We start from the raw sequence: 461,373 nt of genomic DNA on the forward strand, positions 1-461,373 counted from the left end.
CACGGCCGACCTCAAGAACCCCTACCAGCGGGGCAGGGGCGGTCCGGGAGGGTGGTGGATCCTCTCCGAGCCGGGCATCCAGATCGAGCGCGCGCCGGAGATATCGCCCGACGTCGCGGGCTGGCGCCGCGCGCGCATGCCCGCGGCACCCATCTCCCTCGTTCCCGACTGGTGCTGCGAGATCCTCTCGCCGCGCACGGCGGGCTACGACAACCTCGTGAAGCGCCGCTTCTACGCCGAGATCGGCGTCCCTCACCTCTGGTACGTGGATCCCGTCCGGCGGACGTTGCTGGTCAGCCAGCTCGAGAACGGGCGGTGGGTCGAGCTGGGGCTGCACGGGCGAGACGAGAAGGTGCGCGCGGCGCCGTTCGAGGACGTAGAGATCGACCTGGCCGAATGGTGGGAAGGGCTCGACGAGGACGAGGGCGACGCGCCCTGAGGCGCCAGCTCACCGAGGCGGACTGCGCTCGTCTCGTGGTCGAGCCGATCGGGCCATGGATCCCGCCTGCGGCAGGTCAGGAGGGCGCGGGTCACCGCGAGGGCTGGCCCGTGCGCAGCGGGCCACCTCGCGAGGTGGGCCAGAGCATGCAATTGGCCGCCGAGCCCGGGATCGTGAAGACATCCATCCCGTGCTCGAAGGTCTGCACGAAGACCTCGAGCTGGCCGTCTCCATCGAGATCACCCACCGCCGGCGCGGCGGGCGCGCCATTGCCGTTGCCGTTGCTGCCGGGGTTCGGCAGGGGCACGTCGTGCAGGACCGCGCCGTTCGCGCCGAGGATCACGAGGTTGCCGGAGTCGAGCACGTCGGGAGCGCCGTAGGTCGCCAGCAGGACCTCCGGTGATCCGTCCTGGTTCAGGTCGGCCACGGTGGCCTCGGTCGCGAACATGATCGATTTGCCGTGCATGTAGTTGTATCGCCACAGGAGCGACGCGTCGGGGCCGAACGCATAGAGATAGCCGTCGTTCATCGGGACGATGATCTCGGGCCGCGCGTCCCCCTGGATGTTCACCGTCGTCGGCGAGGGCACGCCGCTCGGCGGGTAATAACCGTCGATTTCGAGCGGCCTCTCGCCGCGCGGGAGCGTCTCCCACCCGGGCTTGCGCATCGCCGATCGGCTGCCGTCGCCGTGCGCGCCCTCGAGCACCATCACCGCATACGCCTGCGTCTCGTAAGGCTCGTGCATCTCGACGTTCGGTACCCCGACGACCTCGTTCCGCCCGTCCCCGTCGAGATCGACCACGTTCGGCGGCGACGCGGTCCACTGAAGCCACTCGGCGGAGCTCGGGTGCGGCCATGTCCCGGTATGGAGATGAAGATGGTCGCCCTCCACCTTCGGGTCCGCCCAGCGGATGAACTGGCCCCAGGTCAGCGGCTGGTCGGCGAACGCCTCGTCGCGATTCTTGAAATACGGCGCGGCGTCGATCGCCACGCCGTCGTGGTTGAACGCCTGGATGTGGTGGTTGTCGTAGGTGGCCAGGATCTCGAGCTCCGGGTCGTCGTCGATGTCGCCGATGCCGACGTTGAGCCCATAACACCCGAACCCGGAGTGGCCCATGCCGTTGCGATCGGCGTCGTTCCCCGGGCCGCTCTGGTTGTTGTACCGAGGCCAGGCCGCGAAGGCGGCGCCCGCGGACGCGGGTCGATAGAGCGACCCATCCGCGCCGAAGACGAAGACCTGCGCGCCGCCGTCCTCGGTCGTCGCGGTCTGCGTCGTCGTCGCCACCACCTCGATGGTGCCGTCGCCGTCGAGATCCGCCGCGGCGAGCCCGCGCACCTCGGGGGCGTTGCCGGCCGTGGTGGTGTCTGCCGGCCACCCGGCCTTCAGCGCGAGCCCGTTGTTCCATTCGAAGGCGAAGACCTGATGACCGTTGCCATAAACGATGTCGAACGCGCCGTCGCCCTCGAGGTCGGCGACCACGTGCGGCGCGTAGACCCGGTCCTCCCCGGCCTCGGCGCGATCGATCTCCTTCCCGTTCGAGTCGAAGACGAAGAGCGCATAGTAAGCGGCGATGAGCTCGTTCCGACCGTCGCCGTCGAGGTCCATCACCACCGGCGACGCGTACCAGCTCGTCTGCCCGGGCAGGACCATCCGGTGCTCGGGCGCCTGCACCTCGCCGGCGCTCGTGCCCACCTCGCAGATCGGGTTGCGCGTGCCGCCCGTGCTGCCCGTGCCGGCGCCGCCGCCGCTCGCGCCACCCCCGAGCTCGCCCCCGGCGCAGGCCGTCGCGAGCAGCGCGAGGAGCATCGCCGCGCTGCCGAGGGGCCCCGCACCCAGGCCGGTACGCGCGGCCCCTGGCAAAGGGGGCGTGTGTCGAGGTCTGGTGGGGAACCCGCGACCGGAACGGCACGGGCGACGCTGGGTGACCATGAGTCCTCCGGGGGATGTGCTCGCGGGCGACGCCCGCCGGCAGAAGCAGAAAAGGACAGGAGCCAAGCTCATCGAGATTACCAGGAACCTTGAGAGCCGGGGACACGAGAGTCCGGCCGAGGGGGAGCCTCGCGGGATCGCCGTGTGGGTGGTTGCCCAGGGCAGAGTGTGGTTCGTTGCCAGCGGTGGTGTATCATGTAGATCTCGGAGATCGACGACGCGTTCACCCCTGGAGGCGCCGCATGGCCACGATAGAGGCGTTCATTCCGACGGTCGTGCTCTTCGAGACGATCACCGACGTCGCTCGTTCTCACAGAGCGCACCTCGTGCTCCAGCGCTTCGAGGGCGCGCACGGCGGCGCGGCGCTCTCCGTCGTCGAAGCGAGCCCTCTCGCGGCTCACGAGTATCTGAGCGGCGGCTATCAGCTGGTGTACCTGGCGTCGCGGAGGGCGCCCGCCGGCGAGCAGGACTGGGGCTTTTTCGACCGTGAGGCCGCAAATTTGCTCGAGTTCGCCGGCGCGCGCCAGCGCGGCCAAGATCTCGAGCAGGTCACGATCCGCCAGGTGGCGAAGAAGACCAACGTGGCCCCGTTGTTCGCCGCGACCAGGGCGGCGATCGTGGCGAGCTGCAAACGAGGAATGAGGCTCAACGGTCGGCTCTACCCGAAGATCTTCTACGCGAAGGAGCTGGAGGCCGGGAGTTTCCAGCTGTGGGTCGATATCGAGACGAAGACCCTATCCGCCGAGATGGCCGGGTAGGGCCTCTGGCTCCTCGCGGCGCGGCCTTGGCGCCCTGGCGGTCTTTCCCCTGACCCGCCGCAGCGCTAGGCGGCAGGGCTGTCGTGGCCTCGCAGCGGCCTCGGCACGCGCGTGAAATACCAGACGTCGAAGAGCACGAAGCCGAGCGCCGCGAGCGCCAATAGCCACGTCCACTCGACGTGGGCGTCCGGCTGTCCCGCCGCGCTGGAGACGGCGACCTCGCCGCCTCCCTCCGCGAGGAGCGGCCTCGGCGTGAGGTCGCTCTCGGCGACGCTCGTGAGGTTCGCCGGCACGACGACGGACCCGGCCTGCGGTCCCTGCCAGGCGAGGCGGTAGAAGCCGGCGCGGGGCGTCTCCGCGATCACAGCGACGCCGGCGCGCTGCGCGACCTCGAGCCGCTCGCCCGCGGGGCCGATGGCCTGGAGGTCCCGCGCGGTCGCGGGGACGCTCACGCGCAGCGGCTCGCCGGTGCGCGCGGGGCCGGTGATGCCGTGGGCGCGGTGGGCTCGCGCCTGCTCGAGCAGGTTGCGCACGAAGAGCACGAACGACGCCTTGAGCGGCCAGTCGCTCTCGCCCACGTCGAAGCCGAGCAGCGTGCCGGTCCGTGAGGCGGTGGAGATGTCGGTCGCGATCGTGCCCTCCTGGGCGCGGATCAGCTCCTGCGTCGCCGCCTCCGGCTTGAGGGACGAGGCCACGCGGAGGTTCACGCCGTCCAGCGTGAGGAAGCGCAGCCGCGGATCCGCCGTGTCCCACGACGTGAGCGTGGGGCGCTCGAGCGTCGGCCCGACGAGCGTGCCGGCGCAGCGCCCGGGCGGCGGGTTCACGATCAGCAGATCGCCCCCCGGAGGATCGGGCGGGCACGCGCCGTCGATCACCACGAACGTGTCGGGATCGAGGCTGGGCTTCCCGAGCAGGTCCGCGAGCGCGCCCGAGGTCACCGAGGTCATCGGATCGGACGCGAGCGCCCGCTCGATCCAGACGGAGCCGCCGGAGGGCTCCCCCGGCTGCGCGCCCTGGGCGTCGCCGCCCTGGCCCTTGCCGGCCGACGCGAGGAACACCGGGAGCTTGTCGCCGGCCGGCACGCGCCCGTAAGCGACGTCGTCGAGCGGCATCGCGTCGCGCGGCGAGAGCTCGAAGACGAGCCCCTTGCGGTAGTCGCCGGGCGACGGGCGGAACGTGAGCACGACCGGGAGGCGCTCGCTCGGCTTGACCAGCACGCGCCGCGAGCCGAGCACGTCCGACGCGTTGTCCTGCCGCATCGTCACGTACACGTCGCGCGGCTGCGCCCCGAAGTTCGCGACAACGAGGAAGGCCTGCACCTCCTCGCGCTGCTCCGATCGCTCGCCGCCCGCGCCGCTCGCGCCTACCACCGCGCTCCCGGAGCGCACGTCGACGCGGACGATGGCGGCGTTGTCGACCGCATCGCCCACCGTGATGACCTCCACCGGCAGCGACGCGCCGCGCAGCGAGGCGGGGCGGGCGAGGTTGCCGTCGGTGATCGCGACGACCCGGCGGGCGCCGCCGAGCTGGCGGAGCCTGTCGATCCCGAGCGCCACCGCGGCCTCGAGGTCGCCCTCGACGTCGCGCGCCGCGATGGGGTCGATGGCCGCCTTGAGCCGGACGAGATCGCGATCGAGCGCCGCGACGAGGCGCGCGTCGCGCCCCGCCTCGATGATCAGCGCGTCGCTGCCCGGGGCGAGGCCGGAGAGGAGGTCCCTGGCGAGCTGCTTCGCGAGCTCGACGCGCGTCGTCGCCTCGCCGGCCGGCCCGCGAGCGGCCGCGGACATCGAGGCGCTCGTGTCGAGGACGATCGCCACGTGATCGCCGGTGAGCTCGCGCCCGCGCGAGGCGGGGCGGGCGAGGGCGAGGGCGAGGAGGGCGAGCGCGAGCGCCTGCAGGACGAGCGGCAGCTGGGCGATGAGCTTCCTGAACGGCGCGCGCGCCATGAGATCGCGCTGCGCGGCGGCCCAGAGCCACGTCGAGGGGACGCGCCGGCGGCTCCGCTTGATCTTGAGGATGTAGAGCAGGACGAGCGGGCCGAGCAGCGCGAGCAGCCACAGGCCGCCGGGCGAGAGCAGCGCGAGCGGGGCGCCCGCGGAGGCCTGTGCGAGCGGGGCGGCCACGTCAGTCGACGCTCCTCGAGACGAAGCGGCGGACGGCGCCCTCGAGCGGCTCGTCGCTCCGCGCTCGCACGTATGTCGCCCCGTGGCGGCGTGCGAACGCGCGCAGCGCCTCGCACAGGCCGGCGAAGCGGGCCGCGTACGCGGCGAGGGCCGCGGCGTCCAGCGTCACGTCGACGAGCGCGCCGGTCTCGGCGTCCTCGAGCGTCAGGTCGCCCTCGAAGCTCGGATCGAGCTCGTCGGCGGCGACGACCTGGAGGGCCGCGACGTCGTGGCCGGCCTGCGCCGCGCGCCCGAGCGCGGCGGTGACCGGGCCGGGGTCGAAGAAGTCGGAGACGACGCAGAGGAGGCCCGGCCGCGCGCTCTGCCGCACGACGGCGTCGATGGCGCGCGCGAGGTGCGTCCCGCCGGAGGCCCTCACGCCGTCGAGGGCGCGGAGCAGCGCGGCGAGCCCCGCGCGCCCGCGCACCGGCGCGTGCTCGCGGGCGATGCCGTCGCCCGCCACGAAGAGCTGCGCGCGCTCGGAGCGCGCGAGCGACATGTAGCCGATCGCGGCGGCGAGCCGGCGGGCCGCGTCGAGCTTCGTGGGCTCCCCGAAGTCGAGGGACGCCGACGCGTCGCACACGATGCGGGCGATGACGTCCTCCTCGGCGCGGAACAGCTTGAGCACCGGCTCCCCGGTGCGGGCGTACGCGGCCCAGTCGATCCGCCGCATGTCGTCGCCGGGCGCGTACGCCCGGTGCTCCTTGAACTCGGCCGAGCCGCCGCGGCGCCGCGCGAGGTGCTCGCCGGCGCCGCCGGAGCGGGCGCGGATCTCGAGCCGGCGCTGGAGCACCTCGAGCTCGCGGACGAAGCTCGCGCCGAGGAGCGGCTCGGAGGACGAGGGCAGCATCGGAGAGCAGTAGACATCGGCGCGGGCGGGGGTGCCAGCAGGGTCGGCGGGGTCGCGGAGGAGCGAGCGGCGGCCCGCGCTCGGCAGCGGAGCCGGCTGCGCCCGGTCCGTGGTCGCCGCGGTCGCTCCGCGGCGTCGAGACAGACCGCCACGGTGGGGCAGAGCACCCCGTTCACGCTCGCCGTGGCCGACGGGCCCCCGCCTGCGGGCGCGCCGCTGCTCCGTGGCTCGCTTTATGCGAGCCAGCGCTGTGGTTCAGCTGTCCGTGCGCCAGCTCGGCCGGTGGAGCCGCCGAGCGCCCCGTACCGATGTGTCACCCGAAAGGAGGCACCGTGAAGGCCCTGGTTTTCCACAAACCTTCGGACGTCCGCGTCGAGGACGTCCCGGATCCCCGGATCGAAGAGCCCACCGACGTCATCGTGCGCGTCACCGCGACCGCGATCTGCGGCTCGGATCTGCACATCTACAACGGCTTCTTCCCCCAGGTGAAGCCCATGGTGCTCGGCCATGAGTTCATGGGCTTCGTCGAGGAGATCGGCCCGCAGGTCACGAAGCTGCGGAAGGGCGACAGGGTCGTCGTCCCGTTCCCCATCGCGTGCGGGCGTTGCTTCTTCTGCCAGGCGGAGCTCCCCGTGCATTGCGAGAGCTCCAATCCGAAGCACTACGGCCCCGAGGGCGGCACGCTCGAGGGCAAGGGCGGCGCCCTCTTCGGGTACACGGACATCTACGGCGGGTACAACGGCGGTCAGGCCGAGTACGTGCGCGTCCCTTACGCCGACTTCGGTCCACGGAGGGTGCCTGAGCGCCTCACCGACGAGCAGGTCCTCTTCGCGACCGACATCCTCCCCACCGGGTGGACGGCGATCGAGTGGGCCGAGCTCAAGGGGGGAGAGACGGTCGCCGTGTTCGGATGCGGGCCTGTCGGCCTGGCGACCATGAAGTGCGCGTGGCTCCGCGGCGCGGCGCGCGTCATCGGCGTCGATCGGGAAGAGTACCGCCTGACGACGGCCCGCGAGGTCGCCAAGGCCGAGACCGTCAACGTCGACAAGGTCGACGCCGTCGAGGCGATCCGCGCGATGACGGGCGGGCGCGGCGCGGACGTGTGCGTCGACGCGGTCGGGATGGAGGCGCACCGCGGCCTCCTCGAGAAGGCCTCCAGCGCCCTTCACGGCCAGGTCGGGACGATATCGGCCCTCCGGCTCGCCATGAGCGCCGTGCGCCGGGGCGGGGTCGTGCCGGTCGTGGGGGTCTACGGCGTGCCCTATGACAACTTCCCGCTGGGCCAGCTCTTCGACAAGGGCCTGAGGCTCCGCGCCGGCCAGGCGCTGGCGCACAACTACGTCGACCGGATCCTCAAGCACATCGAGGACGGCCACCTCCGGGCGGACGACATCATCACCCACCGCCTGCCGCTCTCGCGCGCCCCGCACGGCTACGAGATCTTCAACAAGAAGCTCGACGACTGCGTCAAGGTCGTCCTCAGGCCCTGAAGCATCCCCTCGAATTTTTCGGGAAATTCACAGGGAGGCGTGGAGGCGTGGAGTAAAATCCCACCAAACGCCCTGTCTCTCCGCCTCCCTGTTCAAATTTTCTCTACATCCGGCGCTCGGGAGCGGCCACGCGCTCGGGCGCCGCGGGCACGCGGACCCTGGCTGCGCGCCCCTGCTGCCTGACACCGGCGTCAGGGGGCGCGCGGCCGCGTTGCTTTGTAATTGGTTGAATTGATGTTTGTTTGTTCAAGGTATGGCGCTTGCTTGGGGCCGGACCTCGGCGAGCGCCCCGCTCGCTGGCTCGGCCACCCGCGATGGCCTCTGATCGCACGGAAGGAGAGCTCCCGATGGCTCGAGATCTGCGCTCAATTCGAACGCTCCTTCACCCCTTATGGTTAGGAGCCCTGGCGCTCCTCGTCCTCAACGATCACGCCCTCAAGGGCTCTTATGTGCTCCCTGGGTGGTTGACCGGGAAGCTCAGCGACTTCGCGGGGCTCCTGGTCGCGCCCGCGGTCCTCGCCTCGCTGCTCCGCGTGACCTCGCGCCGGGGATTCCTCGGCGCGCACGTCGCCATCGGCGTCGTCTTCTCGGCCATCAAGCTCGCTCCGGAGGCCGCCCGCGCGGTCGAGGGGCTCATGGCGCTCACGCCGCTCCCGTGGCGGATCACCGTCGACCCGACGGACCTCATCGCGCTGCCGGTCCTCCTCGCCTCGTACCGCGTGCTCGGCGAGGCGATGGCGCGGCCGGCGCCCGCGCGCCCGGTCGCCCACCGCCTGGCGCTGATGGCGGGCAGCCTGTCCTGCGTGGCCACGAGCTACGATCCGCCTCCGTGCGGCGAGGCCGAGGGGTGCGCGCCGCCGCAGCCGCAGGAGCTCGCGTCGCTCGTGATCGGCAACACGACCGGGAGCGAGCTGCTCATCCGCGTGCGGCGCCTCCGGGAGTCGGTGCGGGTCGACTGCGGCGTCGTGCTCGACGACCCGACGAGCGCCCTCTCGCGCGATCTGTTCGCGAACGCCGAGACCTGGCTCATCGCGCCCGGCCGCGCGCTCCCGCTGGGCAACGCCGGGTGCGACGCTTATCTGATCGACGCCGACGGGCTGCCGCTCACGCTCCTCGCGTGGTCCGCGGCGGAATTTCCGGAGCAGCTGCTGGTCACGTCGACGGAGAACCCGCAGCCGGATCGGATGATCGCGCTGCAGCGCGCCGGGGCCAGGCTCGAGCTCGCCGAGCACCCGGCGGTCTTCCCGGCGCCGCCCCTCGAGACGCCGTCGCCCGTGAGCGCGTGCGGCGCGTACGCCGCGGGGAGCGGGCTCGACTGGACCTTGCCCGTCCCCGGGGCAGGGGTCCTCACCGGCGTGACGTCCTCTCCGGACGGCTGTCATGCCCTCACGCTCGAGCGCGGCGACACCTTCTTCCTCTGCGCTCCTGCCGAGGCGATCCCGTTCAGCGAAGGCGACGTCCTCCGCGTGAGCTCCGTCGCGATCGACGGCGGCAGGTACCCGGAGCTCCCGCGGGACCAGCTCGCGTTCGCGCGCGGCATCCACGTCGAGAGCGCGACGCACGCCGTGCTCGCGCTGCGAGGCAACGTGCTCGCCCGCTGGTCGATGGTCGGCCGGCAACCGGCCGCCGATTTCTCGGCCGATCTCTCGCCGCTCCCGGGCTGCGGCGCGTTCCACGACGCGTGCGGAAGCCTCGTCGCGCCGCTCGAGGCGTCGCTCCTCGGCGAGGGCGTCTCCGGGGTCGTCTCGCTGCGGCCGGGCGAGAGCGCGGAGCTCGCCGAGGGCGCCGGCGCGCTCTTCCTCGTGCGCGCCGACGACATGCCCGTGCGCGACGCGGAGTGCTTCACCGTTCCCATCGATCAACCCCGCCTGCTCGAGTCGGTCTTGGTCGCCGCCGCCGCGGCGCCGTAGGAGGTCACGCCATGAAGCTCCGAATCCATGATGTCCTCGCGCTCGGCGCCGCCGCCGCGCTCGGCGCGGCCGGCTGCGCCGATTCCGGTGACGCGCGGGGCAGCTTCGCCGCACCCACGGATCCCCCGGGCAGCGTGGGCGTCTCCCAGGGCGGCGCGCAGGACTTCGGCCTGTTCCGGCAGATCCTCGAGGACGGCGAGATCCCCGGGCCGGACACGCTCGACGACGTCGGCTTCTTCGCCGAGCACAAGCTCGATTACCCGTCCGCGACGTGCGGCGAGGACGTGTGCATGCACGGGCTGCTCGGGATCATGGGCAACATGATCAGCGGCTCGCCCTGCACGCTCATCCAGATCGGGATGAACTCGCCCGTGGACCTCGGCGCGCTCGAGCGGCCGCCGCTGCACCTCGTCATCGCCGTCGACACGAGCGGCTCGATGGAAGGCGACCCGATCGCCTACGTCAGGGCGGGGCTCGTCGAGATGATCGACGCCCTCCAGCCGACCGACCGGATCTCGCTCGTCCGCTACTCGGACGCGGCCGAGGTCGTCCTCGAGCAGGCGGAGGGCTCGGACAGGGAGGCGCTCACGGAGGCGTTCGAGGGCCTGACCGCGCGGGGGTCGACCAACCTGTACGAGGGGCTCTTCACCGCGTATGCGCTCGCCGAGCAGCACCTCGATCCCGCCTGGCAGAACCGCGTGATCTTCCTGTCCGACGGCGTGGCCACGGCCGGGCTCACCTCGCCTCAGCGGCTCGTGTCGCTCGCGGCTGGGTACGCGGAGAAGGGGATCGGCCTCACGGCCATCGGCGTCGGGGCCGAGTTCGACGTCGACGCGATGCGCGGGATCAGCGAGGTCGGCGCGGGCAACTTCTACTTCCTCGAGGACCCGAAGGCGGTGGAGGAGGTCTTCGCCGAGGAGGTGAAGACGTTCCTCGTGCCCCTGGCGCTCGACGTGGAGCTCGACGTCGCCGTGGGCGACGGTTACGTCGTGCGCGGCGCGTACGGCACGAACGGCTGGCAGGGCGGCGAGCGCGGCGGCGCCGTGCACATCCCGAGCCTCTTCCTCGCCGGCAGGACGAGCGCCGCGGAGCCCGTCGGCTCCGGCCGGCGCGGCGGCGGAGGCGCCATCCTGCTCGAGCTCGTGCCGAAGCCCGACCAGCGAGGCGTCGAGGACCCGCGCGCCGTGGGCAGCCTCGCGCTGTCGTGGCGGCACCCGCTGACGGGCGAGGCGCACGCGCAGGAGGTCGACATCGAGGCGCCGAGCGCGCCCGACGCGCCGCCCGAGGCCGGCTATTTCTCCGGCGACACGGTCGAGAAGGGCTTCGTGATGTTGAACCTCTTCGCCGGCTTCAAGCTCGCCGCCCAGCTCGCCGCGGACGCCGACCCCCGCACCGCGCGGCGCACGCTCGAGGCGCTGCGGCCGAACGTCGAGGCGTGGCTCGCGGATCATCCGGACCCCGACGTCGAGGACGACCTGCGCTACGTCGATCTGTTCATCGAGAACCTCATCGCGGCGGAGGCGAACGTGCAGCCCTACACGCCGGCGGATCCGCCGAACCCCTGGCCCGCAGATTGACCCCGCGCCAGGCCGCCAGCGCGCGCCAGGTGACGGCGACGCGCGCCGGGTGACACCAGCGCGCCGCGCCCGTGACCCGCATTCACGTCGATCCCCCTCAACACGCGTCTCGACGTCTCCACGTCTCCACATGCGCTCCGCGTGCATGCGTGTACGCGTGTACGCGTACACAACAACGCGTCCCGTGCGCCGCAAACGTGCGCCGCGGCGATGTCGCTTCCTCGCGGCGAACGCCTTGTGTAGGATCGAATTTTCGCGGCCGTCGAGGAGGAGAGTGCACCTATGCGAAGATCCATGTGGTTCGGCTTGGCGAGCATCACCGTCTGCCTCACGGCCGCTCTGCCGGCGAGCGCGGGTGTCCCCGAATGCGGCAACATTCGCTTCGAGGGCCTGTCGAACTGCGAAGTGCGCGTCACGGGCGAGTGCACCACGGGCTGCAGCGAGCTCGGGATCTACAAGACCGCATGTGCCACGAAGCTCGTGCCGGTCTGCAAGACGGAGTGCACCCTCTCGGCGGAGGCGACCTGCACGGACAGCTGCACCGAGCAGTGCTCGGGGGAATGCGACCGCGGCGTCGCGATCACCTGCTCCCACAACTGCTTCGCCGAGTGCACCACCACGCGGGACGTCGAGTGCTCCGGCGCCGCCGATGCCGCCCAGTGCGCCGCCACGTGGGACGCGAACTGCGACAGCGAGTGCGACGCCCAGTGCGTGACGGTGGACGGCGACTGCTACCAGCACTGTATCGAGTGCTGCGGGGGCTCGTGCACGGCCGGCGCGAACATGGACTGCCAGACCACATGTCAGAACGAGGAATTCGAGGACTGCGAGCACGAGTTCCGCGCGAACTGCGATGCTTCCTGCAGCGGCGACGGCGCGCTCTTCTGCAATGGGAAGTACATCATCTCCGGATCGCAGATCCCCGCGTGCGTGAACGCGCTGCTCGCGCAGGGCGTCAGCGTGGAGGTCGAGGCGGAGGTCACCATCGGTCCAGACGGCATCGACGGGAACCTCGCCGCCGGCATGTGCGCCTTCAGGCCTGCGAGCAAGGCCTCCCTCGCCGCGCCGTTCGCCGCGCTCGCGGCCGTGGCGGGCTGGCTCGCGCGGCGCCGCAAGCGTTCATCCCACACGTCGAGCTGATCGACTTCAGATGAGCGTGCGGCCGATCCCCGGGACGCTGCTCTCGCTGCTCCTCCTGTGCTCCGCAGGCTGTGGGAGCGACGCGGCCGATGGGCTCGTGGTGGTCGGCCTCACGACGGAGCTGGCGGTCGGCTTCGATATCGAGCGCGTCGAGCGGACCACGAAGGTGGATGGAGTCGTCACGCGCACCGAGGAGCTTTCGTACCGGAGGGGACAGCTGTCGCTCCCGGCGGAGCTCGAGGTGGGGCCAGCGCGGGACGGCGCGGAGGTCGAGCTGTCCATCGCGGCGTTCCGCGACGGCGAGGCCTCTCCCGTCCTGACGCGGAAGGCCGCGACCCGCGCGGCTGGCGGGCGGAGCGTGCTCCTGCCCGTCTCGCTCGACGAGGCGTGCTGCGCGACCTCGTGCGCGGCGAGCGCGACCTGCGCGGCGGGGGCGTGCGTCGACCCCTTCATCGCCCCCTCCGCGCTCGACGACTACGACCCGCAGTGGATCGCGTCAGCGAGCGACGCGTGCAAGACGCCGTCCTCTGGCGACCCCGCGGTCGTGATCGGGCTGGGGCAAGACGCGTTCGCCTCGCTGGAGCATGGCGAGGTCGTGCCGATCGAGGCGGGCCCTCAAGGGGGGCACCACGTGTGGCTCGCGCTGCGCGTGACGGGCCTTCGCCAGATGGGCTCGCGCCTGACCGTGGAGGGGTACTTCCCCGAGCTGGAGTTCGAGCTCCTTCCCTTCACCGCGCAGATCACGCTGCACAGGGCCGCGGAGGGCGGCTGCGAGATCGACGGCGTGCGCTTCCAGGTGGACCGGGGGCTCCCGGTCGAGACCGTCCGGGGGCAAGCGCTCGACATCCAGGTCACCCTGGAGGACCCGAACGGCGACGTCGGGACGGCCGCGCAGCGGGTCGTCCTATCTCCATGACACATGCGCTGTCGGAGCGGCTCATCCAGGCCGTCCGTTTTGATCCTGGCTCAGCCAAGTACCCCTCATGCGATGACGCCAGCGCGTCGCGACCTCCGCCGCGCCGCCGCGGCCGCCGCCAGGCACGCGGTGGCAACGGCGCCGGCCCGGCCCTCCTCCGCGCCGCCGGTACGGCAGCCGCAGCCCGCTTCGCTCGGCCGCGCCCCGCCAGAAGGCGGCGCCCCGCCGCCTGGTCCGTCGGGCGCTCCGCCCGCACCCGCGGCGCTCGCCTGGCCCCCGCCGCTCGTCGCCGCGGCGCCGGCGCCGGTTGCGCCCGTCGCGCCCGCCGCGCCCGTCGCGCCCGTCGCGCTGGCGCTCGCGCCGCTGCCGGCCGCGGGTGAACCGGCGTCCGGCGTGCAGTCCCGGTGGCCCGTTATCAGCGCGATCCTCGGCCAGTCGGTCGGGCAGACCGCTCCGACCGCGGTGCTCGCCGCGCACTCCAGAGGACCACGGATGCACCCCTGCTGGAGCAGCGGCTCGAACGTCGCGCCGCCGTCGAGCGAGCGGCCGATCGTGAAGCCGTCCAGGAACTCGCTCGCGCACGCGTAGAGGCCCGAATCCGTCCAGGCGAAGCAGCGCGGCGCGACGCTCGAGACGCGCTCGAAGGCCAGCGTCGACGAGGGCGCGCGGAAGACGCCGTCGACGTCGCTGCCCACCGCCACCGTCGCGCCGTCGGGCGAGATCGCGAACGCGCGCACGAAGCCCTCGGTCGTGAACACGGGCGCGAACGCCGCACCGCCGTCCGTCGAGACGAACAGGCGCCCCGGCGCGCTCGCGATCCGCACGTACAGCACGTCGGCGTCGAGCGGATCGACCCCCGCGATGTACGGCTCGCGCGACGTCGTGCTCCCCGGCACCGCCGCGGTCTGCCACGTCTCCCCGCCGTCGGCCGAGCGCGCGAGCACCCCCTTGACGGAGCCGCCCTCGCTCGAGAGGCCGCTCACGTAGACCCGCCGCGGATCCGACGGCGCGACGTCGACCGTCCGGGCCACAAAGCCCGCCGGGAGCGGCGTCCCCGCGCTGGTCCAGCTCGCGCCGCCGTCGCGCGACGCCCAGAGGCCGTGCCTGGTCCCCGCGGCCACCGCGACGACGTGCGACGGATCGCCCTGCCGGACCGAGAGATCGATCACCTCCCGCCCCTCGAGCTCGGCGGCGCGCGCCCAGGCGCAGCCGCCCTCGGCGCCGACCGCGATCCCGTCGGCCAGCGCGGCGAGCACCCGGCCGCTCGCCGCCGCCGCGATGGGCGGGGACTGGCCGGCCGTGTCGTCGTACCCGACCGCGCCCTCGCAGATCCAGCGCCAGCTCGCGCCCCCGTCTCGCGTGGCCAGCAGGCCGTACGTCATCCGGGCGACGGCGCGCGCTGGATCCGCCGGGTCGAACACGAGCTGGTCCGCCGAGGGAAAGACGCCGTTCGCGGCCGCAGGGGAGGGGAGCGCCATGGCGGCGAGCGCGACGGCGCGCGGCACGGCAGCGAGCGCGACGGCGCGCGCCGCGGCGGCGAGCGCGGCGAGCGCGGCTGCGCGCGCCGGGCGAGATCCCGGCCTCACGGCGCGCGGGGGAGGCGGTCGCATCGGGGATCCATCGTACCGCGGCGCGCGCCGAGAACCGCCCACGCGCCCTCCGCGCCCCGCTACACTCGCCGCAATGCCGGAGCGCATCGTCGTGTCCTTTCGAGGTACTGCGGCCCTCTCGCAGCCAGACAGCACGGACGCGGTCGCGCCGTGGCCCGGCCGCCGCGGCGCGCCGCGGGCGCCCGCGCCGCCGTCGCGCCAGAAGGGCGCCGCGCGCGCCGCGGGCAGCGCCGCGCGCGGCGAGGAGAGCTACCTCGCGCGGGCGCTCGCGCTGAAGAAGCGCGCCGAGGCGCTCGGCGCCACCCTGTGCGCCTGGAGCGCGCAGACCTTCTCGTTCGAGTTCACCCCCGACGACGTCGAGGAGGCCGTGCTGCTCGCCGCGCTCGCCGCGGAGGACGCGGCGGTGCACCCCGACGCGCGCTTCGCGGTCGGCATCGCGCAGGGCGAGATGACCTACGTCGGCGAGGCGGGGCGCTTCACCGCGCTCTCCTGGGGGCAGCCGCTGCTCGTCGCCGTCATGCTCGCCCGCGTCGCGCTCCCCGGCGACGTGCTCCTCGATCCCGCGCTCCCCGCCGTGATCTCGGGCGAGCTCATGACCCTCGGCGCCCACCGCGGCATCGACGGCGCGCGCCGGGTGCGCGGCGTCCGCCTCGACGCGCAGCAGCCGCTGCGCAGGCAGGTCGCCGAGAGCGTGGCGCGCCTGTGCAAGCCGCCGCTCATCGGCCGCGAGGCCGAGCTCGCCGAGCTCGCCGTGCCCCCCGGCTCCCTCGCGATCGTCCGGGCCGAGCCCGGCGCGGGCGGCACGCGGCTGCTCCTCGATCTGGAGAGGCTGCTCGCGCCGTCGCGGAGCCTCTTCGTCGCGCCGATCGGGGCCTCGCGCGAGCCGTTCGGCGCGCTCCGGCGCGCCCTCGCGCGCGCGGCGCTCCGCGCCGAGAAGAGCCGCGCCCGCGCGCCGGCGCTCCCGGATCGGCTGAAGCCCGCGCTCGCCCGGCTCCTCGCTGGCGAGGGCGTCGAGCCGAGGATCGCCGCCGAGGTGCTCGCCGTGTGGCTCGCCCCGTCCGACGTCCGCGTCGGCCTGCTCGCCGTCGACGACGCCTCCGAGGTCGACGCCGCGAGCCTCGACGCGATCGCCCTCGCCCTCTCGCCGGGCGGCGGCCCGCGCGCCGTCGCCCGGCTCGGGCGCTCGGATCCGCTCCCCGCGCCGCTCACCGCGCTCACCCCCGCCGCGACGGTCACGCTGGGGCCGCTCTCCGCGCAGGGCGCGCAGGATCTCGTCCGCCGCCTCCTCGACGGCTGCATCGACGAGGCGGGCGCGCGCCGCTGGGCCGCGCGCGCGCCCGCGTTCCCGCTGGCCGTGCGCGAGCTCCTCTGCGAGGCGCTGGAGAGCGGCGCGCTGCGCTGGATCGGCAGGAGCGTCGGGCCGCGCCGGCGCAGCGCCGGGCGGGGCAGGCCCCCGCGCACGATGACCGGCGCCGAGCTCGCCGCGCCCCCCGCGCTCCGCTCGATCGAGGGCCGCCTGCGCCTGCTCGCGATCGGCCAGCGCACGGTGCTCACCGCGCTCGCGACCCTCGGCGGGGACGCGTCGGACGCGGCGATCGACGCGCTGTGCGGCGGCACCGGCGCCCCGAAGGTCGCCGCGGTCCAGGCGGCGCTGCTCGGCGCCGGCTGGGTCTTCCGGCCGGAGCCTGGCTGGCTGCGGCTCTCCTCGCGCACGCTGCGCGACGCCCTGCTCGCGGGCGTCCCGCCGGGCGAGCGCGCCGCGTGGCACCTGGCCGCGGCGCGGGTCGTCGAGGATCACGCCAGCGTGCTCGGCCTCGCCGACGCCGCGTGGCACGCCGCGAAGGCCGGGGATCGGCGCTCCGCGGCCGATCTCGCCGGGCGCGCCGGGCGCGCGGCCGGCGACGCGCTGCTCGAGGGCTCGGCCGCGGAGCTGCTCGCGTTCGCCGACGAGCAGGAGACCGCGAGCGATCACCGGGACGGGGCGCCGGACAGCTCGTCGAGCCAGCCGCCCACCCACCGCACGCCCATCGAGGTGGTCGGCGACGCGCCGGAGCCGCAGCGCTCGGCGCCGGCGCCGGTCGGCGAGCGCTCCCGCCCCGGCGCGCCCGCGGCGCAGCCGGACGACGAGCCCAAGGATTTTCCCGACGCGACCTCCCCGGACGTCGGCCTTCCGTGCGGCGATGCCACCGAAGATCTGCTCGCGAAGACCACGGAGTCGCCCGTCCTGTCGATGAACGACATCGCGGTCCGCCTCGCCGAGCTGGCCAAGCAGGCGCTCGTCCAGGGCGACCTCCGCACGCTCGAGCGGCTCGTGGGCGAGCTCCGCCGCACCGGCGAGCACCTCGATCTGGCGGAGCGCATGACCGGCCTGATCTCGCTCGGGCGCGGCGCGAAGGAGGAGGCGCTCCGGCGCTTCCGGATCGCCGCGGAGGCCGACGCGTCGCCTTCGCAGCGGGCCCGGGCGCTGCTCGCGTACGGCGTCGCGCTGGCCGCCGCGGGCCGCACGGAGGGCGCGCTCCTCGAGGCGCTGAGCGCCCTCGCGCGCGCCCGCGAGGCCGAGGATCCCCACGGCGAGCAGGCGTGCGCGCAGTTCCTGGCGCAGCTCGCGGCCGCGACCGGGCACGAGGAGGCGGCCCGCGCGTGGGCGCAGGTGGCGCGCCTCGCCGGCGCGGGGCCCCCCTCGTGACGGCGCATTGACAGCGTCGTCGCGGCTGTCCATACCGCCGGCCATGTCGTCCCGAGAGCCCTCCGGCGAGCCGGCTCCCGCGCCGGAGACCGGCGAGGAGCGCGCCGCGCCAAAAGCGCGCGCCAGCGCCGGAGAGCGCGCCGCGCCAAAAGCGCGCGCCAGCGCCGGAGAGCGCGCCGGCGCGCGCCGGGTCGCCGCGCTCCTCGCGCTGGCGCTCTCGCTCGGCGCGATCGCCGGCGTCGCGTACCAGCGCCACGCCGCGGTGCACCTGCGCGCCCTCCCGAGGGTCCCGAGCTGCGTCCGCGGGGCGCGGGTCGCGCTGCGCAAGCCGGTCGCGGTGTCCGGCACGGAGCCGCGCCAGACGGCGTCGGGCGAGACGGTCTACCTCACGCCCGGGGAAGATCGCGCCGTCGCCTGCGCCTTGCAGCTCGACGAGGCGCTCGCGCGGCACCTCGCCGGAGCGCTGGCCGAGCAGGCGCCGGCGCAGCGCGCCGCCCGGCTGAGCGAGCTCGTGCGCGACCGCGTGCCGGCCGACCCGGCGTACGATCGCGCCGCCTCCGCGGCATACATGATGGCCTCCGCGGCCCTGCGGGGCCTGCCAGACGACGTCGCCGAGGTCCGCGCCGCCGCGGAGGAGCTCGATCGGCATCACGCCTGCCGCTTCGACACGCGCCGCCCCTGTCCGACGCGCCCGCCGCTGCCAGCGCTCGTCTGGCTCACCGGCGTCCCGGCGGCGCTGAGCCTGCTCGGGCTGCTCTGGATCGGCCTCGCCGCGAGCGCCGCGCGTTACCGGCGCTGGACGGCGCGCAGGGGCGGCTGATCGCCCGGGCCCGCGCGCGTCGCGCGCCTCCGCCTCTGCGATCGCCTCAGTCGATCGCCTCGACGCGAAAGCTCGACTGGACAAGGCGGCGGGGCCGGGCCCCGATGTCGGCGACGTCGAACCCGAAGCCCGCGCCCTCGTGGTGGATCCCGCCCGACGTGGCGCCGCTCGGCATCTGCACCGACGAGCTCACCGTGACGTAGACCTTCGCCCCCTTGGCGAACGCGGCGGTCATCGCGAGCACGCGCCCGGCGAGCTGCGCCGCCGCCTCGCGCGCCACCCGCGCCCAGAGCGCCGCCGCTCCGGCCGTCGACGACAGCGCGCGCACCCCGAGCACCGCGCCGGCGCCGCTCAGGTGCACCTCGAACACCGCGCGCGCCGTCGCGGGCGTCTCGGCGCCGCGCACCGCGTCCGCCACCACGGACGCGACCGTGCCGGCGGCCGGCAGATCCAGCCCCAGCGTCTTGTCCCGATCGCGCATCGCCTCGCGCAGCAGCTCGCCGGCCCTGTCCGCCGAGACCTCGCGCGGCGCGGCCGGCGCGGTCGGCGCCGGCGCCGGCGGCGCGCGATCCGGCAGAACGCCGGGCAGCTGCCACACCGGCGCCCCCCCGAGGCCGGCGACCCCGCGCGGCGCCTCGGCGGTCGGCGGCCCGTCGTACTCGCTCGATGGCGCCGGGGCCGGAGGCGCCGCGGGACCCTCGCGCGGCTCGACCGGCGCCTCCGTCGGCGCCGGCGGCGCTGGTGGATCGAGCGGCCACCGCTCGCGGCGCGCCGTCCGGCCGAGGACCGGCTCCGCCTCGCGCGGCCGTGCCTCGTCCGGCGTGCGCGGCGGAGGCGTGCGCGCCTCGTCCTGCTCCGGCCCGCGCGGCGCGACGGGCTCTATCTCGATCTCCACCTCGCGGCGCGCGCCGCTCGAGCGGGCCTCGAGCGCCGGCCCCGGGGCGCCCGCGATCCGCGCGAGCAGCGGGATGGCGGCATGGAGCAGCGTCGCTGCGAGCAGGAAGCGGACCTCGCGGGAGAGCAAGCGCCGAGCACCTTGGTGGGTGCCGGACAGGGGCGCAAGTGCGCGTTTCGTCGCCGGCGTGCTCACGTCCCCGCTCGCGCGCACCTGCGCAGCCCCGGGCACACCCCACCCGCTCCCTCGCTTTGCGGCCCGACAGGCTCACCCGCGCCTGTTCCAGCAGGGGGCGGGGTATTACGGCCACGCTTAAATATGCGCGTACGGAACGGTTGTCGCTTGAGCTCGAGACCGTACTGGTCGATGCTCCGCCTGCCGCGACGCCTTCCGGGCTCACGGCAGGAGCAGAAACGCAGCGCGCTGCCGCCATGCGGCGCGCTCACGGAACAGACGCAGCGCCTCGCGAGCCAGGGCTGGGCGCTACATCCCCGTTGTAAGGGAGGGGTTTCGAAATGAAGGGAAACGTGCGCGCTGACGGGTCGCCTGCGGACCTATCGCCGACGCCCACGCCGCCGCCCGTCACCGTGATCCAGGGCTGCCCGGATCGCGGCCTTCCCCTCGAGCTGCCCCCCCTCGGCATGGCCCCCGCGCCGGAGGAGCAGCCGTTCCTTCCCGGTTTCGCCCCGCCCGGCTTCGCCCTGCCAACATCGCAGGGGACGCCGCCGCCCTTCCCCATTGCCGGGGCCGGGCCGTACGGCTCCTGGTCCACGCCCTCGCCGGGCGAGCGCCGCGCGCGCGTGTGGCGCGCCCTCGGGGCGTTCGTCCTGGCCGCGGCCACCGTGATCGTCGTCGTCGCCGCCGCCGCGCGCGGGATCGCCGCGCGGATGCCGATCGCCTCCGCCGAGGCCTTCCGCGCCATGACCCCCGTCAACCGCGCGTCGCTGCTCGCGCTGCGCTCCTCGCGCGAGGACGCCGGGGCGAGCGCGGACGTCGCGCCGGAGGGGCTCGCGCGCTTGCAGCCGCCGGCGCCGCCGCCCGCGCCGGCGACGCCGCCGCCCGCGATCAAGCACGACGGGTACGCGTCGATCCGCGGCGGCGTGCTCTTCACGCCCGACACGTTCAGGCCCACGGGGTCGAGCTACGATCTCCTGCTGCACTTCCACGGCAACACCCAGCTCGTCCGCGAGAGCGCCGAGGTCGCCGGGCTGAACGCCGCGGTCGCCGTCATCAACCTCGGCATCGGCTCGGGCGCGTACGAGGACTTCTACGCGACGCCGGGCGTCTACGAGAGCCTGCTCGCGGACATCGACCGGGCGCTCGCGCAGCGCGGGCTGCCGACCCCGCGGCTCCGCCGGGTCGCCCTCTCCTCGTGGAGCGCGGGCTACGGCGCGGTCGCCAAGATCCTGGAGCTCCGCCGCGGCACCGAGACCCTCGACGCGATCCTCGTCACCGACGGCATCCACTGCGGCTTCGTCCCGGAGCAGCCGAGCGGGCTCAACCCGCTGCAGCTCGCCTCGTTCGCGCGCGCCGCGCAGCTCGCCGCCTCGGAGAAGCTGCTGTTCACCATCACGCACTCGGAGATCGACCCGATCGCGTACGCCAGCTCCACCGCCACGGCCAGCTACCTGCTCGACGCCGCGGCGGGGCGCCACGTCGAGCGGTCGCCCGCGTCGGACGCGCCCCCGCACCTGCGGCTGCGCGCGGCCGAGGGCGCCGTCTCGAAGAAGCTCGAGAAGCAGATGATCCCGACCACCGAGGCGAGCGTTGGCGAGCTCCATGTCCGCGGGTTCCGGGGCAACACGCCCGAACACCACATGGCGCACCTGCTCCAGATGGCCTCGACCGTCCTCCCGGAGCTCGTCGAGCGCTGGCGCGAAGGCGGCGATCCGTCGTCCGAGCGCTGATCGACGGGAGCGGCGGGGTCAGCTCCGGCTCCGCGCCTCGGCCATCCAGGCCCCGATCGCCGTGGCCACCGGGTGATCCGCCCCGAGCTCCGCCTCGGCGAGCGCGAGCGCCCGCTCGTACAGCGGCAGCGCCGTGGACGGCCGCCCCGCGGCGTGGTGGACCTGCGCGAGCCGGACCAGCGTCGGCCGGAGCGACGGGTGGGCGGCCCCGACCAGCGCCTCCCGCGCGGAGAGCGCGCGCTCGTACAGCGCCGCCGCCTCGGCCTGGTCCCCGAGCGCCTCCCGGGCGGCCGCCAGGTTGTGCAGGATCGACGCGAGGAGGCCCCTGTCCACGTCCGCCCCCGCCTCGGCGATCTCGAGCGCCCTCCGGAGCATCACCTCCCGCTCGGCGGTCGGGAGGTCCTCTTCCAGCTCCAGGAACGTGGCGGCGTTGTAGAGCGCCTCCGCGACGAGCGCGTGACGGGCGCCGAGCGCCCCCTCCCGCAGCGCGATCGCCCGCCGGAAGAGCGGCGCCGCCTCGGCGCGGGCCCCCCGCCTGCCGAGCAGCAGGCCGAGCCGGTTCAGCAGCGCCGACAGCTCGATGGGGTCGGGGTCGCGCATCCGCTCGTAGCCCGCGAGCATCCGGCGGAACAGCGCCTCGACGTCCCCGAGCTCGCCCTGCCGCTCGAGGATGGCGGCCAGCTGCTCGAGCAGCCTCGGCAGCGGCGGATCGGTGCTCGCCGCCGCCTCGGCGATGGCGATCGCCCTCGCGGAGCTCGCGCGCGCCTCGTCCAGCCGTCCCTGCGCGAGCCGCGCCGAGCTCAGCGCGTACAGCGGCGCCGTCAGCTCGGCGTCCCCGTCACCGTAGATCTCCTCGGCGATCCGGAGCGCCCGCGCGCATGTCGCCTCCGCGTCGGCGTGGCGTGAGCCGGCGAGCTCGGAGGCGGCCACGTCGAGTAGGCGCCGGTACTCTCTCCCCCTCCACCAGCGCAGCACGGCGCGATCCGGTCGCATCCTCCTCTACTACCTCGTCCCCACCCGGGAGGGCGAGAGGGCCGGCAGGGACGTCCGGCGCGCACGGGCCGGCGTCCGGCGGCGGCGCCCGACAAGGATGATCGGAAGAGCATCGCGCGGGCGCGGAGCAGTGTACTCTGCTCGCAGGATCTCGTGGCGCGAAGGTGCGATGCAGACGCTCGATGCCAGCAACTGGCGGTTCCCGTCGATCGGGGCTATGGCGCACGGCGCGTGGTGCAGCGCCTCCCGGACGGCCTCACGATCGGCCTCTCGGGCGGGGGCCCCTGCCTCACGAACGGGGCGATCGTGGAGGCGATCGAGGAAAGGTCGCCAAGGACATTTCTTCCGTTTAGACTGCCCCGACGGCCCCACGCGCCGACGCTCCCCACGATCATGAGGTCCAGGCTCACGCATCGCGAGGCATCGTCACCGAGGGGAGGGCTCGCCCGCGCCCGCACGGGGAAGGCGACGGAGTTCATATGAGTGGTGCCAACGAAAACGTCGTCGATGAAGTAGCGCGCAGCGAGCCGATCGATCCGTTGCTCGGGAAGGTGCTCAACGGAAAGTTCAAGATCCTTTCCCAGCTCGCGACCGGCGGCATGGGCACGATCTATCGCGGCGAGCAGATCCCGCTCGGGCGCCCGGTGGCGATCAAGGTCTTGATCCCGAACCAGGCCTCGCGGCAGCTCGACCCGAACTTCCACAAGCGCTTCTTCCTCGAGGCGAGCATCCTCGCGCGCCTCCAGCACCCGAACATCGTCACCGTCTTCGACTACGGCCGCATCGAGGCCGACGATCAGGACCGGTTCTTCATGGCGATGGAGTTCCTCGAGGGCGAGACGCTCTTCCGGCGCGTGCGCCGGCAGGGGCGCCTACCGCCGCCCGAGGCGATGCGCATCGCGCGGCAGATCGCGCGCGGGCTGCGCGAGGCGCACAAGCACGGCGTCGTCCACCGCGACCTCAAGCCGTCGAACGTCATGCTCGTCTCCAACGAGGACGCGGAGGAGGCGGTCAAGATCCTCGACTTCGGCCTCGTGAAGCAGCTCGGCGACGACTCGGAGGAGCTCACGCAGCAGGGCGCCTTCCTGGGCTCGCCCCGCTTCATGTCGCCCGAGCAGATCTCGCACGGCAAGGTCGATCTCAGGACCGACATCTACTCGCTCGGCGTCATCCTCTACCAGATGCTCTGCGGGAAGGTCCCGTTCGAGTCCGAGAAGTCGATCCAGATCCTGATGGCGCACCTCCAGCAGCCGGTGCCGCGCATGAAGGAGCGGAACCCGGACGTCGACATCCCGGAGCCGCTCGAGGCGCTCGTGATGCGCTGTCTCGCGAAGGATCCGGACGGCCGGCCCGCGACGATGGACGCCCTCATCCAGGGCCTCGGCGAGTGCGCCCGCGGCATGGGCGTGACGACCGCGTTCGGCGGCACGCAGATCACCTCGTTCGAGTCGCTGCCCGGCGTGCAGATCTCGTCGCGTTCGTCCACGGTGCAAGCGCTCAAGGACGCGGTGACGCTCCCGGCGCCGTCGAGCGATGACGATCCGAGCGGGCGCACCTCCGGCGTCGGCTCGGGCCCGGGCGCCGCCGCGACCGCGGCGGGCGCGTCCAAGGGCGCGACCGGCGCGCAGGAGGCCCCCTCCGGCGGCGGGCGCAAGGGGGTGATCCTCGCCGCCATCGGCGCGGTCGTCGTGGCGGCGGGCGCGTTCGCGCTGACCCGCAAGCCCGCGCAGACCGAGGCCGCGCCCGAGGTCGCGACCGCGCCCACGACCGCGCCCGCGGCGACCGGCACGCCCAGCGATCACAAGGGCGCGCCCTCGTTCATGCTGATCATCGAGTCGATCCCGCCGGGCGCCGACGTCCTGGAGGACGGGAAGTCGCTCGGGCAGACGCCGCTCCAGCTCTCGATCGCGAACGACGAGGTGCGCGCGTCGCCTCGCCGGCTGACCCTGCAGAAGGAAGGCTTCCAGCCCTACTCCATCGTGCAGGGGCCGTCGGAGATGTCCGTGCAGACCGTCGCGCGGCTCGCGCAGGTGGCCGCGCCTGCGAAGACCGAGGACGCGCCGTCGAACACGAGCTCGGGCGGCAGGCGAAACTGGGGCCGACCCGTCCGCCCCGCGGCGCCCACGGCCACGTCGAAGCCCACCCCTCCGGAGAACACGGCGCCGTCGATCCGGATCGACCGCTAGCGATCAGGGCGCGCCCGACAAGCACCATCGGCTAGCCCCTGATTTCACCGCGCCTCAAGGGCGTGGTGCAGGGGCCATGCGCTAGCTTCCTGGCCGCGCATGTCCCGCCTGCTCATCGTCTCGAACCGCCTCCCGGTGACCGTCCACGCCGATCAGGGGGACGTCTCCGTCGTCCCCTCGGCGGGCGGCCTCGTGACCGCGCTCCGGGGCCCCCACGAGCGCCACGGCGGCCTCTGGCTCGGATGGCCGGGCGACCTCGCGCGCCTCACCGAGGAGCAGCGCCGAGACGTCGAGGATCGGCTCGAGCAGCTCGGCGCTGTCCCGGTGCACCTCACCTCGGCCGAGGTGAGCCGTTACTACGACGGCTTCTCGAACGGCGTCCTGTGGCCGCTGTTCCACTACCTCGTCGAGAAGCTGCACCTCGACGCCCGGCACAACTGGGAGAGCTACCGCGAGGTGAACGAGCGCTTCGCCGAGGCCATCGTCGCCCGGTACAGGCCGGGCGACAGGGTGTGGATCCACGACTACCAGCTCACGCTGGTGCCGGCGATGCTGCGGCGGCGCATCCCCGACGCGCGCATCGGCTTCTTCCTGCACATCCCTTTCCCCGCGGCCGAGGTCTTCCGGATCCTGCCCTGGCGGGAGCAGGTGCTGCGCGGCATGCTCGGCGCCGACGTCGTCGGGTTTCACACGACGGCCTATCGGTACCACTTCGTCTACTCCGCCGCGCGCGTGCTCGGGCTCGATCCCGACCTGGAGACGCTCGCGTACGAGGGGCGGCGGGTGCGGCTCGGCGCCTATCCGGTCAGCATCGACGTCGACGAGTTCGTGCGGCTCGCGCGGGACGAGGAGGTCCGCGCCGAGGCGCGGCGCATCCGCGAGAGCGCCCGGGGCCGGAAGATCGTGCTCGGCGTCGATCGGCTCGACTACACGAAGGGCATCCCGCGGCGCATGCTCGCCATCGAGCGCTTCCTGGAGCGCGAGCCCGAGCTCCGGAGCAAGGTCCGGTTCATCCAGCTCGCGGTGCCGACGCGCGAGAACGTCGACGCCTACGCCGAGTTCCGGCGCGTCGTGAACGAGCTCGTCGGCCGCATCAACGGCAGCTACGGGACGCTCGACGATGTCCCGATCCACTTCCTGCACCGGTCGATGCCCATGGCCGGGGTCGTCGCGCTCTACCTCGCGGCCGACGTGATGATGGTGACGCCGCTGCGCGACGGGATGAACCTCGTCTGCAAGGAGTACGTGGCCTCGCGGATCGACGACACCGGCGCGCTCGTGCTGAGCGAGTTCGCGGGCGCGGCCGCCGAGCTGATCGAGGCGCTCCTGGTGAACCCGCACGACATCGACGCGGTGGCGTCGACGATCCAGCGGGCGCTCGTCATGTCGCCGTCCGAGCAGCGCGTCCGGATGCAGGCGCTCCGGCGCCGCGTCGTGACGCACGACGCGCACCGCTGGTCGCACCGCTTCCTGAACGATCTCGAGCGCGCGGGCGGCGTCCCGCCCGCGGTGGGGGCCGCCCGGCGGCCGGAGGGCGCGCCCCAGGGGAGCACGATCGCGAGCGCGCGCAGCGCGCCGTCGCTGATCGTGATGCTCGACTACGACGGCACGCTGGTCCCCCTCGAGGCCATGCCCGAGCTCGCTCAGCCGGGCGAGGCGCTCGTCACCGAGCTGCGCGAGCTCGCGGCGCGCCCGCGGACGCAGGTGCACGTGGTGAGCGGCCGGCCGCGCGAGGACCTCGAGCGGTGGCTGGGCGAGCTGCCCATCAGCCTCCACGCGGAGCACGGGTTCTTCTCGCGCGCCGCGCCCGGCGAGCCCTGGGTCGCGCTCCGCGAGGCCGCGCTCGACTGGAAGCCGAGGGTCCGCGACGTCCTCCAGGGCTTCGTCGACCGCACGGCGGGCAGCTTCATCGAGGAGAAGATGGTCTCGATCGCGTGGCACTACCGGGCCGCCGACCCGGAGCTCGCCAGCCAGACGGCCCGCGAGGTGCCCCTGGAGCTCGGCGAGGCGCTGCGCGAGCACGATCTCGAGCTCATCGCGGGCCGGAAGGTGCTGGAGGTGCGGCTCCGCGGGGTCAACAAGGGGGTGATCGTGCCGCGGGTGCTCGCCACGATGGGGCCCGACGCGGTGGTGATCGCGCTCGGCGACGACAGGACCGACGAGGATCTGTTCGCGGCGCTCCCCCCGACCGCGCTCACGATCCACGTGGGCGGCGGGGAGAGCTCCGCGGCGTTTCAGCTGCCCGACCCGGCGTCCGCGCGTCGCTTGCTGCGCGCGCTCGTCGCCTGAGGGCTCGCGCTGCGGCTCACGCCCTGGCGCGGCGGCCGCGCCGCCGGAGGGCGGCGCCGAGGAGCGCCGCCGCCCCGGCGACGAACGCCCCCGAGCCGGCGACCGGGCCGCCCGCGAGCGCCCCGCCGACGCTGCACGAGCTGACGTGGGCGCCGTGCGGAGCGTCCGCGCTGTCCTGCGCGGCCTCGGAGCACGCAGCGGCGCGCGCTGCAGCGTCGTCGCCGTCCGCGGCGCAGTCGCCGGCGGACGCGTCGCTCTCCGCGTCGGCGTCGCTGGCATCGCCGTCGTCGGTGCCGCTGGCGTCCGCCTCGCCGTCGCTCGGGGCGGCATCGCCGTCGACGTTCCACCCCTCCTCTGCGGCTCTGCCGTCGCTGTCGTCGAGGTCCCGATCGGTGTCCGCGGTCCTCATGGCGAGCGCCGCGAGGCCGGAGCCGGACTCGTAGGCTCCGATGTCGATCGTGCCAGCGACCGGCCGCTGCAGCGGTCCGTTGGCCGCGCGCGCGCCCTTCCTGGGCGAGAACTGCGGCACGGTGAGCGGCTTCGGGAACGGGTACCCTGCAGTCGACGTCGCGCTGGAGCCGGCGTTGACGAGCGGGCTGTTCGACACCGGGCGGAGGTCCAGCGAGCTGACGTTGGTGAAGCCGGGGTCGGCGCCTTGCACCGTGCCTCTCCACGCCGCGGGGATGGCCGAGGAGCCGGTGGGCACCCAGTTGTTCGCGCCCGAGATCGACGCCGTTCCGTTCTTCCAGGTCGCGCTCCTGTCGACGTAGACCTCCACGCCGCCGCCGCCGCGCCGATAGAACACGTTGTTGCTCATCTCGACGCTCTCGATCCCGTCGAACATCCTGATGGCCGGCCGCGACCCGGGGGCGAGCAGGAAGGTGTTGTTGACGAATCGGAAGCGACCCCACGTCTGCCCCGTGCCGTCGCCCCCGACGCGCACGGCGAAGTGCTGGCCGGTCTTGACGATGACATTGCCGACGACATCGGAGTCCTCGCGCGCGAGCCCCTCGTCCTGGCCGTCCGGCCCGATCAGCTCGAGCTCGTGGTATTTCGCGCCCTCGATCCAGTTGTAATAGATCTCGTTCCGCTCCGCGCGGCTCTTCACGCTGTTGCCGCCGTTGCCGTCGTGCACATAGCAGTGCCGCATGCGGAACACCGAGCCGAGGCGCGTCTCCTCGTCGGTCGCGATGTAGATGGGGTGCCTGGTGTCGCCCGAGCCGCAGGCATAGACCTCGACGTACTCCAGCGTGAGGGAGCCCGACTCGGAGTCGGCGCCGAGGATGCCGTGCCCGGCGCAATCGTGCACCACCGAGTCGCGGATCGTGATGTCATGCGCCTTGTTGAACACGCAGCGGCCCGAGCCGCCGGTGATATCGAAGCCTTCGAAGGTATAGTGATTGCCAGCGAAGACCACGGTGTTCGTCCCCCCGGATAGGACAGGGCGGCGGCCGTTCACGCGAACGCCGCGGATCGTGATCTTCTGCGCCTCGGTGCCCGACTTCTTGAAGAACAGATCCCCCGGATAGGTCGCGTCGCCCTCGACCAGAACCACGTCCCCGGCAGCGAGGCGAGGGGCGACCTCCGCGAGGCTCGCATAAGGCTTGCCCCGCCCCACCTCGTACGTCGCTGCGCTCGCCGGCGAGGCGGCGAGCAGCACGGAGAGCCCGATGCCCGGCGCGACGAGAGAGAGTGTGACGAGGTGCCTTGTGTTGAGTTGCTGCATTGGCGTACTGTCGCGTGCTGTAGAGTCCGAGTGCAAGCTGCTTTTTAATGAAATGCATGATGGGTAATTCAGGCGACACCTGACGGCGGGAATTCCTGCCGTTATTCCCGCGTGCCCAGCGGCTTTCACCATTGCTTAGAGTCCGCGCCGTCTGCCATTTCTCGATAAATTTTGGTAAATAGAAGCAAATCGGTGCGAACGCCGCGAAGAGCGTGAAGAGCGGGGTAGCGCGGGTGAAGCGCGGGAGGAGCGGGAGGAGCGCGAGGGGCTGGAGGAGCGCGAGGGGCGAGGCGGGCGGTTCCCCTCGGCGCGCGCGTCGTTCCGTGTCATGGAGCCGACCATGTTTCCGGTTGTCCTCGCCTCCACGTCGCCCTTCCGGAGGGCGCTCCTCGATCGCCTCGGGCTCGCGTACGAGGCCGTCGCGCCGGCGTTCGAGGAGATCGCGCCCGAGGGGATGTCGCCCCTCGCGTGCGCCCGCCTCTTCGCGGAAGGGAAGGCGCTGAGCCTCGCGCCCGCGCGGGAAGGCGCCCTCATCATCGGCGCCGATCAGGCGCTCGAGCTCGATGGGGAGCTCCTCCGCAAGCCGGCCTCGCTCGACGAGGCGGCAGACCAGCTCGGGCGGCTCTCGGGGCGCGTCCACGCGCTCCACGCCGCCGTCGCGGTGCACGCGCCGCCGGGGGTGCCGCTCGCGGCCGGCGAGCCGCGGACGCTGGCCGAGATCGTCACGGTGGAGCTCCGCGTCCGCCCGCTCGGCCGCGCGCAGATCCGCCGCTATGTCGAGCTGGATCGGCCGATCGGCAGCGCGGGAGGATACCTCTTCGAGAAGCACGGGCCGTGGCTGTTCGACGACGTGCGCCACGCCGACGAGGCGGCCATCGTGGGGCTGCCGCTCGTCCCGCTCTGCCGCCTCCTGCGCCGCTTCGGGGTCGATCCGCTCGCCCCGCCCGCGCGCGCCTGAGCGCAGGCGGGCGGTGCACAGGCGGGGGGCCGCGGCGCTGTGCGTGCCGGGGCTCTCGGGGAGGGGCGGCCGTGGCCCGCCCGTTGCTAATCGTGGTTCCAGGGTCGAGCCTGCCGCTGGGCCCTCACGAATGAGCATCTTCTGCCGGGCGACGCCGACGGGGCGGGCCAGGCGCTCGACGAGGTGAGGCGATGATGGAACGCCCGCCCTTCAACGCGGCCGAGGCGCTCACGGCGGCTGATCTGACGCTGTCCTGGTCGGCCCTGCAGAACGAGGAGCGGGTGCAGGCCTATCGCCGCCTGCGGCGCGAGGAGGCGGAGGATTTCTTCGAGGGTCTCCCCACGGCCGACCAGGCCGCGCTCCTCGCGGGCCTGACGAAGGGCGAACGCAGGCTGTGGATCCGCCTGCTCGCGCCCGACGACGTGGCGGACCTCCTCCTCGAGGTGTCGCCGGCCGACCAGGCGGAGCTCCTCTCCTTGCTGGACGAGCCGACGCGGCGCGAGGTGATCGCGCTCCTCGCGTACGCCGAGGACGAGGCCGGCGGGCTCATGAGCCCGTGGTTCGCGCGCGTGCGGCCGGAGGCGACGGTCGACCAGGCGATCAGCTATCTCAAGCGGCAGGCCAGGGATCACCTCGAGACCATCTACTACGGTTATGTGCTCGACGCCGAGCAGCGGCTGCGCGGCGTGGTGTCGCTCAGGCAGCTCATGATCGCCCCCGGCGATCGGCGCGTCAGCGATGTGATGAAGACCGACGTCGTGTCGGTCAACGAGGACGCCGACCAGGAGGCGGTGGCGCGGACCTTCGCGGAGCACGATCTCGTGGCGATACCCGTCGTCGACAGCGAGGGTCGGATGAAGGGGATCGTCACCGCGGACGACATCGTGGACGTCGTGGAAGAGGAGGCGACCGAGGACATCCAGAAGCTCGGCGGCATGCAGGCGCTCGACGCGCCCTACCTCCGGACCCCCATCTCCAGGATGCTCGGCAAGCGCGCGGGCTGGCTGTCCGCGCTGTTCGTGGGCGAGCTCCTCACCGCCACGGCGATGGGGTACTACGAGCACGAGATCGCCCGCGCCGTCGTGCTCGCCCTCTTCGTGCCGCTCATCATCTCGAGCGGGGGCAACTCCGGCTCTCAGGCGACGACGCTGGTCATCCGGGCGATGGCGCTCGGCGAGATCCGGCTCGCCGACTTCTGGCGCGTCAGCCGCCGGGAGCTCGCGTCGGGCCTCGCGCTCGGCGGGATCCTCGGCACCATCGGCTTCGCGCGCGTCATCGCCTGGGAGAAGCTCTTCGGGGCCTATGGCCCGCACTACACGCTCCTCGCCCTGGCGGTCGCGATCAGCCTGGTCGGCGTCGTGACCTGGGGCACGATGGCGGGGGCGCTCCTGCCGTTCGTGCTCCGGGCGCTCGGCTTCGACCCGGCGAGCGCCTCGGCCCCGTTCGTCGCGACCCTCGTCGACGTCTCTGGCCTCGTGATCTACTTCAGCGTGGCCGAGCTCCTGCTCCGCGGGGTGCTGCTGTGAAGCGGGCGAGCGCCCCCCGCGCCCTTCCGGGGGGCTTCCCGGGAGCGCGCGGCCGGGGAGCGCCCGGGCGGCGGGGACCTAGGGGCTGACGCGGGACGCCAGGTAGCGCGCCACATACGCGCCGATCACGCGCGCGTCCTCGCGCCAGCGGCCGCCGGGCTTCAGCTTGTCCGCGTCCGCGGAGCTCAGGTTCGTGTTCGGGATGGGCGACGCCGTGCGGCTCGAGAACTGGACCTCATCGAGCACCCGGCCGTCCGGCGTCGTCAGCCGGAGCGTCAGCCGGATCTGGCTCGGGGCCGAGGAGACGACCGCGTAGAAGCCTGGATTCATGTAGCCGACATAGGGCTTGATCACGAACGGCGCCGACGTGTGGCCGTCGGACGGCGCGACCTCGATGCCCTCTTCCTGGGCGGCGGCGACCAGGGCCTTCGTGAACTCCTCGTTGATGGACTCCTTGTCCGCCACGAAGCGCTGGTGATCGTCCGCGTCCTTGCCGGCCAGGTACTGGTCCTCGCGCTGGTCGAGGATGAAGAGGCCCACGTAGTCGATGGGCATCAGGGCGAAATACCGCTGGCCGACGAACGTGTCGGGGCTCGCCTGGGTCACGACGCGCCAGCGCGGCCCGCACCCGGCGAGGGCCGCGAAGCCGAGCAGCGCGGCCGCGATGAAGCTGCGACGGTGCATGAGGGTCTCCTTCAGAGGGCCCGCCTTGTAGGCCATGTCCGAGCGAGCTGGCAAGGGCGGCGCAGCGCGCCGCCGCCCGGGCGGGCCGGTCCGGCCCGCCGCGCCCAGGCGGCGGCCCGCGCGCCCCTCCGACCCGGACGGGGCAGGCGGCCCGCGCATTCGATCGATGGCGCGCGCGGGCTCGCCCCGCGCTCGCGCGCGCTGTGCAATGGGCGGACATGACCGGAGCTGGCCTGTCGAATGCATGTTGGATTCGACAGCTGCAATGGCTACCTCGTACGAGGATGCCTTTCTATCGGCGTTGGAGGTAAACCCATGATCCCGAATTTCGTGGCCGGTCTCTTCAGCATTTTTCCCATCTTGGTGCTCCCGTTGCTCGGCGTCGATCCGCCGGAGGACGCGGGTGGCAGCGGCTCGCAGGTGGGCGAAGGCTCCGAGCTGGAGATCCCAGGCTTGCCCGGGGAGGGCGCCTCGCGGTTCGTCTATTCGATCTCCTGCATCGAGGGCAGCACCGGAAAGAAGACCTTCCTGACGGAGGACGACTTCTGCAGCGCCCTGCGCGACGAGCAGGTCTGCTCCGAGAGCGCGGCCATCTTCGCGCTCTTCCACGGCTGTCCCTGAGCGCCCGCGCGGCGGCGGTACAAACCCTTGACATTCGAGGGGGGCCTTGCTCTTCCTAGCGAGCGCGGACCGCCCCGCGCGGCCCTCCCCCCCACAAGGTCGCGCGCCTCGGAGGCTCAGATCGTGACGAACCTCTATCTCATCCGGCATGGAGAAGCGCTGGTCAACGTGAACCATATCGTGGGCGGGATGCGCGGGGACACCGGGCTGACGCAGCTCGGCGTCCTCCAGGCGGAGCGCCTGCGCGATCGCCTGGCCGCGACGCGCGAGATCCCCGCCGACGTCCTGATCGCCAGCACCTATCGCCGGGCGCAGCAGACGGCCGAGATCGTCGCTCCCGCCCTGGGGCTGCCCGTCACGCTCGACGACGAGGTCCAGGAGCTCCGCCCCGGCGAGGCGGACGGGATGCCGGTCGGCGAGGCGATGGTGCGCTACGCGATCGATTTCGAGCGCGAGCCGTACCGGCCGGCGAGTCCCGGTGGAGAGAGCTGGGCTCAGTTCATGCTGCGGGTCTCCGTCGCCCTCGATCGCGTCACCCGTGAGCACGAGGGGCGGACGATCGTCGTCGTCACCCACGGCGGCTTCATCGACGTCGCGTTCCTCCACTTCTTCAGGATGAACGCGCTCGCCTTCCCGAGCGCGCACTTCGCCACCCGCCACACCTCGCTCACCCACTGGCAGCGAAGGCGGCGCTGGGGTCGGGCCGAGGCCTGGCACCTCATCTATTACAACGACAGCGCGCACCTGCGCGACGTCGAGCGGACCGTGCGCATCCCCTGGGCGGAGCTCTCCACCCTGGCGCCGAGGCTCGTGGATGATCCGTCTGGGCCGCCGTCCTCCGAGAGCGGCGAGGGGCGCTAGCACGCCCGGCCAGGCAGCCTGGCAGACAGGCCGCCGCCCGCCCGCGGTCCCTCCCGGCCCTCGCGCTTGCGCCTCCGCCTCGGGGCGAGCTACATGACCCGTATGATGGGTCCCGTTCACGCAACCTTCCTCATCGCCGCTCCCGACCAGCCCGGTCTCGTCGCGCGACTCGCGGGGTTCTTCTACGACATCGGCCTGAACATCATCGACGCGAGCAATCACACCGATGCGTTCATGGACGAGGGCCCGCGCTTCTTCATGCGTCTCGTCGTCGATCTGTCCGGCCTCGCCTCGCCGGCCGCCGTCGCCGCCCTGGGCGGCTCGGCCACCCGCGGCGCGATCGAGGCCGCCTTTCGCGAGCTCGCCGCGTCGCTCTCGGCGCGATGGTCGGTGGACTACAGCGATCACGTCCCGAAGATGGCGATCCTCGTCACCAGGGATCCTGCGTGCCTCTACGATCTGGTGCTCCGGCAGCGCGCGGGCGAGCTTCGCTGCGAGATCCCGCTCGTGATCTCCAACCACCCCACGCTCGAGGCGGTGGCCGAGAGCTTTCGAATCCCTTTCTTCTGCATCCCGATCACCCCGGAGACGAAGCGCGAGCAGGAGCGTCAGGTGCTTCACCTGCTGAAGAGGCACCATGTCGATCTCGTCGTCCTGGCGCGGTACATGCAAATCCTCTCCGAGCAGATGCTCGATGAGGCGCCGCCCGTCATCAACATCCACCATGGGTTCCTGCCCGCGTTCCAGGGCGCGAAGCCTTACCACCAGGCGCACGCGCGCGGCGTGAAGCTCATCGGCGCGACGGCGCACTATGCGACGCGGGACCTGGATCAGGGGCCGATCATCGAGCAGGACGTGGCGCGCGTGAATCACCAGATGGGCCCCGAGGAGATGACCCGGATGGGGCGTGACGTGGAGCGGCTCGTCCTCTCTCGCGCCGTCCGCGCGCACCTGGAGCGGCGAGTCATCGTCGAAGGTCGCCGCACCGTCGTGTTTTAGATCTCCAGACAATGCCCCGACCGGCCCGGGCCGTGGGCCAGTCGGGGCAATCTGGGCGATCGAGCGCGGGGGAGGCGCGCGCGGCCGGGCGCGCTCTCCTGGGAGCCCGATGCGCGCGCGAGGCGTTACGGCCGGCCCTGCTGGCCAGGCGCGGTGATCTGGCCTTGCTGGCCGGGCGCGAGCTGCCCGAGGACGGCCGACTGGCCATAAGCGCCCGACTGGGAGATGGCGGCCTGGCCGAGGCCGGCCTGCTGACCAGCATAGCCCTGGATCCCCTGGCTGGAGTGCTGGCCGGCATAACCGCCGAACCCGGCCTTGGACGGCACCTGCGCCTGCCCGGGGAACATCCCGGCCTGGCTCGGCACGAGCGCGCCCTTGCCAGGGAACACCTCGCCCTTGCTGGGACCGAGCGCGCCCTTGCTGGGGAACATCCCGGCCTGGCTCGGCACGAGCGCGCCCTTGCCAGGGAACACCTCGCCCTTGCTCGGTCCGAGCGCGCCCTTGCCGGGGAACATCCCGCCCTTGCTCGGTCCGAGCGCGCCCTTGCCGGGGAACATCCCGCCCTTGCTCGGTCCGAGCGCGCCCTTGCCGGGGAACATCCCGCCCTTGCTCGGGCCGATCTGGGCCTGTCCGGGCGCGAGCTGCGCCGCACCCATCCCCAGGTATCCGCCTCGCTCCTCCTCCAACGCTTGATCGACGGCCCCGATCTCGTCGTCACCGAGATCGCTTTGATCGAGGTCCGCGTCGTCCGTATTCACCGCACAACCGGCGGCCAGAGCAGCGAAAAGAAATGCAGGCACCAGCATCTTGCTATGCATCGACATGATCGTTTCCCCCCGATGTCCGCGAGGGCCCACCAGGCCCAGACATCTCGGCTCACCGCAGAGCAGAGTGTGTGCCTGGCGGAGCTGTGCAGACGTTTCCGCTCCCGGCGTGCTTGACGTCCGCGAGGGCGTCAATGCAGCGCGCTCGGGCGATCGGCGCCCCGCAGCGGGGCCCGCGCGATCCGGGCTGAGCGGATCGTCGAGGCGCGCTCGTTCCCCTTTTCTCCGGCGAAAGGACGTGTCGGGTCCAGCCAGGGCGCACCAGCGGCCCGGCGCGCCCGGTGAAGCCCTGACGGCAGGGCGCGCTGCGCTGGTGGCCCCGCCCTGCTCAGGACGCTCTGGGGTGCGTCGCGGGTGGCGCGCTGGACGGCGCGTTGGCGCTTGGTTGTCCGCCCCGGTCGCAGTCCGTCAGCGAGGCGCCGCGCGCCCAGGGCGCACCGCCGCGCGATCGCGGGGGGCGCGGCCCCCGCGCGTGCGGGACGGGTGGCTCACGCCTCGGGCTTCTTCCCGAACAGCCACTTCTTCGCCTCGTCGTCCATCGGCTGGCTCGGGTTCCGCAGCTCATTTCCGACCGCGAGCCCGCGCTCGACGGCGGGCCTCGCGCGCACCGCATCGAGCCACCGCTTGAAGTTCGGGAGCTCGTCGGCCGACACCCCGAACCGCTCGTGCGCCGCCGCCCAGGGATAGCTCGCCATGTCGGCGATCGAGTACTCGCCAGCCAGGAAAGGCCGGTCCGCGAGCCGCTTGTCCATCACGCCATAGAGCCGGCGTACCTCGTTGGTATAGCGCTCGATCGCATAGGGGATCTTCTCCGGCGCATAGTGATTGAAATGGCCCGCCTGGCCGCTCATCGGGCCGAGGCCGCCCATCTGCCACATGAGCCACTGGGTCACCTCGTAACGACCGCGGACGTCCGAGGGGATGAACTTGCCCGTCTTCTCCGCGAGGTAAAGCAGGATCGCGCCCGACTCGAACACGGAGATCGGCGCCCCGCCGCCCGGAGGGTCGTGATCGACGATGGCGGGCATCCGGTTGTTGGGGCTGATCGCGAGGAACTCCGGCTTGAACTGCTCGCCCCGCCCGATGTTGACCGGGACGAGCTTGTAGGGGAGGCTCGTCTCCTCGAGCATTATGCTGATCTTCCAGCCGTTCGGGGTGGGCCAGTAATAGAGATCGATCATCTTGCGCTCCGTGTCCGTGGTTCGTCGCCGAACGCGACGGCGTGCTGTCTCAGGCGATGGATCGTGTCTGCCGGGCGCCGCGCCGCTTCGCGCTGGCGCCGCCCGGCGCGTCGGACCATCGGTGGCACGTCGCCCCGTGGGGAGCAACCGGCGATCGGGCGCGTCGCCTCAGCGCGGCGACCCCGCCGGCTCGCGCGCGGGCCTCGCCCCGTCGACGAGCGCGCGCAGCGCCGCGATGTGCCCGGGCCCCGTCCCGCAGCACCCGCCCACGATCGTTGCGCCCGCCTCGAGCCAGCGGCGCGCGAGCTCCGCATAACGCGCGGCCGCCGAGCCGCGCTGGTCGACGCCAACGCCCCAGCCGAGCCCCTCGGCCTCCGCGCCCGCGTTGGCGTAGGCCCCGAACGGGACGCCGCACGCCGCGAGCCGCTCGATGTGCGCGAGCGTGCGAGTCGCCGGGGTGCAGTTGACGAGCACGGCACTCGCGCCGCGGGCGGCCGCCTCCCGCGCGGCGCGCCCGACGTCCTCGGGCGAGAGCAGATCCGACCCCGGACCCGCCGTGAACGACACCCATGCTTCGACGCCCGTGGCGACCGCCTCCTCCAGCGCCACGAGCGCCTCGCCGACGTGCGGGAACGTCTCGCAGAGGAGGAGGTCGACGCCCGCGCTCGCGAGCGCCCGCGCGAGCTCGCGGTGCTCCTGCCGCGCGTCGGCAGGGCTCAGGTCGGGCCGGTAGCAATCCTCGAGCGGCGCGATGCTGCCGGCGACCCGGTGCCGTGGGCCCTCGCCGCGCACGGCCTCGCGTGCCAGCGAGACCGCCCGCGACGCCAGCTCGGCCCAGGCGGCGCCCGCCTGCCTCCGCCTGGTGCGGAACGTGTTCGCCGTGTGCACCGTCGCGCCCGCGCGCGCGTAATCCCGATGGATCGCGCGGACCACGTCGCGGCCGCGCGCATCGAGCAGGGCCGCGGCGCTCCAGAGCGGCGCCGGCGTCTCGACCCCGCGCGCGGCGAGCTCGGTCCCGAGCGGGCCGTCGAGGACCACGATGGCAGCCTCGGCGGACACAGCAGCTGAACCGAGCGGCGATCTGGCCACGTCCTCCATGTAGGCTCCGGTATGTCCGCGGCCGGCTTCCACGGCAACCCCTGAGTCGGGTCATGGCCCGTCCGCAGCTCGGGGTAAGCGAGGCCCCGCACGGTGCACCGTCCCGACCACTGTGCGGTAGAAAGAACGATGGAATTCTCTTTCGCCCCGGGAAATTACTTGCCAGGTATGGGGGGCCTGCGGCACCGTTGAAATGAATTCATCTTCCCCTCATTCCACTCGACTCGCCGGAGTCGTGGCGTCCGACAAGCAAGCCATCGTTTGCAGGACCGACGCAGGACCGACATGGGGGAGCTCCCGCTGGCCCGCGCGAGGCCAGGCGAGCGCCGTCAGTGAGCCCATAAGAAAGGAACGCCATCATGATTCGACAGTCCATCCGTTCTTCCAAATCGCTCGCTCTCAGTGTTGCGCTCGGCGTCATCGCAGCGGCCGGGTTTGCCGGATGCGTCGCGTCGGAGGAGGCTCCCGTCGATGACGCGGTGGCGCACGAGCGGATCACCCAGGCGGAGGTCTCGAAGGCCCTCGAGACGAGCGAGTTCCTGAGCCTCGACATGAGCCGAGACACGGTCTACGCCCTCGATTACTCGGGGGGGGCCATCGACTACGCGCGCATCAAGCTCTCCACCGGCAACGGCAAGGAGGTCTTGCTCTCGGAGCAGATGGCCGCCATCGAGCAGGCGGACTACGGCGACTACCCGGCGCCCGTCCTGACCGAGGCGTCGGACGATCGGTTCAGCATCTCCTCGAACGAGGCCGCGTTCGGGAAGCTGTCGGAGAGCGAGCTCGACCAGCTGAGGACCGACGGGTTCTTCTACACCGAGGAGCCCCCCTCGGGCCCCGGGGCGAAGCCGCAGAGCACCGACCCCGACTGCATCCACGCCTACTGCGAGGTGTGTACCGACAACACGACCGGCGGGCGCCCCGAGACATGGAAGCCGGGGACCTACACCTGCTACCTCATCGAGCACGTGTGGTGCTGAGGCGCGCCTGACGGACTCTTTCCCCCCTCGCTCGCAGGGCCTCGTTGATGCGTTCGCTCTCGGTTTGGTGCGCTGCGCTGCTCGCCCTCGGGGGCACAGCGTGCGGAAAAGACGGACCCGTGCTCCCGAGCGGCCTCCCCCGGCCGCTCGCGGGGATCTACATGGACTTCGGCGCGGCGCCGGAGGAGGACCGCTTCCGCGCGCTGATGGGGTTCCCGACCCGGGACGTCCCCGGGCTCGAGAGCGCGATCGAGGACATGTACGATCCCGGGAAGCCGGACACGTTCCGGAAGTACATGTCGGTCGAGACCTGGATGGAGCGCCACGCCCCGTCCGAGAGCGACATCGCGGCCGTCGAAGACTGGCTCGTCCAGCAGGGGATGGAGATCCGGCGGCGGTCCAAGAACCGGCTCCTGCTCGAGTTCGCGGGCACCGTCGAGCAGTTCAATACCGCGTTTGACACCGAGCTCCGCGACTTCGAGCGCGAGAACCCCGCGGCCGGCGGCAAGCCGCTCCGCACGTTCGGCGCGCTCGATCCGCTCAGGCCGCCGCAGCGGATCATCGACCTCGCGTCGGGCGTCATCTCGGTCGAGATCCCCGCGGACACCGATCCGCTCCCGGGCGAGGGGGGCTCGATCGAGGAGGAGCCGCCGCAGGAGGTGGAGCTGGGGTACACGCCCGCGCAGATCGCGCGGGTCTATGGGGTCGAAGCGCTCCACACCGCCGGCCACAGCGGGCAGGGCGTGAAGCTCGGCGTCGTTGTCGGGGCGACGTTCAAGACCCTGGATCTCCAGTCGTTCTGGCGATCGTTCGGCGTCTCGCGCAATAACCCCGAGAAAGTGGTCACCGCGGATCCGATCTCCACGCGTTACATCGAGAGCACGCTGGACATGCAATGGTCGGGCGTGATGGCGCCCATGGCGGAGCTCATCGCGTACCAGGGGCCGGACGCGCGCACCCACTCCATCCTCTATGCGTGGAACGAGGCGATCGCTGCCGGCGAGGTGTCGGTGCTCTCGACGTCGTTCGCGCACCGCGAGGAGACGGAGGCGCAGCCGATCCGCGAGCAATACAACGAGGCGGCGCGCATGGGCGCGGCGCTCGGGATGACGATCGTCGTCGCGAGCGGCGACTCGAGCAGGCCCGACGTGCCGTCGTCGAGCCCGTATGTGACGTGCGTCGGCGGGACGGTGCTCGAGCTCGGCGACGGCGGCGAGGTCGCGCGCGAGGTGGCGTGGAGCGGCTCCGGCTCGGGCCGATCGCGCGCCTTCGATACGCCGTGGTGGCAGGAGAGCGTCGTGACGGACGCGCAGGGCACGCGCGCGGTCTCCGACGTCGCGCTGAGCGCGTCGTCGAAATTCCCGTACTGGCTCTACTTCCTGGGCGAGTGGGATCAGCGCGGCGGCACCTCGTTCGCGGCGCCGGTGTTCGCCGGCCTGATGGCGTCGGTGAACAGCCACCGGATCGCGCAGGGCAAGCCCGTCGCCGGGTGGCTGAACCGGGCGCTTTACACCGATGCGGGCGTGCAGGCCGCGTTCCGCGACATCACCGAGGGCAAGACCCCCGAGGGGTTCAGCGCGGGGCCCGGCTGGGACTATCCGACCGGCTGGGGCGCTCCGCTCGCGGACAAGCTCGCGGAGGCGCTCCCGTAGGAAAGCGTCATCCTCTGGGTCGGATGGCGCCCCCCGTCGCGTTCCTCTTCCTCTCGCTCGTGTCGCTGCCGCTCCTTGCGGCGGCGGCGCTCGGCTGTGACCGCCCAGGCCGCTCCGCCGGTCCGGCGCCCGCGCCGCCCAGCGTCGCGCCCGCCCCGGCGCGGGAAGAGGCAGCGCGGGCCGCGGACGGCGGCGCGACACCGGCGGCCGCCGCCGGGGACGCGGCCGCCGCTGCTGCGGAGGCTGCGCCGCTCCGCGCGGACGCGGCCGCCGCTGCTGCGGAGGCTGCGCCGCTCCGCGCGGACGCGCCGTTCGTGGAGCTGCCTGTCGAGGGGTTTCCGAGCGCCGTGGTGTCGGTGCCGATCGGCGCCACCGCGCGGCGTCCCGTGCTCATCGCGTCGCACGGCAACTACGATCGGCCCGAGTGGCAGTGCCAGGTATGGCGCGACATCGCGGGAGACGGCGTCTTCGTCCTGTGCCCGAGGGGTGTCGCGCGGCCCGATTCGCCGTCGGCGAGCGACGTCCGCTTCACGTACGAGAGCAACGCCCGCCTGGAGCAGGAGATCGAGGCGGGGCTCGCGGCGCTGCGGGCGCGCTTTCCCGAGCACGTGGATCCTGGCGCGGTGCTCTATACAGGCTTCTCGCTGGGCGCGATCATGGGCTCTGCGATCGCGGCGCGCCGGGCGGCGCTCTTCCCGCGCCTCGTGCTGGTCGAGGGCGGACACGACAAGTGGACCCCGGCGACGGCCAAGGCGTTCGCGGACGGCGGCGGGCAGCGGGTCCTCTTCGTCTGCGCGCAGGCCGGGTGCGGCGGCGCCGCCGCCGCGGCCGCCGCGCGCCTGGAGAAGGCGGGGGTGCTGACTCGCGTGGCGCGCAGCAAGGAGGCCGGGCACCGGTACGACGGGCCTGTCGCCGAGGAGACCCGAAGGGCGCTGGATTGGCTGATCGACGGCGACCCGCGCTGGTAAACGCCGCTCGGCGACGCGAGGGGGAGCGCGTGCGTCGAACTGCCGTGGCTGCTCGGTGGGTCGAGGCGCCGCGCCGCGCGGGCGGTCTGGTCGGCGGGCGGCCTCTGAGCTAGACGAGGCCCGTTGCTCGTCATGGCTTGCTCTTTCCCGGATGCGCGCGCGCGCCGCCGCGGTGGTCTGGATCGGCTGCGGCGCGCGTCGGCGCTCGCCGCGTCGGCGCTCGTGGCGGCCTGCGGCCCGGGCGAGGAGCCACCGGGGCGCTCGGCCGCGGCGCAGCCGGCGGTAGCTGAGCCGGCGCTCGCCGCCGCGGGCGCCGTGGAGCCGCTGGACGGCGGCGCGGATGGCGAGGCCGCGCCCGCGGCGTCCAGGGAGGCGCTGCGGCCCGGGCGCGGCGACAAGCTCGCGAGCATCGCCATGCGCACGTTCGTGTACGCCGCGCCCGAGCGCGGCGCGCTCAAGCTCGGTTACCTCCGGGCCGGCGCGCTCGTCGAGCGCGCCGCGGCGCCGTCGGGCGACGCGGGGTGCGCCGGCGGGTGGTACGCCATCCATCCCCGCGGCTTCGTGTGCGTCGGCAAGGGCGCCTCGCTCGACCTGGATCACGAGATCGTCGCCGCGACGCCGGCCGGCCCGCGCCGGGGCGAGCCGTATCCGTACCGCTACGTCGTGTCGCGGAAGCCGCCGCCGCACCTCTATGTCCACCTGCCCAGCGAGGCCGAGCAGCGGCGCGTCGAGGGGCGCTCGCGCGCCCAGGGCACCCCCGCGTGGTCCCGCCGCGACGAGGCGCTCCTGGGCGAGCCGGAGCCGCTCACGCCCTTCTTCGCGAGCCGCCGCGACCTGCCCAAGCCGCTCGGCGCCGCCGAGAAGGTCCGCTTCCCGGCGCACCGCGGGCGCGCGCGGGCGGACTCGGCCTTCGGCCTGATCTCCACCTTCGCGTGGACCGGGCGGCGCTTCGGCCTGACGACCGAGCTCGACCTCATCCCGATCGATCGCACCTCGGCCGTCGCTCCCACCGCGATGCGCGGCGTGGAGGTGAAGGGCGAGGGGACCCCCGCGTTCGTCATGCACCACGGGGTGCGCACGCTGAAGCCGGACGCCTCGGGCGAGCTCAGGCCGGACGGCTGGGCGGCGCACCGCTCCGGCTGGGTGCTCACCGGCAAGACGGCCGCCGCCGGCGCCTATGTTGAGACCGACGCGGGCGTGTGGATCCCCGCGTCCGCGCTGCGGGTCGCGCGGCTGGGCCGCGACTTCTGGGGGCACGCGGCGCGCGGAAGGAAGTGGATCGACATCTCCATCGAGCTCCAGACGCTCGTCGCCTACGAGGGCGAGCGCCCCGTCTTCGCGACCCTCGTCTCGACGGGCCGCGGCGAGCTCGGCGATCCCGCGACCACCAGCGCCACCGTGCAGGGCACGTTCTTCATCCGCGAGAAGCACGTCACGGCGACGATGGACGGCGACGAGCTCAGCGAGTCGTCCGTCGACCTGCGGGACGTGCCCTATGTCCAGTACTTCCACAACAGCTACGCGCTGCACGGCGTCTACTGGCACGACGCGTTCGGCAAGGTGCGGAGCAGCGGCTGCGTGAACCTCGCGCCCGCCGACGCGGCGTGGCTGTTCGCGTGGACCGATCCCCCGGTCCCCGAGGGCTGGCACGCCGCGTTCAACGACAAGGGCGGGACGCTCGTGTACATCCACGCCTGACCGCGCGCGGCCCGGGGCGGCGATGTGTAATACCGCCGGGCCGCGCGCGTCGGCCATGCATGCAACCCGGGACGACGCTGCTCGCGATCCAACTTCCTGCGCTGAGCTCTGGAGCGATCGAGCTCAAATGCGGCATGAAGCCGCTGCGGGGCGCGGTCGCCTCGGGCCCCGCACGTGATCGCACTCGCCACGCTGGAGCGGCTTCCATGAAATCACCTCACCTCGCCGGCCTGAACGCCCTGCTGATGCTCGTCGCTGCGCTCGCCGGCTGCGCGCCGCGCAGCCTTCCCGCGAGCTTCCCCGCGTCCTCTGCCGCCTCACCGCAGGCCGCGGAGGCTCCCTCGCCGCGGATCGGCGTCGCCCTCTCGGAGGAGCCTCCGCTGCCCGGCGAGCCCGCCGCGGGCTGGGTCGGGCTCGAGCCGGCGGGGGCCGCGGGCGCCGGCGCCGACCCTCACCAGCACCACCACCACCATCATCACGGCCCGGCGCCGGCGAGGCCGCCGGAGGGCGGCCCGGCGGCTGCCACGCCCGAGGAGCCCGTCCATGCGCACTGAACACCTTCGATCGCGCGCGCTCGCCTCGCGCCTCCTGCCGCTCGTGGCGGGCCTCGCGCTCTCCTCGGCGGCCGCGGCCGGCTGCGCCGCCCCGTCGTCGACCGCCGACATGGCGCGGATCCGCGAGCTGTCCCGCGTGGAGCTCCCGCCGAGCGCGGCGTCCGAGGAGGTCGATCCGGCGCCGGCCGACGGCGCGCGCGCCCTCGGCCAGGCGCCGCGGCAGCCGCTCACTGCGGACGCCGCGGTGCGGATCGCGCTGCTCAACAACCGCGAGCTGCGCGCCGTGCTGAAGGAGGTCGGCGTCGCGCGGGGCAACCTCGAGCAGGCGGGCAAGCTGCCGAACCCGGAGATCGCGATCGGGGTCACGCCGCTGCAGGAGGGGGTCGAGCACGCGCACCTCGAGCTCGAGGTCGAGATCGACCTCACGTCGGCGCTCCTTGCGCCGCTCCACGCGAGGGCGGCGCGGTCGGAGCACGAGGCCGCGCGCTACCGCGCCGCGGGCGCGGTCGTCGATCTCGGCTACCAGGTGCGCGCCGCGTTCTACGCCGCGCAGGCGGCGGAGCAGCGCCTCGGCATCGCGAACCGCGCGCTCGACGCGTTCGCCGCGGCCCGCGACGCCGCCCGCGCGCTCTTCGAGGCGGGCAACGTCCCGGAGCTCGACGTGGCGACGCAGGAGGCGGGTTACGAGGAGGCGCGCGTCACGGCCGCGCAGATGGAGCTGGAGCTCCTCTCGCAGCGCGAGCGGCTCACCCGGCTGCTCGGCCTCTCCGGCGCGGCGACCTCCTGGACGATCGCCGGCGCGGTCCCCGCGGCGCCCGAGGCGCTCGCGACGCCGCCGCGCGCGGAGTCGCTGGCCTTGCGGGCGAGCCTCGAGCTCGCGGAGCTGCGCAGCCGGCTCGAGGCGGCGGCGGGGCGCGCCGGGGCGTTGCGCGCCGAGGGCTGGGTGCCGGACGTGGCGATCGGCGTGCACGGGGAGCGGGAGCTCGGCGCGAGCGGCGAGGCGCACGAGCACCCGTGGGTCCTCGGCGCCGGGGTCCGCCTCTCGCTCCCGATCTTCGATCGGCGGCAGGGCGCCGAGGCCGCGCAGGCGGCGGAGTTCGACGGCCTGCTCGAGCGCTACCACGGCCGCGCCGTCGACGTCCGCTCGGCGGTCCGCGAGGCGCAGAGCCGGCTCTCGTTCGCGCACGCGCGCGCGCGGCACTACGAGCGCGTGATCCTCCCGGCGCGCAAGCGGGTGCTGGAGCAGACGTTGCTCCAGTACAACGCGATGCAGGTCGGGGTCTTCCAGCTGCTCTCGGCGCGCCGAGAGCAGCTCGACGCCGAGCTCGCGGCGGTCGAGGCGCTGCGCGAGCACTGGACGGCGAAGGCTGCGTTCGACGCGCTCCTGGCAGGGCGCCGCGTCGAGGCCGCGGGGGCCGGAGCTCCCGCGGCGATGCCGAGGGCCTCGGCCACCGGCGAAGGAGGGCATTGACATGGACCGACGTGCTTTCATCCACGCGGGCGGTCTGGCCGCCGGCGCCGCCATCCTCACGCAAGGGCTCGCCCATGCGCAGCAGCGCCCTGGCGCGCCGCCCGCCGGGGGCGCCGCTGCGCCCCCGCCTCGCCGGACCGCGGCGCCCGGGGGGCAGCCCGCCGTGGTGACGCCGAACGGCAGCACGCTCCCGCTGCGCGTGGTGGACGGCGTGAAGGTCGGCCACCTCGTCGCCGGCCCCCTCGAGCACGAGATCGCCCCCGGCCTGAAGAGCGAGGTGTGGGGCTACAACGGGAGCACGCCCGGCCCGACCATCGAGGCGGTCGAGGGCGATCGCCTGCGCATCTACGTGACGAACTCCCTGCCGGAGGCCACCACGGTCCACTGGCACGGCCTCGTGCTGCCGAACGGCATGGATGGAGTCGCCGGGCTCACCCAGCGCCCGATCGAGCCCGGCGAGACGTATGTTTACGAGTTCGTCGTGCGGTATCCGGGGACGTACATGTACCACTCGCATTTCGACGAGATGACCCAGATCGCGCTGGGCGCGGTGGGGATGTTCGTCGTGCACCCGAGGAGGCCCAGGGGGCCGCGTGTGGACCGGGATTTCGTGCTGATGACGCACGAGTGGAAGATCAACGCGGGGGCGCGCCGGCCCGACCCGAACGCGATGAGCGACTTCAACGTCCTCACGTTCAACGGCAAGGCGTTCCCCGCGACGGCGCCGCTCGTCGTCGGCCGCGGCGAGCGCGTGCGCGTGCGCCTCGGGAACCTCGGCCCGATGGATCACCACCCGATCCACCTGCACGGCCTGTCGTTCCAGGTCACGGCGACGGACGGCGGGTTCGTCCCCGAGTCGGCCCAGTACCCGGAGACGACGGTCCTGGTCCCGGTCGGCAGCACGCGGGTCATCGAGTTCGTCCCCGAGGAGCCGGGCGACTGGGCTGTGCACTGCCACATGACCCATCACACGATGATGCAGATGGGCCATGGCCTGCCGAACATGGTCGGCGCCGAGACCCGCGCGCTCGATCGGCGGATGCGCCGCGTGATGCCCGGCTACATGACGATGGGGACCACGGGGATGGGCGGCATGGGCGAGATGCCCATGCCGATCCCCGCGAACAGCTTGCCGATGCGCGGCGGGGCCGGGCCGTTCTCGTACATCGACATGGGGGGCATGTTCACCGTCCTCAAGGTCCGCGACGATCCGGACAAGGCGGATCCGGCCGGGTGGTACGTGCACCCGGCGGGCACCGTGGCCGGGCCGGCGAGCGCCGAGCGGATGCGGGCGGACGGGATTGACCCCGCTTCTGGAGGGAAGCCGGGCGGGTGATCTCTCGACGTGAGCGAGCGCTCGCGGTCGGTACCTCGTCCGCGCGTCGACTCGAGGAGGCCGGGGGCTCGCGTCGATCGCGGCGGCGCGGGTCGGCCGTCTCGATGGACACACGGGGCGCGGCCGAGCGACCACAGGTCAGCCAAAATCTTCAGTGATTTCAATGAGCCAGAAGCGGTCCACGCCTTGCCATATCCGGTGGCGAGGCCGGGACGCCCCGGATCACGGAGGAGTGCTTCGATGGCAATGAAGATGGCTCGACGGATGACGTTTCTGGCGCTTTGCACGGTCTCGCTCGCCGGCTGCGGCGAGCGTCACGACGCGCGGCCTCCGGCGCCGGCCGCTGCCGCGAGCCCCGCGGCGACGCAGTGCCCCGAGCCTGCAGCCGTCACGGCGGCGGCGCCCGCAAGCCTGCCGGCCGCGCCGGTGACGGCGCCCGCGCCGGACGCGAACGTCGTGGCGGACAAGGGGAGCAAGGGGAGCCGTGAGGCCAAGGAGAAGGGGAGGGGGGCGGCGGAGCTGAAGGTGAAGCGGCTGGTGATCGCGGAGGGGGTGAAGGACCGCGAGCCGGTGGCGCCGGGGACGACGTTCCACGCGCCGGAGACCCCGCGGCTCTATGCGTACCTGGAGGTCGAGAACCGGAGCGACGTGGAGGGCGAGGTGACGGTGGCGTTCGTCCCGCCGGGCGGCGGGGAGCCGGTCGGGAACGTGACGCTCGGGGTCGGGCCGTCGCCGCGGTGGCGGACGTGGGCGTTCACGCGCGGCGCGCGGAAGGCGGGGGAGTGGACGGCGGTCGTGCGGTCGGAGACGGGCGAAGAGCTCGCGCGCGCGCCGTTCGAGGTGACGCTGTAGCCGAGGGCGGCCGGGCGCGGGAGACGCCGCTCGTCGTCAGCGCTTCAGGGCGCGTCCTGCGGCGCTTCTCCCATCGCATCCCGTTCGAAGACGTCCTGGTACACCCGGTCGACGTCGAGCGCCCCGTCGAGGGACGACAGCTCTGCGTGCTCGCCCGGGCCGTGGATCCGGAGTAGCCAGCTGCCGTCTGGCTGCCGCGTGAACACCTCGATTCGCGGCGCCTTCTGCGACGCGAGCACGTACTCCTCGAGCGACGGTAGCGTCCGGTACTGGGCGAACTTGTCCCCGCGATCATAGGCCTCGCTGGAGTCGGAGAGCACCTCGACGATGACGCGTGGGTTCAGGAGCGTATCGCGCTGCTCGTCTTCGAACTCGGGACGCGCGCAAACGACGGCGCCATCGGGGTACACGTAGCGGCGTGTGGCGGCGATCTTGATGCGCATGTCGGAGGTGAGCACCCGGCATCCCCGACCGCGGAGCGCGTTCCGCAGCTCACCGAGGATGTTCGCGCCGATCGCGCTGTGCTCCAGCGTGCCGCCCGCCATGGCGAAGAGCTCACCGTCCGCGTATTCGTGGCGAAGCGGCGACGAACGCTCGAAGTCCAGGTACTCCTGCGGCGAAAGGCCGGTGCGGACCGCGGCTTGTGCCATGTCCCGCAGTTTCACCCGGGAGACGGAGCGCGTCCACGGCGAGAGCTCCGCAAGTGCAGCGAGCGGGACCCTTCCTGGGACGTCACGCGGGCACGAGCTCGACGAGCGTGATCTCCGGTGGACAGTTGATGCGGACCGGCAGCCAGCCCCCGGCGCCGGCGTTGACGTGGAGGCGACGGCCCCGGTGCTCGTAGTGCCCGTTGTGGTAGAGCCCGGCGGGCAACATCGGCGTGAGCGCGTAATCGCCGATCCGGCCGAGCGAGATCTGCCCGCCGTGCGTGTGACCGGACAGCATCAGATCGAACGGCAGCTCGCGCGCGGCTCGGAACGTGCCCGGGTGGTGGCTGAGGAGGACGCGCGGCGCGCCGTCGTCCCGCATCTGGCCGAGCGCTCGATCGAGCCCGTCGCGCGTCGGGCGTCGGGCGGGCTCTCCTGGGCGCGCACGGCTCGGGTAGTCGATGGCGCCCATCCACAGGCGATCGCCGCCGAGGCGGACCTCCCGCGCCTCGTCGACGAGCACCTGGGCGCCCGCTTCCTCGAGGCCCTTCACGATCGTCCCCACGCTGGCCGACCGGGCGGCGATGTACTCGTGGTTGCCCATGCAGAAGAAGAGCTGCCCCCGGGCGGGGCGCAGGCCCCGGAGCAGCCGCGCGGACAGCTCGAGCTGCGAGACGTGGTGATCGAGCAGATCGCCGGTGACGACATGGATGTCCGCGCGGATCGCGTTCATGGCGTCGCGGAGCTCGTCGAGCCGCTCCGCGTCCATGAAGCTGCCGACGTGCACGTCGCTGAGCTGCGCGATGGTGACGCCGTGCAGGCTCGTCAGCTCGCGGCGCACCGGCAGCGCGAGCCTCACGATGGCCGGACGCTGTCGCGACGCGAGCACGCCGCCCATCGACACCGCGACCGCCGCCGCGGGCAGCGCCCATGTCGCGCCGACGACGAGACGGCGGCGGCGCTCATCGACGGCCTCCGGCCGGGCTTCGACCTCCGCAGGCGCGCGGATGGCCTGAGCGGCTGGATCGGCCTGAGCGCCGGCGCTGGCCTGCGCGTTCGTCGCAGGCTGGGCATCGGCCGCAGGCCGGGCGTTCCGGGGCGGCTGGAGCCGGCGGAGCGCCCGGACGGCCGCGCTCGCGAGCGTGGCGAGCCCGAGGAGCACCCCGTAGAGGAGCAGGCCCACCTGCGCGCCCATGGCGATCAGCGCCAGCGGCTCCGGCGCGTGGCGCTGGAGCGCGCGCAGCCCCGAGAAGCTCGCCGCGGCCATGAGCAGCGCCGGGAGCGCGGCCAGCAGCAGGCCCGCAGCGCAGAGGCCGCTGATCAGCGCCCCGTGCCGAGGGAACGCCGCGCGGAGCCGCCGCCAGAGGATCAGGCCGAGGAGGCCGTTGACGAGCGTGACGACGAGGCCGCCGAGCTGGTACACACGGCTGAAAGTAGCATCGCGTCGATCGCGCGTCCGGCCGCGGCCCGCCGGCTGCGCCTAGGAGCCAGCCGCTCCGTCAGGCACCTCGGCGCTGACCGGGATCTCGCGTGCTTCGAGCCCCTCGAGCGACGCCTTGCCCGAGAGCGCGTCGAGGTCGCCGCGCGCGTCCCGGAGGTAGCCATTGAAGAACGCGGCGAGGTAGCCCATCGCGATCGCCTGCTGCTCGCGCCGCGAGAGCCCGGCGTGACCGTCGAGCGGCTCGGCGAGGCCGAGCGACGTCGTGTAGCCGAAGTGGTTCGCGCCGGGCACGGTCACGAGGTGCTTCGGAGCGCGCGCGCGGTCGTAGAGCGCCGCCGGGACCGCGGCGGCGATGGGATCCGCGGCGCCGCGGACGACGAGCACCGGCCGAGGCGCGAGCGCGTCGATGGACAGCGCGCGCTCGGGGGCGCCCGCCGGCGCGAGGAGCGTGAGGGCGCGGACATCGAACGGGCAAGCGGCGTCGAGCGCGAGCGCGAGCGCCGCCTGCGCGCCGAGCCCGTGGCCGAGCAGGCCCACCCGAGCGAAGTCGGCGAGGAGCGGGCCCCGGGAGCCGGCGCGGAGGTGCGTGAGCGCGTCCCGCAGCACCGCGGCGCGGCGCAGCGGCGCGTCGTCGGGCGTGAGCCACGAGAGATCGGGCGCGACGACGACGAAGCCCCAGCGAGCGAGGTGCGCCATCACGCCGGCGAGCTGGCGGTAGTCCTGGGCAAGACCCGCGGGCGACCCGGCGGTGGCCGCGCTCGTGGCGAGGCGCCGCTCGTGGGCGATCGCGATGACCGGGAACGGGCCTCCCGGCGAGAGCGGCGCCTCCTCGCCGTCCGCGGACGCGGGGTAGTAGAGCAGCGCGGCGCTCCGCGCGGGGCACCGGTAAATCGCGCCCTGGAACGGCCACGTGTCGGGGTAGCAGGCGTCCGCCGACAGCGAGAGCGCGCCGATGCGCCGGAACCCCGCCCGGTGCGGCCCGGCGCGCAGCCGCGGCGAAGCGCCGGTGGGGAGCGGCGCAGGCGGAGGCGAGCTCGTGGAGGGGGGCGGGCGAGAGGTCGTCGCCGCCGGCGGGCGAGAGGTCGTCGCTGCAGGCGGGCGATTCGTCGTGGCGGCGGGGGGGCGAGAGGTCGTCGCCGCAGGCGGGCGATTCGTCGTTGTGGCAGGCGGAGGGAGCGTCGCCGGAGAGGGGACATCTGCCGAGGAAGGCGACGCGTTGCCGACGATCGCGCGCTGCGACCAGAGCGCGCCGTCGCGCGTCGCGTGGACGATCCGCCCCTCGGCGCGCACGGCGAGCTCGATTCGCCCGAGCGGCCAGCTCTCGATCACCGATACCGCCTCGCACCGGCCCAGATCGGTGGCGAACACCGTCGGACCGCGGAAGCGCGCCCCGCGGGCGCCTTCGTCACGGCTCCACCGCGCGAGCCCCACGCGCGCGAGCGGCGAGAACAGCTCGAGCGTCCCAGGTCCGCCGATCGTGCTCCGGAAGAGCGCCGGTGTCCCGCGGACCCCGGAGACCACCTCCTCCGGGCCGTGCCACGCAGCCCCGGACCCGGGAGAGCGCCGGAACATCACCAGGCGATCACCGACGCGCGCGACGACCTCGAGGTCGCCGGGCGCGTCGGGTCCGTGCGGCGCGCGGGCCACGCGCTGGATCATCGCGACCGCCTCGAATCGACCGAGCCCCTCGCCGAAGATCACCGGGCCGCGCCAGCCGAGCTCCGCGGTGTCGTTGTCGCGGTGGTAGTGCGCGATCCCGCCGCGTGCGTGGGGCACCACGAGCTCGAAGTTGCCTTTGCCCCCGAAGCCGCCCTGGATCAGCGCGGGGTCGCCGGCCGCGCCCTCCGCGAAGAAGCGCGGCTCGCTCCACGACGGCTCGCTCGAGGGCGCGCACCAGAACGCGGCCAACCGATCCCCGGTGCGCGCCACCGCCTCGAGGTGGCCTGGATCGCCGAAGTTGCTCTGGATGAGCGACACCGCCTCGACCGGGCCGAGGCCGCTGGCGAACGTCGCCACGTGACGCCACGGCCCGGAGGTCTCCTCGCGGCGGTGGTGCTCGACGCCGAACGGCGTGTCGGCGGCGGGCAAGACGAGCTCGAGCGTGCCGCGGGAGGCGCATTGCAGGAAGAAGCCGCTGGTCGTGGTGGGCATGGCGCTGACGGCACCCAATTTACCGGTGAGGCGCCGCCGCGCCTACCGCAGCATCTCGGCGAGCCGCTCGCCCGTCGCCGCCGCGAGCCCCCGGGCGAGCGCCCGGGGGTTCAGCTCGACCGCGACGGCCACCGCGTCCGGCGCGTGGGTGGCGAGCGGCGGCTCGACCGGCGCGTCCAGCCCGAGCAGGTGGCCGAACGAGCCGCCCGCCAGCTCGTTCCAGGCCGCGAGCAGCTCCTCCGAGGCGGCCTCCCCGCTCGCCGAGAAGTCGCCCGCCACCGCGATCGCGAGCGCGATCCCCTCGCGGGCGCTCGGCCTCGCGGCCGCGCCCACGGCGGTCGCCGCCGCGAGCAGCCCCCGCGCGCCGCGGGCGAGCTCCCCGTCGAACGGCCCCGGCGCGAACGCGCGCACGGGCGCCGGGCCGAGGCGGGCCTCGAGCGCGCGCAGCGGGCCGCCCGAGAGCGCCGCGGGCGAGCGCTTGAGGCGCCCGAGCGCGTACAGCGACGCGACGCGCGCCGGCCCGCGCAGCGGGCTGCCGCCGTCCTGCACGCAGGCCACGTCCTCGCCGAGCAGCACCAGCGCGTGCGGTCTCGTGCCGATGTCGCCCGTCACGCGCACGACGTCCGGGCGATCGAGCGCGCGCCGCTCCTTGCCCGTGAGCCGCCGCCGGAAGAGGCGCTCGATGGCGCGCGGATCGCCGCTGTGGCGCGCCACGTAGAGCGTGGCGTCGCCCGCCGGCCCCGCGCCCGCGTACGACGCGATCGCGGCCTCGCGCACCTGCCGCAGGTCGACGCCGGTCGCGCGGGCGTGCCGGGCCAGGTTCTCCTCGGGCGCCACGACCGCGATCGACGGGATGAGCCACGGCACCGCCGCGACCTCGCGGGGCCGGACGAGGATCAGCCACCTGAGCCCCGCCTGCGGCAGGAGGCGCGTCAGGTCCGCCGTGGCGAGCGGCGGCAGCGGCGGGCTCGGCCGGGCGGGCGGCCGCGGCGCGCCGCCGCACGAGGGCAGCGCGAGGCCGAGGGCGCAGCCCAGGACGCCGCCGAGCACGGCGCGCCGGCGAGGCGCTCGCCCGGGCGCGTCAGCCAACGACGAGGTAGGCGAAGCGGCGGTTCTTCGAGCCGACGCGGACCAGGTAGCGCTTCCCACGCTCGAGCTTGAGCTGCTCGTCCTTGACCACCTCGCCCTCGAGGTGCACCGCGCCGCCCTTCACGAGGCGCCGCGCCGCGGAGGTCGACTCGGCGAGCCCCGCCAGCGCCAGCGCGTTGCCGATCGGGATCGTGTCGCGGTCGCTCGCCACCTGGAGCTCCTCGATGTTCTCCGGCAGGCCGCCGGCCGCGACGCTGCGGCGCCGCTCGAGGGCCGCGCGCGCGTCCTCCGCCGAGTGGAAGCGGGTGACGATCTCCTGCGCGAAGAGCTCCTTCACCCCGATGACGCCCTGCTCGCCGCGGAGGACCGCCTCCCGCAGGGCGGCGATCTCCTCGGGCGGGCGCGACGACAGGAGCTCCATGTACCGCCAGATCACGCCGTCATCGACGAGCATCAGCTTCTGCAGCATGTCGAACGGCGGCTCGGTGATGCCGACGTAGTTGTCCGCGCTCTTCGACATCTTGGCGCCGACGACCTTCCCGTCCTCGACGCGCGCGTTCGTGCCCTCGAGGAGCGGCATCGTCATCACCATCTGGGCGCGCTTGCCGTAGCGGGGCATCAGGTCGCGCGCCACGAGCAGGTTGAAGAGCTGATCGGTGCCGCCGAGCTCGATGTCGGCCTCGAGCTCGACCGAGTCGTAGGCCTGGAGGAGCGGGTACATGAACTCGTGCACGTAGATGGGCCGCGCCTCCTCGTAGCGCTTCTTGAAGTCGTCGCGCTCCAGCATGCGGGCGACGGTGTACTTCGCGCAGAGCTCGATCATCTGCGTCGGATCGAGCTTGTTCAGCCACTCGGAGTTGTAGCGGACCTCGGTCCTGTTCTTGTCGAGGACCTTGAACGCCTGCGCCTGGTAGGTCTCCGCCGCGGCGACGACCTCCTCGCGCGAGAGCCGCGGGCGCAGCTCGTTCTTGCCGGTCGGATCGCCGACCATCGCCGTGAAGTCGCCGACCACGAAGACCACGTGGTGCCCGAGCTCCTGGAACTCCCGCATCTTCTGCATCACCACCGTGTGGCCGAGGTGGAGATCGGGCCGGGTCGGGTCGAAGCCGGCCTTCACGCGCAGCGGCTTGCCCTCGCGGATCCGCTCCTCGAGCTCGGCCCGGACGTGGAGGTCGACGACACCCTTGCAGAGGATCTGGAGCTGACGTTCGGCGGGGACCATGGGGGCCCGCTTCTACCGCGCGGCGGAACCGCCCGCCAGAGGGGCGACGCGCCTCGGCGCGCGCGGAGAGGGCGCAGGGAGCGACCAGGGCGCCGCGAGCGACGTCGTCACGCCGACGCCGTGGGGCGCGTCACGTCACGGACGCGCCGCGCGCCGCCTCATTCGTCGTCGCTCTCCTCGTCGTCCTCGTCCTCGTCGTCGTCGTCACCCGAGATCGCGTACGCGCGGCTCGCGTTGACGAGCTCCTTGAGCTCCTTGCCGACCTTGAAGAACGGAAGGCGCTTGGCGGGCACGGGCACCGGCTGGCCCGTGCGCGGGTTCCTGCCGCTGTAGGGCTTGTACGGCCTGACCGTGAAGCTGCCGAACCCGCGGATCTCGATGCCTTCGTTGCGCTGGAGCGCCTGCGTCATGGCGTCGAAGACGCAGTTCACCACGAGCTCCGCTCGAGCCTTGGTGAGCTCCCCCCGTCCCGCGATCGCGTCGATGAGCTCGCTTTTCGTCATGGTCCACCTCCCCCACCCGAGCGGACCGCCGCCGGCGCTCGACTTGCCGCTTTCCATCGCAGAGCTCCAGGGGATGCGCCGCTCCAGGAGCCGCACGACAACAGAATCCTATGAAAAGCTCGCATGTTACGGGACTAGCGGTCAACCGAATTCCCGCCCACAACGGAGAGCGCGTCGAGCGCGAAGAGGGCTTCGGTCCCTCCCGTTCCTCCCTGCCCTGTCTCCCCGCTCGCCGCCGCGTTCTCGCGGGCGAGGGCGAGCTCGATTCCGACGGCATCCTCCGGGATCGGGTGCGGCGGGAGCTCGGCGCAGGCGAGCGGCGCGCCGGGGGTGCTCGGCGCGGCAGGCTCGACCCGCCAGACGTGGAGCAGGGCGCCGTCGACGAGGAGACGCACCTCGCCGGCGCCGTCGCCCGAGAGCGCCACGCGCGGGCTGATCCGGGCGCCGCGGAGCCAGGGGGCGGGCAGGCCGACCCGGACGACGGCCTCGCCGCGCCCCGCCGCGTGCACCGCGAGCAGGCGCCCGCCTGACGCGCACGTGCCGCCGGCGTGCTCGGGCAGCGCGAAGGCGCCGCGCTGGTCGCGGGGTGGCCACAGCGACTCGCCCTCGATGCGGGCCTCGCCGGGCAGCACGGCGTCGAAGACGAGCGGCGTGATCGAGACCGAGGCGAGGCCGCCTCCGTCCGGGATCGCGAAGCCGTAGCGGTACGCGGGGGGGCGACCGCGGGCCTCCCACGCCATGCGGTCGATCGCGTCGCCCCGGTAGCGCAGCACCGCGACGTCCTCCGGCGCGGGATCGAAGCCGAGGTTGAAGCCGTGATCGGTGTCGACGAACACGAGGCCGCGCGAGACGCCCGCGCGCGCGACGGCGGCGGGGTCGAACATGGGCAGGCCGCCCTCGCGATCGCGGAGCGCGGCGTGCTCGAAGCCCGCGCGGAAGGCGAAGCCGGCGAGCGGGAGCGCCGCCGCGAGGAGCGCTGCCGGGAGGAGCGCTGCCGGGAGGAGCGCGCCACGCCGGCGCGCGGGGCCGCGCTCCGTGCGCGCCGCCGTCGCCGCGCGCTCGGCGAGCGCGAGGGCGGCCATGGCGGCGAGGACGTGCTCCACCGGCAGCACGTCGGCGAAGAAGCGCGCGCCGCCTCCCGGGTAGTTGCCGTCGAAATAGAAGGGGGCATAAGCGGCGATCTGGAGGAGCGGGGCGATCGCGAGGGCGCGTGAGCGCGGCCGCCGCCAGGCGATCACGGCGCCGGCGAGCACGAGCAGCGCGAGCGGCTCGGCGTTGAGCGCGTCGACGAGGTGGAGCTTCAGGCGGCGCAGCGTCGTGCCGGCAGCCGCAAGAAAGCCGTATCCTTCCGCGAGGTTGTGACGGACGAAGTCGCCGTGCTCGCCGAGGCAGCCGACGCCGGTGCCGAAGCCGTAGCGGAAGCAGCCGGGCGGGCCGTCCGAGACCGCGTAGTACGCGGCCTGCGACGAGGCGAAGGCGCCCGTCGCGGCGCGCTGGTGGGCCGCGAGCAGCGCGAGGCCGGGGAGGGCGCCGATCGCCATCGCCGCGGCGAGCCGCGCGAGCCGCGGCGAGGGGCGCGGCGGCGGAGCGCCCTCGCGCGGGCCGGCCGCCGCGCTCCCCGGCGCGATCGCCGGCAGGATCACGAAGGGCAGCGTCGCGGCGAGGGCGAGCGCGCTCGGCGGGCGCGTCGCCGCGAGCCAGCCGGCGGCGAGCCCGGCGAGCCCGGCGGCGCGGACCGCCGGACCGAGGGGCCCCGTCGCGGCGCCCGTCGATGCGGCGGCGCGGGCCTCGTCGAGCGCGCGCCGCGCCGACGCGAGCGCGACGGTGAAGCAGAGGGCCGCGAGCCCGTGCGACATCGTGTCGGCCGTGTGGTAGCGGAGCGCGGCGCAGAGCGCCGAGAAGAGCGCGGCGACGAGCGGAACGAAGCGGATCGGCGCGGCGCTCCCGGACGGGGCCGCGCCCTCCGGCGCGAACCGCGCGGCCAGGTCGTAGGTGGCGATCGCGAGCGCCGCGGCGAGCGCCGGGCCGACCGCGAGCGGCGCGCCCGCGAGGAAGCCGAGCGCGAGCAGGGCGGGGTAGCCCGGGGGGAAGAGGACCGCGACCTCGGCCGCGCCGCGCCCGGCCATCGCGTCGCTGCGGACGAGGAAGCGACCGAGCACGGAGGCCGCGGGCTCATCGAGCGGCCACGCGAGGTAGCCGGCCGCCATCGCGCGCGCCTCGAGCCAGTAGCTGGTCGCGTCGATGATGCGGGGGCCGCCCCGCAGGTAGACCGCGACGTACGCGGCCGAGAGCAGCGCCGCGACGACCGAGAGGGCCGCGGCGATCGCGGCGCCCAGGGCCGCGCCGGAGCGGGGCGCGGGGTCGCGGCCCGAGCGCGCGGCGCCGGGGCGTGGAGGCGCGGGGCCGGCCCGCGCGGCGGCGGGCGAGCGGCGGAGGAGCCAGGCGCCGGCGAGCAGCGCGGCGAGGGCGAGCGCGAGCGCGATCCATTGCGCGGCGTCGCGGGGCAGGCCGGCGCGCACGTCACTGTCCGGCGAGCGGGCGCGCGCCGGCGCCGCGCGCGGGGCGATCGAGGATCCAGACGTGGTGATCGACCCACTCCCCGTCGACCGGCGTGAGCGTGAGCGTGAACGTCTCGGGCAGGCCCTCGGGGAGGTCGAGCGAGGCCTCGGTCCAGCCGTCGCCCCTCTTGAGCGCGAGGTGGCCGATCTCCCGGCCATCCGCCGTCGCGCGGATCGTGGCGGCGCGGGGCGCGGCGGTGCGGACCACGAGCCTGCCCTGGCCCTCGCGGGGGGCGTGAAGGCGGGCCACCTCGCTCCTGCCGCCCGGGATGACGCGCCCCGCGTCGAAGCGATCCTGCCCTGAGCCGCGCGGATCCGGCAGGACGCTGAAGCCGACGAAGCCTGCCTGTGGCCGCGGAAAGGCGTAGCCGTGCTCCCGCTCGCTCACGAGATCGGCGACGTCGAGCTCGTCGACGATCCGCTCGTCCTCGCGCATCGACGCGGGCGCCGCGCCGTGCGCGAGCGGGCTCCAGTCGGCCTGGTAGATGACCTTCTCCGCGCCGCCGCAGATCACGTTGCCGACGACGGGGATCGCGGCGATCCGCCTGCCGAAGATGGCCGGGAGGTCGCCCCACCAGCCCGGGTAGATGGCCAGCGTGTCGGGGCGGTCGTCGGCGGGGATGCGCTCGATGAGCTCCAGCGAGGCGCCCAGGCCGTGGACGCCCGCGCGCGCGAACGGGAGATCGTGGTAGCCGCCGAGCCCGATGATGTCGAGGCCGGGCCGGTCCGACGCGTAGAGGAGCGCGCCCGCGTCCCCGACGAGGACGCGGCGGACGTCGAGCTGGGCGAGGAGCTTGCCGGCGACGAGGTGCTGATCGCGGATGTTGCGGCTGGCGCGGCCGAAGAACCAGATCTGGTCGCGCATCCTGGGCAGCTGGTGGGCCCAGAAGAGCGCGGCCACGGCGAGGGCGAGCGCGACGCGCGCGCACCAGAGGCCGCGCGAAAGGGCGCCGCCGCGGGCCGCGGCCGCGATTGCGCCGAGGGCCCCGAGCCGCGCTCTGATCCCGGCCGGGGCGCTCTCTGGCCGCTCCTGGCGGCGCTCGCCGCCGTTGGCCCACGCGGCGCGCGCCACGAGCAGCGCGAGCCCCATCGCCGTGAGCACCAGCAGCCAGGCGACCGCGGGCATGGTGTAGCGCTCGTTCTGCCAGCGGACCTGACCGTTCAGGGCCACGAGCGCGAGCCACCCGACGACCTGGACCCAGAGCAGCGCCGCGGCCCCGCGGGTCCTGCGCGAGGCGAGGGGGATGAGCGCGAGGGCGGGCACGAGCCAGCCCCAGGGGAGGGCGTCCGAGAAGTGGTGGTTGGTGTTGCGGGCGACGACGTACGTCGCGAGGAACTCGTAGGTGTCCCACTTCTCGGAGGACGTCATGTACGGGTTGTTCAGCGCCAGCTTGGCGATCGCGCCGCTCGCCGCCCATTCGCCGGTGAACACGCGGTTGGCGACCGCCTGGGCGAGGCACGCGAGCGCGCCGGGCACCGACGTCCGGAGCAGGGTCGCGATCGCCGCGCGCGCGCCGTGGGCCCGCTTCACGGCGATGGCCGCGTACACGCTCAGCGCCGCCACGCAGACGACCGACTCCGGCCGGGTGGCGTAAAGGAGCGCGCCGGCGAGGCCGGCGGCCCAGCCGAGGTGGGCGATGCGCTTCGGCGGCGCCTCGGCGCGCGCGTCATCGGCCGTCCGCGTTGCGAGCGTCGCGTCGGCCGCTCGGGCGACCGAGAGCGCGGCGAGGGTGGCGAGCGCCCAGACGCCGAGGTGGAAGGCGTTCTCCATCCCGCTGAACAGCGACCAGTCGAGCGCTCCGATGGAGAGCGCCACGGGCGGCAGCAGGTACTTCGCCCAGCGCCCGACGGGCTCGAGGAGCCGCGCGCCGACGAGCAGGAAGCCGAGCATCGAGGTGCACGCGACGATCGCCGCCCACTGCATCAGCAGGACGCCGCGGAAGCCGACGAGATAGCCGAGGGCGAGGACGAACGGGTAGCTCAGGCTCGTGTTCCCGCTCGAGAAGCCGTTGCCCTCGGACCACTCGAACGGGTACCCGCGCGCGGTGGCGCGGGCGTAATCGAAGTGGATGAAGACATCGTCGAGCGGCGCCGACCACATGCCGCCCGTCTGCTGGTGCATCGCGCTGTAGAACGCGACGGCGGCGTAGAGGACGCATACGCCGGCGTAGGCGGCGAACAGGACCGGATCGACGCGCGGCCAGGCCGCGACCAGGCGATCGAGCCAGCCGGGTGGCGCCGCCGGGCCGGCGCCCCGGGAGGTCGCGGTCTCGGTTCCGTCCGTTCCGTCGGAGGAGGCGCTGCTCGGGGGCGCTGCGCTTCCGGGCGGCGAGGAGGGACCAGGGTCGGCGCTGGACGGTGACACGCGGCTCTTTTACACGACTTTCACGCAGCCTGACCCGAGGAGCCCGCCGCGGAGGCTGAGGCGGCCAGCTCTGCCCAGCACGTTTGCAAGCGGCTGCTTCAGGATTGAAATAGGAAAGTCGTTTTACTAGCGAAAGTCCCCGAACTCCGAAGGGAAAGCTCCTGGCCCGCATCCTGCTCAGGGAGCAGTGCAGAGCGCCCGTGACGGTCTCCCCCCCGCCGTCGAGCGGGCGCTCTTTTTTTTCTCTGTTGCCTCGCTGGTCGGATGGCTGGCGGACGGATCTGCGGGTGTTCCTTGGCAGGCGCTTGCCGTCTGTGCTCGCCGGGCCTCCCGCCGTGTGCCCGTCTGCAGCGGTGGCGCGCCGCGGCCCGGGCGACCTGAGCTCTGGCCGTCCGTGTAGGATCCCGTCCACGGACCGCGACATCCGAGGGGGCTCATGCCTGCGCTACCGCCGTTTTCCCGTCTGTTCTTGCTGCTGTTCCTCTGGTGCTTTCTCGCTGCCTGCGCGTCGGGCGCAGTGACCCCGTCGGCGGTCGAGCGGCCGAAGACGGTGGTCCTCCCGGCTCCCTCGCCGACCGTTGCTGTAGCGGCCGAGCCGGAGCCGGAGCCGGGCACCGCCGTGCCCGTCACCCGCGCGGAGCCGTGGTGGGGCGAGCCGCTCGCGCCGGTCACCCTCGTGGTGTGGGGCGACTTCGAGTGCCCCTTCACCTCCCGGCACATGGCGACGCTGGAGCAGCTGAAGCAGGCCTACGGCCCCGATCGGCTGCGCATCGTCTGGAGGCACTTCCCGCTCGCGTTCCACAAGAACGCGCGCCCGGCGCACCTGGCGGCCGAGACGGTGTTCCGGCTCGGCGGGGCCGAGGCGTTCTGGAAGTTCCATCGGCTCGCCTTCGCCAACCAGCGCGCGCTCACGCCGGCGTCGTTCGAGGCGTGGGCCACCGAGGCAGGCGTCGATCGAGCGGCGTTCCGCGCGTCCTTCGACGGGCAGCGGCACGCGCCGAAGATCGACCGGGACCTCGAGGCCGGCCAGAGCGTGGGCATCCACGGGACCCCGGCGACCTTCGTCAACGGGGTGTTCGTCAGCGGGGCGTGGCCTGTCGACAAGTTCCGGACCCTCGTCGACGAGCAGCTCCGGGCGGCCGAGGATCTCCGGCGATCCGGCGTCCCCGAGGAGCGCGTCTACGCGGCGCTGTCCGAGCAGAACAAGGCGCCCGCGCCGGCCCCGAAGCCGCCCTCGCCGCCGGCCCCCGAGGACACGACCGTGTGGAAGGTGCCTGTCGACGGATCGCCGATCCGGGGCAACCCGGGCGCTCCGGTCACGCTGGTCATGTTCTCGGACTTCGAGTGTCCGTTCTGTCGCAAGGTCGCCCCGACCGTCGACGGCCTCGAAAAGAAGTACGGCGCTCAGCTGCGCGTCGTCTTCAAGCACAACCCGCTCCCCTTCCACCGTCGGGCCGAGCCCGCCGCGGAGCTGGCGCTGGAGGCCAAGGCGCAGAAGGGCGACGCGGCGTTCTGGAAGGCGTACGAGCTCTTGAAGACCGGGCCCCTCGAGGACGCGGACCTCGCGGCGCACGCGAAGTCCCTGGGCCTCGACGTGGCCCGCGCGCAGAGGGCCATCGCCGCGCGGCGCCACGCGGCGCGCATCGAGCGCGATCAGCGCCTCGCCGACGATCTCCAGGCGAGGGGGACGCCCCATTTCTTCATCAACGGCAGGCGTCTCGCCGGCGCCCAGCCGGCCGAGAAGTTCGAGGCCCTCATCGACGAGCAGATCGCGCGCGCCGCGAAGCTCGTGGCCGCGGGCACGCCGGCCGCGAAGGTCTACGACGCGCTTCAGAAGGACGCGAGGGCCGGCGACCCGCCCGAGCGGATCCTCGCCCCCGCGCCGACCAGGGACAACCCCGGCAAGGGCGCGAAGCCTGGCGCGAAGGTGACGATCCAGATGTTCGCCGACTTTGAGTGCCCGTTCTGCATGCGCGTCCAGGCCACGATCGACGGGATCATCGCCGCCTATCCGGGCAAGGTCCGCGTCGTCTTCAGGCACCTGCCGCTCCCCTCCCACTCGCGGGCGCCCCTCGCCGCCGAGGCGTCGATCGAGGCGTTCCGGCAGAAGGGCGAGGCCGGCTTCTGGGCGATGGCGCAGCGCCTGTGGCAGGACCAGTCCGAGAATGGGCTGGGCCGCGAGGCGCTCGAGCGCCACGCGGCCGCGATCGGCCTCGACGTGGCGAAGTTTGGCGCCGCGCTCGACTCGGGAGCGCACCGCGCGGCGGTCGAGGCGGACCGGAAGCTCGCCGAGCGCCTGCACATCACCGGCACGCCGTCTTTTGCCATCAACGACTACTTTCTCGGCGGCGCGCAGTCGACCAGACATTTCAAGCGCCTCGTCGACAGGGCGCTCGGCCCGCACGTTCCCCCCACGAAGGAGTCGCTTCACGGCGCGAGCAAGCCCGCGGCCCAGCCGGGTGCAGCGCAGCCGGCGCCGGCCCAGCCAGGGGCAGCGCCACCGGCGCCGGCCCAGCCAGGGGCAGCGCCACCGGCGCCGGCCCAGCCAGGGGCAGCGCCATCGGCGCCGGCCCAGCCCGGCGCTGCGCAGCCGCCGCCGGCTCAGCCCCCGCCGCCGGCCCAGCCCCCGCCGCCGGCCCAGCCCCCTGCGGCGGTCGGCCAGACGGGATAGCGAGCGTGCGCGGACCCCCCGCACGGGTCGAGCTGCGCGCGGGTCGATATGCAGAGTCGAGGATCACGGATCGTCCCCGGGCCGGATCGGATGTAGCCCGGTATCCCGCTTGCGCGCAGGGCGGCGGATCGCCTGGAGACGAAGGACGCGGGGTGTCCCCATTCACCGCGCGCTCCATGGCGCGCGCGGCTCGACAGCGGGTGACCTCCTGCCCCGCGGGGATACCCGGCGGCCGTTCAGTGGACGAACGGGTTCGTCCGCGGCGACTCGCGGCGCGGGCGGCGTGATTTCAGGACAGGCCCGATTCTTCTTGGCGGTCCCGGTTGAGAAGATTTCGCGCCATCCTCCAAAGGCGTCCGCGCGACCTCCGCGCGCTCTCCGCGCGGCCTGCGCGTTGACCCCCCTCGCGCGCGTCGAGTAGAACGATCTTCGCGCCAGAGCGCGCCACCCAGTCAGCGCCAGCGCGGATTGGAACCGCAAACGATGCGTTGGTTCGTCGAGATCTCGTCGTTAGGCCAGAACGCTCCGCCGAGCAGGAAGGTGTGCGTCGAGGCCCCGCAGTGGCAGCCCGCGCTGCAGAAGGCCCGGGCGCTCCGCGGCGATGGGGGCCCGCTCAACAATTTCTCGGTGGATCTGCTGGAGAGCGGCTACCGAGCGATCGATCCGGCGACGCGCGTGCGGTACGTGGTGCAGCGAGCCCCGGACGACGCGGCGCTGACGGACGGGACCGACACGCCGGCGGGCGCCTCCCCGGCCGGGGCGGCTTCTCCAAAGCCGGCCGAGCCTGCGGGGAGTGTCGCAAGGAAGCGCCCGATCGCGCCCACGGTCCCGTTCATCTCGATGGGGACCGCGCTCCTCGTCTCGGAGCCAGCGGGCGCCCAGGCGCAACCGGCGAAAGGCGGGGAGGCCGCGCCGGGGCGGGACGCGCCGCAGGAGCGAGGCGCCGAGCCGGAGCGAGCGCCCGCGGAGCTGCCGCCGTATCAGCTCATCTCGCAGCGCGAGGAGAACCCGTCCGAGCGCTCGCCGCTCACGTACCGAGAGCTCGTCTATGCGGTCGCGACCGGCACCCCGCGCGATCTCGTCAGCGCGCTGCTGATCGATCGGCTCGAGCGCGCACGGCAGCGCATCGACGACGCGCGACCGGGCAAGTTCATCCATATCGCCGTGTTCGATCACGTCTTCGACGGCCGGCCTCAGCGCAGTCCGCTCGCGACCCTCGCCTGGAAAGACTGGCGCTCGGCCGAACCCGAGATCCAGTTCCGCCCGCGCACCGGCGGCACCGCACCGCCGCCGGCCATGCCGCCTGCGGACGTGGCGCCGCCGGTTGCCGTGCCGCCGGTTGCGGCGCCGCCGGCCGCCGCGCCGCCTGCGGACGTAGCGCCGCCGGCCGCCGCGCCGCCTGCGGACGTAGCGCCGCCGGCTGCCGCGCCGCCTGCGGACGTAGCGCCGCCGGCTGTCGCACCGCCTGCGGACGTGACGCCGCCGGCTGCCGCGCCGCCTGCGGACGCCGCGCCACCGGCTGCCGCGCCACCGGCTGCCGCGCCGCCGGCAGACGCCGCGCCGCCGGCAGATGCCGCGCCGCCGGCGCACGTGCCACCGCCGGCCGCCGCGTATTCTGCGGACCTGCCGCGGCCAGCCCTCACGCCGCCGGCCGACGTGGTGCTGCTCGCCGTGCCGGCCGACCAGCAGGGGGCGCCGCCACGCCTCCAGCTCGTCCCGGAGCCGCCCGAGGTCGCTGCCCCCACGCCGGCGCCGCCGCGGCGGCGCTCCTCCTTCCCTCCGAAGAACGGGCGCCTCTCCGGCGACGACCTCATCGCCGAGCTGTTCGAGGCGTGCAGCGACCTGCACTTCCTCCAGGACACCCTCGCGGGCGCCGACTTCATCCTCGCGCTCACGCTCGACAAGATCCCGTGCGCCCTCGGCCTCGTGTCGCTGTTCGACATCAACCGGCGCGAGTTCGTGGTCGTCCGGCAGTACGGCGGCAAGAGCGCGCTCCTCGCCAGGCTGTCCGAGCGGGCGCCGCTCCCGCTGGCCGCGATGCGGTCGAGGCGCGCCGTCGTCGTGCCCGACGCGGCCAAGGACGAGCGCGTCATGGACGAGCGGTGGAAGGCGATCGGCGTCGAGCTCCGGAGCGTCATCTGCGCGCCCGTCGAGCTCGCGGGCCGCTACCTGGGCCTCCTCGAGATCGGAAACCCGCTCGACGGCAAGCCGTTCTCCGAGAGCGACGGCAACGCGCTCACCTACATCGGCCAGCAGTTCGCCGAGTTCGTCGGGGCGCGCGACGTGGTCCTCGAGCCCGGCCTCGTGACCGCGGGGGCGAAGAAGGCCGCCCGCTAGCGGAGCCGAGCGATGGACCTCCTCCCCTCCGCTGGGAAGCGCCATCGCGTCCCGTACTTCGCCCTCGTCCCCGCCATCGTCGTCGCGGTGCTCGTGCTCGGCGGGATCGCCCTGCGCACGACGCTGCAGATCGAGAAGGCGCGGCAGCAGACCGTCTTCGACGCGACGCTCACCCTCGCCGACGAGCGCGTCGACCGGCTCGACAAGCTGATCATCGCCCAGGACAACGTCGTCGCCGCGCACGTCGACGTGGCGAACCTCTCGGTCATCGCGCGGCGGTGGCTCCCCACGGCGGCCCGCGAGACGCCGACCGTGCGCGCCATCCTGGTCCTCGACATGGACAACGAGGCGCACGACGTGCTCGCGTTCGCCTCGCGCGGCGCGTCCGGGCGGGAGGACGACGCCTTCCGCAAGCTCCTGCTCGCCCGCCTCCTGCCGCAGATGAACTTCACCGGCGACACGACCGAGCTGCGCCACCTCCACCACGTCATCGATCAGCAGAGCCTGCTCGTGAGCTACTGGCAGCGCGAGCACATGGGGCGCAAGTGCCTCATCATCGCGTGGCACGAGGTGCCGCGCCTAGTCCACGAGGTGATGCCCCGGCTCTTCCGCGACCTCGATCGCGAGAAGAGCCGGATGAACGTCATCGACGAGGAGGGCCGCATCGTGTTCGGCCCGCCCATCATCGGCGGCGAGTTCACCGTCGGGCGCCCCTTCCCGACCACGCTCTACAACTGGCGCCTCCAGATGGCGCTCACCACGGCCGAGGAGCTCGGCGAGAAGGTCGAGCGGCAGCGCCTGATCGAGATCCTGATGGTCGGCTTCTCGGCCCTGGTGGCGCTCGCCGGGCTCGCGATCGTGGTGCTCGCCTCCGTGAACGAGCGGCGGCTCGCGGCGCTGAAGAGCGACTTCGTCGCGAACGTGTCCCACGAGCTCAAGACGCCGCTCTCGCTGGTCCGCATGTTCGGCGAGCTCCTCCTCGGCGGCCGCGTCCCCAACGACGAGAAGCGCCGCCAGTACCTGCAGATCATCGTGAGCGAGAGCGAGCGGCTCACCGCGCTCATCGAGAACGTCCTCGATTTCGCCCGCGTCGAGCGGGGCAAGGCCGCCTACGAGTTCGCGCGCGGGAGCGTCGCCGAGGTGGCGACGCGCGCCGTCGACATGTACCGCTACCGCGCCGAGCGCGAGGAGATGACCGTCGAGCTGACGATCGCCGAGGGGCTGCCCGAGGCGCTCATCGACGCGCGCGCGCTCGAGCTCGCCCTCGTGAACCTGCTCGACAACGCGCTCAAGTACGCGAAGGACGGCGGCCGCGTGGCCGTCGCGGTGGAGGCCGAGGGCGGGGGCGGCGGGCGCCTCGCCGCGCTGACGCGCCAGGCGAGGCAGGTCACCATCCGGGTGAGCGACCGCGGGCCGGGCATCGATCCCGACGAGCAGAAGCACATCTTCGAGCGCTTCGCGCGCGGGCGGCGGGCGAGCGAGCGGCAGGTGCGCGGCAGCGGGATCGGGCTCGCGCTCGTGAAGCACATCGCCGAGAGCCATGGCGGCGCCGTGCGGGTCGAGAGCCCGCTCACCGACGACGGGCGCGGCAGCGCGTTCGTCGTGTCGCTCCCCGCGCTGGAGCACGACGGGGAGGCGCAAGAGCGCGCCGCGAACGCCGAGCCGGTCGTGGTCGATCCGGCGCCGGACGCGGGGTCGCCGTGAGGGCGCGCGGGAGCGGCGAGGCGGCGCCCCGGCCGGGCGACGCCGCGATCAAGGCGGCGCCCCGGCAGCGGACGGACGCCGCGCGCAAGGCGGCGCCCCGGCCGACGGAAGCCGCGGTCAAGGCGGCTCCCCGGCGGAGGGACGCCGCGCGGGGCGCCGCGGGGGAGGCCGCGCGGGGCGCGGTGGTCAAGGCGGCGCTCGACGGGGTGCGCGCGCGGTGCGCCGTCGAGGAGCGCCGCGCGCGAGACCCGGTCTCCTTCGTCCATCGCTACACGGACCCGGCCGATCAGGAGCTCGTGGCGCTCATCGCCGCGTCGCTCGCCTTCGGCAACGTGAAGGCGCTGCACGCCAAGATCGGCGAGGCGCTCGATCGCCTCGGGCCGGAGATCGCCCTCACCGCCGACGACGCCCGGGCCGTCTCGGCGCGGCTGCGCGGCTTCCGGCACCGGATCTACCGCGATCGCGACCTCGTCGGGCTGATCGTCGGCGCTCGGCGGGTGCAGCGGGCCTCGGGCTCGCTCGGCGCCGCCTTTGCGGCCGAGCTCTCGCGCACCGGCGACCTGCGCCAGGCCCTCGGGGCCTGGGTGCGGTCGATCCGACGCGCCGGCGGCCTCGACCGGCGTCCGGACGATCGCGGAGCCGCGCACATCCTCCCCGATCCCGAGAAGGGCAGCGCCGCCAAGCGGCTCATGCTCCTGTTGCGGTGGATGATCCGCCCCGCGGACGGCGTGGACCTCGGCCTGTGGCCGGTGCCCCCGTCGGCCCTCCTCATCCCGGTCGACACGCACATCGAGAAGCTCGGCTACAACATCGGGCTCACCGATCGCAGGGGCGCCACCTGGAAGACGGCAGAGGAGATCACCGCGGCCCTCCGCGGCTTCGATCCAGCCGACCCGGTCAAGTACGACTTCGCCCTCTGCCACCTCGGCATGCTCCAGCAATGCCCGTCGCGGCGCGATCCGGTCCGCTGCCAGGGGTGCGGCGTGAAGCCGGTCTGCCGCCACTGGGACGAGTGAACACGCCCGCACGGCAAATTTCCGTCTGGAACGGCTACGACCTCGATCAGATCGAGAACGTGAAGGCCTTCGAATTTGAATCAGATTGCAACTGTGATTTGCAATCGTGCAATGATGGCTGGCTGCTTTTGGTGTAAGTATTTGAAAATCTATCCTGCGTGGGGCAGGCACAGAGCCTGCAAAATGACACGCGAGCGCCGTCGCGGAGACCTTCCCCCCCCAGGTCCGCGAGGCGCTTTTTTCATTTTGTCTCCGGTAAGCGCATGAGCGCGGCCGTCCGGCAGACGGCACGGCAAGAAGAGCGCCGCAACCGAGCCCCCCCGAGCTCTGCTGCGGCGTTCTTCTTGCCGTGCCCCCTTTCCCGGGTGCTTACGGGACCCTTGCCAGCTCTCTCGTCGCCCTCGTGTGTTGCGATCCGCATGCCACGTTCCGGGTTGGTAGATCTGGAACCTTTGTGCACGCCTGTGCTGGAGCTCTCGATCTCGCGCCGCGGTAGGCCTGGGCACATGGTCATGTCCTCGCGAGACGCGAATCCCAGGGAAAACGAGCCGTTGCCAACGTGCGTTTCCGCCAGGGGCCGTCGCCCCGCGCGCTGTCCGGCGCGATGGGGTGGAGTGGCTTCCGAACGCTGTGTGACTTTTTCACGCGCTGCGGGAGACGATCGTGAAACGTGCTGTTCCCATGGATTCATGATCATCCAGACGAGCGAGCTGGGTTGCGGCCTCGACGAGCGACTGGCCTGTGTTCCGTCCTTCCTGGTGGACAGGAATGTCGAGGTTGCCTGCATGCGGAAGCAGCGCCAGCAGGTAGATTGACCGTATGGTCTGGACATTCGGGGCAACGCTCCTGGTGGCGCTGGCGCTCGCGGTGCTGGCGGCGATCGGGCTGTGGGCGCACCTCCTTTACTGGGTCAAGCGGCTGACGCTGCCGCTCGAGTACAGCGTGGAGGAGGTCCTGCGGACCGAGGATGGCGCGCCGATCGAGATCCGCCGCGTCCCGCGCCCGGACGGCGCGGAGGCGCAGCCGGACCTGCCGCCGATCCTGCTGGTCCACGGGCTCGCCGCGAACCACAGGAACCAGGACATCCACCCCGATTACTCGCTCGCTCGCCACCTCGCCACGCTCGGACGCGACGTGTGGTTGCTGACGCTGCGCAGCGGCCGCCTCCTCACCCGCGCCGAGCGCCGCAGCGTCCGGTTCTCCGCCATGGTCCGGTACGACCTCCCCTGCGCCATCGAGGCGATCCTGGAGCGCACCGGCGCCCGTTCGCTGGATTATGTCGGCTTCTCCATGGGGGGCATGCTCCTCTATGCGGCGCTTGGCCGGAGCGTCTCCGGCGATCGGGTCCGCCGCGTCGTCATCGTCGGCTCGCCTGGCCGGCTCACCACGCCGGTGCGCCTCATGCGCTTCCTGCCGGGCCGGCTGCTGCCGGGCGTCCCGCTCCGCCTCATGGCACGCAGCGTCGCGTTCGCGTCGGAGTGGCTGCCGACGCCGATCCATCACGCCGTGGCCAACCCGCGCAACGTGCCTCCCGGCGTCACGCGGCTCGCGCTCGTCAACTGCATCGAAGACATCCCTGCAGCGCTGAACGCCGACTTCGCCGCGTGGATGGCGGGCGACGGGGAGATCCGCGTGGACGGCGAGAGGGTCCTGGACGGCCTCGCCTCGGTCGCGGCTCCGGCCCTGTTCATCGCGGGCAGCGCCGACAGGATAGCCCCCGCCTCGGCGGTGCGCGCGGCGTTCGACGCATGGGGGCGCGATCGCCCGGAGACGCCGAAGCGCTTTCTCGTGCTCGGGCGCGACTTCGGAGCGCGGGAAGATTACGGTCACGGCGATCTGGCCGTCGGCGCCTATACCGGCGTCGAGCTCTTCGAGCCCATCGCTCGTTTCCTCGGCCCCGATCTGCAGGCCGAAGACGCGCCGGGGCCCGAGACGGGCGCTGTGGCGCTGGAGGCCATCCAGGCGCGTCAGCCGACATCCGACGAGGCCGCTCCGATGCCGGATCTCCCGGCCGCCTGACGCCCGTGGAGGTCGATCGCGCGCGCGTGGACGTGCGGTGATCGACGATTGCAGAGCGAAAGCGAAGAGGCGTATCCTCGGCGCCGGATCTCTCGGAGCCACGCGGTGGCCGGCCTGTCCGCCGAAGGATGTTCATGAGTCACCCCGGATTGCGCGCCAGATTCGAGCCGTCGTCGATGGCGCTCTGGCTGACGGTCGCGGCGCTCGTCGCCCTCGCCGCGTCCTGCGCGGAGGACTCGGCCGTCGCGCCGTGTGATGACGGCCTCACGCCGTGCGGGGGAGCGTGCTTCGACACGCAGGCCGATCCGGATCACTGCGGCGGCTGCGAGGGCGTCTGCGCGAGCGGGGCGCGGTGCGAGGCGGGCGTGTGCGTCGGCGGGGGCGGAGGCGGGGGCGGGGGCGAGGCGGGCGGCGAGCCGTGCGCCTCCGGCCTCGTCGCGTGCAGCGGCGGCTGCGTCGACCTCGCCACCGACGCCGCCCATTGCGGGCGCTGCGGCCAGGAATGCCCGGCCGAACAGCGGTGCGAGCGCGGCGCCTGCCGCTGCGCCTCCGGCTTCACCGCGTGCGGCGGCGGCTGCGTGGACGTGAAGAGCGATCCGCTGCATTGCGGGGCCTGCGAGGCCCGCTGCCCCCTCCACGAGACGTGCGTGGAGGGGGCGTGCGTCTGCGACGAGGGCTTCGCGATCTGCAGCGGCAGGTGCGTCGATCTGGCCGTCGACCCGGCGCATTGCGGCGCGTGCGGCGCGGCGTGCGCCCCGGGGCTGTTCTGCCGGGAGGGCGCGTGCGCCTGCGCCGCCGGCGACTACGAGGACGTCGGCTCGACGGTCCCTCGGCTCCTGACGGGCACCACGGTCGGCGCGGAGACCTATTTCCCGCTCGCCTGCATGGGAGTCGGCTCGACCCAGTTCGTCTACAGGTTCACGGCGGAGGAGGCCGGCAGGTACAAGTTCGACACCGCCGGGTCGAGCTACGACACCGCCATCGGCGTCCTGGATTTCGACGCCTGCGAGGAGCTCGCGTGCAACGACGATCGCGGGGGAGCCGTGACGGGCAGCGCCTCGGTGGCCCTCGAGGAAGGGCAGAGCGTCCTCCTCGTCGTCTCGGGCTACGACGGCGCGCAAGGCGACTTCGCCCTTCACCTCGACCGGATGGCGCCGCCGGCGTGCCCGCTCGACACCCTCGCGACGGGGCTCCCGCTGAGCATCACCGGGAACACCTGGGGGCTCGGCGACGCCGTCTCGACGCATTGCGGTTCAATCGACACCTCCGACGCGAGCTATCGCTTCACCGCGCCGCGCGCCGGCCGGTACGTCTTCGACACGTCCGGATCCACGTTCGATACCGTCCTCGAGCTGCGCAGGGGGTCCTGCTCCGGGACGGTGATCTCTTGCAACGACAACGACGACGACAATGCCATGGGAGCCAAGACGTCGCGCCTCGTCGCGAACCTCGCCGAGGGCCAGACGGTCGTCGCGGTCGTCGACGGCGTCGACGGCGGATCCGGGCCATTCACGCTCAACGTCTCCGAGTACGTGCCGCCTCCCTGTCCGGAGCTCACGCTCGACGCCACGTTTCCGCAGACGGTGACGGGCACCACGGCTATCCCGGATCGCGTGAGCGCCGTCCCGTCGCCTTGCACCAGCGACAGCGGCCCCGAGGCCACCTATGCCTTCACCGCGCCGGCGACCGCGCTCTACACCTTCGATACCTTCGGCTCCTCCTTCGACACCGTCCTGCACGTCCACGAGGGGACATGCAGCGGTGAGAGCGTCGCGTGCAACGACGACACCTCTGGCCGGCAATCGCAGGTGAAGGTGATGCTCCGCGAGGGAGAGACCATCTCCGTCGTCGTGGACGGCTACGCTCCAGTCGCCTCCGGCCCCTTCCAGCTCAACGTGAGCCAGACCTTCGTCCTCCCGTGCCCGCTGATCGATCTCGGCTCGACGGTGCCTCAGACAGTGACGGGGACCACCGCGGATGCGGCCGACGTCCTGCGCCCGAGCTGCGGCAGCGGCGCCGGCGAGGTGACCTACCGCTTCACCGCGCCCGCGGCCGGCACCTACATCGTCGATACGTTCGGATCGAGCCTCGACACGGCGCTCTCTGTCCTCGACGGCAGCTGCTCCGGGGCCGAGCTCGCGTGCAACGACGACGCGCCGGGAAGCGGGCAGTCGCGGCTGACGCTGGAGCTCACCGAGGGGCAGACGGTCGTCCTCCTCGTGGACGGCAGCGCCGCGGGCGCGTCGGGCGATTTCACGCTCACCATTGCGCCGTTCTCCGGCGGCGGCACCTGCTCGACGGCGATCGATCTCGGCTCCGTCGTCCCGCAGCTCGTGACAGGGAGCACCGCGGAGCAGCCCGAGTCCGTCCGCCCGGCCTGCGGCTCCTCGTCGAATGCTCCAGACACGATCTACCGCTTCACCGCGCCGGAGGACGGGCTCTACGTCTTCGATACGTTCGGTTCGAGCTTCGACACGATACTCCAGATCTTGAAGGAGAGCTGCAAGGGGACGTCGCTCGGGTGCAACGACAACACGGACGGTCAGCAGTCGCGGGTCGCCCTCGGCCTGGCCGCCGATCAAAGCGTCCTCGTCGTCGTCGACGGCCTCGGCACGAGCTCCGGCGACTACGTGCTCCATGTGGACCGGTTCACCGGCCCGGGGACCTGCGCGACGGCGATCCACCTCGGATCGCCGCTGTCGATCACCACGACCGGCACCACGCGTGGCCAGCCCGACGTGGTGAGGCCGAAATGCGTGCCCGCGGTGTACGCGTCCGCTCCGGAGGCGGTGTTCACCTACACCGCCCCGATCCGCGGCACCTATGTCATCGATACGATCGGTTCGTCGTTCAACACCGTCCTTCACGTCCACACGCGTGGCTGCACCGGCATCGAGCTGCAATGCAACGACGATCTCACCAGCTCACAAGCGTCGAAGGTGCAGATCGAGCTCGCCCCCAACCAGACCATCACCGTGGTCGTCGACGGGTACAATGGAGCGTCCGGCGACTTCACGCTGAACATCGCCAAGCTCTGAGTCCGCGCTGGCTGTGCCCTGGCGACGGCGTCTGTCGCGTCGAGCCCGCGAGGGCGCGTCTCCGCGGCGCGGCGCGGCGAGCGCGGTCCGGGCCGCGGCTCGACCTGCGCGCCGCCAGCCGAGCACCCCCGCCGGTTGCGGATGCGTCGGCCGCAGGCGTATCCTGGCGCGCGCCTCGTTCTCCGCGCGGCTCGTTCTCCGCTCGCCTCGAGCGGCCACGCACCCCCAAGGATGGCCATGAACAGATCCGGATTGCGCCCCAGGCCCGCCCTGTCGTCCGCCGCGCTGCTCCTGGCCGCGGGGGTCGTCCTCGCGGCGTCCTGCGCGGAGAGCCCCGGCGCGTCGAGCGAGTGCCCTGATGGGCTGTCGTGGTGCAATGGAGAGTGCGTCGATCTCCAGGCGAGCGCCGAGCACTGCGGCGCGTGCGGCGAGGCCTGCGAAGAGGGGCAGCTCTGCGTGAAGGGCCGCTGCGGCGGGGGCGGCGGCGGCGAGGACGGCGGCGGTATCGGGGCCGGCGTCGGGGGCGGGGAGGAGTGCGGAGAAGGCGAGACCGACTGCTCAGGCCAATGCGTGAACCTCGAGGCCGACCGGTGGAACTGCGGCGATTGCGACGTCGAGTGCGCGGAGGGGCACGTCTGCGCGGACGGCTCCTGCGCATGCGCGGGCGACCTCACGGACTGCGACGGCGCCTGCGTGGATGTGCTGAGCGACAGGCGCAACTGCGGCGAGTGTGATTCCAGCTGCGCGCCTGCCCAGTCGTGCGTCGCCGGCGTCTGCACCTGCCCCGCCGGCCTCGCGACGTGTGATGGCGCGTGCGCCGATCTGCAGACGAGCCAGCTCCACTGCGGCGCTTGCGGCGTGGCGTGCGAGCGAGGGGCGGTATGCCAGGCAGGCGCCTGCACCTGCGTCCTCGGGACGTATGATGAGCTCAGCGACACGTTCCCGCAGACGATCACGGGGACCACCATCAGCGGTGAGACGAACTACGATCTCGCGTGCCTGGCCGCCGGCTCGTCGGAGCGGGTCTACCGCTTCACGCCGTCCGTGGCGGGGACGTACACGCTGGACACCGTCGGGTCCACCTTCGATACGGCCATCGGGGTGCTGGGAGCGACCACCTGCGCTCAGCTCGCTTGCAACGATGACATTGCCCCCGGGGTCGCCGAATCGAGGGTCCGCGCGGTCCTCGAGGCGGGCCAGCAGGTCCTCATCGTGGTGACCGGCTTCGACGGAGGGGAGGGCGATTTCACGCTCAACATGGCGAAGGCCGATCCGCCGAGGTGCCCTGGGTGGGTGATAGACGCTCCGCTCCCGGCGACCGTCACCGGCAACACCGAGCACTTCGGCGACGCGATCAGGCCGAGTTGCGGAGTCGCAGACAGCCCCGACGCGAGCTACAGCTTCACGGCGCCGGCGGCCGGGAAGTATGTATTCGATACCTTCGGCTCCGGGTTCAACACGATCCTGGAGCTGCACGACGGCGGGTGTGATGGCGACGTGCTCACCTGCTCCGACGACGCAGGAGAAGGGTCGCAGTCGCGCGCCACGGTGGAGCTCCGCGCCGGCCAGAAGGTCGTGGCGGTGATCGACGGCTTCGAGGGCGCGCGTGGGCCCTATACGCTGAACGTCGCCGCGTGGGCTCCGCCCATGTGCCCCATGGTGGATCTCGGCTCCACCTACCCGCAGACGGTCACGGGCCGCACGTCAGGCCTCGACGGCGTACTCCAGCCCCCGGCGGACTGCGCCAAGGGCAATTCCCCCGAGGTCAGCTACAGCTTCACGGCGCCCATCGCCGGCCGGTACACATTCGATACGATCGGCTCGACCTTGGACACGGTGCTCCACGTTCACGACGGCAGCTGCACGGGCGCCTTGCTCGGGTGCAGCGACGACGCGGAGGGCTTGGCGTACCAATCGCAGGTGTCCACGCCCCTCGCGCAGGGGCAGACGGCGTATGTGGTCGTGGACGGCGCGTCCGGGAAGCACGGCGCGTACACGCTCAACGTGAGCGGCACCCCGAGCCCCCCGTGCCCGGAGAAGGCGCTGGAGTCGGTCGTCCCGCAGACCGTGGAGGGGAACACCGTCGGCGCGGGCGACTACGTGAGCGCGCCGTGCGGCGTGCCCGGCGGCGAAGACAGGGCGTACGGCTTCACGGCGCCGGCCGACGGATTGTACGTCTTCGATACGTTCGGATCGAGCTTCGACACGGTCGTCCACGTGCACGCCGGCACGTGCGGCGGCGCGGTGCTCGGCTGCAACGACAACGCCGTGGTCGTCCAGTCGCGGCTCGTGGTGCCGCTCGCCGCGGGGCAGGAGACCGTCGTCGTGGTCGATGGCGCCAACCCTGAGGCCACGGGCGAGTTCGAGCTCAACATCAGCCTGTTCCAGGGGGACGGCATCTGCGGGAACCCCATCGACCTCGGCTCGACGGTCCCGCAGACGGCGATGGGCTCCACCCTGTTCCAGCCGAACTCGGCCACACCGAGCTGCGTCCCATCGAGCGGCAACGACAGGGTCTATCGCTTCACCGCGCCGGCGGACGGGACCTACGTCATCGACACGCTGTCGTCGAACTTCGACACCGTCCTTCACGTGCACGACGGCGACAGCTGCTCCGGCCCCGAGCTCGCGTGCAACGACAACGCGGTCATGGCCAGCTCGAGCGTGACCGTGACCCTCACCGAAGGGCAGGTGATCACGATCATCGGCGACAGCCGACGCGCCGCTTCCGGCAATCTCACCCTCAACATCGCCGCTGTCCCTTGAGCAGGGCGCGCCCCGCTCGGCGACCCGTCGGCCAGCGGGGCCCCGGGCGGGGAGCGCGGCGGCTCGACCCTCCGGGGCACGGCCGCTGTGGCGGGTCGGCCGCCGCGGCGGCCCCGGCCGGGGGGCACGGGCCGGGGAGGGGAGGCGCGGATCGACGCGCGTGGGGGCAGGTGGAGCGGCATGGAACGATCGGGAGCCATGGAAGGCGGCCAGCGCTCTCGTCGGTGAGCGACGCGGGCGACGTGTCGACGCGCACGCCCTAGGAGTTTTCTTGAGAGCGGCGCCCGCCCGTGCGAGTCTCGGCCCCCTTGGGACTTGCGCCCGTCGTCCGGGACGCGCCCCTGTGATCCGGGTCGAACCATGCCAAAGGAACGCGTGTTCTCCCTCGATGCCGTTCGGACCGACGGCTGGTTCGAGCGCATAGGCGACGGCATCGGCAGCTTCCAGGCGCTCTGCGAGATCGTGGGCGAGGCGTTCTTTGCCTTCTCGATGATTACGGGCGCCCGCATCACGGCGCTCACCGTCGACCGCCGCAACCCGGACAACACCCTGGTCGACTTCGTTATCGCGCCGCCGGGCGAGGAGGACATCGACGGCGACGTCCAGCGGCTCACGCTCGCGGACTTCCGCCACCGCCTCGTCGGCGCCCTCCTCACGGAGGACACGACGCCGCCCGCGCCCGAGCGGGACACCGACCTCGAGGGCATCCAGCTCCACATCGGCGTCCGCTACCTGCTGCTCGCCCCGCTCTACGGCTACAGCCTCCGCAAGCTCGCCGTCGAGGGGAAGACCTCGCGCCTCCTGCTCCTGCGCGACGGCATCGAGGAGACCCACGAGCTCAACGAGTTCCGCGCCCGCATCCGCTCGCACGTGCGCGACGAGCTCGAGCGTGCGTCGGCCGGCGCGCGCTCCGCCATCGATCTCACGAAGGTCGCCGAGGCCGAGGTCGCCTCGCAGCGCGGCGACTTCCCGAAGGTGATCCAGCTGCTCGGCACCTGGCCGGCCCCGCTCGCGATCTTCCTGCGCACGCCCGAGGGGCAGATGCTCACGCCGGACGCCCGCAGCCTGATCGCCAAGGGACTCGGCCTCCTCGGCACCGCGTGCGTCAAGCTCGGCGAGGAGCACCAGGGCGAGGAGGTCATGCGCCTCGCCGTCCAGTACGCGCACGACGGGGCCGCGGCCGGCGACATCTTCCGCCGGCTGGGCGAGGCCATGCTCGAAGACGGCCGGGCCGGCGAGGCCATCGGCCCCCTCCGGCGCGCCGCCAACCTCGGCGCCCCGCCGAAGCAGATCTGGCCGCTGCTCGCGCGGGCGTTCGTGCAGCGCAAGAAGTTCGTCGCCGCCCTCGCCTGCGTCCGCGAGGCGCGGAGCGTGGGCGTGGCGGACGCCGACATGGTGGAGGAGATCCGGGAGATCGAGGCCAGCCTGGGGACGGCGCTCACCGCGTGGCGAGGGCTGGTCCTGGCCGCGAACCGCTCCTAGGATCGCGGCCCGCGCGTTGGTTGGTTGACCGACCGCCGACCGCCTCCATTGACACCCCCGCGGCGGCCGACTAGATCCGGCGCGGATTAAGCCGGGATCGCTCGGATTTTTGCTGCTCCAGGCAGCATCGCCGCGTCGCTCTCACCTTTTTGGACTGCATGGTTCGGGGCCGTGGGCCCCGAGGTCTCGCCCCGAGACGCCGCGCGCCTCGGCGAGATGGTCGACCCCTCCAGGGGTCGACACGTAGGAGTGCTCTCTCGATGGCCACCTACATCCCCCTGTTCCTGCTGTTTCTCGTCGCCGCGATCATCGCGCTCGCGATGTTCACGCTGACGTCGCTGCTCGGCCCGAGGAACCCGACGCCCGAGAAGATGATCCCGTACGAGTGCGGCAGCGACTCGACGGGCGGGCGGTTCGTCAAGCCGAGCGTGAAGTTCTACCTGACGGCGATCCTCTTTGTCGTGTTCGACATCGAGGCGGTGCTCATCTACCCGTGGTCGGTCCAGTTCCGGAACCTCGGGTGGACGGGCCTCGCGACGATGAGCTCGTTCGTCGCGCTGCTCGTCGTGGCGCTCGTGTACGTGTGGAAGAAGGGAGCTCTGGAATGGGAGAAGTGAAGGCCGGTGGGCCCTCGACGCGGGTGATGGAGGGCTCCGAGCACGGCTTCGCGACCACGCGCGTGGACGCGCTGCTGAACTGGGCGAAGAAGTACTCGCTGTTCCAGTACCCGTTCGTGACGGCCTGCTGCGGCATGGAGTACATGGCGATGGCGAGCCCGCGCTTCGACATGGCGCGGTTCGGCGCCGAGGTGCCGCGCTTCTCGCCGCGCCAGGCCGACCTGCTCTGGGTGGTGGGGACCATCAGCCAGCGCCAGGCACCCGCGCTCAAGCGCATCTACGAGCAGATGGCGGACCCGAAGTGGGTGCTCGCCTTCGGCACGTGCGCCTCGTGCGGCGGCTTCTACGACAACTACACGACCGTCGCCGGCATCGACAAGGTCATCCCCTGCGACGTCTACGTGCCCGGCTGTCCGCCGCGCCCCGAGGCGGTGCTCGACGGCCTCATGCTGCTCCAGGACAAGATCGCGCGCGGCGATCGCACGCCGGCGATCGTCAAGCCGCGCGAGGACCCGGCGCAGACGACGGAGCACCTCGTCACCCTCCAGCGCAAGGAGCGGAGCCTGCCATGAGCAAGAAGGTCCTAGAGCTCCTCACGGCGCAGTTCCCGGGCGCCGTGCTGGAGACGCACTCGCAGTTCGGCGACGACACGGCGGTGCTCGATCCCGCCGTGTGGCGCGACGCCGCCCTGTTCCTCCGCAACGACCCGCGGACCCTGATGAACATGTTCGTCGACCTGACCGCGGTCGACTACCTCTGGCGCGGCGACGTGCCCCGCTTCGAGGTGGTCTGCCACCTGCGGTCGCTCGAGCGCAACCACCGCATCCGGATCAAGGCCCGCGTCGGCGACGAGGAGGGCAACGGCGCCGAGATCGACTCGATCGTCCCGGTGTGGAAGGGCGCGAACTGGTTCGAGCGCGAGTGCTACGACCTGCTCGGCATCGTCTTCAAGGGGCACCCGGATCTCCGGCGCATCCTGATGTACCCGGAGTTCGAGGGGCACCCCCTGCGCAAGGACTACCCGGCCAACCGCATCCAGCCGCTCATCCCGTTCCGGGACGTGCCGAACACCGGCAAGCTGCCGCCGTTCGGCCCCGACGAGGGCATGAGCTTCGGCCGCCAGTCGCACGACTTCGCGCTGCGCGGCCCTGGGGCGTCGATCGACGGAGACGAGGCCGTGAGCAACGGCAAGCGCGCGGGCGCGCTGGAGGAGCGGAGCTGACCCATGGAACCCCTGGATCGCGAGCTGGACGAGGCCGAGCTCGACCTACCGAGCGAGCCGATGCTCCTCAACATGGGGCCGTCCCACCCGGCGATGCACGGCACGGTGCGCATCGTGCTCGAGCTGTCCGGTGAGACGATCAACAAGGCCGACGTGCAGATCGGCTACCTGCACCGCGGCTTCGAGAAGATGTGCGAACGCGGCACGTGGTCGCAGGTCTTCCCGTACGTCGACCGGCTCAACTACGTCTCGCCGATGCTCAACAACGTCGGCTTCGCGCTGGCGGTCGAGAAGATGCTCGGCGTCACGGTCCCCGAGCGCTGCCAGTACTACCGCGTGATCCTCGGCGAGCTGGCGCGCATCTGCGATCACATGATCTGCAGCGGCGCCATGAGCATGGAGCTCGGCGCGTTCACGCCGTTCCTCTACCTGTGCCGCGCGCGCGAGATCTTCTGGGAGATCTTCGAGGAGGAGACGGGGGCGCGCCTGACGCACAGCTTCGGCCGCGTCGGCGGCATGGCGCGGCCGCCCACGGCCGACTTCAAGGCGATGGTCCGCGTGGGCCTCGCGCGCGTGCTCGCCCTCGTGAACGACGCCGAGAAGCTCATCCTCAAGAACCGCATCTTCCTCGATCGCCTCGACGGCGTCGGGCAGATCTCTCAGGAGGACGCGCTCGCGCTCGGCTGGACCGGCGTCGTGCTCAGGGCGACCGGCGTGCCCTACGACGTGCGCCGGGCGAACCCGTACATGGTCTACGACCGCTTCGAGTTCGACGTGCCGGTCGGCACGCGGGGCGACAACTACGACCGGTTCATGTGCCGCCAGGAGGAGATCCGCCAGGCGGGGAGGATCATCGAGCAGGCGCTCGAGCAGATGCCCGACGAGGGGCCCATCAACATCGACGATCCGCGCATCGTGCTGCCGCCGAAGGAGGAGGTCTACACGACCATCGAGGCGACCATCCAGCACTTCAAGATCGTCATGGAGGGCATCAAGGTCCCCGCGGGCGAGTGCTACTCGTACACCGAGGCCGGCAACGGCGAGCTCGGCTTCTACCTGGTGTCCGACGGCAGCGGCACGCCGTACCGCGTGCGCATCCGTCCGCCGTGCTTCGCCACGACGCAGGGGCTCTCCCAGCTCATCACCGGGCTGATGATCCCCGACGTCGTGCCGACCTTCGGCTCCCTCAACATGATCGGCGGGGAGTGCGACCACTAGCGACGGCGCGAGGAGCGCTCCCGTCATCGACTTAGGAAAGCAAGGGCCCTCCGCGGCCCCGCCGGGAATCGAGAGCACGATGCCTACGATCAAGATCGACGGAAGGGAGATCCCCTTCGAGAGCGGTGACACGATCATCCGCGCGGCGCACCGCGCCGGGATCGACATCCCCCATTACTGCTGGCACCCGGGCCTCAGCGTCGCCGCCAACTGCCGGATGTGCCTGGTCGAGGTGCTGCCGCCGCCGGGGCGGCCGGCGATGAGCCTCGACATCCTCCGCTGGGACGCGGCGAAGCAGGACTACGTGCCGGCGGCGAAGCCGAAGCTCCAGCCGGCCTGCCAGATGGCCTGCGCGAACGGCATGGAGGTGCTGTCAGACAACAGCGACCACGTGTCCGAGGCGCGCTCGGCGGTGCAGGAGCTCCTCCTGCTGAACCACCCGGTCGACTGCCCGATCTGCGACCAGGCCGGCGAGTGCCGCCTCCAGGACTACTGGCTGGAGCACCAGCGCAAGGGCAAGCGGATGCGGCAGGAGCCCGTGCACAAGCCGAAGGCGGTCACGTTCGGCCCGACCATCGTGTACGACGCCGAGCGCTGCATCGTCTGCACGCGGTGCATCCGCGTCTGCAACGAGCTCGCCCGGGATCCGGTGCTCTCCGTCCGCGAGCGCGGCAACCTCGGGGAGATCACGGTCTCGCCGGGGCGCGAGCTCGACCACAACTACACGCTCATGACCGAGCACGTCTGCCCGGTCGGCGCGCTCACGTCGCGCGACTTCCGGTTCAAGGCGCGCGTCTGGTTCCTCCGCAGCGCCCGGACCGTCTGCCAGGGCTGCGCGACGGGCTGCAACGCCTACCTCGACTACGATCCGCGCAACAACACGCCGTACCGGCACCGCCCCCGCGAGAACATGGCGGTCAACACGTACTGGATGTGCGACGAGGGCATGCTCTCGTACCGGCACGCGGTCGAGGGGCGGCTGCTCACGGCGCTCGTCGGCAACGACGACGCGAGCGTCGACGACGCGCTCGCCGCGGCCAAGGAGCAGCTTGCCGGCCACGGCGACGACCCGGCGAAGGTCGCGATCGTCCTGTCGGCGCAGCACTCGAACGAGGACAACTTCGCGCTCTACCACCTCGCCACGACGTACCTCGGCGCGACCGACTTCTTCGTGTCGGGCAAGCCGCTCGGCCAGGGCGACGACATCCTCATCAGCGAGGACAAGAACCCGAACACCCGCGGCGCCGTGCAGATCGCGGCGGCGACCCCGCCGCGCCCGGTCGCGGAGCTGATCCAGGGGATCGCGTCCGGGCAGTACGCGTACGTGGTCGCCCTCGGGTCGGACCTCGAGGTCGACGCGGGCGAGGCGCAGCGAGCGTTCTCGCGGCTGAAGGGGGTGGTGACGATCGCCGCCCACGAGGGGCCGCTCGCGAAGGCCGCGCGCGTCGCGCTGCCGGCGTGCTCCTGGGCCGAGGCCGAGGGGACGTACGTGAACGGCAAGGGCCTGGCGCAGCGGAGCGAGCGGGCGCTGCTCCCGCACGGCGACGCGCGCCCGGCCTGGGAGCTCATCGGCCGGCTCGGGCGCGCGCTCGGGTACGAGACCGGGTGGAAGACCCTGGCCGAGCTCCGCCGCGCGATGCCGCCCGGCGCGGCGCTTGGTGGAGCAGCCGGGGCAGCCGCTCCCACCGCGGCGCCCTCTGCGCACGCCGCGCCGGCGCCCGCCGCCGACGGCGCGCGGGTCGAGCCGAAGAAGACGGAGGCCACGGCATGACCAGCGTCGAGCTCGTTCTTGCGATCGTCAAGATCCTCATCGTCGTCCTGTTCCTGCTGAACATGGCGGCGATCGCCACCTGGGCCGACCGGCGCCAGGGCGCGATGGTGCAGGACCGCGTCGGCCCGAACCGGGCGGTCGTCTACCTGCCGTCCCTGGTCGTGCGGGGCATCGTGTTCTTCCCGCCGGCGCTGCTCGCGGCGCTCTCCGTGTTCACGGCGACGCGCCCGGCGTCCGCGCCGGCCGCGGCCGAGACGATGGTGGCCGCCGCGCAGTTCGCGGTGGCCGTGGCCTGGCTCGGGCTGATCGTGTTCTGCGCGTCGGCCCGCAGCGGCGGCCCGATCAACCCGGCGGAAGAGGCGCTCGCCCGCGTCGAGCCCCGCAACATCTTCTACGGGGGCGTCATGGCCCACGTGGCGGTCTTCTTCCTGACGCAGGCGGTCCCGCTCTCGGCGGCGCCCATCGTCGCGCGGATCGCGTGTGTGCTGCTCGGCGCGCTGCTGCTCGTCACGGGCGCCTACGCGGCGCTGCGCGTGCCCGAGGGCAAGATCCCGCTGCGGCTGCTCGGCACGCTCCACGCCGCGGCCGACGCGATCAAGATGATCTGGAAGGAGGACTTCATCCCGAAGAACGCCGACCGGCTCCTCCACTCGCTCGCGCCGCTGCTCGCGATGTTCCCGGCGCTCGTGACGTTCGCGGTCATCCCGTTCGGCGACAAGCTCTGCTTCGAGGACAACGGCGACGGGGTCTTCGGCTTCGGGGACCTCCCGCTGCTCAAGCGGACGGTCGATCAGGCGTTCACGTGCAGCGGCCACGTCGTGAACCTCCAAGTCGCGGACCTCAACGTCGGCATCCTCTACATCTTCGCGATGGCGGGCACCGGCATCATCGGCGCCGCGCTCGCCGGCTGGGCGAGCGACAACAAGTTCTCGCTGCTCGGCGGCCTGCGCGCCGCGAGCCAGATGGTCAGCTACGAGGTCGCGATGGGCCTCAGCATCGTCGGGCTCTTCATCATCTACGGCAGCGTCCGGCTCGGCGACATGGTGCAGTGGCAGGCCGAGCACACGTGGGGGATCTTCGTCCAGCCGCTCGCGTTCATCCTGTTCCTCGCGGCCCTCGCGGCCGAGACGAAGCGCATCCCGTTCGATCAGCCCGAGGGCGAGAGCGAGATCGTCGCCGGTTACTTCGTCGAGTACTCCGGGATGAAGTTCGGCATGTTCATGACGGGCGAGTACGTGGAGCTCATCACGTCGAGCGCGCTCCTCGTCACGCTCTTCTTCGGCGGCTACCACCTGCCGTTCCTGGACCGCGACGGCATCAACATCGCCTTCGGCGACGCGACGCTCTTCCAGTACAAGATGACCCACTTCGCCGTGAGCCTGACCTACGTGCTGGCGTTCTTCGGCAAGACGATCCTCATGGCGTGGGTGCAGGTCTTCTTCCGCTGGACGCTGCCGCGCTTCCGTTACGACCAGGTGATGCGGCTCGGGTGGACGAAGCTCCTGCCGCTCACGATCGTCAACATGATGGTCACGGGCGTCGTCGTGCTGGCCGTCGACTCGGCGCCGGCGGGGCTCGTCGGCGGTCTCCAGGTCGCGGCGGACGTCACCCACGCGGTCGTCGCCCTGGGCGGGTTCGCGGCGGTCGTGGCGCTGATCGCCGGCCTGCTCGAGCCGGTCGAGCGCCAGCGCACCGTCAACTCCACCTCGTCCCGGTTCGCGGCCGCGGCGGGGGGCACCAAGGCGTCGCCGCAGCAGGCGTAGAGGAGGATCTCATGGCGAGAGCTACCCCCAGCACCACGTGGACGAAGCCGGCCGGCAGGCCGGTCGCCGGCAAGCCGATCCCGCGCCCGACCCGGAGCGCCGATGTCCAGGCCTACATCCCCGAGATGGTCAAGGGCCTGGGGATCACGATGAAGCACTTCTTCAAGAACACGAAGGAGATGGTGCTCGGCCAGAAGCCCGACCCGGTGCTGCACGCGCTCGAGCCGGGCGTCACGACGATCAGCTACCCCGAGGAGAAGCGCCCCTACCCGGAGCGCTTCCGGGGCATCCACCGGCTCACGCTGCGCGAGGACAACTCGCCCCGCTGCGTCGCGTGCCTCTGCTGCTCGACGGCGTGCCCGGCGCAGTGCATCGCGATCGAGCCGGCCGAGTACCCCGACGGCGATCGGCGGAAAGGCTACGAGCGGTACCCGAGCAGCTTCGTCATCGACGAGCTCCGCTGCGTCTTCTGCGGCTTCTGCGTCGAGGCGTGCCCCGTCGACGCCATCCGGATGGACACCGGCCTCCACGCGGTGCCCTACGACTCGCGCGAGCAGTTCATCTACCGGCGCGATCTCCTCATGAGCCTCTCCGATCGCTCGGGCTCGCGGCTGACCGCGAACAAGCGCCACGAGCCGGGCGACCCGACGCACCCTGGCCTGACGCGCGACCACGCGGATCACTGAGCCGCTCATCCCCCGGCAGGCCGCTGTCTGCCGGGCGGTGGAGCCGGCGCGCTCTCGACCCCCCTCTCTATCTTCCTTCTGCGCGGCGGAGCCGGCGCGCTCCGGCCTCCGCGAGCCCTTGCGCTGTTCCCGCCTGTCCCCGGGCGGCGTAGCCCGGGCATCTCGCCTCTCGTCCGGCCGAGGTTCTGCTAGAAGGCCGGGTCATGGCGACGACGTACGGCTCCTTCGAGGCGGTCATCGGGCTCGAGGTCCACGCGCAGCTCCTCACCCGGACCAAGGCGTTCTGCGGCTGCGCGACCAGCTTCGGCGACCCGCCGAACACGCACACGTGCCCGGTCTGCCTCGGCCTCCCGGGGGCGCTCCCGGTCCTGAACCGCGAGGCGGTCCGGATGGCGGTGAGCGCCGCGCTCGCGCTCGGCTGCGCCGTCCAGGAGAGCAGCGTCTTCGCGAGGAAGAACTACTTCTATCCGGACCTGCCGAAGGGCTTCCAGATCAGCCAGTTCGATCGGCCGCTCGCGCTGCGCGGCCAGCTCGAGATCGAGACCGAGGCGGGCAAGACGCGCGCGGGGATCACGCGCGTCCACATGGAGGAGGACGCCGGCAAGAACGTCCACGGCATCGGCGGCCTGTCGGTCGTCGATCTCAACCGCGCCGGCACGCCGCTCATCGAGATCGTCGGTGAGCCCGACCTCCGCTCGGGCGCGGAGGCGGCCGAGTACCTGAAGCGGCTGCGCGAGATCCTGATGTTCATCGGCGTGAACGACGGCAACCTCGAGCAGGGCAGCTTCCGCTGCGACGCCAACGTCTCCGTCCGCAAGGTCGGGGAGACGAAGCTCGGCACGCGGACGGAGCTCAAGAACATCAACTCGTTCCGCTTCGTCGCCGAGGCGATCGACCTCGAGATCCGGCGGCAGATCGCGCTCATCGAGCAGGGCGGCCGCGTCCGGCAGCAGACCCGCGGGTACAACGCCGAGAAGAAGGAGACGTACCTCCTCCGCGACAAGGAGAACGAGTCCGGCTATCGCTACTTCCCCGAGCCGGATCTGCCGCCGCTCGTCGTGGACGAGGCGTTCCTCGCCGACGTGCGCGGCGCGCTCCCGGAGCCGCCCGTCGACAAGCGGCGCCGCTTCACCGAGTCGCTCGGCCTCACCCCGTACGCGGCGTCGGTCCTGACAGGCCACCCGCAGATCGCGGCGTTCTTCGAGGAGGCCGCGCGCCTCCACGGCGACGCCGTGAAGGTCGCGAACTTCGTCCAGGGCGAGGTGCTGCGCGACACCCGGACGACGGGGCTCTCCGCGACGTTCCCGGTCGCCCCCGGCCAGGTGGCCGCGCTGCTCCGCCTCGTGGACGAGGGCGCGATCAGCGGCAAGCAGGCCAAGGAGGTGTACACGGAGATGGCCGGCACGGACCGGGCGCCCGGCGACATCGTCCGCGACAAGGGCATGGCCGTGATGAGCGACGCGGCCGCGATCGAGGCGGTCGCCGCGTCGGTCATCGCCGCCAACGAGAAGCAGGCGGCGGCGTACCGCGCCGGCAAGGCCGCGCTGTTCGGCTTCTTCGTCGGCCAGATCATGAAGAAGACGGGGGGCAGCGCGAACCCGGCCGTCGTGAACGACGTGCTGAAGCGGCTGCTCGACGGAGCTCCCGCCACGGGCGGGTGACGGGGCTTTCTCCGGCCGCAAGCGTGAAATAGGGTGCCGCCGGCAGGCGCTCTCGCCGCGCGAGCCGGGGCGCGCCCGGCGCCTCCGCCTCGCTGAAGCCCTGGTCCCACGATCGCCCCGAGCGGGCAGGACATCCGACGCATGGTCAGCGCTCGTCCCCTCGACGCCCTCCGCTTCCCTCTCCGCACGGCCGGCTTCGTCGGCCTCACCTTCGGCATGTACGGCCTGCTCGAGGTCGACACCGCGATCTCGCCCGCGGCCGACCGCGAAGTGGTCCTCCACACATGGATGCGCCGCTATGGGCGCGCGCTCCTGAAGCTCTACGGACTCGACGCGCGTGCGGGCGGCCTCGTCCGTGATGAGCTCGCGGCAGGGCGCGCCGCGGGCGCGGCCGATCCGGTGGGCGCCGGGTACTGCCCTGGGCGTGACGCCGCTGGGCTCGGCCGGCTGTTCGTGATGAACCACCGCTCCGCGCTCGACATCATGATCACGCTCGCCTTCTTCGAGGCCACGGTCGTGAGCCGGGCCGACCTCGCTGGATGGCCGGTCATCGGCATGGCGGCGCGCCGCGTCGGAACGCTCTTCGTGGACCGTTCCAGCAAGCGCAGCGGCTCTGCGGTCGTCCAGGCGATGTCCTCCGCGCTCAAGAGCGGCCGTGGTGTGATGGTCTACCCTGAAGGGACCACGTTCTCCGGAGATGAGGTGCGGCCGTTCCGCGCGGGCGGCTTCACCGCGGCATGCCGCGTCGGCGCGGAGATCGTCCCTGTGGGGCTCGTGTACGGCGGCGCCGAGTCCTCCTACGTCGACGAATCGTTCACGGCACACATGGCCCGGGTGAGCCGTGCGCGACGTATTCCGGTGGCGCTCGAGGTCGGGGCGCCCATCGCCACGGTAGGCCAGGACGTCGGCGAGGTGCGCGACCAATCGCACCGCGCCGTCCAGGCGCTCGTCCACCGCGCCCGCGCGCGGCTCGCCGCAGACGGTTAGGCGCCGCGCTCTCGCCTGCGCCGCTGGCTTCTGCGATCGGCCCTCGCTACGATGCGGGCCGCCGGCGACCCCATGGAGCGTGAAGGCAACCCTAGCGAGACCGCCATGGCATGGCAGGTCCTGAAGCCGCCCCGCGGAGGGGCGATCCATAATGAGCTGATGTTCCTGGCGGACGCGAGCGAGCAGCTCACCGGATCGCTTGACCCTCATACGATCCTAGAGCGGCTCGCGCGTCTGTCGGTGCCCTACCTGGCGGACTGGTGCACGGTCGATCTCATCGAGCGTGGCGCCGCGGACGCGATGGGCCTCGTCGGCTCCGTGCCGCCGCCGCCGCCGTCGTCGGACGGCGGTCCCACGTTCGTGGCCGGGCCGGACGGGATCGACCCGGCGCCCGTGGCGGGCATCTACGCGGCCCGGCGCCATCGCGCCGCCGCGGACTCCGACCCGGCGGGCTCCGATCGCGCGGGCCAGGCGGGCGCGACGCGGCGGCGGTTCTGCCGCGTCGCCGCGAAGCACGTGAACCCCGAGCGCGAGGGGCTCCTGCGCGCGATCTCGCCCGACGCCGAGGAGCGCCTCGGCATCGCCAAGGTGCTGCACAGCGGCGAGTCCGAGCTCTTGCACGAGCTCGATCGCGACAAGAGCGACGAGGCCGCCGAGCGCGCCGCCGCGCTGGAGCAGCTCGGCACGCGGTCGGCGATGGCGGTGCCGCTCATCGCGCGCGGCCGCAAGCTCGGCGTGCTGTCGTTCGGCGTCTCGGAGTCGAACCGCATCTACTCCGCGGATGATCTCGTGCTCGCGGCAGAGCTCGCGCACCGCGTGGCGCTGGCGCTCGACAACGCCTACCTCTACCGGAAGGCGGAGGAGGCGCGCCACGCCGCGGAGCGGAGCGCGGACCGGGCCGCGTGGCTCTTCGCCGTGACGGCCGCGCTGTCCGACGCGATCACGCCGCCCGCGGTGCTCCGCGTGCTCGCGAGCGACGTCGTCGCGGCCGCCGGGGCGATGACCGGCGTGGTGGCGCTGCGCGCCGGGCTCGGCGGCGAGCTCGAGACGGTGCGCTCGACGGGCTACCTCGAGGCGCAGATCGCGCGCTTCAAGAGCTTCGATCTCGGCGCGGAGCTGCCGCTCGCGCGCGCGGTCCGGGAGCGGCAGCCGATCTTCCTCGACTCGGAGGGGCGCTTCGGCGAGTTCGAGCCGGGCTTCGCGTCGTGCTGCATCGCGACGGGCGAGCGCGCGTACGCCGCGATCCCGCTCTTCCTCGAGGGGCGCGTGCTCGGCGCCGTGGGGTTCGGCTTCTCGGCGCCGCAGTCGTTCACCGAGGACGACCGGGCGTTCATGCTCGCGCTGGTCCAGCAGAGCGCGCAGGCGCTCGAGCGGGCGCGCCTCTCCGCGCTGCAGACGGAGGAGGCCATGCACCTCTCGCACGAGGTGCTGAAGCAGATGCCCGAGGCCATCCTCGTCACGGACGTCGAGGGCAACATCCGGTACTGGATGGGCGAGGCCGAGTCGATCTTCGGCTACCTGTCCGAGGAGATCGTCGGCAAGAGCATGGCGCTCCTCCACCGCGAGGACGTCCGCGAGGAGAGCACGGCCCGGATCCTCCAGCAGATCGAGGACGCGCGCACCTTCGTCGGCGAGGTCCCGTGCGTGCGGCGCGACGGCTCCGAGGTGCCGATCGAGATCACGGCGTACGCGGTCCACGACCAGGAGGGTCGCCCGCTGTTCCTCGTCGGCATCCACCGCGACATCACCGATCGCAAGCGGGCCGAGGAGGAGCGCGCCCGGCTGATCCGGGTGCAGGCGGCGCGGGCCGAGGCCGAGGAGGCGGCGCGGCGGTTCGCGTTCCTGGCCGAGCTCAGCACGGCGCTGGCCGCGTCGCTGGACTTCACGGCCACGCTCCAGTCGCTCGCGCGGCTCGTCCTGCCGGTGCTCGCCGATTTCTGCCTTGTCGACATCGACGACGGCCTCGGCCTGCGCCACGTCGCGGCCGCGCACGTGAGCCCGCTGAAGGAGCCGCTGCTCCGGTACTTCCACCCGAGCCGGGTCGACGGCGAGCCGGGCCCGGTGGCGCGCGTGCTGCGCACGGGCCGCTCGGAGCTCTACGCGGACGTCCGCGGGGACGTGCTGCTGCACGAGGCGATGACGAGCGAGGAGGCCACGGCCAACCGGACGCTCGCGCCGCTCTCGTACCTCGTGGTGGCGCTCCGGGCGCGCGGGCGGATCCTCGGCGCGATCTCGCTCGTGTCGTCGGAGTCGGGCCGGTTCTTCGAGCGGTCCGACGTCGCCTTCGCGGAGGAGGTGGCGCACCGGGCCGCGCTCGCGCTCGACAACGCGCGCCTGTACCGCGAGGTGCAGGACGCGAACCGGCTGAAGGACGAGTTCCTCGGGACGGTGTCGCACGAGCTGCGGACGCCGCTCAACGCGATCCTCGGCTGGGCGAGGATGATGCAGGCGGGCTCGCTCGATCGGGTCGCGGAGACGCGGGCGCTGTCGGCGGTCGAGCGCAACGCCGAGCACCAGGTGACGCTGATCGACGAGCTGCTCGACGCGTCGCAGGTCGTGACGGGCACGCTGAAGATCGAGCGGCTCGCGGTGGAGCTGACGCTGCCGGTGCAGACGGCGGTCGAGTCGATCCTCCCGTCGGCCGCGGGCAAGGGCGTGGCCATCGAGACGAGGCTCGATCCGGAGGGCGTGTTCGTCGAGGGCGACCCTGCGCGGCTGCAGCAGGTCGTGTGGCACCTGCTCTCGAACGCGGTGAAGTTCGCGCGCCCCGGGGGGCTGGTGCAGGTGCAGCTCTCGCAGGACGAGCGCTTCGCCGAGATCAAGGTGATCGACGACGGCGAGGGCATCTCGGCGGACTCGCTCCCGCACGTCTTCGAGCGCTTCCGGCAGGAGGACAACAGCGGCGCGCGCCGGCACGGGGGGCTCGGGCTGGGCCTGTCGATCGTGCGGCACATCGTCGGGCTGCACGGCGGCATGGTGCGCGTGACGAGCGCCGGCCCCGGGCGCGGGACGACGTGCACGGTGCAGCTGCCGCTCTCGACGGGCGCGACCGCGACGGCGCTCACGAACGCGGGCATCGCGCCGGACCCGCGCAACCCGTTCCCGCGGCTCACCGGGGTGCGGGTGCTCATCGCGGACGACGATCCCGACACGCTGGCGATGCTCTCGGCGGTGCTGCGGCGCTGCGGGGCCGAGGTCAGCACGGCGACGTCGAGCAACGAGGCGCTGAAGCTGCTGGAGACGTCGGAGCCGGCGCTGCTCGTGGTCGACATCGGGATGCCGGGGGAGGACGGCTACTCGCTGATCCGGCGGGTGCGGGATCTGCTGCCGCGCAAGGTGGGGCGCACGCCGGCGCTGGCGCTGACGCCGTACGCGCGGACCGAGGACCGGGTGCGGGCGCTCGCGGCCGGCTACCAGATGCACGTGCCCAAGCCGATCGAGCCGATCGAGCTGGCGGCGGCGGTGAAGTGCCTGGCGACCGGGCTGATGCCTTGGTCCCGGGAGGACTGACGGGGGATCCGGGGGGCACGCGCCGGGGTGGGGGTGTGCGCGGCAGCGCGCGGGGGGCGCTGGCCATCCGCCAAGACGGGGGCGGGGGAGCTTGCGCATGAAACACCACCCGGCATGTCTCACTTCGGGCCTTGCCCGCAGTCCCGCAAACGTCGGGTTGGACCGGGCCGGTTCGCGGCCGGGCGAGGCGGTCGCCAGGCCTACGGAGATCCTGCCCGAGAAGGCAAGAGAGGGCAGGCTCGGCGGGGCTCGCACACGTGGGGTATCCCGACGCCACGACATTTGGGCGCGGACGTGCTGAGACCGAGCGCGGCGCCGACGGAGGTCCACGGTGGGTATAGCGACCGAGGTACGCAAAGACCTGCTCGGGCCCAGCGAAGGGCGGCTTGGCATAGACCACAGCGCAGCAGAGGGCGCCGGACTTCGGCGCCTCCCTCCGCGAGGTGTACCGCAGGTACCGCGGGCGCCCCATTGCCTTGCTGCTCGACGAGAACCCGAGCCATACGGCACAGGCTCCGCGCGGCACTGTCAAAATATTGCTGCAAAACTAGTTAGTTCGCGGGTGCCTGGATCAGCCCGGTGCCGATCGCGTCGAGGTCGTTGTCGACGAGCGGGGCCCTCGTGGTGCTCTTGCGCAGCTCCGCCTCCACGGTGCCGGGAATGTTCAACATGCCCGCCTCTCGAAGCTTATGGACCCACAGCGCCGCGACGCCGGCGACGTGCGGCGTTGCCATGCTCGTGCCGCTCATCGTCGCCCAGCCGCCGTCGACCGCTGCCGACACGACGTCGACGCCGGGCGCGACAACGAGCGCGCGTCCGTTCGAGAAATCGGCGATCTTCCACTTGTCTCCGGTCGCGTCTGTCGGGCCGACCGCGCCGACGCCGAACAACTCCGATGCCGGGAGGCCGGCGCCGAGCACGACGCCGGCGGCGCGATCACTCTCGTTTCCGGTCGCCGCCACGAAGACGACATTCTTCGCCTGGGACTCGAGGAACCTGCGCAGCTTTGACACGCCCTTGATGATGTCGTTCTGCAGCTGCATCGCCGCATAGCTGGCGCGCCGCGCATCCATGCCCCGGTCGATGAGACGCTGGACGTTGCCTGGCAAGTCGTAGCCGAGCGACATCGAGACCACGTCGGCCTTCTGTTCGAAGACCGCCCACAGCATGCCCTTCAGCAGCATCTCGAGCGAGCCGCCGTTCGTGCCGAGGACTTTGCCGACAGCGATCTTCGTCACGCCGGGCGCCACGCCCACACGGATTCCATCCACGGAGGCGCCGCAGATCGTGCCGGCGCAGTGCGTGCCGTGGCCGTCATGATCGGACACGTCCTCGGGGGACGAACCCTCGCCAGTGAAGTCGCGCGAGGTGATGTCCTTGCCCGCGAACGCGGGGTGCGTCCTGTCGATGCCGGTGTCGAGCACCGCGACGCGGACGCCTTGCCCCGTGAAGTTCGTCGCGTGGGCGCCGACGGCGATCAGCCCCTGCGGCATCTTCAGCGCGCCACTCGTCTTCAGCGCGCCGTCGAGCGCGGTTGCCTGGAGGGAGGCTTGCGCCTTCGGCCGGACGAGGGAAAACACCGCGTCGGCGTCGAGCACAGCGGCGTTCTTCGGATCGGCGCGAAGTGATCCGGCGTCGTGCTCCCGTCCGCTCTCAATGGCAATAGAGAGTTGCGTCGCACCGCCGCGGCTGCGATGCCAGGCGGCAGGGCTCGAAAGATCGACCGATTTCTCGATGTTGGCGTTCGCGCGGAGGATCAGGTAGCGGGTGGACATAATTCCTCTGGGGCTTGATGTTGACAATGGCGGGCATCGCCACGCCTTGGGCGTGAGGGCACCCGAATGCGACAAACCGAGCTAGCCCTAGGCTAGGGACTCGGAGGAGAGATAAGACGGCGAAACGCTCACGTGTCTCCGCGAGCGGGTTCACGTCGGCATCCGCGCGGTGCGGCTCCCCTCGCGCCGTGGGGGAAGGGCCATTTGCGGCTCGCACCGCGGGGACGAGCCATTTGCGGCCCACGCGTCGGTCCCCCCTCGGTGCGTGAGCGCATGGGAACGCCGACGCGCACAATAGACCATGGGAGCTTCATCATCTGTAGCCACGACGATGCTTGTAAGCTGTCTACGTCAAGACCGGCGCTCAACGCCCGCGCTCGCACGCGCTCACCTTGTCGGCGATGAAATCGAAATTCTGGTCCACACGGGCATCCACGCCCGTCGTCCTGCAGCTCCGGTCGCCGAGCGAGGTGACGCCGACGAGCAGGGCACCGGCGAACGCGGGGCCCCCAGAATCGATGTTGCAGGTGTTGTGCTCCACGTCCCCGTAGGAGAACCAAGCCTCCTTGATCTCGCCGACCTCCATATCCGCTCTGCGGCGGACTCCGTGGGACCCGCGGTCCGACGGATCGAACAGGCCATAACCCACGAACGCCAGGCTGCTCCGCCTGTACGTCGACTCCGGGAGGACGCTGCTCGGGATGGCCATCGGGGCCACGCCCGGATGCTCGGACAGGCAAAGGATGCCCACATCGTTCGTGGCGTCCTCCACACGGAGCGGCCGGTCCGACGGGAATCGCTTGTTCGCCCACACGTCGCGCACGAGCTTTGGGCGGGTGTCGCTCGTGATCTTGCAGTCGAGCGAGAACGTGAACTGCTTCGCGTCGTCGGTGTCGAGACAGTGCGCGGCGGTGAGCACCGCATGCCGGCTGATCAACGTACCGGAGCAGTGCACCTGGCGATTCCGCAGGATGGCTCCGACAGCGGTCCACTCGCACTGCCGCTCACCACCGACGATCTTCGTGCTGATGTCGATGCCTCGCCTGCCTTGCGAGTGCCGGACCATCGCCGCCCTGGCCTCGATCAGGCCGAACGGTCTTTCCTTGATCTCGGAGAGCGGGACGAGCTCTAACGCATCGGCGCCCAGCGGATCGCGCTCGAGGTCGATGTCCTCGCCCTCCGGCGCCTGAGCGCGGAATGCCAGCGTTCGTCCCGATTTCTCGGTGTCCTGCAGGCGACCCTCCGCGGGAGCGCCCAGCTGCGCGGGCGCCTCGGGCGAGGCTCCGCGCGTCCCGCCCGCGGCGCCGCAACCGGCGAGACAGATGACGTGGAGCAATGTTGTCGCGCGATAGTGCACGATATCCTCCATCAATTAAAGTCGAAGAAGGGCACATAGTAACCGACGCTGAGGCCGACGCGGAGCGCGCCGCCTGGCCTGTCCCCGAGGAGCGTCTTCGAGGTCTGAGCGAAGAGCGTCGGCGCATAGCGGACGTCGAGCGCGAAGACCGCCGGCGTTTGATGACCGAGCGTGAGCCCAGCTTGGAACCCGGCGACCAGCATGGTGTCCCAGCGCGGCGTGTTGATCCCCTCGCTCGTGGAGTACGAGGCGAACTGGCCAATGTCGATAGGATAGGCCATCAGGTGCCACCCGAAGCTCTCGAACCAGCCCCCGTCTACAGCGACGCCGAGCGGGAGCGCGAGCTGCGGTGTCATGTATCGGGTGCTGCCGAGGTGGCCCTTCGCGTCGCGCACCGCCTCGACGCCGGTCGCTAGGAAAGAGGCGTTGACGCCGACGGATACGATGGTGTCCTTATCGCGCCCGCGCCTGTCCGTCATCTGATCGACGAGATCCTCGATGAGCTTCTTGCGCACGTCGTGCAGCTGCTTGTCGGGGGCGCCGCCGCCGCTGTAGGTGGCGGCGAACGCGCCGATCGTCGCGACGACGCGGATCATCACCTTGAACTGGTCCACATCGTCGCCGCTCTCGGTGCGCACGTTCGACACGAGAGCCGCGCCTTTCGAGAGCGCCGTCGGGAGATCCTCGTCCACGATCGCGAGCAAGAGGCGCTGTACGTCCTCGACGATCGCGCGCGCCCGTTCGTGCTGCTCGCGGGGCTTGTCGTGGAATTCCTTGTCCACGACGGCTTGGGCGAGCCAGCCGACGACCTCCAGCGTCAGGCGCCAGCGGTCGCGCGGGCTGACGCCGGCGCTCGCGGGGCTCACCGCGTCCAGGACAATCTGGGCCAAGGCTGCGGCCCGCGTGCGCAAACGGGCGAGCTCACTCGAGCGGGGTTTGAGGCTCTCGAGCTGCTCCTTATAATCTTTGCTTAAGAGCGTCTCGATATCCACGGACAGATCGCAGACGTCGGCGGTCTGCGCCAGGCAGCGCCGCGCCGCCTGAACCGCGATCTTGAACGTGAGCTCGTCCAGCTTGCCGAACGACCAGGTCATCTCGATCGCCTGATCGATGACCAGCTTGGGGTTGGGGAGCGTCGCCTGGATGTGGCCGCCATGAAAGTGGATCTCGAGCGACGTCGTGATCATCTCGACGAGCACCGCCAGTGTCGTGAGCGCCTCGGACCGGTTCCCCGCGGCGATGAGGAACTTGAACGGCGCCTCCGCGACAAAGGTGAGCAGATCCGAGACCAGCGCCGCCTGGAGCGCCTGGCTTTGCGTCGCGATATCGTTGAGCCGGACGGTGTCGAGCAGCGCGCAGGACTTCCGCAAGAGGATCTTCTTGGGCCGCGGAGCCTTGGGATCGATGAGCATGCCCTGCTCGTCGATGCGGCAAAGCGTGTCGTCGATGCGTTTGCGGATAATCTCGAAGCCCTTCGCCCGGGCTCGATCCACCGCGATCTCCGCCAGGATCTGCAGCAGCTCGGCGGCCATCTGCGCAGCCTGCTCGTCGATGCCGCCAGGCAGGGCGCTTCGCAGCGTCACGGTGTTTCGCTTGCTCTCCAGCAGCTTCGTGCGCTGCGGGCATACCCGGAGCGGTCCTGACAGCCCCACGCGGTCGGGATCGCAGTTTTCCTCGTTCTTCGGCGGAGGGGGAGGCGGAGGCGTCGGCTGCGCGAACATGTAGACCGTCGGCCCGACCTTCTGGCCGTCACAGGTTGCCGCCAGCGTCAACTCCACCGCTCCGTTGAGCGCGTCGACGCTGATGTGCGCCGGTTGGATCGCCGTCTCGGACGAGGCGGTCTTCAGCGTTGCTTTCACGTTTTTGCACACGGCCGGCACCTTGATCTGGAGCTCGACGGCTTGCGACAACGGCAACCCGGGCGCAGGCGCCAGCGCCCAGGTGTTCAACGTCGAGTCTCTCTTGAACTCGATGGTCTTTGCGTCGGCCGCCTGCGCCGTCGCGACGCCACCGGCAAGATGATCAGCGCTGGTCAGCGCAATGAACGCAGCGAGTGGGATTCGATACCTGGGTAGAGCGATCATCGTCAAGGCAACCTCCTTCGGGGAGCACGATCTCTCAAGCGAGCACGAGGCTGTTCCGTCCGAACGGCGCGGTGGCGAGCCTGCGCTGCTCCAGCCGCCGTCCGACGACTCGATTGCATTCTACAGCGCGGCTTTTGCATCCGACGCGAGCCGACGCGAGCCGACGCGAGCCGACGCGAGCCGACGCGAGCCGGGATGTGCTGTTTCAGCCCCCCGGCGAAGGCACCCCCTCCGGCGATGCCTTCTTCGGTCCAAGCAGGACCGTAGCCACGAACGTGTATGCAGCGAGCAGCAGCCCCCCCATGACGGGCGTGAACGCGGGGATGACCTGACGAATCACGCCCCCAGTCGCGAACACCCACACGACGAACGAGAACATGGACAGCGTGAGCTGCAATGGGCTTGTGACCTGCTCGATCCGCCACAGGTAAAGCGGCGTCCCCACCAGGAAAAGCGAGAAGAGCAGCCAGAAAACTGGCACGAGCGGCACCTGATCCGCTCCGGCCTGGAGGAGGCCGTCGATCACGAGGAACGTGCCGATGACCTCGCTCGGGATCAGCTTGACGAGCCGCTGCGTGAAGGTGTCCGTCGGAGGAGGCTCGCCGCCCGCCCGCTTGGCTGCCGAGCGAGCTCGCATAACGTCGTTGCGTACAATCTCACGTCCCATAAGACCCTCGTATCGCAGAGTGGCTTGTCCAGGCTCGGACGGCCGGTGATCACAGAATGGAGTACCGGCGGCGGCGCAGGGCCATGTCACCGGCGGGGGCAGGCTCCAGCGTATGCGTGGCGCCCGGGGGCAGCTCGGCACCCGCCGGTGCAATCATGGCATTATCCTCGAGAACACGTCTGTACAGGTCCGCGTCCGCGCGCGCATCCACCGGGGATCCGTCGACCGCGAGCGCTGCGATGTCGCCGGACCGGGCGAGCGTGATGTCGGCGGCGACGGGCGTCGGGGTATCCAGGGCGTCGCCGACCATCGCGGAGATGCGCGCGCCGCCGTCGCTCGCGTCCGCGATGGATTCGACGCGAAGGAGCCGCCGCCCGAACCTGCGTTCGAGCCGCAGATCGAGCGCGGGCCGCAGCGCCTCGGCGTCGCGGATCCCGAGGGCGCGCGCAAGGATGAGCGGGCCTGCGGACCACACGTCGAAATCGCCGTCAGGACCGAATCGGAGCGCGTGCATCCCGAGAGCGCGGCACGCGCCGACGTGCTCAGCGCTCTCGGTGACGAAGATGCACGCGTCAAGCCGAGGCGCCACGCCGAGGCGCTCCAGGGCGAGCTCGAAGACGGCGCGATGCGGCTTGCGCACGCCGGCCTGCGTCGACAGCGTGATCCGCTGCTCGGGAGGCTGAAAGTACGAGGCCAACCCGAGATGGCTCAGCATGTCGACGTATTCGTGGAAGAGTCGCTCGATCTCGACGGGCCCGGAGCCCAGGGCTGGCATCGTGAAATTGGAGACGAGCGCCACGGGGAGCCGTTGCCCAGAGCTCGTTCCAAAACCAGAGACCACATCGAGCGCTCTTGCGGCGTCCGGGAGCACGACTCCGCCGTACTCGAGGGTGCCCCCCAAATCCAGCAGGAGGACGCTTGGCGGGAGGATGGTGTGGATATCCATGGCGCGTGCTCCTAGACTCCAGAAGGTGGCTCGCCGCAGATCGCGAGCGTCGTTATCAGAGCTGGGCGGGTTGCGGGCGGCGCGGGATGCAATCGATGCGGCGCCGATACAAGGTCACCGTGCCCTGCTCATCGACGAGCTCGTGGGTCTTGAACGACGAACGATCGAAGACCGTGAGGGCAGGATCTGCGAAGCCCTTTGGATCGAGACGGCCGCGCCGCAGGAGGTCCTCGAAGAACGCCCGCGCCGCGTCCTCGGGCGAGGCGACTGCGACGTCGCCGACCGACTTCGAAGCCCCAGCGACGCTGAAGCGCCGCTGCGCGGACGGCGCCTGCACGCGGATCGTGGGCACCTTGAGGCCGTAGCCCGACACGTCGAGATCGTGGGGCACAGGCTGCCCGCCCAGCCCAGCGGCCACGCCGACCGGCGCGTGAGCCGTCGCGACGGTCACGGCGCCCGGGATGGAGAGCAGGCCGTGGCGGACGAGCCCGACCTTGATCGCTTCGGCATACCCTTGGTCCTTCTTCATCGCCGCGCGGAGCAGGTGTGCGCCCACCTGGCTCATGTAGCTGGGAACGATCGGCGAGCTCCGGACGGCTTCGACGAGCAGGGACGCCATGTCCCGGCTCACCTCCAGGAGGTCCTCTTCCTTCTGTCCCGGCCGGCTGGCGAACATCCCGGCGAGCGCGTCGAGGAACGCGGCCGTAAAGACGCGCGAGAACGAGTGCGGCTCCGACGTGAGCATCGTGGCAGGACCGGACGTCGGCAGCTCGTCCGCGGACTGGTAAAAGAACGAATTGGCGGCGTTGCGGAGACAGTCGTGCTCGACGGCGCTGGCGCTGAACTGTCGAATGGCCCAGCCGAGCTGCTCAGCCAGGCGCGAGAGGCGTGAAGATCGATTGAGGTGACCTTCGGTCTCCGCGAGCACCGCCGCGCGCATCGAGGGGAGCTGCAAGTTGACGAGGATCGCGCTCATGTCGCCGAACGACTCGTGGAACGCGTCAACCTCGATGGACATGGCATTCCAGAGCCCGGCCCCAATGCTGTCGAGCACCGCGTGACCGTACTCGTGGCTGACGATGTCCGGGCTCTCGCCGGAGAACACGGTCGAGCCGAGCACCGTTCCGTGAAAGAAGGTGAGCGCCTGCCGATCGTAAAAGGCATTCAGATCGATCCCAGCATCGAGGATGACGTCGAGGGTGGGACCGACGCTCGGATTCCACGTCGCGTTCTGAGGGAGGATGGCTCCCCAGAAGTCGGAGCAGCGACGGAGCGCAGCGGCGGCTCCCCAGAAACGAAATCCGGGCGTGCCCTCCGGGAAACGATCCCGTGCAGGCGCAGGGTTCATGACGATCTTCGTGGGCAGCGGCTGATCCTCGATCAGGGGGAAGGGGACGCTCACGAGCACGCCGCGCGTATCGGGGGCGCCGGGATCGTCTTCCCACGTCGAGCACAATGCAGCATTCGAGTTAGGGTCCGATTGAGAGACATCGTTGGGTCCGGGCATGGCAAGCCTCACGGTCGAGGGCATTTCGTCTCGTCCTGCCGGACTTCCGTCGTCGTGGCAGGCGCCTTATCGCCATGGCAACCCGTGTGCCAACGCGAGCGGAGCCGATCAAGCAACCACGCTCGTGGGACTGCGCTCCAACCGAGCTCGCGCGCCGTGAAGACATCATCGATGGGCGCAAATTCGATTCGTCGGGCGACACGCCGAGCCATTTCGATATGTCGGCCGACGCCAGAGCGGTGGTCGCCGCGGATCTGCCGGCCGGCAGATCGCCCGGCATGCCGCCGACAGATCGGGCGATCTGCCGGCCGACAGATCGCCCGGCATGCCGCCGACAGATCGGGCGATCTGCCGGCTGACAGATCGCCCGGCATGCCGGCCGACAGATCGGCGCCCGCGGGTAGAGAAGAAGCGCCGGGCTGCCGGCGCGACACCGGCGTTTTCACCGTTTGTGAAGCCTTGATGGCCGGAATGTTCTCGCTCGCGCGCGCTCCGACGGGGCCGACGGGCGCGTGGGTCGCGGCGAACGGCGGCGCCCAGGGTGCATTGGACGCGGGGAACGGGCGACGGTTTCGTCACAACCCTCGCGCGCGCGAGAGAAGAATGGCACGCCTGGATTTCAGTTGGATGAATTTGTTTTGAGCATGACACACGTTGGTGGGACGCGGTAGCATGGCGCCCCGTGGCAACGGCTGAATTAGGAGACGCCCCCCTCCCCACCGCCATTGGACCGTATCGGATCCGCGGGATCCTGGGGCGCGGTGGGATGGGGGTGGTCTACCACGGCGAGCACGAGCAGACGGGCGCGGCAGCCGCGGTCAAGACGGTCTTCGTGCCCGTCGAGACGTCGCTGGGCAGCATCCGGCGGGAGATCCACGCGCTGACGCGCGTCCGGCACCCGGGCATCGTGAGGATCCTGGGCCAGGGCGTCGCGGGCGGGCTGCCGTGGTACGCGATGGAGCTGCTCCAAGGTCGAACGCTTCAGGACCACATCGTCGAGCTCTGGGAGGGGGTGGAGAGCCAGCGCGCGCCGACGGTGGATTCGGAGCGGACCATTCCGCGAAGCGCGGGGACGCTCTCGGACGGAGGGACGGTGACGTGGAAGCGAAGGGGGACGCCGCCGCTGCTGACGATGCTCTCCTTGATGCGGAAGCTCTGCCGGCCGCTGTCGTTCCTTCACGGCAGCGGGCTCGTGCACCGCGATCTGAAGCCCGCGAACGTGTTCGTTCGCGCGGACAGCACGCCGGTGCTGGTGGACTTCGGCATCTCCACCCACTTCGGCGGCGCGCGCGGGCGCGAGACGCTGGAGCAGGCCGAGTTCGCCGGCACCCCCCGGTACATGGCGCCCGAGCAGATCCTCGGCGAGCCCGTAGACGCGCGGGCAGATCTCTATGCGCTCGGGTGCATTCTCTACCAATGCATCACCGGCGGCCCGCCCTTCCAGGGCGCTCAGCCGGTCCTCTTGTTCCAGCAGCACCTCTATCAACCGCCCCGGCCGCCCTCGCTCCTCGTCGACGGCATCCCCGCGCAGCTCGAGGAGCTCTTGCTGCGGCTCCTCGAGAAGAAGCCGCAGGATCGGTTGGGGCACGCCGACGACCTCGCCGCGATGCTCGGTGAGCTCGGGGCCGAGGACTGGACCGCACCGGACCTGCCCAAGGCCGAGCTCTACATCTATCGGCCCACGTTTTCCGGGCGCAACGAAGCCCTGCGGCGCATCGAGGGGGTGCTCGCGAGCGCCTTCAAGGGCGACGGATCCTGCCTATTCCTTGGCGGCGAGAGCGGAATCGGCAAGACCCGCCTCGCCATGGAGGCCGCCGCGCTCGCGAGCAAGCGGGGGTTTGGGGTGATCATGAGCGAGTGCGTCGCTGAGTCCGGTGGCGATGGCGCGCTCGGCGGCGCGCCGCTGCACCCCTTCCGCCCTTCGATGCTCGCCATCGCGGACCGCTGCCGCGAGCACGGCGACGTGGAGTGCGCGTCGTTGCTCGGGGACGGCGCGAAGGTGCTCGCGCTCTACGAGCCTTCGATCCTGGACATCCCCTGGGTGGCGCGGCTACCGGACCCGCCGCCGCTCCCGCCGGAGCAGGCGCGCCAGCGCGTGTTCGACACGCTGGCGCGCGCGATCTATGCGCTCGCCGAGCGCCGGTGCCTGCTCATCGTCATCGACGACCTCCAATGGGCCGACGAGCTGTCGCTCGCGTTTCTGGAGCATCTCGCCAGCAAGGGTTTGGCCGATCGAAAGCTGCTGATCCTGGGGACTTACCGGCTGGAGGAGATCTCGGCCGACCTGGCGCCGATCGTGCGCGCGCCCTGGGCGCAGCACCTCGAGCTCGGCCGTCTGAGCGACGCGAGCGTAGGAGAGATGGTCTCGGGCATGCTCGCGCTGGCCGATCCGCCGCGCGATCTGGTGGAGCTCGTCGCCGGCAGCGCCGAAGGGAACCCGTTCTTCGTGGCCGAGTACCTGCGGGCGGCGATCGGCGAACGGCTGGTGACGCGCGATCGGACAGGGCGGTGGCGGGTGCACGAGCGTGCCGAGGGGGATCACGGGCCGCCCGCGTCGTTGCCGCTGCCCACGGTGCTCGCGGACCTCATCGATCGCAGGCTGTCGGCGCTCGGGGGGCCGGCGCGGAGGCTGGCGGAGTGGGCGTCGGTGCTGGGGCGGGAGTTCGATGGCGAGCTGCTCGCGGCGGCGTCGGGGCTGGAGGACACGGCGCTGCTCGATGCGCTGGAGACGCTGCGGGTGCGGCAGGTGATCGAGGAGCACTCGCCCGGGCGGCTGCGCTTCGTGCACGACAAGATCCGGGAGATCGGGTACGAGCGCATCCTGGAGGAGCAGCGCCGCGCGCTGCACGGCCGAGCCGCGGCCGCGATCGAGGCGCGGTCGCCCGGCGCGCCGGAGCTCCACGCACAGCTCGCGCACCACTTCGCGAGGGCCGAGGTGCACGACAGGGCGAGCGTCCACTTCGCGTGCGCCGGCGATCGGGCCCGCGAGGTGCATGCGAACGGCGAGGCGATCGCGTCCTACCGGAGCGCCCTCACGGAGGCGCAGGCGGCGCGCGCCTTGGGGGCCGCAGGCGCGGGGGTGCCGCTCGATCCCGAAGAGCGCGTGCATGAGGGCCTCGGCGACGTGCTCGCGATCACGGGCCGCCAGGAGGAGGCGCGGGCGGGGTACACCCAGGCGCTCGCGCGGACGCCAGAGGGAGACGGCCTCGCGCGCGCGCGGCTGCACCGCAAGATCGGCAAGACCTGGGAGACGCACCACCGCCACGAGGAGGCGCTGCGGTGCTACGCGCTCGCCGAGGCGGCGCTCGGGGCGGCGCCGCCGGAGGGCGGCGGCGAGGCCGCGGACGCGTGGTGGCACGCGTGGGTGCACGTGCAGATGGATCGGACGTGGGTCCACTACTGGCTGGCGCAGGTCGACGCGCTCGCCGCGCTGGTCGAGCAGGTGCGCCCGCACGTGGAGCGGCGCGGCACGCCGCGGCAGCGCATGCAGTTCTTCCAGGCGGTCATGCACATGGATCTGCGGCGCGATCGCTACGTCGCCTCAGACGAGACCGCGCGCTACGCGCGCGCGTCCATGGCGGCCAGCGAGGAGACGGGCGACCCGAACGAGATCGCCGGGGCGCGCTTCGCGCTCGGCTTCACGCTGCTCTTCCACGGCGATCTCTCGGAGGCGGAGGCGGAGCTCGACGCGGCGCTGCGCGACGCCGAGCGGTTGGGCGACGTGACCCTGCAATCGCGATGCCTCGCCTACCTGATGATGACGCACCGAAGGCGCCGCGCGATCGCCCGGACCCGCGCGCTGGCCGTGCAGACCCTGTCGGTCGCGACCGAGGGCAAGATGATCGATTATGTCGGCGCGGCGCGCGCGAACTTCGGCTGGGTGGTGTTCTGCGAGGGCGATCGGGCGAGCGCAGAGTCGCGCCTGCAGACGGCGCTCGAGACGTGGCGATCCCTCGCCTACGACTACCCGTTCCAGTGGATGGCGCTCCTGCCCCTCATCGCGATCGCGACCGCCGACGGCAGGATCGACGATGCCGTGGCCCACGCACGCGCGGCGCTCGATCCGAAGCAACAGCGCCTCCCCGACGCGGTCGCGCTTCCCCTCCAGGAGGCGGTCGCTGCGGCCCGGGAGGACGATGCGCGGGCGCACCTCGAACGATCGTGCTCGGTCGCTCGCGGGCTCGCTTATTGCTAAGCGCCGGCACGGTACGCCGGATGCATAGGGAAGCGCGAGGAGAGAACCAATGACGAACAACGATCGAAATGCCCCCTGCTACCTGCACGCCGTCATTCAGGTCAAACCGGGTCGTCTGGAGGAGTTCCGTCGTCTCACGGAAGAGATGCGGACGCTGCTTGGCGAGAAGTTTGGCGTGAAGCTCGCGGCCAGCTTTCAAGCGGCTTCGAGCCCGGACAAGATCGTCAATGTGTGGGCTGTACCCAGCCGCGAGACGCTCGAGCAGCTGAATAGGGCGGCTCCCGACGAACCCCTGATCCAAGCCTATGAGGCGTGCATCGAGCGCGAGGAGGTCGACGCGTTCGTCGCTTTCCGCCACGACGCGCCCGGCGCCGCGGAACCTCCCGCGCCTCCGGCGGCGGCCGCGCCGAACACGGCCAACACGCGATCCACGCCGATCGAGCTCACGCCCGAGATCGCGCGCGCGATCATGGGAACTGGCAGGCGCAGTATATCGTCGGATAGCGATCAAACCATCCTGATCGCAGGCGACGACGGCCAGATTCACCAGCTCCTCAGGGAGGAATGGTCGGCCACGCAGACGCTTGCAGGAGATGCGAAGGATTGGGTTGAGCAGAACATGCTCCGCAACGGGGTCACGCTGGCGAACCTGCCGGTCGATGTGCTCGATCCGTTCTTCGCTTGCTACTTGCTCAACCTGGCGATGATCAGGGAGCCGCCGGCGCAGACCGAGCGCAGAGCCAGGCGCAAGCCATGAGCGAGCCCGTGGCGCAGCAGCCCGCGGCAGCGGGCCAAGCTGCCTTCGCATTCAAGCAGTTCCGGGACGGGACCCATCGCCTTGTGCCGCCCGCTGAGACGGTCGAGCGGCTGCGTCCCCTGCTGCCCGCGCTCGGGATTACGCGCGTCGCCAACGTTACGGGGCTGGACATCCTCGGAATCCCCGTCGTGATGGTCTGCCGCCCAAACGCGCGCTCGCTCTCGGTTTCCCAGGGCAAAGGCGTCGATCTCGCCGCAGCCAAGGCCTCCGGGATCATGGAGGCCACGGAGCTTTACCACGCCGAGCGCATCACCTCCCCGCTGAAGCTCGGCTCCCTCGAGGAGCTGCGCTTCACGCATCGGTTGGCGGACGTCAGGCTCCTACCGCAGCGCGCCTTCAGCACGTTCCACCCGAGCGCCCCGCTGCTCTGGATCGAGGCGCTCGACTGGATGCGCAGCGAGCCGCTCTGGGTCCCCTTCGAGCTCGTGCACACGAACTACACGCTGCCGCTCCCCACGGGCAGCGGCGCGTTTCTGACGAGCTCTACCGGCCTCGCCTCGGGCAATCATCCGCTCGAGGCCGTCAGCCACGGCATCTGCGAGGCGGTGGAGCGCGACGCGGGGACGCTCTGGAGCCTGCTGGACGGGGGCTCGCGCCGCGCCACGCGGCTCGACCTCGCCACGGTGGACGACGCGGGCTGCAGAACGCTGCTGGACCGCTGCGAGCGCGCGGGGCTCGACGTGGCGGCGTGGGACATCCGCTCGGACATCGACATCGCGGCGTTCCGCTGCATGATCGCGGAGCGCTCGCCGGGCGGCCTGAGCTCGCTCTACCCAGCGGCGGGGATGGGCTGCCACCCCGCGCGCGAGGTGGCGCTGTCGCGCGCGCTGACCGAGGCCGTCCAGAGCCGCATGACGATGATCAGCGGGTCGCGCGACGATATGAGTCGCGCCGACTACGAGCGGCGGCTGGACCCCGAGCTGCATCGCCGGGTCCTGCAAGATATGCGTGATGGAGCGCCGGGCCGGCGTTTTCAAGACGTGCCCACGCGCGAGATCACGACCTTCGAGGAGGACATCCGCTGGGAGCTCGAGCAACTGCGCACCGCCGGCATCGAGCAGGTCGCCGTGGTCGATCTCACGAAGGCGGAGATCGGAATTCCGGTGGTGCGTGTCGTCATCCCGGGGCTGGAGACGATCGGCGGGCTGCCTGGCTACGTCCCCGGAGCGCGCGCGCGCGCACGCTGGACCGCACGGGAGGGCAAACGATGAAGATCTACGTGTTCACGGGGCCGACGCTCGCTCCCAGCGAGGCCCGCGCGTACCTCGATGCGACGTACCTGCCGCCCGCTGCGCAGGGCGACGTCTATTCTGCGACGCTCGATCGGCCCGTCGCGATCGGGATCATCGACGGGTACTTCGAGCGGGTGCCGGCCGTCTGGCACAAGGAGGTCCTCTGGGCCATGTCGCAGGGGATCCACGTGCTCGGAAGCGCGAGCATGGGCGCTCTGCGGGCCGCGGAGCTGGCCGCGTTCGGGATGGAGGGGGTCGGCGCGATTTACGAGGCCTTCGCGCGGGGCGAGCTCGAGGACGACGACGAGGTCGCGGTGGCACACCGTCCTCCGGACGACGGATACAAGGCATGCTCCGAGGCGATGGTGAACGTTCGAAGCACGCTCCGCGCGGCGGCGGCAGCTGGAGCCGTCGACGAGGGGACGCGCGACGCGCTGGAGCGCATCGCGAAGCGGCTGTTCTACGCCGAGCGGACGTGGCCGCTGCTGCTCGAAGCGGGCCGCGCGGAAGGGTTGCCGCGAGAGACGCTCGAAGCGCTGCGCGCGTTCCTGCCGCGCGGGCGCGTCGACCAGAAGCGCCTGGACGCGATCGCGATGCTGGAGCAGATGAGCGCCCGGTTCGCGGGCGCGGTGAAGCCGAAGGCGGTGCGCTACCGCTTTCAGCATACGAATGCCTGGGAGCACGCGCGTCGCGCCGCCGAGCGCCGCTCGGCGGACGCGACCGCGACCGACTCCGCCGGCGCTCCCGTGCCTGACGAGGCGCTCGCCGAGGAGCTGCGCCTCGCTGGGACCGGTACATATCAATCCTTCGCAGCCCGCGCGTCCGACAAGCAGCGGCTCCTTGCGGCGCACGGCGCATCGAGCGCTGCTCTCGCCGAGGCGGTCCTGCCGGAGCAGGAGCTGCTTCGCTGGTACTTCGAGGAGCAGCTCGGGCAGCCCGTGCCCGACGACTTGGCGGCGTACGCGCATCGGGTCGGCTTCGAGGACGTGAACGCCCTGCGGCGCGCCCTCGCGCTAGAGCTCTTGTACGTGCAGTGGACAGGGCGCGGTCCGCGGACCGATCGAGGCGACTGAGCGGTTTCTCTCGCTCGCCGCACGCGCGGACCGAGCGGGCACCGCGGACTCGTCCGCGCCTACGCTAGGGCCGCGTGATAAACGCCTCGATCGCGGCCTGCAGATCGATGCCTGACGGCCGGCCCAACCCGGTGCATGCGTTCCAGCCTGGCCCCGCATCATATCGATTGACGCCGTTGCGACGGATGTTATTGCCTTTGAGGATCGGTCGCATGGCCTTTCGCACCGCGGGATCGTAGAGCAATGCACCGAGGCCGGGGATCCCGGAGATCCCGTGCTTCGAAGTCAATCCTTGATAGATACGCGCCATTAGCCCTGCGAGCAGCGGGGCCGCGGCGCTGGTGCCGAACGAGAGTGCGTTGGCGGAGCCCAACCACAGCCATACGCCGGAGGCGAACGCCGCGTTCGCCGCGATGTCGGGCACACCTCGCCCCGGCTCGGCGATGCCGGCGGCCTCGGCGACCCCGGCGATCTCGGCGAGCCCGCGCTGCCATGGCGGCTGCTCGACGAATCGGCTGAATCCACCGCAGCTCGCCATCTGTCGTCCCAGGACGAGCTCATTCCAGACCACTTCGTCCTGGAATCCACTCGCGGTCCATCCATTGATCGCGGTGCCGCCGCACGTGACAACCAAGTCGTGGCTCGCGGGGAAGGTCGGTTCGAGGCGATCGTGCACGAACCTGCTGGGCGTCGAGCCTCCGTCGCCGGAGGCGCAGAGTACGGTCACACCCTTCTTGGCGATGGCGTAGTCGAGCGCATGGTTCAACCCCGGAACTTGCCCTTGTGGCACGCCCCAGTTCTCCCACCCGTCACGCTCCGCGGCGCCCCACGTGATGACGAGAATGGAGACGCCATCGTCGGCTGCTCGGATGACGGCATCGCGCAACCCTACGCGGTTGGCGAGCGTTCTGTACACGCGCATTTCAGCGCCGTTCGCCACGGAGCCGCAGATCGCGAGATCGAGCAGGATCTCCATGGTGAACAAATTCCGCTTGCTCGGATCTGATGTCCTGTCGGCGCGGACGGGAGCAGCCGAAGTCCGTTCGGTGCCCTCCTTTCCGTGCAGCGGCGGTCCGCCGAGGCCGAGCCCGAAGGCAAGAACGATCTCCCTGATCTCCTCCAGAGGAGCTGGTGAATTCTTTGCTAGACCCAGCTCGGTGAGCTGAATGCTCGGTCGCTTCAAGCTCAGGGCGTCGAAGTACGTACCGAGCACGTCCTCCGGCAGGCCCCCCTCGGGCAAGATGAACCCCACCTTCACGCCGGAGCCGTCGAGGTTCGGTGGGAAATTGTAAAGCGCCGCCAGGTCCAGCACGGTGAAAGGTTTGCCGTCGGGGCGCGAGGCGGGCTTGGGCTCGTGATGGGTCGAGCCGCGCGCGCGCGCAACTTCATCGAACAGGAACGCGCTGATCAAGCCGTCGGATGGACCCTCCTCGTCGCACATGACCGCGGTCACGTAGTTCGCGAGCGCCTCCGGCATTCGCGCGTTGTCCAGCGCCACTGGAACGACGATGCGGCGACCCTCGCCATCGACCCGCTTGAAGTCGACGCCCATGTGCCGTCGAAGCTGTCGTGCGGTGCCGGTCAGAACCACCTCGCCGGGTACACGCCGCTCCCGCACGACCTTCAGGTCGTGCTGCTCAGCGAACTGCCGAACCGTCGTGAAGACTTGGTCGTTGGCGCCGTGCAGCTCGTCGACGAGCTCCTCGTGACGCGCGAGCGGCTTCGCCGCGATCGCCTCGACGAGCGTTCGCCTCTTCTTCACGCGCTCGTCGGGTTGGAGGCAACTGAGGCCTATGGTGATCGTCATCGGCTCGTCGTCGTTCACGGGGTCACGGTCATTCCACGGGTTGTCGCTCATGATGTCGCTCCCTCCTCCTCATATGCAGACCGATCTGCTCGGCGCCGCGAGGTGCGTGCTCGCTGATGCATCGCGGATCCAGCGCGGCGGTGGCGGTGGCGGTATACGTTGAAGCAATCGCGATGCCAGGGCGGAGGGCCTCGGGCGATGTCCGTGGGGTCGAGGTACGGGCTCGGAGGGAGGTGCATTGTTCGATGGACAGCGCGGCGCCGCGGAGCGATAGGGGGCGATGACAGGGTTCCCATGCTCTCGGACTCGACCCTCGAACCTGCCGATCCCTCCCGGAGGGGGCTCGGTCCTGTGCTCGTCCCAGCGCTGACGATCCTGGGACATCCGAACCTCGAGCGCGTCGGCGAGCGGGCGTTGCTGCTCGAGATGGCCACGGCGCACGAGGCGCAGCTCTCGCGGATGGAGCCAGTGTTCGCGATGCCGGGCCGGGCGCCCAGCGCGCTCAAGGACAGGCACGTGAGCCGGACGCCTCTTCGGCTGCGCTACGCGGGGGGCGGTGGGATCAGCCTTTGCATGGGGGAGAGCACGACGCACCTCGTCGTGGACGGCGAGGTGCTCGAGGGCGAGCGAGAGCTTTCGCCGGCGGAGATCGCGCGGGGTGTGGTGCTGGAGCTGTCGGAGCGCGTGGTGCTTACGCTCCACATCGCGATGGTAGCGCCACCGGCGGGCGACGGTGGTGACAACCTTGGGCTGTCGGTCGACACCCAGGCACCGCCGCTCTCTGGGCGGGGGCCGGCGGGCGACGGCGGCGACGACCTTGGGCTGGTCGGGCAATGCGCGGCGCTGGACCGCGTGCGGCGGGAGATCCGCGCGATCGCCAAGGGCGACATGCCGGTGCTGATCCTGGGGGAGACCGGGACGGGCAAGGAGCTGGTCGCGCAGGCGATTCATCGGTTGAGCGCGCGGCGGGCGGAGCCGTTCTTGGCGGTGAACATGGCCAGCCTGTCGCCGTCGCTGGCGAGCGCGGAGCTGTTTGGGATCAAGAAGGGCGCGTTCACGGGCGCGGTGGAAGACCGGCGCGGGTATTTCGGCGAGGCGCGGAACGGCACGCTGTTCCTCGACGAGATCGGCGATACGCCGCCGGACGTGCAGGTGATGCTCCTGCGTGCGCTGGAGACGGGCGAGATCCAGGCAGTCGGGAGCCGGACGGTCGAGCGGCCCCACGTGCGCGTGCTCAGCGCGACGGACGCGAATCTTCAGGCGCGCATCGCCTCGGGCGCATTTCGTGCGCCGCTCTTGCATCGACTGGCGGGCTTCGAGATCTCGCTGCCGCCGTTGCGCGCGCGGCGGGAGGACATCGGTTGCCTGTTCGTGCACTTCCTCCGCGACGAGCTCATGCGGGTCGGCCAACCCGACGCCTGGCGCGCTTCCGGGCCGGACGGTCGCGGCTTCGTGCCGGCTTCGCTCATCGCGCAGCTCGCGCGGTACGACTGGCCCGGCAACGTCCGGCAGCTGCGCAACGTCGTGCGCCAGCTCGTCGTGAGCAGCCGCGGGGCGCTCGAGCTGCGCGCTGGTCCGCACCTCGACGAGCTGCTCGGGCGCGGCGCCGGGGCACAGCGGGCTGGAGCGACACCGCGCCTGACAATACCGGCACAGCCCGACCGGGTACGGCGCAGCCCGAAGGACGTGACCGAGGACGAGCTCGTGGCCACGCTGCGCGCATGCCGCTGGGACCTCAAGGCCGCGGCCTACCGGCTGCGCCTCGCCAGGAGCTCGCTCTATGAGCTCCTCAACCGCTGCACCCGCGTGCGCCGAGCGGCCGACCTCACGCACGCCGAGATCGCGCACGCCTACCGAGACTGCGGCGGGGACATCGACGCCATGGTGGAGCGCCTCGAGGTCTCGCGGAAATCCCTCTCGCGGCGCATCCGGGAGCTCAAGGTCCCGGTGCGCGTCGCGCATAGGTAAAAGAAGCCGGATTGCTGGCTCTTCGGTGGAGTGGGGCCGAATGATCTGACGGATATGGGCTGAGCCCACCATGCGCACATGACGATGTTGTGCTCTCCGTGAGAGATTGATCACGAGAACGGGAACGAGACGCGTATTCCAGTGCAGCGACGTACAGCGGATCGTCATGAAGGTGGCGGCCTCCGGCAAGACGGCCCCAGAAGGCTCGAGGGTGGCAGCCGTCGAGCCTTCGACTTTTTGGCGGGCGCAACGTCTACGCCGCGGAGGCGAGCGCAGCCCAGATCGGCGTGGGTGCCGGCGGTCAACGGCGAACGCCGGCGATCACGTGGCCGTGCTCACCGCCCTGGCGCCCGTTGGATAAGAACAGGCCCTCAGCGCCGCTTCGCGCACGCCGGGCACGCGATCCTGCCCTGCGCGTTCGGCGCGCACGCCTCGCAGAGCAGGTGCATCCGATCGTCGCACGCCGCCGGCCGCGCCGTCGCGGCGCCGCACGCCTCGCACGTGAGCCTGTCCAGGCTCGAGGCGCCCGCCGGGAGCCGCAAGACGATGTCCCGCGACTCCTTGCGCCGCCGGAGACGCATGTTGACGAGCGCCACCGGGACCTCGGCGCTCACCAGCGCGGCGACCGAGCACGTCACCTTCGCCGCGAACCGCGCGGGCAAGGCCTCGAGCTTCGCGTTCCGCTCGGCGATGAGGTGCGCGACCTTGGCCTCGACGGCCTTCGGATCCGCGCGCCGCCGCGGCGCCCGGGCCTCGGCGATCAGGTCCGCGAAATACGACACGATACGATCGTGATCCCGCGCGTGCCTGAGCTCGACCTCGCCGAGCAGCGGCTGCACCGCGGCCCGCACCGCCCGCTCGGCGCGGAGCGCGATCCAGTCCGCCGCGCGATCGTCCGTCGAGAGGGAAGCGGCGCTCGGCTGCACGAGGGCGCTCGGCCAGGCCAGATCCAGGTGCGCGCCCACCGCGGCGTCCGGCTCGCCGCCGTCGTGTGCGTTCACCACGACCCGAACGAGCCCCTCGCGCCGGTCGTCGGCCTCGACGCCATAAGCGACGATGGCCGCGACGTAGACCGCCGCGCCCGTGGAGACCTGCCCGGGCTCGCAGAGCCCGTTGCGCAGCACGAAGCGGTCCGCAGCGGCCCGCACGTGGGCAGGCCTCGGCGGATCCGCGGCGAGCCGCACCGAGGTGGACACCGGCCGCCCGCGCGCCCTCGCGATGAGCCGCTCGAGCAGCGTGGAGCCGAGGCCACACGCGACGTCCCCGTCCCGATCGGGGTAGAGCGCGAGGGCGCACTCCTCCCGGACCTCGAGCTCGGCCGCGAGCCGCGCCGGCAGGAGCGCCACCGCCCGCGCGTCCTCACGCTCCGCGAGCGCTCCGGCCTCCGCGAGCGCCTCGACGACGAAATCGAGCGGAGAGGGCAGCGCGCCCTCCGTGGGCGAGAGCATCCCCAGCGCCGCGGTCACGCCTCGTAGTCCTTTCCAAAGAGCTTCGCGTCGAGGCGCTTCACCTGCTCGTAACGCCCGCGCGCCGCGGCGAGCTCCTCGGCGATGGTGTCGAAGCCGCTCGCGATCTCCTCCTCCGAGCGCGACGTAGCGTAAAGAGAGACGATCCGCTCCTCCAGGTCGCGCTCGTCTGCCATGTTGCCAAGGACCATATCCATCTCGCCCACGACCAGCTCGAACAGGTGCAGGCGGCGGTCGAGCAGATCGAGGACACGCTCCTCGGCGGTGCCCCGCGCGCAGAGGTTGTAGACGCGCACCTCCTCTCGCTGGCCCATCCGGTGCAGCCGCCCGATCCGCTGCTCGATGAGCATGGGGTTGTAGGGAAGATCGAAGTTCACGAGGACATGGCAGTGATGGAGGTTGTGCCCCTCGCCGCCGGCGTCGGTGGAGACGAGCACGCGCGCGCGGCCGTCGCGGAACGCCGAGAGCGCCGCGCGCTTGTCCGCGGCGGAGAGGCCGCCGTGGAACGCCACGGGCTCGACGCCGGCCTCGCGGAGCACGGCCTCGATGGTCGAAAGCGTGTCGCGGAACCGGGTGAAGACGAGGACTTGCTCGTCGTGAGCGCGCACGAGATCGACGAGGGCGCCGCCCTTCCGGGACGCGCGGACCGAGGCCGCGAGCTTCGCCAGCGCGGCGAGCGCGGCGCGCAGCCCGGGGACGCGCCGCTCGCTCGCGCTCATGCGCTCGAGGCTCCCGCGCACCGCGGCGGGGCTCGAGCCGGCGCCGAGCAGGAGCGTCGAGGCCAGCATCCGGGAGCCGGCGTCGGCCCCGTGCGCGCGCACGAGGGCGAGGACGCGCTCGTAGAGCTCGCGCTCCTCCGGGAGCGGATCGACCAGCGCCGTGCTCACATAGCGGGGCGGCAGCGCGAGGCCGCTGTCGGCGCGGGTGTTGCGCACCATTACCTCGGCGAGCAGGGCGCGCAGCCGCTCCCGGTTCTTCGGCGACAGCGGGTCCTTCGGGTCGACGAACTGCGCGCGGAAGGCCGCCGGGGTCGCGAACTGCCCGGGCTTGAGCAGGGTCACGAGGTTGTAGAGCTCCTCGAGATCGGTCTCGATCGGCGTCGCCGTGAGCATCAGGAGGAACCGGCTGTGCAGGCCGTCGACCAGCTTGAAGCCGGCGGTCGTGCGGCTCTTGACGTGATGGGCCTCGTCGACGATCACGAGGTCCCACGAGGCGGCCTGGACGAGCGGCGCGTGCTTCGCGCTCCTCGCGAGGGCGAGCGACGCGACGACCACGCCCTCCTCTTGCCAGAAGGCCTCGGGGTCCGCCGTGCGCGCGGCGTCGTCGGTCGTGCGCGCGGCGATCCCGGCCTTCTCCGCGAGCTCGCCCGTCCACTGGCCGACGAGCGCAGGAGGGACGAGGACGAGCGCCCGCCGGACCATCCCGCGGAGCTGGTACTCGCGCAGGATCGTCAGCGCCTCGACCGTCTTGCCGAGACCGACCTCGTCCGCGAGCAGCGCGCGACCGCGGAACACACGGAGGACGCGGCGCGCGGTCTCGATCTGGTAGCGGTGCGGCTCGACGCCCGTGAGCGCGGCGAGCGCGAGCAGCTCCTCGAACTGCTCGGCCGAGGCGAGCAGGTGAGCGCGCAGCGCGTGGCTCACCGCCGCGAGCGAGGAGGGCGGGCCCGCGAGCCGCTGGAGCAGTTCGGACCGGTCGAGGCCGGACATCAGGAGCGGCGCCGGCTTCCTGGGCGGCGGAGCCGGCAGAGGAGCCGACTCGGGCGGGGGCGCCGGCTCCGCCACGCCGGAGGCGGCGGGCGGCCGGGACGCGGCGGACGGCCGGGAGGCGGCGGACGGCCGGGACGCGGCGGGCGTTGCGCGCGGGCCGGCAGCGCTGGCGCGCGGCGGGCGCTCCGGGGTCGGGGCGGTGGATTGACTTCGTGGCGCCGCGGCGGGCGCTTCGGTCCGCCGGGCCCGCGCGGGTGAGCGGGACCGAGCGCGGGTGACAGAGCGCTCCGGGGGCGGCGGCCTCTCCGCGCGGTGAGCCAGGAGGAGTCGCTGGACGTCGTGACGAAAGACCAGCTGGCCCAGCCGGCGCGGGATACCGACGTTGCGATCGATGCAGAACGTGCTCGCGTTGTAGACGAGGAACGCCGGATCCGCGCTCGTCGATTCGCGCATCCGCTCGATGAGCGCGCTGCCCGCGAGCGCCTGTGGAAGGCCGTGCGCGAGGAGCAGGTCATGCGCCTCGTCGAGCGTCAGCGGCTCCTTGTGCGACCGGCCCGAGAGCGCGAACGCCAAGGTGAAGAGATCCGCGCCGGAGAGCAGCCGGCTGCCCGCTTCCGTGGCGAGCAGCCAGCTCACATCGCTCGCGGAGATCGACGTGAGGGACGTCGTCGAGACCTGCATGCCTCGGCCGCCTGTATCCCTCCAGCTCCGGGATGTCGAGGTGCCATGAGCGCGAGAACGGCGGGAATTATGACGATTATTTTTGGAAATTTGAGGCCCCTGATCGGAATGCGTCCTGGATCTTCTGGCGAAGCCAGCGCGTGAAGGGGCCGAGGAAGGTCCGTTTCCAGTGGACGTTGAAGTACACGTCCGCTTCGCCGAGCTCGGGGTTGTGTGACGACCATCCGCGAGTCCTTGCTTCGACAGGCGCCCTGAAGCGATTACGCCGTTCAAATGTGGGCGCGTTCACCCTCGGCGAGTCGGAGCTCGGCATCGACCGGGGGCTCGCGCCGTCCACCCGCTTCGTCCGCTACGCCTTCAACGTCGAGGTGACGCGCCTCCTTGCCGACCGCGAGCGCCAGGAGCCAGCGCGCGGCGCTTGACTCATATAGTATACCCCCCTATGCTATATGCGTGCACACGGTCGAGAACAAGAAGAAGCTCATCGCGCGCGTCCGGCGGATCCGCGGGCAGCTCGAGGCGGTCGAGCGGGCCCTCGAGGGCGAAGCGGCTTGCTCGGAGGTCCTGCAGACGGTGACCTCGGCGCGTGGCGCGCTGAACGGGCTCGTGGGCGAGCTCATCGAAGGTCACATCCGTACGCACGTCATCGACGGGGAGCGTGCAACGGCACCCCAGCGGGAGGCCGCGGAGGAGCTGGTTCAGATCGTCCGCGCCTATGTGAAGTGAAGGAAGCAACGATGAGCGACTCCACGGGATCCGATCGGCTCGCCCAGCTTCGACACGCCCACGACCACGGCGCCGCCGCGTCCTCGCACGAAGCCAGGACCCGGTGGGTCGTTGCGCTGACCTTCGCCATGATGGTGGCGGAGCTCGTGGTCGGCTATGCGACGAACTCGCTCGCGCTCACGGCCGACGGCTGGCACATGGCCACGCATGCGGGCGCGCTCGGCATGGCGGCCTTCGCGTACTGGTTCGCGCGCAAGCAGTCCGGGTCGAGCGCGTTCTCCTTCGGCACGGGCAAGGTGCACGCCCTCGCCGGGTACACGAGCGCGGTCGTGCTCGCGCTCATCGCGCTCCTCATGGTCGTCGAGTCGCTGCGCCGCTTCCTCCACCCCGAGTCGATCGCCTTTTCCGAGGCGCTCCCCGTCGCCGTCGTTGGTCTCGCGGTCAACCTCGTCAGCGTGCGGCTCCTCCACGCCGGCGATCACCATCACGAGGCGCACGACGACCACCCCGAGCACGATCACCACGACCATGGCCATGACGATCACGACGACGAGCACGCCCATGGCCACCACCACGGGCACGACCACAACTTGCGCGCGGCGTACTTCCACGTCCTCGCGGACGCGCTGACCAGCGTGCTCGCGATACTCGCCCTCCTCGGCGGGCGCACCTTTGGCTGGACGTTCCTCGACGCCGCGATGGGCATCGTCGGCGGGCTCGTCATCGCCAAGTGGAGCTACGGACTCTGCCGGCAGGCGGCCAGGCAGCTGCTCGACGTCGTCCCTTCCGAGTCCCTTGCTCAGCGCATCCGCGATCGCATCGAGTCTACCTTCGCAGGAGCGAGCGTCGTCGATCTCCACCTGTGGGACATCGGTCCCGGCGCGCGCGCCTGCATCGTCTCGGTCGCGGTGCCGAGCCCCCTGGCGCCTTCCGCGTACCGTGACGCGCTCGTCCCGATCGCGAGCCTCCAGCACGTCACGGTCGAGGTTCACCCGCTGTCTGCCGGCGACGCGCGGAGGGGCTCGTGAATTTCAGCGCGATCTTGCTCCTCGCGCTCGGGCTCGCGATGGACGCGACCGCTGTCGCGGCGGCACGAGGGCTGTCTGTCCCTGCGATTCGGGCGCGCCATGTCCTGCTCGTCGCGGGGTTCTTCGGCGGCGCTCAGGCCCTGATGCCCGTCATCGGCTGGCTGCTCGGAGCGCGGATCGGTCCGCGCGTGCAAGCGTGGGATCACTGGATCGCGTTCGTGCTGCTCGCGTTCATCGGCGGAAAGATGCTCTGGGAAGCCCGCGGCGACGGCGGCGACGACGGCGGTGAGGGCGAGACCACGGCCGATCCCTTCGCGTTGAGCGCGATGTTCGTGCTGGCGATCGCCACGAGCATCGACGCCCTCGCCGTGGGCATCACGCTGCCGATGCTGAACGCCCCGTTCGCGATCTCCGTCGTGACGATCGGCGTCGTCACGGCGCTGCTCAGCGCAGCGGGGCTCTTCGCGGGACGGCGGTTCGGGGCGTTGCTCGGCAAGCGTCTCGACCTCGCGGGGGGGGTCGTGCTCATCGGACTCGGGTTCAAGATCCTCCTCGAGCACCTTGTGCTGTCGTAGGCGTGTCCCCGCGGACCGCGCCTGCCGGCTTCCGCGCGCGCAGGGCCGAGGCGGGCTCGATCTGCGCCGCAGCGCTCGCTCAGATCGACAGCGCGATCGGCGAGCGCGGCCGCGCGCTGGCCGCCGCGTCGGTGCGCGGCGCGTCCCAGCCGCCGCCCGGCGCCTCGGCGGCCTCGCTGACGCCGAGCGCGCGCTGCACGAAGGACGAGCTCCGCGCATAGGCGAGCAGGTCGCTCGGCCGGACGGCGGGCATGCCGCGGTGCAGCCGCCGCACGAGCAGCAGCGTGTAGAGGTCCATGTAACGCTCGACCATGCGGGCAGCGGAGTAGCGCTGGAGCGTGACCTTCCGGCCGTACCGCCCCATGCGCGCGGCCCGCGCGGGGTCGTCGCGGAGCTCCGTCAGCCTGGCCGCGAGCGCCTCGGCGTCCCCGGAAGGCACGAGGAAGCCCGTGTATCCGTCGGTGAGGGCAGTGGGCACGCCGCCCACGGCGGTCGCGACGACGGGGAGCCCGGCCGCCATCGCCTCGAGGACGGCGAGCGGTAGGCCCTCGGAGATGGAGGAGACGGCGAACGCGTCGAGCGCGGCGAGCATCTGGGGCATGCAGTGCCGCCTGCCGACGAACAGCGCGCGCCCGGACAGGCCGAGCTCGTGTGCGAGCGCGATGAGCCGCGCGCGCTCCGGGCCATCTCCGACGAGGAGCAGCCGCCCGCCCTCCGGCAGCGCCTGCGCGGCCGCGCGCAGGAGCAATGCGTTATTGTTCACGGCAGAGAGGCGCGCCACGCTCCCGAGCACCCAGGCCTGCTGCGAGATGCCGAGCTCGGCCCGGACACGGGCCCGGGCCACCGGATCGGGCGCGAACCGCGACAGGTCGACGCCGCTGGCGATGACGTGCAGCTTCTCGGCGCTGACCTGTCCCTGGCTGACCAGGGTCTCGGCGGTCGGCCGCGAGACCGCGACGTGGGCGTCGACGAACGCGGCGGCGGCGCTGCGCAGCCATCGCCGGCCTTGCAGGTCCTCCGAGGCGCCGTGCTTCGTGTGGATGACCGGGACGCGGTGGAGCCAGCCGGCGGGCGCCGCGTAGACGAGCGGCAGCTGGTTGTGCGCATGGACGAGCGAGGACCCTCTCGCCCTGAAGAGCGCGACGAGCCGGGCGGTCATGCTCACGTCAAAGCCGCGGCGCTTCGGCAGGAGCTGCACCTCGACGCCGCGCCGCCGCAGGTGCTCCGCATACGGGCCGTCCGGCTCATCGGCGATGGCGATCACGGTCACGTCGTGGCCCGCAGCGCGCTGGAGTGCCGCCAGATCGACGACCACCCGCTCGGCGTCGCCGGCCTTCAAGCTGCTCACCACATGCGCGATGGCGAGCTTCCATGGAAGCCCCGCCCGGCCCTGGTCGTGGCCTCCCGCGCCGTAAATGTCACGAACATCCATGTATCCCCCCTCGAACGAATGGAACAGTGTCGACGCGCGCTGCTCGTCCAGCGTGGCTGCGCTGCCTGGCCTCTCGAGGCGTGAGCTGGCTTCTCCGATCGGCGGAGCGGCGCTCCGCTCCCTGGCCGATGCAGCAAAGCGATGATGGACGAGCGTCCTGGGCTTGAGAAGCGCAAGCGCCGCAGCACGCCGAGGGCGATGCGCGGCGGATGGTAGGAAAATTGATTGGTGTGGAATATAGGCTGAACCCGGAATGTGGCAATACAAAACGGTGATGAATGGTAAGGCGGCAGTGCGCGAGGAGGGTTGTCCAGGCCGGGCCGGGTGCCGTGCGCTTGCTCCGGCTGGACGGGATCCGTCCGCGACTTCCAGCTTCGGCGCGAATGTCGGGTCTCTTCCGGGGCCGCGTACGGTTTTCTCCCGCGGAACCGGCGCCTCAGCGACGGAGAGGCATTGTCGCGTGACGCGTCAGCGACAGAAGAGGAACCTGCAGTTCCCGGACGCGCACTGGTTGTCCTTCGTGCACGCCGATCCCCGGCCGCGCTTGTCCACGCACTCGCCCTCGTTGGTGCCCCACCCGCAGAACTGGCCCGCCGCGCAGTGCGCGTCGGAGCGGCAGAGGCACGTCTGGGTGAGATCGCCGCAGCGGTTGCTGGGGCACTCCTCGTTCACACGGCACCCCTGGCCGATGGTCTTCGAGCCGGGCGTGTAACAGAAGCCCGCGCCGGCGATCAGCCCGCCACAGCGGCCGGAGGCGCACTCGCTGTCGCGCGTACACAGCTGATGCTCGGCCTTCTTCGGCTCGCAGGCGTTGTCGCCGCCGACTCCAGGCGTCTTGACCGCGCAGCGGAGGCCGCCGCCGCAGTCGGCGTCGTCGTTGCAGACGCAGCGGCCCGGGATCGCGTTGCAGGCGACGGCCGTGCACTGGCCGCTCTCGCACTCCTCATCGAACCGGCAGCTCCCGCCCAGCACCTGAAATCCAGGGCAGTAGGCCGCGCCGCACTTCGTGGGATAGGCAGATTCCCGCTCCTCCGCGGGCGCGAAGGGCGCGATGCCGCTCTCGTCGAGATCGGTGGCGGGATCGGCCATCCCGGCCCGCGGCCCCTGGGCGCGCTCCCACATGCGAAGGAAGGACTCTGTCGAGGATCTCAGGCCGGTCGTGTCCACGCCCAGGCGATCCAGGTCGGCCAGGAGGTCGGGCAGCATCCCCTCGTGGGCCAGGCCCTTCTCGTCGAACTCCGTCCCCAGGGGGCCGGGCCCCTGCTCGCGCTGCTCCCAGGCCTGGCAATCGGCCTCTGCCTGGAACGCCGCCGAGCAGGCGCCGTCCTCGCCGAAGCGCGGCCGGGTCTGCTGGATGAAGCCGTTGAGATCTGCCCCGAAGGCCATGGGGACCTTCAGGCCGAGCCGCCCGTAGTCGTAAGCCTGCGCGAAGGAGCGCGACGAGCCCTGACAGCTGTTCTCGACGGCGCTGCGGCTGTACTGCCGGGTCTCGTCGTGCGCGGTGCGCAGGCCGAAGATGCCGCCGGTCTGCCGGAGCATCCGGATCACCCGCGCCGGCGTGGACTTCTCCTTTTCCGCCACCGCCCTGGCCATGATCTCCCGGAAGTGACCGTGGGAGATGTAGATCGGATAATAGTCGCGCGCCCGCGCCAGCTCGAACACCCGATCCACGCCGCGCTCCGAGAGGTGCGCGACGTCGAGCAGCATCCCCCGGTCCATCATCTCACCGACGAGCGCTTCGCCGAGGGGCGTCAGCCCGCGCACGTTGCGGCAGCTCGCGTCGACATCCATGCCCAGCGTGATCCCCGCGAGGGTGGCGCCGCAGTCGGTGTCGATGAAGCAGTTCTCGGTGTACTGCGCGAGCTGGAAGATCGGGTTGTGCAGCGCCGCCCCGCCAAAGGCGTTGTCGACCTGGTGCACCGGCTGGAGCGTCCGGACCCCGAGGGCGTGGTATTTGGCGAGCTGCGCGCGCATCTTCGCCGCGTCGACGTCTCGGCCGAACAGGTGGCTGGCCTCGATGGACAGCACCACCGCCAGCTTGCCCGCGCCGATGATCTGCCGGGCGTGCGCCGGCGAGAGCGCGACCTCCATCCAGCCGGCGTTTCGCGCGGCCAGCGCGTGGGTCATCTGGATCTGGAGATCGACGTCCACCATCTCGTCGCACGCCCGCTGCCGGTTCTGCTCCGGCAGGATCGAGCAGAGCCAGTCGTAGCTCACCGCCGACATGACGATGAGGCTCAGCCCGCGATCGTGGGCCGCGCGCAGCCAGCTCACGTGACCTTGCTGGTGAGCGATGGTGTCCCAGCGCGGCCACCCCTCGGAGAAGCGCCTTCGCCCGAGGTGGAGCCCTGTGTCGCCGCTCGTCCCCTCCGTCTGGCCGATCACCTCCGAGCCGCCGATGCCGCCGCCCAGGCCGAGCAGCGCTGACAGCGCGCCGCCGCTGGCCAGATCGAGCATCGCCGACTGAGGGCAGTGGTCCAGGAGCCCGCTGAGGCCCTGTCGAACGCGCGCGTGATCGCTCCCTGGACTGCCACCGTCGCAATCGTCCAGCGCGCCGGCGCCGTCGTGCTTGCCGTGGAGCCATCCACCCCCGAACGCCTCCTCCGACATCATGTGGAAGTGCAGGTCGGCGAACCCGCTCACCGGCGCTCCGCCGAGCGCCGCCGGGGCGGGGACCGGGAGCGCCGCGGCGGCGCCGGCTTCCGTCGCGGCGCTCGCGGGGAGGCCGAGCGACGCAGAGCGCGCGAGATCGCCCGGCGCGCCCTGTTCGCCGGGAGGCGAGGGCGTTCCCGGGTCGCACGCGGACGTCGCGAGCGCGAGGGCGGCCAGGGCCGCGGTCGCGAAGGGGCGCGGCCAGCGCCGGCGGCGCGCTCGGGGCGCCGGGCCGGGTCGAGTCGATAGAGCGCGCGTGAGGCAATCGTCGGGGCAGGTCATGGATGTCGCGGTCCGGGGGTTCGGTCGTGGGGGTTCCAGGCGCTGGGGACGCCTGGTTAGCTGGGGTAGCTCCCACCGCATTTTCAAGCGGTGAACCGGGCCCGCGCGGCGCGTGGCGGGTTTTGTCAGCGCCTGGCGCGGTTTGTCGCCTTCGCCGCCGGCCCAGAGGCAGCTAATCCACGCAACGATGGGAGACCGCGAGCCGCTCCGCGAGCGGGCACGGCGGCCGACCGCGTCACGTCCGCTCATCTCGGCCGATCAGGCCGTCGGGGTTGATTCAATGACAGCTCTCAGGTCCATGCTGATACGTCAGCTCATCCACTCACGAGACGCCCTCGCGGATCCCAGGCGCGCGGGGCGCCTCCCGCTCCTCCTGTGCCTGGGCATCGTCGCATCGGCCTGCGCGGGCGGCGCCGACGAGCCGAGCGAGCCGAGCGAGCCCATCGGAAGCGTGCAGCAAGCGCTCTGCTCCGCGGACGACGTGGGCTGCCAGAGCGGCGCACCGAGCTGGCCGAGGTGGTCTCAGCAGCCCGATCGGCCGGACGCCGTCTTCGAGGAGTTCGAGACCGGCTCGGGCGCCGCGAGCGCGTCGAGCAGCGCCAACTCCAGCAGCGCGTCGAGCAGCGCCAGCTCCAGCAGCGCGTCGAGCAGCGCCAGCAGCGCGAGCGGGGCCGGCGGCGGAGGCTCAGGCTTCGAGTTCAAGCCCAAGGCGTGCGACCCGAACCTGCTCGGCAAGATGCCGGAGAATCCGAACCCGAAGGGCGCCGATCTCCAGAACATCACGACGAACTTCCATGTCCTGCAGTCGATGCAGATCCTCTCGTCGATCGTCAACAAGACGGCCGAGGCCATCAACGCCTCCGACACGGAGACCGTCGAGGACGCCGGCAAAGGCAGGTGCATCTGCACCCAGCGCGTGGACGCCGGGTGCACGGACGTCATCCAGAAGGGCCAGACGACCTACGAGGAGTGCTCCGACTTCTGCGATCCGGCCACGACGCCGACGAACACCTGCAGCATGGGCGTGCTCGTCTGGCTCTCCAACGACGTCCAGCAGACCCAGGAGGGCAAGGCGAAATGGGCCCGCAAGATCGTCAAGTGGCTCGACAAGATGGCCGGCGAGATAGCCGACGGGCGCTTCGCCGACTTCCTGGAGCAGCTCGGCGGCGACCTCGAGAACGCGACGGAGCTGCTCGCGAAGATCCAGTGTTATATCGACCTCTACACCGAGGGCTACCACCTCGGCGGCTACTCCAAGCAGCGGCCCGATCTGCACATGTGCATCCCCTGGGCCGGCCATGGCGCGTACGCCACGATGGTCGAGAGCGGCAACGGCAAGTGGGGCATCGGCGCCCGCTACGAGTCGCGTAACCTGAGCAAGAAGCATCGTGCCCAGATGCGCACCGGCGGCTTCGCCGTGACGGTGTTCGACGAGACGCTGAGCATCCTCCCGGGGACGGAGTTCAACATGCAGCTCGACGGGTACAAGTGGTTCAACCGCGAGGCCCCCTTCGGCGACGACGAACTCGGCCACTTCGGCGGCGGCGGCCTCAGCCTCTCCGCAGCGAAGCGAAAAGGGCTCTTCTACCTCGCGGACGGGGATCAGGTCGAATCGCTCGACACCGACCACGACGGCCGGGTGTCCCCGCAGGAGTTCCTCGTCGGGACATACATGCCCTTCTCTTACACGGCGGACTACACGCCGAGCGGCGCTCCGAGCCCGGCCACCTGGCCCAGGAGCGCGGCGAAGCCGGCCGAGAAGCTGGAGGGGCGCTCCGCCGCCGTCATGGCCGCGGCGCTCAACCTGGATATGCAGATGAAGCCGATCGAGAAGGATCTGACGAAGATCCCGCTCCCCCCGGTCCCCGGCGCGTTCCTCATCCCGTACTTCCGGCTCGGCGCCGGGGTCAAGTGGTACGACGAGGCCTATTTCATGCGCAAGCGCCTGCAGGAGGCGCTCAACAAACACACGAACCACAAGATCGAGAACGTCGATTTCGATCGCGACATGCACGCGTTCCAGGCGCCGGACGTGACGGGCGAGGCGGGGACGGTGGTCTCGGTGCGCCCGGAGGTGGGCGCGAAGCTCTTCCTCGGCGTGCCGCTCGGCAAGCGGCTGAAGGTCGGCGTGGAGGCGAGCATCGGCTTCTCGGTGGATCTCAAGCCGAGCGGCTCCGGCGGCGTGGTCGACCTCAACACCTCGCTCGAGCAGGCGCTCGTGAACAGCAACCCTGACGAGTCCCTCGAGTGCAAGCCCGTCTTCAACTACAAAGATCAGACGTACTGCTCGAACCGCCTCGTCGAGGAGTCCGAGCTGAACCTCGGCTGCTCCCCGCTCGACACCAACAACTCCTGCTGCCTCACCTTCGCCACCGGCGGCCGCGCCTGCATCGACGACTGGACGGGGATCACCGAGGAGTGGTGCGATTCAGGCAAGCTCTCGTACGAGCTGCTCGCCACCTTCATGAAGGAGAAGCAGGCCAAGCTGCTCAAGACCGCCTTCCAGGCAGGCTTCACCGCCAAGTGGAACGCGAACAAGACCTGTGACGAGTGCGACAGCGACGGCACCTGCGTGACCGACGTGCGCAGCGACGATCTCCGCGACATCTCGGGCTGCCAGAAGCACGGCGTCTGCTGCCTCCCCGTGGCGTCGTCGCCCTTCGGCCTGGCCGGGGCGCGCGCCCTCACGAACGGCAGCTACGCGCAGGCCCGCTTCATCCAGCCCGGCGACATGGCCTATGACGCGTCGACGCGCATGCTCTACGTCGCGGACCGGACCGCCGTGCGCCGCATCGACCTGACGAGCGGCGCGGTGACGACGATCGCGGGGTCGACCGTCTCGGGCACCACCGACGGCGTGGGCACCGCCGCGCGGTTCAACACCATCTCGGGCATCACGCTCCACGACGGCGCCCTCTACATCGCCGATCGCGGCAGCCGCACGATCCGCAAGCTCACGCTGAGCAGCGGCCAGGTCACGACGATCGCCGACCGCACCGTGGTCGGCACGCCGCGCGACGTGGCCGTGGTCGGAAGCCACCTGTACGTCACCAACAGCGGGGACCGCACGCTGGTCTGGATCGACCTCGCGACGGGCGCGAACATCGCGGTCGCCGGCCTGGCCTCCTCGTCCGGGAACGTCGACGGCGTGGGGACGACAGCGCGGTTCGCGGAGCCGTCCGGCATCGTCGCCGACGGGCGCGGCAACCTCTATATCGCCGACGCGTTCAATAACTCGCTGCGCCGGTACGAGATCGCGACCTCGATGGTCACCACCGTGGCAGGCAACGGCACCGCGGGCTCCGCGGACGGCGTTGGCACGGCCGCTCGGCTCACCTCGCCGCAGGCGCTCGCGATCGACGGCTCTGGCAGCGTGTTCATCGGCGAGGGCAACAAGCCCGGTCGCGTCCGGCGCTTCGATCCGGCGCTCGGCGCCACGGTCACGGTCGCCGGCGGGCCTGGCACCGTGTGGCAAGACGGCCTGGCCACGTCCGCCGTCCTCGAGCTGCCCGGCGGCCTGGCCGTGCTGCCCTCCGGCGACATCTACGTGAGCGACTCGCTGCCGTCGACGGTCCGCAAGATCGGGAGCAACTGCGACGCGGCGATCCCCGGAGCCGTCACCTACGACGTCACCGAGGCCGAGTGCCCCGGCAACTTCGGCGCGTACCGTTGCGTGACCGAGACCAGGAGCGATGTCGTCGAGTGGAGGGGCCCCGGCTGCCACCCGCTCCACTCGGGCTTCCAGTCCGCGTGCGGCTGCGCGTCCAACGCCGACTGCGCGAGCGGCGAGACGTGCGACCCCGTGAAGAAGCTGTGCACGGTCGGCGGTACGCCGGTCACGTGCCTGTGCAGCGCGGACCCGAACCCGACCTGCGCGAGCGAGCCAGGCCGCACGTGCGTCGACGGCGCGTGCACCCGCCGCTGCAACTACGACGCTGCCACCGCGGACACCGTCTGCGGCTACGGTCAGGTCTGCACGCCCGACGGCGTGTGCGCGCCGCAGGCCGGCGCCCAGTACGCCGAGCAGGTGATCTGGGGGCTCAAGAACCCCCATGCGCCCGCCCACGCGATCGCCACCTACGGCATGAGCGAGCTCGAGCTCATCGCCGCGCTCAACGCCGGCATTCACATCGGCCTCGAGGTCAAGCTCTTCAAGAAGCCGAGGAAGTTCACGCTCTGGGACTGGCGCCGATCCTGGGATATCGGCTCGGTCGCGAAGGCCAAGTTCCAGCCCGGGCTCGAGGCGACGTACCAGTGGGACAGCACGTCGCTCGGCCAGGTGACGAACTACCAGCCGACAGAGGTGACCCGCTCCCTCACGGCCCCCTCGGAGACCGCCGACTTCCTCGCGTGGTGCAAGGACGAGCTGGGGCTCCACGCGGAGGACCCGATGGCCCCCACCACGGAGGACGTCACGGGCGGCGTGCAGGAGGTCCTCAATTTCGGCTTCAACCTGGGAGAGCGGGTGTCCACGATGGAGAACCTCTGCATCGAAGGTCGGCCCATGATGGACTGGCTGCAGGACAAGGACGCGCTCGCCGAGAGGTTTGTGACCGGCACCTGCACGTACGTCGGGCTGGTGAGCGGCCTGCGCGGCAACCTCAGCTTCCCGTGCCAGGAAGCGCACATCAACCTGCTCAAGCACTGGGGCTGCCTCGACGCGCAGGGCTCCGCCGTCGCCAACCAGCTGCGGGTGGGCGCCTTCAGCGGCGCCGTCGTCAACACCCCGACGCCCACGTTCGATCTGACCGCGCTGCTCTACGACACGAGCAACGGGCTCGAGGCGTCCAACCTGGTGTATCCGAGCGCCCTGGCCGAGGCGTGGCTCGCCGAGGTCGAGGCCTGCTTCGACGAACACTCCGAGGACACCGTGCCTTGCTCGTGCCTCGACGACGCGGATTGCACGACGGGACCGGGGCAGACGTGCGTGAGCGGGACGTGCCAGGGCCCCGAGGACGACGTCATCCAGTGCTCCGTCGTGCAGAACGCGGGCGTGACCGTCGAGCGCTGCTGCGGCGACGGCGTGCAGCAGGCGTCCGAGCAGTGCGACGACGGCAACGCGCAGAACGGCGACGGCTGCTCGTCGAGCTGCCTCCTCGAGACGACGGGCGCGTGCTGCCGGTCCCAGGGCTGCACCGACCTCGGCACGGGCGGCATCAGCTCCAGCGCGAGCTGCCGCGAGGCCGGCGGCTACTTCCTGAGCGGCTACAGCTGCGCGCAGGTCGACGCCTGCGGGGTCGAGCCCATCGGCTCGTGCACGGAGCCCGACGGCGCCTGTCACACGCCGGCCTACGAGGCGCAGTGCGACGCGGTGAGCGGCGTGTTCGTCGTCGGCGGCCGCTGCGAGAACGAGCCGGAGCGGCTGACGCTCCAGCCCGGCAGCGACGGTATCGATGCGACGATCACCAACCTGAGCGCGAGCGTCGGGGCCAACAACGGGAGCTCCCCGAACATGACCGCGGGGGTGTGGACCTCCAGCAATACGAGTTACGTGAACCGGAGCCTGTTCCGCTTCGATCTGTCGGAGATCCCGGCGGGCTCCACGATCGAGCGGGCGCGCCTCACCCTCTACGCCGATCCCGACGCGCGCCTCTACGGCCAGGGCACCTGGAACGGCCTGCTCCCGGGGCACTCGACGTATGGCGGCTCCAACGCCTTCCTGCTCCAGCGCGTCACCTCGGCGTGGCAGGAGAACACAGTGACCTGGGCCAACCAGCCCACGACCACGTCGCTCCACCAGGTGCTCCTGCCGCCGAGCACGTCGCTCGGCCAGGACTACGAGGGCGTGGACGTGACCGAGCTCGTGCAGGACATGCTGAGCGCGCCCGCGAGCAACCACGGCTTCCTGATGCGCCTCGAGAGCGAGGTGGGGAACTACCGGGAGGTCTCGTTCATGTCGAGCGACACCGCGAACGCCGCGCGGCTCCCCAAGCTCGAGGTGGTGTTCCGGAGGCCCTGAACACCCGCTTCGGATACGGGTCCACCTCGGCGTTTTCGGTGCTCAGCGCACTGGAGTGCGCTTCCGCGCCGAAAACGCCGATCTGGACCCGTCTCCTGTGCGGGAGACCGCCGCTCTGCTCTGCGTGGAGCAGAGGTGGGCGGAAACCGCTGTAGACATTTGGTTTTGAACGATGCTCAAGAAGGATTGGAGATGATGAGAAGGTCATTCAGAATGTTCGCAAGCGTCGCCGGCGGTCTCGTCGCGAGCGCGGCGGGGATGTCCGCGGCGCTGGCCCAGGTCGCCCCGCTGGACACCAACCATGTGGTGATCATCGACCGGTCCGGCAGCATGTACGGCGACCGCCTCGCGCTCGCGAAGAAGGCGGCCAAGATCTACTGGAACACGCTGGTGTCGAGCAATGTGCCAGCATCGCAGTCGTTCACGGAGCTGCTCGGCGTGGCGAGCTACTCCGACACCTCGTCGATCACGTACCCCTTGACGGCGCTGCCGGCGTCCGGCCTGGACACGGCGGTCGACGCGCTCGTCGCGAACGGGTCGACCTCGATCGGGGCCGGCCTGGAGGAGGCGCTCGACATGCTGATCGCCGAGAGCCCGACCAAGAGCGCACGCGAGTGCGTCATCCTGCTGTCCGACGGGCAGCACAACACGCCGCCTGCCCCGAGCGACTTCTATACGGACTATTACAGCCGCGTGGACGAGGTCCACTCGATCGCGCTCGGGTCCGGAGCGGACGAGGCCATGATGAGCGACATCGCGGCGAACTACGGGTTTTCACCCGGGCTCTACCTGCGCGCCGACAGCGACACCGCGATCGACCAGCTCGAGCTGATCGGCGCGTTCAACCGCATGGCGAACGATTGCCGCGACGGCGGCATGATCGACCAGGGGCTGACGCAAATCCCGCCTCCGTCGCCGCAGTCGCCGCTCTCGTTCGCGTGCGCGGACACGCTGGTCTCGGCGGCGCAGATCGTGGATTTCACGATGATCTTCGTCGGGGCGGCCGCGCCGGAGGTCTACTTGCTTCCCCCGTGGGACCAGACGTCCAAGATCACCGAGGCGAACTTCGCCGCGTCTGGCTCCGACCTGACCTTCTTCTCGGCGGAGAACTTCAAGCGCTTCTCCCTGAACCTGACGGAGGCGTACGAGGAGGGGTTCTGGCAGTTCTGCGCGGTCAACACCTCGGATCAGCCCATCTACGTCTACTCCGCGGTATCGACCCTGGCCGACACGATCTCGCTCCGGGTCACGCCGAGCACGCTGAACGTCGGGGCGGCGCCGCTCATCGTGGAGGCCGAGGTGAGCCACCTGGGCAGCCCGGTGCTGGGCGCCACGGTCAGCGCGGAGATGACCGGCCCGAGCGGCGCGGTCACGCCCCTGTCGTTCCATGACGACGGCGCTGCGGCGCACGGCGACACGACGGCCAACGACGGCGTCTACTCGCTCAAGGTCGGCCAGTTCGCCGAGACGGGGAGCCACGACATCACGGTGTTCGCGGACCACGCCGGCAGCGCCACCGTGCCGATGTTCACGCGGCAGCACACGTTCGGGTTCTACAAGAACCCCGCGCCCCCCTGCCAGAGCCTCGGGCCGATGAGCTCGGCGATCATCGCGTCGGTCAACGGGACGTCCTGCTTCCAGATCGATCGGGCGAGCCTCCCGACCGGCTGGACGCCGGCGACCCTGACGCTGCAGATGAGCCCGGCGGACGGCGTCCCGCTGAACGGCGTCAGCGTGTCGGCCAACGGCGGGGCGCCCCAGAGCGCCCCGGCGAACAGCTGGTCCGCGACGACCACGATCCCGTTCCCGGGCACCGCGAACGACGTCGTCTACCAGGTGAGCACGACGAGCAACAGGCAGCTTCAGATTCAATGGTATCCGTGATGCTGCAGGGCGGTCTCGGCGCGATGTGCGGCTGAGTCGGCATGGACCGCGCGCGCGTGGCGTACCTGTCCGTCGGGACCGCCGGTGAGCTCGGCTCACCGGCGGCGCAGCGCGCGGGACACCGAGCGCGCGCTCGCGTAGCCGAGCCCGGCCGCGAGCGCGCGCCTCGTGGGGTTGGACGAGGCCAGGTAGCGATCCGCCAGCTCGGTTCGCGCTTGCATCAACAGGGCGCGGTGGGACGTGCCCTGCTCTCGCAGCAGCCGCTGGAGCGTCCGCGAGCTCACGCCGAGGTGCTCCGCGATGCGATCGATGTTCGGGTTGCCCTGGGCGATGCAGGTCTGGAGGGCCTGCCGGACATCCTCGACGAAGCTCGACGGGACGCGGGCGACGGCCGCCGGCGCCCCGCTGGGCTTGCCGAGCGCCTGAAGGCGCGCCGCCGCGCAGTCCTCGAGGATCTCACAGAGGCGCGGCTCGGCGGAATGGAAGGGCAGCTCCAGGAGGTCCCGATCGAAGACCAGCTCGTCATAGGGGGCATCGAACTCGACCCGCGCGTCGAAGACGCGCTCGTACTCGCCTGCGACGCGCTCGCGGCGGTGCCGGAAGCGCACCGCCAGCGGGCGGATGTGCTCGCCCGAGAACGCCCGCGTCCGGAGCACCATCAAGCTGACGATGAGATCCGCGACGGCGGGCACGCCGTCCGGCGAGAGGTGGCGGAAATGCGCGCGGCGACCGGTCACCTCGAGGCTCAGGACGCCCCCGCTGGCGACCAGCGGAGCGAAGCGGATGACGCGTTCCAGCGCTGTTCCAAAGCTGCTGCTGCTCCGTGTCAGGTAGTCGAGGAGGTCGAGCGAGCCGACCTCGAGCCCCTGCGCGGCGTGCAGCCCGAGCAGCGGATTGCCGCTCATCTTCTCGGCGGAGGACCATATCTGCCGCGCCGCGCTCAGGGAGATCGGCAACCCGCGCTGGCGGAGCGCCTCCGGCGGGAGCGCGGCGTCGCGCAGGACCGCGTCGATCGGGAGCCCGAGCTTGGGCGCCGCGGAGAGAAGGAGCAGGACGAAATCAGAGAACGCGGACTGAGCTGGCGCAGGGACCACGGTTCCTCACAAGCCAAATGTGTCGGAGCGTAGTGGCCGAAGCCGCCCGGGGCAACCCGGATCCTGGCGCCGGGCGCCTGTCCGTCCGGCGTCCTGCGCGGCGCGCGGCGCGCGCGGTGCGCGCGGGCCACCCAGGGATGCGAGGCGAAGAGGGGGCTCAGGCCAGGAGGCCCGGCAGCGGCCCGGTGCACACGCCGGGAATGCCGAAGGTGGTCACGTCGTCGAGGCCCATGGCGTTGCACACCGACACGAGCAGGTTGTTGTGCGGCAGATCGGCGTACTTCATGGTGCGGCCCATCTTGAAGTAGCCGCCCGCGCCGCCCGCGAGCACCCAGGGGATATCCTTGTACGTGTGCGTGTTGCCGGCGCCGAGCTCGTTGCCCCAGAGCAGCAGGGTGTTGTCCAGCACCGAGCTGCCGTCCACTTCCTTCGCGAGCGCCAGCTGATCCAGCACGTATTTCACCTGCTCGCTGTGCCAGACGTTGATCTTCACGAGCTTCTCGTTCGCGACCGCATCGTTGTCGCCGGCGTGGGAGAGCTCGTGGTGCTCCTCGTTCACCCCGATCCAGGGATAGTACTGCCAGCTATCGGCGTTGGCCCACATGAACGTGGAGACGCGGGTCATGCCGCAGATGTGCGCGAGCAGCATCAGGTCGGTCTGCAGCCGGCCGACCTTCGGATAGTTCTCCATCGCTCGCGTGTCGAACTTCTCCGGCATCGTGAGCGGCGTGCACGACACCGCCGAGCTCTGCAGCCGCTGCTCGATGTTGCGGATGCCGCCGAGGTGCGCCTCGAGCCGCGCCTTGTCCTCGGAGCTGACGCGCGCCTTCAGGCGGCCGATATCGTCCTTGAGGAAGTCCAGCACGCTCTGGCGCTCGGCGATCAGCCGCTGCAGCTCCGTTTCGGAGAGATCCGCGTTGGCGAAGATGCGCGAGTACATCTGGAATGGATCGTCGACGGCGGTGTTCGGCTGGTTCGGACCGCGGTACGAGATCACGCGGAGCGGCTCCTGCCCCTCGATGCGCACGCCGAACTCGAGCGACGGGAACTGGCTTCTCTCGCCGATGCGACGCGCGATGTGCTGGTCGACGGAGATGCGATCCGCCCAGCCGGCGGGGCCGCCCGCGCCCGTGAAGCTGCCGGCGAGCAGCGAGCCGCCCGTGAGCATCGCGCCGGGGCCCTTCATGTGCGGGCCGCCGGGCTTGTTCTCGCTCGGGACGCCGAGCTCGTCCTCGACCGTCGAATTCATGTGCACGCCCTTGAGCACAAGCATCCTCTGCTTGTGCTCCTCGAGCGGCGCCAGGATAGGTCCGAGCGAGAGCGGCGCCTCGTGCGCGTCTCCCGGCGGGAAGAACGCCGACGGCACCGTGCCGTTCGCCGAGAAGATGCCGATGAAGCGCCTGGCGCCCGGCTGCTTCGCGTCCTGACCAAACACCGTGGCGCTCCGCCAGACGGGGCTCGTGAGCGCGACGGTCAGGGCGCCGAGCCCGCCCAGCAGCTTGCGGCGGCTGATCTGGGTGCGGAGGTCGATAGGGCCTCTTCGGTTCATGGCATCTCCTTCGTGTGCGCGTCCAGCGCGCGGCGGTAAAGGAAGGCGTCCGTCTCCACGACGGCGCGGGGAAGCGCGTTCAGATCCTGGCCAGCAGCCTTGAAGGTCGCGAGCAAGCTCTCCATCGAGCAACCATCCATGTCCTGCTCGAAGCGGGCGATGGCGAAGCGGAACCACTGGCGCGCAACGCACTCTTCCACCTCGGCGCTGCCCGCGAGCCGCTCGCCGAGCTCCGCCACGCCCTCGAAATCGCCGTTCATGTCGCGGGTGGCGATGATCTTGCCGCTCGCGTCGACCGGCTCGCCGCCGTCGAGCTCGCGGTAGCGGCCGAGCGCGTCGTAGTGCTCGAAGCCGAAGCCGATCGGATCGAGCAGCTGGTGGCAGCCGACGCAGCTCGGGTCCACCTCGTGCTGCGACAGCCGCTCTCGGGTCGAGCTGCTCGGGTCGACCTCGGGCGGCTTGGGGATGTTGGCCGGCGGGGCGGGCAGCTGCTGGCAGAGCAGCGCCTCGCGCACGAACTTCCCTCGGTAGATCGGCGAGCTCTCTGCGGGCTTCGCCTGGACGGCGAGCAGCGCCGGGAGCGTCAGGATGCCCGAGGTGGCGCCGTCCGTGCGCTTCAGCGCCTGGAAGGAGTCGTCGCCGGTGACGCCGTAGTAGCGGCCGAGATCCTTGTTGTAGAAGACCGTCGTCGAGGTGAGGAGCGCGCTCAGCTTGCCTCCCTCGTCGTCGAGCACGTGGTCGAAGAAGGCGTCGGCCTGCCCGCGCAGCGACTCGCGGAACGACCGCGACTGCCACTCGGGGAAGGCGTCCGCGTCCTTCACCACGCTGTTCAGGCCGTTCAGGTGCGTCCAGCTGCCGAGGAAGCGATGGACCAGCCTCGCGCCGCGCTCGTCCTCGAGCATCCAGTCGAGCTGCGCCGCGACACCCTCCTTCGTGGTCAGGCTGCCGTCGTCGATGGCCTCGTTGAGCCTGGCGTCCGGCAGGGTGCCCCACAGCATGTAGGAGAGGCGAGCGGCCACCTCGTAGGGAGAGAGCTTCACGGCGCGATCGCTCACCTTCTCCGAGGTGCCGATCTCGACGCGGTACAGGAAGCGCGGCGACTGCAGCATGCCGCGGAGCAGGAGCTCGACCCCGTGCTCGTAGCTCGTCTCCGCGCCGGCGTCGAAGAGCTGCAGGTGTCGCTCGATGTCCGCCGCGTCCGTGATCGGCGCGCGGTAGGCCCGGGCGCCGAAGCCCACGACCAGCTGGCGCGCGCACTCGCTCGGCTCGGCTCCGGCCTCGCAAGGCGCGATCCTGTCGAGGGCCGCCGGATTGCCGGCGACGGCCGCGGCGATGACGTCCGCCGCGGCCTGGAAGTGCTCGAGCTCGACCTGCGTCACGTCCGGCTGCAAGAGGCCGAACGCCGACGCCTCGATCGCGGGGCCGAGCGCCGCATCGAGGCCGGGCACGTCGCCGATGAGGTCGCGCACGGTGTTCAGGTACTGCTCCCGCGAGAGCAGCCGCATCGGCGAAGGCCCAGGATCGATGGTGCTCGCGTCGCACGTCAATGGCTTGCCGGGGCCCGCCGACCCCGAGCCCGAGCCTCCGCTGCTCGAGCTGCCGCTCGCGCCGTTCGTGCCCTCCTCCGGCGATGTGCCGTCTTCGCTGCCCAGGTTGCCGATGCACGCCGACAGCGCGAGCGCCGCGGCGAGCAGGCCCGCGCTTCCGTGGGACTTCAATTGTTCAATCGATGATGGTGTCATTCAGGGCTCCGCTCGAGGCTGCTGGCTACTCGGGCTCGGTGGGAGACCCGCTCGGGCGCGATCACCTTTTTCGTCGTCGAAGCGTGGAGACGTTTCGATGGGTACGAAGAGGTGGGTCTACGGTCGCCGCGCTCCGACCCGATGGCGGGAGCGCCGCCGGCTCACGGTCCTTCGATGCTGCAGCACACCGCGCAATCGTAGGCTTCGAGCAATTCGCGCCCGGCGCACGGGACGTCGCCGCACGCTGTTCCCTTCAAGGCGCCGCAGCTCGGGAGGCATTCCCCTTCGACCTCGATCGAATGCGGCGGATCGCAGGGCGTGTCGTTGCCCGGAGGCTCGTCGCCGTCCGGCGTGAAGTACAGCCGATCCAGCTGGACGCCCTCGACGGCGTTCGCGAGGACGAGCTCGTGCGCTCCGGCCGAGAGGGGGAAGCGGAGCGGCTCGCCATAACGCGTGTTGTCGTGGAGATCGTCCCAGAACCAGATGTCACCGACGCTGATGCGCCAGAGGTACCAGGGGCCGCCGTCCACCTGGAACCAGAAGCGGTTGTTGAGGGCGCCCGGAGCGTGGATCCGCCCCCAGATCACGTATTCTGCCCCGCTCGGCGCCTCGAAGCGGTAGCGAGCCCGCTCGAGCCCCGGCGCCTCGTCCGAGGGCATCCCGGCAGGGGGCGCGATGAAGCGGCCCCCGGAAGCGCGGCTGTCTTCACCGACGGTGAAGCCGTCGCTCAGCTCTCCGAGCTCCGCCTCGATAGAAGACGATCCGGACACGACGGGCGCCCAGGCTCCGACCGAGGTGATCTCCGCATCACACCCGGAGGCCGCAAGGCAGCCGAACGCCATGATGCGAGCGGCCGAGCAGCGCCTCACGGCTGATCCAGGAACCGCCCGAGCTTCGCGCTGTGGGGGCTCTTGGGATACTGCTTGACGAAGGCCTGAGCGCGCCGCTTCGCCTCCTGCGCGTTGCCGCGCGCGGCCAGCACGTCGATGGCGAGCACCTCGCGCTCCTGCCGGAGCACGCCGTTCGGGAACTGCGCACGCAGGCGCTCGAGGAGCGCCGTGGCTCCCGCCACGTCTCCAGAGCGCAGCTTGGCGCGCGCTTCCGTGAGCAGCGCGCTCTCCGCGCGCAGAAGATCGGTCTCCGTCGGCTTCGGTCCGCTCGGCCTCCGGGGCGGCTCTGCCGCGGTGGGGCCATCGCGCGGCGGCTCCGGAAGCGCCTTGGGCTCCTCCAGAGGTGCCACAGGGGCCTGCGGCGCCTCCGCGGGCGCGCGCTCCGGGGCCGCCGCGCTGGGCGGCGCAGGCGGCTCGTCCGGGGAGGAGAGGGCCCAGTACCCTCCGCCGAGCACCAGGCCGCCGCCCACGAGCACCGCCGCTGCCTTGGCCGAGAGCGCCGGCGACAACAGCGAACCGGCGCCAGCCTTCGTGGCAGCGGCGGCGCTCGAGCCGGCCGCGGCGCCGGCGGCCGTCCCCGCCGCCAGCTGGCCCGCGATGCCGCGCCATGCGCGCTCCTTCGCGCCCTCGGGCGGACCCACGTGGCGCACGCTCCCCAGGAGCTCCCGCTCGAGCGGGTCCGCCCCGCTCTTGACGCTCAGCAGCCGTTCAGGATCCCCCATCACACGGCCTCCTTTCGGCTCGTGTCCTGTGCAAGCGCGAGGCGCTTGACCTCGCGGGAGAAGGTCTCGCGCGCCAGGCGGAGGCGCGAGCGCACGGTGCCCACGGAAATGCCCAGCAGGTCCGCGATCTCCTGTCCCGACTTCTCCTCGAGCTCGAAGAGGACGAACACGAGGCGCTGCGGCTCCGGCAGCTTGTTCAAGATGGCCTCCGCCGCCTGCGCGCGCTGCCGCGACTCGGCGCTCAGCGCGAGCTCCTCGGACGCGCCGCCGTAGAGGTCCATCTCCGCGGCGTCCGTCGTGACCTCGCGCCGGAACCGCGCGGAGCGCCGGTAGTCGCTCGCGACACGCTGGCAGATGCCGAAGAGCCATGTCGTGAGGAGCGATCGACCCTCGAACTCGGGGAGCTTGAAATGCGCGGTCAAGAACACCTTCTGCGCCAGGTCGAGCACGTCCGCCTCGCGCACCCCGAGGCGCCTGAGCGAGCACCAGACGAAGTTGAAGTGCGCGTCGTAGAGGGCTCGAAACTCGGGGTCCGGTATGCTCATGCCGTGACGTCCCGGTGACCTGTCAGCGAACGAGACGAGCCGACGCCGCAAGATCGAGCGCGGAATTGTGCAGGGACGATACCACTCGGTCCCCTAGTGGGGACGCCGGGCCGAGACGATCACAAATAAATGCGCGTGCTCCGCGCGGCGGCTACCCTCGCGTCGTCCCGATGCGGAGGCGTCGCGCTTTTCCCGTGGTTTTTGGTGCGATGCTGGCGGCTTCGGGGACCGCCACGGCGCAGACCGAGCCGTTCCTGAGCGTGACGCGCGGCGCTGGCGCCGAGATCTGCCCGGACGCGGCGCGCCTCATCGAGCGCGTCGAGCAGCTGCGCGGCCGGCCGGAGACGGGTGCGAGCGGCTCCTACGTCGTCGAGTTCACCCGGGATACCGACGGCTTCCGCGCGTCCATCCGCAGCGGGAGCGGCGCGCGCGAGCTGCGCGATCGCAGCCGCAGCTGCGCCGGGCTCGAGCAGGCGACCGCGGTGACGCTCGCGCTGCTGCTCGACTCCGACGCGCGGGAGCCGTCGGCGCAAGCTTCCGAGGCCGAGGCGCGCGACACGCCGCCGCCCGCGCCTCCAGCGCCTGCGCCTTCGCCCAGCGTTTCGGCGGAGCGGCCGCTGGTCGCGCGGCCCGCGCCAGCGGGCGCCGGCGGCGGCGAGCGCGAGGCGTCGACGTCCGGACGTGGCGCCACGCGGCTCACGATGGCGGTGGGCGCTGCCGGCCTGTTCGGCGTGGTGCGTCCCTTCGCGCCCGCGCTCTCCGCGGAGCTCGGCATCGGCGGTACGCGATTTCGAGCGGCGATCGGCGCGCTCTGGCTCGTCCCGCAGACGCTGGAGCTCGGGCCGGGCGAGCTCCGCGAGACGATGCTCGGCGGCGCCGTGCGCGCCTGCTTCGCGGCCGCGGGTGCTGGGGTGCTGCGCTTCGACGTGTGCTCCGGCGTTCACGCTGGCCGGCTGAAGGCGGCGGCGAGCGGCTTCACGCGGAACGACGCCGTCGAGAAGACGTGGCTGGCGGTGCCGATCGAGCTGTCGCTGGCGAGCCTGGCAGGTCCGCTCGGCTTCGAGGTCGGCGCCGCCGCGCTGGTGCCGCTCCGGCGCAACGATTTCTCGGTGGACGGCGTGGGGGTCGCGTACAGATCGCCGCCGGTCGGCGCGCTGGTGTCGCTCCGTGGCGTCGGAAGCTGGGTGCCGTAGGTGCGTTACGGAGCCGGGGAGCCATCACCTGGCGGGCCGTGTTGAACGCATCCTCGAGCTGTGCACTTGCGAACACATCCGGCCACACGAGCCGGACCCCGACGGCCTCACACATCTCGAGCCACCTCGGATCCTGCGGCTCCCGCTCTGCGACGAGGACAGGTTCAATTGTCCTCCCTCCGGCCCTGAGCAGATGAGCGTACCAAAGCACTTGACCGAGCCCGAGCCTGAGCTGCCGTTCCTCGTTCGCATCCGTGATGCTTTTGACCTCAGCCACGAAGATCGTGGTACCCGCTTCCCAGGCGAGGTCGTACTCCGGTTCGCTCACGGACGGCGAACGTGGCTGGATGTCGTGGCGTCGAAGGAAGTCGGCGAGGGCGTTCTGCGTTTTCGCATGTCCATAATTGCCGCGCTCGATCTTCTCGAAATCTACTTCATCAAAGGGAGCGCGCGAGGTGAGGACCTTGGTTTCGTCAGCGGGGCAATAGTCCGAGCCGAGCTCTGTTGCCTCTGGGACGGGCGCTCGCTGCGTCCATCCGCCGGCCGCGGCCGCATGGAAGGAGCGTACCCTGAGCTCGCGCGTAGACAAACGTGATTTCGACGCGATCCACCATCGTCGAGGCTCTTCATGGTGCCCGGAGGCCGCCATCTTGATCGCGCTGCTCAGTTCACCCCCCGCGTGCGCGGGGGCGACCCAATCCTGCTACCGAGGGCATCGTATCGACACCCCGGGACCGAGCATCAGCACCGAGAGCGCCGGGGCGACGTTTTTTTGGCGCGCTCGCTGCGCCGTACCTGCCAGTCGCCCGCCGGCTTGCCGCCGGACGCCGCTCAGCCCTGCTCTGGCGCGATCGACAGCAGCCCGAACCCGTACGCCTTCGCCGGTCCGACACCCGCCGCGAGCGCTTCACGAAACCGATCCGCGTCGGTCACCCGCAACCGCCCCTCGAACAGCACCGGTGCCAGCGTGAGCTGCTGTCGCTGCTCGCTTGCGCCCGACCCGCGACCGGTGAGCTTCGGCTCCTCGACCGCCGACACGCCGCCCACCCCGGCGCCGTCCTCCGCGCCGCAGAGCTCGAAGCCGCCGGCCATCGCCTTGCGCCGCAGCCAGTCGAGCCGCGATGCGTCGTCGCGCAGCTCCACGCGCCTGCCATTGCGGCGCTTGCCGTCGTCGCCGCTCTTCGTGTCGATTCGGCGCGTCGGACTGGCGCGCAGGCTGAAGCGGAAGAAATCCCCCGCTCTGATACGCGCCCGCTCGCTGCCGACTTCCCGGATCGCCGGGTTCTCGATGGGGCTCGGCTCGGTTAAGCCCAGATCCTCCTGGATATCGAGGAAGTAGTCCTCGGGCAGCCGCGTGAAGTCCGGTCGCGTCGCGCTCTGAACCAGGAGGACGAACCGGCCGCGCAGGACCGCCTCGTCCACGCGAAAAAGGACGCCGTGCGCCCGGCGCGGATGGGGCCCGGCGCCGTCGGGGAACGCGCGCATGATCGTGCGGTGGAGACCCTCGATATCGGCGATATCAGCGCGCACGGCGCGCGAAATGGGGTTCAGCAAGGCTCGGGACAGGTACATCGGAGGCTCCTTTGCAAGTCAGAGGGCGGGAGTCCGCAGCTCGGGGCGCCGCGCGACCAGCGAGGTCTGCGGCGTGTCCTCGGGCGACAACGCGAGCTCTCCGGGCTCGATCCACGTCGTGCAGACGAAGCGGCGCGGCAGGGCGAGGGCTGCGGCCATCGCGTCGAGCCGCTCGGGACGCACCTGGAGCAGCAGGCGCTCGGCGCACGCGACAACGTCGAGCACGTGGCACAGGAGAGGGTGCCAATCCGGGCTTCCCTCGCGGGCGCGGGAGGGGTCGGCTTTTCCCCAGAGCTGCCAGACGCGGGGGTCGAACGATGCGTGGGGGGCGTTCTCGGCAGGGGGATGAGCGCCCATCATGATGCTGTCCTTGGGATGCTTTCATCATGGATCGACAAGGCGTGCAATACGAATCAATGCGCATCTCACGCCTGTTCGACCCGTCGGGTAGCGCATCGCGGAGCCCGCCTGACATCCCGCCGCTGTCGACTGGCCTGCCACCCCCACGCGGGCGGACACCGTCGCCCTGGCGTTCGCATCCCTGCGATGCGCACGGTGGCCCCTACCAGGACTGCTCCACGCGCACGGCGCTTGGCAGCGGTCGTGCGGGAGCGGCGCCCGGAGGGGTCGAGGTGAGACGGGGCAGGGGAACGGCTCACGGCGACCATCGAGCGGCTCGTGGCAGCGATCGAGCGGTTCGTGGCAGCCATCGGGCGGTTCGTGGCGGCCATCGAGCCGTTCTTGGCAGCGATCGAGCGGTTCGTGGCGGCCATCGAGCCGTTCTTGGTGGCCATCGACCAGCTCGTGGCAGCGATCGAGCGGTTCGCGGGCGACGCGGCGACCGTGCGCACGTTCGTGACACTCTTCTGCGACCGAATAGCGCAGTCCGATATCCAGCCCGAGCAGGAGTTTGACGAACTCGCGCTTCATGCATCCCGTGTAGAGGCCTTCGTCGAGCATGTGGGCCATGACCGCGCCGAGTTCGCCGACGTACGCATCGAGCTCCGCGCCCGTGCTGAGTTCGTCCGCGACGAATCGCAACCCGCTGCGCTCTGCTCGGGCTCGGCCGCGGAGCGGGGGGCCTGATGAACGGTAGCGCAAGGACATGAGCAGTGATGCGAATCACCGTTGCGCCCGCATCTCCGCGCGTGTATCCGGAATGACCTGGAGGGTGGGGGCATGCGACGCATGTCGAAAACGAAGGCGGCCGCTGTTCTCGTTTCCGGTCTCACGGCGTGCAACTTCGACATGGGTGAGTGCTATCTCAGGGGCCAGGGAACGGACGGCGCAGGTGGCAGTATCATCCTCCCGTCAGCGGCTACAGGAGACGCATACCGAAACGGTGACGACGTGGGCAGCGGTACCTCTGAGCAGATGGCAGGGTGCGCCCCGGTCACCAGGTGCAGCGAATACTTTGAAGCTTGCCAGGCCAAAGGACGGCCTTGCACGCGCATAACGACAAGCGGTCATACGTTCTGTCGCGACTGTCTTGACTATTGCCTTCGCGGCGAGCCGTACGAATCTAGTGAGTGTCTTCGCTGTGGATATCGCTAGCGCAACACATGTGGTTTTCGAGTCTCGCGTGGCGGATCGCATCGCGCCGCTGGGTGCCGCCAACGTTGTCGTCGACTCCGACTGTGTTCTTGTTGGGCCGTCTCGCGTGGGTGCGTCCGAGCATGTTCTTGCGCGTCAGGCGTGGTGGGGTGATTTTGACGACCCTATCGGTGCTGATCGCAAGATAGGTCCTGTGGTTTTCGTATGGGTTTCGTCCACCAATCTGCGCGAGCGCGTGGCGCTCTGGAGAGTCTGCAGCAGGCTGCGCACGCGTGCCATCCCCCGCAAGGACATCGTCGTCGTCGAACTGGATCCTCCATTCCTAGGGCTGGACAACAACGACTCTGCCGTGCCGACGTGGTGCTCCGCCTCCGCGCTGGGGACGATCCTGGAGCGGCTCGGTGAAGCGCGTCCCTGGCCGCCCGGACGCTACCGGCGTGCCGTCCGCCTCTGGAGCCAGTACACGGCAGCAGATCCGAGGCCGTTCGCGCAGAATTGCGCACGTGGCGTCGAAGGGTTTCCAGAACTCGCGCCCTTGTGGGAGCTCCTCTCGTCCTTTTTCCCGAGAAGGACTGCGGAAGGAGCGCTGCGCCTCAGTCGATTCGACGAGCTGCTCCTGACCATCCTGTCTGCGGAGTGGCAGACTCCTCTCGCCGTGGTTGGGCGCGACCTGCGGGCTGGAATGGACTTGTGGCGGACGCTCTCCTGCACGGGCGACCTGTTCCTGCCACGCCGGCTAGAGCATTGGGCAGACCACGACGCTGGCGCGGCTGTGGAACGTGCGCCAGGGCCAGAGCCATCCGACTCGCACCCGATGCTCTCGCGAGTGTATCGGCTTACCGAACGTGGTATGAAGCTCCGCGAAGGCATCGATGTCCTCGCGGATGCACCTGGTTTGCCCCTGGCTGGGGTCGAGGCGTACTCGACCTCAGCTCCCTGGGTGCTGCTCGAAGATGGACGGCTGGCTCGCTTGTGATGACTACGATCCTGGGTCCACGAGGGTGGGCGCATCGCGGGCGGGTCCTGCTGCGCGCGTGTCGGAGCCGGGCGCGTGTGGGGGGTGACCAAGCCGAGCGCCTCGCAGGCCCCGCTCGCGCTCCAGGGAAAGTCTCGCGCCCGCACACCGTGCCTTTGCCGAGATCGTGCTCCCCAGGTCCCCCGGCTTGCGAACCTTGCCGCTGGCGGCTAAGCCCGTCTGCTTGTCCCCATCATCCGACGGAGGAACCCATGGCACCGCGAAAGAAGGATTCGACTTGGACCACGTGGGAAGACATGCCGCTCGACGAGTTTCGAGTGCGGGCCCGGAAGGCGAAGGCCCTCGCCACCGAGTTCGTCGAGAAGCTCGACGAGCTCTTCCCCGGCCTCGTGACGCTCACCAAGGAGCAGCGGAAGACCGCGCCTAGGCTGCGTGACGGCGAACACGCGATGCTGCACAAGGTGCTCGACGTGGTCGACATGAAGCCGGCCCTGTTCGAGTCGCTGGCCGATCAGGACGAAGGCATGGACCCGAACCGCTTCGAGACGGCGCTGCTCCGCGAGCGGATCGAGAAGCACCTGCTCTTCAGCGACGTCGCGGCGAGCCTCTCCTCGGTGGGCGGCGAGCTCGGCGACTCGACGCTCTATACCGCCGTCAAGTTCCGCGAGTCGCTCTATGCCGCCTACCGCATCGCCAAGACGCACGCGCAGACCGACCGGAAGGTCATGGACGTGCTCGCGCCGGTCGTCGACTTCATGCGGAAGAACGTCGCCGCCGCGGCCGCCGCGAGGCGGATCCGCACGCCGACCACGGCCGAGCTGCCGAGCTCCGGAGACGCGTAGCCTCGACGAGGGCAGGGGAGCGCGCTGATGCGGCCCCAGGAGAGGCCGCGAGCGCACAGACTCTACGAGCTCGGTAGCATGGCCTGTGACGATGCGCTGCCAGCTGGCATGTGCTGCATCTCCTGAGCGACGATGAGCAGGGGGCTCGTCTAAGCCGCGCGGCGCCCGGGTTCACCGTCGCTCGACGGACACCGGGACGCAGCGCAAGCGCTTCTGAGCTCAATCTTCCTGGGTGTGGGTGCAGCTTGAGCTCCGCATTGTCGGCTCAGAATCTCACGGCTCCGTGCCGCTCCCCCGCCGAGCCCTCGCGTGCAGGCGGATGCCGCGCTCCTGGTGCAAAGGAGGCGATCCTCCCGTCCGTCATCGCCCCGGTCCATCGCGATCCGTGCCTGCGGTGATCGCTGTCGCCAGGGCAAGGCGCTCGCGCTCGCTTCGTGCGAAGCCAGGGAGGAGTTCTGCCGAGCGCAGCCACGGAACATGCGCCGCCGGTGCTGGGAAAATGTGCATGCCAGCTCCCTTGGCTGGCTCGTGTATTGCACGGTCGAGTTCTCGTACTAGCCTCATCGCATGGATGAGAAGGATTCGCCGATCGCGGAGCGTCGCTACAGCGTGGAAGGTCAGCCTGGGCGAGAGATCATCTTGAAGATTGGACGGCCGTTCGAGGTGAGCCCTCCTGGGGTGGACTGGGCGTGTCCCGTCGTCTTCGAGGGCCTGGACGACGGATGCAGCAAGTGCGTGTACGGGATCGACGGTGTGCAGGCGATCCAGCTCGCGATGCAGTACGCGCGCAACCAGCTGGAGGCCTCCGGGCTGCAGCTCCTCTGGATGACCGATGAGCCGGGCGATCTGGGGCTCCCGCGCCCGATCGAGAGCACGCTCGGCGTATGGTTTCAGCGCGAGCTCGAGCAGATGGTGGAGAGTGAGCAACGCAGGATGCACGAGATCGTGCTCAAGCTCGGCGAGGCGCGCGAGCGGCGCCGGAAATCGACAGGAGCCTAGCTTCGGCGCGGTGCCCGTTCCGTCGCGTGGGCTGGGCGGATCGACCGATGCGTGATTCTTTCCTCGTCGGCTCCTGCTCCGTCGAGCAGGCGGCGCTCCCCATCACATCGTTTCGACCGACTTGAGCATCTCCGGGACGAAGTGAAGTCTCGGCCGGAGCAGCCTGTCGCGGCGCCCGGGCTGTCGGACCTGGAGCATGGCGCCGGTCGCGGAGCTGTTCGAGGCATCCAGAAGATCGTCGGTGAACGTATAGCTGTAATTCTCTTGCTTGGTCGGTGTCTTGTCCTCCGCAACGGCCTCGGGGATCGAGACGCCGAGAAACAGCAGCGCGGCTGTGACTGAAATAAGCGATCGCGGCTTCATCATGCCTCCTCGCCTTGTTCGGACACGAGCGAGGTCCGCAGATTGGGACCCTTTTTACCGAGCTCGATGTCGCGTCGCGGAGCTCGCCGGGGCGGGCGCGTCCAGAGCGCGCGGTGCTCCCGCCCGGGTGGGCAGCCCCAGGTGGACGATGCACCTCTGCGTTCCGTGCCGACAGGCGCGCTCGATGTCGTCGCGGAGGGCTCCCCGGACGGACCGCCGATCCGGTGACAACGCAGGTGACATCGCTCTCCTTCCGCGTAGAATCGGGCCCGATGCTCACCTGCAGTCGAAGGAGCACGACGGGCGGCCTCATCGTTGCGGTCGTCGTGGCGCTGGCCGTGGTCGTCCCCGCCGGAGCGGCGGGCGCGAGCGAGGAGACGCCGGCAAAGGTGGCGAACGGCATCGCCGTCGGCGCTCGGCTGGAGGCGCTCGCGGACGTCAAGGTCGCCCGCGCCGAGGTCGCCCGGGGCTCCAGGGTGAGCGTGGCCAGGCTGATCGAGCGCCAGGGCCAGCTCACCGCCGTCGACGTCGAGCTCGCCGACGGCCACGTCGCACGCGTGGCGATGGCGACGGTCCGCACGTCGTTCCGCGTCCTCTCCGAGTAGCCGTCATTCTTCGCGTCGCTCGCGTCGCTCGAGTCGCCGGCTTCTTCACCCCCGCGCGCGATCGCGGCTAGGGTGCCGCCATGCGGAACCCCGCCAAGGTGCGCGTCGCCGTCCTCTTCGGCGGCCGCTCGGCCGAGCACGAGATCTCCCTCCTGTCCGCCCGCTTCGTCGTCGAGGCGCTCGACCGCGACCGCTTCGAGCCGGTGCTCATCGGCATCGACAAGTCCGGCCGCTGGCTGCTCCAGGAAGAGGCGCTGCTCCTCGGCGCGGCGCGCGACCCCCGCCTCGCCCGGCTGAACGAGGCGATGCCGGAGATCGCCCTCGACGCCCACCCCGGGCCCGCCGGCGAGGCCACGCTGACCGTGCCGGGCGGCGCCCGCGCCCCGATCGACGTCGTCTTCCCCGTCCTGCACGGGCCCACCGGGGAGGACGGCTGCGTCCAGGGCCTCCTCGAGCTCGCCGGCGTCCCGTACGTCGGCTCCGGCGTGCTCGGCTCCGCCGTGGGGATGGACAAGGACGTGATGAAGCGCCTGCTCCGCGAGGCGGAGATCCCGATCGTCCCCCACGTCACCCTCCGCCGGGCCGCGTGGGACCGCGATCGCGGCGCGTGCATCGACCAGATCGCCGCCCTCTCCGCCCCCGGCAGCGCCGGGTTCGGGCCGATCTTCGTCAAGCCCGCGAACCTCGGGTCGTCCGTCGGGGTCCGGCGCGTCAAGGCGCGCTCCGAGATCGAGGCGGCCGTCGAGCACGCCTTCGAGTTCGACCTGAAGATCGTCTGCGAGCAGGGCATCGAGGGCGTGCGCGAGATCGAGTGCTCCGTGCTCGGCGACGACGACCCCATCGCCTCCGTGCCCGGCGAGATCGTGGTCGGGCACGCCGACGGCTTCTACTCCTACGCCGCGAAGTACATCGACGCCGACGGGGCCACGATCCGGATCCCGGCCGATCTCTCCCCGGCCGAGGCGAACGCCGTGCAGCTGGTCGCGCTCCGCGCGTTCCGCGCGCTGGAGGCGTCGGGGATGGCCCGCGTCGACCTGTTCCTCTCGCCCGATCGCGCGCTCTACGTGAACGAGATCAACACCATCCCCGGCTTCACGGCGATCTCGATGTACCCGAAGCTCTGGGAGGCGAGCGGCATCCCCGCGCGCGAGTTGATCGAGCGCCTGATCGCGCTCGCGCTCGAGCGCGGCGCGCGCAAGGCCCGCCTCAGGACGAGCGCCTAGAGGAACAAACGGGTTGAAACCGCCAGAAGAGAGCAGAATTCGAACCGCCAAGGCGCCATAAGACGCCAAGATTTTTGTGATTCTCTTGGCGTCCTTGGCGCCTTGGCGGTTCACTTCTCGCTCGATCAACGTGAGCGGTATTCTGGCGCCGCGCGGCCCGCGTCAGCCCCCGTCGAGCCGCACGCCGGGGGCGCCGAGCGCGGGTCGCCGCACGAGGCACGGGCCGAGCGCCTCGAGGATGCGCGCGTGGCGCTCGGCGGGCGCCCACACGAGGATGTGCCCGCCGCCGCCTGCGCCGCACACCCGGAGGACCTCGACCCCGAGGCCGTCGAGCCGCCGCTCCAGCGAGAGCGCGAGCGCGCTCGCCGCCCTCGAGAGGCGCACCTTCGCGGCCGCGCCCCGGCGCATGCCCGAGAGCACCAGCGAGAGCGAGCCGAGCTCGAAGCCGCGCGCGACCTCGCCGGCCGCCGCCACGAGCTCGCCCTTCGCGTCGCACGCCGAGCCGGCGTCCATCCGATCCAGCACCTCGCCCGACACGCGCCGCACCTCCGTGTCCACGAGCAGCAGCCCCGCCGAGAGCGCGGGCACGAGGTCCGGGCAGCCGATCGCGAGCGGCCGCACCCCCGAGCAGCCGCCGGCGTCGAAGGCGAGATCGAGCAGCCCCCCGAACGCCGCGAACACCTGATCCTGCGCGCCGCACGCGTTGCACAGGCGCTCGCGCTCGATCGCGACCGCCTCGCGCGCCAGATCCTCCGGCGCCACGGCCTCTCCGAGCGAGGCGCGCAGCGCGAACAGCGCCGCCACCGCCACCGACGCGCTGCCGCCCAGGCCGGCCCCGGGCGACGTCTCGCTCTCGACCCGCAGGGCGACCCCGTCGCCCACGCCCGCCGCGGAGAGCGTCGCCTCGATCAGGCGGAACGCGAGATCGTCGCGCGGAGGATCCGCGCGGCGCCGCAGGAGGACCCGCGCCCCTCCGGCGCCGCCGGCGCCCTCGGTCGGGCGCGGCTCCGCCCGTCCCTCGCCGCGCGAGGCGAGCTCGAGCCGCACCCAGCCTCGATCGAACGGCTCCACGATCACACGCGCGCGCAGATCGATCGCGGTGCCCACGACGCGCCCGCCGTCCTGTCGGGCGATGCCGGGCAGGTCGCTGCCACCCCCGGCGAAGGAGACGCGCATCGGCGCGCTCGAGGCCGCGCGCCACAGCGGGCTTCGCAGCGTTCGCGGCGCGGAGAGGGAGCCGGCGCAGGGGATGCTCATGCTGTCCTTCGGCGCGAGCGCGACCCGCCGGGACGCGAGCCCGCCCCAGGGACCGAGGCGGAGCGCCCCGCGGCGGCACCCTGTGCAGGGAGCAGGCCATCGATGGAGCGCCCGCCGTGCACGCTCCCGCGCGGTCCCGCCCGGTTCCGCTCAGTTCAGGTCCTTGCTCGCGGGCTCGCTCCTCGGCGAGGGCTGCGCGCGGGCCGCGTCGAGGATCCGGTCGATCACCCTGAGCCCGGCCGCGAACATGTCCCGCTCAGCGCGCTCGCCGCCGGCGTGCACCTCGGCCGCCTTCTCCCGGAGGGCGAGCGCGTCGCGGCGGACGACCGGGAGGCGAGCCGCGCCCGCCGCCTCGGCGATGCACCCGGCGAGATCGTAGATGAGGAACGCGTCCTCCTCGCTGATCCGGGCCTCCGCACGGCGCCCCTCGGCGCGGGCGCGCGCCGGGGATCCGGAAGCGCGATCCCCCCGGGCGTGCGGCGCGACCTCCCGATCGTCGTCGTCCCCGATGGATCCCGAGGAGACGCGGTCGAGCAGGCTGGTCAGCTCGACCCGGTAGGCGGCGAGGACCAGCGCGCAGAGCGCCCCGCGATCGCGCAGCGAGAAGAGGATCAGCTCGAGGAGCCGGTCGGACCGGGTCGCGCAGTTTTGCATCGCTGCCTTGTACGGCGTCCGCCCACGTGACCTCAATCCAGAACGCCACCGCCCGCGGCGGATCCGCCCTCGGACGCGGGGCACGTCACGCACCGAGGGCGCTCGCGTGGCGCGCGCCGGCCCGTCGAGGCGCACGCCGAGGCGCGAACCGCTCCGTCGAGGCGCGCGCCGGCCCGTGAAAACGCGCCGAAACGCGGATAGCGTGGGGGGCCCCACGCGGCGGTTGCGGAGCTGTGCCGGATCGGTCAATAGGTCCGACCCTCCTGCGTCAACGGGCCGCGACGGATGTCTGGCGTGCTGACGCTCCGGCTCAGCCTGTCACCTCATCCACCATCGCATCGGCATCCCCGTGACCGCGAATCGTTCTACGAGCCCCACGCCCACCCGAGAGCAGTCCACCGCGCCGTCCTCGGCCACCCTCACGACGTCCGCCCGGCCCGCGCCGCCCGCGCCACCCGCGTCTCCTACGCTTGCGGACGGCGCGCCCGGCGCCGGGCTGAGCGAGCGCGGCGCGGCGATCGTCCGCGAGGAGGAGGCGCTGCTCGCCCGCGTCACCGCGCACCTCGCCGCCGCCGCGACCAAGCCGTCGCGCCCGCCGCCCGCCGAGAACTACGAGGAGCAGCTCCTCTCGCTGCGCGATCAGATCGCGGCGGCGCGGCTGGAGGACGTGCCGGCGCTGGTGCAGCAGATGGAGCGCCTGCAGGGGATCGCCGCGCGGCGGAACGAGAACGTCGTCGAGCCCGTCGATCCGAAGTCGCCTTACTTCGGCCACCTGCGCCTCCGGGAGAAGGGCCGCCCCGAGCGCGACGTCCTCATCGGGCGCACGACGCTCGTCGACGCGAGCGCGGGCGTGCGGATCGTCGACTGGCGCCACGCCCCGGTCAGCCAGATCTACTACCGCTACGAGGAGGGCGCGGAGTACGAGGAGACCTTCGGCGAGCGCGACGTCGAGGGCACCGTGCTCGTGCGGCGCACCGTGACCATCGACGACGGCGAGCTCTATCGCATCTCGGCGCCGCAGGGGACGCTCGTGCGCGGGCCCTCGGGCGCCTTCCGCGAGATCGCGACGCGGGCGACCGAGCTCTCCGGCGGGCAGGGCAGCGCGGTGCGCCCCGAGGACATGCGCGACATCGCGCGCGCGGCGGCGGGCGGCGCGCGCGGCGGGCTCGGGACGGGGGCGGCGTTCCACGCCCGCGAGGACCGGCACCTCCCGGAGATCGCGGCGCTCCTCGACCCGCGGCAGTTCGAGCTCATCTCGAAGCCGGACGCCGGCATCGTGGTCATCCAGGGCGGCGCCGGCAGCGGCAAGACGACGATCGGCGTCCACCGGCTCGCCTTCCTCTCCTACAACGGGGGCCGCCGCTTCACCGCCGACAAGATGCTCGTCATCGTCGGCAGCCCCGCGCTCCGCGCGTACATCAGCGAGGCGCTCCCCGCGCTCGGCCTGGGCGGCATCGCGGTCGAGACGTTCTCCGAGTGGGCGCGCGCGGCCCGGAAGCGCGCGTTCCCGTGGCTCGAGGCGCCGATCGAGGAGAACACGCCCTCGGTCGTGACCCGCTACAAGACCCACCCGGCGATGCTCCACCTCCTCGAGCAGCGCGCGGCGGAGCTCAAGGACGACGCGCGGGCGCGGCGCGACTCGCGCGGCACCCTCGCGTTCTGGGCGGACGTGCTCACCGATCTCGACCGGGTGATGGCCGCCTTCGAGGCGGCGGGCGACCCCGAGTTCGGCCCGGAGCAGGTGAAGCGCGCGTGGCGCTGGTGCGCGGACCGCTGCCCCGCCGTGCTCGACCTCGACCCCGGCGACCGCGCCGAGCGCAAGGCGGCGATGGCCGACGAGCCCGCGGACGACGACGACGACCGGGGCGGGGACGGGCGCGAGGTCTCGAGCGACGACCGCGCGGTGCTCGACCCCGAGGACGACGCGCTCCTCCTGCGGGCGTACCAGCTGCTCCGGGGCGAGCTCCGCAAGGGGAAGAACGTGCTCGTCTACGAGCACCTCTTCGTGGACGAGGCGCAGGATCTCGCGCCGATCGACCTCGCGGTGCTGCTCGGCGTCGTGGCCGAGCCGCGCAGCGTGACGCTGGCGGGCGACACGGCCCAGCGGCTCTTCATGGACTCCGGCTTCCGCGACTGGCGGGCGACGCTCGACGACCTCGGCCTGTCGCGGGTCGACGTCGAGCCGCTGCGCATCGCGTACCGCTCGACGCGCGAGGTGCTCGCGTTCGCCCGCGCGGTGCTGGGCCCGCTGGCGGATCCGACGCCGCCCCTCGCCCCGCGCAGCGGGGCGCCGGTCGAGCACCACCATTTCCCGAGCGCCGGCGCGGCCGTCGCGTTCCTGGCCGACGCGATCCGCCCGCTGTTCGCGCGCGAGCCCCGCGCGACGCTGGCGATCCTGGCGCGCCACCCCGAGCAGGCGGACGTCTACTACGACGCCCTCAGGATGGCGGAGATCCCGAACCTCCGGCGCGTGCGCGCGTACGAGTTCGCGTTCCGCCCCGGCGTCGAGGTGACCGAGGTCCGGCAGGTGAAGGGCCTCGAGTACGACTACGTGGTGCTGGTCGACGTGAATGCGTCGACCTACCCGGCGGACGACGAGTCGCGGCACCTGCTCCACATCGGGGCGACGCGCGCGGCGCACCAGCTCTGGGTGATCTCGACGGCGGCGCCGTCGCCCCTCGTGCCGGACTGGCTGGGCTGAGGGGCAGGGGGACGAAGGGACCGCTCGAGCGCAGCCGAGCTGTGCCGCCGCGCTCGTCGACCAAGGCTTCGGAAGGCATCGGAAGGCATCGGCAAGGGGAGTGGACACAATCGACACCGGGCCGTGAGAGAATCCTTGACCGGAGCGAGGCCGTGAGTAGATTCCCTCTCGCGCGGTGGAGCAGCCTGGTAGCTCGTCGGGCTCATAACCCGAAGGTCGTGGGTTCAAATCCCGCCCGCGCAACCACGACCCAAGTAGCAACAAGTAGCAAGAGGACGCGAGGATTGGCCGGAAAGGCCACCTCGCGTTTTTCGTTTTCAGGGTCTGTCCGCCGACGCCGAGCGGGAGACCGTACAGGCGGTCTGAGCGATCCCGCCGCCCGGCCCCTTCAGGCGAACGCCGCTCGTCGCGCGCTTTGCCTGCTCGCTTCGTGTGTGCCTCTCGGGAGAGGTCCTGGTCGTCCCGGCGGCCTCGCGCGCCCCGGGTCCCGCTCGTTCCATCGGAGCGCGGCGGCACGGAGCGGATCGAGCGCAAGGGCGATAAGACGCTCACCCCTTCTGGGACATCGAGCGTCGATGGCGCGAACTCCATCGCTCTCTGCGGCTCCGGCGCGCCGCCGCTCCGATGCCCTGTCCGTCGGCGGTGTCGCTCGGGAAGTGCGCAGCGCTACGGGGCCGGTACAGGTGCGGTTCGCCAGCGCCACATCCGCGGCCTCGGTCCGCTCGCCGCGCCGCCGCGCCCCCGGCGAGGTCGCCGCGATCTGAGCGCGTTCGTCGTGCGTTCGTTGCGCCTTGGTCGGGCGTTGGTGGACATGGCGCGCGCTTCCACGGGCGCCTCGCGCCGGCGGCGCGGCCCTCTCGCCGCGCCGTAGGCAGGCGCCGGTCCCATGATGTAGGATGGCGGTAGAGGCGGCTCCTGTGCTCTGAACACGCGCGCCGCGGCGCGCACCTCACCGGCGCATTCCCGGTAACCTCCAGCGGACAACCACGATGGCCAAACCGAACGATCCCTTCGCACCCTCGACCAACACGCGCGGCGCCGCGACGCCGGGGGATGCTGCCAAGCCGCAACGCAGCGCCAGCGCGCCCGCGCCCGCGGCGCGTGCGTTGCCCTCCACGGGGCCTGCCACCCAGCGAGGGCCGGGGGCCTACGGCGCGCCCGAGTTCCTCAACAAGGCGCGCAGCGCGCAGCCGCCGGAGCTCCTGAGCCAGCGCACCATCGAGCTCGTGCAGTGGTCCTGGGCGAAGGTGATGCCCATCTCGGACGCCGCGGCGGCGCTGTTCTATGAGCGGCTGTTCACGCTCGAGCCGTCGGTGCGGCCGCTGTTCAAGAACGATATCGCCGAGCAGAAGAAGAAGCTCATGCAGACGCTCTCCGTGGCCGTCGATGGGCTGAACAACCTGCCCAAGCTCGTGCCGGTGCTCCAGGCCCTCGGCGTCCGGCACCAGGGCTATATGGTCGTCGATCGGCATTACGACGTGGTGGGCGAGGCGCTGCTCTGGACGCTGCGCGAGGGGCTCGGCGACTCCTTCTCGGCCGACGTCGAGTCCGCGTGGAAAGAGGTCTACGGCGTGGTCTCGGACGTCATGAAGAAGGCCGCCGCGGCCCACGCGGCCGTGGGCGGCGCGCAGGCGCACCCCTCGCCGGCGCCGGCCGGCAGGGAGGCCCCGCGGATCGGCTCCCAGCAACCGGCGCAGCGCGTGGCGCCCGCGGAGCCGTCGGTGCAGATGCCGAAGTCGGTGCCGCCGCCCTCGTCGACCAAGGCCTCGCGGACGCTCGTCGGGGTCGTGCCGCCCTGGCAGGGCGATCCGCCGCCGCCCGCGCCCGCGCCCGCCGCGGCGCCCGTGGGCGCCCCGATCAGCCTGCGCACCATCGAGCTCGTGCAGCGATCGTGGGCGAAGGTGATGCCCATCTCGGACGCCGCGGCCGCGCTCTTCTACGACCGCCTCTTCGAGCTCGATCCGTCGGTGCGGCCGCTGTTCAAGAACGACATGGCCGAGCAGAAGAAGAAGCTCATGCAGACGCTCGCCGTGGCCGTCGACGGGCTGAACAACCTGGGCAGGCTCGTGCCGGTGCTCCAGGCGCTCGGCGTGCGGCACCACGGCTACATGGTCGTCGATCGGCATTACGACGTGGTGGGCGAGGCGCTGCTCTGGACGCTGCGCGAGGGGCTGGGCGACGGCTTCACGCGCGACGTCGAGTCGGCATGGACCGAGGTCTACGGCGTGATCGCGGACGTCATGAAGAAGGCGGCCGCAGATCACGTCGCGAGCGGGGGCGGTCGCAAGGCCGACGCCGCGCCCGCGCGGGAGCGGGCGCCCGCGCAGCGGCCGCCCCTCTCGGAGCAGCGCGCGCCGGCGCCGTCGAGCGTCACGGAGGTGATGCCGGCGAAGCGGCGCCCGGGCCCGCTCGACGAGGACGCCGACACGCTGCACTACCAGACCAACCCTGCCCATGAGGCCATGATGACCAGCGGTATCCACCACGAAGACTCCCGGGCGGCGGCGCGCCCGGCCTCCGCAGCGCCCCCTGCCGTCGCGAGCGCGAGCCCGCAGGGGCTCGTCATCCCGTGGGCGGGCCAGGACATGGTCGTCAACGTCCACGTCAAGCTGGACGGTCCGCTGGTGACGGTCCCGGTCGCCTCGCCCGGGATGGCGCCGCCGGCGGCCGCGGCGCCCGTCGTGCTGGAGCCGACTGGCCCGAGCGGCCTCGCCGCGGGGCTCGCGATCGCCCTGCTCTCGATCGCCGCCTCGATGGCCACGGCCATCCTGATGACGGTGGGCGGCGCCGACAAGGCTGCGGCCGGCGTGGGCGCGGCCGGCGCGGGCGCCGCGCCCAACATCGCGTCCCTCGCGACCTACGCCGTGCCGATCATCGTCACGGTCCTCGTCCTCTCCGCGTTCACGATGGGACACATCCTGGGGCGGGGTCGGGCGCGGAGCGACGCGGGGCCCGGCGCGGGGCAGCTGTGAGCTCCTCCTGCGGGTCGTGAGCGGGTCTGGACTGGAAGCCGACTGGAAGCCGACGCATTCGCCCGGCGAGCGCACGGGTTTGATGGCAAGATGGGAATGAGAGTCCGATGATCGCGGAGCCTGCGAGTACGCTGACCCATCTGGCGGGACAGTGGCTGGGACCCTTCCAGCTGATCCAGCTGCTCGGCATCGGCGCGATGGGTGCCGTGTACCTGGCCAGGGACAGCGTGCTCCAGCGCGACGTCGCGGTGAAGCTGATCGCGAAGGGGAGCGCGGACACCGATCCCGAGCGGCGCGACCGCTTCCTGCGCGAGGCGCGCGCGGCGGCGCGCCTCCTCCACCCGAACGTGGTGCAGATCTTCCAGGTCGGCGAGGACGAGGACGTCCGCTACATCGCCATGGAGTACGTCCACGGCCTCACCATGGCGCAGGCGGCCAAGCAGCACGGCGGCCGCCTGCCGGAGCAGTTCGGGATCGAGAAGATGCGCGAGGCCGCGGCGGCGCTCGAGCTCGCGGCGTCGTACGGCATCTCCCACCGCGACGTCAAGCCCGCCAACCTCCTCCTCAATGCGTCTGGGACGCTCAAGATCGCCGACTTCGGCCTGGCGTCCCATCCGGAGAGCGGTCCGCTCGGGAGCAGCTCCGCCCGCACGCTGGAGGGCACGCCGTTCTACATGAGCCCGGAGCAATGGACCGGGCAGGACATCGCGCCTCCGTCGGACATCTACAGCCTCGGCTGCACGTTCTACCATCTGCTCGTGGGCAGGACGCCCTTCTCGGCGCGGGATCTCGCTGGCTGCTTCCAGGCGCACTGCCACGCGCCCGTCCCGGATCCGAAGCTGGCGATGCCGGACATCGACCCGCTCCTCGCGGAGCTCCTGCGCCGCTGCATGGCGAAGAGGCCGCAGGAGCGGCCGTCGGCCGGGCACATCGTGGCGTTCCTCGAGGACATGCTGATGCTCCGGCGCAGCAGCGTCAGGCCGCGAGAGATGTCGGAGCCGAAGAGCGCGCTGCTCGGCGCGCCCGTGGATCTCGGCGATACGAGGATAAGCCAGCTCCCGGTGCCGCCGAGAGGCCCGCTCGCGACGCCGACGGGCACGATCCTGGTGAGCAGCTCGACCGCCGTCGGGCACTTCACCGGCCAGTACAGCTACCGTGATCATTTCGGGCTGACCGGCTATCCGTTCAGCGACATCCGGCAGCCGAGCTTCTTCTGGGACGCGGGCCCTTATGCGTGGATCCTGAGGACGCTGGCGTCGCAGATCGTCGCCGGGCAGCGCCCGGCGATCCTCGTGGGCGAGCCGGGGAGCGGCCGGACCTTCGTCTGTGAGATGATCAAGAACAAGGTCCCGAGGATCCATGTCTTCTCGGTCGAGCCGCAGCTGCTCTTCGGGACGCGGCCGCTCGTGTCGCTGTGCAGGCAGGTGGGGGCGACGGCCATCACACCGACGCTGAGCCAGCAGTTCCTCGTCGACGCGTTCCTCGGGCAAGCCCTCCTCCGCGCCGGGTCGGACGCGATCGCGGTGCTGGTCGTCGACGGCGTCGATCCGGAGGATCACGATCTCCTGATGGAGCTCCATGACATCCTGCGCTGCGCCCCGGCGGGCAGGCTCTCGATGATCCTGGTGGGCGCCCCCGATCTCCCCGCGACCCTGGCCTCGAACGGCGTGCCGCGCGAGCTCTACTCAGGCGCTCAGTCGCTCCTCCTGCCCGGCATGACCCAGCAGGAGATGAGCGAATACATCGATTTCAGGATGTGCTCGGTCGGAGGGAGCAGGCGGGGGCTCCAGCTGGATCTCGCGTCGCAGCAGCTGCTGCACGCGAGGAGCGGCGGTAGCCCGAAGCTCATCAACATCTACTGCCACAACGCGCTGACGATCGCCGCGCTCCAGGGCGAGATGGACGTGAGCCTGTCGTCGATCCGCCTGGGAATGAAGAGCAAGAGCTATCTCACCGCCGAGGCGGCCACGAACCTGATCCGGGGCTGAGCGCGCCTCCAGCGGGTCGTCAGGCGTGGCCGGAGCGGTCGTGCGCGGGGCGATCGCAACGCGCTCGCGCGCTGGCCAATCCCCCCCATTCCTCGCCGCCTTAGCTGTCGTTTCCGGCGGTTCCGGCTGGTGCGACCGTCGTGGCCGCTCCGGTCGAGGACGGCGCGCTCGGCGGCGCGGCGGGGAGGGGGGCGCGCCCGGGCATTGCGGCGAGCACCGCCGCGTCCGTCATCGGCGCGCGCGGCACGTTCAGCGCGCGTCCAATGCGCGCCCTCGAATGCTTGTCGTTGTCGACGCACCTGCCGCGCGTGTATGCGCTGAGCCGATCGCGCGGCTCCTGCTTGCGGCACGCCCCGAACGATCCCTTGATCAGCGCGAGTCCCGCGCGAAAGCATTTCTCTCGATCCCCGACGAGATCCTCGTGCGACCACCCCTCCCGGGTCTTGCCGGCGCCGACGCGGACCTGGAGCAGACAGGAGTCGAGCCCCGAGCCGCGCGCGAGCTTCCCGAGCCCGAGGTCCACGTCGCGACGGTAACCGCTCTCGAAATACGCGATCGACAAGAGCAGCGCCATCGTCTCGGCTCGGCCGCGCGGGCCGCCGAAGAGCGGCTTCAATGCGGGATCATAGGCGACCTTCGCCGCCGCGCGCGCGATCTCGTGGTAACGCGCGCGGCCTTCCTCGGGCGTCTCGATCGCGTCCTTGATGAAGCTCTTCCCAGGCGGGGCCCATGTCATCATGATACCAACAGCCCACGCGATTATCGTATCCATAAGACATGTAAGGTCATGGGCTACCTCTGTGTCAAGCAATTCGGACAGCCTGGCTGGGATTGTCGTCGTGCGTTGTATGATCGCGTGCCGCTCAGTGTGCATTATAACGTCCTCGTCAAATTGCGAATGATCTGGGAAGCGGTGCGTCGTACGTGGTGCGCAATCGCTTTCGCACCGGGTCGCACTGGATTTGTGTTCGGTTGTGTTCAGTTACGTTTGTTGCGTCTGTTGCGTTTGCTGCGTTTTCTGCGCTCGGCCTCGCGAGATTGCGGGTGTGCTCGCGGTCAAATTCGCGCCGAGTTGTCTCGCGCTCTCGCCGCGGGGCTCACGCATGGAGTGGCCCTCTCCAGTCCTCGAGAGAGCGACTGGCGCTCACCGGGCCGGGAGCGATGATGTGCTGCGCGCGCTCGACGCGAGGCGCGCGTCAGGCCTTCTCGGCGGCGTCTTCCTCGGAGGTCGCGCGCGTGTCTTCGAGCCGATCGACCGCGCGCAGCTCGGGGAACAGCCATGCCCAGAGCAGCACGACCGCGATCGTCCCGAGGCCGCCGAACACCACGGTGGGCACGGTCCCGATGAGCCTCGCGAGGGTGCCCGACTCGAGCTCTCCGAGCTCGTTCGAGGCGCCGACGAACACCATGTTGACCGCGCTCACGCGGCCGCGCATCTCGGGCGGCGTGGCGAGCTGCTCCAGGGTCATCCGCACGACGACGCTCACCATGTCGGCGGCGCCCATCACGGTGAGCGCGACGAGCGAGAGGGGGAAGCTCCGCGACAGGCCGAACACCACCGCGGCGAGGCCGAAGAGCCCGACGCAGAGGAGCATCCTCGGCCCGGCGCGCCGCGTGATGGGCCGGAAGGCGAGGACCACGGCCATGAGCCCGGCCCCGACGGCCGGCGCGGCGCGCAGGAAGCCGAACCCCTGCGGGCCGACCCCGAGCACGTCGGTCGCGTAGATGGGCAGCAGCGCGACCGCGCCGCCCAGGAAGACGGCCACGAAGTCGAGCGAGATCGACGCGAGGAGGACCTTCTTCCGGTAGACGTAGCGCAGCCCGGCGAGCGCCGTGGCGAGCGACGGCGGCTTCCTCTCCAGGCGGCCGGCGGGCGCCCGCACGGCCAGGGGCCCGGCGCACGCCGCGGCGAGCGCGAGGCTCGCGCTCAGGTACACGGGCGCAGGCGCCTTCCAGAGCGCGTAGAGCAGCCCGCCCAGGCTCGGCCCGCCGATGGCGCCGACCTGCCAGAGCGTCGATTGCCACGTCACCGCGTTCTGGAAGTGCTCCGTCGGCACGAGCGTCGGCAGGAGCGCCGAGCCGGCCGGCCCCTGGAAGGCGCGCACCGTGCCGAGGAGCACGAGGACGCCGTAGATGGCAGGCAGGTTCGGGCTCGGCGAGCGCGCGAGGAAGAAGAGCGCGAGCGCCGCGAGCGCCGAGGTGAGGTAGCAAAGGACGAGGATCCGCCGCCGATCGAAGCGATCCGCCGCATGCCCGGACGCGAGGGACAGCCCCGCGACAGGGAGGAACTGGGCGAGCCCCACATAACCGAGCGCGAGCGGATCTCGCGTGAGGTCGTAGATCTGATACCCCACGGCGACCGATTGCATCTGGTAGGCCACCGTGGCCAGGAGGCGGGCCGCCGCGTAAACGCAAAAATCCCGCGACGTGAAGGCGGCGAAGGGCGACGACGGCTTCAGGGCGGCGGGGGCGGTGGCCATGAACGAGTCCGGGCGGCGTTCATGGCGCATTCCTGCGAGGGTCGCCAGGCTGCGGTGCCGCGGTGACGAGCCGGGAGTCGAGCGCCAGGTCGCTGCGTCCTGTGCGCCGTGGAGGGGTTGCATCCCGGGCACTGTGAGGGAGAGCTGGGACGGTCCGGGGACCACGGCCGGTCATCGGGACGGTCACGTTCGCGTGGCCTCAGCCTGGAACACTGGCGCGCCGACCTGAACCTGTGGTAAGCGGCAGCCACACATGATGCTCCCTGGACATGACACCTCGTCGGGACGGGCGCGCGACCTCGCCGAGCAGGCGTGGCGCGCCTGGACGCTGTTTGGCAGCCGCTCCCGCCGCGGGCGTGAGGGCCGGCGCGACGACGACGACGACGACGATTTCCCGCGGCCGAACGCGATCCTCACGTGGCTCCCGATGCTGGGGCGCGCCGCCTCGCCGCTGCCCGCCTGATCCACGCGCCGCTCAGGGCCCGCTCGCCGTCAGCGTGAGCGAGCCGTCGCGGAGGCTCACGACGCGGTCCGCGGTCGCGACGCGCGACCAGTCGAACTCGCGGAGCAGCTCCGCCGGCGTGCAGGGATCGGGGCGATCCCGCAGGCCGACGCAGCAGGCGAGCGCGCCGGTGAGCGCGGGCGCGCTCCGGGCGAGCGCCGCCCCGCGCGCCGCGCCGTGCGTCTTCGCCAGCTTGCCGCCGCGCTCCTCCAAGAGGAGCAGGTGGTGCCGGTAGACCGGGGCTGGCAGCCCGAGCAGCGCCTGGAGCGCCGCCTGCGTCGCGGTGCTCGGCGCGATGTCGCGCCCCCGGACGACGCGCGTGACGCCCGCCGCGCCGTCGTCGACCACCACCGCCAGCTGGTAGGAGAAGGCGCCGTCGCGCCGGCGAACCACGGGATCGCCCATCGCGAGCGCGGGCTCCTGCGACAGGTCGAGCCCGCCCTCGTCCAGGGGCCGGAACACGCCGTCCGGCAGCCGCGCCCGGATCGGCTCCACGCTCGCGCGCCACCCGCCGGGCGGCAGCGCGCGGCCGCGCGCGCGGTTGTCGTAGGCGAAGCCGCCGTCCGGGGCGCGCCGGCCGATCGCGCGCACCTCCTCGCGCGTCGCGGAGCAGGGGTACAGCGCGCCGAGCGCCTCGAGCCGGTCCATCGCCGCCTCGTGGTGCGCCCTCCGCGCGTGCTGCTCGACGCGCTCGTCGAAATCGAGCCCGAGCCACGCGAGATCCTCCTCGATCGCGCGCGCGAACTCGGGCCGGCAGCGGTCGGGATCGAGGTCCTCCAGCCGGAGGACCAGCCGCGCGCCCCGCGACCGCGCGTCCAGCCAGCAGAGCAGCGCCGCGGCGAGCGTGCCGAGGTGGGCGGGCCCGGTGGTCGACGGGGCGAACCGGCACACCTCGCTCATCGCTCTTCCTCCTGCCGCTGCCGGCCGCGCCCTCGTCGCGCGGCCCGCGGGCCCGTCACGCCGCGCCTCAGAGGAAGCGCGCGATGCGCGCCCGCACGCGCGGCTCGCCCAGCACCGCCATGACCTCGGTCAGATCAGGGCTGTTCCTCGTCCCGCAGACCGCGACCCGGAGGAGCATCGAGACGTCGCCGACATGGCCCTTCCACGACTCGGGAGAGGCCTTGTACTGCTTCACCTCGCCTGCGTAGCCCGAGGCCACCGCGATCTGCCGGATCTTCTCGAACCACGCCTCCTTCGAGTCGGCCGGGTCGAACGTGTCGAGCATCTGCCGGAGCAGCGGCTGGCGATCGCCCTCCGGGACGTTCTCGGGGAAATCGAGCGCGTCGACGCGGTCGTAGAGCTCGTCGTAGAAGAAGAAGAGCTGGGGCCGCAGGTCGGGCCACGTGGTGATGCGCTTGTTCGACTTCTTGCCGCCGCGCTCGATGCCGAGCGCGCGCTTCGTGTACTCCGGATCTCGCTCCATCAGCGCGGCGAGCTCCTTGTCGTGCTCCCTGGCCCAGTCGAGGCCCTGGGCATAGACGTCCTCGGCGCTCATCCGGCTCACGACCGCCTGGCTCACGCTCTTCAGCTTCACCATGTCGCTCAGCGCGCCGCCGGGGGCGAGCTTGTTGAGCTTGAGGGGGAAGGCGGAGTAGGGCTTGTCGGGGTTCGCCTTGCGCCAGTCCTCGAACGCGGAGTTGGCGATGTTGAGGAGGTACTCGATGGTGCCTGTCTCGGGGACGCCGATCTCCCGGTAATAGGCGATGTTCGCCTCGGGGTCCTTGCGCTTGCTCAGCTTGCGCCGCGCGTCCGAGACCTTCGTCTCGCCCGTCTCCGGGTCGACCTCCTCCACGCGATCGAGCTTCTGGATCGGCGGGACGTGGGCGTACTCGACCGGCCTGAAGCCGAGCGTGCGGAAGAGCTGCAGGTGGAGCGGCATCGACGAGATCCACTCGTCGCCTCGGATCACGTGCGTCGTGCGCATCAGGTGATCGTCGATCGCGTGGGCGAAGTGGTACGTCGGGATGCCGTCCGACTTGAGGAGGATGGTGTCGAGATCGTTGACGGGCATCGAGATGACGCCCTTCACGCCGTCCTTCCACTCGACGCGGCCGGAGACGTCGTCCGGGGCGCGCAGCCGGAGCACGAACGGGGTGCCGCCCGCGAGCGCCTCCTTCACCCGGGCGAGCGGCGCGTCGCGCCACTTCGCCCACCGGCCGTGGACCCCGGGCTTCACCGTGAGGGCCATCTGCTCCTGCCGGATGGCGTCGAGCTCCTCGACCGTGCAGAAGCAGGGGTAGGCGAAGCCGCGGCGGATGAGATCGATCGCGTAATCCCGGTAGATCTCGACCCGCTCGGTCTGGATATAGGGGCCGTAGCTGCCCTGCTGCACGAACTCGCCTCGCGACGACGGGTCTCCGTCCTTCGCCGGCGCGCGGAGCACGCCCTCCTGAGGGGAGAGATCGAAGCGCGCGAGGGAGTCGACGATGGTGTCGAGCGCGCCGGGGATGGCGCGCTTCACGTCGGTGTCCTCGAGGCGGAGGTAGAAGACGCCCTCGCTCTGGAGCGACAGCCGCTTGTTGATGAGCGACACGAAGATGCCGCCAATGTGCATGAACCCGGTCGGGCTCGGCGCGTAGCGGGTGACCATCGCGCCTTTGGGCAGCGCGCGCCGGGGATAGCGCGCCTCGTACTCCTCGGGCCGCCTGGCCGACGCCGCGGCGTCGCCGAAGAGGAGGCGCACGAGCTCGTCGCGGTCCTCTCCGGGGCCCGGTTCGCGGACGGTGACGGGAAGCGTCGTCTCGTTCGGGGCCTGCTTGTCCATGAGGGCGCGTCGCTCCTGGTCTGACATCGGGCGGGCAGCCATTGCACGCCCGCCTGGCCTTGTCAATCGGCCGGGGGCCCCGTCAATCGCTCGGGGGCCTGTCAATCGCGGGGTAACGCGCGGGGTAACGAGCGCGGACGAGCGCCGGCGCGCCGCGCTACTGCGGTGTGTTCTCGCCGATGAGCCAATAGGTCTTCATCGCGCCCTTGCCCTTGATCGCCACGAGGCCCCGCTCCTCGAGGAGGAAATCTCGCGCGAGCAGGGAATAGCTCGCCTCGCTCACCTGGATCCGGCCGGGCTCTCCGCTCGATTCCATGCGGCTCGCCACGTTGACCGCGTCGCCCCAGAGATCGTAGCTGAACTTCTTCTTGCCGATCACGCCGGCGATGACAGGCCCGGTGTTGATGCCGATCCTGAGCTGGAACGGCTCGCCGTCGTCGCCGACGAACTGGCGCACGGTGTGCGTCATGGCGATCGCCATCCGCGCGATGGCCCTCGCGTGATCGGGGCGCTGCGCCGGCAGCCCGCCGACGACCATATAGGCGTCTCCTATGGTCTTGATCTTCTCCAGGCCGTGCTGCTCGGCGAGCTGATCGAACGAGGAGAACATCCGGTTGAGCAGGCCGACGAGCTCCGCCGGGGGGAGCCGCGCGGCGAGCGGGGTGAAGCCCGCGATGTCCGCGAAGAGGACGGTCACCTCCTCGAAGTGCTCGGCGATGAGCTGCTCCTGCTCCTTCAGCTGATCGGCGATCGTCCTCGGCAGGATGTTGAGGAGGAGCCGGTCCGAGCGCTCGTGAGCTTGCTCGGCCGCCGCCTTGGCCTGCTCGAGCGCCGCCTTCTGCTGGCTCTGCCGCCGCGCGTTCGCCTCCAGGGCCGAGAGCATGCCGTTGATCGAGCCGGTGAGGCGCGAAAGCTCGTCGGTGCCCGGCATCGCGACCCGCGCCGAGAGGTCGCCGACGCCGCCGATCTCCGTGACCTCCCGGCTGAGGCGGGCGAGCCGGTACAGCACCAGCTTCTCCAGGAGCAGCAGCGTGACGCCGCCGAAGACCAGGCCCACGACCACGGTCACGAGCACGAGATAACGCAGTGTGTCATGGCCCATCCTGAGGATGGCCCGGTCGTTGTCCACGCGCACGAGCAGCGCCGGCTTGCCGTCGATGTCGTTGAGGACGGTGTATCCGGCGATCCTGTCGCCGCCGAGCGGGTGGACGAGGATCGGGTCGCGGTCGGACAGGGCGGCGCGCGCCTCGCGGAAGTCGTCGGGCAGCTGGGGATCGTCGAGGCGGTGCACGGCGAGCGAGAGGCCGGCGGGCTCGGTGAGGCGCTTGATCTCGGCGTCGGTCAAGAAGCGCCCGAACGTGACGGTGCCGGCGACCGGTCCGCGGCCTGAGCTGCCGACGCTCGGCTGGGAGCAGAGGAGCATCGGCCCGTCCGGGAGGAGGACGATGCCGCCTCGGACGGCGCTGCTGGGCGCGTCCCGCCCGAAGAGGAGATCGCCGACGCGGAGCCGCTCGGCGATGCCGCGCGGCAGGGGGGCCCAGCTCTTCGTGGCGTGGTCGTAGCCGGTGCTGTACACGGGGGTTCCGTCTGCGCCGGCGAAGACCGCGAGATCGATCCGGGCGATGTCGAAGAGCTGGGCGACGAGGTTCGAGCGGACGAACTCTTGATTGCCGTCCTGTACGAACGCGTAGGCGTCATCCCACTGGCTCCAGTCGGTCCAGCGCGCGTTGAAGTCGCTGCTGGCCTGGCGGAAGAGGTTGAGCGCCACCTGCACGGTACGGCGGGTGTCCTGCGCCTCGGCGGCCATCGAGTTGGCGAGGAGCGCCCTCGAGGACACGCCGTACAAGGCAAAGCTGAGCCCGAGCAGCGTGGCGGCGATCGCCAGCAGCGTCTTCGCGCGCAGTGAGAGCAAGGCGTCGAGGGCGGGCTTCAGCGGCGCCGAGACTACCGAAATGCGGGACGTCGCGGAAGCGCGCCGACACCAGCCGGGACGGCGCGGGCCCGTGGCCGTGGCGGGCGGGAGCGGGAGCGCGGCGGCGTGGTGCGGCGCGGTGCCCCTGGCCCGGCCCGGGCCGCGCTCGTGTGGAGGGGTCATCGGGGCGGGCCAGGCGGCGCGGTTTCATTCTCGTTCTACGACGACACGCGAGGCATCGAGTTCCAGATGTGTATCGTGGACGTTCCCGCCCGTCGTTTCGGGCCGAGTCCTCATCGATGTTCGCGGAAATTCAGGTTCGTAGTAATGAAAACAACTTGAACGGTTGTCGCCGTTTCCGGCGGTGATGAACGACGCTACGGTATCTCACGTTGCCTCGTGGCTTCCTTGGACCGCTGTCGCGAGAGCAGATAGAATGCGTGCAATGCACACGCCCGGCCGGCTGCTTGTCGTTCCTGCGGTCCTTCTCACCCTCGCCGCGTGCGCCAACGGCACCGACGATCTGTTGCCCGGCTATTACGAGGAGCAGGCCGGCGGAGGCGGACTCGGCGGTGATGGCGGCGCCGGAGGGGAAGACCTGTCCGTGAGTTCGAGCTCTAGCTCGAGCGTGAGCGTCGGCTCCACCGGGGCCGGCGGCGTTGAGGGCGAGGGCGAGAGCAACGAAGGCGGTGGGGGCGACGGCGGTGGTGGGGGAGCGGTGGTCGAGTGCGACTATGCGGCGCCGAACACGTGCACTGGAGCAGAGGATCTCGGCGAGATCTCGGGCGATGACGGCGGCGACTCGGTAACGCTGACGGAGAGGGGGACAACGTCGAAGTGGTTCAAGGTCTACGTCGTCGACAAGTTCAACGTTCCTGGCTCCGAGGTCTTCAAGGCCACGCTCACCTCTCCGCCGGGGATGAACTTCGATCTGATAGTATATCCGGGAGAACTTGAAGTCGATGCCCCGGACTGCTTCGCGTCCGGCGTGAGAGGGCAAGGCACACCTGAATCGTTCACGACCACTTGGAACGATCGCGCCGGTCCCGACGATCACCTCTGGTTCGCCATCGAGGTCCGACACGTCGAGGGTACCGCGTGCGGGAGCGAGGCCACCTGGACACTGACGGTCAAAGGCTATTGATCCACCACCAGATCCTTGAGCCTGCGCGCACAGCGATGCAGCATGAAGATATCGCGCCACGTTACACGCCGGTCCTCGGTGATGTGGTGACTCCAAGCTGCGCACGCTACACGTCAGCGCCCCCTCGTCTCGACTTCGTAGGCGCGAAAGGCACCGCGCGCCGCCCCGGCGCCGCCCCGGAGGGGGCCGTCGGTGATCGGCGACACGGTGCCTCGATACCTGGCACACCGCCTCAGCTCGCGCTGATCGGGATCTGACGCGGCTTGAGCGACGCGCTCTTCGGCAGGTGGATCCGCAGGACGCCCGCCCGCAGATCCGCGGAGATCTTCTCGGAATCGATGCCCTGCGGGACCACGAAGCTGCGGCGGAAGTCCGGCAGGCCTTCGACGCCCTGCTCCCGCTCGGCCGCCTCGGTCCGCCGGCCCTCGAACGTGAGCTCCCCCTTCTCCACGCGGACCGCCAGGCGATCCTGCGTCACGCCCGGGAGATCGGCCACGACCAGGAGCTCCTCGGCGCTCTCGTAGATGTCGACCGCCGGCGCCACGGCGGGGCGCTGCTGGATCTTCTCGGGGTTGCTCTCGGCACGGTGGGTCAAGCTGCGATCGGTGCTCATGTTCATCGCTCCTTCCTCGGGACACGCCAGATCCGCTCGTCGCAGATCGTCGCTCTCCTCTTCTTCGTTCCTCTTCTTCGTTCTTCAGCTACCGGCTCCCTCAGCGGGCCGTCACCGCGATCTGACGCGGCTGCGCCTCGGCGGCCTTGTTCAGCGTGAGCGTCAGCACGCCGTTCTTCAGCACGGCGGTCGTCTTCTCCGGATCGACCTTGCTCGGCAGCGTGAAGCTCCGGCTGAAGCGCACCGCGCCCCGCTCCTTGCGGTGGACGAGGTAGCCCTCCGGCGTATCCGACTTGCGCTCGCCGCTCACCGTCAGGACGTCCTGATTCAGCGAGATCTGGACATCCTTCTCCGTCAGACCCGGAACATCGGCCTTGACGACAAGGGCGCTCCCCGTGTCGAACAGGTAGACGCGCGGACCACCCACGTACCGGGACGTCTGGTCGAAGTCACCGCGGAGCGACGCGCGGGGCGCGTCCGCCTCCTCGAACACCCAATCGAGGCGCCGGCGAAGCTCATCCATCATGGCAAACGCGCGATCGAAATCCGTGGTTCGGTGCAGCATGGTCAATCCTCCATGACCGCCGCGCGCGGCGCGCGCCGGGGCTCCGCCCGCGGCGCCGTCAACCTGCTCGCGACGGCCGATTTGTTGTAGCGTTACGGGACCTTGGCTCCGAGAGCCGGTCTCTTCGCACCGCCCAATCTTTGCACGGCACGTGGGGTGTCAAGAGCACGGCGCGCCGTCGTCCCCCCGAGGCAGATCGGCGGGAGTGGCGATGGCAACCGGACTCGTCCGACCGAAAGGAAAGGCGGGCGAGCGCGACCTCTCCGGCTCTCCGGAGCCGATCCATGCGGCTCCCGGCGGCTACCGCCCCGCGGGCTGAGCCACGCCGGCGCCCGGTAGAGCCAGCCACGCCGGCGCCCGGTAGAGCCAGCCACGCCGGCGCCCGCCGGAGCAGCCGCCTCGAACACCTCGAACAGCCCTGGGAGCGCATCCCGGAAAGCGCTAGAAACCCGGACATGCAGCCCTGCCCGCCCGCCTCCCGCCCCCGCGGCGTCCTCGCCGCCCGCCTCCGCTCGGTCTCCTCTGCGGCGGCGCTGTCCCTGGCGCTGATCTCGGGCGCCGCGCTGGCGCTGCCCTCGGAGGGGGACCGGGCGCCGAACGCCCGCATCGAGGACGCGGACGGCCGCGCGCTCCAGCTCAAGGCGCTTCAAGGCAAGCCGATCCTCATCGTCTACGAGGACAAGGACTCGAAGACCCAGAACCAGGCGCTCAAGGACGCGCTGGCGAAGCTCACGAAGGGCGACCGCTACCGGCGAGGCATCGCCGTCGCCGCGATCGCCGACGTCAGCTCGTACGACTTCTGGCCGGCGAGAGGCTTCGTGAAGGACGCCATCCGGGAGGAGTCGAAGAAGGTCGGCGGGACCATCTATTGCGACTGGGACGGCTCCTTCCGCACGGCCTACAAGCTCCGCCGCGGCGTCAGCAACGTCGTCGTGGTCGGCAAGAACGGCCACGTGCTCTTCGCGGCCGAGGGCGCCCTCAAGCCGGAGTCGCAGAGCAGGGTCCTCGAGCTGCTCCGCAAGGAAGTCGAGGGCTGACCGCAACGAACGCCCCGGCCGGCGGGGCGCGCGCTCAGCGCCCGTCCTTGCGGCGCCGCCGCGCGTGCAGCGCGGACTCGACCTGCGCGCGGATCTCCGCCGCCTCCGCGGCCGCCACGAGGCCGCCGCGCGCCTCGATGAAGGGCCGGAGCGCCCCGGCGCCCGCGCCGCCCACGATCCACGGCACGCCCCGGCACGCGTCCGCGTAGGCGTCGATGAGCTCGCGCGCCGACGGCGGGAGCGGCGGGATCGCGACCGTCAGCGCGACGAGGTCCGGCGCGAGCGCCTCGACCGCCCGCGCGATCGCGGCGGGCGGCGTCCTCGCGCCGAGCACGACGGAGCGGAAGCCCCACGAGCAGAAGCGCAGGCCGATGCCGAACAGCCCGAGCACGTGATCCTCGTCGGCGAAGGCCGCGAGCAGCACGCGCCGCCCGCTCTCGCCAGGCTGCGCGAGCCGAAGGAGGTGCAGCAGCGTCGCGCCGAGGACCTGCGAGGCGAGGTGCTCCTGTGCGACCGTGATCTTCCCCGCGTGCCAGAGATCGCCGATGCGCTCGAGCGCCGGGCCGAGCGCGCGCTCGAAGATCGTCACCGCCGGGCCGAGCGAGAGGGCCCGGTTCACCTCGGCCTCGAGGCCGTCGGGATCGAACCGGACCGCGGCGTCGACGATGCGCTCGCTCGCCCCGGCGAACGCGTCGCCGCCGCTCATGCCCACCGGCGCCCGCGGCCCCGCGGCCTCGAGCACCATGCGCGCCGCCTCGGCCGCGGCGATCCCGCCGTTCACGTGGTCGCGCATCTTCTTGATCACCGCCACATCGTCGTCGCTGTACAGGCGATACGCCGACGCCGTGCGCGCGGGCGACGGCACGCCATAACGGCGCTCCCACGCGCGCAGCGTCGCCGAGGACACGCCACACATCTCCGAGACGACATGGATTCTGTAGCGGCTCAACTGGATAAACCTTGCTAGGACCCGCCGAGCCGCGGCCGTCCGCGCCGGCCCGGCGCACCGGGATGCATCGGAACGGCGGGCAGCGAGGCCCAGAAAGACCCCCTCCTGCCGACGTCATTCGCCTCAGTCATTCGCCTCAGTCATTCGCCTTTGTCAAAGGCTAGGACAAACATTATACTGCGCGTCATGCAAAACACCAGCGCTTCGGCGCAGGATCCGGCGCATCCGGCGAGGCCTGACGCCTCGCCGGGCGACGAGGTGGCCGCTCCCCCGCGAGCGGCGCGCGCGTCCGGCGTCCTCCGTGGAGCGCGCGCGCCGCGCGCCGTCGTGATCGGCAGCGGCTTCGGGGGCCTCGCGGCGGCCGTGCGGCTCGGGGTGCGGGGCTACGACGTCACGGTCGTCGAGAAGCTCGACCAGCCGGGCGGGCGCGCGTACGTCCACCGCCAGGACGGGTTCACCTTCGACGCGGGGCCTACCGTCATCACGGCGCCGTTCCTCCTGGAAGAGCTCTGGCAGCTCTGCGGCCGGAAGATGGCCGACGACATCGACATGCGGCCCGTGGCGCCGTTCTACCGGATCCGGTTCCACGACGGCGCGACGTTCGACTACACGGGCGACGCCGCCGCGATGCGCGCCGAGGTCGCGCGCCTCTCGCCCGGGGACGTCGAGGGGTACGAGCGCTTCGTCCGGCGGAGCGAGGCGATCTTCCGCGTCGGGTTCGAGGAGCTCGCGCACGTGCCGTTCGGGTCGTGGATGGACATGGCGCGCATCGTGCCGGACATGGTGCGGCTCGAGAGCTATCGCACGGTGTACGGCCTCGTCGCGAAGCACGTGAAGGACGACCGCCTGCGCCAGGTGCTGAGCTTCCATCCGCTGCTCGTGGGCGGGAACCCGTTCTCGACGACCTCGATCTACAGCCTGATCGCGTTCCTCGAGCGCAACTGGGGCGTCCACTTCCCGATCGGCGGCACGGGCGCCCTGGTGAAGGGGCTCGTGTCGCTCATCGAGGGGCTCGGCGGCTCGGTGCGGTGCGGCGCCGAGGTGCGGCGCATCTCCGTGGAGGGCGGCCGCGCCCGGGGCGTGGAGCTCGCGTCGGGGGAGCGGCTCGCCGCCGACATCGTCGTCTCGAACGCGGACTCGGCGTGGACCTACCGGCACCTCGTGCCCCCCGAGGCGCGGAAGCGCTGGACCGACCGGCGCATCGAGCGGCAGCGCTACTCGATGAGCCTCTTCGTGTGGTACTTCGGCACGCGCCGGCAGTACCCGGACGTCGCTCACCACACGATCCTCCTCGGCCCGCGGTACAGGCCGCTGCTCGAGGACATCTTCGAGAAGCACGTGCTCGCCGACGACTTCAGCCTGTACCTGCACCGCCCGACCGCGACCGATCCGGCGCTCGCCCCGCCGGGCTGCGACGCGTTCTACGTGCTGTCCCCGGTGCCGAACCTGCTCAGCGGCACCGACTGGCCAAGGGTCCAGGAGCGGTACCGGCGCTCCATCGCGGCGCTGCTCGAGGCGACGCTCCTGCCGGGGCTCGAGGGCGCGCTGGCGAGCTCGCGGCTCCTCACGCCGCAGGACTTCCAGGACCGGCTGCTGTCGTTCCGGGGCGCGGCGTTCGGGCCGGAGCCGGTGCTCGCGCAGAGCGCCTTCTTCCGGCCCCACAACGCGAGCGAGGACGTCGAGCGCCTCTACCTCGTCGGGGCAGGCACGCACCCGGGCGCCGGTCTGCCCGGGGTGCTCTCGTCGGCCCGCGTGCTGGATCGGGTGGTCCCGGATGCATCGAAGCTCGCCTGAGGCGTCGGCGGCGGACTTCGCCGCGTGCAGGGACCTCCTGCGCAAGGGGTCGAAGAGCTTCGCCGCGGCGGCGCTCCTCCTGCCCGCGCGGGTGAGGGAGCCGGCGGCGGCGTTCTACGCGTTCTGCAGGGTCGCCGACGACGCGGTCGACGAGCTCGGGGAGCACGCGCCGCCGGCCGCGGCCGCGGCCGCTGTCGCGGCGCTGCGGGAGCGGCTCGCGCGCGCCGCGGAGGGCAGGCCGGACGACAGCCCGGTCGATCGCGCGCTCGCCCACGTGATGGCGGAGCACGGGCTGCCGCGCGCGTTCATCGAGGCGCTGCTCGAGGGGTTCGCGTGGGACGCGGAGGGGCGCCGCTACGAGACGCTCTCGGACCTGAACGCCTACGCGGCGCGCGTCGCGGGCACCGTGGGCGCGACGATGTCGACGCTCATGGGGGCGCGGGGGCCCGACGCGCTCGCGCGGGCGTGCGACCTGGGCGTCGCCATGCAGCTCACGAACATCGCGCGCGACGTGGGCGAGGACGCGCGGCGCGGGCGGATCTACCTGCCGCTCGCCTGGATGCGGGAGGCCGGGATCGCGCCGGACGGGTGGCTCGCGCGGCCGGTGTTCGACGACCGGCTGGGGCGGCTCGTGGCGCGGCTGCTCGCCGAGGCGGAGGCGCTCTATCTCCGCGCGGGCGCCGGCATCCCGATGCTGCCGCGCGACTGCCGCCCCGCGATCCAGGCGGCGCGGCTCATCTACGCCGACATCGGGCGGGTCATCGCGCGCCGCGGCTTCGACTCGGTGTCGACGCGCGCCGTGGTGTCGCCGGGCCGCAAGGCGTGGCTCGTGCTGCGGGCGCTGCTCCGCAGGTCCGTCGCGCCCGCGGAGGCCCGCGCGCACGGCGCGGCGCCGCCGCTCGACGAGGTCCGCTTCCTCCTGGAGGCGGCGCGATGAGCGGCGGCGCGAGCGGCGCGACACGCGCTCTGGAGGCGGCGCGATGAGCGCTCTGGTGAGAGCGCGATGAGCGCGGGCGGCGCGCCGGGCTCAGCCGCGCGGGAGATCGACGCGGCGCGGGGGCGCGTGCGCGAGGCGGGCGGCGAGGCGTTGCTCGCGCGCCTCGAGCACCTCGATGCGGTGCGGGCCGCTCCGGCGCCTCGACCGGGACCCTCGCCGCGGCCGCCGGATCGGGGCGCAACCGCCGATTACGATGTGGTCGTCGCGGGCGGCGGGCTGTCGCTCCTGCTCGCGCCGCTGCTCGCGTCGGCCGGGCTGCGCGTCGCGGTGCTCGACCGGGCGCGGATCGGCGCCGCGCACCGGGAGTGGAACGCCGGGACGGCCGAGGTGGCCGCGCTGTCGGCGTCGGGGCTCTTTACGAGGGACGAGATCGAGCGGCTCGTCATCGCCCGCTACGTCGAGGGGCTCTGCCGCTGGCACGGCGGCGGGACGTACCCGGTGCGCGGCGTGCTCGACCACGCCATCGACGCGGCGGGGCTGCTCGCCGCGGCGCGGGCCCGGGCCGAGGCGCTGGGGGTGACGCTGCTCGACGGGCACGCGCTCCTCGGGCACGCGGAGGGGCCGGACGCGGTCGCGCTCGCCGTGCCCGAGGCGCAGCCGGGCGCCGCGCCGCGCGCGCTGTCCGCGCGGCTCCTCGTCGACGCGCGCGGCGCGGCGAGCCCCTACGCGACCGCGGATCTCCTCTGCCCGACCGTCGGCGGCGTGCTCACGGGGCTCTCGGAGGGCGACGGGGAGCGGCGGATCCGGCCGGACGTCGGCGAGATCCTCGCCACCACGGAGGACGTCGAGGAGGGCAGGCAGCACCTCTGGGAGGCGTTTCCGGGGCGGCCGGGCGAGACGACGGTCTACCTCTTCTACTACGCGCGCTCCGGGGACGTCGGGCCCGGCGCGCTCCTGTCGCTCTACGCGCGGTTCTTCCGGCTCCTCTCGCGCTACAAGGAGGGCGACGCGCGCCTCGTCCGCCCGACGTTCGGCTTCATCCCCGGCTGGTCGCGGCTGTCGGCCGCGCCGCGCGCGCCGGGGCGCCGGGTGCGGCTCGTGGGGGACGCGGCGGCGCGGCACTCGCCGCTGACGTTCTGCGGCTTCGGCGCGAACGTGCGCGAGCTCGCGGCGACGGCCGCCGATCTGGCGCGGGCGGTCCGGGAGCCGGGCGCGCGGGCCACGGCGCGCGACGCGCCGGTGCACTCGGGCACCGGCGCGCTCGCGGCCCTGATGGCGAAGCCCGCCGGCGGGGCGAGGGCAGGGGAGATGAACGCGCTCCTCGACACGGCCTTCGCCGTGCTCCACGCGATGGGCAACGACGCGTACGCGGCGCTGCTGCGCGACGAGATGCAGCCGGCCGATTTCGTGAGGTTCTTGCGGGAGACGGCGGCGCGGCGGCCCGAGGTGTACCGCGAGGTCGTGAGCGCGCTGCCGCTCCGGGCCATCGGCCGCTGGGGGGCCGGGCTCGCGCGGGAGCTCTACCGCGCCCGCTAAGCCCTACCGCGCCCGCTGAAGCTCTACCGCGCCCGCTGCGTGGCGCGCTGGGCGCGGTCGCCCGCGGCGGCGCGCCGCGCGAGGACGAGGGGGCCGAGGAACAGGCCGTACGGCGGGCCGCCGGTGCCGTGGTGCACGCGGTGCGCGTCGCGGACGCGCGCGAGGTACGGGACGCGCGCGAGGCCCGAGACAGGGAGCCGCCCGTGGACGAGCCCGTCGTGGACCAGGACGTAGGCGAGGCCGAAGGCGGTCATGCCGAGGCCGAAGCCGAACGCGGCCTCGCGCAGCGGCCCCGGCGCGCCGTCGCAGCCGTAGATGATGAGCCCGGCGGCGATCGGGGCGTGGAGGAACGCGAGCGCGTCGTTCTGCTCGAAGGCGCCGCGCCGCTTCGTGTGGTGGGAGCGGTGGATGCGCCAGAGCGCGTGGTGCCAGACCTTGCCGTGAAGGAGCGCGGCCCACACCTCCATGATCGCGAAGGCGGCGAGCGCCGTGCCGATCCAGATCGCGAGCGTCATCGCGCCCTCCTCATGCGGAACGGCAAGAGGAGCTGCACCCAGGGGCTGGCGAAGCGGTCGAGCGAGAGGGCCTCGTGGACGACCGTCGCCGGCTTGCCGCCGAACGTCGCGGCCGCGAGGGAGCGCGCGTAAAACGGCGTGTCCTCGAGGGTGCGGAGGAGCCGCGGCGCGGACCCCGGGTCGGCGGCGATCTCCCGCGCCATGCCCCAGCGCGTGTCGCCGAGCGGCCGCGGGGCGAGCGGCGGGAGCTCGCGCGCGCCGCCCGCCGCGTCGAACGCGGGCGAGAGGAGCATGCGCGTGCCGTCGCGGCGCCGGACATCGTAGGTGAGGGCGATCCCGTCGGATCCGAGCGCGCGAGACCAGGTCCAGCGCTCGAAGGCGTGGTCGAGCGGCTCGTCGCCGGCGTTCGTGTCGAGGTAGGCGCTGCCGGAGAAGCGCAGCGAGGGGTGCGCCAGCTCGACCTCGGCCCGCGCGATGGGCGCGATGGGCGTCCAGCGGTGGAGCCCCCGCCCGTCCAGGGCGACGCTGTCGTGCGCGCCGTCCGCCGCGGGCCCGGGCGCGGACGGGCGGAGGCGCACCGTCCCCGAGAGCCGGGAGGGCAGAGGCGCCGTGATCTCGTCGAAGGAGACGCGGAGCTCACCCCCGGACCACTCCATCAGGCTCGGTCCGATGGCGAGCGACCGCCGCGACCGGGAGACCGCGCCTCGCGGCCGCTCGGTCAGCGCCCAGCGATCGGCCCGCGCGCCGTACAGCGCGACGTTCATCGCGCAGTGCATGAGCGGGTCCGCGGCGCCGCGCGATCGCGCCTTGGCGTAGTACGGCGAGAAGACGCTCCCGAGCATCGCGATGATCGTGATCGCGCTCTGCCCGTCGTCGCTCACCGCGTCCAGGTACCACCAGGCGTACCCGCCGCTCGGGATCTCGAGGTCGAAGCGAGGTCCTCCATCACGCTCCGCGCCGCGAGCTGGCCGCTCAGCGCCGCCATCGGCACGCCCGCCCCCGGGTGCGCGCTCCCGCCGGCGAAGTACAGGCCCGGGAGCTTCGAGCGCGAGGCCGGGCGCGCGAAGGTCGAGTTCCACCCGTGGGACACCGGCCCGTACAGCGCGCCTCCCGTCGCCGGGAACATCCGCTCGAAGTCCGCCGGCGTCGTCGCCACCGGGGAGACGCCCGTGCTCTTCAGCGAGAGGCCGAACCGCTGCAGTTGCTGGAACACGCGCTGCTCCCATTCGTGGATCTCCGTCGATGAGGGGGTGTGTTTATCACCGGTCGCAGGGGCATTGAGGATGAAGAACAGCCGCTCTCCGCCGCCCTCGGCGCCCGGGCGCGCCCCGGCCTCGGGCCCGCCGGGCTCGTGCGCCGGCGCGTCGCCGCGGTCCTCGGCGCACACGTAGACCGTGGCGTCGCGCGGGAACTCGGCGCGGTCGAACAGCGCGCGGAACTCGGCCTCGTAGTCGCGGGAGAAGAAGACGTTGTGCCGGAGGAGGGGGAAGCCGCTCACCGCGGCGACGAGCGCCCAGGTGACGGCCGAGAGCGACCGCGGCTCGCTCCCCGGCGCCTTGCGGGCGGCGCGCTCGCCGAACAGGCCCGCCCGCAGCGCCGCCGGGTCGGCGTTCAGCACGATGGCGTCGGCCTCGATGCGCTCGCCGCCCTCGAGCACGACGCCCGTCGCGCGGCCGCGGCCCTCCTCGATGGCGGCGACGTGCGCGCCGCAGCGCAGCGTCGCCCCGGCGCGGGCCGCCGCCGCGGCGAGCGCCTCGGCGACGCGGCTCATGCCGCCCTCGGGGAGCCAGAGGCCCTCGCGCTCCACGTGCGCGATGACGCTCAGCGTCGCAGGCGCGAGGTACGGCGACGAGCCGCAGTAGGTCGCATAGCGCCCGAACAGCTGCAGGAGGCGCGCGTCCGTGAAGAAGTCGCCGAGCGCGCGGTGGAGGGTGCGGTGCCCGTCGATCTTCCTCATCCCGCCGAGGCCCAGGTTGCCCGCCGTGCTCAGGATCGTCTTGAGCGTGGGCCGCTCCGCGCGCAGGAACGGCGCCTCCACCACGTCGAAGATCTCGCGCGCGTACCGGCAGAACCGGCGGTACCCGTCCGCCTCCCGCGCCCCCGCGAGCGCGCCGATCGCGTCCGCGGTGCGCTCGACGTCCGCGAAGAGGTCGAGCGTCGAGCCGTCCGGCCAGGCGTGGCGCGCGAGCGTCTCGGCCCGGCGGAGCGGCACGTGGTCCCCGAAGCGGAGCCCGAGCGACGCGAAGATCTCGTCGAAGACCCACCGCATCGTGAGCACCGTCGGGCCGACGTCGACGCGGCGGTCCCCGAGGACCGCCTCGCGTATCTTTCCGCCGACGCGCGGCGCCCGCTCGAGTAGCACCACGTCGAGCCCGCTCGAAGCCAGGAGCGCGGCCGAGGTCAGACCGCCGACACCCCCGCCGATCACCACGACGCGATCTCTCCTGTCCGCCATGGTCGGAGTGTACGCGTCGGAGGTAGTTTGTCTATACTTTGTTTAACTAATGTTCAAACTATTGACAAGCCCCTGAGGCTCGCCAAGACTCGCTCCCCATGGATTTCGATCGCCGGATCGAGCGCGTCCTCCTCGCCGCCATCGAGCCGCTCTCCTCGCCCGCGTCGCCGCCCGGGCTCCTGGCCGCGACGCAGCACGCCGTGTTCCCTGGAGGCGCCCGCATCCGGCCGCGGCTCTGCCTGGCCGTCGCTTCGGCGTACGGCGATCCCGCGCCGGAGGCCGCCGACGCGGCGGCGGCGGCGGTGGAGCTCATCCACTGCGCGTCGCTGGTCCACGACGACCTCCCCTGCTTCGACGACGCGCCGATCCGGCGCGGCCGGCCGTCCGTCCACCGGGCCTTCGGCGAGCCGATCGCGGTGCTCGCCGGCGATCAGCTCATCGTGCTCGCCTTCGAGGCGCTCGCGCGCGGCGCCTTCCACGCGATGGCGAGCGGCGTGACCGACGCGCGCAGGGCGGTCCGGTTCTTCGAGGTGCTCGGGGGCGGCGTCGGGATGCCGCAGGGGATCATCGCCGGGCAGGCGTGGGAGTCGGAGGCGAAGGTCCCGCTGTCGGCCTACCGGCGCGCGAAGACAGGCGCGCTCTTCGAGGCGGCGGCGACCCTCGGCGCGCTCTCCGCAGGCCAGGACGGGGCCGCCTGGGGCGATCTCGGGCAGCGCATCGGCGAGGCGTACCAGGTCGCGGACGACGTGCTCGATCTGGTCGGGAGGCCGGAGGACATGGGCAAGCCGGCGGGGCGCGACGGGGCGCTCGGGCGCCCGAACACGGCGCTGGAGCTCGGGCTCTCCGGCACGACCCGGCTGCTGCAGCGGCTCATCCAGGACGCGGTCGAGGCGGTGCCGCAGTGCCCACGAGCGGACGACGTGCGGTCGTGGGCGGTCGAGCTGGGGGACAGGCTCCTTCGGGTCTGCAGGGGGCCTTCGGCGGCGCTTCCGACCGTGAGCTCCATGTAACGGCTCGGGCGGCCTGACGTACGTCCGAGAGGGGCGGCCGCCGGGGGGACTCGGGACGTCTGAGACTGATGATCTGGAGTGGAGCTGGGTTGTTTGCGCGTCGCGGGACGGAACGCGTGAAGCTGACGTGAACCGACGTGAATCGACATGAACCGACGTGAAGGCGACGTGAACCGACGTGAACCGGCGTGAAGCCGACGTGAAGCCGACGTGAACCGACGTGGAGCAGATTCAGGGAGGGCCTTAATGCGCTGTCGCCTCGCGATAGTGGGGCTGCGCCCAGGCTCGACGAACGCGGTTTGGGGTGGCATCCTCGGCGGGCCTTTCCGCGTCTGCCGCGGGGAGCGTGGTTGTGGCGCGGTGTAAAGGCGCTGTGTCCTGCGTCCGGTGAAGCGTGGCGTGGGTCATGGGCCGCGAGCGGGGGGATTGGGGGATGAGGGCGATTCGGGAGCAACACGCCACGATCGTTTCTCGAAAGCTCGAGGCCGACAGTCCCGGGGGGATGCGCGAGGCGATCACCTCCGCCGAGCAGCTGGCGCGCGTCGCGCGCGGGCGCCTCCGCGACCGCGTGGTGGACGTCGGGAGCGCGGTGGGCACCGCCCTCCGGGGTGCGCCGAGGAGCGCGAGCTTCGTCCGGGCGGGCGCCGCCGTGCCGCTGCACGTGTCGCGGATGCTGCTCGATCGACACCAGGTCGCCGCCCACGCGCTCGCCCACCTCTACGCGGAGATCGAGGCCTGCCGCTCGCTCGCGAGCTGGGCCTGCGAGGCGGGCGGGGAGGCCAGGGCCGTCGCCGAGGCGCACGCAGGGGCGCTGCTCCTGTCGCTGCGCGGCGGCGTCGATCTGGGCGGCGGGGAGATCGCGCCGCTCGGCGACCTCGAGCTCCGCGACGACGAGGTCGCCAAGGCGATCGGCCACCCGGCGGTCGCGGCGTGGGCGCGTGACGCGGGCTCCGGCGTCGCCGTCGCCTCGATCGCGCGCGCGGCCGCCGAGCAGGGCCTCCCCGCCAGCGCCGGCGCGGAGGACGAGCGCATCGGCTGGATCCGGCACAACATGCGCGACTTCGTCGAGCGCCTCGTCGAGCCGCTCGCCCCCGAGATCCACCGCCGCAACGGGCTCATCCCCGAGTCGATCGTCCGCCGCATGGGGCAGTTCGGGGTGTTCCGGCTCGCCACCGCACCCGAGCACGGGGGCGACGGGCTCGGCGTGGCCGCCATGGCGACCGCCATCGAGGAGCTCGCGCGCGGCTCGCTCGGCTTCGGCGTGCTCACCATGACGGCCTCCATCGCGTCGGACCTGCTCGCCCGATCCGGCACGGACCTGCAGCGCCGGACCTGGCTAGCGCGCATCGCGAACGGCGAGGCGCGCTGCGCCCTCGCGTTCGCGGAGCCGGCGTACGGGTCGGACCTCGCGCGCGTCGTCACGCGCGCCGAGCGCCAGGCCGACGGCAGCTACCTCCTCATCGGAAAGAAGGCGTGGGTCACCGGCGCGTCCCGCGCCGACCTGGTGCTCACCCTCGCGAGGACCACGACGCCAGGAGGACAGGGGCAGCTGCCGCTCGGGCCGAGCCTCTTCGTCATCGCGAAGCGGCGCGGCGCGCCGGGCGCCGACTTCCCGGACGCCGGGATCGCCGGGACCGAGCTGCGGGCGCTCGGGCAGCGCGGCATGGGGCACTACGAGCTCCGGATCGAGGGGCTCCAGATCGGCCGCGAGGCCCTGCTCGGCGAGCGCGAGGGCGAGGGGATCGCCCAGATCCAGCGGGCGCTCGTGACCGGCCGCACCTACGCGGCCGCGTGCGGCGTGGGCGTGGCGCAGGCCGCGCTGGAGCTCGCGCTCGAGCGGGCGAAGACGCGCGTGCAGTTCGGGTCGCAGCTCATCTCCTTCCCGCGCGTGGCGCACCGGCTCGGAGGGCTCATCGCGCGCGTCGCCGCCGCGCGGCAGCTCACGCGCGCCGCGGCGCACGTGGCGGACACGGGGCAGCCGTGCGAGCTCACGTCGGCGATGGCGAAGCTCTTCTCCAGCCGCGTGGCCTGGGACGCGGCCGACGCCTGCATGCAGATCCACGGGGCGAGCGGCTACGCGGAGAGCTCGACCGCGGCGAGGCTCCTGCTCGACGCCCGCAGCCTCTTCTTCCAGCTGGGCCCGCACGAGGTGCTCGCGCAGGGCATCGCGCGCGCCCTGCTCGAAGGGCCGCTGCCCTAGAGCGGCGGTCACCCGCTTCGGATACGGGCCCATCTCGGCGTTTTCGGTGCTCAGCGCACCGGAGTGCGCTTCCGCGCCGAAAACACCGATCTGGACCCGTCTCCTGTGCGGGAGACCGCCGCTCTGAGTCGCGTGTGCCAGGGGCGGGCGAGAACCGCTCTAAGGCGCGAGCGACTGCGGCGGTCGCGAGCGGGCGGCCGGCGACGCGAGCCGGCGAGCGGGCATGTGCGCAGGGCCGCGACGCGCGCCCCGTCGTCAGCCGAGCGCGCCTGTGCCATGATCGCGCGGACCGATGGTCCGCGTCCGCTCTCCTCGCTACGGCCGCAAGCTCGACGATTTCACGGTCGGCGCGGTGTATGCCCACCCCTGGGACGTCACCGTGGACGAGGGGATGCTCGCGCTCTTCGCGGCCTCGTTCCAGGACGCGATCCCGACCTACGCCAGCCGCGTTGCGGCCCGGTCGGTGGGGCTCAGGGACAGGCCGGTGAGCCCGCTCTTGCTCCTCAACCTCGGGATCTCCTTCAGCGTGCACGACGTGAGCGAGCAGGCGATCGCGCACCTCGCGTACACCGACGTCCGGTTCCCGGCGGCCTGCTACCCGGGGGACACGCTGCGCGCGAGCTCGCTGGTCATCGGCAAGAAGCCGGTCTCGACGGGGGACAAGGGCGTCGTGCACGTCAGGACCCAGGTGGTGAACCAGGACGGGCTGCTCGTCTGCTCGTTCGAGCGCAAGGCGCTCGTGCCCCCTGGCCGCGTCGCGGAGCGCCCCGCGGACGCGCCGCACGCGGTCGCGCAGCCGGACGCGCAGCCGGCGCGCCTCCCGGAGGAGCTCGACGGCCCCCTGCCGCCGCCGGCGCGCCAGGGCGGCTTCGCCTGCGCGTGGGACGACTTCGAGGTCGGCGACGTGATCACCCACGAGGTCGGCAGGACCATCGGGGACAGCGAGCACATGCAGCTCGCGACCCTCCTGCGCAACTCCCACCCGCTGCACGTGGACGAGCAGTACTCCAGGTCGAGCTCCTTCGCGAAGACGCGGGTCGTCCACGGGGGGCTCGTGCTGTCCTGGGTGCTCGCGCTCTCGAGCCGCGACACGGCGGGGTGCGGCGTCTGGGACCTCGGCCTCGACGAGGGGGCGCACCCGAGCGGCGTGCTCGCGGGCGACACGCTGTTCGCCGCGTCGAAGGTGATCGCCAGGGAAGAGGCCAAGAGCGGCGCCGGGAGCGTCACCTTCCGGATCGTCGGCGTGAAGAACACGCCGCCGCGCGCCCTGATCGAGCAAGGCGCCGACCTGTTCACGCCCGAGCTCGGCAAGGCCGAGGGCAGGGTGAAGGAAAAGGTCGTGGAGATCACGCGAACGCTGCTCCTGCGCCGGCGGAGCTAGCGCGACAAACGGGTCAAAACCGCCAGAAAAGAGCCGAAATTCGAGCCGCCAAGCGCGCCGAGGGCGCCAAGGACTTGTTCTGTGCTTGGCGTCGTCGGCGCCTTGGCGGCTCATTTCACGCTCGATCGACGTGCTCGCTGTTCAGGGCGCGCGTGCGGCGGGGGGCCGCAGAATGAGGAGTCCCCGGCGGGCCGCCTGCGGCATACAATGGGCGGCCATGAGCACCGCTCTGCCCCAGCGAGGAACGGGACGGCCATGAGCACCGCTGGGAGCCGTGAGCTGGACGCGCTCCGCGCGCGCGTCGCCGAGCTGGAGCGGGAGCTGGCCCACGCCCGCGCGTCAGGTCGGAGCGCCGCCGCGCGAGGCCCGGACGCGCCGGCCAGAGACCCGGGCAGCGCGAGGGGCTCCGCCCTCGTCGAGCAGGCGCGGCGGCTGCTCGACGAGGGCGAGCAGGCGGCGCAGATGGGCAACTGGCTCTGGGAGCTCGGCCAGAGCAGCATCATCTGGTCGCGGCAGCTCTTCCGGATCCTGGGCCGCGATCCCGAGACGGATACGCCCTCGACGGAGACCTTCCTCGAGGCCGTCCACCCCGACGACCGGGAGCGGCTGCGCGCCGGCCTGCTGCTGGCGAACGAGACAGGAGAGGGGTCGGGCGCGATCGCGTTCCGCGTGCGCCACCGGGATGGAACGGTGCGGGAATGCCTGCTGAGCAGCCTGCCCCTCGTCGAGGGGGCGGGGCCGCCGTCGCGCTTCTTCGGCGCGGTCGTCGACCTCACCGAGCGCCGCCGCGCCGAGCAGGAGCTCCGCCGCAGCGAGCGCATGCTGAAGGAGGCGCAGCGCATCGCCCACGTGGGCAGCTGGTCCTACGACATCGCGTCGCGGACGATCCGCTGGTCCGAGGAGCTCTACCACATCCTCGGCGTCGATCCCTCGGTGCGCCCGACGTTCGAGCTCTTCGCGGGCCTCATCCACCCCGAGGATCGCCACCGGGTCTTCGGCGGCGCGGAGACCGCGTCGCCGCTCGGCATCGCGAGCCCCGTCGAGTGCCGCGTCGTGCGCCCGTCCAGCGGGGAGCTGCGCCACGTGCAGATGGCGGCGCAGCTGGTCACGGACGACGCCGGGACGATCACCGGGCTGGTCGGCACGAGCCTCGACATCACCGAGCGCCGGCGCCTCGAGGAGCAGCTCCTGCACAGCCAGAAGCTCGAGGCGATCGGGCGCCTCGCCGGCGGGGTCGCGCACGACTTCAACAACATGCTCACCGCGATCTTCGGGCACAGGGAGCTCGCGGTGCGCAAGGTGCCGGCGGCGTCGCCCGTCGCCGAGCACCTCACGCAGATCGGCACCGCCGCGGAGCGGGCCGCGGCGCTCACGCGGCAGCTGCTCGCCTTCGCGCGCAAGCAGCTGATCCAGCCGACCGTGGTCGACCCGAACGCGCTGATCTTGGGGGTCGAGCCGCTCCTCCGCCCGCTCGTGGGCGAGGACGTGGAGCTCGTCGTGCTGCCGGGGAGCCAGATCTGGCCCATCCACATCGATCGGGGGCAGTTCGAGCAGCTGCTCATGAACCTGGCCGTGAACGCGCGCGACGCGATGCCCGGCGGGGGCCGCCTGGTGATCGAGACGGCGAACAGGGCGCTCGGCGCGGGCGACGGGGGGTGGGGGCCAGAGATCGAGCCCGGCGACTACGTGGAGCTCACGGTCACGGACACCGGGCAGGGCATCGACGACGCCGTCCAGAAGTACGTGTTCGAGCCGTTCTTCACGACCAAGGAGCCGGGCAAGGGGTCGGGCCTCGGGCTCGCGACGTGCCACGGCATCGTGAAGCAGCACGGCGGCCACATCGGGTTCGCCAGCGCCCCCGGCCAGGGCACGCGCTTCACGATCTGCTTCCCGCGCGTGCGCGGCGTGCCCAGCGAGCAGCCTGCGAGGGCGACCGCGGCCGCCGTCGGGGGCGTGGAGACCGTGCTCGTCGTGGAGGACGAGGCGCAGGTGCGCGAGCTCTGCGTCGCCGCGCTGCGCTCCTTCGGCTACTCGGTCCTCGCGGCGCGGAGCGGCAAGGAGGCGATCGCGCTCGCGGCCGCCTACCCAGGCCCGATCCACCTGCTCGTGAGCGACGTGGTCCTGCCGGACGCGCGCGGCCCCGCGCTCTCGGCGATGCTCGCCCGCGCGCGCGCCCCGCTGCCCGTGCTCTACGCCTCGGGCTACACGGAGGACGCCCTCCTCCAGACCGATCTGCTCGACGGGGTCGCCCACTTCCTCGCCAAGCCGTACACGCCGACGCAGCTCGCGAAGGCGGTGCGCGCCGTGCTCGACGCGTCCGCGCAGGCGCGACGGGCGAAGGGCTCGGGCGGCGCCCCGCCGCCGGCTCCGACCGCCGAGCGCCTGCAGTGAGCGCGCTCGTGCGCCGCGGGAGGCGGGCTCACGGCGCCTTCGCGCGCGATCGTCGGCGTGTGCGCGCGCGTGCGCGGCGGCCCGCAGCGCGCCACGCTGGCCCCCACCGCCCGGGTGCATCTATCCTGGACGGGCGGCTTTGGCGATGAAGATCCGGGGGTCGGCGCTCATGCACACGAGGACCTACCTGCAGACGCGGTGGGGGAGCCAGGCCATGTCCGCCCTCGACGCCAAGCTGCCCGCCGCCGCGCGGGCGGTCTTCACGGCGCCCGATCTCGCGGCGCACAGCTGGTATCCCATCTCGGTCTGGAACGCGATCGCGGACGAGATCTCGCGGTGGCCCAACCGGTCCGGCGTCATCCGCGATCTCGCGGCCTACGTGGCCGAGCAGGACCTGACGCTCGCGCACAAGGTGCTGCTCAAGCTCGGCACGCCCGCGCTCGTCATGCGGCAGGCCGGCGTGATGTGGGGCATGTACTTCAACGGCGGCCGGCTCGCGCCCCTCGCCGAGGGAGAGCGGTTCTTCCGGCTGATACTTTACCTGGGCGTCGACCCGCAGTCCGACCCGGGGCGCCAGATCTGCAGAGACGCGGTGCCGGCGTGGCAGGAGAACGCGCTCCGGCTCTCGGGCGCGCGAGGGGGCCAGAGCCTCCACACGAAGTGCCGTTTCGAGGGACACCCCACGTGTGAATACGAAGTGCGCTGGCTCCGGTAGTCACCACTTGGTGCAGAAGGCGAACAGGTTCACCTGCGCCTCTTCCGCGACCACCTCGACGGGGGTGCTCCCGAACTTCGACCGGGCGAACAGGGTCTTGAGGTCCTCGGTGCTGCGGTGGATCAGCTCCCACTCGAGGACGTGGTCCATGAACGCCTTGCTCGGGTTGTTCACCCCGAAATTGCCCACGACCGCGACGCCCCCGGGCAGGAGCTTGTCGTGCATGCAATTGAGGAGGCTCACGACCAGATCGTCGCGGAGATAGTCCGTGAGCCCGATGCTGTAGATCATGTGCTGGGGCTTGAGCACCGTCCTGCCGCGGCCGTGGGCCAGCCGAACCACGTTGTCCTGCGCGAAGCTGAAGCGGTCCATGACGCCGAGCTGGTCGGCGATGCCGGCCGCGTAGGCGAGGGCCTGGTTGTCGATATCGATGCACGTCGCCTTGATGTCGGGCAGCTCGCCCCCCTCCGCGAAGAGGTCGAACAGCTCCCGGGCGGGGCCGCTCGCGAGGCTGGTGATGTGGACGGGGCCGGACGCGTGCCCGCTGCAGGCGTCCCGGATCGCGCGGCTCAGCACGCCTCTCCGGTTCTTGACGGCGCGGCAGGCGTCGATGGCGAGCCCCCACTGGTCGATGAAGCGGCCGAGGCGGCCGTCGCCCGCGGGCTCGTCGTTGTACATCATCTCGATGGTGTAGAAGTCGCCCGCGTAGCCGCGCGGCTTCGTGTAGCACCGGTCGACGGTGCGGCTCAGCATGAAGAGCGAGAACGTCTCGCGGAAGACATAGGCGCCGATGCCCTTCTCGAGGTGGCGCTCGCGCTCGATGTGCTCGCGCAGCGCGGACACGATCGTCTGGCACGCGGCGCTCACCTTCTCCTGGATCTCCGCCTCGGGCTGCTTGGCCTCCTTCACCATCCTGTCGGCGATCATCATCTCGAACTTGAACTGTTCGACCGTGTCGATGAGCTTCGGAGGGATGTTGTTGGTGCCGGCCTGGCCCGTCCTCGCGGCGTGAAAGCGGTTGACCTGCGGCACGTCCTCGACGAGGAGCGGCGGGAGCATCGCGGTGTTCTCGCGGAGGCGCTGGGCGAGCATGATCGCGAGCGACTGGTAGAAGCGCGCCGCGAGCCCGGGGACGGAGGCGAGGAGCGAGTGCACATACGGGCCCTCGATGACGTCGAGCGTGCACTCCTCGCGGGCGACGACGGAGGCGCTCGCGGCGGCGCTCTCGAGGAACGACATCTCGCCGAAGATGGCGCCGGGGCCGAGCTGGCGGAGGGCCACGCCGCGCCCGAGGTGGGCGACCTCGACCCCGACAAGGCCGCTGCGCACGATGAAGATGCCCTGCCTTCGCGAGCCCTCCTCGAGGATCTGTTCGCCCGGTCGGTAGGTGACGCAGCTCGACTTCTCCAGCAGCAGCCGCTCGTCGTCCTGGGTCAAGAACTCGAAACCTGTCGTCATGATGCCTCCCGAGCGCCGCGGGCGCCCCGGGCTCGCGGAGGAACGGATCTCTCCCCCGCCGCGGCGACAGAGGCGTCCACGCGTGCGCCCCTTCTACCACGACGCATCGCGCCTCCGCTGAGGCATGGCGGTCCGCCCGCTGGCTCGGCGCCGATCGCGCCGCGGGGCGCCTCGTCGACCGCGCCGCGGTTGCCGCGGGGCGCCTCGTCGATCACGCGCCGCGCTCGCGCCGAACGCTCGTCGCGCGGTCCTTCACCGGGTCACCGCGGGGCGCAGGCCGCGACGCCGCCGTCCTCGGCGAGCACCAGCACACAGGTGCGGAGCACATCCATGCCGGCAAATCCGTCCGACGGACAGGTCGCCCGCCGCTCGCCGGGCAGAAGATCGAGCTCCGCGGCGGCGTCGAACCCCGCCATCCGGAGGCGAGCGCCCGAAAGGACGGGAACGGTGTGCCTGCCTGAGGCGGCGTAGGCGCTCCTGGCGCCGGTCGCCCGGCGCGACAGCCGCTTCCCCGCGGGGGAGGCGGCGAAGAGCGAGCTCTGCGACGCCCCCGAGTCGATCTTCAGCGTGACGTCGATCCCCTCGACGCTCACCCTGGCGGTGAGCTCGCTGCCCTGGTTCGGGCCGCCGCAGCGGGCGAGCTCCACGATGGCGGCCTCGCCGAACCGCGCCCGGAGCGCGCGCGCGGCCTCGTCGCGCGGAGCTTCGGTCATCCGGCCCTCGCGCAGGTCGAGCACGACGGCGCGGCCCGGCCCCGCCAGCTCCTGAGGCGCGACGATGCCGCCGATGCCGATGCGCTGCAGGACGTCGGGCATGCGGACGACGAGCAGCGCGGAGACCTCGACCCGGCCCCACCCGGAGAGCGCGAGGCTCGCGTTCTCGAGGCGGGACACCGCGAGGGGCCTGCCCGCGTTGTCGACGGCGACGTCGCCCGCGGTCGAGAGGGGCAGCGCGAGCTCGTCGGCGAGCCAGCGGGCGAGGACGTGGTGGGAGGCGCCGGTGTCGACGATCAGCACGGCCGGATGGCCCGCCACGACGGCGTCGATGAGCGGCGAGGGGAACGCGCGATCGTCGAGGTGGTACTGGAGGCTGGCCCGGCGCTCGGGGCCCGCCGCCGGCGCCGCCGGGCCCGCGCCCGCCGCCGGGAGGCCCGCGGGTGAGGACGCGTCGCCAGCGCCGGCGCCTGTCGACGCCGCGCTGCGCGGCGAGGCCGGCGCGGCGCGGACCGCGGCGGGCTCGGCGCAGCCGGCCACCGCGAGCGCGCCGGCGGCTGCGGCGGCCGAGAGCGCGGCGAGGACCTGCCTGCGAGCGCGCGGCACGAGCATCCGCTACTCGACGCAGCAGAGCGTCGACTGCCCCGTGGGATCCAGCGAGCCGCTGAGGTTCGTGCGCGCGGTGCAGGTGGAGCTGGTCGGCGTGCCGACGAGGTGGGCCGGGGGCGAGTAGGCGTACCCGCAGTACCGCCCGCCCTGCGAGATCTGGGCGTGATCGAAGCAGCTGTAGTCGTTGCCGAGCTCGACGCGCACGTAGTTGCAGTCGCCGCCGCTCGCGGTGCACGCGCACGACGAGCACGTCCGGGTGTCGTTGTACCCCCGGAACCAGTCGCTCTCGCGCCGCGCATAGCCGCTGCAGGTGGCGCTGCCGGACACGAGCGCGCATTGCGTCGCGGGCGAGGCCTGCCTCGGGACGCAGGCCTCGCCGGCGCCGCAGCCCGCGCCGGCGCTCGCGTGGCAGAACTTCCTGGACTCCTTCCACGTCGCCGGCGCGGGGATCGCCGTGCCGGTCGCGGTGCAGCTCTGGATCACGTCGAAGAGGCCCGCGCGCACGCCGCCCCAGTCGATGAACCCGTTGTTGATCGGCTTCGCGTCGCACGTGAACCCGACCCGCTTCGCGAGCGTGCCGCGCGTCCCGGCCTCGTCGGCCTCGCACTGCGACTCGTCGGCGTAGAGGTAGAGATCCGCCGCGCAGTCGGTGGGGTTCGGCGTGCAGCCGCAGCCCTCGCAGCCGCTGCCGGAGAGGCCGCGGAAGAGGAGCGTCTCCTTCGCGGTGAACCCGTCAGGGCACGGCTCGGTCGCGTCCACGACGACGCCGGGCTCGAAGTTCGTGGGTGCCGTCAGGCAGACCGCGCCCTCCGCGCAGTCCGAGTCCGCGCAGTCGACGGCGTCGTCGCAGTCGTCGTCGCCGCCATTGAAGCAATCCTCGACCTGCGTGCAGCCGGTCGACGCGCTCGTGCCGGCGCTCGCGCTCGTGCCGGTGCTCGCGCTCGTGCCGGCGCTCGCGCTCGTGCCGGTGCTCGCGCTCGTGCCGGCGCTCGCGCCCGTGCCGGCGCTCGCGCCCGTGCCGGCGCTCGCGCTCGTGCCGGCGCTCGCGCTGGAATGTTCGGTCGTCCCGGCGCCATCACCGCCGCCCGCCCCACCCGCGCCCGCGAAGTTGCGCTCCTGGACGCTGCAGGCCGAGAGGCTGACGAGCGCTGCCATCGCAGGCCCGCGAAAGTTCGTCATGCCGCCAGGATAGCCGCCCTCGCAGGCGAGGTGCAGCGTCATGTCCCGGAGGCGCGGCGCTCACCGCGAGGGGGCGTGATGGGCGAGGTGCCCTGTGACGCCGGGAGGAGAGGCCGTCACGGCACCGTGGAGCGCTGGAGGCGGCGCTCCACCTCGGCGCGCGTCGGATACGATGTCTGACACCCCTCGCGCTCGACCGAGATGCCCGCCGCCGCGATCGCGAACCGGAGTGTGGCCTCGATCGCCATCCCGGAGGCGAGCCCGCCGGCGAGCACGCCCGTGAGGGCGTCCCCGGCGCCCGTCGTGTCGACGGCGCGGGCCGGCAGGGCGGGGAGCTCCTCGCCCGACGGCAGCAGCACCGCGCCGCGCGCGCCGCGCGTGAGCACCACGCGCTCCGGCAGGTGACCGCGCAGCGCCTCGTGCTCGAGCTCGTTGACCACGGCGAGATCGAACCGGCCGACGAGCTCGGGATCGATGGCGTTGACGGGCGACGGATTGCAGATCGACAGCGCGCCGTCGGCCCGCGCTGCCGCGAGCACGCCGTCGATCGCCGCGGCCGGGATCTCGCCCTGGCAGAGCCAGACCGAGGCCCCGCACGGCGAGGGCGGCGTCACGAGCGCGTTGGCGCCGGGGATCGCGAGGATCTGGTTCTCTCCGGCCTCGTCGACGCAGATCAGGGCCACGCCCGTCGTCGCGCCGCGGTGGACCGCCACGGCGGAGAGCTCCACCCCGTCGGCGGCCAGCGCGGCCGCGCAGAGCTCGCCGTGGGCGTCGTCGCCGCGCGCGCCAGCGAGCCGCACGCGCGCCCCGGAGCGCGCCGCCGCGACCGCCTGGTTCGCGCCCTTGCCGCCCGGCGCGACGAGGAAGCGCCGGCCCAGCACCGACTCGCCGGGGCGCGGCAGCCGCGGGCCGTAGCCGATGAGATCGGCGGTGATCGAGCCGCAGATCGCGAGCAATCCCATCACCGCCGCATACCACGAACGAGGCGGCGCGCGCGTCAGTCGGCGTTCACGGCCACGGCGTCCGTCTTGCCATTGGCGAGCGCGCCGGCGCGGCGGATGATGCCGATGAACTCCTGCTGATCGCCCTTGCTGGACGCGGCGGCCCTCGCGATCTTCGCGATGTCGGCGAGCCTCCAGGAGCGCGCGTGCGGGCTGTGGCGCAGGACCTCCGCGAACCCTGCCACCGCGGACGCGAACCGGAAGTCGGCCGGCGCCGCGTCGAAGGTGGGGGCGATGGCGCCCGGGGCCATCTTGACCAGCGTCTCCTCGGCCGTGTTCGAGCCGAGCGGCGCCTTGTGGCGGAGGCGCACGACGATCGGCGCCGCGCCCTCGCCCTTCGGCGCGGGGGCCTTGAGCTCGACGTCGTAGATGGCCGTCACGCTGTGCCCTGCGCCGATCTCGCCGGCGTCCACCTTGTCGTTCCGGAAGTCCCGGTCGGCCACGTCGCGGTTCTCGTAGCCGATGAGCCGGTAGCTCTTGACGAAGCTCGGGTCGAACTCGACCTGGATCTTCACGTCGCGGGCGATGACCTGGAGCATCCCGCCGACCTGCTCGGAGAAGACCCGCCGCGCCTGCGCCTCGCTGTCGATATAGGCGTAGTTGCCGTCGCCCTGGTTGGCGAGCTGCTCCATCATGAGATCCTTGTAGTTGCCCTGGCCGAAGCCGACGGTGGACAGCGTGATCCCCTTGTCCCTCGCGCGCTTGATGGTCTTCAGGATCTCGTCGTGGGAGGTCGGGCCGACGTTCGCGTCTCCGTCGGAGAGCACGATGACGCGGTTGACGTGTCCCTTCACGAGCGTCCGCTCGGCCAGGCTGTACGCGAGATCGATGCCGCTCGACATGGCGGTGGAGCCGCCCGCGGTGAGGTCGGCGAGGGCCGCGAGGATCTTCCCCTTGCTCTCGATGCCGGTCGGCGCGAGCACCTCTCGCACGCTGCCCGCATAGGTGCAGAGCGCGACGGTGTCCCCCGGCTTGAGGGTGTCGGTGAGCATCTTCAGGCTCTTCTTCGCGAGCTCGATCTTGTCGGGCGACTGCATCGAACCGCTGGTGTCGACGAGGTACACGAGGTGCACCGGGGTCCGCTCCTTGACTGGCACGCGCTTGCCCTGGACCGCCACGCGCACGAGGTGGTGGCCCGACGTGAACGGCGAGGGCGCGGCCGCGAGGTGCACGGCGAACGGGCCTGTCGCGGGCGACGCGTAGCCGTAATCGAAGTAGTTGAGGAACTCCTCGGCGCGCACGGCCTGAACCGGGGGCAGCGCGCCATCCATGATCTTGCGGCGCGCGATGGCGTAAGAGGCCGTGTCCACGTCGATCGCGAACGTCGAGAGCCGGTCCTTCGCGGGGTCCTCGACCGGGTTGACGCCGTAGTCCCGGTACGTCTCGCTGCCCTGGGGCTCGGGCGCGGTGACGGCGACGGCCGGGGGCGGGGGCGCGGGGCGCGCCACGGCGGTCGCCGCCGGGGCGGGCGCCCTCTTGGGCGCGGGCGCGCCGCCCGTCACCTGGATGCGCGCGTCCGCCCCGCGCGCGGCGCCCGCCTTGGTCGCCCGGGGCTGCGCGGGCCCGGGCGTGGGCGTCACAGGGGCGGCCGCCACGGGCGGGGCCGGCGGCGGCGCGGCCTCCGCGGGCGCGGCGTCACGGTCGACCGCGTCGATCGCCGCGGCCTCCTCGCGCTTGGCGGTGGACGCGCCGCCCTCGTCTTGCGGCGCGTCGAACTCCGGCTGCATGGCCTGCCCGGCGGCGGCCTCGGTCGGCGCGGCCGGTGCGGTCGCCGCCGTGGGGGCAGGCGTGGATCCACCGCAGCCGATGAGCAGCGCGGTGACGAGGGCGGGGGCGACGAGATCGAGGGGCCGGGTGCGCATTGAGGTGTCCTCCTTGAAGGGGATCGCGAGGGCGGATCCCTGCTGTACGTTCTCGTGGGTCGGCCATCGCCGATCGCCACACACAGGTCCTTGTGGGGGCCGCACGCGCGGCTGCCCCACAGCGCGTTTTCCACGGGCGAGACGGACCCTTCGCCGCTGTCGCTGCGTGAACGCCGCGTGTCGCCGGTCGTCCGGCGAGCCGACGAAGGGGCTCTCGCGGCCGGGGCCCGCCGTGACGGGGCTCGGCGCGTCCGAGTGCCAGGGAAACGCGGTCGTCTCGGCCGGCTTACACCCGAAATCGACGCGAGCTCGGGTCGGGTCCTCCGCCCGCCTCCCTCTCGATCTATCCTCGGGAGTCCCTGATGAGCGAAACGAGCCGCGAGCGCTTCCAGTCCACCCTGTGCCGCGCCAGGAAGATCGCCGTCCTGACCGGCGCAGGCGTCTCGGCGGAGTCGGGTATCCCCACGTTCCGCGGCGCCGGGGGGCTGTGGCGGCGTTACGAGGCGACGAGCCTCGCCTCGCCCGAGGCGTGGCGGCGCGATCCGGGCCTCGTCTGGGAGTTCTACAACCACCGCCGGGAGCGCGCCCTCGGCTGCGCCCCGAACCCGGGTCATCACGCGCTGGCGCAGCTGGAGGCGCGGTGGCGGGAGGCCGGCAGGGCCTTCACCCTGATCACCCAGAACATCGACGGCCTGCACGAGAAGGCGGGCTCCCGGAGCCCGGTGCGCCTCCACGGCTCGCTGTGGCAGGTGCGCTGTCTCTCGTGCGGGAGCGTGACCGAGAACCGCGACGTGCCCATCACCCCCGCCTTCGCGGGCAGCGGCTCCCCCGATCCGGAGGCCCCCGCCCGCCGCTTCACGGCGGCGGAGCTGCCGCGCTGCGGCTGCGGCGGCGTCCTTCGCCCGCACGTGGTCTGGTTCGGCGAGGCCCTCCAGGAGAGCGATCTCGCCGCGGCGGCCGCCGGCGTCGAGGGCTGCGATCTCCTGCTGGTCGTCGGTACGTCGGCCGTTGTGTATCCCGCCGCCGGCTTCGTCCCCATGGCCAAGCGCCACGGCGCCCTCATCGCCGAGGTCAACGTCGAGCCGAGCGCGATCTCCGGCCTCTGCGACGTCGTGTTCACCGGCGGCTCCGGCGCGATCCTGCCCTCCCTGCTCGACGTCACGCCGGCGTGAGCGCCGCGGCCTGACGGGCGCGGCGAGCCGGCGGCGTCAGCACGGCGAGGCGAGCCGGCGGCTTCAGCGCGACGCGCGGTCGGGCCGCGGCGGGCGCGCGGTGCACGCATCGCGCGGCGCGGCGCGTGCTTCTGCCGGGGTCATGGAGCAGGTCAACCGTGGGATCTCAGGGCTAACGTGGGCGGCGATCACGCTCGTCGTGATCGGCGCCGTCAACTGGGGGTTCGTTGGGCTGTTCGAGTTCGACGTGGTCGCCGCGATCTTCGGCAGGCTCAGCGCGCTCAGCCGCATCATCTACGTGCTCGTCGGGCTCGCTGGGCTCTATCTGCTCTATGCCGCGGTCCAGCTCGGAAAGCGCGAACGGGTCACCACGATGCCCTGAGGGCGATGCGCCGTGCGCCTCAGGCGCTCACGCGCCCGGGCTGGCCTGGCCGCCGAAGCCGCGCGGACGGGCGGCGGTCGCGCGCGCCTCGATGAACCGCGACACCGCGTCGACGAACGCCTCGGGGTTCTCCACCTGCGGCATGTGCCCTGTCGCCGGGATGAAGGTGAGCTGCGATCCCGGCAGCGAAGCGTGGAGCTTCTTCGCGTCGTCCGCGCTGTTGCCGAGGAGCTGGTCCGCCTCGCCCCAGACGAGGAGGGGATTCAGGCTGAGCGGGGCCCTGGAACCTCCCTGGATGGCCGCGTCGAGCACCGCCTCCAGCTGAGGTGGATTGGCGCTCTCCAGGACCTCCCGCAGGGCAGCCGGGGCGCGGCCGGGATCGGCGTAGGCGCGGCTCAGGACCCGCGGGTTATAGGTCTGCTTCCGCATCAACGCGCGCAGCATCCGGCGGGGCAGCGGCCGCGCTCCGAGCCAGCCGACGAGGCGCGGCAGCGGGGGGATGGGAACGCCGTTGACGAACACGAGCCCCCGGCAGCGGGCCGCGAACAGGGTAGCGAAGCTCGATACGACCGAGACGCCGAAGGAGTTGCCGACGCACCACGCGCTGGAGACCGCCAGCTCGTCCAGGAGCCGCTCCAGCCAGCGCGCATAGGCGTCCAGAGCGCCGAGCCCCGGGGCGTCCGTGCGCCCGATGCCGGGCAGATCGGGCGCGATCACCTGGAAGCGCTCCGCCAATCGCTCCCAGACAGGCGCCCAGTGCATCGACGCCCCGCCCCAGGCGCCGTGCACCAGCAGCAGCGGCTCGCCCTGCCCGCCCACGTGGACGCTGGCAGGGCGGCCGTCGATCGCGATCTCCTTCACCGAAACCGTGCTCATGCCCCTCTCCTGTGCGGAATCATCGAGGGGCCCATCCTGCCCGCGGCCGCCGGGTGCCCGCAACAGGAACGCACGCCGGCGCGCGCCCCCGTCCCTCCCCCCTCGTGCGTGTGCGGGCGCTGGCCGGGCGCGCGGCGGCGCGCGGCCCTTCGCGCTTGCCTCACGCGCGGCCGATCGCGGTATCGTCCCCGCCGTGTCCCCCGCTCAGAAGCTCCGTGATCTGCTCGCCTCGCCCGGCCTCCTCGTCATGCCGTGCTGCTTCGACGCGCTGTCGGCGCGGCTGATCGAGCAGGCCGGCTTCTCGCTCTCGTTCATGAGCGGCTTCGCGGTCTCCGCCGCGCGCCTCGGCGCGCCCGACACCGGGCTCATCTCGTATGGTGAGATGGTCGATCAGGCGCGGGCGATCTGCGGCGCCGTCTCGATTCCGGTGCTCGGCGACGGCGACACGGGCTACGGCAACGCGATGAACGTGAAGCGCACGGTGCGCGGTTATGCGCAGGCCGGGCTGGCCTGCGTGATGATCGAGGACCAGGTCGCCCCGAAGCGCTGCGGCCACACGCGCGGCAAGCAGGTCGTGCCCCGCGACGAGGCGTTCACCCGCGTCCAGGCCGCCGTGGACGCGCGCGACGAGGGCGCCGGCGTGCTCATCATGGCCCGCACCGACGCCCGCCAGACGCACGGCTTCGACGAGGCGCTGGCCCGCGCGCGGGCGTTCGCCGATCTCGGGGCAGACATCGTGTTTCTGGAGGCGCCCGAGAGCGTGGAGGAGATGCGAACGTTCTGCCGCGAGGTGCGTGTGCCGACCATGGCCAACATGGTGGATCACGGCAGGACACCGGTGCTGCCGCCGGCCGAGCTCGGGGCGATCGGCTACAAGATCGCGGCCTATCCGCTCACCCTGCTCTCGGTCGCCGCCGCCGCCATGCGCGAGGCGCTCGCGGCCCTGCGCGCCGGCCGGCACCCCGACCCGCGGACGAGCTTCGCGGCGCTCCAGGAGATCGTCGGGTTCCCCGAGTACTACGCTGAAGAAGCGCGTTATGCGCAGCCGCCAGGGAAGGGGTGAGTCGAGCACCATGACAACGATGTCCTCTGCCGCCTCCGCCTCGCTCCTCGACGCGGCGCGCAGCCTCGTCCCGCTCGTCCAGGAGCACGCCCCGCGGGGAGAGCGCGAGCGCCGTTTGCCCGATCCGGTCGCGAGGGCGCTCCGGGAGTCGGGCATCTTCCGCATGTGTCGCCCGCGCGTGCTGGGCGGGCTCGAGGCCGACCCCCTCACGGCGCTGCAGGTCATCGAGGAGCTCTCGCGCGCCGACGGCGCGGCAGGGTGGTGCGCCATGATCTGCGGCACGACCGGCGCGTTCGAGGCGTACATCCCGGCGGAGGGGGGCAAAGAGATGCATGCGAGCCCGGATGTCGTGACCGCCGGCGTCTTCGCGCCGAGCGGGCGCGCCGTCGAGGTCGAGGGAGGATATCGGGTCGCCGGGAGGTGGGCGATGGCGAGCGCCTGTCATCATTGCGACTGGCTGGGCGGCACCGCGGTTGTCTTCGACGGGATGGCCCCGCGCATGCTGCCCGGGGGCGTCCCCGAGGCCGTCGTGCCGATGTTCCGCGCCTCGGAGTGCGAGATCCTGGATACGTGGAGCGTCTCCGGCCTCGCCGGCACCGGGAGCCACGATTTCGCGGTCGTGGACGCCTTCGTGCCGAGCAGCCGGTGCATCCGACTCCCGATGACGTCTCCGACCCATCCAGGGCCTCTCTTCGTGTTCCCGCTCTTCGGCTTCCTCGCGAGCGCGGTCGCGACGACCGCGCTCGGGATGGCGCGCGCGGCCATCGATGAGCTGGTCCGGCTCGCGGCGACCAAGCGGCCGAGCGGCATGACGACGTCGCTCGCGACGCGGCCCTCGACGGCGCTCGCCGTGGCCGAGGCCGAGGCCACGCTGGGCGCGGCCAGGGCCTACCTCTTCGAGGCCGTCGGCGCCGTCTGGGACGCCGCGGTCTCTGGCAGGTCGATCTCGCTGCGGGAGCGGGCGCGCGTCCGGCTCGCCGCGACGAACGCCGCCCTCGGCGCGGCGCGCGCCGTCGATCTGGCCTTCACGGCGGGCGGCGCCACGGCGCTCTACGCGGAGAGCCCTCTTCAACGCAGCTTCCGCGACGTTCACGCCGTCACGCAGCACGCCCTCGTCGCCCCGCACACGCGCGAGGTCCAGGGCCGTGTGCTCCTCGGGCTGGACACCGAGCTGCCGATGTTCTGAGGGGCCGCCCGCGAGCGGCGAGGTGGATCACGAGAGGGCGGAGCGGGCGACCGAGCGAGAGTACGCCGCAGCGAGCTTCACGCTGCGGATGAGCCCGTAGCGCACGACGACGCGCCCCGCTCTCATCCCAGGGGCAGATCCACCCAGCGCTCGAATCCAGGCCGGCGCTTGATGCGGCCGTACCACGCGTCGACGTGCTCCAGCGCGGGCCGCTCGGTCTTCAGGTTGTACCACCGCTGCGCCGCGACCCCGAGGGGGATATCGGCGAACGTGAAGTACTCTCCCGCGGCCCACGGGTGCCGTGACAGCTGCCTGTCGAGGATCCCGAGCGCGGCGAGCGCCGACTTGCGCGCGGCCTCGATCGCGCCCTGATCGCGGCGCTCTTCGGGCGTGCGCACGAGCTGCACGAGGAGCGTCCGGATCGGGGGCCACAGGGTGCCGAACTGCCAGTCGGTCCAGGCGTCGGCGCGCGCCCTGTCGGCGAGATCGCTCGGCTGGAGCGGCGGCGACCCGTAGCGCGAGAACAGATAACGCACGATCGCGTGCGACTCCCAGAGCACCAGCGGGCCGTCCTCGAGCGTCGGGACCAGCCCGTTCGGGTTGAGGGTGAGATAGTCGGCGTCCTTGACGCGACCGAACGGTCCGCCGGCGTCGATGCGCTCGAAATCGAGCCTGAGCTCGTCGAGCGCCCAGAGGACCTTCTGCACGTTCGAAGAATTCTTGTGACCCCAGAGTTTCAACATGATGTCCCTTGTCCCTCGGCGCCGCTCAGGCGGCCGTCGTCGCCGCCGGCTTCACGAACTTCGCGAAGCGCTCCACGTAGAACTCGACCGGATTCTGGATGGCTCGGACCGCGGGGCGCGCCTGCACGGCCTCGATCCACGCCCGGAGCCGCGTGAGCTCCGCGGGGATGGAGAAGTCGCGGAGGCGGCCGACGGCCGGCAGCCGCTCGAACCAGGGATAGAAGGAGACATCGACGAGGCTGACCTCGGCGCCGAGCCAGTAGGGCCCCTGGCCCGACGACCTCGCCAGCGCCTCCCGCTCGATGAACGCGAGCACGTCGCCGAGCGCCTTGCGCCCCGCCGCCTCCTGGTCTCGCGTCTCGGCCCTGAGCAGCTGGGTGAACGCCGGCACGAGGCGCGTGTTCGCGTAATCGATCCAGATCCTCGCCAGCGCGCGCCTGCCCGGCTCCCTGGGCAGGAGCCGGGGCTCGGGGAAGACCTCCTCGAGGTACTCGTTGATGATCGCCGACTCCCAGATGCGGTGGCCCTCGTGCTCGATCGCCGGGACCTTTCCATAGAGCGAGGCGTCGACGAACGCCCGCGGCTTGTTCTGCAGATCGACCTCGGTCAGCTCGAAGTCGATCGCCTTCTCCTGCAAAACGAGCCGGGTGCGGTGGGCGAAGGGGCACGCCTTCGCGCTGTAGAGTCGCAGCTTCGTCATCCTGTTCTCCTTGATGGCGTGCGCCACGCGAAGAGCTCTCCTGCTCTCAGGCAGAAGGGGCGCTCCGCTCACGGGCCGTCGTCGTGGCAGGGAGCAGGGAGCGTGCCAGGGCTCTATTGCACTCTATTGCAGGAACGGATCACAATCGTTCGCGCTGGCCGCGCGCTTGCTGCGACGGGAGCAGGGATTGCTGGTGATGTGCTGCTAAAGCAGCAGTGAATCCGGCGTGGGCGTGGGAAGGCCTCTGCTGATCGAGGGTCGACCCCTGTCGAGCACCCGGGGGACGTCGCGTCCGTCGGGATGAGGCGTGCTCAGATCTTCATCCTTCCTCCTCGTGTCATGGTTCGCAGCCCGCGCCACCTCAGCCAATGGCACCTCTGCTCGAGCGGTCATCCGTCGTCCACGCAGGGGCGTGGACGTGGATCTCCTCCCGGTGTGCCGGGAGGGCGCGCTGATGTTTTCCGCCTTACTCTTCTATGGCGGACATTAGTCTGTTATGACGGACATGTCAAGGCGCTCCGTGGAAGCGTCGATGTGCTCGGCAAGAGGTGTGTGGACCGGCGTGCAACGGCGATGATCGCCGCGAAGGCCGGGATTGACCGGATGTGCGAGGGCTGTCTTCGTTGTAAGCTGCGTGCCATGACGCCTGCTCGCCTCGACGCCGGAGCACTCCATGGCTCGCAGGGTTCGAGACGTGACCGTCGCGTGGTCCGATGGCCTGGGCAAGACAGCGTTGTCGTCGTCAAGCGCATGACGGCGACAGGCATGGAGCGACGCGATGGCAGGTGAACGCCCGCCGGACCGCATCCTGACCGCTCGGCTGACGCTGCGAGCGTGGCGGCCCGAGGATGCGCCTCTGATCAGGGAGGCGATCGACACGAGCCTTGCTCACCTGCGGCCCTGGATGCCGTGGGCCGCGCACGAGCCTTCCTCCATGGAGGCGACCACCGCGCTCCTCGAGAAGTTCCGGGACGACTTCACGGAAGGACGCGACTTTCATTATGGCATCTTCACGCGCGACGAGCGCGCCGTGCTCGGGGGTACGGGGCTCCACCCGCGGATCGGCCCGGGCGCGCTCGAGATCGGCTACTGGCTCCGGGAGACGGCGACGCGCTGCGGTTACGCGACCGAGGCGGTGGCAGGCTTGACCCGGGTCGCGCTCGAGGAGCTCGGCGTGAGCCGCGTCGAGATCCGCTGTGATCCGCGGAACACCGCGAGCGCCGCCGTGCCCCGGCGGCTCGGGTACCGGCATGTGACGACGCTCGAAGCAAACACCCTGACGCCCGCGGGCCAGCCGCGCGACACGATGGTGTGGGCGCAGACGGCCGCGGAGCTCGCGGGATCGCGCCGGGGAGGCTGAAGCTCATGAGTCCATCGCCCTCGGCCGGCGCGCCGGGAGCGATATCGGACTCGGATGTTCGGATCGAGGAGCGACGGGCGCGCCGATGGCGGAGCGGACGCCGCGGTCACTCGAGCCCGAGCGTCATCTCGACCATCGTGCGACGGAAGCCGAACCGCTCGAACAGGCGCTGCGCGGCGGCGTTCTGCGTCGCGGTGTGGAGCACGATGCGCGGCGCGCCCAGGGCCCGGAGGCGCGCGATGACGGCCTCGAGGAGGATCGCGCCCGCGCCCAGCCGGCGCGCGGGCTCGGCGACATAGATGTCGTGGAGGGCGCCGCAGGTGTCGAGGAGGCTGTTCCAGTCGCGCGGCTCCCGGCGGCCGTAGGCGTAGCCGACCAGCGCCGGCTCGGCGCCGGTTCGCTCGGCGACGACGATCGCGGCGTCGGGGTTGGCGAGCTCGCCCGTGAGCCACCGCTCGTAGCCCGGCTCGATCGGCTCCAGGCACATGAAGCGGTGCGGATCGAGGGCGTGGTGCATGCGGACGAGCTGCGCGGCGAAGCGCGCGACCTCGGGCATGTCGGCGCGCACCGCGAGGCGGGTGTTGACGGAGGGGGTCATCCGCCAGGATAGCCGAGCGCCGAGCGCTCGCTCCGCCTCAGCGTCCCTTTCCCGCCCCCAGGCTCTCCAGCGCCTGCTCCGCGTCGCGCCGGTAGGCGTTGTCGGTCGGCGCCGTCTCCAGGAAGCGCTGGTAATGGTGGATGGACTTCTCGCGGTTGTTCGTCGCGCGGAGCGCCTCGGCGAGGAGGAAGTGCGCGTCGAACAGCCACGGCGGGGTCGAGCGGTCCGGCGCCTCGCCCAGGGCGACCGCCTGCTCCATCTCGCTCGCGGTTCCGGCCCGGTTGCCGCGCGACGCGTAGATCTTGCCGAGGCGGTAGTGCCACTCGGGGACCTTGTCGTTGGCCGCGATCGCCTTGCGCCACGCCTCCTCCGCGGCCGCCCAGTTGCCCTGATCCTGGTAGCAGAGCGCCATCGTGGCGTAGGCCTCGTAGCGGGACGGCCGCTTCTCCAGCGCGATCTTCAGATCCGCCAGCGCGTCCCGGCTCGCCCCCTGCTTCTGCAGCAGCACGCCGCGCTGCCAGTACGCGTCGCCGAGCTCCGCGTCGAGCTCCAGCGCGCGCCTCAGCGCCATCTCCGCGCGCGCGGTCTGGGCCGTCTCGTTGGCGCCCCAGCCGACGTAGAGGTGGTACTCGGCGCGGTTCGGATCGAGCTCCGCGGCGCGCTCCAGGAAGCGCAGCGCCTCGGCCATGTTCGTGCCGCGCACGAGGAGCGCGCGGCCGAGGAAGTGGTTCGCCTCGGCGGAGTTCGCGCGGTCCTTGAGCACCTCGCGCAGGATGGGCTCCGCCTGGCTCGCGTGCCCCGCCATGACCTGGGTCGAGCCGACGCGCAGCTTCAGGTCGATGTCGTTCGGCGCCTTGCGGAGCGCGTCGGCGTACATCTCCAGCGCGCGCTCGCTCTGGCCGGTCTCCTCGAACAGGAGCCCGCGCTCGAGCGCGAGGCCCGGGTAGTCCTTGTCGGCCGCCGTGACCTTGTCGAAGACCTTCGCGGCGTCCTCGAACCGGCGCAGGCGACGGTACGCCACGCCCAGCTTGAACTGGCTGCCGAGGTCGTCCTCCTTCGCGAGCGCGAGCTCGAGCTCCTGCCGGGCCTCGTCGTACCGCCCGGTCTGGAGCGCGACCTCCGCCTTGGCCTTGTGCAGCGCGGGCAGGTCCGGGAACTTCGCCGTCGCCTCCGACAGCTTCTCCGCCGCCGCCTCGTTGCGGCCCATGCTGGACAGGAGCGACGCCAGCGCCACGTACGCGTCGACGACCTCCGGGAGGTTCTCGGTCGACTTCACGGCGTCGAGGTACGCCTGCTCCGCGTCCTTCTTGTTGCCGAGCGCGAGCTCGGTGCGCCCGAGCCAGTAAGCGACCTGCGGGGCCGCCGCGTGGGTCTTCTGCAGCTCCTTCAGGAGGTCCTTCGCCTCCTTCATGCGCTCCTGCGCCAGCCACGTCTTCGCCTTGCCGAGCTGCGCGGCGAGGCTCCGGGCGTCGGCGCGGGCCGCGGCCTCGAAGCGCGCCTGCGCCTCGGAGTAGCGGCCCGACCGGTAGAGGACCTCGCCGTTGCCGATCAGGGCGCGCACCGCCTGCGGGTCGAGCTTCACCGCGGCGGCGAAGGCCTGCTCCGCCGCGCTCATGCGCGACCTCGCGAGGTGGATGGTGCCGAGCAGCGTGTACGCGTCGACGATCTCGGGGTCGCTCGCGGCGGCCCGGGTCGGGCCCTCGCCGGTGACCTTGCCGAGCAGATCGAGCGCCTCCTGCTCTCGGCCCGGGGTCTGCCAGAGCAACGACGCGATCAGGGTGCGGGCCCCGACGTGGTCGGGCGAGGCCTCGAGCGCGCCGCGGGCGCTCGCCTCGGCGCCCGCGGTGTCCCCGGCGAGGATCTGCGCCCGGGCCAGGCCGTAGAGCGTGCGGGCGCTCTTCTGGAGGCCGCTCGCGTGCTGCCACGCCGCGATCGCCTTGGGGGCGTCCCTCGCGGCGAGCTCGATCTCGGCCGCGAGGACGGCGAGGTCGATGTCGTCCTTGAGCTGCGCGGCGAGCGCCTGCGCGGCCTGTCGCGCGCGCGGGAGCTCGCCGCTGGCCGCGGCCTGCGCCGCGACGGCCAGGGAGAGCAGGTCGCTCGGATGGGAGCTCGCGAGCGTGAGCATCTCCTTGCCGAAGGCGTCGTCGACGGTCCGGTGCCCGAAGCGGATGCTCCGCGCGAAGGCGATGTACGCGGCGTAGGCCATGGTCGCCCGGTGGCGCGGCGCATCGGCCCGCGTGGCGTTCGCGTCGTTCAGCGCTCCGTTGGCGGCCGACGCGGTGTCCTTGGCGAAGGCCGCCTGGGTCCGATGGCGGAGCTCGGCGAGCGCCCCCTCGTGCGCGAAGGCGTTGAGCCGGTCGCTGATGAGGTTCACGCCGAAGGCGCCGACGTCCGGAACGAGCGCGAGCGCGCCGCCGCTGACGGCGGCGACCGCGAGCGCCGCCACGACGTAGCGCTTGATCTTCGACTTTTGCGGCGGTGCTTCTGTTGTCGCCGCGGGCTTCTCGGCCTGCGCCCCGGGACCGGCGCTCAGGTCGCCGATCTCGGTGCCCGCGCCGGTCAGGTCGACCTCGTCCCCGACGCTGGGGTGCGGCTCGCTGAGCTCGATGCCCCGATCGTCGGCGTCCGCGGGCGATTGCGTGAAGTTCGCGGAGCGGTCGGACGGATCGTAAGGGGTGGGCGCGGCGCCGGGGGCGAGCTGCGTGACGCTCTCGCCGAGGGCGATCTCGTCGCCGAAATCGGCGACGCCGAAGCCGGCGGTGGGCGCGGCGCCGAAGCCGGTGGTGGACGCGGCGCGGGCGTCGGCGGGCGGCGCGGCGCCGAAGCCGGTGGTGGACGCGGCGCGGGCGTCGGCGGTGGGCGCGGCGCCGAAGCCGGTGGTGGACGCGGCGCGGGCGTCGGCGGGCGGCGCGGCGAGGAAGTCGGCGGGGGGCACGGCGCCGAAGTCGACGGGCGGCATGGCGCCGAAGTCGACGGGCGGCATGGCGCCGCTGCTGGGCGGCTCCGGCGCCGCCTGCGGCGGGAGGGGGCGCGGCCCGGGCGCCTGGAACGCGGCGCCCACGCGCGAGTCGTCGTAGTCCGGCGGGGCCTCGTCGAAGAGCTCGGCGCCGACGATGGTCCCCGGTCCTGCGGGTGAGCCGGCACCGGTGGCCTTCGAGGGGAGGGCGGAGCCGGCGGCTTTCGAGGGGAGGGCGGAGCCGGTGGCCTTCGAGGGGAGGGCGGGGCCGGTGGTCTTGGTGGGGAAGCCCGCGGCGGTCGGGGCAGGGAAGCCCGCCTGGGCCGCGGCCGGGAGCCCGGCGCGCGCAGGCGAGGGGAGCGGCGCGGAAGCCGGCGTGGGCAGGCCCGTGTTCGAGAACGGGGCGGGCATGCCGATGACGGCCGGGGCCGAGCTCGGCAGATCGCCGGCGACGATGGGCAGGTCGCCCGCGGATGTCGCGGGCAGCTCGGCGTCGCCGTCGCCCTCGAGAGGCAGCTCGAGCTCACCGAAGCCGAACGACATGGATCCGCTGCTGGAACGCGCCGGAGGAGCCGGGGGCGCGTCGTCGTCCAGGTCTCCGAAATCGTACTCCGGGGCCACGCGCGGGGGCGCGTCCCCGGCACCGCGGGTGCGCCCGCGGCCGAGCGGCTGCGTGGTGGCCCCGGCGTTTCGCGCGCCGAGCCCCGCGTCCCGCGCACCAGGCCCCGAGGGGGCGCCCGGCGCCGACTCTCGCTCGCCGAACCCGAGGGTGCGCCGGCTGCTCGGAGGCAGCGGCTCGACCCGCGCCGGCAGGTCGGTACCGGCGAACGCGGTCGGCGTCGCCGGGGCGGTGCGGGACTCCGCGCGCGATCGCGCCGGGAGCGCCACCGGCGCCCCGGGCGCATTGCCGTAGACGACCGGCAGATCGTCCGGGTTGAGCCCCTGCACCTCGGCGTCCGTCGGGCTCGGGAGCTCGACCATGAGATCGATCTCTCCGAAGCCGCGCCGCTGCGGCACGGTCTTGGCGTTTCGCCGATCGGACGGGGCGGGGCGATCGGGGACGTCCGGCAAGCCGATCTCGCCGAAGACCTCCGGACCCGGCGGCTCAGGAGGCGGCGCGGGCGGCGCAGGCACCGCGGGCGCCGCGCGGCGCGGCGGCGTCGGTACCGGCGCCGGCGCCGGCCCGGGGCGTCGGGGAGGCGCGACCGCGGGGAATGCGATGTCCTCCGGAGCCGCCATGGGCAGATCGGCGTCCTCGGTCGCCGCCGGGGCGCTCCGCTCCGAGAGCTGAAGGCCCCCCGCCCCGGCCCGCGGCGGGGGGGTGGGCACAGGCGTCGGCGCGGGCGCTGCGCTTGCGCCCCCCTTGGTCACCAGCAGGCTCGTACCGCACTTCGGACAGCGCATCCTGAGCCCCGCAGGGGGGACACGCTTCTCGTCGACCTGGTACGGCGATTTGCACCCGTCGCACTCGACCTTGATCATGCTTCCCGACCCGATGCCGGCGCTGCGCCTTCGCAGGCGCCCCACGCTCGTTCGGCCTGCGAAAGGCCGGGATGCCCCGACATCCGCTCTCCTTACTAGCAGGGGTTGCGGTCCTTAGGATCGCCTCTTGTGCCGGGCGCCCTCAAATCGGCGACTTCCTCGGGCATGTCGCGTGCGTGGTCCGGAAGCAGGAAGCGGACAGCGCGCAGGCGCGCGGCGGCCGGGGACGGAGGGACGCGGGGGCGGGCGGGACGGGCGGGGACAGCGACGGAGCGGCGACGCCGTCTGGCAGGCGGCGCGTGTCGCCATCGCGGCCTCGCCAAGCGTCCTCCACCTGTGCTAACGCGCTGCCGCTCATGCAGCGCTCGACGGCGGTCATCTACACGCTCTTCTTCACGGGCGCGCTGGCGTTCGTGATCACGCACGGCGGCTCGAAGGGGCGCGGCGCGGCCAGCGCGCCCGCCGACGCGGGCCCCGACGCCGCCGACGCCGCCGCCTCGCCTGCGACGGCCGCGGCCGGCGACGGCGACGCCGACGCGGGGAGCGACGCCGGCGCCGAGGGCATCGTCCAGGAGCGCGGCCCCGAGCCAGCGGGGCGATCCGACGCGGGCGTCACGCTCCTCTCGGGAGAGGCGCCGCCCTCGCTGCCGGCCGAGGCGCCGAAGAAGGTGCGCTTCGGCGTCGTGCTCGTCCAGTACCGCGGCGCGCAGGGCGCGGCGCCGACCGCGCGCTCCAAGGACGCCGCGCTGGCGCTCGCCAGGGAGCTCGCCGAGGTGGCCAAGACGGACTTCAAGGCCGCCATCGAGAAGGGCGACAAGGGGTCGACCGACGACCTCGGCTACATCCCGCGCGGCGTGCTCGAGCCCGCGCCGGAGTACGAGCTGTTCAGCCTCTCCAAGGGGGGCGTGAGCGGCCCGGTCGACACGCCGCGCGGCTTTTGGATCGCGCGTCGGATCGAGTAAGTAGAGCGTACCGCGCGCGGCGCGTCGCCGTGGACGCGAACGAGTGGAGATACCGTATGGCGACGATCGACATCCGTCGGCAGCACGCGCTCACCAAGGACGAGGCCAGGACGCGCGCGGAAGAGCTTGCGCGGGGCATGGAAGACAAGCTCGGCATCCAGTGGCGATGGGATGGCGACGTCATCCGGTTCGAGGCGCCGGGCGGCGCCGCGAAGGGGACGAAGGGCCTCGTTCGCGTCGAGGCGTCCGCGGTCCATGTGGCGATCGATCTCCCGTTCCTGCTGAAGGCGATGAAGGGCATGGTCGAGTCGAAGGTCAACGACAAGCTCGACGCCGTGCTGGGCAGGGCCTAGCCCGGCAGCCGGGCCAGGCGCCCCCCCGGTCGACGCGCGCCCCCTCCTTCTCAACCGCTCCTCGCGAGCGAGCGACCTCCACCCTCTCGCGCGCGTCACGCCGCCCGCGAGCGCGGTCTGGCGCTCGCCTGGGTGCTCAACCGCGTGCCCGACGCTGTTCGAGCCCGCTTCCCTGCCCGGCGCGCTTTACTCCGTCAGGTTCGGTTCGCTACTCTCCGCCATCGTCATGCGGTGCGCACAGATGAGACCCCGTTCGGAGGCGTCGCGAGCGAGATGACGGTTCAGGCACCCGAGGGGCAGGCGGAGAGCATGACGGCCCTGATCGCGCGGCTCCGCGCGGAGCAAGGCGAGCAACCGGAGCGGCAGCTCCAGGCGCTCTTGCTGCACGAGCTCGGCGCGCTCGAGGAGGCGCTCGGCGAGGAGCCCACGGCGGCGCGCGACTACCTCGCCGCGTTCAACGCGGATCCCCAGTTCCGCGAGCCGCTCGAGGCGCTGGTCCGCATCCTCACGCGGCGCAAGTCGATCAAGAACCTCGGCAAGCTGCTCGACGCGCTCACGCGCGCCGCGGCCACGCCCGAGGAGCGGGCGCGCTCGTTCTGGGAGCGCGCGGCGTACCTCCAGGACCACGAGCAGAACCTCGCGGCGGCCAAGGAGGCGCTCGAAGAGGCGGCGCTCAGCAACCCGGAGGACGCGACTCCCTGGCTCGAGCTCGAGCTCATCGCGGCCAAGGAAGGGGACATCGCCGGCCGGATGCGCGCGCTGGAGGCCCGCGCGGAGCTCGCGACGGACGCGACGTGGAAGGGGCTGCTCTTCATCGAGCTCGCCGACCTCGCGGCGGCGACCGAGAACGTGGAGCGCGCCTACGAGCTGCTCGACGCGGCCGCCGCGCTGGAGGGGCGGGCGCGCTTCAGGTCACAGCTCGCGCTCGAGGTCATCGCCCGGCGCGAGGAGGACCTCGGCGCGCTCGCGCGCGCCCTCGAGGGGCAGGCGGAGCTCATCGCCGACGCGCTCGACGACGAGGCGAGCGGCGACGCCAACGGCGTCCCGCGGACCCTGCGCAAGCCGGAGCACGCGGCCGACGCGTGGCTCCGCGCCGCCGAGCTGACGCAGCGGGCCGGGACGGGCGGCTTCGCGTCGCTCCTCGAGCGGGCCGCGGAGCGGCTGCCCCAGTCGACGCTGCTCGGCCGGGCGCGCATCGCCGCGCTCGAGTCCGCCGGCGAGGCCGAGGCCGCCGCCAGCCTGGCCAAGCAGGAGATCGCGCGCGGCGCGAGCGGGCCCGGCGCCGCGGCCCTGTGGCTCCGCGTCGCCGAGGCGGCGGCGCTCGCGAGCGATCGCGAGGCCGCGCTCGCGGCGCTCCGGAGCGCGCTCGCGGCCGACCCGCAGTGCATCCCGGCCCGCGCGCTGGAGATCGATCTCCTCGGAGACGGTCAGGACCCGTCCGCGTTCGCGGTTTCGCTCGAGGCGACGGCGGCCTCGTACGCCAGCGAGGACGCGCGGGGGCGCGCGCTGCTCCTCGCGGCCTACGTCTGGGCGGTGCGGACGGACGACGTGGGCGCGGCGAAGGCGGCCCTGTCGCAGGCCGGCATGGCCGGCGTCCACCCGGGCGTGCTCGCGCGCTTCGGCCGCTCGTTCGCGGCCCTCCGCGGCGACGCGGCCTGGTACGAGGAGTCGACGAAGCGGCTGCTCTCGACGGGCGTCGACCCGGCCGAGAAGGCGAGCCTGTGGTTCGAGATCGGCCGGAGCCGCCTCCTCCGGGGGGACGCGAACGGCGCCGAGGGCGCCTTCGCCGAGCTCGCGAATGCCGGCGCCGACGACGGCGCCACGCCGAACGCGTGGCTCGGGCGGGCGCTCGGCGCCTTCGCGGTCGATCTCGTCCGCAGCCGGCGCGAGCGCGGCGACGAGCCCGGCGCCCCCGGCCCGCGGCGCTCGCCGACGGTCATCGAGGCGCTCGCCGAGGTCGAGGGCGAGGAGACCGCGCGCGGGCTGTGGCTCGTCGCCGCCCTGCGCAGCGCGCGCGGCGGCGATCTGGATCGCGCCCGGAGCCGGCTCCGCGCGCTCTTCGAGCGATCCGCGGACGACGAGGTCATCGCGGTGTTCCTGGCCGAGCTCCACCGGCGCGCCGGGAGCCCCACCGCCGCGGCCGCGACGCTCTCGGCCTGCGCCGCGGCGATCGACGACGCCGATCTCTCGGCGGCGCTGCACATCGAGGCGGCGATCCTGCTCTGGCGCGCCGGCGAGCGCGGGCGCGCCGTCGAGGAGCTCGAGGCGGCGCGCGGCAAGGCGCCGCGCGCCGGCGCGACGGCGCTCACCTGGGCCCTCCGCGGCCACGAGGCGGGCGACCTGGAGAGCCGGCGCCGCGCCCTCGAGGTCGCCGGCGAGGCGGGCGAGGACCCGGCGGCGCTCGCGCTGTCGCGGTTCGGCCTCGAGGTCGGCGCGGCCGAGGGCGGCGACGCCGACGAGGCGCTCGCGACGCTCGAGGCGCTGGAGTCGCAGGCGAGCGACGACCTCGCCCTGGCCGCCGCGCTCGGGCGCCTCCTCTGGCAGCCGGCCCTCGAGCAGCGCAGCGCCGTCGAGCGCGCGCTCGACTACATCGAGGAGCGCGGCGACGGCGCCGCGACGATCGCGCACGCCGAGCGCTTCCGCCTCGCGCGGACCCTGGACCACGATCGCGCGCGCACCGCGGCGCGCGCGGCGGCGTGGGCCGCGGCCGACCCGAGCCCGCACGCCGAGCTCGAGTGGCTCGGCGCCGCGCTCGGGGCCGAGGACCGCGAGGCGGAGGTCGCCGCGCGCAGCGCGCTCGCGCGGCACATGGAGGGCGAGGCCCGCGCCGCGATGGAGGCCTCGGCCGCGATCGTCGGCGCGCTCGATCAGCCGAACCTGCCGCGCCCGTTCCTCACGGGCGAGCACGCGCCCGCGCAGCTCGCCAACCTCGAGCTCGCGCTCCCCGGCTGCGATCCGCGGCGCCGCGCCGCGGCGCTGCACGGGCTCGGCGACGCGCTCGGCGAGGAGGCGCAGCTCACCGCGCTCGGCCTCGCGGGCTGGTCGGACTTCGCGGCCGGGGATCACGAGCGCGCGCTCGCCGCGTTCCGCGCGGTCGTCGAGCGGCGGCCCGACGACGTCGCCGCCTGGGAGGGCGTCCGCGCGACGTCCGAGGCGCTCCGCGACCCCGTGTCGACGGCGCTGGCCTCGGCGCAGCTCGGGGCGCTCTGCAGGGACGACGCGCGCGGCGCGGGGTTCTGGGAGAGCGCCGGGCTCCTGCTCCTCCAGCACACCGAGGCCCACGAGGACGCGGAGATCGCCTTCGATCGCGCGTTCGCGCGCGACCCGCGGCGCGGCGTCGCCTTCGACCGGCTGTTCCGCCGGGTCCGCGCGCGCAACGAGGACGATCGGCTGCTCGACATCATCGAGAAGCGGCTCGGCGTGGCGGACAACGACCTCGAGCTCTGCAAGCTGTTCTGGGAGCGCGCGCGCGTGCTCCGCAAGAAGGGCAAGCTCGACGACGCGCTCGCCGCGCTCGAGAACGTGACGCTGCTCGAGCCGGACCACATCGGCGCGCTGGCGCTCTCGGCCGACATCTCGAAGGCGCAGGGCGACCTCGGCCAGGCGGCCGCCTTCTACGCCGAGCTCTCGCGCGTCGCGAAGGCGCCGGGGGAGCAGCGCCTCATGTCGGGGATCACGGCCGTCGACGCCTACGAGAAGCTCGGCGAGCACGACAGGGCGCTCGAGGTGCTGATCGGCCTGCACCGGGCCGGGCTGTCGACGCTCGTCGTCCGCGAGCGCCTCGTCCGGGTCGCCGCCCGGGTCGGCTCCTGGGACGAGGCGACGCGCCTGCTCGAGGAGCTCATGGTCGAGCGCGACACCCCCGAGGGGCGGATCGAGGCGGCGCGCCTCGCGATGGCCATCTACCGGGATCAGCTCGGCGCGCCGCGCCGCGCCGAGCGGGCCGTCGCGAAGCTCCTCGAAGAGGCGCCGGACGACGGCGAGGCGATCGATCTCGTCCTCACGACGGACTTCGAGCCCGCATTCCGCACCCGCGTGCTCGGCCGCGCCAAGGCGACGCTGATCCAGGCGCTCGCGGTCGAGCCGCTCGACGCGGACCGGGTCGCGCTCCTCGCGAAGATCGCCGGCGCGGGGCAGGACGCGGCGCTCCGGCAGGCCACGCTCGGCGCGCTCGTCTCGCTCGTCCGCATCGACGACGGCATCTCCGCGGAGCTCAGGAAGATCGACGCCCGCGTCCCGGCGCGGCCGCAGATCGCCCTCGACGCCAAGGCCATGGCCGACATCGCCGATCCGCTCGACACCGGGCCCGTCGGCGAGCTGTTCGCGAAGATGGCCGAGACCATCTGCATGGCGCTCGGCCCCTCGCTCGTGTCGCTCGGCGTCGGCAAGAAGGACCGCATCGACTCGCGCGGCGGCCACCCGCTGCGCGTGGCGGTCGCCGAGTGGATGGGCGCGCTCAGCTTCGAGACGGACTTCGAGCTCTACGTCGGCGGCCCCAGCCCTCGCGGCGCGACCGGCGTCTACGGCCAGCTGCCGGCGCTCGTGCTCGGCTCCGAGATCACGACGCCGCTCGACGCCGCCTCGCGCTCGGCGATCGCGCGCGAGGCGTTCGCGCTGCGCCGGGGCATCTCGTCGCTCAGGACGCGGGACGACAGCACCGTCGCCTCGCTCGTCGCGGCCGCGTGCATCGAGGCGGGCTTCACGGTCCCGCAGCCGCCCTACGCCGTCTTCGGCGAGGTCTCGCGCGCCATCCACAAGGAGATGTCGCGCGCGACCCGCAAGGCCATCGCCGACGTCTGCCAGCGCATCGTCTCGAGCCAGCAGGACCCGCTCCGCTGGGCGCAGGCCGCGCGCAGGAGCATCGACCGCATGGCCGTCATCGCAGCAGGCGACGTGTCGCTGGTCCTCTCGGACATCCTCAATACCCCGCGCGAGCAGCTCGGCGGTGTCGTCGCCGAGAGCGAGCGGGCGCGCCAGCTGGTCGCGTTCGTCCTCTCGCAGAGCTACCTCGAGCTCCGGAAGAAGCTCGGCATGGGGGTCCGGTGAGCAAGAATCCGCAATCCAAGAGCTCCTCTGGCGGCGGCGGCGACGAGGGCGCGCCGTCGCAGGAGAAGATCACGGTCCCCCCGCCGGCGATGTACGGCGCGGCGGTCTCGGAGGGCGACGTCGAGGAGGCCACGCTCCTCGCGAAGATCCCCGAAGAGCTCATCCAGTCGATCCGCGGCGCCGAGGAGGGCGAGCGCTCCGGCGAAGGCGGCCTGAAGCAGCTGTTCTCCCGCGAGCCCGTGCCCGTGCCCGCGAGGCCCGCGCAGAGCGCCGGAGAGAGCGACGCGCTGCTCGACATGCTGTTCGAGGATCAGCGCGCCGATGACGCCGACGACGGGGTCGTGACCTCGGCGCCGGCGTTGCACGGGACGCGCCGGCCCCCGGCGCCCATCCCGCCGCCGCGCCCCCCGTCGCTGCCCCGCCCCGGCGCCCCGCCCCGCTCGGGCAGCAGGCCGGGCGACGTGAAGGCGTCGCTCGGCGCGGACCTCACGCCCGGCGCGCTCGGTGATCGCACGCCGAAGATCCCGCCGCCGGCCCCGTCCGCGCGGTTCACGGCGCCGCGCCCGCCGCCCGCCGCCCCGCCGCCCCCGCTGCCGCCGCCGTCGGTGCGCCGGGAGCCCGTGTTCGAGGAGGACACCGCCGAGCCGGGCGACCGCGCGACGCCCATCCCCGACGGCGGCGACTCCCCGTTCGAGTTCGCGCCGCCCAGCGGCGCCAGCAGCGGCCGGTTCGCGGAGGCGCACGCCTTCGACGACGAGGAGACGCACGGCATCGACGACGAGGAGACGAACGCCCTCGACGAGCCCGGGCCCACGACCCGGCCGTACACCGGCCAGTCGTCCGCCTCCACCAGCCGCTGGGATCAGCCCGCCGCCGACAGCGATCCCGGCGAGCTCGTGGACGAGTCCAGCCTGATCAGCGGGCCGGCCGAGCCGACCGATGAAGAGCTCGAGGACGATCTCGCGCAGACGCGCGTCGCGACCCGGAGACCCGACAGCGGCGTCGCCTTCGCGCCGCCGCGCCCGCCTTCATCGCCGCGCTCGTCGTCGCCTTCGCCGTCGCCGCGCGCGCCGTCGCCGCCGCGCCCGTTCGCGGCGTCCCACGTCCGGCCGTCGTCGTTCGTGCCGTCGTCGTCGTTCGTGCCGTCTTCACCGCCGCGCGCGTCGTCGTCGCCGCCGCGCCCGTCTTCGTCAGCACGCGTCCCGTCGGCGCCTCCGGCCGGCCCGTCGTCGTCGCCGCCTTCCCGCGCGCCCGAGAGCCTCCCGCCGCTGCCGTCGATCCCGCCGCCCGCCTCGGTGTTCGACGGCGAGCAGGACGCGAGCGCGATCCTCGTCCAGTCGCAGCAGCGCGACGTGTGGGCGGCGCGCGCCGCGTGGCTCCGCTCCGAGGCCGAGCTCATCGAGGACCCCGCGGCCCGGGCGCGCGCGCTGCTCCCCGTCGCCGAGCTCTACGTGATGGCCGGGGAGGACGCCACCGCCCGCGCCATCGCCGCCGAGGCGCGCGATCTCGCCCCGAGCCTGATCTTCGCGCACCGCCAGCTCCGCGGCCTCCTGATGCGCGAGGCAGATCTGCCCGCCGCGCTCGAGGCGCTGGAGAGCGAGACCCGCGTCCTCGGCACGCCGGCCGCGCGCTGCCACAACCTCGTGCTCGGCGCGGAGCTCTGCCGCATCCCGCTCGCGGATCCCGAGGGCGCCCACAAACGCTTCGAGCTCGCGGCGCGGATGCACCCCGCCGACCCCCGCGCGCACGTCCAACGCTTCTGCGAGGCGCTCGCCGCGCCGGACTCGGACGCGGCGGCCTCCGCCGTGCTCGCGAAGTTCCGCCTCCCCGAGGCGCCCGAGCTCGCGCCGCTCGCCGCCGCGAGCGCTCAGGTCGCAGCGCACCGCGGCGCCCCGCGGCCGGCGCGCGGCCGCGCCGCCCCCGCCACGCCGTACGAGGCGCTGCTCCGCGCCCGCGCCCTGCTCGGCGCCGGCGACCTCGCCGAGGGCCTCGCGACCCTCGATCCCCTGCGCGGCACCTCGCTCGCGCCCGGCGTCGCGTGGCTCACCGCCGCGCTGAGCGCCGCGCGCAAGGAGACCCGCCCGGCGTCGCTCGGCGCGCTCCGCAGCGTCGCCGCCGGCTCGCACGGCGGCCAGGCGCGCCGCGCCCTCGCGGCGCAGGCGATCGAGCTCGGCGACGCCGCCGCCGTGCGCGACGCGACGCTCGACGACGACGACGCCGGCGGCGCCTTCTCGCCGGCCGATCGCATCGTCCTCTCGGCGCTCGCCGGCGGCGCCGCGGGCGAGATCGACCCGTGGCTCGACGCCCTCGCCGACGAGCCCGAGTTCGCGCCGCTCTGCGCCGCGGCGAGCGCCGCCCTGAGCGACGCCGCGGTGGCCTCCGCCGTGGACGGCGCGCCCGCGTCGAGGGGCGTGCGCCCCCTCGGCGGCCCGAGGGCCCGGGCCGCCGCGGCCCTCGGCCGCGCGCTCTCGCGCGAGGCCGTCCCCGCCGAGGGCGGCGTCGACGCGAGCGACGCCTTCTCCCGCGCGGTGGTCACGTACGGCGACACCGCGCCGGAGAGCCCGCTCTTCCGGGCGCTCGCGCTCGAGCTCGATCTCGACGGCGATCGCGGCGCCCGCGTCGCCAGGGCCGTGGCGTCGCTGCGCGAGGTCGCGTCCGAGCGCGACAGCGCGCTCGCCGCCGCCGTCCTCGCGGAGATCGCGGGCGATCAGCGCGCGGCGATGAGCGATCTCGATCGCGCCCGCGCCGCGGACCCGCAGCACGAGGGCGCCGCGCGCGCCCGCGCCGCGCAGGAGAGCGGCGTCGGCGCGGCCCGCATCCTCGCGGAGCACGCGCTCACGCTCGACGAGGGGCCGCGGGCCGCGGTGCTCGTCACCGAGGCCGCGATCCGCCTGCTCGACGGCGGCGACAACGAGGAGGGCGAGCGCCTGCTCTCGCGCGCCGCCCAGATCGATCCGAAGCTCCCCGTCGCGCTCCACCTCGGCGAGCGGAGCGCGCGCGCCCGGGTGGACCGCGACGGCCTCCTCGAGTGGCTCAGGACCCGCCGCGAGGGCGCGGCCGACCCCCTCGAGCGGGCTCACGATCTCGTCCGCGAGGCGCTCCTCGTCGCCGAGGCCGACCCCGCGGCCGCGGCGTCGCTCCTCGAGACGGCGCACCGCTCGCGCCCCCAGGACATCGGCCTGCGCGAGCTCTTCGAGCGGCTCGCGCCGGAGCCGCCCGCCGACCGCGCCTCCTGGCGCGCCGAGCGCGCGGCCGAGCTCCTGCGCGCCCTCGACGCAGGCGGCGACGGCGACGCCGGCCGCTCGGGTGACGACCGCGCCGCCGTGGGCATCGAGGCCGCTCGCCTCGCGCTCGAGGCCGCCCTCGACCACGAGCGCGCCGGCGATCTCGCGCAGGCCGCCGCGTGCGCCCGCCAGGCGATCGCCGCCGGGGACAACGCGCTCGCGCCGATCGCCCTCTACCGCGCGGCCGTCGCGGGCCACGGCACAGGAGAGCTCGTCGACGCCCTGATCCCGCGCGCCCGCGAGGCGGCGGACGCGGCGGAGCGCCTCGACATCTACGAGCGCCTCGCGGAGCTCGACGAGCACGGGCGCAAGGACGCCGGCAGCGCCCTGCTCTGGCGCCGCTCGATCCTGGAGGAGACGCCGCACCACCTCCCGACGCTCCGCCGGGTCGCCTCCTACCTCATCGGCGAGGGCCGCGACGAGGAGCTCGAGCCGATCGCCCTGGAGATCGCGCGTGTCCTCGACGGCCCAGAGGCGATCGCCCACGCGCTCCTGTCGGCGCGGCTGCGCCTGCGCGTGCTCCCGTGGGAGGAGGCGCTCGAGCCGGTCCAGATCGCGTACAGGAACGAGCCCCGCGGCATCTGGGCGCTGCGCCAGATGGCCGCCCAGGCCCGCGCGAAGGCGGATCACGCCCTCGCGATCGAGGCGGATCGCCAGCTCATCGAGCGCACCGATCGCCCGTCCGAGGCCGCGGCCCTCTCGGTGCGCGCCGCCAGGGACGCCCTGCTCGCGGGCTCGATCGAGGACGCCGTCGCCTTCTTCCGGCACGCGATCACGCTCGTCCCGCACTACCTCGTCGCGCACCTCGATCTCGCCGACGCGCTCGATCGCGGCGGCGACCCGGCGGCCGCCGCCGCGGCGCTCGAGTCCGCCGCGGGCGCGAGCGTCGGCCCCGAGGGGCGCGCGCACTCGCTCTACGCCGCGGCCGTGCTCTGGCAGGACAAGGTCCAGAACGTCGCGCGGGCGCGCGACGTCCTCGAGGCGGTCGCCACGGTCGATCCGTCGTACGCCGACGTCTTCTCGCGGCTCAGGGCCATCTACATCGCCGAGGGGGCGCGCGCCGAGCTCGCCGCGCTCCTCGAGCGCCGCCTCGAGGCGGTGACCGATCCCGCGGAGCGGGTCGAGATGGAGGTCTTGCGCGGCCGGGCGCTCGCCGACGTCGGCGACGCGGCGGCCGCGAAGCGCGCGCTCGCCGCCGCGCTCGACGCGAACCCCGATCACGTCGAGGCCCTGTCCGCGTTCGCCGACGTCTGCGCCGGCGAGGGCGACTGGGCCGGCGCCGAGCAGGCGTGGATCCGCCTCGCGCGCCTCGTGCCCGAGCCCGCGAAGCAGGTCGAGATCTACCTCCGCCTCGGCGAGCTCTACGACGAGCACCTCCCGAACGCGGAGCGCGCCGAGCTCGCGTACCAGGAGATCCTGAAGCGCTCGCCGGGCGACGTGAGCGCGCGCGAGCGCCTCGTCTCGCTCTACAAGCGCGCCGGCGACGGCGCCCGCGCGCTCGAGCAGCAGAACCTCCTCATCAACGCCGCGGAGGCGCCCGAGCAGAAGTGCCGCCGCACCGCGGAGCTCGCCGAGATCTACGAGGCGATGGGGGACGCGAAGAAGGCCGAGGCCACGCTGCTCACGGCCCGCAAGACGTGGCCGAAGGACGACTTCGCCCTCGGCGCGCTGGCCCGCTACTACCAGCGCACCGAGCAGGCCTCCGCGGCGACCACCCTGCTCGATCGCGCCCTCGCCGACGCGCGCCGCGCGCTCAACACCGGCCGCTTCGAGCCCTACCTCTTCTCGACGGTCGCGACGGTCGCGGAGCTCCGCGGCCGCGCCGGCGCCGCGAGGATCGCGCGCGCGACGGTCGACGCGCTCGACGGCCGCGACGCCGCGATGGGCGGCGCGGGCAACGCCGCCGGCGCGGCCCGCCTCGACGCCCACCTCGCGCCGGAGCTCATGACCCCGGCGTTCCGGGAGCTCCTGCTCAAGACGGGCCCGCTGCTCGACGCGGCGGTGCCGTTCGATCTCGACTCGATCCGCGCGACGCCGCTGCCGCCCCAGCACGCCGAGATCACCGATCTGGCGCGCGGCATCGGCGCGGCGTACGGCCTGCCCGGCCTGCAGGTCTACATGACGGGCGCGCTCGGCGCCGTCTGCGTGCCGGCGTCCACGAGCCCGCCCAAGATCGTCCTCGGCCAGGCGCTCGTCACCTCGCCGCGCGAGGACGTCCGGGTCGCCCTCATCCACCGCGCCGTCAAGATCCTCCAGACCAACGCCTCGGCCTTCTCGCGGACGGCGCCGATCGATCTCTGGCCGCTGCTCGCGGCTTACCTGAAGGCGTTCGTCCCGACGTGGTCGCCGCAGGGCGCGGACGCCGGGCGCCTGCGCGAGTACCACGGCCGCATCGAGCGGGTGATGGCGGGCGGCGTGGATCCGAAGATCAGCGTGCTCGCCGCCGACGTCATCGGCTCGATCGGCAACCGCGCCTCGACGTTGAACACCGCGATCAACGGCTGGGGGAACCGGGCCGCGTTCCTCGCCGTGGGCGACATCAACGTCGTCCTCACGGGCATCGCCTGGTCCGGCGGCAACACGAACGCGCCTCCCGCCGCGGGCAAGGACCGCGTCACCTGGATCGGGCGCAACGCGGAGGCGCGCGACCTCATCGTCTTCGCCGTGAGCGACGGCCTGACCGAGGCGCGGGAGCAGCTCGGCTTCAACGAGTGAAGGCACGTCCCCCCCCACGATCCATGACGACGACCCTCAAGGCCAAGCCCCGCGTCTCTTACGATTGCTCGAAGTGCCCGGCCTACTGCTGCTCCATCTACGAGCGGGTCGAGGTCACGCCGCGCGACCTGCGGCGGCTCGCCCGCCATTTCGGCCTCACGCTCGAGGCCGCCGAGGAGCGCTTCACGAAGCGCTACAACGACGAGCGCATCCTCCGGCGGCAGTCGGATCCGGTGCTCGGCAGGGTCTGCCGCTTCCTCGATCTCACGACCCGCGGCTGCACCATCTACGAGGCCCGGCCCGAGGTCTGCCGCGATTACCCCGGTAGGTCGCGGTGCGGCTATTACGACGTGCTCCAGTTCGAGCGGGAGACGCAGGACGATCCCGACGTGATGCCGCTCGTGCAGATCACGTTCCGGTCCAGGACGCCGGCCGGTTAGCGCTCGATAGGGCGGCAGCGCGGCTCAAGCGCGGCTCACGTCCACTCGGGCACCTCGTCGCCCGTGTCCGCCTGCGCCGCCGCGCTCGCCTTCCTCCGCTCGTGCAGCCACTCTTCCGGTCGATCGGCGGGGTAGGTCCGCAGCGAGCCGTCGGCCGGCCCGAGCAGATCCTCCGCGCGCGCCGCGCCCGTGATCCGCTGCGCGGCCATCAGGCCCGACATCGCGGCGCCTGCCACCCCGTGGCTCAGCGTGCTCGCCCCGCACTGGTACAGCCCCGGGATCCTCGTCCCGATGGAGAACGACAGCGGGCCGAGCTGCCACCTCGTCTTGGCGGTGCCGTAGGCGGCGCCGCGGTGCGTGGCGCAGTAGAAGTCGTTGGTCAGCGGCGTCGCCACCGAGCGGAACACGAGCGCGCGCGAGATCCCGGGGATGACGTTCTCCGCCGCCGCGATCATCTGATCTCCGATCGACTCCTTGAACGCGTCGTACTCCGCCCCTCGCTCGCCCGTGCGGGTCTTCTCCCAGCGCGTGAAGGGGCCGTGGGGCACGAACGTGAACATCTCGATCGTGTGGTGGTCGCCCCGGGTCGGGTGGCCCGGGTCCTTCAGCGTCGTGATGGTCAGGAACAGCCCGTCCACCGCCCCGCACGGCAGCTGGTGCTCCATGCGCTCGTAGAGGCGCCCCACGTCCCGCCCGCGGTACCACCAGTAGTTGCCTGAGTCGTAACCCATCGACCGGAGGTCCATGTCCACCGCGCAGAACACGCTGAGCAGGCTGACCGAGTACTCCATCCGCTGGACCTTGCGGCGCTCGCGGGCGGTCAGCTCGGGCGGCAGCAGCTCTCCATAGGTGATCGCCGGGTCCGCGTTCGAGACGACGCTCGCCGCGCGCAGGACCTCTCCCCCTTCCAGCTCGACGCCGGCCGCTCTCCCTCGCTCGACGAGGATGCGCTTCACCCGCGCGCGCGTCCGCACCTGCCCGCCGAGCCGGCGAAGGGCCCTGATCATCGCGAGCGGGATGCGCTTCGCGCCCCCGCGCGGGTAGTAGCCGCCGTCCATGTAATGGCAGACGATGCCCGCGTGGACCGGCAGCGCCACGCGCGACGGCGACAGCCCGTGATCGCCCCCCTGCGCCGACAGGAACGCGCGCAGCAGGGGATCGCGGATCGTCGCGTCCAGCAGATCCTCCTGGGTGCGGAGGCCCCAGCGCACGAGGCTCGGCGCCTTGAACGGCGCGAGCAGCACCCTCGGGAACTCGAGCATCGCCTCGAGCCGCCCGAGATCGTCGTTGACCCCGCGCAGCACACGGAAGTACCGCGCTATCCCCGCGGCCTCGTGCGGGAACCGCGCCGTGAGCCGGGCGATGAGCCGATCGAGGCCCTTGGGCACGTCGAGCCGCTCGTCGCCGATGATCAGGTGATCGAGCCCGTCCGGGTTGAGCTCGCAGAACTCGAGATCTCCCGAGAGCCCGAGCCCCTCGTAGAGCCGTCGCACGGCGCCTCCCGGGCCGAGCCCGCCGATGTAATGGACTCCCGGGCTGAACAGGTACCCGTTCAGCGAGAAGCTGTGCGTCCACCCGCCGGGCAGGTAGTGCTGCTCGACGACGAGCACCTTCTGTCCCGCGCGCGCCAGCGCGAGCGCCGCGGTGAGCCCGCCGGCGCCCGATCCGATCACGACGGTATCCGCGTGCCGCATGACGCTACCCCCCGGACTACGATGCTCCAGGGACGTGGTCGGCTGCGCGCTTGTGCCCTCGATGGCCCCGCGTCTTGCCCGTCGCTTGCCCGTCGCTTACCCGCCGTCTCGCTTGCCGGCGTCGGGCGGCGCCCCGGCGTCGGGCGGCGCCCTGTCCGCCTTCTCCATGTTCATGAGCGGCAGCGGGCAGACGACGGGCACGGCGCGCGCGGGGGTCTGCGCCGACTCGCGGAGGCATGTCTTGCCGGTCAGGCGGAGGCGCTCGCCCACCTCGAGGTCGGCCGGGCATACGACCGCCTGGGAGGCGGAGACGAGATCCCCGTCGATCCAGAAGATCTCGCACCCGTCGTCAGTCCGGCGGAGGTGGTAGTGCCGCGTCGGCCGCCGCGGCGCCGGCGCGCCCTCCGGGAGCGCGGCGCCGCCGTCGCTCGCCTCCGCGACCCCGCCCTCCCTCCCGGCGTCCCCCTGGCACGCGATCACCCCGAACGGCACCCCGAACGGCACCCCGAACAGCACTCCGGACAGCAGCACCGGCAGGAGCCCGGCCAGCGGTCGCTGCGACGTCGGCGGCGGCATCTGGGCGCCTCCCGGACCGCCCCTGCTCACCGGGTCGGGAAGAGCAGGATGGACATCTTGGTCAGGAAGAAGTCGGCGATCAGGATGGTGATCGACGTCACCACCACCGTGCGCGTGGTCGCGTGGCCGACGCCCTCCGTTCCGCCCCGCGTGATCAGCCCGAAGTGGCACCCGACGAGCGCGATGATCGCCCCGAAGAAGGGCGTCTTGTACATCCCGCTGAAGTAATCCATGAACGTGACGGAGCCGAGCGCCGTCCGGAGGAAGAAGCCGGCGGGGATGCCGAACTCGGTCGCGCAGACCAGCATCGCCCCGCCGAAGCCCAGCACGAGCGCGAACGCGCCGAGCACGGGCATCACCACGATGCTCGCGAGCAGCCGCGGCAAGACGAGCTTCTTCAGCGGGCTGGCGCCGAGGGCGCGGATCGCGTCGATCTGCTCGGTGACGGCCATCGACCCGACCTCGGCCGCGATGCCGGCGCCGATGCGGCCGCCGACGATCACCGCCGTGAGCGTCGGCGCCAGCTCGCGCGAGAACGACAGGCCGATGATGCGGCCCGTGTACTCCATGCCGCCGAACTTCTGCAGGCCGATGGCGAACTGCACCGCCATGACCATCCCGACGAAGAGCGCCGTCACCGACGCGATGGCGGCCGAGCGGACGCCGAGCGCCTCCATCTGATAGAGGGTCGAGCGGATCTCGAGCGGCCGCTCGACCATCGACCTGAGCGCTCCCCAGGTCATCCGCCCGAACTGCCCGAGGTGCTCGACGAACCCGACCGCGTTCTCGTTGATCCGGGCGAGGAGCGGGGGGAGCGGTGGAGGGGGCAGGCTGTTCGGCGCCAGGCTCTGCGGGGGCACGCTTGTCGGCTGCAGGCTCTGCGGGGGCACGCTGGTGGAGCCCCCGCCGGAGGAGGCGGCCGGCGGGCCGTTCGAGGCGGGCGGCGGCGCCGCCACGGGCCGTTTGCGATCAGTCGTCATCGGTCATCGGTGCGCAGGGTCGAGAATCCGCGGACCATCCGCGTGAACGCCGGCTCGCTTCCGGCGTAGCGAGCGGGATCGGCGATGAGGAGCATGTCGTACACGCAGCCGTTCTTCTTGAGCACCCAGATGTCGAAGACCTTCGGCACCCCGTCGAGCTTCGCCGACATGACGGTGTGCATCGCCTCGCGGCCGTCGAACGGCACGACCTCCTGCTTCAGCACCTCGCGCTCGGTGAAGTGCAGGAAGAGGTGGTTGGTCAGCGAGACGAGCGGGATGTCCTCCTCGTTCCGGCAGCGCCCGTTGAGGGCGATGGTCGCCCCGTTCGCGTCGTCGCGGTACGCCACCGCCGCGTCCGACACATCGAGCCGCTTCCAGCTCGCCGGCGCCGGGGGCACGCGGAACGCCACGTCCGTGCCGCGGTAGACCGTTCCGTCGAACGACGGACCTCCGCAGGCGGCGAGCGCGATCGCGACGGCGATCAGCCAGGCTCGGGGGTCCGCTGCCTCGCCCGCAGAACCCGCGGCGGTGAGGCGCCTTCGAAGGGGTCGTCGCATCGCTGCGGGCCGACGCTATCACGCTTTTGCATCCTGGGCGAACCGCGAGCAGCCTGGCCGTTCCGGCGAGATGCTTCGGATCTCACCGGCTTTTTCGCCGCGCGCCGCGTACGGAACGCCGCACCTCGGGTCGCTCCTGGCCGCGCCTCGCCGCTACCAGGAGTCTCGCCGCCGCGGCGCGTCCCATGGCGCGGCCCGGCGCGCAGCGGGGCGCCGGGGGGACGGGCGAAAGTGCTGCCAGCGCTCGTGCTCGCGCCGGGCGCGCCCTGTCATGAAGATGCGGACGAGGAAGAGCCCGGCGACGAACCCCCCGAGGTGCGCGAAGAACGCCACGCCGCCGCCGCTCACGCCGCCGATGGAGCCGAGCCCGTTCAGCAGGTTCACCACGAAGTACGCGAGGATGACCAGCCACGCCGGGAACTCCAGGAACAGCCCGAAGATGAACCACAGGAGGAAGATCGGGTTCAGCACCGTGATCGGCGATCGCGGGTAGAGCGACGCGTACGCGGCCAGCACGCCCGAGATCGCGCCCGAGGCGCCCACCATCGGGATCGCCGAGCCGGGATCGATGACGATCTGCGCGCCCGCGGCGGCGATCCCGGACAGCACATAGAACGCCGCGTAGCGGGCGCTGCCCAGCGCGTCCTCGACGTTGTCGCCGAAGATCCAGAGGAACAGCATGTTCCCGCCGAGGTGGGCCCACCCCGTCGGATCGTGCAGGAACATGCTGCTGAAGACCGTCCACCACGCGTCGGTCGGCGCTTCCAGGAGGTGCTCGGGGACGAGGCCCCACGCCGAGAGCAGCCGGTCGGGCGGGAACCCGGCCGTGATCAGCGACCGCATCCAGAAGAAGCCGAGGATGTTGAGCGCGATCAGCAGGTAGTTGACGATCGGCGTCTTTCGGGTGGGCAGTTGGTCACGGAGGGGCAGCATCGCGATCACCTTAAGCACGCGGGCCCGTGACAGCATCCGCCTGCCTTGATAGACCCCCGGCCGATGTCCGCCCTGCGCCTCCACGACACGCTGACCCAGAAGCTCGCCCCGCTCGCCCCACGGCGGCCTGGCGAGGTCCGCATGTACTGCTGCGGCCCGACGACCTACGACGTCGCGCACGTGGGGCACGGCCGCGCCGCGCTCGCCCCGGATATCCTCGTCCGCCACCTGAGGGCGCGCGGCCTCCGCGTCGTCTACGTTCGAAACGTCACGGACGTCGACGACAAGATCCTGCAGCGGTCGGCCGAGTCCGGCGAGCCCCCCATGGACCTGTCGGCGCGGATGGCTCGCCTGTACCAGGAGGACGTCGCCGCCCTCGGCTGTCTGGCGCCCGACGTCGAGCCGAAGGTCTCGGAGCACATCCCGGAGGTCATCGCCCTCGTCGAGCGGCTGATCGAGCGAGGCGCGGCCTATGTCGTCGAGCGGCCCGGAGACGCGCCCGACGTTCGCGACGTTTATTACTCGGTCCGCAGCTTCCCCTCCTACGGCAAGCTCTCGAAGCGCAACCTCGACGAGCTGCGGGTCGGCGCGCGCGTCGGTCCGTGCGAGGACAAGCGCGATCCGCTCGACTTCGCGCTCTGGAAGGGGGTCGCCCCCGGCGGGTGGGGCTGGGACAGCCCGTGGGGCAAGGGGCGGCCCGGGTGGCACATCGAGTGCTCTGCCATGGCGGGCCGCTACCTCGGGGCCGGCTTCGACGTCCACTGCGGCGGCATGGATCTCGTCTTTCCCCATCACGAGAACGAGATCGCCCAGAGCGAGGCCGCCCATCCGGACGGCGCGCCGCTCGCCTCGATCTGGATCCACAACGGCTTCGTCAACGTCGACAAGGAGAAGATGGCGAAGTCGCTCGGCAACTTCGTCAAGCTCCGCGATGTCTACGCGCGCAACGACCCGGAGGCGCTCCGCTACTTCCTGCTCACGGTCCACTACCGGGGCCCGCTCGAGTTCGACACCCACAAGCGCGACGACGGCCGGGTCGTGTTCCCCGGCGTGGTCGAGGCCGAGCGCCGCGTCGACTACCTGTATGCGACGCTCGATCGACTGTCCGCGCTCGCCGGCCCGCCCGCCGCCGGCGAGGGCGCCGAGCCGGAGCTGCCGGCGCGGCTCCCGAAGGGGTTCGCGGCGCTCGCCGCGCTCGCGGACGGCGCGCCGGGCCGCGCCGCCGCCGCGCTCGACGACGACCTCAACACCCCCGTCGTGCTCTCGATCATCGCCGAGGTCGCCAAGGCCGCCAACGAGCTCGCCGACGCCGCGCAGCGGCGGGGGAAGGACCAGGACGTCGCCCGCGCCGCCCCGCCGCTCGCGCGCCGCCTCCACGCGGCCCTGCGGTCCTCGCTCGACGTCCTCGGCCTGCTGCAGACGCCGTCTCCGGTCTACCAGGCCCGCACGCAGGAGCAGCGCCTCGGGCTCCTCGGCACGACCCGGCAGGCGATCGAGGCGAAGCTCGCCGAGCGCGCCGCGGCGCGCGCCGCGAAGGACTTCGCGCGGGGCGACGCCCTCCGGAAGGAGCTCGAGCGCGACGGCATCGAGGTTGCCGACTCTCCCACCGGTACGACATTCCGGGTGAGCGCCTGAGGCGCGCCGCGCCCTGCGCGTTCCACCGCTGGCGCTCGCGCAGGCGGCGGCCCCCAGTGGACGAGGACCGACGGCAGATCTAGGTTTCGGCCCGATGAAGGCCCGCAGCGGTCCGCGCGCCTCGCACTTCCCGCGGACCAGAACGATGACGGACGACCATGGCTCGTGATCTCTACTCCGTGCTCGGCGTCTCGCGCGACGCGGACGAGGACAGCATCAAGAAGGCGTTCCGCAAGCTCGCGATGAAGTACCACCCGGACAAGAGCCCGGGGAAGGCCAACGAGCAGAGGTTCAAGGAGATCAACCAGGCTCACGAGGTGCTGAGCGACAAGACGAAGCGCGCGCTCTACGACGAGTTCGGCGAGGAGAGCCTCTCGCAGAACTTCGATCCCGAGCGCGCCCGCGCCTACCGCCGCTACGCGAACGCGCGGGCCGGCGGCGGGGGCCGCGGCCCCGGCGGCTTCGACGTCCAGGAGATCTTCGGCAACGCCCCCGCCGGCGGCGACCTCAGCGACATCCTCGGCGACCTCTTTGGCCGTGGCCGCGCCGGCGCGGGCCGCCGCCCGCAGCCGGCGCGCGGCCGCGGCGGCGACATCGAGCAGAACCTCACCATCGATTTCGTGTCGGCGGTGCGCGGCACGACGCTCCAGCTCCAGCGCGAGGGTGATCCCGAGCCGGTCACGGTGCGCGTCCCGCCCGGGGCCGCCGAGGGCAGCCGCCTGCGCATCCGCGGCCAGGGCGCGCCGGGCATAGGCGGCGGCGAGCCCGGCGATCTGCTGCTCAACATCCACGTCACGCCGCACCCGTTCTTCAAGCGCGAGGGCGACGACCTCCACCTCGACGTCCCCGTCACCCTGAGCGAGGCCTACCGTGGTGAGAAGATCCGCATCCCCACGCCCGACGGCGAGGTGACGCTCAAGATCCCGGCGCGCACCCAGACCGGCCAGGTGATGCGGCTGCGCGGCAAGGGCATCGCCCGCAAGGCGAAGGAGCCCGGGGATCTCTACGTGAAGTTCGTGGTGCACGTCCCCACCGTCGACGACCCCGAGGTCGCGAAGGCGATCGACGCGCTCGACGGCAAGGTGGAGGCGCCGCGCGGCGATCTCCGGTTCTGAGCGCGGCCTTCCGGCGCGGCGCGGGCCGCGCGTACGGTCCGCTCCTCGCCGTGGCCATCGCGCTCGCCGCGTGCGCCTCGCCGGCGCCGCTGCGCCCGGCCCCGCGCGCCGCCGGCCTCTCCGCGCCGGCCGCCGCCCAGCCGGGGCGTCCGCCCCGGCGGGTGGACGCCCTGGCGGCCGCCGCCTCCTCCACGGAGCCGCGCGCCCCGGCCGCGCCTCCGGCGGCCTCTCCTGCCGCGCCGGGCGCTTCCCCCGGGGACCCGTCCCCGGCGGCCGCCGAGGGCGACGCGCGCGCCGCCTCGCAGGGGCCCTCGATCGCGATCGATCCGCCCTACAAGCTCGGCCGCCACCTCGTGCCTCGCGGCCGGGCCGAGGCGGCGGAGCGGGATCGCTGGAACGCCGGGGGCAGGGGGGATCCTCCCGCGCCGCCGCCTCCGGCCGAGGGGCACCCGCTGCCGAGGATCATCGTGGACATCGACCACGTGAAGGGTCCGCTCAAGGCGAGCGAGGTGCAGCGCATCGCCCGGCGGCACCTCTGGATCCACGTCTACTCGTGCTACCGCCTGCGCGCGTACCGGGACCCGACGCTGCACGGCAAGACCACGGTGCGGCTCACGGTGAGCCGCGCCGGCAAGGTCACCGGGGCGCGCGCCACCTCGTCCACGCTCTCCGCGCCGGACGTCGTCTCGTGCCTCGCCGCGCGCGCCCGCTCGCTCCCGCTTCCCGGGGCCAAGGCCGGCTCGACGATCGTGGCCACGCTGCAGGTCTATCCGGGCGACGAGCCGGTCGAGCCTCCGCCGTCCGTCCTCGCTCCCGGCCCGGGCGAGCTCCAGCCGGACGCGATCTCCGCCGCCCTGGCCGAGGCCCTGCCCGTGTGGCGGAGCTGCTACGAAGAGGCCCTCGCGGGCGCGCCGGCGCTCTGGGGCCGCCTCGCGATCCGCTTCCACGTGACCGACAGCGGCGCCGTCGACGAGGCCTTCGAGGCCGAGTCGCGCTTCCCGGACGAACGGCTCACCCGCTGCGTGCTCCGGCGCGCGCGAGCGCTCACGTTCCCGGCGCCGGAGGGCGGCGACCTGCGCTTCGTCGTACCGCTCCGGTTGTCGCCCGACCCGCAGCCCTCAGCGCCCTAGGTCCGCCCCAACCGGGACGGGCCCCATGTGCTCCGCGCTGCGACTCGCCCCTTCCCGCGCGCGGCGTGCGGTGCGAACGCTCCCGCCGCCTGCACGGTCGAGGCGGTCGCACAAGCAAACCGTGCAGCGACCCGCAACGCCAAATTGCGCCGCATGGCGTATGTGCAACTTTACGGTGGGGGAGGAGGCTCAGGTAACCCATGGATATCTCACCGGGCACCATCGTTGGGGGGAAGTATCTGCTGGAGAGGCAGCTCGCGCGTCCGTTCGTGCGGATCGCGCGCGACCGCGGCTCGGTCTGGGTCGCGCGCGAGCTCCGGCTGGGCGTTCGCGTCGCCCTGAAGCTCTTCGACCCCGACGCCGGCGCCACGGGGGAGATCCTCTGGCTCGACCGCTGGGTCCGCGCCGCCGCCGAGCTCTCGTCGCGGCACGTCGTGAGCGTGCGCGATCATGGCACCGAGGACGGCGTGGTCTACCTGGCGATGGACCTGCTCTCCGGCGAGGATCTCGCGGCGCGCCTCGTCCGGCGCGGCCGGCTCTCGCTGGACGAGGCCGCGCGCGTCGCGGCGCAGGCCGGCGACGCCCTGCAGGCCGCCCACGCCGCGGGTCTCCTGCACCAGGGCCTCCGGCCGGAGAGCCTCTTCCTCGCGCTGGAGGGCGACGAGGAGGTCGTGAAGGTGCTCGACTTCGGCCTCCCGAGGGCGGTCGCGCCCCGGCTCGTCGGCGAGATCGCGGCGGAGATCAGCGCGGGCGCGCTCCACTACCTCAGCCCGGAACAGATCCGCGCGGAGCGGACCCTCGACGCGCAGACCGATCTCTGGTCGCTGGCCGCGATCCTGTTTCGCGCGGTGACCGGCCACCTCCCGTTCCCCGGCGACATCGCCAGCGTCGTCGCCTCGAAGATCCTGCTCGCGCCGGTGCCCATCGCGACGCGGCTCGCGCCGAGGCTGCCTGCCGCGCTGGACGGCTTCTTCGAGAAGGCGTTCGCGCGCGACCGGGCCCGGCGCTTCCGCTCGGTGGAGGAGATGGTGTCGTCGTTCGCTCGCATCGCGGAGCACGCGCCGCCGCCCTCCTCTGGCCTCCAGCGGCCGCCCCTGTCGGCGCGCGCTTCAGGGGGCGCCTCGGCGCGGGCGCCGGTCGCGGCGTTCGCGCAGGGGAGCGCGGCGGCCCCTCGCGCCGTCGTGCGGCCGGAGGCCGGCGCCGTGCGGCCGGAGGCCGGCTCCGAGCCGCCGACCGCGAGCCGCACGACGCCGCCGGACACGCTGCTCGGCGCGGAGAGCGCCAACGTGCTGCGCGGGCTCGCGTCGCCCGCGCGGCTGGGCTGGCTCCTTCCCGTCGGCCTCGTCGCGCTGATGGGCGTCGCGACGTTCGTCACGCTCACGCGGCCCGAGCGCCCGAGGCCTGTGATGGCCGCGACCGGCGCCAGGGCGGCCGTGCTCACGGCGGTGCTCGCCGCCGGCAAGGCCCGGGCGGCGCGCGCCGCCGCGCTCGAGGCGATCGCCTCGCCGCCGGCTCGGCCGCCGCCTCCCGAGCCTCCTCAGCGCGGCGCCCGCGCGGCGGCGACCGCGCCCCAGGTCGCCGCTTCGTCGCGCCCCACGCGGCCAGGCACCGCCACGGGGGCGGCCACCACGGGCGCGCGCGCGCGCCAGAGCCTGCTGCACGACTGAGCGCTGCGCGCTACGCGCTCCGGACCGCGTCGTCGTCGGCGGCGGCCTTCTCGGCGGCGGCCCTCTTCTCCGCGGCCGCGTCGCTCGCCTTGCGCGCCTCCTGCGCCGCGCGGATCGCCGACAGCGCCGCGCGCGCGTCGCCGCGCGTCCGTTCCGACGCCGCGCGCGGGTCGCTCCCGTTCCCGATGCGCGCGCCGGTCATCGTCTCGAAGTAGCCCGACTCGACCCAGACGGCGCCGAGCGTGTGCGCCATCTCCGCGCCCTCCGGCCCGAAGTACCCGACCGAGCCGCCGTAGATCTGGCGCGGGCCGACCTCGAGGCGGCGGCTGACGCCGCTCGCGTGCGCCGCCGGCGCGCCGACCGCGCTGCCGCGCGCGAAGGCGGCGCGCAGCGCCTCGACGGGCGACGCGTCGCCTGCGCTCGGCCCCGCCGATGGATCGCGCTCGACGCGGACGAGCGTCTCGCCCGACGCGCCTGCCACGGTGAGCCCCGGAGCGAACGGCGACTCCGCGAAGTCGAGGAAGTAGAGGTGGGTCGACGGCGCGAGCACCCGCAGCGCCCGGTACACGTCGAACGGATCCGCGCCGCGCAGCGGGGCCCGGAACCTGCGGGCGAGCACGACCTCCTTCGCCTCGCCGGCCGCGACGCGCTCGTGCGCGGCGGCCACCTTCGCGGCGAAGTCCTCGTCGGCCACCGGCGTCTCGACGTGCTCCGGCAGGGCGTGCGGATCGAGCGCGGGGAGGCTCATCTGCTCCGGCCCGTGCGACAGCTCCCAGGCGCATCGGCTCACGGCGCCTTGCGACTGGCCGGCGATCGTCATGGTCTGCGCCACGCTGTCGAACACGACGACGGTCGCGTCCTTCATGACCCGTCCGAGGTAGGCCTCGTCGGGCCACGGCTCGACGCCGAGGAGCAGGTGCACCGCATCGTAGGCGAGGAAACCGACCCAGGCCTGACAGACGCGGGCCGCCAGGTCGCGCGCCGTGCCCTGTGCATCCGGCGCACTCCGCGTGTCCGCCGCCGAGGCTTGCGCGAGCCCGTCCGCGAGCGTCGCGAACGGGTCGAACCCGCTCGGGAGGAGGGTCTCGGCGCGCGCCCTGTAGCCGAGGATCGCGTAGCGGCCCCAGCGCTCGCCGGGCAGGGCGGACTCGAGCATGAACGACGATCGGCCCGGCGACTGGGCGCGGAGCGCGGCGTAGGCGCGGACCGGCGTGACGTGATCGGCCGGCAGGGTACGGGTCACGACGGAGCTCATCGCGGCCCAGCCTACACGACGTTGCGCCGCGCGGAGAAGGCGGGCAAGGTACCTCGAAGGACGCGGTGCGAAGCGCGAAAGCCCTCTCTTCGGCCCTCGGTTTGACTGCCTTCAGCGGCTGGCTGGCTGCCCGCGGCGGCTGGCTGGTCGCCTTTGGCAGCTTGGCGGCTGCCTGCGGCGGCGTGCAGCCCGTCCCGGAGGGCGCGAGCACCACGGTCGTCTCGCTGCGGAAGATCGACTGCGAGGCGTGCGGCGCCGAGCTCGTCGCGGATCTCCGCGAGCGCCCGGGCGTCTACTCGGCCGCCTTCGACAGGCGCCGCGCCGAGATCTCCGTCACCGCGTCGCGGTCGTTCGACGTCGCGGGGACCGTGAAGCGGCTCGCCGCCGACGAGGGGTTCGAGGCGGTGCTCGGCGCCGGCCACGGGCAGTACCTCGGCTGGGCGACGTTCCCCGAGGGCGCGGACGCCCGGACGATCGAGGACGGCGGCGCGGACATCCCCGACCTCGGCGCCCAGATCGTCCCGGGCAAGGTCACGGTCATCGACTTCGTGGCGGCCTGGTGCATGCCCTGCCGCAAGCTGGACGCGCACATGGTCACGGTGCTCGAGGCCCGCAAGGACGTCGCGTACCGCAAGCTCGACATCGTCGACTGGGACAGCCCGCTCGCCCGGCGGTACCTGAAGCAGGTCTCGAAGCTGCCGTACGTGATCGTCTTCGACACGTCGGGCGCGCGGGTCGAGGCGATCGCCGGCCTCGCGCTCGACGAGCTCGACGCGGCGATCGAGCGCGGCGCGCGGCGCTGAGCCGGCGATCGTCCGGGCGCGCGCGCGTCCACGCCGCGCGCGCGGCGGGCCAGGCGTCGCCGATCGGCGAGCGGATCAGTAGTGGCCGAAGAGGTCCTGGATGCGCGACTCGAGCGCGACCGCGATCTTGTAGAGCGACGAGATCGACGCCGACGACTCGGCGCGCTCGATCTGCGACAGCAGCGACACGCTGAGCCCCGTGCGGCGCGCCATCTGCTTCAGCGTGAGGTCCTTGTCCTTGCGGAGGTTCCTGATCGTGTCGCCGATGACGCGGTGGAGCTGCTCCTCGGGCGTGCGCGCGAGGCCCTTCTTGCGCATGACGCGGGCGAGCACCTCGCGGAACTCGTCCACGTTGAACGGCTTCTTGATGTAGTCGACCGCGTCGAGCTTCATGGACGCGACGGCGCTCTCGAGGTTGGGGAAGCCGGTGAAGATGACGACGGCGATGTCGTTGTCGACCTTGCGGATGCGCTTGAGCACCTCGATGCCGTCGAGCTTCGGCATCATCAGGTCGAGGATGATGAGGTGGTAGCCGCCCGTGCGCACCTCTTCCTCCACGGTCGTGGGGTCGCCCAGCGTCTTGACCTGGTACCCGTCGCGCTCGAGAAGCGTCTGCATGTAGTCACAGATCGCGCGGTCGTCGTCGACGATCAGAATGCGTACAGCGGGAAGCTCAATTGCCACCTGTTCCTCCTCTCACGTCACGACCGCCGGAGCCGGCCGGTCGCCCTGGTCCGTTCTGGAAGGGGCCGCCCGTGCGGTCCCCTGCTCAAGTTGCGCGAGCAGGGGGCGAGGCCCTCACCGGCGCACCAGACGCCTCGCTCTCTGCTTCCTTTCGGCAACATCGGGATTCCAGTGACACTTTAACACGGCCTGAGCAAGTTAGGACGGGACATTTTTCTTGCGCTCCCACGATTCTTGGCTTCGTGAAACGTCCGGGGCGCCGGGGTGACCTCGAAGTGAGCGAATTCTTGCCGCTTTCTGTCATCTGCCGCTCATGTGGTGCGCGGGCGTTCTCGGGGAAGAGCTGAGAGCCCGCGGTGCGGCGGTGGAGCCCTGAGCATTTCGTCTTGACAAGCGGCTCGCTCTTGGCGATGTTGCGCGCCCGCTGTTCAGCGGGCGTTGCTCTTGGGGCAGCGAACGGGGCGTAGCGCAGCCTGGTAGCGCACTCGGTTCGGGACCGAGGAGTCGGAGGTTCAAATCCTCTCGCCCCGACTCAGTTCATCTGGGGTTTCACGAAGGGCGGCCTGATGGCCGCCTTTCGTCGTTTGGGCGTGCCGGCGGGAAGACGGGGAGCGGGGGCCTTCCTGGCCGTGGGCGCTTACGTTTATGGCTGGTCGTTTACGTCCACGATCACGATCACGCGCACGCGCACGCGCACGCGCACGCGCACGCGCACGCGCACGCGCACGCGCACGCGCACGCGCACGCGCACGCGCACGCGCACGCGCACGTCCACGTGGTCGTGGTCGTGGTCGTGGTCGTGCTCGTGCTCGTGGTCGTGCGCGTGCGCGTGCACGTGCACGTTAGGGTAGGCACGATCGGCTGCGGTCCTAGCCCGTGCGGCCCGCCAGGTTGGCGATCACGGCCGCCAGCTCCGACGCCTCGATCGGCTTGGGCACGTGCGACTGGAACCCCGCCAGCAGCGCGCGGGTCCGGTCCTGTGCGCTCGCGTACGCGGTCAGCGCCGCCGCGGGGATTCGCCCCCCCTGCTCGGGGCTCTGCGCGCGCAGGCGCCGGATCAGGCTGTAACCGTCCTCTCCGGGCATCCCGAGATCGCTCAGGATCACGTCGGGCTTCTCGCGCTCGATCGCGGACAGCGCCTCGTCGACCGTCGCGACCGCGGTGATGCTCGCCCCCTTGCGCTCCAGCACCGTGGTCACGAGCTCCCGCGCGTCCGGCTCGTCGTCGACCATCAGCACCCGGACGCCCTGGAGCGTCGGCTCCAGCTCGTTGGACAGCGGGACCAGCCCGTCGGCCCTCCGGAGCGCCGCGATGGCGCCCCGGGGCGCGAGCGGGATGTCCACCGTGAACGTCGCGCCCTTGCCGTCCCCGGCGCTCTCCGCCTTCACGGTGCCGCCGTGGAGCTCGATGAGATGGCGGGCGATCGCAAGGCCGAGCCCGAGCCCGCTGTGCGGCCGCGTGCTCGTGCTGTCGGCCTGGCGGAAGCGGTCGAACACGTACGGCAGGAACTCCGGCACGATGCCCTGGCCCGTGTCGCTCACCTGGATGCGGGCCAGGCCCTCGGCCCTGCCGAGCTGGATCGAGACCTTGCCGCCTCGCGGGGTGAACTTGATCGCGTTCGACAGGAGGTTCCACACCACCTGCTGCAGCCGCGTCTGGTCGCCCGAGATCGGCCCCGCGTTCGGGTCGAGCTGCACGAGCAGCTCGATCCCCTTCGCGTCCGCGCCGTGGCGGACCGCGTCGATGGCGGCGTTGATGATCGGCGGCAGGTCGACCAGCATCACGTCGAGCCGCAGCTTGCCGGTGATGATGCGGGAGGCGTCGAGGAGGTCCTCGACGAGCTGCGCCTGGAGCGTGCCGTTGCGCTCGATCGCCTCCAGCGCGCGGACGTGCGTGTCCGGCTTCAGCGAGCCCTGCCGCAGCATGCGCGCCCAGCCGAGGATCGCGGTGAGCGGGGTCCTGAGCTCGTGCGAGAGCGTCGCGAGGAACTCGTCCTTGGCGCGGTTGACCTGCTGCGACTCGCGGTAGAGCTGGGCGTTGTCGAGCGCGAGCGCGGCGAAGTTGCAGAGCTCCTCGGCGAGCGCGAGATCCTCGACGGTGTAGCGCCGGCTCGGCTCGGTCGAGAGCAGCGTGATCGCCCCGCGCGTCCGGTCCCGGGCGCGCAGCGGCACGATCATCGCCGAGCGGACGCCGAGCTCCCGGAGCAGCGCGAGGTACGCCGGGTCGTGCGCACCGGACCAGCACTCGTTGCCGGGCTTCAGCGACGCGGCGCGCTGCCACGCCATGCCCTCGACCTCGGGGAGCAGGAGCGACTCGCCGCACCGGAGCACCGCGTGCACCGCGCGCGGCACCTCGGGATCCGTCGGGTAGCGGGCCGGGAGATCCCGCCCCAGCGCCTTCTTCGTGTCGCTCGCGTGCACGGCCGCGAGCCGGCCCAGCGAGCCGTCCGGCTCGACGATGTCCACCACCGTGGCGTCGGCGATGTGCGGCACCGCGAGGCGGGCGACGTTGGCCAGCGTGCTCTCGTAGTCGAGGCCCGACAGCGCGAGCTGCCGGCTCGCCTCGCCGATGAAGTAGCGCCGCTTGTCGGCGAGCCGCTTCTCGGTCACGTCGCGGAAGACCAGCACGAGCCCGACGAGCTCGCCCTCCTCGCTCCGGATCGGCGCGCCGTTCGAGTCGATCGCGAGCTCCGAGCCGTCCTTGCGCAGCAGCAGCGTGGTGTCGTCGAGCCCGATGATGCCGCCGTGGCGCAGCACCTCGGTGACGGGGTTGTCGAGGTCGTGGCGCGTCTGCTCGGAGATGATCCGGAAGACATCGGACAGGCGGCGGTCCTTCGCCTCGTCGAGCGTCCAGCCGGTCAGCGTCTCGGCCACCGCGTTCATGAAGTCGATCCGCCCGGTGCCGTCGGTCGAGATCACCGCGTCGCCGATGCTCTTCAGCGTGGTCGAGAACTTGGTCTTGCTGACCCGGAGGTCCGCCTCGAGCTGCTTGAACTGGGTGATGTCGGCGAAGATGGACACCGCGCCGAGCATCTCGCCCTCCGGCGAGAAGAGCGGCGCGCAGCTGCCGAGCAGCATCCCGTGGGTGCCGTCGAAGCGCTGGAAGTGGATCTCCTCCGCGGGCACGGTCTCCCTGCGCGACAGGCACCGCGCCATCGACCAGTCGCCGCCCTCGAACGGCCGCCCGTCGGGGTGGAACGCGCGGTAGCGCCCCCAGCCCTCGACGTTCTCGGCGGTGGAGCTGCCGGCCCAGATCCGCTCGGAGGCGCGGTTCTGGAGGATCAGCTTGCCCTGGATGTCGGAGACGATGATGCCGTGCGGGCTCTCGCTGAGGAGCGCGTCGAGGAGCCCGCGCTCGTGCTGGGTGATCACGCGCAGCCGCTCGACCTCGCGGCGCAGCGCCTCGATCTCCGTGTCGACCGGCGGCACCGACGCCGCGAGCGGCGTGAGCTCGAAAGAGGCGCTCGCGGTCGGATCGAGGCTCACGATCGCACGGTCGATCTCCATGACCGTGGGGCCGATGAGCCGCCGCTGCTCCGTGGTCCTGGCCGCGTCGTACAGCAATGCCCGCGCCTGCGCGAGCGCCGCGACGATCGGCATGTCCGGGCGTTCGGGCATAGAGCTCAAGGGATCCCACGGCCGCAGGACGCGAACAAGATGCTACGTGCGCGACCTGACACGGAAATCGCGCCCGTGGACGTGAACTCCTCGCTGGACGGACTCATCCGGTGAGCCGGGGTACGCCCGCATCCCTGGAGGGCGGACGAGGTGCACCCCGGCGGGGCCGGTCGCGCGAGGATCAGCTGCGGGCTGCCTGGATCTGCTTCACGAGCTCGGGCACGGTCGCGAAGAGATCGGCGACCAGGCCGTAGTCGGCGACCTGGAAGATGGGCGCGTCGGCGTCCTTGTTGATGGCGACGATGACCTTCGAGCCCTTCATCCCGGCGAGGTGCTGGATGGCGCCCGAGATGCCGACGGCGATGTAGAGCGAGGGGGCGACGACCTTGCCCGTCTGGCCGACCTGGAGGTCGCTCGCGGCGTAGCCGGCGTCGCACGCGGCGCGGCTGGCGCCGACGGCGGCGCCGAGGACGTCGGCGAGCGGGTCGAGGACCTCGTTGAAGCGCTCCTTCAGGGCGCGGCCGCCGGAGACGACGACCTTGGCCTCGGTGAGCTCGGGGCGCTCGCTCTTCACCTGGTCGAAGGAGACGAACTCGACGCGCTCGGCCGCCGCGCTCGGCGGGACGACCGCGACCTGCTCGATCGGCGACGTCGACCCGGTCGGCTCGGCGGCGGCGAACGCGCTCTGGCGGACGCTCACGACCTGGACGGGCGTCGAGACGGTGCAGATGCCGTACGCGTTGCCGGCGTACATGGGGCGCTTGTACTTGAGCTTGCCCCCCTCGGGGAGCAGCTCGGAGATGTCGCTCGCGAACCCTGCCGAGAGCCGCGCCGCGACGCGCGGGAGCAGGTCCTTGCCGTAGGCGCTCGCGGTGCCCACGACGACGGCGGCGCCCTTGGCGGCCGCCGCGACGGTCGGCACGTACCGCTCGGCGACGTAGTCCTTCAGCGAGCTCGCCTGGGCGACGAGCACCTTGGCCGCGCCGAGCGTCGCGGCCTCGGCGGCCGCGTCGCCGAGGGCGTCGCCGATCACGAGGATCGAGTACGTCCCGCCGAGCGCCGCCGCCGCCTGCCTCGCGAACGTGACCGCGGAGTGGGTCGTCTTCTTCAGCTTTCCATCGGCGGCCTCGGCCACCACGAGAACGTCAGCCATGATCCCTCCTGCACGACCCGCCGCTGCGGGTCGGGGTCCGCGTCGGCGGCACCCTCGATGTCATCGACCTCTTGTCCCGTCTCGTCTCGCTGCGCCCCGTCAGAGGACCTTCGCCTCGTTCTTGAGGCGCGAGACGAGCTCGCTGACGTCCTTCACCTTGATGCCGGCCTTGCGCGCGGGGGGCGGCTGGAACGCGGTGTACTGGACCTTGAGCGCCTGGTCCGCGGCGAGGTCGGCGAGCTTCACCTCGGTGAGGGGCTTCTTCTTGGCGGCCATGATCGCGGGGAGCGCCGCGAAGCGGACGCCGTCGTTGTACTTGAACGCGGGCGCCGTCTTCTGGGAGTAGACGCTGGTCGGCGCGACGATGCGCAGGTCGACGGTGACGACGGCCGGCAGGCGCACGCGGAGGGTGGAGACGCCGCCGTCGACCTCGCGGCCGACGAGGAGCGCGCCCTTCTCTTCCTTGATGGTCGCGGCGAACGTGGCGAGCGGCCAGTCGAGCAGCTCGGCGAGGATCTGGCCGACCTGGTTGGAGTCGCCGTCGACGGCCTGCTTGCCCATGAGCACGACGTCGGGCTTCTCGCGCTCGACGAGCGTCTTGAGCGCGCGGGCCACGAGGTCGCCGTCGAGCTTGTCGTCGGTGACGTCGACCCGGAGGGCCTTGTCGGCGCCGGTGGCGAGCGCGGCGCGGAGGGTCTGCTCGGTCTCCTTCGGTCCGAAGGTGACGACGACGACCTCGCCCGCCCGCGTCTTCGGCGCCTTGCCGTCCTCGGTCAGGCGGAGCGCCGCTTCGAGCGCGTACTCATCGAACGGGTTCGGCTTCCACTCGAGCCCGGTCGTCTCGATTTTGTCCCCGGAAGCGGGGATCTTCACCTTGTTCGCGTTATCCGGATCGGCGACGCGCTTGAGCGGAACGAGGATCTTCACGGCTCGGTGGCTCCTGTTGCTGTGTGGTAACGCAGAGCGTAGTCCGCCTCGGCAAGGACGCGCCACGCCTGCGGCAGCCGGGCCGGCGGCCCCATGCGTGGACCCGGCGCGCGCGGCTGAAACAGCACGCCCGAGGCGGAGGGAGCCGGTCATGGCAGCGCCGACGTGGTGCGTCAAGCAGACGCGACGGCCTATTCGAAGGGCGCGGGCCCATTGTGAGGGGTCTCGCGGCGCGCGGGGAGACAGAGGTGATCCGTTGTGAGGAGGTGGCGGAGGGGGTTGGTGACGGATCGAGTGAGCCCGGAGGGCCCGGCGGAGGGGGTTGGTGACGGATCGAGTGAGCCCGGAGGGCCCGGCGGAGGGGGTTGGTGACGGATCGAGTGAGCCCGGAGGGCCCGGCGGAGGGGGTTGGTGACGGATCGAGTGAGCCCGGAGGGCCCGGCGGAGGGGGTTGGTGACGGATCGAGTGAGCCCGTAGGGCCCGGCGGAGGGGGCTGTTTAACGGATCGAGTGAGCCGGTAGGGCCCGGCGGAGGGGGTTGGTGACGGATCGAGTGAGCCCGTAGGGCCCGGCGGAGGGGGTTGGTGACGGATCGAGTGAGCCGGTAGGGCCCGGCGGAGGGGGCTGTTTGACGGATCGAGTGAGCCCGTAGGGCCCGGCGGAGGGGTGGCCCCGTCAATCCATGCCGGTCGCCGGGGCTCCCTCGTCGATCGCTGGCTCGTTGGCGTCGGGCGGCGCGCCGCCTTCCACGTCGATCTCCTCCTTGCCGCCCGAGCGCCGGCGCTCGGCCTTGGCCGTCTCCCGCTGGAGCGGCGCGAGCAGCCGGCGCGCCGTCTCCTCATCCGCCCCCTCGAGCTCCAGCATCTGGAGGACGCTGCGCACCACCTTGATCCAGCGGTTGCGCGCCCGGAGCTGCCCGCCGGGCGACTCGGCCGCTCCCGGCCGGTCCTCCGCCGAAAGGTGGATCCGCTGCGCGTCGAGCTTGCCGAGCTCGTCGCCCGCGGCGAACCACGCCTGCACCGCCTTGAGCAGGTTGCCCCCCGGCGTCGGCAGCGCCCTGAGCGCCGCCTTGGACTCCGGCGTCAGCCGGTCGCGCGCGAGCTTCACCTCGCCCGCCTCATCGCTGTAGCTCGCCCCGATGAACCTGAGCCCATCCGCGAAGAGCTGATCGCGGATCTCGAGGTAGATCGCCGCGTCCTCGGGATCGTCGGCCAGATCGGCGAAGCCGGTGAGCACCGCATGGGCGCCGCGGGCCTTGCGATCATGGATCTGATCGGTCGCGACCAGCTTCCGCTGGATCTCGGAGATCTGGTCGTCCGCCTTCTTCTGCCGCCGGTGCGACTTCAAGACGCCTTCGTGCGCCTCCTCGATATCGTCGATGAGCGGGGCACACCGCTTCAGCGAGACGAGGCGCGGCCTTTCGCGCTCCGGGTCGAGCCATGCGCCGGTGATCTGGACCATTTGACGAGGAGAGAGGTCTTTGAGGGCCATGGTGCCTCCTTGGTTGTCCTCCGGCGATGCGCCGGGGAATGCACCATTCGTCACGCTCTCAGGCAGGATGGGAATTGTAAATGCTCTTTTGCGCGGCGCGAGATTTCGAGTCGGTCCAGGGCGCGTCCGGGAGGGGCGCCGCGGCTCGATTACGGCTCAATTGGAGCTTATTTCGACTCGAGAGGGGGAGCTCGGTGTTATCGCCTGTAATTGCCTTTCGCGCCGGAAGCTCGGGTGGTCCGGCGCGGAGGTCCGTTCATGTCCGCTCGCTCGGCGGCGGCTCTTCGACGTGGCTCGCCTGCAGATCGCCCCGGAGGCGTTTCCGCAGCTGTTCGTCCATGCGGGTCGCGTACTTCTCGTGGACGCCGAGCGCCGCGGCGACCTGGGCCCACGAGAGCTCCTGCCAGTACCGCAGCTCGATGAGGCGCGCCTCCCGTTCGTCGAGGCCGCGGAGCGCCCCGGCGAGCGCCTCGAAGGCGCGCGTGCGCGCGAGCGCGTCTTCCGGGTGCGCCCTGCGCCGCTCGCCCGCGTCCCCCACGAAGCGGGCGAAGACGAGCGTCCGGCAATGGCCCATGAGCTGGCCCGACGCGTCGTCGTCGTCGTCGCTGAACGGATCGCCGGTGTCGCGCACCGACTCGGCCGCGTCGAGCGCGGCGGCGGCGCCGGCGCGCCGGATCGGCACGTCGCGGGTCAGCTGCCGCATCACGGCGCCGGCGACCCGCTTCCAGGCATAGATGCCGAGGGGGACGCCGCGTGTTTCATCGAACCCGAGCCCGGCTTCCAGGAGGGCCTGGTAGGCCGTCTGCTCGCAGTCCTCGATGCCCTGGCGCGTCCGCACGCCGTAGATCCGCGCGGTCGCCCTGGCGACGCGGCGAGCGAGGGGGAGCGCCGCCATGATGCGCTCCCGCGGAGGGTGAGATGAAGGAGGAGGACGCCGGTCCCTGATCAATGCCGCCCGCCGGAGGTCCCGTCGTCGGGCGCCGCCGCCTCCTCGCTCGCGCCTCCGCCCTCGCGGGCCATCGCGCCGCTCCCGGCCGGGACGTAGCCCTTCGCCCGCAAGCGAGCGTGGAGCGGCGCCGCCGCCGGGTGGGTCGTGATGAAGACCGTGAGGAACCTGCGGTAATCCTCGAGCTCCTCGGGGGAGAGCACCCCGAGGTACGGGCCGAGCGCGTCGGCGAGACAGGCCTCCACGATGGGATCGGCGTCGCCGGGCGGCTCCAGGTCGTCGTGCTGGTCGGATGCGTCGTGCGTCATGGGACCTCGCGCAGGGGGCCCGCGTGCGTGCGGCGCCCGTTCCTTCTCCTAAATCACTGCGGGGTGGCCGGTTCAGACAAGGAAAGCGACACGCCGGGATCGATTTGTCGCGCCCCGGGAGGTCGCGGCGGGCGGCGAGCCTGGACCGTGCACCGGGGCGAGCGGCGAGCCGGGCCTCGGTGGGGGTAACACCTCGAATCGACGTCGTTTTTCAGGAATCGACATCGCCCGTGCATTTTCTTTGTCTGAACGGGCCCCCTCGTCGTGATTTCCATCTCAGGAGACCTCGCCGGTGGTGGCACGCCGCACGTCAGACAGCTCAGGGCCCTCCGGCGCCGCAGGGGATGTGCTGGAAGGGACCCCTTACCGTGCGCTCCGGGGGCTCGGGCGCGGGGGCATGGGGGAGGTCGTCGAGGCGGAGCACCGCGCGCTCCGGAAGCGGGTCGTCGTGAAGCTGGTCCGCCGCGCGCTGGCGCACGATCCGCGGTTCGCGGACCGGCTGCAGGTGGAGGCGCGGGCGCTGGCGGCGGTCTCGTCGCCGCACGTGGTGGCGGTGCTCGATCTGGGGCAGACGCCGTCGGGGCGCCCGTACTTCGTGATGGAGCGGCTCGAAGGGTGGACGCTCGGGGAGGAGCTCCAGCGGCGCGGTCCGCTGCCGGTGGCCGAGGCGATCGATCTGGTGCGGCAGGTGCTGGCGGGGCTCGCGGCGGCGCACCGGGTGGGGGTGATCCACCGTGACGTGAAGCTCGACAACGTGTTCCTGTGCGCGCCCGGGGCGGCGGCGCCGGGCGACACGCGGGTCGCGAAGGTGCTCGACTTCGGCGTCGCAAAGGTGCTCGACGGCGCCCTGGCCGGCGCGGCGCCGGGGGCGCCGCCCGCGGTGGACGGGCCGGCGTATCCGACCGAGGCCGGGCTGCTCGTGGGGACGCCGCGGACGGCCTCGCCGGAGCAGGCGCAGTGCCAGCCTGTGGACGCGCGGGCGGATGTGTATGCGGTCGGGCTGCTGATGTATACGCTGGTCGTGGGGCACGGTCCGTTTGCCCATGTCGAGGACGCGCTGGGGGTGCTGCGCGCGCACGTGCTCGAAGCGCCGGCGCTCCCGTCCCGGTACGCGGCGCAGCCGATCCCGGCGGAGCTGGACCGGGCGGTGCTGAAGGCGCTGGCGAAGCGGCCGGAGGAGCGGTTCCAGAGCGCGGAGGCGTTCGCGGCGGAGCTCGGGCGCATCGCGGGGCAGCTGGTGGAGGGGGGAGGGAGCTGGAGAGCGGGGCGGGCGCCGGAGGCGGAGGCAGGGTGGGGGCCGCAGAGCAGGGCGTGGTTCGAGGCGGTGGGGGAGGGCACGAGCGGGGTGAGGGCCGGCGGGGGCGTGGCGGGCGGGGCGGTCGAGGCGGGGGAGGCGCCGGTGGACGCGTGGCTGTTCGCGGGGCTGACGCTCGCGAGCACCGCGGTGTTCTCGGCGATCGCGGCGCTGGTGCTTCGCGGGATGGGGGTGTGGTGATGGCGCGGGAGGCGCTGAAGGCCGGGGACGTGTTCCTGGACTACCGGATCACGGAGGTGATCGACGCGGGTGGGATGGGGGAAGTGTACAAGGCGGTGGAGGACTACTCGGAAGACGTGGTGGCGATCAAGTGCATGCTGCCACGGCACCTGAAGAGAGAGGACTTCGCGAGGCGGTTCCGGCAGGAGTGCAAGTTCTATCCGAAGCTGAAGCACCCGAACATCGTGCGGATGAGGAAGGCGGGTGTGTCGCCGGAACACGTGGCGTACATCGTGATGGATTACCTCGAGGGCAGGACGCTGAGGAAGCTGTTGAACAAGGCGTACCGGCTGGACTTCCTGAGCGCGATGCACGTGATGCTGCAGGTGGCGGACGCGATGACGTTCGTGCACTCGAAGGGGATATGGCACCGCGACCTGAAGCCCGAGAACATCATGGTGGGGACGAAGGCGGACGCGAAAGGGCACGTGTGGCTCTTGGACTTCGGGATAGCGAAGTTCGCGGACGGGGGGATGAACACCGATGATCTGCCGGACGTGGGGACGGTGAGGTACATCTCTCCGGAGCAGGTGAAGCTGCTGTACACGAGCTCGAGGAAGGCGGAGCGCGTGGAGCGGGCGAGGCCGGATGGGCGCACGGACATCTACGCGTTCGGGGCGATTTTTTATGAGGTGCTGACGGGGAAGCACCTGTTCCTGGACGACAGCGAGCCAGCGACGGCGGAGGAGACGCTGACAGGGCACCTTGTTGCTGCGCCTGAGCCCGTGCACGAGATCGTGCCGGATTGCCCTGAGTTCGTGTGGCCGGTGGTGGCGCGGTGCATCGCGATCGACCGAGAGGAGCGGTATCCGAGGTTCGACGACGTGGCGCGGGACCTGCGGGGGCTGTTGAGAGAGACGGTGCCTGCGGGGCACGTGCTGGCGCAGCGGCTGGCGCGGGAGCGGATGGAGGCGGAGCGGCAGGCTGCGTTCGCGGGTGTGGCGCTGGAGGACAGCGCGCCGGTGGAGGACGAGAAGGGCGCGGCGGGCCGGGCGGGGGAGGAGGAGACGGAGGAGGCGCGGCAGGAGGGCGAGAAGCGGGCGCGGCGGGTGGTGCACGGGGAGACGGCGCCGCTGGAGCAGTTCGTGGCGCCGGCGAGCGCGCTGCCGTTCGCGCCGGCGTCGAGGGTGCCGCGGGGGCGGGGGGTGGGGCATACGGAGCCGCTGCCGGCGCTGAAGCCGCTAGAGTCGACGGCGAAGCTCGGGGGGACGTGGGCGGAGCGGATGGCGCAGCGAGCGGGGGCGGCGGCGATGCCGCAGCCGCCGGCGGAGGTGAGGGCGGGGAGTTACGCGGGGCCGGTGCCGATGCCGCAGTCGCACGGTGGACCGCCGTCGTTGCCGCAGGCGTATGCGGGACCGCCGCCGATGCCGCAGACGCACGGAGGGCCGGTGCCGATGCCGCAGGCGTATGCGGGACCGCCGCCGATGCCGCAGGCGCAGGGCGGGCCGGCGTCGATGCCGCAGGCGTATGCGGGACCGCCGCCGATGCCGCAGGCGAATGCGGGGCCGGTACCGATGCCGCAGTCGCACGGTGGGCGGGCGCAGATGCCGCAGGCGCAGGGTGGGCCGGCGCCGATGCCGCAGGCGTATGGGGGACCGCCGCCGCCGATGCCGCCGTCGTACGGCGGGCCGGCGTCGCACGTGGGGGCGCAGGGGTATGGTGGACCGCCGCCGTTGCCGGTGATGGAGACGCAGCACGCGGTGCCATTGAGGGAGGCACGACGAGTGGCACCGCAGCCGCCGCAGGAGGTGGAGCTGCCGTACGTGACGCCGCAGCTCCTGGCGACGGAGGTGTCGCGTCCGGGAACGGCGCCGCCGAGCGCGGCGCGGCCAGCGGTGCCGAGCGCGGGACCGGTGGAGGCGTTGAGGAAAGAGACGCCGACGCCGACGACGCCGGCGGCGCTGCTGACGCAGCCGAGGCGGGCGCCGAGAGCGTACGTGCTGGCGCCGGTGGTGGCGCTGGCGCTGACGCTGGGAGGCGTGGGTGCGGTGCTGGGGCTGCGCTCGGCGCGCGACACGGCGCCGGCGCTGGTGACAGGAGAGCCGGCGGCATCGGCGGCGGCGGCGGAGAGCGCGACGGCGGCAGCGGCAGCGGCGCCGGCCGAGAGCGCGGCGGCTGCAGCGCCGCCGCCCGAGAAGAACGCGGCGGTGCCCGTGCCGGAGGCGACGGGTAGCGCGGCGGCGAGTACGGCCGAGGCGGCGGTGGAGGCCGGAGCCGTGGAGAAGACAGGGGCGGCAGCGGAGGTCGAGGCGCCTGCTTCCAAGGAGCAAGCGGAGGCGGCGAAGGCAGCGGCAGGGGCGGCGAAGGCAGAGCCGGCGAAGGCAGCGCTTGTTAAGGCAGCGGCGGAGACGGAGGACGACGAGGAGTTCTACCCGATGCCGAAGCGTCAGAAGCCGTCGTTTCTGAGGGTGATCGAGGAGCGGAAGAAGGCGGCGCCAGCGAAGCCGGCGGCGCCTGCGAAGCAACAGGGCGCGAAGCCAGCCGGGCCGTGCGCCACGGCGGGGTGCAGGCCGTTCTAGTGTGTGGTCGCTGAGGAGAGAGGTCTTCGATGGGCAGCAACAAGGACAGCGACGACATCCGGCAGTACCTGCCGGACCTCGAGAGCATCCGGCGCGAGGCGGATCCTGAGGTTGCGGAGCGGAAGCTGCGGCAGGCGCAGAACAATCCGGAGCTGGACCGCGCGCTGACGGAGATGCAGCAGCAGAAGGCGACGGGGCAGCCGCTGTTCCAGTTCCCGGTGGTGCCTGCGCTGGCCAAGGAGCGAACGGGGCCTCCGCCGCTGCCGGTGCAAGCGGTGCCGCCGCCGTTTCCGGCGCAAGCGGTGCCAGCGCAAGCTGTGCCGCCGCCGTTTCCGGCGACGGCGCAGCAGCCGGCAGGACCGCAGGTGACGGCGGCGCATCCGCACGGCGCGGCGGTGCAGCACGGGGTGGCGGCGGCGCACCACGGCGCGACGATGACGCAGCGAGTGCCGGTGCAGCAGGGCACGCCGGTGCATGCGGGCGGCGCGATGGTGACGCAGCGAGTGCCGGTGTTCGGGGGCGCGGCGGCGCCGCAGGGCGCGCCGATGCAGCAGCAGCGCGTGCCGATGCAGCAGCAGGGCATGCCGATGCAGCAGCAGGGCATGCCGATGCAGCAGCAGGGCATGCCGGTGCAGAGCCAGTGGGCGGACCGAGCGCTGCCGCCGATCGACAAGGCGCTGCTGCCATCGTCGTTGCTGCCGGTGACGCCGCCGCCGGTCGCGGTGCCGAAGGCGCCGGCCGCCACGGAGTCGACGGGAAAGCGCCGGCAGTGGATGCCGACGTGGCTGATGGTGGTGCTCGCGGTGATCGCGGTGAGCGGCCCGTTCGTGCTGGCGAGGATCCTGGGGCGAGAGGAGCCGTCGAAAGAGCCGGGGCCGGTGCCGCCGCCGAGCGCGGCGCCTGCGCCGAGCACGCAGGCGCCGCCGGCGGCGTCGGAGCTGCTGGCGCCAGAGGTGCCGGGACCGCCGGAGGCGGTCGAGCCAAGCCTCGACGACACCGCGACGGCGAGCCAACCGCCAGCGCCGCCGGCGCCGCCAGCGCCGGTGTCGCCTGTGCCCGCGCGGCCGACGCGTGCGGCGCCGCACGTTCCGCAGGCGCCGGTCGCGCCTGCGCCTACGGAGCGGCCACAAGACGAAGGATGGATGGAGTGAGACCGCGTGGAGCCATGATGATGACCAGCCGATCGCTTGCTGTAGTGCTGACCGTTGCGACCTTGATCGCCGACCCCGCTATCGCTGCCGCACAGCCAGCCGCGCCGTCGGCCGCGCCAGGGACGGCGCCTGCTAGCGCCGCCGACGCGGCGAAGCGCGCCGAAGCGCTCGTCGACAAAGCGAAGTCCCTCTATTTGGAGGGCAAGTACCAAGAAGCCGAGGCGGCGCTGCTCGTGGCCTGGGAGCTGAACCCGACGTTCGACGTGGCGTACAACCTCGGGAACACGGAATACAAGCTGCAGAAACACCGTGAAGCAGCGCAGTACCTTTCGTTTGCGCTGAGGAACTGGCCGCTGCTGAAGGCGGTGGCGAAGCTGAAGCCGAGAGCGGAGCAGTGGCTCGCGGAGTCGCGAGCACAGGTGGGTGCGCTCAAGGTGTCGGTCACCGTAGCGGGAGCGGAAGTGCTGGTGGACGGCAAGAGCGTGGGGCGGGCGCCGCTGGAAGGGGAGGTGTTCGTCGACCCCGGCGAGCACCGGGTGGAGGCGACGCATCTGGACTACGAGCCGGCGAGCCAGACGGTGGGTGTGGCGAAGGGAGGGACGGCGGAGGTGAAGCTGGCGATAACGCCGGTGAAGGCCGCGCCGCGGGCGTCGGCGGGGACGACGCCAGACGGGGGCACGAGCGCGGCGGGGGCGACGGCGGGTGCGCTGCTGATGGGGCAGCCGGCGGCGCCGGTAGAGCCGCCGCCGAAGAAGAATTGGGTGCCGGTGATCGCGCTGGGGGCGGCGAGCGTGGTGGGGCTCGGCGTGGGGATCGGGATGACGGTGGCGTCGAATGCTGCGAGCGATGATGTCGACGCGCAGGGAAGTGCGATCATCGACGCAGGCGGGCAGTGCAAGCGACCGCCGAGCGCGTTCGTGGATCGTTGCACGGAGCTGTATGACGCAGGTTCGCGCGAGGAAACGTTCGGCAATGGGGCACGAGTCGCGTTTGCAGCGTCAGGCGTGCTTGCCGTCGCCGCGGTGACTTATGCCCTGTGGCCGCGGCCCAAGGCGCGCGTGGCGGCGCCATTGCGCGTACTGCCTGAAGTAGGGGCTCAAAGCGCAGGGGTCACCCTGCTTGGCGTCTGGTGACGAGCTGCAGAGAGAAGAAGATGAGAATCCAAGCGAAGCAGCGGGTATGGGCGACTGCGGCGATCGCCATCATGGCCAGCGGCTGTGATGCGCTGTGGCTCGATGTGACAGGGAACTGCCAGCGGATGGTGACGTGCGACTACTTCGTTCAAGCTGGCAGCGGCGGCGGGACACCAGCGAGCTGCGTGCCGAGCGAGACGACGGAGGCGGTAGGGGACGCGTGTGGCGTGTTCGTGTCGGCGAGCGGCAACGACGAGGGCGCCGGGACAAAGGCGGACCCTGTGAAGACGCTGAGCGAGGCGATCGCGCGGGCGGCGGAGCAGGGGAGCGCGGTGTACGCGTGCGCGGAGGAGTTTAAAGAGGCGGCTGAGGTGCCCGCGGGCATGGCGATCTTCGGCGGGCTCGACTGCGCGAACGGCTGGGTCTGGATCGGCGAGACGGCGAAGACGGTCGTGGCGCCCGGGGAAGAGGGGGAAGAGCGAATTGCGCTGAAGGTGACGCGGGGCGAGAGCCCGGCGAGGATCGAGGACGTGTCTGTGCATGCAGCGGATGCGCAGGTACCAGGCACGTCGTCGATCGCGGTGCTGGTGGACGGAGCGACGGCGGAGCTGGCGCGGTGCGAGCTGGTCGCGGGGAACGGAGCGGATGGTGCGGAGGGAGAAGATGCACCGAGCGAGGTCCCGGCGCAGGCGTCGCCCGGGAATACCGGAACGAACGCGTGCAGCGATCTCGATGGCACGCCGGGGCCAGACACGACGCTGTCCGGGGGCGCCCAGGTGGTCAACGAGTGCGGCGGGGAGCTGTCGATTGGCGGTGGTGGCGGTGATGGCAATGTAACCAATGGCACTGGCGGCGACATCGGTGCATCAGGCGCCCTTGGCGCAGCAGGCTCCGGAGAGCCGGCGGCAGGCGACTGGAGTTGTGCTGCCGGTGGCACTGGTCAGGGCGGTGACAACGGCGCCGCGGGCGACGCCGGTCTCGCCGCAACTGGTCTCGGCACGCTGAGCTCGTCGGGCTACGCGGGCGTGAGCGGCAGAGCCGGTGGAGCGGGCAAGCCAGGTCAAGGCGGAGGCGGAGGCGGCGGCGCGAAGGGTGGGGCGGCGATCTGCCCCGGCGCCATGCCGGGAGCTGGGGCGAGCGGCGGCAGCGGCGGCCCTGGCGGTTGCGGCGGGCTACCCGGCCAAGGCGGCGGCGCCGGCGGAGCGAGCATCGCGCTGGCGAGCGTGGAGGGGAAGGTGACGCTGAAGGACTGCACGCTGAAGGCGGGCGAGGGGGGCAAGGGAGGCCCCGGCGGTGACCTTCAGCCGGGCGGATCCGGCGGGCTCGGTGGAGTCGGCGGCACGGGGGTCGGCATCTCGAAAAATGCGTGCGATGGGGGGAAGGGAGGTCAAGGCGGTCCCGGCGGCCCCGGCGGAGGAGGCCTCGGTGGGCCGTCGTTCGCGATCGCGTACCGAGGCGAACCTGTGAAGCAAGAAGGGCAGACTATGCTGCAACCCGGCACGCCCGGCGCCGGGGGACCTGGCGGAAGCAACAACGTGTCGGAGAACGCAGGCGCGGAAGGCACGACAGCGGCGGAGCAGGAGTTTCCGTGAGCGAGCGATGAGGTAGCGGGCGGCGTCGTCGATGGCGCCGCCTACGGGCCCGAGAAGCGCGGCGGAAGGAGGAACTGACGATCGCGCGAAGCGCCATCGAAGGGGAGAGGTGTGCCCGCGGATAACGTGCGCGGCGGTGGGCAGAGCCTCGTAGATCGCTGCTACCGGCGAGCGGTGGAGAAAGTGAAGACGACAGTACGATTCCGCGACAATCCCGCACGGCTGCGCGTAATTGGGTGAAAAAGCTTCGGTTTCGGAAGAAAGCCCTTGGTGAACTTCATGGGGGCACAGCGGGCGAGGGCGGAGACTCGGTGCTGGGTGGGGAAATGTCGACGAGGCGAGCATGGGCGGAGAATATTGGAGCTTCATGGGCAATGCGAGCTGTGGCGAGTGAAGTGAGCAGCGCGGTGAGGATGAGTGAGAAGTCTTCATAGCTGAACGCAATGCGGAGGCGTGGCGGACCAGCGCTGTGCGCCGCAAGCAGCTGAGCTGAAGGAGAGACAAGAAATGATTGGACGCACCCCGTGCCGGGGTGATAGGGACTCTTTTGTCGCGGAGACGCGGCACGGTGGGCTCCCCGGCGCTGACAACTTCACCACCACCGAGTGGACTGCCCAAGGCGCGGGCGGAGGTACCGTTGATCTGCTGACTTCTTCTGCGTCGGGCCGCGAGAGCGGATGTTATCCGACGGTCGCTGAAGGGAGCCCGGCAGCAGGTCGTTTTTGCGCAGCGGGAGAGCTTCGAGGCGCGGCCCGATGGCGGAGCCGCAGCGCCGGAGCGAGCGTCACCGTGGTACAGGGGGCCCCTCCCGTCCCGCGCGGAGCGCGGGACATGGGAGGGGCGGACCGCGCGCAGGCCCGGAGGGCCGAGCACGGGCCGGGGGTGGGCAGCCTTCTTGTGACCCTCGTGCTGTGCTGCACACCAACGCGCGTTGCGTGGGGCCAGGAGTGCGGCTCGTCGACTGTCACGGCTTCGAGGAAAGGAGAGGCCAGGGACATGGAGCCGGCCATGGTGCTCGCGAAGGGCGAGGCACAGGCGGCGGGGGCGACGGCGGAGGGGGATACGGGCGTGACGGCCGCTGCGCCGGTGGTGGAGCATCCGCCTGCAATGCCGGTGGAGCGGCCACCGCCGCCGAAGAGGAACTGGGTGCCGGTGATCACGCTGGGGGCGGCGAGCGCGGTGTGGCTCGGCGTGGGGATCGGGATGACGGTGGCGTCGAGAAATGCGCGGCGCGACGCGGATGGACATCGAGCGGAGATCCGGCAGGTGCATGCACGGTGCATCGAGCCGCCGAGTGACTTGATCGACAGATGCCGCGACGTGGAGCGTGAGGCGGGACGCGCGGCTCGTTTCGGCACGGTGTCCGTGGTCGGCTATGCGGTGTCGGGGGCGCTGGCGATCGCCGCAGCCACGTATGCGCTGTGGCCTCAACGCGCCGCTTCGACGGGTCGCGCGCTGCGCGTGTTGCCGCAGAGATACGCAGGCGGGGGCGGTGTCTTCGTCGTGGGATCGTGGTGAGTGGAGCGAGGGTGAGCTGAATGAAGAACAGGCGGCTGACGTGGTGGATGAGCTGGAGCGCCGCATCGGTGATTGCGAGCGGCTGCGACTATCTATCGACGGGGCTCGACGACGACTGCGAGTTCCTGCTCACGTGCGGTCACTTCCCGGGCGGTGATGCCGGTGGCACGCCCGAAGGGTGCATTCCGAGCGAGTCGACGTCCTCCGTGAGCGATACGTGCGGCGTGTTCGTGTCGGCGAGCGGCGACGACGCGGGTGACGGGACGAAGGCCGAGCCCGTGAAGACGCTGAGCGCAGCGATCGAGCGGGCAGCGGACAAGGGAGGCGCGGTGTACGCGTGCGCAGAGACATTCGTAAAAGCGGCGGAGATCCCCGCGGGCACGGCGGTGTTCGGCGGGCTCGACTGCGCGAACGGCTGGGTCTGGATCGGCGAGACGGCGAAGACGGTCGTGGCGCCCGGGGAAGAGGGGGAAGAGCGAATCGCGCTGAAGGTGACGCGGGGCGAGAGCCCGGCGAGGATCGAGGACGTGTCTGTGCATGCAGCGGATGCGCAGGTACCAGGCACGTCGTCGATCGCGGTGCTGGTGGACGGAGCGACGGCGGAGCTGGCGCGGTGCGAGCTGGTCGCGGGGAACGGAGCGGATGGTGCGGAGGGAGAGGATGCACCGAGCGAAGTGCCGGCCCAGGCATCGCCTGGGAACGCGGGGACCGATGCATGCACTGATCTGGACACCTCAGGAGCACCCGATACCATGCTACCGGGAGGAGCCCAGATCGAAAATGCGTGTGGCGGAGCGTTGTCGATCGGCGGAGGGGGCGGCGCTGGCAGGGTAAACAACGGCGATGCCGGCCAGATAGGTCAGAGTGGGCCATTTGGGGCGGCAGGTGTCGGAGAACCATCGGCAGGGGCTTGGAGTTGCGGTGGTCCTGAACCGAACGGAACGGGCGATGGCGGCGCCGACGGTACGCCGGGTGATTTCGGCAAGGCTGCGAGTGGTCTCGGCTCGCTGAGTTCATCCGGCTACACGGGCGTGAGCGGCGGCTCCGGCAAAGCGGGCACGCCCGGGCAAGGTGGGGGCGGAGGCGGTGGTGCCAAGGGCGGCGCGGCGATCTGCTCGGGGGCCATGCCGGGAGCAGGAGCGAGCGGAGGCAGCGGGGGCCCCGGTGGTTGCGGCGGGCTACCCGGCGAAGGCGGCGGAGCGGGAGGAGCGAGCATCGCGCTGGCGAGCGTTGAGGGGAAGGTGACGCTGAAGGACTGCATGCTGAAGGCGGGCAACGGAGGCAAGGGAGGCGCGGGGGGCGACCTTCAGCCTGGCGGGCTCGGTGGTCTCGGCGGAGTTGGCGGCGTGGGCGTGAGCGGGTCGAAGGCTGCGTGCGATGGAGGGAAGGGAGGCCAGGGAGGTAACGGCGGCCCCGGCGGAGGAGGCCTCGGCGGGCCGTCGTTCGCGATCGCGTACCGAGGCGAGGCGGTGAAGCAGGAAGGGCAGACGATGCTGCAACCCGGCACGCCAGGCGCTGGGGGGCCCGGTGGCAGCAACAACGTGTCGGAGAACGCGGGCGCGGAAGGCACGGCGGCGGCGGAGCAGGAGTTTCCGTAAGTGAGCGACGAAGCGGCGGGCGGCTTCGTCGACGGTACCGCCTGCCACCACGAAGTGTGGCGGAGGCGATCCCGACGATCGCGCGACGCGCCATCGAGGAGGCGACGGATCCCCCGCAGGCGACGGGTACAGCGGCAAGCCGCGCCCGCTGGACTGCTTCCACCGGCGAGCGGTGGAGAAAGTGAGGACGACCGTACGATTTTGTGACGATCCGGCCTGGCTGCGCGTAAGTAGTCGAAAGATATCGATTTCTGGACGAAAACGCTTGGCGAGCCCGTTCGTGGCCGGCAGTATGCGCGCCGCTCGATCCAAGGAGCGCCCTGCCGATGCGCCGGAATTCCAATGGAAACGACGTCCCTCCCTCCGGGAGACGCCCCAGCCCCAGCCCGAGCGGGATGGGGGAGTGGGAGCGGATGTGGGTGCGCAGGCTGGGTCTCGAGGATGTGGAGTGGGACCCCGAGCTGCACTGCGAGCACTGCATCGCGAAGCGAGCGGCCTGGGAAGCGGTGATGGAGGAGCTTGCCGCACGGTCGGGGAGCCGACCGAAGCTGCGGCTGAGCCCTGGGCGGGAGAAGATTCCACCGAGGGCGGGTAGGCGAAGCAGGCGGAGCAAGGGCCGCTGCAGGCGGCTGCTGCTGAAGATGGTGCGACTGGCGCGTCTCGTGCGCGATGATTTTTGAGCGCCTGAGCGAAAGGTGCCGTCGCGAGCTCCCAGATCGAGCGAGCAGCCGCTGATGGCCTGAGCACGCCGAGAGGGCGCACGGCGGCGGCGCGGCGCGCTGGGCGACAGAACTGGAGACCGGCGCACCACGAGCATGGTGCGCGCTGACTCGGCTCGTCCTTGCGACGGGCGTGCGAGGTGGAGGATGGTGCGTCCGACGATCGCCATCGAGGCAGGGGCGGAGGCCCTCGTGTCGAGGCGCCGTGCGAGCAACGAGGAGCGCTCTGGGGAGTTGCCTTGCCTGGGGCTCTTCCTGGTCACGGGCCGGCCTGGCGGAGAGGTCGTCTCCCGCACGGCGATCGAGATGGTGTATCCCGCTGTCGACGCAGCCAGCGTGGACGACCTTGGTGCTGGTGAGATGATTGCGTCGCTGTGCCGGGACGAAGTGCGGCTCATGATGAGCCCGCGCCGAACAGGTCGCTCCGAGGATGAACGTCCGGGGCCGGGGCCGAGCGGCGTGCAGGTGACCTTCGCCGGTGTGCTGCTCGCGCCCGGGACGGCGTATATCGCCTACGCTGGCGATATGCACATCTACCGGTTCCGTGGGGGGAAGCTGGAGGCGCGAACGCGTGAGGATGCGGCGCTCGACGGTGGGGCGTTGGACAGATCCTCCTCGCCGGATGCCCCAGCCGTGCTGGGGCAACACGCCAGCGCGGCCACTCGCGCGCTCGGCTGCGACGCGGCGGTGGAGATGACGGCCCAGGTCGAGGACACGGAGCCGGGCGACATCTTCCTCGCGTGCTCGGGGGGCCTCTGGGGCTCGGTGTCCGAGCAGCGCATCGCCGGCATCCTCGCAGCGCACCGTGAGCTGCGGCTGGCGGCGAGCCTGCTGATGGACTGCGCTCATGAGAACGGCGAGCCCGAGCAGGCAATGTGCGTCCTGGCACGTGTTGCGGGGTCTGTGGGTTGAACTCGTCAGGAGGAGCGGTGCAGCAGCGCCGGAGCGCGCGCAGGCCCGGAGGGCCGAGCACGGGCCGGGGTGGGCAGCATTCTTGTGGGCGAAGGTGACGGCGCGAAGGGGGGGCGCCGATCCTCCCGGGAGCCAGGCCGGCGCCGGAGCGAGCGGAGGCAGCGGCGAACCCCGCGGCTGCGGCGGACTGCCCGGGGAGGGGGAGCGGCGAGCAGAGCCCGCTGGACTGCTGATCGCGGTGAGCGCTTCAGAAAAAATGAGAGGCGGTATGATTTCGTGGCAATTTCTGACGGCGGAACGTAACTCGGCAAAACGGCAATCCTGATTCGAAGAAACCCCTTGGCGAGCTCATTCGTTGCCGGCAGAATGGGCGCCGCCCGAATTCAAGGAGCCCCATGCCGAAGCACCGAAGGTCCCGCGGAGACGACCCTCCTCCCTCTGGTAAGCGCCCCAGCTTGAGCAAGATGGGGGAGTGGGAGCGGATGTGGGTACGGAGGCTGGGTCTCGAGGACATCGACTGGGATCCCGAGAAGTATTGCGTGCACTGCATCGCAGAGCGGGAAGCTCGCGAAGCGGCGGCGGAGGAGCTCGCGCCGCCGTCAGGGCCCAGACTGCCCGCGTCGCAGAGCCTCGTGTGGGCGAAGAACCAACGCCCGGTAGGTGGTCCCAAAGCGCGAAGCAGGCGTCGCCCCAAGCTGATGCTCGTGCCCTCGGTGCACCGCAGGAGCGAGGACGCTTGAGCGAGAGGCCCCTTCACGAAGGGGCCGGATCGAGCGAGTCGACCAGAGGGTGTGGGGGACGCTGGCTCTGATGGGCTGTCCGGGAACCTGTCGTGTTGTGCAAGAACACCGCATCTCGGGCATCTTCGCTGCGTCTCGCGAGTTGCTGCGCGAGTCGCACCTTCGCGAGTCGCGCCTTCTGATGGATGGACTGCGCTCATGAGCTCGCGCTGCGAGCCCGCGCGCGCGACGTGCGCCCCGGCGCGCGTCGACAACGGCCGAGGCGCTCAGCCATGAGCGCGATCAGCCCGTGCGCGCGCCCACGCCTCGCGCTGGCTCATGCCGGCGCTCGGCTCTCCCCGGCCACGCCGGCCTCCCGCCCGAACGCCCGGCCGCAGCGCCATCGCACGCAGGAAGCGCACCACGGCCTACCTCCGTGCGCCCCGCTCCTGCTACCCTCCTGGCCGTGGCGATAACGACCGATTTCCTCGTCATCGGTAGCGGTGTGGCTGGGCTGACCTTCGCGCTCGAGGCGGCCGAGCACGGCGAGGTGATCATCGTCACCAAGCGCGCGCGCGACGAATCCAATACCAAGTACGCCCAGGGCGGCATCGCCGCGGTCTTCGCCCCGGACGACTCCCCCGAGGCGCACATCGCCGACACGCTCGAGGCGGGGGCGGGCCTCTGTCACGAGGTGGTCGTCGAGATCTGCGCGCGGGAGGGGCCCGAGCGGGTGCGCGAGCTCATCGCGCGGGGCGCCCAGTTCGATCACGAGAACGGCCAGGTGCGCCTCGGGCGCGAGGGCGGGCACTCCGCGCGGCGGATCGTGCACGCCGCCGACGCGACCGGCCTCGAGATCGAGCGCGCGCTCCTCGAGCAGGCCCGGCAGAACCCGAACATCCGCTTCGCCGAGCACCACACGGCGATCGACCTCATCCCGCTCTCCCGCTTCGGGGGGCCGGACATCTGCGCCGGCGCCTACGTGCTCGACGAGACCGACGCCGCGCTGAACGGGCCGCGGCAGCGCGACTCGGAGCGGCCGGCGCCCAGGCACCGGCCAGCCTCGAAGCCGCACGTCGTCGAGACCTACCTCGCGCGGGCGACCGTGCTCGCCACCGGCGGCGCAGGCAAGGTCTACCTCTACACGACGAACCCCGACGTCGCGACGGGCGACGGCGTCGCCATGGCCTACCGGGCAGGCGCCGAGATCGCGAACATGGAGTTCTACCAGTTCCACCCGACGTGCCTGTTCCACCCGGAGGCGAAGAGCTTCCTCGTGAGCGAGGCGCTGCGCGGCGAGGGCGCCATCCTCCGGCTGCCGGACGGGAAGGCCTTCATGGCCAGCCACGATCCACGCAAGGATCTCGCGCCGCGCGACATCGTGGCGCGGGCCATCGACTTCGAGATGAAGCGGACCGGCTCGGACTACGTGCTGCTCGACATCACCCACCGGCCCGCGAGCTTCGTCCGCGAGCACTTCCCGACCATCCACGCGCAGTGCCTCCGCTACGGCATCGACATCACCGCGCAGCCGATCCCCGTCGTGCCGGCCGCCCACTACATGTGCGGCGGGATCACCACCGACCTCTACGGCAGGACGACGATCCCCGGGCTCTGGGCGATCGGCGAGTGCACGTGCACGGGGCTCCACGGCGCGAACCGGCTCGCCTCGAACTCGCTGCTCGAGGGGCTCGTCTTCGGCCAGCGCGCGGCCGCGCGCCTCGGCACCCAGATCACCGAGCTCCGGCAGAGCCCGTTCCCCGATGTGCCCGAGTGGCAGGCCGGCAACGCGGTCGCCAGCGACGAGGAGGTCGTCGTCGCCCACAACTGGGACGAGCTGCGCCGCACCATGTGGAACTACGTCGGCATCGTCCGCTCCGACGCCCGCCTCCGGCGCGCCGCCCGGCGGATCTCCCTGCTCCAGGAGGAGATCCGCGAGTACTACTGGAAGCACCTGGTCACCCGGGATCTGCTCGAGCTGCGCAACATCGCCACCGTGGCCGAGCTCATCGTCGGCTGCGCCTCCGCCCGGCACGAGAGCCGGGGGCTGCACACGACGATCGACTACCCGGAGACGAGCGATCGCCTCGGCACGGACACGGTCGTGAAGCGGGGCGTCCTGCCTTATCTGCGAGGTCGATGAGCGATCTGCACGGCACCCCCGGCCCTCCGCCGAGCGGCGGAGGGCCCGGTCCGCTCGCCCGGCGAGGCGGCGAGGAGCGACCGATGTCGATCCCCGGGGCCATCGGCTGGACCGTGGGCGTCACCGCGCTGTTCCTGTTCCTGCTCGGCCTGATCTCCTCCTTCCGGATGGAGCCGGCGCTCGACGGCGCGGGCTCGTTCCGGGCGGCGCCGAAGCTCGACGTCATCGGCAGCTTCGCGTGCCAGGCCGCGGCGTACCTGCTCGGGCTCTTCGGCGTGCTCCAGGTGCACGCGCCGCGCGCGTCGATCCGGCAGTTCCTCGGCGTGCGCGGGACGCACGTGGCGTTCTATCCGCTCGCGATCGCGCTCGGCTTCGCGCTCGAGGGGCCCATCGCCGCGCTCTACACGGCGATCGAGGCGCGCTGGCCGTCGGGGATCGACGACGCCGAGCTCGTCCGGGTCTTCGTCGACGCGAGCGCGCCCGAGCGGGCCGCGCTCGGCCTCATCTTCATCGTGCTCGGCCCCGCGCTGGAGGAGGTCTTCTTCCGGGGAGCGCTCGTCCGCCCGCTGCGCTGGACGCACCGCGCGCCGCTCGTGATCGCGATCACGGCCGCGCTCTTCGCGGTGGCCCACGTCGGGTGGCAGAAGTTCCTGCCGATCGGGATCTTCGGCGCGGCGCTCGGCGTCCTCCGCGTCGCGAGCGGCTCGCTCTTGCCGTCCATCCTCCTCCACGGCACCTACAACGCCATCCAGTGCTTCTCGCTCCTCTCCGCGGCGGGCGCGGGGGCCGCCGACGGCGCGCCCTCGGCCGCCGGCGCCGCGCTGCCCGACGCCGCGGCGAGCCCGGTGTGGCTCGTGGCGGTGAGCTCCGCCTCCGCGCTCGTGTTGACCGCGCTCGCCTGCGTCCTCGGCCGTCGCGCCGAGGGGGCGGCCCGCGCGAGGGAAAAGGACCTCTCATGATGCCGGCGTTCGGGAGCCAAGGCGGCGGCGCGAGCCGATCCGCGCAGATCGCAGCGGGGGACGGCGAGGGCCGCTCCTCCGGGACCGTGGACGCGAGCGGCGAGGGCCGCGCTGCCCCGCGCGCCGGGGCGAGGCGAGCGCGCGTCAGCCTCTGCTTGCCGGGGGGCGGCCTGACGGGCGCGCTCTACCAGATCGGCGCGCTCGCGGCGCTCGAGGATGGCGTCGAGGGGATCGACAACCAGAGCTTCTCGCTCTACCTCGGGCACGGCAGCGGCGCCGCGGTCGCCGCGGCCCTGGCGGGCGGCATCCCGATCGAGCGGCTCTACCGCGCCCTGCTCGATCCGGTCGACAACTTCTTCCCGCTGGAGCGCAGCCACCTCCTCCACCTCGACGTCGGCGAGTGGCGGCGCGCGCTCAGCACCAGCCTGGTCGCGCTCCGCCACGCGATCGTCCGGCTCACGACCCGGGGCGACGCGACCCCGAACGCGCCGGCGCAGCAGTACCTGTTCGAGCAGCTCGATCGCTTCAACGACTCGCTCCCCGCGGGGCTCTTCCAGCTCGATCGTTACGAGCGGTTCCTCGGCGAGTTCTTCCTGCGGCGCGGCATCCCGAACTCGTTCCGCGCGATGCCGCGGACGCTGCGCATCCCGGCGCACGACCTCGACTCGGGCGAGCGCGTCGTCTTCGGCGCCGAGGGGTTCGACCACGTCCCGGTGTCGCTCGCCTGCGCGGCGTCGCTCGCGCTCCCGCTGTTCTTCTCGCCGGTGCGCGTCGAGCACCGCCACTACCTCGACGGCGGGCTGGGCCACGTGGCGCACCTCGATCTCGCGCAGGCCGCCGGCGTGGAGCTCACGATCGTCGTGAGCCCGCTCGTGCCCGTTTCCACCGCGCACCGCCCCGTCCCGACAGGGCACGGGGTGCGCGAGAGCGTGCGCGACAAGGGCATGCTCTGGATCTTCAACCAGGCGATGCGGATCGGCGCGCACGCGCGGCTCCACCAGGCGGTGGGGCGCGCGCTCGCCGAGGGCAAGATGCAGGTCCTCGTGCTCGAGCCCGCGCAGAACGACGCGCTGCTGTTCCTCCACAACCCCGCCAACCTGCGCGCGCGGCGCGCCATCCTCGAGTACGCCTACCGGACGACGCGCGAGCGCATCGCGGTGTGGATGGACAAGAACCGCGCCGTGGTCGAGGCGATGGGCTGGCACGAGGCCCGCGCGTCGGGCACGCCGGCCGGCTGAGGCGCATCGGCCGCCCGCTCGGCCGGCGAGGGTCGGTCAGCTGGCGAAGGACGAGAACCGGGCGATCGTCAGCTCGTCGGGCGGGATGCTGATGCGGGCGCGCGGGATGGCGACGCCGTGGAGGTAGCGCCAGCCCTCGCCGTCGTGGAGGAAATCGGACAGCTCGACGAACGATCGATCGACGCCCGCCTCGAAGATCTTGGCGAGGAAAAGCACCGACGCGGAGTCGCCGCTCTGCAGGCTGTCGAGGATCTGGAGGCCCCGGTACCGGTGGTGGTGGATCGTCACCTTCAGCTCGCGGAGCACCTGGTCCCTGTCGCGCCCGCGGTCGATGTGGCCCATGTGCAGCGTCCGCCAGAGGTAGGCGGTGTCTCCGACCGCGAACGCGGCGTACCGCGAGCGCATCAGCGCCACGGCGTCGGGCGCCTCGCGATCGCCCAGATGGCAGGGGGCGCAGCACTCGCGGTACGAGCGCCCCGAGCCGCACGGGCACGGGCGGGAGAGGGTCCCCGTACCAGGACGAACATCTCGGGTCATGAGCGTTCTCTACACGGGTTCGTGCCCCGGTGCAGCGCTCTGGGAGGCGTCGGGATGGGGCGCGGCGGGCGTGGCGGGGCGCGCGACAGGACGGCTCACCACGGCATGGCGCGGCCTGCGGCAGGACGACCCGGCACGGCAAGGCGTGGCCCGGCGCCGTCGCGCCGTCCAGCGCCGACCCGCGCGCGTCCCTGAGCGAAGCCTCTTGCGGGGCGCCGGCGAGGACGGTAAGGCGGGCGGGAAGTATGCCCGCAGCGCGCGCTCACGCCGCGGCCCTCCTCCTGGCCCTCGCACTGGTGCTGGGGGGGTGCAAGCGCCAATACGCCATCGGCGATCACGTCCTCGTGGCGTGGGAAGGGAACGTCTACCCGGCCGAGGTCATCGAGGTCCTGGGTCCGACGAAGTTCAAGATCCACTACCAGGGGTACGACGACATCTGGGATGAAGTTGTACCTCGTGACCGGATCCGCGGCCTCGTCGAGGGCAACGTCGTCCACCCTCCGCCGCCGCCGAAGGTCCGGAGCAAGGGGCTGCAGGCGTCGCAGACGAACGTCTACAAGATCGGCGACAGGGTCCGCGTCGAGTGGCACGGGCAGATGTACCCGGCGGTCGTCACCGGCATCGTGGGGCAAGAGCGCTACCGCATCCACTACGACGGCTACGGATCCGAGTGGGACGAGACGGTCGGGCTTTCCAGGATTCAAGCCAAGTAGCGTGAAATGTTCACGCGCGATCATTTTCCCCCTGGCGCTGGCCATGGGGCCGAATTAAGAGCCGCGCCGAATTTCTGACTGGGCGATCGCAAGAGTGCGCCGCCCGGCTGACGTTCGATGCGTGCCGCACGCCCTCCACGGGCACGCCCTCACGGGTGCGCGGCGGGGAGCCTTCTGTGATCAGCGAACTGTCCAAGCTGCGCAACATCGGGATCAGCGCCCACATCGATTCGGGCAAGACAACGCTGACCGAGCGCATCCTCTTCTACACCAAGCGGATCCACGCCATCCACGACGTCAAGGGCAAGGACGGCGTCGGCGCGAAGATGGACTCGATGGATCTCGAGCGCGAGCGCGGGATCACCATCCAGTCCGCGGCCACGCACTGCTTCTGGAACGGGCACCAGATCAACGTGATCGACACGCCCGGCCACGTGGACTTCACGATCGAGGTCGAGCGCGCGATGCGCGTGCTCGACGGCGCGATCCTGGTCCTCTGCGCCGTCGCCGGCGTGCAGAGCCAGTCGCTCACGGTCGACCGCCAGATGCGCCGCTACGGCGTCCCGCGCATCGCGTTCGTGAACAAGTGCGACCGCGCCGGCGCGAACCCGCTGCGGGTCCGCGCGCAGCTGCGCGAGAAGCTCAACCTGAACCCGGTCCTGCTGCAGCTGCCGATCGGCCTCGAGGACAAGTTCGAGGGGGTCGTCGACCTCATCGCGATGAAGTCCTACCGGTTCGAGGGGGCGAACGGCGAGAAGATCGTCGTCGGCGACATCCCGGCCGAGATGGCCGACGAGGTGAAGACGGCGCGCGAGGAGATGCTCGACGCGCTCTCGATGTACTCCGACGAGCTCACGGAGGCGATCCTCGAGGAGCGCGTCACCGAGGAACTCCTCCAGAAGGCGATCCGCGAGGCGACCGTGAAGCTCCAGATCGTCCCGGTGATGATGGGGTCGGCCTACAAGAACAAGGCGGTGCAGGTCCTGCTCGACGGCGTGACCCGCTACCTGCCGACGCCCGCCGACATCACGAACAAGGCCGTGGATCTCGACAAGGACGAGGCCGAGGTCGTCCTGTCGAGCGACTCGGACAAGCCGCTCGTGATGCTCGCGTTCAAGCTCGAGGACGGCCGCTTCGGCCAGCTCACGTACCTGCGGGTCTACCAGGGCAACCTGACCCGCGGCGGCGAGATCACGAACACCCGCACGGGCAAGCGCCACAAGGTCGGCCGGCTCGTCCGCATGCACGCGGACGAGATGGAGGACATCGACTCCGCGGGCGCGGGCGACATCGTCGCGATGTTCGGCATCGACTGCAACTCCGGCGACACCTTCACGGACGGGACCCTGAGCGTCGCGATGACGTCGATGCACGTGCCCGACCCCGTCATCTCGCTCACCGTGACGCCCAAGGACAACAAGGCCCAGGCGAACATGTCGAAGGCGCTGCGCCGCTTCACCAAGGAGGACCCGACCTTCCGCGTCGGGGCGGATCCGGAGAGCGGCGAGACGATCATCCAGGGCATGGGCGAGCTCCACCTGGACGTCTACATCGAGCGCATGAAGCGCGAGTACGCGGCCGAGGTGGTCACGAGCCCGCCGCGCGTCGCGTACCGCGAGACGATCACGCGCCGCGTCGACTTCAACTACACGCACAAGAAGCAGACCGGCGGCTCCGGTCAGTACGGCAAGGTCGGCGGCTTCATCGAGCCGTGGACGGAGGCGCCGTTCCGGTTCGACGATCAGGTCGTCGGCGGCGCGATCCCGCGCGAGTTCATCCCGGCGGTCGAGAAGGGCTTCGTGTCGATGCTCGCCAAGGGGCAGCTCATCGGCGCGCCCGTCACGGGCGTGTCGGTCACGCTGAACGACGGCGCGGCCCACGCGGTCGACTCGTCCGACATCGCCTTCCAGGAGGCCGCGCGCGGCGCCTGGCGCGAGACGTACCCCAAGGCCGGCCCGCAGATCCTGGAGCCGCTGATGAAGGTCGCCTGCGAGGGGCCGAGCGAGTACCAGGGCGGCATCGTCGGCATCCTCATGCAGCGGCGCGGCATCATCGTCGGTTCGACCGAGGCAGACGGCTTCTGCCGCGTCGAGGCCGAGGTGCCGCTCTCCGACATGTTCGGCTTCTCGACGGTCCTCCGCTCCGCCACCCAGGGCAAAGCCGAGTTCACGATGGAGTTCTCGCGCTATGCTCCTCTTCCGGCGGCGCTTGGTGAGGAGCTCATCAAGAAGTACCGGGAAGAGCAGGCGAAGAAGGCCAAGTGAGGGGGTCGGCATGTACCGCAAAGAGGTAAACGAGCGGAGCCCCATGCGGGTCTTCGAGGGGTCGATGCACGGCGGGCTGGGTCGCGGCAACGTCGGCGTCATCGTCTCCCGGCCCGGCGTGGGCAAGACGGCGTTGCTCGTGCAGATCGCGCTCGACGATCTGCTGCGGGATCGCCGGGTCCTCCACATCTCGCACGAGAACGCGGTCGATCACGTCCGCGCGTACTACGACGAGATCTTCCACGATCTCGCGCAGTCGATGCGGCTCGAGGAGCCGGAGGCCGTCCGGCTCGAGGTCGAGCGGCACCGGCAGATCTACTCGCACCTCGGCCACGTGAAGGCGTCGGCCGACGCGCCCGAAGAGGCGGCGCGCCTGTGGGTCGAGAAGATGCTCGAGACGGTGGCGTTCGCGCGCGGCGTCGCCCACTTCGAGCCCGACGTGATCATCGTCGACGGCTTCGACGTGGCGGTCGCGTCGGAGCAGGCGATGGAGGCGCTCGGGCGGCTCGCGAAGGAGCGCTCCGCCGAGGTCTGGGTCGCGGCCCAGATCGACGAGGCGGGCCCTCCCGGCAAGCTGCCTGCCGCGCTCCAGCGGGTCGAGCGCCACCTCAGCGTGGTCGTCTACCTGCAGCCGGAGCGCGACGTGGTTCGCCTGCGGCTGCTGAAGGACCACGGCAACAAGGATCTCGCCGATCTCCACCTGCGGCTCGATCCCCACTCGATGCGCGTCATCGACGAGGACGTGCGGCCCCCCTCGGAGCGGCCGAAGGACCCGCGGACCTTCCGCGTGCACTCGGGCGGCGCCAAGGGGGCCGAGGCCGAGTTCGGGGCGTGCGCCGAGCGGTACGGGGTGCAGGAGCTGAACTACAGCTTCGAGGGCCACCGGCTCCTCGAGCGCCAGCGCGGCGTGGTCGTGCTGGGGGACGACGAGCTGCGCAAGGGCGACTTCAGCCTCGTCTACGTGTCGCGGCGCCTCGGCCGCGTGCTGAGCGAGATCCCGCTCGTGCGCAACATCCTCCAGACGATCTGGCACCAGATCAACGCGGCCAGCCAGGTCTTCGTCGTGGGGACGCTCCAGGAGGACGGCACCGTGCGCGGCGGCACCGGCTGGGGCGCGGAGCTCGCGCGCCTCTGGAAGAAGCAGCTGTTCGTCTACGATCAGGAGAAGCGCGGCTGGTTCCGCTGGAGCGGCTCGGCCTGGGAGATGGCGCGGCAGCCGAGCATCACCTGCGAGAACTTCGCCGGCATCGGCACGCAGGATCTCAACGACGCCGGCCGCGACGCGATCCGCGACCTCTTCGCGCGCAGCTTCGGCGAGCCTGGCTGAGCGCCGATTGCAGGGGCGCCCTCCGCCGCGCACGCGGCCGCGGGGGCGCCGCGCTGCAGGCCGGCGCGAAGCGGGCCTGCTGCGCCGAGCCGCTCAGGCCGTGTGCTTCTGGATCAGCTGGGCGAGGCGCGGAACCGCCTCCTCGACGTTCTTCTTCGCTGAGCCGCGCAGCTTCTCGTAGGTGCCGCGCACCACGCCGCTCGACGACGACTTCGCCTTCTCGTCGGTGATGCTGAGGAGCGCGTCGGCGATCCGCGAGCGGTTCGACGTGAAGAAGGAGCTCGGGTTGCCGCTGCTCGCGGCCTCGGTCCAGATGGGGTCGAGCTTCTTGGCGAACTCGGGCAGGAGCTTCTCGACCACCTGCTGGATGAAGCCGGGCTTGATGCCCTTCACGGCCGCGTAGCCGGCCTTGACCGCCAGGCCGGAGAGTCCGCTCTTCGAAGCCACCTCCTCGTCGACCAGCGTGCAACAGTCGGCGACGACCTTGGATTTCTTGTTCGCATCGAGCAGCGTTTCGCTGAGACCCATTCTCGAACTCCTCCGGGCGTTTCGGAGGCCGGTCGCGGCCCCCAGACCCATGTCAGCGTGACCCCCGCGTGACCCCCGGCAGGGAGCCGCGATCACGTCGAGCGGACCGGTGGTCCGCTCCCGACCACATCGAAGCGCGGCTCTTACCACAGCGGCCCGAAGGCCGGCATCGCAAGCGCCCACCCGGGAAACCTTCGGTCCAGGACGGCTCTCGTCCGATGTCGGCCGTCCGGGATGGCACGGCAACGCCGCCACGCGCTCGATTCTCGGAAATGCAGCGCGGAGACCGCATGCATGGCCGCCCCTCGCGCGCCATACTCAAGATGTAATTTGAATCACAGTTTGGCGTAGCGGGCGCTCGCCGCTGTCGTGTCGCGAGGCCTGCGGGGGGCTCATGGACGTTACCTGCGAAATCTGCGGAATCGTCACCACGGTGTCGAGCGACGCGCGCGGCGGGGCTGCGCTCGAATGCAGCGTCTGCGGCGGTGCGATGCTCCGTGCGCACGGGAGGGGTGCTGCAGCGCCCCCGGCGGGAGGCGCCGGCCGGCGATCGAGCCGGCCTCCGCCGCCGCTCCGGCGATCGAGCGCGCCCTCGGTGCCGCGGAGCGACGATGACCCGACGATCATGGATCTCCGGTCGCTCGCGCTGAAGTCGTTCCTCGCGACGCTTCCCGCCGCGACGACGACGTCGAGCGCGTCGGCGGCGGGCTCGGTCGCGCCGGGCAGCGGCCCGGTCGCTCCGGCGGCGGTGGGCCCGACGACCCCACAGGCGATCCGGGGCGCGGAGTCGACCGCGGCGACCGCCTCGAGCGCGTTCGCGGGCATGGCGCCGGTCGGGGTCGATGCGCCGAGCGTGAGCGATGTGATGCGCGTCCACGACGCGCTCGTGCCCGTCACGGTGCCCTCCCGGGCGCGATCACGAGCCCGCGTGCGCATCCTCGCGGCGGCGACCGTGGCCGGCGCCCTGGTGATCGCTGTCGGGCTCACGCTGATCGTCGGCCGGATGTCGCGCGCGCCGGGGGATGACGTCGCGCCGCCTGCAGCGCAGCGCGGCGTGTCCCGGGCCGGGGAGATCGCGCGCGAGGTGCGCGTGCCGGTCGAGGCGCCCGGCCCCCGGAGGACGGCGCTGCGCGGGCTCGACGCGCGCGCGCCCGCGGCCGACGAGGATGAGGCCAGCGCCGCCGAGCCCGTCACGGCGCCGCGGCCGCGCGCCGCGCCGGAGGCGGGCGCGCGCGAGGCCTCCGGGGTGCGCCCGCCCGCCGCTTCGGGCGCCCGCGCCCGGGCTGAGCGTCAGCCGCCGCCTTCGCTCGCGTCCGAGGAGGTGTCGCGGCCTCAGGCGCCGATGTCGCTCACCGACGCGATGGCTGCAGCCGTCGCCGACCCCCCGGCCCCCGCCGCTGCGGACACGCAGCGCCAGGCCGACACAAGCGAGGAATAGCGGAGCGCGGAGCCGAGGGCCCGGGGCGGGCCAATCCGTTGGTGCCCCAAATATTCCCGCGCCTGGATCGGGCGATGCATCGCGGCCCTTTGGGGCGATGCATCGCGGCCCTTTAACGGAATGCCTGTCATCCAGGCGCGCCGGCTCGCCGGCGGGCGCTCAAAATGCTGCAACGCGCCTCCCGGCGTGGTAACGGCATGCCCATGACAAAACTGCCTGCGTTGATCCTCGTGGTCTCGGCGCCCCTTGCCGCTTTCGCGGCCGGCTGCGGCTCCGATCCGCAGCCGCCGGCGAATGTCGCCAGCGACGTCGCGCCCCCTCCGGTGGCGAAGACCGCCGCCCCGCCTGCCCCGAAGCAGGACACCGAGAAGCCGACGAGCGGCTCGATCCGCATCGACGACAAGATCCTCAAGGCTTGCGGCGATCTACCGACCGCCCGCTTCGCGTTCGACTCGACGTCGATCGAGGGCGAAGCGGCGGGCGCGCTCGACGCGCTCGCGCGCTGCTTCGTCTCGGGTCCGCTCAAGGGCAAGGGGATGAAGCTCATCGGCCACGCCGACCCCCGCGGGGAGACGGAGTACAACCTGGGCCTCGGCCAGAAGCGCGCCGGCAGCGTCGCGGAGTACCTCGGCAAGAAGGGCCTCGACCAGGGCCGCATCGCGACCTCGTCGAAGGGCGAGTTCGAGGCGACCGGCACGGACGAAGAGGGCTGGGCGCGCGACCGGAAGGTCGACATCCTGCTCGCGGACTGAGCGCCGCGCCGCGTGCGGCGCCGGGCGAACTTGAAGAGGGCCACGGCCGCGCTTCCAGGCGAGAGAGGGGGCCGCGGCCGCAAACTCCACTGAACGGGGCCGCGCGCGCGGAACCCTGACGAGCCGACTCCCTGACCCGAAGAGATCGAAATGGCCTTCCTGCAAAGCGCCCCCGAGCCGGCGATGACGGTCCCGATCAAGCTCGATCCCGTCTCCCTGGTCCTCCACGCCTCCGGTCCCGTCTTCCTGGTCGTCTGGCTGCTGATCTTCGCGGCGATCCTCGTCTGGGTGATCGCCGTCCTCAAGGTCCTCCAGCTCGCGCGGCTCGCCTCTCTGCAGGCGCGGTTCGAGCAGGAGTCGGCGCACGCCCACTCGCCCGATCAGCTGTTCGCGCTCGCGCAGCGGCACGCGGACGCGCCCGGCGCCCGCGTCGTGATGGAGCTCAGCCGCCGCGTCGGGACGAGCCGGCTCCTCGACTCGATCGCGAAGCGGGCGATCGTGACCGAGACGCAGCGGGCGAGCGCGCTCATGCCGACGCTCTCGTCGATCGCGGCGGCGTCGCCGTTCATCGGCCTGTTCGGCACGGTCTACGGGATCATGGACGCGTTCCTCCGCATCGGTCAGCAGAAGAGCGCGTCGCTGCCCGTCGTCGCCCCGGCCATCGGCGAGGCGCTCATCGCGACCGCGATCGGGCTGTTCGCCGCGATCCCGGCGGTCATCGCGTACAACGGGATCAACAAGCGCGTCGACGACCTGCTCGCCGCGCTCGAGGCCGCGAGCGAGGGCTGGGTGGAGATCGCGTCGCTCTCCGCGCGGGGGATGCAGGAGTCCATCCCGCTCGCGCTCCAGCGGTCGAGCGACCGGCCCACGCCGGTGATGCCGAAGGGCTGAGGGGCGGGGCCGATCATGGGCATGTCGGTCGGTGGAGGGCGCAGGCGGCGCGGCGGCGGCGGTTTCAGCGACATCAACGTCACGCCGCTCGTGGACGTGATGCTCGTGCTCCTCGTTGTGTTCATGGTCACGGCCCCGCTGCTCACGGCCGGGCTCCGGGTCGAGCTGCCCAACGTCTCCGCCGAGGAGGCGCCGACGAAGGACACGAAGCTCGTCGTGACCGTCACGAAGGAAGAGAAGATCCTCTTCGGCGAGGACGACGCGACCGCCGACATCGAGGGCGTGCTCGCCTCGAACGGGCGCGTGCAGAAGGAGAAGGAGCTCTACATCCGCGCCGACAAGGACGCCCGTTACGGCGCCGTGGCGCGGGTCGTCGCCGCCGCCCGGGCCGCCGGGGTCGAGGGGCTGAACCTCCTCGTCCAGCCGGAGATCGAGCCGGAGGGCGCGCCGCCGCCGCCCGGGGGAACGGCGCCGCGACCCGGGGGAGCCGCGCCGCGGCGCGGAGGTGCGGCGCCGTGAGCACGGCTGCGGCGCGCGCGCCCGGACCGAGGACGCCGCCGGGGCAGCGCCGGCCGGCGAGCGACTTCCGCCCGCGGGACATCGCGCTCGCCGTCGCGGTGGCGATGGCCGTGCAGGCGGGGGCCGCCGTCGCGGTCAGCCTGGCCGACCTCACCGTGCCCGCTGCGGCGCCCGAGATCGACAAGGGGCCGAGCGTCCCGGTGAAGGTCGTGCCGGTGCTCGACATGGACACGCCGCTGCTCAAGCTGGGCGGCACGCGCGACAAGATGAAGCTGCCCGACCGGTGGGTGCGCCAGGCGCCCAAGCCGCGCGTCGAGCAGAAGGCGTTCGTATCGCCGAGCGCGGGCAAGACCGAGGCGGACATCCCGCCCCCGGATGTCAAGATCGCCGACGCGGGCACCGCGCCGCCGCCGCCCGACGCCGAGATCGCGAAGCAGGTCGACACCGAGCTCGATCCGAAGACCGACGCCGCCCCGGCCGCCAATGTCGACCAGGAGGGCCACGAGGACGGCGTGAAGGAGGGGACCGAGACCGATCCCCTCAAGGCGCGCGCGGTGGATCTGTACCTGGCCCGCATCGCGGGGTGGTTCTCGAGCAGGTTCCGCGTGAACGGCTCGGGGCTCCCGCCGGAGGAGCTCACGAAGCACAAGCCGCGCGCGGTCATCGTCCTGTCCGACGGGCAGATGGTGAGCTACACGCTGACGCCGAGCGGGAATCCCGCCTTCGACGCGGCCGCGCAGGCGACCCTCGAGGCGGCGAAGGGGCAGGCGCTGCCGCCGCCGCCCGAGAATTATCCCAACCTCGGGCAGAAGCAGGTCAGCGTCACGTTCGTCTGTAGAGAGACCACATGCGACTAGCTCGAACCGCCCTCGGCGCCCTGGCGCTCGCCGCCGCCGCGCTCGCTGCTCCCCCTGCTCCTGCGCAGGCGCCGCCCTCCTCGGCGGCGCCGCCCAACCCGGACGAGCTGCTCGGCCACATCACCGTCGTGGCCGGCGCGACGCGCCCGCTCCCGAAGATCGGCGTCCTGCCGTCGCTCGTCTCGGACCCCGAGGACGTGACGATCCACAGCGTGGTCCGGCGCGACCTCGAGCTGTGCGGCGAGTTCGAGGTGCTGCCCGACAGCGCCGCGCCCGACGGCCTGTACCTCTCCGACAGCCCGGTGGACGTGAAGGCGTGGTCCGCGAAGGGGGTCGAGGCGGTCGTGAGCGTGAGCGGCAAGAAGGTCGCCGCTGACAAGGTCGAGCTCGTCGGCCAGGCGTTCCTGGTGAACCGCGGGCAGGCCCCGGTGTTCGACAAGAAGTTCATCGTGCCCCTCCGCGACGTGCGCTTCGAGTCGCACCGGGTGGCCGACCAGCTGATCGGCGCGCTCACCGGCCAGAACGGCGGCTTCGCCAGCCACATGACGTTCGCCTCGGGCTCGGGCTCGCTGCGGCGTGTCTTCACGATCGACGCCGACGGCCATGACGCCAGGGCCGTCTCGCCGCCCGACCAGACCGCCATCGCCCCTGCGTTCGGGAAGAACGAGCAGCTCCACTACGCGGCGAGCGTGAAGGGCGACGAGTACAAGGTCTTCACGCCCGCCGGCGGCCCGCTCCCGCTGCCCGTGAAGGGCTCGGTCTACGGGATCGCGTTCTCGAAGGATCGCGCCCAGGTCGCCCTCAGCATCGGGGTGGGGTCGACGATCAAGCTGTTCTCCGGGCCCGATCTCCAGAGCATCAAGCCGGCGTCCGAGGTGGGGATGGCGCTCCACCCGGTGTTCACGCCGACCGGCAAGCTCGCCTTCTCCGGCGAGGGCAGGTACGGACAGCGCATCTACGTCGGCGATAAGGCGATCTCTCCGGACGGGCTCTTCGCCTCGGCGCCCACGTTCTGCAACCACCCCGACGGCGTGAAGGCCGTCTATGCCGTCGGCGTGGGAAAGAACACCGACCTCGTCGCCTCGGGGGAGACGGGCGGAGGCCTCGTGCGGCTGACCCAGAATCAGGGCAGGAACGGGTACCCGGCCTGCAGCCCCGACGGGCGGCTCGTGGCGTTCTTCTCCACGCGCACCTCCGGCGAGGGGCCGGGGCTCTACGTCATGCGCGTCGACGGGCAGCGCCCGAAGCGCATCTCGAACCTCCTCGGGGACTCGCTGCGCTGGGATCCTCTTCCGCCCGGCAAGGCCGTCGAAGCGAAGAACTGACGCGGGCGAGCCGCGGGGCACGGCCCGGACATCCGGCGTGTGTCCGAATCGAGGGCCGCCCGCATCGTGGCTGAGCCAGGCGTTCTCTCTCCGACAACTTTTTACGTCCCGGCACGTCTGACGTGGGTAGTTCCTGCGCGCCCTCCCGCGCCGTTGCTGCGAGCGAAGGTGAAGGGAGACCGCGCTGGCAGCCCCCGCTTCCTTGGCCCACCGCGTCGGTCGCGGTTAGCCTCCGGACTGCTCAGGGGGAGAGTTGGCTGGAAAATTGCAGCGAAACTGGGACGAACCGCCCTGGCCAGCCAGCCAAGAGGAAATGGAGAAGTGCATGGTGTCGAGCCGTATCTGGACCGCCATCGCGATCGTCTGGGCCTTCTGTGCCGGTGGCTGCAGCCAGGTGGCGGCGGTTCAGGAGGCGAGGATCAGCGAGCAGGGGGGGTTCAGGAACCCGGAGCATCGGCTCGCCGCGGCAGAGGACGGGGGCTACTGCAGCGCCGAGGTGCTGCGCTGGCAGTACGATGAGCCGGCGGCGACGCTCCGCCTCGCCGATGCCCGTTTGATGCTCGACTGCTGCGGGAGGCGCGCGATCCACGTCGAGAGGATCGACAGCCTCTTCGAGGTCACCGAGCGGGACGCGCCGGACGGCGCCGGAGGTCGCTGCAGCGAGCAGTGCGCCTTCGATCTGTCCGTCGGCGTGCGCGACGTCCCGCGGGGCGAGGTCTACGTGAAGCTGCTGCGCGACGTCGTCGATCAGCAGGGCGGCCCGGCCGTGATCTGGAGCGGCTCCCTCGATCTGGAAGTCTCCGCCGGGGCGGTCGTCCTCGACGAAACCCCCGCCGAAGCCGGCTGCCAGGCGAAGGGCTCCCCGCGCCAGCGCACCAAGACGGTCGCCGCGCGATGACGCGATGAGGGGCTGAGCACACGCCCCTGGATCGCTCCGCTGCACCTCGCGTCCGCGGTCGGCAGGGGAAGCTCGTGAATGTCCCTCCGCGCACGGCAGCGTATGGCAGCGCGTCATGAGGTGGGATGATGGGGGATGGTGGAGGAGCTTGGTTGACCATGACGTTCATGGTCAGAGAATCGGGCTAACTCTGCCACTTTCGCCTGGACAAGGTTTCCAGAAACCCGTAAATCACACTCGAATATGCGTACAGCTGCTCCGGGGTGCGGCGCATGTGCGCACGTTGTGTACGTTGGCTTGCAGCTGAATCCCTAGGCGCAAGTAGCGGATACGTGAAGCGCGTTTCTAGAGGCCCTGGTTCTTTGCCTTTTGGTCGAATTTTAACCGTGTCGCGGACAGTCAAGGAAATCGGGGCATGAAGTACCTGGGGGTCTGTGGAGCGCTTGCAACGGTGGGGTCGCTGCTTGCTCTGAGCGCGTGCCTGGAGGCGGAGCCCGCGCACGTGGGGCTCGTGAGCGAGGCCGGCGGGTTCGTGGAGCCGGAGCGGCGGCTCGCCTCCGAGGGGGAGGAGAGCTACTGCGGGGCCGAGGTCCTGCGCTGGCGCTACGAGCCGTCGAGCGGCGCCCTGAAGATCGCGAACAGCCGGCTCCTGCTGAACTGTTGCGGCCAGCGCGCGATGCACGTCGACAGGATCGACAGCATCTACGAGATCACCGAGCGGGACGAGCCCGACGCGGCGAACCCGAGGTGTGATTCGGTCTGCGCGTTCGACTTCGCGGTGGCGATCCCCGAGGTCGCCCAGCGCAAGATCTACGTGCGGCTGCTGCGCGACGTCGTCGACGCTCAGGGCAGCGCGGAGCTCATCTGGCAGGGTGAGATCGACGTCCGGAAGTCGGCCGGCGAGGTGGTGCTCGATCGCGTCGCCGCTCCGGGCGAGGCCTGCAGCGGGCCCCAGCAGCCGCTCACGGCCCAGCATCCGCTCGCCGTCCAGTAGCCGTTCGCCGTCCAGTACCGCTTGCTGCTCCGACCTGGGGCAGCCCTGTTGCGCAGGAGCGCTCGCAGGTGCAGGCGCTGCGCGGCGTGCTGCCGGCGCGGTGCGCCTGGTGACGGGCTCGGTGTCTTCGTGACGGAACACGCGCTCGATCCACCGTCCGGTGATCGAGCGACGGTCGAGCGACGATCCGGCGGTCTGCCTCAGTCGATCAGCGTGCGCGCGGGGCGGCCAGGCTCGCACTTCACGAGCGTGGCGGTCAGCTCGAGCGTCTCGGGGAGCGTGCCCTGCACCTGCGCGACGACCTGCTCGACCACGTGCTGGGCCTCGTCCAGGTTGGGACCCACGATGGAGACGACGAACGTGAGCGGGCCGGTGCGCCCGGCCGCGGCCGGCGTCAGGCTGAGCAGCAGCGTCTGGGTCAAATCGACGACCTGAAGCGCGGCCTTGCGCAGCGCGAGCATCTCGAGGATCGTCGGTCGCAAGCTCACGAGGCCGTTCTGGCCGCGGAGCTCGAAGCGCGCGATCTGCATCGGCACCTCGCCCCACTCGGCGAAGAAGCCATCCTCGTCGATCGCCTTCATCAGGTGCTCGCGCACGAGCAGCCCCGTGAGGCCGTCGCGCCGGGCGAGGTAACGCTTCGCCTTGTCGTGGTGCGGCGAGTCGGGCCCGAACGTGACCACCATGAGACGGCACTCGCCGAGCTGCACCTCGGCCCCATGGAGCAGCGAGACCTGCGCTTTGCGCTCGAAGGGGAAGTCCGCGTACGTGCCGTTCGTGCTGTTGAGATCCTCGACCAGCCAGGAGCCCGTCTGCCAGCGGAGGAGCGCGTGGGATCCGGAGACGGTCGCCTCGGCGAGGACGAGGTCCTGATCGCTGCGGCGGCCGATGGAGAGCACCGGCTTCTGCAGCGGGAACAGCGTGGCGACGCTGTCGGGCGCGTTCGTGGCGTACGTGATGAGCAGCGACTGCGCGCCCGGCGTGAACTGCGTCTTGATGGCCCGCCCAGGCGCGGGGCCGGGATCGATGCGCTCGCGCGGCAGCTGGATCGGCGCGGTCGCGGTCTGCGTCGGGTTGAAGAACCGCATGTGCCGCGCCTGCGGGCGCATCTGCGGATCCGGGTTCAGCGCGCGGAAGATCTGCCTGATCTCGTCGTTCGTCAGCGCGGCGGGCACGTCGAACGTGATCTGCTGCTTCATCGTCTTGAGCCGCGGCTTGTAGCCGGGCTCGGGGACGCGGCAGGTCCACATCTCCCAGAGCGTCAGCGCCGCCGCGTAGACGTCGTCCTCCGGGCTCGCGCCGCCGCTGCGCAGCCGCTCCGGCGACATGTAGTGCGGCGTGCCGCCGTCCGGAGGCGCCCCCGGCTTGCGCACGGCGGCGCGGGCGCGCTCCTTCGCGAAGCCGAAGTCGAGGATGACCGCCCGATCGTCGGCGACCATCACGTTGCCGGGCTTCAGATCGCCGTGCACGAGCCCCTGCTGGTGGATCGCGGCGAGCCCCGCGCAGACGTCGGTCGAGATCTTTCGGAACTCGTCGGCGCTGAACCCGCCCGACGTCTTGCGCTTGCGGATGTGGTTGTGGAGCGTCTGCCCGGGGATGTACTCCATCACGAGGATGGGCCCCCACGGGCTCGGGGCGAGGTCGTGCACGCGGCAGACGTTCGGGTGGCGGGCCTTCTGCGCGAGGATCACCTCCTGCCGCAGCGCCTCGTCGTCGCCGGGCATGGCGGAGGCCTCGGGCACCACCTTGAGCGCCACCTGTTGCTGGGTCAGGCGGTCGAAGGCCAAGAACACCTCGCCCATGCCGCCTTTGCCGATGCTCTTCAGGACCTCGTAGCGGTCGTTGATGACCGTTCCGACGTCGATGGGAGGGAGGGGATCTTTGGTCACGGCCACGGGCGCACGAAGGGTGAGGAAGAGCTCCGCGACGGCGCCGAAGGAGACGCGCCGGGACGCCGATACGGACTGCGCGCAGGGTCGTCCATTCGAGCGCCGGGCGCAACGAGTCGTTGCACAAGCGCTGCACGCGGCCCGTTCGGCGCCGCACCGGGCCGCCCCGCCGCTCCTTCGCAGAGCCGCCGGGCCGCCGTGCGGGGCCCGCGGCGCGGGGCCGCCGTGGTCGTCGCGGCCGTCCACAGACGCGCGCGGCGCGCCGCGCTGTTCAGGGGAACGGCCGCGCCGTGTGGGCGTGGTTCAGCGGCCCGTGGCCCTGGCCGAGCCCCGGCGCGGAGCGCATCGCCTCGCGGAGGTAGCGCCGCGCGCGCCCGATCGCCGGGACGAGGGCGAGGCCCTGGGCGAGACCCGCGGCGATGGCCGAGGCGAGCGTGCAGCCCGTGCCGTGGGTCGCGCGCGTCTCGATGTGCGCGTCCTCGAACAGCTGCTCGCCCTCCGGCAGCCCGGAGGCGCCGGGCCCGGGCGCGGTCCGGAGGACGTCGACGACCGTCGCGCCCGGGAGGTGGCCCCCCTTCAGCAGCACGGCGCGCGGACCCATGGCGAGCAGCCGCGCTGCGGCGCTGCGCATCGCGTCCACGCTGTCGATGACCACGCCGGTCAGCGCTTCGGCCTCGGGGATGTTCGGCGTGAGCAGCGTCGCGAGCGGCAGGAGCCGGGCGCGCAGGGCGCCCTCCGCGTCGGACTTCAGCAGCCGGGCGCCGCCCTTGGCGACCATCACCGGGTCCACCACGAGCGGCGCGCCGCGGCCGAGGCGCTCGTAGACGCGCGCGACCTCGTCGATGACCTCGGCCGAGTGGAGCATCCCGGTCTTGATGGCGTCCGCGCCGATGTCGTCGAGCACGACCTCCATCTGGCGACCGATGAAGTCGGGTGGCACCGGGAACACGGCGTCGACGCCGCGGGTGTTCTGGGCGGTGAGCGCGGTGATCGCCGTCGCGCCGAACGCGTCGAGCGCGGTGACCGCCTTGAGATCGGCCTGGATTCCTGCGCCGCCGCCCGAGTCGGAGCCGGCGACGATGAGGACGCGCCCTTTCATGGCGCGCTCCGGCGGCGGGCGGTCGCGGAGGCCGGTCGGCCCCCGCGCGGCAGGTGCGCTGGGAGAGCGGGGAGCGAGCTGCGAGAGGCGCGCATGGCGAGCGCGCAGGGTGTCCTGAAATGCGGCGAGTGGCGAGGGGTTCTTGCTGGCGGCGCGAGGGGGCCGCGGGCCGCCGGCCACGGAGGTCGGGCCGGCGGCAGGTCGAGCGCTCTGCTCGCCGCCGCGAGCGGAGGCGCCCGCGCCGCGATCCCGGCCGTGCGTCAGAGGCCAGCGCGCACGATCTCACCCGACATCGGGCTCCCGGACAGCCCGCGGTTGGACCAGTAGACGAAGCCGTTGCGGAGGCGGACGCTCGTCGGCCGCGCCTGGTTCGAGGCGATGACCCGGGGGCCGCCGCCGCAGCCGTCCAGCGGACACATCTTGACGACGCCGTCTGCGCTCATGCCCGTGCCGAGAGCGGTCCAGTACACGCCTGTGGGGCCGACAGCCATGCTGGTCAATGACGGCTCGCCCTCGACGAAGGTCGTCGGGCTGCCGCCGCACCCGGTCTTCTTGCACGCGAAAATGGTGCTCTTGGCCGCGTTCATCACGTAATGAATCCCGTCGTGGATCGCCATGACGACGCCGTGCTCGGCGTGGAGCTGGATCGCGCCGTCGGCATTGCCGGGATCGCAGAAATAGACGCCTCCGGGATCGGTGGGATGGGCCCAGTAGACGGTCGTCCCATCCATGACGAACGAACGGATCCCGTCCGCGCTCACGCAGCGGATCCGCTCGCATTGGCCGTTGTCGCACTCGAGGACATCGAACTTGTCCGAGATCCGCGCCACGCCGTCATCGCTCACCTGGATCTGATTCAGGTTGCTCGCGACGGACTCCCACACTTCCACCGGCGTTTTGAAGACGCAGCCGGCCGCCGGGCATCGGTAGTAGCGGCGCGACCCTCCATCGTTGGGGGAGCTCAGCCAGTGAACGAAATTCGGATCCACCCCGATGAGGTACGGCGTGGCGATGACGGCGTTCGCGGGAGGCCCGAGCCCATCGGCGAGGACCACCGGAGCCGGGCAGCCTGCCAGGGGGCAACGCAGCAGCGTGGACGTGGAGAGGATGAAGACGCTCTGGTCGTCGACCGCGATCGAGTACGGGTCGTCAAGGCCCGTGGCGACGACCTCCGGGGGCAATGGTTGCGTGTCCCCTCCGCCAGCCGCGCCCGTTCCTCCTCCCCCGCCTTCGCCGGCGCTCACGCCGCCGCCGGTCCCGCTGCCGGCCGGCGATGCGCCGCCGCTGCCGGCCGGCGATGCGCCGCCGCTGCCGGCCGGCGATGCGCCGCCGCTGCCGGCCGGCGATGCACCGCCGGTCCCGCCGCCGCCGCTGTCGCCGAACGAGCGCTCCGCCGGTGAGCAGGCGACTGCCAGGAAGCCGGCCGGGAGGGCCGCCGCGCCGAGCATCACGAGCGATATCGCGAAGAGCCGTTGCCGCATCGGCGACGAGTATGCCACAGGGCGCGCCGAGCGAGGCGGCCACGGCAGCGGGAGGTGCCTGGGCGCGCTGGAGGCCTCGGCGTCAGTAATGCTTGTCGAGGACTGCGGGATCCTTCGTCGTCGCGAAGACCGTGTCGCAGCGCCGGCACCTGTACTTCACCTTCGTCGGCCGGGCCGAGATCCCGAACGCGAGCTGGATGTACCCGAGGACGCGGTACTCCGCCTCGGCGCTCACCATGTAATGATCGCGACCGTGGCCGCAGGGGCACTGGACCGGCTCGGGCGTCGTACGGTCGCGATAGGGCATCGACGGGCTCGTTGGCATGGACGTCAGCGTAGTCTAGGGGGCCCGCGGCGGACGTCGAGGGGGCGGCGCCGCGACGCCGCCTGGACGGAGGCGACCGGGCGGCGCGAGCAGGGGGGCGGCGCGCCGCGGCACGCGCTGCGTGCGGGTCCGTGCGACGGGCGCTTTGCGCCGCGCCGCGGGCCGAACTAGGAGACGCTTCCATGCGCCCCGCCCTGCACGCCGAGCGTCTGGTGAAGCGGTACGGCGGCGTCACGGCCGTGGACGGGGTCGATCTCGCCGTGCACGCCGGGGAGGTCGTCGGGCTGCTCGGGCCGAACGGCGCGGGCAAGACGACGACCTTGCGGATGCTCGCCGGCATCCTGTCCCCGGACCAGGGGCAGATCCTGGTCGGCGGCGTCAACCTGGCCGCGAGGCCGCTCGAGGCGAAGCAGCGCCTCGGCTTTCTCTCCGGGGACACGCAGCTCTACCAGCGGCTCACGCCCCGCGAGGTGCTCCGCTACTTCGGTCGGCTGTACGGCATGGAAGAGGCGGCGCTCTCGCGCCGGATCGACGCGCTCGTGGCCGACCTGGAGATGGACGCGTTTGCCTCGCGGCCGTGCGGCACGCTCTCCACGGGGCAGAAGCAGCGCGCCAACATCGCGCGCGCGTTCCTCCATGAGCCGGAGGTGCTCATCCTCGACGAGCCGACGACCGCGCTCGACATCCTCAGCGGCCGCTTCATCGTCGCGTCGATCCGGCGGGAGCGCGCCGCGGGCAGGGCGATCCTCTTCTCGACGCACATCATGAGCGAGGCCGAGTACCTCTGCGACCGCATCGCCCTCATGCACGAGGGGCGCGTCGTCGACGCCGGTGCCCTGCCCGAGCTCCTCGGCCGGTCCGGCACCACGAACCTGACCGACGCCTTCCTCCACCACGTGGAGCGGAGCCGCCCGAGCGCGGCGCGCGACACGCCCGAGCGCGCCGGCGCGCGCGCGCCAGGGGGCTGACGCGCCGTGAGGCTCGCCATCGTCTGGACGATCCTCCGCAAGGAGCTCGTCGAGTCGCTCCGGGATCGGCGCACGCTCGTGCGCCTCGTCGTGGTCCCGCTCCTCCTCTATCCGCTCTTCGCGCTCGCGATGAGCAAGCTCGTCGGCGTCGAGGCGGCCGCGCGCGAGGCGCGCCCGTCCAGGATCGCGGTCTGGGGAGAGCTCGCGGGCGGCCTGCAGGCGAGGCTCTCCGCGGCGGGCAAGATCGAGCTCGCGCCGTGGGCCGGCGCGCCCCCCGACGTGCGCGAGGGGCTCCTCTCCGGGGCGCTCGCGCCGCCGGCGGGGCCAGAGCCCGCGCCGGACGACGGCGAGGCGGCGCCCCTCGAGGGCGAGGCCGAGCCGCCGAGGTGGATCGAGCCGGAGAACCCCGTGCTCGCCGCGGCGCGCGCCGCGGTGAGCGAGCGCAAGGTCGACGCGGTGCTCGTGCCGTGGCCCTCGATGGGGGCCGAGCTCGGGCGCGGCGGGAAGGGCGCCGTCGCGATCTACTTCGACTCGGTCCGCGCCGACTCGGCCACGGCGGAGGCGCGCCTCGAGGGCGCGCTGCAGCGCGCCCGCCGGGCCATCGTCGCGGATCGAGAGGCGGAGCGCGGCCTGCCCGAGGGGTTCTCGCGCGCGTTCGACGTCGTGCCGCGCGACGTCGCGGCGGACAGCCGCAAGGTCGGCCAGATCCTCGGCGCGATGATGCCGATGCTGCTGATCTTGATGTCGCTCCTCGGCAGCTTCCTCCCGGCGATCGATCTGACGGCGGGCGAGAAGGAGCGCGGCACGATGCAGACGCTGCTGTGCGCGCCCGTGCGGCCCATCGAGATCATCTCGGGGAAGTTCCTGGCCGTGTGGGTCATCTCGCTGCTCACGGCGCTCGGCAACGTGGTGAGCATGTCGCTCACGGTGAGCCGGTTGCTGCCCGACGCGATGGTCGTCGGCCCTGGCACCTTCGCGCTGACGTTCGTGCTCCTCGTGCCGGTCACGCTCCTGTTCTCGGCGCTGTTCCTCGCGCTCGCCGTGTTCGCGAAGGACTTCAAGGACGGTCAGAACGCGCTCATGCCGGCGTACCTGCCGCTCTCGCTGCTCGCCGGCATCACGGCCCTGCCGGTGGTCGAGCTCAACCCGTGGACGGCCTACGCCCCGGTCCTCAACATCGCGGTGCTGATCAAGGCGCTGTTCGTCGGAGAGGCGCCGGCCGATCTCCTCTTCACGGCGCTCGTCTCCTCGGCGCTCTATGCCTGCCTCGCGCTCCTCTTCGCGGCGCGCGTCTTCGAGCGCGAGAGCGTGCTCCTCGGGGGGCACGAGCCGGCGCGCGCCGTGCTCGGCCTGGGGCGCCGGGCCGGCGGGGCGCCCTCGGCGGGCTTCTCTCTGGCGGCGTTCGCGGGCGTCCAGGTGCTCTTCTTCTATGGCAGCCTGCTCATCGCCCGCACCAGCGTGGCGGTCCAGCTCGCGGTCTCGCAGGTCGGCTTCTTCCTGGTCCCGACCCTCGCGCTGGTCGCCGGCTTCGGCTACTCGCCGCGGGCGACGCTCGGCCTCAGGCCGGCCTCGGTCCGGGGCCTCGCCGGGGCGCTGCTCCTCGGGGTCGCGGCGTGGGCCGCGATCGGCGGCACCGTCCTCCGGTGGTTCCCCGCGCCTGAGCCCTTCGCCCGTGAGCTGGGCGAGCTCGTGCTGCTCGGCGGACAGCCGTACCCGGTCGTCCTGCTGCTCGTCGCCGTCACGCCGGCCGTCTGCGAGGAGCTCCTGTTCCGCGGCCTCGTCTACGCAGGCCTGCGCCGCGCCGGGCCCGCAGTGGCGATCGGCGTATCGGCGCTCCTCTTCGGGCTCGCGCACGGGTCGGTGTACCGGCTCTTGCCGACGTTCTCGCTCGGGCTGGCGCTCGGCTACGCGCGCCACCGCACCGGCTCCGTTTTGCCCGGAGCGCTGCTTCACGCCCTGAACAACGGGCTCGCGGTGTCGCTCCTCTATTTCAAGCCGTCATGGGCGCAAGGCCTCCTCGAAGGAGATCTCCTGCCCTGGAGCGTGACGTTGGCGGGCATGGTCGTCTCGCTGGCCGGGCTGCTCCTGCTCCGGTCCTCGGCGCCGAGCACGACGGAACCGGAACCGGACGAGAAGGCGAAGATGGAAGCGCGCGATCGCCACGACGCCGACGCTTCCGGGGGCGGTGGGGGACAGGGCTGAAGCTGGCGAATGCGGTGGTGGTATGTGCGAGTGCGCGTGGAGGGGAATCGCGCACCGACACCCTGGGGAGCTACGCCTGCGCTTACCGCGGCCCTGGCCGCAGCTCGAGGATCCGCACGTCGTACGGCGCGAGCTCCACGGCGTGGATCGGGGACTTGCCGCCCAGCTCGGTCAGGTGCCCCGAGGCCGCGGCGGGCTTCACCGAGAGCGGCTGATCCGCCTGGCTGACAAGGAACACGAAGCGGCGGCCATCGCGGTGGCGCAGCGTGTCCGCCGCGACGCGCGGGTCGTCCACCGTCACCGGCCGCTTCACGCCGGCGAGCTCGGCGAGCGCGTCGTAGATCTTGTAGGTCGGCTCCGGGTTGATCCGCGGGGTCGCCGCGGCGAAGTGCTCGATCGGATAGGTGCAGAGCACGACGCTGCCGCTCCCGATCTTGCGCCGCAGCAGCGCCGGCCGGCCGCGCTGGTCGACCGCGACGACCTCCGCGCCCCTCGGGCGCACGGGGAGGTAAGCGCGGCTGTGCTCGGTGCCGGAGACCGGGAACGTGAGCGTCGTGCCCGCCGCGATCGTGCCGAACTGGCATTCGAAGGTGAGCTTCGCGCGATCGTCCTCGATAGGATCGATCATCCCGTAGCGCAGCTGGTGCTCGACGCCGAACATCGCGTTGAGGTGCGCGTACCACGGACCGCGCTGCGACCCGTGCGTGCCGTGGCAGTACGACGCGTAGACGACCGCGCCGGCGGACGAAAGCCGCTCCAGGAGGTGCCATGTGGGCGCGGTCAGCTGCTTGGCCGACGGCAGCAGGTAAAGCCGGCAGTCCTCGGCGATCCCGTCCCGCTCTCGCGTCAGCCCGACCGGCAGGTCCGCCTCCTTCGCCGCGATGTAGGCCTGCCGCAGCATCGTGAACAGGTAGCTGCGGTCCTCGGCCTCCGTGAACGGGAACGCGCCTTCCAGGTACGACGGGACGATCAGCGCCGCGTCGGCCGGCTCGCGCTCACAGCCGAGGACGTCGATGTCGGAGAGCACCTTGGCGAAGCGGGCCATCTCCTCGAGCTGCGGCTTGGGGCGGCCATCGACGGTCGTGAGCCCGAAGTGGAGCTCGAAGGGGTGGTGCCTGTAGGGATCCTGGTGGATGAGATCGAAATCGGTGTTGTTCCAGCCGATCCACCCGGTGGCGCCGGCCAGCAGCGTGTTGTGGAGGACCTGCCGGTAGTAGTGCGCGGCGTTCTCGTCGGACGCGAAGGCCGACGAGACGCCGAACTCCTCCAGCACGACGGGCTTTCCGAGGAAGCCCGTGAGCTCGCAGACGAACGCCGCGCCGTAGTGCTGGCGCGCCAGGTCGTTCTCCATCCGGTACACGTGCGGGCCGAGGAAGTCGACGAGCGCGCCGAGATCGCGGACGGAGAACCCATTGTCGTTCCCCGTGACCTCGATGCCCCACGCGCCATCGCCGATCGAGATCGGCTGGCTCGCCCCGCCGGCCCGCAGCGCCTGCACGACCAGGCTCGCCCAGCTCGTGACGTTCTCGCGGATCGAGCGCTCGCGCTCGCCGTAGATCGGCATCTCGTTGGAGACGAGCCAGCCCGTCACCGCCCGGTGCCCCGCGAAGCGCCGCGCCATCTGCTCGGCGAACCAGGCCTGCCGGGCCACCATCCACACGTCGCCGTAGAGGTCCCGCCCGCGCCGCCATGCCGGGTCCCAGTTCTCGCCGGACATGTGGCCGACGAGGAGGGTCGGGATCGTCGTGAGGCCCGCCTCGACGTGCGCCTCGAGGAAATCGGCATAACGCGCGACGCAATCCTCGTCGATCCGGTCCGGCTCCGGCATGAAGTGCGGCCAGTAAAAGAACGATCGGGTCATGGTCAGGCCGTGATCGGCGAGCACCCGGAGCTCCTCCCGGACCACGGACGGATCATAGCTCTGCCACATGAGCGGGCCGCCGCGCCGCGACCAGAAATTGGCCCCCAGCCAGGCGACCGCCCGTTGACGAACTGAGACTTTGGCGAAATTGCGGTGCATAGTCATCACGTCCTGGTCATGCAGAGCGGCGCTCTCGAACACCGTCCGTCCCCTGCTCGCGGCGCGGGCAGCGCGCTCGAGGCGCGAGCGGCGGGCAGGTGACTTAATCGGTTCAGCTTACGTTACTTAATCGGTTAAGTCTATGCGCCCGTGGGGGGGCCGCGCCCTCGCTCGGGCCGGGCCGGCTCATGCGCGGGGGGGCGGGGCGGTGCTGCCCCGCGTCGCGAGCGTCGGCGCGCTGCACTCGTCGTCGGTGACCGGCTCTCCGGCGACGAGGCGGAGGAGCAGCGCGGCGGCGCGGGAGCCGTGCTCGGCGATGTTGCGGCGCACCGCGGTCAGGGCGGGGTGGACGAGCTGGCACAGCGCCGAGTCGTCCCAGGCCACGATCGAGAGGCGCTCCGGCACGGGGACGCGCATCTCGTGGGCGACCGCGAGCGCGGCCACGGCCATCACGTCGTTGTCGAAGACGATGGCCGTCGGCGGCGAGGCCTCGGCCAGGAGCCGCCGGGTGGCCTGGCCGCCTGCCTCGCCCGTGTAGTCGGCGTGGACGGTCTGGACCCGATCCAGGCGCCGCTGGCGCGCGGCTGCGGTGAACGCCTTGGTCCGGACCGCGGTGTGCACGAACTCGGCCGGGCCGGCGACCCGCGCGATCGACCGGTGACCCAGCGCGGCCAGGTAGTCGACGACGGCCCGCATGGCGCTCGCGTCGTCGCTCCACACGGCGGGCAGCTGCCCCTTGCCCGCCGGCCCGCCGATCACCACCGCCGGCAGCTTCAGCTCCTCGATCAGCTTCACGCGCGGATCGTCGTCGCAGAGGTCGACGAGGATCACCCCGTCGACCCGCCGCTCGGCCCACCAGCGGCGGTAGGTCTCCACCTCGGCCACGCGATCCTCCGTGACCTTGAGCAGCAGCGCCTCGGCCTTCTCGGACAGCTCCGCCTCGATGCCGGAGATGAGCTGCATGAAGAACGGCTCGATGCCGAGCATGTGCGCGGGCCGATCGATGACCAGGCCGACGGCGCCGGCGCGGCCGTCGGAGAGCGCCCGCGCCGCGTTGCTCGGCTGCCAGCCCAGCTCCGCCGCGATGGCCAGGATCCGCTCGCGCGTCGGCTCCGACACGCCGGGCCTGCCGTTCAGCGCATACGACACCGCTCCTTTGGATACCCCCGCCCGCCACGCGATGTCCGTGATCGTCGGACGCTTCACGCATCACCTCCGCTCCAGGCGACGGAGCGCGCCTGCCGTGTGAACCCGCTCCGCCGCATGGCCCCGGTGGATAGCACGACGGCCCGCTGGCGAGCCGAACGCCGCGCAGGGCCGAGCGCCGCGAGCGAGCGACGAGCCCAGCGCAGCCCCTCCCACACCGTCGCCCGGCCAGGCGAGGCGGGCAAGGCGCCGCGCCGGACGGCCGCGGGGGCCCGGTCGGCGCGCCGGTGTCAAGCGCGGCGCTGTGTCCCGTGGGACTCCGCTGCTGGGCGGACGGGCCGTGTCGCGCGGCTCACGCCACCTCGAGGAGCTCGCGTTCGGTGATGCCGAGCAGGAAGAGGATGGCGTCGAGGCCGCTTGCGGAGAGGGACGTGTCGGCGGCCTCTCGCAGCTTGGGCTTTGCGCGAAACGCGACGCCGAGGCCGGCCCTTTGCAGCATCAGGAGGTCGTTGGCGCCGTCGCCCACGGCGATGGTCTGATCGAGCAACACGCCTTCTGCCTGGGCGATGGTCTCGAGCAGCTCGGCTTTGCGTTGCGCGTTGACGATCGGCCCTGTGACCCGGCCGGTCAGCTGTCCGTTCACGACCTCGAGCGCGTTCGAGTAGGCGTAGTCGATCCCGAGCCGCGCTTTCAGCGCCTCCGCTGCGATCGAGAAGCCGCCGGAGATCACCGCGGTCCGGTAGCCGAGCCGCTTCAGCACCCGGATGAGCGTCTCTGCGCCCTCGGTGATGGGGAGCTCTGCGGCGAGCTTCCGCAGCACGCCGACGTCGAGGCCGCGGAGCAGCGAGAGCCGCTGGCGGAGCGACTCGTCATAATCCATCTCCCCTTGCATCGCGCGCTCGGTGATCTTCGCCACCTGCTCCGCGACGCCCTTCGCGCGCGCCAGCTCGTCGATCACCTCGATCCGGATGAGCGTCGAGTCCATGTCCATCACGACGAGCCGCTTGCTCCGGCGGAAGAGGCCCTCCCGTTGCAGCGCGAGATCGAAGCTGTTCTGCGTCGCGAGGGCGAGGAGGGCCTGCTTGAGGGCGTCGGCCTCCTCTTCGCGCTGGAGCAGCACCTGGATCTCCACCGACGAGAGGCGTTCGACCGACAGCCGCGCGATCTTCTCGATGTTCGCGCCGTGGGCTGCGAGTGTGGAGGCCACGTCGTGCAGCGGCTTCGCGCCGAGCTCGCGCCCGATGGCTGTCACGACGTAGCGGCTCCCGGGCGCGCGCCGCGGCGCGCCTCCGTCGAGCGGCTTGAAGTCGAGCGTCACGCCGAGCTCTTTCGCGGCGAACAGCAGCTCCTTGAGTCCGCTGCGTGTCTCGGGGAAGAGCGCGAGGAGCGCGAGGTTCAGGTTTCCGTGCACCACCACCTGTTCGATGTCGAGCAGTGTGGCGCCGATATCGCTGAGGATGCCCGTGAGCCGAGCGGTGATGCCCGGGTGGTCCCTGCCGGTGACGGTGACGAGTATCGGATCGGACGAGACTGTCATGCCGGGGCCCCCTTAACAGCGCCGCGCGGCAGGGTCGACGCCGATAGCTCGCTGCACGAAGCAAAACGATGCTTCACCGAAAGAGCGTTTGCCAAACCACCGCTCCCCCCCTTCGCGCCCCACGCCCCGGCGACTCCTGCTCCGCATGGCTCACCGCGCCTGCGCGCCTGCAGCCTTCCCATCCCCCCATCCCCCCATCCCCCACAAAGAGCCCGCGGGGGAGGAGGCTGCGCGCGCGGGGGGTGGTGGGCGGGCCCCACGAACCCGAGGGCCGGCCCGCAGCGCAGCCACACCCGTGCGGTCTCTCCCCACCCGTCCAGCTGGCAACAGCCCCCCAAAAGGCCCGAGTTCGTGGGAGGGCCCACCACCCCCCGCGCGCGCAGCCTCCTCCCCCGCGGGCTCCGTAGCTATCGGTAGCGCCCGCCCCCTCGCCCGGCGGCCGCCCGTCCGCCTCCTTTACCGCCCGCCGCCGCCCGTCCGCCCCCCTTGCCGCCCGGACCGCGCCGGCTCGCCGGCCGCCCAGCCCGCGCCGGCTTCTCCTCGGCCGCCTCGCGCGCCGCGCCGGCGTCCCCGTCCCCCTGCTGTGCCTTGAGCTGCCGGAGCTGATCGCGCAGCCGCGCCGCCTTCTCGAACTCGAGGTTCTCCGCCGCCGCGAACATCTCCTGCCGGAGCGCGTCGATCTGGTCGACCAGGTCCACCGCGGCGCGCGCCGCCTCGGCCGCGGGCTTCGCCGGGCCCTTCGGGACGGCGTAGTAGTCGCGCGTGCCCGAGGTGGGCGACAGGTCGAGGATCGCCTTCTTCACCGTGGCCGGCGTGATGCCGTGCTCCTTGTTGTACGCCTCCTGGATCGCGCGCCGCCGGTTCGTCTCGTCCATCGCGCGCTTCATCGCCTCGGTGATGCGATCGGCGTACATCACGACCTCGCCGTGCACGTTGCGTGCGGCGCGGCCGATCGTCTGGATGAGCGAGCGCGGGCTCCGGAGGAAGCCCTCCTTGTCGGCGTCGAGGATGGCGACCAGCGATACCTCGGGCAGATCGAGCCCCTCGCGCAGCAGGTTGATGCCGATCAGCACGTCGAACTCGCCGCGCCGGAGATCGCGGAGGATCTCCACGCGCTGGAGCGTGTCGACGTCCGAGTGGAGGTAGCGGACCCGGATGCCGAGCTCCGTGTAGTACTCGGTCAGATCCTCGGCCATCCGCTTGGTCAGCGTCGTGACGAGCACGCGATCGCCGCGGCCGACCCGCTCCCGGATGCGCGCGAGCAGGTCGTCGACCTGGCCGGACACGGGGCGGATGTGGATCTGCGGATCGATGAGCCCGGTCGGCCGGATGATCTGCTCCACGACCGAGCCGGCCGACTTCTGCAGCTCGTAGTCGCCGGGCGTCGCGCTCACGAAGAGGACCTGCGCGTAGTGTTGCTCGAACTCCTCGAACTTGAGCGGCCGGTTGTCGAGCGCGCTGGGGAGCCGGAACCCGTACTCGACGAGCGTCTCCTTCCGCGCCCGGTCGCCCCGGAACATCGCCCCGACCTGCGGGACGGTCTGGTGCGACTCGTCGATGATGAGGAGGAAGTCCTTCGGGAAATAGTCGATCAGCGTCGGCGGGGGCTCGCCGGCCTTCCGGCCCGAGAGGTGGCGCGAGTAGTTCTCGATGCCGTTGCAGAACCCCATCTGCTCCAGCATCTCGAGATCGTACATCGTGCGCTGCTCGATACGCTGCTTCTCGAGGAAGCGCACGGCCCTGTCGTAGAAGTCGATGCGCTCGCGCAGCTCCTCGCGGATCGCCTGGATCGCGAGCCTGAGCTGCTGTTGCTCGGTGACGTAGTGGGAGCCGGGGAACACCGCGTAGCGATCGAGCTGGCCCACCACCTTGCCGCGGACCGGGTCGACCTCCTTGATGGCCTCGATCTCGTCGCCGAAGAACTCGACCCGGATCGCGAGCGCCTCCTCGTAGGCCGGGAAGATCTCGACGACATCGCCGCGGACGCGGAACGTCCCGCGGTGGAAATCGACGTCGTTCCGCGTGTACTGGATGTCGACGAGCCGCCGCAGGAGCTCGTCGCGGCGGATCTCGGTGCCGCGCTCGAGCTTGATCAGGAGCCCGTGGTAGCTCTCGGCCGAGCCGATGCCGTAGATGCAGCTCACGGAGGCGACGATGATCACGTCCGGCCGCGAGAGCAGCGCGTGCGTCGCCGCGTGGCGCATGCGGTCGATCGCGTCGTTGATGATCGCGTCCTTCTCGATGTAGGTGTCGCTCGTCGGGACGTAGGCTTCGGGCTGGTAGTAGTCGTAGTAGCTGACGAAGTAGTGGACGGCGTTGTTGGGGAAGAGCTCCCGCATCTCGCCGTAGAGCTGGGCCGCCAGCGTCTTGTTCGGCGCCATGATGAGGGTCGGCTTTTGCAGCTTTTCGATCACCTTGGCGGCGGTGAACGTCTTGCCGCTGCCCGTGACGCCGAGGAGGACCTGGAAGGCCTCGCCCTGCTCGAACGCGGAGCAGATCTCCTGGAGCGCGCGAGGTTGGTCACCGCACGGCTTGAATTCGGAGACGAGCTCGAAGTGTGTGGGCATGGAGCGGAGGACCCTAGTGCGGCGAGGCGCTCCTCGCAACCTCCGCGGCCGTCAGGGCCGGAGGGCGGGGTGGCCTCGCCGGGAAGGCGCGCTCTCGTCCGGCTACGGCTTCGTCCGGCTTCGTCGGTCTTCCAACTATCGGCAACCATTGGCGACCATCGGCCGAGCGGAAATTGTCGACCCACTGTCGTTCACCTGGAACGAGGGCGCCCCACGTCCCGCGCGCCTCCGTCCGGCCCACGCTCGTCCCCGCTTCGCCGCATGCGCCGCGCCTCGCCGCGCGCTCGTTGCACCCCAAGAGCGGGCTCCGCGCGTTCGTTGCACCCCAAGAGCGGGCTCCGCGTGCTCGTTGCACCCCAAGAGCGGGCTCCGCGCGCTCGTTGCATGAAGCGCGCTCCGTACGCGCGCGCTGTGCTCGTTGGCTGTGCTCGTTGTCCATACGGCCGGGCCGAGCCGAGAGCGCTTGACGTCGGCGCGGGGCCATAGGATTCTAGGTGCTGTCGCGTCGTGGTGACGTGAGCCGAACGCGGAGGTCAGGTCATGAGTGCCAACACATTGCACACCCATTGCGCCGCCGCCGTCGTTTCCGCCGCGGCCGGCTGAGCTCGTCTCCACGTCTCCGCGACGTCGCCCGCGTGCCCTGAGGGGTGCGTGTGTGCCCTGAGCGCGTGCCCCTCCCAGGGATCTGCCCTGGCCGGGCGTGCCTTCTGGCGTGACGTCCTGATCGATCGACGAGCTCCGCTCCGCGGCGGCCCCGCGCGTGGAATGGCCGGCGCGTGCGCGCTTGTGCGCCGCCGCGCCCTGTCCGTCGATCGCCGCGCGCCGAAGCTCGGGCGCGGCCGAACGCCATGGAGCGCTCGTCCGTCATGCAAACTCACCTCGATTCTCTCGTTGATCCGTCTTTGCAGCACGAAATGCGGCCCGATCTGGTCGGGCTCGGATGGACTCCCTTCTTCGCGAGCCAGCTCGCTTGTCTCAAGGATGCCGTGCAGCCTGCGCGCGTCGTCCTCGCCTCCGCGTCCAGGCATCACGTTCAGACCGCGGATGGCCCGCGCCTCGCGGTGGTCAGCGGTCGCCTCGCGCATGAGGCCGCGGATCGCGCGGCGCTCCCCACGGTCGGTGACTGGGTGGGGCTCAGGCCTGGCGACGGCGCCGGGCCTTCGTACATCGTGCACACGTTCGCGCGGAGCACGTGCCTGCGCCGCAAGGCCGCTGGGCCCACGGTGGAGGCCCAGGTGCTCGCGGCCAACATCGACAAGGTGTTCATCGTCACGTCGCTGAACGCCGACTTCAACCTGCGCCGCCTCGAGCGCTACATCGACGCCGTCCTCGACAGCGGCGCTCGCCCGGTCCTCGTGCTGAACAAGGCCGATGTCTGCCCGGATCCGGCGCGGTACATCGACGCGGCGCGGGACGTCGCCCCTGCCGCGCCGATCGCGCTCGTCAGCGCGCTCTCCGGCGCCGGCCTCGACGCGCTCCGCGCCGAGATCGGGGCAGGGGAGACCATTGCCCTCGTCGGCTCGTCTGGCGTGGGGAAGTCCGCGCTCAGCAATCGCCTGCTCGGCGCGGAGGTCCAGCTCGAGGGGGCGATCCGGGCGTCGGACGAGCGTGGCCGCCACACGACGGCTCACCGGGAGCTGTTCCTGATCCCTGGCGGTGGCCTCCTCATCGACACGCCGGGCATACGGGAGCTCGGCGTCTGGTCCGCGGGCGGCAGCGCTCCGGCCGGCTTCGACGACGTCGAGGCCCACGCTGCGGCCTGCCGCTTCCGGGACTGCGCGCATGACGGCGAGCCTGGTTGCGCGGTGCTCCGTGCCATCAAGGACGGCGATCTCGATCCCGAGCGCCTCGGTGCCTACCTCAAGCTGGGTGCCGAGCGACGCCACCTCGCCGGGCAGCAGGACGTGCGCGTGAGGATCGAGGAGAAGCGGCGCTGGAAGCAGATCTCGAAGCAGATGCGCGCCAATCCGAAGCGATAAGCAGAGCTGCCTTCCCGCCCCCGCGGCCCGCCCCCAGCGTCCCCGCCACCTCGCGTAGACACCCCCAGCAAATCCCCGCATCCCCGCCCGCGCGCACCTTCGAAACCGCTCTTTCCCATCCCTTGGAAGAGCCCTCGGGAGGGGGTGTCGCGCGCGGGGCCGGCGGGGGAAGGGCCCCACGAACCCGAGCGCCGGCCCGCATCGAAGCCACTCGCTCCTGGTTTTCCCTCACCCGTTCAGCTGGCCATAGCCACCACAAGGCGCGAGTTCGTGGGAAGGGCCCCCCGCCGGCCCCGCGCGCGACACCCCCTCCCGAGGGCTCCCCCGCGTCCTGGAAAGCCCTCCCCCGCCGTCCCGTGTCGCGTGTCCCGTATCCCGTCAGATCCCGTATTGCCGGAGCTTCTTGTGCAGCCCCTCGCGCGTGATCCCGAGCGACTTGGCCGCGTTGGTCTTGTTGTTGTTGTGCCCGCGCAGCGCTTCCAGGAGGAAGAACTTCTCGACCGCGTCCATCATCTCCTTGAGCGACCCCTTCGGCGTCCCCGCCCGCGCGACGAGCCCCTCGACCTGCCGGATCCTCGGCGAGAGCAGCTCCGGCGTCCCGAACGCCCCCGGCTCCAACTGGATGACGATCCGCTGCACCTCGTTCTGGAGCTCCCGCACGTTGCCCGGCCAGTCGTACGCGACCATGAGCTCCATCGCCTGCTGGCTGAACCCGCCGCACGGCTTGCCGATCTCGTCCGCGTAGCGCTCCAGGAAGTGCGCCGCGAGCAGCGAGATGTCGTCGCGCCGCTCTCGCAGCGGCGGCAGGCGGATCGGGAAGACCTTGAGGCGGTAGTAGAGGTCCTCGCGGAACCGCCCCTTGGCCACCTCGTCCTCGAGGTTCCGGTTCGTCGCCGCGACGATGCGCACGTTGACGTGCTTCGGGCTCGTCGCGCCCACGGGGCGGATCTCGCCCTCCTGGAGCGCCCGGAGGAGCTTCGATTGCAGCGACAGCGGCGTCTCGGTGATCTCGTCGAGGAAGAGCGTGCCCCCGTCGGCGATCTCGAACAGCCCCTTCTTCTCCTCGGTGGCGCCCGTGAACGACCCCTTCTTGTGCCCGAAGAGCTCGCTCTCCAGCAGGCTCTCGGCCAGCGCCGCGCAGTTCTGCGCGACGAACAGCTTGTCGCGGCGGCGGGAGCGGTAGTGGACGGCGGCGGCGATGAGCTCCTTGCCCGTGCCCGTCTCGCCCTCGATCAGCACCGTGACGCGCGTGTCGACCACCTTGTCGAGCTGCCCGATCACCTTGCGCATCGCGTCGCTGTTGCCGATGATGTCGACCGCGCCCCCGCCGCCGCCCCGGCGGCGCTCCTCGCGCCCCTTGAGGAAGCTGTTCTCCTTCTGGAGCCGCTCCTCCGCGAGCACGAGCCGCTTGATGAGCCGGGCGTTCGCCACCGCGAGCGAGGCGTTGGCGGCCAGCACGAGGAGCGTCTCCAGGTCGCCGGCGTTCAGCATCCCGGGCACGCTCCGGTTGTCGGCCTGGAGCACGCCGATGATCTCCTCGCCCTTCCAGAGCGGGACGGCGAGCGTGCTGCGGATCGAGGCGCCCATCAGCGACTCGGACTGCCCGACCTCGATCGGCGCGTCGGCGGCGAGCACGGCCGCCCGCTCCTTGATCACCTTCCGGTACACGCTGCGCGTGATCGGGACCGGCCCTGCAGGCGGCCCTCCTTTGCCCGACGCGGACCGGACCCGCGTCAGCACCGGCACGAACGCCGCCGGCGCCGCGCCCGGCTCCTGGTCGTCGTCGCGCAGCACCACCGTGACGTGCGTCGAGCTCGGCACCAGCGCGAGCACCGCGTCGGCGATCTCGGCGAGCACCTCGTCGAGATCGTTCGCCGCGCCGATGCGCTTCTGCGCCGCGTACATCGCCGACAGCGCGCTCGGGTCGCGCTCGATCTTCGCCTCGGCGGGCTCGATCTCGTCGAGGCGGCGGATCGAGACGACCCGCGCGTCGTCGGCCTCCTCCGGGATCTTCACCACCATCCGGGTGACCGCGTCCCCGGAGCCGAGCTCGATGACGTCCCCCGTCTGGAGGGCGAGCGCGCTGCGCCCCGCGCCGAGCTCCAGCCGCTCGCCCCGCCGCGTCACGCTCGTGCCGTTCGTCGAGCGCAGATCCTCGAGGATCACCCCGTCGGCGCCGCTCACGATGCGCGCGTGCGCCCCGGAGACGTGGCGATCGTCGAGGACGACGCGGTTGTCCGACGAGCGCCCGAGCGTGATCAGCTCGCCCTGGAGCTCGAAGGTGCGCCCGGCAGCGAGACCCTGGGTTACCTCGAGCACGATCATGGTTCGTTCTTCAGCCGGGAAGACCCCGTGACAAGGGCCGGAGTAAACCGTCAAGACGGCGGAGACGCCAGGAAAAATCAGGAGCCAGGCGCGTCGGTGAAGCTCCGCGCGAGCTTTGCGCGAGCGTCGCGCGCGCTTCGGGCAAGCATCGCGCCCGGGTGGCGCCAATCAAGGAAAATCTGGATCCAGGTGATGTGCCCGCCTGCGTGCTTCATGCACGCCGTGCGCCCCGTGCGCCCCGACCGCGGACGGGGCGCATGGGGTTGCGGCGGTCACTGCGAGCGGGCGGTGAGGCGGTAGATGACCGTCTTGAAGGGCGCGTTGCCGGCGATCTTCTCGGGATCCTTCGAGGCCTCGCCCTCGTCGACGATCTTCTGCAGCTTGGTCGCGACCTCGGCGTCGCCCTTCGGCGAGAGGGCGTCGATGACCGAGACCGAGACGAAGCGGACGGCCGCGTTCGAGACCTTCGGCATCGCGTCGATGATCTGCTGCCGGACCTCCGGGGTGCCGAGCACGCCCGCCATGTAGGCGGACTTGATCCCCTGGAACTGCGTCTCCTTCGCCTGCGACGCCGGCTCGCCGAGCTTGCCGACGTAACACTCGAGCTTGGTGCCGCAGGCCGCGAGCAGGTCCTTCGCGATCTTGATCTCCTTCTCCATCGACTTGCCGACCGTGCCGCCGCCGCTCGTGCGGGTGCCCGCGAGCCGGTCGACGTCGGCGATCTGGTCGGGCTTCATCAGCTTGAGCGCCGTCTGCAGCGAGACGTCGCGGATCTGCGCGACGTCGTCCTCCTCGCCGCGCGCCTCGAGGCCGGTCTTCACGAGCCACGGCACGAGGCTCGCGTCGAAGAAGTTGCTCGCCGCCTCGGCGAGCATCACCCGCGCGTTGACGCCGGCCGGCGGCATCTCGAGCCCCGCGGGCGTCTTCTCGTAGGCCGCCTGGAAGGCCGCGAGCGTCTCCGGCGTCCTCGGCACCTTGGTCAGCTCGCGCGCGATGATGGCGCGCGGCACGTCCTCGGCCTTCTCGAGCGCGGCGAGCAGCGGCTGCGACGACTCCTGCCGGCCGATCGTCGCAAGGACGAGCGCGGCCGCCGCGACGTGGGCGGTCTCCGCGGCCTTCTTCTGCTCCGCGCTCGCCTTGTCGCCGGCGCCCTTCAGGTTCTCGACCTTCGAGTACTCGACGAGCTCCTTCTGGTCGCCCTGGAGCAGCGCGATCGTCGGCTGGATCGCGGGCTTGCCGATCTTCGTGAGCGCGAGGATGGCCGTCGTGGCCGCGTCCGCCTTGACCGGCGACAGCACGACCTTGAGCAGCGGCACGACCGCCTTCTCGCTGCGCTGCCACCCGAGCAGCTCCGCGGCGGTGATCTGCCAGAACAGCTCGTTCCGCATCGTGCCGACGTCCTTCGGGTCGTTGATCGGGCGCCCGATCATCGTGATGAGCCCGTCTTCCCAGGACTTGCTGTTGATGTCGACCATCGCGTCGTGCACGTCGCGCGAGATCGTCGAGCCCTTGGGCTTGCCGTGCTGGAGCTTCGAGAAGACGGCCATGAGCGGCTCGGCGGCCTTCTCCGACTTCATCGCGCCGAGGCCGCGCACGGCCCAGCGGACGTCCTCCTCGGTGGACTCGGGCTTGTAGTCCTTGAGCGCCTTGATGAGGCAGGCCTCGCCGCGCGGGTCCCTCGTGTCGGAGATGAACTTGATGAGCTTCGAGTTCGTGCGCTCGTCGAGATCGCCGGCCACGCACTTCTGCGTCATCGGCTCGATGATCTTGTCGAGGAGCGGCTTCACGGTCGGGCCGGTCCGGTCCTTGTTGTCACGCGTCATCGCGTCTTCGAAGAACTGGACGAGCCGGTTGACGGAGGCGGTGAGCGTGGCCGGGTCGTCGAGCCGCTTGACGTGCGTCTCGGGGTCGTTCTCGTCGCTGCATCCGACGATGAGCCCTGCGGAGAGCGCCATCGACGACGCGGTGGCGGCCCCCAGGAGGAGCGAGCGAAGGAGCGGCAGGATGCTGCGTGCTGAGCGGGACATGGTGTTTCCTCCGGGACCTCGGTGATGCTGCCGGCCTGACCTCGCCGTCGCACGGCGCGCTTCAGGAGAGGCGGTCAGCGGCTAGCCTTCGTTAGCCTGAGGGGACGAAAGTGGACAAAAACAGCGCGCGGCAGGGGGCGCGGCCCCCCTTCGGCCACGACGTGGCGCCGCTCCGCCATGGAAACGGCGAAGCCGACGCTATTCGCCGCCAGAGAACGTGTCAACGCGAGCGCGGCACCGAGACGAGCCGGCGGATCCCCGTGGCGAAGAGCCGGTCGGGGATGACACGGCGCAGCGCGACGAGCGCCCGTGCGTCCCGGCCGACGAGGGTCCTGAAAGGCGGCGATGCGTCGTCGATGAGGCGGAGGATCGCCGCCGCGACCGGGGCGGGCGGCGGCGCCTTGGCGGCGTCCTTCAGGACGATCTGCTCGATCGCCCTGGTCATCGCGCCGTAAGGGCCGTCGAGCGAGACGTGGGCGCCGCGTCGCTGGTTTTCGTAGAAAATTTCGGTCTTGAAGGTGCCGGGCTCGACGAGGCAGACGTGGACGCCGAACGGGGCGACCTCCCAGCGCAGCGCCTCGCTGAAGCCCTCGACGGCGTGCTTCGTCGCCGCGTAGGCGCTCACGCCGGGGAGGCCGACGAGCCCGGAGATGCTCGAGACGTTGACGATGCGGCCGCGCCCTGCGCCGCGCATCGCCGGGAGCACAGCGCGCGTCACGGCCATCAGCCCGAAGACGTTGGTCTCGAACTGCGCCCGGACGTCGCCGTCCGCCTGCTCCTCGAAGGCGCCGCCCACCGCGATGCCGGCGTTGTTGACGAGGGCGTAGGCGGGGCCGTGCTTCTCAAGGATTTCCCGGACCCTGTCGGGCGCGCTCGCCGCGGCGACGTCGAGCTGCTCGATCTCGAGCGTGACGCCCCGCGCGCCGGCGGCGGCGAGGAGCGCGCCGGCCTTCTCGGGGCGGCGCATCGTGGCGATGACCCGGTGGCCCGCGGCCGCGCACGCGACCGCGGTCGCGAGGCCGATGCCGCTCGAGGAGCCGGTGACGAGGACGAGGTGACCCATGGCGAAGGGGCGCGAGTATAGGCGAAGCGCGACGCGGCGGGGGAGCGCGGGGCGCGCGGCATGTGTGGCGCGTGCGGCATGTGTGGCGCGTGCGCCGCGTTGAAGGGCCGCCGCCGCCGCGCCGCCGGGGCGAGCGCTCAGCCGATGATCATCGCCTCGCTGAGGAGCCGGCCCTCCCTGAAGCGCCGCAGGTTCCAGCGATCGAACAGGGGGAGGGAGGCGCCCTCGGCGATGTGCTGCGCGAGGAGCTTGCCCATGACGGGCGCGATCATGAAGCCGTGCCCCATGAACCCGGAGGCCTGGTAGAAGTGCTCGATCTCGTCGACCCCGCCCACGATCGGGTTCTGATCCGGGGTGAGATCGTAGCAGCCGGCCCACTGCCGCAGCACCTTGACGCTGCCGAGGAGGGGGCACGCGGCGACGAGCGCCCGCGCGTACAGGGCGAGGAACTTGTGGCTCGACCCCATGTCGAGGCCGTCGGGGACGTCCTCGTTGGAGATGCCGCCCACGATCTCGCCGCGCATCGACTGGGAAAAGTAGAGGCCGTTCGAGAGATCCGCGACGAGCGGGCCGAGCCAGGGCTTGAGCGGCTCGGTCGAGCAGATCTCGTGGCGGTGCGGGTGGTTGGGCAGCTCCACGCCGAGCATGCGCGCGATCTCGGGGCTCCACGCGCCGGCGGCGTTGACGACCCGGTGCGTCCGGATCTCGCCGCGATCGGTGACCACGGCGTCGATCCGCGCGCCCTGCGTGCGGAAGCCGAGGACGTTCGTGAAGGTGGCGATGTCGACGCCGAGCTTCTGCGCGCGCTCGGCGTAGCCCCAGACGAAAGGCCAGGGGAACACGACGCCGTCGTCGGGGTTGTAGCTCGCCGCCACGACGCCGTCGGTCGAGAGCTGCGGCACGATCGCGCGCGCCTCGTTGGCGGTGAGCATCCGCGTCCCGAGGCCGCACGCGTTCTGCACGGCGACGCTCTTCTCGAGCGTCCGGCGGCTCGCCTCGCTGCGCACGAGGAAGAGGTAGCCGCCCTGCCGGAACCAGATGTTGATCTTCATCTCGCGGGCGAAATCCCGGCAGATGCGGATGCTCTCCTGCATGAGCCGGATGTTGCCCTCGCTCGAGAACTGCGCCCGGACCCCGCCGCCGTTGCGCCCGCTGGCGCCGCCGCAGAGGTAGCTCCGGTCGACGACGACGATGTCGGTGACGCCGTGGTGCCGCGCGAGGTTGTACGCGATCGCGAGGCCCATGATCCCCGCGCCGATGATGACGATCTCGGCCTGCCCCCGCATCGCGCCTCAGCCGAGCTCCGACCTCGCCGCGGCGACGACGGCGGCCTGGAGGGCGCCGTTCGAGGCGATGATGCCGCGGCCGAGCTTGAGCCCGGGGCCGTTGTAGTCGATGGGCGCGCCCGAGAGGTCGGTGAAGCTGCCGCCCGCCCCGAGGAGCACGGCCTCGGGCGCGCAGCTGTCCCAGAGCTTGGCGCCGCCGCCGCCGTGCACGTAGAGGTCGACCTCGCCGGTCGCGATCCGGGCGATCTTCACGCCGACCGAGCCGCAGGGGACGACCTTCGAGATGCCGAGCCGCGCGAGGAGCGGCTCGATCTCCTTCGGCCGGTGCGAGCGCGAGACGATGAGCGTCGCGTCGGCCGGAGCGCTCACCGCCGAGACCCGGAGCGGCCTCCGGCTGCCATCCCTCGCCTCGAGGAAGGCGGCGCCGCCGGCGCGGCCGGCCAGCGCCTCGCCCGTCGTGGGCATCACCACGACGCCCAGCGCCGCGCGGCCGCGGACCGCGAGCCCGATCATCACGGCGAACTCGCCGTTCCTGTCCGCGAACTCCCGCGTGCCGTCGAGCGGGTCGACGAAGAACACCCGCTCCTTCCCCAGGCGCGAGGCGAGCTCGTCGCCGGTCGGGACGCTCTCCTCGGCGAGGATCGCCTCGCCGGGGAACGCGGCCTCGAGCGCGCTGCAGATGAGCGCGTTCGCCTCGCGGTCGGCGCGGGTCACCGGGTCGCCGGGGCCCTTCATCTCGACGGCGAACGGCGTCGCGTACACGTCCATCACGATCGCCGCCGCGGCGCGCGCGATGCGGACGATCTCGTCGAGCTCCCTGTCGTTCTGGTCCATCGTGCTCACACCTCGATCCCGGCCTGCTTGAGGCGCGCGGAGAGCTCCGTGAGCGCCGTGTCCTGGAGGTAGGGCGGCATGCCGGCCTCGCGGACGAGCTGGTCGAGCTGGGCGACCGAGCGGGGGCCGAGCACGGCGGACGAGACGACGCGGTTCGCGAGGACGAAGCGCAGGGCCGCCGAGCGGAGCGAGGTGACGGCGCCCGTGACCAGCGGCCTGAGCGCGTCGAGCTGGCGGATGCGGGTCTTGAGCTCGTCGCGGGTCCACCGCTGGTAGCGGTGATCGTCGAGGTAGAACTCGCGCTCGGGGCTCCACTGGCCGGCGAGCAGCCCGTGCGCGAGCACCGATCGGGCGAGGACGCCCGCGCCGGACTCGGAGACGTCGCCGGCGACGTCGTGGAGGTCGCCCGGGAAGAAGGCGTTGTAGGCGATCTCGATGACGTCGACCTCGTCGCGCAGCGCGGAGCGGGCGACGTCCGCGGAGCCGGCGCTCACGCCGTAGGCGCGGATCTTCCCGGCCTGCTTGAGGTCCTTCAGGAAGGCGAGGGCCTCCTTCGATTGCATCGCGGCCACGGTGGGGTTGTGGAGCAGGACGACGTCGACCACCTCGCGGGCGAGGCGCTCCTGCGACCGCTCGAACGCGGTGCGGAGGTGGTCCGGGTCGAACCGCTTCGTCGGGGGATCGCCGTCGCGAACGGTGCCGATCTTGGTGACGACGAACGTCGTGCCGGCGCCCTGGAGCCGCCTGCCGAGGCAGCGCTCCATCTCGCCGCGGCCGTAGACGTCGGCGGTGTCGAAGAGGTCGATGCCGACCGCGAGCGCGCGATCGATGACGCGATCGATCTCGACGTCGGCGACGGGACCGTAGCCGTCGCCGGAGAGTCCCCAGGTGCCTAGGGCGAGCTCCGAGACCTGAAGGGTCGTCTTGCCGAGGGGGCGCTTCCTCACGGGCGGCGATCTACACCAGCGCCGGGAGGGCGCCACGAAATAGGGGCGGAGCTCCGGGCACGGCGCGCCGCGTCGCGCGCCCCTCTCGGAGCGGCTCGGAGCGGCGGAGCTGCCTCGGGGGCGGGCGTCCCCCGTCGCGCCTCGGCGCGCGGTGGCAGGGCGCGTCCTCCGGGGCCTCACGCGCCGGCGCGGGCCGTCGGTCCGCCACGTCCCTGCGCGCTCGGCCACGGAACGCTCCATGCCAGGAGCCAGGGAAGGGGAGTGATGCGGAAGCGCGCGGGGCGGCGCCGCCGGGGGCAAGGTCTTCAGGTGACATGTCGAGTCGAGCACCGCCGGTGGCCGACGAAGGGGGCTGGAGAGTATGGCGAAAGGGCCTAATGAGGCATCGGCGGCCGAACCCATCAGCGACCGGAGGTCGCGGCCGCCCGCGGCGAGCGCCTCTGCGCGGCGCGCGCTGGAGCTCGTCGCCGTCCGAGGCAAAGACGTGCTCGGCGTCCGCCATGTGCTCGCGGAGGGGCGCGCGCACATCGGAGACACGCCCGCGTCCATCGTGCGCGTGCCGTCGGGGGAGCTCGATAGAGCGGCCCCGGTCATCGCGGAGGTGATCGGCGCACGCTACGTGCTGCACGTCCCGCGGCGGACGCGGGCGCGCCTCCACGGCGCGGACGGGCTCGCGCGCCTCTTGACGGGCCCGGCCGACATCGAGCTCCAGGAGGGAGACCGCGCCGTGATCGTGATCGGGGCCGTCCAGATCCGCGCGCAGATCGTGCCCATCGAGATCATCTCACGCCTGGGTGCGTCCGGCCTGCGCTGGGTCGGCCTCATCGGCGCCCTCTACCTCGTCGCGCTCGGCATCTGCGCCGCGCTCGCGCCGCGCGACCGCGCCCGCCTGGACGAGGGGTCGATCCGCCGCGCGGTCGGCGAGGCCGCCGCGCAGCTGTGGGCGGAGCACGCCCCTGTGCCATGAGGCGACGGCACCGCCGAGCGGGCGCCGAGCGGGCCGTCACCGGCGGGTGATGCCCGCGCGTGCGCGTCATAAGAGTGGTATTCTCTGCCCTCCATGCGATTCAAGATCGTTCCGCCCCTTCCGGTTCAACTCCTGCTCTGTCCGCTCGCCGTCCTCGGCTGTGGCGGTACGTCCGCCGAGCACGAAGATCCGAGCAGCGAGCCGCGGGGCGGCATCCTGAGCCTGCCGTCCGGCTGGAGCTCCATCGAGCCGGGCGGCGAGACGACGTGCTCGCGCGGTGATCCTTTCAAGTACTTCGTCCGTCCGGGCACCGTCAATCGGCTCATCGTCGAGTTCCGCGGCGGCGGCGCGTGCTGGGACGCAACCACGTGCTCGTTCGCGGGAGCGCTCTTCCAGGAGACGGTCGGCGAGGACGCCCTGACGACCGGGATCTACGATCATGAGAACCCGGACAACCCCTTCAAGGACTGGCACCATGTGTACATCCCCTATTGCACCGGGGACGTCCACTGGGGCGACAACGTGGCCACGTATGGGGAGGGGAGCCAGGCCGTCACCATCCAGCACAAGGGCGCCGTCAACGTCCGCGCGGCGCTCGGCTGGATCTACGAGAACGTCCCCGCGCCAGAGAAGATCTTCGTGACGGGCTGCAGCGCGGGCGCATACGGCGCCATCCTCTGGTCCGCGCACCTGCGAGAGCACTACAAGAGCGCGTCGGTCATCGAGTTCGCCGACAGCGGGGCAGGGATCATCACGGAGACGTTCTTCAGGGACAGCCTTCCTTCCTGGAAGCCCGAGGGCGCTTATCCCACATGGATACCTGGCCTCGACCCGGCCGAGCTGGCGCGGCTGTCGGTGCTCTACGAGAAGATCGGCGCCCATTATCCCGACATGCGCCTGTCGCAGTACAACACCGCCTACGATGAGGACCAGATCTTCTTCTTCAACGTGATGGGCGGCGGCGACGCCCAGGCGTGGTCAGACGCCATGAGGGCAGAGATCGCCGAAATCGAGGCGTCGACGCCGAACTTCAGGTCGTTCCTTGCCGCCGGCACAGCGCACTGCATCCTCTGGCGGCCGGAATTTTACACCCTCGAGTCGCGCGGAGCGCGCCTCGTGCAATGGCTCGACGGGCTCGCAAACGGTGCGCCGCCGCCGAGCGTCGCGTGCGACGCGTGCGGCTCGCCTTGAGCGTCGCCCGGGGGCGGGCGGCGCGGTGGCCGGGGCACCGAGGGGCGGGGTGCGCGCTGGTCGGCGCCGGGCGGAGTGTGCGCGGGAGGGCGGGCGCAGGGGGCGTGGTCGCCCGCTCAGGCGTGCGCCGTCGCGGCGCCAGTTGACGCGCAGCCAGAGCTCTAGATTATGTCCGCCGCGAACGCGGGCGCGTGGGCGCATCCGCGGCGGCCCCGGAGGAAGAGCTCCGGGGGGAGACAGAGGGATCCATGCGCACGCTTTGTATCGATATCGGCGGAACGGGGATCAAGGCCACCATCCTCGACGAGCAGGGGACTCCGATGACGGATCCCGTGCGCGTGCCGACGCCCCAGCCGGCCTCGCCGGACCCCATCCTCGACCTCATCGAGGAGATCGCCCGGGCGCAGGGGGAGTTCGATCGCGTCTCGATCGGCTTCCCCGGGGTGGTGATGGAGAACGTGACCAAGACGGCGCCGCACCTCGACAACGAGAAGTGGAAGGGCTACCCGCTCGGCGAGGCCGTCGAGCGCCGCCTCGGCAAGCCTGTCCGCGTCGCCAACGACGCGGGCATCCAGGGGCTCGCCGTCATCGAGGGCAAGGGGCTCGAGATGGTGCTCACCTTCGGCACGGGGCTCGGCTGCGCGCTGTACATCGACGGCCGCTACGTGCCGAACCTCGAGCTCGGGCACCATCCGTACGGAAAGAGGGACCTGAAGTACGAGGACCGCGTGTTCGACGCCGAGTGCAAGCGCATCGGCCCGAAGCGCTGGAACAAGCGCGTGCGCAAGATGATCGAGCAGGTCGAGCCGATCTTCAATTACCGCAAGCTCTACCTCGGCGGCGGCAACGCGCGCCTGCTCGATACCTCGCGGCTGCCCGAGAACGTCGTCGTGGTGGACAACGTCGCTGGCCTGCTCGGCGGAATCAAGCTCTGGGCCTAGAGCGACGGTCACCCGCTTCGGATACGGGCCCACCTCGGCGTTTTCGGTGCTCAGCGCACCGGAGTGCGCTTCCGCGCCGAAAACGCCGATCTGGGCCCGTCTCCTGTGCGGGTGACCGCCGCTCTGCTGCGGCTCGGCATGGGGCAGAGGTGGGCGGAAGCTGCTGTAGCTAAGGGCGGCCGCGCGCCCGGGAGCTGGCGGGGAGGCCGGCCTGCGGGGGCGTGGGTCGCGCCGGTTCCCAAGCGGGCGCGACCGTCGTACCCTGGCCCGATGAACTCGCCCGACGCACCGAAGCCCGACGCACCGCCCGCGGCCAATCCAGCGGCGGACGCCGATCTCGATCCGTTTCGCCTCCAGTCGCCGGAGACCCTCGCGAACCCGTACCCCGTGTACGCCAGGTTGCGCCAGGAAGCGCCCGTGTACTTCAGCGCGGCTTACAACGGCTGGCTCATCACCCGCTACGATCAGGTCGCGGCGGGCTTTCGTGACCCGCGCCTGTCGGCGAAGCGCTCCAGCGCCTTCGTGACGAAGCTGCCTGACGAGGTGCGGCAGCGGCTGGAGCCGTTGCGCCGCAACCTGGCGTCGTGGGCCCTGCTGCTCGATCCGCCGGAGCACACGCGCATCCGCTCGCTGATCAACAAGGCGTTCGTGCCGCGGCTCGTCGAGGGGTTGCGCTCCCGGGTGGAGACGCTGGTCAACGAGCTGCTCGACGCGGTCGCCCCGGCGGGCCGGATGGATGTCCTCCGCGATCTCGGCGATCTCTTGCCGTTGCTCGTGATCGGCGAGGTGCTCGGTGTACCCGCCGAGGACCGGCACCGGCTGAAGGGCTGGTCCAACGCGCTCAGCGGCTTCCTTGGCGCGGGCCGGCCGACGCTGGAGATCGCGGGGGGCGCGCTGAGCGCCGTGGCCGAGCTGGAGGACTATTTCCGCGGCGTGATCGCGGCCCGGCGGCAGAGCCCTGGCAACGACCTGCTCAGCCAGCTCATCCTCGCGGAGGAGCAGGGCATGATCCTCGGCGAGCAGGAGCTGCTCTCGACGTGTTGCATGCTCCTCTTCGGCGGCCACGAGACGACGAAGAACCTCATCGGCAATGGCCTGCTCGCGCTCCTTCTCCACCGTTCCGAGCGCGAAGCGCTGCGCGCTACCCCGTCGCTGATCGGCCCGGCGGTGGAGGAGCTGCTCCGGTACGACTCTCCGGTGCAGTGGATGAGCCGTGTCGCGCTCGACGACATCGAGCTCGACGGCGTGCGGATCCCGAAGGGTGATCGCGCCTTCCTGGTGCTCGGCGCGGCGAACCGCGATCCCGCGCAGTTCCCCGACCCCGACAAGCTCGATTTTCGCCGCACTGACATCCGCCACATCTCGCTCGGCCTAGGCGTCCATTACTGTGCCGGCTCCGCGCTCGCCCGGGTGGAGGCCCAGGCTGCCATCTCCACGTTCCTGCGCCGTTTCCCCGACGCCGAGCTCTCCCCTGGGCCGCTGACCTGGCGCATGAACCCCGGCATGCGCGGCGTCACCGCCCTCCCGATAGAGCTAGGCCCGCAGAGCTCCGCCTCCTGACCCCTCTCCAACCCGCCTGTTCCGCCGGGGAGCCGCCGGGGAGAGGGGAGGGGGGCGCGCGGGGGCGAGGGGGAAGGGCCCCGCGGATCCGAGCGCTGGCCCGCACCGCAGCTTGTCGCCCCCAGATCTCCCTGTCCCGTACAGCTGGCCATAGCCACCACAAGGCGCGAGTCCGCGGGAAGGGTCCCCCTCGCCCCCGCGCGCCCCCTCCCCTCTCCCCGGCGGCCGTTGCGTCCTGGTTCTAGCTGTTGAGCCGCATCCCCGGCGCCAGCTGCCCAGGCAGCGCCACCGCCGCCGCCTCCAGCCCCGCGACCGGATATGCGCAGTAGTCCGCCGCGTAATACGCGCTTGGCCGGTGGTTCCCGCTGCTCCCGACCCCACCGAACGGCGCGGCGCTCGACGCCCCCGTCAGCGGTTTGTTCCAGTTGACGATCCCCGCCCGGGATTCCCGCCAGAACCGCTCGTAGAGCTCCCTGCGATCCGAGATCAACCCGGCCGCGAGCCCATAACGCGTGCGGTTGGCCAGCGAGAGCGCCTCATCGAAGCTCCCGTAGCGCTGCACCTGCACGAGCGGCCCGAAATGCTCCTCGTCCGGGAGCTCCTTGATCGCCGACACATCGAGGATGCCGGGCGAGAGCAGCGCGGTTCCCTCCTCGAGCCGGCGCATCTCCAGCAGCACCTCGCCGCCGAGCGAGACCAGCCGCGCCTGCGCCGCGAGCAGCCGATCCGCCGCCGCGAGCGAGATCACCGCGCCCATGAACGGCTGCTCCGCGTCGTCGTACCTGCCCACCTTGAGCCGGGACGCCGCGTCGACCAGGCGCCCCAACAGCGCGTCGCCCTCCGGCGTCGCCGGCACCAGCAGCCGCCGCGCGCACGTACACCGCTGGCCCGCCGAGATGAAGGACGACTGAAGGATATGGTGGATCGCCGCCTCGGTGTTCGCGACGTCCTGGACGATGAGCGGGTTGTTGCCGCCCATCTCCAGGGCGAGGATCTTCTCCGGTTGGCCCGCCAGCTGCCGGTGCAGCGCGTTGCCCGTGCCGGAGCTGCCTGTAAAGAAGAGGCCGTCGATGCCCGGGTGACCGGCGAGCGCGACGCCGGTGCGCCTCCCCCCCTGGACCAGGTTGAGCACCCCGGCCGGGATCCCCGCCTTCTCCCAGAGCCGCGCGGTCTCCTCCGCGACCCTCGGCGTGAGCTCCGAGGGCTTGAACACCACGCAATTGCCCGCGATCAGGGCCGGGACGATGTGGCCGTTCGGCAGGTGGCCCGGGAAGTTGTAGGGCCCGAGCACAGCGACCACGCCGTGCGGCCGGTGGCGCACAACGGCCGTCGCGTCGCCCGCCTCGGCCTGACGCTCGCCCGTCCGCTCGCGCCAGGCCATCAGCGACACGTCGATCTTGCCGATCATCGTCTGGACCTCGGTGAGCGCCTCCCAGCGCGGCTTGCCCGTCTCCAGCCCGATCACGTCCGCGAGCCGGGCCTTGTGCTCGCCCAGGAGGCCGGCGAACCGCTTCACCAGCGCCGCCCGCTCCTCCAGGCCGCGATCGCGCCACGCAGCGAACGCGCCGCGCGCCGCCGTCACGGCCGCGTCGACCTGCTCCTCGCTCGCGGCGCGCCCCTCGAAGACGACCGCCTGCGTCACGGGGTTCCGGCTCGCGAACGGCTCGCCCGCGCCGGTCACCCAGCTGCCGTCGATGAAATGGGTCGACATGGTCACCTCCCTGTCGCGGAGCTCCCCCCGCGGAACACCACACGGGCTCAACAGTCCGTCCTGCCAGTATGGTTTGCGTCCACCTCGCTCCGCCAGTGTGCATCGTACCAGAGGCCGGCGCCCCCAGGGCTCGCGCGCCCCCGGACGGAGCATCGCGCCGGCGACCGCCCAGGAAAGATGGGGCCGCTCGTCGACCTCGCCAGGGCTTCGCCGCGTCATGAGGGACCACAACATCATGTGTTCCGGCGCGACTGAGCCCCAACCAGAGGGGTGTCGCTCGGTCAGTCGCTCTCTTGGTGAGAATCCAGGAGCCGAGATCTCAATGCGCCTCGTGCTCGATCGTTCCGAGTCCGCTCGTGGCGGGCGCGCGACATTCAAGGGGATGCACCGTGGCGAACAGGTGTGCTGAGCGTGATCGCGCGTTGGATCACGCTCCGGGCGCACTGCAGCAGGGCGCTCTCCACGCCCGGTGACACCAAGTCTTGACGGTCCTGTGGCTGGCGTGGAGACGTGCTCATGTCAGTTTTCCCGCCGATGCATCACACGGTGGCTATCTCAGACATCCATCTATGTGAGCTCGAGCCGACCGACGGTCTCTGGATGCGCTATCGGCAGGCGCCGTACTCCCCGGACGGGGAGATCGCGGCGATGCTCGACGCGCTCCGGGGAGAGGTCCGGAAGGGGGCGGGCGGCTCCGGGGAGCTCGGCGCGGAGCGCGACGAGCTGACGCTGGTCCTGAACGGCGACATCTTCGACCTGGATGCGCCTCGGGTGATCGGCAACGAGAGCGTGGTCCACGACCTGCCGCGCACCGCCGAGCACGCCGTGCCGGCGATGGAGGCCATCCTGCGCGATCACCCGGTGTTCGTCGCGGCCGTCGGACGGATCGTCGCGGACGGGCACACCGTGGTCTTCGTGGCGGGCAACCACGACATCCAGCTCACGCTGCCCGAGGTGCGCGAGGCGGTGCAGCGGAGCGTCGTGGACGCGGCCATGCACGAGCTCGCCACCCGGGACGGCGGCCTTCCGGCGGGATCGACCGAGGAGCTCCGCGCGGCGCTCGCGGCGCGGGTGGCCTTCCGCGCCTGGTTCCACCGCACGCACGACGGCGTCATCGTCGAGCACGGCAATCAGTACGACTCGTACTGCTGTTATCGTTACCCGATGGCGCCGTTCGGCCGGAATCGGGGGGAGATCCAGCCGACGATGGGCTCGCTCGTGAGCCGCCTGCTCGTGTCGCGCATGGGGTACTTCAACCCGCACGTCGACTCGTCGTTCATGCTCTCCGGCTTCGGCTACCTCTCTCACTGGACGCGGTACTACCTGTTCTCTGGCCGCTCCCTCGTGCTCGCCTTCGGCGTGGGCGCGCTGCGCACGATGATCGAGCTCGTGCGCCGGCGCGACCCGAGCCGCCGGGCGCTCCGGCGCGCGGACCTCGCCGCGGCCACCCGCGAGACGGGCGCGCCTTTCCCGGCGGTGGTCAAGCATGCGCGGCTGTTCGCGCGGCCGGCCGAGGACTGCCTCGGCCGTGTGGCGCGCGAGCTCTGGCTGGATCGCCTCGGGCTCGCGGCGGTCGGGATCCTCGCGGCGCTCGCGTGCCTGTGCTGGATGCCGGGGGGGCTCGCGGCGGCGGCGTTGCTCGCGCCGACGCTCCTCGTCGCGTACGAGTGCGCCGTGCCGAAGCCCACGCTCGACGCGGTCTGGCAGGGCGTGAACCAGGCGGCGCGGTCCGTGGCCAGGGCGCACGGCGCCAAGGCCGTGATCTTCGGGCACACCCACAACCCGGAGGGGAGCTGGGAAGGCGGGGTGTTCTTCGGAAACACCGGCTCCTGGTCCGCGGCGTTCGAGGACATCGCGTGCACACAGCCCGTCTTCGAGGCACGCCCGCTCGTCTGGCTGCGATCCGAGGACGATGCGGGTCCCGAGGCGCCCCTGTCGGGCGGCCTCGTGATGTGGAAGGACGAGCGGTTCCAGCCCTGGAGAGCCGACGCGAGGCCGTCCGTGCCGAGGAAGGCCGAGGTGGCCAAGCGCCCGCGCCCCGCCGCGCTTCGGCCCCAGGCCACGGCCGCGCTGCGCAGCTAATCGCCCGGCAGCTCAGCCCAGCACCGCCCCGTAGAAGTCGCGCGGATCCATCTGCTCGGGGAAGACCGAACAGCCGCCGTCGTTGATCTCGATCACCGTGTACCCGCCGCGCTCGAGTCGGGCCACGTCGGCCGTGAAGAAGGGGGAGCCGATGACCTGGCCGAGATGAGCGAACTGCCCCGGATGCTCGAGCGTCGAGTCCACGTCGTAATACGGCGCGTGCGCCACCAGCCGCCCCTCCCAGAACACGAGGCGGTGCTCGTCGGTCACGCGGCGCTGGCCGGGCGCCCAGCCGGGCAGCGTCGCGAGGTCGAGGTACTTTCTCACGACGAACCCGCGCTCGAAGCGGTCTCCGCGGAGCTCCAGGATCTTCTCGCACACCTCGGCGAAATCGTCGTACGTGGCGCCCTCGGGCACGAAACACGCACGATGCCAGAGCTCCTTGACCGATTTCACGTGGTCCTTGACCACCCACGGCGGCGGCCCGAGCTCCAGGGCCGCCTCCCACGCTTCCCGGATGTCTTCGCCTTCGGTCCACCGCGTGGGCGCGGTCTTGTCGCCGAGCAGCGGGACGTAATTGGGCATGTACATCGCCTCGGCGAAGCTCTCCGGATCGACGACGAGCTCCTCGCCGCGGTCCTGCATGGCCTCGTACAGGCCTGTATATTCATCTTCGCTCAACATCCACCCTCGGTAGAGCCATGTCCGGTACCGGGGACTCGGCAGCCGGCGCAATGCGCGCTCCGGCTCGCCATTCACGACGGGGTCGAGCGGGATCGCGTAAGACTCGATGCCGAGCTCCTCGGCGGCCAGCACGTCGATCTCGAAGCGATCCTCGGCGAACTGAGGGACATGGGGTCTTCCGAAGAGGATGGTGACGTCGCTCATGGAGTCCTCCAGGGTGCCGCCGCGCCCGGGTCCGGGTCGGCGCGGCGGGGCGGACAAGGTGGATCCATGTTTGCGAAGAACCAGTCTTGCGAAGAACGATCGCTTGCGAGAGGATAGACTCAACGGGCGACGAAAATCGGGTCCTCCGCCCGCGCGTCGCGCCGCCGTTCGGGCCGGAATGGTCGCCGGTTCACCACCGAAGCGAGCGCGCAGGCGCGCATGGCGGTAGCGGATCACGCGATGGCGCGGCGCGCTCGATATCGCCCCCTCGCGGCTCGGCTGCGGGGGCGGCCGAGCGCGGCCTCGATGGCCGCGCTCACCTGAGGATCCGTTTCCATGGCGAGCGCGGCCTTCAGGCGGGGCGCCCAGAGCGCGGCGTCGCGGTAGTAGACGGCTGCCCAGGTCGCGCGGCGCAGCGAGGGATCGGGTGAGGCGACGAGCCCGACCAGGAGATCGTCGGCGACCGGCGCGGGCATGAAGCGCAGCGCGTAGGCCGCCGTGGGCGCGAGCTCGGGCGAGCCCAGCTCAGCGCGGATGACGTCGAGCGCGCGGCCATCACCGCTGTTGCCGAGGGCTTCAAGGGCGAGGCGGCGCGCGGCGGCGTCGCCGGCCGCCGCCGCGTACGCTGCGAGAAGATCGGGCACCGGATCGGGGAGGTCGGCGCCCTGATCCCCGGCTTGCTGCAGCGTGCGCGCCTGGGCGCCGAGCGCCAGCGTGGCGGCCTCGCGCACCAGGGGATCGCCGGACGAGGCCGCGGTGCGCAGCGCGTCGATCGTGTGCGCGTCGGCGAAGGAGGACTGCGCCAGGCTCACGGCCGCGTGCCGCTGTGCGTCGCTGGTCGCGCCCGGGGCGGCGAGCACGTCGGCGAGCGCGGCCGTGGCCTCCTCGGTGCCCGCCGCCCCGAGCGCGGCCGCGAGGAAATCTGCGTCGGTGTCCTTCACCTCCGGCCGCGCGAGCTGCTTGCCCGCCTCGAGCGACTGCGCCGGATCGAGGCGGAGCACGGCGGCCGATCGCGCTAGCAGCGCCGCGCGCCGCCGGCCGCGCGCGTCCGTGTCGGGCTCGCCCTTGCTCTCGACGAAGGCGCCGCGCAGATCGCCGAGCTTCGCGCCCGCCGCGCGCCGCTCGTCCGCGCGCCGCTGCGCCGCCTCGTCGTCGTCGCGGATCACCATCGAGGCGGGCCCGTAGGTCGCGATGCGCCGCTCTGCCGCCTCGACGTCGGCCGCGCGCGCCGGCCCGCGATCGACGAGGCGCAGCGCCGCCCCGAGCGCACCCGTGATCCGGGCCATCCCTTCGCCGATTTCGGTGCGGGTCGCCTCCCGCGCGTCGAGCGCCTCCACGAGCCCGTCTCCACCGACGACCATGCGCCCCTCGCCCTCGACCGTCATGCGCGTCGAGCCGCCGGCGTGGAGCGCGGCATAACCTCGCTTCGACCGCCGCACGCTCCGGCCCTCGCGCCGGTAGCTCGCGTGGAAGGTGCCGGCGGCGTCCACCTCGTCGATCTCCCACGCCTCGCCCGCGCCCGCCGTGTACTGCGCAAGCGAGGCGAGCCCGGTGAGCAGCGCCCGCGCGCCGGCGGGCGCCTCCCTGGCGAAGCGCAGGCCCACGAGCCGCCCCGCCTCGTCGTGCACCAGGAGCACCGGCTGGCGGAGCGCCTCGCGCGACACCTCGGGCGCGCCGTGCCGCTCGACGGTCGCGCCGTCGAGGCGCGCCTCCACGATCGGCGTCCCCGGCACCGGCATGAGCGACCAGCGGCCGGTGATGCGCACGTCGGCGCCGACGTGACGGCCGACCTCGATCCGCTGCGTGAGCGCGGCCGCGTACACGAGCCGCTCGACCGCGGCCCGCAGCGCGGGCTCGCCGGCGCACGCGGCCTCGAGCGCGCGCGCCCTCTCGGCCGGCTCGAGGTCGACCACCTCGTCGAAGAGCGAGGCGACACGCGCCGGATCCGGGGCGCCGCCGTTCACCCGTCCTTCTGCTCCAGCGCCTCGTGGAGGAAGGCGCGGGCGAAGCGCCAGTCGCGCTCCACCGTGCGCGCCGTGACGCCGAGCGCCTCGGCGCTCTCCTCCTCGGACAGGCCGCCGAAGTAGCGCATCACCACGACCTGCGCCTTGCGCGGGTGCGCGCCCTCGAGGCGCTTCAGCGCGGCGTCGACCGCGAGCACGTCCTCGAGGCCGAGATCACCGGAGGCCACGTCGAACGCCGCGTCGAGCTCCGCTGGCCGGCGCCCGCTCCCGCGCTTCGCCGCGCTCCTGCGCCGCACGTGGTCGACGATCAGCTCGCGCATCGCCTGCGCTGCGGCGCCGAAGAAATGGCCGCGCCCGTTCCACCCCGGGTCGGCCGCGCCGACGAGCCTCAGGTAGGCCTCGTGCACGAGCGCCGTCGGCTGGAGCGTCTCGCCCGGACGGAGGCGCGAGAGCTGCGCGGCCGCGAGCTTGCGCAGCTCGCCGTAGACGACCGGCAGGAGTTCGCCGGCGGCCTCGCGCCGCCCCGCGGCGATCTCGCCGAGCATGCGGGTCACGTCGCTGTCCATGCGCCCCGTCGTAGGGGAGAAGGCGTGGCCGCGAATCGGGGCTGAACGTCCACACCTGCTCGCGCGGCGGGATGAGACCGGGAATGGCGCCGCCTGGACGACGAGACGCCGAGGACGGCGCGCGTCTGGGCCCGACAGCCCCTGTCGGGTTGAGCCCAGCGCGCCCGGACGATAGAGTCGGCGCTGACCTTGGCCTTGGGGAGCAGCGCCCCGGCGCGATCCGCGGAGTGGACGACGCATGAGCCTCAGCGAGCGCGAGCAGATGGCGCTGACGCAGCCCGCATGCGGCGCGCCCGCCTCGGGCGAGTCTGGAAGCGCGCCGCCGGCCGGCGCGGCGTCGGACGTCACGTTCAGGCTGCGCGAGACCCCGTGCGCCACCGCCCCCGAGCTGCCGCCCATCTCCGTCACGGCCCCCGAGCGCCTGTCCGCGGAGGAGCGCTACGAGGATCTCGGCTGCATCGGGCGCGGGGGCATGGGCGAGGTGCGCCGCGTGCGCGATCGCATCCTGGGGCGCGTGCTCGCGATGAAGATCCAGTCGTCCGAGACGCGCGACGCGACGCCCGATCGCGCCCGCTTCCTCGCCGAGGCGCGCCTGACCGCGGCGCTCCAGCACCCCGGGATCGTTCCCGTGCACGAGTGCGGCGAGCTCGCCGACGGGCGGCTGTGGTTCACGATGAAGGAGGTGCGCGGGCGCACGCTCGGCGAGGTGATCGCCGAGGCGTACGCGGCCGGCGGCGGGAGCCTCTCGCCCGCCGCGCTGCGGCGGGCGGTCGACACGTTCCTCCGCGTCTGCGAGGCCGTGGCGTACGCGCACAGCCGCGGCGTGATGCACCGCGACCTCAAGCCCGCCAACGTGATGATCGGCGAGTTCGGCGAGGTCCTGGTGATGGACTGGGGCCTCGCGCGGCCCTCCGCGCCGCTGCGCGGGTCGCCCGGGGCCGCGGGCGCGGCGGACGTGATCGAGGCGGCCCCGCTCACGCAGCCCGGCGAGGTGCTGGGCACGCTGCTCTACATGGCCCCGGAGCAGGCGCGAGGCGAGGGCGATCGCCTCGGCGCGGCGAGCGACGTCTACGCGCTCGGCGTCGTGCTCTACGAGATCCTCGCCGGGCGCCACCCTTACGGCGGCCAGCCCGCGGCGATCTGGGGCGCGCTCCTCACCGGCGGGCTCAGGCCGGTCGAGGCGAGCGCCCCCCACGAGGTGCCCGCGGAGCTCGCGGCGATCTGCGCCCGCGCGATGGCGCTCGCCCCGGAGGCTCGCACCCCGGACGCGGGCGCGCTCGCCGCCGACGTCCGGAGCTGGCTCGACGGCGCGCGGCGGCGCGAGCGCGCGCTCGCGATCGTGGACCATGCCCGCGCGATCCGGCCGGAGATCGAGGCGACGCGGGCGCGCGCCCGGGCGCTGCGCGACGAGGCGCGGGCGATCCTCGACGGCCTGAGCTCGTTCGATCCGGCCGAGCGGAAGGCGCGCGGGTGGCGGCTCGAGGACGAGGCGGAGCGCCTGGAGCGGGAGGCGTCGCTCGGCCAGGTCGAGTGGATGCAGGTCCTCCGCTCGGCGCTGAACGAGGCGCCGGATCTCCGCGAGGCGCACGAGGCGCTGGCCGATCACTACGCCGAGGAGCTCGCCCAGGCCGAGGAGGCGCGGGATCCGCGGGGCGCGGCGCGCGCCGAGGCGCTCCTCCGGCAGCACGACCGCGGGCGCCACGCGGTGCTGCTCGCCGGCGACGGGGCGCTCACGCTGGCGACCGTGCCCGCGGGGGCGCGGGTCTCCCTCCACCGCTACGTCGAGCGCGACCGGAGGCTCGTGCCCGAGCTCGCGCGCGAGCTCGGGCCCACGCCCCTGCTCGAGGTGGCGCTCCCGCGCGGCAGCTACCTCCTCACGCTGCGCGCGCCGGGGTACCATGACGCGTGGTATCCCGTGCTCATCGAGCGCGGGCGGCGCTGGGACGGCGTCCGGCCAGGCGGGGAAGGGGCCCAGCCGGTGCGCCTCCTTCGCCTCGGCGAGCTCGGCGAGGACGACCTCTACGTGCCGGCCGGCTGGTTCCTCGCCGGCGGCGATCCGGACGCGGGGGACAGCCTCCCGCGGACGCGGCTCTGGTGTGACGGCTTCATCGTCCGGAGGCACCCGGTCACCAACGCCGAGTACCTCGCCTTCCTCAACGCGCTCGTCGCGAGCGGGCGGGAAGCCGAGGCCCTCGAGTGCTGCCCGCGCCTCTCGCTCGGCCGCGCCGCCTCGGGATCGAGCCCGGACTCGCTCCGGTTCGAGCGGGCAGACGACGGCCGCTTCCGGCTCGGGTGCATCCAGACCGACGTCCAGGAGGAGCCGAGGATGCCCGTCGCGTTCGTCCACTGGCGGGCGGCGATGCGTTACGCGGCGTGGTACGCCGCCGTGACGGGCGCGCCGTGGCGCCTCCTGAACGAGCTCGAATGGGAGAAGGCGGCGCGGGGCGTCGACGGCCGGTGCATGCCCTGGGGTGATTTCCTGGAGCCGACCTGGGGTTGCATGCTGGGCAGCCACGAGGGCGTCGCCGGCCGGCGGCCCGTCGACGACTTCCCGCAGGACGAGAGCCCTTATGGCCTGCGCGGCGCGGCCGGCAACGTGCGCGACTGGTGCATCAACGCGTGGAAGCGCGAGGGGCCCCGGACCGAAGCGGGGGTCGTGCTGCTCGATCCGGCGGACGACGGCGACGCGGATTTCCGCGCGGCGCGGGGCGGCGCGTGGTCGACGTCGCCGAACCTCTGCCGGGCGGCGGGGCGCTTCGCGGGCAAGCCCGGGGATCGCTTCGGGGGGATCGGGTTCCGGCTGGCGCGCCCGGCGCCGGGGTGAGCGGCTCAGCGTTCGGCGCCGGGGTGAGCGGCTCAGCGTTCGGCGCCGGGGTGAGCGGCTCAGCGTTCGGCGCCGGGGTGAGCGGCTCAGCGCTCGGCCGCCCTGCGCTGGAGGCCTGCCCGGGCGCGCCTGGGGCGGCGCCCCCGGGCGAGGCTTCAAGCGCGCTGGCGGCTCACGCGGGCCTCATCACGCCATGGTAGTAGTACCAGGCGCTCTGAGGGTCGATGTGGCGCGGATCGTTCGACGGCGTATCCCCCACGAACACCTGCGTGAAGTTCACCTTGCTCGGGGTGTTCTGGAAGATGAGGCCGTTCTGGGGCCGATCCATCTTGTACCAGATCGCGTTGCGCAGCTCGCCGGCGCTGCCGAGCTCCACAAGGAGGCCGATCCGGCGCCCGATCGGCCCGTCCGGATCGACGGCCCAGTAGAGCGCGCTGGCCGGAGAGGTCGGCTGGTAGATGCCCTGAGTCCACTGCTGCCCCGACGCCTCCTGGTCCGTCGAGAGGACGCTGCCCCCGACGAGCCAGTCCCGGAACTCCTTGGGGTAATCCGGCGATCCCGGGTGGTTCGTGAACCCGAACGAGACCAGGGTGATCGCCCTCGACTTGAAGGCGGCGAGCCTCGACCAGTACTCGGTCTTCGCCGTGAATCCGCTGGGGGGCGTCAATCCCGACACGGCCAGGTGGAGGAGCGGGGTCCCGGTGCTCGTCTCGATGAAGCGGAGCTTCGAGTCGATGGGGATCTGCGTTTTGTCCGGCTCATCCGTCCGTTTGGGCAAGAGGTCTCCCCGCGTGACACCCAGCTCGCCCGTGCTTGATCCAGTGCTCATGGCTTGATGAACTCCTCGTCTCGTGTGTGGAACCTCGGAATGTTAACCGGTTTGTCCGGCGCGAGCGCGACATCCGGAGGGGCGGACCTCGCCGGGCGCGCGCTCGCGCCGTGGGTTCACAGGAGACCCACGGTGATGGGCTGGAAGAAGACCTGGACGCCGGTCCTGGTCCCCGCCTCGTTGCCCTTCGTGTCGCCGACATAGTCGAGCAGCGAGACCAGGCTGCCGGTCGAGAACGAGAAGAGGTCGTGGGCGTGGTTCGTGTCGAGGTACTCGTGCTCGAAGTACGTGGGGCCGAGGATCCCGGTGATCTCGCGGGGCGCCGTGTAGAGGTGGAACCAGCCGGTCCCCTCGGCGCGCGTCCAGTCGCTCTTCGTCTCGATGGCGTCGATATGGACGGACGCCCAGACCTCGTTGCCATTGAAGACGTGGAGCTCCACTTCCAGGTAGGTGCGCGGCCCGTGACCGCCGAAATCGGCATCACCGCCGACGCGCGGCGGGACGTAGAACGGCGTCTCCGAATGAAACGTCACCGCCGAGGAGAAGGCGACAGCGTCGCTGGCCGCCGACTGCTCGACCGCGTCCGGCGGGGCGAGATCCTCTGCGGCCGGCTCTCCAGCGGGCGTAACGGCGCAACCAGCGAGCAACGAGAAGGACAACGAAGCGAACAGCGCACGCATCATGATAGAGCTCCCTTCGAGGTGTGCCTGCGCGCTCTCCTGCCGAGATAGCGGCGCTGCGCGCGGCGATTGGCCTTTCAGCAGGCGTCGTGCCACCGCGAGGAAACGAGGATCCGTGCGGGATCCGACGAGCCCTCGCGCTCCGGCGCGGCACGTCGGGTCACCCTCGCTCGACTTGAGCAAGACCTGCGCGAGCGGCGCTTGCGCGAGCGCCGCGCGGCGGACCCTCGACAGCCTTCCCGAGCGTGGACCTCACCTCACCTCTTCCGATGGGGTGCTGTTGCTGTAAATTTTTATTGATGCTCGATGCGCGGGATCGGCGCTCGGAGGGTGAGCTCTGCATTGAAGGGGAGAGGTAAGGTGTGATATATGTCGCCCATGAAGGTTGGGGGAACTCATCTCATCACAGTTGCCGCGTTTCTCGCCTGTGGGTGCGCCTCCTCTTCGCCGCCCGCGCCCTCGACGCCGGCGAGCCTGGGGGGCGGTGCCCCGGTAGCGTCCGTCGCTCAGCCGGCGGCCCCGGCCGGCGACACCGCCGCGGCGGGCCCTGCCGGTCCCCGGAGCCGCCGCTATCCCTTGGAAGAGCTGCGCAGGGTGGCTCGCGTCGCGTCCGCGCGTTGCAAGAAGGCGAATGCGTCCTCGGACTCGGCGTGTCTCCTCACCGAGGCCACACCATTCCTCAAATACCGGCCCGAGGACCCGGATTGCCGTTACGTGTCGGGGACCGCGCTGTCCGTCGCCGAGTGCTCCGATTTCGAGGAGGGCTGCCAGAGCGTGGACGCGAAGGATCTCGACCACCAGCTCGCGGCCCTGCAAACCGCCGGCAAGGACTGCAATCGCGAGCCGACCGACTCCGAGCGGGCAGAGCTGCTGAAGCTCCTCGGCGCGAAGTGAGGCCCTGCGCCGCCGGCGCGCGTCAGCGCGTGGCCTTGCCCTTGCGCGGCCGCGGGATGCCGTAGGCGCTCAGCCGGGCCACGAAGGTGCGGCGGGGCATGCCGAGGAGCGCCGCGGCCTGCGTCTGGTTCCCCGCGCACTGCTCCAGCGCGTCGACGATCCGCCGCCGCTCGAACGCGTCGAGCTCGCTCCGAAGGCCGCCCGCGCCCTCGGCCGGGGGGACGGTGCCGGCGGGCGCGGCGGCCTCGGCGGGCCCCGCCGCGGAGCGCGCCTCGGCGGGCGCCGCCGCGGGGCGCGCTTCGGCGGGCGCGGGCGGCAGCGCCGCGGCGGCGTCGAGCAGGAGGTGCTCCGGGAGCAGCGTGTCCCCGCCGGAGAGCACGACCGCGCGCTCGATGACGTTGCGCAGCTCGCGGATGTTGCCGGGCCAGCGGTGCGCCTCCAGGGCGGCAAGCGTCTCGGGGGCGAACGCCGGCGCCGGGCGCCCGAGCGCGCCCGCGGTCCGATCGGCGAGCGCCCGAGCGAGCGGCGCGATCTCGGCGATCCGCGCCCGGAGCGGCGGGATCGTCAGCGCGATGCCGTTCAGCCGGAAGAACAGATCCTCCCGGAAAGCGCCCCGCTTCACCTCGGCGGCCAGATCGCGGTTCGTCGCCGAGACGAAGCGCACGTCGATGGGCCGCGGGCTCAGCCCCCCGACGCGCATCACCTTCCGCTCCTCGAGCACGCGCAGCAGCTTCACCTGGATGCTGGGCGGCAGCTCGCCCACCTCGTCGAGCAGCACCGTGCCCTTCTCGGCCGTCTCCAGGAGGCCCGGCTTCGCCTGGACCGCGCTCGTGAACGCGCCCCGCTCGTGGCCGAACAGCTCGCTCTCGAGGAGCGACTCCGAGAGCGCCGCGCAGTTGAGCCGCACGAACGGCCCCTGCGCGCGCGGCGAGCGCCGGTGGATGTGCTCGGCCAGCACCTCCTTGCCGGCGCCCGTCTCGCCCAGCAAGAGCACGGTGATCGGCGCGCCGGCCACGCGCTCGGCCAGCGCGTAGAGCCGCTCCATGGCCGGGTCGAGCACGATGGGCTGGCCCTGCCCCTGGCCCGGCGTTGCGCTCGCGGCGCCCTCGCGCGGCAGGATCACGATCAGCGTCGAGCCGAGGTTCACCGCGTCCCCGACCGAGAGCTCCATCGTCTTGCCCTGCTCGGGCTGGAGCTCCAGGAGCTTGGTCGTCGGCCCGGCGCTGCGCTCGCGGCGGAGGCGGGTCCCGTTCGCGCTCCCGAGGTCCTCGATCGCGATGGGCGGGCCGAGGTGGATGATCGCGTGCCGGCGCGAGACGGAGCTGTCGTCGATCGGGACGTCGTTCTCCGGCGACCGGCCGAGCGACACCCGGCCCTCGGCAGGCAGCGGGTGCCGCGTCACGCGGCCCCCGGCGAACACCGCGAGCTCCAGGGCGCCCTGTACATCGTTCCGGGTGGACTTCGCGGCGGCCACGGTTCTCTCCCTGTTCACTCCGCCTGGTTCTACCTCGTCGCGCCGCCCCCGTCTGCTCACGTCTCGAGCCACGCGCGCGCGAGCGCCAGCGTGCGTACGTGCGCGTCGATGTCCTCCAGAAAACTCCGCCGGTAGGCGGGATCCGCGATCTTGTCGGCGCGGGCGAGTAGCTCGCCGCGCGCCTCGCGGAGGACCTCACGGGCCGCCTCGACCTCGCCGCTCTCGTGGAGCGCCTCGGCCAGCAGCGCGGGGACCACCTCCTGCCGGAGCACGAAGAGACACGCGGTCGACCGCTCCAGGGCGAACGCCTCGCGGGCCAGCGCGGCGGCCTCCGCCGCCCGCCCCTGCCGGAGCCGGATCTCGGCGAGCAGCGAGAGGCGCACGGACTGAAAGCAGGGCACCAGCCTGGCGGCATCCCCGACGGCGCGCACCTCCTCCTCCGCCCCGGCGAGATCCCCTCGCTCGAGGCGGCATTCCGAGAGGAGCAGGCGCGCCTGCGTCGTGTAAGAGGACCCGATGGAGGCCGAGGCTCTGCGGAGCATCGTGCCGGCCTGCTCCTGCGCTTCCGTGACCCGCCGCTGCTCCAGCAGCCCCATGATCCGGAACGAGAGCGCCGTCAGCGCGACGTAGGCCGGCGCGTGCTCCACCGCGAGCAGCGCGTCGAAGGCCTGCTCGGCGAGCTCGAAAGCGCCGAGCCTCAGCTCGTTCTGGGCCGCATACAGCCACACCATCATGACGTGGAAGCGATCGCCGAGGGCCTCGATGTGCTCCTTCGCGGTGCGGCACCGCTGGAGCGCTCCCCATGCATCTCGCTCGGCGTGGGCGCACCACCACGCCCGGACCATGTCGATCGCGGCCCAGGCGATGTGATCATCCCCCGCGATCGGCGCGGCGTCCTGCTCGATCCTGTGCAGGTAGCGCCGGGCCAGGTCGGGCATCCCCTCCCAGAGCACGGCGTGGAAGGTGATGGGGGTCCAGGTGACCAGCACCCGCCGGGGATCGACGGGGAGATCCGCGGGGGGCGCGCGCTGGAGCAGGTCGCGGGCGGCCTGCCGGTCACCCGCGTAGACCGCGCCGAGGAGCGCGATCGCCAGGGCCCTCCCGTGGAGCTCGCTGCCTGGCGACAAGCTCTCCAGCGCGGCGAGCGCGTGCGCGCAGGACTGCGCCAGGTCGTCGAGGTGGAACCGCAGCTCCGACAGCAGGATATGGAGCTCGGCCAGCACCTCCCCCGCGGGCTCGCAGGCGATACCCCGCCGGGCGCGCGCGAGCACCGCCGGCACATCGGCCGCGAGCCGCGCCTTAACGGCCGCCTGCAGGTAGAACTCCGCCGCCCGCGCCGTCTCCCCGCCGCGCTCGAAATGCTCGGCCAGCACCATCGGATCCTGCTCGCCCGCCTGGAGGAGCCATTCCCCCGCGAGCCTGTGCCCGAGGCGCCTGTCGCGATCGGTGAGCATCGCATAGGCGCCCTCCCGCACGAGCGCGTGACGGAACGCGATCGTCTCCTGGCCCGCGAAGCACGGCGTCGGGCGGCGCTCGAGGATCTCGCGCTCGAAGAGCTCGGCCCAGGCCTCCTCCTCCCGCGCGCCGGGCGTCGGGGCGCCCGAGAGCGCACGCACGCCCTCGGTCCAGCACACCTCGCCGAAGACGCTCGCGGCCCGGAGCAGCCGCCGCTCCTCCGATCCCAGCGTCGCGAGCCGCGCCTCCACCATCCCGAGCACGGTCTCCGGCAACGCGCCGGCCCGCCCCTCGGCGACCGCCCGGATCAGCTCCTCGAGGTAGAACGCGTTCCCGTCGGCCTGCGCCACGATGGCGGCGACGGTCTGCGCCTCGATCGCCTCGCCGAGCGCGCTCCGGACGAGGTGCTCGGCGGCCCGGGCGGGCAGCGGGCGCAGCTGGATCTCCGAGCGCCCCCGCTCCATCCAGAGCCGGGGGAAGAGGTCGTGGACCTCGGGCCGCGCGAAGGCGATGACCACGAACGGCCGATCGCAGAGCTCGCGCAGCGCCCGATCGAAGATCCGCACCGAAGGCGCGTCCCCCCAGTGCAGATCCTCCAGCACCACCAGCATGGGCTGCGCGTCCGTCACCGCGCGGGCGTGATCGATGTACGCCTGCTCGACGCGCTCCGCCATGAGCGCCGGGCTCTGACGCGCCGCTCGCAGGAGCGGCCGGTCATCGTCCGGGAACGGCGCGCCGATCAGCTCTCCGAGGAACGCCGCCACCCGTGAGCGATCGGCCTCGGCGAGGAGGCGGCACGCGGCTCGCTCGAGCTTCTCGCGGCCCGCCGGGGCGGCCTCGCCCGCCGCGATCCCGAGCGCGTTGCGCAGCGCCCCGGCCAGCATCGCGAACGCCGAGCCCGCGCCGATGGAGTCGCCGCGGCTCACGCCGAGGTCCAGCGCGGGGTAGCGCCGCTTCAGCAGCTCCAGGAGCTCGTGGCGCAGGCGCGACTTGCCCATCCCCGCCGCCGCCGTCACCAGCGCCACCGCGGCCTGCCGATCCTCGAAGCTCCCCTCGACGGTCTGGAGGAGGCCGCGCAGCTCGCGGTCGCGGCCCACGTAGGGGCTCGGCCTGCCGAGCAGCTTGCGCGCCGCCTCGCCGACCTCGCGCTCCGCCAGCAGCCAGAGCGCTCCCCCTTGCTCCAGCACGTCGAAGCGCATGTCGAGCAACGCCATCGTGATCGCGTCGATCTGGACGCCCTCGTGGCGCTCCTCGCGCCCGTCCGCGCGGCCGGGCCGCGAGGGCGCCTCGAACAGCGAGGCCGCCCGCTCCAGCACCTCGCCGAGCGGTATGCGCCCCGTGTCCTCGGCCCGGCCCGTCACCAGCGCGACGTTCCACGCGCCCGTCGGCAGGGTCGCGTGGATCCGCAGCGCGCAGCGGGCCGCGAGCGAAGCCACGTCGGTCGCGCTGCCCGCGCCGGTCACCGTCGCCACCACCGTCCCGTCGCAGAGCTGCTCCACCCGCGCGCCCAGCGGGGCCGCGACGCACCGCACCTGCGCGAGCGCGTCGAGGGACACCGCGCTGAGCGGCACGGTCTCCTGCAAGGGGCTCGGCCGCTCGCGGACCGGCTGGATCGCCACGATCGAGATCAGCCGCTTCTCGTCCCCGGTGATCGGCGCGACGCTCCGATCCGCCGGGGTCGCGCCGCCGCTCGCGTCCCTGAGCCCGTCGAGGAGCTGCGCCACGGCGGCGCCCTCGCCCGGCCGCGCGGCCGGCTCCTTGGCCAGCATCCGCGCCACCAGGTGATCGAGCTCCGCGGGCATCTCGGGCCGCAGCTCCCGCAGGCGCGGCGGCTCCTCCATCAGCAGCTTGGCGAGCAGCGCCATCACGTGCTGCCCGTGGAACGCCGGCAGCCCGGTCAGGCACTCGAACAGCACGCAGCCGAGCGAGAAGACGTCGGCGCGCGCGTCGAGCCGCGCGTGGTCCCCCCGCGCCTGCTCCGGCGCCATGTACCCGGGCGTGCCGAGCACGTTGCCCGTCTGCGTCAGCCGCGTCGCCGCCGCGTGCAGGCGCGCGATCCCGAAATCGAGCACCTTCACGCGCTCGATCGAGCCATCCACGAGGAACAGGTTGCTCGGCTTGACGTCGCGGTGGACGATCCCGCGCGCGTGCGCCGTCCCGAGCGCTCCGGCCGCGGCGCGCACGACGGCGAGCGCCTCCTCGAGGCGTAGCGCTCCGCGCAGAAGGCGCTCCGAGAGCGTCTCCCCCGCGAGCCACTCCATCACGAGGTACGGCTGGCCCGACGGCGTCGTCCCGTGGGTCACGTAGCGCACGATGTGCGGGTGCTCGAGGCCCGAGAGCACGTGCGCCTCGTGGACGAAGCGCGCCGCCGAGTGCGCGTCGGCCTCGCGCAGCAGCTTGAGCGCCACGGTCGCGCCGCTCGCCCGGTCGCGGGCCCGGTAGACCGTCCCCATCCCTCCGGCGCCGGCCAGCGCGTTCACCTCGAAGCGGCCGTCGATCACGCTGACCGGGAGCATCGAGGAGGAGCTTGCCTCCTCGCTCGCCGCCGCCGCAAGGGCGGCGACCCGATCCACGTCGGGCCAGCGAGCCTCCGGTCCGGGGCGGCTCGATTGCGGGTGATGAGGCCGATATGGTACGTCTCGCGTGATGATGACTGGGGGGTCCTTGCTCGTCCTCGCCGGCGCGTGCGCGCTCCTCGCGAGCGCGTGCTCCGGAGCGCCGCAGCCCGCCGCGGGCCCGCGGGCCGCCGGCGCCGCGAGCGCCGAGCCGGCCCGCCCCCGGGTCCCCATGTATCCGGCGGCCGAGCTGGACCGGATGGCGCGCATCGCCGCCTCCCGCTGCAAGAAGGCGAACACGCCGTCGGACGCGGCGTGTCTCCTCACGAACGCCTCCACCTTCCTGAGATACCCCCCCGGGGATCCCGATTGCCGCTATGTCGCGGGGACCGCGCTCTCGGTCGCCGAGTGCTCCGAGTTCGAGGAAGGATGCCTGAGCGTGGATCCCCAGGATCTCGTCCGGCAGCTCGATGTCCTGCAGAGCGCCGGGAAGGACTGCCAGCGCGAGCCGACCGACGCCGAGCGCGCCGAGGTGCTGCGGCGCGCCGGCGCGAAGTGACGCGCTGGCCCGAGGCGAGGGCGCCAGCCTGAAGCGCTCCAGTTCAGCGTGGGAATGTCCCGCGCGCGCCGCCTTCGCTGGATCGCCCGGCTTCGATCCGCCGGACCCGGCCGTGGACGCGCGCGTCGCGCCGACGGTGGGCGCGTGGGCGTCGATCGCGGCGCGCGCTGTCGATCCGGCGGATCACTCGGCCGCGTGATAGCAGACGTCGAGCTTGGGCCTGCGCGCGGCGTCGGGGTACTCGCTCGCGCGGAAGTCGGTCCTGTTGTTCGCGTCGACCAGCGCGACACCGTGGTTCGGCTGCGCGCCATCGACCCAGCCCTGCACGAGGGACGTCAGATCGGCGGTGACGAACGCGTCGGTCTGCGCCAGCGTGGTGAGGGAGGCCTCGACCGCGGGGTTGGTTCCGCTGAACCCGCCCCCATGGAGCGTCGATTCCTCCCAGGCGCCGTTCACGCGGTGCACGGTCACGACGCTGCCCGCGGGCTTCCAGGCATAGGACAGCGACAGCGTCGCCGAGGTCACGCTGGAGCCCTCCGGGATGAACGACAGATCGTAGGCGAGGACCGCCGTCGCCGGCTGGACCGCGCTCGCGCTGGTGATGAGGTAGGGATACGCGCCGTACGCCCAGCCCGTCGTGGGGCCCTCGACGAACGAGTCCTGCACGGCGCCGAACGCGCCGCGCCGCAGGCTGACGCACTCGAGGTCGCAGGCGTTGCCGAGGCCGTCGCCGTCCGAGTCGCCCTGAGCGGCGTTGGGCTCGGCCGGGCAGTTGTCGCTCGCGTCGGGCACGCCGTCGCCATCCAGGTCCGGCGCGGGCGCGACGCGGAAGCGCGCGACGCCGGGGTCATGGTCGCTGGCTTGGTCGGCGAACTCCGCATTGACATGGACGACGTCGAAGCCCACGAGCTTCGGCCCGGCCAGGTTGGCGCTGACCAGCACGTGGTCGAGCGACTGGCCATTGCCGTCGAACACGTACGTGTAGCGCTCCTCGGGCGGGAGCGTCTCGATGAGCGTCGTCAGCCCGGCGTCCTTGAGGATCCCGAGCGGCGCCGAGAACTGGAAGTCGTTCAGGTCGCCAAGGACCACCACGTTGGCGGAAGGATCGCTGTCGAGGATCTGCCGCACGAAGCCGGCCACCACGGTGGCCTGCTGCCGCCGCTGGACCTCGCTCGAGAGGGTCGGGGGCTGGAAGCGGCCGTAGAGCGGCTCGTCGCCGCCCTTGGAGTTCCAGTGGTTGGCCACCACGAACAGCGGCTGGCCGTTCCAGCGGAACTCGCCTGCCAGCGGCTTGCGGCTGCTGGCGAAGGCCGGATTGCCCGGGTCGATGCGGCCGGGGCTGTAGCGCAGCGACACGCCGCCCGCGCCGCCGAGCACCTCGTTCGGCGTCAGGGCGCCGGCGCCCGGGCGATCGACGAACTCGAGCCCGCGGTCGGTCCGGAACAGGAAGCCCACGCGGATGTTGCCGCCGGGCTCCCCGCCGTCCGTGCCGTCGGTCGGATCGATGCTGCGGAATTGATAGGTGCTGGGCCCGCCCGGCACGGCCGCGATCGCGGCGATGAGCCGCGCGAACGTGGTCGACGCGTCCACCACTCCATTGTTGGTCGGGCCGCTGTTGTCCTGGACCTCTTCGAGCGCGACGAGATCGGGGCTGCCGAGGTTCTCGACGAGGATCCGCGCGAGGCGATCGAATTTCTCCTGCGGATCGCCCGGATCGAGGTTCTCGACATTGAACGCGGCCACGTCGAGGTCGTCGGCGGTCCGCGGTCCGAGCGACGTGACCTCGCGCGAGAGCGTCGAGGTCGCCGCGGGGAGCGCCTCGTCGATCGGCAGGAGCTTGTAGTTGGCGAAGTTGTAGTCGACCGTGCCCACGATGGGCCCGGCGAACGTGGCGCCCACGTCCAGCGCCGGCGTCGTGGGCCGCAGGGGGACCTGGAGCAGGATCCGCTCCGGGTTGAAGTCGCCGGGGCTGACGACGACGGCCCCGCGCGCGCTGCGCAGGCCGGCCGCGTCGCCCGTGGCCGCGTCGCGGTCGCCCGGGACCAGCGCGATCTCCGCGGTCCCGGAGCTCGGGAACTCGCGGGTGGGGCCCACGACGGCCGGGGCGTTGATGCTCACCCGCATGCCCTCGAGGCTCTCCCAGAAATCGATGCCGTCGGACTCGGGGTCGAAGCCGTTCGCGGCCTCGACGCTGCCGCTGGCGTCGTCCTCGATGATCTGCGCCGGGGGGCGGCGCGCGCCGGGGGCGAAGCCGATCGAGACCGGGGCCGGCAGCGCGTGGCCGCTCGAGAGGACGGTGATCTGCGGGCGGGCGAGCTCGGTGACCGTCAGGTTGTTGTACGCGCTGCCGCGGGAGGGCGTGCACGGGTCCGCGCAGCCGGCGCGGTACTCCGTGACCTCGCCGGTGAGCTCGACGAGGTCGCCGACCCTCACCGACGGCGCGGCGCCGGTGAAGACGAGCAGCCCCTCGGAGGTGGCCGGATCGCCGTCCGGCGCAGGCGACTCCACGGTGAAGCCGTTGCTGCGCAGGGTCGCCACGAGGCCCGTCGTCTTCACGACCGCGCCCGAGCGCGGCGAGAGGTGCGCGCGCCCCTGGATGTCGTGGATCGCGAGCGCCTGCGCCGCCTGCGCCGTGGTGAACGAGACCGACACGTCGGCGGGCAAGGGGTCGATCGTCCCGTTGCTCCCCGGGTCCTGCTCCTGCACGCCGCTCGCCCGGACGACGAGGAGGCACGCGGCGCTCGGGGGGAGCGGCTCGGCCGGCGTGAGCGTGAAGGCGAGGGGGCCGCCGCTGGCCACGAACGGGCGCGCGCTGCCTCCGCAGGAGAGCTCGAAGGCATCCGCGACGGCCACCGCCTCGCTGAACGTCACGCTCAGGCTCGCGGTCGGGTCGGCGCCCGTCGCGCCGTTGCCGGGCACCGTCGAGGTCACCGCCGGCGGGGTGTCGCCGCCGCATTCGAGCGCGGCGGTCGAGGTGTTGCGGGGGGTAGGCGTCCCGGTCGAGAGGTCGTCGACGTTGCTGCCCGTGTCCTGGCAGCCAGCGCCCTGCCGGAGCGACGCCGTCGCGTTGGCGGTCGCCGGCGCCGGCGCGGCGCCCTCGAAGTAGCTCGCCCCGCCGAAGCCGACCAGATCCTCGATCAGCGCCTCCTGGGCCGCCGAGCAGGGCGCGGTGCCGCCGTTGCAGCCGAGGCCCGTGGCCTGCCGGACGAGGGCGACCTTGCCGGCCGAGCCGCTCATGTTGATGGGGGTCGCATCGACGAGGTCGGCGGCAGGGAGCGGCGCGCCGCTGCCCGAGCCCCCGGCCTCCTGCACGAGGAAGTACTGGCCGGGCTGCAGGGTGATCGCGGGCAGCTCCGTGAGCTGCGTCGTCGTGGCCCCGAGGGCGCCCGTGCCGCTGGCGCTCGCGTACTGGATGGACCACCCCGCGAGCGACACCGGCTCGTTCGACCGATTGAACAGCTCGACGAAGTCGTGCGTGTAGACGGCCCCAGCGTTGCCCCCGCCGCCGTACACCTGGCTGATGACCACGCGCCCGCTCGGGAGGGTGGCGGCGAGCTCGGCGGTCCCGAGCTCACCGGGCTCCGGCGAGCCGCCGCAGCCCCAGGCGGTCGCGAGCGCCATGGCCGCCGTCCATCGAACGCGGTCACGCCGAAGGAGAGAATACCCCGCGCGCGAGAGGGCGCGCGGGAACAAGGGTAACTTTAGCACGATGACACCTGTTGGCCTTCGAAGGCGATTGCAAGGAATGGCCGAAGCAGACAGCGGCGGCCACTTTCACGCTACGCTGGAACGCGCATTGTGAATGTCACGTCTCCATGAAATCGCAACTGGCCAGTCCGGCCGACCCCGGGAGCCCGGGATGCTGCGCGAGGAGGTGTTTCGATTCGAGGATAAGTTTGTCGGAGAATCGCAACAGAGACGACACGTCCTCCTGCGGTTCGCCGTCGCGTTCGTCGAGGTTGGCGTGACCCGACGGGGGTGGCGTGACCCGGCCGAGGTGGCGCGTGTGTCCTCGTGTCGCGTGGAGTGCTCGCTGAGCTGACCCCTGCCCACCCCATGGCGCGTTCGTTGTGCTCCAGCTCGCCCCATCGTCTGTCTCCGTCCTGCTTGCCTCGAGGGTGTGATACGTCCTGAACTGAACCAGGAGTGTCCTCGATGCGCATCGCGATCATCTCGACTTATACGCACCCGAGCCGACTGCTCCGCAAGGAGCGCTCGATCATGCAATCGTCCGTGCCCGAGCTGCTCGCGGCCCTGTGCCCGCCCGACGCCGAGATCGAGCTCTACAACGAGAAGGAAACGGACATTCCGCTCGACCGTCACTGGGACCTGGTGTTCTTCTCGTACCTGCACGCTTATTACGAGCACACCAAGGTCCTCTCCACGCTGTTCCGGCGGCAAGGCATGACCACGGTGGCCGGCGGGAGGCACGCGAGCCATTTCCGCGCGGACGCGCTGCAGTACTTCGACGCCGTGGTCGCGGAGGACCCGGAGGCCAACCTCCCGGCCCTGATCGCCGACTTCCAGCGGGGCGAGCTCCAGCCCGTCTACGCGCTCCCGCCGGTGCCCCCGGAGCAGATCCCCACCTACCGCTATGACCTTGTCGATTACCGGAACAACCTCGTCCGACTGCCGGGCATCGAGGCGTCGCGCGGGTGCCCCTTCTCCTGCAACTTCTGCGTTTTGACCGGGCACGAACAGTATCGCTATCGCCCCATCGATCACGTGATCCGGGACATCCGCGATCGGATGATCTTCAATCAGCGCATCCCGGGGGTGACCAACAATGCGTTCAGCTTCCTCGACAACAACCTGGGGGGCTCGCCCCGCTACCTGCGCGAGCTCTGTGAGGCGCTGATGCCCCTCAAGAAGATCTGGGGCTGCGCGCTCACGTTCAACGTGCTGCGCGACCCGGAGCTGGTCCGCCTCATGGGGCGGGCGGGGTGCCGCTACGTCTACACAGGGCTGGAGTCGCTGAACCCCGAGTCGATCAGCTCGATGAACAAGGGCCAGAACAAGCTGAGCGAGGTCCGGGAGGTCATCCAGCGGGCCTTCGCGAGCGGGATTGTCCTCTCCTTCGGGCTCCTCGTGGGCGCGGACGGGGACACCAACGACTACCTCGAGCGGGTGCCCGAGTACCTCCACGACCTCGGCGATCACTGCCCGACCTTCCTGGGCATCGTCTGCCCGTACCCGGAGACGCCCTTCTTCGCGCAGGTGGCGGCCGAGGGCCGGCTCCTTCCCGGGGTGATCAGCCGGGATCTCGATGGATACACCCTCTGCCACCGCCCGCCCCGGCTGCACCCCTCCGAGGTGATCGACCATTTCCAACGCCTGAGCCGCGCGCTGGGGAGCCTCCACAACGTGGGCCGCCACGTGTGGAATCGGCTGATGACGAGCGATCTGCCCCGTTACAAGGCGTGCGTCGTCATGTCGGCGCCCGAGGTGATGAGCCTGCGCGCGCCGCTCGCCAATCGATCACGCAGCTACATCGCCGGGCGCGATCCGATCGAGGCCTGGGACGCGGAGAAGATGCGGGAGCTCGGCCTCGAGCCGCAGCGCATTGAGGCGTCGTCCTGCAGAGCCGATCCGCGCGGCCTCGCGCGGATCCGGCCCCGCCGGGCGGGCCGCTCCAGCGCGGCCGCGTGAGGCCATGGGAGATCCACCATGAAGGGCCGCATACGCTTCATCGCGATCGCCTACTTCGTCCTGGTGCACGCCGCCGCCGTCCTCGGGCTGTTCCTGCCGATCCGGGCGAGCTTCATCGCCCTCGCCGCCGCGCTCTACGCGGCGCTCCAGCTCTCCACCGTGGTCGGCCTGCACCGGCTGCTCTCGCACCGCGCCTTCCGCTGCCCGAAATGGGTCGAATACGCGCTCGTGTCGGTGGCGATGATCAGCGGCCAGGGCAGCCCCATCGAGTGGGTGGCGACCCACCGGCGCCACCACGCGCACACCGATCGCGAAGGCGACGTCCACTCGCCGCGCCGCGGCTTCTGGTACGCCCATGTCGGGTGGATCCTCGATGATGGCTCGACCGACCCCCGCGATCCGGAGAAATACTGCCGCGATCTGGTCGGCGATCCCTACTACCGGTGGCTGCTCCGCTGGCGCTTCGCCCCGCAGGTCGCGGCGGTGCTGCTCGCGGGTCTCGCCCTCGGCTGGGCCGCGGTGCCCTTCGTGTTCTTCCTGCCGTTCGTGTGCTGGATGCACGCGACCTACCTGGTGAACTCCGTCTGCCACGCGGCCCGCTTCGGCAGCCGCGCGTTCGATACCCGCGACGGGAGCCGCAACGTGGGCTGGGTGGCGGTCCTGACCTTCGGCGAGGGGTGGCACAACAACCACCACGCCTTCCCGCGCGCCGCCCGGCAAGCGATGGCGCCGGGGCAGCACGACCTCGCCTTCCTGTTCATCCGCGCGCTCGCGGCGGTCGGGCTCGCCTCGGACATCCAGTCGAGCCCGGCGGGCGGTGAGAGTACGCACCCCGCCGCGCGGCCGAGGCGCTAGTATGGTTGGCATGAGCGATCTCGGCCCCAAGGACGCGAGCCCCGATGTTCGTGACGAGCCCGACGGCATCCTGCGGGTGGAGGTCCATGGCGAGGTCACGGAAGACCGAGCGCGCGCTGTCCTCGGCGCGATCCAGCGCGTGTCGGAGAGCGGCCGTGACGTCCTGGTGCTCGCCGACGCGCGTCACATGGGACCTGTCTCGGCGCAGGCGCGCAAGGCGGTGACGGAAGAAATGCGGGGAGCGCGCGTCGATGCGGTCGCGATCATCGGAGCGAGCTTTTCCATGCGCGTGATCATGGCGCTCCTCGCGAAGGGCGTGCATATGCTCACAGGACAGCCCTACCCTCAGCAGTTCTTCGACACGGAGGGCGAGGCGCACGCGTGGCTGCTCACTCGGCGAGACGCGCTCCGGGCCGGGCGGCGCCCGGGTACCTGAGCGACCGCGCGTGTGCACGGGGGCGTTCCAGGACAGCCCGTACGGTGACCGTGCCGTGGCAGATCGTCTGATCGCGGCGTCAGGCCTGGGGTGGGTACTCGGCGAACCGCGGCAGGTCGTCGGTGATCGGGAACCAGCTCGCCTTGGAGTCGACGAAGATGTGGGCCGCGGGGCGGATGCCGGGATCGGTGTCGAGCGTACCCGCGGGCACCACGGCGAAGCCGCGCTCGGGTGACTGGCGCGGGGCCGCGCCGCCGCAGCGCTTGCAGAACGCGACGGTGAAGAACCGCGCGTCGGGCACCTTGTAGCTCGCGATCTGCGCGTCACCGTGGATCCAGCGGAAGCTGTCCAGGGCGACGAAGACGTTGGTCGCGTGCGCGGCGCTGCGCCCGAGGCGACAGCGCTTGCAGTGGCAGCTCACCATGCGGAGGGGCGTGCCGTCGAACTCGAAGGCCACGCTGCCGCACAGGCAGCTCCCCTGGGTGACGCCCTCTTTCGGCGGGGCCACGGGGCGCGAGACGACCGGCGCCTGCATCTCGGGCCACCATTCCTCGAACTGCGGCAGGGAATCCGTGATCGTGTACCAGGGCGCCTTGGAGCCGACCCGTCCCGCGACTCAGAGCCCCGACACCACGCCCACGATCGCCTCGCTGATACGCGATAGTTCGCCTGGCTCGATGACGTAAGGCGGCATGGTATAGACCAGCTTCCCGAAAGGCCGTAACCAGACGCCGCGCTCCACGAACGCCGGTTGCACGCGCGCCGTGTCGACGGGCTGCTTGAGCTCGACCACGCCGATGGCGCCGAGCACGCGCACGTCGGCCACCGCGTCGATCGCGCGGCACGGGGCGAGCTCGCGGCGGAGCTGCGCCTCGATGGCCGAGACGCGCGCGCGCCACGGCGAGGCGAGCAGGAGCCGGACGCTGGCCAGCGCGGCGCTGCAGGCGAGCGGATTGCCCATGTAGGTCGGGCCGTGCATGAACACGCGCGGCTCGTTGCCGGCGATCGTCGCGGCCACTTGCTCCGTGCAGAGCGCGGCGGCCAGGGTCATCGTGCCGCCGGTAAGGGCTTTGCCGAGGCACATGATGTCCGGCGCGACGCCCGCGTGGTGGCACGCGAACAGCTCCCCGGTGCGGCCGAAGTTGGTCGCGATCTCGTCGAAGATGAGCAGCACGCCGTGGCGGTCGCAGAGCGCGCGCAGCTCGCGCAGGTACTGCGGGTGGTAAAAGCGCATCCCGCCGGCGTTCTGCGCGATCGGCTCGAGGATCACGGCGGCGACCTCGTGCGCGTGCCGCTCGAGCAGCGCGGCCATGCTGCTCAGGGCGTCCGGCGACCAGGGCGCGTCGAACGCCGGCCCGGGCGCTTCCGCGAACAGGTGCTGCGCGAGCGCGCCGCGGAAGAGGTGGTGCATGCCATTGACGGGATCGGTGGCCGCCATCGCGCCGAACGTGTCGCCGTGGTAGCCGGCGAGCGCGCTGATCAGGCGGCGCTTCTCGGGCTGCCCCCGCGCAATGAAGAACTGGAGAGCGAGCTTGATGGCCACCTCGACCGACACGGATCCGGAGTCGGCGAGGAAGACGCGCGTCAGCGGCTCGGGCGTGAGCGCCACCAGCGCCTCGCACAGCTCGACCGCGGGCGCGTGGGTGAGCCCCCCGAACATCACGTGGCTCATCCGCCCGAGCTGGGCGCTGATCGCCGCCGTCAGCGCCGGGTGCGCGTAGCCGTGGATGGCGGCCCACCACGACGACATGCCGTCGATGAGCTCGCGGCCGTCGGTCAGGGTGAGGCGAACGCCCTCCGCGCGCTCGACCGCGAAGAGCGGCGCGCTCGAGATGGGCGCGGCGTAAGGGTGCATCACGCAGCGGCGGTCGCGCGCGACGAGATCGTCTCCGCCAGGCATGGCGCTCTCCGATGGCATGGCGACGCGTCTAGCCCAGAACGCCCATCGCCACCAGGTCCGCCGGGCGCGCCGGCGGCCTCCGCGCCCGGCGCCGTCCCGCCGGCGGGACGCGGCCCCGGCCCCCTCCGGACGATTCCTTGAACAGGCTGTAACGTTCGGGCCCCCTCCGAGACTGTGCAGGTAGCGGGATAGCCGTCGCGGCGCCGGGGACACGTCCGGGCGCAGGGGCGCGCGCATCCATCGCACGTCGAAATACCGATGACGTCGCGCTCGAGGAGAGCCTCGCGACGATGAGGAGACATCCATGAACGGTCTGCTTCGCAAGGTCCTGCGGTCTGGCACCATGATCTCGGCCGCTGCGCTCATGTCGTCCGCGCTGCCCGGCTGCGGCGGCAGCGACACGGACGGGGGCACGGGCGGCGGGGCCCAGGGCCCGGACAAGAACACGTATGTCCTCGTCCACGGCGCCTTCGTGGGCGCATGGGCATGGGACAAGGTGGTGCCGCTCCTCGAGGCCGGCGGCAACGAGGTGATCGCCCTCGATCTCCCCGCTCACGGCGATGACCAGACGCCCCTCGCGGACGCCGGCCTGGAGGCCTATACCGACGCCGTGGCGGAGGCCATCGACAGCGCCTCGCGCCCCGTGATCCTCGTCGGCCACAGCATGGGCGGCACCGTGGTGAGCCAGGCCGCCGAGCAGCGGCCCGACAAGGTGAAGACGCTCGTCTACCTGACCGCGTTCCTGCTCAAAGATGGCCAGTCGCTGAGCCAGGAGTGGGCCGACGACGAAGGGGCCGCGATCAAGGCGTACGCGGCCGCTTCGGAGGACGGCACGACGCTGACCTTCAAGGAGGGGTGGGCCGCGAACGCCTTCTGCCAGGATTGCTCTCCGGACGACGTCGCGCGGCTCGAGAGCCACCTGCGCGAGGAGCCCGCGAAGCCGTTCGACGAGCCGATCCATGTCACGGAGGAGCGGTGGGGGAGGGTCCCCCGGGTCTACATCGAGGCGCTCAAGGATCTCGCCATCAGCCCTGCAGAGCAGAAGCAGCAGTACACGGCCTTGCCCTGCGAGCGGGTCATCTCGATCGACGCGGGCCACGCCCCCTTCATGACGAAGCCGAAGGAGGTCGCGGACGCGCTGCTGTCGCTCTGACCGGGGCGCCGGCCGCCGTCGTCCGCGCGGCGCGCCGCCCCGGATCCGCGTCGATTGATGCGGGGCTCGGCGGCGTGATACCGTGCTCCGCGTGTCCCACGACCCCTCGGCCGCCGCCGACGGCACACAGGCCGCAACGGCGCAGCACGCATCGGCCGAGGTAGGCCCGCTCCTCGCGGCGAGCGAGCCGGGCGGCGCGGCTGCGCCCGGTTGCGCGGCACCGGCGGACGACATCGCGCTCGTCCGCCGGCTGCTCGCGGGGGACGAGCAGGCCTTCGAACAGCTCGTGACCCAGCTCCACACACCCATGCTCCGGCTCGCCCGGGCGGTCGCCGGCCCCGCGGGCGCGCAAGAGGTCGTCCAGGAGACCTGGGCGGCGGTCTTCGATGGGCTCGTGCGCTTCGAGGGGCGCTCCGCGCTGAAGACATGGGTGTTCAGGATCCTGACGAACCGCGCCAGGACGTGGGGCGCCCGGGAGAAGCGCATGGTCCCTGTCTCCTGGCTGGAGGACGGAGATCTCGGCGGCGAGCCGGCGGTCGATCCGGCCCGATTCGACAGCATCGGCGACTGGGTGGCTCCGCCTGTTCCGTGGACGGAGCAGAGCCCGGAGGTGCTCTTGCTGCGCAAGGAGATAGGCGTCGTCCTCCAGCGAGAGCTCGAGACGCTCGTGCCTGGACAGCGCGCCGTGGTCCTCCTGCGCGACGTGGAGGGGTGTCCGTCCGACGAGGTCTGCGAGATCCTGGGTATCAGCGAGGCCAACCAGCGGGTCCTCTTGCACCGTGGCCGATCGAGGCTCAGGGCCGCGCTCGAGCGCTACATGACGAGGGGGTGAGCGCACATGATCGTCACGTGCTGTCAGCTGACCGAGATGATCACCGACAGGAGCGAGGGAAAGCTGTCCTCCGAGCAGGAGGAGGGCTGCGCGCGGCACCTCGCGTGGTGCGACAGGTGCCGCACCTACCTGAAGCAGATGGATCTGACGATCGACGCGCTCCAGGGGCTCCCGGGCGAGCCGCTGCACGACGACGTCCGCGCCGCGCTGTTCGCCCAGTTCCAGCGGCGGAAGACCACCGCCGACTGAGCTGGGCGCGCCGGGGGGCTGGCTGCCGGCGCCTGACAGCGAGACGCGCCGGTGCTGCACGCTCGCTGCCAGGGACACGGAAATGAGCGGTAGGGACACTCGGAGCTGACGCGCTCAGCTGGCATTCGCGCCGCGCGTCAGGAGCAACCGCGCCGCGCCTAGCGCGGGACCTCGGGGATGAACTCGGCGCCTAGGCGGAAGATCAGGAAGTCCTTGGTGACGTTGCCGCCGCCGCTACCGTCGGGCCACAAGGAAGGGGCTGCCGGCGCTGCGGTCCGGGTTCCACTCGTACCACATCCACCGAGCCTCCTTGTCGATGTCACAGACGACGGAAAACTCATTGCCGGGCTCCGGGATCGAGCGTTCCGTGTCGTTCGGTTCTCCGAATGCGACATGGCCGTGCGCAGATGCCTCGGTCGTCGCCCAGCCGGCGCTGGTCGTCTGCGGGTCGAGATCACCGCTGTTGCAGCGCGCGATATACTCGTTGATGGTCTCCAGCGTCGGCCCGTGCGAGCCGAGGTCGTAGTCCTCGCCCGTCGCGCAGACCTCCCACGCGCCGTCGCCGGTGAAGACGGGAGCGGCCCCCTCGCGGAAGAACTGGTCGAGCACGCCCTGTGCCGTGCTCTTGTCGGCGTACGTAATGATGTAAAGATAGTGCACGGCGTTCCGCACCCGTGCGGAAGGCATTGCCCCAACCCGGGCTCAACCGGCGAGCCCTGGGCTCAGAGAAGTCGCGACGGTAGATCCGTCGCCTCGGGCCGCGGTGGTCGCCTCGCTCGCCAGCGTCCTGAGCCGCGCCGTCGCCGTCGGGGATCACGAGGGGGCCCGGGTTGTTCACGAAGCGATCGGTCGGCCGCTCGACCTGCCCCTACCATCGCTCGGCATTCTGGAACTTCTACGGGAGCCCAAGTTGCGGGAGGATCTCCCTCGCCCTCGCTGGCTCAGTCACAGCACCAGGATGATGGGCGCGCTCAATATCGGTCCTCGCGAGCCTCGCCCACGGGAATCGCAGACCCCCTCCCATCTGTCAGGCGAGGCGCGGACTGCGATTGCGGCGCCCCTCGAAGGCGCGAGGTGCACGTCGTTCGCTTCCCGAACGGCTGGGCATGCGAGATCCTGTTGGACAGCACAGAAGCCATGGATCGCGGCCGCAAGCAGCGCATCGACCGAAGGGAGCGCGCGGGGCATCGCTGGCTGTGCGATCCCCGCATACCAACCCTGGGGGTGCACCGACAGGAGGGGGCGATGCGCAGAGCTCGACACGTTCGGGGTGACATCAAAATTCGCGTCGAGCCGTGCGAGGTGATCGCGCTAGCTCCCTCCCGTCTGGCACTGGAGCCCGCAGGCGTCGCGCAGGCGGCGGTGCAACCCGCGCCGCTCCGCCGGAGCCTCCGCATCGAGCGGGTGTGAGATGGTGTTGCACGCGCGAAACAAAAACGAAACATTGCGAACTGTGAACTGAATGCCGTAAAATCTTGTAATCCATGCTACGCTCATCATCCGGAGCCGATGTGGAATCATCAATGACGCAGGCTTTGGGGGCCTGATGCCCATGGCACAACGATCTGTTCCTCTGTCACGGAGAGGCTCGGCGCCGAGGCTGGGACGCTCGATCGCACTTGGGGGACTCGGCTTCCTTCTCCCAGGCCTGGCGTTCTTTGCTGCCTGTGGCGCGAGCGCACCCGAGCTTGCGATCCGCCCGCAAAATCAACCGGTGGACGGTCGACCCTTCCTGGTACTCGCTATCGGCGAAACCGTGACGGTCGATATTGACGCAGAAAATGGCACCGACGGCGACATCCATCTCTACGGGGTGAAGAGTTCGAAGAGCAACCCCGCAACCACCATGGTGTGCGTCTACAAAGGCGGCAAGCGAGACCCGTTGCAAGGGCCGGCGAATCCATTGACATGCGCATCAAAATATAAAGATGGCGGCGCTGAGCTGGAACACGTGGAGATCCACATCGCGCACGAGGAAGACGTTCAGGACGATGCCGTCCTGTGCACCGGCAAGTGTGATCGATACGCCGACGAAAAAAGATATCGCCCAATCGTCGTGGAGCGTTCAACGACGCCCTCCTCCGGGGCGCCACGCCCGACGCCCACGATGTCCTGGATCGAGCCTGGTACCGGGAGCCGGAACTCCAGCGCGTTCGCTCACGCTTGTGTCGGGCCCGGCGGAACGTACATCGCGTTCGAGGCACCGCCTAACCAGCCATTCGACATCTCCTGCGGGCCGCCGCTCATCTGTCGCCTGGTTCCGCCATCTGCGAGCTCGGCCCCCACTGCAGGTGCGCCGGCGTCATCAGGTGCGCCGGTCGCGTCAGGTGCGCCGGTCGCGTCAGGTGCGCCGGCGAGCCCTACGGGAAGCTCGGGTAATGGCACCCCGCCTCCATCCTGTTCCCAGCCGCCCCAGCGAGTTTCCCATAACGAGCAGGCTATTTTCGTCGAGCTCAACAACGATTGCATTCGCGATCTCGGTATGAACGCCGCAAACTCCACCTGGATCTGCTTGGGAGGGCCTGCGGGATGCAGCAAAGCCGGCCAGGGTATGATCGTCCACTGGCGGAAGGACGGCGTCTGCCCATGAGTCGCATCGGGCGCTGCGCCTTCCGCGGCCTCGCGGCAGCGGCCGCCAGCCTGGCATTCGGCTGCGTCCCCGGCCTCGCCAACTTGCACGCCGACATTCGCGAGGAGGTCGCGCGCGCGCGCCGCATGTTCGACCTATGTCAGGACATTGGCCAGGTCGAGTCCGCCTCGTGGACACGCTCCCGCCCGTTCCTCGGCGCCGACCGCATGGCCGTCGAGCGGGTCATCACCACGTTGACCGGAAAGGCCGGAGACTTCGATCCGCTCCAAGATGTCGAGCGTCAGCTGCGCGAGGTGCAGCGCCTCGCGCGCGAGATCCCTTCGCGCGGCGGCGATCCGGTGGTGCTCAACGATACTACGCGCTCGATCGAAGTCGTCGTGAGGCTCAGGGCGCACTGGAGTGAAGCCGAGAGACAGTTTCAGTCGCTGCGCGACCAGCTCTTTAGTAAAGCGGCTCGTGTTGATATCATCCACGATCTCAACGCGTGCGCCGAGCGCGACCTTCGGCGCACGAAGACCGGCACCCGCGAAAGCTGCGATATCCGCGGCGTAAGCAATCTCGTGGGCTGGGCTGCGGCCCAGAAGAGCAATCTAGAGACGACCTCGACATCCCTCCAGGCCGATCTCGACGCCCTGACCCGCGTATCCCGTGCGCTGCTGCTCGATATCAATCACCTCCGGGAGAGTGCCGACAGCGCCGACACCTCCCCCATCCCGCTCCGGGTGCAGGTGACCTCCGCGCTCCCTGGATCGCCGAGCCGCGTTGGGACGGTCGTCGCCCCCGAGGTGGCGGACCTCCTCGAGCAAACCAACTTCGCCGTCCGCGAGCTGACCGCGCTGGGCGGGCTCGTGCGCGACGGCCTCTCCGCGATCGAGCGAATCGGGACGATCACGGATGGCAAGAGCGCCGTCGAGGCGATCGGCAGGACGCTCCTCGATGCCGAGGCGGATCGGGTGGCCGACCGGCTGTTGCTGTCGCTCGAGCGCGCGGTGGCACGTGTCGATCGAGCCATAGACAAGCTCGACGAGGAGACGTACGGCGCCGCGTCGCAGCTGGTCTCGCTGGGGCTCACGTCGGGTGTCGTGGAACAGGCGGTGTGCGCCGTCGGGAAGGAGGCCAAGGTGGGGCTCGCTCAGGCGGGGCTGTCGCCGGGCTCGCTCGGCGCTCGGCTTTGCAAGGCCGCTGTCGGCAGTGCGAAGGACTTCCCGCCGTCGCCCATCCTGGCACGCGTCTATGAGGGGCTCATCGGCGCAGCGGCCGAGCTGCCCTGTGCCAAGGCTCTTGCGGTGGACGACCCGACCAACGCGAGCGACGAGGGCTTTCGGCGAGAGCCAGCGCCCCTCTTCTGGCCCGACGCAAAGGGTCCAGTCCACACCACCGAGAGGAACGCCAAGCACGGTGGGCCCAAAGATGCGGATCCGCGGGAGCCGGAGCGCCTCGCCCGAGCGATCGAGGCGCTCGCACGCGCGACGTGGAAGGCGCGTGTCCAGGTCGCCGAGAGCGCGCTCGCGCGCGTGATCCGGCCTTATCAGTTCGGCGAGCACACCATGCCCCGGCTGCGCGACGTTCCACCTCTGCTAGGCGCGACCCTGCTCCTCGTCGAGGAGCGAGAGCGTGATCTTCTGCGCCGCTATGAAGGTCAGCCGTTTTCGCAGTTCTTCCTTGCCCAGGAGTTCGTCCTTGCGACACGGTGGGCGGACGAGCCGGGCATTTACAATGTGGTCTGTCGAGACCAGATGGACGCAGCGTCCGCAGCGGTCGGGCATCGCGTGACGCTCCTGCCGATGCCCTGCTCCACCCTGCGAGAGGACTCGCGTCCGCCGGCCCCCAGTGGGATGAGCTCGGTCGAAGATGCCATCCGGCAGGTGGCGTGGGAGCTATGCGCGAGCAACGCGAAGATGGACCAGCGGGCCGAGGTGGAGGAGCTCTGCGCGGTCGTCTCCGACAGTCGTGACATGGATCAGGCTCGCGCCGACGCACGCCAGCCGCTGTCGCCCGTCTATTGCCGCCCAGCGGGCTACGGCGCCGCCGTCATCTCGCCTGCATTCGATCTGTGCGCGCTCCAGTTCGCCACGGCGGAGCCCGCGAGCTCTTCAAAGCTCGTGAACAACTGCAAAGACGCCATTGCCAGCATGAACCGAGCACGCGCGGGGATCGCGACGGCGGCGCAGCGGTTGGGCCAGGTGCTGGCCGGCTCGTCGAAGGACACTTACATACAGTTCGTCGGGAGAGCCTCGGCAGAGACCGTCAACAACGCTTCCGACTTCATCAAATACGCGCTCCAGGCGCAGTCCAAGGAGGTTCGGAGCGCATGCAAGACCAAGGACAAGGGCAAGAGCAAGTTTGACCTTGCCGCGACGCTCCGCGCAGGCAACGCCACGCTCATAGATGCGCTCGTAGGCATTATAACGGATAGTGCCATGAATGATGCGCGAGACTGCGGTCGCCATGACGACATGGACGCGGTATTCGAGAATGGCAACAGTTCGGCGGTTGCGGGCAAGTTCAAAATTAGCTCGTATTCAACAGGAGCTACGCCGCTCGGCCACGAGAACTGGCTCATGGCCTTCCTGCGGGACGCCCGGACCGAAGCCCGTTACCTAGCCCGTATCGCAACGCCGACCAGTCAGAAAGCAAAGACGGATGCGCTATCGGAGCTCGCCAACGAGATCCTCTCGATCTTCCGTGCCGTGGGAGCGGCACATGTGGCGCTCGAGCACGCCGAGACGCTCTGCGACCGCGCGACATGCGTCGCCACCGCGCTCGGCGAGCTCTCTTCCGTCTCCCTCGAGACCGGGAAGGACCAGTCGATCTGGCGGTCGACCAGCATCGTCGTCAGCAGGAAGGAGGAGCCCCCGACCTGCCATCACCTTCGTCATCCGGCGGGCATACGAGTGGACGCGCCGCCCGAGGAGACTATGCCATGACGTCCCGCCGAATCGCCGTCGCCGCCGCGACGACCCTGGTCGCGCTCTCGGCCCCGTTCACGGCACGGGGCGAGTCGAGCCCGGCCACGTTTCGCTTCCTCGGGGAGCCATCGATCGGCTATGGCGCGTGCATCGAGGAAGACTGCGGAAGTGGTTTGATCGCGGTTGGACTGACGCTCTTCAAATTCAGGCCTGAGCCCGCTCACATCATTCCGCGCGCCGAAGCGTTCATGACCTATCTCCCAGATCATGGTGTCCAGCATTCTCGTGTGGGCGCTGGCGGACGGGTCAGCGCCGAGTTGCCCTGGATTGAAACACACCGCTGGTCCATGGGACTCCTGCTGAATCTCTCCATGGAGGCCCGGACGCTGCCATCCACGCGCACGCCTGGGCAGGGCGAGCCGAACGCATACCTGAAGCTCGCGGCCGGGCCTCGCCTGGCAGTCCCACGAGGCGTCCTGTTCATCTTGCCCCAGATCGGAGTTGGGCGCGCCGTTTGCCCAGGAGACGACGTCTCAAAGACCGCCGCGGTCGAGCTCACGATCGGCCTCGGGATCGATCTGTTTCCACTTGGGTTCAGTACAAGGCGCTGAGGGAGCCGCGGGCGACCGGGATGCGTCGCGACGGTCGCGGTGGGGCGTTCCACTTCGCCTGCTGGAGGAACGTCGCTGTCGGGTCGACCTCCACCTGGGCCCGCGGCGCCGTCGTCTCGCGCCGGTGCGAGCCCGCCACATTCCCCATCCGCGGCATGGCCGGACGCCGACCGGATTACACGCCCCGCACGACATTTGTCTCGCGCCGCGCCGTAAGCTCCCGGATCCGCCCCGCGACCGCAGCGTGCTCCTCGGGGAAGTCGCCGCGCAAGAGCTCCTCCGCAGGCTCGCAGTCGCCGAGCTCCCTCGCCGCCTCCGCGTTGAGCAGCCGCTCGTCCGGTGCATCGGCGGCAAGGAGCTCGAGCAACCTCCGCAAGCTCGCCTCCGCCCGCGCCAAGCGCGGGGCCACCGCACCGTCCTCCTCGCCGCGTGAGCGCGGGCCGGGACGGCTGCTCGCGGAGCGGCACCGAGAGTGCCGTGGTCCAGCGGCGGAACAGGGCGTCGCGCGCCTCGGCGTCCGCGCCTGCCGCCATCGCGTCGGCGATCGCGCGCGTCCTGGGCGAGGAGCGCGGCCACCGTCGTGGCCGGGGCCCCAGCCACGCCCAGCGGGACGCCGGCAGCGTCCCGTCCCAGCTGGCGATGTGTGCGGGGAAGTCCGCGTACCGGCTGCTCCGGAAGTGGGCGCACCCCACATCGAGCCTCTGCACCGCGAACCCCGCGAAGCGCCCGCCGCCGCGCGCGCAGAGGCCGATCCGCCCGCCCGCAGTAGAGCTAGGTCCGTGGACGCCGCCGCGGGGGCGCCATACCCGCCGCCTTGCCCCGGGCCTCGGCCGCCCCGCCGCGGGCCTCGGCCGCCCCGCCGCGGGCCTCGGCCGCCCCGCCGCGGGCCTCGGCCGCCCCGCCTCGCGCCTCGCGGGACCCCGCGTCGTCCCGGCGGACCTGGACCTTGCGGCCCTTCAGCCGTGTGGCGCGCAGCGCCTCGATGACGGCGTCCGCCGCGTCGGCCGGGACCTCCACCGTGGAGAAGCCGTCGGCGATCTCGATGGCGCCGATGTCGCGGGAGCTCAGCGACGCCTCGTTCGCGATGGCGCCGACCAGATCGGCCGGCCGGATGCCCGCGTTGCGCCCCGCGCTGACGTACAGCCGGGCGACGTTGCCGTCGGTCTCCCGCGCCTCTCGCGTCTCCCGCCGCGGCCGCGCCTGCGCCTCGCCCGGGCGCCCGCGCGCCCCCGCGGGGCCGCGCGGCGCGCGGTCGTCGCGGGCGCGCTCCGGCCCGCGCGGAGGCGGCCGGAACGACGGGATCTCCGCCTCTTCCTCCTCCCGGTCCCCCTCCGTCGCGTCGTGGGCGAGCTTCACCGCCGCCGCCGCGATGTCCATCACGTCGAACTCGTCCGCGAGCCCCTCGACAACGACCCGGAACCGCTCGGCGCCGCCCTCGATGAGCGCCTCCCGCAGCGAGGCGCGCGTCAGCTCCAGGCGCCGCGCGCGCAGGTCGGCCACGGTCGGGAGGGTGGCGGCCTCGATGCGCTGCCCGGTGAGCCGCTCGACGTTGCGGATCAGGTAGTGCTCGCGCGGCTCGACCAGCGTGATCGCCGCGCCCTCGCGGCCGGCGCGCCCCGTCCGGCCGATGCGGTGGACGTACACCTCGGGGGCGCAGGGGACGTCGTAGTTGATGACGTGCGAGACATGCTCGATGTCGAGCCCCCGCGCCGCGACGTCGGTGGCGACGAGCAGCTCGGCCGTGCCGGCGCGGAAGCGGGCCATCACGCGATCGCGGTGCTCCTGCGAGAACCCGCCGTGGAGCGCCTGGGCCTCGTAGCCGCGGGCGCGCAGCGCCTCGGTCAGCTCGTCGACCTCGTTGCGGGTGCGGCAGAAGAGGATGGCCGACGACGGGTCCTCCATGTCGAGCACCCGGGTCAGCGCTGCGGACTTGTGCGCCCGCGGCACGATGTACGCCGTCTGGCGGACGCGGGGGAGCTCGCCCGGGGCCGCCTTCTCGCCCGCGATCTTGACCCGCACCGGCTCGCGCAGGTGCCGGCCGGCGATCGCGGCGATCCGCGGGGGCAGGGTCGCGGAGAAGAGCACGGTCTGCCGCGCGCCCGGCGTGGCCGAGAGGATCTCCTCCAGCGCCTCGGCGAAGCCCATGTCGAGCATCTCGTCGGCCTCGTCGAGCACGACGGTGCGGATGCCGTCGAGCGCGAGCGTGCCGCGCCCGATGTGGTCGAGCGTCCGGCCCGGCGTGGCCACGACGACGTGGACCCCGCGGCGGAGCGCGCGCAGCTGCTGCCCGAAGGGCTGGCCGCCGTACACGGACAGCACCTGCACGCCGAGCCGGCGGCCGTAGCGGTGCATCGCTTCGGCCACCTGCATCGCCAGCTCGCGGGTCGGCACGAGCACGAGCGCCTCGGGGAGGCGGGGCGGCTCGCCGCCGATCTCGAGGCGCTGGAGCAGCGGCAGCGCGAACGCGGCCGTCTTCCCGGTCCCGGTGGCGGCCTGTCCCAGCAGGTCGCGCCCGGTCAGCAGGTGCGGGATCGCCTCGCGCTGGATCGGCGTGGGCTCCTCGTAACCGAGCTCGGCGAGCACGCCGAGGAGGGCAGGTGCGATGCCGAGCGCGGCGAAGCTGGCGGACGAGGGGGTCGTCTCCACAGGGGCTCCTCATGTCATGGTCGCGCACCGGCGCCGTTGCAACCCGGCATCTGGCGCGGGGCGCAGCGCGCGCGGCAGGCGAGCCCCGCTGCCCCGATCAGCCGAGCTTCGCGGCGACGGCGCGGTACCGCTCCGGCAGGCGCGCGGCGTCCAGCCGGCCGAGGAGCGCGCGCGCGGCCTCCTGCGCGCGGGGGCTGCCCTCGGGCGCGCGGCTCACCGCCTCGAGGTAGAGCTCGAGCGCGCGCCTGCGCTCCGCGAGCGCCTGCGCGGCCCGGCCCCGGAGCTCGAGGATCTCGGCCTGCTCCGCGCAGAGCGCCGCGTACGCGCCGATCTTCTCGTGGTCGCCGAGCAGCGTGGCCGCGCCCGCGGCGTCGAGCCGGTCGAGCATGTCCCGCATCGGGCCGAAGAGCCCGTCGGCGGTGGTGCGGACGAGCAGCTCCGCCTCGTCGAGCTGGCCGGCGCGCCGGAGCCCGGCGATCCGGCCGATGGCCTCGGCCAGCTGCTCGATCATGCGGAGGATGTAATCGCGCTGTCGGAGCGACATCGGGTCTTTCGTTCGAGTCTAGAGCGCCGAGCACGTTGATCGAGCGAGAAATGAGCCGCCGAGGCGCCAGGGACGCCAAGAACAGAACACTTTCTTGGCGTCCCTGGCGCCTCGGCGGTTCGAGACCCTGCTCTTTTCTGTGGTTTCAACCCGTTGGTCGCTCTGGCCGACCGCGGCTCCGCGGCGTGCGCCGGCGGCACCAGCTTTGCTCCACCGGTGGCTCACAATGGGGGTCATCAAGGCCTAGGGGCCACCACCAGGACCGATATGTCGGTCCCCAGCGGCGGCGCTGCCTCGCCGCTCCGGCGCACGATCCTGCCGCCTTCATGGCTGGCTTTCCCGCCGAGCTCGCATGGTACGATCCGGTCATGCGCATTTCGCCAATGCTCGCGCTGCTCGCCGCCGCGTCGCTCGCGGCCTGCGTTCGTTCCCCCGCGCCCGCGGCGGCGCCCGATGACTTCGCGCCGTCCGCCGCCGACGTCGGGCCCTGGTACACGTCGGCGCCCGATCTGACGGCGATCCCACCGGGGATCGAGGCGCCGGAGCAGCGGGCCGCGCGGCTGCAAGCCAAGGCGATCCTCGTGGATGGCCACAGCGGCGTGCCCTCGCTGCTCCTCGGCGGCTCGTTCGCTCAGGTGAGCTCGGACGACGGGCTGATGGCCGCGGAGGTCGCCAGGATCAAGGCGGCGGGCGTCACCGGCGCGTTCTTCCCGATCCACGTCGGCCCGTCCGCGCCGCCTTCGTCCTCGCGGCTCGGCGGCAGCGCCGCGCGCCGCGCGCTCGATCTCATCGAAGCGACCCACCGGCAGGTCGAGCGCCACCGTGAGGCGCTGGTGCTCGTGCGCAACGCGAAGGACATGCGCCGCGCCGAGCGCGACGGCAGGATCGCCGTGATCATGGGCATCGAGGGCGGGCACGCCATCGAGAACTCCCTGCCTGCGCTGCGCTCGTTCTACCGCCTCGGCGTCCGCACCATGGCGCTCACGCACATGACCACGAACGACTGGGCAGGCTCCGCGGGAGGCGCGCTCGATGCCGGGTACGTCCGCGACCGCGGCCTCTCCCCCTTCGGTGAGGCCGTGGTCCGCGAGATGCAACGGATCGGCATGCTTGTCGACGTCTCGCATGGATCGGACAGCACGTTCCAGGGCGTCATGAAGGTGGCCAAGGCGCCGATCATCACCTCGTCCACGATGCCCGCCGCCGGCCACCGCCGCCGCAACCTCGACGATTACATGCTGCGCGCGATCGCGGAGAACGGCGGCCTCGTCATGGTGAACTCCTGGGCGCTCTTCCTGGACGAGGCGTATGCCGAGCAGTCGGCGCGCTTCGCGCAGAAGTACGGGGCGCACCTCAAGGAGCTCGGCGAGAAGCTCCCGGGCGACACGAAGGCGCTCCGCGAGGAGATCGAGAAGCTCAGGACCCAGGACGGGGAGAAGACGCCGCCGCTGTGGCGGATCATCGACCATATCGACCACGTGGTGAAGGTCGCGGGGATCGAGCATGTCGCCCTCGGCTCCGTCTTCGAGGGGAGCGAGGCGCTCAAGGAGGGGCTCGCAGGCAGCGCCGGGGCCCCGAACATCACGCTGGAGCTCATCCGTCGCGGGTACTCGGATGCGGACATCCTCCGCTTGCTGGGCGGGAACTTCGTGCGGGTCCTCGAGCAAGCCGAGGCCTACGCGGCCGCGACGGAGACAACGCTGTCCGGGGACGGCAGCACGCAGCAGCTCAGCACGGCCGAGCTGGACGAGCTGCCGTTGCCGACCCCGCTGTCGCCGATCCCGCTGTCGCCGCCCTCGACGCCGCTGCTCCCGACGTCGCGGGGGCGGGTATCGTGGGAGATCGTTCCGCTGCCCTCGCCGCCGCTGCGAACGGTCCCGCGGCCCTCGAAGGCCGGAGCGCCGGAGCCCCCGCCCTCGGAGCTCAGGCTGTCGCGGTAGCCTCTCTCCGTCGACAAGCGGTCGAGCCGTGTTTAGCGTGGCCATCCTCCGCGATGCGAACGGCGGCGCGAACCCTGACCCGGCTGCGAACACCCACGCTTTCAGCGGCGCTCGCCGCCTGCTTGTCGGGCGGCGCGTGCGCAGGGGAGCCGCCCGCGCCGGACGGCCAAGGCGGCGGCGGCCAGGGCGCCGGCGCGCACCCGGTGACGACGACCACGTATGGGAGCGCAGTGACGGGCTTCGGCGGCGCCCCGGGGGAGCTGCCGCACGCGTTCACGGTGGCCGGCGTCGTCACCGACGGCGCGGCGCCGCTCGAGGGCGCCATCGTGATGCAGGCCGGCGGGGAGCCGGCCCTCGTGACCGGCCCGGACGGCGCGTTCTCCATCGAGATCACGCGGGACATCCCGGGCCAGCCGACCGTGGTCGCGGCGAAGATCGGATACCGGACGGACGGCATTGAATTCGAGGTCGTCCCCGACGGGCCGGTGGAGATCGCACTTCGCCGCGCGTCGCCGCCGGACAACGCGCTCGGCTACACCTACGGCGATCCGGGCGACGGCGACCCGCACAACTCGACGCGGTTCTGCGATCACTGCCACACGACGCTCGTGGCCCAGTTCCTCGAGTCGGGGCACGCGCGGTCGGCCAGGAGCCCGCTCCTCCAGGCCATCTACGCCGGGGTCTCGATGGCCCACACGGACGAGGCCTCGTGTGGCGCCGCGGGCGGGCGGTGGAAGGCCGGACGCGTCCCGGGGAGCGAGGGCGGCGCCGCGATGCGGTGTTATCTCGGGAGCGGCGTGCTGCCGGATCTCAACCCGTCCTGCGGCGGGGGAGCGCAGCCCTCGTGCGACGATCCCGCGCTGCCCGAGGCCGTGCGCCCGGTGGCGTTCGGCGCGTGCGCCGACTGCCACGCCGCGGGGATCGACGGCCCCGCGGGCGGGCGAGACCTCCTCGAGGCCACCGGCATCGCGTTCGAGAAGGGCGACCACTGCGACGCTTGCCACAAGATCCGCGACGTCGATCTGAGCAAGCCGCCCGGGGTCGCCGGCGCCCTGATCGTCCAGCGCCCGCAGGAGACGAGCTCCCCCGATCCCTCGTCGAGGCTCCTTGAGGTGATGTTCGGCCCGCGGCCGGACGTGCCGAACAGGTTCATGGGCGGCAGCTACCAGCCGAAGTTCTCGGCCTCGGAGCTCTGCGGCGGCTGCCACGAGCAGAAGCAGGCGGCGCTCCTGCCGGGCGCGGCGCTCGATCCGGTCCGCTGGCCTGACGGGCTCCCGATCCATCAGACGTTCTCCGAGTGGGCCGCGAGCTCCTGGAACCGCCCGGCCACGCAATGCCAGGCCTGCCACATGCCGGGGGTCCTCTCGCTGAAGAGCAGCCTCGACGTGACGAACGAGGCGAACGCGAGCGTCTCGCTCGGCTTCGTCCGCCCGGCGGGGACGGTCCGCTCCCATATTTTCCGCGGCCCGCTGGAGGGGTCGCCGCGGCTCATCCGGGGCGCGGTCGACGTCCGCATCGACGCCTCGGCGGCGCCGGGCGAGCTCGCGGTCACGGTCTCCCTGGCCGGCGGCGCGGCGGGCCACGCCGTCCCGACCGGGGAGCCGATGCGCGCGCTCGTGCTCCTCGTCGCGGCGGAGGCGTGCGGCGCGCCCCTTTCGCCGTCGCGCGGCATGACGGTCAACGACACCGGCGGCGCGCTCGCGGAGGCGCGCGTGGGCCAGGGCGCGGCCCTGACGGGCGCCCAGCTCGCCTGGGACGAGGGCGCGGCGCGCGCGAGGGCGGGCGACGTGGTGCGGATCGTCCGCCCGACAGGCGTCTACGACGATTACATCGGCATCGGCCGCTTCGCGGACCCGTCGCTCGACGCCGCGGACAAGGGTCTCGAGGTCCGCGCGCCGGTCGGCGAGGCGCGGGTGGTCGCCGCGGGCGGCGGCGCGATCACGCTGAGCGGCGCGATCGCCGCGCAGGACGGGGATCTCGTCTACCTCGGCGCGCCCCTCGCCGCGGCCCCCGCGGACGGCCAGCCCGCGGCCGCGTTCGCCGGCGCCGCGGGCTATACCTTCGCCAAGGTGCTCGTCGATCCGGCGGGCGCGCGGCACGCGCCGCAGCACCGCGCCGTCGACATCGCCAGCGACAACCGCATCGCGCCGGGGAGCGTGGCGGTGACGTCGCACGGCTTCGCGATCCCCGCGGGCTGCTCGGCGACCGCGAACGTCACCGCCACGCTGCTCTACCGGCCTGTCCCGCTCGCCCTCGCGCGGGAGCGCGGGGCCTTCGCGCGCGATTACCTGGTCGCCTCGGCGTCCTCACCTGTGCCGCTCGACTGAGCAGCGCGGAGATCAGGAGAGGACGCGGACAGATCCCTCGCTATTGGCAGTTCTGGCGCGGCCGCCCGGGATGTGGGAGATGGGCCTGGCCCGCGGGGGCCGCGACGCATCCGATGAGCATGGCCCATTACGTCTCGGTCTTCCTCGTCTCGCTGTCGGCGATCTTCTTCGTCGTGGATCCGCTCGGCATCGTGCCGCTGTTCCTGACGATGACCGCGGGCGATCCGCCGGAGAAGGTGCGGCGCACGGCGCGGCGGGCGTGCGCCGTCGCCGGCGGGCTCATGCTGTTCTTCGCCCTCTTCGGCGGCGTCGTCTTCAAGGTCTTCGGCGTCTCGCTGGCCGCGTTCCGCGTCGCGGGCGGGCTGCTCTTGCTCGTCACGGCGCTCGACATGCTGCGCGCCCGCTCCTCGGCGACGCGCACCACCCCGTCCGAGGAGCAGGAGGGCATCGCGAAGGAGGACGTGGCGCTCGTGCCCCTGGCCATGCCGCTCCTCGCCGGGCCGGGCGCCCTCGCCACGGTGATGGTGCTGATGGCGCGCGAGGGCAACGACCCCGTGGCCATGGGGCTGGTGCTCGCCGGCGTCGCCATCACCTTCATGGCCTCCTATTTCGTGCTGCGCGGCGCGGGGCTCGTGCAGCGGGCGCTCAAGGCGTCCGGAATGGCCGTGCTCGAGCGCGTCATGGGCCTCATCCTGGCCGCCATCGCCGTGCAGTTCATGGCCGACGGGGTGAAGGAGCTCTGGCACGGGTGACGCGCGTCCGGCGTCGCCCGGCGCGTCGCCCCGCGCGTCAGTTGAGCTGGCCCGCGCGCCGCGGCGCCTGCTTCATGCACAGGACGAGCGCGTCGCGGAGCCGCGCGAAGGTGGATACCCGCGACATGTCCACGCCGTCCACGAGGAGGCCGCGCGCCACGTCGGGCCGGATGCCCACGATGATCCCTTTCGCCCCGAGGAGCTCCACCGCGCGGACCAGCGACAGAAGGATGTTCCCGAGCGAGGCGTCGATGGAGTCGACGCCGGTCAGATCGATGATCACCACCCTGCAATGGGTGTTCGACACCGCGCCGAGGAGCCCCTGCATCATCTGGTCCGCCCGGCAGAGATCGACCGCTCCGAGCACCGGCATCATCAACACGCCCTCCCAGACCTGGATGATCGGCGTCGACAGCGTACGGATCGTCGCCTGCTGTTCCGCGTTGACGGCCCTCGTGCGCGAGAGCTCCTGCGCGAGGTCGTCGAGCCGCCTCAGGTTGCTCGCCGCGACCGCCTGGGCGATCTGGACGAGCTCCTCCCGCTCCCTGAGCGCATCCCCGAGCTCCCCCAGCGCCGCCGCGATCGCGCCGAGATCGTCGCCAGGGTCCGTCCCCTCGGCGAGGGCTGCGTCCGCGTCTCCCTCCTTGAGCCGCTCGATGTAGCGTAGGATCGCCTGCGCCCGCTCACCCGGCACGACGCCCCCGGAGCATCTCGCTCTTGAGCTGCTCGTAGACCGTCTCCGAGATAAAGCTCGTGAAGCAGCGCGAGTGGACGAACTGGCCGTCCCGCTTGAAGACGCTCGAGTTGATCAGCACGTGCTTCATGCTGCCGTCCTTGGCGCGGAGGCGGGCCGGGTAGGAGGCCAGCTTGCTGGTGCCCGCGAGCGAGCAGAGGATCTGGTCTATCACGTCCTTGTCGACGTGGAAGTCGGCGACGTGTCGATTGATGTACTCCTCGCGCGTATAACCGAGGAGCTCCAGCTCGAGCTTGTTCGCCCACAGGATCTTGCCGTTCGCGTCCACCAGATGGACGCCCAGCGAAGCGTTGTCCAGGACGTCATGCCAGTCTTCCACGCGGTCCTTCGTCCCCATCGCCACTCTCTCCCGGTCGTGCTTCGACCTTGACTTGTCTGGCCCGACGAGCGCCCGAGGTGCGGTGTCCGCGAAGGCGCTGCCTGCCCGCTGCTGCTCAGGTTACAGGAGAATGGGGAGCTCGACGAGGGGAGTGGTCGTCGCGGTGGGGTCGGGCACAACTCAGGAGAGCGTGAAGGCGGGTTGTCGAGGAGCTCGCTTGTCGGCTCGATGCGGCGGGCTCGGCGGCTCGACGTCGCTACGCGGCCGGGCCGCCGCGGCGCGCGCTGGGCTCCCCACGGAAGACGTGCGCGTGGGCGCGCGCGAGGTCGCCGAAGGCGCGGGGCGCGCGGCCTGTCACGCGCTGAACGACGTCGGTGACGCGGTCCTCGGCCCCGTCGCGGATGGCGAGATCGAGGCTCACAAGGAACGCGGCGTAGGGCGATGGGATACCCGCCCGGACGAGGTACGCGCGAGCGTCCTCCTCGCCGGCGCGGACGTGGCGTATCGCCCGGCCGGCGATGCGCGACACGATGGCCGCCACGTCATCGTAGCTGAGCGCCTCCGGGCCGGTGATGACGTGAGATGTGTTGTGCGGCGCGCCGTCGAGGAGCGCGCGCGCGGCGACCTCCGCGATATCGTCGGTATCGACGAAGCCGATGCGGCCGCCGCCCGTCGCGGTCGTGAGCTCGCCTCGCCCGGCGATCGCCGCCGCGTGCGGGTGGCGCGGGTCGATGAAGTTCTGCATGAACCACGACGGTCGGAGGACGGTCCACTCCGGAGCGCGCTCGCGGAGCGCGCGGTGGACGAGGCCGAGCCCGGGGCTCCCCTCCGCCACGGGCGACGCGCTGAGCAGGACGAGGCGGCGGGCCCCGCTCGCGAGCGCGCGCTCGACGAAGGGCAGCATGAGCGCCGAGGGATCCTCGACCATCGCGGGCGCCACGAGGTACACGCGATCGGCGCCGCGGAGCGCGCCCTCGTGCGTCGCGGCGTCGGCCCAGTCGAAGCGGGCGTGCTCCACGCCGTCGCGAGCGGCGGGCGCCGTCCGGCTCGCGGTGCGGACGCGCGCGCCGGCGGCCGCGAGCCGCGCGGCGACGGCTCGCCCGGTGGTGCCCGTCCCGCCGGTGATCAGGACGAGCGGCCGATCGCTCCCTGCGCGCGCCCTCATGACGCCCCCTCGCGATGCTTGTCGAGCTCGCCGCCGAAGGCCTCGAGGACGGGCGCTGGATTCCAGTACTCGCGGTAGCGCACGACTCGGCCGTTCCTCGTCGCCACGATCATCACATAGTCCTGCTCGTAGCGTTTGCGCGCGGGCCCGATGGTCGCCGAGCCGTGCACCTCGGCGAGCGCGACGTCGGGATCGGTCGTCGGATACCGCCGCACGTCGCGGAGCTCGAGCCCGTGGAAGCTCTGGAGGATGCCCTCGAAATGGCGCCGGATGGCCGCCTTGCCCTCGAGGCGCGCCGGCGCGCCGAGCGCCGGCGCGTACGGGAACTCGACGGTTGCGTCGTCGGCGAAGAGGTCGAGCCAGCGATTCATGTCACGACCGATGAGATCGAGGAGCGCGTCGAGCGCCTGCGCGGCGTCGAGCGGCCGGGAATGCGGCAGGGGGTGCGTCATGGAATGTCCTTTCCTTTCGTGTCGACGAGGCCAGCGTAGGGGCGCCGCGATTGCCGCGCGTCCAGCTCCACGATCCGCGCGTCCACGGTCCACGGCCGGCGCCGCTCGCGCGGCGGGGCGCGCGCGCCGGCGTGGCGCGGCCCGCCGCGTGGTGTAGAGTCGATCGCGCCATGTCCGCCGCGTTCGACGAGCTGGCCCGGAGCGTCGTGCTCCGCGAGGCCGAGGTGAGGCGCTTCGCGCTCGGCGATCGCTGGGGCAAGCGGCAGCCGGCGCAGCGCGCCGCCGCCCGGGTGTACGCGGCGCTCGGCGGCGGCGGGTGGATCGACGTCGCGCGCCGGCGGCTCGCGCTCGGCGCGGGAGAGCTCGTGTTCCTGCCGCGCGCCGAGGAGCACGCCATCCGCGATCGGCCGACGACCTCGCTCGCGCACCCGGAGGCCCTCTGCCGCGGGATGCGCGCCGTGGCCGACGACGCCCTGGCCACGGAGGCCCCGCCGGAGACGCGCCTCGTGGTCGTCGATCTGCACGTCGACGCGGCGGGCGCCCCGTGGGTCGCCCTGCTGCCGCCAGCGGTGCACGTCGCGGGCGCGACGCCGGGGCTCGCGCGCTGGCTCAACGACACGCTCGCGCTGCTCGCCGGCCCGCCGGCCCTGTCGGCGGCGCTGCGCCGCTCCGTCGGCGAGGCGTGGGCGCACGCGCTCTTCGCGAGCGCGCTGCGCGACCCCGCGGCGTCGCTGCCGCGGCGGGACGCGCTCCGGGACGAGCCGATCGCGGCCGCGCTCGCGCAAGTGCGCGCCTCGCCCGAGCGCGCGTGGGAGCTCGGGGACCTCGCGCGAGCGGCCGGGCTCTCGCGATCCGCGTTCGCCGCGCGCGCGACGGCGCTCCTCGGCGAGCCGCTCGGCCATCACGTGCGCCGGCTGCGCCTCGAGCGCGCCGCGATCCTGCTCGGCGAGACGACGCTCCCGGTGAAGCTCGTCGCCGCCCGCGTCGGCTACGACAGCGAGCCCGCGTTCGGGCGCGCCTTCGCGCGCGCCCACGGCGTGAGCCCCCTCGGTTACCGGCAGGCGAGGCGGCGAGAGCACGACGGCGCGCGCACCGTCGGACGCGCAGGTTGACCAGGTGGAAGCGCTGCTGAGCGGCGCAGCTGGTATCATGTCCACGCGGATCTGAGCACCAGCTCCCACGCGCCGGCGCGCGGTGCGCGGCTTTCGGCGCGGTGTGCCCGGCGGATGCCGTATCCTCCCGCGAATGCGGCAAAGCGCGAGGATAGGTATCCTGCTCGTCGCGATGGCGGCGTGCGGCGGCGATGGCGATGATGGGGAGTCCACCGCTGGCGCCGGAGGCGCCACGCCGGGCGCGGGCGGCGCCTCCGGCTCCACGTCGGGCGCGGGCGCCGCCGGTGGTTCGTCGCCTGGCGCGGGGGGCTCCACGCCGGGCGTCCCGGCCTACGGCCGCTTCGGCCAGCCCACGACCACCTTCACGCTGCCGGAGCCGGCCCCGAGGGAGGGGAAGCTCCCCGAGATCGCCTATCCCGATCTCGCCGGGTCGTTCCCGGAGGTCGACTGGAGCGCGCTCGATCGGCTCTACATTCCTGCTGGCCGCTACCGGAGCATCCTGCTCGGCGGCCTGCCCGAGCGGAGCGCGGAGCGCCCGCTCGTGATCACGAACCTCGGCGGACAGGTCGAGGTCGGGGGCGACGCCGCCAACCACGTGTTCGTGATCAAGGGCGGAAAGGGCTGGATTTTGACGGGCCGCCACGATCCTGTCTCGAAGACCGGAGACGAGGGGTTCCGGGGGCACGCCGAGGGCGCGTTCGCCCATGGCCAGGGGACGTACGGCATCTTCATCGACGACGCGTTCAGCAAGGAGGGCCTCTCGGGGCTGGCCATCGGCGGAGGCGCGTCGGATTTCGAGCTGGATACCCTCGAGGTCGCGCGCGCCGAGTTCGCCGGCATCGTCGCCAAGACCGACGACGACGGGAAGGCCACGATGCGCAACGTGAAGATCCACGACCTCTACGTGCACGACGTCGGCTCGGAGGGGATCTACTTCGGCAGCACCCAGGCGCAGCCGCAGCATGCGTTCGAGCGCCTCGAGGTGTACGATAACCGGTTCCTCCGCACCGGCACCGAGGCGCTGCAGGTCGGGCAGCTCGGCTCGGACTGCGAGATCCACCACAACGTCATCGGGCCGGGCGCGGTCCGGTGGCGGTCGGCGTTCGACCATTACCAGGATGGCAACGTGCAGTTCGGCCAGCGCTACGGCAGCTCGAGCTTCCACCACAACATCGTGATCGGGACGGGCGACCTCTTCGTCGAGCTGTTCCCGACGCGCGTGGACGGCGATCCGCGCTCGCCGTCGGACACGATCTCGTTCACGGACAACTACTTCGCCGACACGTCGCTGAGCGGGGTGTACACGCACGCGGTGGACACCGGCGCCACGATACGCTTCGAGCGCAACGTCTTCCTCGGCTTCCACTTCACCTATGGCGAGGTGTACCCCGACGCGGACGAGCCGGTGCAGGTCTTCGCGGTGGGCAGCAACGCGCCGAACCCGCACATCCTGAAGGGCAACCGGGTGGACGGGCCCTATCCGTTCATCAAGTGGCTCTTCGACAGCGTGCAGGCCGAGGACAATCCGACGGTCGCGGTGGAGCGGGTCCGCTTCCGAGACTTCATGGGGGGCGGCCTCGACGAGGACTACCGGCGCCTGGAGTGGTGGACCGACCGCGCGACGCTCAGCCCGGACGAGCGTGCCGTGACGTACCCCAAGGGCGCCCATGTCCTCCACCAGGGCGCGCTCTACGAGGCGCTCGCGGAGAGCCAGGGCAAGCAGCCCAATCAGCACCCCGACGTGTGGCGCGCGCTGCCCGCTCCTGCGGACGATGTCCGTTTGAGCGCCGACTCGCCGCACCAGGGGCTCGGCGTCCGCTGGCCGCCGCCTTAAAATCCCAACAATCTCCCCGTCTCCCCGCCTCCCTGTTCAATTCCTCTTTGCTAAAATATCAACAAATGAGGAGATCGGTCAGGAGCTGTTCTCTATGAAGCTCTTCTACGCTCCCACATCCCCCTTTGCTCGCAAGGTGCGGGTCGCCGCCCACGAGCTGCAGCTGGGAGACCGGATCGACCTTGTGCTTGTCAATCCCTGGTCGGACGCGGCGCTGCGATCGCTGAACCCGCTGGCCAAGGTCCCGACGCTGGTCCTGGAGGGCGGGCAGGTGCTCTTCGAGTCGGCGCTCGTCTGCGAATACCTGGATCACCTCGCGGCTGGCGGGCTGTATCCGGCGCCGGGAGAGGCGCGGTGGAGCGCTCTGCTCCGCCAGGGCATCGCGGACGGTATCAGCGCTGCTGCCGGGCGCCTCTTCGCCGACGAGCATCGTCCCTCCGACGAGCGATCGAGCAGCGTCATGCAGCGCCAGGCGGCTGCCATCGAGGCCGGCCTCGACAGGCTGGAGCGCGACGCCGGGACGTTATCGACGGAGCTCGCGGACATCGGCGCGATCTCGGTCGCCTGCGCGCTCGGCTACCTCGACTTCCGCTGGCCGGATCGAGCGTGGCGAAGCGGCCGGAGCGGCCTTTCGCGCTGGTTCGACGTCGTCGGCCAGCGCCCGTCGATGGCCGCCACGCAGCACCGCTCGCTGTGATCTCCTGACGTGGCGTCCCCAGGCGGCGCTCGCCGCCCCCGCGGGGTCGACGCTCGTCCTCTCCCGCCCGCATCCCGTCCACATCCCGTCCACGCCCGAGCCCGGCTGTGCGCTCGACGGTGGCGCTAAGCGGCGGCTATCCCGCGACGTTCCGGTTCGATGCCTGTCGAAACAGATTGACGGCGCCCCGGCGCCGCCTAGATTCACTTTGATGACCATCGAAGCAGATCCCCCGGCGCGCGATCTGGGCGTCGAGGCGCGCATCGGCGTGCTCAAGGCGCTCGCCGACGCCTCGCGGCTCCAGGTGGTGAACGCCCTGATCGAGCGGCCTCACTGCGCCGAGGAGCTGGCCGAGCGGCTGGGGCGCGCGCCTTCCACGGTCTCCTTCCACCTCCGGAAGCTCGACGAGGCCGGGCTGGTGACCAAGCAGAAGACCCAGTACTACCTGGTCTATGCGCTGCGCGACGATCTGCTCCGCCTCACGCTGAAGGAGCTCGTCTCGCTGCCCTCCGCCGCCGATGGCGCCGCGCGGCGGCGCGCGGAGCGAGCCCGGAGCCAGGTGATGCGCGCCTTCTTCCGCGGGGGCGTGCTGGTCCAGATGCCGAAGCAATGGCGCAAGCGGCGCATCGTGCTCGAGCAGTTCCTGAGCAAGTTCCAGGCGGGCCGGCGCTACCGCGAGCAGGAGGTGAACGAGATCATCCAGACCCTGTATCCCGACCACTGCACGATCCGGCGCATGCTCGTCGACGAGGGATACATGACGCGCGACGGCCTGCACTACGAGCTGATCGCGGAGCAGACCAGGACACCCGAGGCGAAGGACACGACACCCGAGGCGGAGAACAAGACGCCCGGGTCAGGGACGAAGAAGGCGAGAGAGAGCACGATGGAAACGCGCAAGGAGATGAAGCGGAAGTACCTCGAGACGCCGAAGCAGGCGGGCATCTTCCAGGTCAAGAACACGGTGAACGGCAAGGTCCTGCTCGGAAGCAGCACGAACCTCCATGGGCCGCTCAACAAGCACCGTTTCGCGCTGTCCATCGGCGCGCACCAGAACCAGGCTCTCCAGCGGGACTGGCAGCAGCACGGCGCCGACGCCTTCACGTTCGAGGTGCTCGAGGTCGTGCAGCAGAAGGACGAGCCCGGGTTCTCCGTGGCGGACGAGCTCACGCTGCTCGAGCAGATCTGGCTGGAGAAGCTCTCGCCCCTCGCGCCGCGAGGCTACAACACGGATACGCGGCTCCGCGAGTGAGGCGACGTCGCGGCGCGAGAGGGCGGCGTCCCCGGAGGCCGCCGCGCTCGCTCGAATTGCCGCCGGGGCGGCTCAAGGCCGGCGGCGCCTGAGCCGCGCGCGCGTGTCCCGGTGGCAAAAGCCGTGGATTTCATCCACCATGGCGGTGCATGCGGCCAGCCGGCATATGGAAGAAATCTTCAGATGTCGCCGAGCCTTCGCTCGATGGTGGCGCCCTGGACGCGAGCGCCGAGGCCTGCCTCGCCGGGGGCGGCGAGATGGGCGCCCTGATGCGCTCGATCGACTGGGCGAAGACGAAGCTCGGCCCTGTCGCGACATGGCCGATAAGCCTCAAGACCGTGGTCGGCCTCGTGCTCGGCAATCGGTTTCCCATGATCATGTTGGTCGGGCCGGAGCTTCTGCAGATCTACAACGATGCCTATCGGCCCATCCTGGGCATGAAGCACCCTGCGTCGGTGGGCGCCCCGGCGGCCGAGGTCTGGGCCGAGGTCTGGGACGTCGTCGGCCCGATGGCGCAGGGCGTGCTCGACGGGGGGCCCGCGACGTGGAGCGAGCACCTCCTGCTCCCGGTGCAGAGGCGAGGCTTCGTCGAGGAGACGTACTTCACGCTCTCCTTCAGCCCGATACCCGGCGACGCCGAGCCGGTCGTCGGCGTCCTCATCACGGTGAAGGAGACCACGGAGCAAGTGCTCGACGCGCGCCAGCTCCACATGCTGCGCGATCTCGCGACGCGCTCCGCCCAGGCGAAGTCTGCCGAGGAGGCGTGCTGCACAGCCGCGGAGATCTTCGCGGCGAACGACGCCGACCTGCCGTTCTCGCTGCTCTACCTCCTGGACGGCGACCCGGGCGACGCGCGCCTCGTCGGCGCGAGCGGGCTCGACGGATACGAGGGAGCGGCGAAGCCGGCGCGCGTCTCCCTCCAGGATCGAGGCGACGAGGCCTCGGCCTGGCCGCTCGCGGAGGCGGCGCGCGCCTCTGGCGAGCTCCTCGTTTGCGATCTCGCGGCCCGCTTCGGCGCCTTGCCCGTCGGCCGCTGGGGCAGCGCGCCGGAGCAGGCGATCGTCCTGCCCCTCTCGCGGCCGGGCCAACCTCGTCCGTATGGCTTCCTCGTCGGCGGCGTCAGCCCGCATCGCCTGCTCGATGAGCCGTATCGCGGGCTGTTTCAGCTGATCACCGATCAGGTGGTGACCGCCATCGCGAACGCGCGGGCCTACGAGGAAGAGCGCAGGCGCGCCGAGGAGCTCGCCGCGATCGACAGCGCGAAGACGCTGTTCTTCAGCAACGTGAGCCACGAGTTCCGGACGCCGCTGACGCTGATGCTCGGCCCCATGGAGGACGCGCTCGCGTCGCCGGAGCGCGCGCTCTGCGGCGAGCACCTCTCGCTCGCCTATCGCAACGCGCTGCGCCTGCTCAAGCTGGTCAACGCGCTGCTCGACTTCTCGCGCCTCGAGATGGGCCGCGCGCAGGCGTCCTACGATCCAACGGACCTCGCTGGCCTCACCGTCGATCTCGCGAGCGCGTTCCGCTCCGCGATCGAGCGAGCCGGGCTCGCGTTCAAGGTGGACTGCCCGGAGCTCCCGGAGCCGGTCTTCGTCGACCGGGACATGTGGGAGAAGATCGTGCTGAACCTGCTGTCCAACGCCCTGAAGTTCACGTTCGACGGCGAGATCCTCCTGTTGCTCCGCGCGCGCGAGGACCAGGTCGAGCTCGTGGTGCGCGATACGGGCACCGGCATACCCGAGCACGAGCTGCCGCACCTCTTCGAGCGCTTCCACCGCGTCCAGGGGGCACGCGCGCGCACGCACGAGGGCTCCGGGATCGGGCTCGCGCTCGTGCACGAGCTGGTGCGGCTGCACGGCGGCAGCATCCGGGCGGAGAGCCGCCTGGGCGAGGGGACGGCGTTCACGATCGCGATCCCGCGCGGGTCCGCGCACCTGCCGGCAGAGCGTATCCACGCCGAGAAGACGCTCTCGTCGACGGCGACCGGCGCCGCGCCCTACGTCGAGGAGGCGCTGCGGTGGCAGCTCGCCGCGGAGGCGCCCGCCCTGGCGCTCGCTTCGGCCGATCGTGTCGAGTCCGATCACCTCTCGGTGCCGCTCGACCCGAGCGCGCGCATCCTCCTCGCCGATGACAACGCCGACATGCGCATGTACGTGCGGCGCATCCTCGATGCGCGGTGGGCCGTCGAGGCCGTGAGCGACGGCGCGGCCGCGCTCGATGTCGCCCGGCGGTCACCGCCGGATCTCGTCATCGCCGACGTGATGATGCCGGGCCTCGACGGCTTTGGCTTGCTCCGGGCGCTGCGCGCCGATCCGGTGACGCGGTGCGTGCCGGTGATCATGCTCTCGGCGCGCGCGGGCGAGGAGTCTCGCGTCGAGGGGCTGGCGGCCGGCGCCGACGATTACCTCGTGAAGCCGTTCTCGGCGCGCGAGCTCATCGCGCGCGTCGCGACGCACCTCCAGCTCGGCGAGCACCGGCGGGCCGCGGAGCGGGAGCGCGGGAAGATGTTCGCGCTGTTCGAGCAGGCGCCTGTCGGGATCGCCGTCTACCGTGGCCCCGAGCACGTCATCGAGATGGCGAACCCACGCCTGGTGGCCATGGTGGGCCATCGCGACGTGATCGGACGCACGCTGGCGCAAGCCTTCCCGGAGATCGTCGGCTCGCCGCTCCTCGAGGTCTTTCACCGGGTATTCGCGAGCGGCGAGCCGTTCGTCACGCACGACTACCGGTTCGACCTCGAGCGCGGGGACGGCGTGCGGGAAGAGCTGTACTGGAGCTTCAACCTGCACCCGATGCGCGAGCCGGGCGCTGCCGTCGCCCGGATCCTGGTCGTCGCGCTCGACGTCACCGACTACGTGCGGGCGCGAAAGAAGCTCGAGGCGGCGGCGCGGGAGCGCGAGGAGCTGCTGCGCCGCGCGGAGGACGCGCGGCGCGACGCGGAGCGGGCGAACCGCGCGAAGGACGAGTTCCTGGCGATGCTCGGCCACGAGCTGCGGAACCCGCTCGCCCCGATCGTCACGGCGCTCCACCTGATGCGCCTCCGCGCCGGGGGGCACGCCGAGCGCGAGCGGCTCGTCATCGAGCGCCAGATCAAGCACCTGACGGCGCTCGTCGACGACCTGCTCGACGTCTCCCGCATCACGCGGGGCAAGGTCGAGCTGAAGAAGCAGCGGATCGAGATCGCGGACGTCGTGGCCAAGGCGGTCGAGCTGGCGAGCCCGCTGCTCGAGCAGCGCCGGCACCACCTCACGGTCGCGGTCCCCTCGAGCGGCCTCGCCGTGGAGGGCGACGTCACGAGGCTCGCCCAGGTGGTCTCGAACCTGCTCACGAACGCCGCGAAGTACACCGAGAGCGGCGGCGAGATCGCCGTCCGGGCCGGGCGCGTGGAGGGCGAGGTCGCCCTCTCCGTGCGCGACAACGGCATCGGCATCGCCCCCGAGATGCTGCCGAGCGTCTTCGAGCGCTTCGTGCAGGAGCGCCAGGCGCTCGACCGATCCCAGGGCGGCCTGGGCCTGGGCCTCGCCATCGTCCACAACCTCATCGCGATGCACGGCGGCCGCGTGAGCGCGCACAGCGAGGGCCGCGGGCGCGGGAGCGAGTTCACCATCCAGTTGCCGGCCGCGGCGGACGTGCGCTCACCCGAGGCCGCGCCGGCGCGCTGGATGGCCGGGACGCAGGCGACTCCATCTCTCGCCGATCGACGCCGCATCCTGCTCGTGGACGACAACCTCGATGCGGTCGAGCTCCTCGCCGAGTCGCTGGGCGCGATGGGGTACACGACGCGCGTCGCCCCCGACGGCCCGTCCGCGCTCCGGATCGCGGAAGAGTTCGCGCCCGACGTCGCGCTGCTCGACATCGGGCTGCCCGTGATGGACGGCTACGAGCTCGCGCGGCGCCTCCGCGAGCAGCCGGCGGGTGAGCGTGTTCGCCTGATCGCGATCACCGGTTACGGGCAGGAGGCGGATTTCCGGCGCTCCGAGGGGGCAGGCTTCGAGACGCACCTCGTCAAGCCCATCCAGATCGAACGATTGACGTCGCTCCTCGAGGAGCCACCGGCCCGCGGGGCCGAGTGATCCACGTCGGAGATCCCCGGCGACGACACGGCGCGACCGCGCCCGGAGCGCTGTGGCGACGCGCGCCGCGGCGAGACCGAGGCAGCTTCTGAGGGGAGGAGGAACGATGGATACGCGACGCATGCGAATTGCGAGGATGGGTGTTCTGGTCGCAGGATTCGTCGCGGCCGCGGGATGCACGCTGGTCTCGGGGGTAGGAACGCTCGAGTTCAACGGCGAGGCCGCTGGGGGAGCTGGCGGAAGCGGTGACGCCGGTGGCGGCGCCGCCGGCGCCGACGGCGGCGCTGGCGCGGGAGGCGGCGAGGCGGGCGGCGCCGGAGGCGGCGGAGGCGAAGCGGGAGGCGGCGAGGCGGGCGGCGCCGGGGGCGGCACGGGCGGCGGCGCAACGGGGGGCGAGGTCGTGGTCCAACAGTGCGTGCCCGGCGAGGGGGTTGCCGTGGGCGCCCGCGTCTGGGGTGACGCGTGGCTCAACGGGTTCGTCCTTCATTGCGCCGACTTTCAGAGCGACGGTCACACCGGTGACGGGTACGATGCCGGCCCCGTGACTGGCAGCATGACGGGCTCGCACGTCTCCAAATTCTGCGACTACCCCAGGAATGTCGTGGCGTTCAGGTATACGTACGACGCGGAGCATGTGTACCAGGTCCAGTTTGGTTGTTCGACGCCCGAGGTATGGAAATCGTCGACGCCCAGCGTCGAACAATGGCTCGATCCCATCGGCGGGACGACGGCTGGTCCGCAAGGGTACGGAGCGCAATGCGAGGAGGGCTCCGCCTATAGCTACTTCACGCTCAACGTCAGCGAGGATGGTCAATCCATACGAAGCTTCGAAGGGCCTCGCTACTGCTTAATCATGCCTTGATCCCTCGCGAGGCCGTCTCCGGAGACGCGGCTCCTCGGCGAGATGACTCTCCTCTGCGAGTCGGCAGCGACCGGGGAGTCGGCAGCGACCGGGGGACCCCCCCGCCGCGCGAGGCGAGCTCCAGGTCTCCGGGCGCGGTCGAGCGCGGAGAGGTGTTGGTCCGTTATAAAAGAAATGTTGTCCGTTATGGTGGACATCAGCGCTGCCCCGTGGTACTGGGCATCCAACGGACGGGACAGCCATGCACTACCGACAGCTGGGTGACAGCGAGCTCCGGGTCTCGGAGCTCTGCCTTGGGACGATGACGTTCGGCGAGCAGAACACGCTCGAGGACGCCAGAGCGCAGCTCGACTACGCGTTCGACGCTGGCATCAACTTCATCGACGCGGCCGAGATGTATCCGGTGCCGACCCGCGCCGAGACGCAGGGGCGCACGGAGAGCTACGTGGGCGAGTGGCTGAGCCAGCGGCCGCGGGACAAGGTGATCGTCGCGACGAAGATCGCGGGGCCGGGCCGCCCGATCCCGTGGGTCCGCGGCGGCTCTCTCGCGATCAACCGCGCCAACGTCCGGCGCGCGGTCGAGGACAGCCTGCGGCGCCTCAGGACCGACTACATCGATCTCTACCAGATCCACTGGCCCGATCGGTACGTGCCGCAGTTCGGCGCGAGCGCCTACGATCCGGCGAACGAGCGCTCGAGCACGCCGATCGCCGAGCAGCTCGCGGCGCTCGCGGAGGTGATCCGCGACGGCAAGGTCCGGTATTTCGGGCTCAGCAACGAGACCGCCTGGGGGGTGGCGCAGTGGAGCCGCGTCGCGGCGCAGCTCGGGCTCCCCAGGCCGGTGTCGATCCAGAACGCCTACAGCCTCGTCAACCGCACGTTCGACTCCGCGCTCGCGGAGGCCTCGCGCCGGGAGGACGTGCCCCTGCTCGCCTACAGCCCGCTCGCGTTCGGCCTGCTCACGGGCAAGCACCTGGGCGGGCCGCCGCCGGGCTCGCGCTTCGCTCGGTTCGAGACCTTCGGCCAGCGCTACAGGAAGCCCAACGTGGACGAGGCGGTGCAGGCCTACGTCAAGCTCGCGCGCGCCCACGGCCTGAGCCCGGCGTCGCTCGCGCTCGCCTTCGTGCGCAGCCGCTGGTTCGTGGCGAGCACCATCCTCGGGGCGACCACGCTCGAGCAGCTCGAGGAGAACGTGAAGAGCGCGGGCGTGGTGCTCGCCGCGGAGGTTCTCGGAGAGATCGAGCAGATCCACGCCCGCTACCCGAACCCGGCGCCCTGATCTCGCCGGCCCCGGCGGCGCCGCTCGCCCGGGGCGGCGCGGCCCGACCCCCTCTGTTCGCGGGAGCGCGGCGCTCCCGGGCGAGCGATGCTGCGGCGCCGGCGGGCAGCCGCCGCGCCGGCACGGAGGGGGATCAGATGACGACGAAGCTACCCAGGCGGAGCCTGCTCGCAGGCCTGCTGGTGACGGGCGCCGCGGGCTGTGTGGGTCCGGGGGCGATGACGGCCGCGAGCGCTCGCCGGAAGGCGCCGGCCGATCCGTGGCAGGGCGTTCGGGACGAGTTCACTCTGTCGCCGGCGTGGATCCACATGACGGCCTTCCTGCTCGCCTCTCACCCGCGGCCGGTCCGCGAGGCGATCGAGCGGCTGCGGCGGGAGCTCGACGAGAACCCGGTGGACGCGCTCCACGCGCACGAGGATCTGGCGCCGGTGCGGGAGGCGGCCGCGGCGTACATGGGCGCCGGGGCCGAGGAGATCGCGCTCACGGACAGCACCACGATGGGGCTCGCGTCGCTGTACCTCGGCCTGCCGCTCGAGGCCGGCGACGAGGTGCTCACGACGGAGCACGATCACTATTCCACGCATGAGTCGCTCCGGCTCGCCGCGGAGCGGACCGGCGCGGTGGTGCGGAAGATCGCGCTCTATGGGAGGAGCAGCGCCGCGACGGCCACGGAGATGGCGGGGGCGATCGAGGCGGCGCTCACCCCGGCCACGCGGGTCGTGGCGATCACGTGGGTGCACTCGAGCTCGGGCGTGAAGACGCCGGTGCGCGCCATCGCCGAGGTCGTCGCCAGGGCGAACCAGGGCCGGGCGCCGGCGAAGCGCGTCGTCTGCTGTGTGGACGGCGTGCACGGCTTCGGGGTCGAGGACGCCACGATGGCCGATCTCGGCTGCGACTTCTTCGCCGCGGGCTGTCACAAATGGATGTTCGGGCCGCGGGGCACCGGCGTGCTCTGGGGCAAGCGGGAGCTCTGGCCGATGCTGCGCCCGAGCATCCCGTCCTTCGGAAGGGCTGCATACGAAGCCTGGCTCCGGCAGCGGCCGCCGCCGCCCACGACCGCGGACATGATGTCTCCCGGAGGGTTCCACTCCTTCGAGCACCGGTGGGCGCTGCCCGCGGCGTTCGCGTTCCACCGGGGCATCGGCAAGGCCAGGGTCGCGGCCCGGATCCACGCCTTGAACCGGCAGTGCAAGGAAGGGCTCAAGGCGATGGGCCACGTCACCCTGCACACGCCGCTCGACGCCGCGCTCTCCGCGGGGATCGTGTGCTTCGAGGTGGCGGGGATGACGCCGGAGGCCGTCGTGGGGAGGCTCCGCGAGAGGAGGATCATCGCGTCGACGTCGCCGTACGCGACCTCGTATGTCCGCGTCGCGCCGAGCCTGCTCACCTCCGAGGCGGACGTCGAGGTGGTGCTGCGCGCGATCCGCGCGCTCGCGTGAGGGGCCCGGTCCGGCGAGCCATGGCCGGACCTCTTGTGGGCGGGGCGAGGGCGCCTATCGGGCGGCCTCCTCGATGCGGGCGATGTCGATCTTCTTCATCTGCATCATCGCCTGCATGACCCTCCCCGCCTTGGCCGGCTCCGGGTGCTGGAGGAGCCGGATCAAGGCGGACGGGACGATCTGCCAGGAAACGCCGAACCTGTCCTTGAGCCACCCGCACTGGCTCTCGGCGCCGCCGCCGGCCGTGAGCTTGCTCCAGAGCTCGTCGACCTCCTCCTGGGTCTCGCAGGTGACGACGAGCGAGAACGTCTCGTTGAACTTCTGGTGGGCGCCGTTCAGGGCCATGAGCCGCTGGCCGTTCAGCTCGAACTCGGCCATCACGAGCGAGCCCTTGGGCCCTGGACCCGCGTCTCCCGAGCGGAGCTCGGAGAGGATCCGTGAGCCCTTGAAGATGGACAGGTAGTATTGCACCGCCTCCTCGGCGTTGTTGCTGAACCAGAGGCACGTCTTGATCTTCTGCGTGGTGGTCATGATCGGGGCTCCTGGCCGGGGTCGGGCCCGGCGGTGAGGTGAGGGCGGCGCGGTCACCGCGACCGCGCTTTGCCTGGATGTCGGAGCACGGTGGGCCTGCTCGACATGGGGCCGACGATTTTTTCGACCCGCCGGGGCGGCCGGGTCCCGGGTCGCCGGGGCGGCCGAGGGGGGCGGGGCGGCAGCCCGCCGGGCGGCCGTCGTGGTCCGCCGGCCGCCGCTCCGGGGCGGCGCCGGGAGAGGATGAGCTCGCGGGCCGGGTGGAATGTCGTGGCGATCCGTGAGAGAGCACGCGCATGAGACACATCCTCGATGGGTCGATGGGGGTCATCCTGGCCGCGGGGCTCTGCGGCGCCGGGTGCAGGGCGTCCGCGCACGAGCCTTCCGGCATGAACGCGCCTCCCGGCGCGAACGCGCCTCCCGGCACGAGCGCGCCGCCGGCGGAAGAGCCCGCCGCGCCGCCGGCGGCTGCCCCGATGGGCGAGCGGATCGTCGTGGGCAGCGATCCGTGCAAGAGTGACGCAGACTGTGTGCCCGTGTGCGCGTGCCACGCGGCTGCGTGCATCGCGAAGGCGACCGCGCCGATGTGTGATCGAGGCCTGATGTGCACGCAGGAGTGCCGGCCCGGAACGATGGATTGCGGCGGCGGCTGCCTCTGCCAGGGTGGCCGGTGCGCGGCTCGCCTGATCAACGTGCCGCCGCCCTGAGCTCCTTTGCGTGTGCCGGCCTGCGGATGAGCGCGTAAAAGCTCTTGGAGCCCGGCTGAAGGCCCACCAGGCATAGGCGTTAACCAACCTTCGCGCCGCGTTCTCCTACATCCGAACGTTTACGTGGACGTTTACGTGGACGTGGACGTCAACGTCGTCGTGGTCGTGGTCGTCAACGATAGGTCGTGAACGACCACGACCACGACCACGTAAACGTTCACGTAAACGTTCACGTAAACGACCACGTAAACGACCACGTTGGTGACTGATGGTGGAGGGAGGCGGGCTTCGTGCCCTGAGCGTGACCGAGCGAGCTTGGCTAACGCCTGTGAGGCCCACCAGGACCGTGGACGTCTGGACTCAGATGTTCGTGGAGCGGGCGCCCAGCGCCGTCCTCAGTATTTGTAAACATCGGCGAAGATCGATCGACGCATGCGGTCGTTCATCGTCGTCTCGCGCACCCACGCGGCGATCCCGGTCCCGTTCGGGCCGAAGCCCACCGTCGGCTCCCAGTGTTCGGCGGCGTTGTCGTCCTCCAGCGCGTGGGCCTCCGTCCATCCCTGCGCGGGCGAGAGCTCGCTGGCAAAGATCGACCGGAGCGCGGCGGCTTTCTGGGTCCACACGGCGAGCGCCCGCCCGGCCCCATCCACGGCGATCTCGGGACCGCTCACACTATCTTCGTCGACCGAGAGCTTGTCGGCCGGCTGGAACGTCGTCCCCGAGAAGCGCCGCGCCCAGATCGCGCAGCCGGCACCGCATTGACGGAACACCACGCCCCCGTCACCCTCCGCGTTCATCGCGACCGCGTAGTCCGTCGCTCTTTGGCCCGCGGTATCCACGCCGGTGGCTCCGGCCCACACGCCCTCTGAATAGGAATTGGCGATCACGTGCGACACCGACGAGGTCGAGTCGCGCTGGAGGAAGACGACCATCGCGTTCCCGTTGCCGTCCATCACGACGCGTGGGCTCAAATGATCGAGCGTGTCGTCAGCCTCCAGCGGCTTCGGGCCTGCCGCGCTGCCCTTGTGCGTCGTCAGATCGTACGTAACCACGTTGCCCAGCACGTTGAGACGCCCGTCGTCCGACTGGTACCACGCTGCCACCGCGCGCAGCATCGTGCCCACGGTCGAGACGCCGACAGCCGTGCCGTTGCAGCTGGTCGTGCTCCCCGACACCTTCACCGGTGTTTGCCAGCCCTGCCCGCCCTCGTAGATGGCCAGGTATCCCTCACGCGCCGAGGTGTCGGCGGTGTTCACGTCGATCCCCACCGCGATATGGCCGGCGGGGGTCATCGCGACCGTCGTCGAATGTTTCGAGACCCCCGAGGTGCCCTCGGCGATCGTCTCGACCGTGCCCCACCCGGCGGGCCATCCGAGCGATGCCGTGAACCGCTTGCCGAACACGGCGCCGCCCACCGAGGCCGAATACCAGACGACCACCCCGTTGCCACCGGCGTCGATGGCGACCCTGGCGTTCACGCCTCTCGTGGCCGCGTCGTTGACCTGCAGCAGCGGGTCCCAGCTGTCGCTCTTCTTGACATAGCGGCGCGCCCAGACGGTGTCCTGATCATAGAACACGAGCAGCGCATCGCCGTTGGCCGAGACCGCGACCTGCGGAAGGAAATTCGAGATCTGATTGGCCAGATCGTCATGACCGACGCGCTCGAACGTATCCCAGTGGGGCGGGGGGGCTTCGCCTCCGGTCCCGTCGCCGCCCGTTCCGTCGCCGCCCGCCCCATCGCCGCCTGTCCCGCCGCCACCCGCTCCGTCGCCGCCGGTCCCGTCGCCGCCTGTCGCGCTGCCGACGCTGCCCGCATGACCGCCGCCTCCGCCGCTCCCCACGTCATTGGAGCTCGACGACGACTCGAACGTTCGCACCTTCTGTCCGCAGGCCGCGACGAGGAGGAGCCCCAGAATGAGACCCATCCTGGGCATGGCGCCCGATCCTCCGACGTGTCCGAATTTTTCGCGCATCATGCGCGAGGATGAGATCCGAAGGCCTCGGAGATGTCAATCCCCGACCGCGCGACCTCTCCCGGCTTGGCGGGACACATTCAACCTCTCCGTCACCGCGGCAGGACAGGGCAGCAGCGCGGCCACGAGATCACCTGCGTTCCCGCGTGTTCCTCACGCGCTCGACCCCTGAACCTTGGCGTCCCAGGCGACATCGAGGGACACGGGGCCTCGGAACATGGTGACTTGCCGGAGCTGCACCGGCCGATCGCTCGCGAGGCGGAGGCCCGGTAAGCGCTGCGTGAGCACGGAGAGCGCCACGCGCCCCTGGAGCCGCGCGAGGGGCGCGCCGAGACAGAAGTGCACACCGCGGCCAAACCCGAGGTGCTCGCCCCCGTCGGGGCGCCCGGGCTCGAACCTCGCGGGGGCTTCAACGACGGCCTCATCGGGTTGCCGAGCAGATCCGTTGTGGTCTTGTGGCCCGCGAACACGAACGCGGTCGCATCACTGACGGCCTTCGGCATGTCGAGCTGACCGCTCGGGTCCGTGGCCGCCTCCTGCTGTACCTGTTCGCGAGGAAGGCGCGTCGCGGGGAGGGCGCGCGTCGTCGACCGTCCGAGAGCTCGGTGGCAGCGGTGCTCACCCAGCTAGCAGGATCGAGAGCGCACCACCGCGGCTGTCCTCGCGAGCCACGCCACGGGATCTCTCGCGTGGTAGGGGTGCTCCGACGGCTCGATGTTGTCGAGGAACTTGCGGTAGATGATCGCCTGGCGGGCCGCGGCCACGGGCGCGAGCAGCTCGGCGGCGCGCTCGGGGTCGGAGCCCGGGATCGCGGCGCGCCACGCGCGGCTCCAGGAGCTCCGGAGGGGCTCGGCCACGCCGGGCGGGGCCCCGTCGAGGAACGCTGGCTGATCGAGCAGCGGATGCCCGACGCCGCTGTCGCCCCAGTCCAGCAGGACGGCCGATGCCGCGTCGCCGCGGGCATTGCCGACGTGGAAGTCGCCGTGAACCAGCGTGTCGGGCAGCCCAGCCTCGGCGAGGCGAGCGAAGCGCTCGGGCAGGTCATCGACGAAGCTGTCGAGGGTCGCCCGATCGCCGGCGGACAGCTCGGGCGTCCGAGCCATCACGTCAGCAATGAGCCGGATCAGGGCCGGCGCGCGCCAGTCCGGCAGCCCCAGCGAAAGGAGCTCGCCGACCTGTCGGCTCGCGTCGCGCTGCAGCCCGACCAGCAGCGAGACCAACCTCTCCCGGACCGGCAGCTCGGCCTCGTAGAGGTCCTCGCCCGGGATCTCCCGCATCAGGATCCGCCGGCCGTCGTGGCCGAGGAGCGCCGGTACAGGTCCCCCCGCGAGCCGCGCGATCACAGCCCCCTCGTGGCCGAAGAACGGAGGGACATGCTTCAGCCAGACAATCTCGTCGCGAACCCGGAGCCGCCACAGGCTCGACAGGTTCCACGACCGCATCTGCTCGGCGGGCGCCGTCCGCGCGAGGCCCCGATCGCGCAGGACGGCGTCCGCCCACGCGAGGTCGTCGGTAGGCCCGCCCGGCCGCGCCCACGGTTGCCGGAGCGGGTGGTCGTCGAGCGCCCCGCGCCAGGGCTCGACCCCGGGCGGCGGCGCGTCAGTCTCCGCCTCCGCGAGGTAGGTGACCGCCCCGCCTTGGGGGGCCGGGAGCTCGGTGGCGAGCATCCGGAGGACCGTCACCTGGAGGCCGAAGCGCTCGCGGGCACCCTGGACGACGGCGTGCGCATCCTGCCACCACGGCGTCGCGACCGGATAGGGCGGCAGCGCGCCCACGAGCGCGCCGCTCGCGGTGAGGACGAGCCGAACGACGCGCGGCGGGTGGGGCAGCATCGCGCGAGGATAGCGAGCGCCGGCTTCGTTCGCCGCTCGAGCGCCCGGCCCCGCGGCTCAGAGCCGCTCCGCCGCGACGGCGGCCCTGACGGCGCGCTCCAGCGCCTCGCCGTCCTCGGGCAAAGTCGACCACCGCCGGCGCCGGGATGGTGCGTTGCGTCGTCCGCGGCGGAGGAGCGCGGCGATCCCCGCTCCGCCCGCGCTGCGAGCCGCTGGCGCGGCGAGGGCGGCGGCGGCGCGAGGCGCTTGATTCCGGGAAAGTGTTGGAGTTCCTTAGCTCTCAGGGGGTCACCATGTCCGCTGAGCCCAGCCGGGCGCCGCCTGCGCCTTGCTTTCGCCTCCTGCTGATCGAGGACAGCGCCATCGCGGCCTCCGTCGTGCAAAGCCACCTCGACGCCGTGCCGTGGCAGCGCGCCGAGCTCGCGCACGCGGAGACGCTCGCCGCCGGGCTCGCGCGCGTGAACGAGGGGTGGGATGTCGTCCTCCTCGACCTCTCCTTGCCCGATGGCGAGGGCATCGAGGTGGTCGAGCGGGTGCGGGCGGTGGACCCCCATGTGCCCATCGTCGTGCTGACGGGCCACGACGACGTCCGCCTCGCGGAGCGCGCGCTCGGCGCGTCGGTGCAGGATTACCTCGTGAAGCGGGGCCTCGACGCGGACACGCTGTGGCGAGCCATCCGCTATGCGGTCAGCCGCCAGCAGCTCCTGACGCAGCTCGCGCGGGCGATGGCCGAGGCCCGCGAGAACGAGGCCAACCTGCACCAGCTCATCGCCCGGAGCGCCGATGGGGTGATCGTGCTGGATCCCTCCGGGACGGTGCTCTTCGCGAACCCCGCCGCGGAGTCGCTGCTGGGCGACGGGCGCCCCGTCGCCGGGCGGGGCTGCCCGGCGGCGCTCTGCGCCGGCGAGACGAGCCTGGAGATCGGAGGGCAGCAGGTCGTCATCGACGTTCGCTGGGTCGACGTGGACTGGCAGGGGCGCCCCTCGCGCATGGCGCTCCTGCGCGACGTGACCGGGCGGCGCCGGGCCGAGGAGCTGAGGTCACGGCTCGAGCGCAGCGAGCGGCTGGCCGCCGTCGGCCAGCTCGCGGCGGGCGTGGCCCACGAGATCAACAACCCTCTCGCGTACGTGGTGGCCAACCTCGAGCTGCTCGCCCGCGAGGTGCGGCGGCTCGCCGACAAGGGGGTCGCCACCGAGCACCTCGCCCAGCCGCTCGCGGACGCCCGCCACGGCGCTGCGCGGGTGGTGGACATCGTCGGGGATCTCGGGGTGTTCGCGCGCGCGGAGGCGAACGAGGCGATCGGGCCGACCGACGTCAACGCGGTGATCGAGAGCGCGCTCAACATCGTGCATCCCCAGATGAAGCACCGCGCGCGGGTCGTGCGCGAGCTCGCCTCGGTCGCGCCCGTGAGCGGCGCGGAGGGGCGCCTGACGCAGGTGTTCGTCAACCTGCTCATCAACGCGGCGCAGTCGATCCGGGAGGGGCGCGTCGCCGACAACGTCGTCGAGGTGCGGACCCGCGATCAGGGCCGGGAGGTCGTCGCGGAGATCGTGGACTCCGGCTGCGGCGTGCCCGAAGAGCACATGCACAGGCTGTTCGAGCCGTTCTTCACCACGAAGCGCGCGGGGGAGGGGACGGGGCTCGGACTCGCGATCTGCCGCAACATCGTGGAGTCGTGCGGCGGCACCATCGGCGTCAGCAGCGAGGCCGGCGTCGGCACCTGCGTCCGCGTCCGGCTGCCCGCCTGGGCGAGCGCCGAGCTCACCCCTCGTCGCGTGCCGCCTGCGCCCGCGCGGGATGAGGGGCCGGCGCGGCGCGCCCGGATCCTCATCGTGGACGACGAGCCCCTCCTCCTGAGCGCGCTGCGCGGGCTCCTCGAGGCGTCGCACGAGGTCGTTTGCGCGCGCTCGGGCAGAGAGGCCCAGCGGGCGCTCCGGCTGGACGCAAACTTCGATGTCGTGCTCTGCGATATCGTGATGCAGGAGGGCACGGGGATAGAGCTCCACGAGTGGCTCGAGGCGGAGCTGCCGGCGCTCGTCGACCGGGTGCTGTTCATGACCGGAGGGGGCACGAGCGAGGTGAGCAGGCGGTTCCTCTCGGCCCACCGGGGACGCGTCCTGCCGAAGCCGATCGACCCGGCGGAGCTGCTCCGGCGGATCGACGCGCTGCTGGAGGCGAGCGCGGCAGAGCCCGAGAGGATGTAGCGGCGGGCCGGGGCGGGGAAGGGGGGAATCGGCGCCGGTCAGGAAGGGGGGAATCGGCGCCGGCCTCCTGCGCGTCATTGACCGCGCGCCGCGCGATGCGGGCTCACGTCCCGCCGCAGGCCTCGTACTCCGCCTTGCACGCGTCCGCGCCCGCCTGCTGCACGCACGCCCTGCAGTCCGCCGCGATGCCCTGGCCGGCGCACTCCCTCTCGCACTCGTCGGCGCACACGCCCGCCGCGCAGACGCAGGCGATGAGCGCGTCCGTCTCGGGATCTTGCAGGGGATCCGTGTTCGGATCGCAGCCTTGCACGCACGCGCAGCAGATGCCGTCGCCAGGGCAGCAGCCGTCGCCGCGCCCGAGGGGACAGCGGCAGGCGCCGCCGCCTTGCTCCATGCACGGCCCGTAGCCGCTGCCGTCGGCGAGGCACGTCGCGACGCCCGGCGCGCCGATGGCGTGACAGGTGCAGGACATGGTCTCGCCAGGAGCGCAGGTTGCGCCCGTGGCCGAGCTCGCGGTCGTCGAGCTGGCGCTCGCCGAGCTTTCGCTCGTCGAACTGGCGCTCGCCGAGCTTTCGCTCGTCGAGCTGGCGGACGACCCGCCGCTCCCGGTCGGCTCCGGATCGGTCGTCGAGGAGCCGCATGCGGTCGCCAGCGCAGCCGTGAACAAGCTGAGGAAAAGGATGTGTCGCATCGGCGCCCCCTATAGCGCGCCGCCCCCGCGGCCGTCGAGGGCCATCATGGCGCGCACCGTCGCGCTCCCTCCGCGGCGCGGAGCCTCGCGCCGCGGCACCCCGTCATCGAAGCTCGTCCGTCAATGCTCTTTACATTACTTCACGAGCGCGTCATGACGCGGAGCGCCCCGCGGGCGTGTCCTCAGCGCTGGAGTCCGTGGATCGCGGCGAACGAGCGCCGTGCTCGGGCGCCCGGGGGGCGCGGGCGGCCCCTGCGTGAGAGGGCGTGCTTGCCTGGCGAGCGGGATGCCCTATGTTCGCGCCTGCTCGCGTCCCCGCCTGGGGGTGCGTCGGCGCCGCGCCGCGTGCGCCGTGCGGGGAACGCGCTGCCTGAACCGTGCGATAGCAAGGAGATGAGAAGATGACGATCTCGATGTATCAGGCCTCTGTCCCGGTGCTCGTCAGGATGCTCGGCAACCTCTCGGCGATCCTCACCAAGGCCGTCGCGTACGCCGAGGCGAAGAAGATCGAGCCGCGCGTCCTGCTCGACGCGCGCCTCGCCCCGGACATGCTCTCGTTCACGCGCCAGGTGCAGATCGCCACCGACATCGCCAAGGGCTGTGGGGCGCGGCTGGCGGCCGCCGACGTGCCGAAGTACGAGGACAACGAGGCCAGCTTCGACGAGCTACAGGCCCGTATCACCAAGACCGTCGCGTTCCTGAACAGCCTGCGGCCCGAGCAGATCGACGGCTCCGAGGACCGCGATGTCACCATCCCGACGCGCGATCAGCCGCTGCAATTCAAGGGCCTGGTTTTCCTGCTGAACTTCGTGCTGCCCAATTTCTACTTCCACGTGACGACCGCCTACGCGATCTTGCGCCACAACGGGCTCGAGATCGGCAAGCTAGACTTCCTAGGCGCCCGCTGACCCGACCGGCGGGCACCCGCTGCGGATACGGGCCCACCTCGACGTTTTCGGTGCTCGGCGTGCTGGAGCACGCCTGCGCGCCGAAAACGCCGATCTGGGCCCGTCTCCTGTGCGGGTGACCGCCGCTCGTCGTCGTTTGTGGCTGGCGCTCGTCGTCGTTTGTGGCTGGCGCTCGTCGTCGTTTGTGGCTGGCGCTCGTCGTCGTTTGTGGCTGGCGCTCGTCGTCGTTTGTGGCTGGCGCTCGTCGTCGTTTGTGGCTGGCGCTCGGCTACCGCACGCGCCTTGGATCGTGCTGATGCGCCGGGAGCGGGCCGAGCCGCGTGGTGTCGACGAGGAGCGAGACGACGAGCGAGAAGAAGCGGCGGCGCGTCTCGAAGCTCGGGCTCAGGTCGGGGAGGAGGGCGCCTATCCGCCTCGCGCCGGCGTCGTGGAGGACGCGCTTGGCCATATCGATGGGCTCGATGTGGGCGGGGTAGAGGTCGCCCCCGGAGAGCTTTTGGATGAGGCCCACGTACTCGCCCACGAGCGGCGCGACCTCCGCCCGCGCGAGGGCGAGGGTGTCAGCCGAGAGGGCGCTCCCGGTGAAGACGAAGCGGAGGTCTCTGTCGTCGCAACCGGCGACGAGGGTGCAGGGCTCGCGCGAGGGCCAGGGCGGCTCGCCGGAGACGATATCGGTCGTGAGCGTGCGCCACTCCTGCCTGCGGAGCGGCGACGAGCTCGACCAGAGGCGCTCTTCGATTCGGATGGCATGGACGGGCATAGGGGCTGAGCTCATTCTAGCGCTCACACCTCACGGTTGTAACGGCCTATGGTCGGTCAAGAAATCGACAAAACTCCATGGTATACGTGTTGTCCGCATTTTGTCCGATGCGGGATCGCCGCCGGGACCCCGAACGCCCTGGATAGAATTCCGCAGCAACCTCTGCCTCGTCACGCCCAACGACCGCCGGGATGCGCACAACGCTCGGTGCACCACGCGCCCCACGAGACAGTCGAGCCGTCTTCGAAACCAGGTGGGCGGCGGCGTCACGCCAGGATGCGCTTGGTGCACAAATCGAGCGCTTCGGGGAACGACGACATCGTCTGCTTGAGTGAATGACTCCGGGCGATGCACTCGAACGTCTCGTCGTGGAATGCAAGCAAGTAGTGTCGATACTGCTTCCACTCCTCTGGATTGTACTGGCTGTGAACCGAGTTGATCTTCATCAGCTCGGCGATCCATCGAGACCTCTCGACGACGTGCGCAGCGTACCCGACCAACCCGCGGCCGTGCAGGGGATGTCCGTGGAGGACCTCGTCATTCGGTGGGCCGAGCTTGTGGGCGAGGCATCGCTCGAATTCGACGATGGCGATCAGGCGCAGGTCGGCGCTGGTGGGATCGACCACGGTCGCATACGAGCCATCCCACGCGGGGTCAGGCTCACGCATGTTGTAGACGACGAGAGTCCTGGAGCCCGAGGAGAAAACATGCGGGAGTGGGGCGCCGACATTCCAAGGATGCTGCCAGGGGATCTCGACGGCGCATTCCTCCCCGGTCGCGCGGGCGAGATCTCGCTCGAGCGAGATGCACTTGTCGTGTGCGGTTTGGTAACGGGTCCATCCCCCGTCTCCGCGTTTTGCGGAGAGCGCTGCGGCTGCTGCAGCCGACAGCTCCTCGCGGGCGGCGTCCAGGGCGCGTGTCACGTCTTCGACCGTCATTTCGTCCACCCAACGTCTTGTCGGTGTGCCGCCGCGCGAAGCGTGGTCGGCACCAGCGGCTTGTCGGGCGGGAGACAGAGCAAGAGAGAGTACACAGGGAGATGGGGAGACGGGGAGGAGAGAGATATGTGCAGATCATGGTGGAGAGGCGAGGGAGGGGGACCATCACGACTGATCCCCATCTCTCGTCTCCCCGCCTCCCCGCCTCCCTGTGAATCTCTCCTTCTTCCTCTCTGCCCAACGAAACATCGGCTGGTCAACCGAAGCCGCCGGACCAGGTCTGTCGATCCAGGCGCTCTGGGTGACCTCACGCACAGAAAATCTCACGGATCGGCGCTGCTCCGCAAGTCCCGAGTGTCGTCCCGCGCCGTAGGGGAGATCCGTCCAACGCCGGCGGCCGTCGGAGCCTTTCCGGGATGCCGGGGCTGCGACGGGGCCGCGGTGGACCGTGCCCACGCGGTGGTGGTAGGGGAAGCTATGGCGAAGAGGCGTGCAGCATGGATGTGCGCGGCGTGGACGCTCACAGCCGGTGGATGCACCACGCTCGTGGGGCTGGACGACAGCTACCACCTGGTGGACGGAGCGGGCGGCGAGGCCGGCGCGGGCGGGGGCGGGGGCGGGGGCGAGGTGGTCGTCCCCACCGACGTCGAGCTGATCGACGACATGGAAGACGGCGACAGCGCCATCGATGAGGCGGGTGGCAGGGTCGGCTACTGGTACAGCTTCAATGATGGAACGGGCACGCAGACTCCCCCGGTCTACTCGGAAGAGAATCCCGTCGGGTTCGTCCCGGAGGCGCTCGCGGAGCCGCGCGGCGAGAGCACGATGGCAATGCACACGTTCGGATCCGGCTTCACCGAGTGGGGCGCCGGGTTCGGCTTCGCGCTGAACGGCCCCGACGGGGGCCTGCTCGCCTACGACGCGTCGGCGTACAGCGGTATCGTGTTCTGGGCCAAGCTCGGCGAGGCGGGCGCGGCGACGACGATGAAGGTCAACATCCCGGACAAGACCTCGGATCCCGCGGGCGGCCTCTGCGATGAATCGGGAGAGGACGTGGCCAATCCGTGCTTCGACGACTGGTCATCCACCGCGCGCCTCGGCACCGAGTGGGCCCCGGTCGTGATCCCCTTCGAGGAGTTCGCGCGCGGCGGCGGGGACGCCGAGCAAACCGGCGAGGACATCGATCTCACAGGGCTCTTCGCGATCGAGTTCGGGTTCACGGAAGGGGAGGATTTCGACGTCTATATCGACGATGTCGGCTTCTACCCATGATCGCCTGATGCAAGGCCTCCCGGCGGCGCGCCTCCGGGCTCGCCGGCGCTCAGCGAAACGCGTCGAGGTGATCCCGGACCCACGCCGCGAACGGCCGCGGCGGGCGGCCGAGGACGGCGGCGACGTCGTCCGTCGGCGCCGACGCGCGCCCGTCGCGCAGGAACGTGAGGCCCTGGACGACCGCCGCGACGAACGCTTCTGGGGCGCCGGCCGCCCGCATCTTTCCCGCCGCATGCTCGACGGTGACGTCCTCCGCGGCGAGCGGGCGCCCGAGCGCCTCGGCGAGGATCGCGATCTGCTCGTGCGCGTCGAGGCCGACGGGCCCGGTCAGCGTATAGGCCCGCCCGTCGTGATCGTTCGACGTGAGCGCCCGGGCGGCGACGGCCGCGACGTCGCGCGGGTCGACGACCGCGTGCTTGCCTGTGCCGGTCGAGATCTCGATCGGGGCGCCGGCGCGCACGCTCGCGGCCCACGCGAGCACGTTCGAGTGGAATCCCGCCGGCCGGAGCAGCGTGAAGCGGCGCCCTGTCGCGATCACCGCTTCTTCTCCTTCCCGGTGCCAGCCAGACGCGATGAGGTCCTCTTGCTCGGCGCCGTAAGCCGAGAGCTTGACGATCTGCTCGACCCGCGAGCGCATCACCGCCGCGGCCATCGCGCGATCGTGGTCGGCCACCGTCGGCCCGGGCGCCGTGAGCAAGAAGACGCGTTCAACGCCTTCGAGCGAGCGCCCGAGCGACGGCGCATCCGTGAAGTCTCCGCTGGCCACCTCGACGTCGCTCCCCCAGAGCGCACGCGCGCGGGTGGGATCGCGGGTGAGCACCCGAACGTCGGCCCGGGCGGCGAGCAGCTGTGGGATCAGCGCGCGACCGATGGTGCCTGTCGCACCAGCAACAAGGATCATGAACACCTCCGTTTCGAGAGCGAAGCCTGCTGTCTCGGCGGAGCCGTCTCTTGGAGATTCCGGCACGACCTTCGACATTATCGGCGCGCGACGGCCGAGGCGGCCGAGGCTTCGCGCGCTACACTGCCGTCGTGCTTGCGCCCTTGCTCCCGTCCTCCCGCTCGGACAGCCGTGACCTCTCGCCGCGCGCGCCGCTCCGTTCCTGGGTCTCCGACGTCCACGTGATGAGCGCCGTCCCCTCGCCGCCCGCGGGGTGGACGCGGCTGCCGAGCGGGACCACGTCGCTCGTCGCGTGCTGGACCGGCGGCGAGCCGGTCGTGGCCGCGGTGGGGCCGCTTCAGCGCGCCACGTTCAAGCCCTCGGGCGTGGTGCCTCTCTATGCTCGCCTCTCGTTCCACCCCGGGGGCGCGCGGCCCGCGCTCGGCGTCGCCGCGCACGAGCTCGTCGATCGCGTCGTCCCGCTCGACGACCTCTGGGGCGCACGCGCGCGCGAGCTTCGCCATGCGCTCGCTCGCGCCGGCGGGGACCCGGCCGCGGCGGTGCGCCTGCTCGAGGACGCCCTCTGCCGCGCGGTCGGCGTGAGGGCCGACGCCCCCGCGCGCCGGGCGCTCCTGCGCCGCGCCGTCGATGTCCTCGACGCCTCCGCGCTGGCGCCCGACTCGGACGCCTCCATCCCGGCGCTCGCCCGGCGCCTCCGCGTCGCCGAGCGGACGCTGCGCGCGCTCTTCCACGAGGAGATCGGCATCTCGCCGAAGCGCTACGCGCGCATCGCGCGCATCCGTCGCGCCGCCGAGCGCCTCGCCACGACGAGCCTCGCGCGGCTCGCCAGCGAGACGGGCTTCTACGATCAGGCCCACCTCACGGCCGAGTTCCGGTCGCTGCTCGGGGTGACGCCGCGGGCCTACCTCGCCGGCGCGCGCCCGGCCGCGAGGCCCGGGTGCGGCGGCGCGACCGCGCGCGGGTGACCTCCGCGCCGGCAGGTCCTCGATCTGCCTCTTTACCCTCGTCGGAGGAGAAGCGCAGCACCGACTCCGTAGAATGGCTGTTACCGATGAGGTCGAGCGTCTGTCGATTCGAACGGTGCCTGGTGCGGCGATGGCGCCACGACCTCATGGCGGAAGGAAGGCGCCTGCTCCTCCAGCGCGATTCCGGCGGCTCCACGTCCCCACGTCCAGCCGTCGAAATCGTTGGTAGTTGAAGTATCTGCTCTCGGCAGTGACGTGCGGCGAGGCGCCGCGCGCAGATACCGTCGAGGTTCAAAAACGCGACGGCGACAGATAAAATGGGTGGGTTGGTGGGTCGTTGGGGCACAAAAGTGTTCGTGATCGACCTCTGCCGTGAGCCGGACGGGACAGGTTCTGGTACATAATATCGAATCGGCGCTGTTGAGTCGCAGCGTCGGGAACCCGTGCAGGCGCCGACCCATGTGGTCGGCGCTCGCACCAACTCGTGCCTTTCTTCGGGCGCGGCGTGGAGAACACGGTGAACCCCGAGCAACACACGCATCGCTGGCCTCTCGAGCTTTTCGGCTCACAACTCAGGTACGCTGCGCCGCTCTTGCTCGCGTTCGTCGCGGCTTGCAACGGCCAGATCGGCGGGCCCGGCCAGTCCACGGGGTCTGGCACAGGCCCCGGCGGGGACGACCCTGGGACCGTAGAGCCCCCGGAAGACGTGCTGGATTCGGCGTTCTGCCAGACGCCGCAGCCCGGTACGGCGCCGCTCCGCCGTCTCAGCAATTACGAGTACGCCAACACGGTGAAGGATCTCTTCTCCGGCGTCCCGGGCGTGGCCTCCGCCGTCGACAAGGTGGTCGCCACATTTCCGAACGAGTCCGAGTCGCTCGGCTTCCGCAACAACGCGAGCTTCTTGAACGTCGGCTCGCTCGTCGCGCAGAAGTTCCTCGACGCCGCGGAGGAGGTCGCCGCCGTCGCGGCCCACGCCTCGGGCCTCGTCTCCTGCGATCCGGAGGAGATCGGCGAGATCGAGTGCGCGCGCGACTTCATCCGCACCTTCGGCGCCAGGGCGTACCGCCGGCCGCTCACGGAGGCCGAGGTCCAGAGTTACGAGGAGCGCTTCACCGCAGGATCGGACGGGTACACCTTCGACGACGGCATCGAGTGGGTCGTCTTCAGCATGCTGCAGTCGCCGAACGTGCTCTATCGCGTCGAGCTCGGCCAGGCGAGCACGGGGGACGTCACCGAGCCCACCCCGTACGAGATGGCCTCGCGGCTCTCGTACCTGGTCTGGCAGTCGCAGCCGGACGAGGAGCTCACGCGGGCGGCGGAGGCGGACGAGCTCGGCACGCCAGAGCAGCTCGAAGCCCAGGTGCGGCGCATGCTGGCCGATCCCAAGGCCGAGCGCTTGCTCGAGTACTTCGAGCAGTGGCTCGACACCGATATCCTGGGCAGCATGAACCGCGATCCGGAGGTGTATCCGGACCTCTCGCGCGACCTGCCCGCCTTGCTGCGAGCGGAGACGCGCGCGTTCGTGAAGGACCTGCTCGCGAGCCCGAGCGGCTCGATCGACGACCTCTTCGCCGCCGACTACAGCTTCGTGAACGGCGCGCTCGCGCAGCACTACGGCGTGAGCGGGGTGAGCGGCGACGATTTCATCAAGGTCGACATGCCTGGCCGCTCGGGCGTGCTGACCCAGGGCATGATGCTCACGCGCGACAAGGCGACGCGCACCTCGATCGTCCGCCGCGGCCTGAAGGTGCGCACCGATCTCCTGTGTCAGATCGTGCCCGCGCCGCCCAACGACGTGAAGCTCGATCTCGAGGGCCTCGGAGAGGGGCTCTCGCAGCGCGAGCGCCTCGAGCTCCACCGCACCGAGCCGAGCTGCGCGGGGTGCCACGCGCTGATGGATCCCATCGGCGTGGTGTTCGAGTCGTTCGACGCCGTGGGCCGCCCCCGCACCACCGACGAGGCCGGCAGGCCGATCGACACCTCGAGCGCCATCTCGAGCACGCGCGACGTCAACGGCCCCGTGGCGAACGCCGCCGAGCTGGGCCAGCGCCTCGCGCAGAGCGAGGAGGCGCGCGCCTGCTACGTGCTGCAGAACTTCCGCTTCTTCTACGGTCGCGACAAGACCGCCGCCGATCGCTGCTCGATGGCGTCGCTCTCGCTCGCGTTCAAGGACAGCGGTTACAGCCTGTCCGAGCTCGTGGTCGCGCTCACGCAGACCGACGCCTTCCGCTACCGCCCCGTCATCGTCCCGGAGAAACAATGAAACCTCTGAGCCGCCGTACCTTCCTGCGTGGCGCATCCGGAGTTGCGCTCGCGCTCCCGTTCCTCGATGCGATGCGTTCGAGCCGCGCGCGAGCCCAGACGGCGCCGTCCCCGCGCCGCATCATGTTCGTGTTCCAGGCGAACGGCGACGAGACGGATCGGCGCTTCGACGCCCGCGGTGAGACGAGCTTTCAGCTCGGCGAGTTCCTCGCCCCGCTCGAGCCGTACCGCGAGGACCTCCTCTTTCTCAACAACCTGCACAAGCACTTCTACGATCTGCCGGAGTCCGAGCGGGCCGACAACCACCAGCAGGGCGGCAGCTCGCTCGCTCCGTGGAAGTCCGGCTCCGGGTCGTTCCCCATCGGCGGCACCGAGAGCACCATCGGTTACGTGGAGGGGCCGAGCGCCGACTACGCGATCGGCGGTCGCGTGCTGGAAGCCAACGAGAGCATCGCGCACCGGCACCTCGTGTACCGCGTCGGGGACAAGTGGAACGATATCTGGAACACGCACTCCCACGCGGGCCCCGCGGGCGAGCAGAACCCGATCCCGCCGGAGACCGATCCGTACGAGGCCTACGCCCGGATCTTCGCCTCCACGCCCGACGACGGGGGCGCGCAGCAAGAGGTGCTGAGGCGCCTGGCGAAGAAGCAGTCGGCCATCGATCTGGTGCGCGAAGAGGGCAATTCCCTCCTCACCCGGGTCGGCGCCGAGGATCGCGCCAAGATCCAGCAGCACCTCGACGCGATGCGCGACGTCGAGCGCGCGCTCCAGGCCGGCAACGGCGCGGCCACCTGCGTGAAGACCCCGCTCGGCGAGCGGCTCAACCCCTACGCCGACGAGAACCACGCGATCATGGGCGAGCTGTTCTTCAAGATCAGCGCCCTCGCGTTCGCCTGCGATCTGACGCGCGTGGTGCACTTCAACTGGAGCGGCAACACCAGCAACCGCGTCTACTCGAACCTGGGGCTCAGCGATGGGCACCACGACATCTCGCACAACAGCGACGACGACTCGTTCGCCAAGGTGCGCAAGATCCACAGGCACCTCTGGGAGCAGAACACGAAGCTCTACGAGATCTTGAAGAACACGAGCGACGGCGACGGCACGCTCTGGGATCATACGCTCGTCGTGCACTGGAACGAGCTCGGGCAGGGCGACAGCCACAGCATCGAGGACAGTCTGGTCGTCTTCGCGGGCAAGGCCCACGACTACTTCCGGCGCGGGCGGCTCGTGGATTTCCGCGGCGATCGCTCCTTCGCCGACATGCTCGTGAGCTGCTTCCACTACATGGGCTTCGAGGACGTCAAGAGCTTCGGCGAGGGCGTCTTGAACACCGGGGGCGCCCTGCCGCTCACCTGAGCAGGCGCCGCCTGCTCGACCTCCTCGCGAGCACGCGTCGGTGGAAAAGAGCCCTGCAGGAGAGTCGAGGCCCACTTCATGGTGGGGTGAATCAGCGTCGCGCGCTCGTGCGTCGATGGAGACCTTGCGCGGCAGCTGACAACGGAAGTTTCGGTCACCCGCCGACAACGCCGCTCGTTCTACGCTCGTCCGCGTGAGCCGCTCGCCGCGACCCGACCCAGGTCGTGCCGGCGTGGCAGCGCCAGGGCTTGCCGTGTCGTCGCAGGTGAGGCAAGAGCGCCGGCGGCGCGGAGCGCTGCGCATGCGGCGCCCCGGCTCCGTGCTCCATCGCGCTACAAGGTGAGCCTATGACAACCCCTCGGATAACAATCTCTGGATTCGACATCGAATGGGACATGAAGAACGGCGTCAACTTGTGGGCCGGGACGCCTACCCTGAGCATGTGGATCCCGAGCTCGGTGGCCGGGCTGATGTCGGGCATGGTGGCGATGGTCGGGGTCGAGCGATTCAACCTGTGTCTCCAGCTCGGGGGACGGCAGAGCGTCGACGGCGACTGGGCCATCATCAGCGCGCATCCGAGCTTCGAGGAGGGCATTCGCCAGGTGTCCGAGATCGCCTGGCCGGCCGGATGGGGGCGGTGGGAGGTCGTCGCGGTGGACCGCGAGCGCCGTGAGGTCCGGTATCGCACCGTCAACAGCTGGGAGGCGATCTATCAGCGTGCGCTGGGGGTCAGCTGGGGGAGCGCGATGGTGGCCGGCAAGCTGGCCGGGATCACCGAGCGCCTGTTCGGGGTCCCTTGCTGGGCCGAACAGACGGTGTTCGCGGCGCAGGGCGCGGCGTACGACGAGTTCCTGGTCCGCCCGACCGACGAGACCGTCGAGGCGCGGCTTTCGGCGCTCCTCGAGGCCGATCGGGGCACGAGCTCGGATCTCGCGGTCGCGCTATCCCGGCTCAGGAACGAGGTGGCCGAGCGGGAGAAAACCGAGCTCGCGCTGCGCGAGAAGCTGGAGCTCATCCAGCAGCAGGAGACGGCGCTCAGCGCGATGGTGGCGCCGATCATCCAGGTGTGGGACGGCGTGCTCACCGTCCCTGTCATGGGAGGGCTCGACAACCAGCGCGCGTCCGCGCTGATGGAGCGGCTGCTCGGCGCGATCGTCGACAGCCAGACGCGCAGCGTGATCCTGGATCTGACCGCCGTCGAGGCGGTGGACACGAGCACGGCCGATCACCTGATCCGCATCGTGCGCGCGGTGGAGCTCCTCGGCGCCCGCGTCGTGGTGACCGGCATCCGGCCCGCGGTGGCTCAGACCGTCGTGTCCGTGGGCATGGATCTCGATCGAATGATCACGCTGCGCAACCTGCAGGAGGGCCTCAAGGTGTGCATGGCCTCCGGCGCCGATGCTGCTCCCCGCCCGAAGGCCCTGTGAAGCGCGCTCATCCCAGGTGACGGACGCGCCGTCCGCCTGCTGGAGCAGCACGTCACCTCCACGAGCTCCACCGAGCATCCGCCATCGGAGGGGCGAGCTCCTCCCACGGGCCGCGGGAGCGCTCCGTACGTTTTTCCAGGTGAGCGCTCTCTTCACGGGTGCTTCACTGGGCGGCATGTCGATCATCCAGCCCTGTTTCGATCGGTCGGTCGTCGTCCGTGGCGCTGACGCTGAGGTCGTCGGCTCTCCCGCCGCGCGGATCCAGCTCCTCGCGGACAGCAGCGCGACGGGCGGAGCCCTCTCCACCGTACGCGTGACGCTCGCGAAGGACGCGGACGGCGCGCGGCCGCACCGTCACGACGGCTCGGCCGAGATGTTCTACGTGCTCGACGGCGCCGTGCAGGTCCTTTCGGGGAGCGACGTCGTGACGACCGAGAAGGGCGACCTCCTCGTGGTCCCTCCGCGGGTCGCCCACGCGTTCGCCGCCGCGCGCGGCAAGGGCGCAGAGCTCCTGGTCGTCATCACCCCAGGGGTCGAGCGGTTCGACTACTTCCGCAAGCTGACGCGCATCGCCCGCGGCGAGGAGCCGCCCGAGACCTTGCGCGACGTGCAGGAGCTCTACGATACGTACTTCCTGAGCAGCCCCGAATGGGAGGCGGCGCGCGGGTGAACGGGGGTCCGATCGAGTCGACGACGAAGGGGATCGTGTACAAAAGGATCCTTCGGAACAGGGTCCAGTCGATCTGGCGCCAGTGCTGGGCGATCTGAAGCAGGTTGATGGAGATGGATATCGGCAAGAGCACGCCTCGCGCGGATCGCTCACCGCGCTCACCGAGCACCTCGTCGAGCTCCGGATCAGTCTTCATCTCACTTACCCCATGATTGATACCGGGCGCAGCGGATCGCTAGGGCGCGCCCACATGTCCCAATGGTGCACAGTCGGCCGCCGTGGGATTGGGGACGTGGCGGCGATTGGCGCAGCCGCGGCCTCGCCCGTTCATCACGTGCGAGGGATGATATCCATGCATGGCTTGTCCGAGCGTCACGGCCGACACCGCCAGCATGAGGCCAGCGAACGCCCAACGCCGCACCGCCGCGCTGATGTGCCTGGCGAGCCTGGCGCCGGCCAGGCTGCCAGCGCACTCGGTGATGCTGAGGGAAGCGGCGAGCGGCCAATCGACCGGCGGGTGCGGGAGATGGCCGGCGAGACCGGCCATCGTGTTCATCGCGATGACGAGGATGGAGGTGCCGATCGCGGCGTGCACGGGGGTCCCCGTGAACATGACGAGCAGGGGGACGATAGCAAACCCGCCGCCGAGACCGACCAGGCCGGTCAAGCAACCGACCAGGATCCCCCCTGCCGCGAGCACGGCCATGGGCCGCCAGCTCGATCGTTTTCTGCCTTGGTCCAGCGGAGGCGGGGGGCGATCCCAGAGCATCGCGACGGACGCGACCACGGTGGCCATGAAGAAGATCACCCGAAGGATGTGCTCCGGGATCACACCCGCGATGTGTCCGGAGAGGTACGCTCCCGTCATCGAGGCGAGACCGAAGGTGAAAGCGTACCGCCAGACGACGGCGTTCTCCATGGCGTACGGGACGACGGCGACGAGGCTCATCAGCATGACGGCCACGAGCGAGGTGGCGACCGCGCGGTGGAGCTCGAGCCCGGCGACGCTTGTCAAGAGCAGCACGGTGAGGATCGACGGGCCGGCCCCGAGGATGGCCGATACGATCCCGATGATCAGACCGAGCGCCGCTATCAGGTACATCGTCATACCGCTGCGTCGCGCCACGTCGCCGCGCCCGGGGGGCGAGCGGAGCCCGCTCGAGCCGCGGAGGCCGCCCGCACCCGCGTACCGCAGACGGCGGTCGTGTACGGGTGTACGGGCGCACGGGTGCGCGAGTGGGCCAGCGCGCCCATGCAGAGTGGCATACTGCGTGCCCAAAGCGGCGGCGTACGGATACGTCGAAAGGAGGCGCACAATGGCTTCGGGCGAGGGCTTCGTCGTGTGGTTTACCGGGTTGTCGGGGTCCGGCAAGTCGACCTTGGCCGCCATGCTGGCTGCCGAGCTGCCGAGGCGGGGCGTGCATGTCGAGTCGCTAGACGGAGACGTCGTCCGCACGCACCTCTCGAAGGGGCTCGGGTTCTCGCGAGAGGATCGCGACACCAACATCCGCCGGATCGGCTTCGTCGCCAGGCTCGTGGCGCGCTCCGGCGCATGCGCGATCACCGCGGCGATCAGCCCCTACCGGGAGATCCGCGACGAGCAGCGGCGCGCGATCGGGCGTTTCTGCGAGGTCTATTGCGAGTGCCCGCTCGATGTGCTCGAACGCCGGGATATCAAGGGGCTCTACGCGCGCGCCCGCGCGGGCGAAATCAAGGGCTTCACCGGCGTCGATGATCCGTATGAGCCGCCGCGTTCGCCCGAGGTGATCGTTCACACCGATCGCGAGCCGCCCCGCGAGGGCCTCGCCAGGATCCTCGCCAAGCTCGAGGAGCTCGGGTATGTCCGTCCCATGGCGCAGCCGGCCGAGCCGGCGAGGGCGGGCCTCGCGCCCCCGCACGGCGGGGAGCTCGTCGATCAGTTCGTTCGCGGCGACGCCAGACAGCGGCTGCTCGAGCGCGTGGCCGGCTTGCCCAGGGTGAGGCTCGATGAGCGCGGGGCGAGCGATCTGGAGCTCATCGGCAATGGCGCCTATTCCCCGCTCAAGGGGTTCATGACGTCGCGGGATTACCTGCGCGTGGTCCGCGAGCGGCGGCTGGAGAGCGGCCTCGTCTGGTCGATCCCGATCACGCTCGCGGTCCCCGGCGAGGACGCCGCTCGTCTCTCCCTCGGCAGCGAGGTGGCGCTGGCGTCGCCGGACGGGCGCGTCGTCGGTGTGCTCGAGCTCGTCGACCGCTGGACACCGGACAAGGAGGTCGAGGCGCGCAACGTTTATGGCGCAACGGACGAAGGCCACCCGGGCGTCGCCTACCTGCGGTCGTCGGGCGACGTGTACCTCGGCGGCGAGGTCTGGTTGATCGAGCGGCCGCTCTCACCGCAGTTCCCGGAGTATCCCCGGGATCCGGCGGCGACGCGGGCGGCCTTCGAGGCGCGCGGCTGGCGGCGCGTCGTGGGATTCCAGACGCGCAATCCGATCCATCGCGCGCACGAGCACATCACCAAGTGTGCGCTCGAGATCACGGACGGGCTCCTGCTTCACCCGCTCGTGGGCGCGACCAAGGCCGGCGACATCCCGGCGGACGTGCGGATGCGTTGCTACGAGCTCTTGCTGGAGAAGTACTACCCCGCAGACCGGGTCGTCCTCGGGCTGTATCCGGCCGCCATGCGCTACGCCGGGCCGCGCGAGGCCATCTTCCACGCGCTCGTGCGCAAGAACTACGGCTGCTCGCACTTCATCGTCGGGCGCGACCACGCTGGCGTCGGGCGCTTCTATGGAACGTACGACGCGCAGCGTGCGTTCGACGACTTCCTCCCGAGCGAGCTCGGCATCGAGCCGCTCAAATTCGAGGAGGCCTTCTGGTCCACGGTCGTCGGCGGGATGGCGACCGACAAGACCGCGCCTGGAGGGCCGGAGACGCGCATCACGCTCTCGGGGACGCAGGTGCGCGAGCTGCTGCGCGCCGGGAAGCTGCCTCCTCCCGAGTTCAGCCGCCCGGAGGTCGCGCAGATCCTCCTTTCAGCGACGCAGGGGCGAGGGCACGATCAGGCAGCCTGACGGCGCCCGCCGGCCGACGCTCCGGGGCGCTCCTCGCCGGTCTCCAGCCAGTGGGCGCAGTCGGTTCCCAGCTTCTCGAGCGCCAGCCGATCGAAGCGCGCGCTCTGCTCGGGGGTGATCTCGGCGTGGTAGTCGCGGGCCGGCCCCTTGTGGAAGAACGCCTTGGGGTCCCGCATGTGTGTACCGGCGAACGGGGCCATCTGCTCGGCCCGCTCGCGCATGTAGCCGAAGGAGCAGTGCTCCAGGATCACGTCCAGCCGCAGCCTGGTCGGATCGACGTCGATGAACTCGGCGATGCGCACGATCTGACCGCGCAGATCCTCCTTGAGCCGCCGGTAATGCACGAGGAGCACGTTCGGCTCGTCCCGGAGCTTCCACCACGATCGCACGACGTCGAACAGATCGCAGCAGCCGTACCCGTCGGTGTCCAACCACTTGTCGAAGAACTCCTGCACGCTCTCCGGAATGACGAGCCGCGTTGGATCGTTGGACCATTCCGCGTGGATGCGGTTGATCTCGTCCATGGTCTTGGCGGAGAACTGACTCAAGTAGTTGTGGAAGCTGATCCCGAGATCCTTGCCGTTCCGGCCGACGAAGAGGTAGCGGACCTGCGCGGCGATGGGCACGGCGTCCGCGGGCAAATGCGACTTCAGCACACGACGCTCGCCGGCCTCACGCTGCGCCTTCAGCATCGCCAGCATCGTGGCGTGGTCGCCGAAGCTGGAGTCCAGCCAGGGCGACGTGTCCGAGAGAGCGTCTTTCCGCTCTTCTCCGTTGTCGAGGATCTGCTGGATAATGCGCTGGGTCCACGTGGTCCCCGCCTTGAACGGGTCCGCCACGACGATGTCGCCGGAGACGAAGCCGCCCTGCGTCAGGAAGTCGCTCCAGACAAGGGAGCTGTTAAGGTAGTCCCTGACGACTCGCGTCGGCATGATCAATCTGTCGTTCGTGACCATTTGTCACCCTCCTTTGTCGCTGCTCCGAGCAGGATGTCCGGACGACGGGCTCGCCCCCACCGAGTGGCCGTCAGCCAGGTGCTCCGTTTCGATATGTGGCGTTCAAGAACCGGACCAATCCCGGCGCGTTCGGCGGGCCCCTTCGCGGGATGCTGCTCTCCCGAGAGGGGAGCGAGCGCCCTTGTGCCCGAGCACGATGGTAGCCGAGCACGAGGCTCACTCCGTAGCTGAGGCCGCCCAGCAGCGACGCGCGCTCTCCTCGGAGCGAGAGGCAGCTCGCGAGAGCGACCAAGCGCCGTTCCTTGACGGCGTCGGCGATCGCCTGGATAAGCTGCCGCATGAGATCCGCGGCGCTCGCGCTCCTCGTCGGGGCCGCGCTGGGCAGCTTCGATCGTCCCGCAGGTGCGGCCCCGCGCGCCTCGTCGCTCGCGTGGGCGAGGATGCCAGGGGCCGAGGCGTGCATCGACGCGCGGACGCTCGCGCAGGCCGTGGAGCAGCGGCTCGGGCGCGGGGCGTTCGTGCCGCCACCCGCGGCGAGGTCTCCATCGAGGGGCGGATCGAGCGCTCGCAGGAGGCCGGCGTCTGGCGGGCGACGATCCGGGTGTTCGGCGAGGGCGGGGCGGCGATCGGGTCGCGGGAGATCGAGGCCGAGCACGTCGATTGTCGGGCGATCGACGATCAGCTCGAGCTCGTGATCGCATTGCTCGTCGACCCGGACGCCTCGTGCCTCCCGCGTGTCCGCCGGTTCCAGCGGCGTCGAGCGCTCCCTGGCGGGTGGGAGGCGCGGTGGAGGCGGTGGGCGGGCTCGGGCTCACGCCTGGGCCCGCGAACGTCGGGGCCGGCGGCCCCGCGCGCTCAGCGCCCCACCCCTGAATCACGTCGTTCGGCTTAACACGTCTTAACAGTGGGCGGCCTCGGTCCGCGCTATTCACCGTCGCGGGGGAAAACCTCGCTCTCAGGAGAATCCTTATGATCGAGAAGAGCAATCTGTCGAAGCAACCCTGTTCTCTCCGTCCGTCACGCGCTGCCCTGCCGCGAATCGGCGCGGCGCTGTTGCTCCTCGGAGCCCTCGGCGCCGCCGCATGCACAGCCGGTGCCGGCGCGGACGAAGAGGAGAGCCTCGGTGTGGCGAGCCAGCGCGGAACTTACGATCTGACGAGCAGCTACACGGGCACCGTCGGAGACACCCGCGGCTGGCTCATCGAGTGGCAGGTACCCCAGCTTCTGAACGCGTCCACGGCCTGGACCGCGGTGGGGCAGTGGTACTACAATCTAGAGTCCGGCATTTACCACAGCCCCGATGGATGGTTCGTCTACTACTTCGGAGATGACAACGGTGTCACAGGGAATCATTCGAGCTGCAACACCCAGTGGGGCTCGGGGGGCACCTGCGGCGGCTCGCTCGGCGGCCTGCAGCCCGGGCAGCAGGTCATATTCAAGTACGAGTGGTGCACGCCCGAGCGCGTCGCGAGCGTGACCGGCGCCCAGCTCTGCCTCTATGTCGACATGAAGGACGGCGCCGGCTGGCAGTTCCTCGCCCAGGACGCGCGCAGCACCGTCGAGATGTACGCGCACGACATCGAGCATTTCGCCGACGTGGGCCCGCAGTACCCCGAGCCGCAGGTCTCCTGCGAGGCGCCCATCAAGATGCTTCGCCAGCAGGTGAAGACGACCTCGGGCGCCTGGCAGAACATGTCGGGCGCGAGCACCTGGTCGTTCCACGACGCCGCGCCCTACGTCTACCAGAACAAGAACCTCAGCGCGTCGCCGTCGACCTGGGAGGCCTGCACGTCGACCGTGCCCGCGAACGACTGCAGCAGCGTGCCCGCATGGATGTCGGCGCAGGTGTATACGCCCTCCACGCTGGTGACCAACGGTGGCCACCTCTGGTCGGCGACCCAGCAGATCTGGTGGTCGCACCCGAGCTGCCCGCCAAGCAACCCGACCTCCTGGTGCCCGGCCGAGTGGGCCGACCTCGGGCCGTGTAACTGATCGCGGAGCCCACTCCCCACGAGGCGCGCTGGAGGCAACCCTGCTTTCGGCGTAGGATGCGCAGCGCGCATGCGCATCCTCCTCGTGGGGCTCTGGCTCCTCGTCCTGGCGACCGTGCTCGCCATCCTCTACCGCCGGCGGAAGCGGCGCTCACGCGCGCGTCCTCGCGGCGATAGCGCCGTCGTCATGCTCACGGCGGCCCTCGAAGCCATCCGGCGCGAACAGCCGGTTTTGCTCCCGGAGCATGTCGTGCTCGCCGCGCTCTGCGATCGCCGGGTGGCAACGGTGGTCGCCTCGGCCGGCGCGAGCGCCGCGTCCCTGCGGCGCGAGCTGGATCAACAGCTCCCGGCGCCCCGCCAGGCACCCACGGACAGCGCCGCGCTCGAGCTCTCGCCGGCTGTGAAGGCCATCGTGGATCGCGCCTGGTCGAGGTCGGCGTCGTGGGGGGGCCCGTCGCCGCTCGATCTGGTGGTCGCGACGCAGTCGGCGGGGGAGGGCTGCTTCGCCGCCGCATTGCTCACGAGGGCGTGTCGCGACCTCGACCGGGCGAACCGGGAGCCGCCCCGCGCCCCGGAGCGCAGCGACCCCGCAGGCGAGCTGGTCGAGGTCGTGTTCTGGAACGACGACGTGACCAAGATGGAAGCCGTGCAGCGCTTGCTCGTCGACTGCTTCGGAATGGACGAGGTGGAGGCGACGCACTTCATGCTGACCGTGCACTTCGCGGGCTCCGCCGCAGCGGGCCCGTATCGGCCGGATACCGCTGCCGCGCTCCTGGCGCGCGCGACGCAGGTCGCGCGCGAGCGCGGCATGCCGATCCGCATCACGCTCGGCCCGGCGGCAGAGGAGATGGGCTTCACCTGGGCCACCGAGCCTGCCGGGGCGGAGGAGGCGCGCGGCGGCGAGCCGCGCGCGCCTCAATCGTCCTGAGACGATGGCCGGCGCCGTCGCCTGGACGCGCGGCGACGCGGCGCTCGCGCGCACGCAGGCGGCGCGCGCCGGGTTGCCCGCGTCAGGGCGTCAGGGCGAAGCAGTAGATCCCGCCGTAGCCGCCGCCGCCGCCGACGGTGTTCGAGCCCGGCGCCGGGCCTCCCGCGTCCACGAGATTGACCCCAGGCGCGCACCCCGGTGCATTGTGGGTCGTTATCCAGTGGGCAAAGTTCAGGCCCCCGCCGGGTCCGCCGCCGGTTCCCCTTGGCCACGAGTGTCCAACCTGCGGTGTCCCCTCGGACCTGTCTCCCGTCTTGGCCGTCCAGTCCTTGCACGTCGCGTTGGCGCCCTGGAGCTGCCCCTGGGGGTTGGAGCCCGTCAGGGTGTCGTGGTTGTCGACCTCGGGTTGGGCCGGGTCGGGCTGGTGGTTGGGGACGCCGTCCTCGTTCGGCAGATCGTTCTTGATCGCCGCGTCGGCCGCGCTGGGGCGCGTGTTGAGCAGCTCCGCCTTCTCGTTCGCGACCAGCCGGCCGAGCCGGTCGTACCAGGGCCCCTCGCCGATCCGGTCGATCGCGTTGACCTGCTTCCCGTCCTCGCCTGCCGTGGCGCTCAGGAACGCGCGCCACGTCTTGCTTCCCGCGCCCGGGAGGCTCTTCTCGGCGATCGTCGCGCAGATCTTGTCCGCGCCGCGGAGACCGGCACCCGGCCCTGTCTCCCCGAAGCGGAGGTCACCCCCGAAGCCGTCCTGGGAGCCCGACAGCTCCCGCATGGCGGCGAGGCTGGTCACGAAGAAGCTGAATTTCTCGGTCGTCCCGCCGCTCGAGGTGGATGAGGTGGTGTCGCCGCTCGAGGTGGATGAGGTGGTGTCGCCGCTCGAGGTGGATGAGGTGGTGTCGCCGCTCGAGGTGGATGAGGTGGTGTCGCCGCCCGAGGTGGACGAGGTGGTGCCTCCGCCGGAGGTGGACGAGGTGGTGCCGCCGGAGGTGGAGGAGGTGGTGCTGCCGCCGGAGGTGGACGAGGCGCTGGTCGAGCCGTCGCTCGAGGCGTCCGCCTCGGAGTCTGACCCGGAGCAGCCGACCACGTGCGAGAAGAGCGCGAGGGTCAGAGGCAGCATCAAGTGACGATAAGTGCGTGTCATGGTCTCCGTTTCCTTTCTCGTGTTAAGCAAGAGCGTTGCTGCCAGCCGCACCCCCGAGGCCGAGCAGGCGAGAGCCAGGGGGCCCACAACCCAGCCGAGGGGGCTCGGTGCCCCATCCGCCTGGCGAGGGGAATTTCTCAATTCGGCAAACTTTTTGCAACACCCAGATGGATATGTGGTGACGCCGCGGGATCGAGGGTCAATCTTTTTTCGCGGGCTCCTGGATGGGATGTTCCGCCCAGGAGGTCGCGCTCCGTTGCGCGTGGCGCCTTCTCCGCCGCGAGCTCGCTCGCCGCTGGTCGCACGGCGACATGGAGCTCCAAACGGACCGCGCGCGGCGCGTGCTCGCGCCCTCCAGAGCCGCTTTCCGACATCCATCGCGGTCGTGCCGGTTCGCGCCCTCTGGTAAATTTGGAGCCGAGTTCGATCCTTGGTCCCCCTTTTGGCTTACGGAGGTTCCATGTCCTCTTGTTCCCGCGCGCTCCCGCCCACGCTCGCCGCCCTCGGTGTCGCCGCCCTCGTCTCGCTGCCCGGCCAGGCGCGCGCCGAGGACGATGCTTTTGCCATGTCGGTCGGGCTCTCCGTGTCGGTCTCCTTCGGCCAGAAGCTCGCCTTCGGTCTTGGCGCCGACCTCCGCGCGACGTTCCTCATGGAGGGCAGCTTCGCCGGAGCGTTCGACTCGGGTCACATGGGATTCGGTCCGTTCGCGCAGGCGACATGGCTCGATTTTTCTGCCGGCCGCTTCGCGATCGGCAGCCACGGCGGCGGCGATACCTCGGGCAACTCCGACCAGGTCGTCGCCTGCAGCATCGACGGTGAGCTCGGCTGGACGTACCGCACCCGCATCAGCGACGAGTTCCCGGCGCAGCACGGCCTCCACGTCGGCGCGATGGCCAGCCTGTTCGAGCCGGTGGTCGTCGATTTTTCGGCGCGCGCGGTCATTCCGGTGTCGGGCGAGCTGTTCGTCCCCGAGGGGATGTTTGGCATGGGTGTCCGCGCCAATCGGCCTTTCGGAGAGCGTTCCCATGCCATCGACGGCCGGCCGCTGCGCACGGCCGATGGCGTCGTGCTCCCGCCGGTGCTCGGGCTGGGCCCCGCCGCGTCGCGCCCGGCGCGGCTCGATCGCGCGACCCGGGCGGCGCTCGCGGGGGCGTGGCTGGACAGTGCGCGGGCCGAGTGCGGCTCGATCCCGGCGTTCCTCGCCCTCGCGCGGGACCTCGCGGCGGTCGGCGCGCCCGCGTCGCTCGTGGCGCGGGCGCTCGCCGCGCTCGGCGATGAGGTGCGCCACACGGCGCGGTGCAGCGAGATCGCGAGCGCGCTCGCGGGGTGGCGCTTCGGGCCAGCGCTTCTCCCGCCTCCGGCGGCGCGCGACGCGGACCGGCGGGCGGCGCTCGTGCGGATGGCGCTCGAGGCGTGGCACGACGGCTGTCTCGGCGAGGGAGCGGCGGCGGCCCGGGCGCGCCGGTCGCTCGCGGGGGCGAGGGACGAGGGGGTGCGCGCGGCGCTCGGCGAGATCGCGCGCGACGAGGCGCTGCACGCCGAGCTCGGGTGGCGCGTGCTCGCCTACTGCCTGGCCGAGGGCGGGCGCGAGGTGCGCGAGGTGGTCGGCGACGCGCTGACGGGGCCAGCGCCGGCGCCGCCGGCGGACGACGCCGAGGTCGAGGGCGAGCGGAAGGAGGTGCAGGCGTTTGGCCGGCTCCGGCGCGCGGAGGCCGACGCCGCCTGGGACGAGACGTGGGCGGCAGCGCGGCGCGACGGGGAACGGATGCTCGTCGCCGCGTGAGCGGCCGCGGCGAGCGCGCCTGGCCGGACAGCGAGACGAGGGCGGCGACATACCAGTACGGCAACCCGTACGCCGAGAGAGGCATGGAGCTGCTCGACGTGAGGGTGACGTTCCGCACGCGGGTGATGCATCCCGTCGATGAGGTCCAGGAGAGCCTGCGCGGCTTCGTCTCGGTCGTCAGGAGCGCCGAGGACGCGAACGGCGCGGCGGTGGAGCCGCTGCTCGGCCTGCCGCGGGACCCGCGGATCGACGGCGTGAGCCTGCCCGTGGACACGGTGACCGAGGGCGCCGGCGCGACACCGACCATCACCTTCGAGCCGCCGGACCTGGGCGAGCCGGACAGCTATCGCGTCGTCGTCTTCCTCTACGATGACGTCAAGGACGCGGACGGCGCGGTGCTGAGCCAGCGCACCAGCGTGCTCAGCGTCGACACCACGGCGACCACGGTCGAGGTGCCAGAGGGCGTGCTCGAGAGCGGGCGGTACTACAGCGTGCAGATCACCGCGCAGCTAGGCACGCACACGCGAGAGGCGCCCTTCAAGTACCGAGGAGCGACGCTGGCCCAGGCACAGACGTACACGGGCATGTTCACGCCCTGAGGGCGGGAGATCGCCGGCGCGCAGGTGACAGGAGCCCCGGTCCACCCGGGGCTCGGCACGCAGCTCGGCGCTTGACCTTATCGCCGCCGCCATGGTGCTTGTCGTGGATCATGGCCTTGATCTTGTCGCCGCCGCGATCATGGTCATGAACCTTCACATCCACGTCGGCATGCGCGCCGGCGTGCACGTCAATGCAAGGCCCATCGGCGAAGCCCTTCACGAGGATCACGCGAGCGCGCTGGCTGGGTGAAATTGTGAATGCTCACAGCAGCGCGCACCTCGCCAGCCGAGCGGCAGGCGGGTCGATCCAAGTTGACACCGGACATGTGAACGCTCACAGTGTCGACCGGTCGTCTTGCTTTTGCTTCGCTCCGGATGGGCCGTCATGCGCATCCAGGAGACGGTCATGAAGTAGCGAGCGGTCATGTCGCTCGCGGCTGGGCTCGCGGTCCTGGCCAGTGGGGACCGTGGCTGCAGCAACGATTTCAGCGGCGGTGGGACCCCGGTGCAGCCGGCAGCGACGGGAACCCCGGAAGCGACCCGACGTATCTCGCCCAGCACCAGGCTCTCCGGGGCTGCACCATGAACATTCTGGTTGTGTTGTACGGCAGCGCCAGCTGCTCGATGCCTTGAACGAGCGGCGAGCGACCCCGACCTGCGCAAGGGCAGCGCTGAGCAGTGAGAAGATTCCAGTTTTACTTACTTAAGTTGACGAGGAGGACAAGATGAGATTCGGACTTCAGCAGAGCTTGCTTGCGGTGGCGATGGGCGTCGTCGCCGTGTCGTGCGTCATCGGCCCCGATGAGGCGTACGACGCCGAGATCGAGGAGGCAGGCTCGCTCGAGGGCGCCATCACGATCGATACGAGCGCGGTCTACACGATCGTCGGCGTCCAGAGTGGAAAATGCGTGCAGGTGGCTGGAGGCAGCACCGCTGATGCAGCGGCCATGCAGATTGCCAGCTGCAACGGCTCGACACGGCAACAGTTCCGCATGGAATCGGCAGGCGGCGGCTACTATCGCATCCGCAACGTCAACAGCAACCGTTGCATGGACGTCGCGGGTGCCTCCACCAGCGACGGCGCCGCCATCCAGCAATACTCCTGCTGGACCGGGGCAAACCAGCAGTGGTCGTTCACGGACGTCGCCAGCGGCGTCGTGCGCCTCACCGCGCGCCACAGCGGCAAGTCCCTGGACGTCTACGGCCGCGGCACCGCGGACGGCACCGCCGTGATTCAATGGGCGTCGAACGGCGGCACCAATCAGCAATTCCGACTCACGCCCGTGGGCTCGGGAACCGGCAGCACCGGCAGCACCGGCAGCACCGGCAGCACCGGCGGCACCGGCGGCACCGGCGGCACCGGCGGCGCCGGTGGTGGCGGCGGCTCCGGTGGTGGTGGCGGCGGCTCCGCCGGCACGCGCAGCGCCGGCTGCGGCATTCCCACCTCCCTCACCAGTGGTAACCGCACCATCAACGTCAACGGCACCACGCGCCAGTACGTGCTCGACATCCCGGCGAACTACGACCCCAACAGGGCGTATCGGCTGGTGTTCGGCTGGCACTGGCGCGGCGGGTCGGCCAACGACGTCGTGAACAACGGGTACTATGGGCTCAAGGCGCTGGCGAACGGCAGCGCGATCTTCGTCTCGCCGAACGGCATCGACAACGGCTGGGCCAACTCGGGCGGGCGCGACATCGCCTTCGCCCGCGCCATGGTCGACTCCCTCAAAGCCAACCTGTGCGTCGACACGAGCCGCGTCTTCTCGACCGGGTGGAGCTTCGGGGGGATGATGTCGAACGCGCTCGGCTGTGATATGCCCGACGTCTTCCGGGCCATCGCGCCGATGTCCGGCGCCCTCTACAGCGGCTGCAACCAGTCCAACACCCAGCCCGTCGCCGTCTGGATGTCGCACGGCCTGTCCGACAGCGTCGTCCCCATCTCGGCCGGAAGGGCGGCGCTCGACGTCTTCGTGCGCAAGAACGGCTGCAGCACCCAGACGAGCCCTGTGGGTTCCAACTCGTGCGTCGCCTATCAAGGGTGCCGGGACGGATACCCGGTGCACCGCTGCGAGTTTCCCGGTGACCACCAGACGCCGAGCTTCGCGAGCTCGGCCATCTGGAGCTTCTTCACGCAGTTCTGACCTCGCGCCCCGCCGACGCGGCGGCTGAACGACCGCACGGAGACGTGGATCTCCGATCGGACCGCGAGCTCGACCCGACGGACCGCGACGGTTCGCCTCCGCCGCGGGCGCTCGGCCGAGCCGCCCGCCACGCAACTCACCTGGAAACGGCAAGACCTGCGCACCTGGCGCGCGGGGCGTAAGCAAGTTTTGCTGACGTAGGCAATCGTTGCTCGAACGGTTCAGCGGGGCCCCGCGACGGGTGCGCGGGCGCCATCGCTGCGTCGGTGACGGGGTTGTTGCCCGGCTCGGGCAGGTCGACTGCGAAACGAATTGCCGACAGCCTCGCGGAGCTCGATCCCCGGCGCCGACCACGTCTTCCGTGAAGGTGGCACGGAGGCTGCAATGCTGCGGCCGACGCCAGCGAGAGGATGAGGCACCCTCTGGCGACAGGCGGCTCTCGGTCCAGGAGACGCGGATCTACCGCGCAGGATCGTCGGAGCCGCCCTCGGCTTGCCTCCTGGAGAGGTTTCCATGAAGAGCATTGCAATCACGATCCTGTTGGCCAGCATCGTCGTTGGAGGCTGCGCTGTCGCGGCCGACCCCGATCCCGAGGCAAGCGGGGAGGTCAACGAGATGGCCAGCGAATCGGAGGCAGAGGACATCGCGGAGGCGTCGCAGGCCTTGGACTCGAACTGCTCTGCGCGGACCTGCGAGAGTTGCGGTGGGGGGAAGTCCCGCGCAAAGACCGTGACCTGGACGAAGATGTACTTCCCTGGGACGGGGATGTACATGTGCGCGGGGCCCAGCACCGTCACCTACGGCTCGTGCCAGTTGACGTGCGAGCTTTAGGCCCAGGTTCGAGGATCCGAGCGCGGCGCCGGAAGGGCCATGGACTGACGCCGGCAGGATCCTTCGGGCCACCCTCTTCGTCACCATGACGTCCGCTCCTCAAGGAGGTGTGCAATGTTGTCAGATGGTACTCGCATGGCTGCCCTCGCAGCCCTTCTGCTGATCGCGCCGGGTTGCATGGGTCAAGCCGCCTTCGAGGGCGACCTGGCCGAGCTGACGACGCCCGAGAGATGGCTCTCGGAGGCTGCGGAGGGCTCCGCTGGGGCGGAGCTCACGTGGCTCCCACTGGCTTTCACGGAGTGTAACGGCAGCGTGAACGACTCCGAGTCCACCTTCGTCGATGACACGAGCTCTGGCGTTGTGTACTCGTCCCCGTGGAAGGCCGAGACGCCCGGCCTCGGGCTCCATATGGGGACACAGCACATCACCAACATCGGCGGGAACAAGGTGTCTCATACCTTCGACACCCCGGGCGGATGGTCATCGACGATAACGTACGGCTACCGCAAGATGAGGAACGCCGGCAAGGCGGCGATCTACTGGGACGGACAGTATTTTAGCACCATCAGCTTGTATGAACCGGGCAATGTGTACCATTGTGAGTTCACGCTGCATGACATGCCCTCCGGTGTGCATACCGTGATGGTGAAAGCCCTGAACCAGAAGGAGCCCGTCAGCGGCGGGACCTACGTCAACGTCGATTATTTCAGGCAGTACGACTTCTGAGACGGCGCGCGGCGGCCCTCGATGATGGGCTTGGCCGATAGCTCCGCTGCGCGCGCTCGGAGGTCCTCCTCCCGCCCTCGTCTCCGGTCGCTGCAGTCGCGCTGACGATCGGCGTCGCGACCGCGCCCGCTTGCGCATCTTCCAGGGCTACGATGAGCTCCGCTTCCGATGCTCTCGACAGGACGGAATCCGTGGAGCGCGCAAGAGGGCCGGCCCTCGGCAAACGTCCTTGGGCTCCTTCCTCCCCTGGCCCGAGGAGGGGGCAGTCGCTCCTCCGGAGCTACCCCACCTGACCGTCGTGGATTCCCGATTTTGTCTTGACCGCCAGGATTGCCGGCGGTACGTTGGTCTGACCAACGGACGACATGACCAGCGCTCCCCGCTTCCGGACGGTGTCCCGTTCGGCGATCTACGTCGACGTCGCCGACCAGATCCGCGACGCGATTCTCAATCGCTCGCTCTCCTCGGGCGAGCGCCTCCCGCCCGAGCGCGAGCTCGCGCAGCAGTTCGGGGTCAGCCGCGCGACGATCCGCGAGGCGCTCCGCCACCTCCAGGCGCAGGGGCTGCTCGCGTCGCGCGGCCGGACCTCGCCGATGCAGGCCGCGAGCCCTGACGCGGCCGTCGACCGCTTCTGCGAGGCGCTCACCCACGTGGTCCAGCTCCGGAATGTGTCGCTCCCGGACCTCATCGAGCTGCGCGTCGCGATCGAGACCGCCGCGATGACCCGCTCGGCGGCCGCGCCGGTCTCCGCTCACCTCGACGAGGCGCGCGCCGCGCTCGAGGCGATGGAGCGGGAGCAGATCTCCCCCACCGAGTTCCACGACGTCGATATCGCATTCCACGTCGCCCTGGTCGCGGCCTCTGGCAACCAGGCGCTGGCCCTCGTGATGGTCGCGGTCAAGGACAGCATCCGGCTCCACCTCGAAGAGGCGCTGAGGCCGCGCTCGTTCGCGGCGATCCGCCCGCGGGTGGTCGAGGAGCACCGGGCGCTCCTGCGCGCGATCGAGCGCGGTAACGCGAAGTCGGCCGCGACGCTCCTCGGGGCGCACCTCTCGGAGTTCTACGGCACATGAGCCCGCTCGACGAGCTCGCCCTCATCCTGGGCGACGGCCTGGTGACGGATCGGGACATCCTGGAGGGCTATCGCCGCGATCAGGCCCTTTGGGCGCCTGGCGGCTGGCCCATCGCGGTGGCGCGGCCCGCCTCGACCTCCCAGGTGCAGGCGCTGGCGCAGTGGGCGACCCGGCACCGCACCGCGCTGGTGCCGCGCGGCGCCGGGACCGGGGTGGCCGGCGGGGCGACCGCCAGCGACGGCTGCGTGGTGCTGAGCTTCGAGCGCATGAACCGGATCCTCGCGATCGACGAGGCGGCGATGCTCGCCGTGGCCCAGCCGGGGGTGCTCAACGGCGAGCTCAAGGCCGCCGCGCACGAACGGGGGCTGTGGTATCCGCCCGACCCGTCGAGCTACGCCGTCTCGACCCTCGGCGGCAACGTCGCCACCAATGCCGGCGGCCTGTGCTGCGTGAAATACGGTGTCACGTCCGATTACGTGCTCGGCCTCGAGGCGGTCCTCGCCGACGGGACGGTGCTCCGCACGGGCGGCCGGAGCCGCAAGGACGTCGCAGGCTACGATCTGACGCGGCTCCTGGTCGGCTCCGAGGGCACCCTCGCGCTGATCACCGAGATCACGCTGCGTCTGCGGCGGCGGCCCCCGCCGGCGACCACGCTGGTCGCGACGTTCACCTCGCTCGAGGCCTCGGGCCGGGCGGTCGCGGCGATCGTCCGGTCGGTCGACGCGTCGATGCTCGAGATCATGGACCGCACGGCCCTCCGCGCCGTCGAGCGCTTCCGCCCGCTCGGCCTCGACACCGACGCTGCCGCGATGCTGATCGCGCAGAGCGACGCGCCCGGGTCCGCCGAGCTCTCCTGCATGCAGGCGGCCTGCGAGGCCGCGGGCGGGACGGTGGTCGCTACCACGGAGGACGAGAGCGAAGGGCAGATGATGCTCACCGCGCGCCGCCTCGCGCTCACGGCGCTCGCGGAGCTCGGCACGGTGCTCGTCGACGACGTCGCCGTGCCGCTGCCGCAGCTGCCGGAGATGTTCCGTCGAATCGAGGCGATCGCCGCCGCGACGCAGACCACCATCGCGACGGTGGCGCACGCGGGCGACGGCAACCTTCACCCTCTGGTCGTGTTCGATGGAAACGACGCCGCGGCCGAGGCGCGCGCGGTCGCGGCCTTCAACGAGGTGATGGCGCAGGCGCTCGAGCTCGGCGGCACGATCACCGGCGAGCACGGCGTCGGCACGCTCAAGCGCGGCCTCCTCACCCGCCAGCTCGGCGCGGCGTCGCTCGCGCTGCACCGCCGCATCAAACACGCCTTCGACCCGGGCGGCATCCTCAACCCCGGAAAGGTGATCGACGGCTGACGTGGCGTGATGTCAGCGCAGCGCGGCGCCGCCTCGCGCTGCGCTGCGCGGCGGCGCCTCGCGCTGCGCGGCGCCGCCGCGATCAGAGCCCGGTGTAGATGGTGGCGAAGGAGGCCGCCTCGCCGCGGAGCAGCAGGCTGAGACGCGGGTTCGGCACCTTGAACGTGTGAATCTTGGCGTTCCGCACGTCGAGCACGGCGAAGGCGCCGCCCGGCGTGCTCTCCGCGAGGCCGTTCATCAGCAGGTTCAGCACGACCGAGACGCGCTTGGACGACAGCGGCTCGCCGCGGAAATACATCTTGATGACGTGGGGCGTCCCATCGATGACGAGCCCGAGCTCCGGATTGACGTTGATCTCGAGATCGCCCAGGCGGTACGTCGACGCCGGCGGCTCGAACCACGTCATCTTCGCCGAGGCGAGGAACTTGCGATATCCATTCACCACCGACGGGTAGATGCGGCGGCGCCGCTCGTCGTGCTGCGCGGCGAGGAAGCCGTCGAGCACGCTGGTGGGCTTTCCGCTCCTGTGCATGTCGACGATCGCCTCTCGCACCTGCCTGTAAAAGTCCGTGTAGAGCTCGTCCTTCCGTTCCTTGAACTCCCTGACGCCGGTCAGCTTGGGCGTCCCGGCCTTGAGAACGAAGTCGACAAAGTACGTCAGCGAGATCTTTTCCATGAAGTCTCCTGCAAAACGAAGCATTCTGGCGCGCCATCGACACGCGTCGTACGAGAGACACGCCGTCGCGCCGCGTCCTTGGTGTCTACCATGGATAGTCATCTTCGACCCGTCAGGAAAGGGATCGGTCGGACGGACATTGTCCCAACCTGTCGAGGGCGGACGGATGCGCCGCTGGTCGAAATAATGTAGTAATTACGAATATTTACGCGGGCGACCGGGCGCGGCTCACCCGGCGGCGCGGGGCCCCTCCTGGCCGCGCGAGTGGCCATGACGAGAGGAGGCGCGCGCGGCAAAGGTAATCGACAGAATCCAGCTGTTCTCCAGGGGATGTCCTGTGGAGAACCCCTGTGGAGAACTGGAGAGGACGGGGCGTGATCGAGGCGTGGACCCGGTCGGACATGGTCTGTCATAACCACGTGCTCCTTGGCGCTTGACGCTGCCCGCGGGCGGAGGATGGGGCCGGAACGCCTCCGGAGCGTCTGGGCTTCCCGCTTCCTCGCGATGTGTCTTGCTCTGAACCTGTGTTTCGAGGTCGACTCGGCGCGCGCCTGGTCGCCCCGTCGCGACTGACTGAAGGATTCCTGCCCCGCTCTCCCTCGCCTCGGGCATTCCGCTTGCGTGCGGCGGTCGGCCGGCCAGACTACGCCGCCGTGCTGGCCATCGAAGCGTCCTCCGTGAGGAAGGTCTACCGCGGCTTCTTCCGCCGGAGCGGCGGACAGACGGCGCTCGCGGGCCTCGACCTCGCCATCCAGCGCGGCGCCGCGTTCGGGCTCATCGGCCTCAACGGCGCCGGCAAGACGACGTTCATCAAGACGCTGCTCGGCGTGGTGCGCCCCACGAGCGGCGCCGTGCGCGTGCTCGGCGGCGACCCGGAGGACCCGGGCGTGCGCGCCAGGATCGGGTACCTGCCGGAGCGGCTCTTCTTGCCCAGCGCATTCACGCCGCGGCAGTTCCTCGCGAGCGTGGCCCGCATGAAGGGCCTCTCGCCGGGCGAGGGCGCGCTGCGCGCGCTGGTCGAGAGGGTAGGGCTCGGGGTCGACTCGGACCGCAAGATCGGCGGGTTCTCGAAGGGGATGCGGCAGCGCCTCGGGCTCGCCGCGGCCTTGCTCGGGCAGCCGGAGCTGCTCGTGCTCGACGAGCCCACCGACGGCGTAGATCCGCTGGGCCGCGCCGAGATCCGCAGGATCCTGGGCGAAGAGCGCGCGCGGGGGGCGACCTTGTTCCTGAACTCGCACCTCCTGTCGGAGACCGAGCGCATCTGCGACCGCATCGGCATCCTCGCGGGCGGGCGGCTCGTGCGCGAGGGCGCGCTCGTCGAGCTGTGCGGCAGCGAGACGGCGTACCGCGTGCGGTTCGCGGACGGCGCCGACGCGGCGAGGCTCGGCGCGCTCGGGTTCCGACCGATCGACGGGGAGGGCGGGTGGCGCCTGGAGGCCGAGAGCCCCGCGGCGCTCAACGAGGCGCTCGACGAGGCGCGGCGCGCCGGCGCCCTGCTCGTCGAGCTGTCGCGGGACCTGCGCGATCTGGAGGACGTGCTGGCGGAGGCGCTGGGCGCGGGCGGCGCCCGCGGAGGTGTGGCGTGAGGGCGGCGCTGAGCGTCGCCGGAGACCTCCTGCGCGAGGCGTCGTCGCGGCGCTGGTTCCTCGCCCTCGGGATCGGCGTCACGATGGCGCTCGTGGTGATCGGGAGCGCGCTGCAGCTCGAGGTGGTGGACGGCGCGCTCGCGGCGACGCGCCTCTTCGGCAAGGAGCTCGGCCGCGGCGAGATCCGCTCGGTCGACGTCGCGCTCCGCTACGTCGGCCGGGCGCTTTCGTACCTGCTGTTTTACGGGGGGCTCGCGTTCGGGATCGTCTCCTGCGCCGATTTCGGCCCGAGCCTGCTGGCGCCGGGGCGCATCGAGCACCTGCTCTCGCTGCCCGTGCGGCGGTTCGAGCTCCTGCTCGGCACGTTCCTCGGCGTGCTCGCGCTCTCGCTCCTCAGCACGCTGTACGGCGCCCTCGGGATCACGGTCATCTTCGGGCTGAGGGCGGGCGTGTGGATGGCGAGCCCGATCGTGGCGGCGCTCCTCGCGAGCGTGACGTTCGCCGGCATCTACGGGGCGATGCTCACGACCGCGGTGATGGTGCGGAGCGCCGCCCTGTCCGCGGCGGTGGGGATCGCGCTGTTCCTCCTCGGCATCGTCGCGGGGTACCGCGAGCAGCTCGACTCGTTCTTCGAGCCTGGCCTGGCCCGCGGGGCCTTCCGCGCGGCGACGCTCGTGCTGCCGCGGGTGTCGGCGCTCGCCGACGCGTCGGCGGACATCGCGGTGGCGACGGCGATCAAGGGGGATGTGCTCGCCAGCCAGGTGGCAGGGCTGCTCATCTTCGGCCTGGCCGCGCTCGCGGTGGGCATCCACGTGTTCGAAGAGAAGGACTTCTAGGGTGGAGCGGCGATGCTGGACGAGGCGGCGAGCGATCGACAACGGCAGCTCCGCGGCGCCGCTGCGGGGGTGATGACCCGATGAGACCGATGAAGAAGCGGGGCGTGTGGCTCGCGGCGGCGATGGTCCTGCTCGCGCTCGCCGCGTGGCTGATGTCGCGCGGTGACAAGGAGAAGCCCACGGTCCGGCCCCGGAAGATCGAGTTTCCGCGCTATCCGAAGCCGGCAGAGGTGGAGCGCGCCAGCCGTCGCCGCACGCTGCCGCCGCTGTCTGCCCCGCCGCCCGGCGTCGAAACGCCGCAATGGAAGCGCGACCCGGTGCTCGCCGCCCTGCCCGCCGATCCGAAGCGCTCGGCCATGGTGTTCGAGATCGAGGCGCTCAAAGAGTCGCCGATCATGCAGATCTGGCTCGATTGCATGCTGTCGCGCGGCGACGAGCGCGCCGGCTTCGCGCGCTTGAAGGACCGATACGGGATCGACGTGCTGGAGGACGTGGAGCGCATCGCCGCGTCGAGCACGGGGCTGATTGTGCTCCAGGGATCGTTCGAGGGCGCGAGGTTCGAGCGCGAGCGATGGTCCACGCGGACGTACGGGGAGAGAGGCATCCTTTACGAGGAAAAGGACACGGGCAGGGGCGTCGCGACGTGGGGGCCTGACGTCCTGATCTTGAATCCGCGCGCCGAGCCCGATCTCGTCGAGGACGCGATCGATCGGCTCGAATCGACCGATCCCGCGCAGGGATCCATCCTGCAGGAATACCAGGCCTACAGCGACGTCTATGGAGTGCTCTCGCCCGACGATCTCTCGAAGATGCTGCCGTCGGAGCAGGGCCAGCTCGCCGAGCGGATCCGGGAGACCGTCCAGCGGGTGGAGATCCACGTCGACGCCTCGGAGGACGTCGCCGTCGTCGCCGAGGTCGCCGGCCCCGCCGGCCAGGAGATGGAGGACCTGTCGAAGCTGTTCGGCGCCGCGCTCTCCATGGGGCGGCTCAACGCGAAGCGCGAAGACAATGACGAGCTCGCCGAGCTGCTCGATCACGCGCGGGTGGAGACGCAGGCGCGGCGCCCTCCCTGGGCGAGCAAGCCGGAGGAGCAGCGCTTCTCGGTCGACGTGGCGCTGCCCGTCGAGCTGCTGAAGAACCTCGGCCCGTGCCGTCGAGACCGGCCCGAGCCGGAGCGCGACATCAAGGTCGAGCCCGAGCCCGAGCCAGCGCCGCCGCGATGACGCGCGCAGTGCCTCGCGAGCCGCGCGTCCCTGGGCGATACGCTATCAGGCCGGGGATGGCCCTGGCGATGGGGTATCAGAGCGGCTGATACAGCTGGATCAGGTTCCCGCAGGTGTCCGAGAACACCGCGATCATGACCGGGCCCATCGGGGTGGGCTCCTGGGTGAACGCGACCTGGTGCTCCTTGAGGCGAGCGAACTCGGCCTTGAGGTCCGACACCTCGAATGCTGTGAGCGGGATGCCCTGCGCGAACATCGCCTGCTGGAACGTCTTCGCCGCCGGGTTGGCGTTCGGCTCCAGCACGAGCTCGAGGTCGTCGGGGCCCTCCGGCGAGACCACGGTGATCCACCGGTACTCGCCGACCGGGAAATCGCTCTTCTTCTTGAAGCCGAGCACCTCCGTGTAGAACGTGAGCGCGCGTGTCTGGTCCTCGACCATGATGCTGTTGAGCTTGATCCTCATCGATCGCCTCGCTGAGCTGACGGTTCGGGCCGACTCTGCCAGGGCCGCCCGGCTCATGCTTCTCGAAAACTGCGAAACGCGCCCGGCGGCAGCCGGCCCATCAGGGTGAGACAGCCGGGGACGAGCTCCCACGGGAGCCTCCCCGGCACCTGCACCATCGCGCGCACGCGGCGCCGGTACGCCGACGGCGGCACGCCGATCCGCTGCGCGAACAGCGCGCTGAAGCTGCCGAGGCTGGAGAACCCGACCTCCATGCACACGTCGGTCACCGAGTGATGCCCAGCCGCCAGGAGCTGCTTGGCCAGATCAAGGCGCCGCCGGATGCGGTACTGGTGCGGGGTCACGCCGAACACCGCCTCGAACTGCCGGATGAAGTGATAGGGCGAGATCGCCACCTCCCGCGCCACGTCCTCGATCGACAACCTCGACTCGCGCACCTCGGAGAGCAGGTCCCGCGCCCGGCAGAGGTTCCTGAGCGCGTCGTGTCCGAGCAGCATGGCCGGCGACCAGGATAGAGCGTGGCGGCGGCTGGCTCAAGCGACCCACCGGAGGGGCGCGCGAGGGGCCGCTCAGACGAGCAGCTCGGGGTCGGGGAAGGCGAGGAACCAGGCCGACGGGCCGCGCGCGCGACAGAGCGCGTGTGGCCGCCGTGGCCGAATTTGCAGCTTCATTGTCTTTTGGGACAGATGCGCCGTTTGGTACCCACTGGCGGGGCGCCGGCGGTGCGGCCGCGGGCCGTCCGCGGGCTCGGGCGCTGCGCCGCGGTGACGGCGCTTCGTGACGTCCCGAGCCAGTCTCAGGCAAACCCGGGAGGAGCCAATGAATGCGATCGAGCTACCCGAGATTCCGGACAGCACCCTTTGCGCCGAGGCGACCGAGCATGCCAGGGCGGTCAGCGCCCCGTTCCTCTTCAACCATGTGGCGCGCACGTACGTCTTCGGCGACGCGTTGGGCCAGCACAGGGGCCTGTCGTACGACCGCGAGCTGCTCTATCTGGCGTGTGTGTTCCACGACCTGGGCCTCACCGACTCGGCTCCCGTCGAGACGCGCTTCGAGGTCGAGGGGGCCGACGCGGCCAGGGCTTTCCTGGCCGGGCGCGGGGTCGGTGCGCGCGAGCAGGAGATCGTCTGGGACGCGATCGCCCTGCACACCACCGTGGTGATACCCCAGCGAAAGCGCCCCGAGATCGCCCTTTGCCAGATGGGCGCTGCCATCGACGTCGGCTACGCGCCCCGGACGCTCCTGCCCGATCGGCTCGTCGAGGAGGCGCTCGGGCGCTACCCGCGGCTCGGCTTCAAGGAGGCGATGACCTCCGCGCTTTGCGGGCTGCTCCGCCGAAACGAGGCGGCGGCCGCCTCGCCGGTCGTGGCCGACGTCGGCGAGCGCAGGCTCGACGGGGTTCGACCTATCCACTTCTGCGACGTCATCGCGGGCGCGGCGTTCGATGAGTAGCGCTAGTGCTCTGACACGATTCTGTTGAACCAGTCGGACCCGAAGATTCGCTCGGCGTAGCGGACGGTGAACGTTCAGTTGATCTTGCGGCGAGCTCGGTCCGCAACGGTGTTCCACTGCCGTACGCGAGCCCGGAACGCTGCGAGCGTTGGGATGCGGTTGCAGCCGAGGCACTCCCTGGACACGAGGCTGGCCTCGATCTTCGCAGCGTTCGGCCAGCTCGCGTGCTTCGGCGTAGGGTGAAACTCGAAACGGGAGGCAAGCGCGTGGCCCCGCTTGGCCCCGAAGGCCTTGATGAGCGATGCAGGGGTGTGGGTGCTGAGGTTGTCCAGGACCAGAAGAATCCGACACGCTCGCGGGTAGGCACGGTCAATACGCTCGGCGGCGAACGCGAAAGATGGACGCGTCCGGTCCTCCGTCGCGTGCGTGAGATGGCGCCCGGTATTTGGCTCCACGATGCAGAACATGTTGCCCTTCCCCGACGCACGTACTCGTAGTCGATAGGCCGGGGCTTTTCTGGGCGCATCGGCCTGTCGGGCCTTGCATTGTCGTGCAGGACGATGGGGCGCTCATCGAGCGCTACGAACGGTTCGCTCGGATCGTGGGGCCGGGCGTACAGTTCCAGCACGTCCTTCATCCGCTCGGCGAGCGGCATGTGGATCTTGGGAACGTACCACATTTTTCCCGCCAGGGCTTGATGTCTTGGTTGGCGAGGGTTCTTCGTATGGTCTCTCAGCTGACCGAGCGAACGATCTTTCTGCGCTCGGCTTTGTCGGTGACCAGGGCAATGGTCCATCGCGCCCGCCCTTCGGGCGGCGGATTGCAGACCATCGTGATGAGCGCAGCGGTCTGTGCACTGTCGAGAAGCGTGGAGCGGCGTTGCCGGGAGTCCTCGCTCAGCGCGTGCTCGACGCAGCCCTCCAGGACGCGGTTGGCTACACGCCGCACTTCGCGGCGGTATGTACCCGTGGCCTCCGCGGCCTGTGTGATCGTCCAGCCCTTGTCGAGCAAACGTAGCGCCTGGATCCGCCGTGCGACGAGCATGCCCAGCGGGCCCTTCTGCTCGCATCGGCGCAGCGCCTGCTGGTCTTCCTGGCTGAGCTGGAGCTCACTGAACCGAGGCTTCGGCTGCTTTCGTTCGTCGCTCACGACTGCCTAGACGCACGAACCGGGCGAAACGGATCGTCAAAACTGAGGGGCGGCACTAGCTTCGCCACCAGCCTCGACACCCTGTTGCTCAGTTGCTACCGGCTGAAGCCGTCACCAACTCTTTGATCCGGGTATACGACAGTGGGTAATCCGCTCTTACTGCTTTCAGCAGCGCGTCCGTCGGCAGCTCGTCCGGCCGCCAGAGGAAGTCGGGAATGCTCGACTGTTTGGCCCACTCGCCTCCGACGATCTTCTCGGCGTTGTCGAGCTCAAGGGTATAGGAATAGGTGACGCTCTTAACCTTGCCCTTGATCTGTTGCTCGCTCAAGCCGAAAGTCGTCGGCGCGGCTTCGACGATGTAGTGCAGCTTTGCTTGCACGTCGACCAAGCTGACCGTGCCGGGGGCGGCGTGTGCATAGTCGGAGGTGAGCTTCCGCTTGTTTTTGAACTCGAGCTCATAGCCGTAGACCGGCTGGTTCCACGTCTCGGCGCGGGGCTCGACATCGAAGACGAACGGCCTGCCGACCGCTAAGTACTTCCCGAGCGCCACGTGGAAGGACATCGGGTTGACGTCCCGGCAGACGGGGCTGATGATGCGCCCGTTGGCATTGCGCGCAGGCACAGGCTCGTCGCAGAGGGCGCCAAGACGCGCCACGTTGATGGTAGGCTGGTAGTCGAAGTAGACTTGGCTCACGAGCGCCTGGATATCTCCGGGATAAAACGTGACCTCGACGCCGGCCGGGCTTTTGACTTTGACGGCTTTCTTCGGGTAGGGCTCGAACATTGCGGCCAGCGACCACCCGTTACAGATGCCCGTCCATCCCGGGATTTCGTCGCGGTTGAAGGTTTCGCGGTTGTAACGCGCCGACGCAAGCATGAAGTCTCTCTGATAGCCGGTCGCTGACGCCACGCTCCCGAGATCCGTTCGGCCAAGCCATAGATCGTACTTTTCAGCTGGCGAGAGCTTATCGATCACCGCCGGGCTCAAAGCCGCGATCTCGCCTGGCGTCAGCAGAGGATACAGATGGTCTTTGTAGTCCATGCTGGCGTTGGAATGCTGCCAGCGGTGGCCGATGCCGCCGCGGGCAGTAGCCCAATAGTCGCCAGGCCAGGGCATTTTTGGCAGGAAGGCCTTGGTCGGCAGGGCGTCGTACTTGATTGACTCGAGGCCCCACCAATGCAGGCTGTTGTCACCCTGAGGCGGCTCGTAGGATGTGGGAGCCGTGGCAGGCTCTCCGTGGGTGTGGCAAGCCGTCGCCAAGAGCAGGGGTGCTGCGAGGATACCACATATAAGGCGACGGAACCTGACCCCCAGCATGAAATCCTCCTTTGATGCAAACGCAGGATCGAGGCGGCGGACTGCTGCCTCGTGCGTCGGCTTCTTGCGGCAGAGAAGTGCTCTCTTGATCATAGGACGGGTTGGTGCGTTCTGGCAAGTTTTGCTCCTGCGCCGGCTCAGCGTGGAGTGGACAATAATATACAGCCGAGTGAACTCGTTGGATCTGTTGGATTTTGTAGGCGGATCAGTGGATCGTACCTTTGGATGTTATGGCAACTGGCTGTGGTTGGCATAAAGATCTTGACAAGTCGACATGGTTTTGCGTGGACGAGTCCTCTCGTCTTCTGGCTTGCTTTCGGCCTGCTGGCGCTGGTTCTCGCCTGCTCCGGTCCTGTGCCATCTCGGCCGCCATCCCCGACAGTGCCGGCCAAGGCGGTGCTGTCGCTGCCACCGCCGGACCCCTGCCAAGATCGCCGCGGAGCTGTGGAAGCTCCTCCACGCGTTGCCCCTGCGTCGTCGTGCGCTCCGCCGGCGCTCTCAGCGAAGTCGCCAGCGCACGCTGAGCCTACGGTGCGAGTTGAGCCGACCCTCATCTCGGTCTTGCACTGGGGGCGGCCGCTCGACGGGGAGTTGTTCGCAACGTCGCGCTACGTCGAGTGGGCCGTGCTCATGAAACGCACCTTCGTGTTCGATGCTTTGCGATACCCGAGATGCGAACGGAAGATGCGCGTGCCTTCGGCGATCTCAGACCCAAACGTGGTGCGCCGCATCCTCGATCATCTCAACCTCCCCTCGCGCCCCCGAACGGCAGCACCCGCACGCGATCCAACGTGGCATCCGATGGCGTTCGGCTTCGACGCCGCGTGGCTGGGCACACGACCCGCCCCCGTCATGGCGAGCGCACACCGCGGTCGTCGAGCCACAGCTGCGCCCAGAGCACGCCGCGCCCGCCCTGCGACGTGGCAAGTAGAGGTCGGATGAGCCGAAAACGGCTCGCCAGCCGCCGTCCCCGCGGAGCTTGACACGGGCGAAAGTTCTACGGTTTCCTATCCGCCCAACATCTTCTGCATCGTGGAACCGAAGACCGGGCACCATCTCACCCGCGCGACGGAGGACCAGACGCGCCCGTCCTTCGCGCTTGCCACCGAGCGTATCGCCCGTGCCTACCAGCGAGCGGGTCGGATTCACCTGGTGCTGGACAACCTCAATACTTCACCCCTCCTGGCTCGCTCATCAAGGCCTTCGGAGCCGAGCGGGGCCACGCGCTTGCCTCACGCTTCGAGTTCCACCGCACGCCGAATCACGCGAGCTGGTTGAACGCCGCGGAGCTCGAAGCCAGCCTCGTGTCCAGAGAGTGCCTCGACCGCAACCGCATCCCAACGCTCGCGCACCTTCGGTGCTCGCGTCCGGCAATGGAACGTAGCTGCGGACCGAACTCGCCGCAAGATCAACTGGACGTTCACCGTTCGCGACGCCAAGCGAATCTTCGGGTTCGACTGGTTCAACAGAATCGTGTCAGAGCATTAGGAGGAGCTCGAAGAGCTTCAGAGCGCGAACAGAAAATCGACGAAGGAGCGGATCGCGCCGTCGAGGCCGAGGTACTTCTTGCCGGCGGCGGGCTCGACGACGAGGTATTCGTCCTTGGCGTGGGCGCCAGAGCCGTGGCCGAGGCCGACGTGGCCGGCGGGGAGCTCGAGCGGCTTTCCCGTGAAGAGATAGCCGGGCCAGGAGCCGGCGAGGCGCGGCCAGATCACCGGGGCCAGGCCCGCGGCCTTGTAGACGGCGAGCTGGGTCTGGATGGGCGGCGCCTCGAGCGCGGTGTCCGTCGGGTCGTAGCTGCCCATGTTCTTGATAGCGATGTCCTTGTAACCACGCCTGTCGAGGTGCCTGCGCAGCTTGGCGAGCACGTCCGTTGCGGTCATGTCCGGCACCAGGCGGATATCCATCTTGGCGAAGGCGCGGTGCGGCAGGATGGTCTTGGAGCCCTCTCCGATGTAGCCGGCGTAGAGGCCGTCGATGTTCACCGACGGGCGCGAGACGTAGCGCTCGAGCATGGCGCGCTCGTCGAGGTCGTTCACCCACCTGTCGACCCCGAACACCTTCTTCCAGTCGGCGTCGTCCCAGCGCGCCGACAGGTCGTCGAGCAGCTTCTTCTGCTGGCTCGAGACCGGGCGCACGGCGTCGGTGAGGCCGTCGATCATCGGCTCGTTGCCGTCCGCCGAGACCAGCGTGCCGAGCGCCTGCACCAGCCGCCAGGCCGGGCTGTCGACGACCACCTTCATGCTCGAGTGGATGTCCCCGTCGCGCGGGCCGCGCCCCCACGCCTCGCCGCTCGCCTCCAGCTCGACGTAGACGATGCCCTTCGCGCCCAGAACGAGGTTGACCGTGCCCGACAGCGATTGGTCCGCCGCCGGCATCATTACCCCCTGGCATCTCGCGAGCGCCTTCATCACGTCATCGTTCCGCACCACCTGCGAGAAATGCGGCGAGCCGAGCTCCTCTTCCCCTTCGGCGACCACCACCAGGTTGACCGGCAGCTTCAGGCCGGCGGCGCGCACCGCGTGCAGCGCGGCCAGGAACGCCCCCTGCGGTCCCTTCTGGTTGACGGCGCCGCGCCCCACGATGACCTTGCCGACGTCCGCCTTGTCGACAAGCCTGGCGGCGAAGGGCGGCGAGGACCACTCCTTCTCCTCCACCGGCTGGACGTCGTACATGAAGTAGAAGCCCATGGTCTGCTTCGCGCCGGCGTCGAGCGTCGCGAAGATGCCCGGGTGCCCGTCGGTCTTCATCTTCTTGACCGTCCCGAAGCCGGCGTCGCGCAGGAGATCCATCGTCAGGTCGCAGCACTCGGCGATGCCGATGTCCTGCGCCGAGATCGACGGCTGCTGGATCCAGCGCTGGATGCGCTCGATCGACTGACTCCGCTGCTCGGCGATCTCGTCGTATACCGGCGAGAGGTCGACGGCCTTGTCAGTCGCGCCCCTGGCGAGGCGGGGAAACGAGGCGAGCAGCCCGGAGGCCGCGGCGCCGGCGATGAAGGTGCGGCGATCGATGTCCAGCATGGCGCGCAGCTTAAAGCGCGCTGGCCAGGAACGGTCCTCCCCCAGCTTTCATGGACACCCCTCGTTGCGCGACAGGGATCAGCTCCTGACCTCTTCGTCCTCACCTGCTGGAGGCGGAGGGCGCTCGCCCGCGGCGACCTGGAGCTCGCGGACGATCGAGAGGAGCGCTGGACAGCAGAAGCGCTCGATCACGGAGCCGTCGGGCGCGAGCTCGAAGGCCGGCGGCTCACCGTGCACCGGGCAAGCCACTTCGGCGTACCTCGACTCGAGATCCCTCAGGACGCTCTCGTCGACCTCGCTGACCTCGCCGTTCGCGGCCGCCCCTTCGTTCGCGTAAGTTGACATGCGGCGCACGGTAGCACGAAGGGCGCCGCGCCTCGCGCGCTGCCCGGGCGCCAGGGCGGCCTCTGCCATCGACGCAGGGACGCCGGCGCCTCGCGGCCTCAACCATCGAGGCGCCGTGACCAGAGCGGCCGCCCGAAATCAGGAGGACAAAATAGCAGCGCCGCCGGGCGCCTCGGGTGTTTAGGCGGAGGCCGCCGGCGGAGCTGGTCCCTGACTAAGCATCCTTCGTACCAGGTACACCCTTCGGAAAATCCCCTACTTATGTCTCGGGCGCCGATCGGGCAGGTTTCGATTCTGCGAGGAGCCGGCTTGCACGGTTGCAGGATCGCGACGGCGCTCGCCCTCTTCCGTGACCGCCCTGTCGCCGGCTAGCGTCGGGTACATGAACCGACTGCGTACTACCCCCGCCCTCACCCTGGCGCTGCCCCTGCTCGCGGCGTGCAGCGCCCCCGCGTCGAGGCCGCTGGACAAACCGGCCGCGTCGCCGGCCGCCGCGACCCCGCCGCCGCACGCCGCGCCGGCAGCGCCCTCCGGACCGGGGCGGCTTCCTTATCCGGCGACCGCGAAGCGGCCGGTGGCGAGCGAGTACCATGGCGCCCGGGTCGTCGACGACTACCGGTGGCTGGAGGACGGGAGCTCCCCCGAGGTGGAGCGCTGGGTCGCCGAGCAGAACCAGCTCTCGCGCGCCTACCTCGACGCCGTGCCGGCGCGCGGCGCCATCCGGGCGCGCGTGCAGGAGATCCTGTCGGCGACGTCCGCGAACCACTACGCGCTCGACGAGGGCGGCGGGCAGATCTTCGCGCTCAAGGACCAGCCGCCGAAGCAGCAGCCTTTCCTCGTCGTGCTGAGGTCCGTGAACGACCCCGCCTCCGCGCGGACCCTCGTCGATCCAGAGGTCATCGACCCGAAAGGGCACACGGCCATCGACTGGTTCGTCCCGTCGCGCGACGGCAAGAAGGTGGCTGTTTCCCTGTCCGAAGGCGGCACCGAGAGCGGGACCGTGCGCGTCTACGACGTGGCGACGGGCAAGGAGACGGGCGACACCGTCCCTTACGCGAACAGCGGCACCGCGGGCGGCAGCCTGGCGTGGACCGGCGATGGTAAGGGGTTTTACTACACCCGACACCCTCGGCCCGGGGAGCGCCCGCGAGAGGACATGGGCTTCTTCCAGCAGATCTACTTCCACAAGCTCGGCACGCCGGACAAGGACGACAAGTACGCGCTCGGCACGGAATTCCCCCGCATCGCCGAGGTGGAGCTCACGACGAGCGAGAGCGGCAAGCTCGTGCTCGCCAGCGTGCAGAACGGCGATGGAGGCGAGTACTGGCACTATCTCCTCGACGCTTCGGGCAAGTGGACGCGCTTCGCCGACCTGCCCGACAAGGTCATCCGGGTCGTGTTCGGCGCCGACGACCGGCTCTACCTCCTGTCGCGCAAGGACGCGCCGCGCGGCAAGGTGCTGCGCCTCTCGCCGGGCAAGCTGGACCTCGCCAGGGCGGAGCTCGTCGTGCCCGAGAGCGAGGCGGTGATCCAGGACTTCTTGCCCACGACAGGGCGGCTCTACGTCCGCGATCTGCTCGGCGGCCCGTCGCAGGTCCGCGTCTTCGATCTGAAGGGCAAGGCGCTCGGGACGGTGCCGATCCCGCAGGTCTCCTCGGTGCGGCAGGTCGTGCGCACGCAAGGCGACGACATGCTCTTTCGCGGCGTGAGCTACACCGAGCCGGCGGCCTGGTTCGCGTACTCGGCCAGGGACGGCAAGGTGACGAAGACGCCGCTCGCGATGACGGCCCCTGTCTCCTATGCCGACGTGGAGGTCGCCCGGGAGGCGTGCACCTCGAAGGACGGGACCAGGGTTCCCATCAACATCCTGCGCCGGAAGGGCGCGCCGCTCGACGGGACCGCGCCGGCGCTGCTCACGGGATACGGCGGCTACGGGACGAGCATGGCTCCCGGGTTCAACCCGCTCTGGCGGCTGTGGTTCGACCAGGGAGGGGTGGTCGCGATCGCCAACCTGCGCGGCGGCGGCGAGTTCGGGGAGGCGTGGCACCGCGGCGGCAACCTGACGAAGAAGCAGAACGTCTTCGACGACTTCGCGGCGTGCGCGCAGCACCTCATCGACCAGCGCGTCACGAGCCCGGCGCGGCTCGCCATCCGCGGCGGCTCGAACGGCGGTCTGCTGATGGGAGCGCTGCTCACGCAGCACCCGGAGATGGTCAAGGCGGTCGTGTCGCACGTCGGTATCTACGACATGCTCCGGGTGGAGCTCACGCCGAACGGGGCGTTCAACGTGACCGAGTTCGGCACGGTGAAGGACCCGGAGCAGTTCAAGGCCCTTTACGCCTACTCGCCGTATCACCACGTCAAGGACGGGATCGCCTATCCGGCGACCCTGTTCCTGACCGGCGCCAACGACCCGCGGGTGGATCCATGGCACTCACGGAAGATGGCGGCGCGGATGCAAGCGGCCTCGTCGGGCTCGGCGCCCATCCTGCTCCGGGCGAGCGGCTCGACGGGCCACGGGGCCGGGACACCGCTCTCCGAGGAGATCGAGGAGCAAGCCGACGTGTTCGCGTTCCTCTTCAAGGAGCTCGGGCTCGGCGCCCCGCCCGCCAAGGACGACGCGGCGCCGTAGCCGGACGAGCGCTCACCGCTTGCGGGACGGAGCCTCTCCACGGGGCAGCGCCGCCGGCCGATGCGCCTCTCCGCGGGGCAGCGCCGCCGGCCGATGCGCCCCTCCCCGTTCGCCTCGCTCGGGCGCGCGCGCCGCGACCGTCGCGCTCCGCTGCGCCGCGACCGTCGCGCTCCGCTGCGCCGCGACCGTCGCGCTCCGCTGCGCTGCGACCGTCGCGCTCCGCTGCGCCGCGGCCGCCGCGCTCCGCTGCGCCGCCCCGCGGCGCGCGGCGAGGGCCCGGGTCAGCCCCTCGGCCAGCGTCGCCGCGGTGTCGAGGCCGCCGAGGTCGATGCCGAGCTCGACCAGCGTCTGCGCCAGCGCGGGCGAGACGCCCACCAGCGTGCAGGACGCGCCGAGCAGCCGCGCCGCGGACGCCGCCCCGACGAGCTGCGCGGCGGCCCGGGCGTCGAGCGCCGGCACGCCGGTGATGTCGAGCAGCACCTGCGCCGCCTGCTGCGCGGCGATCGCCTCGAGCAGGCGCTCCAGGAGCGCGCTAGCCCGCGCGTCGTCGATCATGCCCACGATGGGCAGGCAGAGCACGCCGTCCGCGACGCGGATCACCGGGACGCTCATCGCCTGGATCGCGTCCCGCTGCGCCGCGATCACCCGCACGGTCTCTTCGAGCTCCCGGTTCCGCGCCTCCAGCGACGCCTGGAGCGCCCGCTGCTCCTCGATCAGGGCCTCGTATTTGTGCTGGATCTCGGCCGCCTCCGGGACGGCGAACTGGAACAGCACGCCCTCGAAGCCGTCCCCGGCGTCGCGCACCGGCACGCCGAAGGAGCAGACCCACACCGCTCCGCCCGCCTTGCCCGTGAGCTCCTCGACAGCGTCGGTGTCGTAGCTGATCGGCGGGATCGCGACCTCCTCGCCGCGAAAGAACCGCTCGACGTGCGGCATGATCCCGTTCTCGACGATCTGCGGGTCCTCCAGCATGTTGTAGTTCAGTTGCAAGAATGTCTCGGCTGGGGCCCGCCAGAGCGCTTCCCAGCCGGCATTGACGGCGTGGGTCCTGCCGACGGGGTGGTGGATCGACACGCTGAAGCAGCGCGCCGCCATCAGCGCGCGCCATCTGCGTGCGTCCGCCCGCAGCGAGTCCATCTCCTGCTCCATCGCCTCCAGGCGGCGAGCCAGCTGAGCGCTATCGTCGTCCCGCTCGTATCCCATATGCCGGAGTGTTCCCCGAGCGGCGCCGGGATGTCCAGCGCCCGCACCGGGCGACCACGACAGCGGCGCCTAGCCGTCGAGCTCGAGATTCATCCCGCTTTCATCTAGACCTCTCCGGGTAGACGACACGTACACGACACCATCCCCCTGGACGGCCTACCTCGAGGAGAACGAACGATGGCGACCACCCGAGAGATCCTCGATTTCTATACGCGCCCCGCGGCGATGACGTCCGGCGGCGCGCACGCGCCCCGGTTCGACGAGCTGCCGGGCGACGTGGCCTCGCTCGTGCGCGTCGTGCAAGGCCTCTTGCTTCACGTGCACTGGGCGCAGGCCTATGGCGTGGAGCTCTCCGACCAGCGCCGCGCCGAGTCCCACCTCCGCCCGACGGACCGGATGCTGGATCGCCTCTTCGCCCACGACGATCGGCCGCTCTCCGCCGCCCGGCCGCTCGACACGCGCCTCGTCGGATCCTGCCGTGATTTCACGGTGCTCCTGGTGGCCTTTCTGCGCGCCAAGGGGATCCCTGCCCGCGCCCGCTGCGGCTTCGGCGGCTATTTCCACGCCACCGACTTCGTGGACCACTGGGTCTGCGAGCACTGGAACGCCGCCGAGGAGCGCTGGGTCCTCGTCGACGCGCAGATCGACGATGTTCAGCGGGCGGCGCTGAAGCCCGACTTCGATGTGCTCGACGTGCCGCGCCACCGCTTCGTGGTGGCGGGCGACGCCTGGGCGCAGTGCCGCGCCGGAGAGGCCGATCCGTCGAAGTTCGGGATGTTCGACATGCGCGGGTTCTGGTTCATCAGCGGCAACGTCCTGCGCGACATCGCCGCGCTCAACAACATGGAGATGCTGCCGTGGGACGACTGGGGTGCGATGATCGGACCCGACGAGCCGCCGCGGGACGACCAGCTCGCGCTGTTCGACCGGCTCGCGGCGATCACCCGCTCGCCCGACGCGCGCTTCGCCGAGCTGCGCCAGCTCTACGAGGGCGACGAGCGGCTGCGGGTGCCGGCGGTCGTCTTCAACGCCGTGCTCAACCGTCAGGACAACGCGCTGACCTGACCTGCGTCGAGCCTCGCCGCCGGGCACCTCTCGTACGGGCGCGCCGCGCTCCGGCTACCCGTGGCGGCTCGGAAAATCCCCCACGGCGGCCTCGCGCGCCCTGACCGCGCTCCGGAAGGTGGCGTAACTCCAGCTCAGATCGCTCACGCTGCATTCGTACCCGTTGTCGCGATCGAACTGCTCGCTCAGCTGGAGGCGATCGGAGTGGTAGATCACCGCCTCGAGCATCCTGTCGCCCGCGTCGATCAGCTTCGCCGCGATGTCCGGATCGGCGGGATCGTTCACGCCCACCTGCGCGAAGAACTTCTGCGTCGTGGCGTTCACGAGCACGGCGCCGGGGGAGCTCTTGATCTTCGCCGCGAGCATGAAGTAGAGCTCCGCGAAGTTGCACGTCGTGAGCGCCCACGGGTGACCGGCGTCAGGACCGTGATCCGACAGGTTGCCGTCGTACGTGTCCTCGGGGTACCGCCCGATCATCGGCCCCCTGCTCCGAGGCAGCGCCGCATCGGCGTCATTGATGCGGTACCGGCGGTCGCCCTGGGCGAACGCCTCGCGCACCAGCGCGGCCGTCGAGAGCAGCACCGGGTCCGCGCAGTTCGTGGAGCCGTAGACGGCCGACATGACGACATCCACGTTGAGCGTCGCTCCCCTGCCTTCGACGGGCCTGCCGTTCGGCCCCGTGATGGACGCGTAGTACGGCTGCCCGTCGTACGTGCCCTGGTGCGTCGCCATCTGGCTGCCCAGCCACTCTGCGGCCGCCCACATGTCGTTGATGTACGGAGAGAGCCCGTGCTCGTCGGCGCGGCTGATCAGCGAGAGGAACGCCTTTCGCTGCACGGAGCGCGCATAGAAGCTGAACCCGGCCGTCTCCTCCCAGAGGTTGTGCGTCTGCTCCTTGTAGGCCGAGAGGAGGTACCGGGTGTCCTTCTCGATGATCGACCTGGCCGTGGCGAGCGCCTGCAGCGAGAGCCGATCCTCGATGGCGAGCAGGGACAGGATGCGGTGCGCCGGGCCGTCCGTCTGGGAGGTCCAGTTGTCGCGCACGGTGCCGTCGATGTGGAAGCACGCCAGCGCGAACCTGTTCGCTCGCTCGGCGTTCTCCTGGCACAGCGCCGAGAACATCGTGTAATCCTCGCAGAGGGTCCGCGCCATGAAGACCGGGTTGTCGAGCGCCTCCGGAATGCAGATGGCCGCGTCCCGGATCCAGTGGTGCACATAGTCCTGGTCGGTCTGACCCCTGTCGTCCGGCAGGGACGGGGACGCGAGCACACACCCCTTGACGGACTGCATCGCGCCCTTGCTGAAGACCCAGGTCCCCGTCGCGATGTTCCGCAGGAGGAGCACTTGCATGTACTTGCTGATCGCGTCGAACGATACGGACGAGACGTCGACGCTCGTGCTCAGGTAACCGAATGAACTGGCCATGGGACCCCCTCTCTCGTGGTTTGTCCCTTATAGCGGGGCGCCGATCCGAGCGCTACGCGCGATTGCGGCGACGTGGTGTGGGAGGCCCCGCGCGAACGCCGTCTCGTTGCCATCCGTTCGCACGCCCGGGCACAGGGCTTGCCCCTGTCGTGCAGGGATCCCGCGCGCGGAGCGACGCCACGACCGGCGGCGCCGGCGCGTCGAGAGCAGGCGTGCGGCGTTCGCGCGCCGCGTCACGCGGCCAGCGGAGCGTCGCGGCGTTGTCGCCTGGTCTCCTCTGAACGTCGCGCTGCGCGAGGAGGCCCCGGCCGCCCGCCGCGCGGCGCCGCGTTCGCCGGGCCGTGGCGGGCGACGCCGATCCCGGGATGTTCGCTGTTGCGAACAATCCGCTCCGCCGCGCACAGTGGGCGCATGGTCGACCCGCTCTTCGACGATCTGCCCGCCCTCCTGTGCTTCGCGCGCGTCGTGGAGCGCCGCTCGTTCACCGCGGCCGCGGCGGAGCTCGGGGTGTCGAAGTCGATGGTGAGCACCCGGGTCGCGCGCCTCGAGGAACGCCTCGGCGAGCGCCTGCTCGTGCGCACCACGCGCAAGCTCACCGTCACGGACGCCGGCATGAACCTCTATGCGCGCTGCGCGCGCGTGCTCGAGGAGGCCGCCGCCGCGGTGCGGGGCGCGTCCGACGCCGACCGGGGCCGCATCCGGCTCAACGCGCCGGTCAGCTTCGCGCAGATGTACCTGGCGGAGCCGCTCGCGCGGTTCCTCCGGGCGAGCCCGGGCGCGCACGTCGAGCTCGTGCTGAACGACCGGCTCGTCGACCTCGTGGAGGAGCGCGTCGACCTGGCCATCCGGATCACGAAGCTCAAGGACTCGAGCCTTGTCGCGCGCCAGCTCGCCACGACGGCGCTGCACGTGGTCGGCGCGCCGGGCTACCTCGAGCGGCGGGGGAGGCCCGAGCAGCCGGGGGATCTCCTGCGCCACGACTGCCTGCGCTACCTCCACCTGCGCGTCGAGGACGAGTGGCGCTTCTACGGGGCCGGCGGGCGCATCTCCGTCCCCGTCTCCGGCCCGCTGACGGCGAGCAACGGGACGGCGCTCCGCGAGGCGGCCGTGTCCGGGATCGGCCTCGCGGTGCTGCCGCGCTTCATGGTCGACGAGGATCTCGCGGCCGGGCGGCTCGTCACGCTGCTCGACGCGTTCGCGCCCCGGCCCATGGGCATCTACGCGGTGCACGCGGCCGGCCGGCGCCCGCCCGCGCGGGTGCGGCGGCTCGTCGAGCACCTGGCGGCCGCGTTCCGCGGGATCTCGTGGGCGTAGCGGCGGATCGTTCTCCCGGGAGAACAATTCGTTCCCGGGCGCGCTCTACCGTGGCGCGGCGCCGGGGCTTACTCCTCGGGTCATGGAGGCATCACCCATGAACCGTGTCGAGACGATCCTCTCCGTTCCCCGCTCGGCCGAGCTGGCCGCGCTGATGTTGCGCCTCGGGCTGGGCGCCGTGTTCCTGGCGCACGCGCTCGCCAAGCCGCTCGTGTACACGTTGCCGGGCACCGTCGCGTTCTTCGCGGCGAGCGGCTTCCCGGGCTGGACGGCGTATCCCGTGTTTCTCGCCGAGCTGCTCGGCGGCGCGGCGCTCCTCGCCGGGCTCAGGACGCGCCTGATCTCGCTCCTGCTGCTGCCGGTGATGATCGGCGCGCTGCTCGTGCACCTGCCGAACGGCTGGATGTTCGCCGGCCAGGGGGGCGGCTGGGAGTACGTCGCCTTCCTGATGATCGCGCTCGGCGCGCAGGCCCTCCTCGGCGACGGCGCGTTCGCCGTGAGCCGGCTGCAGCGCGGCTAGCGCCTCGCCGCGCCCGGTCGAGAAGGGCCGCGCGATCTGCGCGGCGGCTCGCGCCGGGTCACGGCAGGTTGGCGTCCATCCAGGCGAGCCGGGCCCGCAGGAAGTCGCGCATGACCTGCAGCTGCCCCTCCCACGTCGGCGCGGTGGGGCCGCCGAGGAAGCCCTCGCTCGACTCGATGATGCTCGACACCGGCCACTTGGCCAAGTCGCGGACCACGGCCTGCGAGAGCGGCGCGCTCAGCCTGTTCATGCGCTCCTCGATCGCGGCCTCGGACAGGTGCGTCTGGCGAAGCGCCGTGTAGCGCTCCTTCACCTGGGCCATGAAGCTCGGATCCGCGGTGAGCTTCTGATACCAGTTGTTGACGTTCCTCGTGCCGCTGAAGCGCCAGCCGGTGTCGTTCGCCGATTGCGGCGTCGCGCTCTGGGCGCCCACCCCGCCGAGCGCGAAGTTGTAGTCCCACAGCGGCCCGGCCTTGAGCTTCTGATCGCGATCCTTGAAATAATAGGCGCTCCGCACGTAAGCGTCCACGTTGAGCGTCAGCTCGCTGATGATCAGATAATCGATGAACGAGGGCACGTCGATGTACGACGCGTAATCGCCGATCGGCGTCTGGTGGATGCTGTCGTGGAACTGCTGGATGTACTGCGTCAGCCAGGTCGCCTGCTCGTCGTTCAGGGGATCGGGATCCACGACCTCGAGATCGATCCAGCACGTGCCGCCCTCGTCGGGACGGGGACCGCCGCCGCCGAAGCTGAACGACGGGAGGGGATCCGACCCGGTGCAGGTGAGCTTCGGCTCCTCGGCGGCCGCCTGGTCGAACTTGAAGATGTAGCCGCCGCTGATGTCCGGCAGTCCCCGGTCCGTCTCCTTGAGCTCCTTGAGATCGGTGCGGACCTTGTTGTTCTTGATGGTCTCCGAGATCCAGTAGATGCCCTGGTAATCCGCCTCGCCGATGACGCGCGCGTCGTAGTTCAGATAGACCTCGGCGAACTCGACCCGTGGCGCCTGGAGGCCCATGTCGCGGCCGAGGGTGTAGGTGAACGGATTACGGATCAACGTGCGATCGTAGTAGGGAGGGATCAGCGCCCAGTCCGAGTCGGCGGGCATGCCCAGCACCGGGTAGTCGAGGTCCTTGTCGTCGTTGTCCCACAGCTCGAGCTTGTACGGTGTTTGCGGGAAGTTCCGCGACGACTGACCGCGCACGTGGTACCCGCCGCGCATCGCCAGCGTGGGCAGCGACGCGATCGACGCGACGCCGTTGACCGGCTCCCAGATCATGACCGCCGCGTCGAAGTAGACCTCCTTGTCGGTCGGCTTGCCCATGCCGTAACCGTCCATGATCACGATGGGAAGATCGGAGGTCGCGTCGAAGGTGCGCGCGATGTAGAGGCCTGTGCTCACCGCGCCGCTCGCGGCGCCTCCCACGAACACCTGCGCGCGGACCTGCGTCGTTTGGGTGAGGGTCACGGGCTCACCCGTGTACAACGTGGAGGACGCGGTGGGCAGCAGCCCATCCAGCGTGTAGCGGATCTCGGCGCCCTCGATGGGGGTGGACATCCCCACCTGGATCTGATCCCTGAACGTCTGGCTGGGCGTGGAGAACGACACCTCCCCGATCAGGGAGGGGGGCGGCGCCGCGGTGCCGTTGCCGTCGCCGTTGCCGCCGCCGTCGCTGTTGCTGCCGCCGTCGCCGTTGCCTCCGCCGTTGCCGTTGCCGTTGCCGTTGCCGTTGCCAGCCGGTGACTGGCCGCAGGCAATGCTCAGCGAGATCAGGGCGAGCGAGATGGAACGGTGAAACCGGGCAAAGCGCCCTCGTTTGACCATGGCATGATTTTCCACTGCGACCTCATTCAGAGTTCAAGGATTCTCCATTCTACTGACACACAGGGCTGCCGCGCTATCCGTTTCGGGCGCGGTGACCCGAACGGCCTCGTGTCCATCGGCGGGGAGCAGCTCACATCTCGTAAAACGGCGCGTGTGAACGTGGATCATGGGGTGAGGGAGGCGCCAGCTCGGGTTGGAATGGCGGCATGGTCGGGTGGGCAGGACGACCTCGCCGCCGAGACGCTCTCGCGCACCGTTTGCACCCCTACGCCATGATTGCGCCTCGGCCGGCGCGGGGCAGCGCCGGAGAGCATGGCCTTGCCCCCTTCTGGCTTCTCCGGATCCATGGGCGAGCCGCCGGCACAAACGTTGATTGACCTCGTGGCCGCCGAGGACGCGCCTTGCGCAGCTCTGCTGCGGCCACGCGCGCTCTCCCGCCGGCGCCCGCGCAGCGCGCGTGGGCCCACAACCCTCGAGGTCCGTCATGACCATGTTCTGCAACCAGTGCGAGCAAGCATCCCACGGGACCGGGTGCACCACGGCCGGCGTCTGCGGCAAGGACGAGGACGTGCAGTCGCTCCAGGAGCTCCTGATCTACGGCGTGAAGGGCGTCGCCGCCTACGCGCACCACGCGCGGAAGCTCGGCATGCGCGACGAGCGGGTGAACGGCTTCCTCGAGGAGGCGCTCTTCTCCACGTTGACCAACGTGAGCTTCGACCCCGAGGCGCTCCTCGAGCTCTGCATGGAGTGCGGCCAGGTGAACCTCCTCGTGATGAGGATGCTCGACGAGGGCCACCGCATGCGCTTCGGCGAGCCGCAGCCGGCGATGGTCCGGGAAGGCACCGTGGCGGGGCCGGGGATCCTCATCTCGGGGCACGATCTCTCGGACCTCGCCGAGCTGCTACGGCAGTGCGAGGGGACGGGCGTGAGGGTGTACACCCACGGCGAGATGCTGCCGGCGCACGCGTATCCGGAGCTCGCGGGCCACCCGAACCTCGTCGGCCATTACGGCTCCGCGTGGCAGCACCAGAAGGCCGAGTTCCTGGCGTTCTCCGGGCCGATCCTGATGACGTCGAACTGCGTGCTCCCCCCGAAGGAGGCCTACCGCGATCGCCTGTTCACCACCGGCGTCACCGCGGTGCCCGGCGGCCGGCGCGTGCGCGGCGGCGACTTCTCCGAGGTCATCCAGGCGGCCCTCGCGAGCCCGCCGCTGCCCGACCGCTTCGTCCGCGAGACCGAGGTCGGCTACCACCACGAGGCGATCCTCGCCCACGCGGGCGCCATCGTGGAGGCGGTGAAGGCCGGGAAGATCAGCCGGTTCTTCCTGATCGGCGGCTGCGACGGCCCCGAGGCGGCGCGCAGCTACTTCACGGACTACGCCGCGCAGACGCCCCGGGACTCGTTCATTCTCACGCTGGGTTGCGGCAAGTACCGTATTCGCAACCAGGACCACGGCACCCACCTCGGCCTGCCGCGGCTGCTCGACATGGGGCAGTGCAACGACGCCTACGGCGCCCTCCGCGTGGCCGGCGCGCTCGCCCAGGCGCTCGGCTGCGGGGTGAACCAGCTGCCCCTGACGCTGGTGATCTCGTGGCTCGAGCAGAAGGCCGTGGCGGTGCTCCTGACCCTGCTCAGCCTGGGCGTGAAGGGCATCGTGCTCGGGCCGCGCCTGCCGGCGTTCCTCTCGCCGAACGTGCTGCGGCTGCTGCAGCAGCGCTACGATCTCCGGCTGACCGGCAGGGCGCCATCGATGGACCTGCTGCAGCTCCACCGGGCGCCCGCGAGCGCCTGAGCGCCTGTGCGCGAGCGCCCGCGATGCGGCCGCCGTCTCGACGTCGTCCCGCGGGTGACCTAGCCTGGCGGGCCGTGAACAGCACAACCCATCGAAGAACCGCCGCCCTGGCCCGCGCGGCCCTCCTGGGGGGCGCCGCGGCGCTCCTCGGCTGCGAGGCGCTCCTCGGCATCGAGGACGTGTCGCTCGACTCGGGCGCCGGCGGCGGCGCGTCGTCGTCCTCGTCCCCCTCGGGTTCCGGCGGGGGGACGGCCGACGGAGGCGGCGGGCAGGGGGGCCAGGCCGAGGGCGACTTCACGTTCGCGATCCTGGCGGACTCGGTCGATGTCCCTTACAACGGCGTCAATTACGTCACCGTCGCGATCACCCGCATCGGCGGCTTCGACGAGCCGGTCGTTGTCGACGTGCAGGCGGCGCCCGCCGGCCTCGTCGCGGATCCGATCACCATCCCGTCCGGCAGCAGCGCGGGCAGGCTGGAGGTCGGCGCCTCCGGCGCGCTCACGCTGGGCACGACGTTCGACCTCGACCTCATCGCCACCTCCGGCCGGACGGCGCGCACCGACAGCGCGCGCGCCGTGGTCACGGGCAAGCCCGGCACGCTCGACGAGAGCTTCGGCGCGGCGGGCATCACCTCGTGGAACCTCGCCTCGGACGGCGGAGGGCTCCACGACATCCGGCAGGCGGCGTCGGGGCAGATCCTGACCGCCGGCAACAGCATCAGCGGCGTCGGCGCGTCGAAGCTCGAGGGCTTTCGCCTGCTCCGCGACGGCGCGCTCGACCCCGCGTTCGCGGGCGGCCGCGTGACGAGCAGCTTCTGCAGCTGCACGAAATACCAGGAGATCCGCGGCATCACGCGCCTCATCAACGGCACCGTCTTCCTTGCCGGCTACGCCAGCGGGGAGGCCACGGACGACATCGCCTTCCTGCGCTACCGGGACAACGGGACGCAGGACAACATCGACTCGGCCAACACGGGCAAGGGCCTGATCGATCTCGGCGGCGACGAGCACGTGGCGGCCATGGATCTGTCGGCCTCCGAGCAGCTCTTCGTGACCGGCGAGCGCGATGCGCAGCTGTTCGTCGCGGCGATCAACCCGACGTACGGCTACCTCGACAACAAGTTCGCCACGGTGGGGTGGATCGCGCCGCTCGGCGTCGGCCCGAGCGCGGGTACGGCGCTGACGGCACGTCCGGACGGCTCGGTGCTGGTGGCCGGCTGGGTCGAGGAGGGCGGCGATCGGGACATCGTGCTGGTGCAGATCGAGGCGAATGGCGCGGTCGGTGGGCTGGGAGAGCTGACGATCGCGAGGCCCGGTCAGCAGGAGCCGGTGGCCGTGGTCGTGCAGCCCGACGGCCGCATCCTCGTGGGCGTCCGGAGCACCGAGGCGGGATCGAGCGACTTCCTCGTGGTGCGCCTCGAGGCCGACGGCCTGTTCGACACGACCTTCGGAGAGGACGGCTTCGCGCTCGCCGGCCTCGCGGGCGGCGAGGCGGTCGACATGGCGCTCATGCCCGACGGCCGCATCGTGGTCGCCGGCAACGTGGGGCAGGGCGCGAACAGCCAGCCCACCCTCGTGCGCTTCCAGCCCGACGGCGCGCTCGATCCGACGTTCGGCGACAAGGGCGTTCAGGCGCTCTTCCTCGGCGAACAGGACTTCGTGCAGTCGATGACGCTCTCGACCGACGGCAAGCTGCTCGTGTCCGGCGTCCGGCAGACCTTTCCCACCCACGGCCTCGTCGCGCGGCTCTGGAACTGACGGGCCTGCGCCGGTACGACGCAGGCCCGCGGCTCCGGTGCTGGCTCAGTGCGATGGCGTGTACTTGAACTCGAGGATCGCCCCCGGGTTGTCCAGGACCGTCGTGACGCCGCCGGTCGGTCCGCTCGTGTTCCCCGCGGTGTCCGTGATGATGTAGAAGGTCTTGCGGTCCGGGCTCATCGCGAGATCGCGGTACCGGTTCGTGGTCTGGAAGAGGACGGCGGGCTCGCCCTCCACGGTCTTCCCGTTCGGGCTCAGCTTCACCTGGTACACGGCGCCCTTCTTGAGGGAGGTCATCAGGAGAGAGTGATCCCACCCGCGGATGCCGTGCCCGGCCGGGTAGTAGTGGAGCGAGGAGGGCGCGATCGTCGGCCAGCAGATGTACTGGCTGAAGCCGCACGCCCAGTCGAAGAAGACGTAGTCGTTGGGGACTGTGTAGAAGGTGAGGAGCGGCTCCTTGAAGTCCGGATGGCTGAAGGCGCTCTCCAGCTGCCGCGGCACGGACGGGGGAGGAGCGAAGTCGCTCCAGGAGAGCTCGTTGCACGGCGTCGGGCTCGAGGCCGACCAGTTGTCGTACGTGTACGCCTGGTCGTCCTGGTAGCCGGCGACGTACGGCCAACCATAGTTCTTGCCGGCCTGGATGAGGTTCAGCTCGTCGTCGCTCTTCGGCCCGTGCTCGTTCGCGTAGAGCTTGTCGCCTCGGCCGAACGTGAGGCCCTGCGCGTTGCGATGGCCGTACGAGTAGATATGGCTGCGGACCCCGTCGATCTTCGGGTTGTCCTTCGGGATCGAGCCATCGACGTTCAAGCGGAGGATCTTGCCGACGTATTTCTGCCAGTCCTGCGCCGCGACCTCGGCCGCCGTGGGCAGCTCCTGCGCGCGATTCGGGTTGCACATCCTGGCGAACTGGTTGTTCCCCTGATCCCCTATGGTGTAATAGAGCTTCCCATCGGGCCCGAACAGGAGCCGCGCGGAGTTGTGATCGTCGCTCCCCGGCAGGCCCGTGATGACGTCGACAGGGCTCCCGAGGGTCTCGGTCACCCGGTTGTACGTGTAGCGGCGGATCTTCGTCCTGCGGTCCACGGCCGGATCTGCCGCGACGTTGTAGGTGAAGGACACGTACACGTAGTCCTTCCCTTTGTGCTTGAGCAGATCCGGGTGCAGCGCCAGGGCCAGCAGCCCGTCCTGACCCCCCGACTGGAACGCCTCCGGGATGGTGATCGCGGTCTTCTGAAGGCCGTCCTCCGGCCTCACACGCACGACCCGCTTCGCGGTGCGCTCGGTCAGCCACAGGTAGCCATCCGGTCCCCAGACGATCCGCATGGGAAACGAGAGATCCCGTACGATTTCGCGCGAGGTGAAGGTCGGCTCCTCGCCGGGGCACACTTCATCGGTATCGCCGGGATCCTCGGCCTCCTCGGCGACGATGGCCTGAGCATCGGATTCGAGCGGCTCGTCCGGGGGACCCGCCTGACCACATCCGGTGAGGCTCCACGAAGCCGTGGTGAGCAAACCAACTCGAGCCAGAACAACAGCCAGGTTGCGTGAGATAAAGGGCGACATAGGACTACCTCCCTGTCTCGTTCACGGGACGTTCAAGTGTCGGTGCTAACCAGATCCCACCGCGCCACGGCGTGGCGTACGCGCTGGGTAGATCTCGGCATACAACCGGGGATTGCGAGACATCCGGTAGGGCCCTCCCCGATTAGAGTAAGGTCTTTACTATAGCAAATGTGGAGCTCGCTCGCACTGACAACGTTGAATTGCGATATCGGTGGATGACATTGTGCGTGAGCGAGCTACTGTGTCGTTCCTGGCGTGGACATGGCCGCTCCGGTCGGCTCGAAGCCCAGCGCGAGGCGCGACCCGCGTTGCGGCGAGCGTCGGGGCAATCCACCGCTGACAGCGCGTGGCGCGGCGGAGGTGCTCTCATGAGACGAAGGCGAGCCGCCGGGACGCCGAGGAGCGCGCCCTCCTCGCTCTCGTGGCGTCGCTTGCGCCTCGGCGGTCTTCGTGTCCGGGTCGCCGTGCCAGGACGGCCGAGCGTCGCAGCTCGGCCGAGCTCGCGATGTCGCGTGTCGGACGGCGCTCGAAGGAGCGCTGGATCTCGGTGGGGTTACTTCGTCGGCGCCGGCTCTGCGGACACGTCGAGCTTCTCGATCGAGCGCGGGGTCCCGAAGCCGGGCCCGCCGAGCGCGGCCTCGACCTTCAGATACACGTCCTGATGCCCGGAGGAGCGCGCGGCGTCGAGGAGGACGTCATTGCGGTAGAGCGTCACGACCAGCCCCGCGACGACCGACAGCGCGAGCGTCAGGCGCTGCGCTCGGCCCGTTTCGCGCGCGCGGGGCGCCGCGTAGGGCGACTCGTTGAACAACTCCGGCTCCCGCGCCGCCGGCATCCACGGCGGCGAGGTGGGCCGAGACGCCGCGAGCATCGCCGCGGGCGGCGCCTGCACCTCGGTCCGCGTCACGAGATTGGGTGAGCTGTCGTCCAGCGCCCCGAGCGGCATCGTGTCGCCGAGCGACATCGGGGCGCCGAGCGGCATCGTGGACGACATGGGCGACGCCACCGGCGTCGGATGGTCGGAGTCCATGTTCCGCCGCGCAGGGGCGCGCGGGGGCGGCGGAGGCGGGCCCGGGCGCGCCGTGCTCGGCGGAGGACCCTGGACCTGCGCCGGCTCGGGGGGCGTCGGCTCGATTCCCGCCACGACGCCGAGCGGCTGCCAGGCGGCCATGCCAGGGCGCCATATCTTCGTCGTCTCGTCGATCACGTCGAGACGGAACAGATCGTCGAGCTTGTCCAACGTGAGCACCTTGATGTCGTCAGGCGCGATCGCGACGTGCCAGAGACTCTCGCGATCATCGGTTGCCGGAACGGGCGGCGCCGGGCGCCTGGCCGGAAGGGGCGGCGGTTTCATACAAAGTCCTCCCTTGCGTCCCCGAGGATGCCACGGCGCGAGCGCACCGTACACACTGACATGAGGCGCCGCGTGCTTTCGAGACGGTGCGGATTTTTGCAATGAGTGAGGTGTGACCCGTGGCGCTGGCGGGATCCTCGCCATGCCGGTATTCTCGCCGGCGATGGCGGCGGAGCATGGAGGCAGTCATGAACATCGCGGATGAGGCGATCGCGGCCGGCAACAGCGCTGGATCGTCCAGCTTCCGACGCTGGATGCGCGTGATGCCGGCGCTCCTCCTCGTCGCGGCCGCCGCATTCGTGGCGGCATATTACGTCCCGCTTCACCGCGCTCACGTGCTCTTGCTGGAGGAGCAGCGGAAGTCGAACCAGAGGGCCAAAGAGCTCGAACAGACGCTGAGCCAGGTGCGCGGGGAGCTCGAGGCGAAGACGGCGCAGATCGAGAAGGGCGAGGCGGAGCGGCAGCAGACCGAGGCCGCGAAGAAGTCGGGCGTCGAGCGGGTCGGGCAGATCAAGGCGGAGCTCGCGGGGAAGCTCGACAAGCACGTCAAGAAAGGGGTCGCGGCGGTCGCGGTCGCGGAGGGACAGGCGTTCGTCGCGCTTTCAGAGAGCGCGGTGTTCCTCCCCAACACGGTCGACGTGAGCCCGCAGGGGCAAGCCCTCCTGTGCCAGGTCTCGGGCGCGCTGTCCGCGAGCGGCGGCGGCCAGGCGCCGCTGCGCGTCGGCGCGGTCAGCGGTCCTCCGGCCTCGGTGCCGGCCCCCTTGCAGGCCGCCTATCCGACGCCGTGGGAGCTCTCCGCGGTCCGGGCGGCGACCGTCACGCAGACGCTCCAGGACAAGTGCTCGGTGGCAGGGGCCCGGCTGTCGGCGGTCGGGTACGCCGAGCACGACCCCGCGGCCGCCGCGCTCGGGGAGACCAAGCTGCCTCCGGGGCGCGTCGAGATCGCCGTCGCGCTGCCGGCGGCCTCCGCGGAGAAGTGACGGTCGCGCGGGCGCTGGGCGTGCGCGCCGTCACGCGCCCCCCAGGCTGGCCGCGATGATCCGGCGCAGCTCCTCCTCGACGAACCGCTGCTTCGACAGCACCGCCCGCACGCCGAGCCCGCGCAGCGCGGCCTCGCTCTGCTCCTGCGCCGCCGTCGTCAGCACCACGACCGGCACCCGGGCGAGCCCGGGCGAGCGCCTGAGCTCCGCCACCATCTCCAGGCCGCTCATGTAGGGCATCTCCAGGTCGGTCAGCACCAGGTCGGGCGGCGCCGCCCGCGCCCGCGCGAGCCCCTCCCGCCCGTCGCTCGCCTCCTCCACGCGCAGCCCCATCGACCGCAGGATGGCGCAGAGCAGCTCCCGCGCGACGGGCGCGTCCTCCACGACCAGCGCGAGCGGCTCCCGCTTCTGCTCGGCGGCGGCGGTGAAGGGCGCGTCCCGCGGCGCCTGCCGGGCGTACGCGAACAGCCGCTCCACGTCGAGGAGCAGCATCGCCTCGCCGTCCGCCGTCGGCGCCACCCCGCGCACGAGCGGCGAGGTGAGGGGCATCTCCTCCGAGCGCACGAGCGCGACGAGCCGAGGGTTCTCGTAGCCGTCCACGCTCACCGCGAACAGGCCCGCGGCGTGGTGCAGCACGAGCGCCGCGTCCCCGGGCCCGGGCGGGCCTCCGTCGCCGAGCACCGCCCCGAGCGCGTACAGCGGCGCGAGCTCCGCGCAGGCGTCGCTGGTCAGGCGCACGCGCGGCCCGTCGGGGGCGCGCAGGAGCTCCTCGTCCTCCAGCAGCACGACCGAGTGCACGGCGTGCGTCGGCACCGCGCACCGGAAGCGCCCGCTGGAGATGGGGACCACCTCCTCGCCGTGCAGGTTCTTCGGCACCACGAGCACGATCGTCGTGCCGAGCCCGGGCTTCGAGTCGACCCGTACCTGCCCGCCCAGCGCGCCGATCTCGCGCGCCACGATGTCGAGACCGACGCCCCGGCCCGAGATCGCGCCGACGCTGCGGCTCGTCGTGAGCCCGTGCGCGAACAGGTACGGGATGAGCTCGGCGTCGTCGAGGGTCGCGGCGCCCGGGACCGACGGCGCGAGCACCTCGCGCAGGCGGGCGAAGTCGACCCCGCCGCCGTCGTCCTTCACCTCGACCCGCACGGCGGCGTCGGTCTGGACCACGGTCACCGCCACCGTCCCGCGCGCGGGCTTGCCGCGGCGCGCCCGGACGTCCGCCGGCTCGATCCCGTGGTCGATGGCGTTGCGCACGAGGTGCAGGAGCGCCGGCTCGAGGCGGCGCTCCACGGCCGCGTCGAGCAGCCCCGTCCCCTCGACCCGCGCCTCGACGTCCTTGCCCAGCATGCGCGCCGCGCTCCGGGCGGCGAGCGACACCTGGTTCAGCAGGCGCTCGGTGCGCACGACCGACGCCCTCCGGACCACCTCGTCGAGCTCGCCGAGCGCGCGCCCCGCCGCGAACTCGTTGCTGGACCAGTCCGCCCGGACGGCGCTCAGGAGGCGCTCGATCTCCGCGCCATAGCCGAGCGTCTTCGCGATGCGCTCCGCGAATCGATCCACGTCCGCGCCGCGGGGGTCGATCTCGACGAGCAGCGCGCGGAGCATGCGCTGGGACTCGCGGAGCCGCCGCTGGATGACCTCCCGCTCGCCGTGGAGCCGCTGGAGCTCCTGCAGGAGCGCCCCGACGGCCTCGGCGTCGAGGGCCGCGCGGGCGGTCGGCTGGGCGGGGTCGGGCGGCGCGTCGGGCTGGTCCAGCCGCGGCGGCAGGACGCTCTCGTGCACGGAATCACACTGCGGTGCGAGCGCCGGCACGAGCGGCGTCGCGAGCTCGCCGGCGGGCGGGCCGCCGCCGCCGAGCTCCGCGCGCGCGGCGCGGAGGGTCTCCTTCACGATATCGAGCTCGGGCGCGGCCCCGGCGTCGGGGCTCGCCGACAGGAGCCCTAGCCCCTCCAGCGCGCCGAGGAGGCTGTCACCGGTGAGCTGCGTGGGGCGCGCGCCGCCCCGCACCGCGTCGATGACGTCCTCCGCCAGCTCGGCCAGGTCGCCGCACGCGGCGAGCTCCAGCATGTGCGCCTCGCCCTTCAGCGTGTGCAGGAGCCGGCGCAGCACCTGCAGGTTGCCGCTCTGGCCCTGCTCGTAGCCGAGCCACAGGTCCGTCGCCTGGGCCACGCGGTCCGGCATGGTCCGGTGGAAGGCGGCGACGAGATCAGCCCGGCTCCTCATCCGCCTCCGCGCTCTCGGGCTTGCCGGCCGTCGCCCCCAGCGGCTTGACCCGGAAGGCCTTCGCCGTCGTCTTGAGCACGTGCGACAGCTGGAGCAGCGACTCGGCCGAGCGCGTCGCGGCCACGCTGCTCGTCAGCGTGTCGTTCACCGCCCCGACGATGTTGACGATCGCCGTCTTGACCCGCGCCGTCCCCTCGCGCTGGTGGTCCACCGCGTCCGAGATCTGCGCGGCGGCCGCGGCCGTGTCGCGGGCCAGCTTGATCCCGTCCTCGGTCGCGAGCACGGACGCGTGCGAGGCCGCGTGCATGTTCGCCACGAGCTTGCGGATGTCGCGCACCGAGTCCATGACGTGCTCGGACAGGCGGCGCATCTCGGCGGCCACGAGCGAGAACCCGCGCCCCACCTCGCCGGCCTTCGTGCCCTCGAGCGCGGCGTTGAGCGCGAGCAGGTCCGACTTGTCGGCGATGCTCTGGATCAAGGACAGGATCTCGCCGATGCGGTCCGAGTGGGAGCTGACGAGGCGCGTCTGCTCCGCCGTGTGCTGGACGCTGACGAGGCTCCGCTGCGCCATCTCGTGCACGGTGGCAGCGTCCTTCGCGATGTGATCCGCGCTGGCGGTCAGGGCCTCGACGGTCCGCCGGATCTCCTCGAGCGCCGCGTTCTGCTGGCTCGCGCTCGTCTCCTGCTCGCGCACCGACGAGAACATGCCGGCGGCGGCCGACGCGACCTCCGCCGAGGTGTTGCCGATCCGCGAGGCGAGCTCCTGGAGGCTCGTCACCATGGAGCGGAACGCGGCGAACAGCTCCCCGTCGCCGGTGATCTTGCACGTGAAATCGCCGCCCGCGACCCGCGCGGCCGTCTCCTGGAGCTCGCGCAGCTGGGTGTTCATCCGCTCGAACGCGCTGGCCATGTCCCCGAGCTCGTCGTCCGAGATCCTGAGGGACAGCCGGGCCGAGACGTCGCCGCGGGCGATCCGGTCCGCCGCCTCCTTGATGTGCGCCATCGAGCGCGTCATGCGCGCCGAGATGACCCAGGCGAGGCCCAGGCCGAGCAGCGCGATCCCCGCCGATTGCAGGGCGATGGTCCTGCGCGCGTCGGCGCGGCGCTCGGCGATCCGGTCGCTGCGCAGCCCGACGGCCAGCGTCCCGAGCTGGCGATCGCCGTTTCGCGACCGGATCGGGGCCTCGCTGACGACGACGCCGGCGTCGCCCCGGCCCCGCGCGCCCTCGGGCGCCTGCGCCGCGCCGATCGCGGCGATGCGCTGCCCCCTCGCGTCGTAGACCGCCACCCAGCTCACCAGGGGATCGGTCATCGCGGTGCGCAGGGTGTCCGGGAATGTCTCCGGCGGCTGCTCGAGGTCCATGGCCACGCCGATGGGCTCCTTCAGCATGGTGGCGAGGATCCCGGCGCGCTCGCGCAGCTCGGCCTCGCTCGCCCGCGCGGCGTGCTCGGGGATCAGCCACAGATCGAGCGCCGACAGCACGATGGCCACCGACGCGACGAGGGCGGCGATCTTCCAGCGGATAGAGCGAAAGTTGAGCATGGCGGGTGAGGGGCGGCGATGGCGGACGCTGAACGAGGGGCGCTGGATGGGCGTTGGGAGATCGCGAGTCGTGAACCGTGAGCCGTGAACCTGCGAGCGGCGATGCGCGGTGTCCGGTGACGGACGCCGCGAGGGCCTCACTCGACGATGCGGGCGAGCCGGAGGAGCTGCGGGTCGAAGCGGAGGCCGATGGCGTTGGCGTGCTTCACGTTCAGCAGGAGCTCGGGCTTCGCGCCCGAGAGCCCCACGGCGACGGCGCAGCCGCGCTTCGTGTCGTCGCCGTCGCCGCACACGACGATGCGGACGACGGCTCCCTCGCGCGACGGGATGTCCGGGATGGCGGCGGCGAGCCCGCGCGCCACATAGACCACCTCGGCGCCGGCGGCGCGCAGCGCCTCCTGCAGCTGGGCCCTTCCGCTGTACGTCACGCGCAGGACGGATGCCGGCCGCTTGGCCACGGTCGTCTTCGCGGCCAGCCTGGAGAGCACGGCCGCCATCGCGCTCGCGTCCTCCGCGCTCGCGCCCGACTCCGCCCCGACGATCGCGAGCACGGCCGTGCCCGCGCGGCTCGCGAACCCGCTCTCGTAGCCGATCGATCGCAGGAGGATGGCGCCCCGCAGCTCGTAGGGGACGGAGGCGGCAGAGCGGCTCTCGGTGCTCACGGTCGTGAGGAGGGCCGCGGCCATCAGCATTCGAATCGTCGAGATCGGAGACACCATGTTCCGCTGGCGAGCTCTGTACGATCGCGGACGGATCCTCGACGGGCGTGGCATCAGGCGACCGCGGTCCCCACGTCAGCGTTCCTTGCCGGCGAGCCGCTTGACCAGGGCCGGCAGACGATCGAGGTGGCGCTTCGAGAGGACCGCGTCCGCCTGGACCTCCAGCTTCAGCTGTTCGAGCTCCCGCTCGGAGTGCCCGGACATCAGGATGACGCTGAGCTGCCCGAGCCGCTGGTTCTTCCGGAACAGGGTGAGCAGCCGGTCCCCACGGATGGTGGGCATGAAGACGTCGAGGACGACGACGCGCACCTGGTGCCGCACGATGGCCTGCGTCGCCCCGATGGGGGAGGGGAGCGCGAGCACCTGAAAACCGGCAGAGTGCAGCACGCGAGACACCTCTTCTCGGGCGATCTCGCTGTCGTCGATCACGAGCACAGGCGCGTTTGCCGGCGCGGTCGTCGGCGTGTTTGTCGGCGCGGTTGTCGGCGTGCTCGCCGGCGTGCGCGACAGCGGGGCCGCGCTCGCCGGGGGCGTCTCATCGGCCGAATCGAGCGGCGGTCTGGCCCTGGACGCAGGGGATCGGGAGCTCGGAACGCTCATGGATTCGACCAGATGCCCTGAGCTTCGCGCGTCGTCACGAAGGGCCGAGGCGCAGCGTCGGAAGCGTCGACCAGGTGGGTCACGTCGAGGAAGGTCACTGCTCCTTCGCTGGTGTCGACGACAGCGTTCGGCACGGGCTCCCCGAACACCTCGACCGCGGCGACACACCGCGTCTTGCCGGCGGGCAATCCCAGGTAGCCGCGCGCAGCGCGGCAGACGACGATGCGGAGCGGGGTAGCCGCCGGCTCCGCGAGGACGGGCGATACGATCACGATGATCCTCCCCCGGTCCTGGAGGATGCCCATCACCCGGGGGTCGGTGCGCGGCAGCGGCAAGGGGGCGCGCCACGCGATCACCTCTTCCACCTGCCGCGCCCTCAGCGCGAAAGTCACCGCGCCCATGTCGAAGAGCAGGAAATCGACAACGGCCCTCTCGTGCAGGCCCTTGTCCGGGGCGTCGTCGCGCAGATCGTGAACCTGGCTCATTGCTTCGGACAAGGTGTCCTCGATTTATCACAAGGGCAGACGCCGGGGAGGTGCATTCGTATCGGGCTGCGCGGTGTCAGGAGATTTCTGACGTCGGTTCTGCTGTCGCTGTCGTGCGCGTTGCCTTCCCGCGCGGGCCGCCTTCCCGCGCGGGCCGCCTTCCCGCCCAGGCCGGCGGCGTCAGTAAGACGCCTCGACCGAGGCGCCCACGTAGGGGCGACCGGTGGTGATGATCAGCCGGTGCGAGGCGTAGGACGGTGGAGGGACCTTGTTGAAGGTGAGGTTCTTGCCGAACACGGAGACCCAGACGCGCTCGATCGGCGAGAAGGACACAGCGGCGTCGAGGTTGAACGCCGATCGCGCCGCCAGCCGATCTCTGGGCGGCAGCTCGTCCGTGTCGTGGGCGGGCGCGTCCCTGGAGCCGTGGCTGTTCATGCCAGTCCGGAAGGTCGCGGCGAGCCCCGCGGTGAACCGGCTGGCGCTGTAGCTCAGGTGGCCTTTGACGAGGTGGATGGGGTAGTTCGCCCAGGTCTCGCCGTCCCAGTTGGTCAGGATGTTGAGGTCGCTCTCGGCGCCGAACGGCTTCGACACGCTGTACCAGAGGTCCCCCGCGAACCCGCCGCCGAGGTCGCCGATCGCGCCGATCTCGCCGCCGAGGGCGTCGACGTCGGCGGTGCTGTTCGAGAAGCTGCCCCACCAGCCGCCCGCGGACGGGTGCCTGGGGTTGTGGGCCACGTGGTGCTCGAAGTCCTCGGGCCGCACCTGATCCCACGACACCCAGCCGAGGGTATTCTTATAGCGCTCATAGAAGACCGCGACGTCGAGGGCGAGGCGCTCGTCGAGCAGGCCCACGACATAGTCGAGCTCCACGAGGTGGGAGGACTCCGGAACGAGCGAGGGCAGCGGCGCGATGGGCTCGTCCTCGAAGGCGGCGTTGAATTGCTCGAGCCAGTTGAAGTAAGCGGCGTCCGGGAAGCGGAAGCCCTTCTGGTAGGACAGCTTGACGTTCTGCGTGTCGCTGATCGCGTAGGCGGCCGCGACGCGGTAGGAGGGGCTGTTCACCGGCTCGGGCTCGCGCGAGAGGCCCGCGCGGAGGTTCAGCTCTCCAAAGTCGGTGTGATCGAAGCGCAGGCCCGCCGAGACGGTGAGATCGTGGAAGGTGGCGGTGCTCTCGCCGAACGCGGCGAGCTCGGTCCACGAGAAGCTCTCCGGGGACTCGAAGGCGGTCCCGTAGAGCCGTCCCCAGCGGGACCTCTGGCCGCTGAAGCGCTTGTGGCTCGCCGACGCGCCGATGGCGATCTGGCTGTTCGGCAGCGCCGTCGTCTTGTAGACCGCCTTGATGTCCCGGTGCTCCTCGCCGAGGCCCCCGACCGGCAAGACCCCTGCGCCCGGGACCGGATTGGAGGCCTTCGCCATCTCGTCTGCGACCCAGTCGGCCGGGACGAGGGCCGTCTCGAAAGCCGAGAAGGTCGGGACCAGCTCGACCTTGTGCTGCCTGGACAGGTGGACGTGGATCTCCGGCGTGACGGTGAACGTCCGCTGCCGCACATGGCCGGTGTTGCTGTCGGACCACTGGCCCGCGAGCTGCTCGCGGGTCATGGCCCTGTTCGGCGCGTTGCCCATCATCGACGTCTGCGCGTAGTCGAGCCGCAGGTCGACGCTGACGGGGCTGCGCTCGGAGCCGTAGCGGAAGCGGCCGAAGCCCTTGTAGCTCGGCTCGCCGAGGGCGTTGACGCGCGTGTGGCGCAGGAAGGGAGACGTCGTGACGCCGGCGTAGGCCTTGCCATACAGCTCCGCGGTGTTCGGCCGGGGCGCCTGGGGCAGCTCTCCTTCGTTGTCGGCGTGGCCGAAGTAGAGGAAGCAATCGGCGTTGTGCTTCTCGCTGAGCAGGCCGCCGTAGCTGACCTCCAGGGTGCGCGTGTCGCCGGAGGCATACGACGCCTTGCCCCAGAGCCCGGGGCGGGTGATCCCCGTGGGCCTGAGGACGTTGACGAACCCGCTGATCGCGCCGGAGCCGTGGACGATGGCGCCGGGGCCGAGGATCACCTCGACCCGCTCGATGTCTCCGGTGAGGGGCACGGCCAGCGTGCTCCCGATGGCGCCGAAATGGGCGCGCATGTTCGTGTTCACGCCGTCGACCATGACGAGCGTCTTGGCGTTGTTGTCGATGAGCACGCCGCGCACGCCGATGAGGCGCGAGGTGCGCTCGTGCTCGCCGATCAGGACGCCGGGCTGGTGGGCCTGCAAGAGGTCGTCGAGCGAGCGGACGGCGTAGAGCTTCAGCGTGCGCGCGTCGTAGAGGCGCGCCTGGCCGGTCGACGTCTTGCTCTCGGTCTCGAAGAAGCCAGTCGACGAGACCTTCACGTTGAGCAGCTCCTCGAGATCGAGCGAGAGGAACTGCCCCTGACCGCCGTCATCGCCGCCGGCCAGCGCCTCGCTCCCCGGGGGCTGCGCCCAGGAGGAGCCCGCCGCCCCGAGCGGGCAGAGCAGCGAGCAGAGGAGCAAAGCCGACTTGCGCATGGATTCCCCCACATTCGAGCGCCGGGCAAGGCGCACGGGATCGGGGCGAGCCGGCGAGCCGGCGGCCCGAGGTCCTGGAGCACGCCTGGACCGCCGGCCATGGCTGTACGCGGCGGCGCCAGCGGGCGCGCGCTGCCCGGCCTCCCCCACGAGTCTGCAACGGATGTGTTCGCTGACTTGCCGTATTGCGCGAACATCCCGATGTTACACGAATGCCCGGATGCGTCAACGGCTGTCCTGAACGCTCGACGTGGAGCGTTCAGGACAGCCGGCGCGCTCTCGACTCTCGAGAGCGCATCTCGGGAGCGGGAGTTGCTCCCGGGGTGTGACTCGATGGGAGTCGATGTGAGAAGGTGTGGTGTTCCCCGGTGAGCGGCCGCGCGCGGGGCCGGCGTCAGCGCCCGGTGATCCAGTAATGGAAGGCGTGGAATCCAGCGCCGCGGCGCAAGGTGATCGCGATGGGGGCCGGCGTCGAGAGGCGCGCGGCGGGGAGGGGCAGCGCCCGCTCCACCCACGGTCCGCGCGGCACGTCGACGGTGCCGATCGCCTCGCCCGCCACGGAGACGGCGAGCTCGGCGCCGTCGTCCGAGGCCACCCGGAGCACGAGGCGCGCCTCGGCGGGGGGCGCCGCGAGGTGGACGACGAAGCGATCGGCGGTCCGGTGGTAGCGGCCGCCGTCCGCGAGCTCCGTGCGCGTGGGGTCGAGCTCCCCTGGCGCGCTGCTCTCGGGCGCGGCGAGCGCGATCGCCAGGTTGCGCTGGTCCGCGAGCGGATCGAGCGCATAGGCGTGCGCCGCCTCGGACTCGAGGTCCGAGACGTCGAGCTCGTCGAGGATCCGCTCGCCGGGCACGGACCGCACCGGCAGCGCCCCTGAGCCGAGGAGGTCCCAGCGCGCCTCGTAGGCGATCATCGTGGTGCCGCCGAGGATGGCTTGATCCTCGACGGTGGCGTCGACCAGCGCGCGGCCCAGCACCGGCGGGCACGCCATCCAGTGCGGGTAGACGATGAAGTGGGTCGGCCGGCGCTCCGGGGGCAGCTTCTCGTAGTGCTCGAACCTGGAGCCGGCGCCGGCCACCCAGTAGCGCGCCTCGCCCTCGGTGGTCAGACCCACGACGTCGAAGGTCCTGCGGCCGCTGAAGTAGGCGAGCGCGCCCGTGTCGTTGACGCCGATCCTGGCGTCCTCCGGCAGGTGCCGCGCGGCCCAGCGGCCGAGCCAGACCTGCTGCCGATCGATGGCGCGGGCGGAGTTGGCGAGGTCGCCGATGGCCCACGGCAGCCGCGCGGCCAGGGCGCCGGCGAACGCGCCGGCGAGGAGGGGCGTCACGTAGTGGAGCGAGGGCCGGAGCCGCTGGGCGGCGTCGCCGAGCTCGCGCGCGAGGCAGGCGGCCATGACGATCCACGCCGGCGCGAAGGGCCAGACGTACCGCACGCGGTTCCAGAGGAAGCTGAGGTACGTGCAGGGCAGCAGCGCGCCGAGCGCGAGGGCGCCCACGATCGCGGCGTGCGCTGGGCGGCCCCTCCGGTGCGCTGCCACGGCGAGCGCGACGGCGCCGAGGGCGATGACGGCGGCGGAGCCCTCGGGGAGGAAGACGGCCGTCCACTGGCCGCCGTCGATCACGTCGGTCACGAGCAGCCAGACGTTGTCGAGGAGCGCGGCCCTGAGCGTCGGTCCGTCGTAGTTGGGGTTGCCGATCAGCCACTTGACGGACGTCGTCGATGAGGTCGGGTGGCCCGCGAGCAGCTGGTTCAAGGCCGGGACGACGAGCGGACCGAGGAGCGGCGCGAGGGCGAGCAGGCGCCCGGCGGAGCGCGCGGAGCGCGCGGAGCGCGCGGAGTGCCAGAGAGCGCCGCTGCGGGAGGGGGATGGAGCGGAGAGGGGCGGCGCCGCGAGGGGCGCTTGCGGCACAGCGCGTGACGCCGAGAGGGCGAGCGCGATCGCGGCGAGCAGGGAGGCGAGCGCGCCCTCCGGGCGGAGCAGGGGCGCGACGAAGCCGCAGAGCGCGAGGGAGCGGGCGATCGGGGCGGTGGGCGGCAGCGCGGGCGCGCCGGGCGGCAGCGCGGGCGTGGCGCTGTCCGTGGCGGGCTCTGGCGATGCCGGTTCGCAGAGCGCCGCTGCCAGGCGGGCGGTGCGGGTGAGGATCCAGGCGAAGGCGACCGTCTCCATCCCGCTCCAGGCGAACCACGCGAATGCGGCGAACCCGGCGCACATCGCGCCCGCGCCGGCGGCGGCCGCGGCGCCGGCGAGGGGGCGCGCGAGGCGCGCTGTCTCGACGGCGAGCGCGGCGTGGAACACGAGCCCGAGCGCCCAGACCGCATAGACGAGCGAGAGATCGCGCAGGCCGAGCGCGTGGAAGGGGGCGAGCAGCACGGGCCAGAGCAGGCTGGTTGCGCCGCTCGAGTAGCCGTCGCCTGCGACGAAGCTGAAGAAACCGCCCTCGGCGAGCCGCCGGGCGTATTGCATGTGGATGAACGCGTCGTCGAGCGGCAGGGCCGGGCTCCCGGCCTGCGCAAGGATCGCCCTGATGCAGAGCGCGCCGAGCGCGCCGCTCGCGGCGAGGGCGGGCGCATAGGGGAGGGCGCGCGCGGCGAGGGCGCGCAGCCGGGAGGGGGCCGGAGGTGCCGCCATGGGGCCCGACGCATACCACCGTGCCGCCGGGGGACAGCGATTTCCCGCGCCGGGTGGCCGGCGGATTTCCCGCGCGGGGGCGGCCGGCATTTGGTAGAGCGCCGGGGCTCCATGGTCTTCCAGCCGCGCCCGAACCACCCCTACGCCGACGCGCCTCGCTTCCCTGACGGCGACGACGTCTCCATCGACGCCTTGATCCCGGGCGCCGGCCCCGTCGAGATCGAGATCGGCCCTGGCCGCGGCGGCTTCCTGTTCGAGCGCGCGGCGGCGAGCCCCGAGGCGCGGCTGCTCGGGCTGGAGATCCGCCTGAAGTGGGCGGCGATCGTCGACGGGCGCCTGCGGAAGGGCGGCCTCGGCGGCCGCGTGCGGGCGCTCAACGCCGACGCGCGCGAGGCGCTCGCACGGCTCCGGCCCGACGCGTCGATCACACGGTTTTTCCTGCACTTCCCGGATCCGTGGTGGAAGAAGCGCCACACGAAGCGCCTCGTGATGGGCCCGGCGCTGCTCGACAGCCTCGCGCGCCTTCTCGTGGACGGTGGCGAGCTCTTCGTGCAGACCGACGTCGAGGAGCGCGGCGCGCTCTACGCCGACCAGATCGGCGCGCACCCCGCGTTCGAGCCGGCGGGCGACGCGCCCGGCTCGCCGCACCTCGCCGAGAACCCCTACGGCGCGAGGAGCCCCCGCGAGCACCACGCGATCGCCGACGGGCTGCCGGTGAGCCGGCTGCGCTACCGGAGGCGGCCGCGCGCGGCCGGCGGCGCGCCGCTGGATCCCGGCCAAGACGCCGGCTGAGCCGGCTGGACGCGCTCGACGGCGCGCGTGAGGCGGATGGCGGCTACGCTGCACGTCATGCTCTCGATCCTCGCGTGGACAGCAGTCGCCGCGGCGATCCTCGCTCAGGCGTCCATCACGGCGGCCTGTGGCGGAGCGAGCTGTACTCGCGCGGCCAGGAGCTCCTGCAAAGCGCGCTGATATGGCGACTGGCGGTCGCGGGCTCCTTCGTTGTGTAGTCGGGCTGCGGCAGGAAGACGATGTCTCTCGGCCCACGCCGAACACCGAGATGGAGAGTGACGACGAGGATTAGATGGAGAATGGCTGACGAGCAGCGCCGCGCGCTGCTCAGCAGGCGTGCTCGAGCTCTGGGGATCCCCGCCGGAGCACGCACGGTGGCCGCTACGGTGCTGCCGAATCGGGAGAGGGAGCCAAGCCTGCGCTCGGAGCAGCGCCCATCGCCGCATGTGCGTCGCCGACCCTGGTCGTGGACCGACACCGTCGTGGCGTCGCAAGAGTAGGAGTTGAGCGCCTCCTCGCCCTATGAAGGACGGGGCCGGCCGGTCGGTGTTGAGGGTCATGCGCCCTGCAGCGATGCGCGCGCACCTGTGATGGGGGACGCGAGGCTTCGGGTGAAGGGCTCGTCCTGGGCTCTCCGTGCTGCCCCGAACAGAGGCTGTCGCTCTTTCGGACCCGAGATGAGAAAAAGCTGAGCCGCGCGCGCCGTCGGTAGCGACAGCGGTGCATGGGAGTCGTCGAAGCTGCCCAGAGAAAGCCGTGATGTTGGCACGACTCCACTTACCTCTTACATCTGGAGGACGACATGCATCGTGCGCGCGTGAACATGGGGATCCTGGGTTGGCTGGCGGGTGTGGCGGTCTGTTCGGTACCGATGGTCGGATGTGGCGGCGGCGAGAGCACCCAGGAGGAGACGAGCGCCACGTCAGGCTCCACCACCACGAGCACGGGTAGCGCTACCGGCGGGAACGCAGGGAGTGGTGGAGACGTGCAGGGGGGCACGGGCGGGCTCGGGGGCGCCGGAGGGCAAGGCGGGAGCGGCGCCGGCGGCGCAGGTGGCACCGGCGGCGCGGGCGGGCTCGGGGGCGCCGGAGGGCAAGGCGGGAGCGGGGACGGCGGCGCGGGTGGCACCGGCGGCGCGGGCGGGCTCGGGGGCGCCGGAGGGCAAGGCGGGAGCGGGGACGGCGGCGCGGGGGGGCAAGGTGGCCTCGACGGCTCGGGGGGACAGGGTGGGGCCAGCGAACCTCCGTGTCCCCCGACCCAGACTTTCTGTGACCCCTTGTGCGTGGATACGCAGACGGACGCCATGAACTGTGGGGCTTGCGGCACCACGTGCAAAGCGGGCTCGACCTGCCAGGCCGGCGCCTGCACATGCCCGCTGGCGGGGCAGACCTACTGCGATCCGCTTTGCGTCAACACGAACCTCGATCAGTTCAACTGCGGGTCGTGCGGCAACATATGCGGCGGTGGCTCGTTCTGCACCGCTGGCGAGTGCACGTGCAATGCGGGGCTGGCGTACTGCGATAACCGATGCGTGAATCTCAGCAACGATGAGAGCAACTGCGGAGGGTGCGGCACCGTCTGCTCCGACGGACAGAACTGCGTCACGGGTATCTGTCGCTAGTTCCGCGTCTCAGAAATCCCGCCAGAAACACCGGTCGATGACGACCGGCCGCCGGAAAATAAGCGGCCCGTCCGATGGGCGGACGTCTTGCCGCCCACGACCGCGAGGGGCGGGAACGACTCTTTCGCTACGGCGCTCGGCCACCCTTCGCGCTCGAGCGCTTCTCGGAACTGGCGGACGGGCGCATCGCCTACCGGCTCAAGGGGCCGAACCGGCGCGGCGCGCCGCGCACGCATTCGCCGCCTCGAGCCCCCGGGCGGAGATCGACGCACGCCTCGCATGGGCCGCGTTGCTCGCGCGCACCTTTGCGATCGACATCCTGCGAACGCAAAGCATGAAACCTGCGTATTCCGACGGACGTGACGGCTCGTTCCGGAGCGACGCGACGGCCCAGTCCGGCGAGGAGCGCGCCCTCGTCGCCCCGAGCCGCCTCCACCACCTCTTCCTGAAGGCCGCTTCCGAGCGCTGGCCGCGCGCGAGCGTGCTCGGGGCGCCCGGGTGCTGGCGCCCGTGATGTCGCGGCCGTCGCTCCCGTTCGCGCTCTCGAAGGACCGGTGGCGGACCATCGACTGTGACGCCGCGGCCCTCGACGCGGTGGCGCCGCCGAGCGAGCGCCCGGGGCCGGGCCGGCGCGCACCGGGCGCCTGGTCGAGGCGCATGCAGGCGAGGTGGTGTTGAAGACCCGCCTCGGCGGGAGCCGCACGCTCGACCTGCTTTCGGGCGAGCAGCTGCCCCGGAGCTGCTGACCTACCGCGTCAGGTCGACGTTGTACCTACCGTCGCCGCTCGCGGCGGTGCCCGTGATGTGCGTCGTCCCCGGCTTTCGCTCGACCTCGTTCTCATCGACGGGCGACGGCTGCAGCTCACCCGTGAAGGTGAGCGAGAGGGTGACGTCGCCCTCGAGAGCACCCGCCATCGTGAAGCGACCGTTGAGGCTCCCTTCGAGCGTACCGGTCGGAATCTTGCTGAGCTTCATCGAGAGCACAGGCAGCGTTTCGTTCGTGTTGTAGGTAATCTCGCCGTCATCGGAGTAATCTTTGAGCTCCTCGATGAGGTTCATTGTCTTGTTTGTCGAGGCACCCTGATCGACCTGCCCGCTGATGGTGATCGTGCCCGTTTTCGCACCATTCGCTGTCTGCGGCGCGATATTCGCGCTCGTGGCGGCGTTGAAGCCTTGAAAACCGAGCGTGATCGCTTTGTCAATCGAGTCATCAAGCCCCTCATAGGCGCGCTGGGCGTCCTCGTCCGAGCTGACGTCGCTCGAGCCGCAGCCGACAAGTACGATCGAAAGTGCGATGACGAATTGTGTTGTTCGAAACATTTGGGCCTCCTCCGCTGATGAATACCACGAAGGCAGCCGCACGCGTGGTCGCGCGTCGAGTCGAGGACAGAGCTCCCCCGCGAGCGGCCTAAGGCGCCGCGCTGGGTCGAGCCCCCGATCACGACAACAACATAACCCTCGGTACGAAGGGAGCAGGCGTGCGCAGCGGGGGGAACTCGCACGCTACGTGCGACGAGCGGGAGCTGGAGACGGAGAGGACGGTTCGCTCGAGCGAGACACTCACCCGAAAGGGGAGAAACAGTCAGGGCTCGCAAGACCACGGGTGCCAATGACGCGTGAGACAGGTATCCTCTCGAAGTTTGTGTAGCGACGGCGGAGAATGAACCTGATCCGTGCCGAAGCTTTCCATCTCCGATCGATCCTACCCCCCCGCCCCGGGGCGCAGGACGCTTCTTCCGCCGCGCGGCGCGCCGCGGTCGAGTCGCGGCGCTCCGGCTCCGCGCCGCCGCCGCGGGCGACCGCGCGCTCGTCGGGAGCAGGCCGCCACGCGCCCCCCCGGTCGACCAGCGGGTCCTGGCCAGGTGCGTAATAGCCGACCGGATTGCCCTGCCGCTGGAAGTCGTGGTGCTGGCGCGAAAGCCAGCGCGGCGCCTCGCCGGTGGAAGCCGCGGGTGGAGGTGTTGCGCCGGGCGCCGCCGCGCGACGCTGCTGCGCAGCGAGCAGCCGACCAGCACCGCGCTGACCTGGGCGCACCGCGGACGTCGAGAGCGTCCTCCGGCCGCCGAGGTCCCCGCGGGGGCGTGCGCCGCTCCAGAACGGCACGCCTCGCTCGCGGCGGCGGCGGCGGCGGCGGAGCGCGTGCGCGCCGTCAGCGCGGCGCGAGGCGCGAGGCGCGCGGCGCGCGGCGCGAGGCCGAGCCGCGTTTGCGGGTGGGCTCGAGAGACCGAACAGGCCATACTCCGCCTCGAGAAGCGGGGGGCATGGATTTCGACGTCGACTTCGCCATCGTGGGTTCGGGCTTCGGCGGCAGCGTCTCCGCGCTGCGCCTCACCGAGAAGGGCTACAGCGTCACCGTGCTCGAGTGCGGCAAGCGCTGGCGCAAGGAGGATTTTCCGAAGACCAACTGGAATGTACGGAAGTTCCTCTGGGCGCCCAGGCTGCTATGTCACGGAATTCAGCGGCTGACGCTGCTCAGGGACACGCTCATCCTCTCGGGCGCGGGCGTGGGCGGCGGCTCGCTGGTCTATGCCAACACCTTGCTGGTGCCCCCGCCCGAGGCCTTCACCAGCCCCGGCTGGCCGGCCGGCACCAGCTGGCGCGACGAGCTGATGCCCTTCTACGAGCTCGCGAAGCGCATGCTCGGCGTGACCGCGAACCCGAAGCTCTGGCCGGCCGACCGGCAGCTCCGGCAGATCGCCGACGAGATGGGCCGAGGCGACACGTTCCACGTCGCCAGCGTGGGCGTCCTCTTCGCGAGGGAGGGCGAGCAGGAAGGGCAGCGCGTGCCAGACCCGTTCTTCGCCGGCGAGGGGCCCGATCGCGCCACGTGCGTCCACTGCGGCGGATGCATGGTGGGCTGCCGCTTCGGCGCCAAGAACACGCTCGACCTCAACTACCTTTATCTGGCCGAGAAGAAGGGCTGTACCATCCAGCCCGAGACGATGGTCACCGCCATCGACGCGCTCCCGGGCGGCGGCTACGAGCTCACCCTGGAGCGCTCCACCGCGCTGCTCAGGAAGCGCCGCCGCACGCTCCGGGCGCGCGCGGTGGTGCTCAGCGCCGGCGTGCTGGGCACGGTGAAGCTCCTGCTGAAGGCGAGGGCCGAGGGCCGGTTACCCCATCTCTCCCCGCAGCTCGGCCATTACGTGCGCACCAACAGCGAGGTCATCCTCGGGGTGACGGCCAGCGACGATCGGGTCGACTACTCCCGCGGCATCGCGATCACGAGCGGCATCTACCCCGACGCGCGCACGCACATCGAGCCGGTGCGTTACCCCGCCGGCTCGGACGTGATGGGCGCGCTGGGCACGGTGCTCACCGACGACGCGCCGGGCTTGCCGCGCTGGCTGCGCTGGCTGGGGCGGCGGCTGCTCCACCCGATCGACCTGCTCTCCGGGCTCCTGCCGTTCAGGTTCGCGAGGCGCTCCACGATCCTCCTCGTGATGCAGACGCTGGACAACTACATGCAGCTCGTCTGGAAACGCGGCGGCATGACCACCCACAGACCGCCCGGCCAGCCGAAGCCACCGGCGTACATCCCCGTCGCCAACGAGGTTGGCAAGCGGCTCGCCGTGCTGATGGACGGCACCCCGCGCAACGCCATCAACGAGGCCGTGCTGAACGTCCCGACCACCGCGCACATCCTTGGCGGCTGCGCCATCGCCGACAGCCCGGAGCGCGGGGTGATCGACCAGCGCAACCAGGTGTTCGGCCACGACGGCCTTTACGTGGTCGATGGCTCGATGGTGCCCGCGAACCTGGGCGTGAACCCGTCGCTCACCATCACCGCCATGGCCGAGCGGGCGATGAGCAAGATGCCACCGAGGCGGGACAACCCGGCCTTCACCGGGACGTCCAGAATGCTCGAGGCGGCGGCGCCCTCGAAAGGCCAGGCTACGATAAAAAGTGGTTGCGAGGCGAACAAAATTCCTTGTAGGTAGAGAATGTGGTGTGCGTGGTAGTGCGCGCCACGCAAAGGCAGGGGCAGCTTGGACTCTCGACAGAAGATCGGCGCGGTGCTCGGGGACCGTTATGAGATTCTCGCCGAGCTGGGCGAGGGCGGCTTCAGCACCGTCTACAAGGCGCGGCAGCTCGCGACGGGCCAGTGCGTCGCTATCAAGGTGCTGCAGCTCGGGTCGAGCGGCGCGGCGCAGGCGCGCGAGAAGCGCCTCGCGCGCTTCCAGCGCGAGATGCAGCTCTGCGGGCAGCTCCACCATCCGAACATCGTCAGCCTTATCGACTCGGGGCAGGCGGACGAGGACGTCGTCTATTCGGTCTTCCAGTTCGCGCCTGGCAAGGACCTCTCCCGGGTCCTCGCCGAGGAGGGCCCGCTGGATCCACGCGAGGCGCGGCACTTCATGCTGCAGATCCTCGACGCGCTCGGCTGCGCGCACGCGCAGGGGGTGATCCACCGGGATCTCAAGCCCGCGAATCTCATGGTCATTCCCACCGGCGCCCGGCGCAACGTGCTCGTGCTCGATTTCGGTATCGGGGCGCTCACGGAGGAGGCGAGCCGCGACGAGAAGACGCGGCTCACGCTGACGAACGAGTCCGTGGGCACGCCCGCCTACGCTGCGCCCGAGCAGCTCCGCGGCCAGCCTCCGACGCCGCGCACCGACCTCTATGCCTGGGGCTTGGTCTTCCTCGAGTGCCTGACCGGCAAGCGCGTCATCGCGGGCGACACGGCGGCTGACGTGATCTTCAACCAGCTCTCCGCCGATCCCGTCGCCATCCCTGCGAGCATCCTCGACCATCCGCTCGGGGACATCCTTCGCCGCGCGACCGCCAAGGACGCGGCGGCGCGCAACGTCACCACCGAGGGGCTCCTGCGTGAGCTCGAGGAGTGCGACGTGAGCGGGCTGCGATCGAGGAGCGTCCCCGTGCGCCTCCAGCGGGCCGCGCCGGACATGCTGACGGAGACGGTGGAGCTCGCCAGGCAGCTGGTCGACGGTGGGCTCTCCAAGCGGCTGGTGGAGGGCGAGCGGCGCCAGATCACGGCCGTGTGCTGCACCCTGGCGGCGTCGAGCACGGCGCAGGGACAGGTGGACACGGAGGAGCTCGATCAGCTCCTCGGCCTCCAGCAGGAGGCGTGCACGATGATCGCCCGCCGCTTCCACGGCCACGTCGCGGGCGTGCTGGGCGACAGCGTGCTGTTCTATTTCGGCTACCCGACGGCGCGCGAGGACGCCGCCCGGCGCGCGGCCGAGGCGGCGCGTGAGATGACGGCGGATCTGCTCCGGCGAAAGGAGGCGGTGGAGACCGAGCGCAAGATCCGCATCGATCTCCGCATCGGGATCCACACCGGGCTGGTGATCGCGCGCGAGCTGCGCGACCCGAAGGTCGCCGGCCTCGGTTACGTCGTGGGGACGACGCCGAACCTCGCCGCCCAGCTCAGCGCGGCGGCGGAACCCGGCGGCATCGTCGTGAGCGGCGAGACGCAGCGGCTGCTCCGCAAGCACTTCGCGCTGGAGGAGGACGGCTCCCGCTCGCTCGATGGCTCCGAAGCGCCGGTCGAGGTGTTCCATCTGCGGGAGGGCAGCGTGTCCGGCGGGCTCCGAGATGTGCCCCTCGTCGGCCGAGCGCGGGAGCTGGACACGCTGCTGGAGCGCTGGGGCCACGTCCGCAGCGGCGGAGGCCAGGCCGTCCTCATCACCGGTGAGGCGGGTATCGGCAAGTCGCGCCTCGCCCGTGAGCTCGAAGAGCGGATCGATGTGGAGGCGCACAGCTGGCTGGAGAGCCGCTGCACGCCGGACAGCGCGAACAGCGCGTTCTACCCCATCGTCAGCCTGCTCGAGCGCCTGATCGATCCGCGCCGCGAGACAAAGCCCGAGGATCGGGCGGACAAGCTGGAGGCGCTGCTCTCGCTCCACGGCTTCGACCTGTCCGAGGCGATGCCGCTCTTCGCGTCGCTCCTGTCGCTCACGCTGCCGGGGACGTGGGCGCCGCTCGACGCCTCGCCCCAGAAGCAGCGCGAGCTGACGCGCAACGCCGTGCTCTCGCTGCTCTTCGAGATGGCCGAGAAGGAGCCGGTCGCGCTCTTCATCGAGGACCTGCACTGGGCCGACCCGAGCACGCTCGAGCTGCTCGGCCAGCTCGTCGGCGAGGTGGGCTCGTCCCGCGTGCTCGCGCTGTTCACGGCGCGGCCGGAGTTCGCGCCGTCGTGGTCGCCGGCTGCAGTGCTGCAGATCCAGCTCGGCCGCCTCGGCCGGCCGGAGGTCGAGCAGATGGCCATGAAGGTCGTCGGCGGCCGCGCGCTCCCGGCCGAGGTGCTCGATGTCATCGCAGGCCGCACCGACGGTGTGCCGCTCTTCGTGGAGGAGCTGGTCCTGGCGATGATCGAGGCCGGCGCGCTGGTCGAGGTGAAGGACGAGGAGCGCTATGCGCTGGTGAAGCCGCTCTCGGAGCTGGCGATACCCGCCACGCTTCGCGACTCGCTGATGGCGCGGCTCGATCGCCTCGGCCGGGCCAAGGAGACGGCGCAGATCGCGGCGGCGATCGGGCGGGAGTTCACGTTCGAGCTGTTCCAGGCGGTGAGCCCGCTCGGAGAGGCAGAGGCGCAGGAGGATCTGGACAAGCTCTTGGCGGCGGAGCTCGTGTACAGGAAGCGGCGGCTGAAGAGCGCCGCGTACATGTTCAAGCACGGGCTCATCCGCGACGCGGCGTACGACTCGATGCTGAAGCGGTCGCGGCAGCAGGTGCACGCCAGGATCGCGAAGGCGCTCGAGGAGACGCTGCCGGAGATCGTCGAAGCGAGGCCGGAGCTCCTCGCGCACCATCTCGCCGAGGGAGACCTCGAGGAGCGCGCTGTCGACCAGTGGCGCAAGGCCGGCCACCTCGCCAACCAGCGCTCGGCGCACCACGAGGCGGCCGCCCACCTCGGCAGGGGACTGTCGCTGCTCGAATCGCTGCCCGACTTGCCGGCGCGCGAACGCATCGAGATCGATATGCGGCTCGCGCACGGCGCCGCGCTCATCGCCGTCCGCGGCTATACGGATCCCGGCGTCGAGCGCGCGTATGCCCGCGCGCAGGCGCTCTGCGAGCGTGCTGGGAACAGCCCAGAGGTGTTCTGGGCCTTGGTGGGCCTGCACCTCCACCATCACGTGACGAGCAACCTCCGCGAGGCGGTCCGCCTTTCGGGGCTCCTCCAGCGCATTGCCGAGGCATCCGGGGAGCCGGCGCTGCTCGCCGTCTCGCAGTTCGAGCTGGGCTCGCAGAACTTCTTCCTGGGCGACTTCCGGAGCGCGCTGCCGCAGCTCGAGCGAGCCGTCGCCCTGTGCCCGCCTGACGAACGACTCTACCTCTCCGTGACCGGCGGCGATCTGCGGGTGGTCGCGCTCTGCTTCGGTGCGCTCGTGCTCTGGCACCGCGGCCGGACGGAGGACGCGCTCGCGCGCGGCGAAGAGGCGCTCGCGCTCGCGCGCGAGCTGCGGCACGCCCACACCTTGACGTGCGCGCTCATCTTCATCGGAGCCGAGCTGTTCTTCTACACCGCCGATCGGGCGTCGATGCGCTGCTACATCGAGGAGGCGATAGCGTGGTGCGACAAGCATCGCTTCCCGCACTGGAGGGTCGAGGCCGAGTTCTTCCTCGCCTGGGCCAAGGGCACCGCCGCGCTCGACGACGCCGCGCTCGACGATCTCCGCTGCACGATCGACGGGCACCCCGGCGTGGCGCGCACACTGTTCCTCGGCATCGTCGGTGACATTCTCCTCGAAAAGGGGCGATTCGACGACGCGCGGCAGGTTGCGCGGCGCGGGCTCGAAATCGCGGAGAGGTCGCTGGTGCGCCTCTGGAGCGCCGAGCTGATGCGCATCCAGGGCGAGGCGACCCTCGGCGCAGGCGGCGGCGTTGACGAAGCGGAGGCGTACCTCCGTGCGGCCTTCGACCTCGCTCGCGCGCAGGGCTCCGTCGCCCTGGAGCTGCGCGCCCTCCGCAGCCTCTGTCGCTGCTGGAGAGCGCACGGGCGAGCGGGGCACGCGCGCGAGCTGGCGGCGGCGCTCTCGGGGGGCATCGCCGACGGGCTGGATACGGCAGACGCGAAGAGCGCCAGGGCCGAGTTCGAGGCGCTCGCGCGGGCCGTGTGAGCGGGGCCCGCGCAGGCCCGGCAGGGTGGATCGACCGCCCTCATTGGAAACCGCGAGAGCGATGAGACGACGCCATGATAGACAGCCGAGTGCTCGAATCGAATCAGCTATTCATCGACGCATGGTCGTTCTGGGCAGAGCATTCGCCAGACGGCAGCGTCAGCAAGCCGGCCCCTGGCGTCGTGGCCACGTGGATGAACCACGCGTGGCCGATCTGTAACCTGATGTTCTTCGATACGGCGGTGAACGACGAGGCCGATCTCGTCGCCCGTGTCCGCGCGACGTTCGCCTGCGCCAAAGGGCTGAAGCATGGCTGGCTCCTGTTCGCGAGCCCGGACATGTTGCCTCCGGAGCTCCGCGAGCGTGCGCCGGAGATATTCGCGCAGCACGGCCTGACGCGCGCAACGCAGATGACCGGCATGATCGCGGACTCGCTCGTATCACCGCAGCGGGAGCTGCCGAACTTGAAATACGCGCGCGTCCGCGACGAGCACGCGAGGCGGTCGGTGGGGACCGTCAACGCCGAGGCGTATGGCATCCCGAGCGAGTGGGGGATCGACGCGGTGAACTACGCGTCGATGTGGCCCGACGCCGCGTTCGGCGATCTCGCCATCGTGGACGGCAAAGCTGTCTCCACCGCGACCGTCGTGCGCCTCGAATCGTGCCACTATGTCGGCCTGGTCGCGACCCTGCCGGACCACCAGCGGCAGGGCTACGGAGAGGGCGTGATGCGGCACGCGATCGAGCAAGCGGCGTTGGTGGAGGGGCCGAAGCGCGTTGCGCTACACGCGACCGAGGCCGGAAGACCACTTTATGCGAGCATGGGCTTTCGCGACGCTGCCTCATTCATCGGTTACTATCCAAGCGGGGGTTGAACATCCGCTCGCGCGACCGGAGCGAAAGGGCGAGGTGGTCGCGGTGCTCGACGAAGGGGGCAAAACCGTAGGCGGTCTTCTCCGCTGCCTGCCGCAGGTCGAGCCAGCCATCGAAGCCATGGGCGGCGAGCATCGCCGTCTCGGCGAGGCGACGATCGTGCGGCCGGATGGTGAGCCCGCGCCGCCGCGCGTCGATCTCCGCGTCGCGGAAGGCGCGCCATCGGAAGAGCTCGGCATCGAGGCCGCCGGAGATCATTAGCTCGGCCCACAGGGCTTCAGCGAACTCCTCCTCGGCGGCGATGAACGCCGTCCAGATCTCGACCAATGCGATGCGGAGCGCGGCCGACGCGACGAGCGCCGGGGTGCTGCGCTCCGCCTGCTCGCCGGATGGCGCCGCTCTCGCGCGCAGCGCGCCGAGGAGGATCGTCGCGCGCGGCGCTGCCTTGTCGATACGGCGGCACAGCTCTTCCCCGTGCCGCGCGACCACGATCGGGAGCAGGTGGTCGACGTAGCGGCCGCCGAGGAGGTGCCAGCGCGCCAGCGCTCGTTTCATGATCCGCGGCTCGGCGCCGCCGAGGGGGTCGTGCGCGCGCTCGCGGTGGATCTCGGTTCGCGCGAAGCAAGCGGGACCGAGGCGCGGTCGTGCGAGGAGGCCGGGGTCCGCCGCGATCCGCCGGGCGGTGTCGCGGAGCGCCCGCAAGGCGTCGTCGCGCTTCAGATCGTGGGTCGCGAGAAACGCTTCGATGTGTCCGTCAGGATCCGACATGAGAGCGCGCCCCAGGACGGCGCTCCATGTTCGATCCGCGTAGTACAGGTCGATGGCGGCTCGCGTGAGCCGGTCCGCAGTCGCGCGGTCGAGGCGTCCGGCGCGGGCGGCCATCGAGACCGCGTGGCGGACGTTGATGAGCGCGACGGTCAGCGCGCGGTGACTGTCGTCAGGATCCATGAGCACCGCCACCTCATCGTCAGACCCGAGCACGCCGCGGCGGAACAGGCGATAGATCGCCCCCACCCCTCGCATCCCGAGCGGCCAGCACTCGGCCGCTCGCAACGCCCCCATGCTCGACGCGCCGATGACCGTCGCCCCGTCCCGGAGAACGTCGACGATCTCGCGGGGCGGCACTGCCTCTTGCTGAGAAAAGACCCCGTCGATGATAACGAAGACGGCGCTGCCGTGCTGCCGGGCGGCATAGAGGTCCCCGCGGGCGATCGGCGGGCGAAAATCGCCCCCCGGGAGCGCCGACTCAGCATCTCGGCGGGAGATCGAGGGGCCGATGTACACGACAGGTGCATCCGGTATCGTGGGCATATCGTGTCCTTGGCTCGTCGCTGCGGCGGCGCATCATATCACAGGGAGAGACCGTGAGTAACGCGCGCCGCGGCGTCGCGGCGCTACGGCCACAGCAGATGACGCAGGCACCGGTCGCCCACCCTCCGCCGGTTGACGAGGAACGGTGAGAGGCCGGGCACGCGGACGCGCACGACCGGGATGCCGATATCGGGCCGCGTGAGGTCGGCGGCGATGACGCGCTCCATGCCCGCGCCCGCGAGGCGGGCGAGCAGGAACCCGAGATCGTCCCGGAGATCGGTGGAGGTGAAGGAGGGTACGGCCGAGAACGGCTTCCATTGGACCGGCAGCAACTGCCGCAGGCGGATGGTGCGACTCTCGGCGCGCCTGCCTGCCGGCAGAAGGTTCCAGGCGTCGCGCGCGCCGTGGATGACGCCGACGCGTGACTGGACTGCCTCGGTGATCGCGCGCAGGAGCGCGACCTCGGCCCGTGGGGCGGTTCCCGCGCCGCTGAAGGTCAGGGTCGCAACGCCGTCGGCGGTCGGAAACCGAGCGTCGGTGAGGACGGCCCAGAACGTCGCAACCCCAATATCACTGGTGATGTCGTGGATGGCCATGTGGAGGTCATGCGCGGCCAGCGCGTCGAGCCAGCCCCGAGCGCTGGCGGGCAAGGTCGCCGGATCGATCTGCGCGAGCGGCGGGGGCGGGGCCTCGGGGGCGCCGAAGAGCGCGAAGAACTCGACCTGGGCCTGCGCGTCGCGTTCGATCACCTCGCACAAGGCGTGGACGACAGCCTCGATGACGGTGCTGCCGGAGGCGAGCCCATTGGTGTCCACCTCCCGCAGCACGCCGTCCGCCGGGGGGGTCAGGGCCAGGTCGGCCGCCAGGAGGATATCGATCCCCGATCGAAGCTCGCGCCCGGCGACCCAGGTGATCGCGCGATCGGCGGAGTACAGGGTGTCGTCCGGGAGGTCAAAGAGGGCAGGGTCGACGGCGAGCGGCGAGCGGCTGCCCTCGAGGTCACTGAAACTCGCGCGCAGCGTCAGCGATTCGGGGATGGATTCCGCGGAGACGCGCTCCACAGCCTCCATCATCGCGCTGACGCGGGCCGACGTCGCGTCGCGACCCTTGCCGAGGTGCGTGGTCAGATCGCGCGCGAGCGGCGTGACGGCGGCGAAGACCGGGAGGCGGAGCCTGTCGAGCGGCGAGAGATCGGACACACGGGTGATCGGGATCCGGGCGGCGATGGCGCGCACGCATCGCTCGGCGTCCTCCAGGGTCGTCACGCGATCGACAAGGGGGTCGAGCTTAGGGCTCGGTGGGAAGCACCAGGGGTCTCTCATCGGCAAGGCGGTCCTTCACCCGCGATGCGTAATACGTAGCGTAATAGGTCGAGGAGCGGTGGCGGCAGGAGTGCGAGTTGCCTGCATTGCCTGCGACGATACCCGGACGGGCTCAGCGATTCCTGTATTTTCATTTTGTTTGACAGGCCGAGCCGTTCTCGGTTACGTTCACCCAAAGATCAGTGGTTCTTCTTTGAATTGGGTGCCTGATGAGCAACTTCGACACACTCTATGAAGCGGGCATGTTTCCGGCAACCGTGACAAAGGAATCCGACCTCGGTCCCGCGGATCGGGACACGATCGCCGTGCTCTCCAACGATGAGATCAGCGCGTTGATTTCTGCGTACAAGAGGCTCGATAGCACCGCTCAGCGCAAGGCTCGGACGCAGTTGCACGTGTGTGGCTTCTGAGCGGCGTTGTTGGAACGGTCGAGCACAACGGCTCGCCCAGCGACGCTGAACGCGCGTGCTCGTTGCTCATGGTCTCTCCCTGCGTCATGATGCGCCGCAGCGACGAGCCAAGGACACGATATGCCCACCATGCCGGATGCACCCGTCGTGTGCATCGACCCCACGACTCCTGGTTTTCTTGACATCTTGGAGTGGCTTTGGGTATACACGAATTGAATCTGGACCTCTGAGCAAGGGTCAATGATGAGTAACTTCGACGTGCTGTATAAAGCAGGCCTGTTTCCGGGCAACGTGACTCAGGAGTCCGACCTCGACCCCAAAGTTCAGGCGACGATCAAGAGCCTATCGCAAGAGGAGATAAGTGCGTTGATCTCGATGTTCAAGAAGCTCGATGGCGTCGCTCAGGACCAGGTCAGGGATCTCATGCGCACGGCCTCCTTCTGAGCGGCGTCGCTGGCACGGAGCGTTCGAGTCATGCAGCGCATCAGCGAGCAACTGGAAGCCCGGCGGCAGCTCTACAGTGTTCGGCTCGCGGAGGCGACCGCCAGGCTCTGGGAGCACCCACAGCTCGTGGAGCGCTACCCCGTCATGCTGTTCCGGATGCACTGCATGGCGCGCGCGACGGTGCCGCTGATGGAGGCGGCGGTCAGCCGGCTGAGCTCGATGGACACTGCCGATCCGGTGGTCGCTGGTCTCCAGGAGTACTTCACGGATCATATCCCGAGAGAGCGGCGCCATGATGAGTGGATCCTGGAGGACCTCGCGGCGCTAGGGCTCGACGTGCGCGAGGTGCTCGAGCGGCTCCCTCCGCCGATGATCGCGTCGATGGTGGGTTCTCAGTACTACTGGATCCATCACCATCACCCGATCGCGCTCCTCGGCTATATCGCGGTTGTGGAAGCGGAGCCTCCGACGCCCCAGATGGTGGACTCGGTCGTCGCGAAGACCGGCCTGCCCAGGACGGCGTTCCGGACCTACCTCCGGCACGCGGCGCTGGAGCCCGAGCACAATGCGATCTACAAGGAGCTTGTGGACAGGCTGCCGCTCGAGCCGCGGCATATCGCCGCGATCGGGTTGAGCATGCTCCACAGCGCGTACGAGGCCGGAAGGTCCGTGGAGCAGATCCTCGGAGCCGGCGCGCAGCAGGGATGAGCTGCCCGGCGGCATCGGCCAAGCGATGCGCCTCAAGCATGTGAGAGCGGAGCGCCGCGGCTCTCCTTCGGCAGCGTGATCACGAACTCCGTGTACTCCCCCTCCTCGCTGTCCACCCGCATCGTCCCCCGGTGCCCCTGCACCACGATCTCGCGGCTCAAGGATAGCCCCAGCCCTGTCCCTTGCCCGGGCGGCTTCGTCGTGAAGAACGGCTCGAAGAGCCGCGCCGCAGCGTCCTTCGGGATCCCCATCCCGTTGTCGCGGATACGCACCTCGACCTGCTCACCCCGGTCTGCGGTGGAGACGCTCAGCTCCGGCGTATAGGCAGCCCCGCGCTCGCGCTTTTTCTGCCGCATCGCATACAGCGCGTTATCGACCACGTTGAGGAACACCCGCCCCATGTCGAGCGCCGCCATCTCCACCGGGCCGATCGCCGGATCGTACGCCGCGACGACGCGCACCTCGAGCTCGCCGCCCTGGGCTCCGGCGCGCGCGTGCCGCACGCTCTCGTCCACCACCGCGTTCAGGTCGGCCAGCGCGCGCTCACCCGACGGGCGGCGGGTGTGCTGGAGCATCCCCGTGATGATCGCGTCCGCCCGCCGGCCGTGCTCGGTGATCCGGGCCGTGCTGTCGCGCAGGTAAACCAGGTTCTCCTCGATCTGCGCGAGCGCGTCAGGGTCGAGCCGCGCCCCTTGCGCATGCAGGTCGTCGCTCAGGTCCTGGGCCAACCCGGCGGCGATGCTAGCGAAGTTGTTCATGAAATTCAGCGGATTGCGGATCTCGTGAGCGATGCCTGCCACGACGCCGCTGAGCGACGCGAGCTTCGCGTCCAGCACGAGCTGCATGCGCTCCACCGTCTCGCGCTCGAGGCGCTGGTACAGCGACGCGTTCTTCACGGCGACGGCTGCCTGGCTGGCGAACGCGACGAGGAACTCCAGATCCGCCTCGGTGAAGACATGTGCCGCGCTGCGGTTGTCGACATAGAGCACCCCGATGACGTCGTCCTTGGGCTTGAGCGGAACGCACATCGAAGCGCGGATCGACTGGGTGACGACGGAGCGCGCCGCGTCGAGGCGAGGGTCGAGAACGGCATCGGCGAAGAGCGCTGCCACGCTCTTGCGGAGCACATAGTCGACGATGTTCTGGCTGAAGATCGGCTCATCGTCAGGCAAAGGCAGCGACGTCTTCACGGCGTGCCGCTCGAGCCTCTTCGTCGTTTCGTTGACGAGCAGGACGGCGCCGCGGTCCACGTCGAGGATCCGGAAGATCAGATCGAGGATCTTGTGGAGCAGGGTGTCGATGTCATCGGAGACGGGGAGCAGCTTGGCGACCTCGATCAGGATCTGCAGCCGAGCCTCCGCTCTCGGCCCGCAGCCGGGAGCGCCGGGTTCGCTCGCCTGCACGAGCTTGCCGATGATGGTGTGTTTCAGCGGGCGGATCGCCTGCGGTCGCAGCGACGGCTCCGACGAAGGAGCGCCGTCTGTCGTGAAGAGCAGGTCGAGATCGCCGAGCGTGATCGTGTCGCCGCTCCGGATCTCTTTGCGCTGCACCCGCGCGCCGTTCACGAACGTGCCGTTCTTGCTCTGCAGGTCGACGATGAAGAACCTGCCCTCGGACGGCTCGATCCGCGCCTGGCTGCGGGACAGGCTCCTGTGCGGGATGCAAATCGCCTGATCCTCTGCGCGGCCAATGGCGATGGCGGCGTCTCCAATGAGGAAGACCTGCTCCTCAGGGCCGCCGGGATTGTAGATGAGCGTCGGCAAGGCTCGACCTATCGCAAGGTGGTCGTCGTGGCCACACTGACGGTCGGCGCGCCCTCTGCGGGGGAGGCGGCCGGACCGCGGCGCACCACGTTGAAGACGTTCACGGGCGGACCTCCCGGCAGGAGGCTCCTCGCGTCGGCCTGCTCGAACTCGAACAGCCCCTGCGCGGCGTCGCGGACCGCTGCATCGATGAGGATCTCCCCGGGAAGCGCCGTCCTGGCGAGGTGCGCGGCGGCGTTGACCGCCTCGCCGAGCACCGTGTAGTCGAGCCGCCCGTAGGCCTGAGAGCCGACGCTGCCGGAGAGCACCTGCCCCGTGGAGAGGCCGATGCAGATCCGCCGCATGTAGGACGAGCACTTGCCGGCGCGGTGCGCCACCGCCGCCACCTGCGTGCGGACGGCCACGCACGCGCTGAGCGCCCTCGACAGATGATCCGGCCCCTGGAACACCGTCATCACCGTGTCGCCGAGAAACTTGTCCACGACGCCCCCCTTCGCCAGGAGCTCCGGGACGATCATCTCGAAGTTGGCCCTGAGCAGCCTCATGGCCTCACCGGGCGGCATCGCCTTGGCGGCGGGGATGAACTGGAAGATGTGGATGAACGCCACCGTGGCCAGGAGGGTCTCGCTCTCGAGCGCGATCGTGGGCCCTATCGCCCGGAGCCGCTCGACCAACGCCGCGCTCGTGTACTGGCGGAGGACCTTGTTCTCCTCGTCCAAGCGCGCGTTCCTCCGCAGCTCCGCGGCCTGTTTCTTGGTCTTGTCGATGGTCGCCTCGAGATCGGCGCGCTGGAGCGGCTTGAGCAGGAAATCAAATGCGCCTTGGTTCATCGCGGACCGGATGTTCCCCATGTCGCCGTAGGCGGACATCATCACCGTCTTTGCGAACGGGTTCACCTCCGGGACGTGCCCGAGGAACGTGAGTCCATCCATCACGGGCATCTTGATGTCGGTCAAGATGACGTCGATATCGGGGTGGCGCCGGAGCTCGCGGAGGGCGGACTCCCCGTTGTCCGCGAAGAGGAACTGGTAGACGCCGTCGCGGATTTTCTGCCGGAAGTGCAGCTTCATCATGAGCGCCACGTCGGGCTCATCGTCGGCGACAAGGATCTTGGTGGGACCGCTGCTGGCCTCGCTCACCGCCGCGAACGCCGTGACGAACTCGCGCGCGGACTGGAACCGCTGCGCCGGATCCTTCGCCAGCGCGCGTTCGAAGAAGCCGTCGAAGCCGGACCGCAGGCTGGGGACGACGCTCGACGGCGGCGGGGATAGATCCGTGCAGATGCTGATGAACAGCTCTCCGATCGCGTTCGTCGTGAAGGGGAGCCGGCCTGTGAGAGCCCTGTAGGCGATGACGCCGAGCGACCAGAGATCGCTGAGATGGTTCGGCACGACCGCGCGCACCTGCTCGGGGCTCATGTACGCCGGCGTTCCGATCGTCCTGCCGGCCACCGCCTGCTGGTCTTCGTCCGACCCCTCGAAGACCGTCCACACCACGCCGAAATCGAGGAGCTTCACACATTCGCCGGGCTCCTTCCGGGCGATGAAGACGTTTGCCGGCTTGAGATCGCGGTGGACGATCCCCGCGGAGCTCGCCGCCTCCAGGCCGATGGCGATCTGCCGGAGCAGGGCGAGCGTGGTCGACGGCGAGAACTGCTGCTCCCGGGCGAGCCTGCTCTCGAGGTCCTCTCCTTCGAGGAGCTCCATCACGATGTAAGGGCAATCCTCGTCGATGCCGTAATCATATACCTGGACGATGTGCTCGTTCCGGAGCCGGGCGATCGCCATCGCCTCCCGCTCGAAGCGGCGTCGCGCGGTGTCGGAGGTGAGGTGCTCGGGCGTCATCACCTTGACGGCGACCGGACGCCGGAGCACCTGATCGAACGCCTCCCAGATGACGCCCATCCCTCCGCGTCCGATCTCACGTTCCAGCGTGTACTTCCGTGCGATCGTACGATTCGACATGATCATGTGGGCGTCCGGCTCACGCGCGAAGCACGCGAGCTCGTCCGCGGTGTCTTGGCCCTGGTGCTCGGCAGTTCGTACGTCGGTAAGAAGCGCGCCGCCTCACGTCCACGTCCTTCATGCAGCACGGGAGCGTGCGCGCCGGCATCCCAAGCCACCGCGCTGCCGCCCTGAACCCGTTCGCTTGGACGCATGCGCTGCTCCTCGGTGGTATCTATATCAGGCTGGTTCGAGCCGTCCAAGAGGCATCGCCGGACCGCGCCCTTGCAGCGGCTCGGCCGCGCTCGGCGGTCGCCGTATCGCCCGCTCGTGTCCAGCAGCGAGACCGGGTGGGAATCGTCCGGCCGAGCGTTCAAGGTGGCCGGGGCGGAAGCGGTCTGGCGCAGACGACGCTTCTTCGCTGCGGCATGGGGGCCGTGTCAAGACGAGGAGCACGCCTGGGCAGATCGCGCGGCAGATCGCGCCGTGGTCAGCTTCGTTATGTTTCAGGATCGTTCCGCGCTTGCCGGAAGAATGTCGTGGTGCGAACGGAGATTGGCGCCTTGCTGCGACGTTTTTCCGCAGCGGGGCGCGCTGAAGGCGCCTCGTACGTCTCTCACGGCAGCTCCGCGAGCGGGCCCTTCCTGTACGCCGTGTCGTTCCCGAAGTGCTCGTCTTCGTAGCCGAAGGCGCGCAGGATCGATGTGTAGACGTTGTGCATCGAGACGTCGGTCTCGTACTCGGACTGGGTGGGATCCGCGCTCGCGCGCTTGTTGTAGTTGACGTGGCGGCCGCCCGGCCACCTGCCGCCTGCCTTGCCGGCGAGCAGGACGGGGATATCGCGGGGCGAATGCCCGCCGCCGCACCCGAACTCGCTCGTGAAGAGCACGACGCTGTTGTCGAGCATCGTGCCGTCGCCCTCGGGGGTGCTCTTCAGCCCGTCGAGCAGGCGTGCGAAGAGCTCCATGCGCCAGTTGCGGTTCGCGAGGATGGTCGCGCGCCAGTCCTCGAGCCTGTCGGGCTCCGCGCCGCTCGGGCCGACGTCGAGGGCGGCGTGGCCGAGGCTGTGGCCGAGGTCGGTGCTGTAGGGTTGGGGCAGCCAGCTCGTCAGGACGTCGGCCACCTGGAAGGTGGCCACCTGCGTGAGACCGCACCGGAACGCATGCAGCAGGACGTCGACCAGCAGGGGAGCGGCCTCCTTGATTCCCCCTCCCGTGTAGGATCCATATCCCTGGTACACGGGCGCTCCGCCGACATCCGGCTTCGTGCAGGCCGCCAGGTTGGAGATGCCCTCGAGCTTCTTCTCCAGGCTCCGGATGTGCTCGGCGTGCGCGTCGAGCAGGTGCCTGTCGGCCGCGCTCACGCGCCCCTTCAGGGCAGCGAGGTGCTCGCTCACGCCGTCGAGGACGCTCTTCCGGTGGGCGCGGAGCCGGAGCTGCTCGGGCGTCGGACCCGACGCGGTCTCCGTGACGTCCTGGAAGAGCCGATCGAAGGCGCTCGTCGGGTCCTTCTCGCTGGACACCTGCTCGCCCGCCGCGTTGTACAGCGGCTCTCCGTAGTTGTGTCCGTCGACCATGAGATCGATCGACGAGAACGGCGCCGGGCTCTCGCCGGCCAGCCGCTGCGCGATCACCTGATCGATCGATGGGCCGAGCGCCCTGGCGTCGTCGCCTCCCGAGGTCGTGTCGGCGCAGGTGAGCACGGTCGCGTTGGAGCAGCCGTGGTGCCCGCCGTAGTCTCCCTGGATCATCCCGGCGGCGTCGTCGACGCCGCGGAGCAGGGTGAGGTCGCCCTTGTGGGCCTCGAGCGGCGCCATCTCTTCGCCGAGGACCTCGAGCGCCGACCCCTCGCCGCCGGGCGCCCAGAGGTCGAGCATGCTCCAGGCGCCCGGCTTCCAGGGATCCCCCTTCTCCCCGGAGGAGTGACGAGACGTGATCGTGCCGCCGTGGCTGAAGAACACGATGAACCGCCTGGCCCTGCCGTTCGCGGCCCAGACGTCCCCATGGGTCGCCTCGAGCAGCGGCAGGGCGATGCACAGACCGGTCGCGGTGCGGAGGAAATTCCTTCGGCTGAAAGCGGCGCGGCTCATGAGTTCACTCCTCGATCTGGCGCAGGTGCAAGAAGGCATTGCTGGTCGTGAGGGAGACGATGAGATCACGCACGCTGCCGCCGCTCTCGGGCGTCGGCGTGGCCGCCTCGATCGACGCGAGATCCTGGTCGATCGGGACGCGCCGGAGCGCCGTCTGGAAGAGGCGCTTCGTGAGGCAGGCGCGCGCCGCGGGGCTCGCCGCGAGGGCCGCCGACATCCCGACGCCGCCGTCGACCTCCACGCCCCCTTCGTCCGGAGGGAGCGCAGGGAGGCTGCCGCGTGCGTCGATGTCGAGCAGGTAGGGTGCCTGCGCGTCCCCGCCCGCCTCTTGCGACTGCCATCTCCCGAGCGCGTCGTAATGCTCGAACGCGAAGCCGATCGGGTTGATGATCCTGTGGCAGCTCGCGCAGGCGCCGCTCGACGTCTTGGCCTCGACGTCCTGGCGGATCGTCCTGTGCACCACCTCGCCGTTCTCCTCGACGGCTCCGCCCTTGACCGGCACGTCGCTCGCGTTGGGGGGCGGCGGGCCGAGGGGGCGGCAGAGCACCTGCTCCAAGATGTACGCGCCGCGGCGGATCGGCGATTTGACCTCGAGGCTGCCGAACACGCTCAGGAAGGCCGCCCGCGTGAAGATCCCCGCGCGCTGATCGCGGGGGAGGGAGACCCACGAGAACGTGCGCTCGTCGGCGGGGCCCTCCACCCCGTAGAGCGCGGCGAGGGGCCCGTTCACGTAGGCGTCCGTCGTCGTGAGCAACGTCTCGAACCTGCCGTCCCCCTCGAAGAGCACGCGCTCCGCGAGGGCCTCGAGCTCGGCGCGCATGGCGGCGCGCAGCGCGGGTGAATCCTCGGGATAGATCTCGGGGCTCTTCGGCGCGCTCTCGAGCGAGGGGTGTTGGTTCGTGCCGTCGAGCTCCAGCCAATCGGCGAAGAAGCGCCTCGCCGTGGCGCGGGCGCGGTCGTTCGAGAGGAGCCGCTCCGCCTGCGCGCGCACGCCCTCCGCCGTGTCGAGCGCGCCGGACTCCGCGGCGTCGAGCAGCGCGTCGTCCGGCGTCGTGTTCCAGAGGAAATACGACAGGCGCGACGCCCGCTCGAAGCCCGTGAGCAGACGGACGCCGGAGGCGAGCGGCTCGCTCCCGTCCCCGTCGCGGCCGAGCTCGACGAAGTAATAGACGTTGGGCGACTGGATGATGGTCTCGAGCACGACGAGGAGGGCGTCCTCGAACGACTGCTCCTTCCGCGCCCGGGCGTACTGGCCCTTGAGCATCGCGACCTCGGCCTCGTCGAGCGTGCGCCGGAAGGCGCGGCGCCCGAACGTCCGCACGAAGCCGTCCACGCACGCCTCGTCGTCCGCGCCGCTCGTGTCGCACGGGAACACCGGCGTCCCCCACGACGCGCGCCGCGCGACGATCGCCTCCGCCGCGGCATTGAGCTTGTCGACGGCGAGCAGCGAGGCGACCTCTCCCGCGTCCGGGTCGAGGTCGAGATCGATCCCTGGATCGACGAACAGGTCGCGCATCGAGCTCGTGAACTGCTCCGGTGTCATCCGGCGCATCCCCGCTGGAGCGACGTCGACCAGCCCGCTCGCGCTCGGCGACCCGCCGCGGTCGCCTCCGAGGTCGCCGACGCAGCCCGAGAGCAGGTGGGACGCCGCGAGGACAATCGCGCCGGCGAGCGCTGTCGCGCGCCCCCCTGGCGCGGTGAATCTATCGAGAACGTCGAGGGGTTTCACGCCGTCGGGCTTCGTTCGCTTCATGGCTTCGGTCCTCGCGCGGTCGCTGAACACAGCGGGCTGGATCGCAGGGCACTCGACTCGATCCTCCCGCCTCCCGGGAATCATCGAGCCACGCTGCGCTGCGTGTTCGCCGCCCGCCGGGGATTGGCATCGAGCGATCGCCGAACCGGGGCTTCCATCCATCGTGGAGAATCGACGAACGCATCGGCGGGATCCAGCTCACAGGCCGCATGGAGCTCATGCACCCTGTGCATATCCTACGTCATCGCCTCGAATGACGCGAGGGGCCGTTGATTGAAGAGCGCCGACAGGACCCCAGGAACCCTCGGAGGCGCGAGAAAAATCCCTTCTTGGCGTCCTTGGCGGCTCGACTTCTTCTCACAGGAGCGCCGTTGTCATCGATGGTTCGATGTAAGGAAGATGGTTCGATGTAAAGTTCGATGTAAAGTTCGATGTAAAGAACGCCCCGTCGGCGACCCTTTCGCGAAAGCGACATCCGGCGCGGACCTGGGTTACATCCTGCTACCTTGGGGGCGGAAGATGCGACAACAGCAATGTCCGGTCGCATGACAAAGTGCATCGGCGTGTCATCTTGCCGCACTGAGGCGAGAAGGCCTCTCAATCTGTAAAATTACAGTGGAGCTTTTATGGCCCATATCGTGGAGAATTCTGTGAGGGTTCGAGCTTGCGTGACCGGATTGCTCCTCGCCGCCGGTTGCACCGGCGAGCTTGGCGGGACGACGTATGGCGGCGGCGGTCCGGCGCCGCTCCCTCCGCCCGTCGTGAACATTCCGCCGATCCACGTCGATTGCAGCCACGTCGGAAGCGGCAAGGATTACCAGGTCGGTCCTGGCAAGGAATTCGAGGCGATCGGCGACGTCCCGCTTGAATCGCTCGTCGCCGGCGACACGGTGCGCATCTTCTGGCGTGCCGAGGGGTACCACGAGAAGATCATGCTCGGGGGCCAGGGGACGGCCGAGCAGCCCATCCGGCTCTGTGGCGTCCCGGGGCCGAACGGCGAGCTGCCGGTGATCGACGGTCAGGACGCGACCACCCGGCCCGAGCTCGATTTCCCCTTCGACGGCCACCAGGTGCGGGGGCTCATCATCGTCGGGCACAAGCATGACGACCCGTGGGAGCTCGGGCCCACCCACATCACGATCGAGGGGCTCGAGATCAAGAACGCAGCGCCCCCTCACGGCTTCACCGACAAGGCGGGGTCGGGGGTGGACTACGCGGGCAACGCGGCCGGCGTCTTCGTGGAGCGCGGCGATCACGTGACCATCCGCGCCTGCGAGGTGCACGAGAATGCCAATGGCCTCTTCATCGGCACGGCCGGTGGGGATATCCTGACCACGAACGTGCTCATCGAATCCAACTACATCCACGACAACGGCATGGATGACTACAACGAGCACAACGTCTACAACGAGGCCTCGAACGTCATCTACCAGTTCAACCGCTTCGGCCCCACGCGCGGCGGCCACGGCAACAACATCAAGGAGCGCTCGGCAGGCGTCGTCATCCGGTACAACTGGATCGAGGACGGCGCCCACCTGATCGATCTCGTCGACGCGCAGGAGGCGACCGACTCGGTCGCGTTGCCGTCGTTCCACGAGACGTTCATTTACGGCAACGTGCTCCTGCGCAACGGCTACGGCCCGTCCATGATCCACTACGGCGGGGACAGCGGGGAGACCGAGTACTACAGGAAGGGCACGCTCCACTTCTTCTCCAACACCGTCTTCGTCAAGAACGACAACTACGACGACTACGATCGCTCGGCGATGTTCGAGGCCTCGACCAACGACGAGCGGATCGACGCCCGCAACAACGTGTTCGCCAGCAGCCTGGAGCCGACCGAGCTCCGCGCGGTCACCTTCCTCGGGGACCGCGACGGCGTGGCCGCCGGGGCCCTCACCCTGTCCGGGAACTGGGTGACGAACGGGTGGCTGCCGTTCGATCCCGTCCGGGAGGTGGTGAAGGTGATCGGGCAGGTGGACGGCCTGGACGACTCGATCTTCGGCGTCGATCCGGCGTTCGCGTCGGCGGCAGACCACGATTTCATGCCGGCCGCGAGCGCGCCGCTCATCGGCGCCGGCGCCTCGCTCGACGGCCTCCCGCCGGTCGAGCACCAGTACACGCCGCACCAGCAGGCCAGGGCGCGCAACGACGGCGCGAGCCTCACGATCGGCGCGTTCGGGCGGTAGCCGCGCCGCGCAGTCCCGCGGCGCGGCTCACGCCACGGCCCGCGGGGTCACCCCACAGAACCCAGGTCGGCTCGCCCGTGAGGGATCGCGCCTTGCAGAGGGCGGCGCATGCGCTGGATCGGATGCGCCTTGCCCCGTGCATGGCGCAAAGGGTGCGTGTCCTCGGCACGTTTTGCCGGAGAGATTGCGGTGATCCTGTCGCTCGTGACCCTGCTCACGGGGTGCGGCGCGGAAGAGGCGCCGCCGGACCTCCGGCAGCCGGCGGGCTGGGACGACGCGCTGCGGCTGCCGGATGCCGAGGATCACGACCCCGCGCCCGACGTGGTCGAGGTGCACCTCGAGGCCAGGGTGGCCGCGATCGAGGTGGTCCCGGGGCTCACGACCGAGGTCTGGACCTACAACGGGATGCTCCCCGGTCCGACGATCCGCGCGAAGAAGGGCGACCGCGTGGTGGTGAAGTTCGAGAATCACCTTCCCGAGGCGACGACCGTCCACTGGCATGGTCTGCGCGTGCCGGCGGCCATGGATGGGACGCAGCACGTGCAGAAGCCCATCGAGCCGGGCGAGGGCTTCGAGTACTCCTTCACCGTGCCGGACGCGGGCACGTTCTGGTACCATCCGCACCTTCGTTCGAGCGCCCAGGTCGGTGCGGGCCTCTACGGCGCGTTCGTCGTCGAGGATGCCGCGGAGGAGGCGCCGCTCGGCGACGAGCTGCTGCTCGTGATGAGCGACATCGGCGTCGAGGAAGACGGCTCGCTCACCGCCGCCGACGAGAGCGGATGGTTCGGCGATTACTTCGGGCGCGAGGGCGGGACGGTTCTGGTCAACGGGAAGATCCTGCCGACGGTCGCGGCGCGGGAGGGGGTTCCGCAGCGCTGGCGGGTGGTCAACGCCGCGCGCAGCCGCTACTTCCGCTTCGCCGTGCCGGGCCAGCCGCTCGTGCTCATCGGCGGAGACGCGGGCCTCTCGGAGAGCCCGCTATCCGTGGACGAGGTGACGCTCGCCCCGGGGGAGCGCGCGGAGCTCTACATGCTGCCCGTCGAGGGCGAGCCGGTGGTGATCCCGCTCCTCGACGCGAATCGGTTCCACCTGCCGAGCGAGGTTGAACCCAAGGACCTCATGCGCCTCGAGATGGCCGACGAGCCTCCGGGGAGCGGCGCACCGACGCTTCCCGAGCGTCTGGCCGAGATCGCCTCGATCGACACCGCGGGCGCGCAACGACAGGCGGTGGAGTTCATGGAGCAGGGCGATGCCGACGGAGCGGTGCTCGGGATCAACGGCCAGACGGACGGCTCTCTCATGTTCTCTGCGAAGACGAACACGGTCGAGATCTGGACGCTGACGAACACCACCAACTACGATCACCCGTTCCACCTGCACGGGTTCTTCTTTCAGGTGCTCGACATCGACGGCGCCGAGCCGCCCGTGCGCGCATGGCGCGATACCGTCAACCTCGTGCCTGGAAAGGCCGTGCGGATCGCCATCCCGTTCGACGACCGCGCCGGCATGTGGATGTTCCACTGTCACATCCTCGACCACGCGGATCTGGGGATGATGGCGATGCTCCACCTGATGCCGTGAACGGTCTATCGAGGGCCGCCGGGCGTCAGACCCACGCCTGCGTCGAGGGATCCCAGCGCTTCCAGGCGCCGTCGTCGTATAGGTAGAGCTCGCTCTCCCCGGGGAGGGTGCGGAAGCGCTTGCTGCTGATCTTCAGGTCGCCGACCCTCCCCGAGTAGTCGGTCTGCGCTTCGCTGGCCTTGATGCTCCGCATGTCGGCGACGAGCTCTTGCCCGCTCGCCTCGACCACCACATAGCCGTGGGCGTTGCTGTTGGCGTGGGCGAGGTGCGGGTTGATCTTCGTCTCGGGCGATGTGAGCAGCGTGTCGATGCTGAGGGCGAGCGCCGCGGCGCCGGGGAGCCCTCGCAGCGTTGGATCGCTCGCGACCTGGCCCGTCAGGATCTCGCGGAAGGACGCCGAGGAGACGGCGCCGCCCACGAGCTCGACGATCTTCTTCGTGGGATCGCCGCTCGGCCCGGGCGTGCCCGCGTAGAAGGCGTGGACGTCGCCGGTGATCGCCACGACGCCCCCCAGCCCGACGAGCCTCTCGAGCAGCTCGTCCCGCTTGTTGCGGAAGCCGTCCCAGGCGTCGGTGGTCGTGTAGAAGCTGCGCTTGAACTGGGCGGGGAGGGAATAGGGGCTGAGATCGACGGCGAGCTGGACGAGGCAGTACTCGTTGCCCCAGACCTTCCAGGTCGCCTTCGAGCCTTCCATGGTGTCGAGGAACCAGGCCTCTTGCTCGGCGCCCATCACGTCCTCGCTCGCGCCCTGCGTCTCCTTGTAGCGGATGGCAGCGTAGATATCGAAGGTGTCCTTGGCCATGAAGTAGCGGGTGCCGATCATGCCGTACGCGTTGATCTTGCCGAAATCCACGTAGGCGATGCCCCGCTCCAGGCCCTCTTCCGCGGCGTCGATGAGGGGGATCTGCATGTCCTCCGGCAGGTCCTCGTTCGCCGCGGCGACGATCTCGTTGATGAAGGCGACGCTGATCTTCCCCGTCACCTCGGCGGGGTCGTAGCCCACGGTCTCCGCGGCCCCGAGGAGGACCGGCGCATAGATGCCGTCGCCGTAGGTCTCCACGTCCACGTAGGGCAGGGCGGCCGCGGGGACCTCCCCGAGCTCGGCCACGAGCTTCGGCTGATCGAGCGCGACCCTGCCGGGGAAAGCGTCCTCCGGGATGAGGTGATCCGGCCGGTAGCTGCGCAGATCGGTCATCACCAGGTGGACGTGCCGGCCGAACACGAAGTCGCGGTAGATGTGGAATTCGTCCGGGAGCGAGGCGTCCGGGTCGAGCTCGACGTCGTCGCCGTAATCGACGGGCTGGTACTCGAACCAGGCCTGGTTCGCGGCCTTGCGCCGGTCCGCGTCGGTCTCGTCCTGCCGGCCGTCGAAATAGGTGGCCGTGGCGCCGAAGCAGTCGTTCGAGAACTCGTGGTCGTCCCACGTGGCGATCATCGGGAAGCTCTCGTGGACCTTCTGGAGGTTCGCGTCGGAGCGGTATGTCCTGTAGAGCTCCCGGTAGTTATCGAGCGATCTCGCCGCGTGGTAGGCGCCGTCGCCGTCACCGAGGGAGATGCTGCCGGCCACGTCGGTGAAGACGACGCGGCGCCCGGTCGTGCTCTGGAAGCTCGGATCGCCGTCCGTCTCGTAGATGTAATCGCCGAGGTGGACGAAGAAATCGAGCTCCTCCTGGGCGAGCGCCAGGTAGGTGTTGTAGTACCGGCCCACGTAATCCTGGCACGACACGTAGGCGAAGCGGACCTTGACGTCCGCCTCCGCGGCCGGGGCGGTCTTGGTGCGCCCCACGCGAGACGCGTAGCTCGTGTCGCCCTTCACGTAGATGAAGCGGTAGTAGTAGACCGTGCCCGCCGCGAGGCCGCGGACCTTCACCTTCACGCAGTGATCGTGCCTCGCGAGCGCCTTCACCTTCGCCTGTCCGGCGTCGAGCGCCACCCGCTGCGCGAACCCGGCGTCGGTCGCGACCTCGACCTCGAGATCGAGATCCGCCGCGCCGTCCTGCACGCGGGTCCAGAGGACGACGCTGCCGGGGCGCGGATCGCCGGAGGCGACCGACTGGGGGAAGTACTCGGAGCCGTCCGCGAGCTCGCGTTCGTCGTCGAGCGGGTTGATCGTCTCGGGGTCATCGCCGCAGGCCGGGACGACCAGCGCGCCGGCGGTGACGAGCGTGGCTCGAAGGAAATCTCTGCGCTTCAGCATCGGGCGATCAGGGAATCCTGGAACTTTCGCTGATGTCAATCTCCTCGTGGACCCCGCCGCTTCGCGCGCTGCCGGCCACGCGTGTAAAGCGCGAAGCGCGGGGTCCGGTACGTGGGGAAAGTGTGTGTGCTCACATGGCCGAGCATTGACGTGCGTGCTCAAGTGTGGCCAAGCGTGGTCGAGCGTGTTAGAAAAGCCGTCGCGTGCTCGTGCGTCCTGTCCGAGGACCGCATTGGTCCTCGAGGGATAGATGAGCTAAGTTGAGCGTTTGTCATGCGGCGGCGGAGCACGACACCGGAGGGTGAGTCCGACGTGAGGTCGGGGCACAGCATCCCTGACCGCCCCGGCGCCGAGCGTCGCGACTCGATCCCCCCGCCTCGCATCGGGCCGCCGTCCGGGCCTGGGCGTTCCGGCCCGTCCAGCGAGCCGTCGCCTGCTTCAAGGTCTCCTTCATCGCGCAAGGTGCGGACCATCGACGTCCTCGTTCAGGGCGCGACCGTGGAGCTCTTCCACTTTTACGGTGTCGCCATAGCGCCTGCGGACATCGGGGAGAGCCGCGACGAGGCGCTCGTTCACAGCGATCCCGTGAGCACGGTCGAGTTCTCTGCGCCCGGCTTCTCCGGCCTGCTGGCCTTGTCGGCGCACCCTGGCGTGTTTCGCGCGATGACGGGGCTGCCGCCCGCGCTCGACAGCGTCGACGACTGGATGCGTGAGGTCGTCAATCAGCTCATGGGAAAGGTGAAGAGCCGCCTCGCGCGGTTCCAGATCGCGCTTCACGCCGAGCTGCCGCAGCTGCGCCGCGCGAGCGACGTGGCGCGGCGGTACCGGGGCAGCAAACAGCAGTTCTGCTATGCTTTCCGGACGTTGAAGGGCGAGGTGGTCGTCACGCTGGGCGGCGACTTCGACGAGAGCTCGCTGGTGTTCTCGAACTCGTCCCCGCTTCCGCTCGATGGCAAGGTGATCCTGTTCTGAGCGCTCATGCGCGGCGCCCGCGCCGCGCAGTCTGGCTCTACTGCGGGAAGTCGGCCGGGGAAGGGAATCGCCGAGCCGCCAAGGGCGCCCGAGTTGTCGTCCTGCTCCGGAGAGGCCTGCGCCTCCTCGATCGCCTCGAGGCGCTTCTCGAGCTCCGCCGAGCGCTTCTCTGCAGCGGCGAGCCGCCTGGCGATCGCATCTTCTCCGGCGGCGGCGGGCGCCGCGGCGGCCGCTCCGGTCGCGGCGGGTGTCGCCTCCGCGGCCGCTCCGGTCGCGGCGGTCGCGGCGGGCGCTCCGGTCGGCCGCAGTGCACTCCGAGCCATCAACATTGATTTCTCCCCGCTCGCAGAGCCTTCGTTGCGGCTCCGGCCGACGTCGCGCGCGCTCTTGCGGACTCGCGAACTTCACGCGTAGCATACACAGCGACGAGGGCGTGGGGGGAACTCGACGCGCTCCGTGACGCTCCGGTGCACCACGGCCAGGTGAGACATCCCAACAGGAAAGAACGTGAATCAGGGGAGCGTACATGGTGTGCGGGCGAACGTCGGTGATGACTCCACATGTGCGCGTGTTGATTGTCATTTGCGTCATTTGTGTCATCCGCGCCGCGCGCGGGGTTCAGCTCGCCCGGTGGTCGTGCTGAGTGCGCCGCGCCGGGCGACGGGCGTTCGCGCGAGACCCCTCGTCACGAAGCACACGAGATGCGCGCGGGCGCCGCTCCGCGCGGGCCACGCCGGGGGGACGGGGGCATGCCGACATTGCGTAGCGCTTCGATTCGACTGAAGCTGTGGTCGCTCGCCGGCGTCCCCGTCGCGGGGGCCCTGCTGCTGGCGGCGATGATCGTCGGCGACGCGCGGCAGCAGGCGGCGAGGGCGGCGGGGATAGGCTCGATCGAGGACCTCGCGCAGCTCTCCTCGATCATGGCGCAGCCGCTGCACGCCCTCCAGAAGGAGCGGGCGTGGACCGCGCTGGTCGAGGGGCTGGAGGCCCGTCCTCCGGAGACGACCGACGTCGAGGGCGAGCGCCACGCCACGCCGCCGCTCAATCGCGCGGCGGAGCTCCTGCGCGCCGGCGGCCAGCTCCGGGACGCGCGGGCGGCGACCGACGAGAGCCTCGCCCAGCTCGACGCGTTCCTGGCCGCGCGCGACCTCTCCGGGCTGCCGCGCCGGCTCGCCCGCGATCTCGCGGACGGGCGCGCCAAGGTCGGCGAGCTCGGCGCGTTCCGGGGCCAGGCCGACGCGAAGACGGTGTCGCTCGACAGCGTGCTGAGGGTCTTCGGCGGCATCAACGTGAGCCTCATCCGGGCCAACGCCGGCCTCTCCGAGCTGAGCGACGAAGGCGAGCTCCTGCGCAGCATCCAGTCGATCGTCGCCGTCCACGAGTTCGCCGAGCGCGCCAGCCGCCAGCACGCGCTGCTCGCGCACGCCTTCGCGTCCACGCAGTTCGAGCCGGGCGCCTTCAAGACGCTCGTGACGCTGATGACGGAGGAGCAGCTCTATCACGAGGAGTTCATCGCCAACGCGTCGGAGCCGGCGCGGGCGCTCTACAACGCCGCCCGCTCCAACCCGCGCGTGCGGCGCGCCGACGAGCTGCGCGCCGCCGCGATCGGGTCGACCGACGAGGCGCTGGCGATCGATCACGACGCGTGGTTCGAGGCGCAGCAGGGGCGCGTCGACGGGCTCGCCGCGATCGAGGAGGAGGCGATCTCCGGGATGAGGCGCGCCGCGGCGGCCAGGGTGGCGGACACGCGGAGGACGGTGCGCGACGGCGTCGCGGTCTCGGCGTTCGTGCTCCTCGTGTCGGTCGCGCTGGCGCTGGTCCTCGTGCGGGGGATCTCCCGATCGCTCGAGGTCCTCGGCGAGGCCGCGGCCCACGTCCGGCGGACGCGCGACTACACGACGCGCGCCCGCAAGACCGCCGACGACGAGTTCGGGGCGCTCACGGACGCCTTCAACGAGATGCTGGCGGGCATCCAGGCGCGCGACGAGGTCCTCGAGGGCCACCGGCAGAACCTCGAGGCCACGGTCGCCGAGCGGACCTCGGAGCTCGAGAAGCGCAACCGGGAGATGCGCCTCGTCCTCGACAACGTCGATCAGGCCCTCGTGACCATCCACCGGGACG

340 protein-coding genes, 2 tRNA genes and 2 pseudogenes (2 of these 344 cut by a window edge) are annotated in these 461,373 nt (G+C 71.4%); 192 read left to right on the plus strand and 152 right to left on the minus strand.

The genetic code is table 11. The features are described from left to right. Window positions 1-439, plus strand: the 3' portion of a protein-coding gene (locus WMF34_RS02575) for a Uma2 family endonuclease (RefSeq protein WP_437992308.1). It extends 146 nt beyond the left edge of the window; the window shows 439 of its 585 coding nt (coding positions 147-585); its start codon lies beyond the left edge, outside the window; the stop codon is at window positions 437-439. A 91-nt stretch (window positions 440-530) separates the two neighbouring features. Here WMF34_RS02575 and WMF34_RS02580 read toward each other — a convergent pair whose 3' ends face one another. Beyond that, window positions 531-2,246, minus strand: a complete 1,716-nt coding sequence (locus tag WMF34_RS02580; RefSeq protein ID WP_437992309.1) for an FG-GAP repeat domain-containing protein — start codon at window positions 2,244-2,246, stop codon at window positions 531-533. A 365-nt stretch (window positions 2,247-2,611) separates the two neighbouring features. Between WMF34_RS02580 and WMF34_RS02585 the strand changes: the two genes are divergently transcribed. After that, window positions 2,612-3,127, plus strand: a complete 516-nt coding sequence (locus WMF34_RS02585) for a hypothetical protein (RefSeq protein WP_012233107.1) — start codon at window positions 2,612-2,614, stop codon at window positions 3,125-3,127. A 65-nt stretch (window positions 3,128-3,192) separates the two neighbouring features. On the opposite strand, the gene WMF34_RS02590 is transcribed toward WMF34_RS02585, so the two are convergent. Then, entirely contained in the window at window positions 3,193-5,250 is a 2,058-nt protein-coding gene (locus WMF34_RS02590; RefSeq protein WP_437992310.1) for a vWA domain-containing protein, read from the minus strand. A 1-nt stretch (window position 5,251) separates the two neighbouring features. Continuing rightward, entirely contained in the window at window positions 5,252-6,139 is an 888-nt protein-coding gene (locus WMF34_RS02595) for a DUF58 domain-containing protein (RefSeq protein WP_437992311.1), read from the minus strand. A 332-nt stretch (window positions 6,140-6,471) separates the two neighbouring features. Here WMF34_RS02595 and WMF34_RS02600 point away from each other — a divergent pair, with 332 nt between their 5' ends. The 5 genes from WMF34_RS02600 (at window position 6,472) to WMF34_RS02620 (ending at window position 13,172) form a co-directional block, all read left to right on the plus strand. Continuing rightward, window positions 6,472-7,629 (plus strand): zinc-dependent alcohol dehydrogenase, encoded by a 1,158-nt coding sequence (locus WMF34_RS02600; RefSeq protein WP_437992312.1) that lies wholly within the window; start codon window positions 6,472-6,474, stop codon window positions 7,627-7,629. 464 nt (window positions 7,630-8,093) lie between these two features. Next, on the plus strand, window positions 8,094-9,539 hold the full coding sequence (locus WMF34_RS02605; RefSeq protein ID WP_437992313.1) for a hypothetical protein: 1,446 nt from the start codon (window positions 8,094-8,096) through the stop codon (window positions 9,537-9,539). Window positions 9,540-9,550: 11 nt separating this feature from the next. After that, on the plus strand, window positions 9,551-11,116 hold the full coding sequence (locus WMF34_RS02610) for a vWA domain-containing protein (RefSeq protein WP_437992314.1): 1,566 nt from the start codon (window positions 9,551-9,553) through the stop codon (window positions 11,114-11,116). A 282-nt stretch (window positions 11,117-11,398) separates the two neighbouring features. Continuing rightward, complete coding sequence (locus tag WMF34_RS02615) at window positions 11,399-12,256, plus strand: hypothetical protein (RefSeq protein ID WP_437992315.1); 858 nt, start codon at window positions 11,399-11,401, stop codon at window positions 12,254-12,256. 10 nt (window positions 12,257-12,266) lie between these two features. Next, a complete protein-coding gene (locus WMF34_RS02620) occupies window positions 12,267-13,172 on the plus strand; it encodes a hypothetical protein (RefSeq protein ID WP_437992316.1) in 906 nt (301 codons plus the stop codon). 65 nt (window positions 13,173-13,237) lie between these two features. Here WMF34_RS02620 and WMF34_RS02625 read toward each other — a convergent pair whose 3' ends face one another. Beyond that, on the minus strand, window positions 13,238-14,782 hold the full coding sequence (locus WMF34_RS02625) for a WD40/YVTN/BNR-like repeat-containing protein (protein WP_437992317.1): 1,545 nt from the start codon (window positions 14,780-14,782) through the stop codon (window positions 13,238-13,240). 73 nt (window positions 14,783-14,855) lie between these two features. Between WMF34_RS02625 and WMF34_RS02630 the strand changes: the two genes are divergently transcribed. Together WMF34_RS02630 and WMF34_RS02635 are read left to right on the plus strand one after the other, a co-directional pair. Further along, entirely contained in the window at window positions 14,856-17,468 is a 2,613-nt protein-coding gene (locus WMF34_RS02630; protein ID WP_437992318.1) for a hypothetical protein, read from the plus strand. A gap of 43 nt (window positions 17,469-17,511) precedes the next feature. Then, window positions 17,512-18,288, plus strand: a complete 777-nt coding sequence (locus WMF34_RS02635) for a hypothetical protein (RefSeq protein ID WP_437992319.1) — start codon at window positions 17,512-17,514, stop codon at window positions 18,286-18,288. Between the two features lie 46 nt (window positions 18,289-18,334). Here the strand turns inward: WMF34_RS02635 and WMF34_RS02640 are convergent, their stop codons facing one another. Then, window positions 18,335-19,312, minus strand: coding sequence for a hypothetical protein (locus tag WMF34_RS02640; RefSeq protein ID WP_437992320.1), 978 nt, complete (start codon window positions 19,310-19,312; stop codon window positions 18,335-18,337). A gap of 398 nt (window positions 19,313-19,710) precedes the next feature. On the opposite strand from WMF34_RS02640, the gene WMF34_RS02645 reads away from it, so the two are divergent. Beyond that, window positions 19,711-21,090 carry a hypothetical protein gene (locus WMF34_RS02645; RefSeq protein WP_437992321.1) on the plus strand — a complete coding sequence of 460 codons (1,380 nt, stop codon included), beginning with the start codon at window positions 19,711-19,713 and terminating at the stop codon, window positions 21,088-21,090. 18 nt (window positions 21,091-21,108) lie between these two features. Here WMF34_RS02645 and WMF34_RS02650 read toward each other — a convergent pair whose 3' ends face one another. After that, window positions 21,109-22,083, minus strand: coding sequence for a tetratricopeptide repeat protein (locus WMF34_RS02650; RefSeq protein ID WP_437992322.1), 975 nt, complete (start codon window positions 22,081-22,083; stop codon window positions 21,109-21,111). Window positions 22,084-22,562: 479 nt separating this feature from the next. Here WMF34_RS02650 and WMF34_RS02655 point away from each other — a divergent pair, with 479 nt between their 5' ends. After that, a complete protein-coding gene (locus tag WMF34_RS02655; RefSeq protein ID WP_012233122.1) occupies window positions 22,563-24,269 on the plus strand; it encodes a serine/threonine protein kinase in 1,707 nt (568 codons plus the stop codon). A 99-nt stretch (window positions 24,270-24,368) separates the two neighbouring features. Continuing rightward, the gene (locus WMF34_RS02660; protein WP_012233123.1) at window positions 24,369-26,558 is read left to right on the plus strand and encodes a bifunctional alpha,alpha-trehalose-phosphate synthase (UDP-forming)/trehalose-phosphatase; all 2,190 of its coding nucleotides are present in this window, start codon (window positions 24,369-24,371) and stop codon (window positions 26,556-26,558) included. 16 nt (window positions 26,559-26,574) lie between these two features. On the opposite strand, the gene WMF34_RS02665 is transcribed toward WMF34_RS02660, so the two are convergent. Then, entirely contained in the window at window positions 26,575-28,284 is a 1,710-nt protein-coding gene (locus WMF34_RS02665; protein ID WP_437992323.1) for a right-handed parallel beta-helix repeat-containing protein, read from the minus strand. A 340-nt stretch (window positions 28,285-28,624) separates the two neighbouring features. Here WMF34_RS02665 and WMF34_RS02670 point away from each other — a divergent pair, with 340 nt between their 5' ends. Together WMF34_RS02670 and mgtE are read left to right on the plus strand one after the other, a co-directional pair. After that, window positions 28,625-29,242, plus strand: coding sequence for a Maf family protein (locus tag WMF34_RS02670; RefSeq protein ID WP_012233125.1), 618 nt, complete (start codon window positions 28,625-28,627; stop codon window positions 29,240-29,242). Between the two features lie 191 nt (window positions 29,243-29,433). Beyond that, window positions 29,434-30,768, plus strand: a complete 1,335-nt coding sequence (mgtE, locus tag WMF34_RS02675; protein ID WP_012233126.1) for a magnesium transporter — start codon at window positions 29,434-29,436, stop codon at window positions 30,766-30,768. A gap of 78 nt (window positions 30,769-30,846) precedes the next feature. On the opposite strand, the gene WMF34_RS02680 is transcribed toward mgtE, so the two are convergent. Continuing rightward, window positions 30,847-31,452, minus strand: coding sequence for a hypothetical protein (locus WMF34_RS02680; protein WP_437992324.1), 606 nt, complete (start codon window positions 31,450-31,452; stop codon window positions 30,847-30,849). Window positions 31,453-31,767: 315 nt separating this feature from the next. Here WMF34_RS02680 and WMF34_RS02685 point away from each other — a divergent pair, with 315 nt between their 5' ends. The 3 genes from WMF34_RS02685 to purU all read left to right on the plus strand — a co-directional run bounded on the left by WMF34_RS02685 (window position 31,768) and on the right by purU (window position 33,933). Beyond that, window positions 31,768-32,073 (plus strand): hypothetical protein, encoded by a 306-nt coding sequence (locus WMF34_RS02685; protein WP_012233127.1) that lies wholly within the window; start codon window positions 31,768-31,770, stop codon window positions 32,071-32,073. Between the two features lie 123 nt (window positions 32,074-32,196). Then, on the plus strand, window positions 32,197-32,934 hold the full coding sequence (locus WMF34_RS02690) for a histidine phosphatase family protein (RefSeq protein ID WP_012233128.1): 738 nt from the start codon (window positions 32,197-32,199) through the stop codon (window positions 32,932-32,934). A gap of 105 nt (window positions 32,935-33,039) precedes the next feature. Beyond that, complete coding sequence (gene purU / locus WMF34_RS02695) at window positions 33,040-33,933, plus strand: formyltetrahydrofolate deformylase (RefSeq protein WP_012233129.1); 894 nt, start codon at window positions 33,040-33,042, stop codon at window positions 33,931-33,933. 125 nt (window positions 33,934-34,058) lie between these two features. Here purU and WMF34_RS02700 read toward each other — a convergent pair whose 3' ends face one another. The 3 genes from WMF34_RS02700 to WMF34_RS02710 all read right to left on the minus strand — a co-directional run bounded on the left by WMF34_RS02700 (window position 34,059) and on the right by WMF34_RS02710 (window position 36,997). Continuing rightward, a complete protein-coding gene (locus WMF34_RS02700) occupies window positions 34,059-34,751 on the minus strand; it encodes a hypothetical protein (protein WP_437992325.1) in 693 nt (230 codons plus the stop codon). A gap of 494 nt (window positions 34,752-35,245) precedes the next feature. Further along, window positions 35,246-35,938, minus strand: coding sequence for a glutathione S-transferase N-terminal domain-containing protein (locus WMF34_RS02705; RefSeq protein ID WP_012233131.1), 693 nt, complete (start codon window positions 35,936-35,938; stop codon window positions 35,246-35,248). 168 nt (window positions 35,939-36,106) lie between these two features. After that, on the minus strand, window positions 36,107-36,997 hold the full coding sequence (locus tag WMF34_RS02710) for a homocysteine S-methyltransferase family protein (RefSeq protein WP_437992326.1): 891 nt from the start codon (window positions 36,995-36,997) through the stop codon (window positions 36,107-36,109). 398 nt (window positions 36,998-37,395) lie between these two features. Here WMF34_RS02710 and WMF34_RS02715 point away from each other — a divergent pair, with 398 nt between their 5' ends. The 8 genes from WMF34_RS02715 to WMF34_RS02750 all read left to right on the plus strand — a co-directional run bounded on the left by WMF34_RS02715 (window position 37,396) and on the right by WMF34_RS02750 (window position 46,547). Continuing rightward, window positions 37,396-38,016, plus strand: coding sequence for a hypothetical protein (locus WMF34_RS02715; RefSeq protein ID WP_012233133.1), 621 nt, complete (start codon window positions 37,396-37,398; stop codon window positions 38,014-38,016). 119 nt (window positions 38,017-38,135) lie between these two features. Continuing rightward, a complete protein-coding gene (locus WMF34_RS02720; RefSeq protein WP_044963797.1) occupies window positions 38,136-39,668 on the plus strand; it encodes a S53 family peptidase in 1,533 nt (510 codons plus the stop codon). Window positions 39,669-39,691: 23 nt separating this feature from the next. Continuing rightward, window positions 39,692-40,636 carry a hypothetical protein gene (locus WMF34_RS02725; RefSeq protein WP_437992327.1) on the plus strand — a complete coding sequence of 315 codons (945 nt, stop codon included), beginning with the start codon at window positions 39,692-39,694 and terminating at the stop codon, window positions 40,634-40,636. A gap of 132 nt (window positions 40,637-40,768) precedes the next feature. Then, window positions 40,769-42,334 carry a L,D-transpeptidase gene (locus WMF34_RS02730; protein ID WP_437992328.1) on the plus strand — a complete coding sequence of 522 codons (1,566 nt, stop codon included), beginning with the start codon at window positions 40,769-40,771 and terminating at the stop codon, window positions 42,332-42,334. 206 nt (window positions 42,335-42,540) lie between these two features. After that, entirely contained in the window at window positions 42,541-42,888 is a 348-nt protein-coding gene (locus WMF34_RS02735) for a hypothetical protein (RefSeq protein WP_437984148.1), read from the plus strand. Further along, entirely contained in the window at window positions 42,878-44,359 is a 1,482-nt protein-coding gene (locus WMF34_RS02740; RefSeq protein WP_012233137.1) for a TolC family protein, read from the plus strand. The genes WMF34_RS02735 and WMF34_RS02740 overlap by 11 nt, the downstream gene beginning before the upstream one ends. Window position 44,360: 1 nt before the next feature. Beyond that, the gene (locus tag WMF34_RS02745) at window positions 44,361-45,695 is read left to right on the plus strand and encodes a multicopper oxidase family protein (protein WP_437992329.1); all 1,335 of its coding nucleotides are present in this window, start codon (window positions 44,361-44,363) and stop codon (window positions 45,693-45,695) included. A gap of 240 nt (window positions 45,696-45,935) precedes the next feature. Beyond that, window positions 45,936-46,547, plus strand: a complete 612-nt coding sequence (locus WMF34_RS02750) for a DUF2914 domain-containing protein (RefSeq protein WP_012233139.1) — start codon at window positions 45,936-45,938, stop codon at window positions 46,545-46,547. A 44-nt stretch (window positions 46,548-46,591) separates the two neighbouring features. On the opposite strand, the gene WMF34_RS02755 is transcribed toward WMF34_RS02750, so the two are convergent. The 8 genes from WMF34_RS02755 to WMF34_RS02790 form a co-directional block, all read right to left on the minus strand. After that, a complete protein-coding gene (locus WMF34_RS02755) occupies window positions 46,592-47,197 on the minus strand; it encodes a Uma2 family endonuclease (protein WP_012233140.1) in 606 nt (201 codons plus the stop codon). An 82-nt stretch (window positions 47,198-47,279) separates the two neighbouring features. Next, on the minus strand, window positions 47,280-48,617 hold the full coding sequence (locus WMF34_RS02760; RefSeq protein WP_012233141.1) for a metallophosphoesterase: 1,338 nt from the start codon (window positions 48,615-48,617) through the stop codon (window positions 47,280-47,282). A 57-nt stretch (window positions 48,618-48,674) separates the two neighbouring features. Then, entirely contained in the window at window positions 48,675-50,786 is a 2,112-nt protein-coding gene (locus tag WMF34_RS02765; RefSeq protein ID WP_437992330.1) for an alpha/beta hydrolase, read from the minus strand. Window positions 50,787-50,828: 42 nt separating this feature from the next. After that, the gene (locus tag WMF34_RS02770; protein ID WP_437992331.1) at window positions 50,829-51,875 is read right to left on the minus strand and encodes a hypothetical protein; all 1,047 of its coding nucleotides are present in this window, start codon (window positions 51,873-51,875) and stop codon (window positions 50,829-50,831) included. Continuing rightward, window positions 51,868-53,097, minus strand: coding sequence for a tyrosine--tRNA ligase (gene tyrS, locus WMF34_RS02775; RefSeq protein WP_012233144.1), 1,230 nt, complete (start codon window positions 53,095-53,097; stop codon window positions 51,868-51,870). Before tyrS ends, WMF34_RS02770 begins: the two co-directional genes overlap by 8 nt. A gap of 158 nt (window positions 53,098-53,255) precedes the next feature. Beyond that, on the minus strand, window positions 53,256-53,600 hold the full coding sequence (locus WMF34_RS02780) for an HU family DNA-binding protein (protein WP_012233145.1): 345 nt from the start codon (window positions 53,598-53,600) through the stop codon (window positions 53,256-53,258). 134 nt (window positions 53,601-53,734) lie between these two features. After that, the gene (locus WMF34_RS02785) at window positions 53,735-56,119 is read right to left on the minus strand and encodes a hypothetical protein (RefSeq protein ID WP_437992332.1); all 2,385 of its coding nucleotides are present in this window, start codon (window positions 56,117-56,119) and stop codon (window positions 53,735-53,737) included. A gap of 1 nt (window position 56,120) precedes the next feature. Continuing rightward, entirely contained in the window at window positions 56,121-58,523 is a 2,403-nt protein-coding gene (locus WMF34_RS02790; RefSeq protein WP_437992333.1) for a hypothetical protein, read from the minus strand. Window positions 58,524-58,959: 436 nt separating this feature from the next. Between WMF34_RS02790 and WMF34_RS02795 the strand changes: the two genes are divergently transcribed. The 19 genes from WMF34_RS02795 to WMF34_RS02885 all read left to right on the plus strand — a co-directional run bounded on the left by WMF34_RS02795 (window position 58,960) and on the right by WMF34_RS02885 (window position 88,991). Then, on the plus strand, window positions 58,960-61,194 hold the full coding sequence (locus WMF34_RS02795; RefSeq protein WP_437992334.1) for a DsbA family protein: 2,235 nt from the start codon (window positions 58,960-58,962) through the stop codon (window positions 61,192-61,194). Window positions 61,195-61,677: 483 nt separating this feature from the next. Continuing rightward, the gene (locus WMF34_RS02800) at window positions 61,678-63,531 is read left to right on the plus strand and encodes a GAF domain-containing protein (protein WP_437992335.1); all 1,854 of its coding nucleotides are present in this window, start codon (window positions 61,678-61,680) and stop codon (window positions 63,529-63,531) included. Window positions 63,532-63,543: 12 nt separating this feature from the next. Beyond that, window positions 63,544-65,235: a sensor histidine kinase gene (locus WMF34_RS02805; RefSeq protein WP_437992336.1), complete on the plus strand. Its 1,692-nt coding sequence runs from the start codon at window positions 63,544-63,546 to the stop codon at window positions 65,233-65,235. Next, entirely contained in the window at window positions 65,232-66,251 is a 1,020-nt protein-coding gene (locus WMF34_RS02810) for a TIGR02757 family protein (RefSeq protein WP_437992337.1), read from the plus strand. The genes WMF34_RS02805 and WMF34_RS02810 overlap by 4 nt, the downstream gene beginning before the upstream one ends. A 689-nt stretch (window positions 66,252-66,940) precedes the next feature. Next, window positions 66,941-67,066: a hypothetical protein gene (locus tag WMF34_RS02815; RefSeq protein ID WP_437992338.1), complete on the plus strand. Its 126-nt coding sequence runs from the start codon at window positions 66,941-66,943 to the stop codon at window positions 67,064-67,066. 4 nt (window positions 67,067-67,070) lie between these two features. Then, window positions 67,071-68,270 carry an alpha/beta fold hydrolase gene (locus WMF34_RS02820; protein ID WP_012233153.1) on the plus strand — a complete coding sequence of 400 codons (1,200 nt, stop codon included), beginning with the start codon at window positions 67,071-67,073 and terminating at the stop codon, window positions 68,268-68,270. A gap of 134 nt (window positions 68,271-68,404) precedes the next feature. After that, on the plus strand, window positions 68,405-71,308 hold the full coding sequence (locus tag WMF34_RS02825) for an MXAN_6577-like cysteine-rich protein (protein WP_437992339.1): 2,904 nt from the start codon (window positions 68,405-68,407) through the stop codon (window positions 71,306-71,308). Window positions 71,309-71,545: 237 nt separating this feature from the next. Next, window positions 71,546-74,074 (plus strand): MXAN_6577-like cysteine-rich protein, encoded by a 2,529-nt coding sequence (locus WMF34_RS02830; RefSeq protein ID WP_437992340.1) that lies wholly within the window; start codon window positions 71,546-71,548, stop codon window positions 74,072-74,074. 375 nt (window positions 74,075-74,449) lie between these two features. After that, window positions 74,450-75,556, plus strand: a complete 1,107-nt coding sequence (locus WMF34_RS02835; RefSeq protein ID WP_157907453.1) for a hypothetical protein — start codon at window positions 74,450-74,452, stop codon at window positions 75,554-75,556. Between the two features lie 260 nt (window positions 75,557-75,816). Then, window positions 75,817-76,173: an NADH-quinone oxidoreductase subunit A gene (locus WMF34_RS02840; RefSeq protein ID WP_012233157.1), complete on the plus strand. Its 357-nt coding sequence runs from the start codon at window positions 75,817-75,819 to the stop codon at window positions 76,171-76,173. Window positions 76,174-76,199: 26 nt separating this feature from the next. Continuing rightward, window positions 76,200-76,745 carry an NADH-quinone oxidoreductase subunit NuoB gene (locus WMF34_RS02845; protein ID WP_044967712.1) on the plus strand — a complete coding sequence of 182 codons (546 nt, stop codon included), beginning with the start codon at window positions 76,200-76,202 and terminating at the stop codon, window positions 76,743-76,745. Then, window positions 76,742-77,395, plus strand: a complete 654-nt coding sequence (locus WMF34_RS02850; protein ID WP_012233159.1) for an NADH-quinone oxidoreductase subunit C — start codon at window positions 76,742-76,744, stop codon at window positions 77,393-77,395. The genes WMF34_RS02845 and WMF34_RS02850 overlap by 4 nt, the downstream gene beginning before the upstream one ends. A gap of 3 nt (window positions 77,396-77,398) precedes the next feature. After that, window positions 77,399-78,613, plus strand: a complete 1,215-nt coding sequence (locus WMF34_RS02855; protein WP_012233160.1) for an NADH-quinone oxidoreductase subunit D — start codon at window positions 77,399-77,401, stop codon at window positions 78,611-78,613. Window positions 78,614-78,692: 79 nt separating this feature from the next. After that, complete coding sequence (locus WMF34_RS02860; RefSeq protein WP_012233161.1) at window positions 78,693-80,384, plus strand: 2Fe-2S iron-sulfur cluster-binding protein; 1,692 nt, start codon at window positions 78,693-78,695, stop codon at window positions 80,382-80,384. Continuing rightward, window positions 80,381-82,147, plus strand: a complete 1,767-nt coding sequence (locus WMF34_RS02865) for a complex I subunit 1/NuoH family protein (RefSeq protein ID WP_012233162.1) — start codon at window positions 80,381-80,383, stop codon at window positions 82,145-82,147. The genes WMF34_RS02860 and WMF34_RS02865 overlap by 4 nt, the downstream gene beginning before the upstream one ends. 11 nt (window positions 82,148-82,158) lie before the next feature. Next, a complete protein-coding gene (locus WMF34_RS02870; RefSeq protein ID WP_012233163.1) occupies window positions 82,159-82,833 on the plus strand; it encodes a NuoI/complex I 23 kDa subunit family protein in 675 nt (224 codons plus the stop codon). Between the two features lie 203 nt (window positions 82,834-83,036). Beyond that, window positions 83,037-84,494: an Asp-tRNA(Asn)/Glu-tRNA(Gln) amidotransferase subunit GatB gene (gatB, locus tag WMF34_RS02875; protein WP_437992341.1), complete on the plus strand. Its 1,458-nt coding sequence runs from the start codon at window positions 83,037-83,039 to the stop codon at window positions 84,492-84,494. A 141-nt stretch (window positions 84,495-84,635) separates the two neighbouring features. Further along, complete coding sequence (locus WMF34_RS02880; RefSeq protein ID WP_012233165.1) at window positions 84,636-85,481, plus strand: lysophospholipid acyltransferase family protein; 846 nt, start codon at window positions 84,636-84,638, stop codon at window positions 85,479-85,481. Between the two features lie 105 nt (window positions 85,482-85,586). Next, on the plus strand, window positions 85,587-88,991 hold the full coding sequence (locus tag WMF34_RS02885; protein ID WP_437992342.1) for a GAF domain-containing protein: 3,405 nt from the start codon (window positions 85,587-85,589) through the stop codon (window positions 88,989-88,991). Between the two features lie 298 nt (window positions 88,992-89,289). Here the strand turns inward: WMF34_RS02885 and WMF34_RS02890 are convergent. The 7 genes and pseudogenes from WMF34_RS02890 to WMF34_RS02920 form a co-directional block, all read right to left on the minus strand. Further along, window positions 89,290-89,391 (minus strand): annotated as a pseudogene (locus WMF34_RS02890) (transposase); the annotation flags it as partial. Window positions 89,392-89,542: 151 nt separating this feature from the next. Further along, window positions 89,543-90,766, minus strand: a complete 1,224-nt coding sequence (locus WMF34_RS02895; protein ID WP_437992343.1) for a S8 family peptidase — start codon at window positions 90,764-90,766, stop codon at window positions 89,543-89,545. A 364-nt stretch (window positions 90,767-91,130) separates the two neighbouring features. Then, a complete protein-coding gene (locus WMF34_RS02900) occupies window positions 91,131-92,123 on the minus strand; it encodes a S1 family peptidase (protein WP_012233168.1) in 993 nt (330 codons plus the stop codon). An 11-nt stretch (window positions 92,124-92,134) separates the two neighbouring features. Next, on the minus strand, window positions 92,135-94,213 hold the full coding sequence (locus tag WMF34_RS02905; RefSeq protein ID WP_437992344.1) for a hypothetical protein: 2,079 nt from the start codon (window positions 94,211-94,213) through the stop codon (window positions 92,135-92,137). 199 nt (window positions 94,214-94,412) lie between these two features. Next, window positions 94,413-94,874: a hypothetical protein gene (locus WMF34_RS02910; protein WP_012233170.1), complete on the minus strand. Its 462-nt coding sequence runs from the start codon at window positions 94,872-94,874 to the stop codon at window positions 94,413-94,415. Window positions 94,875-94,923: 49 nt separating this feature from the next. Continuing rightward, window positions 94,924-95,820: an HAD family hydrolase gene (locus WMF34_RS02915; protein WP_437992345.1), complete on the minus strand. Its 897-nt coding sequence runs from the start codon at window positions 95,818-95,820 to the stop codon at window positions 94,924-94,926. Between the two features lie 55 nt (window positions 95,821-95,875). After that, a complete protein-coding gene (locus WMF34_RS02920; RefSeq protein WP_437992346.1) occupies window positions 95,876-97,222 on the minus strand; it encodes a hypothetical protein in 1,347 nt (448 codons plus the stop codon). 787 nt (window positions 97,223-98,009) lie between these two features. On the opposite strand from WMF34_RS02920, the gene WMF34_RS02925 reads away from it, so the two are divergent. The 4 genes from WMF34_RS02925 to WMF34_RS02940 are packed head-to-tail and all read left to right on the plus strand — an operon-like array spanning window position 98,010 to window position 104,644. After that, a complete protein-coding gene (locus tag WMF34_RS02925) occupies window positions 98,010-101,522 on the plus strand; it encodes a serine/threonine-protein kinase (RefSeq protein ID WP_044963817.1) in 3,513 nt (1,170 codons plus the stop codon). A 49-nt stretch (window positions 101,523-101,571) separates the two neighbouring features. Further along, a complete protein-coding gene (locus WMF34_RS02930; RefSeq protein WP_012233174.1) occupies window positions 101,572-102,279 on the plus strand; it encodes a hypothetical protein in 708 nt (235 codons plus the stop codon). Next, complete coding sequence (locus WMF34_RS02935; protein WP_012233175.1) at window positions 102,276-103,550, plus strand: YcaO-like family protein; 1,275 nt, start codon at window positions 102,276-102,278, stop codon at window positions 103,548-103,550. The genes WMF34_RS02930 and WMF34_RS02935 overlap by 4 nt, the downstream gene beginning before the upstream one ends. Beyond that, window positions 103,547-104,644 carry a TfuA-like protein gene (locus WMF34_RS02940; RefSeq protein ID WP_012233176.1) on the plus strand — a complete coding sequence of 366 codons (1,098 nt, stop codon included), beginning with the start codon at window positions 103,547-103,549 and terminating at the stop codon, window positions 104,642-104,644. The genes WMF34_RS02935 and WMF34_RS02940 overlap by 4 nt, the downstream gene beginning before the upstream one ends. A gap of 64 nt (window positions 104,645-104,708) precedes the next feature. Here WMF34_RS02940 and WMF34_RS02945 read toward each other — a convergent pair whose 3' ends face one another. After that, window positions 104,709-106,502, minus strand: a complete 1,794-nt coding sequence (locus WMF34_RS02945) for a S53 family peptidase (protein ID WP_437992347.1) — start codon at window positions 106,500-106,502, stop codon at window positions 104,709-104,711. Between the two features lie 243 nt (window positions 106,503-106,745). On the opposite strand from WMF34_RS02945, the gene WMF34_RS02950 reads away from it, so the two are divergent. Then, complete coding sequence (locus WMF34_RS02950; protein ID WP_044963819.1) at window positions 106,746-108,419, plus strand: sigma 54-interacting transcriptional regulator; 1,674 nt, start codon at window positions 106,746-106,748, stop codon at window positions 108,417-108,419. Between the two features lie 371 nt (window positions 108,420-108,790). On the opposite strand, the gene WMF34_RS02955 is transcribed toward WMF34_RS02950, so the two are convergent. Both WMF34_RS02955 and WMF34_RS02960 read right to left on the minus strand, forming a co-directional pair. Beyond that, window positions 108,791-109,885 (minus strand): hypothetical protein, encoded by a 1,095-nt coding sequence (locus WMF34_RS02955; protein WP_437992348.1) that lies wholly within the window; start codon window positions 109,883-109,885, stop codon window positions 108,791-108,793. Then, window positions 109,882-112,275 carry a DEAD/DEAH box helicase gene (locus WMF34_RS02960; RefSeq protein ID WP_437992349.1) on the minus strand — a complete coding sequence of 798 codons (2,394 nt, stop codon included), beginning with the start codon at window positions 112,273-112,275 and terminating at the stop codon, window positions 109,882-109,884. The genes WMF34_RS02955 and WMF34_RS02960 overlap by 4 nt, the downstream gene beginning before the upstream one ends. Window positions 112,276-112,550: 275 nt before the next feature. On the opposite strand from WMF34_RS02960, the gene WMF34_RS02965 reads away from it, so the two are divergent. From WMF34_RS02965 to WMF34_RS02980, 4 genes are read left to right on the plus strand one after another with little or no spacing between them, the layout of a single operon-like run. After that, complete coding sequence (locus WMF34_RS02965; protein WP_437992350.1) at window positions 112,551-112,697, plus strand: hypothetical protein; 147 nt, start codon at window positions 112,551-112,553, stop codon at window positions 112,695-112,697. A gap of 31 nt (window positions 112,698-112,728) precedes the next feature. After that, window positions 112,729-113,001 (plus strand): metal/formaldehyde-sensitive transcriptional repressor, encoded by a 273-nt coding sequence (locus WMF34_RS02970; RefSeq protein ID WP_012233181.1) that lies wholly within the window; start codon window positions 112,729-112,731, stop codon window positions 112,999-113,001. A gap of 11 nt (window positions 113,002-113,012) precedes the next feature. Then, on the plus strand, window positions 113,013-114,029 hold the full coding sequence (gene dmeF / locus WMF34_RS02975; RefSeq protein WP_012233182.1) for a CDF family Co(II)/Ni(II) efflux transporter DmeF: 1,017 nt from the start codon (window positions 113,013-113,015) through the stop codon (window positions 114,027-114,029). Then, window positions 114,026-114,604 (plus strand): manganese efflux pump MntP, encoded by a 579-nt coding sequence (locus tag WMF34_RS02980; RefSeq protein ID WP_012233183.1) that lies wholly within the window; start codon window positions 114,026-114,028, stop codon window positions 114,602-114,604. Before dmeF ends, WMF34_RS02980 begins: the two co-directional genes overlap by 4 nt. A gap of 79 nt (window positions 114,605-114,683) precedes the next feature. On the opposite strand, the gene WMF34_RS02985 is transcribed toward WMF34_RS02980, so the two are convergent. Both WMF34_RS02985 and WMF34_RS02990 read right to left on the minus strand, forming a co-directional pair. Further along, a complete protein-coding gene (locus WMF34_RS02985; RefSeq protein ID WP_437992351.1) occupies window positions 114,684-116,036 on the minus strand; it encodes a glycosyltransferase in 1,353 nt (450 codons plus the stop codon). A 468-nt stretch (window positions 116,037-116,504) separates the two neighbouring features. Further along, on the minus strand, window positions 116,505-118,970 hold the full coding sequence (locus WMF34_RS02990; protein WP_437992352.1) for a membrane dipeptidase: 2,466 nt from the start codon (window positions 118,968-118,970) through the stop codon (window positions 116,505-116,507). Window positions 118,971-119,268: 298 nt separating this feature from the next. On the opposite strand from WMF34_RS02990, the gene WMF34_RS02995 reads away from it, so the two are divergent. Together WMF34_RS02995 and WMF34_RS03000 are read left to right on the plus strand one after the other, a co-directional pair. Beyond that, window positions 119,269-124,929 (plus strand): DNRLRE domain-containing protein, encoded by a 5,661-nt coding sequence (locus WMF34_RS02995; RefSeq protein ID WP_437992353.1) that lies wholly within the window; start codon window positions 119,269-119,271, stop codon window positions 124,927-124,929. A gap of 213 nt (window positions 124,930-125,142) precedes the next feature. Further along, entirely contained in the window at window positions 125,143-126,813 is a 1,671-nt protein-coding gene (locus WMF34_RS03000; protein WP_437992354.1) for a VWA domain-containing protein, read from the plus strand. A 95-nt stretch (window positions 126,814-126,908) separates the two neighbouring features. Here WMF34_RS03000 and WMF34_RS03005 read toward each other — a convergent pair whose 3' ends face one another. From WMF34_RS03005 to WMF34_RS03030, 6 genes are all read right to left on the minus strand, one after another. Continuing rightward, complete coding sequence (locus WMF34_RS03005; protein ID WP_437992355.1) at window positions 126,909-127,907, minus strand: AraC family transcriptional regulator ligand-binding domain-containing protein; 999 nt, start codon at window positions 127,905-127,907, stop codon at window positions 126,909-126,911. A 157-nt stretch (window positions 127,908-128,064) separates the two neighbouring features. Further along, a complete protein-coding gene (locus WMF34_RS03010; RefSeq protein ID WP_437992356.1) occupies window positions 128,065-129,456 on the minus strand; it encodes a DUF1552 domain-containing protein in 1,392 nt (463 codons plus the stop codon). Further along, window positions 129,453-131,174 (minus strand): DUF1592 domain-containing protein, encoded by a 1,722-nt coding sequence (locus tag WMF34_RS03015; protein WP_437992357.1) that lies wholly within the window; start codon window positions 131,172-131,174, stop codon window positions 129,453-129,455. The genes WMF34_RS03010 and WMF34_RS03015 overlap by 4 nt, the downstream gene beginning before the upstream one ends. 185 nt (window positions 131,175-131,359) lie before the next feature. Beyond that, window positions 131,360-132,067 carry a hypothetical protein gene (locus tag WMF34_RS03020; RefSeq protein ID WP_012233191.1) on the minus strand — a complete coding sequence of 236 codons (708 nt, stop codon included), beginning with the start codon at window positions 132,065-132,067 and terminating at the stop codon, window positions 131,360-131,362. Beyond that, window positions 132,064-132,810: a tetratricopeptide repeat protein gene (locus tag WMF34_RS03025; protein WP_437992358.1), complete on the minus strand. Its 747-nt coding sequence runs from the start codon at window positions 132,808-132,810 to the stop codon at window positions 132,064-132,066. The genes WMF34_RS03020 and WMF34_RS03025 overlap by 4 nt, the downstream gene beginning before the upstream one ends. Next, window positions 132,810-133,355: an RNA polymerase sigma factor gene (locus WMF34_RS03030; protein ID WP_437992359.1), complete on the minus strand. Its 546-nt coding sequence runs from the start codon at window positions 133,353-133,355 to the stop codon at window positions 132,810-132,812. The genes WMF34_RS03025 and WMF34_RS03030 overlap by 1 nt, the downstream gene beginning before the upstream one ends. Window positions 133,356-133,564: 209 nt before the next feature. On the opposite strand from WMF34_RS03030, the gene WMF34_RS03035 reads away from it, so the two are divergent. Continuing rightward, window positions 133,565-134,548 carry a hypothetical protein gene (locus WMF34_RS03035; protein ID WP_044963824.1) on the plus strand — a complete coding sequence of 328 codons (984 nt, stop codon included), beginning with the start codon at window positions 133,565-133,567 and terminating at the stop codon, window positions 134,546-134,548. 831 nt (window positions 134,549-135,379) lie between these two features. Here the strand turns inward: WMF34_RS03035 and cas6e are convergent. Together cas6e and WMF34_RS03045 are read right to left on the minus strand one after the other, a co-directional pair. Next, window positions 135,380-136,120: a type I-E CRISPR-associated protein Cas6/Cse3/CasE gene (cas6e, locus tag WMF34_RS03040; RefSeq protein WP_012233195.1), complete on the minus strand. Its 741-nt coding sequence runs from the start codon at window positions 136,118-136,120 to the stop codon at window positions 135,380-135,382. A gap of 18 nt (window positions 136,121-136,138) precedes the next feature. After that, entirely contained in the window at window positions 136,139-136,480 is a 342-nt protein-coding gene (locus WMF34_RS03045) for an HD domain-containing protein (RefSeq protein ID WP_437992360.1), read from the minus strand. Window positions 136,481-136,798: 318 nt separating this feature from the next. Between WMF34_RS03045 and WMF34_RS03050 the strand changes: the two genes are divergently transcribed. The 4 genes from WMF34_RS03050 to WMF34_RS03065 all read left to right on the plus strand — a co-directional run bounded on the left by WMF34_RS03050 (window position 136,799) and on the right by WMF34_RS03065 (window position 140,491). Next, entirely contained in the window at window positions 136,799-137,206 is a 408-nt protein-coding gene (locus tag WMF34_RS03050; RefSeq protein ID WP_437992361.1) for a hypothetical protein, read from the plus strand. A gap of 496 nt (window positions 137,207-137,702) precedes the next feature. Further along, a complete protein-coding gene (locus WMF34_RS03055) occupies window positions 137,703-138,650 on the plus strand; it encodes a hypothetical protein (protein ID WP_437992362.1) in 948 nt (315 codons plus the stop codon). A gap of 251 nt (window positions 138,651-138,901) precedes the next feature. Beyond that, the gene (locus tag WMF34_RS03060; RefSeq protein WP_437992363.1) at window positions 138,902-139,492 is read left to right on the plus strand and encodes a hypothetical protein; all 591 of its coding nucleotides are present in this window, start codon (window positions 138,902-138,904) and stop codon (window positions 139,490-139,492) included. 567 nt (window positions 139,493-140,059) lie between these two features. Further along, window positions 140,060-140,491: a DUF6968 family protein gene (locus WMF34_RS03065; protein ID WP_437992364.1), complete on the plus strand. Its 432-nt coding sequence runs from the start codon at window positions 140,060-140,062 to the stop codon at window positions 140,489-140,491. A gap of 102 nt (window positions 140,492-140,593) precedes the next feature. Here WMF34_RS03065 and WMF34_RS03070 read toward each other — a convergent pair whose 3' ends face one another. After that, a complete protein-coding gene (locus WMF34_RS03070; RefSeq protein WP_049876144.1) occupies window positions 140,594-140,857 on the minus strand; it encodes a hypothetical protein in 264 nt (87 codons plus the stop codon). A 269-nt stretch (window positions 140,858-141,126) separates the two neighbouring features. On the opposite strand from WMF34_RS03070, the gene WMF34_RS03075 reads away from it, so the two are divergent. Next, window positions 141,127-141,459 carry a hypothetical protein gene (locus WMF34_RS03075; protein WP_437992365.1) on the plus strand — a complete coding sequence of 111 codons (333 nt, stop codon included), beginning with the start codon at window positions 141,127-141,129 and terminating at the stop codon, window positions 141,457-141,459. Window positions 141,460-141,539: 80 nt separating this feature from the next. Next, a complete protein-coding gene (locus tag WMF34_RS03080; RefSeq protein WP_012233199.1) occupies window positions 141,540-142,682 on the plus strand; it encodes a D-alanine--D-alanine ligase family protein in 1,143 nt (380 codons plus the stop codon). A 162-nt stretch (window positions 142,683-142,844) separates the two neighbouring features. Here the strand turns inward: WMF34_RS03080 and WMF34_RS03085 are convergent, their stop codons facing one another. Further along, window positions 142,845-143,939, minus strand: a complete 1,095-nt coding sequence (locus WMF34_RS03085) for a GHMP family kinase ATP-binding protein (RefSeq protein ID WP_012233200.1) — start codon at window positions 143,937-143,939, stop codon at window positions 142,845-142,847. A 150-nt stretch (window positions 143,940-144,089) separates the two neighbouring features. Next, complete coding sequence (locus tag WMF34_RS03090) at window positions 144,090-144,593, minus strand: hypothetical protein (protein WP_044963829.1); 504 nt, start codon at window positions 144,591-144,593, stop codon at window positions 144,090-144,092. A 349-nt stretch (window positions 144,594-144,942) separates the two neighbouring features. On the opposite strand from WMF34_RS03090, the gene WMF34_RS03095 reads away from it, so the two are divergent. The 4 genes from WMF34_RS03095 (at window position 144,943) to WMF34_RS03110 (ending at window position 152,254) form a co-directional block, all read left to right on the plus strand. After that, window positions 144,943-147,294, plus strand: coding sequence for an ATP-binding domain-containing protein (locus WMF34_RS03095; RefSeq protein ID WP_012233202.1), 2,352 nt, complete (start codon window positions 144,943-144,945; stop codon window positions 147,292-147,294). Between the two features lie 169 nt (window positions 147,295-147,463). Further along, window positions 147,464-147,540: transfer RNA gene (locus WMF34_RS03100), tRNA-Met, on the plus strand. A gap of 743 nt (window positions 147,541-148,283) precedes the next feature. After that, window positions 148,284-150,266, plus strand: coding sequence for a globin family protein (locus WMF34_RS03105; RefSeq protein ID WP_437992366.1), 1,983 nt, complete (start codon window positions 148,284-148,286; stop codon window positions 150,264-150,266). Between the two features lie 107 nt (window positions 150,267-150,373). Then, window positions 150,374-152,254 (plus strand): protein kinase domain-containing protein, encoded by a 1,881-nt coding sequence (locus tag WMF34_RS03110; RefSeq protein ID WP_012233204.1) that lies wholly within the window; start codon window positions 150,374-150,376, stop codon window positions 152,252-152,254. Between the two features lie 100 nt (window positions 152,255-152,354). On the opposite strand, the gene WMF34_RS03115 is transcribed toward WMF34_RS03110, so the two are convergent. Next, window positions 152,355-152,993, minus strand: a complete 639-nt coding sequence (locus tag WMF34_RS03115; RefSeq protein WP_044963832.1) for a hypothetical protein — start codon at window positions 152,991-152,993, stop codon at window positions 152,355-152,357. Window positions 152,994-153,450: 457 nt separating this feature from the next. Continuing rightward, the gene (locus WMF34_RS03120; RefSeq protein WP_044963835.1) at window positions 153,451-154,734 is read right to left on the minus strand and encodes an MFS transporter; all 1,284 of its coding nucleotides are present in this window, start codon (window positions 154,732-154,734) and stop codon (window positions 153,451-153,453) included. Window positions 154,735-154,987: 253 nt separating this feature from the next. Between WMF34_RS03120 and WMF34_RS03125 the strand changes: the two genes are divergently transcribed. Further along, a complete protein-coding gene (locus WMF34_RS03125; RefSeq protein ID WP_437992367.1) occupies window positions 154,988-155,197 on the plus strand; it encodes a hypothetical protein in 210 nt (69 codons plus the stop codon). A gap of 12 nt (window positions 155,198-155,209) precedes the next feature. On the opposite strand, the gene WMF34_RS03130 is transcribed toward WMF34_RS03125, so the two are convergent. From WMF34_RS03130 to WMF34_RS03140, 3 genes are all read right to left on the minus strand, one after another. After that, window positions 155,210-156,136 carry a glutamate--tRNA ligase family protein gene (locus WMF34_RS03130; protein WP_437992368.1) on the minus strand — a complete coding sequence of 309 codons (927 nt, stop codon included), beginning with the start codon at window positions 156,134-156,136 and terminating at the stop codon, window positions 155,210-155,212. A 67-nt stretch (window positions 156,137-156,203) separates the two neighbouring features. Beyond that, a complete protein-coding gene (locus WMF34_RS03135) occupies window positions 156,204-158,000 on the minus strand; it encodes a glutamate--tRNA ligase (protein WP_437992369.1) in 1,797 nt (598 codons plus the stop codon). Between the two features lie 157 nt (window positions 158,001-158,157). Then, on the minus strand, window positions 158,158-159,912 hold the full coding sequence (locus tag WMF34_RS03140) for an adenylate/guanylate cyclase domain-containing protein (RefSeq protein ID WP_437992370.1): 1,755 nt from the start codon (window positions 159,910-159,912) through the stop codon (window positions 158,158-158,160). Between the two features lie 445 nt (window positions 159,913-160,357). On the opposite strand from WMF34_RS03140, the gene WMF34_RS03145 reads away from it, so the two are divergent. Then, window positions 160,358-161,056 carry a hypothetical protein gene (locus WMF34_RS03145; RefSeq protein WP_437992371.1) on the plus strand — a complete coding sequence of 233 codons (699 nt, stop codon included), beginning with the start codon at window positions 160,358-160,360 and terminating at the stop codon, window positions 161,054-161,056. A gap of 232 nt (window positions 161,057-161,288) precedes the next feature. Here WMF34_RS03145 and WMF34_RS03150 read toward each other — a convergent pair whose 3' ends face one another. Both WMF34_RS03150 and WMF34_RS03155 read right to left on the minus strand, forming a co-directional pair. Beyond that, on the minus strand, window positions 161,289-161,669 hold the full coding sequence (locus tag WMF34_RS03150) for an Hsp20/alpha crystallin family protein (RefSeq protein WP_044967738.1): 381 nt from the start codon (window positions 161,667-161,669) through the stop codon (window positions 161,289-161,291). A 100-nt stretch (window positions 161,670-161,769) separates the two neighbouring features. Further along, entirely contained in the window at window positions 161,770-162,234 is a 465-nt protein-coding gene (locus tag WMF34_RS03155) for an Hsp20/alpha crystallin family protein (RefSeq protein ID WP_437992372.1), read from the minus strand. Between the two features lie 455 nt (window positions 162,235-162,689). Between WMF34_RS03155 and WMF34_RS03160 the strand changes: the two genes are divergently transcribed. Beyond that, window positions 162,690-163,271: a YtfJ family protein gene (locus tag WMF34_RS03160; RefSeq protein WP_437992373.1), complete on the plus strand. Its 582-nt coding sequence runs from the start codon at window positions 162,690-162,692 to the stop codon at window positions 163,269-163,271. A 34-nt stretch (window positions 163,272-163,305) separates the two neighbouring features. Here WMF34_RS03160 and WMF34_RS03165 read toward each other — a convergent pair whose 3' ends face one another. After that, window positions 163,306-164,220, minus strand: a complete 915-nt coding sequence (locus tag WMF34_RS03165) for a MerR family transcriptional regulator (RefSeq protein ID WP_437992374.1) — start codon at window positions 164,218-164,220, stop codon at window positions 163,306-163,308. A 186-nt stretch (window positions 164,221-164,406) separates the two neighbouring features. On the opposite strand from WMF34_RS03165, the gene crtI reads away from it, so the two are divergent. The 3 genes from crtI to WMF34_RS03180 all read left to right on the plus strand — a co-directional run bounded on the left by crtI (window position 164,407) and on the right by WMF34_RS03180 (window position 168,487). Next, window positions 164,407-166,014: a phytoene desaturase family protein gene (gene crtI / locus WMF34_RS03170; protein ID WP_437992375.1), complete on the plus strand. Its 1,608-nt coding sequence runs from the start codon at window positions 164,407-164,409 to the stop codon at window positions 166,012-166,014. After that, window positions 165,995-166,951 carry a phytoene/squalene synthase family protein gene (locus tag WMF34_RS03175; protein ID WP_437992376.1) on the plus strand — a complete coding sequence of 319 codons (957 nt, stop codon included), beginning with the start codon at window positions 165,995-165,997 and terminating at the stop codon, window positions 166,949-166,951. The genes crtI and WMF34_RS03175 overlap by 20 nt, the downstream gene beginning before the upstream one ends. 66 nt (window positions 166,952-167,017) lie before the next feature. Further along, the gene (locus WMF34_RS03180; protein ID WP_437992377.1) at window positions 167,018-168,487 is read left to right on the plus strand and encodes a lycopene cyclase; all 1,470 of its coding nucleotides are present in this window, start codon (window positions 167,018-167,020) and stop codon (window positions 168,485-168,487) included. A gap of 23 nt (window positions 168,488-168,510) precedes the next feature. Here WMF34_RS03180 and WMF34_RS03185 read toward each other — a convergent pair whose 3' ends face one another. Genes WMF34_RS03185 through crtD form a run of 3 tightly spaced genes read right to left on the minus strand, consistent with a single transcriptional unit; the run spans window position 168,511 to window position 171,457 of the window. After that, window positions 168,511-169,002 (minus strand): beta-carotene hydroxylase, encoded by a 492-nt coding sequence (locus WMF34_RS03185; protein ID WP_437992378.1) that lies wholly within the window; start codon window positions 169,000-169,002, stop codon window positions 168,511-168,513. Then, window positions 168,999-169,883, minus strand: coding sequence for a carotenoid 1,2-hydratase (locus WMF34_RS03190; RefSeq protein ID WP_437992379.1), 885 nt, complete (start codon window positions 169,881-169,883; stop codon window positions 168,999-169,001). Before WMF34_RS03190 ends, WMF34_RS03185 begins: the two co-directional genes overlap by 4 nt. Then, window positions 169,880-171,457, minus strand: coding sequence for a 1-hydroxycarotenoid 3,4-desaturase CrtD (gene crtD / locus WMF34_RS03195; RefSeq protein WP_437992380.1), 1,578 nt, complete (start codon window positions 171,455-171,457; stop codon window positions 169,880-169,882). Before crtD ends, WMF34_RS03190 begins: the two co-directional genes overlap by 4 nt. A 98-nt stretch (window positions 171,458-171,555) precedes the next feature. Between crtD and WMF34_RS03200 the strand changes: the two genes are divergently transcribed. The 5 genes from WMF34_RS03200 to WMF34_RS03220 all read left to right on the plus strand — a co-directional run bounded on the left by WMF34_RS03200 (window position 171,556) and on the right by WMF34_RS03220 (window position 179,154). Beyond that, window positions 171,556-172,467 (plus strand): polyprenyl synthetase family protein, encoded by a 912-nt coding sequence (locus tag WMF34_RS03200; RefSeq protein WP_012233221.1) that lies wholly within the window; start codon window positions 171,556-171,558, stop codon window positions 172,465-172,467. A 433-nt stretch (window positions 172,468-172,900) separates the two neighbouring features. Next, the gene (locus tag WMF34_RS03205; RefSeq protein WP_012233222.1) at window positions 172,901-174,667 is read left to right on the plus strand and encodes an acyl-CoA dehydrogenase family protein; all 1,767 of its coding nucleotides are present in this window, start codon (window positions 172,901-172,903) and stop codon (window positions 174,665-174,667) included. 292 nt (window positions 174,668-174,959) lie between these two features. Next, a complete protein-coding gene (locus WMF34_RS03210; protein WP_012233223.1) occupies window positions 174,960-176,048 on the plus strand; it encodes a MaoC family dehydratase in 1,089 nt (362 codons plus the stop codon). Between the two features lie 255 nt (window positions 176,049-176,303). Beyond that, window positions 176,304-178,439, plus strand: coding sequence for an ATP-binding protein (locus WMF34_RS03215; protein ID WP_012233224.1), 2,136 nt, complete (start codon window positions 176,304-176,306; stop codon window positions 178,437-178,439). Between the two features lie 145 nt (window positions 178,440-178,584). Beyond that, on the plus strand, window positions 178,585-179,154 hold the full coding sequence (locus WMF34_RS03220) for a hypothetical protein (RefSeq protein ID WP_193790775.1): 570 nt from the start codon (window positions 178,585-178,587) through the stop codon (window positions 179,152-179,154). On the opposite strand, the gene WMF34_RS03225 is transcribed toward WMF34_RS03220, so the two are convergent. The 5 genes from WMF34_RS03225 to WMF34_RS03245 form a co-directional block, all read right to left on the minus strand. Next, window positions 179,155-180,612, minus strand: coding sequence for a cyclic nucleotide-binding domain-containing protein (locus WMF34_RS03225; protein WP_012233226.1), 1,458 nt, complete (start codon window positions 180,610-180,612; stop codon window positions 179,155-179,157). Window positions 180,613-180,872: 260 nt separating this feature from the next. Next, window positions 180,873-181,937, minus strand: coding sequence for a retropepsin-like aspartic protease (locus tag WMF34_RS03230; RefSeq protein WP_437992381.1), 1,065 nt, complete (start codon window positions 181,935-181,937; stop codon window positions 180,873-180,875). A 3-nt stretch (window positions 181,938-181,940) separates the two neighbouring features. Further along, window positions 181,941-183,155, minus strand: coding sequence for a hypothetical protein (locus WMF34_RS03235; RefSeq protein ID WP_437992382.1), 1,215 nt, complete (start codon window positions 183,153-183,155; stop codon window positions 181,941-181,943). 74 nt (window positions 183,156-183,229) lie between these two features. Continuing rightward, window positions 183,230-184,075, minus strand: coding sequence for a ribokinase (locus tag WMF34_RS03240; RefSeq protein WP_012233229.1), 846 nt, complete (start codon window positions 184,073-184,075; stop codon window positions 183,230-183,232). A 35-nt stretch (window positions 184,076-184,110) separates the two neighbouring features. Further along, complete coding sequence (locus tag WMF34_RS03245) at window positions 184,111-185,976, minus strand: vWA domain-containing protein (protein ID WP_437992383.1); 1,866 nt, start codon at window positions 185,974-185,976, stop codon at window positions 184,111-184,113. 362 nt (window positions 185,977-186,338) lie between these two features. Between WMF34_RS03245 and WMF34_RS03250 the strand changes: the two genes are divergently transcribed. Both WMF34_RS03250 and WMF34_RS03255 read left to right on the plus strand, forming a co-directional pair. Further along, a complete protein-coding gene (locus tag WMF34_RS03250; protein WP_012233231.1) occupies window positions 186,339-187,148 on the plus strand; it encodes an SIR2 family NAD-dependent protein deacylase in 810 nt (269 codons plus the stop codon). Window positions 187,149-187,290: 142 nt separating this feature from the next. Then, entirely contained in the window at window positions 187,291-187,530 is a 240-nt protein-coding gene (locus tag WMF34_RS03255) for a DUF378 domain-containing protein (protein ID WP_012233232.1), read from the plus strand. A gap of 27 nt (window positions 187,531-187,557) precedes the next feature. On the opposite strand, the gene WMF34_RS03260 is transcribed toward WMF34_RS03255, so the two are convergent. After that, a complete protein-coding gene (locus tag WMF34_RS03260; protein ID WP_049876145.1) occupies window positions 187,558-188,406 on the minus strand; it encodes an alpha/beta fold hydrolase in 849 nt (282 codons plus the stop codon). A gap of 193 nt (window positions 188,407-188,599) precedes the next feature. Between WMF34_RS03260 and WMF34_RS03265 the strand changes: the two genes are divergently transcribed. Then, window positions 188,600-189,469, plus strand: a complete 870-nt coding sequence (locus WMF34_RS03265; protein WP_012233234.1) for an isocitrate lyase/PEP mutase family protein — start codon at window positions 188,600-188,602, stop codon at window positions 189,467-189,469. A 10-nt stretch (window positions 189,470-189,479) separates the two neighbouring features. Beyond that, window positions 189,480-190,655: an acyl-CoA dehydrogenase family protein gene (locus WMF34_RS03270; RefSeq protein WP_437992384.1), complete on the plus strand. Its 1,176-nt coding sequence runs from the start codon at window positions 189,480-189,482 to the stop codon at window positions 190,653-190,655. 122 nt (window positions 190,656-190,777) lie between these two features. Here the strand turns inward: WMF34_RS03270 and WMF34_RS03275 are convergent, their stop codons facing one another. After that, a complete protein-coding gene (locus WMF34_RS03275; RefSeq protein WP_437992385.1) occupies window positions 190,778-191,398 on the minus strand; it encodes a glutathione S-transferase family protein in 621 nt (206 codons plus the stop codon). 25 nt (window positions 191,399-191,423) lie between these two features. Next, on the minus strand, window positions 191,424-192,098 hold the full coding sequence (locus tag WMF34_RS03280; RefSeq protein ID WP_044967744.1) for a glutathione S-transferase family protein: 675 nt from the start codon (window positions 192,096-192,098) through the stop codon (window positions 191,424-191,426). A gap of 778 nt (window positions 192,099-192,876) precedes the next feature. On the opposite strand from WMF34_RS03280, the gene WMF34_RS03285 reads away from it, so the two are divergent. After that, window positions 192,877-193,458 (plus strand): GNAT family N-acetyltransferase, encoded by a 582-nt coding sequence (locus WMF34_RS03285; protein ID WP_437992386.1) that lies wholly within the window; start codon window positions 192,877-192,879, stop codon window positions 193,456-193,458. Between the two features lie 106 nt (window positions 193,459-193,564). Here WMF34_RS03285 and WMF34_RS03290 read toward each other — a convergent pair whose 3' ends face one another. Next, entirely contained in the window at window positions 193,565-194,056 is a 492-nt protein-coding gene (locus WMF34_RS03290; protein ID WP_437992387.1) for an N-acetyltransferase family protein, read from the minus strand. A 37-nt stretch (window positions 194,057-194,093) separates the two neighbouring features. After that, a complete protein-coding gene (locus WMF34_RS03295) occupies window positions 194,094-198,494 on the minus strand; it encodes a tetratricopeptide repeat protein (protein WP_437992388.1) in 4,401 nt (1,466 codons plus the stop codon). Between the two features lie 356 nt (window positions 198,495-198,850). On the opposite strand from WMF34_RS03295, the gene WMF34_RS03300 reads away from it, so the two are divergent. The 5 genes from WMF34_RS03300 (at window position 198,851) to WMF34_RS03320 (ending at window position 211,294) form a co-directional block, all read left to right on the plus strand. Continuing rightward, complete coding sequence (locus WMF34_RS03300) at window positions 198,851-199,456, plus strand: peptidyl-prolyl cis-trans isomerase (RefSeq protein ID WP_044963849.1); 606 nt, start codon at window positions 198,851-198,853, stop codon at window positions 199,454-199,456. A 56-nt stretch (window positions 199,457-199,512) separates the two neighbouring features. Continuing rightward, on the plus strand, window positions 199,513-199,809 hold the full coding sequence (locus WMF34_RS03305; protein ID WP_012233242.1) for a polyhydroxyalkanoic acid system family protein: 297 nt from the start codon (window positions 199,513-199,515) through the stop codon (window positions 199,807-199,809). Window positions 199,810-200,082: 273 nt separating this feature from the next. Continuing rightward, entirely contained in the window at window positions 200,083-204,855 is a 4,773-nt protein-coding gene (locus WMF34_RS03310) for a hypothetical protein (protein WP_437992389.1), read from the plus strand. Beyond that, complete coding sequence (locus WMF34_RS03315) at window positions 204,852-210,854, plus strand: hypothetical protein (RefSeq protein WP_437992390.1); 6,003 nt, start codon at window positions 204,852-204,854, stop codon at window positions 210,852-210,854. Before WMF34_RS03310 ends, WMF34_RS03315 begins: the two co-directional genes overlap by 4 nt. Before the next feature lie 23 nt (window positions 210,855-210,877). Beyond that, window positions 210,878-211,294 (plus strand): YkgJ family cysteine cluster protein, encoded by a 417-nt coding sequence (locus WMF34_RS03320; RefSeq protein ID WP_044963854.1) that lies wholly within the window; start codon window positions 210,878-210,880, stop codon window positions 211,292-211,294. Between the two features lie 35 nt (window positions 211,295-211,329). On the opposite strand, the gene WMF34_RS03325 is transcribed toward WMF34_RS03320, so the two are convergent. The 5 genes from WMF34_RS03325 to WMF34_RS03345 all read right to left on the minus strand — a co-directional run bounded on the left by WMF34_RS03325 (window position 211,330) and on the right by WMF34_RS03345 (window position 216,034). Next, complete coding sequence (locus WMF34_RS03325; RefSeq protein WP_437992391.1) at window positions 211,330-212,988, minus strand: phytoene desaturase family protein; 1,659 nt, start codon at window positions 212,986-212,988, stop codon at window positions 211,330-211,332. Window positions 212,989-213,084: 96 nt separating this feature from the next. Next, entirely contained in the window at window positions 213,085-213,564 is a 480-nt protein-coding gene (locus WMF34_RS03330) for a hypothetical protein (protein WP_437992392.1), read from the minus strand. A 26-nt stretch (window positions 213,565-213,590) separates the two neighbouring features. After that, a complete protein-coding gene (locus WMF34_RS03335) occupies window positions 213,591-214,544 on the minus strand; it encodes an MlaE family ABC transporter permease (RefSeq protein ID WP_080598757.1) in 954 nt (317 codons plus the stop codon). Then, window positions 214,541-215,101, minus strand: coding sequence for a hypothetical protein (locus WMF34_RS03340; protein ID WP_012233249.1), 561 nt, complete (start codon window positions 215,099-215,101; stop codon window positions 214,541-214,543). The genes WMF34_RS03335 and WMF34_RS03340 overlap by 4 nt, the downstream gene beginning before the upstream one ends. A 153-nt stretch (window positions 215,102-215,254) precedes the next feature. Further along, window positions 215,255-216,034 carry a rhomboid family intramembrane serine protease gene (locus tag WMF34_RS03345; RefSeq protein ID WP_437992393.1) on the minus strand — a complete coding sequence of 260 codons (780 nt, stop codon included), beginning with the start codon at window positions 216,032-216,034 and terminating at the stop codon, window positions 215,255-215,257. A 63-nt stretch (window positions 216,035-216,097) separates the two neighbouring features. Between WMF34_RS03345 and cysS the strand changes: the two genes are divergently transcribed. The 4 genes from cysS to WMF34_RS03365 all read left to right on the plus strand — a co-directional run bounded on the left by cysS (window position 216,098) and on the right by WMF34_RS03365 (window position 221,581). Beyond that, the gene (cysS, locus tag WMF34_RS03350; protein WP_437992394.1) at window positions 216,098-217,669 is read left to right on the plus strand and encodes a cysteine--tRNA ligase; all 1,572 of its coding nucleotides are present in this window, start codon (window positions 216,098-216,100) and stop codon (window positions 217,667-217,669) included. 158 nt (window positions 217,670-217,827) lie between these two features. Further along, window positions 217,828-218,784: a DnaJ C-terminal domain-containing protein gene (locus WMF34_RS03355; RefSeq protein WP_012233252.1), complete on the plus strand. Its 957-nt coding sequence runs from the start codon at window positions 217,828-217,830 to the stop codon at window positions 218,782-218,784. 50 nt (window positions 218,785-218,834) lie between these two features. After that, a complete protein-coding gene (locus WMF34_RS03360) occupies window positions 218,835-219,914 on the plus strand; it encodes an AgmX/PglI C-terminal domain-containing protein (protein ID WP_437992395.1) in 1,080 nt (359 codons plus the stop codon). A 200-nt stretch (window positions 219,915-220,114) separates the two neighbouring features. Continuing rightward, window positions 220,115-221,581 carry a protein kinase domain-containing protein gene (locus WMF34_RS03365; protein WP_437992396.1) on the plus strand — a complete coding sequence of 489 codons (1,467 nt, stop codon included), beginning with the start codon at window positions 220,115-220,117 and terminating at the stop codon, window positions 221,579-221,581. A gap of 10 nt (window positions 221,582-221,591) precedes the next feature. On the opposite strand, the gene WMF34_RS03370 is transcribed toward WMF34_RS03365, so the two are convergent. Continuing rightward, complete coding sequence (locus tag WMF34_RS03370) at window positions 221,592-222,824, minus strand: chorismate-binding protein (RefSeq protein ID WP_437992397.1); 1,233 nt, start codon at window positions 222,822-222,824, stop codon at window positions 221,592-221,594. Between the two features lie 77 nt (window positions 222,825-222,901). Between WMF34_RS03370 and WMF34_RS03375 the strand changes: the two genes are divergently transcribed. Further along, complete coding sequence (locus WMF34_RS03375; RefSeq protein ID WP_437992398.1) at window positions 222,902-223,639, plus strand: TlpA family protein disulfide reductase; 738 nt, start codon at window positions 222,902-222,904, stop codon at window positions 223,637-223,639. A gap of 75 nt (window positions 223,640-223,714) precedes the next feature. On the opposite strand, the gene WMF34_RS03380 is transcribed toward WMF34_RS03375, so the two are convergent. Beyond that, complete coding sequence (locus WMF34_RS03380) at window positions 223,715-224,323, minus strand: response regulator (protein WP_012233257.1); 609 nt, start codon at window positions 224,321-224,323, stop codon at window positions 223,715-223,717. Between the two features lie 457 nt (window positions 224,324-224,780). On the opposite strand from WMF34_RS03380, the gene WMF34_RS03385 reads away from it, so the two are divergent. Next, window positions 224,781-224,854 (plus strand) — tRNA-Pro (locus WMF34_RS03385). 112 nt (window positions 224,855-224,966) lie between these two features. Here the strand turns inward: WMF34_RS03385 and WMF34_RS03390 are convergent. The 7 genes from WMF34_RS03390 to WMF34_RS03420 form a co-directional block, all read right to left on the minus strand. Then, window positions 224,967-225,164 carry a hypothetical protein gene (locus WMF34_RS03390; protein WP_437992399.1) on the minus strand — a complete coding sequence of 66 codons (198 nt, stop codon included), beginning with the start codon at window positions 225,162-225,164 and terminating at the stop codon, window positions 224,967-224,969. 28 nt (window positions 225,165-225,192) lie between these two features. Beyond that, window positions 225,193-227,940, minus strand: a complete 2,748-nt coding sequence (locus WMF34_RS03395; RefSeq protein ID WP_044963859.1) for a hybrid sensor histidine kinase/response regulator — start codon at window positions 227,938-227,940, stop codon at window positions 225,193-225,195. A gap of 181 nt (window positions 227,941-228,121) precedes the next feature. Next, window positions 228,122-229,093 (minus strand): electron transfer flavoprotein subunit alpha/FixB family protein, encoded by a 972-nt coding sequence (locus tag WMF34_RS03400; protein ID WP_437992400.1) that lies wholly within the window; start codon window positions 229,091-229,093, stop codon window positions 228,122-228,124. A gap of 99 nt (window positions 229,094-229,192) precedes the next feature. Beyond that, entirely contained in the window at window positions 229,193-230,020 is an 828-nt protein-coding gene (locus WMF34_RS03405; RefSeq protein WP_012233261.1) for an electron transfer flavoprotein subunit beta/FixA family protein, read from the minus strand. A 675-nt stretch (window positions 230,021-230,695) separates the two neighbouring features. Continuing rightward, window positions 230,696-231,511, minus strand: a complete 816-nt coding sequence (locus WMF34_RS03410; RefSeq protein ID WP_012233262.1) for a hypothetical protein — start codon at window positions 231,509-231,511, stop codon at window positions 230,696-230,698. 256 nt (window positions 231,512-231,767) lie between these two features. Then, the gene (locus WMF34_RS03415) at window positions 231,768-232,406 is read right to left on the minus strand and encodes a sigma-70 family RNA polymerase sigma factor (RefSeq protein ID WP_012233264.1); all 639 of its coding nucleotides are present in this window, start codon (window positions 232,404-232,406) and stop codon (window positions 231,768-231,770) included. Window positions 232,407-232,456: 50 nt separating this feature from the next. Further along, on the minus strand, window positions 232,457-232,765 hold the full coding sequence (locus tag WMF34_RS03420; RefSeq protein WP_437992401.1) for a hypothetical protein: 309 nt from the start codon (window positions 232,763-232,765) through the stop codon (window positions 232,457-232,459). 292 nt (window positions 232,766-233,057) lie between these two features. Here WMF34_RS03420 and WMF34_RS03425 point away from each other — a divergent pair, with 292 nt between their 5' ends. The 11 genes from WMF34_RS03425 to WMF34_RS03475 all read left to right on the plus strand — a co-directional run bounded on the left by WMF34_RS03425 (window position 233,058) and on the right by WMF34_RS03475 (window position 250,500). Further along, entirely contained in the window at window positions 233,058-234,260 is a 1,203-nt protein-coding gene (locus WMF34_RS03425; RefSeq protein ID WP_437992402.1) for a serine/threonine-protein kinase, read from the plus strand. Then, window positions 234,260-236,818, plus strand: coding sequence for a protein kinase domain-containing protein (locus WMF34_RS03430; protein ID WP_437994604.1), 2,559 nt, complete (start codon window positions 234,260-234,262; stop codon window positions 236,816-236,818). The genes WMF34_RS03425 and WMF34_RS03430 overlap by 1 nt, the downstream gene beginning before the upstream one ends. A 29-nt stretch (window positions 236,819-236,847) precedes the next feature. Beyond that, on the plus strand, window positions 236,848-237,969 hold the full coding sequence (locus WMF34_RS03435) for a hypothetical protein (RefSeq protein WP_437992403.1): 1,122 nt from the start codon (window positions 236,848-236,850) through the stop codon (window positions 237,967-237,969). Window positions 237,970-237,983: 14 nt separating this feature from the next. After that, complete coding sequence (locus tag WMF34_RS03440; RefSeq protein ID WP_437992404.1) at window positions 237,984-239,102, plus strand: PEGA domain-containing protein; 1,119 nt, start codon at window positions 237,984-237,986, stop codon at window positions 239,100-239,102. 20 nt (window positions 239,103-239,122) lie between these two features. Beyond that, complete coding sequence (locus WMF34_RS03445; RefSeq protein ID WP_437992405.1) at window positions 239,123-240,694, plus strand: PGRS family protein; 1,572 nt, start codon at window positions 239,123-239,125, stop codon at window positions 240,692-240,694. Between the two features lie 1,008 nt (window positions 240,695-241,702). Beyond that, window positions 241,703-242,212, plus strand: coding sequence for a hypothetical protein (locus WMF34_RS03450; RefSeq protein ID WP_437992406.1), 510 nt, complete (start codon window positions 241,703-241,705; stop codon window positions 242,210-242,212). A 20-nt stretch (window positions 242,213-242,232) separates the two neighbouring features. Next, window positions 242,233-243,810, plus strand: coding sequence for a PGRS family protein (locus WMF34_RS03455; RefSeq protein ID WP_437992407.1), 1,578 nt, complete (start codon window positions 242,233-242,235; stop codon window positions 243,808-243,810). An 866-nt stretch (window positions 243,811-244,676) separates the two neighbouring features. Continuing rightward, window positions 244,677-245,441: a PP2C family protein-serine/threonine phosphatase gene (locus WMF34_RS03460; RefSeq protein ID WP_437992408.1), complete on the plus strand. Its 765-nt coding sequence runs from the start codon at window positions 244,677-244,679 to the stop codon at window positions 245,439-245,441. 1,185 nt (window positions 245,442-246,626) lie between these two features. Next, the gene (locus WMF34_RS03465; RefSeq protein WP_437992409.1) at window positions 246,627-248,303 is read left to right on the plus strand and encodes an L-aspartate oxidase; all 1,677 of its coding nucleotides are present in this window, start codon (window positions 246,627-246,629) and stop codon (window positions 248,301-248,303) included. A gap of 83 nt (window positions 248,304-248,386) precedes the next feature. After that, entirely contained in the window at window positions 248,387-249,262 is an 876-nt protein-coding gene (locus WMF34_RS03470; RefSeq protein WP_437992410.1) for a CPBP family intramembrane glutamic endopeptidase, read from the plus strand. Further along, the gene (locus WMF34_RS03475; RefSeq protein ID WP_437992411.1) at window positions 249,259-250,500 is read left to right on the plus strand and encodes a patatin-like phospholipase family protein; all 1,242 of its coding nucleotides are present in this window, start codon (window positions 249,259-249,261) and stop codon (window positions 250,498-250,500) included. Before WMF34_RS03470 ends, WMF34_RS03475 begins: the two co-directional genes overlap by 4 nt. Before the next feature lie 36 nt (window positions 250,501-250,536). Here WMF34_RS03475 and WMF34_RS03480 read toward each other — a convergent pair whose 3' ends face one another. After that, complete coding sequence (locus WMF34_RS03480) at window positions 250,537-251,037, minus strand: YchJ family protein (RefSeq protein WP_437992412.1); 501 nt, start codon at window positions 251,035-251,037, stop codon at window positions 250,537-250,539. A gap of 245 nt (window positions 251,038-251,282) precedes the next feature. On the opposite strand from WMF34_RS03480, the gene WMF34_RS03485 reads away from it, so the two are divergent. From WMF34_RS03485 to WMF34_RS03495, 3 genes are all read left to right on the plus strand, one after another. Then, complete coding sequence (locus WMF34_RS03485; RefSeq protein WP_012233278.1) at window positions 251,283-251,750, plus strand: Tudor-knot domain-containing protein; 468 nt, start codon at window positions 251,283-251,285, stop codon at window positions 251,748-251,750. A gap of 176 nt (window positions 251,751-251,926) precedes the next feature. Beyond that, window positions 251,927-254,014: an elongation factor G gene (fusA, locus tag WMF34_RS03490; RefSeq protein ID WP_437992413.1), complete on the plus strand. Its 2,088-nt coding sequence runs from the start codon at window positions 251,927-251,929 to the stop codon at window positions 254,012-254,014. Window positions 254,015-254,024: 10 nt separating this feature from the next. Further along, window positions 254,025-255,341, plus strand: a complete 1,317-nt coding sequence (locus WMF34_RS03495) for a hypothetical protein (protein WP_012233280.1) — start codon at window positions 254,025-254,027, stop codon at window positions 255,339-255,341. 93 nt (window positions 255,342-255,434) lie between these two features. On the opposite strand, the gene WMF34_RS03500 is transcribed toward WMF34_RS03495, so the two are convergent. Next, a complete protein-coding gene (locus tag WMF34_RS03500) occupies window positions 255,435-255,869 on the minus strand; it encodes a DUF6918 family protein (protein ID WP_437297728.1) in 435 nt (144 codons plus the stop codon). 625 nt (window positions 255,870-256,494) lie between these two features. On the opposite strand from WMF34_RS03500, the gene WMF34_RS03505 reads away from it, so the two are divergent. The 8 genes from WMF34_RS03505 (at window position 256,495) to WMF34_RS03540 (ending at window position 263,543) form a co-directional block, all read left to right on the plus strand. Then, window positions 256,495-257,307, plus strand: coding sequence for a hypothetical protein (locus WMF34_RS03505; RefSeq protein ID WP_437992414.1), 813 nt, complete (start codon window positions 256,495-256,497; stop codon window positions 257,305-257,307). 203 nt (window positions 257,308-257,510) lie between these two features. Then, entirely contained in the window at window positions 257,511-258,059 is a 549-nt protein-coding gene (locus WMF34_RS03510) for an OmpA family protein (RefSeq protein WP_231864667.1), read from the plus strand. A gap of 150 nt (window positions 258,060-258,209) precedes the next feature. Further along, window positions 258,210-258,950, plus strand: coding sequence for a MotA/TolQ/ExbB proton channel family protein (locus tag WMF34_RS03515; RefSeq protein WP_012233284.1), 741 nt, complete (start codon window positions 258,210-258,212; stop codon window positions 258,948-258,950). 21 nt (window positions 258,951-258,971) lie between these two features. Continuing rightward, the gene (locus WMF34_RS03520; RefSeq protein ID WP_012233285.1) at window positions 258,972-259,469 is read left to right on the plus strand and encodes a biopolymer transporter ExbD; all 498 of its coding nucleotides are present in this window, start codon (window positions 258,972-258,974) and stop codon (window positions 259,467-259,469) included. Then, a complete protein-coding gene (locus tag WMF34_RS03525) occupies window positions 259,466-260,326 on the plus strand; it encodes a TonB C-terminal domain-containing protein (protein ID WP_437992415.1) in 861 nt (286 codons plus the stop codon). Before WMF34_RS03520 ends, WMF34_RS03525 begins: the two co-directional genes overlap by 4 nt. Continuing rightward, complete coding sequence (locus WMF34_RS03530) at window positions 260,317-261,651, plus strand: PD40 domain-containing protein (RefSeq protein WP_012233287.1); 1,335 nt, start codon at window positions 260,317-260,319, stop codon at window positions 261,649-261,651. Before WMF34_RS03525 ends, WMF34_RS03530 begins: the two co-directional genes overlap by 10 nt. 325 nt (window positions 261,652-261,976) lie before the next feature. Beyond that, window positions 261,977-262,549 carry a hypothetical protein gene (locus tag WMF34_RS03535; RefSeq protein ID WP_437992416.1) on the plus strand — a complete coding sequence of 191 codons (573 nt, stop codon included), beginning with the start codon at window positions 261,977-261,979 and terminating at the stop codon, window positions 262,547-262,549. 415 nt (window positions 262,550-262,964) lie between these two features. After that, the gene (locus WMF34_RS03540; protein ID WP_012233289.1) at window positions 262,965-263,543 is read left to right on the plus strand and encodes a hypothetical protein; all 579 of its coding nucleotides are present in this window, start codon (window positions 262,965-262,967) and stop codon (window positions 263,541-263,543) included. A 200-nt stretch (window positions 263,544-263,743) separates the two neighbouring features. On the opposite strand, the gene WMF34_RS03545 is transcribed toward WMF34_RS03540, so the two are convergent. From WMF34_RS03545 to WMF34_RS03560, 4 genes are all read right to left on the minus strand, one after another. Then, on the minus strand, window positions 263,744-265,429 hold the full coding sequence (locus WMF34_RS03545) for an FHA domain-containing serine/threonine-protein kinase (RefSeq protein WP_157906421.1): 1,686 nt from the start codon (window positions 265,427-265,429) through the stop codon (window positions 263,744-263,746). A gap of 271 nt (window positions 265,430-265,700) precedes the next feature. Further along, window positions 265,701-266,528: a bifunctional hydroxymethylpyrimidine kinase/phosphomethylpyrimidine kinase gene (thiD, locus tag WMF34_RS03550; protein ID WP_437992417.1), complete on the minus strand. Its 828-nt coding sequence runs from the start codon at window positions 266,526-266,528 to the stop codon at window positions 265,701-265,703. A 260-nt stretch (window positions 266,529-266,788) separates the two neighbouring features. Further along, on the minus strand, window positions 266,789-268,009 hold the full coding sequence (locus WMF34_RS03555; RefSeq protein ID WP_437992418.1) for a hypothetical protein: 1,221 nt from the start codon (window positions 268,007-268,009) through the stop codon (window positions 266,789-266,791). A gap of 82 nt (window positions 268,010-268,091) precedes the next feature. Next, window positions 268,092-268,316 (minus strand): hypothetical protein, encoded by a 225-nt coding sequence (locus WMF34_RS03560; protein ID WP_157907469.1) that lies wholly within the window; start codon window positions 268,314-268,316, stop codon window positions 268,092-268,094. Between the two features lie 200 nt (window positions 268,317-268,516). On the opposite strand from WMF34_RS03560, the gene WMF34_RS03565 reads away from it, so the two are divergent. Both WMF34_RS03565 and WMF34_RS03570 read left to right on the plus strand, forming a co-directional pair. Continuing rightward, on the plus strand, window positions 268,517-269,302 hold the full coding sequence (locus WMF34_RS03565) for an ABC transporter ATP-binding protein (protein WP_437992419.1): 786 nt from the start codon (window positions 268,517-268,519) through the stop codon (window positions 269,300-269,302). A 6-nt stretch (window positions 269,303-269,308) separates the two neighbouring features. Beyond that, window positions 269,309-271,504, plus strand: a complete 2,196-nt coding sequence (locus WMF34_RS03570) for an ABC transporter permease subunit/CPBP intramembrane protease (RefSeq protein ID WP_437992420.1) — start codon at window positions 269,309-269,311, stop codon at window positions 271,502-271,504. Between the two features lie 82 nt (window positions 271,505-271,586). Here the strand turns inward: WMF34_RS03570 and WMF34_RS03575 are convergent, their stop codons facing one another. The 4 genes from WMF34_RS03575 to uvrB form a co-directional block, all read right to left on the minus strand. Further along, complete coding sequence (locus tag WMF34_RS03575) at window positions 271,587-273,524, minus strand: glycoside hydrolase 5 family protein (protein WP_437994605.1); 1,938 nt, start codon at window positions 273,522-273,524, stop codon at window positions 271,587-271,589. A 186-nt stretch (window positions 273,525-273,710) separates the two neighbouring features. Further along, window positions 273,711-274,730, minus strand: coding sequence for a LacI family DNA-binding transcriptional regulator (locus WMF34_RS03580; RefSeq protein ID WP_012233297.1), 1,020 nt, complete (start codon window positions 274,728-274,730; stop codon window positions 273,711-273,713). Window positions 274,731-275,022: 292 nt separating this feature from the next. Continuing rightward, window positions 275,023-276,207: a phosphoserine phosphatase SerB gene (gene serB, locus WMF34_RS03585; RefSeq protein ID WP_012233298.1), complete on the minus strand. Its 1,185-nt coding sequence runs from the start codon at window positions 276,205-276,207 to the stop codon at window positions 275,023-275,025. Window positions 276,208-276,614: 407 nt separating this feature from the next. Further along, window positions 276,615-278,774 carry an excinuclease ABC subunit UvrB gene (uvrB, locus tag WMF34_RS03590; protein ID WP_012233299.1) on the minus strand — a complete coding sequence of 720 codons (2,160 nt, stop codon included), beginning with the start codon at window positions 278,772-278,774 and terminating at the stop codon, window positions 276,615-276,617. A gap of 914 nt (window positions 278,775-279,688) precedes the next feature. Between uvrB and rsgA the strand changes: the two genes are divergently transcribed. Beyond that, window positions 279,689-280,753 (plus strand): ribosome small subunit-dependent GTPase A, encoded by a 1,065-nt coding sequence (rsgA, locus tag WMF34_RS03595; protein ID WP_231864668.1) that lies wholly within the window; start codon window positions 279,689-279,691, stop codon window positions 280,751-280,753. A gap of 378 nt (window positions 280,754-281,131) precedes the next feature. Here the strand turns inward: rsgA and WMF34_RS03600 are convergent, their stop codons facing one another. From WMF34_RS03600 to WMF34_RS03625, 6 genes are all read right to left on the minus strand, one after another. Further along, on the minus strand, window positions 281,132-283,078 hold the full coding sequence (locus WMF34_RS03600; protein WP_012233301.1) for a sigma-54-dependent Fis family transcriptional regulator: 1,947 nt from the start codon (window positions 283,076-283,078) through the stop codon (window positions 281,132-281,134). Window positions 283,079-283,350: 272 nt separating this feature from the next. Then, on the minus strand, window positions 283,351-285,105 hold the full coding sequence (locus tag WMF34_RS03605; protein WP_437992421.1) for a hypothetical protein: 1,755 nt from the start codon (window positions 285,103-285,105) through the stop codon (window positions 283,351-283,353). Window positions 285,106-285,325: 220 nt separating this feature from the next. Then, complete coding sequence (locus WMF34_RS03610; protein ID WP_012233303.1) at window positions 285,326-286,168, minus strand: SDR family oxidoreductase; 843 nt, start codon at window positions 286,166-286,168, stop codon at window positions 285,326-285,328. 137 nt (window positions 286,169-286,305) lie between these two features. After that, window positions 286,306-287,454, minus strand: coding sequence for an NAD(P)/FAD-dependent oxidoreductase (locus WMF34_RS03615; protein ID WP_437992422.1), 1,149 nt, complete (start codon window positions 287,452-287,454; stop codon window positions 286,306-286,308). Between the two features lie 6 nt (window positions 287,455-287,460). After that, window positions 287,461-288,288: a 3'(2'),5'-bisphosphate nucleotidase CysQ family protein gene (locus tag WMF34_RS03620; protein ID WP_012233305.1), complete on the minus strand. Its 828-nt coding sequence runs from the start codon at window positions 288,286-288,288 to the stop codon at window positions 287,461-287,463. A gap of 5 nt (window positions 288,289-288,293) precedes the next feature. Then, on the minus strand, window positions 288,294-289,235 hold the full coding sequence (locus WMF34_RS03625) for an aldo/keto reductase (protein WP_157906424.1): 942 nt from the start codon (window positions 289,233-289,235) through the stop codon (window positions 288,294-288,296). A 361-nt stretch (window positions 289,236-289,596) separates the two neighbouring features. Here WMF34_RS03625 and WMF34_RS03630 point away from each other — a divergent pair, with 361 nt between their 5' ends. The 4 genes from WMF34_RS03630 (at window position 289,597) to WMF34_RS03645 (ending at window position 293,894) form a co-directional block, all read left to right on the plus strand. Further along, window positions 289,597-290,202, plus strand: a complete 606-nt coding sequence (locus WMF34_RS03630) for a hypothetical protein (protein ID WP_012233307.1) — start codon at window positions 289,597-289,599, stop codon at window positions 290,200-290,202. A 93-nt stretch (window positions 290,203-290,295) separates the two neighbouring features. Further along, window positions 290,296-291,393, plus strand: a complete 1,098-nt coding sequence (locus WMF34_RS03635; RefSeq protein WP_437992423.1) for a pectin acetylesterase-family hydrolase — start codon at window positions 290,296-290,298, stop codon at window positions 291,391-291,393. Between the two features lie 248 nt (window positions 291,394-291,641). Next, a complete protein-coding gene (locus tag WMF34_RS03640; RefSeq protein ID WP_012233309.1) occupies window positions 291,642-292,334 on the plus strand; it encodes an ROK family protein in 693 nt (230 codons plus the stop codon). A 270-nt stretch (window positions 292,335-292,604) separates the two neighbouring features. Beyond that, on the plus strand, window positions 292,605-293,894 hold the full coding sequence (locus WMF34_RS03645; RefSeq protein WP_012233310.1) for a cytochrome P450: 1,290 nt from the start codon (window positions 292,605-292,607) through the stop codon (window positions 293,892-293,894). 241 nt (window positions 293,895-294,135) lie between these two features. Here WMF34_RS03645 and astD read toward each other — a convergent pair whose 3' ends face one another. Then, window positions 294,136-295,605: a succinylglutamate-semialdehyde dehydrogenase gene (gene astD, locus WMF34_RS03650; RefSeq protein WP_437992424.1), complete on the minus strand. Its 1,470-nt coding sequence runs from the start codon at window positions 295,603-295,605 to the stop codon at window positions 294,136-294,138. A gap of 546 nt (window positions 295,606-296,151) precedes the next feature. On the opposite strand from astD, the gene WMF34_RS03655 reads away from it, so the two are divergent. Then, window positions 296,152-297,687, plus strand: coding sequence for a hypothetical protein (locus tag WMF34_RS03655; protein WP_231864669.1), 1,536 nt, complete (start codon window positions 296,152-296,154; stop codon window positions 297,685-297,687). A 12-nt stretch (window positions 297,688-297,699) separates the two neighbouring features. Here WMF34_RS03655 and WMF34_RS03660 read toward each other — a convergent pair whose 3' ends face one another. The 3 genes from WMF34_RS03660 to WMF34_RS03670 all read right to left on the minus strand — a co-directional run bounded on the left by WMF34_RS03660 (window position 297,700) and on the right by WMF34_RS03670 (window position 301,105). Next, complete coding sequence (locus WMF34_RS03660; RefSeq protein ID WP_012233313.1) at window positions 297,700-298,575, minus strand: ATP-grasp domain-containing protein; 876 nt, start codon at window positions 298,573-298,575, stop codon at window positions 297,700-297,702. A 233-nt stretch (window positions 298,576-298,808) separates the two neighbouring features. Then, entirely contained in the window at window positions 298,809-300,539 is a 1,731-nt protein-coding gene (locus WMF34_RS03665) for a hypothetical protein (RefSeq protein ID WP_437992425.1), read from the minus strand. Further along, complete coding sequence (locus WMF34_RS03670) at window positions 300,536-301,105, minus strand: ECF-type sigma factor (protein ID WP_437992426.1); 570 nt, start codon at window positions 301,103-301,105, stop codon at window positions 300,536-300,538. The genes WMF34_RS03665 and WMF34_RS03670 overlap by 4 nt, the downstream gene beginning before the upstream one ends. Before the next feature lie 238 nt (window positions 301,106-301,343). Here WMF34_RS03670 and WMF34_RS03675 point away from each other — a divergent pair, with 238 nt between their 5' ends. Beyond that, a complete protein-coding gene (locus tag WMF34_RS03675) occupies window positions 301,344-303,929 on the plus strand; it encodes a bifunctional serine/threonine-protein kinase/formylglycine-generating enzyme family protein (protein ID WP_012233317.1) in 2,586 nt (861 codons plus the stop codon). Window positions 303,930-304,101: 172 nt separating this feature from the next. Here WMF34_RS03675 and WMF34_RS03680 read toward each other — a convergent pair whose 3' ends face one another. After that, window positions 304,102-304,758, minus strand: a complete 657-nt coding sequence (locus WMF34_RS03680; RefSeq protein ID WP_012233318.1) for a hypothetical protein — start codon at window positions 304,756-304,758, stop codon at window positions 304,102-304,104. Window positions 304,759-304,874: 116 nt separating this feature from the next. Next, entirely contained in the window at window positions 304,875-305,441 is a 567-nt protein-coding gene (locus tag WMF34_RS03685; RefSeq protein WP_012233319.1) for a hypothetical protein, read from the minus strand. A gap of 591 nt (window positions 305,442-306,032) precedes the next feature. Here WMF34_RS03685 and WMF34_RS03690 point away from each other — a divergent pair. Beyond that, window positions 306,033-306,332 carry a hypothetical protein gene (locus tag WMF34_RS03690; RefSeq protein WP_231864670.1) on the plus strand — a complete coding sequence of 100 codons (300 nt, stop codon included), beginning with the start codon at window positions 306,033-306,035 and terminating at the stop codon, window positions 306,330-306,332. A gap of 22 nt (window positions 306,333-306,354) precedes the next feature. On the opposite strand, the gene WMF34_RS03695 is transcribed toward WMF34_RS03690, so the two are convergent. Together WMF34_RS03695 and WMF34_RS03700 are read right to left on the minus strand one after the other, a co-directional pair. Beyond that, window positions 306,355-307,824: a sigma 54-interacting transcriptional regulator gene (locus tag WMF34_RS03695; protein ID WP_437992427.1), complete on the minus strand. Its 1,470-nt coding sequence runs from the start codon at window positions 307,822-307,824 to the stop codon at window positions 306,355-306,357. 38 nt (window positions 307,825-307,862) lie between these two features. After that, on the minus strand, window positions 307,863-311,834 hold the full coding sequence (locus WMF34_RS03700; protein ID WP_437992428.1) for a protein kinase domain-containing protein: 3,972 nt from the start codon (window positions 311,832-311,834) through the stop codon (window positions 307,863-307,865). Between the two features lie 73 nt (window positions 311,835-311,907). Between WMF34_RS03700 and WMF34_RS03705 the strand changes: the two genes are divergently transcribed. Beyond that, window positions 311,908-312,375, plus strand: a complete 468-nt coding sequence (locus WMF34_RS03705) for a hypothetical protein (RefSeq protein WP_231864671.1) — start codon at window positions 311,908-311,910, stop codon at window positions 312,373-312,375. 183 nt (window positions 312,376-312,558) lie between these two features. Here the strand turns inward: WMF34_RS03705 and WMF34_RS03710 are convergent, their stop codons facing one another. Then, window positions 312,559-315,996: a DNRLRE domain-containing protein gene (locus WMF34_RS03710; RefSeq protein WP_437992429.1), complete on the minus strand. Its 3,438-nt coding sequence runs from the start codon at window positions 315,994-315,996 to the stop codon at window positions 312,559-312,561. Between the two features lie 534 nt (window positions 315,997-316,530). Between WMF34_RS03710 and WMF34_RS03715 the strand changes: the two genes are divergently transcribed. Genes WMF34_RS03715 through WMF34_RS03725 form a run of 3 tightly spaced genes read left to right on the plus strand, consistent with a single transcriptional unit; the run spans window position 316,531 to window position 319,315 of the window. After that, the gene (locus WMF34_RS03715; protein WP_012233324.1) at window positions 316,531-318,024 is read left to right on the plus strand and encodes a B12-binding domain-containing radical SAM protein; all 1,494 of its coding nucleotides are present in this window, start codon (window positions 316,531-316,533) and stop codon (window positions 318,022-318,024) included. Between the two features lie 18 nt (window positions 318,025-318,042). Next, window positions 318,043-318,879, plus strand: coding sequence for an acyl-CoA desaturase (locus tag WMF34_RS03720; protein WP_012233325.1), 837 nt, complete (start codon window positions 318,043-318,045; stop codon window positions 318,877-318,879). A 10-nt stretch (window positions 318,880-318,889) separates the two neighbouring features. Continuing rightward, window positions 318,890-319,315, plus strand: a complete 426-nt coding sequence (locus tag WMF34_RS03725) for an STAS/SEC14 domain-containing protein (RefSeq protein WP_044967764.1) — start codon at window positions 318,890-318,892, stop codon at window positions 319,313-319,315. A gap of 79 nt (window positions 319,316-319,394) precedes the next feature. On the opposite strand, the gene WMF34_RS03730 is transcribed toward WMF34_RS03725, so the two are convergent. Together WMF34_RS03730 and bioA are read right to left on the minus strand one after the other, a co-directional pair. Further along, window positions 319,395-319,850 carry a GFA family protein gene (locus WMF34_RS03730; protein ID WP_012233327.1) on the minus strand — a complete coding sequence of 152 codons (456 nt, stop codon included), beginning with the start codon at window positions 319,848-319,850 and terminating at the stop codon, window positions 319,395-319,397. A gap of 81 nt (window positions 319,851-319,931) precedes the next feature. Further along, window positions 319,932-321,215 (minus strand): adenosylmethionine--8-amino-7-oxononanoate transaminase, encoded by a 1,284-nt coding sequence (gene bioA / locus WMF34_RS03735; protein ID WP_012233328.1) that lies wholly within the window; start codon window positions 321,213-321,215, stop codon window positions 319,932-319,934. 304 nt (window positions 321,216-321,519) lie between these two features. Here bioA and WMF34_RS03740 point away from each other — a divergent pair, with 304 nt between their 5' ends. The 3 genes from WMF34_RS03740 to WMF34_RS03750 all read left to right on the plus strand — a co-directional run bounded on the left by WMF34_RS03740 (window position 321,520) and on the right by WMF34_RS03750 (window position 323,449). Further along, window positions 321,520-322,368 (plus strand): alpha/beta fold hydrolase, encoded by an 849-nt coding sequence (locus tag WMF34_RS03740; protein ID WP_012233329.1) that lies wholly within the window; start codon window positions 321,520-321,522, stop codon window positions 322,366-322,368. Between the two features lie 82 nt (window positions 322,369-322,450). Next, a complete protein-coding gene (locus WMF34_RS03745) occupies window positions 322,451-323,200 on the plus strand; it encodes an RNA polymerase sigma factor (protein ID WP_012233330.1) in 750 nt (249 codons plus the stop codon). A 6-nt stretch (window positions 323,201-323,206) separates the two neighbouring features. Then, a complete protein-coding gene (locus WMF34_RS03750; protein WP_012233331.1) occupies window positions 323,207-323,449 on the plus strand; it encodes an anti-sigma factor family protein in 243 nt (80 codons plus the stop codon). Between the two features lie 234 nt (window positions 323,450-323,683). Here the strand turns inward: WMF34_RS03750 and WMF34_RS03755 are convergent, their stop codons facing one another. Continuing rightward, window positions 323,684-324,109, minus strand: a complete 426-nt coding sequence (locus WMF34_RS03755; protein ID WP_437992430.1) for a hypothetical protein — start codon at window positions 324,107-324,109, stop codon at window positions 323,684-323,686. Window positions 324,110-325,163: 1,054 nt separating this feature from the next. Here WMF34_RS03755 and WMF34_RS03760 point away from each other — a divergent pair. From WMF34_RS03760 to WMF34_RS03770, 3 genes are read left to right on the plus strand one after another with little or no spacing between them, the layout of a single operon-like run. Further along, complete coding sequence (locus WMF34_RS03760) at window positions 325,164-326,039, plus strand: hypothetical protein (RefSeq protein ID WP_437992431.1); 876 nt, start codon at window positions 325,164-325,166, stop codon at window positions 326,037-326,039. After that, entirely contained in the window at window positions 326,036-328,966 is a 2,931-nt protein-coding gene (locus WMF34_RS03765) for a hypothetical protein (protein ID WP_044963884.1), read from the plus strand. Before WMF34_RS03760 ends, WMF34_RS03765 begins: the two co-directional genes overlap by 4 nt. Continuing rightward, window positions 328,963-329,559 carry a hypothetical protein gene (locus tag WMF34_RS03770; RefSeq protein WP_044963886.1) on the plus strand — a complete coding sequence of 199 codons (597 nt, stop codon included), beginning with the start codon at window positions 328,963-328,965 and terminating at the stop codon, window positions 329,557-329,559. Before WMF34_RS03765 ends, WMF34_RS03770 begins: the two co-directional genes overlap by 4 nt. A 175-nt stretch (window positions 329,560-329,734) precedes the next feature. Here WMF34_RS03770 and WMF34_RS03775 read toward each other — a convergent pair whose 3' ends face one another. The 3 genes from WMF34_RS03775 to WMF34_RS03785 form a co-directional block, all read right to left on the minus strand. Next, on the minus strand, window positions 329,735-329,968 hold the full coding sequence (locus WMF34_RS03775) for a hypothetical protein (RefSeq protein ID WP_044963888.1): 234 nt from the start codon (window positions 329,966-329,968) through the stop codon (window positions 329,735-329,737). A 362-nt stretch (window positions 329,969-330,330) separates the two neighbouring features. Next, complete coding sequence (locus tag WMF34_RS03780) at window positions 330,331-332,205, minus strand: DEAD/DEAH box helicase (protein ID WP_012233335.1); 1,875 nt, start codon at window positions 332,203-332,205, stop codon at window positions 330,331-330,333. Between the two features lie 97 nt (window positions 332,206-332,302). Continuing rightward, window positions 332,303-332,749: a DUF6483 family protein gene (locus tag WMF34_RS03785; RefSeq protein ID WP_012233336.1), complete on the minus strand. Its 447-nt coding sequence runs from the start codon at window positions 332,747-332,749 to the stop codon at window positions 332,303-332,305. A 368-nt stretch (window positions 332,750-333,117) separates the two neighbouring features. Here WMF34_RS03785 and WMF34_RS03790 point away from each other — a divergent pair, with 368 nt between their 5' ends. The 3 genes from WMF34_RS03790 to WMF34_RS03800 all read left to right on the plus strand — a co-directional run bounded on the left by WMF34_RS03790 (window position 333,118) and on the right by WMF34_RS03800 (window position 337,768). Then, window positions 333,118-334,689 (plus strand): dipeptidase, encoded by a 1,572-nt coding sequence (locus tag WMF34_RS03790; RefSeq protein WP_012233337.1) that lies wholly within the window; start codon window positions 333,118-333,120, stop codon window positions 334,687-334,689. A gap of 122 nt (window positions 334,690-334,811) precedes the next feature. Then, window positions 334,812-337,016 carry a hypothetical protein gene (locus tag WMF34_RS03795; protein ID WP_437992432.1) on the plus strand — a complete coding sequence of 735 codons (2,205 nt, stop codon included), beginning with the start codon at window positions 334,812-334,814 and terminating at the stop codon, window positions 337,014-337,016. Window positions 337,017-337,135: 119 nt separating this feature from the next. Next, window positions 337,136-337,768, plus strand: a complete 633-nt coding sequence (locus WMF34_RS03800) for a MarC family protein (RefSeq protein WP_044963890.1) — start codon at window positions 337,136-337,138, stop codon at window positions 337,766-337,768. A gap of 37 nt (window positions 337,769-337,805) precedes the next feature. On the opposite strand, the gene WMF34_RS03805 is transcribed toward WMF34_RS03800, so the two are convergent. The 4 genes from WMF34_RS03805 to WMF34_RS03820 form a co-directional block, all read right to left on the minus strand. Further along, entirely contained in the window at window positions 337,806-338,462 is a 657-nt protein-coding gene (locus WMF34_RS03805; RefSeq protein ID WP_012233340.1) for an STAS domain-containing protein, read from the minus strand. Further along, entirely contained in the window at window positions 338,452-338,841 is a 390-nt protein-coding gene (locus WMF34_RS03810) for a PAS domain S-box protein (RefSeq protein ID WP_437992433.1), read from the minus strand. The genes WMF34_RS03805 and WMF34_RS03810 overlap by 11 nt, the downstream gene beginning before the upstream one ends. Window positions 338,842-339,097: 256 nt before the next feature. Then, complete coding sequence (locus WMF34_RS03815) at window positions 339,098-340,006, minus strand: NmrA family NAD(P)-binding protein (protein ID WP_012233342.1); 909 nt, start codon at window positions 340,004-340,006, stop codon at window positions 339,098-339,100. After that, window positions 340,003-340,458, minus strand: a complete 456-nt coding sequence (locus WMF34_RS03820; protein WP_012233343.1) for a nuclear transport factor 2 family protein — start codon at window positions 340,456-340,458, stop codon at window positions 340,003-340,005. Before WMF34_RS03820 ends, WMF34_RS03815 begins: the two co-directional genes overlap by 4 nt. 170 nt (window positions 340,459-340,628) lie before the next feature. On the opposite strand from WMF34_RS03820, the gene WMF34_RS03825 reads away from it, so the two are divergent. The 8 genes from WMF34_RS03825 to WMF34_RS03860 all read left to right on the plus strand — a co-directional run bounded on the left by WMF34_RS03825 (window position 340,629) and on the right by WMF34_RS03860 (window position 353,006). After that, complete coding sequence (locus tag WMF34_RS03825) at window positions 340,629-341,570, plus strand: AraC family transcriptional regulator (protein WP_012233344.1); 942 nt, start codon at window positions 340,629-340,631, stop codon at window positions 341,568-341,570. Window positions 341,571-341,703: 133 nt separating this feature from the next. Beyond that, on the plus strand, window positions 341,704-343,404 hold the full coding sequence (locus WMF34_RS03830; protein WP_437992434.1) for a right-handed parallel beta-helix repeat-containing protein: 1,701 nt from the start codon (window positions 341,704-341,706) through the stop codon (window positions 343,402-343,404). 94 nt (window positions 343,405-343,498) lie between these two features. After that, window positions 343,499-344,101, plus strand: coding sequence for a glutathione S-transferase N-terminal domain-containing protein (locus WMF34_RS03835; protein WP_012233346.1), 603 nt, complete (start codon window positions 343,499-343,501; stop codon window positions 344,099-344,101). A 211-nt stretch (window positions 344,102-344,312) separates the two neighbouring features. Next, window positions 344,313-345,353 carry a metalloregulator ArsR/SmtB family transcription factor gene (locus WMF34_RS03840; protein ID WP_437992435.1) on the plus strand — a complete coding sequence of 347 codons (1,041 nt, stop codon included), beginning with the start codon at window positions 344,313-344,315 and terminating at the stop codon, window positions 345,351-345,353. Window positions 345,354-345,502: 149 nt separating this feature from the next. Continuing rightward, window positions 345,503-349,426: an ATP-binding protein gene (locus WMF34_RS03845; RefSeq protein WP_437992436.1), complete on the plus strand. Its 3,924-nt coding sequence runs from the start codon at window positions 345,503-345,505 to the stop codon at window positions 349,424-349,426. Window positions 349,427-349,562: 136 nt separating this feature from the next. Next, window positions 349,563-350,288 carry a hypothetical protein gene (locus WMF34_RS03850; protein ID WP_437992437.1) on the plus strand — a complete coding sequence of 242 codons (726 nt, stop codon included), beginning with the start codon at window positions 349,563-349,565 and terminating at the stop codon, window positions 350,286-350,288. Window positions 350,289-350,529: 241 nt separating this feature from the next. Further along, window positions 350,530-351,567, plus strand: a complete 1,038-nt coding sequence (locus tag WMF34_RS03855) for an aldo/keto reductase (protein WP_012233350.1) — start codon at window positions 350,530-350,532, stop codon at window positions 351,565-351,567. 137 nt (window positions 351,568-351,704) lie between these two features. Next, window positions 351,705-353,006, plus strand: coding sequence for an aminotransferase class V-fold PLP-dependent enzyme (locus WMF34_RS03860; protein WP_437992438.1), 1,302 nt, complete (start codon window positions 351,705-351,707; stop codon window positions 353,004-353,006). A gap of 54 nt (window positions 353,007-353,060) precedes the next feature. On the opposite strand, the gene WMF34_RS03865 is transcribed toward WMF34_RS03860, so the two are convergent. Further along, window positions 353,061-353,537, minus strand: a complete 477-nt coding sequence (locus WMF34_RS03865; RefSeq protein ID WP_012233352.1) for a VOC family protein — start codon at window positions 353,535-353,537, stop codon at window positions 353,061-353,063. A gap of 296 nt (window positions 353,538-353,833) precedes the next feature. On the opposite strand from WMF34_RS03865, the gene WMF34_RS03870 reads away from it, so the two are divergent. Next, entirely contained in the window at window positions 353,834-354,244 is a 411-nt protein-coding gene (locus WMF34_RS03870) for a hypothetical protein (RefSeq protein ID WP_437992439.1), read from the plus strand. A gap of 131 nt (window positions 354,245-354,375) precedes the next feature. Here the strand turns inward: WMF34_RS03870 and WMF34_RS03875 are convergent, their stop codons facing one another. The 4 genes and pseudogenes from WMF34_RS03875 to WMF34_RS03890 all read right to left on the minus strand — a co-directional run bounded on the left by WMF34_RS03875 (window position 354,376) and on the right by WMF34_RS03890 (window position 358,049). Beyond that, the gene (locus tag WMF34_RS03875) at window positions 354,376-354,501 is read right to left on the minus strand and encodes a hypothetical protein (protein ID WP_437992440.1); all 126 of its coding nucleotides are present in this window, start codon (window positions 354,499-354,501) and stop codon (window positions 354,376-354,378) included. A gap of 138 nt (window positions 354,502-354,639) precedes the next feature. Beyond that, window positions 354,640-356,178 carry a hypothetical protein gene (locus WMF34_RS03880; RefSeq protein WP_437992441.1) on the minus strand — a complete coding sequence of 513 codons (1,539 nt, stop codon included), beginning with the start codon at window positions 356,176-356,178 and terminating at the stop codon, window positions 354,640-354,642. A gap of 192 nt (window positions 356,179-356,370) precedes the next feature. Next, window positions 356,371-356,631: pseudogene (locus WMF34_RS03885) on the minus strand (cytochrome P450); the annotation flags it as partial. A gap of 212 nt (window positions 356,632-356,843) precedes the next feature. Next, window positions 356,844-358,049, minus strand: coding sequence for an aminoglycoside phosphotransferase family protein (locus WMF34_RS03890; protein WP_437992442.1), 1,206 nt, complete (start codon window positions 358,047-358,049; stop codon window positions 356,844-356,846). A gap of 293 nt (window positions 358,050-358,342) precedes the next feature. Here WMF34_RS03890 and WMF34_RS03895 point away from each other — a divergent pair, with 293 nt between their 5' ends. Continuing rightward, the gene (locus WMF34_RS03895) at window positions 358,343-360,253 is read left to right on the plus strand and encodes a response regulator (RefSeq protein WP_437992443.1); all 1,911 of its coding nucleotides are present in this window, start codon (window positions 358,343-358,345) and stop codon (window positions 360,251-360,253) included. Between the two features lie 103 nt (window positions 360,254-360,356). Here WMF34_RS03895 and WMF34_RS03900 read toward each other — a convergent pair whose 3' ends face one another. Next, window positions 360,357-360,725: a hypothetical protein gene (locus WMF34_RS03900; protein WP_437992444.1), complete on the minus strand. Its 369-nt coding sequence runs from the start codon at window positions 360,723-360,725 to the stop codon at window positions 360,357-360,359. 28 nt (window positions 360,726-360,753) lie between these two features. On the opposite strand from WMF34_RS03900, the gene WMF34_RS03905 reads away from it, so the two are divergent. After that, window positions 360,754-361,101: a hypothetical protein gene (locus WMF34_RS03905; protein ID WP_437992445.1), complete on the plus strand. Its 348-nt coding sequence runs from the start codon at window positions 360,754-360,756 to the stop codon at window positions 361,099-361,101. Window positions 361,102-361,345: 244 nt separating this feature from the next. Beyond that, the gene (locus WMF34_RS03910; RefSeq protein ID WP_437992446.1) at window positions 361,346-361,852 is read left to right on the plus strand and encodes a DUF1993 domain-containing protein; all 507 of its coding nucleotides are present in this window, start codon (window positions 361,346-361,348) and stop codon (window positions 361,850-361,852) included. Between the two features lie 268 nt (window positions 361,853-362,120). Here the strand turns inward: WMF34_RS03910 and WMF34_RS03915 are convergent, their stop codons facing one another. Beyond that, window positions 362,121-362,612 (minus strand): UPF0262 family protein, encoded by a 492-nt coding sequence (locus WMF34_RS03915; protein WP_044963893.1) that lies wholly within the window; start codon window positions 362,610-362,612, stop codon window positions 362,121-362,123. 266 nt (window positions 362,613-362,878) lie between these two features. Then, window positions 362,879-363,559 (minus strand): hypothetical protein, encoded by a 681-nt coding sequence (locus tag WMF34_RS03920; RefSeq protein WP_437992447.1) that lies wholly within the window; start codon window positions 363,557-363,559, stop codon window positions 362,879-362,881. A gap of 468 nt (window positions 363,560-364,027) precedes the next feature. Here WMF34_RS03920 and WMF34_RS03925 point away from each other — a divergent pair, with 468 nt between their 5' ends. Continuing rightward, window positions 364,028-364,822 (plus strand): hypothetical protein, encoded by a 795-nt coding sequence (locus WMF34_RS03925; protein WP_437992448.1) that lies wholly within the window; start codon window positions 364,028-364,030, stop codon window positions 364,820-364,822. Between the two features lie 49 nt (window positions 364,823-364,871). On the opposite strand, the gene WMF34_RS03930 is transcribed toward WMF34_RS03925, so the two are convergent. Further along, entirely contained in the window at window positions 364,872-365,723 is an 852-nt protein-coding gene (locus WMF34_RS03930) for an NAD(P)H-binding protein (protein ID WP_437992449.1), read from the minus strand. A gap of 131 nt (window positions 365,724-365,854) precedes the next feature. On the opposite strand from WMF34_RS03930, the gene WMF34_RS03935 reads away from it, so the two are divergent. The 5 genes from WMF34_RS03935 to WMF34_RS03955 all read left to right on the plus strand — a co-directional run bounded on the left by WMF34_RS03935 (window position 365,855) and on the right by WMF34_RS03955 (window position 372,409). Beyond that, the gene (locus WMF34_RS03935; RefSeq protein WP_437992450.1) at window positions 365,855-366,688 is read left to right on the plus strand and encodes a helix-turn-helix domain-containing protein; all 834 of its coding nucleotides are present in this window, start codon (window positions 365,855-365,857) and stop codon (window positions 366,686-366,688) included. Between the two features lie 592 nt (window positions 366,689-367,280). Next, window positions 367,281-368,951, plus strand: coding sequence for a DUF1592 domain-containing protein (locus WMF34_RS03940; protein ID WP_437992451.1), 1,671 nt, complete (start codon window positions 367,281-367,283; stop codon window positions 368,949-368,951). 71 nt (window positions 368,952-369,022) lie between these two features. Further along, window positions 369,023-370,312 carry a DUF1552 domain-containing protein gene (locus WMF34_RS03945; RefSeq protein ID WP_231864673.1) on the plus strand — a complete coding sequence of 430 codons (1,290 nt, stop codon included), beginning with the start codon at window positions 369,023-369,025 and terminating at the stop codon, window positions 370,310-370,312. Between the two features lie 347 nt (window positions 370,313-370,659). After that, window positions 370,660-371,739 carry an STAS domain-containing protein gene (locus WMF34_RS03950; RefSeq protein ID WP_437992452.1) on the plus strand — a complete coding sequence of 360 codons (1,080 nt, stop codon included), beginning with the start codon at window positions 370,660-370,662 and terminating at the stop codon, window positions 371,737-371,739. A 175-nt stretch (window positions 371,740-371,914) separates the two neighbouring features. After that, window positions 371,915-372,409 (plus strand): cupin domain-containing protein, encoded by a 495-nt coding sequence (locus tag WMF34_RS03955; protein WP_044963900.1) that lies wholly within the window; start codon window positions 371,915-371,917, stop codon window positions 372,407-372,409. A 235-nt stretch (window positions 372,410-372,644) separates the two neighbouring features. Here WMF34_RS03955 and WMF34_RS03960 read toward each other — a convergent pair whose 3' ends face one another. Next, on the minus strand, window positions 372,645-373,799 hold the full coding sequence (locus tag WMF34_RS03960) for a sulfite exporter TauE/SafE family protein (protein ID WP_437992453.1): 1,155 nt from the start codon (window positions 373,797-373,799) through the stop codon (window positions 372,645-372,647). Here WMF34_RS03960 and sat point away from each other — a divergent pair. After that, on the plus strand, window positions 373,726-375,462 hold the full coding sequence (gene sat, locus WMF34_RS03965; RefSeq protein WP_437992454.1) for a sulfate adenylyltransferase: 1,737 nt from the start codon (window positions 373,726-373,728) through the stop codon (window positions 375,460-375,462). The genes WMF34_RS03960 and sat overlap by 74 nt on opposite strands. On the opposite strand, the gene WMF34_RS03970 is transcribed toward sat, so the two are convergent. After that, complete coding sequence (locus WMF34_RS03970; RefSeq protein WP_437992455.1) at window positions 375,450-376,418, minus strand: sulfotransferase domain-containing protein; 969 nt, start codon at window positions 376,416-376,418, stop codon at window positions 375,450-375,452. The two genes, sat and WMF34_RS03970, sit on opposite strands and share 13 nt — an antisense overlap. 1,125 nt (window positions 376,419-377,543) lie before the next feature. Between WMF34_RS03970 and WMF34_RS03975 the strand changes: the two genes are divergently transcribed. Together WMF34_RS03975 and WMF34_RS03980 are read left to right on the plus strand one after the other, a co-directional pair. Continuing rightward, window positions 377,544-378,410, plus strand: a complete 867-nt coding sequence (locus WMF34_RS03975) for a hypothetical protein (RefSeq protein ID WP_012233378.1) — start codon at window positions 377,544-377,546, stop codon at window positions 378,408-378,410. Window positions 378,411-378,479: 69 nt separating this feature from the next. Next, entirely contained in the window at window positions 378,480-379,337 is an 858-nt protein-coding gene (locus tag WMF34_RS03980; RefSeq protein WP_437992456.1) for an ATP-dependent Clp protease adaptor ClpS, read from the plus strand. Window positions 379,338-379,419: 82 nt separating this feature from the next. On the opposite strand, the gene WMF34_RS03985 is transcribed toward WMF34_RS03980, so the two are convergent. Then, complete coding sequence (locus WMF34_RS03985; RefSeq protein ID WP_044963906.1) at window positions 379,420-380,124, minus strand: hypothetical protein; 705 nt, start codon at window positions 380,122-380,124, stop codon at window positions 379,420-379,422. Here WMF34_RS03985 and WMF34_RS03990 point away from each other — a divergent pair. The 9 genes from WMF34_RS03990 (at window position 380,105) to WMF34_RS04030 (ending at window position 388,983) form a co-directional block, all read left to right on the plus strand. Beyond that, window positions 380,105-380,458, plus strand: a complete 354-nt coding sequence (locus tag WMF34_RS03990) for a hypothetical protein (RefSeq protein ID WP_437992457.1) — start codon at window positions 380,105-380,107, stop codon at window positions 380,456-380,458. The genes WMF34_RS03985 and WMF34_RS03990 overlap by 20 nt on opposite strands. Before the next feature lie 477 nt (window positions 380,459-380,935). Beyond that, entirely contained in the window at window positions 380,936-382,258 is a 1,323-nt protein-coding gene (locus WMF34_RS03995) for a hypothetical protein (RefSeq protein WP_437992458.1), read from the plus strand. After that, entirely contained in the window at window positions 382,255-382,857 is a 603-nt protein-coding gene (locus WMF34_RS04000) for a hypothetical protein (protein WP_437992459.1), read from the plus strand. Before WMF34_RS03995 ends, WMF34_RS04000 begins: the two co-directional genes overlap by 4 nt. 91 nt (window positions 382,858-382,948) lie before the next feature. Continuing rightward, window positions 382,949-383,107: a hypothetical protein gene (locus WMF34_RS04005; protein WP_157906433.1), complete on the plus strand. Its 159-nt coding sequence runs from the start codon at window positions 382,949-382,951 to the stop codon at window positions 383,105-383,107. 514 nt (window positions 383,108-383,621) lie between these two features. Beyond that, window positions 383,622-384,998 (plus strand): RICIN domain-containing protein, encoded by a 1,377-nt coding sequence (locus tag WMF34_RS04010; RefSeq protein WP_437994606.1) that lies wholly within the window; start codon window positions 383,622-383,624, stop codon window positions 384,996-384,998. Window positions 384,999-385,511: 513 nt separating this feature from the next. Next, on the plus strand, window positions 385,512-385,829 hold the full coding sequence (locus tag WMF34_RS04015; RefSeq protein ID WP_012233384.1) for a hypothetical protein: 318 nt from the start codon (window positions 385,512-385,514) through the stop codon (window positions 385,827-385,829). 135 nt (window positions 385,830-385,964) lie between these two features. Next, window positions 385,965-386,555 (plus strand): hypothetical protein, encoded by a 591-nt coding sequence (locus WMF34_RS04020; RefSeq protein WP_437992460.1) that lies wholly within the window; start codon window positions 385,965-385,967, stop codon window positions 386,553-386,555. 365 nt (window positions 386,556-386,920) lie between these two features. Further along, a complete protein-coding gene (locus WMF34_RS04025; RefSeq protein WP_437992461.1) occupies window positions 386,921-387,628 on the plus strand; it encodes a FadR/GntR family transcriptional regulator in 708 nt (235 codons plus the stop codon). Beyond that, window positions 387,625-388,983 (plus strand): FAD-binding oxidoreductase, encoded by a 1,359-nt coding sequence (locus WMF34_RS04030; RefSeq protein WP_437992462.1) that lies wholly within the window; start codon window positions 387,625-387,627, stop codon window positions 388,981-388,983. Before WMF34_RS04025 ends, WMF34_RS04030 begins: the two co-directional genes overlap by 4 nt. An 82-nt stretch (window positions 388,984-389,065) precedes the next feature. Here the strand turns inward: WMF34_RS04030 and WMF34_RS04035 are convergent, their stop codons facing one another. Then, a complete protein-coding gene (locus WMF34_RS04035) occupies window positions 389,066-389,659 on the minus strand; it encodes a hypothetical protein (protein ID WP_044963911.1) in 594 nt (197 codons plus the stop codon). Window positions 389,660-390,336: 677 nt separating this feature from the next. On the opposite strand from WMF34_RS04035, the gene WMF34_RS04040 reads away from it, so the two are divergent. The 3 genes from WMF34_RS04040 to WMF34_RS04050 all read left to right on the plus strand — a co-directional run bounded on the left by WMF34_RS04040 (window position 390,337) and on the right by WMF34_RS04050 (window position 393,304). After that, complete coding sequence (locus WMF34_RS04040) at window positions 390,337-391,245, plus strand: ABC transporter ATP-binding protein (RefSeq protein ID WP_044967787.1); 909 nt, start codon at window positions 390,337-390,339, stop codon at window positions 391,243-391,245. Then, window positions 391,242-392,081: a hypothetical protein gene (locus tag WMF34_RS04045; protein ID WP_012233390.1), complete on the plus strand. Its 840-nt coding sequence runs from the start codon at window positions 391,242-391,244 to the stop codon at window positions 392,079-392,081. The genes WMF34_RS04040 and WMF34_RS04045 overlap by 4 nt, the downstream gene beginning before the upstream one ends. Window positions 392,082-392,170: 89 nt before the next feature. Next, window positions 392,171-393,304 (plus strand): hypothetical protein, encoded by a 1,134-nt coding sequence (locus tag WMF34_RS04050; RefSeq protein WP_437992463.1) that lies wholly within the window; start codon window positions 392,171-392,173, stop codon window positions 393,302-393,304. 76 nt (window positions 393,305-393,380) lie between these two features. On the opposite strand, the gene WMF34_RS04055 is transcribed toward WMF34_RS04050, so the two are convergent. After that, entirely contained in the window at window positions 393,381-393,767 is a 387-nt protein-coding gene (locus WMF34_RS04055; protein ID WP_012233392.1) for a VOC family protein, read from the minus strand. Between the two features lie 53 nt (window positions 393,768-393,820). Continuing rightward, on the minus strand, window positions 393,821-394,264 hold the full coding sequence (locus WMF34_RS04060; protein ID WP_012233393.1) for a helix-turn-helix transcriptional regulator: 444 nt from the start codon (window positions 394,262-394,264) through the stop codon (window positions 393,821-393,823). A 322-nt stretch (window positions 394,265-394,586) separates the two neighbouring features. Here WMF34_RS04060 and WMF34_RS04065 point away from each other — a divergent pair, with 322 nt between their 5' ends. Continuing rightward, a complete protein-coding gene (locus WMF34_RS04065; RefSeq protein ID WP_437992464.1) occupies window positions 394,587-395,219 on the plus strand; it encodes an HD domain-containing protein in 633 nt (210 codons plus the stop codon). A gap of 74 nt (window positions 395,220-395,293) precedes the next feature. Here WMF34_RS04065 and WMF34_RS04070 read toward each other — a convergent pair whose 3' ends face one another. From WMF34_RS04070 to WMF34_RS04090, 5 genes are all read right to left on the minus strand, one after another. Next, entirely contained in the window at window positions 395,294-395,686 is a 393-nt protein-coding gene (locus WMF34_RS04070; RefSeq protein ID WP_437992465.1) for a transposase, read from the minus strand. Window positions 395,687-395,951: 265 nt separating this feature from the next. Next, a complete protein-coding gene (locus tag WMF34_RS04075; RefSeq protein ID WP_437992466.1) occupies window positions 395,952-396,368 on the minus strand; it encodes a helix-turn-helix domain-containing protein in 417 nt (138 codons plus the stop codon). An 88-nt stretch (window positions 396,369-396,456) separates the two neighbouring features. Further along, a complete protein-coding gene (locus tag WMF34_RS04080) occupies window positions 396,457-397,779 on the minus strand; it encodes a hypothetical protein (protein ID WP_437992467.1) in 1,323 nt (440 codons plus the stop codon). 1,412 nt (window positions 397,780-399,191) lie between these two features. Further along, window positions 399,192-400,709 carry a M20/M25/M40 family metallo-hydrolase gene (locus WMF34_RS04085; RefSeq protein ID WP_437992468.1) on the minus strand — a complete coding sequence of 506 codons (1,518 nt, stop codon included), beginning with the start codon at window positions 400,707-400,709 and terminating at the stop codon, window positions 399,192-399,194. A gap of 78 nt (window positions 400,710-400,787) precedes the next feature. Beyond that, on the minus strand, window positions 400,788-401,054 hold the full coding sequence (locus WMF34_RS04090) for a hypothetical protein (protein WP_437992469.1): 267 nt from the start codon (window positions 401,052-401,054) through the stop codon (window positions 400,788-400,790). Window positions 401,055-401,436: 382 nt separating this feature from the next. Here WMF34_RS04090 and WMF34_RS04095 point away from each other — a divergent pair, with 382 nt between their 5' ends. Then, entirely contained in the window at window positions 401,437-403,686 is a 2,250-nt protein-coding gene (locus WMF34_RS04095; RefSeq protein WP_437992470.1) for a prolyl oligopeptidase family serine peptidase, read from the plus strand. 12 nt (window positions 403,687-403,698) lie between these two features. Here the strand turns inward: WMF34_RS04095 and WMF34_RS04100 are convergent, their stop codons facing one another. Beyond that, window positions 403,699-404,823: an STAS domain-containing protein gene (locus tag WMF34_RS04100; RefSeq protein ID WP_437992471.1), complete on the minus strand. Its 1,125-nt coding sequence runs from the start codon at window positions 404,821-404,823 to the stop codon at window positions 403,699-403,701. Between the two features lie 243 nt (window positions 404,824-405,066). Between WMF34_RS04100 and WMF34_RS04105 the strand changes: the two genes are divergently transcribed. After that, window positions 405,067-405,954, plus strand: a complete 888-nt coding sequence (locus tag WMF34_RS04105) for a transglutaminase-like domain-containing protein (RefSeq protein WP_437992472.1) — start codon at window positions 405,067-405,069, stop codon at window positions 405,952-405,954. A gap of 54 nt (window positions 405,955-406,008) precedes the next feature. Here WMF34_RS04105 and WMF34_RS04110 read toward each other — a convergent pair whose 3' ends face one another. After that, window positions 406,009-407,379, minus strand: coding sequence for a glycoside hydrolase family 15 protein (locus tag WMF34_RS04110; protein ID WP_012233403.1), 1,371 nt, complete (start codon window positions 407,377-407,379; stop codon window positions 406,009-406,011). Window positions 407,380-407,790: 411 nt separating this feature from the next. On the opposite strand from WMF34_RS04110, the gene WMF34_RS04115 reads away from it, so the two are divergent. Further along, on the plus strand, window positions 407,791-408,693 hold the full coding sequence (locus tag WMF34_RS04115; RefSeq protein ID WP_437992473.1) for a LysR family transcriptional regulator: 903 nt from the start codon (window positions 407,791-407,793) through the stop codon (window positions 408,691-408,693). A gap of 97 nt (window positions 408,694-408,790) precedes the next feature. Then, window positions 408,791-409,213, plus strand: a complete 423-nt coding sequence (locus WMF34_RS04120) for a DoxX family protein (RefSeq protein ID WP_012233405.1) — start codon at window positions 408,791-408,793, stop codon at window positions 409,211-409,213. Between the two features lie 58 nt (window positions 409,214-409,271). Here WMF34_RS04120 and WMF34_RS04125 read toward each other — a convergent pair whose 3' ends face one another. Next, a complete protein-coding gene (locus tag WMF34_RS04125) occupies window positions 409,272-411,038 on the minus strand; it encodes a CotH kinase family protein (protein WP_437992474.1) in 1,767 nt (588 codons plus the stop codon). Window positions 411,039-411,528: 490 nt separating this feature from the next. Here WMF34_RS04125 and hcp point away from each other — a divergent pair, with 490 nt between their 5' ends. Together hcp and WMF34_RS04135 are read left to right on the plus strand one after the other, a co-directional pair. Continuing rightward, on the plus strand, window positions 411,529-412,830 hold the full coding sequence (gene hcp / locus WMF34_RS04130; protein ID WP_437994607.1) for a hydroxylamine reductase: 1,302 nt from the start codon (window positions 411,529-411,531) through the stop codon (window positions 412,828-412,830). A gap of 74 nt (window positions 412,831-412,904) precedes the next feature. After that, window positions 412,905-414,587 carry a delta-60 repeat domain-containing protein gene (locus WMF34_RS04135; RefSeq protein WP_231864677.1) on the plus strand — a complete coding sequence of 561 codons (1,683 nt, stop codon included), beginning with the start codon at window positions 412,905-412,907 and terminating at the stop codon, window positions 414,585-414,587. 45 nt (window positions 414,588-414,632) lie between these two features. Here WMF34_RS04135 and WMF34_RS04140 read toward each other — a convergent pair whose 3' ends face one another. Both WMF34_RS04140 and WMF34_RS04145 read right to left on the minus strand, forming a co-directional pair. Continuing rightward, window positions 414,633-416,099 (minus strand): glucose/sorbosone family PQQ-dependent dehydrogenase, encoded by a 1,467-nt coding sequence (locus tag WMF34_RS04140; protein WP_437992475.1) that lies wholly within the window; start codon window positions 416,097-416,099, stop codon window positions 414,633-414,635. A gap of 604 nt (window positions 416,100-416,703) precedes the next feature. Next, window positions 416,704-417,399, minus strand: a complete 696-nt coding sequence (locus tag WMF34_RS04145) for a DUF4339 domain-containing protein (RefSeq protein ID WP_437992476.1) — start codon at window positions 417,397-417,399, stop codon at window positions 416,704-416,706. A 293-nt stretch (window positions 417,400-417,692) separates the two neighbouring features. Here WMF34_RS04145 and WMF34_RS04150 point away from each other — a divergent pair, with 293 nt between their 5' ends. Then, entirely contained in the window at window positions 417,693-418,484 is a 792-nt protein-coding gene (locus WMF34_RS04150; protein ID WP_157906437.1) for a hypothetical protein, read from the plus strand. A gap of 30 nt (window positions 418,485-418,514) precedes the next feature. On the opposite strand, the gene WMF34_RS04155 is transcribed toward WMF34_RS04150, so the two are convergent. The 7 genes from WMF34_RS04155 to WMF34_RS04185 form a co-directional block, all read right to left on the minus strand. Beyond that, window positions 418,515-420,707 (minus strand): hybrid sensor histidine kinase/response regulator, encoded by a 2,193-nt coding sequence (locus WMF34_RS04155; RefSeq protein ID WP_437992477.1) that lies wholly within the window; start codon window positions 420,705-420,707, stop codon window positions 418,515-418,517. After that, window positions 420,691-422,250: a methyl-accepting chemotaxis protein gene (locus tag WMF34_RS04160; protein ID WP_012233413.1), complete on the minus strand. Its 1,560-nt coding sequence runs from the start codon at window positions 422,248-422,250 to the stop codon at window positions 420,691-420,693. Before WMF34_RS04160 ends, WMF34_RS04155 begins: the two co-directional genes overlap by 17 nt. 137 nt (window positions 422,251-422,387) lie before the next feature. Continuing rightward, window positions 422,388-422,936 carry a YfiR family protein gene (locus WMF34_RS04165; protein WP_231864679.1) on the minus strand — a complete coding sequence of 183 codons (549 nt, stop codon included), beginning with the start codon at window positions 422,934-422,936 and terminating at the stop codon, window positions 422,388-422,390. Window positions 422,937-423,044: 108 nt separating this feature from the next. Further along, window positions 423,045-423,398, minus strand: coding sequence for a response regulator (locus WMF34_RS04170; protein ID WP_437992478.1), 354 nt, complete (start codon window positions 423,396-423,398; stop codon window positions 423,045-423,047). A 167-nt stretch (window positions 423,399-423,565) separates the two neighbouring features. Beyond that, window positions 423,566-424,066 carry a chemotaxis protein CheW gene (locus WMF34_RS04175; protein WP_437992479.1) on the minus strand — a complete coding sequence of 167 codons (501 nt, stop codon included), beginning with the start codon at window positions 424,064-424,066 and terminating at the stop codon, window positions 423,566-423,568. Between the two features lie 168 nt (window positions 424,067-424,234). Continuing rightward, complete coding sequence (locus tag WMF34_RS04180) at window positions 424,235-426,574, minus strand: TonB-dependent receptor (RefSeq protein WP_437992480.1); 2,340 nt, start codon at window positions 426,572-426,574, stop codon at window positions 424,235-424,237. A 394-nt stretch (window positions 426,575-426,968) separates the two neighbouring features. Beyond that, the gene (locus tag WMF34_RS04185) at window positions 426,969-429,200 is read right to left on the minus strand and encodes a hypothetical protein (RefSeq protein WP_437992481.1); all 2,232 of its coding nucleotides are present in this window, start codon (window positions 429,198-429,200) and stop codon (window positions 426,969-426,971) included. A 111-nt stretch (window positions 429,201-429,311) separates the two neighbouring features. On the opposite strand from WMF34_RS04185, the gene trmB reads away from it, so the two are divergent. The 3 genes from trmB to WMF34_RS04200 all read left to right on the plus strand — a co-directional run bounded on the left by trmB (window position 429,312) and on the right by WMF34_RS04200 (window position 432,127). Then, complete coding sequence (trmB, locus tag WMF34_RS04190; RefSeq protein WP_437992482.1) at window positions 429,312-429,992, plus strand: tRNA (guanine(46)-N(7))-methyltransferase TrmB; 681 nt, start codon at window positions 429,312-429,314, stop codon at window positions 429,990-429,992. Between the two features lie 802 nt (window positions 429,993-430,794). Then, window positions 430,795-431,613 (plus strand): MXAN_6577-like cysteine-rich protein, encoded by an 819-nt coding sequence (locus WMF34_RS04195; protein ID WP_437992483.1) that lies wholly within the window; start codon window positions 430,795-430,797, stop codon window positions 431,611-431,613. Between the two features lie 334 nt (window positions 431,614-431,947). Then, a complete protein-coding gene (locus WMF34_RS04200) occupies window positions 431,948-432,127 on the plus strand; it encodes a hypothetical protein (RefSeq protein ID WP_157906438.1) in 180 nt (59 codons plus the stop codon). A gap of 233 nt (window positions 432,128-432,360) precedes the next feature. Here the strand turns inward: WMF34_RS04200 and WMF34_RS04205 are convergent, their stop codons facing one another. Further along, a complete protein-coding gene (locus tag WMF34_RS04205; protein WP_012233421.1) occupies window positions 432,361-432,933 on the minus strand; it encodes a hypothetical protein in 573 nt (190 codons plus the stop codon). A gap of 941 nt (window positions 432,934-433,874) precedes the next feature. On the opposite strand from WMF34_RS04205, the gene WMF34_RS04210 reads away from it, so the two are divergent. The 3 genes from WMF34_RS04210 (at window position 433,875) to WMF34_RS04220 (ending at window position 440,572) form a co-directional block, all read left to right on the plus strand. Further along, complete coding sequence (locus WMF34_RS04210; protein ID WP_437992484.1) at window positions 433,875-435,554, plus strand: GMC oxidoreductase; 1,680 nt, start codon at window positions 433,875-433,877, stop codon at window positions 435,552-435,554. 48 nt (window positions 435,555-435,602) lie between these two features. Then, complete coding sequence (locus tag WMF34_RS04215) at window positions 435,603-439,697, plus strand: TOMM system kinase/cyclase fusion protein (RefSeq protein WP_012233423.1); 4,095 nt, start codon at window positions 435,603-435,605, stop codon at window positions 439,695-439,697. 74 nt (window positions 439,698-439,771) lie between these two features. Then, on the plus strand, window positions 439,772-440,572 hold the full coding sequence (locus WMF34_RS04220) for a GNAT family N-acetyltransferase (protein ID WP_012233424.1): 801 nt from the start codon (window positions 439,772-439,774) through the stop codon (window positions 440,570-440,572). Here WMF34_RS04220 and WMF34_RS04225 read toward each other — a convergent pair. After that, entirely contained in the window at window positions 440,544-441,881 is a 1,338-nt protein-coding gene (locus WMF34_RS04225) for a TfuA-like protein (RefSeq protein WP_437992485.1), read from the minus strand. The genes WMF34_RS04220 and WMF34_RS04225 overlap by 29 nt on opposite strands. Before the next feature lie 83 nt (window positions 441,882-441,964). Further along, entirely contained in the window at window positions 441,965-443,116 is a 1,152-nt protein-coding gene (locus WMF34_RS04230; protein ID WP_437992486.1) for a YcaO-like family protein, read from the minus strand. 296 nt (window positions 443,117-443,412) lie between these two features. Between WMF34_RS04230 and WMF34_RS04235 the strand changes: the two genes are divergently transcribed. From WMF34_RS04235 to WMF34_RS04245, 3 genes are all read left to right on the plus strand, one after another. Continuing rightward, window positions 443,413-443,613 carry a hypothetical protein gene (locus WMF34_RS04235; protein ID WP_044963937.1) on the plus strand — a complete coding sequence of 67 codons (201 nt, stop codon included), beginning with the start codon at window positions 443,413-443,415 and terminating at the stop codon, window positions 443,611-443,613. Window positions 443,614-443,853: 240 nt separating this feature from the next. Beyond that, a complete protein-coding gene (locus tag WMF34_RS04240) occupies window positions 443,854-444,057 on the plus strand; it encodes a hypothetical protein (RefSeq protein ID WP_044963939.1) in 204 nt (67 codons plus the stop codon). Between the two features lie 30 nt (window positions 444,058-444,087). Then, entirely contained in the window at window positions 444,088-444,765 is a 678-nt protein-coding gene (locus tag WMF34_RS04245; RefSeq protein WP_437992487.1) for an iron-containing redox enzyme family protein, read from the plus strand. A gap of 32 nt (window positions 444,766-444,797) precedes the next feature. On the opposite strand, the gene WMF34_RS04250 is transcribed toward WMF34_RS04245, so the two are convergent. The 4 genes from WMF34_RS04250 to WMF34_RS04265 form a co-directional block, all read right to left on the minus strand. Beyond that, window positions 444,798-446,528: an ATP-binding protein gene (locus WMF34_RS04250; protein ID WP_437992488.1), complete on the minus strand. Its 1,731-nt coding sequence runs from the start codon at window positions 446,526-446,528 to the stop codon at window positions 444,798-444,800. Window positions 446,529-446,536: 8 nt separating this feature from the next. Then, window positions 446,537-448,498 carry a protein kinase domain-containing protein gene (locus WMF34_RS04255; protein ID WP_437992489.1) on the minus strand — a complete coding sequence of 654 codons (1,962 nt, stop codon included), beginning with the start codon at window positions 448,496-448,498 and terminating at the stop codon, window positions 446,537-446,539. Window positions 448,499-449,087: 589 nt separating this feature from the next. Next, on the minus strand, window positions 449,088-450,560 hold the full coding sequence (locus tag WMF34_RS04260; protein WP_012233430.1) for a DUF1552 domain-containing protein: 1,473 nt from the start codon (window positions 450,558-450,560) through the stop codon (window positions 449,088-449,090). A 4-nt stretch (window positions 450,561-450,564) separates the two neighbouring features. Further along, window positions 450,565-452,313 carry a DUF1592 domain-containing protein gene (locus tag WMF34_RS04265; RefSeq protein WP_437992490.1) on the minus strand — a complete coding sequence of 583 codons (1,749 nt, stop codon included), beginning with the start codon at window positions 452,311-452,313 and terminating at the stop codon, window positions 450,565-450,567. A gap of 668 nt (window positions 452,314-452,981) precedes the next feature. Here WMF34_RS04265 and WMF34_RS04270 point away from each other — a divergent pair. After that, a complete protein-coding gene (locus WMF34_RS04270) occupies window positions 452,982-454,502 on the plus strand; it encodes a right-handed parallel beta-helix repeat-containing protein (RefSeq protein WP_231864680.1) in 1,521 nt (506 codons plus the stop codon). Window positions 454,503-454,691: 189 nt separating this feature from the next. Beyond that, window positions 454,692-456,083 (plus strand): multicopper oxidase family protein, encoded by a 1,392-nt coding sequence (locus WMF34_RS04275; protein WP_437992491.1) that lies wholly within the window; start codon window positions 454,692-454,694, stop codon window positions 456,081-456,083. Between the two features lie 25 nt (window positions 456,084-456,108). On the opposite strand, the gene WMF34_RS04280 is transcribed toward WMF34_RS04275, so the two are convergent. Beyond that, complete coding sequence (locus tag WMF34_RS04280) at window positions 456,109-458,280, minus strand: alkaline phosphatase D family protein (RefSeq protein WP_437992492.1); 2,172 nt, start codon at window positions 458,278-458,280, stop codon at window positions 456,109-456,111. 462 nt (window positions 458,281-458,742) lie between these two features. Between WMF34_RS04280 and WMF34_RS04285 the strand changes: the two genes are divergently transcribed. After that, window positions 458,743-459,252, plus strand: coding sequence for a chemotaxis protein CheX (locus WMF34_RS04285; protein WP_012233435.1), 510 nt, complete (start codon window positions 458,743-458,745; stop codon window positions 459,250-459,252). Window positions 459,253-460,001: 749 nt separating this feature from the next. Next, window positions 460,002-461,373, plus strand: partial view of a nitrate- and nitrite sensing domain-containing protein gene (locus WMF34_RS04290; RefSeq protein ID WP_437992493.1) — the beginning only. The gene runs 1,418 nt beyond the window's last position; only the first 1,372 of its 2,790 coding nucleotides appear in the window; its start codon is at window positions 460,002-460,004; its stop codon lies off the right edge, out of view.

It is taken from the genome of Sorangium sp. So ce145, from assembly GCF_051525985.1.
In the GTDB taxonomy this organism is placed as follows: Bacteria; Myxococcota_A; Polyangia; order Polyangiales; family Polyangiaceae; genus Sorangium; species Sorangium cellulosum_B.

Coding starts and splice junctions, on each gene's coding strand:
- WMF34_RS03365 (WP_437992396.1), top strand. CDS start 220,115: ATGGATATCTCACCGGGCACCATCGTTGGGGGGAAGTATCTGCTGGAG.
- WMF34_RS03705 (WP_231864671.1), top strand. CDS start 311,908: ATGATGACTGGGGGGTCCTTGCTCGTCCTCGCCGGCGCGTGCGCGCTC.
- WMF34_RS03785 (WP_012233336.1), bottom strand. CDS start 332,749: ATGTCGCTCCGACAGCGCGATTACATCCTCCGCATGATCGAGCAGCTG.
- WMF34_RS03070 (WP_049876144.1), bottom strand. CDS start 140,857: ATGATGAAGCCGCGATCGCTTATTTCAGTCACAGCCGCGCTGCTGTTT.
- WMF34_RS02660 (WP_012233123.1), top strand. CDS start 24,369: ATGTCCCGCCTGCTCATCGTCTCGAACCGCCTCCCGGTGACCGTCCAC.
- WMF34_RS04030 (WP_437992462.1), top strand. CDS start 387,625: ATGAGCCCGCTCGACGAGCTCGCCCTCATCCTGGGCGACGGCCTGGTG.
- WMF34_RS03605 (WP_437992421.1), bottom strand. CDS start 285,105: ATGTCCCGCTCAGCACGCAGCATCCTGCCGCTCCTTCGCTCGCTCCTC.
- WMF34_RS04220 (WP_012233424.1), top strand. CDS start 439,772: ATGATAGACAGCCGAGTGCTCGAATCGAATCAGCTATTCATCGACGCA.
- WMF34_RS04100 (WP_437992471.1), bottom strand. CDS start 404,823: ATGGACTCGCTGCGGGCGGACGCACGCAGATGGCGCGCGCTGATGGCG.
- WMF34_RS03470 (WP_437992410.1), top strand. CDS start 248,387: ATGTCGATCCCCGGGGCCATCGGCTGGACCGTGGGCGTCACCGCGCTG.
- WMF34_RS03025 (WP_437992358.1), bottom strand. CDS start 132,810: ATGGGGGATCCTGAACGGCTGCTGAGCGTCAAGAGCGGGGCGGACCCG.
- WMF34_RS04165 (WP_231864679.1), bottom strand. CDS start 422,936: ATGGCCGCGGCCCTCCTCACGACCGTGAGCACCGAGAGCCGCTCTGCC.
- WMF34_RS04125 (WP_437992474.1), bottom strand. CDS start 411,038: ATGGTCAAACGAGGGCGCTTTGCCCGGTTTCACCGTTCCATCTCGCTC.
- WMF34_RS03335 (WP_080598757.1), bottom strand. CDS start 214,544: ATGACGACTGATCGCAAACGGCCCGTGGCGGCGCCGCCGCCCGCCTCG.
- WMF34_RS02610 (WP_437992314.1), top strand. CDS start 9,551: ATGAAGCTCCGAATCCATGATGTCCTCGCGCTCGGCGCCGCCGCCGCG.
- WMF34_RS03660 (WP_012233313.1), bottom strand. CDS start 298,575: ATGAGCGACGTCACCATCCTCTTCGGAAGACCCCATGTCCCTCAGTTC.
- bioA (WP_012233328.1), bottom strand. CDS start 321,215: ATGCCTGGCGGAGACGATCTCGTCGCGCGCGACCGCCGCTGCGTGATG.
- WMF34_RS03110 (WP_012233204.1), top strand. CDS start 150,374: ATGATCGCGGAGCCTGCGAGTACGCTGACCCATCTGGCGGGACAGTGG.
- WMF34_RS03030 (WP_437992359.1), bottom strand. CDS start 133,355: ATGAGCATACCGGACCCCGAGTTTCGAGCCCTCTACGACGCGCACTTC.
- WMF34_RS03045 (WP_437992360.1), bottom strand. CDS start 136,480: ATGATGGGCGCTCATCCCCCTGCCGAGAACGCCCCCCACGCATCGTTC.
- WMF34_RS02930 (WP_012233174.1), top strand. CDS start 101,572: ATGACGAACAACGATCGAAATGCCCCCTGCTACCTGCACGCCGTCATT.
- WMF34_RS03275 (WP_437992385.1), bottom strand. CDS start 191,398: ATGTTGAAACTCTGGGGTCACAAGAATTCTTCGAACGTGCAGAAGGTC.
- WMF34_RS03495 (WP_012233280.1), top strand. CDS start 254,025: ATGTACCGCAAAGAGGTAAACGAGCGGAGCCCCATGCGGGTCTTCGAG.
- WMF34_RS03440 (WP_437992404.1), top strand. CDS start 237,984: ATGATGATGACCAGCCGATCGCTTGCTGTAGTGCTGACCGTTGCGACC.
- WMF34_RS03145 (WP_437992371.1), top strand. CDS start 160,358: ATGCACACGCCCGGCCGGCTGCTTGTCGTTCCTGCGGTCCTTCTCACC.
- WMF34_RS04025 (WP_437992461.1), top strand. CDS start 386,921: ATGACCAGCGCTCCCCGCTTCCGGACGGTGTCCCGTTCGGCGATCTAC.
- WMF34_RS03125 (WP_437992367.1), top strand. CDS start 154,988: ATGATGCTCCCTGGACATGACACCTCGTCGGGACGGGCGCGCGACCTC.
- WMF34_RS03160 (WP_437992373.1), top strand. CDS start 162,690: ATGCAGCCCTGCCCGCCCGCCTCCCGCCCCCGCGGCGTCCTCGCCGCC.
- WMF34_RS03840 (WP_437992435.1), top strand. CDS start 344,313: ATGACCATCGAAGCAGATCCCCCGGCGCGCGATCTGGGCGTCGAGGCG.
- hcp (WP_437994607.1), top strand. CDS start 411,529: ATGTTCTGCAACCAGTGCGAGCAAGCATCCCACGGGACCGGGTGCACC.
- WMF34_RS03080 (WP_012233199.1), top strand. CDS start 141,540: ATGCGGAACCCCGCCAAGGTGCGCGTCGCCGTCCTCTTCGGCGGCCGC.
- WMF34_RS02680 (WP_437992324.1), bottom strand. CDS start 31,452: ATGCACCGTCGCAGCTTCATCGCGGCCGCGCTGCTCGGCTTCGCGGCC.
- WMF34_RS04195 (WP_437992483.1), top strand. CDS start 430,795: ATGCATCGTGCGCGCGTGAACATGGGGATCCTGGGTTGGCTGGCGGGT.
- WMF34_RS02700 (WP_437992325.1), bottom strand. CDS start 34,751: ATGCATAGCAAGATGCTGGTGCCTGCATTTCTTTTCGCTGCTCTGGCC.
- WMF34_RS03065 (WP_437992364.1), top strand. CDS start 140,060: ATGGATGAGAAGGATTCGCCGATCGCGGAGCGTCGCTACAGCGTGGAA.
- WMF34_RS03010 (WP_437992356.1), bottom strand. CDS start 129,456: ATGAACCGAAGAGGCCCTATCGACCTCCGCACCCAGATCAGCCGCCGC.
- WMF34_RS02915 (WP_437992345.1), bottom strand. CDS start 95,820: ATGGATATCCACACCATCCTCCCGCCAAGCGTCCTCCTGCTGGATTTG.
- WMF34_RS03445 (WP_437992405.1), top strand. CDS start 239,123: ATGAGAATCCAAGCGAAGCAGCGGGTATGGGCGACTGCGGCGATCGCC.
- WMF34_RS02750 (WP_012233139.1), top strand. CDS start 45,936: ATGGCAATGAAGATGGCTCGACGGATGACGTTTCTGGCGCTTTGCACG.
- WMF34_RS03475 (WP_437992411.1), top strand. CDS start 249,259: ATGATGCCGGCGTTCGGGAGCCAAGGCGGCGGCGCGAGCCGATCCGCG.
- WMF34_RS03855 (WP_012233350.1), top strand. CDS start 350,530: ATGCACTACCGACAGCTGGGTGACAGCGAGCTCCGGGTCTCGGAGCTC.
- astD (WP_437992424.1), bottom strand. CDS start 295,605: ATGTCGACCCATTTCATCGACGGCAGCTGGGTGACCGGCGCGGGCGAG.
- WMF34_RS03880 (WP_437992441.1), bottom strand. CDS start 356,178: ATGCCCAGGATGGGTCTCATTCTGGGGCTCCTCCTCGTCGCGGCCTGC.
- WMF34_RS03675 (WP_012233317.1), top strand. CDS start 301,344: ATGAGCCTCAGCGAGCGCGAGCAGATGGCGCTGACGCAGCCCGCATGC.
- WMF34_RS04065 (WP_437992464.1), top strand. CDS start 394,587: ATGAATGCGATCGAGCTACCCGAGATTCCGGACAGCACCCTTTGCGCC.
- WMF34_RS03480 (WP_437992412.1), bottom strand. CDS start 251,037: ATGACCCGAGATGTTCGTCCTGGTACGGGGACCCTCTCCCGCCCGTGC.
- WMF34_RS03260 (WP_049876145.1), bottom strand. CDS start 188,406: ATGAGCACGGTTTCGGTGAAGGAGATCGCGATCGACGGCCGCCCTGCC.
- sat (WP_437992454.1), top strand. CDS start 373,726: ATGGCTTCGGGCGAGGGCTTCGTCGTGTGGTTTACCGGGTTGTCGGGG.
- WMF34_RS03950 (WP_437992452.1), top strand. CDS start 370,660: ATGACAACCCCTCGGATAACAATCTCTGGATTCGACATCGAATGGGAC.
- WMF34_RS03740 (WP_012233329.1), top strand. CDS start 321,520: ATGAACGGTCTGCTTCGCAAGGTCCTGCGGTCTGGCACCATGATCTCG.
- WMF34_RS02630 (WP_437992318.1), top strand. CDS start 14,856: ATGCCGGAGCGCATCGTCGTGTCCTTTCGAGGTACTGCGGCCCTCTCG.
- WMF34_RS03240 (WP_012233229.1), bottom strand. CDS start 184,075: ATGGGATTGCTCGCGATCTGCGGCTCGATCACCGCCGATCTCATCGGC.
- WMF34_RS03430 (WP_437994604.1), top strand. CDS start 234,260: ATGGCGCGGGAGGCGCTGAAGGCCGGGGACGTGTTCCTGGACTACCGG.
- serB (WP_012233298.1), bottom strand. CDS start 276,207: ATGACAGTCTCGTCCGATCCGATACTCGTCACCGTCACCGGCAGGGAC.
- WMF34_RS03600 (WP_012233301.1), bottom strand. CDS start 283,078: ATGATCGTGCTCGAGGTAACCCAGGGTCTCGCTGCCGGGCGCACCTTC.
- WMF34_RS03980 (WP_437992456.1), top strand. CDS start 378,480: ATGCGCATCCTCCTCGTGGGGCTCTGGCTCCTCGTCCTGGCGACCGTG.
- WMF34_RS03615 (WP_437992422.1), bottom strand. CDS start 287,454: ATGCGGGGGCAGGCCGAGATCGTCATCATCGGCGCGGGGATCATGGGC.
- WMF34_RS03185 (WP_437992378.1), bottom strand. CDS start 169,002: ATGACGCTCGCGATCTGGATCGGCACGGCGCTCGCCGCCTTCGCGATC.
- WMF34_RS04200 (WP_157906438.1), top strand. CDS start 431,948: ATGAAACCTGCGTATTCCGACGGACGTGACGGCTCGTTCCGGAGCGAC.
- WMF34_RS02830 (WP_437992340.1), top strand. CDS start 71,546: ATGAACAGATCCGGATTGCGCCCCAGGCCCGCCCTGTCGTCCGCCGCG.
- cas6e (WP_012233195.1), bottom strand. CDS start 136,120: ATGTACCTGTCCCGAGCCTTGCTGAACCCCATTTCGCGCGCCGTGCGC.
- WMF34_RS03400 (WP_437992400.1), bottom strand. CDS start 229,093: ATGGCTGACGTTCTCGTGGTGGCCGAGGCCGCCGATGGAAAGCTGAAG.
- WMF34_RS03450 (WP_437992406.1), top strand. CDS start 241,703: ATGGTGCTCGCGAAGGGCGAGGCACAGGCGGCGGGGGCGACGGCGGAG.
- uvrB (WP_012233299.1), bottom strand. CDS start 278,774: ATGCCCACACACTTCGAGCTCGTCTCCGAATTCAAGCCGTGCGGTGAC.
- WMF34_RS03510 (WP_231864667.1), top strand. CDS start 257,511: ATGACAAAACTGCCTGCGTTGATCCTCGTGGTCTCGGCGCCCCTTGCC.
- WMF34_RS03725 (WP_044967764.1), top strand. CDS start 318,890: ATGAGCGATCTCGGCCCCAAGGACGCGAGCCCCGATGTTCGTGACGAG.
- WMF34_RS04105 (WP_437992472.1), top strand. CDS start 405,067: ATGGCGACCACCCGAGAGATCCTCGATTTCTATACGCGCCCCGCGGCG.
- WMF34_RS03325 (WP_437992391.1), bottom strand. CDS start 212,988: ATGCGGCACGCGGATACCGTCGTGATCGGATCGGGCGCCGGCGGGCTC.
- WMF34_RS03150 (WP_044967738.1), bottom strand. CDS start 161,669: ATGAGCACCGATCGCAGCTTGACCCACCGTGCCGAGAGCAACCCCGAG.
- WMF34_RS04110 (WP_012233403.1), bottom strand. CDS start 407,379: ATGGCCAGTTCATTCGGTTACCTGAGCACGAGCGTCGACGTCTCGTCC.
- WMF34_RS03320 (WP_044963854.1), top strand. CDS start 210,878: ATGACGACGACCCTCAAGGCCAAGCCCCGCGTCTCTTACGATTGCTCG.
- WMF34_RS03910 (WP_437992446.1), top strand. CDS start 361,346: ATGACGATCTCGATGTATCAGGCCTCTGTCCCGGTGCTCGTCAGGATG.
- WMF34_RS02670 (WP_012233125.1), top strand. CDS start 28,625: ATGTTTCCGGTTGTCCTCGCCTCCACGTCGCCCTTCCGGAGGGCGCTC.
- WMF34_RS03535 (WP_437992416.1), top strand. CDS start 261,977: ATGGTGTCGAGCCGTATCTGGACCGCCATCGCGATCGTCTGGGCCTTC.
- WMF34_RS03835 (WP_012233346.1), top strand. CDS start 343,499: ATGAAGCTCTTCTACGCTCCCACATCCCCCTTTGCTCGCAAGGTGCGG.
- WMF34_RS04205 (WP_012233421.1), bottom strand. CDS start 432,933: ATGTTTCGAACAACACAATTCGTCATCGCACTTTCGATCGTACTTGTC.
- WMF34_RS03790 (WP_012233337.1), top strand. CDS start 333,118: ATGCGCATTTCGCCAATGCTCGCGCTGCTCGCCGCCGCGTCGCTCGCG.
- WMF34_RS02940 (WP_012233176.1), top strand. CDS start 103,547: ATGAAGATCTACGTGTTCACGGGGCCGACGCTCGCTCCCAGCGAGGCC.
- WMF34_RS03460 (WP_437992408.1), top strand. CDS start 244,677: ATGGTGCGTCCGACGATCGCCATCGAGGCAGGGGCGGAGGCCCTCGTG.
- WMF34_RS03565 (WP_437992419.1), top strand. CDS start 268,517: ATGCGCCCCGCCCTGCACGCCGAGCGTCTGGTGAAGCGGTACGGCGGC.
- WMF34_RS04120 (WP_012233405.1), top strand. CDS start 408,791: ATGAACCGTGTCGAGACGATCCTCTCCGTTCCCCGCTCGGCCGAGCTG.
- tyrS (WP_012233144.1), bottom strand. CDS start 53,097: ATGGTCCCCGCCGAACGTCAGCTCCAGATCCTCTGCAAGGGTGTCGTC.
- WMF34_RS03085 (WP_012233200.1), bottom strand. CDS start 143,939: ATGAGCATCCCCTGCGCCGGCTCCCTCTCCGCGCCGCGAACGCTGCGA.
- WMF34_RS04080 (WP_437992467.1), bottom strand. CDS start 397,779: ATGATCAAGAGAGCACTTCTCTGCCGCAAGAAGCCGACGCACGAGGCA.
- WMF34_RS03520 (WP_012233285.1), top strand. CDS start 258,972: ATGTCGGTCGGTGGAGGGCGCAGGCGGCGCGGCGGCGGCGGTTTCAGC.
- WMF34_RS03295 (WP_437992388.1), bottom strand. CDS start 198,494: ATGATCAAGGTCGAGTGCGACGGGTGCAAATCGCCGTACCAGGTCGAC.
- WMF34_RS03090 (WP_044963829.1), bottom strand. CDS start 144,593: ATGCAAAACTGCGCGACCCGGTCCGACCGGCTCCTCGAGCTGATCCTC.
- WMF34_RS03820 (WP_012233343.1), bottom strand. CDS start 340,458: ATGACGCACCCCCTGCCGCATTCCCGGCCGCTCGACGCCGCGCAGGCG.
- WMF34_RS02895 (WP_437992343.1), bottom strand. CDS start 90,766: ATGTCCACCCGCTACCTGATCCTCCGCGCGAACGCCAACATCGAGAAA.
- WMF34_RS03455 (WP_437992407.1), top strand. CDS start 242,233: ATGAAGAACAGGCGGCTGACGTGGTGGATGAGCTGGAGCGCCGCATCG.
- WMF34_RS04265 (WP_437992490.1), bottom strand. CDS start 452,313: ATGAAGCGAACGAAGCCCGACGGCGTGAAACCCCTCGACGTTCTCGAT.
- WMF34_RS03900 (WP_437992444.1), bottom strand. CDS start 360,725: ATGTCCTGCACCTGTCACGCCATCGGCGCGCCGGGCGTCGCGACGTGC.
- WMF34_RS03815 (WP_012233342.1), bottom strand. CDS start 340,006: ATGAGGGCGCGCGCAGGGAGCGATCGGCCGCTCGTCCTGATCACCGGC.
- WMF34_RS03180 (WP_437992377.1), top strand. CDS start 167,018: ATGAGCGCGGGCGGCGCGCCGGGCTCAGCCGCGCGGGAGATCGACGCG.
- WMF34_RS04255 (WP_437992489.1), bottom strand. CDS start 448,498: ATGATCATGTCGAATCGTACGATCGCACGGAAGTACACGCTGGAACGT.
- WMF34_RS04055 (WP_012233392.1), bottom strand. CDS start 393,767: ATGAGGATCAAGCTCAACAGCATCATGGTCGAGGACCAGACACGCGCG.
- WMF34_RS03250 (WP_012233231.1), top strand. CDS start 186,339: ATGAGCGAAACGAGCCGCGAGCGCTTCCAGTCCACCCTGTGCCGCGCC.
- WMF34_RS04035 (WP_044963911.1), bottom strand. CDS start 389,659: ATGGAAAAGATCTCGCTGACGTACTTTGTCGACTTCGTTCTCAAGGCC.
- WMF34_RS03500 (WP_437297728.1), bottom strand. CDS start 255,869: ATGGGTCTCAGCGAAACGCTGCTCGATGCGAACAAGAAATCCAAGGTC.
- WMF34_RS03945 (WP_231864673.1), top strand. CDS start 369,023: ATGCGTTCGAGCCGCGCGCGAGCCCAGACGGCGCCGTCCCCGCGCCGC.
- WMF34_RS03515 (WP_012233284.1), top strand. CDS start 258,210: ATGGCCTTCCTGCAAAGCGCCCCCGAGCCGGCGATGACGGTCCCGATC.
- WMF34_RS03200 (WP_012233221.1), top strand. CDS start 171,556: ATGGATTTCGATCGCCGGATCGAGCGCGTCCTCCTCGCCGCCATCGAG.
- WMF34_RS03305 (WP_012233242.1), top strand. CDS start 199,513: ATGGCGACGATCGACATCCGTCGGCAGCACGCGCTCACCAAGGACGAG.
- WMF34_RS04240 (WP_044963939.1), top strand. CDS start 443,854: ATGATGAGTAACTTCGACGTGCTGTATAAAGCAGGCCTGTTTCCGGGC.
- WMF34_RS02820 (WP_012233153.1), top strand. CDS start 67,071: ATGGTCTGGACATTCGGGGCAACGCTCCTGGTGGCGCTGGCGCTCGCG.
- WMF34_RS03220 (WP_193790775.1), top strand. CDS start 178,585: ATGAAGATCCGGGGGTCGGCGCTCATGCACACGAGGACCTACCTGCAG.
- WMF34_RS03970 (WP_437992455.1), bottom strand. CDS start 376,418: ATGGTCACGAACGACAGATTGATCATGCCGACGCGAGTCGTCAGGGAC.
- WMF34_RS02800 (WP_437992335.1), top strand. CDS start 61,678: ATGCGTTGGTTCGTCGAGATCTCGTCGTTAGGCCAGAACGCTCCGCCG.
- WMF34_RS02870 (WP_012233163.1), top strand. CDS start 82,159: ATGGCGAGAGCTACCCCCAGCACCACGTGGACGAAGCCGGCCGGCAGG.
- WMF34_RS03915 (WP_044963893.1), bottom strand. CDS start 362,612: ATGCCCGTCCATGCCATCCGAATCGAAGAGCGCCTCTGGTCGAGCTCG.
- WMF34_RS04185 (WP_437992481.1), bottom strand. CDS start 429,200: ATGGCGGCACCTCCGGCCCCCTCCCGGCTGCGCGCCCTCGCCGCGCGC.
- WMF34_RS02880 (WP_012233165.1), top strand. CDS start 84,636: ATGGTCAGCGCTCGTCCCCTCGACGCCCTCCGCTTCCCTCTCCGCACG.
- WMF34_RS03825 (WP_012233344.1), top strand. CDS start 340,629: ATGTCCGCCGCGTTCGACGAGCTGGCCCGGAGCGTCGTGCTCCGCGAG.
- WMF34_RS03285 (WP_437992386.1), top strand. CDS start 192,877: ATGGCAGGTGAACGCCCGCCGGACCGCATCCTGACCGCTCGGCTGACG.
- WMF34_RS03960 (WP_437992453.1), bottom strand. CDS start 373,799: ATGGCGGCCAAGGTCGACTTGCCGGACCCCGACAACCCGGTAAACCAC.
- WMF34_RS03310 (WP_437992389.1), top strand. CDS start 200,083: ATGACGGTTCAGGCACCCGAGGGGCAGGCGGAGAGCATGACGGCCCTG.
- WMF34_RS03560 (WP_157907469.1), bottom strand. CDS start 268,316: ATGCCCTATCGCGACCGTACGACGCCCGAGCCGGTCCAGTGCCCCTGC.
- WMF34_RS02945 (WP_437992347.1), bottom strand. CDS start 106,502: ATGAGCGACAACCCGTGGAATGACCGTGACCCCGTGAACGACGACGAG.
- WMF34_RS03340 (WP_012233249.1), bottom strand. CDS start 215,101: ATGCGACGACCCCTTCGAAGGCGCCTCACCGCCGCGGGTTCTGCGGGC.
- WMF34_RS02615 (WP_437992315.1), top strand. CDS start 11,399: ATGCGAAGATCCATGTGGTTCGGCTTGGCGAGCATCACCGTCTGCCTC.
- WMF34_RS04010 (WP_437994606.1), top strand. CDS start 383,622: ATGGGCGTCGTCGCCGTGTCGTGCGTCATCGGCCCCGATGAGGCGTAC.
- WMF34_RS04210 (WP_437992484.1), top strand. CDS start 433,875: ATGGATTTCGACGTCGACTTCGCCATCGTGGGTTCGGGCTTCGGCGGC.
- WMF34_RS02580 (WP_437992309.1), bottom strand. CDS start 2,246: ATGCTCCTCGCGCTGCTCGCGACGGCCTGCGCCGGGGGCGAGCTCGGG.
- WMF34_RS03685 (WP_012233319.1), bottom strand. CDS start 305,441: ATGATGCGTGCGCTGTTCGCTTCGTTGTCCTTCTCGTTGCTCGCTGGT.
- WMF34_RS03630 (WP_012233307.1), top strand. CDS start 289,597: ATGGCGAAAGGGCCTAATGAGGCATCGGCGGCCGAACCCATCAGCGAC.
- WMF34_RS03035 (WP_044963824.1), top strand. CDS start 133,565: ATGCTGGCGGCTTCGGGGACCGCCACGGCGCAGACCGAGCCGTTCCTG.
- WMF34_RS02650 (WP_437992322.1), bottom strand. CDS start 22,083: ATGCGACCGGATCGCGCCGTGCTGCGCTGGTGGAGGGGGAGAGAGTAC.
- dmeF (WP_012233182.1), top strand. CDS start 113,013: ATGAGCGACTCCACGGGATCCGATCGGCTCGCCCAGCTTCGACACGCC.
- WMF34_RS02795 (WP_437992334.1), top strand. CDS start 58,960: ATGCCTGCGCTACCGCCGTTTTCCCGTCTGTTCTTGCTGCTGTTCCTC.
- WMF34_RS03865 (WP_012233352.1), bottom strand. CDS start 353,537: ATGACCACCACGCAGAAGATCAAGACGTGCCTCTGGTTCAGCAACAAC.
- WMF34_RS02910 (WP_012233170.1), bottom strand. CDS start 94,874: ATGGGACGTGAGATTGTACGCAACGACGTTATGCGAGCTCGCTCGGCA.
- WMF34_RS03225 (WP_012233226.1), bottom strand. CDS start 180,612: ATGACGACAGGTTTCGAGTTCTTGACCCAGGACGACGAGCGGCTGCTG.
- WMF34_RS04060 (WP_012233393.1), bottom strand. CDS start 394,264: ATGCTGCTCGGACACGACGCGCTCAGGAACCTCTGCCGGGCGCGGGAC.
- WMF34_RS03995 (WP_437992458.1), top strand. CDS start 380,936: ATGTCCTCTTGTTCCCGCGCGCTCCCGCCCACGCTCGCCGCCCTCGGT.
- WMF34_RS02715 (WP_012233133.1), top strand. CDS start 37,396: ATGATTCGACAGTCCATCCGTTCTTCCAAATCGCTCGCTCTCAGTGTT.
- WMF34_RS04015 (WP_012233384.1), top strand. CDS start 385,512: ATGAAGAGCATTGCAATCACGATCCTGTTGGCCAGCATCGTCGTTGGA.
- WMF34_RS03895 (WP_437992443.1), top strand. CDS start 358,343: ATGTCCGCTGAGCCCAGCCGGGCGCCGCCTGCGCCTTGCTTTCGCCTC.
- WMF34_RS02995 (WP_437992353.1), top strand. CDS start 119,269: ATGCTGATACGTCAGCTCATCCACTCACGAGACGCCCTCGCGGATCCC.
- WMF34_RS03215 (WP_012233224.1), top strand. CDS start 176,304: ATGAGCACCGCTGGGAGCCGTGAGCTGGACGCGCTCCGCGCGCGCGTC.
- WMF34_RS04160 (WP_012233413.1), bottom strand. CDS start 422,250: ATGCTCAACTTTCGCTCTATCCGCTGGAAGATCGCCGCCCTCGTCGCG.
- WMF34_RS02950 (WP_044963819.1), top strand. CDS start 106,746: ATGCTCTCGGACTCGACCCTCGAACCTGCCGATCCCTCCCGGAGGGGG.
- WMF34_RS03280 (WP_044967744.1), bottom strand. CDS start 192,098: ATGACGAAGCTGCGACTCTACAGCGCGAAGGCGTGCCCCTTCGCCCAC.
- WMF34_RS02805 (WP_437992336.1), top strand. CDS start 63,544: ATGGACCTCCTCCCCTCCGCTGGGAAGCGCCATCGCGTCCCGTACTTC.
- WMF34_RS03105 (WP_437992366.1), top strand. CDS start 148,284: ATGGCCAAACCGAACGATCCCTTCGCACCCTCGACCAACACGCGCGGC.
- WMF34_RS03890 (WP_437992442.1), bottom strand. CDS start 358,049: ATGCTGCCCCACCCGCCGCGCGTCGTTCGGCTCGTCCTCACCGCGAGC.
- WMF34_RS03925 (WP_437992448.1), top strand. CDS start 364,028: ATGGCGAAGAGGCGTGCAGCATGGATGTGCGCGGCGTGGACGCTCACA.
- WMF34_RS03680 (WP_012233318.1), bottom strand. CDS start 304,758: ATGAGCACTGGATCAAGCACGGGCGAGCTGGGTGTCACGCGGGGAGAC.
- WMF34_RS03505 (WP_437992414.1), top strand. CDS start 256,495: ATGGATCTCCGGTCGCTCGCGCTGAAGTCGTTCCTCGCGACGCTTCCC.
- WMF34_RS03640 (WP_012233309.1), top strand. CDS start 291,642: ATGCGCACGCTTTGTATCGATATCGGCGGAACGGGGATCAAGGCCACC.
- WMF34_RS02780 (WP_012233145.1), bottom strand. CDS start 53,600: ATGACGAAAAGCGAGCTCATCGACGCGATCGCGGGACGGGGGGAGCTC.
- WMF34_RS02595 (WP_437992311.1), bottom strand. CDS start 6,139: ATGCTGCCCTCGTCCTCCGAGCCGCTCCTCGGCGCGAGCTTCGTCCGC.
- WMF34_RS02685 (WP_012233127.1), top strand. CDS start 31,768: ATGATCCCGAATTTCGTGGCCGGTCTCTTCAGCATTTTTCCCATCTTG.
- WMF34_RS03645 (WP_012233310.1), top strand. CDS start 292,605: ATGAACTCGCCCGACGCACCGAAGCCCGACGCACCGCCCGCGGCCAAT.
- WMF34_RS03410 (WP_012233262.1), bottom strand. CDS start 231,511: ATGGCCCTCAAAGACCTCTCTCCTCGTCAAATGGTCCAGATCACCGGC.
- WMF34_RS02635 (WP_437992319.1), top strand. CDS start 17,512: ATGTCGTCCCGAGAGCCCTCCGGCGAGCCGGCTCCCGCGCCGGAGACC.
- WMF34_RS03990 (WP_437992457.1), top strand. CDS start 380,105: ATGGCGGCGAGGCTGGTCACGAAGAAGCTGAATTTCTCGGTCGTCCCG.
- WMF34_RS04070 (WP_437992465.1), bottom strand. CDS start 395,686: ATGTTCTGCATCGTGGAGCCAAATACCGGGCGCCATCTCACGCACGCG.
- WMF34_RS02740 (WP_012233137.1), top strand. CDS start 42,878: ATGCGCACTGAACACCTTCGATCGCGCGCGCTCGCCTCGCGCCTCCTG.
- mgtE (WP_012233126.1), top strand. CDS start 29,434: ATGATGGAACGCCCGCCCTTCAACGCGGCCGAGGCGCTCACGGCGGCT.
- WMF34_RS03845 (WP_437992436.1), top strand. CDS start 345,503: ATGCGGCCAGCCGGCATATGGAAGAAATCTTCAGATGTCGCCGAGCCT.
- WMF34_RS03130 (WP_437992368.1), bottom strand. CDS start 156,136: ATGAGCGAGGTGTGCCGGTTCGCCCCGTCGACCACCGGGCCCGCCCAC.
- WMF34_RS03300 (WP_044963849.1), top strand. CDS start 198,851: ATGCAGCGCTCGACGGCGGTCATCTACACGCTCTTCTTCACGGGCGCG.
- WMF34_RS03420 (WP_437992401.1), bottom strand. CDS start 232,765: ATGACGCACGACGCATCCGACCAGCACGACGACCTGGAGCCGCCCGGC.
- WMF34_RS03330 (WP_437992392.1), bottom strand. CDS start 213,564: ATGCCGCCGCCGACGTCGCAGCGACCGCTGGCCGGGCTCCTGCCGGTG.
- WMF34_RS03750 (WP_012233331.1), top strand. CDS start 323,207: ATGATCGTCACGTGCTGTCAGCTGACCGAGATGATCACCGACAGGAGC.
- WMF34_RS04155 (WP_437992477.1), bottom strand. CDS start 420,707: ATGAGGAGCCGGGCTGATCTCGTCGCCGCCTTCCACCGGACCATGCCG.
- WMF34_RS02825 (WP_437992339.1), top strand. CDS start 68,405: ATGAGTCACCCCGGATTGCGCGCCAGATTCGAGCCGTCGTCGATGGCG.
- WMF34_RS03155 (WP_437992372.1), bottom strand. CDS start 162,234: ATGCTGCACCGAACCACGGATTTCGATCGCGCGTTTGCCATGATGGAT.
- WMF34_RS02885 (WP_437992342.1), top strand. CDS start 85,587: ATGGCATGGCAGGTCCTGAAGCCGCCCCGCGGAGGGGCGATCCATAAT.
- rsgA (WP_231864668.1), top strand. CDS start 279,689: ATGCGGCCCGATCTGGTCGGGCTCGGATGGACTCCCTTCTTCGCGAGC.
- WMF34_RS02705 (WP_012233131.1), bottom strand. CDS start 35,938: ATGATCGATCTCTATTACTGGCCCACCCCGAACGGCTGGAAGATCAGC.
- WMF34_RS03530 (WP_012233287.1), top strand. CDS start 260,317: ATGCGACTAGCTCGAACCGCCCTCGGCGCCCTGGCGCTCGCCGCCGCC.
- WMF34_RS04095 (WP_437992470.1), top strand. CDS start 401,437: ATGAACCGACTGCGTACTACCCCCGCCCTCACCCTGGCGCTGCCCCTG.
- purU (WP_012233129.1), top strand. CDS start 33,040: ATGGGTCCCGTTCACGCAACCTTCCTCATCGCCGCTCCCGACCAGCCC.
- WMF34_RS04020 (WP_437992460.1), top strand. CDS start 385,965: ATGGCTGCCCTCGCAGCCCTTCTGCTGATCGCGCCGGGTTGCATGGGT.
- WMF34_RS04090 (WP_437992469.1), bottom strand. CDS start 401,054: ATGTCAACTTACGCGAACGAAGGGGCGGCCGCGAACGGCGAGGTCAGC.
- WMF34_RS03870 (WP_437992439.1), top strand. CDS start 353,834: ATGAGACACATCCTCGATGGGTCGATGGGGGTCATCCTGGCCGCGGGG.
- WMF34_RS03670 (WP_437992426.1), bottom strand. CDS start 301,105: ATGGACAGCGACGTGACCCGCATGCTCGGCGAGATCGCCGCGGGGCGG.
- WMF34_RS02855 (WP_012233160.1), top strand. CDS start 77,399: ATGGAACCCCTGGATCGCGAGCTGGACGAGGCCGAGCTCGACCTACCG.
- WMF34_RS02725 (WP_437992327.1), top strand. CDS start 39,692: ATGGCGCCCCCCGTCGCGTTCCTCTTCCTCTCGCTCGTGTCGCTGCCG.
- WMF34_RS03930 (WP_437992449.1), bottom strand. CDS start 365,723: ATGATCCTTGTTGCTGGTGCGACAGGCACCATCGGTCGCGCGCTGATC.
- WMF34_RS02860 (WP_012233161.1), top strand. CDS start 78,693: ATGCCTACGATCAAGATCGACGGAAGGGAGATCCCCTTCGAGAGCGGT.
- WMF34_RS03635 (WP_437992423.1), top strand. CDS start 290,296: ATGCGATTCAAGATCGTTCCGCCCCTTCCGGTTCAACTCCTGCTCTGT.
- WMF34_RS02620 (WP_437992316.1), top strand. CDS start 12,267: ATGAGCGTGCGGCCGATCCCCGGGACGCTGCTCTCGCTGCTCCTCCTG.
- WMF34_RS03710 (WP_437992429.1), bottom strand. CDS start 315,996: ATGGCGCTCGCGACCGCCTGGGGCTGCGGCGGCTCGCCGGAGCCCGGT.
- WMF34_RS02845 (WP_044967712.1), top strand. CDS start 76,200: ATGGAGGGCTCCGAGCACGGCTTCGCGACCACGCGCGTGGACGCGCTG.
- WMF34_RS03230 (WP_437992381.1), bottom strand. CDS start 181,937: ATGCTCGTGCCGCGCGCTCGCAGGCAGGTCCTCGCCGCGCTCTCGGCC.
- WMF34_RS02625 (WP_437992317.1), bottom strand. CDS start 14,782: ATGCGACCGCCTCCCCCGCGCGCCGTGAGGCCGGGATCTCGCCCGGCG.
- WMF34_RS03355 (WP_012233252.1), top strand. CDS start 217,828: ATGGCTCGTGATCTCTACTCCGTGCTCGGCGTCTCGCGCGACGCGGAC.
- WMF34_RS02865 (WP_012233162.1), top strand. CDS start 80,381: ATGACCAGCGTCGAGCTCGTTCTTGCGATCGTCAAGATCCTCATCGTC.
- WMF34_RS02585 (WP_012233107.1), top strand. CDS start 2,612: ATGGCCACGATAGAGGCGTTCATTCCGACGGTCGTGCTCTTCGAGACG.
- WMF34_RS03830 (WP_437992434.1), top strand. CDS start 341,704: ATGCGGCAAAGCGCGAGGATAGGTATCCTGCTCGTCGCGATGGCGGCG.
- WMF34_RS03115 (WP_044963832.1), bottom strand. CDS start 152,993: ATGATGACATGGGCCCCGCCTGGGAAGAGCTTCATCAAGGACGCGATC.
- WMF34_RS03485 (WP_012233278.1), top strand. CDS start 251,283: ATGCCCGCAGCGCGCGCTCACGCCGCGGCCCTCCTCCTGGCCCTCGCA.
- WMF34_RS03175 (WP_437992376.1), top strand. CDS start 165,995: ATGCATCGAAGCTCGCCTGAGGCGTCGGCGGCGGACTTCGCCGCGTGC.
- WMF34_RS03415 (WP_012233264.1), bottom strand. CDS start 232,406: ATGGCGGCGCTCCCCCTCGCTCGCCGCGTCGCCAGGGCGACCGCGCGG.
- WMF34_RS04085 (WP_437992468.1), bottom strand. CDS start 400,709: ATGCTGGACATCGATCGCCGCACCTTCATCGCCGGCGCCGCGGCCTCC.
- WMF34_RS03270 (WP_437992384.1), top strand. CDS start 189,480: ATGACAACGATGTCCTCTGCCGCCTCCGCCTCGCTCCTCGACGCGGCG.
- WMF34_RS03850 (WP_437992437.1), top strand. CDS start 349,563: ATGGGTGTTCTGGTCGCAGGATTCGTCGCGGCCGCGGGATGCACGCTG.
- WMF34_RS04005 (WP_157906433.1), top strand. CDS start 382,949: ATGGTGCTTGTCGTGGATCATGGCCTTGATCTTGTCGCCGCCGCGATC.
- WMF34_RS03290 (WP_437992387.1), bottom strand. CDS start 194,056: ATGACCCCCTCCGTCAACACCCGCCTCGCGGTGCGCGCCGACATGCCC.
- WMF34_RS04245 (WP_437992487.1), top strand. CDS start 444,088: ATGCAGCGCATCAGCGAGCAACTGGAAGCCCGGCGGCAGCTCTACAGT.
- cysS (WP_437992394.1), top strand. CDS start 216,098: ATGTCCGCCCTGCGCCTCCACGACACGCTGACCCAGAAGCTCGCCCCG.
- WMF34_RS04260 (WP_012233430.1), bottom strand. CDS start 450,560: ATGAGCCGCGCCGCTTTCAGCCGAAGGAATTTCCTCCGCACCGCGACC.
- WMF34_RS03765 (WP_044963884.1), top strand. CDS start 326,036: ATGAGTCGCATCGGGCGCTGCGCCTTCCGCGGCCTCGCGGCAGCGGCC.
- trmB (WP_437992482.1), top strand. CDS start 429,312: ATGGTCTTCCAGCCGCGCCCGAACCACCCCTACGCCGACGCGCCTCGC.
- WMF34_RS03000 (WP_437992354.1), top strand. CDS start 125,143: ATGTTCGCAAGCGTCGCCGGCGGTCTCGTCGCGAGCGCGGCGGGGATG.
- gatB (WP_437992341.1), top strand. CDS start 83,037: ATGGCGACGACGTACGGCTCCTTCGAGGCGGTCATCGGGCTCGAGGTC.
- WMF34_RS03555 (WP_437992418.1), bottom strand. CDS start 268,009: ATGCGGCAACGGCTCTTCGCGATATCGCTCGTGATGCTCGGCGCGGCG.
- WMF34_RS03435 (WP_437992403.1), top strand. CDS start 236,848: ATGGGCAGCAACAAGGACAGCGACGACATCCGGCAGTACCTGCCGGAC.
- WMF34_RS03575 (WP_437994605.1), bottom strand. CDS start 273,524: ATGCACCGCAATTTCGCCAAAGTCTCAGTTCGTCAACGGGCGGTCGCC.
- WMF34_RS03730 (WP_012233327.1), bottom strand. CDS start 319,850: ATGCAGGCGCCGGTCGTCTCGCGCCCCGTGGCCCCGCCGAAAGAGGGC.
- WMF34_RS03720 (WP_012233325.1), top strand. CDS start 318,043: ATGAAGGGCCGCATACGCTTCATCGCGATCGCCTACTTCGTCCTGGTG.
- WMF34_RS02850 (WP_012233159.1), top strand. CDS start 76,742: ATGAGCAAGAAGGTCCTAGAGCTCCTCACGGCGCAGTTCCCGGGCGCC.
- WMF34_RS03205 (WP_012233222.1), top strand. CDS start 172,901: ATGAGGGCGATTCGGGAGCAACACGCCACGATCGTTTCTCGAAAGCTC.
- WMF34_RS03540 (WP_012233289.1), top strand. CDS start 262,965: ATGAAGTACCTGGGGGTCTGTGGAGCGCTTGCAACGGTGGGGTCGCTG.
- WMF34_RS04150 (WP_157906437.1), top strand. CDS start 417,693: ATGAACATCGCGGATGAGGCGATCGCGGCCGGCAACAGCGCTGGATCG.
- WMF34_RS02730 (WP_437992328.1), top strand. CDS start 40,769: ATGGCTTGCTCTTTCCCGGATGCGCGCGCGCGCCGCCGCGGTGGTCTG.
- WMF34_RS03060 (WP_437992363.1), top strand. CDS start 138,902: ATGGCACCGCGAAAGAAGGATTCGACTTGGACCACGTGGGAAGACATG.
- thiD (WP_437992417.1), bottom strand. CDS start 266,528: ATGAAAGGGCGCGTCCTCATCGTCGCCGGCTCCGACTCGGGCGGCGGC.
- WMF34_RS02935 (WP_012233175.1), top strand. CDS start 102,276: ATGAGCGAGCCCGTGGCGCAGCAGCCCGCGGCAGCGGGCCAAGCTGCC.
- WMF34_RS02765 (WP_437992330.1), bottom strand. CDS start 50,786: ATGCCCACCACGACCAGCGGCTTCTTCCTGCAATGCGCCTCCCGCGGC.
- crtD (WP_437992380.1), bottom strand. CDS start 171,457: ATGGCGGACAGGAGAGATCGCGTCGTGGTGATCGGCGGGGGTGTCGGC.
- WMF34_RS03800 (WP_044963890.1), top strand. CDS start 337,136: ATGGCCCATTACGTCTCGGTCTTCCTCGTCTCGCTGTCGGCGATCTTC.
- WMF34_RS04280 (WP_437992492.1), bottom strand. CDS start 458,280: ATGCTGAAGCGCAGAGATTTCCTTCGAGCCACGCTCGTCACCGCCGGC.
- WMF34_RS03210 (WP_012233223.1), top strand. CDS start 174,960: ATGGTCCGCGTCCGCTCTCCTCGCTACGGCCGCAAGCTCGACGATTTC.
- WMF34_RS04180 (WP_437992480.1), bottom strand. CDS start 426,574: ATGCGCAAGTCGGCTTTGCTCCTCTGCTCGCTGCTCTGCCCGCTCGGG.
- WMF34_RS03610 (WP_012233303.1), bottom strand. CDS start 286,168: ATGGGTCACCTCGTCCTCGTCACCGGCTCCTCGAGCGGCATCGGCCTC.
- WMF34_RS02990 (WP_437992352.1), bottom strand. CDS start 118,970: ATGACCTGCCCCGACGATTGCCTCACGCGCGCTCTATCGACTCGACCC.
- WMF34_RS03075 (WP_437992365.1), top strand. CDS start 141,127: ATGCTCACCTGCAGTCGAAGGAGCACGACGGGCGGCCTCATCGTTGCG.
- WMF34_RS04050 (WP_437992463.1), top strand. CDS start 392,171: ATGAAGAAGCGGGGCGTGTGGCTCGCGGCGGCGATGGTCCTGCTCGCG.
- WMF34_RS04225 (WP_437992485.1), bottom strand. CDS start 441,881: ATGCCCACGATACCGGATGCACCTGTCGTGTACATCGGCCCCTCGATC.
- WMF34_RS03955 (WP_044963900.1), top strand. CDS start 371,915: ATGTCGATCATCCAGCCCTGTTTCGATCGGTCGGTCGTCGTCCGTGGC.
- WMF34_RS03860 (WP_437992438.1), top strand. CDS start 351,705: ATGACGACGAAGCTACCCAGGCGGAGCCTGCTCGCAGGCCTGCTGGTG.
- WMF34_RS03135 (WP_437992369.1), bottom strand. CDS start 158,000: ATGGACAAGCAGGCCCCGAACGAGACGACGCTTCCCGTCACCGTCCGC.
- WMF34_RS02735 (WP_437984148.1), top strand. CDS start 42,541: ATGAAATCACCTCACCTCGCCGGCCTGAACGCCCTGCTGATGCTCGTC.
- WMF34_RS03620 (WP_012233305.1), bottom strand. CDS start 288,288: ATGGACCAGAACGACAGGGAGCTCGACGAGATCGTCCGCATCGCGCGC.
- WMF34_RS03245 (WP_437992383.1), bottom strand. CDS start 185,976: ATGCGCACCCGGCCCCTCGATCTCGTCGCCCCCGCCCTCGTCACCGCG.
- WMF34_RS02745 (WP_437992329.1), top strand. CDS start 44,361: ATGGACCGACGTGCTTTCATCCACGCGGGCGGTCTGGCCGCCGGCGCC.
- crtI (WP_437992375.1), top strand. CDS start 164,407: ATGCAAAACACCAGCGCTTCGGCGCAGGATCCGGCGCATCCGGCGAGG.
- WMF34_RS03715 (WP_012233324.1), top strand. CDS start 316,531: ATGCGCATCGCGATCATCTCGACTTATACGCACCCGAGCCGACTGCTC.
- WMF34_RS03255 (WP_012233232.1), top strand. CDS start 187,291: ATGGAGCAGGTCAACCGTGGGATCTCAGGGCTAACGTGGGCGGCGATC.
- WMF34_RS03770 (WP_044963886.1), top strand. CDS start 328,963: ATGACGTCCCGCCGAATCGCCGTCGCCGCCGCGACGACCCTGGTCGCG.
- WMF34_RS02960 (WP_437992349.1), bottom strand. CDS start 112,275: ATGCAGGTCTCGACGACGTCCCTCACGTCGATCTCCGCGAGCGATGTG.
- WMF34_RS04235 (WP_044963937.1), top strand. CDS start 443,413: ATGAGCAACTTCGACACACTCTATGAAGCGGGCATGTTTCCGGCAACC.
- WMF34_RS02655 (WP_012233122.1), top strand. CDS start 22,563: ATGAGTGGTGCCAACGAAAACGTCGTCGATGAAGTAGCGCGCAGCGAG.
- WMF34_RS02840 (WP_012233157.1), top strand. CDS start 75,817: ATGGCCACCTACATCCCCCTGTTCCTGCTGTTTCTCGTCGCCGCGATC.
- WMF34_RS03345 (WP_437992393.1), bottom strand. CDS start 216,034: ATGCTGCCCCTCCGTGACCAACTGCCCACCCGAAAGACGCCGATCGTC.
- WMF34_RS03395 (WP_044963859.1), bottom strand. CDS start 227,940: ATGCCCGAACGCCCGGACATGCCGATCGTCGCGGCGCTCGCGCAGGCG.
- WMF34_RS02985 (WP_437992351.1), bottom strand. CDS start 116,036: ATGGATGTTCGTGACATTTACGGCGCGGGAGGCCACGACCAGGGCCGG.
- WMF34_RS03120 (WP_044963835.1), bottom strand. CDS start 154,734: ATGGCCACCGCCCCCGCCGCCCTGAAGCCGTCGTCGCCCTTCGCCGCC.
- WMF34_RS04115 (WP_437992473.1), top strand. CDS start 407,791: ATGGTCGACCCGCTCTTCGACGATCTGCCCGCCCTCCTGTGCTTCGCG.
- WMF34_RS02755 (WP_012233140.1), bottom strand. CDS start 47,197: ATGGCACAAGCCGCGGTCCGCACCGGCCTTTCGCCGCAGGAGTACCTG.
- WMF34_RS02815 (WP_437992338.1), top strand. CDS start 66,941: ATGATCATCCAGACGAGCGAGCTGGGTTGCGGCCTCGACGAGCGACTG.
- WMF34_RS03235 (WP_437992382.1), bottom strand. CDS start 183,155: ATGACGCTGCACCTCGCCTGCGAGGGCGGCTATCCTGGCGGCATGACG.
- WMF34_RS02665 (WP_437992323.1), bottom strand. CDS start 28,284: ATGCAGCAACTCAACACAAGGCACCTCGTCACACTCTCTCTCGTCGCG.